This window comes from Solwaraspora sp. WMMA2056 (genome assembly GCF_030345095.1).
Taxonomy (GTDB): Bacteria; Actinomycetota; Actinomycetes; order Mycobacteriales; family Micromonosporaceae; genus Micromonospora_E.
In genome coordinates this window covers 4,199,734-4,661,106 of record NZ_CP128360.1, presented here as the reverse complement: position 1 = coordinate 4,661,106, position 461,373 = coordinate 4,199,734, and the positions used below count along the sequence as shown (strand labels likewise).

The window sequence follows — 461,373 nt, the reverse complement described above, 5'->3', positions numbered from 1 at the left end:
CAGGGCGGCGCGTTCGGTGTGCAGCCGGGCGTGTGCGGCGTCGAGCAGCGCGAGCATCACGGCGGGCGTGCCCTGGTGTGCTGCGGTGACGATCCGGCGGGCGTCGGCCGGTGCCGTCGCGGCGGCCAGGTGCCGGTAGGCCAGCGCGCACCGCAGGTGCAGTTCCCCGTAGATGCGGTGGCCGGCGGCGGTGCGATGCGCCGGCGGCAGGACGCCGTCGCGTTCCAGATTGCGGATCTGCTGGACGCCGTACCCGGCCCGGCGGGCGACGTCGACCGTACGCAGCGCCGCTGAGCGGGCACCGACGGCCCCCGAGTGGAGACATGCGGCCCCGTTCACCGCTGATCGTGAGCGTGAAGTCTCCACGAGCACTGCAATGTAACGCTGGAACGGTGACACAGGAAGAGATCATCGCTTTCGTCGCCGGCCTCGGCGACGACGTACTGGTGCTGCGGCCGGCCGTCGGCGACGGCACGCCGCCGATCAGCTGGGGTGACACGTTCTTCTACGTCTCACCCGACGGCACGGTCCCGGCCCGGCGTCAGCCGTTCGCGACGATCGTGACCAAGGACTACCCCGGTGACACGTCGTCGCGGCTGGACCGGCCCGGGGTGTTCCGGCTCAACATCGCCGTGGGCCGCGACGAGGTGCGGCGTCACGTCGGGCAGGACCCGGCCGGGGTCGATCCCGCAGCCGCCGACACCGTGTTCGCCCATCCCGTCTACGGTGGCGCCGGCTGGTTGGCGGTGGTCGACCCCGGTACGCGGACCGCGTCGCTGGTGCGGGACCTGCTGGTCGCGGCCCACCGGCGTGATCAGGGTCGCGGGACGCGCCGGGTCACCACGGATCCTGCAGCTGACGGGCCTGGTTGACGAAGACGACGCCGTCGACGGTGTCGAGGTGGGCCGGCTCCAGCGGGAAGTAGGCGAAGTCCTCGCTGACCCGTGTCGCCGCTGTGGCGTGGGCGCGGGCCAGGGCGTGGGCGTCCACGAGGCAGTTGTCCCAGCCCAGCGTGGCCAGGGCACCTTCGACGGTGTCCGGTGCCGGGGCGTCGTCGCCGAGCGTGCCGAAGGCCGAGGCCAGGTAGGCGTACCGGTCACCGAGGCGGGTCGCGGTGATCGCGCCGGCGCTCCACATCCGTAGCCGCTGGTCGCCGAGGGTCAGCACGGCGGGGTGGCGCTGCAGGTGCAGGTTGTGGGCGAAGACCAGGGTGGGGCCGTGGTCGGCGGCGGCGAGCAGGTTCGCGGCCATCATGGCGTCGCGCAGCGCGGACAGTCGGGACAGTCGGTCCGGGGACGGGTCGGCCATCGCGTGGTGGTATCGCAGCAGACCGAGTGCGGTACGCCCGTACAGCTGTGCCCGTTCGCGGCGCGGAGGGTCCAGCTGCGGCAGCTGGGTGTCGGTCAGCGCCAGCAGGTCGTCGGTGATCAGCCGGAGTTGGCGGGCGTCGGCGGACCGGCCGATCGACCGGGACGGGTCCCGTACGGTGGCCTCGTCCGACCAGCGGTCGTCGGGTCCCAGCAGCGCGTCGAGGGTCTCCTGGGTGCAGGGCAGTGGGCCGTCGAGCAGGTCGTGCAGGGCGGTCAGTGCCGTCCGAGGGCTGTCCGCCCAGTACTCCAGTGGGCCGTCGATGCCGAAGAACCGCAGCTGGTGGTCGTGGTCGTCGTTGTAGGTCCGCATCCAGCGTACGAGGTCGCGGTTGGCCGGCGAGGTGCCGAACTGGTGGCTGAAGCCGTCGCGCATGACGTCGTCGATGCTGCCGGCGCCGGTGGCGATGTGGTCGTCGACGAGCAGGCCCCGCAGGCAGTCGCTTTCGATGGCGATCGACCGGTAGCCCTCGTGGGTGACGAGGTGGCGGAAGATCTCGTTGCGTAGTTCGCCCAGTTCACCGACGAAGTGCCGGGCTTCGCCGAGGCCGAGCAGCAGGGGGCGGGTGGGCTGTGCCCGCAGGAACGCCGAGATGGCGTCGCCGTCGGCGGGGCGGGCCAGGTCCGTGATGGTCATTGCTTCAACGGTATCGTTGAATCGACGGTGGAAGGTTTGTGTGTCCGACACGCTGTCGATGCCCGGTGAACCTTCAAACGAGGGGGAGTCGATGCGGCCGGTGGACCTGGCGCGTGAGCACGGTCTGTCCACGCAGGCGGTCCGCAACTACGAGGACGCCGGTGTGCTGCCGGCGGCCGCGCGGACCGCCGCCGGTCACCGCTGCTACACGCCGCTGCACGCGCAGTCGTTGCGGGCGTTCGTCGCGCTGGTACGCGGGCACGGTCACGCCACGGCGACGGCGGTCATGCGGGCGGTGAACCGGGACGCGGTCGACGAGGCGTTGCGGATCATCGACGACAGCCACTGTCAGTTGGGGGAGGACCGGCGTACCGTGCGGGCTGTCGAGGCGGCGCTGCGCGAGCTGACCCCGGTCGCCCCGGTGCCCGGCGGGACGTTCATCGGCCCGTTGGCGGCCCGGCTCGGGCTGCGGCCGGCGACGCTGCGCAAGTGGGAGGCGGCCGGGCTGGTCCGGCCGAGCCGGGACCGGCGGACCGGGTACCGCGTCTACGACGCGCACGACGTACGGGACGTGCTGCTGATCCATCAGTTGCGGCGGGGCGGCCACCTGTTGGCGCAGGTCGCCCCGCTGATCGCGCAGGTCCGTGACGCCGGCGGGGTGGCCCCGTTGGAGGCGACGCTGCGGGGCTGGCGCGACCGGTTGTCGGCGCGGGGCCGGGCGATGCTGGTCGGGGCGGCGCAGTTGGACGCCTATCTGCGGGAGCGGGCGGCGGCGCCGGTCAGTCGGTGAACAGGTTGAGCAGGTCGCCGATGCTGCGGTCGGCTTCGGCGGGGTGGCGGAAGTGCCCGGCGCGGTTGACCGTGTACTGGTTGCGCCGGCCGACCCGTTCGCGGCGCAGGTAGCCGGCGGCGACCAGGTCGGCGACGATGGCCTGCGCGGCGCGTTCGGTGATGCCGATGGTGGCGGCGACGTCACGCAGCCGGGTGGTGGGGTCGCGGGCGATGGCGAGTAGGACGTGGGCGTGGTTGGTCAGGAACGTCCAGCTCCGTTGGCGTGCCGGCGGCGGCGCGTCGGTGCCTGACACGGTGCGGTCCTCCTGCGGTGGCGGCGTCCACATACGTACGACGAGACGTGAAAACCGCATCGTAAGTCCCGGGGATGGGCCGCCGCCACCGGTCGGCGAGCCGATCGCCCCTTGACAGACGAACTGTGCTTCGTGAATAGTTGACCGTAGTTCGAGGGGGAGTACCCGGCGTTCGACGCGCTGTCGTCAGTACGGGTCCGGCGGATCCGGGCCCCGGTGGCGCGGTCACCGCCCACCGGCGGTGTCCCGGGGAGACTGTCGACCAGTGGCGCCGGCCCGCGGCAGCGGGTCCGGCCGACCGAAAGGTCCTGCGTTGGCTGTCTCCTGGTGGGTGTGGGCCGCTGTCATGGTCGGGGTCGCCGCGATGCTCGCGGTCGATCTGTACCTGCACCGCGACAACCATGTCATCGAGTTCCGCGAGGCCCTGACCTGGTCGGGGATCTGGATCGCCGCAGGTCTGCTGTTCGGGGTGCTGCTGTGGGCGTGGCAGGGCGGCGACGTCGCCGGCACGTACTACGCCGGCTACCTGATCGAGAAGGCACTGTCGGTCGACAACGTCTTCGTCTTCGCGTTGATCTTCACGTACTTCGCGGTGCCGCCCGCCTACCAGCACAAGGTGCTGTTCTGGGGGGTCATCGGTGCGTTGGTGTTCCGTCTGGTGTTCATCTTCGTCGGCGCCGAACTGCTCGAGACGTTCTTCTGGACGGCGTACGTGTTCGGCGCGTTCCTCATCTACACCGGTTACACGATGGCGTTCCGCCACAGCGAGCAGACCCCGCCGGACCGCAACCCCGTCGTCCGCCTCGTCCGCCGGCTCGTCCCGACCGACCCGGCCTACCACGGTGACCGGTTCTTCGCCCGCGTGAATGGTCGGCGCGTCGCCACGCTGCTGTTCGTGGTTCTCGTCGCCGTCGAGGCCACCGACCTCATCTTCGCCATCGACTCGGTGGCGGCGATCCTGGCCATCACCACCGACACGTTCATCGTCTGGACCGCCAACGCCTTCGCCATCCTCGGCCTGCGCAGCCTCTATTTCTGCCTCGCCGGGCTGTTGCGCCGCTTCGTGTACCTGCACTACGGTCTGGCCCTCCTGCTGGCCTTCGCCGGAGTGAAGCTGATCCTGTCCGAGACGCCGGTCGGCAAGCTGCCGATCCCGGTGACCCTGGGCGTCATCGTCGTCACCATCACCGTGTCGATCGTGTGGAGCCTGCGCAGCACGCGCGGTGCCGGCCGGTCGCCGGCACCGGTCGACGAGCGGCCCGGCCGGGTCGGCTGACCCGACCGACGCCCGCAAGCATAACCCCACCTGTAACCCCATTGGGGTTATGCTTGCGGGCGTCCCGGTTGCTCCGACACGGAGAAGAGGCGACCACGCCATGCCCAAAATCAACGTCTACCTGCCCGACGATCTCGCCGACGCGGTCCGCGACACCGGGATCCCGGTGTCGGCGGTCTGCCAGCAGGCACTCGAACAGGCCGTCCGGCGGGTCGCCGCAGTCCGGGCGATCCCCTTGGCCGAGCTCGACGCCGAGCAGTTGGCGGCGCGGCTGCCGCACCTGACCGTCCGGCTGCGCGACGTCCTGCTGCGGGCCCGGGACCAGGCCCGGGCCGCCGGCGCCGCCGAGGTCGGGACCGGACATCTGCTGGCGGCACTGCTCGACGAGGGCGACAACCTGGGCGTACGGGTGCTGCGCACGCTCGACGTGTCGCCGGCCGCACTGGCGGCCCGGTCGACGACGACGGACAGCGCACCCGGGGACGCAGCGGCGACGCTGGACGCGACCGGCGCGCCGACGCGGTGGTCGGTCACCGGGGCGGGCGCGCTGGAACTGGCCGTCACCGAGGCGACCGCGCTCGGGCACAACTACGTCGGCTGCGAGCATCTGCTGCTCGGACTGGTCGCCGAACCGGACGGTGCCGCCGGACGGGTGCTGCGGGAGTCCGGTGCCGACCTGCGGGCGACCCGCCGGGCGGTCGCGGCGGCCCTGGTCGGGTACGCGCATCTGCGTGCCCAGACCGCCGGTGCCTCGCCCGCCTCCGGCGGCGCGGGCGCGGGAGCCGCGCCGGTCGGGGCGGAGGCCGTCGCGGCCCTGGTCCGCCGCGAGTTGGCGCCGGTCCTCGCCCGGCTGGAGCGGTTGGAGCAGCGGGCCGGAGCGTCAACCGAGTAGGGCGTCGGCCCAGCGACGCTGGTGGGCCCGGATGTAGGCGGCGTCGTCGCGCCAGACGGTGCCGTGGCCCTCGTGCCACAGTCGGGTCCACGGTGCGGCGCCGACGGCGGCCTGGGCGGCGAGGAACTCGTACATCGACCGGGCGCGGCGGGTCAGCAGCGGCACGAGCGCCCGGCGTTGCCGCTCGTCGAGCCCGTAGCCGTCGGCGAGGACGCGTAGCCGCCGGCCGGGGTCGGCCGGCTGCCACGCCGGGTCGGCGGTGAGTGGCACGACGCTCTTGGCCGCGTACGCCAGGTCCCACAGCCGGGTGCCCGGCGCGGCGGTGTCCCAGTCGATGAACGCCCACCGGTCGCCGACGACCAGGTTCCACGGGGCCGGGTCGTGGTGGACGACCAGGTCGGTGCCGTCGGGTGGGATGAGCCGTCGCCACCGGGCGTGCGGCGGCGGGGTGAAGCTGGCCGCCGCGTCGTGCAGGTCACGCAGGAGTCGACCGACCCGGCGTACCGCGGCGTCGGGCCTGAGCAGGTCGAACCGGTCCGGCCAGGGAACCGTTCCCGGTACGTAGGTCAGCACCTCGCGGCCGGCGTCGTCGATGCCCAGCGGGCGGGGCGCGCCGTCGAAGCCGACGTCGTGCAGGTGGGTGAGGTAGGCGTGCACGGCCGGGGTCCACTCGCCGGCGGGGCGGCGCACGGTGTCCCCGACGCGGACCACGGCGGCGGCGACGTTTCCGCCGGTCAACGGCTGCTCGGTGGCGTCGTCGTCGCCGAAGGCCGTCGAGGCGGCCGGGTCGTCGCGGTCGGTGGGCACGCGGGGATCCTGCCGTCGCGGGTGGCGTGGTGTCGACCGGTTTGTCACGTACGCGGAACAAGTTGACGACGGCAGAGTTGCGCGCTATAGCTATAAGTAAGTTGAGTCTGAGGGGCTCAACATCAGGAGTTGAGAAGTACGAGAGGCAAGGGAGCTCGCACCCGTGAGGAGGTCCGACGATGTTGATGCGCACCGACCCGTTCCGTGAGATCGACCGGATCGCCGAGCAGTTCTTCGGCACCAGCGCGCGTCCGGCCGTGATGCACATGGACGCCTACCGCGACGGCGACTGGTTCTACGCCGCGTTCGACCTGCCCGGGGTCGACCCGGACAGCATCGAGTGCACCGTGGAGCGCAACGTGCTCACCGTCCGCGCCGAGCGCAAGCGTCCCACTGGAGACAAGGTCGAACTGGTCGCCGCCGAACGCCCGATGGGCACCTTCACCCGTCAGCTGTTCCTCGGCGACACTCTCGACACCGACAAGTTGGAGGCCGGCTACGAGGCCGGTGTGCTGACCCTGCGGATCCCGGTCGCCGAGCGGGCCAAGCCGCGTCGGGTCTCGATCAGCGTCGGCGACACCGGCCGCCGGCAGCTCGTCAACTGAAACATCCCGTCGGCGTCTCCCTGCCGCCGGGCAGGGGGACGCCGACGGGGGGACACGGCGGGAAACGGGTCGCGGCGGTGCGACCGAGGCGGCATCCTGAACCGGCAGCACCGTATCCCGACCACCGCGAGGAGCCGGCCCGGCCATGATCGATCCCCGGTTGACCGGCCACGTGGCCATCGTGACCGGCGCCAACCAGGGCATCGGCGCGGCGATCGCCGTCGCGCTGGCCACCCAGGGAGCGGCGGTGCTCGCCACGTACCTGCGGATGGACCCGGCCACCTACGCCGACGACCCGTCGTTTCCCGCCCAGTACGGCCGGGCCCGCGCCCAGAGCGCCCGCAGCGTCGTCGACCGGATCGTCGCCGCCGGCGGCAAGGCCGTCGCCGTCGAGGCGGACCTGGCCGACCCGGCCACCCCGGCCCGGTTGTTCGACGAGGCCGCTGCCTCGTTCGGCCCGGTCGACATCCTGGTCAACAACGCCAGTGGCTGGCTCAGTGACACCTTCCGCCCGGACAGCCGGGACCGGTTCGGCCGGCCGTTGACCCACGTCGACGCCGGCACCTTCGACCGGCAGTTCGCCGTCGACGCCCGCGCCCCGGCGCTGCTGATCGCCGAGTTCGCCCGCCGGCACCTGGCCCGCAAGGCCACCTGGGGGCGGATCGTCGGGCTGACCTCCGGCGGCCCGCACGGTTTCCCCGAGGAGGTCTCCTACGGGGCGGCCAAGGCGGCGCAGGAGAACTACACGATGTCGGCGGCCGCCGAACTCGCGGCGTACGGGGTGACGGCCAACGTGGTGGCGCCGCCGGTCACCGACACCGGCTGGGTGACCCCGGAGGTCGAGCAGCAGGTCACCGGCGCCAGCCCGGTGAGCCGCATCGCGCGGCCGGAGGACGTCGCCGAGGTCGTGGTGCTGCTCGCCGCGCACCAGGCCCGCTACGTCACCGGCCAGATCATCCGGATGTCCTGAGCGGCGACGCCGCGGCGCGTCCAGCGCCGCCGCCGACACCGAGGGACCGCCGGGCTCGCGGGAAATGATCATCATCTACGGCGTGCCGGCACCGCCGACACCGTACGGTTTTGGCATCCTGCTGCGATGCGCCGCGCAGCCGTCCCCGGTCTCGTCCCCCGGCCGACCGACCGGGCCCTGCCCGCCGCCACGGCACCGGCCGACTTCACCGATGCGTGGCTGCGCAACCGCCGGTTGTCGGCGCACACCCGGGAGGCGTACCGCCGCGACGTCGCCGGCTGGCTGACCTGGTGCGCCGGCGCCGACCTCGACCCGCTGCAAGCGTCGTTTCTCGACGTCAACGCCTACGCGCGGACGTTGGAGGCGACGATCGACCCGCGCAGCGGCCGGCTGCTGACCCCGGCGACGGTGGCCCGCAAACTGTCGGCGCTGTCCAGTTGGTACGCGTTCCTGGTGCGGCTGCGGGCGGTGCCGGCCAACCCGGTCACCGACGCCGACCGGCCCCGCGTCAACCGGGACCATTCGGCGACGATCGGGCTCACCCCCGACCAGGTCGACGCGTTGTTCGTGGCGGCCCGCGCCGACCCGCGCCCCAGCGGCCGGCGCAACCTCGCGGTGCTGGCCCTGCTGGCCGACCTCGGGCTGCGCGTCGGTGAACTGGTGTCGCTGGACGTGTCCGACCTGGGTCACGAACGCGGACACCGCAGTGTGCGGTTCGTCGGCAAGGGCGGCCGGTCCAGGCGACGGGCGCTCGCCCCGGACACCGCGCGAATTCTCGACGCCTATCTCGACGAGCGGGCCGGGGCGGCCGCGACGACGGTCGACGCGCTCACCGGCCCGCTGCTGGTCACCGCCACCGGGGCCCGGCTGGACCGGCACGCGGTGTTCCGGCTGGTGCGCCGGCTGGCCAGGGCCGCCGGGCTGCCGGCGTGGGACCGGTTGTCGCCGCACTCGCTGCGGCACGCGTTCGCCACCACCGCCCGTGCCGAGGGCGTGCCGTTGGAGGACGTGCAGGACGCGATGGGGCACGCCGATCCCCGGACCACCCGGCGCTACGACCGGGACCGGCACAACCTGGACCGGGATCCGGCGTACCGGATCGCGGCCGCCCGGTCGGCGCGGGCCGCGACCACCGGCTGACGACCCCACCGGCGGACCTGACCGGCGGGGTCGGCCGCGCGGTCAGCCGGCGGTGGGCCGCTGGTCGTCGTGGGCCCGCAGCGAACCGGCGTGGGCGCGGGCGGTCGGGTCGCGGCGGACCTTGATCAGGCTGGCGACGACGGTGATGGTCAGGATCACCAGGATCAGGCCCAGCGACACCGGCGTCTCCACCTCGGGCACCCGGTCGTCGAGGGTGTGCCCCCAGTGCAGGATCAGCTTGACGCCGATCAGCGCGAGGATCAGCGCCAGCCCGGTCGACAGGTAGACCAGCCGGTCCAGCAGCCCCTTCACCAGGAAGAACAATGCCCGCAGCCCGATCAGGGCGAACGCGTTGGCGACGAAGACGATGTACGGCTCCTGGGTGATGCCGAACACGGCCGGGATCGAGTCGAGAGCGAACAGCAGGTCGGTGCTGCCGATCGCGATCAGCACGATGAACAGCGGGGTGACGACCCGTCGGCCGTCGAGGCGGGTGACCAGCCGTCCGTCGACGTAGTCCGGGGCCACCGGCAGGACCCGGCGGGTGGCGCGGACGAGGACGTTGTCGTCGACCTGCGGGTCCTCGTTGCGGTGGCGGAACAACTGGACCGCGGTGAAGATCAGCAGCAGGCCGAAGACGAGGAACATGAAGGAGAACAGGTTCAGCAGGGTCGCGCCGGCGGCGATGAAGATCGCCCGCATGATCAGCGCCGCGATGATGCCGAACGTGAGAACCTTGTGCTGGTGTTCCTCCGGTACGGCGAAGGTGCTGATGATGATGACGAAGACGAACAGGTTGTCGACCGACAGGCTCTTCTCCACCAGGTAGCCGGCGAAGTACTCGGTGCCGTAGCCGCTGCCGGCCCAGGCCATGAAGATCAACCCGAAGACGATGGCCACGGCGACGTAGAACACCGACCAGGCGACGGCCTCACCGAAGCCGACGGCGTGCGGGCGCCACGCCGCGACCGCCAGGTCGAGCGCGAGCAACGCGACGATGACGACGATCGTGACGATCCAGACCGTCGGGCTGATCTCCAACGAACCCATGACAGTGATCGTGCACCGCCGGACGCCGCCGCGCGCGCCGACACACACTATTCGCGGCCCGGGTAGTCGCGGGACGAGCGTCGGTCAGATCCGACTGAGCAGTTCCAGGTGCCGGTGGGCGTCGACGGCGATGTCGTCGCCGGCCAACCAGCGGCGCGCCCACAGCCGGGCCGCGACGCGGGCCGCGACGCCCTCGCCCTCGCCGCCGATGTCGGTGGGGGCGGCCTGCTCGACGAGCAGCGCGGCGGCCAGGGCGTGCGCCGCACGCAGTGCCATCGGTCGGGCACCGGCCAGGGCCGCCGACCCGTCGACTGCAGCGGTGACCCCGGTCAGGTCGTCACGCAGCCGCGCGGCTGCGGCGGCGAGCGTACCGGCCAGGTCGGCGGCGAACCCGGCCGCCAGGTCGACGGCCTGGTCGATCCGGGCCAGCAACGGGGTGCCGCCGCCGCGTCGCACCGCCCGCAGCGCGTCCAGGGCCAGCACCGTGGTGGTGCCCTCCCAGATCGGCAGCACCTGGGCGTCGCGCAGCAGCCGGGGCACCCCGGTGTCCTCGACGTACCCGGCGCCGCCGAAACACTCGACGTACTCGCTGGCCGAGGCGACGGCGAGCCGGCCGGTGGCCAGCTTCGCCAGCGGGGCGACGATTCGTAGCTCGGCCGCGGCGTCGGTGTCGCCGGACTCGGCCCGGCCGAGCAACACGAACGCGTGCCCGGCCAGGACGAACGCGCCGGCGGCGTCGACGGCGAGCCCGCCGAGTACCGCCCGGTGCGCCGGGGAACCGATCAGCGGCCCGCCGGCGACGTGCCGGGCGGTGGCGTAGGCGTGCGCGTACGCCAGGCCGCGGCGCATCCCGCTGGCCGCGGCGGAGGCGTTGTGCAGCCGGGTCACCACGACCAGGGTCATCGCCCGGCCCAGCCCCGGTGCGCCGGGGTCACCCAGCGCAAGCGCGTACGCGTCGGTGAGGCCGACCTCGGCGGTGGGCAGCGCCCACGTACCGAGCTTGCCCTTGAGCCGGTGGACCCGCACGCCGGGGGCGGGCGCGGCCGGGTCGACGCCGGCGGCGGCCAGCGGGGAGTCGGCGGCGTAGCGGGGTACCAGGAACGGCGCCAGGGACCGGCTGCCGGCGGGCGCACCGACGGGGCGGGCCAACGCGACGGCCATCGCCGAGTCGACGGCGGAGCAGAACCACTTCTCGCCGGTCAACCGCCAACCGCCGGTGTCCGACGGTACCGCCACGGTGCCGGTCCCGGACAGGTCGGAGCCGCCCTGAGCTTCGGTCATCCACTGTCCGCTGGTGATCGCGACGTCCGGGTCGGTGCTGGTCAGCCGGGGCAGCCAGGCGTCGCGGACCGCCGGGTCGACGTCGGCCCGGCTCAGCAGCGCGGCCGCACCGTCGGCCATCGCCACCGGGCAGGAGAAGGTGGCCGACTCGGGGGCGTACAGGTGCAGCAGGGCGTGTTGCACGACCCGGCCCGTCGGGTCGGGACCCGCCCGGTCGTCGCCCTGGTACGGCAGCGCGACCAGGGCGTGCCGGGCGGCTGCGGCGCGCAGCCGCCGCCAGCCGACGGCGGTGTCGATCCGGTCGATCCGGGCACCCCACGGGTCGTAGCGGACCAGCTGCGGCGGATGCCGTTCGGCGTCGTCGTGCGCGGCCCGTAGCGCGCCGGTGACCTCGGCGGACAGCGACGTCAGGCGGTGGTCGGCCGTGGCCAGCCCGGCGGGGGTGAGGTGGCGGCGCAGCCAGGCGCCGAGCAGCCAGTCGGTGCGGTACGGGTCACCCGGGGCGGGCACCGGTTGGACGTACCGGTCCACGATGTTCGGTCCTTCCCCTCCGGACAGCCATGACTACCTGACAGTAACCGGTGGTGGTTCCGCTGAGAGCGTGACGGCCTTCCGTACGGCTCCGCCGGCCGGCACAGTGGCCGGTATGCGGTTGCTGATGCTGGGTGGTACGGGGTTCGTCGGCCGGTGCGTCGTCGAGGCGGCACTGGCCCGTGGCTGGGCGGTCACTCTGCTGCACCGGGGCCACCGGCCGGCGCCGGCCGGCGCGCAGGTGGTCGTCGGTGACCGGAGGACTGCCGACGGCCTCGCCGGGCTGCGTACCGGCGACTGGGACCTGGCCGTCGACACCTGGTCGGCGGCGCCGTCGGTGGTCCGTGACGCGGCCCGGCTGCTGAGCGGCCGGGTCGGGCACTACACGTACGTGTCCAGCCGGTCGGTGTACGTGTTCGCGCCACCGGCCGACGCCGACGAGGACGCCCCGCTGGTCGACGCGTGCGCCGACGACGGCGACGACGTCGACTACGCCCGGGCCAAACGCGGCGGTGAACTGGCGGCACTGGACGCGTTCGGCGACCGGGCGTTGCTGGCCCGCGCCGGGCTGATCCTCGGCCCGTACGAGGACGTCGGCCGGCTGCCGTGGTGGCTGACCCGTGTCGCCCGGGGCGGCCAGGTGCTCGCCCCCGGCCCACCCGACCTGCCGTTGCAGTACGTCGACGCCCGGGACCTGGCCACCTGGGCGCTGGACGCGGCCGTCGCCGGACTGGCGGGGCCGTACAACGTGGTCAGCCCGCTCGGCCACACCACGATGGGTGAGCTGCTGGAAACCTGCGTACGGGTGACCGGGTCGCACGCCCGACTGCGCTGGGTCGATCCGGCGGTGATCGCCGACGCCGGCATCGCGCCCTGGACGGAGCTGCCGGTCTGGCTGCCGCCGGGGGAGCTCTACGACGCGCTGCACCGTGGTGACGTGTCCCGGGCGGTCGCGACCGGGCTGCGCTGCCGGCCGGTGGCCGAGACCGTCGCCGACACCTGGGCCTGGCTGCGTGGCCTCGACGCGCAGCCGCCGCAGCGCCCCGACCGGCCACCGGTAGGGCTGGACCCGCAGCGGGAGGCCGAGCTGCTGGCCCGCCTCGGTCCGCTCTGAGCGACCACGGACACCGCCACCGGTGGCGTGTCAGGTGGCGGGTCCGAGGTCGCCGGTGCGGTGATGGCGGCGGCACAGCACCTGGTAGCGCACGTCGGCGTGGTCGACGGTGTCGCCGATGACGACCTGTTCGCCATGGCGGGCCACCACCCCGTCGACGACCCGCGCGTTGAGCAGGCCCTGCCGGCCGCACCAGCAGAGCACCTCGACCTGGATACGGCACACCTCGTCGGCGAGTTCGAACAATCGCTGCGCGGCCGGGAACAGCGCCGACCGGAAGTCGCTGGCCAGGCCGAAGGCGAACACGTCGACGTCGTACCCGTCGACCAGGTCGGCCATCTGCTCCACCTGGGCGACGGTGTAGAAACAGGCCTCGTCGCAGATGAGGTAGTCGACCCGGGTGCCGTCGGCCCAGCGGCCCCGGACCAGCGCCACCAGATCGAGGTCGTCGGTGACCTCGATCGCCGAGTGCGCCAGGCCGATCCGGGTGGTGACCTGCGGGCCCATCGACCGGTCGTTGCGGGTCAGCACCAGGCCCCGGCGGCCCTGCCGGGCATGGTTGTGGTCCATCTGCAGGGCCAGGGTCGACTTGCCGCAGTCCATCGGCCCCCAGAAGAACTTCAACGCCGCGCCGTGGCGTAGCCGTCCGTCACCGGCGGCCAGGCACGCGGTCGCCAACGCGGACTGTTCGCCACTGGCCGGCCCGGACACCACCCGCAGACTGTCGTCGGTCACGACCGGGCAGCTTACTAGCCGTTACCCGGCAGGTGGTGGCCCCCGCCCGCCGGCGGCCGGCACCGCCGACGCCGCAACCGAAAGCGATGTCGGACCACTGTGGCAGGATCTGCCGCCATGTTCCCCCGCACCTGGACCCTCACCCACATCGAACGTGTCATCCGCTCCGCCTGGTCCGCCGACACCTGCGATCCGGCTGATCTGGCCGACTGGCACACCGGCAACCCGGCGCGTGGCCAGTGTGGCGTCACCGCCCTGGTGCTGCACGACCTGCTCGGCGGTGACCTGCTGCGCGGCGAGGTGCACGCCGACGGGCGGCGTACCGGCCACCACTGGTGGAACCGGCTCGGCACGGTCGAGATCGACCTGACCCGTGACCAGTTCGGGCCGCACGAGCAGATCACCGCCGGCGAGGTCGTGGCCCGGCCGGCGGGTCCGCCGGCGCGGTGCAGCGAGCAGTACGAGACGCTGCGTACCCGGGTGTTGCGCCAGCTCGGCGCCGACACGGCGGTGGCGGCCGGCAGATAGCATGCCCGCCGACGCAGCACGACGATGTCACCGGTCCTGACCGGGAAAGGACGACACTCACCGTGAACGGACCGGTACGGCTCGCCGTCGACCTGGGTACCACGCACACCGTCGCCACGGTCCGCCGTGGCGACGAGCCGCCCCGTACGCTGCTGTTCGACGGGTCGCCGCTGCTGGCGTCCGGGGTGTTCGTCGACGCCGTCGGCACCATCCACACCGGACGTGACGCGCAGCGGCTGGCCGCCGGGGAGCCGCAGCGGTTCGAGCCGCACCCGAAACGGCACATCGACGACGGTGCGGTGCTGCTGGGCGACCGGGAGCTGCCGGTGGCGCAGCTGCTGGCGGCGAGCCTGCGCCGGGTCGCCGGGGAAGCCGCACTGGCCGGGGTGCATCCGGCCGGCGCGACCGTGCTGACCTGCCCGGCGGACTGGGGTACGCCCCGGCGGGACCTGCTGCGGGCGGCGGCCGACGCCGCCGGGCTGGGCCCGGTGCGGCTGCTGGACGAGCCGATCGCCGCCGCCACCTACTGCGTACGGGTACTCGGGCAGCAGGTCCCACCCGGTGGTGCCCTGGCGGTGTTCGACTTCGGCGGCGGCACCCTGGACGTGGCGGTGGTCCGTAACGAGCCGGCCGGGGCCGGCCGGGCCGGCGGGCTGCGGGTGCTGGCCACCGGTGGCCTGGACGACCTGGGTGGTCTCGACGTCGACAACGCCCTCGTCGCCCACCTGGGCCAGCTGGTCGCGACCCGGGATCAGCAGCTGTGGGCCCGGTTGGACCGGCCGGTGACCGCCGCCGACCGCCGGGACCGGCACGCGTTCTGGGCCGAGGTACGGGCGGCGAAGGAGATGCTGTCGCGGACGTCGGTGGCACCGGTGACGGTGCCGGGGCGGGACGACCCGATGCATCTGACCCGGGAGGAACTGGACCGCATCGCCGGGCCGCTGGTCGACCGGGCCGTCGACGAGACCCGCCGGGTGCTGCAACTGGCCGGAGTGGCACCGACGGACCTCGCCGGGCTGCTGCTGGTCGGCGGGGCGAGCCGGATGCCGTTGGTCGCCAGCCGGCTGCACGCCCGGCTCGGCGTCGCCGCGTCCGTGCCGGAGCAGCCGGAACTGCCGGTGGCGTACGGGGCGTTGCACCACGACCCGGCGACGTCGGGGCCGGCACCGTCGACGGCCACCCCGTACGCGGCACCGTCCACCGGGGCGGCACCGACGTCACCGGGGCCGTACGGGCAGCAGCCGGCACGCGCGTACCCGCCGACCGCCGGGCCTGCGGCGGACGGCCCGGCCGGGCCGGCTGACCTGCCGGCCGGCAGGCCGCGTCGGCGTGTCGGCCGGTGGGTCGCGGCGGTCGCCGCCGCCGTGGTGCTGACCCTCGTCGGCGCCGTCGGGCTGACCAACGGTCGGCTGCTGGACCGGATGCTCGGCCGTGACGACGGCACCGGTGACAGCAGCGGCACCGGCCTGCTCGGCGGGTTCCTGGGCGGCGACCCGGCCGTCGGTGCCGGCCTGACCCCGACCCATGAGGTCACCTTGCCGGCCGCAACGATCGCCTCGACGGTCACCGTCGCCGGTGACCTGGCCGTGTACGCGTCCGTGCGGGTCGGCGCGACCACCGTCACCGCCGTGCCGGCCGGCGGCGGCGACCCGGTCTGGAACGTCGACCTGGACGTCGAACCGACCGAGGTGGTGCTGACCGCCGTCGGCGGGCTGCTGGTCGTCGACGCGGCCGACTCGGCCACCGACGCCGGCGACGACATACGGGTCGTCCTCGACGCCGCCGACGGCGCCGTCAAGTGGAAACGCAGCTGGGAGACCTTCACCGACGTGGTGTACGTCGGCACCGACGTGGTCGTGGAGATCCGCGACGGCATCTTCGACAACGCGGTCGCCCGGGTCGACCTGACCACCGGTGAGCAGCGGTGGCGCCGCGAGGCACCCGACGACGACCTGCTGATCATCGACGCCGAACGGATCCGGCCGGTCAGCGTCTGGACCGACGGTGCCACCGTGCCCGACGGCGCCGGGCTGCTGCCCGCCGCCGAACACGCCCTGGCCGACAACCGGCACGCCGCCGCGGACCGGGTCGTGGAGCTGAACGAGGGCAGCGGCCGGGGCGTCGTCCTGGACGTCGGCAACGGCCGCCCGGTCAGCGACGGTGACCTGCCGCTGGACCACGACCGGTGGACGGTCTACGACGGGTTGGCCATCGGCAAACTCTCCGACGACGCCTCGCCGGGGCGCGCCGTGCTGGCCGCCTACGACCTGGACGGGTTCACCAAGAAGTGGGAGGTGCCGTTCGCCGGCGCCGACACCATCGAACGGGTCAAGGCCTGCGGCCCGCGACTGGTGTGCGTGGCGGTCGAAGGCACCGCGTACCGGACGGTCGCGGTACGCACCACCGACGGCGCCGAGGCGTGGAAACGGACCACCGACTCCGGCGTCGACGCCAACTGGTACGCCGGCCCCGACGCGCTGGTCTTTGGTGACCAGACGTTCGACACCGTCGACGACTTCGCGCTGCTCGCCTTCGACGGTACGGAGGTCGTACCGGCCGGTGATCATGGTTCGGCCGCCGCGACCGGTGCCGGCCGTGCGGCGGTGGTGAGCATCCGGGTCGACCTGACCACGAGCACGGCCGTGCCGCAGGTCGCCGTCTGGGACACGGCGACCGGTCGCCGCAGCGCCGCCGTCGACGTCGGCGCGGACCTGGAGACCGCCGGGGTGCAGCGGGTGGTGCTCGGCGGTGACACCGTCGCCGTGGTCACCGCCGACCATCAGGTACGGGTCCTGACCGTCCCTGCCGACCTGGGCTGACCTGGCTGTGCTTCGGGGCGGCGGGTGGGTGACCGCCTCCGTCTGCGGGATCGGCTGTGGTGAGTGGACCTGCCACAATGGGCGGCATGGCCTTCCGCCGACCTGGTCCCGTCCTGTTCGCCGTGGCCGGTGTCCTGGCCGCGGTGCTGGTCGGCCTCGTGGCGTTCCTGGCGGCGCAGGGCCTCGACCGGGCCAGCCAGTGGGCCGGGGTGCTGGCGGTGTTCCTCGGGGTGGCGGCGCTCGTCGTGCAGATCTGGGGGCTGTTGTCGCGACCGCCGGCCAACGCCGTCGACCCCTCGTCGCCGACAGCCGATCCGACAGCCGATCCGACAGCGGATCCGACAGCGCCGGTGCGCGCACCGCGCCGGCTGCCGGTGATCGCCTCGGCGCTGCTGGTCGCCGCCGCCATCGGGGTGACGTCGGCGGCGTTGCGCGAGACCGGTTCGACGGTGGCCGGGGCGCCGGGGTGGGTCGAGGTCGGCACCGGCACCGGTGTCGTGCTCGGCGACCACCAGTCCGTCGATCTGGACACCGGACAGCTCGGCGGTGAGCACCTGGCCGGGGCGGACCTGTTGCTGTCCCAGCGGGCGGACCGGGTGACGGCGCTCGACGGTGGAGAGTTGGCGGTGCTCGGCGCGACCGGCGAGCACACCGTGCGCCGGTGCCTGGACGCCGCGCCGCAGACCTGGGACGGCACGATCAACGGCGTGTACGAACCGCCGGCCGGTACGGACATCTGTCTCACCGACGGGCGGACCGCAGCCGCGATGCTGACCGTCGAGCACCCGCCGGACGTACTCGCCCGCAGGTTGACGTTCAGCTATACGCGGTGGGAGCTGCGTGACCAGGCCGCCGGAGCCCGACCGGTGCGCTGAGCGCGCCGGTCGGACCTGGCTCCGACCGGGTCGGGCCGGGTCAGAGACTGCTGCGCGGCCGGGCATACTGGGGCGTTGCCGCTGGATGGCAGACACGGGGGAGGACCGGATGATCATCGGGCTTGCGGAGATCGAGGCGGCGGCGCGGCGGATCGCCGGTCACGTCGTACGGACCCCGACGGTGCCCAGCCCGGGCCTGTCGCAGCTGCTCGGTGTGCCGGTGACGGCGAAGTTGGAGCTGCTGCAGCGTACCGGGTCGTTCAAGGCGCGGGGTGCGGCGTCGAAGCTGCTGACCCTCGACGACGCGCAGCGCGCCGCTGGTGTGGTGGCGGTCAGTGGCGGCAACCACGGCATCGCGGTGGCGGTGATGGCGCAGGCCCTGGATGTGAAAGCGACCGTGGTGATGCCGACGAGCGCGCCGGCGCGGGCCACCGAGCTCGCCCGCGCAGCCGGGGCGACGGTCCGGCTGGTCGACGGCATGGACGCGGCGTTCGACCTGATGAACCGGCTGTGTGCCGACGGGTTGACGCTGGTGCACCCGTTCGACGACCCGGTCGTGGTCGCCGGTCAGGGCACCGTCGGTCTGGAGTTCGCCGACGACGCCTTCGCCGCTGAGGCAGCTGACGCAGCCGACGCGGACCCGGCGGTCGCGCCGACCGATGTGCTGGTCAGCATCGGCGGTGGGGCGTTGATCTCCGGGGTGGCGGCCGCGTTGCACGCCCGCGCGCCGGGCACCCGGATCTGGGGGGTGGAGACCGACGGCGCGCAGGCGATGGCGCAGGCCCGCGTGGCCTGTGCCCCGGTGCCGGTGGACCTGTCGTCGATCGTGACCACGCTGAGCGCGCCGATGGTGTCCCAGCTGACCCTCGACCACGTGTCGACGCTGGTAACCGACGTGCTGGTGGTGTCCGACGCCGAAGCGGTGCGGGGCAGCGTGGAGCTGGCCGAGCACGCCAAGGTGTGGGCGGAGCCGGCCGCCGGCTGTCTGCTGCCGGCGGCCCGCCGGGTGGTCGACCAGGTCGGCCCGCACGCCCGGATCGGCCTGGTGCTGTGTGGCGGCAACGTGACCGTGGCCGACCTGACCGGCTGGGCCGCCGGTTTCAGCCTGCGCTGACGGCCCAGCCGTGAGCTGACCGGTTCAGGCCGGCGCTGGTCGCCCGGCCAGGTCGACCAGGGGGTCGTCGGCCGTGGCCGGCTGGCCGGGCGGGGACATGACGGCGTGGGCGACGACGGCACCGACCGGCACGGCGATCAGCGCGATCGCCGGCAGGACGGAGACGCCGTCCGCCGGGTAGCCGGTGCCGGCCAGGACGAACAGCGCCGACGGGACGGGCATCAGCAGCACCGCGGCGACGAAGATCACCGGTGGGGTGGCCAACGCGGACAGCGCGGTCGCCGTCCACCACATGCCCGCGTGGCGGTTGCGGTCCCGCAGCACGCCGATCATGGTCATCGCCAGCGGCACCGTCAGCAGGACCGCGAACACCGGGACGGTGCTGTCCACGCCGTTGCCGAGATAGATGCCGAGCCCGGCCAGGGCCACCGTGGGTGCCACCAGCAGGGCCACCGCCGCCGGGCGCGGCAGCCGGTCACATCGGGCGGCGAGCGCGGCGACGGCGGCGAGCACCGCGAATCCGGCCGCCACGGCGACGGTGCCGGCGGGCAGCCCGACGGGCAGGAACGCGTGGTTGACCTCCGGGGTGCCCTGGGCGAACAGCACGGGTGCGCAGGCCGCGCCGGCGACGGCCGCCGTACCGAGGCGCAGCCGCAGCCGTCGGGTCCCGGCGGGGGTGGCGGGGCCGGGGTGGCCGGTGAGCAGCCAGCTCACGCCGACGGCGAGCGCCCCCACGACGAGCGGCAGCCGCAGGTCCGGGTCGGTGCGGCCGAGCGCGCTGTCGGCGACGACCAGCATCCCGGTCAGCGCGCCGGCACCGTATCCGGCCCGACGCCGGTGCGCGGTGGCGGTCAGCAGCGCCAACCCGGCGAGCACGATGGCGGCCCACCGCAGTTCGGCGACCCACACGTGGATCTCGCCGTCGCCACCGGGCATCGGGGCCCGGGCGGACACTGCGGGCATCGCCGGGGTGAGCACCGCGACGGCGTACGCCCAGAAGGTGACCGCCGCCGTGAGCAGGGCGACACCGGCGGCGAGGACCGGGGCCGGTGTCGCCGCGCGGGCCGGTGTCGCGGTGTGTCCGTCGGCCGCCGCTGCGGCGGCGTCGACCGGCGGCCGGTGTCGGGCCGCCGCCCAGCCGTAGGCCACCACCAGTGCGCCCAGTGGGACCAGCGGGATCAGGAACCAGCCGACCGACGACAGCACCTGGCCGGTGCCGGGTGTGGCCAGCGAGGCGACCCAGACGGCGGGAAGCACGGCGGCCACCGCCGTTGCGGGGGCACCGCAGGCCGCCAGCGCGAGCGCCCGGCCGCGCCGGGTGCCGCCGGCCCGCCGGGCGACCGCGATGGCCAGGGTGGCGGTGGCGGCCGTCCAGCCGAGTGCGGCGATCGCCAGTGCCGTCAGCGACGGCGCGGTCAGGCTGGTCAGCGAACCGAGGACGAACGCGACGGCGACCGGCACGGCGGCGTACGCGGCGGGGCCGGCCGGTCCGAACCGACCGGAACGTGTCGCCGCCATCGGTAGCCGCCGGCCGAGTGCGCGGCCGGCCACCAGGCAGAACACCGTCATGAGTACGGCGTCGACCGCCCCGGTGGGCAGCGGCTGGCCCGGGTCGCCGAACGACGTCCCGGACATCTGCTCCAGCAGCAGACCGACCGGGGCGAGTGTGCCGAAGGCGACCACCGCTGTGCCGATGAGCAGCAGGGCCGCTGCGGGCCGCAGCACGGCGTCTGATCCGGGCCGGTCGTCCCGCCATCCGTGGGGCAGGTCGTCGTCGAGGTCCGGCGACGCGCAGGCCAGGCTGACCGCGAACCGGAGGCGTTCGGCGTGTCGGCCCTGCTGTGCCAGCCAGACGAGTTCGGCGTGCCACTGGGCGAGCATGTCGGGGCGTACGTCGGCCGGCCAGCGTCGCGCGGCGATCCGCAGGCACCAGTCGGTGAGGGCGGTCATGCCGGCCGCACCTTCGTGGTGGGCTGCTGTGCCTTGGCGAGTTGCCGGCGCAGCGCGGTGATTTCGGCGGTGGCGGCTTCGGCACCGTCGGCGGTGAGCCGGTAGTAGCGCCGGGCGGGACGTCCGGCGGCGACCGGGTCGATCTGCTCCCAGGCCGCGTCGACCCAGCCGGCCTTCTGCAGCCGGTGCAGGATCGGGTACAGGGTGCCGCTGGGGTAGCCGGTGGCCCGCATCAGGTCGGTGCCGTACCGGTCGGTGTCGGGCTGCTCCAGCAGGGCGGCGAGGACCGTTACCACGGCTGTGGTGGTGCGTACGGGGGTTATCACGTCATGGACCGTAGCCGACCCCTCGGTAAGTTTGCTACATAGCTTAGTGCTTTCGCTACATAGTGGCCCGGCACACTCGACCCGATCTCGCACTAGCGCCAATAGGTTTGCTGTGCAAACCTATTGGCATGACCACTGAGCCGTTGTCTGCCGGCGGCGATCCCCGCCGGCTGCTGTCCGATGTCCGCTCCCTGGCGTACCAGGTGCGCCTTGACCAACGGATGACCTGGGTCGCGCTGGTGGTACTCGGCGCGGTAACCCTCGTCGGGATCCCGTTCGACTGGCTCGGGATGACCGTGCGCTGTCAGTCGGATGGCAGCTGTGAATTCGCGCGGCGGGGCGTTCTGTACTACTGGCCACTGGCGCTCCTGCTCGCCTACGCGGTGATCGCCGCCTGCTATGTGCGGACTGCCCGGACGCGAGGCCTTGGCACCCGCGTCGTGCCGTACGCGATCGTCGGCGCCGTGACGACCGTCGTGTTCACCGCCGCGTGGGTGGCCGCATCCCTGTACTTTCCGAGCAACCCGGAGTGGATGCAGCCACTCCCGTACTGGGGGTTGGTGCTGGACCGGCTGGTCGCACCGTGGGGCATGATCGGGATCGCGCTGTTGGTGCTGGCCCGGCTGGAGCGCAACCTCGGACTGCTGCTGTTCACCCTCGCCTACCTGGTCCTGGTGCTGCTGGTGCTGCCGATGAACACCGGCTGGGGACCGGCGGGCTGGGGCCTTCAGGCCCGATTCGCGCTACCGCAGGTCGTCAGCGGCGGGGCGCTGCTGCTCGGCGCGATCGGATTCTTCGCCGCCGCCCGCAGGCGGCATCGGTGACGCCCGGGACGGGCACCCCGGAGCCTGAGGCCGGGCACGCGGTCACCGGGTTGGACGAGGTGGTGCACCAGCGGGCGCGGCTCGGCATCCTGACCATCGCGCACGAGGCACGCAGGGTCGAGTTCGGATACCTGCGTACCCATCTCGAGCTGACGGCCGGCAATCTCTCCAGGCACCTCAGCGTCCTGGAAACCGCCGGCCTGATCGAGATCGAAAAGGGCTACGAGGGTCGACGTGGCCGCACCTGGATCACGCTGACCGCCGCCGGGCGCAGCGCGCTCACCGACGAGGTCGCGCGACTCAAGCAGCTCATCATCCGTGTGGAGTCGGCCAATGGGCCCTAGCGACACCCTTCGGGCCGGTGACGGCGCTCGGATCGGCCCCCGGTGTCAGCGCCTCGGCCAGTTGTGCAGCAGGGCGTCGAGCGCGTCCAGAGCGCGCGACCAGCTCTCCTGCGGGTCGGGGTCGCTGTGGTCGAATCCGCCGCCGGTTTCCAGGCTGATGTAGCCGTGGATGGCACCACCGAGCAGCCGTACGGCATGGGTCTGCTCCGGCTCGGGCAGCTCGTAGCCGCGCAGTACCGCGCGGAGCAACCGGCTGTGCCGAGCACCGGCGCTGGCTGCGGCGGTGGTCGGATCGAGCCGCAGCCTGGCTGCGGCGTAACGACCGGGGTGTTCGCGGGCGTAGTTCCGGTACGCGTCGGCGATCGCGGTCAACGCGTCCTTGCCCGAGCGGCCGGCGGCGGCGTCGCTGGCCCGGTCTGCGAGCTCGGCGAGGGCGAGCAGAGCGATCCGGGTCCTGAGGTCGTGGCCGCTGCGGACGTGTGAGTACAGGCTGGCGACGGTGACGCCGAAGCGGCGGGCCAGCGCGGAGACGGTGACCTGGTCGAACCCGACCTCATCGGCCAGCTCCGCCCCGGCCGTGGTCACCTTCTCGGTAGTCAGCCCCGCACGTGGCACCGCGACGTCCCCCTCCCACACCGAATCCATGACCCATTATCCATTTGCCTAACACCTTTAGGCAAAACTAGCCTGCCCGGTATGACCCCACTGAGTGAGCGGGAGATCCGTGCCGCGTTCGTGAACTGCACCAAGGGCGAGACGAAGCGTCTGCACGTCCCGCGTGATCTGGCTGGCCGGCCGTGGCCGGAGCTGGACTTCCTCGGCTGGCGTGACCCGCAGTCGCCCGAGCGGGCCTACCTCGTCACCGAGCTGGGGCAGCGGCCGGTGGCGGTGGCGCTGCGCTGCCCCACGCCGTCGACCACCCAGCGGCGGCGCAGCATGTGCTCGATCTGTCTGACCGCGCCGGTGTCCGGGGTGTCGCTGATGGTCGCGGCGAAGGCGGGCCGGTCCGGGCAGGCCGGCAACTCGGTCGGCACCTATCTGTGCAGCGACCTGTCCTGCTCGCTGTACGTACGGGGCAGGAAGGACGCCGGCGCGGGCGCGCGGCTGCACGAGTCGCTCACCCTGGAGGAGAAGGTCGCCCGGACCGTGGCGAACGTCGCGGCCTTCATCGCCAGGGTCACCGACTGAATCGCCGCATTGTCAGCCGGTGGCCACGCTGTCGTGGTGCCGGTGGGCGTCGCACTCCGGGTCGGCGGCGCGACGACGCTGGTGGGACAGGGTCACGTGGTGGTGGGCGCCGGCGTGGCCGGCCGGGTCGGTGTGCACGGTCGCCGACCGCAGCCTCGGTACGGCGTGGGTGAGCTGGTGTTCGGCGTCGGCGGCCACCTCGTGCGCGGCGATCAGGGTCAGGTCGGCGTCGACGACCAGGTCCGCTTCGGCGTGCAGCCGGTGGCCGATCCAGCGCAGCCGTACCGCCGTGACGTCACGGACGCCGGCCACCGACCGCAGGGTCGTTTCGGCGGTGTCGACCAGATCGGGGTCGACGGCGTCCATCAGCCGCCGGTACACCTCGCGCGCCGCGTCGCGCAGCACGTATCCGATCGCGACGGTGATGGCGAGTCCGACCAGCGGGTCGGCCCACTGCCAGCCGGCCGCGGCGCCGCCGGCGGCAGCGACGACGGCCAGCGAGGTGAACCCGTCGGCACGGGCGTGCAGGCCGTCGGCGACCAGCGCGGCCGAGCCGATGCGCCGGCCGACACGGATCCGGTAGCGGGCGACGAGTTCGTTGCCGGCGAAGCCGACGACGCCGGCGGCGGCCACCCACGGCACGTGGCTCATCGGGGCCGGGTCGATCAGCCGGTCGACGGCGGTCCAACCGGCGGCGATCGCCGAACCGGCGATGACGGCCACGATGACGATGCCGGCGACGTCCTCGGCGCGACCGTACCCGTAGGTGTAGGCGCGGGTGGCGGCGCGGCGGCCGATGAGGAACGCGATCGTGAGGGGTACGGCGGTGAGCGCGTCGGCGACGTTGTGCAGGGTGTCGCCGAGCAGCGCCACCGAGCCGGAGGCGACGACGATGACGGCCTGGGCTGCTGCGGTGGCGGCGAGAATCGCCAGGGAGATCCACAGGGCACGGAGTCCGTCGCGCGACGATTCGAGGGAGTCGTCGACCTTGCTGGCGGTGTCGTGGGAGTGCGGAGTCAGCTGGTGCCGTACCCGCTGCCACCAGCCATGCCGTGCCGCATGCGGATCGGTGTGCGGATGGTGGTGGTGGCCGTGCTGGTCGTGGTCGTGCGCCATGTCTTGTTCACCTCTGTCACTCGCCGCTGTGCCGGGTGGCGGTGCGGGCCACCCGGACGGCAGAATAGGTGCTCATGTACGCACGCGACAACGCTGCAGGTGCCACAGCTGGGCAGCAGCCACCCACCGGCGCGCAGATCGACACGGCGGTGACCGCGTTGCGGATGCTCGCCGACCCCACCCGGCTGCGTCTGCTGTGGCAGCTGCGCGAGGGCGAGCACGACGTCGGCACCCTCGCGGCGGCGGTCGGCGCCGCTCGACCCGCCGTGTCGCAACATCTGGCGAAACTGCTGCTCGCCGGCCTGGTCGCGAGCCGCCGCGACGGGCGTCGGGCGCTCTACCGGGCGCGCGGCGGCCACGTCCGCCGACTGGTCGCCGAGGCGCTGTACGCCGCCGACCACCACATCACCGGCGCCCCCGACCACGACTGAGGCCGCGTCGCCCGACGAAAACGCGGTGTCGCCCGGCCAGACGGCTCGCTAGCATCCCGGGCCGTGGACGACATGCGCTGGCGCGACCCCCAGTGGTTGGCCGAGGTACGGGACTGGATCGACGGCCGGCTCGACGAGCTCGCGATGACCAGGACCGGTCCGCCCGTCCAGCCGCACGTGTACCCCTGGTCGACGGTGCTGCGGGTACCGACCGACGCCGGTGACGTCTGGTTCAAGGCCAACGCCGAGCCGCTGCGGCACGAAGCCGCCGTCGTGACCCGGCTCGCCGCCCGTCGGCCCGACGCGGTGCCGCCGCCGTTGGCCGTCGACACCGCCGCCGGGTGGCTGCTGATGGCCGACGCCGGGGAGACGCTGCGGGTGGTGAGCCAGCGTGAGCGCAACTTGGACCGGTGGTACGCCGTCCTGCCGCTGTACGCCGGTGTGCAGCTCGACCTCGCCGACGACGTCGACGACCTGCTCGCCCTCGGGGTGCCCGACCGGCGGCTGGCCACCCTGCCGCAGGCGTACGCACAGCTGGTCGACGCCGTCGGCGCCGAACCGCGGTTCCGCGACGCGGTCCCGGTGGTGGCCGGGCTGTGTGCCGAGCTCGCCGGGTACGGGCTGCCGGAGCTGCTGCAACACGACGACCTGCACGACGCGCAGGTCTTCGTCCGCGACGGCCGCCACCTGCTGATGGACTGGGGCGACGCCTGCGTGTCGCACCCGTTCTTCACCCTGTCGGTCACCCTCGACGGCGTGCTGGCCTGGGGGCTCGACGACGTCCCGGGTTCGGTCGACACCACACCGTTCCGCGACGCCTACCTGGCCCCGTACGCCGACCGGTTCGGCGGTGACCTGGTGGCCGCCGCCCGGCTGGCGTCGCGCCTGGGTTGGGTCTGCCGGGCGGTCAACGGGCACGTACCAGGCGAGGACAAGCAGACGCTGACCCGGCTGCGGATGTTCCTCGACGGCCGACCGTAGCCGCGCCATGGAGACCGCAGGTCGGGGTCACGAAACATTGGTCTACCCAGAGTCAAAGATTGATATTGACAAACATGACTTACCGTTCAAAAATGTGATAACGGAAAGGTAAAGCGCCTACCGCGCGCAACCTTCGACTTTCCCGAGCGATGGGAGAACGGAACTCGGCATAACAACGTGGAACACTGCAACGATCCTGGACTGTCCCCGCAGACCGATTGCATGGGACTGAACACCGATCGAGATCCTCCAGCCGGGTTCGACGGCAGCGCCCCGCTGGTCACCTCAAGCCGCAACTGCACAGTGCCGGCCTGCTTCCTGATGGGAAAGGGATTCACCAATCCGATTCGCTACGCTCCGGGTGTAAGCGGCTGTCCAACCGTGGTCTACTACTGACGCCTACGCTGATAGTGCCGGCCCAGGCAGTCTGACCGTCACCGGTTCCATGGCTGCCTGGGCGCACGGGCCATTGTCGGTCTCAGGGAGATGATCAGGATGTCGCGGCAGAGTCCTCGGCGCCGATTCGGCGGGGAACATCTGTTCATCTGGTACCTCGCGACTGCGGCCGCCGCTGCGGTGGTCGGCGTGGTTGCCGGCGGAGTCGGCCTGTTGGTGCTGTCCGCGTTGCGGATCGGGTGTCGTCCCGCCGGTGGGGACGTGCTGCCCGGCGGCGAGCTGCAGTGCCCCGACGGCACCGGCAAGGTTCTCCCGGCGTTGGTGTTCGCGGGTCTCGGCTGCGTCGTCGTCCTGGCGGTGGGGGCGGAGCTGATCAGCCGGCGGGCCGACGCCTCCACGGTTGCCCGCGTGGCCCGGCACGGCTTGTTGCTGGCCGCCTGGGTGGTGGCGCTGCCCGGCCTGGTGTGGGTCAGCGTGGTGTCCACCTCGGCGGTGACACGACAGGCCTTCTGGGGTGTCGTGGTGGGCGTCTGCGCGACGATCGCCTTCGTCGCGATTCCGCTGGTCACGTCCTACGTCCGTCCGGCGTACGCGACAGTGGTGCTGGCGGCGTGTCTGGCGGTGCCGGCCACTGCCGTGCTGGTGGGCATGTGGTTGCCGCTGCTCGTACCGCTCGCCCTGCCGGTGACCGCAATCTGGCTGGTGGCGTTGTGGCTGTCACGGGCGGCCCATCGGATCAGCGTGGCAGCCGCGGCCAGCCAGGTGAGCGGCCCGTAGGCCGGTCACGAGCGGGATTGCCCGCTACCCTGAGAGGGTGGGACGCAGCGAGACCGACAGGCGGAGCCAGGCACGGTACATGGCCAGGCCGGGCCGCCGCGCGGTCGTCGCCGCTGATCTCGCCGCGATGCGCGGACCGGTCAGCGGGGTCGTCGAGTTGCCGCACCGGCTGCACTGGCAGGCAGACCGCCGGGTCGACCTCGACAATCCCGCGCTGTTGCGGTGGATGTACGAGACCGTGCTGGTCGAGGCGGTCACCTCGGTCGAGCTGACCACCTGGCTGCACGGCCCGACCCTGGTCCGACTCTGGCCCGACCTGTGGGTCCCGCGCGGCGTCCGGCAGGCGTGGGAGGACCGGCACCCGCAGCTGCGCATGTCCCATCAGCCCGCCGCTGCGTGACGTCAGAGGAGTTCCAGGCCGAGGTGGCGCGGCTGGCGCTCGCCGTCGCCCGGCGGCACGGATTCGCGTTGGCCGGCGGGCACGCTCTGATCGCGCACGGGGTCGTGGACCGGCCGACCGAGGACGTCGACCTGTTCACGGACCAGGACGGTGGGGTCGCTGCCGCCGCCGACCTGGTGATGTCAGCCCTGAGGCAGGCTGGGCTGCAGGTCGAAGCGGTCGGTGACGCGGACGACGTCGGCGGCGTCTTCGACGGTTTCGAGCACGACCTGGTCGAGCGCGAGGTCAGCGACGAACACCAGGTGGTACGGCTGCAGCTGGTGCGGTTCGACCGGCACCGCCAGCCGGTGACGATGCGGATCGGGCCGGTGCTGCACCTCGACGATGTGCTCGGTACGAAGGTGGCGGCGCTGGCAACCCGGGCCGCACCTCGTGACTACATCGACACGTCCGCCGCGCTCGCCCGGTACTCCCGCGATCGGCTGATCGAACTCGCCAGACAGGCAGATTCCGGCCTGACCGAGGAGGATTTCGCCGACGCCGTGCAGCGGCTGGACCGGATGGACGACTCGGTCTTCCGCGAGGTCTACGGGCTGACGGCAGCGCAAGTCGACGAGGTTCGTCACCGCTTCTCCACCTGGCCGAGGTCGGCGACCTGACGGCCGCTGTCAGGCAGCCCAATCCAGCCAGGTGAGCAGTGACCGGCCACTGCCGGAACGTCCGAATCGGCGAGTCGAGGGAGTCGACTGCCGGATCCGCCCGGTGGCTGGCCAACTGAGCCCTGTCACCGCAGTTCAGTGGCGTTCTACCGTCAGCGGTGTGAATGCCGTACCCGCCACCGGTGACCGACCCCCGCCGACCGGGCGAATCGTCGTCCTGCTCCTGCCCGAGGTCAACCTGCTGGACCTGGCCGGCCCGGTCCAGGTCTTCGACGCCGCCACCGTGGCCGGTGCCAGCTACCGCGTCGAGTACGCCGCGACGCGTACCGAGGTCGTGTCGGCGCAGGGACTCACCCTGGCGGCGCTCGCCCCGCTGCCCCACGTCGCAGCCGGGGACCTGGTCCTCGTACCAGGTCCCCGGCTGCGTCCACCGGTCGCCGGCGAACCGCTGACCGACCCCACCGTGACCCGGTGGCTGCGAGCCGCGTACGACGTCGGCGCCCAGGTCGTCGCAGTCTGCACCGGAGCCGCCGCCCTGGGTGAGGCGGGCCTGCTCGACGGCCGCCGCTGCACCACCCACTGGCAGCTCATCGAAGCGATGCGGCACCGCTACCGGCGGGCCCGGGTACAGGACGACGTCCTGTACGTCCACGACGGGCCGGTCTCCACCAGCGCCGGGATCGCCGCCGGCATCGACCTGGCGTTGTCCATCGTCGAACGCCACCACGGGCCGCTGCTGGCCGCGACGGTGGCCCGCACCCTGGTGGTGTACCTGCGCCGCCCCGGATCCGGTACGCAGATCAGCCCGTTCCTGCGTCACCGCGACCACCTGCACCCCGGTGTGCACCGGGTGCAGGACCACCTCGCCCAGCACCTCGCCAGCCGGTTCAGCCTGACCCAGCTGGCTGAGGTGGCCAGCCTGTCGCCGCGTGGCCTCAGCCGGGCGTTCACCGTCGCGGTCGGAATGACCCCACTCGAATACCACCAGGAGCTGCGGATGGAGCACGCCACCAACCTGCTCCGCGAGACGGACCTGCCGGTGGAGGCGGTGGCGCTGCGCTGCGGCTTCCCCGACCCGAGGCATTTCCGCCGGACGTACGCCGCCAGGCGTGGGGCGGCACCGTCGGCGGTGCGGCATGGCTGAGCCGACACGAGTCCACGTTGTTCCTCGGAGGCGGGTCGCCGCGGCCCCGGTCCGGCGTGTCGTCGGCCCGGTGGTCGGGGTGTTCCTGGCCGCCGGCCTGTTCGCCGGTGCCGCGGCTGCCGGGGTGACGGCGACGATGTCGGCGAGTTACGCCACGCCGACCACCGGGATGCACTCCGCCGCAGCCGAGTTGCCCACCTTCGCGGCGCTGCCGGCTGGCCGGATCCCGGTCGCCGTCGTCCTGGGTGCCAGCGGGTCGGTCGCCGCCGACGTGCTGATGCCCTACGAGGTGTTCGCCCGCTCCGAACGGTTCGCGGTCTTCACCGTCGCCGCGACGACCGGCCCGCAGATCCTCTCCGGCGGCCTGCACGTGGCGGCCGATCACACTCTGGAGACCGCCCCGCGCCCTGCCATCGTGGTGGTGCCGGCCGTCACCGCGCCCACCGGCGACGTCGAAGCGCCGCTGCGAAACTGGATCGATCAGCAGGCGGCGGCCGGCACCCTGGTCCTCGGGGTCTGCGCCGGGGTGGAGGTGCTGGCGGCCGCCGGGATCCTCGACGGCCGGTCCGCCACCGGCTTCTGGTCCTCCCTGGGGTCGCTGCGCCGCAGCTATCCGCAGGTGTCCTGGCAGGCCGGGCAGCGGTACGTGCACGACGGCGACGTCGTCACCACAGCGGGTGTCACCTCGGGGGTCGCCGGCGCGCTGTACGCGGTCGAGCTGGCCGTCGGCCGCAACGAGGCGGAGCGGATCGGCGGCGAGCTGGCCTTCCCGGGGTGGCGTGCCGGCGGCACGACCACGATCCCGGCGCACCGGCTGGCGCTGTCCGACGCGCCGTACGCGTTGAACGCCGCGTTCCCGTGGGGACGCCCGACGGTCGGCATCGGCCTGGTCGACGGGGTCGGCGAGGTCGAGGTCGCGGCCGTCGCCGAGGCGTACGCGGGCACGTCGTCGGCGGCCGACACGGTCGCCGTCGGGGCCGGCCCGGTGGTCACCACCCGCCACGGGCTGCGGCTGTTCACCACTGCGGTGACGCAGGCACCGCAGCTGGACCGGCTGGTGGTGCCGGGCGTCGACACGGCACCAACCTGGGCTCCGGCGGGCGTACCGGTCGGCCTGCCGCACCGCGTCGACGACGGCCGGTTCGCCGCCGACGCGGTGCTGCTCGACCTGGCCCGCGACGCCGACCGGGCAACCGCCCGCACGACCGCCAAGTTCACCGAATACCCGCAGGCACATCTGCGGCTGACCGGGCCGGCGTGGCCGTGGCGGGCGACCGGATGGGCGCTGGCCACCCTGCTGGCGTCGGTCGCGGCCGGAGTCGCGACGCCGCTGCTGGCGGGCCGGTGGCTGGGCCGGCCCCGGTACACGTACCGGGGCCGGTGCATCAGCCGGCGTGGGCGCGCAGGGCGGCGATGAACCACTCCATCGCCGGCACCTGCGGCGGGGCGGCCGGCCAGCCGTTGAGGACGCCCAGCAGCTGCCAGTAACGCTCCACCCGCCGGTCGGTGAACGTCTCCGTCTGCGCGGCGAGGCGCAGCCGGTCCGGGCCGGTCAGGTCGGCGCCGACGATCCGGTCCAGGACCTGCCGGGCCTCGGGGGACTCCGGTGCGACGCCGGCCTGCAGCGCCGCGCCGGCCTCCTCAGCGACCCGGGCCGGGTCGAACGGCGGCTGCGCCGAGGGCTGCTGCGCGCCGGTGACCGCCATCTCGCGGACCCGCCGCTGGAACTGCTCGTCGCTGACCAGTTCGGCCAGCTCCACCCAGGCGTCGATCTGCTCGCGGGTGGGGTCGGCCGGCAACTCGGCCGGCAGTTGCCGCATCATCGTGGCGATCTGCGCGCCGGGAGCTTGCGGATCCACCCCGTCGAACGACTGGGCGACGAAGTCGTCGATCAGCCGCTGCCGCTGCTGGGCGGTGAGGTTGGCGAGTTTGTGCATGAGTCTCAACTCCTCTGTCGTGCTGTCCCGTTCGGCGATCGACCGCAGCACCGCCCGCCGCAGCTGCAGCGCACGGATCTCGGTGTCCAGCGCCGCCGCGTGCACCTTGGCGACGTCGGCGACGCTGGTCTGCCGCTGCAGCACCTGTCGTACGGTGTCCAGGTCCAGCCCCAGCTGCCGCAGGGTGTGCACCAGGTCCAGTCGGGCCACCGCCGCCACGTCGTAGAGCCGGTAGCCGGCGGCGCTACGGCCGGTCGGGGTGATCACGTCCTGGTCGGACCAGAACCGGATGGTGCGTACCGACAGGCCGGTGCGGCGGGCGAGCTGACCGATGGTGATCAGCTCGGTGCGGTCGTTCATGGCTTCAGCGTGCACCTTCCAGCGGGTGGAGACTCAAGCCGGACGGTACGGGAAAATGTCGGCGGCGTACTCGGAGACGATCTCGGCGAGGGCCCGGCGGGCGTTGCCGAATTCCTCCGTGCGCTCCGGGTCACCGTAGGTGTAGGCGCAGGTGGCGAGTGTTTTCCAGAGTGCCCAGCCACGTCCGCGTGCCCACGTCGCGTCGTCGACCGACAGCCGCGCACGGAATGCCTGCCGGCCGTCGCTGGTCAGCAAGGTCCAAGCGATCGCCAGGTCACAGGCCGGATCGCCGACGCCGCAGGTCCCGAAGTCGATGACAGCCGCCAACTGGCCGTCGGCAAGGAGAAGGTTTCCCGGGGCGACGTCGCCGTGGAACCAGCGGTCGACACCGTCCCATCCGGCGTCGAACGCCGCCGCCCAGATCTCGCGCACCGGTTCGGCATCGACGTGGTCGCCCAGTTCGGCGAGCGCGTGCTCCACTTCCTGGCCGTACGTGCGCAGGGTGCCGCCCCGGAACCAGTTGTGGACGCCCGGTTGCGGACCACCGGCGGCGTCGACGCCCTGCAGGGCCGCCAGGAACTCGGCCAGGTCGGTCGCGAAGCGGACCGGGTCGGCGACGCGGTCCGCTCGCGCCGGCTCGCCGTCGAGCCACCGGTAGATCGACCACGGGTAGGGGTAGCCCTCAGCTGGCTTGCCTTTCGCCACCGGGGCGGGGACGGGCAGCGGCAGCCGGGCGGCGAGGGCCGGGAGCCACCGATGTTCCTTGTCGACCGCCAGGGCGTACTCGGCGGCGCTGGGCAGCCGTACCAGCATTTCGGCGCCGAGGTGGAAGGTCCAGTTGTCCCAACCGCCGTTGGCCACCGGCGCGACCGGCAGGTGCGCCAGCTGCGGGAACTTGCCGGCGACGAGCCGACGGACCTGTTCCGCGTCGACGGTGACCCGCTGTGGCGGGGGACCGAGGTCTGGTACGTCACTCACGGAACCGCACCGCCCCGGTCTGCTGGGCCATGGTGTCGGCGGCGTCGGCCAGGACGCGCCGCATCGTGGCGGTGCCGGTGTGTCCGGCGTCGCCGATGACGTGCAGCCGCGCGTCGGGCCAGGCCTGCGCGATCTCCCACGGCGTGATCGCCGGCCCGCTGACGTCGGCCCGCCCGTGCACCAGCACCCCTGGGATGCCGGCGAGCTTCGGCACGTTACGCAGGATCTCGCCGTCGGCGAGGAACGCGCCGTTGCCGAAGTAGTGCGCGCAGATGCGGGTCATCGTGAGCCGCTGGCGCAGCTCACCTGCTGAGTACGCGCCGGGGTTGCCGTTGTGTTCCTCGGAGATCAGCGCGTCCTCCCAGGCGCACCACTCGTCGGCGGCCCGCTGGCGTACCGCCGGGTCGGGATCGGCGAGCAGCCGGCCGTAGCGCAGCAGCACCGGCTCGATCGGCGGCTCGGTGTCGGTCGGCAACGCGTAGCCGGGCAGGCCGGCGTGGGCGATGAACCGCTGCCACGCTTCGGGGAAGAACCGGCCGGCGCCCCGGTACAGCCAGTCGACCTCGCTGCGGCGGGTCATGGTGACCGCGACGAGGATCATGCCGCGTACCCGTTCGGGGTGGTTCGTCGCGTACGCCAGGGCGAGCGTCGCACCCCAGGATCCGCCGTACACGACCCAGCGGTCGACGCCGAGATGCTGGCGCAGCCGCTCGATGTCGGCGACGAGGTGGGCGGTGGTGTTGGCGCTCAGGTCGGTGGCCGGGTCGGCCGCCGCCGGTGTGCTGCGCCCACAGTTGCGCTGGTCGAACAGGACGAGGCGGAAGCGTTCGGGGTCGAGCGCGCGGCGGTGCCGGGGGGTGCATCCGCTGCCGGGTCCGCCGTGCAACACGACGGCGGGTACGCCGTCGGGGTTGCCGCAGACCTCCCAGTAGACCTGGTGGCCGTCGCCGACGTCGAGCATGCCGGTGTCGTACGGCTCGATCATTCGCGTACTCCTTCTCGGGTGCCGGCGGGGGCGAAGGCCACCACGTCGGCGATGCTGTGGGCATGGAGTACGTGTCCAGAGTGCCGCGACCGCCGCTGGACAGGCTGATCGACGACCTCTACTACCTGGAGGGTACGCCGCCGTACGCCCGGTTGACGCTGCCGCCGACGCCAGCGGCGCTGCTCATCGTCAACCTCGGGGCGCCGTTGCGCATCCGCGCCGGCACCGACATCGAAGCGGATTTGATTTTCTACAAGAACGCCAGCTCACGACACGCTAAGTTGGGCATCCGGAACGTCCGTCAGCAGAGGAGCGCCCCGTGGGCACGGTGGTCATGTACGGGTCGGTGACGGTCGACGGCTTCATCGCCGACGTGAAGGACCAGCCCGGACCGCTGTTCGACTGGATGTCCAACGGTGATGTCCCGTTGGACGACAGCGGCGGGCTGACGGTGTCGCGGGCTTCCTACGACTACATCCGGCCGTACTGGGATCAGATCGGGGTGACGATCGTCGGCCGCCGAGCCTTCGACATGACGGACGGTTGGGGCGGCACGCCACCAGCAGGGGTCGACCACGTGGTCGTCGTGACGCACCGGCCGGCGCCAGATGGCTGGGATCCCGATGCGCCGTTTCACTTCGTCGACGGCGTCGAGGCGTCCGTGGCCAGGGCGCAGGAGCTTGCGGGTGACCGCCTGGTCGAGGTCGCCGCCGGCGACGTCGGTGGTCAGGTGCTCGCCGCCGGTCTGGTCGACGAGGTACGCATGGACGTCGTACCTGTCGTGTTCGGCTCCGGCAAGCGCTTCTTCGGTTCGGCCGACGCGCAGCACCTGTTGGCGGATCCTGACATGATCGTTCAGGGCAGCCGGGTGCTGCACCTGCGCTATCGGGTCCGCCGCCACTCGGCCTGACCGGCGATACGATCGTTGGCGTACGCCTCGTCAGGTGGCGGCGGGGGTGACGGCGGCGACGACCAGGTCGACGATGCTGTCGGCGTACTCGTCGGTCAGTGGGCCGTTGCGCAGCAGCCAACGATGGTAGAGCGGGCCGAACAGCAGCTCCACGACCTGGTCCAGGGGAGCGTCGGGGCGGACCTGTCCGGCGTCGCGGGCGGCTTCCAGCCGGGCACGGACCATGTCCAGTTGGGGGCGGAGCAGCCGGTCGCGCGCCTGGTCGGCCAGCTGCTCGTCGGTGAGTGTCTCGATGGTGATGGCGCGGGTGGTGGCGGACAGCCGTGGATCGGCGAACTCGGCGACGGTGGCCCGGAGCACCTGGCGCAGGTCGGCCCGCAGGTCACCGGTGTCGGGCAGGGCGAGGACGTCCGGCAGGTTGTCGGTGAGCGCGTCCAGGATGACCGCGCCTTTGCCGCGCCACCAGCGGTAGATGGTCTGCTTGCCGACGCCGGCGCGGGCGGCGATGGCCTCGACGGTGACGGCGGCGTAGCCCTGTTCGGTCAGTAGCGCCAGGGCGGCGGCGAGGATCGCGCGGCGGGACTGTTCGTTGCGCCGGGCGGGCTGTGGGGTCACCGCGACAGCCTACTGCGAGACGGTACGTCTCGTCTTGACGCGCCGCCAGGTGTCGTGCTTCGCTGCTGGCGAGACGAAACGTCTCGTCTCCAAGCTTCGGAGGTCCGCTGTGCCGCACATCGCCATGGTCAGCATCCCGTTCCACGGCCACGTCAACCCGAGCCTGGAGATCATCCGTACCCTCGTGCAGCGCGGCCACCGGGTCACCTACGCCAACGACCCCGCCTTCGCCGAGGTCATCGAGCGCACCGGCGCGGACCTGACACCGTACGAATCGACGCTGCCGGCCGACGGCGGTTCCGGGACCGACGACCCGATCGAGCAGCTCACGCTCTTCCTCGACGACGCTATCGCGATGCTGCCGCAGCTGCGGGCCGCGTACGCCGACGACCGGCCGGACCTGTTCCTCTACGACATCGCCGGCGCACCGGCCCGGCTGCTCGGCGAGCAGTGGGGCATCCCCGCCGTCCAGCTGTCGTCGACGTTCGTGGCCTGGGACGGCTACGAACAGGAGATGGCGCCTGCCGTGGAGGCGATGCGGGCTGATCCGCGCGGCGCCGACTACTACCGGCGGTTCGCGCAGTGGCTGACCTCGGAGGGTTCGTCGGTCACCGACAGCATGGCGTTCCAGGGTCGGCCGACGCGCAGCCTCGTGCTGCCACCGGAGGCGCTGCAGCCGCACGCCGACCGCGTGGACCGGTCGGTCTACAGCTTCATCGGCCCGGTCCTCGGCGACCGCTCCCACCAGGGGACCTGGGTCCGCCCGGCCGGCGTCGACAACGTACTGCTGGTTTCTCTCGGGTCCGCCTTCACCCGGCAGGCCGAGTTCTACCGCCGGTGCGTCGCAGCCTTCGGTGACCTGCCCGGCTGGCACACCGTGCTGCAGATCGGCAGGCACGTCGACCCCGCCGGGCTCGGCACCGTGCCCGACAGCGTCGAGGTCCACCAGTGGGTGCCGCAGCTCGCCGTACTGGAGCAGGCCGACGCCTTCGTCACCCACGCCGGCATGGGCGGCAGCAGCGAGGGCCTCTACTGCGGGACCCCGATGATCGCCGTACCGCAGGCGGTCGACCAGTTCGCCAACGCCGAGCAACTGGCCGGCCTGGGTGTCGCCCGGGTCGTCGACGCGGCCACCGTCACCGCCGCCGAGCTACGCGGGACGCTGCTCGCCCTCACCACGGACCCCGCCGTGGCGGCCCGCAGCGCCGACCTGAAGCGGCAGGCCCGGTCGGCGGGCGGCGCCGACCGGGCCGCCGACCTGATCGAGGCCGAAATCGCCGGTACGGCGCACAGCCACACCGGCACGGATCGCCCGTCGGTTTCTACACCACATACCTATCCGGTCCAGCATGAGGTACGTGGTGTAGAAACCGTCACCAAGCAAAGCGGACCGGACCGGCTGTCGCGCTGACCGACCACTGCCGAGGTGCAGACGTGCCCTGGTCGCCGGTGAGATGTCCCGGCGGCCAGGGCACACAAACGGTGGTACGGGTCAGTGTGGGGTCTTCACCGTGTCGACGAAGTGCTGCCAGGCGGCAGTGTCGAAGGTGAGGACCGGGCCGGTCTGGTCCTTGCTGTCGCGTACGGCGACAGTGCGCGGGCGGCCGGCCACCTCGACGCAGTTGCCATCGGCGTCGGACCGGGTGGACTTACGCCAGACGCCGTCAGCCTTCATCGTCGTACTCCTTGGCGATCCGGGTGATGAACTCGGTCGATTCTAACGGGGTGAGGCAGTGCTGCTTGAGTGACGACCAGATGCCCTCGTAGGTCTCGATCTCGGCCGGTTTGTCGAGGTAGATGGCACCGCACGGCCCGTCGGAGTAGACAGTGGTCGGCTCGGGTGGGCGGACGCTGACCTTGGGGAAGGTCAGGATGGAGAACGGTCCGACTGCTGGTCTGCTGGGGAGGCCGGCGGCAAAGGTGAGGACCCGGACCGTGACATTGTGGCGCTGGGAGGCGACGGCGGCGAGGTGCCGCAGTTGGCGCGCCATTGCGGCCCGGTCCTTGAGTGGGCGGCGCAATGCGGCTTCGCCGATCACCACGTCCAGGTCGGGGGCCTGCGGGACGACGCGGGCGAGCAGTTTCTGCCGCTTGGACCGTACTTCGATCTTTGCCTGCTGGTCGGAGGGCTTGAGGTCAGGGTTTCCGGTGGTGATGATCTCGGTCATGTACTCCAGGGACTGGAGCAGGCCGGGGACGACGTTCGGCTCGTACTGACGGATCGTCGAGGCAGCGGCTTCGAGACCGACGTACAGCTTGAACCATTCTTTGATGGCGTGGTCGTAGCTGTGGTACCAGCCGCGTGACTTGGTCTCCCGGGCCAGGTCGCGCATCGTCGTGATCGTTTCCGGGGACGCGCCGTAGAGCCGGCACATCGCCTCGGCGTCGTTCGGGTGGATCGGCACCTGGCCGCCCTCGTACCGCCAGATGCGCGGCGGCGACCATTCGAGTGCCTTGGCCGCAGCGGCGACCGTGACATGAGCGTCTTCGCGAAGCTCTCTCAGGTATCGACCCAGTTGCCTGCGGGGGACAGTGCTGCCAGCGTCGTCCACGAAACCCCGTCCTCTCGTGTCACGTAATGGCGGGTGGATGTTGGGTCCGAACCTACCGGTGCGAGATTGCGCTGAGCCAGTTGGCGAATAAGCATGATGTGAAGGAACAGTTCAGTGATCATGGGAAATGTGTTGCGAGAAGGGTTGACAGATGAGGCTGAGGTCCACACATGACCGCGTGACGCTGTTCGTGCGACGGCACAACGCCTACGCGGACGGAGAACGCTGATGCACATCGCCAACCGGCCCGACTGGAATTGTCGCGAGTGCGGGACAGAATGGCCGTGCGAAGCCGCGAAGATCGAGATCACCGCCGACTGGTCGGACGACCGGATCGGGATGTGCGTCTACCTCGCCACCCTCATGTACGAGGCGATCGACGACCTGCTGGAATGCGACGCCGAGCAGCTCAGCCCGCCGGACCTGTACCGCCGGTTTCTCCGCTGGCCCGACCAGATCGCCGAGACCGAGGCCATGGCTCGGCTGTCAGCGAGTCTCGGTAAGCACTGACCACTGTCGCGGCACCCCGCCGGAGTGACAGCACCGCCCGTCACTCCGGCTCCGCGTCCCCTTCCGGCTTCACCTCCACCGGTACGCGCACCACCCGCCGCGTGTCGAGATCGACCCGCCAACCATCCGGCCACATATCACCATTACGCTTGCCGTCACCGACGCTGGCGCCAGCGAACACCACCCAGCGCTCGAACACCGCCCTGTCGAACCGGGCGTGACCTGTGAATGTCGCCTTGCCGAACACGGCGACGTCGGTGAACGCCACCTCGCCGAAAGTGGCATTGTCGCTAAACGTTGCCGTGTCGAACCTGGCCTCACCGGTGAACGCCGCGCGACCGAACCAGGCGGCGCTGCTGAACATCGCCCCGTTGAACCCGGCGAGGCCGGCGAACGTCGCCCGACCGAACCAGGCGGTGCCGTTGAACGTCGCACTATTGAACAGCGTGTCGCCATTGAACGTCGCGTCACCGAACCTCGCGTCGTTCAGGACGCAGCCGGCGAAGTCCGCGTTGAGGAGGGTGGCCTCCGTCAGGTCAACGACGACGCCTTTCCAGTAGGTCGGGCTCGGTGTGCCGTCTGGCGTCGTCGGTCTCAGGTGGCGGGCGAGGATCCGCTGGGCGGCCAGCCGTACCTGGCGTTCCTCCCGGGGATCGGGTTGCGTCGGCGCATCCGGCCCCTGCCCGGCGGTGGGCTCGGCGGCGTTCTGATCCGTCTGCTTCTCGGCTGGTGGGGTGTACGGCATCCGCAGGTAGGCGCAGATGACCTCGACGATGCTCTGCCGGTGCACCGGATTGTCCTGAGCGAGGCGTTCCAGGGCGTACAGGCCGGCCAGGCGTACCGGTGCCTTGTCGGAGCCGAGCTGTTCGGCGGCCTTGACGTACAGCTCGGTGACCCGTTTCTCGCCCGCGTCGTACTCGGTGGCCTGCTGGGTCCGTTCGGTGACCTGCTGACGGCGCAACGCCAGCAGCAGCGCGGCGGCGGCACCGACACCCGCGCCGACCGACAGACCGGTGCGGATCGTCTCCACCCGCAGCTGCGCCCGCTGCAGTGGCGTGCCGACACCGGCCGGGACGGTGGACTGCAGGCCCCAGACCGCAGCCCAGGTGATGCCGGCGACGACCAGCGCGCCGACCGGGATGATCCAGGTCGGCAGTGGACGCAGTGGCCGCTGCGGCGGTACGGGTGCCGCCGACGACTCGGCCGCCGGCTGCGACCGCCGCCACAGCACCCCACCGACGGCCAGCCCGGTCACGCCGCCCACGGCCAGCAGCAGCACCAGCCAGTGACCGCCGATCAGCCGACCCAGCGTCGACCACAGCCGACCCGGCAGCAGCACGACGGCGGCGGCGAGCAGGGCCGCCGCGCCCGCTGCGGCCGGCGTCGCCGCCTTCCAATGCTTGATCACCCGCGTGTCCCGCCGTCCGCTGGAAACCATCTGCCGTCGGCCCACCACAGTAGAGCCGTACCGCCAGCGCCAGCGCCAGCGCCAGTGGTAGCGGTCGCGGTCAGTGGTGCGGGGCGCGTACCAGGTGACGCGTCGCGGGGTCGACGTGCCAGCCGGCCGGCCATTCGTCGCGGTCCCGGCCGCCGACGCCGACGACTGCCCCGTCGAAGCAGGCATCCTTGCCGTACGCCGCCCCGGTGAAGCGGGCGATGCCGGCGAACGTGGCCTCGGTGAACCAGGCGTCGACACCGAACCTGACGTCGGCGAACTGGGCGGTGCCGCTGAACGCCGCCCCGCCGAACAGGGCGTCGCGGGCGAACACGGCACCGGTGAACCGGGCGATGCCGTGGAACGTCGTGTCACCGAAACCGGCCGTACCGTCGAATGTCGCCCCGGCGAACCCGGCGGTGCCGGCGAAGATCGTGTCGCCGAAGCCGACGGGGCCGCTGAACACGGCCCGGTCGAACTCGGCGGGGCCGGTGAACCGGGTGTCGACGAACCCGGCCGTACCGGCGAAGCTGGCCTCGACGAACCCGGCGGTGCCGGTGAAGGTCGCCTCGTCGATCCGGGCGTCGTGCAGGTGGCAGCCGGTGAAGTCGGCGTCGATGACGGTGGCCCCGGTCAGGTCGACGACGACCCCCGCCCAGAATGCCGGATCCGGGGTGTGTTCGGCCGGCCCTGGCCGCAGGTGCCGGGCCAGGATCTGCTGCGCGGCGAGACGCACCCGGCGTTCCTGTGCGGCGTCCGGCCGCTGCCCCGGCAACGGCAGCTGCAGGTAGGCGCAGAGCACGTCGGTGACCTGCTGCCGGTCGGCTGCACCGGCCTGGCCGAGGCGTTCCAGGGCGTGCAGCCCGGCCAGGCGTACCGGTGCGGTGTCGGCGCCGAGCTGACGCGCGGCCCGCACGTACAGCCCGGTGGCCCGCAGCTCCTCCAGCGGCGTCACAGCGGGGTGATCACGGTGCGTTCGGCGGCGGCCGGGGACCAGTCGGCCAGCAGCAGGGTCGCGTCGTCGCTGGGCGGGCCGCCCCGGAAGTCAGCGACGGCGCGGGCGAGCCGGCGTACCGCCTCGGGGGCCGGCAGCCCGGTCGCGGCCTGGCGTTCGGCGAGGTCAGCCAGCCGGCTCAGGCCAAACTCGCCGCCGTCGTCACTGCCCCGCGCCTCGACCACGCCGTCGGTGAACATCAGCAGCTGGTCGCCGGGTTCGAGCTGTTCCTCGCCGACGGCGCGGGCCGGGTGCCGGATGCCCAGCGGCAGCCGCCGGCCGTCGCGCAGCTCACGGACCATTTTGCCGCCGCGCAGCAGCATCGGCCTCGGGTGTCCGGCGTTGACGTAGCGCAGCAGCCCGCTGTCCAGGTCGATGTCGACCAGGATCGCGGTGACGAACCGGGCGTCGGTGAACTGGTCCAGCACGGCCGCGTCGGCGGCCTCGGCCTGACCGGGCAGGTCCAGCCCGGCACGGCGGGCCGCCCGGATCGCGGCGATGACGGCGCTGCAGGTCAGGCCGGCTTTCATGCTGTGCCCGACGGCGTCGAAGATCGCCAACTGGGCGTGGTGGCCGTCGATGGCGTAGTCGAAGCCGTCGCCGCCGATGTCGTAGCTCGGCTCCAGGACGGCGCTGACGGTGATCCGGCGGGTGGCGGCGGTCAGCGGCGGCAACACCTGCGCCATCAGTTCGGCGGCGGCGGTCGCCGACCGGGACCGGCCGACCCGCAGCAGGAAGTCACCCTTCGGGACGGTCACGGTGATCAGGTGGCCGATCAGCCCGGCCATGGTCTCGCAGCGACGCCGGGTGTGCGGGTCGGCGGCGACGTCCGGGTCGTCGAAGGCGAAGTCGATGACGCCGAGCCGATCGGTGCCGTCGATCATCGGAATCCACCAGGCGGGTTCGTTCAGCGCCGGGATCGACTCGACCAGGGTGAAGGCCCGACCGGCGAGGGACCCTTCGACCGGTTGCGGTGGCGGGTCGGTTCGGCCCGGATGCGGTACGGGGCGCAGCGCCTGCTGCTCCTCGTCGACCAGGTAGATCGTGGTCTGCACGCCCAGGCCGGCCATCACCTCGGCGAACTCGGGGGCGAGTTCGTCGGGCTGGAACAGGTGGGAACGGGTCAGCACGTCGCTGAGCGCGTCGAGCCACTGCCGTTCCGGGGTCCGGTCCATGGCCGCCACCTTACGGCCTGGCCGATCCGATAGATTCCCTCCGGTAGGCGTGCGACTCGGGGGATCGGGGGGCTACGTGGTTGTCGCGGGACTGGTCTTCGCCGCCGTGGCGGCACTGATCCACGGCTACATCTTCTACCTCGAGTCGGTGGCGTGGACCGCGCCGCGTACCCGTGCGGTGTTCGGCATCCGCAGCGAGCAGGAGGCCCTCACCACCCGCTCCCTCGCCTTCAACCAGGGCTTCTACAACCTGTTCCTGGCGGTCGCGGTGGTGCTCGGCATCGTCGTGATCGTCGCCGGGGCGACCGCCGTCGGCGCGACCCTGGTCTTCACCGGTGCCGGGTCGATGCTCGCCGCCAGTGCGGTCCTGGTGATCTCCCGGCCGGCGTTGGTGCGCGCCGCGCTCATCCAGGGGTTGGCGCCGCTGCTCGGCATCGTCGCGCTCGCGGTGGGTCTCGCCGCCTGACCGCCCGCCCGCCTGGGTCGGGCCCGGGGCGGTGTCGGGTCGCCGATACGGCCCACGTCGTCGATCCGACACCGCAGCGGTGCGAAATCCGCCGTACCAGTGGATTTTGCCGCCGAATCCGGCGGTGCAGGCTTCCTGCGGCAACGGAAATCGTTGGTGATCGTCGCAGTCGATGTGACACGGTGTGCCTCGCCCGAACCACCGGGCAACCACACCTGATGGAGGAACCACCTCATGAGCACCAGCAGAAGGGCCGTCCTCGGCATGCTCGCCACCGCGGCAGTCGCCGGACCCCTGGTGACGTTGCCGGCCGCGCCGGCACTCGCCGCCGACCTGTACGACTCCAACACCGACCTGTACGCCGACCCGGACCTGGCCGAAGGCGTCGACTACGCCCGCCGGTTCCGCCGGCACGCCCTGCTCGACAACGCCAACGCGGGCACGGTCGCGTTCCCGCGTACGGCGATCATCGCCCCGCACGGCGGCGGCATCGAGGGTGGCACGTCGGAGCTGTGCCTGGCGATCGCCGGCTACCACCCGGCGACCCTGGCGGCGACCCCCGCCGCCGGCCCGGTCCACGACTACTGGATGTTCGAAGGCATCCGCTCGTCGGGCAACGGCGAGCTGCACGTCACCGCCAGCAACTGTGACGACACCCCGGCGTTGTCGGTGGCGGCCGGCGCGCTCAATGTCGTCGCCCTGCACGGCTGCACCCCGGGCACCGCCGGGCTGCCGTCGAACGCCCAGGCCGTGGCCGTCGGTGGGCGCAACGCCGCGTTCCGGGCCGCGCTGATCACCGCCTACACGGCGGCCGGGTTCACCGCCTTCGACGCCACCGGCATCTCGGCGATCGCCGGCACCGCCACGAACAACATCGTCAACCGGACGCTGCTCGGCATGGGCGCCCAGCTGGAGATCACCACCCCGCTGCGGACGGCGATGTTCGGCACCAACACGGTCGCGCAGCGGCGCAACACCACCAACACGGTGTTCTGGAACTTCGTGGCGGCCACCCGTACCTCCATCGCCGCCATCGAGGCGACCCAGCCCATCCCCTGACCCGTCCCGTAACCGTCCACCCCGCCTGCCCCGGCCATGATCGCGACGATCTTGCGCTTATCGTTGGACAATTCCGACAAATCTTCTCGATAAGCGCAAGATCGTCGCGATCATGGGGTAGGGGAGAGGGTCAGAGCACCCGGGGCGGGGTGTTGCCGGCGGCGATGATCGCCCGCCGGACCGGCACCGCCGCCAGCAGCAGGAACCCGATCACAAAGAAGATCAACAACGACACCAGACCCACCCGGTACGAGTTCGTCAACTGGAACACCACCCCGAACGCCAACGGCCCCAACCAACTGGTGCCCTTGTCGCTGATCTCGTAGAACCCGTAGTACTCGCCTTCCTTACCGGCCGGGATCATCTGGCTGAACAACGACCGGCTCAGCGCCTGCGAGCCGCCCAGCACCAGACCGATCGCCGCCCCCAACGCCATGAACTGCGCCGGCGCCTCCGCCGGCAGCCGGAACGCCGCCAGGATCACCGCCGTCCACAGCACCAGACTGGCCAGCACCGTCTTCCACGCGCCGATCCGTTTCGCCACCGCCCCCAACGCCAACGCCCCACCGAACGCCAGGAACTGCACCAGCAGGATCGTCACGATCAGCGTCGACTGCCCCAGCCGCAGCTCCTCGGTGCCGTACTGGCTGGCCAACGCGATCACCGTCTGAATGCCGTCGTTGTAGACCAGGAACGCCAGCAGGAAGAACAACGTCAACGGGTACGCCTTCAGCCCCCGCACCGTACGACCAAGTTGTCTGAACCCGTCGGTGAGCACGTTGCCGCCCGGGTGCGCGTCGGCTGCCGGACGTTCCCGCAGCCAGGCCAGCGGCACCAGGGTGAACACCGCCCACCACACCCCGGCCGACACTATCGACCAGCGGGCCAGGTCCAGGGTGCGCTGCGGATCACCGTCGATGCTGAACGACTGCACCACCACCAGGTTCGCTGCCAGCAGCAGACCACCACCGAGGTACCCCAACGCCCAGCCCCTGCTGGAGATCCCGTCCCGGTCGTCCGGGCCACCCAGCTGCGGCAGGAACGAGTTGTACACCACCACACTCGCGCCGAACGTCACGTTGGCCAGGATGAACAGCCCGCCACCGAGCAGGTACCGGTCACCCGTCACGAAGATCATCGCGATGGTCGCCGCCGCGCCGAGGAACGCCGTCGCCGCCAGCAGCCGCTTCTTGTGCATGGTGCGGTCGGCGATCGCCCCGGTGACCGGCAACGCCAGCACCGTCAACGCCACCGACAACGACACCAGGTACGGGAAGTACGACCCCGGCGCCACCTGGATACCCAGCGGATACACGTACCCGGTGCACTCGACGGCGTCGATCGCGCAGCCGGCCGCCTGCTTCGTGACACTGGTCAGGAACGGACCCAGGAACACGGTGATCACGGTCGTGGAGAACGCCGACATCGCCCAGTCGTAGAAGTACCAGCCGGTGCGTTCCCGGCGGGTGCTCGCCGGTGCGGCGCCGGCCGACGCGGCCGGGGGCGGAACGGACGTAGGCTCGGTGGGGTCGGCCATCGGATCCTTCTACTGGTCAGGTACGGGCGGCACTGTCCACGTCGACCCGCCGGTCCGGCGGCCAGTGGCCACGACGCAGATAGACGTCACGCAGCACCTCGACGTGATCGGTCATGATGCCATCCACCCCGAGGTCGAGTAACTCGTTCATCTCGGCAGGTTCGTCGATCGTCCAGACATGCACCTGCAACCCCAGCCGGTGGCAGTACGCCACGAACCGGGCGTCGACCACCGGGACCCGGTTGAACCGCACCGGCACCTGCGCGGCTACCACCGACGGCGGCAGCCGCAGCCGGCCACCGGTGACCGACGCGATCCGCAACCGGGTCACCGCCCGCATCCCCAGCGACGTCGCGACCCGGCCCTGCGTCAACGTCCGCAGCCGGTGCAGCCGCCGGTCCGAGAACGACGCCAGCAGCACCCGGTCGGCGGCACCGCACCGCTGAAGCGTCTCCACCGTCGGCCGTACCCCGCCGTCGGCCTTCACGTCGATGTTGAACCGCACCTGCGGCCAGGCGTCGAGGACGTCGTCGAGACGGGGCACCGCCGCCGACCCGCCGACACGTACCGTCGCCAGGTCCGCCCAGCGCATCTTCGCCACCGCGCCCTTGATCCCGGCCAGCCGGTCCAACGTCGGATCGTGGAACACCACCGCCACGCCGTCGGCGGTGCCGTGCACGTCGGTCTCCACGTACCGGTAACCCAGCTCGACGGCACGGGCGAACGCCTCGGCGGTGTTCTCGTCACCCCGGGCCGCCCCGCCCCGGTGCGCGAACGCGATCGGCGTGGGGGAGTCCAGGTACGCGTAACGGTGCGGCACGCTGGGCAGTATGCCTGCCGCCGGCAACCGGCGGGCGTACGTCAGGTTGCGCCGCGCCGGCAGTAGGGTGCCCCCCATGCGGGCACTGGGCATCGACTTCGGCACCTCGAACACGGTGGCGGTGGTGCGCGGCGGCGACGGACGGACCCGGCCACTGCTGTTCGACGGCACCCCGCTGCTGCCGTCGGCGGTGTACCGGGAACCCGACGGACGACTGGCCGTCGGCCACGACGCGCACCGGCGCGCCCGCGTCGACCCGGCCGGATTCGAACCCCACCCGAAGCGCCGCGTCGACGACGGCACGGTGCTGCTGCGTGACGCCGAGGTCCCGGTGCCGCAGCTGATCGCCGCCGTGCTGCGCCACGTCGCCGTCGAGGCCCGCCGCCAGCTCGGCGGCGTCGACGAGGTCCGGCTGAGCCACCCGGCGAGCTGGGGGCAGCGGCGCCGGGCCGTCCTGGTCCAGGCCGCGTACGCCGCCGGACTGCCGCAACCGACGCTGGTCGCCGAGCCGGTCGCCGCCGCCGCCTACTACACGGCGGTGCTGGGTGCGGCGCTGCCACCCGGTCGAGCGTTGGCCGTCTACGACCTCGGCGGCGGCACCTTCGACGCGGCGGTGGTCCGCCGCGACCCGACCGGATCCGAGGCCGCCGGACGCGACCCCGCCCGGCCCAGGGCCACCGGATCCGACGCCGCCGGGTTCGTGGTCCTCGCCGAGCAGGGCCTGACCGAGGTCGGTGGCCTCGAGTTCGACCAGGCCCTCGTGGAACACCTGGGCCGCGCCTACTCACCGAACCGCACCGTCATGTGGAACGGCCTGGTCGCCCCCGCGGACACGGGATCGCGACGGGCCCGTGCCCTGCTCTACGACGACGTCCGCGCCGCCAAGGAGACCCTGTCGCGCACCGCCAGCGCCGACGTGCACCTGCCGGCGCTGGACGTCGCCGCCCACCTCACCCGCGACGAGCTGGAGTCACTGATCCACGGCCACCTTTCCCGGACCGTGGACTGCCTGGCGCGCACCGTCGCCGCCGCCGGCCTGACCCCCGCCGACCTGGTCGGCGTGTTCCTCGTCGGCGGTTCCAGCCGGATTCCGCTGGCAGCGCGGCTGATCCACACCCAACTGGGGGTGGCGCCGACCACGTTGGAGCAACCGGAGACCGTCGTCGCCGACGGCGTACTGCGCACCGGCGGCGCCGCCCGGACCGCGCCCACCGGCCCACCCGCGCCACCGCCGGCGCCGAGGTCACCTGCCGTCGCGCCGGTGCCGTACCAGTCGCCGCTGCCAGCGTCATACCCGGTGCCGGCTGCGTCGGCGGCACCGGCCCGTCCCTGGTACGACGAATACGGCCCCGTCCTGGTGACCGTCCTGGCCGCCCTGGTCGGCGTCGCCGGCGTGGTCCTCGTGGCGCTGCTGCTGGTCTGAGCAGGGCAGGGTCCAGGACCGGGAGGTCACGGTGCGGTCCGGTCCAGCGCGGCGGTGACCGCGCCCGGCTGCCGCGGTGCGGTCCGCTCCCCGGTGCCTGTGGGGCGTCGCGCATCCTGCAGCGGAACGAAACAGGCCACAGCGACAGCCAGCCCGAAACGGAGGTTGCCGGCGACGGCGTCGCCGAGCAGATCGCCACCGACCGAGGTGACCGGGGCAATCATCAGGAAGGCCACCGACACCGACCACGCGATGTTGTATCTCCGGTGAGCGGACACGACGCACAGCGCCGCGAAGACCAACCAGATCTGGTGGTGCGTCCACGACACCGGGGAAACAACGAGACCCGCCGCGCCGACAATGACCGCAGCCGCCAGGTTCCATCCACGTCGGGATGCGCGTACCGCACGATAGAAGGCGATGCCGACTACCAGGAGGCCGAGCCCGCCGACCGCCAGGGTACGGGCGTCGTCGGCTACGTCGAATCTCAGCAGCACCGCGTTGAGCGACTGATTTCCGGTGGTGACGATGTTCCCAATCCGGTCGACACTCCAGATCTCGGTGAACCAGAAACGAATCGACTCGGCGGGCAGAATCAGCCACGCCAAGGCAGTCGATGCCAGAAACGCTGCACTTGCGGTGATCGCCTTCCGCCATTGGCCGGAGACGCACCAGTAGGCGATGAAAATAGCGGGTGTGAGCTTGATGGCCGTGGCGACCCCGGTCGCGACTCCCCGGTAGCGGGCCGGGACGGTGTCCAGGCAGTCAATCAGAACCAGTACGCCCAGGAAGAAGCTGATCTGACCGAAGCGGATGTTACTGGAAACCGGTGCGGACAGAAATAGCAGGAGGCAGACGACGGGTAGGGCGGGCAGCGTGCCCGTGCGGCCGACGACCGCATCACGAAGCAGACATCCCGCGAAGACGACAGCGATCAGCGTGACTGCCGTCCACAGGACCTGGATGATGACTTCCGGGAAGACGGCGATGCTGACGAACAGCAGTCCCGCAAACGGCGGATACGTGAACGGAGCTCCGTCATGGCCGGAGAACCCGTACAGGTCTCCGCCGCGCAACATGAGACGAACGGCGCCCCAGTAGACGTTGAGGTCGGTGAGACGCTCGCCTGGTGGTCGGAGAAACGCGCCCGCCACCTGGCCTGCGGCGGCGGCGATCACGAACGCCCACGCCGCGATCACCGCGACGTCGCGTCGACTGATGGTGCCCTGACGTGCCAGCTGACTCAGCACTGCGCCCCCGAACGCAGCGGTCCCGACTCGAGTCCGGACCAGACTACGCACGTCCCCGTAGCGCGGTGCGGCGCGGGGCACTGACCGCGAGATCGCGTGGGCCCGTCGCGGGGATTCGGCGCGGCCGGCTGCGGCGTCGCCCCGCCGCCGGTGGTGGGTGATCCGACACAACCGGTGGCACCGGCCGCCGCCGACGCGGGACAATCACCACGTGACCGGCACCGGAGAACCCGAAGGCACGTTCGTCTGCGACGGCGACTGCGCGTTCTGCACTATGTGCGTACGGTTCATCGAACGGCGGGTGCCACACAAGGCGACCCTCGTACCGTGGCAGTGGGCCGACCTGCCGGCGCTCGGGCTCACCCGGGAGCAGGGCACGACGGCCGTGCAGTGGGTGCCCGCCGGCACCACCGGCGCGGCCGGTGCCGGGCCGGTGGCGATCGCCGCGCTGCTGCGTACCAGCAACCCGCTGTGGCGGGCCGCCGGCGCCGTTCTCGGTCTGCGTCCGGTGACCGCCCTGGCCTGGCCGGTGTACCGCTGGGTCGCCGCGAACCGGCACCGGCTGCCAGGCGGCACCGCCGCCTGCGCCGTGCCGCGTCCACCGGCGGCGTCGGCCGGCTGAAACCGGCACCGCAGGTCACGGGATCGCCGCCGCGCGGATCGCGTCGGACAGCCGCCCGAGGTCAGCCGCCGGACCAGAACCGCGCCAGGGTGCTGGTCGCCGGATCGTCGGAGGCGATCAGCGTCGCCCACTGCCGCGTACCGCCGTCGTCGTCGGTGAGGCCGGCGTAGCCGGCCACGTCCGCCGGGCCGACCGGTTCACCGCCCGGACCTGCGGCGTCGCCGACGGACCCGCCGCCGATCAGATCGGGATCCGCCCACGGCCAGCCGTCGACCGGGGTCGGCACCCCGGACGGGTCCAGCGGCGGCGGGAACGCCGCCGCCGACCACTCGTCGACACCGGCCGGGGCGTCCGGGTCGGCACCGGGCGGCGGGTCGGCCGGGCCGAACCCGGACTCGGCCGCCGGCGCGGCACCGAAACCCGCCTCCGCCGGCGCCGTGTCCGCGTCGTCGCCGCCGTCGGGGTCCGGCCCGGACAGGTCGCCGCCGTAACTCAACGCACCCGCACCCCCGCCGCCGTCACCGCCACGACCGTCGTCGACATCGTCGCTGTCGTCGCCGAGCGGCACGTCGTCGGCGGAGCCGAACCCCGACACCGCGTCGGCGGGGCCGAACCCTTCCTGCGGCAACCCGTCGCCACCACCACCCAGGTCGGCGGTGTCGGCGTCGTCACCAGGGAACTCGTCACCCGGGAAGTCGTCACCGGGCCAGTCGCCGAAGTCGCTGTTCACCGTGCCACCGCCTCCGCCGCCGGGACCGTCGGCGCCAACACCCGGGCCCGGGCCAGCACCTCGTCGACCTGCTTCACCCGGGCCCGGATCGTGTCCCGCCGGGCCTGCAACGCCGACCGCCGCCGCGTCCGCTGCGCCTTGTCCCGCGCCGCCGCCGCGTCGATCTCGGCGATGTGCGCGTCCAACTCGGCCAGCCGCCGCTCGATCGCGTCGTCCAACGCCACCGTCAACGCGTACTGCAGGTCGGTGAACCGCTGCGCCAGCTCGTCGGTCAACGCCGCCCGCGCCTCACCGAGCACCTCCCGCAGCCACATCCGGGCCTGCTGCCGGTCGGCGGCGACCCGCCGCCGGTACAGGATGAACGCCCCGGCGGCCAACCCCAGCCCGAGACCGGCGACCGGCACCAGCAGCCCACCGCCGACCACCGCGCCGGCGCCCAACGCCGACGCGCCCGCCGCGACGCCCCGCCCGGCCATGAACGCCATCCCACCGGCCGACAACGCGACCATCACGTTGTCGGCGCCGCCGCCGTCACGTCGCGGCCGGCTCGCCAACGTGTGCCGCAACGTGGCGTTGATCCGACCCACCACGAACTGCAACTCGGCCGGCGGGAACACCTGCGCCAGGGTCCGTTCGGCGACCGTCCGGAACCGGGCCTGCAACTCGTGGGAGAACCGCAGCGACACCGCGTGCAACGCCCGGTCCAGCTCGGCCGGCAACTGCTTCAACGCCTCACCCCGGGCCGCGTCGATCCGGGCCAGGAACTGCTCCTGCAGCCCACCGACCGCCGTCCGCAGCCGACCGGTGGCCTCCACCCGGGCCCGCTGCGTCTCGGTGTTCAACGCCAACGACCACTGCCGCGACTCGGTCCGTTTCCGGGCCGCCAACCCGGCCCGTTCCTGCTTCGCCCGCTGCACCTCACCCGGGTCCGGGTCACACGCGGCGACCTGCTGCCCGACCGTCAGGTCCAGCCGCACCAGCTCGCTGCGGATCGTCCGCAGCACGTTCGCCTGCGCCAACAGGTGACCGTTGCCGGCGAGCTCGATCAGCGCATGCTGCAGCGGCGCCACCTGGGAGGCGTCGACCAGTTCACCGGCGTCGGCCGCCGGCAGGGTCAACGCCAACTCGGCCAGCCGCGCCGACACCGGGAACCACGCGGCGGCCGCGAACCGGGGCGCGTGCGCCTGCAGCTGGGCCCGGTTGTCGGCCAGGATCGTGCGCCAACCCGGGTAAGCGTCGGTCTTCGTCAACGCGAACACCACCACGTTGACCCGCTTGCTCGCCTCGATCAGGAAATCCAGCTCCGGCTGGGTGAACGGGGTCGAGGCGTCCACCACGAACAGCAGCGCCGCCGCCCGCGACACCGCGTCCAACGCGATCTCGGTGTGCGCCGGGTCCAGCCCACCCGCGCCCGGGGTGTCCACCAGCGACACGTACCGCAGCAGCGGCGCCGGGCAGGTCACCGCGATCCGCCTCGGCGGACGCGCCCCCTGCGGCAGCACCCCCGACACCGTGGCCCAGTCCCGCAGCCGGTCCACCGGCACGTCCACCGCCTCGGCCTCACCCGGCACGAACGCCCGCGCCGCCGTCACCGGCCCGTGGTCGAACTCCAGGTACGCCGACGTCGCCACCGCCGCGTCCACCGGCGACAACCCGGTCACCCCGATCAACGCGTTCACCAGGGAACTCTTGCCACGTTTCGTTTCCCCGACGACCACCACCGACGGCCGGGTCACCTCCCGGCGCCGCTGGGCGTCGATCTCCGCCGCCGCGTCCGGGTCCAGGCCACGCACGAACCCCAGACACGTGTCGACCGCCCCGGTCAGCAACGTGCCCAACGCCGCCGACCCGGCCCCGCCGCTCACCGGCGCACCGCCCGTACCTGCTGCGACAGCAGATGGAACCCCCGGTGGGCCACCAACGCCACCCGTGACTGCGCCGGCGACGCCCCGGCGACGGCGAACACCCGCCACCGGGTGGCCGCCTCCACCGCCGCCGCCGCCAACTGCTCCACCGACGCCGCCGGCAGTTCCAGCACCCAGCGCGGATCCGCCGACAACGCCAACCGGGTCAACTCCTGCTCCATCGCCTCCGGCAGCTCCACACTGCCCGTGGTCACCTGCTGCGCCACCTCCAGCAGCCGCAGCCGGTGGTACTCCGGCTGGTGCAGCAGCCGCTCGATCGCGTCGCGCAGCGTCTCCCGGTCACCGGGATGCGCCGTGTGGCTGGCCACCTTCTCCAGCGTCGACAACGCCCACCCGGCCTTGATCGCGTCGGTGCGCCACCGGAACGCCTCGTCCACGGTGTGCCGCAGCCGCGGAAACCCCGACGCCGCGTACAACGCCCGCACCAGGTCCCCGGACGCCAACTGCGGCGCCGCCCGCAGCTGCGCCACCGCGAACCCGATCCCGTACAGGTCCAGCAGCGCCAGCAGCCGTTCCCGCTGCGCCCGCGGCACCGGGCAGTCCCGGGACACGAACAGATCCACCGACGCGGTCAGCACCGTCCACTGCGCCGCCGGCACCTGCGCCAACGTCCGCAACGCCTCACAGTCGGCCGCCGTCAACCGGCCCGCCTCGGTCGTCTCCGCCAGCAACCCGACCGCCGGCACCACGTCCGACACGATCCGACGCAGCACCCGCGTCTGGTCGGCGGCCAGCGGCGCCGCCACCGGCCACGGATCGGCACCACCGGCCACCAACTTGTCGACCTTGTTGAACAACCCGACCGAGTTGATCGGGCTGCTCGACAACCGCGCCGACACCGCCCGGAACGCCTCCAACGCCCGTACGTCGTCGTCACGCACCGACTGGGTGAACACGTACACGATCGCCTCGGCGCCGGAGACCGCCCCGACGGAGTCGTCGTCGATCCCGGCGTCGAACGGCGCCGTCGCCTCACCTGCGTCTGGGGAGTCCGCGCCGGCACCGGCGAACAGGTACCGGCGCGCCGCGTCACTGACCCCGGTGCTGGCCGACGACAGCCCCGGCGTGTCGATCACCGTCAACTCCCGCAGATGGTCACTGGTCAAGGTGACGTCGACGAACGCGATCCGCGCCGTCGGCACCCCCAGCCGCTGCGGGATCATCCCCGTCGGATCCAACGGCAGACTGACCCGTACGCCGTCGCGGCGCACCACGTCCACCCGGTCGGCGGTGCCGTACCGGAACTGGGTGACCACCCGGGTGCACTCACCAACCTCCGTCGGCGCCACCCGCCGCCCGATCAACGCGTTGACCAGCGTCGACTTGCCCGCCTTGAGCCGCCCGGCGATCGCCACCCGCAGCGGCTCGTCCAACCGCCGCCGGACCCGCGCCACCTCACCACCGGTCGGCGCACCCACCCGGGGACCCACCTCGTCACACAACGCCGCGACCCGGCTGCTCAACGGCCCCGCACCCACGGATTGGTCACCGCCCCACAGGGTCGGCGACAATGACGCCACGCCCAACGGTGGTACCCGCTCATCTCGCTGGTCGTCCTCCCGACAGCACGGCACGCGGTGGTGCGCCCACCACCGACATCCACAGTACGAATATCCTCTCCGGCGCAGGATCCCATGTTCGTGCCACCTTCGCCCGGGGAGGGCCACGAGCCGGAAAAGCGGGGGAGGACGGGTGCGGCAACCAGCCGACGGCGCTCACGCCACCGACGTGGCGGCGGCCGCCGCCGCCCGGCTCACCCGCCCCGGCCTCGTCGTCATCACCGGCGTGCCCGGCAGCGGCCGCACCACCACGCTGCGCCGCGTCGCCACGGCGTCGCCCGGCCCGGTCCACCCCGGCGGCGCTCTCACCGCCCTGCGCCACGTCCCCGCGTTCCCCCTCAGCCACGCCCTGCGGGTCCGGCTACCCACCCACGACGTGGCGCTGCTCGCCGAGGCGGTCCGCTCCCGGGTACGCCACGGCCTGCTCGTCCTCGACGACCTGCAGTGGGCCGACCCGGTCACCGTCGCCGCCCTGCCCGCCGTGGCCCGCCACTGCCGGGTCGTCGTCGCCCTGCGCACCCCGCACCCGCTGCCCGCCGCCGCCATCGACCCGCTGCGCGACGGCGACGCCCTGTGGCTGGCGCTCCCGGCGCTGGACCCGACGGCCACCGCCGACCTGATCCGCCGTACCGCCCCCGGCCTGGACCCGGCGACCGTCACCGACCTGGCCCGACGCGCCGGCGGCAACCCGCTGGCCGCCACCGCCCTGGCCCGCCACCGCACCGCCCGCACCTCGCCGCCGCCACCCGACACCACCGACCTCGACCAGGTCGCCTACGCCGTCGCCGCCGCCCTGGCCGACCTCACCCGGCCGGCCCGCACCGCCCTGGCCGCCCTCGGCCTGCTCGGCCGGCCGGCACCCGCCGCCGCTCTCGGCGACGGCGTCGCCGAACTCACCGACGCCGGCCTGGTCACCGCCGCCACCGGCCTGATCACCCCGGTGTCGCCGTACCAGGCCGACGTGGCCGCCGGCCTGCTCGACGCCGCCAGCCGCCGAGCCCTGCACCGACGCCTCGCCGACCTGGTCACCGACCCTCTGGAAGCCGCCCGGCACCTCGCCGCCGCCGGCGACACCGACGCCGCCTACCAGCGGGCCGTGACCGCTGCCGCCGACGCCACCACCGGCGGCGCCCGCGCCGAGGCGCTGCTGTTCGCCTGCGACCAGCCCGCCGCCACCGCCACCGTGCGGCTCGACGCGGCCCGGGCCGCCCTGACCACCGGCCGGCCCCGCCACGCCCTGACCCTGCTCGACGCCGCCGACTCCGACGTCAGCGACGAGGTCGCCGCCCTGCGCGCCGAAGCGCTGCTGCAGGCCGGGGAGCTCGCCGCCGCCCGCGCCACCGCCGCCGCCCTGGCCGCCCGCGTCACCGACCACCCGGCCGCCACGTCGCCGCCCGCCGCGACCGCCGACCGGGTGCTGCTGCTGGCCGACCTCGCCGTCGACCCGACGGCGGCGGCCCGCCGTGCCGCCGCCGTCACCGCCCGCCACGGCGCCACGCCGACCCACGTCGGCCTGCGCGCGGCGCTGGCCGCCGTCGCCGCCGCCGACCGCACCCCCGGCTGGGAACACCGGCTCGCCGGCACCGCCGCCTCGGCGGCCGCCGACGGCGACCTGCTGACCGCCCGGTGGAGCGCCTGGCAGCTGGTCGAGACCCTCACCGGCGACGGCCGGCTCGCCGAGGCCGCGCACGCCGCCACCGCCGCCGCGGCCGCCTGCGCCGCCGACCTGGCCTACAGCTGGCAGACCCGTTTCCTCGCCGCCCGCCTGTGGTGCCTGGCACTGCGCGGTGAACCGTCGGCAGGGGACCAGCCCGGCCCGGTCGGCGACGACCCGCCCGCACCCACCGACACACTGCCCACCGCCACCGACGCGCTGCTGCGCGCCGCCGCCGACCTCACCGACCGCACCCTGCCCGCCACCGCCCACCGCTACGCCACCGCCACGGCGGGCCTGCTCGAAGCCGACGGCGGACTGCTCGCGGCCGCCCGGGCCCGGCTCGCCGCCGCCACCACCGCGACCGCGCCGCCGCCGGGCCTGCTGGACTGGGTCGCCCGGGAAGCGGCCTGGCTCGACGGTCAACCCGACAGAGCCGCCGCGCCTGCCGGCACCGACCCGACCACCGGTGCCGCCGCTGCGCCGAGCGCGTCACCGCTGGTCGACGGACTGCGGCGGATCACCGCCCACTGGGCCGCCCACGACACCCCCACGGTGACACCGCCGCCGGCCGCCGGGACACCACCGACGCTGCCGGCACCGGTAGCGGCGACGCTGGCCGCCTGGTCGACGGCCGACCCGCGCCGGTTCGGCGCCGCCGCCGCCACCTGGCCCGACGTCAGCGTTCGCGAACAGGTCCGCTGCCTGCTCGCCCAGGGCCTGCACGAAGCCGACCCGCACCGCGCGGTGCCCGCCCTGCTCGCCGCGGAACGCATCGCCGCGCGCGCCGGCCTGGTCGTACTGCTGGGCCGCTGCCGACGTGCGCTGCGCCGGCACGCGGTACGCCGCGACGACCGGGGCACCCGCGACGGTGAGCTGCTCACCGGCCGGGAACGTGACGTGCTGCGGCTGGTCGCCCAGGGCGAGCCGACCCGCCGCATCGCCGGCCAACTCGGCATCTCCACCGAAACCGTGGAAACCCACGTCCGGGCCGGGATGCGTAAACTCGGTGCCCGCACCCGCACCGAAGCAGCCGCCCTGGCCATGGAGACCGACCGATGAGCGCACCGCCGCGCTACGTCCTGTCCAGCTCCACCGAGGCGAACGCCGTTCTGCGGCGGCTCGCCCGCGACGGCTGGACCGTCCGGGAAGGCTTCGCGTTGACCGAGGCCGCCTGGGACCTGACCGCCGCCCGACTGGCCCTGCACGGCCGGGTCACCGACGCCGACACCGTGGCCCTGGTGGCGCTGGCCGCCGCCCGGGGTGCCGCCGTCGTCGCGGTGGTCGACCCGGGCGGCGACGTCGGTCGGGCCCTGGTCGACGACCTCGGCCGGCTCGGCCCGGTGCTGCGCCACGGTGACGTCGGCCCGCCAGCGTCACCGGTCGACTCCGTCCTGGTGCCGGAGCAGCGGGCCCTGCTCGACCGGCTCGCCAACGGCGAGACGATCGCCGCGGCCGCCGCCGCCGAGTTCCTGTCGTTGCGGACCGCGAACCGCCGCATCGCGCAGGCCCGCGCGGCGTTCGGGGTCCGCACCACCCGCGAGGCCGTCCTGGCCTACCTGCGGCAACGCTCCCGCTGAACCGGCACCGGGTACGGCGCCGTCAGCCGCCGTCCGGTGCCTGGCCGGCGGCCGGGGCGTCGTCCGCCGCGTCGACCCGGCCCCGGCGGTGTCGCCGACTCACGTCGACCGGTCGGGTCACGTCGACGTGCCGGGGTGCCTGCGGCTCGTCCGGGCGCAACGCCGCCAACTCGTCGGTGAGGGCGTCGATGATCCGTTGGGTCGCGCGTTGCGCGGCGCCCGGCCGCGCCGGGTCGACCCCGGACAGGTCCACCGGGGCGCCGAAGTGGACCCGGACCACCGGGCGGCGCAGCACCGCCCGTAGCACCGCGCGGCCCAGGCCGCGGGGTGCCGCCCACGGCAGCACCTCGTGGGCCCCCCACTGGGCCACCGGCACCACCACCGCGCCGCTGGCCAGCGCGAGCCGCGCGGTACCCGTGCGGCCGCGTTCGGGCCACATCCACGGGTCGAGACCGATGCGCCCTTCCGGGTAGACCAGGACCACCGCGCCGCCAGCGACGGCCGCCACGGCGGCGTCGAGCGCCTGGGCGACGGTGTCGGTGCGCCGGTCGACCCGGATGTGCCCGGCGCGGCGCATCACCGGGCCGACCACCGGGGCCCGGAACAGCCCGCCGGTGGCGAGCACCCGGGGGGCGACCCGCCGCACGCGGCAGGCGGCGGCGAGCGCGACCGGGTCGAACGGGCTGATGTGGTTGGCGGCCAGGATCAGCGGTCCGTGCCGCAGCGCGTCCGGTACGTCGCCGGTGACCCGCAGCCGGGCGAGCAGCCCGACGACGATCCGGGCGGCGACCTGCAGCAGCCGCCACAGCGGCGGCGGCCGCCAGGGCGTCGGGGCAGGGGGAGTGGGGGTGTCCATCAGCGGTCGATCGTCGCACAGTCCGGCCCGCCACGGGCGCCCCGTGCCGACCGTCCCGCGAGGGTCGGGACCGACGGCCCTCTCCCGTCGGGACCACCGCCCCTGGCCCGTTCCACGACAGGTTGTAGTATGTACTACGCCTTGTAGTAACTAGATGGGGGAGCCGTGGACGCGCTCGACATAGCCCGCTGGCAGTTCGGTGTCACCACCGTCTACCACTTCCTGTTCGTCCCACTCACCATCGGCCTCAGCCTGCTCGTCGCCATCCTGCAGACCGCCTGGCACCGCACCGGCGACGACCGCTACCTCAAACTCACCAAGTTCTACGGAAAACTGTTCCTCATCAACTTCGCCATGGGCATCGTCACCGGCATCGTCCAGGAATTCCAGTTCGGCATGAACTGGAGCGACTACTCCCGGTTCGTCGGCGACATCTTCGGCGTACCCCTGGCCATCGAAGCCCTGCTCGCCTTCTTCCTCGAATCCACCTTCCTCGGACTGTGGATCTTCGGCTGGAACCGGCTCCCCAAAGCCCTGCACCTGGCCACCATCTGGCTCGCCTCGTTCGGCAGCATCATCAGCGCCTGGTTCATCCTCGCCGCCAACTCCTGGATGCAGAACCCCGTCGGCTACCGCATCAACCCGGACACCGGCCGCGCCGAACTCACCGACTTCATCGCCGTACTCACCAACAAGGTCACCCTCATCACCTTCCCGCACACCCTCGCCGGCTGCTTCATGGTCGCCGGCGCCCTCGTCCTGGCCGTCGCCCTCTGGCACCTCATCCGCCACCCCGACGGCCCCGACACCCCCGCCTTCCGCACCGCCACCAAGATCGGCGCCTGGACCACCCTGGCCGCCACCGCTGCCGTCATCATCACCGGCGACATCCAAGGCAAGATCATGACCCAGGTCCAGCCCATGAAGATGGCCGCCGCCGAAGGCCTCTACACCACCGAAAGCCCCGCCTCCTTCTCCGTCGTCACCGTCGGCACCCTCGACGGCAGCCGCGAAATCTGGGCCCTCAAGATCCCGTACCTGCTGTCCTGGCTGTCCACCGGCGACCCCACCGGCCAGGTCCAGGGCATCAACGACCTGCAGGCCCAGTACGCCGCCCAGTACGGCCCCGGCAACTACACCCCGATCATCCCCGTCACCTACTGGAGCTTCCGCTTCATGATCGGATTCGGCCTCGCCACCGCCGCCATCGCCCTCTGGGCCCTGTGGACCACCCGCTGCGGCCGCACCCCCACCGGACGCTGGCTGCTGCGCGCCGGCCTCACCCTGCCCGTCCTACCACTACTGGCCAACACCTTCGGCTGGATCTTCACCGAAATGGGCCGCCAACCCTGGATCGTCTTCGGCGAAATGCTCACCCGCGACGGCGTCAGCCGCAGCGTCTCCCTCACCGAAGTCCTCACCTCTTTCACCGCCTTCACCCTCATCTACGCCACCCTCGCCGTCATCGAGGTCAAGCTCCTCATCCGCTACGCCCGAAACGGACTGCCCGACCTCACCGACCCACCCCCACCGGACGACACCGACGACGACACCACCCTCGACCGGCCCCTCGCCGCCACCCACTGACCACCCCGGAGACCCCTCGTGGAACTCACCACCGTCTGGTTCGGGCTCATCGCCGTACTCTTCACCGGATACTTCATCCTCGAAGGCTTCGACTTCGGCGTCGGCATCCTCGCCCGCCTCATCGGCCGCACCGAACCCGAACGACGCGCCGCCATCACCACCATCGGCCCCGTCTGGGACGGCAACGAGGTCTGGCTCATCACCGCCGGCGGCGCCATGTTCGCCGCCTTCCCCGAGTGGTACGCCACCCTGTTCTCCGGCTTCTACCTACCGCTACTGCTCATCCTCATCGCCCTCATCCTGCGCGGCGTCGCCTTCGAATACCGCGACAAACGAGACGAACCCCACTGGCGCCGCCGCTGGGACAACGCCATCTTCATCGGCTCACTGCTACCCGCCGCACTCTGGGGCGTCGCCTTCGCCAACATCGTGCGCGGCGTACCCCTGGACGCCGACCACGAATACACCGGCACCCTGCTCACCCTGCTCAACCCCTACGCCCTGCTCGGCGGCGCCACCACCACCGCCCTGTTCGTCACCCACGGCGCCGTCTTCCTCGCCCTCAAGACCACCGGCGACCTGCGCCACCGCGCCCGCCGCGTCGCCACCTGGACCGGCCTGACCGCTGCCGCGCTCGCCGTCGGATTCCTCACCTGGACCCTCACCATCCGCGCCAACCCCACCGCCGTCGTCCTCGCCGTCACCGCCGCCCTCGCCCTCGTCGCCGGCCTGGCCGCCAACCAGGTACGCCGCGAAGGCTGGGCCTTCACCGGCACCGCCACCGCCATCGGCCTCGCCGTCGCCGCCCTGTTCACCGCCCTGTTCCCGACCGTCCTACCCTCCACCGGCGACCCCGCCGGCACCCTGACCACCACCAACGCCGCCTCCACCACCTACACCCTGACGATCATGACCTGGGTCGCCGCCGCACTCACCCCCGTCGTCCTGCTCTACCAGGGCTGGACCTACTGGGTGTTCCGCCACCGCGTCCACGTCACCGACCAACCCAGCCACTGACTCCACCAGCCACCGACCCGCACACGACGGTGCCCCCGGCGCGACCAACCACCGGGGGCACCACCCACAGGCCCGACGTCAACCCACCTCCGGCAACTCCGCCAACCGCGCCTCCACCTCCGCCAACTCCGCCCGCAACTTCTCCGCCTGCCGCTGCGCCTCGGCCCGCTCCGACGCCAGGATCTGCTCCACCGCCTCATGCACCCCCGGCACATCCACCAACGCCACCATCTTCAACGCCTCCGCCGGCCGGATCACGTACGGCTTCGCCAACGCCTTCGCGCCCTGCGCCGCCGCCACCGTCCACTCACCGTCGGCATACGCCAACGTCACCGTCAACCCGGCCGGCGCCTTCGGCTTCACCGCCTTCGCCGCCCGACGCGCCGGGCGCTGCGCACCCTCGTCCACCGTCGACTCCTCCACCTGCTCCCGCCGCGCCGGCACCACCACCGGCGGCTCACCCAACTTGAACTCCGGCTCCGGCACCACCGGCACCGGGTCGACCACCGGCTCCGCCGCCGGCCGCCGCGCACCCGCACCCCGCGGCGCCACCACCAGATCACCGGGGGAGAACGGCAACTCGTCACGACCGAACCGCACCACCACCCACTCGTCGGACACCGCCGGATCCGCCAGGCCCACCACCTGACCCACCTGCCCGGCGATCTGCCCCGCCGACTCGGTGAACATCACCTTCGGCTTACGCCCAGCAGCCACCGCCTCCCGGATCACCCCCAACTCCTCGTCCGACAACCCACCCGCACCAGCGCCCGCGGCAACCATCAGCACCCTTTCCGTCCGTACACCTGTTTGAGTGCTGCCTTCCTACCAGCCGCCGCCGACACCGCCGACCGCACCCCACCACCCCCGCTCACCCCGACGCGGCACCACCCGACCACACCCGACCCACCTGGCCGGCCGCCGCCGACCCCTGCCGCCACCCCGCCCGCGCCGCACCCGGCCGCCGCGCCGGATCCAGCAACCGCCGCCCGATCACCCGCCTCGCCGCCCGGTCCGGCGACACCACCACCACCACCTGCCCCGACAACCCCGCCACCTGCCGCGCCACCGGTGCCAACCAGCCCAACCCCCACGTGATCGGCGCCAACACCACCACCGACGCGTACCCCGCCGCCAGATCCGCGTTCGCCGCCGACCACATCCCACCGTCGATCAACCGCCGCCCACCGACCACCACCGGCGGCCACACCCCCGGCACCGCGCAACTCGCCGACACCGCGTCGACCAGGTCCACCCCCGGCCGTGACCCGTCGAACACCACCAGCTCACCCGTCTCGGCGTCCACCGCCGTCACCCACAACGGCCGCTCCGGCCACGACCACACCGGCAACGCCTCCTCGAACACCGGCCGCCGCGACACCGCCGACCCCGCCGCGAAGGCCGCCGCGTACCGGCCGATCCGCGCCCGCGCCCGCCGCCCGTCCCCGCTGCACACCGCCGCCCACAGCAGACACGACACCGCACCCGGACCCATCCGGTCCGTCGACGGCTCACCGGCCACCAGCTGCCCCGCGTACAACTGATCCAGATCCGCCCCCGAGCGCAGCTGCGCACCCACCACCGCGCCCGCCGACGTACCGACCACCAGATCCGCCACGCCCAACTCCACCCCGGCCCGCGCCAACCCGGCCAACACCCCGATCTGCCAGGCCACCCCGGTCACCCCGCCGCTGCCCAGCACCACCGCACGCCTACCCGCCATACCTGTCCTATTGCCCCGCGACGTCGGCGGTAACGTCACCGCCGACGACACACCGCAGGGGAGAGGAGACACCATGGCACCGGTCACCGTGGTCACCGGCGGCAGCCGGGGGATCGGCGCGGCCACCGTACGCCGCCTCGCCGCCGCCGGACACGACCTCGTCATCGGCTACCGGCGCGACGCCGCCGCCGCCCACGCGGTCCGCGACGACGTGCAGGCGGCGGGCCGCCGGGCGGTCACGGTCGCCGTCGACACCACCGATCCGGCGGGGGTCGCCGCGCTGTTCGACGCCGCCGCCGACCTCGGCGCGCTCACCGGCCTGGTCAACAACGCCGGCGTCACCAGCCGGATCGGACCCTTCGTCGACCTCACCGTCGACGACCTGCGCCGGGTCGTGGACGTCAACCTCATCGGGTACGTCCTCTGCGCCCAGCAGGCCGCCCGCCGGATGGGCGCCGGCGGCGCCATCGTCAACGTCTCGTCCGCCGCCGCCACCCTCGGCAGCCCCGGCGAGTACGTCCACTACGCCGCCGTCAAGGCCGCCACCGACGCCCTCACCGTCGGTCTGGCCAAGGAGCTCGGCCCCCGGGGCATCCGGGTCAACGGCGTCGCTCCCGGCACCGTGCACACCGACATCCACACCCTGTCCGGTGAGCCGAACCGACCGGACCGGGTCGCGCCGATGGTGCCGCTGCGCCGGGCCGGGCAGCCGCAGGAGATCGCCGGTGCCGTCGCCTGGCTGCTGGGCAACGAGGCGTCCTACACCACGGGGACGGTGATCCGGGTCGCCGGCGGCCTGTGACCCGGCCGGCGGACCGCCCAGCGGCCAGCGGCAGGCCCTGGCTCACGGCCGATCCGCGAACCGGGCGAGCTGCGTCAGGGACACCGGCACCGGATTGCCCGGCAGCGGCGTCGGTTCCCCGGAAGGATCGATCCGGTACCAGCCCTGGTCCGGGTTGAGCAGCGACGTCGGCACGTCGTCGTACACCTCGAGGAACAGCAGCGCCGGCTGACCGTCGACCAGCCCGGAGTCGGCGGACCGGGCCTCGTCGAGCGTCTGTTTGACCAGGACCGTGGTGCCCGTCGCGGCGTCGCCTTTGAACACCTGGGAGACGGTGACGCTGAAGACCTGGTGCGCCATGGTGTCGCCGTCACTGGAGATCGTGACGTCGCGGCGTTCGCCGCCGTCGGGGGTGCCGACGACGATCAGGTCGGCGGCGGCGTAGAGCGCCTCGGCGTCGGTGTACCACGGGTAGTCGGCGGTCTGTCCGTACGGGGCGCAGCCGGCGAGCAGCGCGCTGTGGACGAGGGCCGACAGCAGGGTCCGGCGACGGGTGCGCACCCGTCGATGGTACGGCTCGACGACGATCCCCGTACTGGTTCGATAATGTACATTATGTCAACTAGCGAGTGGTGGAGTCCTGCGTTCGGGGCCCGGGTCGGAACGCAGGCCGATGGCAGCTGGCCGGTTCATCGAGACTTGCGCCGCCGTCGCTGATGCGGCAGCTCCGGCGGCTGGCAGCCGTCCGCCGTCGCCGCGTCGCGGCGTGACCGGTCGTCGCCCGTGACGGGCCGCCCGGCGACCTTCCCTGCGGCGGCCCGTCACGGGCGCATCCGACGGCGCGTCAGCACCTTCCCTGGCCGTGGGCGTGGGTTGCCGCACTCGCCCCGCCGCTCTGGCCGCACCGCGAGAAGTGATGCATAATATCCGTTATGCACGATTTGTCGGATTATCTGATGGGTCAGGCGGTCGAGGACTTCCTCACCGACCGGGCCTCCCGTAAGCCCTCCCCCCACACCCTGCAGGCCTACCGCCGCGACCTGACCGCCGTACTGCGACTGATCGTCGACGACTCCCCCGCCGACGCGACCACCCCGACCGCCGCGCAGCTGCCGCTGAGTGCCGTCGGGCAGCGACAGCTGCGGGCGGCGTTCGCCCGGTTCGCCGCTCCCCGCTCCCCCGCCTCGGTGCACCGCGCCTGGTCGACCTGGAACTCGTTCTTCACTTTCCTGGTCGCCGAAGGCGCCGTGGCGGGCAATCCGATGCCCGCCGTCGGGCGGCCCCGCGCTCCGCTGCCGGTGCCGAAACCGCTGCGCGGCGAGGAGACCCCGGAAACGCTGCTGGCAGCCGCCGCCCGCGGCGACGAGCGCCAACGCGATCCCTGGCCGGAACGGGACCTTGCCGTCGTCGCGTTGGCGCTCTGCGCCGGCCTGCGTCTCGGTGAGCTGCTGGCGCTGCGGGTGGGGTCGATGACCGGCCGTGACGGCGAACGACGTCTCGAGGTGGCCGGCAAGGGCGGACGGTTCCGGACCGTGCCGGTGGAGCCCGCTCTGGACGCCGCGATCGCCGGCTACCTCGCCAGTCGGCGACGACGCTTCGGACCCCGGTCGGTACGCCCCGACGGTGCCCTGCTGGTCGACCGGGCCGGGGATGCCCTGCGCCGGGGCGGGCTGCAGTATCTGGTGCGGTCGTGCTTCCGGCGGGCCGGGATCGTCGAGCGGGTACCCCGTGGCGCGGCGCTGCACGCGCTGCGGCACACGTTCGCCACCCGGTTGGCCGAGGACGGCGCCAACGCCGCCGAGATCATGCGGCTACTCGGCCACGCGAGCCTGACGGCGAGTCAGCACTACATCGACGTCACGGCCGACCAGCAGCGGGCGGCGGTGCGGGCCAACCGGTCGAACCGGTCGCTGCAGCGGCTGGTGACGGATGCGTCACCGGTCACCGACCGGTGACGGTGACGACGAGCGGCCGGTGGTCGGAGACGTCGAGCGCGGGGGTGGCGACGTGGGTGACGGTGGTCAGGGCCGGTGGCGCGCCGTGTGGGTCGAGCAGGATGTGGTCGAGTTGGACGCGGGGTCGCGGTGTGGGGTAGGTGGGCCGGCGGGCCAGTGGCTGCCAGCCGGTGACGGCGGCGGCCAGCCCGGCCGGAAGGTTGAGGTCGCCGAGCAGCAGCCGTGGTGGTGGCAGCGCCCGCAGGGAACGGGTGACGGCCCGTAGTTGGCGCACGTTCCAGCCGGGAACGAAGGACAGATGGGTGGCGGCGACGGTGACGGGCCCGTGCGGGGTGTCCAGGACGGCGGTGAGCAGGACGCGGGGTTCGTCGCGTAACAGCAGCAGCCGGGGTGTCGGGTCGGCGACGAGGACGGGTGAGCGCACCGGGGCGGGGTCGAGCCGGGTGATCTGCCAGTGCCGGGCCGGGTAGCGGCTGATCAGGCTGACGCCGTAGCAGGGTTCGTCGTGGCCGTCGTGGTCGTGGTGGGGGGCACGGAAGGTGTCGCCGGGGGTGCCGACGATGGCGGCGGCGAAGCGGTGGGTGGCTGCGGCCAGGGCGGCGGCGGCGAGCGCGGTCAGGTCGTGGTGGGCGCTGCGGGGTTGGCCGCGGTCGACTTCCTGCAGGGCGAGGATGTCGGCGTCGAGGTTGGTGATGGCGGTGGTGATCCGGTGGGGGTCGACCTGGCCGTCGTGGGGTGAACGTCCGTGCAGCAGGTTGAAGGTGGCCATGCGCACGTGAGCACCCTACGGGGTGCGGGTTGTGGGAGGGTGTCGGGATGGTGGTGAAGGCGTTGTGCTGCTCGTCGTTGCTGTTCGTGGCGGTGGGCTGGTGGGGGGTGTGGGTGCGGCGGCGGCGGGGCCGGTGAGGGTGGGCGCAGGTGTTCCTGGCGTGGCGGGTGGCGTCGTGGGAATGGGGGGTGCGGTGTCGGGTGAGCGGTGTCCGGATGTGACGGCGACGGTGTCGGCGTTGCGGGGGTGCCGGCCGGAGCTGGTGTCGGCGGTGGAGGCTGCGGTGCCGGGGGCGCGGGCGGCGGTGCTGGCCCGGCTGTGGGGTGCGGTGGGGCGGGAACCGGTGACGGAGGTGGCTGGTCGGCGGGTGGGCGACGGCCGGTTGACGGTGACGCTGGCTGATGGGCGTGCGGTGGTGGGTCCGGCGGCGGCGGCGGAGTTGTTCGCCGCGGCCGGTCCGGGGTTGGCGGTGACGGTGGGGTCGGAGGTGGTGACTGATCCGGGGCGGCTGTTGACGGTGCTGGGGCTGGCGGGTGCCGGGCCGGTGGCGGCGGAGTTGGACAACAGTGTGGCGAACATGGCGTTGGCGCGGGGTGCGCGGGCGGTGGCGGTACGGCGTACGGGTGGTGCGGGTGTGGGGTTGACGCGGTCGCCGGTGGGGTGGGAGCAGGTGGTGGTCGACGGGCATCCGGTGCATCCGGGGTGTCGGGCCCGGGTGGGGATGTCGACGTCGGAGGTGTTGCGGTACGCGCCGGAGCATCGGCCGGTGGTGCCGGTGGAGTTGGTGGCGGTGCCGCCGGGGCGGTGGTTGACGACCGGGTCGGGGTTGGCGCCGTTGTTGCCGGTGCATCCGTGGCAGCGGGAGCATGTGCTGGGCGCGTATCCGTGGTTGCGTCCGACGGGTCGGGTGGTGCCGGTGCGGCCGTTGATGTCGTTGCGGACGGTGGTGCCGGTGTCGGGTGGGTCGTGGCAGTGGAAGACGGCGGTGGATGTGCAGATGACGTCGGCGGTGCGCACGGTGTCGGAGGCGGCGGTGCGTAACGGTCCGGTGTTGACGGCGGTGTTGTCGCGGTTGGCGCGGCGGGTGCCGGGTTTCGCGGTGTTGCCGGAGGTGGCGGCGGGTGCCGTGCTGGTGGACGGGGTGGCGTGTCGGTCGTTGGCGGTGGTGCGGCGGCGGGTGCCGCGGGTGGCGCCGGGGGTGCAGGTGATGCCGGTGGCGGCGTTGGCGGCGCCGGTGGGTGCTCCGGGTGGCGGGTCGGTGGTGGCGGGGTTGGTGCGGGCCGGGTACGGCGGAGATCCGGTGGGGTTCGTGGCGGATCTGGCGCGGGTGGTGGTGGCGCCGGTGGTGGCGATGCTGGGTTGGGGTGTGGGGTTGGAGGCGCATGGGCAGAACGTGGTGCTGGTGTGGCGGTCGGGGCGGCTGGTGGCTGCCTGGTATCGGGACGTGGGGGGTGTGCGGGTGGATTCGGTGGGGTTGGCGGCGGCGGGCGTGGGTGTGCCGTCGTTGGCTGGTGATGTGGTGGCGGAGGATTCGGCGGAGGTGGTGGTGACGGCGTTGGCGGCGGTGGGGGTGGCGGTGGGTGAGCCGGTGGCGGTGCTGGCGCGGGAGTTCGGGGTGGCGCCGGGGCGGTTGTGGCAGCGGGTGGGTGTGGTGGTGCGGGAGGCGGTGGCGGGGTTGCCGGCGGGGGCGCGGGGTCGGGTGGCGGGGGCGGTGTTCGGTGAGCGGTGGCCGGTGAAGGCGACGTTGTCGATGCGGTTGGCGCCGGATCCGTTGGCGGTGCGGTGGGCGTGGGTGGCGGGTCCGTTGGCGCCGTGGCGGTGAGCGGTCCGGTGGGGGCGGGTGACTGGGCGGGGGTGGGCCGGTCGTGTGGGTGTGTGCGGGGGTCGGTGGGGTTGGCGGCGGCGGTGGAGTCGGCGCAGGAGCAGTTGCGGGTGGTGGCGCCGGGGTGGGTGGTGGGGTTCCGGGCGGCGGTGCCGTGGGCGGCGCGGGTGGTGGCGGCGCGGTTGGTCGACGCGTTGTGTCGGGAGGATGTGGGGGCGGCGCGGGCGGTGTGGGGTGGGCGGGGTCGGTGGTACGGGTTCGACCGGTTCGTGGTGGATGAGCGGTGGGTGGCGGATCCGTGGGCGGTGTTGCCGGTGGAGTTGCTGGCCGCGCGGCGGGGGTGGGCGTTGGCGGCGGAGTTGACTGACGCGGTGGTGCATCTGGCGGTGGCGGCGGCGCGTCCGCCGGTGGCGGATGAGCCGGATGGAGTGGGCGGGCCGGACGGGTGGGCGGTGTGGGCGGAGCGGCAGGCGGTGACGGGTCACAATCTGCATCCGTGTGGCCGTACCCGGTTGGGGTGGTCGGTGGCGGACGCGGTGGCGCATGACGTGGGGTCGGCGGCGACGCGGGTGGGGTTCGTGGCGGTGCGGCGGGATCTGCATGTGGGTGACGATGTGGGGGCGTGGTTGCGGCGGTGGTATCCGCAGGTGCCGGCGGCGCCGCCGGGGTGGGTGGTGCAGCCGGTGCATGTGTGGCAGGGGTCGCGGGTGGTGGCGCGCCGGTACGCCGATCTGGTGGCGGCGGGGGTGGTGCGGTTGTTGCCGCAGGTGGTGTCGGCGGTGCCGACGGCGGCGGTGCGCACGGTGCTGTTGCCGGCGGGTGTCGACGGGAGGCGGCGGTATCTGAAGGTGTCGTTGGACATTCAGGTGACGTCGACGCGGCGGACGATTTCGGTGGCGAGTACCCGTAACGGGCCGGTGTTGTCGTCGGTGTTGTCGTCGGTGGTGGCCGACGACGAGGTGGCGTCGGCGCGGTTGGTGTTGTTGCCGGAGGCGGTGGGGGCGGCGGTGACCGTGGGGTCGGGCCGGGATGTGTCGGCTATCGGACGGGAGGGCCTGGTGGGCCGGCTGGTGCCGGGTGAGGTGGCGGTGCCGGGGGTGGCGTTGGTGACGGGTCGGGAGTTGGCGGCGCGGGTCGCGGCGTTCGGCCGGGTGCGGGGGTTGGTGGGGGCGGCGGCGGCGTTGGGGTTCGTGGCGGCGTACGTCGGGGTGGTGGTGCCGCCGGTGCTGCGGTTGGCGACCCGGTTCGGGGTGGCGTTGGAGGCGCATCTGCAGAACTGTCTTCCGACGTTTCGCGGTGGGGTGCCGTTCCGGTTGGTGGTGCGGGATTTCGCGGGGTTGCGGTTGGCGGGGCCGCGGTTGGCGGCGGCGGGGGTGTCGGTGGGACTGGCGCCGGGGTCGGTGGTGGCCACCGACGATGTGGCGGTGATGCGGGCGAAGGTGGGGTACACGCTGTTGCAGGCGCATGTGGGTGAGCTGGTGCGGTCGGTGGTGGATGGCTTCGGGGTGGACGAGGTGGCGGCGTGGCGGGTGGTGCGGTCGGTGGTGGACGAGACGTACGAGGTGTTGCGGGGTGAGCGGGGGTGTGCGGGGTGGGCGGCGGAGGATCATGCGGCGTTCACGGCGTCGCTGGTGGCGCACAAGGCGTTGGTGCGGATGCGGTTGGCGGGGTCGGGTGACCTGTATGTGCCGGTGCGGAATCCGATTTCGGATGTGGGGTTCTCCGGTGGCGGGCCGGGGGTGGCGCGGTGACCGGGGGCGAGGTGGCGGGTGGTGGCCGGGTGGTGCGGCTGCCGGGTTCGGTGTCGGCGGTGGTGGCCGGGTTGGCGGCGGCGGAGGAGCCGGTGTGTGCGTACGTGTACGACCGGTCGGTGTTGCGGGGGGCGGCGCGGCGGTTGCGGGCGGTGCTGCCGGCGGGGGCGCAGGTGCTGTACGCGATGAAGGCGAACGGGCATCCGGCGGTGGTGGCGGAGTTGGCGCGGGAGTTGGACGGGGTGGAGGTGGCGTCGGGGGGTGAGTTGGCGGTGGCGGTGGCGGCGGGTGCGCGGCAGGTGGTGTTCGGTGGGCCGGGTAAGACCGATGGGCAGTTGGTGGCGGCGGTGGCGGCGGGTGCGTTGGTGAACGTGGAGAGTGTGTCGGAGTTGCGGCGGTTGGATGTGGTGGCGCGGGCGGCGGGTCGGCGGGTGTCGGTGGCGGTGCGGGTGAACCGGCCGGGTGGCGGGTTGTCGGGTAGTCACGCGATGGCGGGGGTGGCGACGCAGTTCGGGGTGGACGAGGCGCAGCTGGGTGAGGTGGTGGCGGCGGCGGCGGGGTTGTCGGGGGTGCGGCTGGTGGGGTTCAGCCTGCACGCGGTGTCGAACAACCTGGACGCGGTGGCGCACGCGCGGTTCGTGGTGGCGGCGGTGGCGTGGGCGGTGGCGGCGGGTCGCCGGTTGGGGGTGGCGGTGGAGTACGTGAACGTGGGTGGCGGGTTCGGGGTGGACTACGTCGGTGGTGGCCGGTTCGATCTGGCGGCGTTCGGTGCGGGGTTGGCGGGGTTGGTGCTGCCGGCGGGGCTGCGGCTGGTGTTCGAGCCGGGTCGGTGGTTGGCGGCGGACGCGGGCTGGTACGCGGCGCAGGTGGTGGATGTGAAGTGCACGCAGGGCCGGTGGTTCGCGGTGGTGCGGGGTGGGACGCATCATTTCCGGTTGCCGGCGGCGTGGGGTTACGACCATCCGTTCGCGGTGGTGCCGGTGCGGCGGTGGCCGTACCCGTTCGCGCGGGCGCAGGTGGCGGGGGCCGCGGTGGATGTGGCGGGTGAGTTGTGTACGCCGCGGGACGTGTTGTGCCGGGGGCAGGTGGTGGGGCGGCTGCGGATCGGTGACGTGGTGGTGTTCGACCGGGCGGGCGCCTACGGGTGGGACATCTCGCACCACGATTTCCTGCGGCATCCGTATCCGCGGGTGGTGGTGGTGTGAGGCGGGGTCAGTGGCGTGTCCAGTGGGCGGCGCGGATCTCGCGGAGGGCGCGTCGGCGGGTGTCGCCGCGCAGGGTGTCGACGTAGAGGCGGCCGTCGAGGTGGTCGGTTTCGTGTTGCAGTGCGCGGGCGAGGAAACCGGTGCCGGTGATGGTGACGGGTTCGCCGTGCTGGTCGACGCCGTCGACGCGGGCGTGGCGGGCGCGTGGGGTCGGGAAGTACAGGCCGGGGATGGACAGGCAGCCTTCGTCGTCGGTGTCGATGTCGGTGTCGTCGGCCGGGTGCAGGTGGGGGTTGACGACGTGGCCGCGGTGGCCGTCGGCGTCGTAGACGAACACGCGGGCGCCCACGCCGATCTGGGGTGCGGCGACGCCGGCGCGGCCGGGGGCGCCGAGCAGGGTGTCCATCAGGTCGGTGACGAGGTCGCGCAGGGACCGGTCGAAGGTGGTGACGGGTTCGGCGGGGCTTCGCAGCACGGCGTCGCCGATGATCCGGATCGGGCGCATCGTCATGGCTGTCAGGTTAGTGGCGGCCGGTCGGTCACCGGCGACGCGGGCGGGTGTGTGCAGGTTGGCGACGGGTCTTCATGGGAGCGCTTCCAGGCCGATCGGTTCGACCTGCCTCGGCCGAAGGGTGGATTCTTGCGTCGGCAGGCCGTCACTGGCCCGGAACGGTGTCGTTCGGCTTGGTAACGTTCATCACTGGTCATGTGAACCATGACACAGCGCCCCCACAGTCCGGAGATCCCGATGTGCCAGCACCAACCGACCTGTCCCTCGTCAGACGCCACCGACCGTGAAGCGGCCCGCGTGATCGCCTGCTTCCCCGAGCAGGGCTGGAGCCTGCTCTGCAACGGCGTCATCGTGTTCGAGGACACCGGCGAACTGCTCCCCGACGGCAGCAGCATCGCCCCACACCGCGGCCCCGCCCGGCACGCTCTCGCCGCCTGACCGCGCCGCCCCTCGAAGGCTCACCGTCGAGCCGATCCTCCCCTCAGGTGCCGCACCGGGCGGCGAACCCGCCGCCCGGTGACCGCGCCCACCCGCCGCGACACCGGCGTCAATCGCCGTACTCCTGCGGCGGCGGACACGCACACATCAGATTCCGGTCGCCATAGGCGCCGTCGACCCGCCGCACCGGCGGCCAGTACTTGCCACCGGCGGCCTGACCGGCCGGAAACGCCGCCACCGACCGCGGATACGGCAGCGACCAGTCATCGGCGACCACCATCGCCGCCGTGTGCGGCGCCTGCCGCAACGGACTGTCCGCCACCGGCCACACCCCCTGCGCCACCTGGTCGATCTCCGCCCGGATCGCGATCATCGCCGCGCAGAACCGGTCCAGCTCCGCCAGGTCCTCACTCTCGGTCGGCTCCACCATCAACGTGCCCGCCACCGGGAACGACATCGTCGGCGCGTGGAACCCGTAGTCGACCAGCCTTTTTGCGACGTCCTCCACCGTCACCCCGGTCGCCTTCGTCAACGGCCGCAGATCCAACACACACTCGTGCGCCACCAGACCCTTGTTACCGGCGTACAGCACCGGGAAATGTCCCCGCAGCCGCGCCGCCACGTAGTTCGCCGCCAACACCGCCGAACCGGTCGCCCGCACCAGCCCGTCGGCACCCATCAACCGCAGGTACGCCCACGGAATCGGCAGAATCCCCGCCGACCCGTACCGGGACCCCGAAATCACCGGCCCCGCACCCTCGACCAGCGGATCCGCCGGCAGGAACGGCGCCAGATGCGCCCGCACCGCCACCGGACCCACCCCCGGGCCGCCACCACCATGCGGAATGCAGAACGTCTTGTGCAGATTCAGATGCGACACGTCCGCGCCGAACCGGCCCGGCCGGGCGTACCCCAGCAACGCGTTCAGGTTCGCCCCGTCGACGTACACCTGGCCGCCGGCGTCGTGCACCCGGGCACACAGATCCGCGATGCCGTCCTCGTACACCCCGTGCGTCGACGGATACGTCACCATGATCGCCGCCAAGGTGTCCCGGTGCGCGTCGATGAGCCGCTGCGCGTCGGCCACGTCCACGTTGCCGTCGACATCGCAGCCCACCACCACGACCCGCATGCCCGCCATCACCGCGCTCGCCGCGTTCGTGCCGTGCGCCGACGACGGAATCAGACACACCGTCCGCTGCCCCTGCCCCCGCGACCGGTGGTACGCGCGGATCGCCAGCAACCCGGCCAACTCCCCCTGCGACCCCGCGTTCGGCTGCACACTGACCGCGTCGTAGCCCGTCACCTCCGCCAGCCAGCCCTCCAACTCGCCGATCAGCTGCCGGTACCCGGCCGTCTGCTCCGCCGGCGCCAACGGATGCACCTCGGCGAACCCCGGCCAACTGACCGGCTCCATCTGCACCGCCGCGTTCAGCTTCATCGTGCACGACCCCAGCGGGATCATGCCCCGGTCCAGGGCGTAGTCGACGTCCGCCAGCCGCCGCAGGTACCGCATCATCGCCGTCTCACTGCGGTAGGCGTGGAACACCTCGTGGGTGAGGAACTCGTCGGTACGCCGCCACTGCGGCGGAATCGCCGCCGCCACGTCACCGTCGTGGCCGGCCACCCCGAACGCCGCCCACACCACCGCCAGGTGCTGCGGCGTCGTCGTCTCGTCACACGACACCGCCACCGTGTCGGCGTCCACCAGCCGCAGGTTCACGCCCCGCTGCGCCGCCCGCGCCACCACCCGCGCCGCCTCGCCGGGCACCGTCGCGGTCACCGTGTCGAACAGCGGCCAGTCGCCCACCCGTACCCCACCGGCGGCCAACCCGGCGCGCAGCCGCACCGCCGACGCGTGCGTGCGCGCCGCGATCGCCCGCAGCCCCTGCGGCCCGTGGTACACGGCGTACATCGCCGCCAGCACCGCCAGCAGCACCTGCGCCGTACAGATGTTGCTCGTCGCCTTCTCCCGCCGGATGTGCTGCTCCCGGGTCTGCAACGCCAACCGGTACGCCCGGTCGCCGGCCGCGTCCCGCGACACCCCCACCAGCCGACCCGGCAGCATCCGTTCCAACCCGGCCCGCACCGCCAGATAGCCCGCATGCGGGCCACCGAACCCCATCGGCACCCCGAACCGCTGCGACGTGCCGACCGCCACATCGGCGCCGCACGCCCCCGGCGGACGCAGCAGCGTCAACGCCAACAGATCCGCCGCGACCGTCACCAGCGCACCCACCCGGTGCGCCGCCGCGATCACCGCCTCGTCGTCACGGACCCGGCCCGACGCCCCCGGCCACTGCAGATGCACACCGAAGAACTCCGCCGGCAGACCCGCCGCCACATCGCACACCCGCACGTCGATACCGAGCGGCTCCGCCCGGGTCCGCAGCACCGCGACCGTCTGCGGCAACGCGTCGGCGTCCACCACGTACACGTCGCTGGTGGACTTCGACGCCCGCCGCGCCACCGTCATCGCTTCCGCCGCCGCCGTCGCCTCGTCCAACATCGACGCGTTCGCCGTCGCCAGCCCGGTCAGCTCCGACACCATCGTCTGGAACGTCAGCAACGCCTCCAACCGGCCCTGGCTGATCTCCGGCTGGTACGGCGTGTACGCCGTGTACCAGGCCGGGTTCTCCAACACGTTGCGGCGGATCACCGCCGGCATGTGGGTGCCGTGACACCCCAGACCGATCATCGACACCGCCGGGGTGTTGGCCTGCGCCATCGCCCGCAGAGCCGCCGTCACCTGCGGCTCACTGAGCGGCTCCGGCAGGTCGAGGCGGTCCCGCCACCGGATCACCTCCGGGATCGCCGCGTCCATCAGATCGTCGACACTGGCGTACCCGACGACGTCGAGCATCCGACGCTGCGCCGCCGGATCCGGGCCGATGTGCCGATCGGCGAACGTCAACTCCCCCGCCGGCTCGGACACCGTCGCCGACAGGTCAGGGTACGGAAACGAAACAGACACCAGGCGGCTCCCGGGGCAGAGGTCGACACGCAACCTCCCCCTCTGTCAGCTACGCCGCCTTCAGAGTCGCCAACCCGCGTGGTCCTTCTGCCTGAGAGGTTCCGGGGAGGATTTGCCCCTTCGGCGCCGCCCGCCGAACCAGCGGACGATCTCTCCCACACGGGTGCACAGCGGCACCTACGCTACCGGCAACTTACCGACGCCGCTGCGGTGACCTCGATCACCACCACGAAAACAACCCCTGCGGGGCCACTCAGCCGGCCCGCCGGCGCGCCCGCCGCGCCGCCAACTCGTCACCGGCGGCCACCGGCGGCTCCTGCGCCGGCTCCGTCACCGCCGGCTCCGCCGGCAACTGCGACAACGACCCCTGGATCTCCTTGAACGCACCGCCGATCGCGATCCCGAACACGCCCTGGCCGCCCTGCAGCAGATCCACGACCTCCTCCGGGGACCGGCACTCGTACACCGTCGTCCCATCCGAGATCAACGTGATCCCGGCCAGATCCGCCACCCCCCGCGACCGCAACGTGTCGATCGCCTTCCGGATGTTCTGCAACGACACCCCGGCGTCCAACAGCCGCTTGACCACCTTCAACACCACAAGGTCGCGGAACGAGTACAGCCGCTGCGAACCCGACCCGGCCGCGTCACGCACACTCGGCACCACCAACGCCGTACGCGCCCAGTAGTCCAACTGCCGGTAACTGATGCCGACCGCGTGGCAGGCCGTCACGCCGCGGTAGCCGACCAGATCCTCATCCGGCCCGACACCGTCCACATGATCAGACGACCCCGGATCCGGCTCTCGCTGCGCGGGCATACCGAAACCTCCCCGTCAGTGCGGCCCACACCCGGGACGGAACATGAGCCCATCGACAAGGCCAGCCTAACGCCAGCTGGGAGCCGTACCAGGCAACTGACCACGCGACACGCCGCACACCCGCGGCCACGCCCCGCGCACCCGTACACCGGATCACCCGACCCGGTGCACGACCTCACCCCGCGAAATCCTCCGGACGCACCTGATCCAGGAACTCCCGGAACTTCTCGACCTCGTCCTCCTGCTCATCCGGAATGACGATGCCCGCCTCGGAGAGCACCTGCTCAGCACAACGAATCGGGGCACCCACCCGCAACGCCAACGCGATCGAATCGCTGGGCCGCGCCGACACCCGCACACTGTCACCGATCACCAGATCCGCGTAGAACACGTTGTCCTTCAACTCGGTGATCTCCACCGCCTGCAACGGCGCCCGCAACGCCGCCAGGATGTCCCGCAACAGATCATGCGTCAACGGCCGGGCCGGCTTCACCCCCTGCTGCTCGTAGGCAATCGCAGTGGCCTCCACCGCACCGATCCAGATCGGCAGATAGCGGTCCCCGTCGACCTCACGCAGCAGCACGATCGGCTGGTTGGTGGGCAACTCCACCCGCACCCCGACCACGCTCAGCTCACGCACCGCCGCCTCCGTGTCGTCGTCACCAAACCCGCTTCCGGCCCTCCCTGCACGGTACACGGACCACCGCGCAACCGTCCGGCCACGCCCGCCAGCTCACCGGCCCACCGTCGGGCGCAACCCCGAGCGCACCAACGCCGCATGCAGCCGCTGCGACAAACCGACCAGCTCAGTGGCCGTCTCCGCCGCCCGCGCCCGCGCCGCCGGATCGGTCTGCCGCGCCAACGGTGCCACCAACTGCGCGAACAGCCCGACCTCCCGGTCCGCCGCCGCCCGCACCGCCCGCAGGTGCCGCACCTCCAACCCGTGCCGCAACAACCCGGCCACCGCCGACGCGATCACCACCGCGTCCGCGTCGTACCAGCCGGGCGCATCCGCCACGACCAGACCGAGCCGCTCCACCTCAGCCAGCGTCGACGACTCCAGACCGCTACGTTCCAACAGCTCCGTGCGGCTCCACCGCGACTGCGCCGCCGGAGCCGGCACCGGCGGCGGCCGACCCGGCACCTCACCGGACGGCCCCACCGCCACCAACGCCGGCCGGGTCCGACCCGCCGCCGGACCCGCCTCGGCATCCTGACGCGCCAACTGCTCCCGGATCACCCGCAACGGAAGATACTGGTCCCGCTGCGCCGTCAACACGAACCGCAGCCGGGCCACGTCCTCCCAGCTGTACTTGCGGTAACCCGACGGGGTACGCCGCGGCTCCACCAGCCCCTCAGCCTCGAGGAACCGCAACTTGGAGATCGTCGTGTCCGGAAAATCCGGACGCAACTCGGCCAGCACCTCACCGATACTCATCAACGGCGCCGAGGTCACACCATCCCGGGCCGCCGCCTGCTCACTCACCACGACACCCCCGGCTCACCACCGGCGTCAGCCACACCACGCACGGCACCACCTCCGCACGCACCCCGGCATCAGCCGCGGCCAGCCTCCTCGTCCGGCCGCGGACCAGCGATGAAGACCAGCCGGAACTTACCGATCTGGACCTCGTCACCATTGCTCAGGGTCGCCGCTTCCACCCGCTCACGATTGACATAGGTGCCATTCAGGCTACCCACATCGCGCACGGTGAAGGTACCGACGTCACGGTGAAACTCCGCGTGCCGCCGCGACACCGTCACATCGTCCAGGAAGATGTCACTGTCCGGATGCCGGCCGCTCGTCGTCACATCATGGTCCAACAGGAACCGGGCCCCCGCGTTCGGACCCCGCCGCACCACCAGCAACGCCATCCCTGGCGGCAGCGAACCCGACATCCGGCTCGGCACCACATCGGCGTCCGGCCCCTCCAACACTTCATCGAGCGAACCGAGATTCAACGTCGACGTGACGTCGAGCGGGGGGAACTCGTCGTCTGGGCGAGTCATGGACCACCTCACGGATCTGTTGTTCGGTTCGCGTCGGGTCTGTCGGGCAAGCCACCAACCCTTGATGGATCGCAAGGCGCAAGCTCCCCCATGCCGGTACGGCAATTACTCCGCAACGCTCGACTGTAGTTGGCTTCTCGGACGACTGGGCGAGCCTAGCCAGCGCCGAAAACTAGGGTCAACAAGACTCGCGGGCACACGATACAACGCCCCCCGGACACCCGTCAGCGCTCGGTGAGCTCCCGGTACGCCGCCGCGTCGAGCAACCCGCCCAACGCCTGCGGATCCGACGGCTCCACCCGCATCAGCCAACCCGCCCCGTACGGGTCCGAATTGACCGTCTCCGGCGCGTCCACCAGCGCCTCGTTGCACGCCACCACCGTGCCACTCACCGGCGCGTAGATCTCAGACACACTCTTGGTCGACTCGATCTCGCCACACGGCTCACCCGCCGAAACCTCGGAACCGACCGCCGGCAACTCGACGAACACGATGTCACCCAACGCGTCCTGCGCGAAATGAGTGACCCCCACCCGCACGGCGCCGGCGTCGTCGCCCGCCACCCACTCATGCTCCGCGGTATACCGCAGATCCTCTGGAATCACGGCCGGTCCCTCACCTCTGAGCAGCACACCACTGACAACCCCCACCGGAGCGGGGCACCCGCCCGGTCAGGAGACCGGACGCGCGTAACGCAACTGGATCGGGGCGCTCGTGGCCGACACATCGACCACATCGCGTTCCTCGACGATCACCGTACCGCCGTCACCCGACACCGACGCCACCACCCCACCCGGAATGTTCAACGCCGTGCGCATCGTCGACGGATCCCCGATCGCCACCACCTCGTACGGGCCGGTCAACCGCACCCCGTCGACCTCCACTCCACCATCGCCATCCAGGAAGTACGTACTCGCCACCACCCGCACCGACCGGCCGTCACCCCCACCGATCTGCATCGCCTCCGCACCCGCCCCACGCAACTCCTGCACCGCGTCCAACAACTCCGACGCCCGGATCGGCTCCCGACCCGCCACGAACCGCACCCGCAGACCCGGCCCCTGCGCCGGCAGACCACCGCCGAGCACACCCAACTCGTCCGCCCGCCGCGACGCCTCCGCCAATGCCGCCGCCCGACCCTGCGCACCCGAGGTCAACTGCCGCTGGCTCTCCTCCAGCTCCGCGATTTCCTGCCGCAGGCGCTCCTCACGCGCCTCCAGATCCGACAGGATCCGCACCAGGTCCTCCTGACGGGCGGCCGTCAACGTCGGATCCGTGGAATTACTCCGCACCTGCACCACCAGGGTGAACCCGAGCAGCACCAACAGCCCCACAATGATCAACCCCGCCGGTGAGGCCGCCATCCGCGACCACCGCGCCCGCACCGACCCACCGTTACCGCCATCACCACCGCCATCGGAAGGCACCGCCCCACCCGCTGCGACCGAACCCTCACCCGGCACAACCGGCGGCGCGGCAGTGGCGGCGGCCCCGGACACCGGAGCATCCTCCTGCGGCCAACCGGTCCCTGTCTGCCTACGTTGCGTCATCGCCCGCCTCACGCCCGGAACAGATGCCGACGGATCGCCGCGACATTGCCGAAGATCCGCACCCCGAGCACCACCACGACCCCGGTCGACAGCTGCCCACCCACGCCCAACTGGTCCCCCAGGTACACGATCAGCCCCGCCACCAGCACATTCGAGATGAACGAAATCACGAACTGCTTGTCGTCGAAGATCCCGTCCAACTTGGCCCGCACCCCACCGAACACGGCGTCCAACGCCGCCACCACTGCGATCGGCAGATACGGCTGCAACACCGCCGGCACCACCGGATCGAAATAGACACCCAGCAGCATCCCGGCGAGCAACGCCAACACGGCGGTCATCGAGGGCCTCCCGAAGTCGTCACGGACGGATCAGCGCCATCGGCGGCAGGCGGACCGGACGGTGCCGCCCGGGCGTACCGCAGCTGCGGCTCCCCCGCCGCCGGCAACACCAGATCCTCGGCAGAACGTACCTCGATCGACAAACCATGCTCCGCCGAGATCATCCTGAGCAACGCCGCCACCTGGCTGGACCGGAAATCGTCGGCCAGCTGCCCCGGCCCGATCGCCGACACCTCGTACGGCCCCGTCAACGGCCGGAAGTCCACCAGGATAGCGCTGCCCGCCGCCCGGATCGTCGACGTCGACGTCAACCGCTGGCCGTTGACCGACACCGCCTCCGCCCCAGCACCCCACAAGGCGTTCGCCACATCCTGCAGGTCCCGGTCGAGCACCCGGCCCAACTCGTTCACCTGCCCCTGACCGGTCACCGGATCCACCGTCTCCGGACCGTCCGCCAACCGCACCACCACCCCGTCGCCACGGACCCGGGCCAGCCCGGCCGCAGCCTCAAGGTCACGCAGGTCAGCCGCTTGTGAACCCTCCAACGCGGCGTCGCGCTGACGGGCCACCTCGTCGCGCAACGTGTCCGCCCGCGCCTGCAGCTCGTCGGTCTCCGCCTGCCGTTGGGTGACCTGAGCGACCAGGCCGGCGCGTGCCTGCGACCGGCTCGGCTCCTCCTCGACCGTCTTCTGGTACGCCAACACCAGAAGGAAGCCCACGGCGGCCATCGACACGGCGGTCAGTCCCCGGGCGGCCCTGCGCCGCCAGCCCCGTCGTGGACCCACCGCCGCCCGCCGCGCTGCGGCATCGGCGTAGCCGGGATCCAGCGGTGTCTGGAACAGCTCCGTCAGCAGGTCGGGCACGAAGCCCCGGCCCCGGCCACCATCGACGCCACTCATGCGCGCTCCGTCCCTGTCACCCGGATCGACCGCACCAACGCGGCGGTCTGCCACACGTACAGCAGGCCGGCCAGCCAGTACAGCACCAGACCCCACCAGGCCAGCCCCCAGCCGACCGCTGCCGCGACCGTCGCCAGGGTGGTGAAGCCGAGCACCGCCGACAGCAACAGGATCGGGAAGGCCGCCAACAACACGAAGGTCGCGGTCTTGCCGACGTAGTGCACCTGCGGAGGCCCGTAACCGAACCGGCGCAGCACCACAAGGCTCCCTGCCAAGAGCACCTCACGGCCCAGCAGCGCCACGGTGAACTGCCAGGGCATCACCTCACGGACGGTGAACGCCACCAACGTGGCCAGAATGTACAGCCGGTCAGCGAGCGGATCGAGCAGCTCCCCCAGACGGGACACCTGCCGCATCCGGCGCGCGACGAACCCGTCCACCCAGTCGGTGGTACCACCGACCGCGAGCACCACGACGGCCGCGACGTCCGCCCGCTGCACCAGGAACAGGTACAGGAACAGCGGAACACCAAGCAAGCGGACAAAACTGATGAAGTTGGGAACAGTCACCACGCGCGACGCCACATCGGCCCGCGTCGACGCGGACTGCGCGGACGGACGCGACACCGACACTTCCTCTCCCCCGCCCCGACCGGCCGTCCCCCCGGAGCGGACACACAGCGGCGGCGAGCGAGCCGACGGCCCCCATCGGGTGCTGTCACCTGGCGAGCGCCACTATAACGCGCCCCTCAACGCCCCCCTGGCGACTCACCGTCGCCGTCCGGGTCCCCGCCCACCCGGCGACGCATGAACGACTGCCAGTACCCGACCATCCGGTCGACCCCGTCCACCGCCCCCACCGCCTCGGCCAGCCACCGCACCTGCTCGGGATTCCACAACCCGTCGCTGATCACCCAGCCCGCACCGCCCAACTCGTTGAGCACCTCCAGCCGACGCCCCGCCAGCACCGCGCACCGGTGCCCCGCGCCGTCGGCCACCACCGTCACCGTCGGACCGGCGACCGGCGGCTGCGACCCCTGCGCTGGTGCGACCGTGTGGACGAAGTACAGGTAGCCGTACTCCCAGCGTTCCTCCGTCGGTGTGCCGACCCCCGCCGGCGGCGCCAACCGCTGTCGATCGTCGTCAGACACCCCACGGGGCTACCCGCCGGACCAGTCGGCAAACCGCCGCCGCCCCGGGCGGCGGAGCCAGGTCACCTGCGACCCCTTGCCACGGAACCTCAATCGATCATGCTTGGATGGTCGTCATGCCGCCTGACCTCGACTCAGACACCCCGGGTGGCGCGACGACGGCCGCCCGTCGGGGCAGGCGCACCCGTTGGTGCCCGGTCGCCGACCTCAGCCCGCTGGCCCGGGCGTTGCTCAGCGACGACCTCGGGGGGCGCGACGTCGTGCCCCAGCACGTCGCCGACCGGGTCAGCGCGCAGGCCGAGCAGTGGGCCGGTCACGGCTTCACCGAGCACACCGTACGGCCGTGGCGGGACCTGCCGCCCGCTGCCGCCGGGCACCTCGCCGACCGGCAGGTCGACCCCCGGGTGCTCGACCTGCCGGTCGAGGTCGTCGCAGGCGGACCACCCGTACCGTTGCGGGTCGCGATCGTCACCGGGCGGCTGCCTGCGGAACGCGCGTACCAGCTGCTGGTACTGACCGGTGAACACGTGCCGATGACGACGGCCCCGACCCGGGTCGACACGTCAGCTGCCGCCGTCCGTCCGGTAACTCCGGTGATCTTTTCGCACGCTCAGCCAGACGACGAGAGCTGAACCCTCTCTGTCGTTGATGGCGGTGGTGCACACCCTGTAGCGCGTCCTAGGACGATAGGTTGTCGGCTGTCAGTTGGCGGCAAGCAACGACCGACTGAGTTCGAGCCGTTCCTGGTGTGTCGCCGCGATCTGCTGCGCCAGCCTCCGGACGGCGGGGGGGTCGCCGACCCGCTGGTACGCCGTCGCGAGGTCCACCGACCGCTGGTGGTGACTGATCAGCAGGTCGAGGAACAACCGGTCCAGCGCTGCTCCTCCGGCCCGCGCCAACGCCGACAACTGCGCCTGCGTCGCCACCCCCGGAGTCGGTACGGGCGGCCGCGTCGACCCGCTCACCGACGACGCCGGCGAAGCGGTGGCAGGCGTGCGGAGCAGGTGCGACGCCGATGCCGACGGCTCGGCGCTCGCGGCCGACTCCCACTCACGCAACCATCCGCGCATGATCCGGATCTGGTCCCGCTGGACGCGCCCCAGCTCGGCGGCGAGCGTCTTCACCTCGTACCGACTGCCCCGGACGTCGACCATCGCCGCCATGTCCACCGACAGCTGGTGATGGACGATCATCTCGTGGAGGAACCGGACGTCGGCCGGGCTCGGGCCGTGAGCCACCTGGTCCGCCGCAACGGACGGACCACCGACCGGTGCCGTGCCGAACCGGGTCGCGCCACCACACGCCGTACCTGCCGACAGCAGTGCCAGCACCGCCACGGCGGCGAACCACCGACCTACGACCGCCATCGACTCCCCCTCGACACACGAGCGGGGGGTGCCGCGTACGGATCGAGCGTAGCCGCGAAGCGGATTCTCCACACAGGAACACGAAGACACCTCAGTCGACCGGGTGACACCATGGCTGTAAATGATCGATGAATCTCACTACGATCGGCGATCGGTGGACGAGTACCCACAACGACACCGTCAGTGACCGACGCCCGCCGAGGAGGCGTACCGTGACCGACGCCCGATCCGAACCGCCCCGCGCCTACCCCTTCGCGCCACCCGACCGGCTCCGGCTCGACCCCAGCTACCAGCAGATACGTCAACGGCTCCCGCTCCTGCGGGTGCAGCTGCCCTTCGGGGAACCCGCCTGGCTGGCCACCCGCTACGCCGACGTCCGCTTCGTCCTGGGCGACCCCCGGTTCTCCCGCGCCGCCAGCGTCACCCGCGACGAGCCACGGATCATCCCTCGACGAATCGAAGGCGGGGTGCTGTCGATGGATCCCCCCGAACACACCCGGCTGCGGCGGCTGGTCGCCAAGGCGTTCACCGCCCGCCGGGTCGAGCAGCTGCGCCCGCAGGCGGTCCGCTTCGCCGACGAACTGCTCACCGACATGGTCGACAAGGGCCCACCCGCCGACCTGGTGGCCGAGTTCGCCACGGCACTGCCGATCCGGGTGATCTGTGAACTGCTCGGAGTGCCGTACGCCGACCGGGACCGGTTCCACGTCTGGTCCGAGGCGATCGTCTCGACCACCTCGCTGACCCCGCAACAGGTGCAGGACTACCTGGACAACCTCTACGGCTACATCGCCGGGCTCGTCGCCCAACGCCGCCGCCAGCCCACCGACGACCTGCTGGGGGCCATGGTCGCGGCCCGCGACGCCGACGCCGACCGGCTCACCGAGACCGAACTGGTCCAGCTCGCCGCCGGTCTGCTGGCCGCCGGGCACGAAACGACGGTCACCCAGATCCCCAACTTCGTCTATCTGCTGCTGACCAACCCGGAGCAGTTCGCGGCGCTGCGCGCCGACCCCGACCGGGTGCCGGCCGCCGTCGAGGAACTGATGCGCTACGTCCCACTCGGCGTCGCCGCGGCCTTCGCCCGGTACGCCACCGCCGACGTCGACGTCGGCGGGACCCTGGTGCGTGCCGGCGAACCCGTCATCTGCTCCCTGTCGGCGGCCAACCGCGACCCGGCGGTCTTTCCCGACCCCGACGCACTCGACCTGGCACGGGAACCCAACCCGCACATCGGCTTCGGCCACGGAGTCCACCACTGCCTGGGTGCCCAGCTGGCCCGGATGGAGTTGCAGGTGGCCGTCGAGGCCGTGCTGCGGCACCTGCCCGGGCTGCGTCTGGCCGTACCCGAGGAGCAGCTGGTCTGGAAGAGCGGCCTGATCGTGCGGGGGCTGCGCAGCATGCCGGTGAGCTGGGGATGAGCGCCGCCGAGACGACCTGGCTGGTGCACGTCGACCCGCGACGTTGTGTCGGCGCCGGCATCTGCGCCGGCCTCGCGCCGCAGCGGTTCGCCATGGTCGACGGCGTCTCCCGGGCCACGGCCACCGACGTCTCCCCCGACGACGCGGTGATCGACGCCGCCGAGTCGTGCCCCGTCGAAGCGATCACCGTCCGCGACCGCGACGGTACGACGGTGGCGCCGCTGGTCTGACGTCACGTCACCGCCACGACCCCGCCGTGTGCGTCTGCGGGCGGGGTGATGAACCATTCTCCCGTCCGCGACGAACTATCTGGGGTGGGAAGTGGGACGATGCGACGACGGGTCGACCGCTGGTGGCGCCACGGCGCCTCCGGCCTGGCAGTGCTGGTGGTCAGTGGGCTGCTGGTCCTCGCCGCACCGGCGGGTCCGGCCGCCGCGCACGCCGTCCTGGTGACGGCCGACCCGGTGCCGGGGTCGGTGCTGGGCAGCGCACCGCGCCAGATCGTCCTGACCTTCAGCGAACCGGTGCGGCCGGTGACCGACCGCCTTCAGGTGCTCGCGCCCGACGGCAAACGCATCACCGACGGCACGCCGAGGGCCGAGGGCAACACCGTCGTCATCCCCGTACGGGTCCCGGACCGGCCGCTCGGCACCTACCTGGTCAGCTACCGGATCATCTCCGCGGACAGCCATCCGGTGGGCAGCGGGTACACCTACTCGGTGGGTGCGCCGTCGGCGACCGTACCGGAGATCGACGCCGACGGGCAGCAGCCGGCGGTCACCGTGGCGGTCGCGGTCAGCAAGTACGTCGGCTACCTCGGCGTGGTGCTGGTCCTCGGCCCGACGCTGCTGCTCGCCGCGCTGTGGCCGCCGGGGGTGCGGCGGCGGCCGGCGGTGCTGATGGTCCGCGTCGGGCTGGGGCTGATCGCGGCGGCAGGCGTCGCCGGGCTGTGGGTCCAGGCGCCGTACGCCACCGCGAGCGCGCTGTGGCAGGTCACCGTCGGCGATCTGACGGCGGTGCTGACCAGCGGGTACGGGCTGGCGTTGCTGGCCCGGCTGGCGGTGACGGCGGTCGTCGCTCTCCTCATCGCGCCGGTGCTGGCCGGTGCCGGCGGTCGGCGGCGGCACGCAGCGGTGGGCGCGGTGGGCGCCGTCGGCCTGGTCACCTGGCCGCTGGCGGGACATGCCGTCGCCGCACCGGTGCCGGCGGTCAGCGTCGTCGCCGACACCGTGCACGTCGCCGCCGTCGGAATCTGGGTGGGTGGGCTGGCCGTGCTCGGCGCTGTCCTGCTGCGCCACGCCCATCCCCGGGTGCTCGGCCGGATCCTGCCGGTCTGGTCACGGTGGGCGACCGTCGCGGTCTGCTGGCTGGTGCTCGCCGGCGCGGTCCAGGGGCTGATGGAAACCGCGAGCCTGACCGCGCTGCGTGACACCACCTACGGCCGGCTGCTACTGGCGAAGGTCGCCCTGACGGTGGCGTTGCTGCTGACCGCCGGGTACGCACGTCGGCTGGTCAACCGGTGGCCGACGGCCCGGTCCGGCCGGCTGCGCGGGTTGGTCGGCATCGAGGTCGCCGTGGCCGTCGCCGCGCTCGGGGTCAGCGCCGTGCTGGTGCAGACCACCCCGGGCCGCACCGCCGCCGTCGAGGCGCAGGCCCTCGGGCAGGACAGCTTCGCCCAGACGTTGACCAGTTCGCTCTACACGCTGCAGTTCGACATCTACCCGGTGCAGCTCGGCGAGTACAACACCGTCCACGCCTACGTGTACACGGCCGAGGGTGCGCCGCTACCGGTCGAGGAGTGGTCGATGACCACGGCGTTGCCGGCGGTCGGGGTCGAACCGGTCACCACGCTGCTGCTGCCCATCGACGACAACCACGCCGCCGGGTCGGTCGCCTTCCCGGTGCCGGGTGACTGGGAGGTCCGGTTCACGATCCGGCTGTCCGACATCGACCAGGCGACGGTGACCACGACGGTGCCGGTGCGGTGAGCCGCCGGGGTCCGACAGGCGGTCAGTCGGTCAGCCGCCAGCCGCTGGCACCGGCCCCGACCAGCTGGTCGGCGTCGTCGCCGGAGCCCGCTGCGGTGGTCGACCGGCGGCCGCGCCACCAGACGCCGACGGCGCCGAGCAGGGTGCCGCCGGCGAGACCGGCAAGCATCAGGGCCCACCCGGTGCCGCCGCCCGACGGGTCCACCGGTGGTGCCGCCGCCGCGTCGGTGGTGCCGCCGGGCTGACCGCCGGAGTGTCCGCCGTGCCCGGCGGCGGCTGCCGGGTCGGCCGCGGTCAAGGTCAGGACCGGGCCGGGCCGTTGCCCGTCCGGACCGCCCCAACGCACCACGGTGCCGTCGGAGTACGTCTGGGTGAGCGTGAAGTCGACCCGGTCGGCGTCGGGTAGCGGCCCGATCGACACCGACAGGCGTACGGGGTCCGTCGCGACCGGTGCCGCGGCGACCCGCTGCCAGACGATGCTCTCGGTCACATCGGTCATCATCCCGCCGTGCAGGGCCGGCAGCGGTTCGGCGAGCGTCCGGTTGGTGATCCGTGGTGCCCAGTCGTCGACGGACATCGGGTACACCTCGGCGATCGGCAGATCCGCCGGCAGGTCCAGCTGGACCTGCGTCGTGTACGCCGCCGGCCGTTCCTGCGGCAGTGCGAAGGAGAGCATGATCCCGGCACCGCGGGGTGCCGAGGTCGGCTCCATCACGACGTCGGCCGCCACGGCGACGGTGCCGGTCAGGCTGACCAGGGCCGCCGTGGCGACCAGCGCGGCGCCGCCCCGTACGACACCCGCGCGTAGCGCCCCGACCGCGCGTCGACCACTCACCATCAGCCCTGCCTCCCGTACGACGGCGGCTGCTCCCGGCCGCCGAAACCTGATCCACCAGTAGGTGGTTCGCACACCCGGGCCGGATGGTTCAATCCGCGCCGAGAATTTCTGCACCCGACGGCCCGATCGGCGACGGCGACGGACGCCGCGTAGGCCATACGTACGGCACCGCCGGCAGGTCCCCGAAACGCGGCCGGTAGTGCTGCGGGTCCTTGTGCAGCAACGCGCTGCGGTGACTCAGGTGCAGGTCGGCCCGGCCGAGCCAGTCCGGCAGGTCGCCGTCGGCGGCGAGCCGGGCCTGGGGGCGGACGGTGACGACGCCCCGGGTAGCGGCCAACTCCCGGCGCAACGTGTCCGCCACCGTGTCGGAGTGCCCCTGGCGGGTCCACTCGTGGCAGATCGTCAACCCGTACCGCACCAGGGCCTCCTCGTGGCCACGCCACATCAGCACCACCGGATGGTGCCGCCAGCCGTAGCCGGGCACGGTCAGACCACGCAGGACCTGCAACGCCTCGACCCGCTGCTTGCCGAGGCGGCGACGGTCGAGTACAGCGGCCGTGGCGGCGAAGTCCGGATACGGCAGGAAGGTCTGCATACCTGGAGGGGCTACCCGCCGGGCGAGCGGGCATGCGCGTGTGTCCCCGACCCAGTACGGGCTAACCCCGGGCTGACCCGCCGAGCGGTGTGGCTCATCCGGGACGGCCCGGCGGGCGTCATCCGGGGCCCCGGGTGTGTCGTCGGGGCGGCCGGGTACCTCGGTGCCCCGACGAGCCCCTCAGCGAGGAGGAACATGATGAAGAGGTCCGTGCTCACCCGGGCAGGCCTGCTGGCGGGACTGACCGCCGTCGCACTGCTGCCGGCCACCGCCGGCGCGGCGGCCCCCTCCGAAGCCGACAGCGAGTACCTGCGCACCATTCACCAGGTCAACCTGACCGCCATCGAAGCCGGGCAGCTGGCTCAGGACGAGCAGGGCGCCGACCAGGGCGTGAAGGACATCGGCGGTGAGATGGTCACCGACCACACGCAGCTCGACGAGGAGGTCACCCGGGTCGCCGGTGAGGTCGACGTGACGCTGCCGGACACACCCACCCAGCAGCAGCAGGACCTCATCTCGCGGCTGCAGGGCCTGGACGCCAGCGAGTTCGACACGGCGTTCGTGGAGAGTCAACTGGTGGGCTACGCCGCCGCCGTCGACCTGACCAACGCCGAGATCGCCCAGGGCTCCGACGAGCGGGTGGTCAACCTGGCGCAGGAGGCGCTGCCGGTGCTCAACGAGCTGTACGCGGCGCTGCAGAACCTGGCCGCGCAGCTGGGGCTGCCGACGTCGCCGAGCCCCGGGGTGAGCCCGACCGTGAGCCCGACGGCGCCTGGAACGCCGTCGCCGCAGCCGACGGTCGAGCCGACGCTGCCGGCACCGACGGACAGTCCCGGTACGCCGGTCCCGGCGCAGAGCTGAACCGACCGGCCGGTCCGGGTGTGACAGGGCTGGTCCGGTCCGGGTGTGAGCGGTCATCGCCCGGGCGGTGGGGCGCGGACGTCCCCACCGCCCGGGCGTCAGACACCGACAAGGGGGGGCACGTAGATGAGCGACGCCGACGACGAGGGCGGCGGCGGGGACACCGTGGGTGGGCCCGACGACAACGTCACCTCGGGTGAGGACGACGCCGGGGCGGTCGAACCGGCCGACACCGGCGACGCGGCACCGGACGACGGCCTCGCCGACGAACCGGCCGAGCCGTGGTAGTCCGCGCCGTGGGGGTCCGTCGAGACGTGCGGCCGCGCCGGTCGACGGCGATGTCCGCACACTGCGCGACAGGGGTGGCACAACGAACGTACATACCGTAACGTGACGGCTCACACACCGCCCTGGGCGTCGGTCACCGATGTCCTCCGGTGTATCCCTCCCCGCACCCGTCGCCACCCGACCGGAGGCCCGACGTGGATTTCGTCATCACCAAGAGTTTTCAGGGGCCCACGGTACGACTCGCGTTGCACGGCGAGCTCGATCTCGCCACAGCGGGCGAGGTCCGTGACGCGGTCACCGCGATCCTGGCCCGGTCCACGCCGGCCCGGATCGTGCTCGACCTCAAACTGGTCAGCTTCATCGACTCGACCGGCATCGGCAGTCTGGTCGCCTGTCATCAGGCGGCCTCGGTCAGTGGCAGTCGGCTCGAGCTGGAGAACCTCAGTGGGTTCGCCCGTCGGCAGCTGTGGGCGACCGGTCTGCTCGGGCTGTTCGGGTTCCCCGCCGGGGCGTCGGTCACCGACCCGGCCGTTCCGAGGTGAGTCCCTCGGGCGCCGCCACGACGGCGCCCGAGGGTCAGAGCACCTGCCCGAGCTGGGTGTGCCGGTGTCGCAGCCGTTTGCGGGACCAGCGGGTCTCCACCACGAGCAGGTAGCCGGTGGTGATCAGGCCGGGGTGGTAGCCGGTGGTGGCGAAGCCCCACTGCGCCGCCAGGTTCTCCGCGCGCCGCAGCAGGTTGTCCACGTCGTGCAGGGTGAACTTCAACCGGCGTACGGCGGTGCCGACCACGGCGCGGCGGACCGGCACGGCGCGGCGCGCCTCGATGTCGCGGACGTCGACCGCCTCGCCGAACTCGTACCGGACGATGCGGTCGACCTCGTCGGCGGTGACCGGTTCGCGTCCGCCGGCGGTCAGCCGGGCCGCCGCGTCGGCGAAAAAGCGCAGCTCCGTGGGCTGGAAGCCGCTGCGGGTCAACTGGTCGATGACGGTCACGAACGCGCCTTCGACGACGCCGAACAGGGCGGTGGGGTCCGTTCCGGCACCCCGGCGTTCGAGCTGTGCGGTGAGCCAGGAGTGCCCGAGTACCGAGGCGCGCAGGTGGTAGCCCTCAAGCGTGGTCAGCAACTTCGTGCCCTCCCCGGACGACGCCCGCCGGAACCGGACGGAAAGCCCACGCCGGACAGCGGGGGCGGTATCCGCCGACCGTTCATCAAATCAGACCCGAACGGTACCGCGTACCGCATGTCCGGCGGAACGCCGGGATCGGTTCAGCAACCAACTGTTTGATTGATCCGTCACCCGAGGGCGGGTCCGCCGACAGCGTAGCGAGATCCACTGCGCGGGTCGGGGCGGGATCTCGCTGTACGGAACGACCGGGCTCCCCGGCGACCCACCGTGCCGGGTACCCGGTGCCGGCTCAACTGGGCGAGCCGTGGCTGATCTGGCAGGATGGGTTCGCATGTGCGGACTTGCGGGAGAGTTGCGCCGCGACGGGTCCCGTGCCGACATCGGCGCGGTGGAACGGATGGCGGCCACGATGAGTGACCGCGGACCCGACGAAGGCGGATCGTGGTCGAACGGCGGCGTGGCCTTCGGGCATCGAAGACTCAAGATCATTGACCTGTCGGCGGCCAGCAACCAGCCGATCGTCGACTCCGCCGCCGGGTTGACCGCGATTTTCAACGGCTGCATCTACAACTACCGTGAGCTACGGGAACAGCTGCAGGCGCGCGGTCACCGCTTCTTCTCCCAGGGCGACAGCGAGGTCGTCGTGAAGGCGTACGCCGAATGGGGCGTCGACTTCGTCGACCACCTGGTGGGGATGTTCGCCGTCGCGATCACCGAACGCGACACCGGCCGGCTGGTGCTGGCCCGGGACCGGCTGGGCATCAAACCGCTGTACGTCGACGAACGCCCCGGCCTGGTCCGCTTCGCCAGCACCCTGCCGGCGTTGCTGGCCGGCGGCGACGTCGACACCAGCATCGACCCGGTCGCGCTCGCCCACTATCTGAGCTTCCACAGCGTGGTACCGCCGCCGCGGACGATCCTCGCCGGCGTCCGCAAGCTACCGCCGGCGACGGTCCGGGTCTACCAGCCCGACGGCCGCGTCGACGAACGGGTCTACTGGGACCCGCCGTTCACCCGCGACCCGGCGCGCGCCGACTGGTCCGCGACGGACTGGCAGGACGCCCTGCTCGACTCGTTGACCACTGCGGTCCGGCGCCGGATGGTCGCCGACGTACCCGTCGGTGTGCTGCTCTCCGGTGGACTGGACTCCAGCCTGGTGGTGGCGCTCCTGGCCGAGCAGGGCCAACGCGGCCTGGCCACCTTCTCCATCGGCTTCGACGCCGTCGGCGGCCGCGAGGGCGACGAGTTCGTCTACTCCGACCTGGTCGCCCAGCGGTTCGACACCGACCACCACCAGATCCGGGTGGCCGCACGGGACCTGGTGCCGCCGCTGGAGGCAGCGGTCGCGGCGATGAGCGAACCGATGGTCAGCCACGACTGCGTCGCCTTCTACCTGCTCAGCGAGGTGGTCGCCGAACACCTGAAGGTGGTGCAGTCGGGGCAGGGTGCCGACGAGATCCTCGGCGGCTACCACTGGTACCCACCGTTGGCCGAGGTCGGCCGCGACAGCGCGCTCGACACGTACGCCCGGTCGTTCTTCGACCGCGACGCCGCCGGGCTCGCCCGGGTGCTCAACCCCGACCACCTCACCGGCGGCGACCCGGCCCGCGAGTTCGTCGCCGCCCACCTGGCCCGCCCGGGTGCGCAGCAGGCCGTCGACGCCGGACTGCGGATCGACACCACGGTGATGCTCGTCGACGACCCCGTCAAACGGGTCGACAACATGACCATGGCGCACGGCCTCGAGGCCCGGGTGCCGTTCCTCGACCACGAGTTCGTCGAGCTGGCCGCCACCTGCCCACCGGAGCTCAAACTCGCCCAGGGCGGCAAAGGTGTCCTCAAGGACATCGGACGTCGGGTGCTGCCGTGGGAGGTGATCGACCGGCCGAAGGGCTACTTCCCGGTGCCGGGCCTGACCCATCTGGAGGGCAAACTGCTCGACCGGGTCCGCGACGCGCTGCACGCCCCGGCGGCCCGCCACCGCGGCCTGTTCCGCGACGCCTACGTCGACGGGCTGCTGCGCGACCCCAACGCCGAACTGACCCCGCTGCGCGGCAACAAGCTGTGGCAACTCGGACTGCTGGAGATGTGGCTGCAGAGTCATGGCATCGACTGACGAGACGAACACCGCCCGACCCGACAGTGACCCGGCACCACCCCGACGGGAACGCATCGGCCCCGGCGGGGACCCGATCGTCGCGGGCGACCCACCGGCGCCCGACGGCACCGCAGCCGCGTCGACGCCCGCCGACGCCGACAGCGCCGACGTCATCCTCGAGTGCGGCTGGGGCCGGCTGGTGTTCGGCCAGACCTTCGACGACCCGGCCGAGGTCGCCGACGTGCTGCGCTCCGAGGCCGCCGGATCCCGTGACATCTGCATCTACCTGCCCGACCCACACGTACTGGTGTCGCGGCTGCCCGACGAGCTGTTCATCGACCCGTCGTTGACCTTCCGGCTGGACCTGACCGGCATCAGCGCGCCGACGGCACCGGAGCCGGGCCTACGGATCCGGCTGCTACGCGACGACGCCGACGCCGACGCCGTCAACCGGATCTACGCCCACAACGGGATGGTGACCGCCCCGGTCGACACCCTGGTGGACAACGCCGCCACCGACCGGTTCGTCCACCTGGTCGCCGAGTCGGTCACCGGCCAGCTCGTCGGCACCGTCACCGGCGTCGACCACGTCGCGGTCTTCGACGACCCGGACAACGGATCCAGCCTGTGGTGCCTGACCGTGGACCCACTGCACGCGCCGCCCGGGACCGGACAGGCGCTGCTGCTGGAGCTGGCCGGGCGGCTCGCCGACCGGGGCCGGCGCTACGTCGACCTGTCGGTGCTGGCTGACAACGACGGTGCGATCCGGCTGTACGAACGCCTCGGCTTCGAACGCACCCCCACGTTGTGCGTCAAACGCAAGAACCCGATCAACGAACGGCTGTTCCTGGCCAGCATGCCCGACGGCTACGACGACCTGAACCCGTACGCCCAGATCGTCGCCGACGAGGCGATGCGCCGCGGGATCCGGGTCGAGGTGATCGACGCCCCCTGGGGTGAGCTGCGACTGACCCACGGTGCCCGCACCGTGGTCACCCGCGAGTCACTGTCCGAGCTCACCTCGGCGGTGGCGATGAGCCGGTGCGACGACAAACGGGTGACCCGTCGGGTGCTCGTCGACGCCGGGCTGCGGGTACCGCGCGGTCGCACCGCCACCGCCGACGCCGCCGACGAGGCGTTCCTCACCGAGGTCGGCGAGGTCGTGGTCAAACCCGCCCGTGGCGAACAGGGCACCGGTATCACCGTCGGCGTGACCGACGCCGCCGCGCTACGCGACGCGGTCGCCCTGGCCCGCCGGCACTGCCCCGACGTGCTGATCGAGCAGCGGCACCGGGGCGAGGACCTGCGGGTGCTGGTGATCGACCACGAGGTGGTCGCGGCGGCGGTCCGGCGACCCGCCGCGGTCACCGGCGACGGCGTACACACCGTCGCCGAGCTCGTCCGACGGCAGAGCCGGCGGCGGGCGGCGGCCACCGGCGGCGAGTCGAAGATCCCACTGGACGATCTCACCCGGGAGGTGGTCGCCGAGGCCGGCTACGCCATGGACGACGTGCTACCAGCCGGTGAGGTGCTCACCGTACGGCGTACCGCGAACCTGCACACCGGTGGCACCATCCACGACGTCACCGACCGGCTGCACCCCGTCCTGGCGGAGGCGTGCGTCGCGGCGAGCCGGGCCCTGGCCATCCCGGTCACCGGAATGGACCTGCTGGTGTCCGCTCCCGATCAGCCCGATCACGTGTTCATCGAGGCCAACGAACGCCCCGGTCTGGCCAACCACGAGCCGCAACCGACCGCCGAACGCTTCATCGACCTGCTGTTCCCCGGCACCAGCGCACCGCAGCGCAGATGGTCGCCGGCCGGGCCCGGCGGGGCGGCGGCGACGCCGTGATCGGCGACGGTACGGTCTTGGCATGCCGGCCGACCCGAACGCCCCCGCCCCACTGAAACTCGACCTGGACTACCTGCAGCAGGTGCTGCTCGAGTTGCTGGACATCCCGAGCCCGTCCGGCCGCACCGATCATGTGCAGCAGTACGTCGGGGAGCGGCTGTCCGCGTTGGGTATCCCGTTCACCGTCACCCGGCGCGGCGCGCTCAGCGCCTCGCTGTGCGGTCCGCGCACCACCGGCGCGGACCGGGCCATCGTGGTGCACACCGACACCATCGGCGGAATGGTCAAACGGCTCAAGGAAAACGGCCGGCTCGAGCTCAAGCAGATCGGCACCCACAGCGCCCGCTTCGCCGAAGGCGCCCACGTGCGGATCTTCACCGACGAACTGGACCGGGTGATCACCGGTCAGGTGCTGCCGTTGAAGGCCAGTGGGCACCGCTACAACGAGGGTGTCGACCTGCAGGGCGTCGGCTGGGAGCAGGTCGAGGTCCGCATCGACGAACCGGTCGACGACATCGCCGGGCTGCGGGCCCTCGGCATCGACGTCGGCGACTTCGCCGCGATCCTGCCGGTGCCGACGATCACCCCGAGCGGGTACGTCAAGTCCCGGCACCTCGACGACAAGGCCGGCGTCGCGTCGGTACTGACGGCCGTGAAGGCGATGGTCGACGCCGGCCGGCAGCCACCGGTGACCGCACACCTGCTGATCACCTGCACCGAGGAGGTCGGCCACGGGGCCAGCCACGGTCTCGACCCCGACGTGGCTGAGATCGTCTCGGTCGACGCGGCGGTCGTCGCCCCGGGGCAGCAGTCCCGCGAGGACGCCGCGACCCTGGCGATGGGTGACGGCGTCGGCCCGTTCGACTACCACCTGACCCGCAAGCTGGCCGGGCTCGCCGCCGAACACGACGTCGACCTCGTTCGTGACGTGTTCGACTACTACCGCTCCGACGTGGCGGCGGCGGTGGAGGCCGGCGCGCACGCCCGTGTCGCGCTGCTGGGCTTCGGGGTGGACGCCACCCACGGTCACGAACGCACCCACCTGGACGGGCTGCGGCATCTCACCCAACTGCTCTGCCTGTACCTGCAGAGCGAGCTGGTGTTCCCCGAGTGGGACGCCGAGCCCGACGGCGATCTGGCGGACTTCCCCTCGCTGGCGGTACAGCCGGCCCAGGAGGCAGGGCCCCGGGAAGGGCCGATCGGCGTGGTGTGAGGCGGTCAGCGGCGGGGCGGTCGAGGCCGGCGAGGCGGCCGCCGCCCGCTCGTCGACCAGCGGACCCCCTGCCGCCAACGAACCGCCCGACCCGGTTCCGCACCGGCCCGGGCGGCGGTAGGTTCGACACCTGGGTTACGACGATGTTCCAGGAGGATTCCGATGGGCCAGCAGGTACGGGGGGTGATCTCCCGGAGCACCGGCATCCCGGTCGAGGTCGCCACGATCGTCGTTCCCGATCCCGGACCGGGTGAGGCGGTGGTACGGATCCAGGCGTGCGGGGTCTGCCACACGGACCTGCACTACCGCGAGGGCGGCATCAGCGACGACTACCCGTTCCTACTCGGCCACGAGGCGGCCGGCGTGATTGAACAGGTCGGCGACGGAGTCACCGACGTGGCCCCCGGCGACTTCGTGGTGCTCAACTGGCGGGCGGTCTGCGGCACCTGCCGGGCCTGCCTACGGGGCCGGCCCTGGTACTGCTTCGCCACCCACAACGCGACCCGGAAGATGACCCTCACCGACGGCACGGTCCTGTCCCCCGCGCTGGGCATCGGCGCGTTCGCCGAGAAGACGCTGGTCCACGCGGGCCAGTGCACCAAAGTCGACCCCGCAGCCCGGCCGGCCGCCGTCGGGCTGCTCGGCTGCGGGGTGATGGCCGGCCTCGGCGCGGCGATCAACACCGGCGGCGTCGGCCGGGGCGACTCGGTCGCGGTGATCGGCTGCGGCGGGGTCGGCGACGGCGCCATCGCCGGTGCCGCGCTCGCCGGCGCGACGACGATCGTCGCCGTCGACACCGACCCCCGCAAACTGGACTGGGCGCGCGGCTTCGGCGCCACCCACACCGTCGACGCCCGCACCGAGGACGTGGTCGCCCGGATCCAGGCGCTGACCGGCGGACACGGTGCCGACGTCGTCATCGACGCCGTCGGGCGACCGGAAACCTGGAAACAGGCATTCTACGCCCGTGACCTGGCCGGGACCGTCGTCCTGGTGGGTGTGCCCACCCCGCAGATGCGCGTCGAGCTACCGCTGCTGGACGTGTTCGGTCGCGGCGGCGCGCTCAAGTCCAGCTGGTACGGCGACTGCCTGCCCTCGCGTGACTTCCCGATGCTCACCGAGCTGTACCGGCAGGGGCGGCTGGACCTGGACGCCTTCGTCACCGAGGAGATCTCCCTCGACCAGGTGGAGGAGGCGTTCACCAAGATGCACCACGGTGACGTGCTGCGCTCGGTGGTGATCTTCTGATGCCGGCCCGGATCGACCACACCGTCACCTCGGGGACGTTCAGCCTCGACGGGCAGACCTTCGACGTCGACAACAACGTCTGGGTGATCGGCGACGACACCGAATGCGTCGTCCTGGACGCGCCACACGACGTCGACGCGATCCGTACCGTGATCGGCGACCGCACCGTCGCTGCGATCATCGCCACGCACGCCCACGACGACCACGTCCGGAAGGCGCCGGCGCTGGCCGACGTCACCGGCGCGCCGGTGCTGCTGCACCCCGCCGACCGGGTGCTGTGGGACCAGGTCCACCCGGGCCGCGCGCCGGACGGTGAACTGGCCGACGGTCAGCTCATCGCCGTCGCCGGCACCGTCCTGCAGGTGCTGCACACCCCGGGGCACAGTCCCGGGGCCTGCTGCCTGTACGCCGCCGACCTCGGCGTGGTCTTCACCGGGGACACCCTGTTCGCCGGCGGACCCGGTGCCACCGGCCGCTCCTACAGCGATTTCGGCACCATCGTCACGTCGATCCAGGATCGGCTGCTCGGGCTGCCCGCCGCAACGGTGGTGCACACCGGGCACGGCGACAGCACCACGATCGGGGCCGAGGCACCCCAGCTCGACGAATGGCTCGCCCGCGGGCACTGACCGGCACCACCGGCGACGCACCTGTGAGCGGTCAGCTGATCGCCCGTAGGTGCCGCCGGTCGCCGCGGCCCGGTGCGGCCATCGCCGCGACCAGGTCCTCCCGGGCCCGGGCGACCCGCGACCGAATGGTGCCGACCGGGCAGTCGCACACCTCGGCGGCCTCCGCGTAGCTCAGCCCGAGCACCTGGGTGGCCACGAACGCCTCCCGACGGTCCACCTCCAGGGTGGCGAGCAACTGCTCGAGAACGACGGCGTCCTCGAAGCGTGCGCCGCGCCCGGCAGTGGTGCTCTCCGCGACCGCCTGCCAGTCGTCGAGGTCGGCGACCCTCGGCCGGGCCATCGCCGACCGGACGTGGTCGACCGCGACCCGGCGGGCGATCGACAGCAGCCAGGTCCGCGCGGTCGACCGGGCGGCGAACCTCGGCAACGACCGCATCGCCCGCAGGTAGGTCTCCTGGGTGAGGTCCTCGGCGTCGCCGCTGCCGGCCAGGTGGGCGAGGAACCGCTGCACGTGCGGCTGGGTGGCACGGATGAACGCGGTGGCTGCGGCCCGGTCCCCGTCGCGGGCGGCAAGAGCCCACCTGGTCACCTGGTCGTCGTCCGATCCGGCGTGCGGCATGACCGCAAGGGTATCCGCACCGCACCGTCGGCGACAGACCGCCTCGCCGGGACCTGTCGGCGGGCGGAAACCTGACCCCGCCGGGAACCGTCCCGGCCGGTGGGCCGACTATTGACATGTGGGGTGCGCGGACTATCGAGAGTTGCTGTCGGCTGAACTCGACGGGGAGGCCGACCAGGCGGAGACGGCAGCGGCCCAGGGCCACCTGGCCGGCTGCCCGCAGTGCCGGACCTGGTACGCCGACGCCAGCGAGGTGACGGTCCTCGCCCGCCGTACCGGACCGCTGCCGCTCGGCGTGGTCGACGACGCAGTCCTGGCGGCGTTGCCGACGCCCCGGCGGCTGACCGCTGACCACCTCACCCTCGTCCTGCGGTACGCCCTGGGACTTCTCGGTGTCGCCCAGTTCCTGCTCGGCGCGGCCCAGATCGGTGGGGTCGCCGACGGCCACCTGCACGTACCAGACGCGGTCGGTGGGACCGCGCCGAACCACCTGTGGCACGAGTCGGCGGCCTGGAACGTCGCGCTGGGTGCCGGGTTCGCCTGGATCGCGCTGCGGCGGACCCGGCCGGCGGGGATCCTGCCCACCCTGACCGCGTTCGTCGCGGTGCTGGCACTGCTGTCGGTCAACGACGCGATCACCGGCCGGGTCGACTACCCCCGGCTGCTCAGCCACGGCCTGGTGGTCATGGGCTATCTGCTGCTGCTCACGCTCGGCCGGCTCGGACGCGACCCCGACACGCCGGTGCACGGTACGCCACGGGGGCGGTCCCGGTGGCGGGTGCACCTCGACGACGAGACGCCCGCAGCCAGCCAGCGGGTGCCGCTGCGGCTGGTCGGCGACGCCTCGCTGTCGGTCCGGCCGGACCGACAGCGCGACCGCGCCGCCTGATCCGGTCCGGTGCCGATCCCCACAACCCGGACAGCTGTCAGGCAACAGACAGAATCCGATAGATGACTTAGGGTAGCTTGCCGCGCGGGCGTCGCCAGCCGGCCCGCTCACCTCACGTCCCCTTGCGGAGTACATATGGCACTGCCAGCCCCCCGACGACTGACGGCGGGACTGCTGTCCAGCATCGTGTGCGTACTCGTGTCCGCCGCTCCTGCCGACGCCGCGCCCGGCGGCGGCATCCAGGCCGACGGACACTCCACACCGGCCGGAATCAGCGCGGACGGCCGCTACGCCCTGTTCACCTCCACCGCCGCGAACCTGGTCGCCAGCGACGGCACCGCCCAGTGGCACCTGTTCGTACGGGACCTGGACCAAGCGGTGACCAGCCTGGTCGACGTGACCGCCACCGGCGAGGTCCCGACGGCGGCGGTGACCGGCCCCGCGCAACTGAGCCTGTCCGGCCGCTACGCCGTCTTTGCCAGCGCCGCCGACGACCTCGCTGTCGGCGACGGTGCCGGCACCACCGACGTCTACCTGCGCGATCTGCACCTGCAGGCGACCGACCTGATCAGTGTCGCCGCCGACGGCACCGCCGCTGACGGGTGGTCGACCGCGGTCGGGGTGAGCGCCGACGGTCGGTACGTCGTCTTCCAGTCGACCGCCACCAACCTGGTGTCCGGCGGCACCGCCACCGGCGCACGTCACCTGTACGTCCGTGACCGGACCGAGGCCACCACCCGCATGATCACCGCGATTCCCGCCGACTCACTGGCTCCCGGCTGGACCCCGGTCGCCAGCCCGGACGGCCTGTTCGTCGGCTACGACCTGCGCACCGGTGACGGCAGGTGGATCACCTACCTGCACGACGTCGTCACCGGCGGGACCACCCCGGTGGGCACCAGCACCGTCGGCGACGCCGCCGACGCGACCACCTTCGCCCAGGCGATCAGCCGCGGTGGGCAGTTCGTGCTGTTCCAGTCGACCGCCGCCAACCTCGTCAGAGCGGACACCAACGACGCGGCGGACCTGTTCGTCCACAACCCTGCGGCCGGCCGCACCGTACGGGTGAGCCTGGCCGACGGCGGCGGCGAGGCCGACCGTGGCGCCGGCGCGGGCCACCTCAGTGCGACCGGGCGTTACGTCGCCTTCGAGTCGACGTCGACGAACCTGACCGGTGGACCCGGGCCCGACGACGTCATCGGACAGGTCTACCTGCGCGACCGCGAAGCCGGCCGGACCTGGCTGGTCAGCGCAGGGGCCGACGGGACCCCCGCCAACGGCGCCTCGCGTACCGCCCTGCTCAGCGGCAACGGCCGGTTCGTCCTGTTCGGCTCCGACGCCACCAACCTGGTCCCTGGTGACACCAACGCCGCCCGGGACGTCTTCCGGTACGACCACTCGACCGGCGCGACCAGCCGCGTCAGCGTCGGCTGACCTGGCGGCACCCGGCAAACGGCCCGCCCGGGGTCGTCACGGTGACCGTGACGACCCCGGGCGGGCCGTTTGCCGTTGATCCGACAGCGCCGGCAGGTCAACCAGCTGGTCGGGGAGCGCGACACACCTGCAACCGGCGGCGACTCCCGTCGCCGTGACGCAGGGAGCAGCAGCCATGCCGGCCAGCCCGCCAGCAGATCGTCCGAGCACCGATCAGATCGTCGCCCGGTATCTCGCCGGGGCACCGATCCGGCGGATCGCCGCGGACCTCGGCGTCTCCTACAGCTACGTACACCGCAGACTGCACTACTCCGGCGTGACGGTACGCCGACGCGGCGGCAACCACGTCACCCCAATCGCTGAGACGGCTGAGCGCCCGGACAGCGCCCCGAGGGCACGACGCAGCACACTGGACTGAGTAGCAGCACACCCGGAGAAGGTGGACGGACCGGGTCCTACACTGGCGGCGTACCTCCTCCGCCCCTCGACAGACCACCCATGGTCACCGGTCACATAGGTCAGAAGGTCAGATGGTCGACCGCCGGATCCGGCGGCGCGTCACGCTGACCGCCCGTCGCGGAAGGGTGCCAAGCAAATGTCCGATCGTTCGACACCGTATCTGGGAGACAAGGTTGACTTCCCGCAGCCGCCGAGACCACATTCTCCACCGCGCCGGAGCGCTGTTCGCCAGCCGCGGAGTGGCCGGCACCACGGTCCGCGAAATCGCCGATGAGGTCGGGATCCTGTCCGGCAGCCTCTACCACCACTTCGAATCCAAGGAGGCGATGGTGGACGAAATCATCTCGTCCTATCTCGCCGACCTCCGCAGCCGGTACCAGCAGGTACTGAACGCCCCCACTCCCCCGGCCCAGCAACTGCGTGAGCTGATCAGATCATCCCTGGAGTGCGCGGCGGCCAACCCACACGCGACCGAGATCTACCAGAACGACGCGAACTATCTCCGGACCCTGTCCCGGTTCAGTTACCTCAAGGGAGTCTCCCGCGAGGTCGAGGACGTGTGGCTGACGGTGATCGAGGCCGGGCGCCAGGACGGCACACTGCGCTCCGACGTCGACGCCCGAACGTTCTACCGGCTCACCCGGGACGCCATCTGGCTCACCGTACGGTGGTTCAAGCCCGGCGGCCGATCCTCGGTGAACCGTCTGATCGACGACTGCACCAAGATCTTCCTCGACGGTATCGCCACTCGCGGCTGATCCGCGACCCCCGCCCGCCAGACAGCAGGCGCGGTTGACCGAGGCGGTTGACCGGCCCGGCTCCGACTGGTTGCGGCACCTTCTCTCGTTGTCTACATAAGACGGATTGCGATGATGGTAGTTCGTGGACGTACGAGCGGCGCTGTCACACTGTATAGTGCATCCTAGGAGGCTGGTTTGCTGGTCGCCCTCAGGGTGCTGCTGCCGCCGGGCGGCAGCAGCACCGGGGGCGTTTGAGGACCCCGGTGCCCCGGGTATCAGACGCCGTCCCCGAACCCCGGTGAGAAACGGAGCCCTCGATGCTCTTGCTCGGCCTGATTCTGCTGGTCCTCGGCCTGGTGCTGAACATTTCCATCCTCTACACGCTCGGCATCATCCTGCTGCTGGTCGGTGCGGTCCTCTACATCCTCGGTGCCGTCGGTCGGCCGGTCGGCGGGCGCAAACACTACTGGTGACGGCGTCCACCGCCATGTTTTCGGGGTACCGACGACGGTCGTCGTCGGTACCCCGAAAACATGGCGAAACTGCCATTTCGAGCACTGGACAGCAGCGTCAGGTCCGCAATATCCGAATGAGCACCTGGCATCGACGGTCGCCGCCGTCGGCGCCGGACAAGTATCGTCGGCTGACGGCAGGCACCATCCACCCCCGACCAAAGGCAAATCACGAATAATGCGTACGGTCCGGCGGTGAGCGCCGATGGCAAGCAGCTCACGCTCGTTCGAGCAGACACGTACGGAGACCCCGCCCTACCAACCAGGCGATCAGATCTGGATCCACCGGTCCGGGGCCTGGCGCACCGGCGTGGTGCTGGCCCACTCCCCCACGGCCGTCACCATCCGGTACCGCGTCACCGGATCCGAAGGCACCGGGGTGGACACCGTACTCCTGGGTAGACCGGAACTTGCCCCGCGTGCCGGCGCGGCACCACCACCGGAGCCACCAACACCGCACCGGTCCGTCCGGGCACCGCGACCAGTTCCCCGCGCAGGACCACCCCCCGCACCGCCCCGACCGCAGCGACAACCGGCTGGCACCGGCACCACCGGGCCTGGGCCGCGGCCTCCAGCCGCGGCCCAGGCCAGAGGCACCGAGCACGTCGTGGAGCTACGGGTGTTCGTCCGAGGTGCCGGCGGACGCCCCCACGAACTACCGCTACGATGCGCCGTCGACCGGCGCCGGGGAATCGTCCGGTTACGACTGGGCGACGGGCCTACCAGCCAGTTTGACCTGCTACTCGCCCGTGCCGCCAGCATGTTGCTGCACGAAGCCGTCGTCACCTGTCTGGAGCCCCAGGATCTGCGACTGTGGATTCAACGCTGACCGACAACTTCGCACGGCCCGGCGTGGCCGACAGTACGGTCACCGACAGCGGACCCACCACGGCGGTCTGTCCGACCCCGACGCGGTACGGCGCACCGGCGTAGACCACCGTCACGGAGCCGTCCACCAGGTCGTCGAAGGTGAGCTGGTGGTCGAGAATCTCGACACTGGCCGTGGCGGTGGTCTTCACCGCCACCGTGCACCGGTCGTCGCGGCACCTCGCGCTCGTCGTGGCACAGGCGGTGAGGCCCAGCAGCGTCGACAGGACGAGGACGACCCGCAGGACCGTTCGTGGCTGGCGCATGTCGACGACGGTGACCGACCGCGCCGGATCGTGGACTCGGCGCGGGCCAAGCTGGCACTTTCCGGGGAGAGCCGTCCGGCTGATCGGCGCTGGCGCCGCAGCGGAGCCGTCCGGGTCAGCCGACGACGACCAACACGACGACGACGGCCACCGCGAGTGCGACGCCGGTCAGCCCGAGCACCGTCGCCGCCACCGCCTTGGCCCGCTGATCCGGCTGGTGCCGCCCGGATCGGGCGAGCAGTACCGCCACGGCGGCCGGCAGGGCACCCGCGCCGTAGCAGGCGGTGAGCGGCAACGCGGCGATGGCCGTCACCAGGGCGACCGTGGTACGGGTGGCGACGGCACGGTCCGCACCGGTCACCGCGGGTGTGCGGGGATCCCAGCGGAACTTCGGTGGAAGATCCGCGAGTTGGGCGGCGAGGTCGGCGGCGGTCCGGGCACCGGTCACCTCGACCAGCCGCCGTTCGTACTCGACCAGATCGAGGTAGCCTTCGCCGACCGCCTCGGTGAGCAGCCCGGTGACCTGGTTGCGGTGCGTGTCACCTACTCGTTGCGTCATGCTGCGCCTCCCCGAGCCCTTGCCGGCACCGTACCTCATGCACGTCAGTGCAGTTCAGACGCTTGCCGGGACTGGATCCACCAGACCGCGTACCTCATGATGTCTAACGGAGAGCATTCGTAAGACCACTTAGAGTAGTCCGCGAAGGGGTCTCGCATGGTACGTAGTGGCAGCGGACCGTGGCCGCTGGTGATCGTCGTGGCCGCCGTGGCCGCCGTGGGTGCCACCGTCGGTGCGGCCCAGGCGCTGGCGTACCGCCCGATCGCCTTGGCGTACCACAATGCCCTGGCACACTGCCCGGGTCGGCCGGCGGCGGTCCCGGACTGTCTGACCCCGGCGACCCGCCCGGTCGGTCTGCTGATGATCGCTGCGGCGCTGGTGACCATGGGCCTCTGCCTCGGTGGCGCGCTGCTGGTCGCGCTCGCCGACGAACGGCGGATCGCCCGCTACCGGCCGGCACATCCGCTGGTCGAGGCCCGCTTCCGGGAGCTGTGCCGGCAGCACGGCGGCACCCGTACCCGGTGGGCGCGGCTGCGGGTCGGCGGACTCCGCGTGGCCGGTCACGGCGGGCCGGGCCGACCGGACACCGTGGTGTTGCCGGCGGTACTCGCCGCGACCCCGCTGTGCCCGGCCGAGTTCGACCCGGTGGTCCGCAGCGAACTCGACCGGATCGCCGACGGGCGCACCGCGCGGTCCTGCGCCCTGCGCGGCTGGCCATGGCTGGTCGCCGTGGCGGCCATCGGGTCGGCCGCCGGCGTCCCGGTCGCCGCCACGCTCGGGTCCGGTGCTGCGCTCGGGTCCGGTGCCGGACTCGGCGGGTCGTGGGCCGACCAGCTACGGCTGGTGGCCCTGGCACTCGTGGTCACCGTCGTCACCCGGGGACTCGGCGGGACCGTTCGGGGACACGCCGGTGTCACCGCGGCGGCCACCGGGGTGGTCGCCGTTGGCGGCGCCACGGTGCTGGCGACGATCGGCTGGCATCTGGTGCCGTCGGGCACACGTACGGTGCCGGCGACGCTGGCCGTGGTGGCTGCTGGCGCGGTACTGGCCGCGTTCGCGGCGACCCGTGACGCCGCCGGGCCGGCGCACCGACGACCGGTCCGCCGGCTCGGCCCCGCCGTCGGGCTGCTGGCCGGCCTCTCCGTCGGCGCGGTGGCGTTCCTCGTCGCCGCCCCGGTGATCGCGCCGGATCCGTCGGCGCCGGCGCTGGCACCGACGCCGGACGGCGCGGCGCAGCGGCCGGGTGCGGTCGCCGCCACGGCCCCGGGTGGGCGCAGCGCTCCACCTCAGGTGGGCGCCGTGCCGTCGGCGCGGGCCCCGCGACCCGGCCGGGTCGACGGCACGGTCGCACAGATCGACACCGACACGGCGAACCGGGCCGCCCGGGCGATCGAGGAGGTGCTCGACCCGGTGTGGCGGGCCGAGCCGCTACCGCCGGCGTCCGCCGGGCCGATCGCGGCCGGCCGCTGTCATCCCTCGGTCATCGACAGCTACCTGCGCCGGTTGGCCGCACACCGGACCGGTCATGCTGTCGCCCGGTACGCCGCACCCGGTACGCCGCACGCGGGCGGGCTCGGTCGGGTCACCCTGCAGATCGATGTGGTGTCCTACCGGCGGCCGGTCGACCTGGTGTTCGCCGCGGCGGACCGGGCCGGTGCGGCGTGCCGGGACTTCACCGACCACGGCGCGGGACTACGGGTCCAGGCGTTCACCCGGGCGGCTCCGATGGCCGGTGACCGCGCCTGGCGGTTGGACCTGGTCCAGACCCTCGGCCAGGGATCGGGACGGGTCACCGAGACGACGGCCCTGGGGGTGGCCCAGGTGGACAGGACCCTGGTGGTGGTGACGATGACGGCGTCGTTGACGGCGGTCGACGGCCCACTGGTCGACGAGGTGCTACGCCGTACCGCCGCCGACCTCGCCGGGCAGCGCGACGATCCGCCGCCAGGCGTCGATCACCTGGACCGGTCGCATCCCTTCGGCGAGGTACAGCCCGAGCGCCGGCCGGCGCGGATCGGTGTCGACGTGCAGGAAGGTGCCCCGCCGGCCGGCGTGGGCGTCGGCGGCGAGCGCCCGGCGCAGCAGCAGCCGACCGAGGCCGCGGCCCTGCCAGTGCGGATGCACGGCGAGCAGCCAGACGTAGCCGCTGCGCTCGTCGGCGACGAAGGCATGTGAGCGCAGCACCATCGCGACCGGGGTCGGGCCGAGGTAGGCGACCTCGCCGAGGCTCCAGTCGTGGCTGCTCTGCGACTCGAGATGGGCGGTCCAGTCGGTGTAGCTCTTGGCGGCGAAGCCGAAGTGGTCGGCGAACGCCGCCTGGTGCACTGTCCACGCGTCGCGGCGGGACCCGGGATCGGTCGCCATGTCGCGGATGCGTACCCCGTCGCCGGGCGGCGGCAGCGCAGGGACGTTCGTCGGGTCGTGGGCGATGAACAGCCGGTTGAACACCGTGGCGACGCCGAACCCGTAGCCGGCGAGCCGGGCGGCCGTCGCGGTGTCCTCGCGGTAGCACCCGACGTCGAGCACGGCGCGGCGGTGACCGCGCTCGGCGGCGATGGCGACGGCCCGGTGCTGCGCCCGGTGCCACAGCCACTGCCCCACCTGCGGCTCGTGCGGGACGTGGTAGGCGTCGATGTCGACCGTGTCGCTGTCGCCCTTGCGGCACGACCAGCCCCAGCCGACGAGGCGGCCCTGCTGGTCGTGGACCAGCCAGCCGTCGCGTGCCGGGTCGAAGTCGGGCTCGGCCAGCTCGTCTGCCACCTCGGCGAGAGTGTAGTCGGGCCGGCCGACGACCGCCGAGTTGCAGGCCGCGATCAGGGCGAATATCTCGGGGGCGTCGGCAGCCGTTGGCGGACGTGCTACGTAGCCCGCCGGCAGGGTCGGAGCGTCGGTGGTGGTGGACACCGACCGATTGTCGGGCGTGGCCGGTCACCGGTGCCACTGGATTCGGCCGCGTCGTCGACGGTGATCGGCAAACAGGCCTCCCCGTCTGAGATCGAGTGCTTAGATATCATTTGTCCAGTTATTGCACTATTGTGCGGGGGTACGAGGCCATGGAGAGCGCTCCGGTAGTCGTCGTCGGCCAGGGATACGTCGGTCTGCCCGTGGCCATGCGGGCCGTACAGGTCGGCCACCACGTCATCGGGGTGGACACCAACGTCGAGCGCGTCGCCATGCTGCGCTGCGGCACGTCGTACGTCGAGGACATCCCCGACGACCAGGTACGCGTGGCGTTGGCCACCGGCCGGTACACCGCCACCACCGACTACGCCGACACGGCCGGCTTCGGCACGGCGGTCATCACCGTCCCCACTCCGCTGCGCGACGGGGCACCCGACCTGCGCTACATCGAGGACGCCGCACGGTCACTCGCCACGCGTCTGACCCCCGGCGCGACGGTCGTACTGGAGTCGACCACCTACCCGGGAACCACCGACGAACTGCTGCGCCCGTTGCTGGAAAAAGGCAGCGGGCTGCAGGCCGGCCTCGACTTCCACCTGGGGTACAGCCCGGAACGCATCGACCCGGGCAACCGGGAGTGGACGTTCGTCAACACCCCCAAGGTCGTCTCCGGGATCACCACCGAGTCGCTGCGGGCCGTGCAGGCCTTCTACGACGGCCTGGTGGAACGCACCATCGCGGTCCGGGGCACCCGGGAGGCAGAGACCACCAAACTGCTGGAGAACACCTTCCGGCACGTCAACATCGCCCTGGTCAACGAACTGGCGATGTACGCGCACATGCTCGGCATCGACATCTGGGACGCGATCGACGCGGCCAGCACGAAACCGTTCGGGTTCATGCGGTTCACCCCCGGGCCGGGCGTCGGCGGACACTGCCTGCCGGTCGATCCGTCGTACCTGTCGTGGGAGGTCAAGCGCAGCCTCGGCCGCAGCTTCCGGTTCGTCGAACTGGCCAACGACGTCAACAACTACATGCCGACGTACGTCGTGGAACGGCTGACCAGCGCGATGAACCGGCGCAGCCGGGCGGTCCGGGGCGCCACCGTGCTGCTGATCGGGCTGGCGTACAAGCCCAACAGCGGCGACTGCCGGGAGTCACCAGCCGTACGGGTCGCCGAACTGCTGCACCTGGCCGGTGCGCGGGTCCGGGTGGTCGACCCGTACCTGCAGCCGGCGCAGCTGCCGCCGTTCGTCCACGCCGCGCCGCTCACCGCCGACGAGGTCGCCGCCGCTGACGCGGTGATCGTGCTGACCGACCACGACGGGATCGACTACGACCTGCTGGCCACCGCGCCGCTGGTGCTCGACACCCGGCGGCGGCTCACCGCCACCGCCGGCACCGAACTGCTCTGACTTCCGGGCCGGTCTGCTCTGACTTCCGGGCCGCGCGGGACGTGTCACGCCCCGCCCGGGTACCCGGGCCCGTAGATCAGCCACGTCAGGTCAGCCCACGCCGGTACGTGCCTCAGCGGGTGGCGGCAGGTTCCCGCGGGGTCACCGCTGGCGACACCGTGGCCGGTCGGCAGGCGACCCGGAACGTCCGGTAGAAGGCCGCCCGGCGCGGGGCCAACGCCTCGACGCGGTAGTCGCGCGCCCTGGCCAGGTTCCCCGACGCGACATCGGCCATCCGCTGCGGATCCGCCAGCAGCGCCGCGATCGCCTCCGCCAGGGCCGCCGGGTCGCCCGCCAGAGCCAGACAGTCGGGACCGATCAGCTCCGGGACGCCACCGACCGATGTCCCGATCACCGGCAGGCCACGCGCCATCGCCTCGATCATCGCGCGGGGCAACCCCTCGGTACGCGACGGCATGACGAACAGGTCGGCCCGGTCGAGCTGCTCGAACACCGCCGAAGCGGGCAGGGCACCGGTGAAGGTGACCTGGTCGGTCAGGTTGTGCTGCGCCGCGAGGCGTTCGAGGCGGGGGCGGAGCCGACCGTCACCCACGTGCACGAGACGGACCGCGACTCCGCGGCCGTTGAGCCGGCACATCGCCAACAGCAGGACGTCTACGCCCTTGTACATCTGCTCCAGCGCGCCGACCGAGATCAGGGTCACCGGTGCGGTACGGGGCGGTGGGGTCCGCGCCTGGTCGACGAACGCCGCGGCCGGCAGGTCGGCGCTGGAGTACCAGGTGGCGGTCGTGTTGGGTCCGGGCGGATAGCGGCGCTGCAGGTGGGTCTCGGTGACGTAGGCCGCGCCGACGGCCCGCCGGCACTGTTCGCGCAGCGCGCGAACCGCCCAGAAACGCATCAGCAGCCGGCCGGGATGGCGCACCACCCCGGCGGCGAACACGTCCTGTGGGTCACCCACGACCTCGAGTGCGTAGCCCCGGCGCTGCCGGCGCAGCACCGGCACCAGGAGGTTGGCCAGCGGCGACGGCACCCGCAGCAGAACACCCTCGACGTCACGGACCGCGTCGGACAGCGACCGGCGCAGGGCCCGACGGCGCAGCAGGTACCGGACCGGTCCGACGTAGTACGGCAACGGCCAGACCTCGACACCGGTCCCGTCCACCCTGGCCGCACCGGGTGGCGGCTGTGTCACCGAACAGGTCCGGGCGATCACCCGCACCCGTTCGAACGCGGACAGGTACCGGGTCCAGAACGAGTGGGCCGGTCCGGACACCGTCCAAACCGCGCCGTCGGGCGTGCGGAGCAACCGTGCTTCCGTACTGACCGCGATCGTGCCCGTAGCGGAGCCTGACCATCTGTCCACCGTGCCCCCATCTACCGTCGTCAACACCGTTGTCGGGAAAGGTCGCTGTCACTGAATGTCCCGGTACGCTGCCGGATGCTCAGCCGGTGGCCGAGCCCGCCAACCGCCGGTGCCGACGGGGCACCGGATGGAGCCCGCCGGTCACCTCGATCACGTCTGCGACGGCCCGCGCGCAGTCACCGCTGTCGAAGCGCTGTTCGACCAGTTCACGGGCTGCCAACCCGCGTCGCCGCAGCCCGCCGGAGCGGAACTCCGCGTACGCGGTGTGCAGCGCGGCGACGAGGCTGTCGACATCCCCGGCCGGGACGATCCAGCCGCTGTCGGGGACGACGGTCTCCGGCAGCCCACCGGCGTCGGAGACGATCGACGGTACGGCCACGGCGCCCGCTTCCAACGCCGCGCCGTGGTTCTCCGACAGCGACGGGCTCACACTGACGTTCGCGGCCGCGTAGTACCGGCTGACGTCGACGACACCGGCGTACCAGTCGATGCTCGGATCGCCCGCGATGTCGAACCGCCGGATCAGCGCCTGGCGGTGCTCCTCGCCGGCAGCGTCCCACCCCGCCCCCACCAGGATCAGCCGGGACTGCGGACGGTCCCGGTGGAACGTCCGCCAGGCATGCAGCAGTACGTCGTGGCCCTTGATGCCGGTGCCCCGGTGCACGAGGTTCTTGGGCGCGTAGACGTAGGCGACCATGATCGCCACGAAGACGTCGTCCGGCAGCTCGAGGCGGCGGCGGGCCGCCAGCCGGGTCGCGACGTCCGGCGGCCGGAACGTCCGGGTGTCAACGCCGTACGGCACGACCGGCAGGCTCCGGTCCGCGCGGCCGAGCGACCGGTACCGCGCGGCGGTGCAACCGCTGCCGGCGATCACCACGTCGTCGAGACGGACCAGGAACCGTTCACTCGCGCGGATCAGCCGGGACTCCAGGAACAGTGGGCCCGGCACCATGAACACCCGGGCGACGCCGAGACCCAGCGTGCTCAGCCGGGCCGCCAGCGCGGCGTGGTAGTGGTGGTACTGCAGTACGTCGGGGCGGAGCCGTCGGATCAACCGGCGCAGTCGCCACAGCTGCACGAGCGTCGCGATCCCCGGGCGGAAGCGGAACCGGAACGGTGAGTCCACCATCGACACCCCGCCGCGCCGCAAGAGGTCGCGCAGCCGGCCGGGCCCGGCCGGCAGCACCACCGTCACCTCGTGGCCGCGCCGGCGCAGCTCCTCGACCTGCGGCACGATCCACCGGCCGCCCTCCGTCGTCTTGAGCATCACCACGATCCGCACAGTCACTGACCCTTCCGTACTCGCTGACTGTCCACCCCGGGGTCCGTCATCGCGCGGGGACCCCTTTGACGACCGCGCCGGCCGGCACGTCGCGCACGACGCAGGCCCCGGCGCCGACAGTCGCGCCCGCGCCGACGCGCAGCCCTTGCAGCACCGCCGCCGTCGTCCCGATCAGGACCGCCTCGGCCACCTGGCAGTCACCGGAGACCGCCGCCAGCGGATTGACCGAACAGTGGTCACCCACCGTCGTGTCGTGGCCGACCACACTGTTCTGGTTCAGATGTACGTGCCGGCCGAGGGTGACGTTGGTGGTGACCCGGGAGCCGGCGAACAGCACGACGCCGGCACCGAGCGTGCTGTCCGGGCCGACGGTGGCGCCCGGGTGGATCAGGGTCGCGGCGCGCAGCCGCCGCGCCGTGGCGGCGGCGATCCGCCGATCGAGCGCCTGCCGGGACGTCGGCGCGCCGACGCCCAGGACGTACGCCGGTGGCGCGTCGTGGGCGGTGAGCCAGTTGAGGGCGCCCAGCAGTGGTACGCCGAGCCGATCCACCCGGGCCTTGTTCGTCGGCGACGGATCGTCGTCGACGAAACCGACGACGCGCCAGCGGGGTGTCGCGCCGGCGGCGTTGATCGCCGCGACGATGCCGAACACCTCCCGGCCGTGCCCACCACAGCCGACGATCACCAGGTCCCGGGCGCTCACCGGGGGCTCCGGTCGCCGTCGAGGAACGCGTCGATGGCAGCCAGCACGCGGTCGATCTGGCCGTCGCTGAGCGCCGAGCCACTCGGCAGTGCCAGTCCGGTGGCGAACAGCCGGTCGGCGGCCCCGGTGAGTACCCGCCGGGCGTCGGCGAAGACCGGCTGCTGATGCATCGGTTTCCACACCGGACGGGTCTCGATCCGGTGGTCGGCGAGGTAGCGACCGAGGTCGGCAGCCGCCCAGCCGGCCGTCGGCCGGTCCACCACGACAACGGTGAGCCAGGCGTTGCTGCCCTGGTCCGGCGCGTCCCCGGTGGCACCGAGCAGTCGCACTCCGGCGACGTCGGCGAAGGTCTTCGCGTACCGGGCCCGGGTCTCCCGGCGGCGGTCGATCATCGAGTCCAACCGACGCAGCTGGGCCCGGCCCAACGCGGCGAGCAGGTTGCTGAGCCGGTAGTTGTAGCCGACCTCGGTGTGTTCGTAGTGCGGCACCGGTTGGCGGGCCTGGCTGGCCAGGTACCGGCAGCGCCGGGCCAGCTCGACGTCGTCGGTGAGTACCATGCCACCGCCCGAGGTGGTCATTATCTTGTTGCCGTTGAAGGAGAAGACACCGACCCGGCCGAACCCGCCCGCCGGACGGCCCGCCAGGGTCGCCCCGACAGCCTCCGCCGCGTCCTCCACGACCGGAACCCCGTGGCGCGCGCACAACGGCAGCAGGGTGTCGTAGTCGGCGCAGCGACCGAACATGTCGACCGCGATCACCGCCCGGACCGGCGGCCGGTGCGGGGTTCGCCGGGCGAGCAGCTCGGCCAGCAGCGTGACGTCGATGTTGCCGGTCGACGGCTCGCAGTCGACGAAGACCGGCTCGGCCCCGGTGTAGGCGACCGCGTTCGCGGCGGCGGCGAACGTCATCGTCGGCACCACGACCGCGTGACTAGGGCCGACGCCGAGTGCCAGCAACGCCAGGTGCAGCCCGGACGTAGCGGCGTTGACGGCGACCGCGTCCCGCACCCCGACCCGCTGCGCCATTTCCCGCTCGAAGGCGTCGACGTCCGGGCCGGTCGGTGCCACCCAGCCGGACCGCACCGCCGCGACCAGGAACTCCTCCTCGAGTCCGGTGACGTCCGGCGCCGACAGATGGATCTGCCCGGTCATCGTGGTGCTCCACCGAACCGGGCCAATCGGACGCTAGGCTGACCGGGTCGCGGCCGGACGGACGGCGGCGGCCACCCGCCCGTCCGGGCGGTCGACGGCCGATCAGAATGGCTGGTTGCGAGAATGTCCACTAACCGGTTCACCACCCTGTTCGTGTGTCGGGCCAACATCTGCCGGTCGCCGATGGCCGAACGGCTGGCCCGGCACGAGTTCGCCACCCGGTTGGGGCCCGACGCGACGGTCTTCGTCACCCACAGCGCCGGCACCCATGCGTTGGTCGCCCACCCGATGCACCCACACACCGAGACCGTGCTACGGGAACGCCAGGCCGATCCGACCGGGTTCGTCAGTCGGCAGGTGGAGGCGGCCATGCTCGAGGACGCGGATCTGATCCTGACCGCGAGTCGACGGCACCGGGCGCACTGCGTGGCGTTGGCGCCACGTACCGTGGGTCGGACCTTCACCGTCCGCCAGTTCGGCCGGCTGGCCCGCGCGGTGCCCGCCGCGACCGGGCCGGCGCAGCCGGACCTGGTCGACCGGGCGCGCGCCCTGGTGCGGGACGCCGCCGCCGCACGTGGGCGGGTCCAGCCGGTCTCCGCGGAGGCCGACGACCTCGCCGACCCGGTGCGGCGACCGCTCGACGACTTCCGGGGCTGTGCCCGGCAGATCAGTCTGACGGTCGACACGATGTTGGACCTCATCATGAAGCCTTGACGGCGGCGCCACCGGTCGGCGTCGGCTGATCGGCGACCGGCACGGCGGTGTCGACGGCGGCCTGCCGCTGGCGGGCCGGAGCCGACGTACGGCTGCCGCGCCGGCCGCGGCCGCGGTCGTTGTAGTAGTAGTGGTGGGAGCCGCTGCGGTGCGGCGTCATGTTCAGTACGCAGCCGAGCAGCCGGGCATCCACCGCCCGCAACGCGGCCGTGGCGGCACGCAGGTGCGCCTCGGTGGTCTTGGCGCAGCGGCCCACCAGGATGGCACCGTCGACCTGCGCGGCGATCGGCGCCGCGTCGGTCACCGGCACCAGCGGCGCGGTGTCCACGATCACGATGTCGAACCGCGACCGGAGACTGGTCAGCAGGTCCGCCATCTGCTGGGAGCCGAGCAGTTCGCTCGGATTCGGCGGGATGAACCCACTGGGCAGCAGGGTCATCCCGCTGTCGCCCCAGGGCTGCAGCACGTCGTCGAGCTCGGCGTGCCCGGCGAGGACGTTCGTCAGACCGACGGCGCCCTCCATGTCCAGGTAGGAGGTGGCCTGCGGCCGGCGCAGGTCGGCTTCGACGAGCACCACCGAGCTGCCTGCCTCGGCGAAGGTCAGCGCCAGGTTGGTGGCGGTGGTGGTCTTGCCCTCCTCCGGCATCGCGCTGGTCACCAGGAGGCTGCGGATCGGCTTGTCGACGTCGGCGAACTGCAGGTTGGTCCGCAGCTGGCGGAACGACTCCGCGCGCGGGGAGTGGGTCTGCCGGCCGATGATGAGCGGTTCCCGACGGGCGGTGCTGTCCAGCGGGATGGTGCCCAGCAGCGGTGCGGCGGTCACCTCCTGGATCTGTTCGACGCTGCGTACGGTGTTGTCCAGCAGGCCGCGCAGCAGCGCGAGACCGACGCCGGCCAGCAGGCCCAGCAGCAGACCCAGTGCGACGTTGCGGACCGGTTGGGGCGAGACCGGGGTGGGATTGAGCAGCGGCCCGGAGACGACCTCGACCTTGACCGCCGGGCGGTCGGCGCCGGGTGAGGTCTCCAGCCGCTGGACCAGGTCGACGAACTCTCCGGCGATCGCCGTGGCGATGCGCTCCGACCGGTTCGGCGAACTGTCCGTGACGGTCGCCTGCAACAGGACGGTGTCGGGCACCGGGCGGGCGCTGATCCGGGCCTGCACCTCCCCGGCGGTCAGCCCGAGGCTGTGCCGGTTCACCACGGTGTCGGCGAGCCGGTCGCTGGCCAGTAGCCCGCTGTAGGACTTGACGCGCTGCTGGGAGAACAGTCCGCCCTGGTAGGCGTCGGTCACCCCCTGGGCGCTGGAGGTCGAGACGAAGAACGTCACGGAGGTGGCGTACTGCGGGGTCGCCCGCACGTTGACGACGACCGCGACGCCCACCGTGACGGTCATCGCCGCTATCACCCAGAGCCACCGTTTCCGCACCGCGTCGAAGTAGTCCCGCAGTTCCATCGGTACGGCCTCCCGAAATTCCGCTACGTCATAGTCAGCACCATCTTGTACCAATCTACGGCGTCAACAGGCTATTTCTGGTCAAATAGTGGCATTGCTGCTGCTGTCAGTAGTCAGTGGACGAGACCAGAGCACGCCGCCGGACGCCACGGGCGCTGCCGACTGAACGGGGCTGGAATGGAGCCATCGACCCGACTCACCGACGACGCCACGGCCCGGCGCCCTCGCGACCGCGCCGTCGCGCCACTATGGCTGGCCGACCTCGCCGCCTGGAGCATCGGGCTGGTCGTCGCCGTCTGGACCCGCTACGAGTTCGCCATCGCCGGTATCCACCTCAACGGACTCGTGCTGGCGATCCTCGCGGCGGTCGTGCTGCACACCGCCGCCTCGCACCTGAGCTACCTCTACCGCGACCGCTACCCGCTGGGCAGCTTCGACGAGGTCTGGGCCGTGTCGCGCTGCGTGCTGGCCACCATCGGGGTGCTGCTCCTGGCCGACCTGGCGGCACCGCAACGGCCGGTACCGGCCAGCGCGCCGCTGGTCGGCGGCTGCCTGGCCCTGACCCAGATGCTGGGCGTGCGGTACCTGCGGCGGCTGCGCCACGAACGCCGCCGGCGGCCCGTCGGGCGGCACACCCAGCGGGTGCTGCTGTTCGGTGCCGGTGCCGCCGGCGCCTCGCTGCTGCGGGCGATGCTCGACGAGCCGGGTGGGCGGTACCTGCCGGTCGGGCTGCTCGACGACGACCCGGCCAAACGGCAGCTGTGGCTGCACGGCGTACCGGTGCTCGGCGGCCGGCACGACATCCCGGCGGTCGCCGCCCGTACCGGTGCCACCACTGTCGTCTCCGCGGTCGCCAACGCCGACGCCGCTCTCATCCGCGAGATCCGCCAGCTCGCCCACCGGGCCGGTGCGCGGTTCAAGGTGGTCCCGTCGGTCAGCGAACTGCTGGAGAACGCGCCCGCCGTCACCGACCTACGCGATCCCGACCTGCGTGACCTGCTCGGCCGGCACCAGATCGAGACCGACCTGGACACCATCGCCGGCTACCTGACCGGCAAACGGGTGCTGGTCACCGGGGCCGGTGGGTCCATCGGTTCCGAGCTGTGCCGGCAGATCATGCGGTTCCAGCCGGGCGAGCTGATGATGCTCGACCGCGACGAGTCCGCCTTGCACGCCGTACAGCTGTCGCTGCGCGGCCGGGCCCTGCTGGACAGCCCCGACCTGATCCTGGCCGACCTGCGCGACAGCGACACCGTCCGGCAGATCATGCGGAGCCGGCGCCCGGAGGTGGTCTTCCACGCCGCCGCGCTCAAACACCTCACCCTGTTGGAGCGTCATCCGGGCGAAGCGGTGAAGACCAACGTCTGGGGCACCCAGACGTTGCTGGAGGCGTGCCGTTCGGTGGAGCGGTTCGTCAACATCTCCACCGACAAGGCCGCCGACCCGACCAGTGTCCTCGGCTACTCCAAGCGGATCACCGAACGGCTGACCGCGTTCGCCGCCGGCGCCAACGAGGGGACCTTCCTCAGCGTCAGGTTCGGCAACGTGCTCGGTAGCCGAGGGTCGGTCCTGCACGCCTTCATGGCCCAGGCCGCCGCCGGCAAGCCGATCACGGTCACCGACCCCGAGGTCACCCGGTACTTCATGACCATCCAGGAGGCCGTGCAACTGGTCATCCAGGCAGCGGCGATCGGCCGGGGCGGTGAGGCCCTGGTGCTGGACATGGGCGAGCCGGTCCGCATCGCCGACGTCGCCCGGACCATCGCCGAGCAGTACGACAACCCGGTGAAGATCATTTACACCGGACTGCGCCCCGGCGAGAAGCTGCACGAGGACCTGCTCGGTGCCGGCGAGCAGGACACCCGACCTCTGCACCCGCTGATCTCCCAGGTGGCCGTGCCCGCCCTCGACCCGGTCCACGTGCACCTGCTCGACCCGTACGGGCGCAGCGACGACCTGGTCGACGACCTCGCGGCGCTCTGCGCACCCGCGCCGGTGCCCACCGGCGCGGGTCGGTCCGTCCACCGGGCCGGCACCGGCGCCGGACCGGCCGGTGGACCGGCCATCGACGCGGACCCGGGCGCGTCGGTGAGCACGAACAGCGGGGTCGGTGCCGCCGGGTAGCCGACCCGGCGGCACCGACGCCTACGCCGGCAGTGGGCCGGATCACGCCGCGCGGGCCACCCGGAAGCCGACGTCGTCGATGGCGTACGCGGGGTGGCTGCGCCGGCGGACCGAGGCCCGGCAACTCCAGTGTGGGTCGGCCCAGCCGCCACCGCGCAGCACCCGGTAGTCGCCGTACACCTGAGGGTCGTAGTGGTCCCAGCACCAGTCCCAGACGTTGCCGATCATGTCGTACAGACCCCACGGGTTGGGCCGCCGACCACCGACCGGACGGCGACGGTCCCCGGAGTTGTCCCGGTACCAGGCGATCTCGTCGATCGGCCCGTACCGGGGGCCGCTGGTGCCGGCCCGGCAGGCGTACTCCCACTCGGCCTCGGTCGGCAGCCGGTAGCCGGCGGCACCGGTGTCCCACTCGATCCGCCCGGCGGCGACGTCGACCCGGTAGGTCGGCGGCAGGCCGGCGCGCTCCGACAGCGCGTTGCAGAACCGCACCGCGTCCCACCAGGAGACCTCGACCATCGGCAACCGGCTGTCGGCGTCGCTCGACCCGCCGCCACCGACGGTGCCGACCGGACCGGTGCCGACGACGGCGCGGTACTGGCCTTCGGTCACCGCTGCCTCGCCGAGGTGAAAGTCGGCGACCTCGACGGTCCATTGGGACCGGGTGCGACGGTCCGACAGGGCGACCCGGCCGGCCGGGACCCGCACCAGGGTGGCCGCCACGGGATCGTCCATCCGACAACGTTGGCACCGGCGCACGCACGCCGGCGCACAGGGTCAGCCGGTCACCGCGACGCCCCCGGCCCGATCGTCGGCCAGACGGCCGCCACCTCGCCGCCACGCAGCGCCGTCACCTCGCCCAACCCGGCGAAGACCATGCAGACATGGTTAGGGACGACCTGCACCCGCTGACCGACCGCCAGTGGGACCGGCTCGCCCGACCCGGCCCACCGCAGCCAACCGTGCTCCTCGGACAGTCGCACGATGCGCCAGCCCGGCAGGTCGGCCAGCAGCCCGTACCCCGGGTAGTCGGCGGCCCGCCCCGTCGCCGGCAGCCCGTCGAGGCCCAGCGACTTCGACCCCGCGTCGATGCAGGCCCGGTCAGGCGCGGGATGGCTGACCACGGTGGCCAGCACCCGCACCGCGCAGGTGGCGACCGTGGCGTTGCCGAGCGCGATCTGCCCGAGATCGTTGAAGGCGTAGACACCGGGCCGGACCTCGGTCACCCCCGGCTCCGCGACGACGGTACGGGCCGCCGCGGACGAACCGAGCGAGACCGTCGACAGGCTCAGCCCGGCGGCCCGGATCGCCTCGGCCGCCGCCAGCGTGGTGGCGGCCGCCGCGCGGGACCGGGCGACGAGGTCGGCCCGGTCGACCGCCCCGTACACCGACCCTTCGAAGGTCATCACCCCGGTCAGTCGTACGCCGGGAAGTTCGGCGACGTCCCAGGCCACGCGTGCCGCGTCGGCCGGAGCCACCCCGCAGCGACCGAAGCCGCTGTCGACCATCAGCAACACGTCCAACAGCCGGCCGGCGGCCACGAAGGCGTCACTGAGGGTACGCGCACCGGCCACGCTGTCGGTACCGACGGTCAGCTCGCACCGGCGGGCCAGCTGTACCGCACGCTGCGCCTTGTCCGTGCCGACCAGCGGGTACGCCACCGTCATCCGGGACACGCCGGCGGCGGCGAACGCCTCCGCCTCGCCGAGTTTGGCCACACAGATGCCGTCGGCACCATGGTCGAGCTGCAGCCGGGCCAACTGCGGCACCCGGTGCGTCTTGGCGTGCGGGCGCAGCGCGACCTGGTGCAGCCGGCAGTGCCCGGCCATCTCGTCGAGATTGCGTTCCAGCACGTCGAGGTCGAGCAGCAGGTTCGGGGTCTCCAGGCCGGCCGGTACGGCGAACCGGTCGGTCCCAGTGGCGTACGGGTGAACGTCGATGGTCACGGTATCTCCGGCAGTGGTCGTCGGTCCCGGGCGGCACCGCCCGGGACCATCCTGCCGCACCATGGCCATCCGTCGATGCCCGCCGCGCCTGCGGCCGGTGGCGGTCATGGCCGGCACGGCGGTCGTGGCCGGCGGGGCAACCCGGAGAAAACACCCGGGATCCACCTACCACCTGGAGCCCACCGTTTGGTAAGGCTACCCTTCATGCGAGCGTCGTCGACGGCACACGACCCGAGGAGCAGCGTTGACCAGCCTGGCCGAGCTACCGGTGAGCGTCCCTGCGGGCAGCAGGGCGGACGATCCACCCGGCGCGACCCGGCTGCGGGCGCGGTCCCTGCGTCTGGGCTACGGCGACCGGGTCGTCGTACCGCAGCTGGACCTCGACGTCGTCGACGGCGCGGTCACCGCGATCGTCGGCCCGAACGGCTGCGGCAAGTCGACGCTGCTGCGGGCGCTCGGCCGGCTGCTGCGCCCGACCGGCGGTGACGTCCTGCTCGACGGGGAACAGATCCAGCGGATGCCGACCCGGGAGGTCGCCCGCCGGCTGGGTATCCTGCCGCAGGCACCCAGCGCACCGGACGGACTCACCGTCGCCGACCTGGTCGTCCGGGGCCGTCAGCCGCATCAGAGCTGGCTGCGGCAATGGTCCCGGGCCGATGAGAAGATCGTCGCCCAGGCACTGGCCTGGACCGGGCTCAGCGACCTGGCCGAACGACCGGTCGACACCCTCTCCGGTGGGCAGCGGCAGCGGGCCTGGATCTCGATGGCCCTGGCGCAGGGCACCGACATCCTGCTGCTCGACGAGCCGACCACCTACCTCGACCTGGCCCACCAGATCGACGTACTCGACCTGGTCGACCGGCTGCACCGGGAACGGGGCCGCACGGTGGTCATGGTGCTGCACGATCTGAACCTCGCCGCCCGGTACGCCCGGCACCTGGTCGCGATGAAGGACGGCCGGGTGCTGGCGGCCGGAGCGCCCGCAGAGATGCTGACCGCCGAACTGGTCGAGGAGGTGTTCGGCCTGCGTGTCATGGTGATCGATGACCCGGCCAGCGGCACGCCGCTGGTCGTCCCACTCGCCGGCGGCGCCGCACGCGCGTCCACCATGGAGTAGAAATCTCCTCGGGTGGTCCGTGCCGTAACCACCCGGAAGGTCCGGTCGGGGGTACTGTTTGCGCGGGAACGGGCACCAACCGAAAGAGAGTTCCTTCATGGCATACCCCGTGGTCACCACTGGTGACGTCTCCCGGCTGCTGGACGACCTGGTGGAACGGGTGCCGCAGGCACAGCAGGCGGTGGCGCTCTCCCCCGACGGCATCCTCCTGGCCTGGTCCAAAGGGGTGGACCACGAGCTGGGCGAACAGCTGTCCGGTGTCGTGGCGGGACTACGCGCCCTGGCGGTCGCGGTGGGTCAGCACGCCGGCACCGGCCGGGTCCGGCAGATCGTGATCCAGATGGGGACGGCGTTTCTCTTCATCGCCGCCACGCCTGGTGGGGCCATCATCGCCGCGGTCTTCGACGCCGGATCCGACATGGACGCCGTCGCCTACGAGGTGGCGCTGTTCGCCGGGCGGGCCGACCGGCACCTGCCGGCCTTCCCGGCGCCGGAGGAGCCGGCCCAGCGGGGCGAACCGGCGGAGGCACTCGTCCAGGGCGCCCACGCCGGGTGACGGCTCCGTCGGCCCGTTACCGCCCGCTGGTGACGGTCAGTTCGGCGACGCCGGCCACCGCGTCGATGTCGTAACGGTCGGTCGACTGCTCCCACCCGGTCGTCGTCAGCGTCTCGCCGCCCGCGACGCCGTCGCGACGGGCACCGTCCAGGCTGACGCCACCCGCGCCGGAGCCCAGCCGCACCCGCACTCCGACGTCGGCCGGCACCGCCACTCGCCAGGTGCTGACACCACCGGACATCCGGACGGCGACCGTGCCGTCCGGGACCGGCAGCACAAGATCCATTGTGCTTGCTCCACCGGCGAGGTCCACTTCCGAGACACGCGCGGCACCGAGATCCACCCGCTGACTGGTCGCACCGCCCGCGATCCGGATCGACCAGAGCACGTCGCGGTGCACCCGGATCTCCAGGACAGCGGCGCCACCGTCGCCGCTGTCCACCAGCCCGATCCGGACCGCGCCGTCGGCCTCGGACAGCTGCGGCAGCACCGCGCCGTCGGCCGGCGTCTCGGCCCGGACCAACTGGTCACCCAGGTCGTCGGCGACGATCCGCAGGTCGGTGGCGCCGTCGAGCACCTCCAGTCGCGCCTGGTCGCGGTCGCCCCGCTGCACCTGGACCACCCGGGCGTCGTCACGGCCGGTACGCGAGCCCAGGCTCTCGACCACCACCGCCACGATCGTCGCCGACACCAACAGCGCCGCGACCACGGCGACGACGATCCAGAGCGTACGCCGCGACGGCCTGCGGCCCGGTCCGGAGACGGACTGCGACCCGGCCGGCTGGCTGGCAATGGATGACGACACCGACGAATACCTCGTTCCCGGTTGGCGGTCGACCAGCGCGGTCCGACACCAGCGCGTGGCACCGCGCGTACCGGTCCTACCCGGCGGCGCGACCGGGCAATCATAGGTGCCCGGGCCGGCCGGGGCACCTATTCCGGACCGTCACGAGCCGGACCGGCATGAGCCGGACCGTCGCGGGTGGCGGCATCCGTCACAGGCCCAGCAACCGCCGCAGATAGTCGTTGAGGAATCGACCGTCCGGATCCAGCTGGTCACGCGCGGCCAGGAACCGGTCCGCCTGCGGGTACCGTGCCCGCAGCTCGGAGCCCTGCAGCTGGTGGATCTTCGCCCAGTGCGGCCGGCCGCCGTAGGCGAGAAAGATCGGTTCGATGTCGGCGAAGAACTCACGGTAGGGCACCGTCTCGTTCTGGTGCACCGAGATGGTGACGCTGTCGCGCCGGTACGCCGGGCTGAGGTACGCGTCGTCCGCCGCGACGTAGCGGTACAGCACCCGCCAGGCGGCGTGTTGGCGGTGCCGGGCACGAATCCGGTCGCGGACCTCCTGGAAACAGGACGGGCCCGCCTCCGCCGCGACGTAGTACTCCATCTCGTGGAACCGCAACGAGCGCCGTTTGATCAGCGCCGCGCCACTGGAACCGGTCCGGTCCTCACTGCATCCGCTGGGCGGCGGCGGGCTCGGCCCAGGGTCGTCGGCCACCGGGTTCACGGTACGCAGGTGCGCGTCGTCGCGGCGGGGATACCAGTAGAAGTCGACGTTGCGGTTGACCTTCAGCAGTTCGTCGAAGGTGGCCAGGCACTCCTCGACCGGCAGTCCCCACTCACGGCGCCGGGCGTGGAAGGCGGGCACCACCCTGGTGCGGACGGCGGTGAACACGCCGAGAGCGCCGAGCGAGACCTGCACGGCCCGCAGCAGGTGCGGATCGTTCGCGGCGTCGATCTGCCGCACCGCACCGTCGGCGCCCACCAGTCGTACCCCGGTGACCTGCGCCGACAGGCTCGGTAGCCCCAGACCACTGCCGTGGGTGGCGGTGCCGACCGCGCCGGCGATCGCCTGGGTGTCCACGTCACCCAGGTTCGGCACGGTCAGGCCGTGCCGACGCAGTATCTCCTCCAGCTCGTGCAGCCGGGTACCGGCACCCACCCAGACCTGGCCGTCGACCGGCGGTGCCAGCACCCCCGTCGGCAGCCCGTCGACCCGGATCAGCACGTCGTCGGTGCGCACCAACGGGGCGGAGGAGTGCCCGGCCCCGACCGGCCGTACCGTCATGCCCCGGGCCGCCGCCGCACGCAGTGTCCGACTCACCGCGGCCACCGATTCCGGCCGGGCGACGGTGTCCGGTGTGAAGCACAGGCCCCCGGACCAGTTGCGCCAGGTCGCCCGGGTGGTCGTCGCACCGGCTGTCACAACGCCGCCCGCAGCGGATCACCGGGCCGGCGGCTGCGCCGGCGGGGGCGGCCCAGGTCGTGCCGGCCCCGGCCGAGCGCGTCCACCAGTCCCCACCGGCCCGGGATGTCGTGCAGTTCGATGTGCCCCATCTCCTCCGGCACGGCGGGGTCGACGATCAGGTCCCCCTCGTAGGGCTCCAGGCCGAGCAGGACCCGCAGGAACAGCAGCGTCGCGCCGGCCGACGTCGCGTGCGGGGTGCCAGCGGCCGAGTACGGTACGGGATACTTGGTCAGGGAACGGTCGTAGCCGGCGAAGGTCTCCGGCAGCCGCGCCTCGAAGTACCGGGCCGCCTCCAGCACCGCGCAGGCCACCCGGGCGGCTTCCGTACGGTAGCCGTAGCGGCGCAGGCCCCAGGCGATCAGAGAGTTGTCGAACGGCCACACCGTACCGGTGTGGTAGCCGACCGGGTTGAACCCCTGGGCAGTGGTGGCCAGGGTCCGCACCCCCCAGCCGGAGAACAGCTGCGGGCTCATCAGATGGCGCACCACGGATCGGGCCTTGGTCGGCTCGACGATGCCACTCCACAGCAGGTGGCCGATGTTCGAGGTGAGCGCGTCCACCTGGGCGCCGTCGGCCTGCAGGGCATGTGCGAAGTAGCCACGGTCGGCGATCCAGAAGTCCCGGTTGAACCGCTGCCGCAGCTGCGCCGCCTGACGTTCGAGCCGCTCGGCGAACTCCGGATCGCCCCAGCAGGTCCGGGCGAGTCGGGCACCGCGCAACCGGGCGTCGTAGACGTAGCCCTGGATCTCGCAGGTCGCCTGCGGGAACGTCGCCGCCCGCCCGTCCTGGAACGCGACCGATCCGGGTGAGCACTTCCAACTCTGGTTGAGCAACCCGGTGCGGGTCTCGCGGGGCCCGTACCAGACGTAGCCGGTGCCGACCAGGTCGGCGTGCCGGTCGATCCAGTCCAGCGCGGCCCGAGCCTCGAACTCCAGGCTACGCACCAGCGCGGTGTCACCGGTCCACCGTTCGTACTCGTCGAGCAGCACGACGAACAGCGGGGTGGTGTCGGCGGCGGAGAAGTCCGCGGCGTGGGACACCTCGTCGAACAGGGCGGACTCGCCGTAGCGGCTCTCCTGGGGGATCTTCCCCGGCTGCTCGGCACGGAACGGGTCGTCCCGGGTGCCCTGCGCCAGGGCGCAGATGCGCAGCGCGGGAACGGACGAGCTGGGAACGAACGGCAACGACTGCAGACAACTGATCAGGCTGTCGCGGCCGAAGAAGGTCATGAACCAGGGCATCCCGGCGGCCGGCAGCATCTCGCGGAAGTTCACTCCGGGATAACGCAGCGCACCGAGGTCGACCACACTGCGCCGGTACGCGTCGCGCAGCGGCGGGTAGTCGCAGGTGAGCGTCGGCGCGCTGGCTACCCACTCGTCGAGTTCCTGGTGCACCTGCGGCTTGGGCCGCTCGGCGTAGCTGCGCAGGCTTTCCCGCAGGTCGCGGTTGCCGGCCCCACGGATGAAGGTCTTCACCGTCAGGTCGGTGCACCAGGTGTCGTGGGCGTCGAGGGACAGCTCGAAGGTCATCCCACCCGGGTCGACCTGGGCGGCGACACTACTGGACAGGATCGTCTCGCGGAAGAACGTGTCCCGTTCGTAGCGGAACCGCAGCGCGTCCTGCTCGACCGTCACGACGATCTCCCGGTCGGTGTGGTAGCCGTCCTTGACCTCCAGCACCTCGGCGAAGTCGGCGGCGGCTTCGATCCGCAGCCGCAGCCGCACCGGCTCCTCCCGGTGGTTGAACACCGCGATCTGTTCGGTGAAGGCGTCGCCGACCCAGCGGTGGCGGAACACCGACAGGTCGGCGTCGACGTAGTGCGTCGGTTCGCCGGGCACCTGGAAGAACCGCGACTCGAAGTACTGCAGATCGTCGATGGAAAGGGTGTGCATCCGCTGCCCGTCGACGGTCAGCCGCCAGTGGGACAGGAACCGGGTGTCGTAGAAGAACAGGCCGAACGGCGCGTACGGCGTCGGCGCGATGTCGCCCCGTCGGTCGCTGATCATGAACAGGTTGCCGTAGAGAATGCTCACCGGCCGGTCGACCGCGGTGGCGGCCCGCTGGCCGGCCTCGATCGGCCTGGCCCGCGACGGCGCGCCGGCGGTGTCGGCGTGCGGCGGCAGCAGCCGCCGGAAGATCAGGAACAGCGGCAGGTGGCCACGGACCGACACCCCGTTGCGCAGCAACAGCGAGATGACGTTCTCGCGGCCCTCGATGAGTGCCTGGAAGGTCCGCTGCGGCGCGTCGATCGTGCAGTCGACCCGCTGCGGCGGCCGATGGTCGACCACCGCTCTGCCCTCGCGGTAGGTGACCGCCCAGGTACGTACCCGTTGCTCGTCGTCGACGAGGTTGAACTGGATGGTGCCGCTGGCCGGCGGCGGCACCCGCCGTTCGTCGCCGATCGCGTCGAAGAAGGTGTCGAGCGCGTCGGTCATGGCGACAGCATCACCGCCGCGACGGGCAGCGGTCATCACCCGGTCAGGGTGAACGTGCCCCGGCGGGGCGATCGGATGTCGCACCACCTGAACCCCGGATGCCCACCGTCACCAAATGCGGCACAATGACTACTGAAAGTCATCGAATCCTGGACGTCAACGCGAGGAGGACCACGTGACTCACGACCGTACCGCCGCCGGGATGCGCTACTGGCAGACCGGCCGGGGCCGTCAGGACGTCCTACTGGTGCACGGATGGTGCTGCAACCACCGGTTCATGAAGCCGATCGCGGCCCACCTGGCCAGTTGGCGACGCCGGGTGATCTCCGTCGACATGCGCGGCCACGGCGCGAGCCCGGCCGGTGACCGCGGCTTCACCGTCGCCGAGCTCGGGGCCGACCTGCGGCAACTGATGGTCGAACTGGACATGACCGACGTGGTACTGATCGGGCACAGCATGGGTGGGGTCTGGTCGCTGGCCGCCGCCGCCGAGGCGACCGACCGGGTCGCCGCGCTGCTGCTGCTCGACGCGTCGGTGGCGGTGCCGCCCGGCACCTCGGAACAGGTCGCGGCGCTGGCCGAGTCGATCCGCGGCGACGATCCCCGCCAGGCTCGCATCGACATCATCCGGTCGTTCTTCATCCCGGAGTCGGACCCGCGGCTGGTGGACTGGACGATCGACCAGATGCTGCGTCCCAGCGACACGGTGGCCGCCGCGACCCTCGACGGGCTCGCCGGCTTCGTGGAGGCAGGTGGTGACGCGGCGCTGACCGCATGGGGGCGGCGGCTGCTCTACATCGGCGGTCCGGCCCCGTTCGGCGACTACGGCCGGCTGCGGCAGTTGGTGCCCGACGCCGTGATCGGCCAGGTCGCCGGCTCCGGCCACTTCTTCCAGTTCGAAGTGCCCCGGCAGACCAACGCGATGATCAGCCGTTACCTGCGACTGTGGGGGCCGGCGTCCTGGTGATCGACCCAGAGTGCCTTCAACGAGTCCGCCAGGTCGTAGCTGGGTGACCAGCCGAGCACCTGCCGGATGCGGCTGGTGTCGGCGCACATCCACGGCACCGCCGCTGAGCGGCCCGCCGTCGCGGTGAACGCGCCGGGCCGCAGCTCACCGCTGTGGCCGGCGATACGGGCCAGGGCGACCACGGCGTCGCGGACGTCGACGGCGTGCCCGGAACCGACGTTGAACAGTCGCACCGGCAGCGCGCCGGCCAGTACGGCGGCCCGTACCGCGGACGCGATGTCGCGCAGGTCGACGAAGTCCCGCACGCTGTCGGTCAACCCGATCTCCAGCGGCGCGCCGTCGCCGACCCGCAGCAGGGCCGCGGCTCGGCCCAGGACGCTCTGCGGGGACAGCCCCGGCCCGACCGGGTTGAACACCCGCAGGGTCACCACCTCCACCCCGGCCTCGCGGCCGGCCAGCTCCCCCAGCTGGGTGGCGGTCAGGTGGCTGAGACCGTAGGCGCTGACCGGACGGGCCGGATGGTCCTCGGCCACCGGCGTCGCGGATGCGACGATGCCGTACTCGGCCGCCGAACCGAGCCGGATCAACCGCGCCCCGGGTACGGTCGTCGCCATCGCCTCGATCAGCCGGGCGAGCGCCAGAACGTGGATCCGCAGCAGGTCGGTGCCACCACCGTCGGTACGGCCGGCGCAGTTGACCACCACGTCGGGGCGGACCGTGGCCAGCAGGTCGGCCAGGGCCACCGGGTCGGCGGCGGCAAGGTCGCAGCCGGCCCGCGCCGGTGCGCACACCCGCAGGTCGACACCGAGCGCGGCGTGCACCCTGCGGCCGAGCAGCCCGGAGGCACCGAACAGCAGGACCGTCGGCCCCGTCGTCAACTGCCGCACCCGCGGGCCGACGACGAACGCGCCAGCGACGGGCCGGCACCTCGGGCGTCGGTGGACGGGGTCGTGCACCCGGCGTCGGTCGGCCCACCGGCCGCGTCCGCCGGTGGGCCGGTGTACTCGTGCCAGGTCACCGTGCCCGGGGCGGCGATACCTTCGCGCCGCAGGACCACCCGTACGGTCTCGGCCAGGATCCGCAGGTCGAGCCGCAGGCTGCGGTTGTCCACGTACTCGATGTCGTAGGCGAACTTGTCCTCCCAGGCCAGGGCGTTGCGGCCGCGGACCTGGGCCAGCCCGGTGATGCCCGGCCGCACCTCGTGCCGGCGGGCCTGCCACGGCGTGTAGAGGTCGAGGTACTTGACCAGGTGGGGACGGGGCCCCACCAGGCTCATCTCGCCACGCAGCACGTTCCACAGTCCAGGGAGCTCGTCGAGGCTGGTCGCCCGCAGCCAGTGACCGAAGCTGGTCAGCCGGTCGGCGTCGTCGACCAGGCCACGGGCCGGGTCCACGGTACGCATCGTGCGGAACTTGATGATCTCGAACAGTTCACCGTCCCGGCCGGGACGGACCTGTCGGAAGAGGACCGGCCGCCCCAGCCGGATGAGGATCGCCACGGCGACCACCGCCATCACCGGGGCCGCGACGACCAGGGCGGTCACCGCGCCGAGTACGTCGATCACCCGCTTGACCCTGTCGTAGCGGCGCAGCCGGGCCGCCGCGGTGGGCAGAACCCGGTCGGCGGACCGCAGTGTTGGCGTGGCCATGGGACGCGCCCCTTCAGTGGAAGCTACTCAACCAATAAGGCTTTCTAACAGACAAAACATCTCCAAGTACGACCTTTGCCGCAACTACCGCAGTCAGCACTAATGCGGTCGAGTGCCGCCGAGCGGACCGGTCAGCGCAGCCGGCTCACCGGAGTGCCGAACCACCGACGGCGTCGTACGGTCCAGCCCTCGCCGCCCAGCCAGCCAGGCGACCACGACGGCATAACCGATCAGCAACGGAGCGTCGACCACGAGCATCTGCCACGGTGCGTCGGTCGCCGTCTCCTCGATGGTCAGTTGACCGAGCGCACCGGCGAGCAGCATCGCGACGAGGTTGTTCACCACGTGCAGCGCGACGGCGGCCTCCAGCCCACCGGTACGGACCGTCAGCCACCCGGTGACCACCGCGAACAGCAGCAGGTCCAGGAAGCCCCAGGTGGTGCCCCAACCGTGCGCGAGAGCGAACGGCACCGCCTGGATCACGATCGCCGGCCACGGGCCGCGCAGATACGCCCCGACCGCCTGCAGCAGCCAGCCCCGACAGAGGTACTCCTCGGCTGCGGCCTGCAGCGGCACCAGTGCCAGCAGCATCACCGCGCTGGTCACGAACATCGTGACACCGACCCAGTCGACGTCGTCGACGCCGGTGTCGGCGCCGGTCAACGCCATCAGTCCGTACGTGCCGGCCAGCAACCCGACGACCACGGGCAGGGCGATCAGCAGGCACCGCCCCAGCCAGGACCACCGGATCCGGCCGACGACCGAGGAGACGCTGCCCGGTGAGCGACGCTGGATCAGCCAGGCGGCCACCAGGACCAGCGGCAACCCGGCGGCGATCCCGAGCAAGGCGTACGCCGTCTCGGCGAGCGGCGGCAGGACCGGTAGCCCGTCGGCGTCGCGGGGCGCGTCGAGCACGAAGGCGACGATCATGAACACGATGATCAGCGCGACCTGCACCGCAAGGAAGGAGACCAGCACCGCGCCGGTGCCCAGCAGCGGCCGCCACCAGCGATGGACATCGGTCGCGGCCAGCCGGTGGTACGGGGTGCCAGCGGGAGCCGCGATGCGCCAGGGTCGCGCCGGTGCCGCAGGGGGTGGGTAGGACATCGGGGTCATGTCGTCGAGCCTGCCGCCCCGGACCGGGCCGGGCATCGTCCGCCGGCACGAATCCCGCCTCTTCCCGTGGATAGGGACCGGCTCCACCCGAAGTGGGCCGGGTGACCGGCGGACCTCTATTGTCGGCGCGACATGAACGGATGGCGACGCTGGTTGCTGCCGGCCGTACTGGCGGCCGGGCAGCTGGCCTACTGGCCGGTCGGGCCGCTGGTCGGCGGTGCGCGGCCGGCTCCGGTCGGCGTCGTGGTCGCCGTCGCGGCGACCACTGTGGTCTCGGTCGCGCTGGTCTGGCGGGTCCGGGCGCCGTACCCCTGCTGCGCGGCGGTGGCGGTCACGCTCTGGGCCGGGACCGCCGGGACACCCCAGGACGCGCTGGCCGTGATCGGCGTCGCCGAACTGGTGGCCCTGTTCTCCGTCGCCGCACACCGGCCGCTCGACCGCGCCCTGGCCGCCGCCAGCCTGTTCGGTATCGGCAGCGTCGTCGCCATGCTGCTCAGCTACGGCGCCACCGGCGACGCCGCTGGCGCCATCGGACTCAGCACGGTGAGCTACCTGCTGACGGTCGGACTCGGTCACAGCCGGCAACGGTGGCGGCTCGGTCGACGACAGGCCGCCGCCGCGCTCGCCACGGCACGACTCGCCCAGCAGCAGGCCGCCGCCCGGGAGCGACACCGGCTGGCCTGCGAACTGCACGACGTCAGCGCCCACCACCTGACCGCCGTGGTGGTCACCGTCACCGCCGCCCGGCGGCTGACCGCCAGCCGGCCGGACCTGGCCGGGCAGGCCCTGCACCCGCCCCGCCGACGACGACGTCATCGGCTCGGGAAGCGGGCTGGCCGGCGTCCGGGAACGTGCGCGACCGCTCGGTGGTGACCTCACCGCCGGACCCACCGACGACGGCGGCTGGCAGGTCCGGCTGGACCTGCCGACGGCTGACCCGGCGATGGGTCGCCGCACCCGCGCCGGCGGCCCAGACCTGACCGACCTGGCGTTGACCATGTTGGCGATCGCGCTGCCGGTCGGTGTCGTCGCCCTCGACTGGCCGGTGCTGCAACGGGACGGGCCGGGACCGGTGCTGGTACTGCTCGCGCTGCTGGTGGCGCATGCCGCCGCGCTTCCGTGGCGGCGGCGGGCGCCGTGGCCGGTGCTGGCCGCCACCACCGGCACCACACTGGCGTGGCCGCTGGCGATCGGGGTCGGGCTCCTGCCCTCCGGTGACGTGGTGACGGTGTTGCTGGCCGGTTGCCTGGCCGAGGCCGTGGCGATCTGGACGGTGGCCACCCGCACGACGGCACGGGTCAGCTGGCTGGCGGTACCGGCGAGCGCTCTGGTGATCGGCCTCGCCGTCGCGATCGGCCTGGTCGACGACGTCGACCCGGGCGCGGACGTCGGCTTCGGAGCGGATGGTCAGCCCGTGCCGACGGCGGTCACCGTCGTGACGGCGGGCATCGCCACGATCGTCTTCGCGGTGCTGCTCGGCGCCGGGTTCGCCGTCGTCTGGGCGGCGGGTGTGGTGATGCGGCGCCGGCGCGGGCGGGTGCTGCACGGCGAACGGACGGCGATCCTGACGGCGAACGTCGCCGCCGACAGCGTCGCCTACGCCGCCCGGCGCCGGATCGCCGCGCAGCTCGACGAGCGGGTGCTGCCCCGCGCCGCCGAGGTCGCCGCCGTGGCGGGGCGCCCGCCGGCCGCCGATCCGGTGGCCCAACTGGACGAGGTCGCCGCCGTGGCCAGGTCCGCCCTGGCGGCGATGCGGGACCTGCTGGTCGGTCTGCGGGGTACCGCGACCGGCGACGACGGGGCACCGGTCGCCGACGCCGACGACCGGGCCCCGCAGCCGACGACAGTGGACCTGACCGCGCTCGCCGCCGCGTACCGCGCCGCCGGGCGGCCGGTCACCACGTACCTGCCCGACCGCGCGGACACCCTGCCGGTGGCGCTCGACGTCTGTGCGTACCGGCTGGCGGAGGCCGCGTTGGCCGCCGGCGACACCGGCCCCGCCCAGGTCCGGGTGGCGCTCGGCCCGGAGCCCTGTCTCTACCTAGAGGTCCGTGGCGTCGCGGCGGCGGTACGCGACCCCACCGTCGCGGCGCTGCGGGCCCGGGCCGAGGCGCTGGCCGGGGTCTGCCGCGTCGCACCGGGCGGCACACTACAGGTGTGGTTGCCGTACCAGCGGCCACCGGCGCACCAGGAGGTGACGACATCGGTATCCGGGTGATCGTCGACGACGACCAGCCGGTGGTGGCGGCGGGGTTCGTCGCCATCATCGACGCCGAACCCGACCTGACGGTCGTCGGCACCGCCGCCGACGGCGCGACGGCGGTCGACGCGGCTGAGCGGCTGCGCCCCGACGTGGTGGTGATGGACATCCGGATGCCCGGCATGGACGGGATCACCGCCACCCGGCTGCTGACCGCGCGAGGCGGCCCCCGGGTGCTCGTGCTGACCACGTTCGACCTGGACGTCTACGTGTTCGAGGCGTTGCGGGCCGGCGCGTCGGGCTTCCTGCTCAAGGACGCCGAACCCAACCAGCTGCTGACCGCGATCCGGATCGTCGCCGGTGGGGAGTCGCTGCTCGCGCCAGCGGTCACCAGCCGACTCATCGCGGCGTTCGTGGCGGGTCCGGCCGGGGCGGCCGCGCCGCCGCCTGCGGTGGCCGGCCTGACCCCGCGCGAACGCGAGGTGCTGCGGCTGGTCGCGCAGGGGCTGTCGAACGCGGAGGCAGCTGCCCGGCTCGGGGTCGGGGTGGGCACCGTCAAGTCCCACGTCAACGCGGTACTGGGCAAGCTCGGGGTCCGCGACCGGGTGCAGGCCACCATCGTCGCCTACGACGCCGGTCTGGTCAGCCCCCGGCGTTGAGCCGGTACCCCTAGCGCGGTGGGCGGTCGTCCGACCGCAGGTCAACCGAGCGGTCAAGATCGAACTTCTCCAGATTCAGCCCTTGACATCCCACACAAGCGGGCGTAAACAAACCTGAAGCAAAACGAAACGGCGGTGAAACCACATGTACGCCGAGGAGCGGCAACAGGAGATCGTCCGGCTCGCCCGTACCGAGGGCCGGGTCGACGTGACCGCGCTCGCCGAGTCACTGAACGTGACCGCCGAGACGATCCGGCGTGATCTCACCACCCTGGAGCGGGCCGGCGTCCTGCGGCGGGTGCACGGCGGCGCCATCCCGGTCGAGCGCATCGGCTTCGAACCTGCGCTGGCCACCCGCGACGCGGTCCTGACCACCGAGAAGGAGCGCATCGCCAAGGCCGCGCTCGCCGAACTCCCGGTGGAAGGCGCCATCATCCTCGACGCCGGCAGCACCACCGCACGGTTGGCGGCTATCCTGCCCACCGACCGGGAGCTGACCGTCGTGGTCAACTCACCGACGCTGGCCACCACCCTCAGCGTCCGCAACAACCTGCAGGTGCTGCTCCTCGGCGGGCGGGTACGCAGCCGGACCATGGCCACGGTCGACGACTGGGCGCTACGGCCGCTGGCCGACATCTACGTCGACGTCGCCTTCATCGGCACCAACGGATGTTCGGTGGAACGCGGCCTGACCACCCCGGACCCGGCGGAAGCGGCGGTCAAGCGGGCGATGATCGGCGCCGCCCGGCGCTCGGTCCTGCTCGCCGACCACACGAAGATCGGCAACGACTACCTGGCCCGGTTCGGCCGGCTGGCCGACATCGATCTGCTGATCACCGACACCGGCCTCAACGAGGACCTCGTCGCCGAGGTCGAGACCGCCGGACCCCGGGTGGTGCGGGCGTGATCCTCACCCTCACCCTCAACCCGAGCCTGGACCGCGCCGTCGAGGTCGACGACCTCGTCCGAGGTGAGGTCATCCGGGCCACCGGCACCCGGCTCGACCCCGGCGGCAAGGGCGTCAACGTGTCCCGGGCGCTGCTGGCCAACGGCGTACCGACCGTCGCGGTCCTGCCGTGCGGCGGCGACGACGGCGAACAACTCGTCCGGCTCCTCGCGGTGGAGGGCGTCGAGGTCATCACCGTCGCGATCGCCGGACGCACCCGGTCCAACCTCACCCTGGCGGAACCGGACGGCACCGTCACCAAGGTCAACGAACCCGGTCCGACGCTGAGCGCGGCGGAGTTCGAGGCGGTGACGGCCCGGCTGCTGCACACCGCCGAGCGGGCCGACTGGGTGGTCGTCTGCGGCAGCCTGCCACCGGGGCTGGCGCTCGACGACTTCGGCCAGCTGTGCCGCCGGCTCGTCGACGCCGGACTGCGGCTGGCCGTGGACACCAGCGGCCCACCGCTGCGGACCGCCGCGCAGGCCGGCGCCGCGCTGGTCAAGCCGAACCGGGAGGAGCTGGCCGAGGTCGTCGGGCGGCCGCTGGACACCCTCGACGACGTGGTGGACGCCGCGCAGCAGGTGCGGGCCTGGGGCGCGGGCACCGTACTGGCCAGCCTCGGCGCGCAGGGTGCCGTGCTGATCGACGCCGACGGCGTACACACCGGCGACTCCCCGGTGGCGCAGCCCCGCAGCACGGTCGGTGCCGGCGACGCGATGCTGGCCGGTTTCCTCGCCGCCGGTGCCGCCGGCCCCGACGCACTCGCCGAAGGGCTCGCCTGGGGAGCGGCGGCGGTCAGCCTGCCCGGCAGCCGGATGCCCGGACCGGCCGACCTGCGCCGGGACACGGTACGCCTGCACCCGCCAGCCCGTCGGTCTCCGGCGCCTCGTGCTCCCGAGGTGTCCCGACACCTCGGGACCCACACACCTGTCACCTACCCCTAACCCCCACATAGAAGGAGCACCGCAACCATGGCCACCGACTACACACCCCAGGTGCAGGGCACCGGGTTCAAGGCCAGCGTGCAGAGAATCGGCGGCTACCTCGCCGGCATGGTGATGCCCAACATCGGCGCGTTCATCGCCTGGGGTCTGATCACCGCGTTGTTCATCCCCACCGGCTGGATCCCGAACGCGACCATGGCCGAACTGGTCGACCCGATGATCCTGACGCTGCTGCCGATCCTGATCGGCTACACCGGTGGCCGGCTGGTGCACGGCCAGCGCGGCGCGGTGGTCGGCGCGGTCGCCACGGTCGGCATCATCGTCGGCGCCGACATCCCGATGTTCCTCGGCGCGATGATCGTCGGCCCGCTGACCGCGTACCTGTTGAAGCTCTTCGACAACCTGATCGAGGAGAAGATCCCGGCCGGTTTCGAGATGCTGATCAACAACTTCTCCGCCGGCATCATCGGCGGCGGCATGGCGCTGATCGGCACCTGGGTAATCGGGCCGGTGGTGCAGAGAGTCACCGACGCCGCTGGCTCCGCCGTGGACTGGATGGTCGGTCACAGCCTGCTGCCGTTCGTGTCGATCCTGGTCGAGCCGGCAAAGGTGCTGTTCCTCAACAACGCGATCAACCACGGCGTGTTCGGTCCGCTGGGCGTCGCCGAGGCGGCCACCGACGGTGACTCGATCCTGTTCATGATCGAGTCGAACCCCGGCCCGGGCCTCGGTCTGCTGGTCGCGTTCCTGCTGTTCGGGCCCCGGCTGCTGCGGGCCAGCACCCCGGCGGCGATCATCATCCACTTCCTCGGCGGCATCCACGAGATCTACTTCCCGTACGTACTGATGAAGCCGCGACTGATCCTGGCCATGATCGCCGGCGGTGCCGCCGGGGTCTGGACCTTCATGGTCACCGGTGCCGGCCTGGTCGCCACCCCGTCTCCGGGCAGCATCTTCGCCTACTTCGCGGTCACCCCGCGCGGTGGCTGGTTCGGGGTCCTGCTCGGCGTGGTCATCTCGGCGGCGGTCACCTTCGCGGTCGCCTCGGTGCTGCTCGGCTTCGGCCGCGGCGAGGGCAAGGAGCCGGTCGAGGAGGACTCCGGGCCGCAGGCTGCCAGCCTCGACGCCCCGGCCGGCGACACCACCGCAGGTGCGCACGCCTACCGGTCCACCCCGACCACCTACTGACCCGGTCCACGACCGCAACCCACCCGCGACCACGGAGGGCACCAGGCCCATGGCATCGATCAACGCGCAGGACATCCGCAAGGTCGTCGTCGCCTGCGACGCCGGCATGGGCAGCAGCGTGATGCTCGCCAGCCAGCTACGCAAGCAGCTCAAGAAGCACCAGGTGACCGTCGAGCACACGCCGGTCAACGCGATCCCCGCCGACGCCGACGTCGTCGTCTGCCACCAGGGTCTGGTCGACCGGGCCCGGGGCAGCGCACCCGACAAGGTGATCGTCCCGGTGCAGATCTTCATCGGCGACCCCGCCGTGGCCCGGCTGGTGGCCACCGTGCAGCAGGGCGGCCAGCTCGATGGCTGACCGCCAACCGGACCCCGGCGCTCTGCTCGAGCGCCGGGCCGTCCGGCTCCAGGAGCAGGCCGGCGACCGGATCGCCGCGATCCGCCGGTGCGGCGAGGTCCTGGTCGAGATCGGCGCGGTGACCCCGGACTACGTCACCGCGATGCTGCAGCGCGAGCAGTCCGTCTCCACCTACGTCGGGGAGGGTGTGGCGATCCCGCACGGCACCCTGGCCAGCAAGGAGGCGGTACGCCGCGACGCCCTCGCCGTGCTGCGCTTCCCGGAACCGGTGGACTGGGACGGTTTCCCGGTGACGGTCTGCGTGGCCATCGCGGCCCGTGGCGACGGGCACGTCGAACTGCTCGCCGCGCTGGCACAGATCCTGCTCGAACCCGACTCCGCCCGCGCGCTGCGCGAGGCCACCGACATCGACGACGTGCTCCGGCTGCTGGCGCCGGTGCGAGAGGAGAGCTCCACATGAAGGTCGTCCGGTTCCACTCCCCCGGCGACGTCCGGATCGAGGAGGCACCGGAGCCGCAGCCCGGCCCCGCTGACGTGCTGATCCGCGTCCGGGCCTGCTCGACCTGCGGCACCGACGTCAAGATCCGTAACTTCGGTCACCACCACATCGCCCCACCCCGGGTGATGGGCCACGAGATCGCCGGCGAGATCGCCGCGGTCGGTGCCGAGGTCACCGGCTGGCAGGTCGGCGAGCGGGTCCAGGTGATCGCCGCGATCCCCTGCGGCACCTGCGGTGAGTGCCGACGCGGCCGGATGACGGTCTGCCCCAACCAGGAGTCGATGGGATACCACTACGACGGCGGGTTCGCCGAACACATGGTGGTACCGGCCAAGGTCCTCGCGGTCGACGGGCTCAACCGGATCCCGGACGGGGTCAGCTACGCCGAGGCGTCCGTCGCCGAGCCGCTGGCCTGCGTCCTCAACGGGCAGAACCTGGCCCGGGTCGGCGAAGGCGACGACGTGGTGATCATGGGCTCCGGCCCGATCGGCTGCCTGCACGTACGACTGGCCCGCTCACGCGGCGCCGCCCGGGTCTTCCTGGTCGACGTCAACCGTGAACGGCTCGACCTCGCCGCCGGGCTGGTCCACCCCGACGCCACCGTCTGCGGCGCCGAGACCGACGTGATCGACGAGATCAAGAAGTTGACCGACGGGCGCGGCGCGGACGTGGTGATCACCGCCACCGCCGCCGGTGTCGCCCAGGAGCAGGCGTTGCAGATGACCGCCCGGCAGGGCCGGATCAGCTTCTTCGGTGGTCTGCCGAAGGACAAGCCGATCATCGCCTGTGACTCCAACCTGGTGCACTACCGGGAGCTGACCATCGTCGGCGCCAACGGCTCCAGCCCGGCGCACAACGCCGAAGCGCTCGCGCTGATCGCCAGCGGCGCGGTGCCGGTCGCCGACCTGATCACCCACCGGCTGCCGCTGGACCGCGCGCTCGAAGCGTTCGACGTGGTCGCCCGCGGCGACGCCATCAAAGTCACCATCGAGCCCTGACCCCACCAGGGACCAAGGAGGCGCACCATGCCCACCCGTACCGTCACCGTCGGATCCGCCAGCGGCCTGCACGCCCGGCCGGCCGCGCTGTTCGTCGCCGCCGCCGCCACCGCCGCGGTGCCGGTGACGATCCGCACCGCCGACCGGCCGGCCGTTCCCGCCCGCAGCATGCTCAGCGTGCTCTCCCTCGGCGCGAAGCAGGGCACCGAAGTCACGTTGGAAGCCGACGGTGACGGTGCCGAGGCGGCCCTCGACGAGCTGGCGACGCTGCTCGCCCGCGACCTCGACGCCGACGACGCCGGTGACTCCGCTGCGACCGCCGCTGGGGACGCCGACGCGGCGGCCGGCCGTGCCTGACCTGCTGACCGGCCTCGGTGTGGGTACCGGGTGGGCGGCCGGCCCGGCGTACCGGGTCGCCGAGGCCCCCCGACTGCCCGCGCCGCGACCGGTGCCAGACCCGGCCGCCGAGGCGGACCGGGCGGTGTCCGCCCTGACCACGGTCGCCGCCGAACTCGGTCGGCGGGCCGGCACCGCGACCGATCCGACGGCGGCGGAGATCCTGCGGGCACAGGTGATGATGGCCGAGGACCCGGTGCTGCACGAGGCGGTACGGGCCCGCGTCGGCGAGGGCGCCGACGCCCCGCACGCCATCGACGGCGCGCTCGGCGAGCACCGGGCCGCGTTCGCCGCCGCCGGCGGCTACCTCGCCGAACGCGTTGCCGACCTCGACGACCTGCGGGACCGGGCAGTGGCGGTCTGTCTCGGCGAGCCGATGCCCGGCGTACCGGATCCGGGGGTGCCGTTCATCCTGGTCGCCCGGGACCTGGCCCCGGCGGACACCGCCGGGCTCGACCCGGCCCGGGTCCTCGCCCTGGTCACCGCCGCCGGCGGGCCGACCAGCCACACCACGATCGTGGCCCGGGCGCTCGGCCTGCCCGCGGTGGTGCGCTGCGCCGGCATCCTGGACGTCGCCGACGGGACCCTGGTCACCGTCGACGGCACCACCGGACAGGTCGCGGTCGGGGTGGACGCCGACACCGTCGCCGACACCACCCGGCGGGAGCAGCGCCGGCGGGCCGAACTCGCGGCGACCAGCGGGCCGGGGCGTACCGCCGACGGGCATCCGGTGGCGCTGCTGGCCAACATCGGTTCGGCGGCCGACCTGGTCGACGACGTCGAAGGTGTCGGCCTGTTCCGCACCGAACTGCTCTACCTGGACCGCACCGCCCCACCCGGGCACGACGAGCAGGTCGCCGCGTACGCGAAGGTCTTCGCCGCCGCCGACGGCCGCAAGGTGGTGCTACGGACCCTCGACGCCGGCGCGGACAAGCCGTTGCCGTTCCTGCACGCCGGGGAGGAGCCGAACCCGGCGCTGGGCGTACGGGGCCTGCGGACCGCCCGGCGGCGCCCCGAGGTGCTGCAGACCCAGCTCGCCGCGATCGCCCAGGCCGCCGCGGCCACCGGTGCCGACGTCTGGGTGATGGCACCGATGGTGACCACCCCGGCGGAGGCCGCCGACTTCGCCGACCTGGCCCGGGCCGTCGGGCTGCCCACCGTTGGCGCCATGGTGGAGGTGCCGGCCGCCGCGCTGCGCGCCGAGGCGCTGCTGGGCCACGTCGACTTCCTCAGCATCGGCACCAACGACCTGAGCCAGTACACGTTCGCCGCCGACCGGCTCTGCGGCGACCTGGCCGACCTGCTCGACCCGTGGCAACCGGCGCTGCTGGAGCTGATCGCCGGCTGCGCGCGGGCCGGTGCCGCCGCCGGCAAGCCGGTCGGGGTCTGCGGCGAGGCCGCCGCCGACCCGGCGCTGGCCGTGGTGCTGACCGGGCTCGGGGTGTCCAGCCTGTCGATGTCGGCCCGGTCGGTGCCGGCGGTACGGGCCGCGCTCGCCGCGCACACCCTCGACGACTGCCGGCGGCTGGCGCAGGCCGCGCTGGCCGCGCCGGACGCCACGGCCGCCCGCGCGGCGGCCACCGCCGGCCCGGCCGAGGGCTGAGCCGCGCCCGCAGGTGGCTCCGCCGTACGGCTGGCTCAGCCCCGGGTCGCCAACCCGCTCGGGAGCCGACCCAGGACCTCGGCCAGGGTCAGCGCGGCGGCGCTGGTCAGCATCAGGTCCGCCGCCGCCACCTGGGCCGGGTCGACGAAGGCGTTCGGGATCGCCACGGTCCACATCCCCGCGTCGGCAGCGGCCCGGACCCCGTGCCCGGTGTCCTCCACCGCGACCGCCCGGCGGCCGGTGACGCCGAGCCGGTCGAGCGCGAGCCGGAACACCGCCGGGTCCGGTTTCGGTGCCGCGACCTCGTCGCCGGTCGCGATGACGTCGAACCGGTCGACGGCACCGACCCGGCCCAGGTGCTCGCGTACCCAGGTCCGGGGCGAACTGCTGGCCACCGCGGTCCGCAGGCCGAGCCGGGCGGCCTCGTCCAGCCAGTCACGGATGCCCGGGCAGAAGTCCAGGCTCTCGTGCCGGGCCCGGCGGTACGCCTCGTACCGCGCCTGGCAGGCGCGCCGGTCGAAGGTGGGGCCGACCAGGGCGGCGAGCCGGTCGAGCCGGTGGTCGGTGCAGTTGCCACCGTTGCCGGGCCAGAACCAGCCGTCGAGCTCAAGGTCGAGGCCGTGCGCCGCCCAGACGTGCCGCCAGCCGTCGACCAGCGTCGTCTCGGTGTCCATCAGCAGCCCGTCGAAGTCGAAGACGATCGCCGCGACGTCCGTGTCCACCGTCCACTCCCCACATACCGTCGGTGGTGTCATCGTACGGGGGCGCGTGTCACCGGGTCGGCGGTGCCCTGCGGCACGTCGGGGCGGCAGCGGCGCAACCGGGCGGCGGCCAGCCGGCCGCCGACGCCGAGGCCGTGGGTGCGCACCGCCGCCAGCCCGTACGCGCTGCAGGTGGGAGTGAACCGGCAGCGGCCCGGCCAGTACGGCGACAGCCACCGCCGGTAGCCACGGATTGCTGCCTCCCCCGCCCGGTCCAGCCCGGGTGCCCGGGTCATGGTCGCCGCCAGCGCGCCAACGGTGAGCAGGGTCGAGAACAGCCCGAGGTCGCAGCAGTCGCAGCCGTCGCAGCAGCCGTCGAGATTGCGGGAACGGGACGCTTTGCGCTGCTGGCGACGGTTCTTCCGGGCGGTGGTCCAAGTGTTGCCGATCATGCGGTTGATGATCGACGACAGGCGCAACTCCACGGGCGGTCGTTGACGGGGGGTGACCAGGGACCGCAGGATCCGTTGATGAGCCGGACGATCCTGGTCACCGGGGCGCGACGCGGCATCGGCGCGGCCCTCGCGGTCGGACTCGCCGCGCCCGGGGTGACCCTGGTGCTGCACCACCTGGCCGCCCCCGACGAGACGGAGGCTGTCGCCGGGCGGTGCCGGGTGGCCGGTGCGCACGCCCGCCTCGTCGAGGCCGACCTGTCGGTCCCGGACCAGGTTCTGGCCCTCGCGGAGGCGGCCGGGCCGGTAGACGTCCTGGTCAACAACGCCGCCCGCGCCTCCAACGTGTGGATCGACGAGTTGCCGCTGACCGAATGGGAGGCGACGTTCGCGGTCAACGTCACCGCCCCGATGCTGCTCAGCCAGGCCCTCGCACCGGGGATGCGGGCCCGTGGCGGCGGCCGGATCATCAACGTCACCTCGGCCACGGTCCGCCTGGGTGGCCCGTCCGGGCCGTCGTACGTGTCGAGCAAGGCCGCGCTGGTCGGCCTCACCCGGTCGCTGGCCCGTGCACTGGGGCCGGACGGCACCACGGTCAACGCCATCTCGCCGGGCGCGATCCGCACCGAGGGCGAGGTGGAACTCGCCGGTGGCCGGCCGGTCGACGAGGCTGCGGTCGACGCCGCGGTCCTGGCCCGTCAGGCGGTACAGCGCCGGCTCGACCCCGACGACATGGTCTCCACGGCCCGTTTCCTGGCCAGCCCCGGCTCCGGGGCCGTCACCGGTCAGGTGATCGAGGTCGGCGGCGGGCTGGTGCACCGCTGACCGCGCGGGCCCGGGCGTTCATCCGCTGGTCAGCGTCTTACGCCGACGCCGTTCACCTGCGACGGCGATGCTCCCGCTGGTTCGACACCGACAGCGTGGAGGCACCGTGTCCAGACCGATCCGGCAGTTCACCATCACCCTCACGATCCTGGCCCTGCTGATGGGCGCGATCACCCCGGCGGCGACCGCCGGCACCGACGCCGCCCCGGTCCTGCTCACCGACCCGTTCCTGCAGTCCCCGACGAAGAACTCGGTCCGGGTCGTCTGGCTGACCGAGTTCGCCGGTCGGCACCACGTGGTGGTCGTCGGCGAGCGCGCCGACGAGCTCAACCGGGCCGAGCTGCGGGCCGCCGCCACCGGCGGCAAGATCCGGGGGGTACGGGTGTTCCGCGCGGCCACCGGGGAGCTGTCCCGGGTGGCCGAGGACGCGGCCTCGCAGATCCCGAACCCGCCGGCGCAGATCACCCGCCGGCACATCTGGCGGCACGAGGCGACCGTGCGCGGACTCGGCGTCGGCAGCCGGACGCCGTACCGGGTGGTGTCGATCGACCGGGGCGCGCTGGTCGCCTCCGACACGTACACCCTGGCCCCGGCGGCGGCCAAGGGCCACGCGCAGAAGATCCTGCTGACCAGCGACCACCAGTCGATGCCGAACACCCCGGCGAACCTGCAGAAGGCGGTCGAGACCGTCGGGCGGATCGACGCGGTGTTCCTCGCCGGCGACCTGGTCAACGTCCCGGACCGGGCCTCGGAGTGGTTCGACGACCAGCGCGGCGGTGCGTTCTTCCCGGCGCTGCAGGGCCGGGCGTCCCGGACGGTCAACGGGGTCGCCTGGACCGGCGGCGAGATCCTGCAGCACGCGCCGCTCTTCCCGGCGATCGGCAACCACGAGGTGCAGGGCCGCAGCGGGCTGCCGACGCTCAACGAGTCGTTCAACGCCCCGGTGCCGCGTGAGGTGGCCGAGGCGGCTTACCGCAAGGTCGCCCGGCAGGTCAACCCGCGCAACGATCCGAAGATCAAGGAACGTTGGATCCTGGAGAACTCGTTCAACACCGAGACGTACGAGGAGATCTTCTCCCTGCCGACCAGCGGACCCGGCGGCGAACGCTGGTACGCGACCACCGTCGGTGACGTCCGGCTGATCTCGCTGTACGCCACCCGGATCTGGCGGGGTACCGGCATCGCCGCCGACCCGGCCAACTGGCAGCGGACCCGCTACACCGAGGCCCCGGCGACCCTGGGCGACCCGCTCGCCCAGGGCTGGGGTTCGCACATCTTCGAGCAGATCGGCGTCGGCGGCAGGCAGTACAAGTGGTTGCAGCGCGAGGTGGCCAGTAGGCAGTTCCGGGACGCGAAGTACACGGTGGTGATGCTGCACGAGGGCCCACACGGCCTGGGCGACAACGTCAGCCCGCCCTTCACCGATCCGGTACGCACCGAGGAGACCGACGCGGCCGGCAACACGCTGGTCCGGTACGACTATCCCCGTGCGGAGAACGTGCTGACCCGCGACGTCGCCCCGCTGCTGGAGTCCGCCGGGGTGAACCTGGTGCTCAACGGCCACTCGCACCTGTGGAACCGGTTCACCGCCGACTCCGGCACGCACTATCTGGAGACCTCCAACGTGGGCAACTCCTACGGGGCGTTCCATCCGCTGTCGGGCCGGTCCCGGCCCATCCCGCCGGCGCCGTGGGATCCGGACAACTACCTGGCCCAGGGCAACCCGGGCGGGTTGGCGCCGCAGCTGCCGACGGTCGCGCCCCTGACTGATCCGGCCGGTACGCCGTTGCCGTTCGTGCAGAGCAACGACTACTCGGTCTTCTCCGTCCTGGACACCGGCACCGGTGAGGTGACCAGCTACCGCTACGACATGCGGACCCCGGATGTCGCACCGGTGGTGCTGGACCGGTTCGCCCTCGGGGCCTGACAACCGTGGTCCCGCCACCGGTGCGTCGGTGGCGGGACCAGGTGTCGGTCAGTGAGGATTCGCACAGCACGGACCCCCGGTGACGAATGACGGCTTGAAGAAGTCTTCAATTGCACACATGCCAGTACCGCTGTACCAGAAGAAGGCCGAGTTCTTCCGGATGCTCGGCCACCCGGTGCGGATCCGGGTGCTCGAACTCCTCGGCGAACGCCCCCGCCAGGTGCGCGAACTGCTCGCCGAGATCGACGTCGAGGCGTCGAACCTGTCCCAACAGCTCGCGGTGCTGCGCCGGGCCGGGATCGTGGTCTCCAGCCGGGACGGCTCCGCCGTCACCTACGCCCTGGCCGGGCCGGACGTGGCGGATCTGATGCGCGCCGCCCGGCGAATCCTCACCGAGATGCTGGTCGACCAGACCGAACTGCTCGTCGCGCTGCGTCAGGCATCCCCCGACGCCACCTCGGGTCGCCGGTGAACACCACCGCCGTACGCCGTCTGTTGCCGCAGGCCGCCGACTGGCGGGCGGTCCGCCGACAGCCCGGCCGTAACCTGCTGGCCGGGCTCACCGTGGCGATCGTGGCCCTGCCGCTCGCCCTCGGCTTCGGCGTCGCCTCCGGACTCGGCGCTGCCGCCGGGCTGGTCACCGCCGTGGTCGCCGGCACCCTGGCGGCACTCTTCGGTGGATCGAACCTGCAGGTCAGCGGCCCGACCGGGGCGATGACCGTGGTGCTGGTGCCGATCGTGGCGGCGTACGGGCCCAGCGGGGTGCTCACCGTCGGCCTGCTGGCCGGGCTGATCCTGATCCTGCTGGCGCTGGTACGGGCCGGCCAGGTCGCCCGCTACATCCCGGCGCCGGTGATCGAGGGGTTCACCGCCGGCATCGCCGCGGTGATCCTGCTGCAGCAGATCCCGGCCGCCCTCGGCGTACAGGTCCACGGCGAACGGGTGCTGACGATGGCCGGACAGGCCGTCGCGGCCTTCGTCGCGGCGCCCCGGTGGCCGTCGCTGCTGATCGCCCTCGCCGTGGCCGCCGCGATGCTGGTCGGAGCACGGTGGCGACCGACCGTCCCGTTCTCCCTGCTGGCGGTCGCGGCGGTGACCGTGACGACGGTGGCGACCGGGCTGCCGACCGCGACCATCGGCGCCCTGCCCGCCAGCCTGCCCGCGCCGTCGCTTGCCTTCCTGGACCCGGCGGCGGTGCCCGCCCTGGCGACCGCCGCGATCGCGGTGGCCGCCCTGGCCGCCCTGGAGAGCCTGCTGTCGGCCACCGTCGCCGACGGCATGTCGGTCGGGCAGCGGCACGACCCGGACCGGGAACTGTTCGGCCAGGGCGTCGCCAACCTGGTGACCCCGCTGTTCGGTGGGGTGCCGGCGACCGCCGCGATCGCCCGGACCGCCGTCAACGTCCGGGCCGGCGCCACCTCGCGGCTGGCCGCGCTGTCCCACGCGGTGATCCTGGCGGTGATCCTCGTCGCGGCGGCCCCGCTGGTCGCCCGGATCCCGTTGGCCGCGCTGGCCGGGGTGCTGATCGCCACCGCCGTCCGGATGGTCGAGGTGAGCGCGCTCACCGCGCTGGCCCGCGCGTCGCGCTCGGACGGGGCCGTCATGGCGCTGACCGCCGCGACCACCGTCCTGCTGGACCTGGTCACCGCCGTGCTGGTCGGGCTGGTCGTCGCCGGCGGCCTGGCCCTTCGCAAGATCGCCCAGACGGTACGGCTGGACCGGGTGCCGCTGGACACCGGCGACCACCGTGCCGAGGAGCAGGCGCTGCTGGCCGAGCACATCGTGGCGTACCGGCTGGACGGGCCGTTGTTCTTCGCCGCCGCCCACCGGTTCCTGCTGGAGTTGTCCGAGGTCGCCGACGTACGGGTGGTGATCCTGCGGATGTCGCGGGTGTCGACCATCGACGCCTCCGGCGCGATGGTGCTGCGCGACGTCGTGCAGCGGCTGGAACGGCGCGGCATCGTCGTCCACCTGTCCGGGTTGCGGCCCGAGCACCGCAAGGCGCTCACCGCGTACGGGCTGCTGCCCCGGCTGGACGGACTCGGCCGGGTCTTCTCCGACACACCGGAGGCGATCGCCGCCGCCCGAACCGCCCTCGGCCAGGTGGACCGGGCCCGGGACGACGGCGTCACCCCTTGAGGCCGGTGTGCGCCAGGCCCTCGATGAACTGCCGCTGGGCGATGACGAAGACGATCAGCACCGGGATCGCGGTCAGCGACGCCGCCGACAGCTGCACGTTCCACATCGGCCCGCCGTACGCGTCGACGAACTGGGTCAACGCCTGCGGCAGGGTGAACTTCTCCGGGGTGGACAGGAACACGATCGGCTCCAGGTAGAGGTTCCAGCTGTGCAGGAAGGTGAAGATCGCCACCGCGCCCAACGCCGGACGGGCCAACGGCAGCGCGATCCGCCAGAAGGTGGCGAACCGGCCGAGCCCGTCGACCCGGGCCGCCTCCTCCAACTCCCCGGGCAGGGCCAGGAAGAACTGCCGCATGATGAAGGTGGCCAGCACGCTCGGCGCACCGAAGATCGGCACCAGGATCAGCGGCCAGTGGGTGTCGATCAGGCCCAGTTGGTTGAACATCTGGAACAGCGGGACGATCGTCACCTCGCTGGGGATCAGCAGGCCGACCAGGACCAGCAGGAACAGCGCCTGCTGGCCCCGGAACCGGATCCGGGCGAAGGCGTAGCCGGCCAGCGACGACACCGCCAGGGTGCCGGCGGTGACCACGGCGGCGATGTACGCACTGTTCCAGTACTGCCGGGCGAACGGCTGCAGGGTGAACACGTCGCGGTAGGCGGCGAGACTGGCGTCGGCCGGCCACAGCGTCGGCGGGAAGGCGAAGATCTGGCTCACCGGCTTCACCGACGAGGTGACCATCCACCAGGTGGGGAAGACGAACGGCACGGCGAGGACCAGCAGTACGCCGTACAGGGCGAGCTTCGCCCGTGGCGAGAGCGTGCTACTGCTCATGGAACACCCATCTCCGACGCATCTGCCACTGCACCACGGTCAACGCCAGCACGATGCCGAACAGCAGCACCGACAGGGTCGCCCCGTAGCCGAAGTGGTGGAACTGGAACGCCTGCTGGTAGAGGTAGTAGACGAGCACCGTGGTCGCGTTGCCCGGCCCGCCCTGGGTGAGCACCGCGATCTGCGCGAACACCTGCAGCGACCCGACCACGGTGATGATCGAGGTGAGCAGGATGGTCGGGCTGATCAGCGGTACGGTGATCCGCCGGAACTGGGTCCACCGGCTGGCCCCGTCGACCCGGGCGGCCTCGTACAGCTCCCCCGGCACACCCTGCAGCGCGGCCAGGAACAGCACCATGTTGAGGCCGACGTTCTTGACCACCTGCACGACGATCACCGCGACCATGGCGGTGGCCTCGCCGCGCAGCCAGTTCGGCCCGTCGACGCCGAGGGTGCCGAGCAGGCCGTTGACGCCACCGTCGGCCTGCAGCAGGAACCGCCAGACGATGGTCCAGGCGACCAGGGACACGACCACCGGTGAGAAGAACAGCGTCCGGAACACGACGGTGCCGCGCAGCTTCTGGTTGAGCAGCACCGCCAGCAGCAACGCCAGGGCAAGGTTGACCGTCACCAGGCCGATGGAGAACAGGGCGGTGGCCCGCAGCACGCCCGGCAGCGCGGGATCGTCGGCCAGCTGCCGGTAGTTGTCCGCGCCGGTGAACTCGAACGTGCCGGCCAGTACGTTCCACTCGTGCAGGCTGTACCAGCCGACCAGGCCCAGCGGCACCAGCACGAACACCGCCGTGCCGACGAGCTGCGGGGTGACGAACAGGTAGCCGGCGGCCTGGTCCCGGCGGTGGATGGTCCACCAGCCGGGCCGGGCTACCGCCACCGACCGGGCCGGCATCACCCGGCCAGCAGCGGCGCGATCGCCGTACAGACCCCGGTGAGTACGCCGGCCACGTCCGCGTCGGCCTGCCACATCGGGTCGAGGGCGGCCCGGACCGCCTGGTTGATCTCGGCGCTGTCGGTGTGGCTGGGCTTGACCACCCCGGCGGCGATGCCGTCGATGACGACCTGTTGCAGCTGCTCCGGCGTGAGCAGCGGGTTGGTCTGCGCCAGGGTGTCGGCGGTCAGCAGCGACTGCCGGGGCGGCGGGAAGAACCGCGCCAGCTTGGCGGAGTTCTCCGGGTTGGTGAGGTAGCCCAGGAAGTCTGCGGCGGCCTCGGCGTTCGGGCCGCGTTGCAGCACCGCGACACCGCCCTGACCGATCACCGCGTACTCGCCGGCCGGGCCGGCCGGCAGCGGCAGCAGGTCCCAGTCGAACGCGCCGTCCTCCAGCAGCGAGGCCCGGGAGATCTGGGTGATCGTCAGCGCGGCCTCGCCGGCGAAGAAGTCCGCGGTGGTGCCCGGGCCGGGCAGCGCGCCGGCGGTGAAGATCGCCTCGTGCAGGAAGGTCATCGCGTCGACCATCGCCGGCTCGGTGAAGCCGCACTCGCGCCCGTCGTCGCTCCAGGCTTGCGCACCCCAGCCGGTCCACGCGGTGGACAGGTAGTCCCAGCCCTGGTAGTCGAAGTCCCGGATGACCAGTCCCGCCCGGTCGGTGGCCGCGTTGACCGCAGCGGCGGTGTCGACCGCGTTGGCCCAGGTCCACTCCCCTGCCGCGAGCTGCGCGGCCGGGTCGGGCCGGCCGGCCTCGGCGATCAGGTCGCGGTTGACGAAGACGCCGAACGGCGAGGTCGAGAAGGGGTACGCGTAGAGGGTGTCGCCGTCGCGCCACAGCGCGGTGGCCGAGTCGACCAGGTCGTCGGCGTCGGTGACCACCTCGTCGAGCGGGGCGAGCGCGCCCGAGGTGACGAAGTCCGGTGCCGAGCTTTCGAAGATCCAGGCCAGGTCGGGCGGGTTGCCGCCGGCGATCTGCGTGGTCAGTGTGGTGGTGTAGTTCTCGAACGGCAACGGGTCGAAACTGATCGCGGCCACGTCCGGGTTGTCGGCGAGGTAGGCGTCGGCGATCTCGTCGAACAGCGCCAGGTGTGCCTCGTTGGCCGACCAGATGGTCATCCGCAACGAGACCGGGCCGTCGGTGCCGCCGTCGTCCCCGCCGCAGGCGGCGACGCCGAGCAGGCTGGCCGCCAGGGCCGCGGTCGCTATCCGGGTTCTCATGTCGTGGGGTCCTTCCTCAGGTGACGGGTGAGGTCAGTAGCCGGTCACGTCCGGCCAGCGTCGTTCGACACCGGCGGCGTCGAGCCCGGTGCAGTAGTCGGCGAACAGGTCGGTGTCGGCGCGTACCGCGTGGGGTTCGACCCGCCGGTCCAGGCAGTACGCGGCGAGGGTGCCGGCGGCCTCGCCGACGTTCCACTCGACCGGGTGCAGCCGGTACGCGCCGTTGGTGATGTGGGTGGTGCCGATGTTCTTGCCGGCGGGTAGCAGGTTGCGCATCCGCTGCGGCAGCAGCGCGCCGAGCGGGATCTCGAAGGGGCAGGCGGCGACGTCGACGTAGTTGTCGCCGCCGGTGGAGGGGTGCAGGTCGATGCGGTACATGCCGACGCCGACCGGGTCGGGGTAGCGCACCGCGCCCTTGTCGCCGCGTACCGCCAGCGACAGGTCCTGTTCGACGACGGTGTACTCGGCCCGGATCCGGCGCGACTCCCGGATGTACGGGGCCTGGGCGAGCCCGTCGGTGCCGCCGGTGACGTCGCCGCGCAGCCGCAGGCCGGGGAAGCCGGTGCCGCCGTCGGGGCGGGGTGCCTCGGTCTGCAGCCAGTAGAGCACGCTGCGGGACAGTTCCCGGGCGGCGGCGAGGTGGTGGGCCGGGTCGGGCACGTCGATCACCGGCGACTCGAAGTAGTCGATCATCGGCCAGTTGACCAGGCAGATGTCGCTGGCGTACGCCCCTGGACGGAACATCCGGCGCGCCGCGATCCGCCGGAACGTCCACAGGTTGCCGTCGCCGGGGCTGAGCCGCTGGTCGGCGACGACGGCGAGCGGGTCGTCGTCGGGGTTCGGGGTGAAGCTGCGCTGGCCGATCTGCAGGGTACGGGGGTTGGGTGAGCGGAACGACAGCATCCGGTCGCCCCAGAAGGGCGGCTGGTAGTCGCGCCAGAACCCGTACCGGGCCGGCCGGTCGATGGTGTGGTCACCGTCGACGTGGTCGATGGCGAAACAGACCGACACCGCCTGCATGTTGGTCGGGTCGGCCACGTCGGGGGCGCTCGGCTCGCCGGTGTCGGCCCGCGACTCGAAGCCGGTGACGTACTCGGTGCCGGTCAGCGGCAGCAGCTCACCGGTCTCGGTGGCGTCCAGCACGTACGGCGCGGTGATGGTGATCTCGCCGCCGCCGTCGCGGTGCGCGACGGTGACCGCGGTGACCCGGTCGCCGTCGGTGTCGGCGGCGACCGGCCGGTACGGCTGCAGCACCCGCAGCTGTCCGGATCCCCGGTACGGCGCCAGCATCGCCTCGATGACCGCGACGGCGACCCGGGGCTCGTGGCAGAGCCGGCTGACGTGCCCGCCGCCGGGGTTGAGTTCGCGCTGGGCGCGGGCCGCCTCGGTCAGCGGATAGTGCCGCCGGTAGTAGTCGCGGATGCCCTCACGCAGCGCGCGGTAGCTGGCGGTGACGCCGAACCGCTCCACCCAGGAGTGCTCGTCCGGCGGGACCGCCTGACTGGTCAGCTGCCCGCCGAGCCAGTCGTGTTCCTCGGTGAGCACCACCGTGCGCCCGGCGCGTAGCGCGCCGACCGCGGCGGCCACCCCGCCCAGTCCACCGCCGACGACCAGGATGTCGCAGCCGTACTCCGTCACTGTGCCGGGTTCCTTCCGGTTGGCGACGCCAGGGTGGCGCCGACGACTTCCTCGCAGGGCAGCAGCCGCTGCACGGGCGCGGCCGTGGTGCCCCGCAGCGCCGCCGTCAGGACCTCGACCGCCTGCCAGCCCATCTGCTGCCGGGGGATCCGGAAACCGGTGAGGTCCAGATCGGCGCGGGCCGGCCGGGTCGGGTCACCCAGGGCCACGATGGACAGGTCGGCCGGGACGTCCAGCCCCCGCTGGCGGGCCTGTACGGCGAGCGCGACGCCGTCGGCGTACTCCTCGGCGAACACGGCGGTGCAGGTGCCGGCCGTGATCGCGTCGAGCAGCTCGGCCGGGTCACGGCCGGCGGTCGGCTCGTGCCGCCACTCGACGCCGGCGGCCACGGCGGCGGTACGGAATCCGCGCATCCGGTCGGCGTGCGACTCCGGGCCGTCGCCCTGGCCCAGGTAGGTGAGCCGACGGTGGCCCAGTGCGACGGCGCGACCCACCAGCGCGGCGGTGGCGGCGGGGTAGTCGGCACCGACGTACGGCACCGGGCCACCGGCGTCGTCGCGCCGTCCGACGGAGACGAACGGCAGTCCGTCGGCGAGCAGCCGGGTCAGTTCGGCGGGATCGAGCTGACGGCCGAGCAGGACGCAGCCGTCGGCCAGCCGTAGCCGGTTGTCCTGGTGGAACAGTCGACGCCGCCCGTCGAGGACCGGGGCGCTGGTGAGCAGCAGCAGGTCGCAGCCGAGGTGCTCGGCGCACTGTTCGATGCCGAGCAGGAAGGGGTGGTAGAAGTCGCCGGTACCGCTGGGGAACACCGGTTCGGAGGTGAACACGCCGAGGATGCGGTTGTGGCGGTCGGCGAGCCGGCGGGCGACCGGGTCGGCGACGTAGCCGGTGGCGCGGATCGCGGCGAGCACCCGGTCGCGGGTCTCCGGCGCGATCCGTACGTCGGCGTCGGCACGGCCGTTGAGCACCAGGGAGACCGTCGCCTGGCTGACGCCGGTCATCCGGGCGATGTCCTGCTGGGTGACCCGTCGACGAGATCCGGTCACTGTCGGTGTCCGTCCGTTTCTCTGCTAATACGCATTAGTTTCCGTTGGGCTGAGATCCTGAACCCTGTCGGCGGTTCCCGTCAACCCCCCGCGAGGTCGCGTGTCACCGATCGAAGTTCCGGTGATAATTCGTATTAGCGCCTTGACGCGGCGATCCGACCGCGCGCAGACTCAGCCAACACGAGGGCTCGGCCGGCCGCTCCACCTCACCTGACTGCCAGTGACGACGCCGTGGACTCCCCCGGTCCACCGCCCACGTGTCGGAAAGGCCACCCCATGCGCCCGTTCCCCCGCTCCGCGCACTCCCCCGAAACCGAACCCGAAACCGGACCGGATCGCCGGCACCCGGCCGGCCTCGACCGTCGCCAGCTACTGCGTGGCACCGCCCTGCTCGGCGCCACCGCCGTGGCCGGCGGCCTCGGCGGGCTGTCCGTCGGCACCGGACCCGCCAGCGCCGCACCCGCCGGATTCCCGGCCTACGCCTACCTCGGGCAGCCGCTGGACCACGCCAACCTGCGCTACAACCCGACCGGCGAGCTGATCTTCCCCTGCGTCCGTGGGGTGTACGACCGGATCAGCGGCGGGCTGGCCCGCTATTACCTGTACTACGCCCCACACGACCGGCCCGGCGGGATCTGCCTGGCCTACGGCAACTCACTGGCCGGCCCGTTCACCGAGTACGCCGGCAACCCGATCGTCCGGCGCGACTGGTCACCGCACTACTCGGTCGAGCACGTCTCCTCGCCGCACGTGCTGTGGAACAGCGCGACCCGGCAGTTCTATCTGTACTTCCACGGCGACAACGACACCACCCGGTTGGCGATCTCGTCGGACGGCGTGCGGTTCACGTACCACGGGGTGGTGCTGTCGACGGCGATGGTCCCGAACCTCACCGAGGCGTCGTACGCGCGGGTCTTCGAGCACCGCATCCCCGCTCTGGGCAGCCGGTACGTGATGGTCTACATGGGATACCACACGGTCCGACCGGGCTTCCGGAAGATCTTCTGGGGCTGGTCGGCCGACGGCCGCAGCTGGCAGTTCGACCCGCAACCGTTGGTCAGCCCGTCCGGCGACGGGTTGAGCGATCTCAGCGGCGCGCATCTGCTGCCCCGCAACGGCACCACCTACGTCGTCTACCACGGCGGATCGGGTCGGATGTACCTGACCGAGGTCGGCGACAACTTCGACCGGGAGGTCCACCTCGGCGTGTTCCACGCTCCGCTGACCGGCGCCCCGGACAACGGCCGGGTGGCGGCACCGGCGTTCGGCACCGACCGCGGCGTGCAGTACATGTTCTACGAGGCCGGCCAGCGCGGCCGCACCCGGATCGCGGTGGCCCGGGCGGTCCAGTGACCGTCGGCCGGTAGGTCGGCTCTCGGTGGCGGACGCCGGGTACCGCTGGCTGGTGGGGTGAGGGGCGCCCCCGTTCCGCGCCCCTCACCGCACCAGCGGCATCGAGGTCGCCCGCCGCACGGGTTGGTCAACCCCAGGTGGTGATCGTATACTGACTCCGCGTGCTGCCGTCAACCAATATTAACCGACAGCACGAATCTGACTAATACCAGCTGCACATCCGACGGAGGTAGCCGTGACGGGCGGCGGCCCCACCCCCCCTGCCGGATCGGGATCCACCCTGGCCGACAAACTCAACCTGCTCTTCGACACCGTCCGGCCGGCCGGCCGCGACCCCTACACCTCGCGGGAGGTCGCCGACGCCATCCGGGAGCGAGGTGGGTCGATCTCCGACGTGTACATCTGGCAACTGCGCACCGGCCGGCGAACCAACCCGACCAAGGAACATCTGGAGGCCCTCGCCGACTTCTTCGACGTCGACCCCGCCTTCTTCTTCGACCGACGCCGCTCCGGCGAGATCGAACGGGATCTGCACGCCCTGCAGGCGATGCGCAACCTGAAGGTCCGGGCCGTCGCGACCCGGCTGAGCGCGCTGCCCGAGGAGCAGTTGGACGCGGTCGGCGACATCCTCGACCGGGTCATGCAGGCGTTGCAGGCGCCCCGCACCGACGACGGCACCGCCACCGACGGACGCCCCACCTCGTGATCGTCATGCAGTGGCAACGGGTGGACGAAACTGAGGGAAGCACGGACATGAAGTCATCCGAGCTGCGACGGACCTGCCTGACCCGGCTGCGGCAGCTGCAGGACCGGGGCCTGCGGATGCCCCGGCCGTTCGACGCCGCACAGTTGTGTCGGCAGGTCGGGGCGGTTCTCGGCCAGCGCATCACCCTGGTCGGCGTACCGATGCCCGCCGGTGCGCCCTTCGGGTTGACCTTCTTCACCGACGCCGGCCACGTCATCGCCTTCGAGGAACGCACCAGCCAGGTGCACCGCGACCACATCGTCGCCCACGAACTCGGCCACATCCTGTTCGACCATCGCGCGCTCGCCCTCGACGACCAGCAGGCGAGCCAGTTGCTGATGCCGGCGCTGCGACCCACCCTGGTGCACCGGGTGCTCCACCGCACCGGTGTCTACAGTCGCGGCGAGGAGCAGGAGGCCGAGATGATGGCGACCGTCCTGCTGGAGCTGGCCGTGCGCGCCGACGGTGCGGCAGCGGCCGGTGCCGACCCGTCGGCGGAGAGCGCGCTGGCGGCACGGCTGCGGCACGGCCTCGAGCCGCCGCCCCGGTAGACAGGCGATGGCCACCGCCCTGTACGCCGTCTGCGCCGCCGCCGGCTGGTACGCCTTCGGCTACAAGCTGCGCGATCTGCGACGCGACCGGGACAACCGGGTGCTCCGCGCGATGGTGTACGCGTTCCTCGCCTATGCCGCCGGCGTCACCTTCGCGGTCGGCCCGGTCGCCGTCGCCGTCGACAGCACCACCGGGCTGCCGAACCTGGCGAAGCTGCTCGCCCACGCCGGGGTCATGGCGGTGGCTGCCAACTCGGAGATCCTCCTGCTGTTCCTCGCCCTGCCGCCCGCTGTCGCCGCCCGCCGGGCCCGACGCCGGGTGATCGCCTCGCTCGTCGCGTTCTGCCTGCTCACCCTGCTCTGGTCGGCCACGGTGTCGGCCGACCCGCCGGTCAGGTTGACCGTCGAGGACGCGGCGCATCCGGCGGTCGCCGCGTACCTGGTCGTCTACCTGTGCGCCTTCGTGGCGTACGCCGCCGACCTGGCTCGCCTCTGCTGGCGGTTCTCGCTGGTCACCCCACGCCGGTGGCTGCGGCGGGGACTGCGGATCACCGCGTTCGGGGCGACGACGGCGCTGGCCTACTGTGCGGTCAAGACCGGCTACCTGCTCGCCTACCGGCTCGGCCACCGCCCCGGCGGGGAGGCCGAGATCGCCGCCGTCCTGGTGACCATCGGCGCCCTGGCGATGCTCATCGGGCTCACCCTGCCGACCTGGGGTCCCGCCCTCGACGCCGGCCGGCGCTGGCTGCGGCGGCAACGCGCCTGGCACCGGTTGGGCCCGCTGTGGCACGCGGTCGCCGGGGCGCAACCGCACCTCGTGCTCGACGAGCGTGCCCACCGACGGTGGGTCGCGCTGCGCGACATCGACTACGCGCTGCACCGGCGGATCACCGAGATCCGCGACGGCCGGTTGGCGCTGCGCCCGTACATCGACGAGCGGGTGGCCGTCGCCGCCGACCGGCGCGCCACCCGGGCCGGCCTGGCCGCCGCCGACCGGGCGGCCGTGGTGGAGGCGGCGATGATCGCCGCCGGCACCCGTCAGGCCCGTGCCGGCACCTTGGCGGACCGCCCGGACTTCTCCGAACCGCACGACCCGCCGGACGGATACCTTGGCGAGGTTGCCTGGCTCGCCCGGGTCGCCCGGTGGTACACCAGATCCACGATGATCGACCAGGCGCTGAAGGACCTCTGATGCGGGACCGGTATGCCAACCTGCGGCGGATCCGCGCCCTCGACCCACGGCGGGACTATCTCGAGATCTACCAGACGATGGTGCGCCACGAGTTCCCCTGGGACAGCAAGCTCGGGCTCAACCTGGCGTTCAACCGGTCGTTCTCGCTGCCCCGGATCGCCGCCGTGCATGTGGGCACGGGTGAACTGCTGCGGCACACCCGCAAGCGGATCGACGACACCGGTCTGCTGATGTACGAGATGCTGCTGCACGGCTTCGACCATCCGCGCGGACGGGAGGCGGTGCGCCGGACCAACCGGATCCACCGTCACTACGACATCGCCGACGACGACTACCGCTACGTGCTCGGCTGCCTGGTGGTCGTCCCGATCCGCTGGCTGCAGCGGTACGGATGGCGCCAGCCGTGCTGTCACGAGCGGGCCGCCGCCTACCATTACTACCGTCAGTTGGGCGGGCTGATGGGCATCACCGACATTCCCGGCTCCTACCAGGAGTTCGCCGACTGGTTCGACGAGCACGACCGGCGGCACCTGCGGTACAGCGCCGACGCGGCGACGATCGAACGGGCGACGCGGGCGTTGCTGCGCGGTCGGGTGCCCCGGCCGCTCGCCCCGTTCGGCGACGCCCTGGTCGCGGCGATCTACGACGAACGGCTCCGGGCGGCGACGGACGTGGCGGCCCCGTCGGCGGCGGTCCGGACGGGAGTGCACCTGGTGCTGCGGCTGCGGGCCGGGCTGCTGCGTCGACTGGCCCGGCCCCGCCGGACGCCGATCTTCGCCGACGGGGTCATCCGTACCCCGACCTATCCCGACGGCTACGAGATCGCCGAACTCGGCCCAGCCGGTCACTGACAGCGGAGATCCCCAGGATCCGGGCACCGCAGACCCGACCGTCGATACATACCCGGTATGCTCGCTCGCCATGAAACCGAACACCCCTCAGGTCGCTGCCGTCGCCGTCGTCGGCGGATTCCTGCTCGGCTTCCTCGACTTCGTGTGGATCGCGTCCCTGCCGTACCCCTTCGCGGAGCTGGGCAACTCCAGCGCCGTCTGGGCGGTCGCCGCCTTCGGCTTCGGCTACTGGGTCCGTACCGGCTGGCTGCGCGCGGCGGTCGGCGGGGCCGGCGCCCTGGTCGTCGCCGTGCCGAGCTACTACCTGGCGGCGACCCTCATCCAGGGCGACGACCTGGCCATCATGTGGGCGCCGACCGCGCTGCTCTGGATGGCCTTCGGAGTGCTGGCCGGGGTGGTCTTCGGCATCGGCGGCACCTGGGCACGCGGGCACGGGTGGCGACAGGTCGTCGGGGTGGCCCTGCCCGGCGCGGTGCTGCTGGCCGAGGCCGCGCTGCACGCGCGCGACATCGGCGACCCACGGTACGGCCGGGACCCGCTCTGGCTCCTCATAATCAACATCGCCCTCGCGGTGGCCGTCGTACTCCTCGCCGGACGCCGCACCAGCGTCCGACTGCGCGGCCTTGCGGTGGCACTGCCACTGGCCGCTCTCGGCTTCGCCGCGTTCCGGCTCGGCGGCTTCGGCTGACCGCTCGACGGTCCTCCGAGGCACACCACGCGGTCGTCCACCGACCGGTGGAAGCCGTCACAGTGCGGCTCCGGCCCACGCCAGGCGCACCCACTGCCCTTAACATTCGTTCATGGCGGTGCCCACTGAGAGTCTGGACCTGGCCGCCGGCTTCCCGCCGGCCACCCCGCAGGACTGGCGGCGACTCGCGCTCGCCGTCCTGCGCCGCTCCGGGGCGGCCGGTCCGGACACCCCTGCGGACGCCGTCGACGACCTGCTGACCACCACCACGTACGACGACATCCCCCGCCGACCGCTGTACACCCGCCCGACGACCGCGCCGGCCGTCGGCGTACCCGGATCGGCGCCGTTCGTCCGGGGCGCGGCGGCCCGCCGCGACGGCGGAGGTGCCGGTGGCACCGACCCGGCCGAGACCGTCGCCGGTTGGGACGTCCGCCAGCGCTACACCGAACCGGATCCCGCCGCGGTCCGGCAGGCGGCCCTGGCCGACCTCGCCAACGGCACCACCTCGCTCTGGATCGACCTGGCCGCCAGCGGACTACGGCCGACCCAGCTCGCCGACGCGCTCGACGGCGTCCTGCTGGACCTGGCCCCGGTGATCCTCGACGCCGGTGCCGACGCCGTCGACGCCGCCCGGGCGTACCTGGCGCTCGCCACCGCGCAGGGCGTCGGGCCGCACGCGCTGGCCGGCAACCTCGGGGCGGACCCGATCGGCTGGCTGGCCCGCACCGGGCAGCCGGCCGACCTGTCCGTGGTACGGGAGCTCGCCGAATACGCGGCACCGGCGCAGCGGCTGCGCGGCGTCGTCGTGGACGCCACCGTCTACCACGACGCCGGCGGCAGCGACGCCCAGGAGATCGGTGCCGCGCTGGCCACCGGGCTGGCCTACCTGCGGGCGCTCACCGACGCCGGGCTGGGCCCACGCGACGCCTTCGACCAGCTGGAGTTCCGGTACGCGGCGAGCGCCGACCAGTTCGCCACCATCGCCAAGCTGCGGGCGGCCCGGCAGTGCTGGGCCCGGATCGCGCAGCTGTGCGGGGTGTCCGAGGTGGGCGGACAGCGCCAGCACGCGGTCACCTCGTCGACGATGATGACCGCCCGCGACCCCTGGGTGAACATGCTGCGGACCACGGTCGCCTGCTTCGCCGCCGGGGTCGGCGGCGCGGACGCCGTCACCGTGGCACCGTTCGACGCCCGCCTCGGGCTGCCCGACGGGTTCGCCCGCCGGATCGCCCGCAACACCCAGTCGGTGCTGCTCGCCGAGGCGCACCTCGGTCGGGTGCTCGACCCGGTCGGCGGCTCCTGGTACGTCGAGCGGCTCACCGCGGACCTCGCCAGCGCCGCCTGGGACTGGTTCACCGAGATCGAACGGGCCGGCGGCGCGGTGGCCGCCCTGACCAGTGGGCTCGTCGCCGACCGGATCGACGCGGTGTGGCAGCGCCGCGCCGAGGACATCGCCCACCGGCGTCGCCCGGTCACCGGGGTCAGCGAGTTCGCCGACCTCACCGAGCGGCGGCCCGCCCGGCCCCCGGCCGGGCCGGTGCCCGGCGGCGGGCTGCCCCGCCGCTATCTCGCCGAGGGTTTCGAGGCCCGCCGGGACCGCGCCGACGCGTATGCCGAGGCCACCGGCTCCCGCCCGACGGTCTTGCTCGCCACGCTCGGGCCGCTGGCCGCGCACGGTGCCCGCGCCGGGTTCGCGGCCAACCTGTTCGCCGCCGGCGGCGTCGCCACCAGACGGGTCGGTGACCCGGCCGACGACCCGGCGGTGCTCGCCGCCGCGCTCAGGACCGCACCCACCGCCGTGGTCTGCCTCGCCGGCACCGACGACGCCTACGCCACCGCCGCACGGCCGGTGGCCGACGCGCTGGTCGCCGCCGGCGCCCGCCGGGTCCTGCTGGCCGGTGCGCCGGACGCCGACGGCCGCTTCGACGGCTACCTGTACGCCGGCTGCGACGCCCTGGCGGTGCTCGACGCCACGCTCGACGCTCTGGGGGTGCCCCGGTGATCCCGGATTTCCGACAGGCCCCGCTGTACCCGACTGACGGGTCGACGGCCGACCCGACCGGCCGAGGGGCCGCAGACCCGCCGACGGCCGGGCTGCCGGGCTGGCACACGCCGGAGGGCATCACCGTCGCGCCGCTGTACACCGACGCCGACACCGCCGGGCTGGACTTCCTCGACACGGTCCCCGGGCAGGCGCCGTACCTGCGCGGACCGTACCCGACGATGTACACCACCCAGCCGTGGACCATCCGCCAGTACGCCGGCTTCTCCACCGCCGAGGAGTCCAACGCGTTCTACCGGCGCAACCTGGCCGCCGGGCAGAAGGGCCTGTCCATCGCGTTCGACCTGGCCACCCACCGGGGGTACGACTCCGATCACCCCCGGGTGGCCGGCGACGTCGGAATGGCCGGCGTGGCCGTGGACTCCATCTACGACATGCGCCAGCTCTTCGACGGCATCCCGCTGGAGAAGATGAGCGTGTCGATGACGATGAACGGCGCGGTGCTGCCGGTGCTGGCCCTCTACATCGTCGCCGCGCAGGAGCAGGGCGTCGAGCCGCACCAGCTGACCGGGACCATCCAGAACGACATTCTCAAGGAGTTCATGGTCCGCAACACCTACATCTACCCGCCCGGGCCGTCGATGCGGATCATCTCCGACATCTTCGCCTACACCTCGGCGCGGATGCCGAAGTTCAACTCCATCTCGATCTCCGGCTACCACATCCAGGAGGCCGGGGCGACGGCGGACCTCGAACTGGCGTACACCCTCGCCGACGGGGTGGAGTACCTGCGCGCCGGGCAGGCCGCCGGGCTCGACGTGGACACCTTCGCGCCCCGGCTGTCGTTCTTCTGGGCGATCGGGATGAACTTCTTCATGGAGGTCGCCAAGCTGCGCGCGGCCCGGCTGCTCTGGGCCCGGCTGGTCCGCGACGCCGGTGCCCGCAACCCGAAGTCGCTGTCGCTGCGCACCCACTGCCAGACCTCCGGCTGGTCGCTGACCGCCCAGGACGTCTACACCAACGTGGTCCGCACCTGCGTGGAGGCGATGGCCGCCACCCAGGGCCACACCCAGTCGCTGCACACCAACGCGCTCGACGAGGCGCTCGCGTTGCCGACCGACTTCTCCGCCCGGATCGCCCGCAACACCCAACTGCTGCTCGCCCAGGAGTCGGGCACCACCGACGTGATCGACCCGTGGGGCGGCAGTCACTACGTCGAACGCCTCACCCACGACCTGGCCCACCGGGCCTGGACGCACATCCGGGAGGTGGAGTCCGCTGGCGGGATGGCCCGGGCGATCGACGACGGGCTGCCCAAGCTGCGCATCGAGGAGGCTGCCGCCCGGACCCAGGCGCGGATCGACTCCGGACGCCAGCCGGTCATCGGGGTCAACCGGTTCCGGCCCGACGCCGACGAACCGGTCGACGTGCTCAAGGTCGACAACACGGCGGTACGCGCGGCGCAGCTGGTGAAGCTGCGGCGGCTACGGTCCGAACGCGACGAGCCGGCCTGCGTCGCCGCGTTGGCGGCGCTGACCCGGGCGGCGGCGGCCGCCCCGACGGCCCGCCCGGACGACCTGTCGGGCAACCTGCTGGCGTTGGCGGTCGAGGCGGCGCGGGCGCGGGCCACCGTCGGGGAGATCTCGATGGCGTTGGAGGAGGTCTACGGTCGGCACGCCGCGCAGATCCGTACGATCAGCGGGGTGTACCGGCAGGAGGCGGGAGCGGTGGCGGGGATCGAGCGGGCCCGGGCCGCCGCCGACGCGTTCGCCGAGGCGGAGGGGCGCCGCCCCCGGATCCTGGTGGCCAAGATGGGCCAGGACGGGCACGACCGGGGGCAGAAGGTGGTGGCCACCGCCTTCGCCGACCTCGGATTCGACGTCGACGTGGGTCCGTTGTTCCAGACCCCGCCGGAGGTCGCCCGCCAGGCCGTCGAGGCCGACGTGCACCTGGTCGGGGTCAACTCGCTCGCCGCCGGGCACCTCACCCTGGTCCCGGCGTTACGCGACGAGCTCGCCGCCCTCGGCCGCGACGACATCATGATCATCGTGGGTGGGGTGGTCCCGCCACAGGACTTCGACGCGCTGCGGGCCGCCGGCGCCGCCGCGATCTTCCCACCGGGTACGGTGCTGGCCGAGGCCGCCGTCGATCTGCTCACCGACCTGTCCGCCCGGCTCGGCCACGGCGACGACGACGCCGGATGACCGCGGCCAACCCCGGCCCGAGACCGGCGACCGGCACCGGCAGACCACCTCGACGGCTGCCGCCGGTCGACGACTACGTCGCCGGGGTCCGCGCCGGCATCCCGGCCTGGCTGGCCCGGGCGATCACCCTGGTCGAGTCGACCCGCCCGGACCACCGCGAACACGCCCAGCGGATGCTGGTCGCGCTGTCCCCCTACGCCGGGCAGGCCCGCCGGGTCGGGGTGACCGGTGTCCCCGGCGTCGGCAAGTCGACCTTCATCGACGCGCTCGGCACCCAGCTCACCGACGACGGGCACCGGGTCGCGGTCCTGGCGGTCGACCCGTCGTCGGCCCGCAGCGGCGGCAGCATCCTCGGTGACAAGACCCGGATGGCCCGGCTGGCGGGCGATCCGGCGGCGTTCGTGCGCCCGTCGCCGACGGCCGGCACCCTCGGTGGGGTGGCCCGCGCCACCCGGGAGGCCATGGTGGTGGTCGAGGCCGGCGGGTACGACGTGGTGCTGGTCGAGACCGTCGGCGTCGGACAGTCCGAGACCACGGTGGCCGACATGGTCGACACGTTCCTGCTGCTCACCCTGGCCCGCACCGGCGACCAGCTGCAGGGCATCAAGAAGGGGGTGCTGGAGCTCGCCGACATCGTCGTGGTCAACAAGGCCGACGGCGCGCACGCCGTCGAGGCGCGGGCCGCCGCGCGGGAGCTGGCCGGGGCGCTACGGATGCTGCGTACCGACCAGGACGCCTGGACGGTGCCGGTGTCGACCGCCAGCGGCCGCGACGGCACCGGGCTGGCCGAGGTCTGGCAGCAGGTGCTCGCCCACCAGGACCGCCGCCGGGCCAGCGGCGACCTGGACCGCGACCGGCAGCGGCAGCAGCTACGGTGGGTCTGGGCGATGGTGCACGACGGGCTGCTCGACCGGCTCCACCGGCATCCGGCGGTGACCGCGCTGACCCCGGACGTCGAGGCCCGGGTGCTCGCCGGCGAGCTCACCCCCGCGCAGGCCGCCGCGCGGCTGCTGGCGGCGTTCGGTGCCGACCCGGCACCACCGACCTCCCGTCAGCCAGCACCACCGACCTGACCCGGCCGGTACGCCTCAGCGGGCCGGGTGCGGCAGGATGCGACGCAGCTGGGCCGGCGGGCCCGGACGCTGCCGCCACTCCCGGGGGTAGCCGACCGAGACCTCCTCGAAGCGCACCCCGTCGTACCAGGTGGTCCGTGGGATGTGCAGGTGGCCGTAGACCATCACCGACGCCCGGAACCGGACGTGCCAGTCGGCGGTCCGCTCGGTGCCGCACCACATCGCGAACTCCGGATAGCGCAGTACGTTCATCGGGTCGCGGACCAGCGGATAGTGGTTGACCAGCACCGTCGGCAGGTGCGGATCCACCTCGGACAGCCGTTGCGCGGTGTAGTCGAGCCGCTGCCAGCACCACTGCTCCCGGCTGGGGAACGGGTCCGGGTGCAGCATGGACTCGTCGGTGCAGACGATGCCGGTGCCGTAGGCGTACGCCAGCCCCTGCTCCTTGGTGCTGGTGCCGGCCGGTAGGAAGCTGTAGTCGTAGAGGGTGAACAGCGGCGCGACCACCGCCGGCCCGCCCGCTCCGGTCCACTGCAGGTACGGATCCTCCGGAGTGCGTACGTCCAACGCCCGGCACAGTTCGACCAGCTGTTGGTAGCGTTCCACGCCGCGTGGTCCGGACGGCTCCCGCGCGGTGGTCCACAGCTCGTGGTTGCCGGGCGACCAGATCACCTGGGCGAAACGCTGCCGCAGGGTGCCGAGCGCCCAGCCGGTGGCGACGATCGTCTCGGCGACGTCACCGGCGACGATCAGCCAGTCGTCGGGTGAGGGTGCCGCCAGGTCGGCGACGAGCTGCCGGTTCTCCTGGTAGGAGATGTGCAGGTCGCTGATCGCCCACAGGGTCGGTGCCGCCGCGCCGTCACCCGGCCCCGGTGGCGTCCGTACCGGCTGTGGCGCGCCACCGTCAGTTCCGCTCGCCCCCATCCGTCCGATCATGCGCTACCGTGCCCGCCAGCGGTAGGGCCGGGTACCAATCGTCCCGGATCCTGCGCAGCAACGCGTACGCGTCGGCGCGCTTGACGTCCCGGTCCCGGCCGGTGGGGAACTCGGCAAGCCGGGCCCGGTCGGCGGCGTCGAGGGTGGCGCCCACGGCCCGCAGGACGGAACGCACCGTACGGTGCGGGAAGTAGACCCGCCGCGCGGCGTCGAGAAAGACCTGCGCGTGCCCGGGATCGACCAGACCGGCTGCGGCCCCGTCTGCGAGCGCCAGCCGCATCCCGATCAGCGGCTCCGACAGCGGCCGGTCCCGGTCGTCGTAGACCATCGCCACCTCGTCGTCGGCGTCGACCACGCCGGTCCGGAACGCCTCGAAGACCCGGCCGACGCCGACCATCCCCCACGGGTGGCACTCGGCCGCCCGCAACGCCCCCATCCTGGACGCGCCGTAGAGCCGCACCCCGGCGTCCACGGCCCGCAGGAACGGTGTCGGCGTCAGCGACGCCGTCGTGGACACCACCGAGGTCGTCGAGCACGGACCGTACTTCGTGCCGGAGCCGGCCGAGTGCGCTGTCGTGAAGGTCGTCAGTCGCAGCGGCCATCGAACACGCTCCACCCTCGAGGGTCTTCCACCAGCCCGCTGCCGACGCGGTCCAGTGTCTGGTTGCGCCGGTCCAACGGCAGTACGCCGCAGCGGGCCCAGCAGGTGGTGATCAGGGACAGGCCGGTCGCGCCGACGATCAGCCGCCGGTCCAGCTCGGCCGCAGGGTCGCCGTTGCTGGCCGGCCCGGTGGTGACGGCGATGCTGATCAGGCTCCCGGGCGAGCACCGTACGGGTCTGGTGGTAGAGCCCGAGCGCGGCGGCGGTGTCACCCGCACCGACGAGACACCGGATCGCCACCGCGTACAGCCGTTTCCAGATCGGGAACTCGGCGGTCAGCCGACGCAGCACCGGCACGGCGTCACCGGGCCGGCCGTGGCGCAGCGCGGTCGCCGCGTACTCCTCGCTGACCTGGAGGTAGAGCTTTTCACAGCGGTGCAGCTCGCCGGCGACCAGCGACGAACGGCCGACCGCGACCGCCGAGAACGGTCTGCCCCGCCAGCGGCCACAGGCCCGCTGGAGCACCCCCAGCGGCGGGGTCCGCCCGGCGGCACCGTACGGTCCGGACACACCGCAGACCAGCGTCTGTATCTCCTGAATGTCGCACTCGGCGGGATCAAGCTCGAGACCGTATCCCCCGGACTGATACGACAGGCGTCCGCCGGCACCGGGACTCGCGGCATCGAGGGCCCGCCGGATACGACACACATATGTTTGAATATTAGGTATACATGACTTCGGCGGGCGATATCCCCCACAGCGCGTCGATCACCGTTTCGATACAGGTTTTCTGATTGGCCCGGCAGGCCGGCAGCGCCAGCAACAACCGCGGCTTCTCCCCGGTCTGTTCGATCTGGGCACCATCGTCCGACCGCACGGTGACCCAACCCGGTACGTCCACTCTCATCCGACCTCCCACTGCACCCTGGCGGACAAACGAGCAGTCTCCGACAAAGGACCATAAGTCCCACGACAACGCTCCCTGCGAACTCGATCTCCCTCTCCCGGCCCGCTCCACCGACCGGATGCCGCGACACGGCGGGCACGGTCCCGTTTCTACCGAGCCGGTAGTTGTCCCACACCGGTACTGCGGCAAGAATCAACGTGGACAATCAACCGAGCGCACAAGGAGTCCACGTTGGGGCGACCTGAACGGCGGATCGACGGCGAGGCGGGACCGGTGCAGGCCTTCGCCGCCGAACTGCGCGCGCTTCGCGAATCCGCTGGCCGGCCGAAGTACGCCGCACTCGCGCGGCGGACCGGCCGGTCCCAGACCGCGCTGTCCGAGGCCGCCGGCGGCCGTCGGTTCCCGACCTGGGAGACGGTGGCGGCCTTCGTCGCCGGTTGCGACGGTGACCTCGAGGTCTGGCGGGTCCGGTGGGAGCAGGTCGCCGCCGCCGTCGGCACCCCGGCATCGGCCACGGACTCCGACGGCACCGCCACCGTCATGGCTGCGGACACTCCCGATGGGGGCGTTCCCGCAGTGACAGCCGCCGGACCAGTGACAGCGGCCGGACCAGTGACAGCGGCCGGGCCGGTGCCGGCCGCCACGACGGTCGAGGGCCGGTGGCGGCGGCGGACAGTCACCTGGCTCGCGGCCACCACGGCCGCTACGGTGACCGCGCTCGCCGGGTTGATCCACGCGATCGCCGACGCTCGTCCCCCGACGTCACCGGACCCGGACCCCGCGACACCGCCGTCGCGCGTCGCGGTCGCCGACGGTGCCGACCCGATGGACAGCGGCTGCGCCGACGACCCCCAGGTGCTCTCGGTCGACACCGTCGAGGTCAACCTCGGTCGGCAGGCGCTCGGCGTCCTCGAACTGCGGTACGCGCCCCGGTGCGGGGTCAGCTGGCCCCGTTTCCTGCCGTACGCCGTCGAGCGGATCCCGTACGGCACCGCGATCCACGTCGACGTGCGGCGGCCGGCCGACGGTGCCACCGCCACCTTCACCGCCGACTACGCCGGGACCGGGGTCTTCGGCAACCTGCTGCACAGCGCCCGCGACTGTGTGCTGGCCGAGGTGCGTATCGAGATGCCGGAGGATCCGACCGGTGTGGCGACCGGTACGGCGTGTGTACGGGCCGCACGGTGGAGAGCGGCCCGTGACGCCTGGTCAGTGGGTGGGGAAGTCGTCCGGGGTACGGATCCGGTCGCGGATCCACACGCCGGCCTCCTTGAGCACGGCGGTGCCGGTGTAGGAGTTGCCGCCGCAGACCCCGGTACGGAACACCGCGCCGGAGCGGAAGTCGTCGGAGTAGTTCCAGTTCACCCAGCTGATCTTGCGCGCCGCCAGCAGGTCGATCCACTGTTGCGCGCTGACCAGGTCGTTGGCGCCGTCGCCGGTGTAGGTCTGGGTGCCGAACTCGGTGACGAACATCGGCACCCGGTCGGCCGCCCGCGACAGCGCGGCGCGGTACGTGTCGAAGTGCGAGCCGGCGTAGAAGTGGAAGGTGTACATGACGTTGGCCGCGTTCACCGGGTTGTTGACCACCTCCGCCTCGTTGCCGCCCTCGGAGACGCCCAGCGACGACCAGCCACGGGTGCCGACCAGCACGATGCCGTCCGGGTCGGCCGCCCGGATCACCGGGATGACCTGCTCGGCGTAGCTCTTGATCGACGCCCAGCTGACCCCGTTGGGTTCGTTGGCGATCTCGTAGAGCACGTTGGGCCTGGCCGCGTGCCGACGGGCGATCTCGGCGAAGAAGGTCTTCGCCCGGTCGAGGTTGTAGTTCGGGTCACCGGGGGTGAGCATGTGCCAGTCGACGATGGCGTACATGCCTCGCGCGGAGGCCTTCTCGATCAGGTCGTGCACCCGGTCGGTGAAGCCGCGCGGGTCGGTCTCGTAGCCGTCCTCCTGGATGTACATCGAGATGCGCAGCACGTCAGCGCGCCAGTCGGTGGCCAGAGCGTCCAGTGACGCGTCGTTGACGCACTGGGCGTACCACTGCAGTCCGTGGGTGCTCATCCCGCGCAGTTGGATCGGGTGGCCGTACCGGTTGCACAGGTTGACGCCGCAGACCCGCAGCTGACCGTTGATGGCGACCGGCGTGGTCCCGGTCGGCGGGGCCGTGGTGGGCGGTGCGGTCGTCGGCGGGGCCGTGGTCGGCGGGGGCGCGGTGGTCGGGGGTGCCGTCGTCGGCGGTGGGGTCGTCGGGGTGGTGCCGCCGGCGCACGCGGCACCGTTGACGGTGCAGTTCGCCGGGGTGCCGCTACCGGCGACGATGAATCCGAAGCTGGTGCTCGCCCCGGCGGCGACCGTGCCGTTCCACCCGGCGTTGTCGAAGGTGTACCGGTTCCCGGCGGTGCTCAGCTGTGCGTTCCACGACGAGCTGATCCGGCTGCCGGCCGGCAGGTCGAAGCTGACCCGCCAGGAGGAGATCGTCGCGGAGGTGTCGTTGGTGACGGTGAACCGGCCCTCGTAGCCGCTGCCCCAGTCGTTGACCTTCACGAACGCCGCGGTCGCCGCGCTCGCCGACGGGGCGAGCACAGCGACCGCCCCGACGGCAACTGCCGCTGCGGCGGCCGCGGCCAACCCGATTCTCCAACGACGCACGGCGGTCTCCCTCGGCGAACGGGCAGAACATATCGACGTGTGACACTAAACAAGATTTGCAGTACGGTCAACCGGCGCCTGGTCCGCGCCGGTCCAGCTGTCCCACAGCCGGCGGTAGTTGCCGTCGACCGCGACCAGTTCGTCGTGGCTGCCGTCGGCCACCACCCGGCCGGCGTCGAGCACCACGATGCGGTCCGCGTGGCGGGCCTGGGTGAGCCGGTGCGCCACGATCAGGGTGGTCCGGCCCTCGGTCGCGGCGAACGCCGCCCGTTCCAGGTCCCGGGCGCCGGCGCTGCCGGCCTCGGCGGTCGCCTCGTCGAGGATCGCCACGTCCGGGTCGGCGAGCACCAGCCGGGCGAGCGCGAGCTGCTGGGCCTGGGCGGCGGTCGGCTGATGGCCGCCCTCGCCGACGACGCTGTCCGGCCCGTCCGGCAGCGCCCGCACCCAGCCCGACGCCCCGACCCGGTCCAACGCGGCGGTGATCTGCTCGGCGGTGGCGTCGGCACGGGCCAACCGCAGATCCTCGGTCAACGGACCGGCGAACACGTGCACGTCCTGACTGACCAGGGCGATCCGGCCGGCGAGGTCGGCTGCCCCGGCGTCGGCCAGGTCCACCCCACCGAACACGATGGTGCCGGCGCTGGGGCGCAGCTGACCGGCGACGATGGCGGCCAGGGTGGTCTTGCCTGCCCCGCTGGCACCGACCAGCGCCACCCGCTCGCCGGGTGCGATCCGCAGCGACACGTCGTGCAGCACCAGCGGACCGTCGTCGTAGCGGTAGCTGACCCCCGCCAGCTCGATCGAGGTGTCGGCCACGACGGCAGGCGCGGTCGGGCGCGACGGCGGCGGCAGGTCGGCCACCCCGGCGAGCCGGGCCAGGCTGGCCCCGGCCTGCTGCACCTGGTCGAACTCGGCGACCAGTGCCCCGAGCGGGTTGAACAGGCGGTGGAAGTACAGCGCCGCCGCGGTGGTCGCGCCGACCGTCACCAGGTCGGCTCGCACCAGGAGGAACCCGACCACGAGGACCGAGGTCAACCCGACCCACTCGGCCCGGTTGAGCCGGGACCCGAAACGGGTGAACATCCGCAGCACCGAAATCGACAGGTCCCGCGCGGCGGCCGACCGGTGCGCGATCGCCGCCGTGTGCACGGCCTCCAGCCGGTACGCACGCACGGTGGCCGCCCCGCGCAACGCCCCGATCATCGCCTGCGACCGTTCGCCGGTGACCACCCGTTCCCGGGCGTAGTAGGGCCCGGACCGGGGCAGGTACCAGCGCAGCGCCAGCAGGTACATCGGCAGGGCGGTCAGCCCGGCCAGCCCCAGGCGCCAGTCCAGGGCGAACAGGCCGGCGACGGTGAGCAGCACCGTCAGCAGCGCGGAGACCAGCACCGGTGCGGTGTCGGTGATGACCCGGGTGACCACGGACACGTCGTCGCCGACCCGGGCCAGCAGGTCGCCGGGGCCGATCCGGTCCAGGGTGCCGCCGGGCAGGTGCAGGGCCCGGTCGAGCACCCGTTCGCGCAGCCGGGCGAGCACCGTCTCGCCGGTCCGGGCCACCAGGGCCGCGCCGCACCCGGTCAGGACAGCGCCGACGGCGGCGGCGGACACGATCAGCACGACCGCCCGGATCACCGCCGATGTGCCGGCGGCGGACCGGATGTCGTCGACCATCGCGCCGAGCACCCAGGGGGCGACCAGGCCGCAGGCGCTGGCTGCCAGGACGGTCAGCAGCGCCGCGCCGGTCAGGGCGGGGCTGCGCCGCAGTTCGGTGCCGAGCACCGCCCAGGTCCGCCGTACGGTCGCGGTCGGCAGCGCCGACGGTGTCGTCGGCGACGCCTGCGGCGCACCGTCGGCGGTCTGCTCGGGGCTGGTCGCGCTCATCGCAGCACCGCCGCCCGGTAGGACTCGTCGGTGCGCGCCAGATCCTGGTGGCTGCCCGAGCCGACCACCTGGCCGGCGGCCAGGACGAGCACCCGGTCGGCCTGGGCGAGCAGCGTCGGGCTGCTGGTCACCACCAGCGTGGCGGGGGCGGCCGGGTCGTCGGGCCGGTCGGGGCCGTGGCGCGCCGCGCGCAGTCCGGCGGCCAGGCGCTGCTCGGTGGCCGCGTCGACCGCGGTGGTGGGGTCGTGCAGGACCAGGATCGGCGGGTCGGCGACCAGTGCCCGGGCCAGCCCGATCCGCTGGCGCTGGCCGCCGGAGAGGCTGGCACCGCGATCGGTGACCGGGTGGTCCAGCCCACCGGGGTGCAGCCCGACGATGTCGTCGGCGCAGGCGGCGGTGATCGCGGCGGCCAGCCTCGGGTCGGCGGCGTCGGCCGGCACGGCGGCGGGGCCCGGCCCGGCGGAGTGGACCAGCAGGTTGCTGCGCAGCGTTCCCTCGAACAGCGCCGTGTCGTGCGGCTCCACCAGGACCTGCGTGCGCAGGGCGTCGATGCTCAGGTCGGACACCGGCACCGCGTCGACGGTCACCGTTCCCCGGTGGTCGTCGGCGGGCACTCGGCCGCGCAGCAGGTCGAGTAGTGCTTCGGCGTCGCGTGGCTCGTGGGCCACGACAGCGAGCAGCTCGCCGGCGTGCAACCGCAGGTCCACGTCGCGCAGGCTGCGGTAGCTGACGCCGGCAAGGGCCAGCCGCACCCGCGCCGGGCGGGCGGGCGTCCGCTGTCCTGGCACGACGGCGGGCGACGCGGTCAGCACCCGGGCGACCCGCCCGGCGGAGGCCCACACGGCGGCGGCGAGCTGACCGCAGAAGCCGAGGGCGCGGACCGGTTCGGCGACGAACTGGGCCAGTCCGACCACGGTGATGAACTCTCCGATGCTGATCCGCCCGCGGATCGCCATCCACCCCGCCACGCCCGCGACAGCGGCGAGGAACAGCCCGCTGGCCCCGGCGGTGATGCCCTGGTAGACGCCGCTCATGGTGGTGGCCCGCAGGGTGACCGCGAGGGTGTGCCGGCTGGAGTCGCGGTAGCGGCGGGCGGCGTTGTCCACGGCGCCGAGCCCGCGCAGGGCGCGCAGCCCGGTGACCAGGTCGGTGGCGAGCGCGGTGGTGGCCCCGGCGGCGGCCTGCTGGTCGGCGGTGCGCCGGGTGACCACCGGGGCGAGTGCCTGCAACGCGGTGACCAGCGCCGGTACGCCGAGCAGGACGCCGAGACCGAGGGCGACGTCGATGGTGAGCAGTACCACCGAGGCCACGGCCAGGGCGGCGAGCGCGGCGACGGCGACGGTGCTGGCCCGGATGATCAGGGCTGTGCGTTCGGCGTCGGCGGCGGCGATGGCGAGCAGTTCACCGGAGCGCAGGCCGCTGCGGTGCCCACGCGGGTCGAGTGCCCGTGCGGCGACCTCCACCCGCAGCTGGTGGGTCTCGGAGTGGATCGCGGCCTCGGTCAGTCGGGCACCGAAGCGCCAGGCGAAGGTGAGGACGGTGAACAGGGCGGCCAGGCCGACCACCGACCAGACGAGTGCGCTCAGCTCGCCGGTGGCCACGGCCTGTTCGACGATCAGCCCGATGGCCAGCGGCACCGCCGCTTCGGCAGCCTGGTGCAGGCTGAGCAGGGCGACCCCACCGGCGAGCCGGCCACGGTGCCGACGCAGGGTCCGGCGCAGCAGCCGGGCCGTGGTCAGGGGGGCGGGTGGGCGTACGGGCACGGGCTCTCCCCCGACGGGACGTCGGCCGGTGCGGGTGGCACACGACTCCTGGCTTGTGTGAGCAGAGGCTAACCTAAGTCGACAGCCGAGCCCATCCACGATCCCTGTCGCCGGACATGACGAGCGCCACTGTCGGGATGACATCCGGAGCAGACTGCGGTAAGTTCTTCTCAGATCGAGTTTTACTCAGTCAGAGAAATACTAAGTTCGAGAACATCCAGCAACGAGAAGGACGACGATGTCGGAGACGGAGTTCCTCGCCAGCTACGACCCCCGGGCGTACGCACCGCTCGCGGTCACCGTCGACGTGGTGGCGCTGACCATCCGCGACGGACAGCTGCACGTCCTGCTCGTGGTGCGCGGCGCACCACCGTACGAAGGGGCCTGGGCGCTGCCCGGCGGGTTCGTCCAGCCCGACGAGGACCTGCCCACCGCCGCCGCCCGCGAACTGGCCGAGGAGACCGGCCTGGACACCCGCGCCGCCGCCATGGACCGGGTGCACCTGGAGCAGCTGGCCAGCTACGGCACACCCGACCGGGACCCCCGGATGCGGATCGTCTCGGTGGCGTACCTCGCCTTCGCCCCCGAGCTGCCCGACCCGGCGGCCGGCAGCGACGCCGCCACCGCCGCCTGGGTGCCGGTGGCCGCTCTCGGCCTACCCGACGACGTCGAGCCGGGCCAACCGGTACGGCAACGACCCGGCACCACCCGACGACTCGCCTTCGACCACGCCCGGATCCTCGCCGACGGCCTCGACCGGGCCCGCGCCAAGCTCGAGTACACCCCGCTGGCGACCCGCTTCGTCGCCGACGAGTTCACCATCAGCGAGCTACGCGCCGTCTACCAGACGGTGTGGGGCGTCGAGCTGCACGCCGGCAACTTCCACCGCAAGGTCTTGTCGGTGCCGGGTTTCCTCGACAGCGTCGGGGCCACCACCGAACGCGGCGGGCCACGCGGCGGACCCCGGGCCCGCCTCTACCGGGCCGGCGACGCCCGGCTGCTGCACCCTGCCCTGCTACGCCCGACCCGGGAGGAGCAGATCAGATGACCGTCACCGAAGCGATCCACCTCGTCATGACCGCCCCCGGCCCGGCCGAGGTGTTCGGCACCGACGACGCGACCCGCCGCTACCACCAACTGGCCCGGCTGCTGCACCCCGACACCGCCGGTCCCGACGCCACCGACCCACGGGCGACCGACGCCTTCGTCCGGCTCGCCGAGCTGTGGCAGCGACACCGCCACGCCGGACGCGACACCGTCACCATCGACACCGGCCGGCACCGGTACGTCGTCGACCGCGCCGCCACCTACGTCGGCGACCTGGCCGACCTGTACCGCCACGGCGACGACCAACTGGTGAAGGTCCCCCGCGACCCCGCCAACAACGACCTGATCGCCCGCGAACAGACCGCGCTGGCCCGGCTCGCCGACCGCGGCGACCCCCGCTACCTGCCGTACGTGCCCCGGCTGGTCGACGCCTTCCGGCACCGCGACACCGGCACCGGCGCGCTGCGTCAGGTGAGCGTGCTCGGCTCCCCGACCGGGCTGTACAGCCTCGCCGAGGTCCGCCGCGCCCACTCCGACGGGGTGGACGCCCGCGACGCCGCCTGGATGTTCCGCCGGCTGCTCGTCGGGCTCGGCTTCGCCCACCGCGCCGGCCTGGTGCACGGCGCGGTCCTGCCCGGACATGTCCTCATCGAACCGCAACAGCACGGCGTCGTCCTCGTCGACTGGTGCTACGCCAGCGTCGACGGCTCACCCGTACCGGCGCTGGTGCCGGCGTACGCCGACTGGTACCCCGACGAGATCCGCCGCCGCCGCACCCCCGGCCCCGGCACCGACCTGGCGATGGCCGCCCGGTGCCTGGCCTGGCTGACCGGCGAGCGCGCACCGGATCCGGTACGCCGATTCACCGACGGGTGCCAGTTGCCCGCACTGCGGCAACGGCCCGACGACGCGTGGCGGCTGCTGGCCGAGTTCGACGACCTGATCGAACGGCTCTGGGGCCCCCGCCGGTTCCGCCCGTTCACGATGCCCGACCCGAACCACCGTTAGAAAACACCCACCCCGAAGGAGGCCCGTCATGGGCAGTGGAGCCTGGTCGACCGACGTCTACCGCGCCGCGAGCGCCTACCGCAAGGCCAGCGGCAAGAGCGCCTTCGCGTACAGCGACAGCGGTGCCCGCACCGTCCACCCGACCCTCGACCCGCGCGGCGTCACCGCCCGGGAGAGCCGCGACTCGACCGAACACCCGCAGTCGCTGGCCATCGCCGTGCTGTTCGACGTCACCGGCTCGATGGGCGGCGTGCCCCGCACCCTGCAGCAGAAGCTGCCACAGCTGCTCGGCCTGCTGCTGCGCAAGGGCTACGTCACCGACCCACAGATCCTCTTCGGCGCCATCGGCGACGCCACCTGCGACCGGGTGCCCCTGCAGGTCAGCCAGTTCGAGTCGGACAACCGGATGGACGACCACCTGGGCAACATCGTGCTCGAAGGCGGTGGCGGCGGGCAGATGATGGAATCCTACGAACTGGCGATGTACTTCATGGCCCGGCACACCGCCATCGACTGCCACGAGCGGCGCGGCAAGCGCGGCTACCTGTTCATCATCGGCGACGAGATGGCCTACCCCAAGGTCAAGGCCCGCGAGGTCCGCACCGTCATCGGCGACCGCCTCGGCGAGGACGTCGGGCTGCGCGCCATCGTCGACGAGGTGCGCCGCAAGTGGGACACCTACTACCTGATGCCGGCCGGCAGCCACTACGCCGGCAACCGCCGCATCCTCGACTTCTGGCGCGACCTGCTCGGGCAGAACGCGCTCGAACTCGACGACCTCGACGCCGTCTGCGAGGCCATAGCCACCACCGTGGCGCTCGGCGAGGAGGCCTGCGACCTCGACACCGCCCTGGCCGACCTGCGCGACGTCGGCGCCGGCGACGCCGCCACCACCGTGTCGCGGGCGTTGGCCCGCATCGGCACCGACCGCACCCCGGCGGTACGCGGCACCCTGCCGGCCGCCTCGGGCCGCACCGACCAGGTGACCCGGCTGTGAACCCGGTGGCCAGCAGCCCTGGCGATGGCGGGGCGGACGCGACGGCCAGCCGGCACGTCGCCGTGGTCGACCTCGGCTACGGCGACGCCGGCAAGGGCACCGTCGTCGACTGGCTCTGCGCGACCCGACCGGTCGAAGCGGTGATCCGCTTCAACGGGGGCGGGCAGGCGGCGCACAACGTCGTCCTGCCCGACGGTCGGTCGCACACCTTCGCCCAGTTCGGCGCCGGCACCTTCCACGGCGTGCCGACCCACCTGTCCCGGTTCGTGGTCGTCGACCCGCTGGCGTTGGCCGGCGAGGCGACGCACCTGGCCGCGCTCGGCGTACCCGACGCCCTGGACCGGGTGACCGTCGACGGTGACGCGCTGCTGGCCACCCCGTACCACCGGGCCGCGAACCAGGCCCGGGAGATCGCCCGTGGGGCCGACCGGCACGGCTCCTGCGGGATGGGGGTGGGCGAGACCATGTCGTACGCGCTCGCCCACCCCGACACCGCCCCCCGGGTCGCCGACTGCCACGACCCGGACCTGCTGCGGCACCGCCTGACGCTGCTGCGCGAGCGGCTCACCGACGAGCTGGGACCGTTGGACGCCCCGCCGGTGGCCGACACCGTCACCGCGTTCACCGCCTTCGCGCGGCGGGTCGCGATCGTCGACCGGTCGTGGACGACCCGGCTGCTACGCGCCGGCCCGGTCGTCTTCGAAGGCGCCCAGGGGGTGCTGCTCGACGAGTGGCACGGCTTCCACCCGTACACCACGTGGAGCACCACGACGTTCGGCAACGTGGACACACTGCTGGCCGAGGCCGGCATGCCCGGTACGGCGACCCGGCTCGGGGTGCTGCGGACCCTCACCCCCCGGCACGGGCCGGGCCCGCTGGTCACCGAGGACCCGGCGCTGCGACCGCCGGAGCGGCACAACGGCACCAATACCTGGCAGGGCCGGTTCCGGTTCGGCCACTTCGACGCCGTCGCGCACCGGTACGCCCTTGACGTCACCGGCGGGGTCGACGCCCTCGCGCTGACCCACCTGGACCTGGTCGGCGCGCACCGGCTGCGGCTGTGCGACAGCTACGACTGGACCGACCGGCTGCCGGTCGGTCCGCCCGGTGACCTGGACCGTCAGGCGGCGCTGACCGCGAAGCTGCTGGCCAGCCGACCCCGGTACGCCGCCGACCCGGAGCCCGACCCGGACTCCTGGGTGGCGGCGGTCGAGGCCGCGCTCGGCGTACCGGTGCGGTTGACCTCGCACGGCCCGACCGCCGCCGACAAGGTCGCCCGGCTCACTGCGGCGGCAGGAAGGTGACCTCGGTCGGCCCGCCGCCGGTGATCACTACCGGCGTCGCGCTGTCGAAGTCGGTGCCGCCATGCCAACTGGTGGTGCCGCCGCAGAGACACTGAATCTTGACCTGCTGCCCGAGGACGACCCGGATCCGCACCTTTGAGCCCGAGCCCAACGAGCCGACCCCCATGGATTCGCCGGTGGCCACGTTGCGCAGCACCACCCGGTTGTCCGAGCCCGCCGGCGGGTCAGGAAAATTCACGATGGCGGACACACCGCGCTTGACAGTGAAGTCGATAGGCGAACCGCTTGGTACGGTGGCCTGGATCAGATCAGCCCGCAGCCGGTTGCCGCCACCCCCGCTCCACTGGTCTGCATGTCCAGGGATCCGGAACAGCAGCGGCCACTCGTACGGGCCGAGCCAGTTGATGTTGAAGCTGCCGTCGTAGTAGATCGGGCTGGACATGGGCGGCAGCCGATACTCGGGCTCCAGGGCGGCGATCCCGACAGTGCCACGCTGTCCCGGAGGCAGGGCCGGATCCGGAGCCGGGAGCTTCCCCCGAATCGATCCGCTTCGGTCGATGAAGATCGTCGGCGCCGTCTTGGTCTCACCCGGCACCGACACGGTGATCTGCCGAGCCGACTGTTGCGTCCCGGTGCCGCCGGACGGCCCCACCCACTGCGACCCGTATCCGCTGTAGCCAGGCGCACGTGCAAAAAGGTTGTACGAGCCCGGCACCGACACCTGTACCCTGACCAGCCCCAGCCCGGTCGACGAACTGCAGAGCTCCTGCAAGTTGAAGGTGCCGCGCGCGGGAACGGCGAAGAAGCAGACGCCCTTCATCGGCAGTCCGGTGTCGCGGGCGTACACCCAGGTCTTGATGTACGCATCCGTGGACTGCGCCGCGGCGGCACGCGCCGGTGGCCCGCCGACAATGGTGACGACGAGGGCGGCGATCACGACCGCCACACCTGCCATCCGGAACCAGGCTGTCACCTGACCGTGCCGGCCGTGCACCTGACCTGACGATCTCCTACTGCTGCCTGCCATGTCGACTCTCCCCTACCGCATGTCGATGTTGATGCCGGCGTAGTAGGCGGCAACGACCGGCGTGGCGTCGGCGAAGCTGGTACCACCGTACCAACGTGTCCCGTCAGGGCACTGACACTCGATCTTGACCTGCTGTCCACCGATGACGACCGCACGGACCGAGCTCTGCGACCCGTCGAACTCACCGACTCCCATGACGTCCCCGGTTGCGCTGTTGTAGAGGACCACCCGCCCCGGCAAGCCGGTCGGGAGGCTGGCCATCTGGACCCGAATTGCGGCTCCCCTGAACCGCAACGTGCGGAACGTGTACGGTTCGACCGAGCCGCCGACGACCGCCGGAACCACCTCGGCGATCAACCGGTTGCCAACCCGCCCGCTCCACTGTGCCGGGCCGTCCTGCGACCGGAACAGCACCGGCCACTCGTACGGGCCGACCCAGTCGATCTCGAAGGTACCGTCGACGTCGACCGGTACCGATCGCTGCTCCCGGTACACGTCCAGCTGGATCGGCGCGACGGAGACCAGCCCCGTTGGGTCCCCGGCCCAGTGGTCGACCACACCGCTGATCGTGGCGCGCGGATCCAACAGGATCTGCGCCACCCGCTTCGTCTCGCCGGTGGCGAGGGTGACCCGCCGGGCGTCCTGCTGCCGGCCGGTGCCGCCGTCGGGCCCCACCCACTGGGCACCGTACGGGCTGTCCAGCTTGGGCAGGGCGAACAGGTTGTACTCGCCGGGCCCCGGCACCTCGACGGTCACCCGACCGCCGCCACCGCTGCGGGCCGGGCAGGCCTTCGGCAGGCTGAACGTGGGGACCGGCATGGCCAGCACACAGACGCCCTTGACCGGCTCTCCGGTGGCCCGGTCGAACACCCGGGTGGTGATGGCGGTGCCGCTGCCGGCGTCGGTGACCAGAGCGGCCGACGCACCACTGGTCATCCCCGCCGCCATCGCCACCCCGACCAGGGCTGCAATCGGCCACCGCATGCTGGCCGAGCGGGGGCCAGGACGGGCAGGCGAGCACCCCTGTCGACTGTTACTCATTGCATCCACCGATCCTCGGCATACATGGAGTCATCGACTTCCTACCATCTGTTAGCGCGCATGTCGGGGAGGCTGGAACAGCCCCGCACCGTGTCGTCGAGCGTCAATCCCTTACCTGGCGTGTGTCGTACACCGGCGGGTGGGGTAGGTCGGGAGAGGTCCGACTCTTCGATGACGACTCAGGACTCCTCACCATGACGACCGCGTTCCGTCTGCGCCGACAGCCCGCCCCCGCCCCGACCGGGCGCAGCCAGTCCCGCTGGTACGGTCCAGGTCTGTTGTGGATGGTGTCGTCGGTGGGCTCCGGTTCGGTGCTGTTCACCCCACGGATCGGCGCGCGGTACGGCTACGAGCTGCTGTGGCTGGCGCTGCTCGTCACCGTACTCATGTGGATCATGATTCGCGAGGCCGGCCGGTACAGCGTGGCCACCGGCCGTACCCTGCTCGACGGCTTCCGCGACGTACCGGGACCGGCCAACTGGGCGATCTGGGTGATCTTCGTTCCACAGGTCGTCGCCGGGGTGGTCACCATAGCCGGCATCGCCGCTCTCGTCGGCAGCGCGCTCATGGTGGCGCTGCCCGGCGGCCAGGCGGTCTACGCCAGCGTCGTCATCCTCGGCTCCGGGGCGCTGGTGCTGGCCGGCCGCTACCGGGGCGTGGAACGGATCACCGCCGTGATGGCCCTGGTGCTGGTCGGCGCGGCCCTCACCGCAGCCGCCAGCACGGTCAGCGGCGACATCGCGACCGGCCTGGTACCGGGTGTGCCGGACGACCTCGACCTGTACTTCGTGCTGCCCTGGGTCGGATTCATCCTCGCCGGGGCCGTCGGCATCATGTGGTTCTCCTACTGGGTGGCGGCGCGTGGCTTCGGCGGACCGACCGGCCCGTCCTCCTCGACCGACCAGACCGACGATGCGTCTCCGGGCCGGCAGGTCGGCCGCGACGAACGGATCGACCGGGTGCGCGCCTGGACCCGGACGATGAGCCGGACCGCCGCGCTCGGCGTCGCCGGCGGTGGACTCGTCATCGTCTCGTTCCTGGTGCTGGGCGCCGAACTGCTCGCCCCGCAAGGGCAGGTTCCCGACGGGGTCGACGTCGCCCGCGACCTGACCGCGCTGCTCGGCGATCTGTGGGGCACCGTCGGTGAGGTGCTGCTGCTGACCTGTGTGGTAGTCGCGCTCTGGGGCACCATCTTCGCCAACCAGGACGGCTGGGCGCGCACCTACGCCGACGCCACCCGGCTGGTCGCCAACGGCCGGCACGACGGATCGCCCGCCCGCCGGCACGACGACGGGTCGCCGGGCGATCAGGAACCGACTGGCCGGCTGGGTCGGCTGCTACGCCGCCCACGGGCGGTCCACCTGACGTACGTCGCGGTCGCCATGACTCTCGCCCCGCTGGTGCTGTTCCTGCTGGTTCGCAACCCGGTCGAGATCCTGTCGGTCGGCGGCATCATCGCCGCCGCACACACCCCGGTCGTCGTCGGCCTCACCCTCTACGTCAACCGCCGGCTCCCGGCACCGGTACGGCCGTCACGGACCAGCCAGGCGGCGCTCGGCACCGCCGGGCTGTTCTTCGGTGCCTTCGCCGTCGTCTACCTGCTGAGCCTGGCCGGGGTCCGGATGGCATGACCCGGCCCTCCGACGGGGTTGGCTGATCGACACCACTGGCACCTACCCTGCCGCGAGCGACGGAACGCGCATCGACCGTGCGGACGGTCTCCGCCCAACAGGCCACCACACTGGCACCTTCAGTCTTCAAACCGTTACATTCGGCTCATTCTTCACGTAGGTACGCGGCGGCGAGTCCTGCCAGTGCGGCGACGATCCCGCCGATCGCGGTCACCGCAGCGGAGCGCCCTGAACCACCTGCCGCGAGCATGATCACAACGATCGCCGCGACACCAGACAGGCCCACGCCAAGTGTCCGATTGACGACAGCAACCCGGCGATGGTCGGACCGACATTGACGTAATTTGTCCACTGTCTCCGCTCCTCACCCGTCGTCCAGCGCCATCACCGCCGCCCTTCCAGGACACCAGAGACCAGGCCGCCCCGACACGCGTCGTTACCGGATACGCAAGCGCTTTGCGCGCGCTGGCACGCCCGTTGCACAGTGGAGGCAATACCGAGCGTGACCATGGGCGGGAGACTGCGATGAGCGGCGACCGCCGGTGGGCCGGCCTTCCCGAGACCCGTCGGGCGGCGGCAGCCGGCGACCACGGCAGCCTGATCCGACTGGCCCGCACAGCCGCCCGGCTGACCCTCGCGGAGGCCGGACGACGCTGCGGCTACTCGGCGGCGAGCCTGTCGCGGATCGAACGCGGCCGGCAGCGGTTGACCGACGTGACCGCCCTGCGCCGGCTCGCCGACGTGTTCGACATTCCGCCGGAGCTGTTCGGGTTGGCCAACTCTGGCACATCGGCCAGCCACCACGGGTCCACTTCGATCGTTAGGCTTCGCGGTAGCCGATCCTGGCCTGAGACGGGAGAGGACGTGATCCGACGGCGCGCGGTACTGGGCGGACTGGCAGGGCTCGCCGGTGCGGCCATCCCCACGGGCCCGGGCTCAGCCGGCCACGCCGCTGCCCACCCACCGCAGCTGGCGGCCGAGCTGTCCAGACTGCTCCTCGGTGCGGATCCGAGCACCACCCCACCTGTCGGTCCGGTCGAGCTGCGCGCCAAACTGGCCGCCGCGTCGGCGGACCTTCAGGCATGTCGGTACGCGCGACTCGCCACCCGCCTACCGCAGCTGGTCACCGGCGCGGCGACGGTCACCGCCAACGCCGCCGATGACCGACGATGTGCGGCCACCGCCCTGGCGACCCGGGCGTACCACCTCACCGCACAGGTGCTGATCAAGCTGCACGAGGACGGCATGTCCTGGTCGATCATGGACCGGGCTGGTCAGACGGCGCGGGCCTGCGGGGACCCGCTGCTGCAGGCCGAACATGCCCGGATCACCGCGATCGTGCTCCGCCGGACCCGGCACCGCGACACCGCGCAGGAGGTCGTGCTCACCGGAGCGGCGACGCTCGACACCACGACCGGGCTGCGGCAACGCGATGACGTCACCGCGTACGGACGACTGCTCGCCACCGCCGCCTACACGGCCGCACTCGGCGACCAGCGGGACACCGCTCTGGATCTACTCGCCGAGGCGGACGAGGCCACCCGGCGAGCGGACCTGAAGCCCGCCTTCGGCAGCGTCGATGTCGCGTTGTACCGGATCGGAGTCTGCCGAGCGCTGGGCGACTTCGGCGCGGCGGTCGAATGCGCTCGGGCCATCACCCCGCAGCAGTTGGGCACCGTGGAGCGTCGGGCCCGCTACTGGCAGGACACCGCGCTGGCGTTGCACGGCCGAGGCGCGAACGCCGAGGCGTACCGGGCGTTGCTCGCCGCCGAGCAGACCGCGCCGCAGGAGGTCCGCTACCGGCCGTGGGCCCAGCGGTTGACCGTCGACCTGCTGTCGAGCGACCGCCACCGGTCTCTTCCGGACCTGCGCGCCTTCGCCGCCCGCGTCGGCGTCGACACCTGATCCGACGCGACGGGCCGACCGATCCGCCGATGGCACGCCGCCGGCGCGACGGCACGATGGACGGATGCGTGTTGGTGACCCAGACTTCGACCGAGCCGCCGACCTCAGCATCGACGCGAACGAGGAGACCTTCTATGGCATAGCCGCCGGCTTGTGGGATCTACCCGGTGACGGCGGGTCGACGGTCGTGGCCTGCCTGACCAGCGAGAAGCTACGGCTGTTCTCGTTCAGCAGGTTGCATCGGACAACCGTGGAGTCCATGATGCCGACGGTCATCCCGATCGAGAAGATTGGTCAGTGCCAGGTTCTCAATAGAGATCGTGGCGAGATCGCGTTTCGGGTCAGCGACTACGACGGGCAGCGAAGCAAGCGGATCGTCATCAGCTTTGGCGGATGGAACCCTGCCGGAATCGCTCTCGCCGATCAGATCAACGAGGCGGTGCGGGCGAGCAGGTCGCGGGAGGAGACGACGCACGGACGTCAGGTGGGACTGATCAGCGATGACGAACGGCTGTTCTGGTCGTCCACCGAGGTCGTACTCGATGCCCAGTATCACATCGACTGCTACACGGAACGTTCCTGGGCAGCCACCGACAGGGGCCTGATCGCATTCACCCATGACCCGCCGAAGGTTGCGGTCAGGCTACTCGACGACGATCCGTCCTGGCGACTCGACTACGCCCACTACGGCCAGGCAAGGATCCTCAGGATCGGCGGCGCTGGAGCGGTGATCCCTTCGGTCTGTCTCTACACCAGCGACTGGATCGTGGCGGACGACCTGCGCCGCATCCACCACGAGAGGCACACCACGTCGCCGGAGCCAGAAGACCTGGTCGCCAGATTGGCGAGCAGCCAATCCTTCAAGTTGGACGACTTCCTCGGGGAGTAGGTCGCCGTTCCCTTTCCCGACGTGTGATCCAATGCGCCTCAGCAAATTGACCACCGGCGTGTCGAGTTGGTGAAGCGCAGTGGATCAACAACCGGAAGGCAATGGATCACCGTCGACGAGCAGGGTCACGCCGTTGTCCCGGCAGATGTCGCGCCACACCTCGTCGACCGGGGCCGAGGTCAGCAGGATCGGGGTGACCACCCGGCCGAGCAGGGCCAGCCGGTGCCGGTACTCGAGCACCTGCCCGAGACCGAGCCGCAACTGATCCTCCGGACCAGCACCGACGAGGCTCTTGACCTCGGCGATGTACTGCCGGCCGTCAGCGTCCTGCCAGGCCAGGTCCACCGGCACTCCGGCCAGCCCGGTGCCCGCCGACGTACCGGTGGCGGCCAGAGTGTCGATCAGCCAGCGGCTGAGCCGGTCGTGCTCGTCGCACCCGGCCGCGTACGCGTGCTTGTCGAAGGCCCGGGTGCCGGTCAGCGCCGCCGGGTCCACGATCGGAGACCGGTACGGACGGTCGAACGCCGGCTCCGGCTCTGACCGCAGTGGCGGGGAGTCGAAGTGCGCCTGTGCGGCGGACCAGGCTCGGGCCAGCCGCTCCGGCCGGTGCAGTCGCTGGAACGAGAAGCCGCCGACGGCCAGACACTTGACGTTGAGCAGCCGCGCCGCAGCGAGGACCGGTGGCTGCCGCAGGGCCCACAGCGCGTCGTCGACGGTGTCGCACACACAGCCAATCTTCTCGCCCCGCAGGGTGTCGTACGGGTCGTCCTCACGCTCGGCGACCCGGGTGACCCAGGCGTCCTCGTCGATGACGCCCGCCTCGAAAGCCGCATCGACGGCGACCTTGTCCAAGTGGAAGTTGATCCCGTCGCCGTCCTCGTACAGCCACAGTGTCTCCAGCCGGCCGAGGGTCACCCGCAGCAGCGACCGGCCCCGCACCCGCCGCTGGTTCAGGAACCACAGCTTGCCGTCGGTCTCGGCCGGCTTCGGCACGGTCATCCGGATGTACCAACCGGCGAGTGCCCATGAGGCGCGCGCCGGCTCGTCAAGATCAGCGTCGAGTGGATCCACGCCCGGTGCGGCCAGATCCCCGGCGGCGGGCAACGCCGGATCGGCGAAGACCCAGTGGGCCATCTCCGCCGGACTGGTGTAGCTCCACAGGCCGGATTTGGGATGCCGGGCCAGGTCCTTCTCCACGTTGGCGACGTCTTCCGCCGTCCACCATGCCCCAGTTGACACGAGATTCACCTTCTTCGCCACCAGTCGTCACCTAAAAACCACGTTAGGCGACATCTGGTGATAGCATGCGGCGACACGCGTACGGCAGGGGTGTCCTGGTCAGAGCAGCGCGACGCCGATGAGGGTCAGGTCGTCGAGGCCGTCCAACGGTTCGCCGGCCAGCGGCTCGACCCCGGCGCCAACGACGTCGCCGTTCTCGCCGTCGCGGCGCAACCAGAGTCGGCCGACCGCCGCCGCACCGGCCTGTCGGGCGAAGACGATCCGTCCCTCGTAGAGGTCGAGCTGGCCGGGTGTCACCGGTTCGAACACCTCACCGGGTACGTCGTCGATCAGGAACCTGCGGTCGGCGCCGACCGCGGCCGTGTGTTCGGCGAGGGTGACCCGCAGCGCCCCGACAGTGGTCTGATCGTCTCGGCCGAGCAGCCGACCCAGCACGTCGGCGGCGACACCGCGACGCAGGTGCTCGTGGTAGCGGTCGTTGCGGAACACCCGCAGACACCGGTAGCAGCTGGTTTCCACCCCGCATTCGCAGTCGCGGACCCGCCGCAGCGCCTCGTCGAGGACGTCACGTACCCGCGCCGCGATCCGTTGCACGTGCCCGGCACCGCCCGGCACGGTGTCGTACAGCATGATCACGCTGCGGTTGGCTTCGGTCCGGTACACCGTGGCGTCGATGTCGTCGCGGGAGATCTCCAGCGCCTGCACTGCCCCTTCAACGACCGCGTACGCGAGCGACCGCCAACCGTTGTCGTCGATACCGCCCAGCGCGGCGCTGTCGACACTGAGGTCGAGCACGTCGGTCTGGTACTTGTGGGCCAGCGACAGCAGTTCCAACCGGCCCGGGCAGTCCCGGCCGGTGAGCGGGCTGGAGTGCTGGCGCTGCTTTTTGCTGGTGTTGGACTGGGCGAATCCGCACCGGTCGCAGATGAGGTAACCGGCTCCGCCGGCACCGTCGCTGACGGCGATCAGTTCGCCACGGGAGCCGGCCCGGACCGTCACGGAGCCGCCCGGCAGGTCGACCTTGTCCTCGAGAATCTCGGCACCGGTGGAGACCACGTGGGTGGCGCCGTGCCAGGTGCGCCGGGGCGCGGTGCTGGGCCGGCGGCCCCCGGACCGGTCGGCGACGAACCCGAACACCGGCACCGCGTACTGCCGGGGGACGCCGGTGGCCGGCGCGCCGCAGGCCGGGCACTGCGGGTCGAGCCGCTCGATCGAGTCCCGGTAGTGGCCGCAGCCGGCGCAGACGGCGTAGTGGCGCCGTTCCAGGTCCCGGCCGGGCAGCCGGTACACCCCGGCCGACTGCCAGGTCTGTCCACCGGCGACCACCTCGGCACCGGGGGCGTACTCGTAGATCGCCGACGACAGGTCCCGGGACAGCTCCAGTTGGCGGGACATCTGGTCGTCGGCGAAGGTGAGCCGCAGTTCGACGGTGTCGACCGGGAAGCCGTACTTGGGCAGGACGTTGCGGTTGGCGAGCAGGCCGAGCAGTTCCCGGCCGGTGATGGTCTTCATCACCCGGCCGAACCGGGCCGCGCTATCGTCCTTGCGGGCGGCGAACGCCTCGGCCCGTTTCTCCTCGTAGATGTCGACGTCGTTCTGCAGTTCGGCGCGGACCGACTCCAGCAGGCCGACCAGGTGGGTGACCCAGTCGCCGGAGGCGACGCCGATCTCGTCGCGGACTTCGGCCGGCAGGACCCGGTGCAGCGATTCGACGATCTCCGCCGGCACCGGATCGAGAAAGCCGGCGACCAACGTCACCGGCGCGACGCCGTCGTCGCCGGCGAGCAGGAACTCCCCCGCCGTACGCCAGATGGTGCCGTAGGTGCGGAAGTGGTGCCGGAAGAACGCGGCCAGGGCCACCGAGTGGGCGTGCCTGCGGTCGATCCGGACGTTGGTCAGCGGCACGTACGGTGCCCGGACCTCACCGGCGATCATCCGGTCCGGTTCGGCGAACCGGGACAGGTCATGTGACCGGCGCTGCGCGTAGGTCAGCACCAGGGCCGCCGAGTCGGTGCGCCGGCCAGCCCGCCCGGCCCGCTGCACGTAGTTGGCGGTGGTGGGTGGCATGTTGCGCAGCATGACGGCCTGCAGTTCACCGACGTCGACACCGAGTTCGAACGTGGTGGAGCAGGACAACGCGTTGACCTCGCCCCGGACGAACTCCTGCTGAATCTTCGCGGCCTGTTCGCTGGTCCACTGGGCGGTGTGTTCGAGCACCCGCATCGGCACCGGGTTCATATCCCGGTACACCGACCGGTAGTGGTCGTGGTCGACGTCGGCCGGCGGCGGCACCCAGCGGGCCAGCTCACCGACGCACTTCATGGTGGGGCAGACCCCCCGGACGGTGTACGGGGTGATCCGCCGGCAGGTGCCGCACTGCCAGACCGGGTGGTCGTCGCCGGGGACCGTGCAGGTGACGAGTTCGTGGTCGAGCTGGTAGACCTGCCCGATGCCGGGTTCGAGGCTGGATCGCAACAGTTCGCTCATCGGCCCGGCGGTCAGCAGCCGCCAGATGCCGTCGAGCAGCTGGTGCGGGTCGGCGGTGACACCGAGGCGGGCGAGGACCCGCCGCAGGTAGTCGACCCGCCGGTTGGTGCCTTTCGTCGGCAGCCAGCTCAGCACCTTGCGGCGGGAGTCGGAGCCGGTGCCGCGCAGGTAGATCGGCCCGACGCGGGGGGCGAACGCCTCGTCGCGCGGGTCGACCCCGTCGGGGGCGGCGACGGCTCCCTGCAGCCGTACGGAGCGCAGCAGTTCGTCGAGCAGCGCCCACACTTCCACCTCGGTCAGGCCGAGGCTGGTCAGCGGTTGGGGTGCCCGCCAGGCGGGGTCGCGGGACATGCCCCAGGCGAGCAGGCCGCGCCCTTCGAGGGAGTTGCGTTCGTCGACGCCGACGATCTCGGTCTGCGCCCAGAGGGCGACCTGCCGGCGGCGGGCCTGGGCGGAGTCGCGGCGTTGGAAGATGCCGTACTTGTCGGCGGCGCGGGCCGTGTCGTGGACGACGTCGTCGAGCCGGATCTCGGCGTCGCCACGGGCGGTGGCGGCGAGCGCGCCTTCGCGCAGCAGGCGGCGTCGCTGCACCCGCTGGTAGGAGTCTTCCAGGTACGGGGCGAAGTAGGCCGCCGACTGGCGGCTGTCGCTGAACAGCAGCACTTTGCGACCGCCACCGGGCAGGGCCTGCTGCGCCGCGTCGGTGGCCTGCGGCAGCCGCTGGTAGAGGGCGGTGGCGAGCACCGAGGCGGAGGCTTCGTTGCCGCTGGCGAACAACCGGATGAGTCCGTCGCCGCGTCCGCCACAGCCGACGCAGGAGGTGAGTGCTTCGGCGTTCTGCCGCACGAACCGCACCGCCCGCATCGGACTGTTGGGGCACTGTGGACAGTTGCCGGGCGGTCCGACCTGGAACACCCCGCAGCGGGCGCAGAGCGCACCGGTTTCGCTGGTCTTGGCGACGCTGTTGGTCTGCAGGGTCTCCTCATCCTCGTCGGTGGTCACCGCGTCGACGAGGGCCAGCCAGGTCTGTTGTTCGTCGCGGGAGCGGCGGGACCGGAAGACGGCGGTGCTGCCGACCCGTTCGACAGTGCCGGCCAGGTGTTCGGTGCCGCACCGACGGCAGGTGCCGATCTCGAAGGCGGCGTCGCCGCAGCTGGTGCAGCGTTCGTGCCGGGTGAGGCTCACGTGCGGGCCGTTCGCGCCGAGGCAGGCGAAGGCACCTTCGGTGGCGCGGGCGAACAGGTGGTAGCGGGCGGACAGCACCGGGGTGCCGGTGCTGTCGTGGATGGCGTTGGCGAGTGCGACGAGGTCGGTGACGGCCGTCTGGTCGGCGTCGTCGGGGAACAGCGCCCGGGCGACCTCACGCAGCGGCATCGGCCCGTGGGAGAGCAGCCGCTTGAGCCGGCGTACCCGCTGCTCCTGCTCCAGCACCGCAGCGGCGGCGTCCACGACAGCTGGCACGCCGTCGCGGCGGGCGCGCTCCAGCAGGGCCGCTGCCGGCGACGGGGCCTCGCGCAGCTGCCGGTACGCGGCGGCGGGAAGCGGACCCCATTCCGGCCCGGCCGGCACCTCGACCCGTTCGGCGGTGATGACGTCCTGCGACGCGGCGTCGGCCGGGTCATGCTGGAACGGAACCGGGAACAGGGAGCTGGCGAAGGCGGCGACCGCCGCCAGGTCGCCGCCGACGGTGGCGCTGGTGGCGATGCACTGCACCGACCGACCTCGGCCGACCCGGTCGACGAGCCGACGCAGCAGCATCGCCAGCTCGGCGCCGCGCGCCCCGTCGTAGACGTGGGCTTCGTCGACGACGATGAACTGCCAGTGGCCGGCGTGGTCGCCTTCGAACAGGTCCATGTCCAGTGGCCGCAGCAGCAGGTATTCCAGCATGGCGTAGTTGGTCAGCAGCAGATGCGGTGGCGTGGCCTGCATCTGTTCGCGGCTGAGCAGTTCGTTGGGTAGCCGCTGCTCGCCGGGGTGCTGTTGGGCGAAGACCTCGGCGGCCTCGCGCTGCGTGTGCCTGGTTTCGCCGGTGTAGCGGCCGAAGGTGATGTCGGGGGCTCCGGCGAGCAGGGTGCGCAGCCGCTTCATCTGGTCGTTGGCGAGGGCGTTCATCGGGTAGAGCAGCAGCGCCCGGACACCGGGGCCGAGGGTGCCGGCGGCCCGCTGCGCCATCAGCCGGTCCAGGATCGGCAGGAGGAAGCTTTCGGTCTTGCCCGACCCGGTGCCGGTAGCGACGACGACGTTGCGCCCGGCCCGCACCTTGCCGATCGCCCGTTCCTGGTGCCGGTACAGCGGCCGGTCCAGGGCCAGGCCGGCGCCGAGCGCGGCGATGCCCGGGTGCAGCGCCCCGGCGTCGATGAGCTGACGCGGGGTGCGTCCGGTGCGGTACGGCGGGGTGGCTTCCAGCAGCGGCCCTTTGGTGATCTCCCGGCTGATCGCGTCGGCGATCGCGGTGTCCAGTGCGGCGGCGAGCCGGGGATCTCTCGGCTCGACCAGGCTGCGTAGGTACCGCTGATAGGTGGCGACGATGTCGTCGCTGGTGGCCAGGGGATCCAGGATCATTCGGCGTCTCCGGTGAGGGTGAGTTCGGCGAGGAAGATGTCGATGGTGGTCAGGTCGGGGGCGTGCCGGGCCAGGGTCGCGTGGTGCGGGGTGGTCCGGGTCAGCAGGTTCGCCGGCAGCCGGTCGCGGGCGACCAGCCGGGCGGTGAAGGCGAACGCCAGCGACAGCGCCGGCAGGTCCGGCCAGCCGGGGCCGCGTTGTCGGGCTCCGACGGCCGCGTCGACGACCGGGCCGCCGGCGGCGGCCAGCGCGGGCCGCAGGGTGCGCAGCAGGTCGGGGCCGGCGGCGGCGACCCGGGCCACGCCGGGCCGGTCGCGCACGTCGAACAGTCGCCGGGCGGCGGCGACCCGTTCGTCGACATCGAGGAGTCCACCGGGGACGATGCGCATCGCCCGCCACAGCTCGTCGCGCTGCTCGGCCGGCAGCCGGGCGAGCATTTGCGCGGCCTGGTCGAACCGGCCGGCCGCCCGGTGCGGGTCGGGCTCGCCGGCCAGAAGCTTGTCGAGCACGTCGCCGCACGCCGTCGCCGCCCGTTCGTGCAGGTCGTCGCCGGCCGCGGTGACCCCGAGCCGGTACGTGGTGGCCAGCAGCGCCGCGAGTGGGCTGGTCTGCCACAGCCTCGCCTCGTCGGCGGTGCCGAGGTAGGCCAACGGCGGCAGCGCCACCAGTCCGGAGTGCACCAGCGGGGCCACCAGTTCGGCTGCGGGTGACCGGGTGCGGGTCAACGCGGTCAGGGCGGCGACCGGGTGTCGGCGCAGCACGGCGGCGGTGTCGCGGACGGCGACGGTGACGCCGTGGCGGCGCAGGTCCTCGGCGCGGCGGTACAGCGGGAGGATCAGCGGGGCGATGTCGGGGCGGTCCGGCAGGTCGGTCAGCCCGGCCAGGTGACGCGACAGCGCCGTGTCGGGGGTGTCGGGCAGCGGCGGGTCCCAGTCGCCGTCGACGGTGAAACTGTTGTCCTGTCCGGGCCAGTCCGGCCAGGGTTCGGGCAGCCACGGGTCGTCGACGCGCAGCAGCACCGCGAGCGGCCCGGCCCGGGTCAGGTCGGCGGGCAGCGGCTCGCTGGCCAGGTCTGCGCCGATCGGGGTGACGTGCGGTGGCCGCCACGGGGCCAGCACCTGGTAGACGCCGGCGGTCAGTCCGTTGACCGGGCTGGCGTCGTCGAGGGCCAGCTGGTCGTCTTTGAGGTGGACGGTGCCGGCGAGTTGTCGGGGCAGGCAGCGGGCGACCGGGAACTGTTGGCCGCCCAGGCGGACCGCGAGCTGGGCGGAGCCGCAGACCCGGACGGTGTCGGCGATCGCGGCGAGCGGGAACCGGGCGAGTGGCTGACCGTACGTGGCGCGGGAGGCGAGCGTCTGCCGTTGCTGGCCGCCGCTGGTGACGACGAGGTCGGCGTCGACCGCCGCCGGCAGCCGGACCAGCAGTTCGCCGTCGCCGACGGTTTCGGTGTCCAGGCGCAGCGGCTGCAGCGACCACGGGGTGGTGCGGCCGGCGCTGATCCACTGGGCGGACATGTGCGGCGGGGTGACCCGTACCGTGGTGGTGTGTCCGGCGGCGGTGAGCTGCGCGTCGGTGCTGGTCTGGGTCGGGTCGAGTCGGGTCAGCGGCGGGTCGACCCGCAGCGCCGTCGCGGCCGCGCCGAGCCGGACGGTCGCTGGCGCGAGGCCGTCGGGCCGCAGCTCCCGCCACACCGGGTGGACGGTGACGGTCAGCCCTTCGGCGAGGTCGAGGGTGCGCGACAGGCCCCGGCCGAGCGGCCCTCGGACGGTGATCTCGTAGCTGCCGACGAGTGGCCGGGGCAGCTGCCGCCACGGGTCGGTGACGGTGTCGCCGGTGATCCGCACACTGGCGGCGGTGAGCAGGTCGGCGCTGCCGGGCCGGCGGACGCGGATCGACCATTCGGTGGCCACGCCCGCCTCGGTCGGCAGGAACAGTGCCGGGGCGGCACCGTACACGGGGGTGCCGGCGACGCTGACCACGTCGGGCAGCGGCGGGCTGAGGCGCAGCTGGGCCCGCCGGGCGGTGCCGACCCGCCGGGTCGGTCCGTCGGCGAGCCGCAGCCCGGTGACCTGTCCCAGGTCGACCCGGCGCAGCGTCCAGCCGAACCAGCCGTACGGCACCGGCAGGTCGCCGTCGGCTGCCGGGCCGCCGGGGCCGGCTTTGGTCGCGGCGGCGGCCCGGTCGATGTGCAGGGTGACCGGCTGGCCGGTGCCGTCACGACCGGGGTGCAGGATCCAGACCGGCTCCGGTGGCAGGCTGGCGGTCAGCGGCACCCGCCGGCCTTCGTCGGTGAAGATCAGCAGCGGTTCGCGTGGGTCGATCAGGTCGAGTTCGAACTCCCGCTCGATGGCGGCGAGTTCGACGGTGACCTGCCGCACCGGTCGGGAGATCGTCGCGACGGCCGGTGGCGCGGTGTCGACGTCGCCGGGGATCCGGGAGCGGCTGACGATCGTCTGGACGTCTTCGCCGGCCCGGACCCGCCATTCGACCCGGCCGCCGGGTGCGTCGGGCACCGCCGGCAGCCGCACCAGCAGGCCCCGGCCGTACGGCTCCAGCTCCACGTACGGTCGGGGTGTCGCCGCGCCGCCGCTGCCTCCGGCGGCGGTGCCGGTGCGGGTCGCGGTGCCGGCCCAGTCGAGCTGCCCGGCCTCGACGTAGCCGCGGGCCTGGTCGATCAGGTGCGGCGGCAGGCCGAGCCCGTCGGCGGTGAACGCCGGCGCGCGGAACCGGTCCAGCAGGTCGATGCAGCGGTCGACGAGGTCTTCGGCGTATTCGCCGCCATGCTGCAGCAGCCGCCGCACCGGCATGTCGAGGGTGTTCAGTCGCGATTCCCGGCCGGGTGTCAACGCCCAGGCGAAGAAGTCCGTGACGGTGGTGCCAGGCTCGCGGGACTGCCGTTGCAGCAGCAGGTTCAGCAGGTCCCCCAGGCAGTAGGCGGGAATCCCGCCGTGCATGAGGATTTCACCGACGTTGATCTGCGGCAGGCCGGGGAATCGGGCCAGGCCGAACTGGTCCAGGTTGGCCCGGAACGCCGCGCCCCAGGCGGTCTCGTCGACCTGGTGGCGGGTGTGGTCCCGCACGGCACCCCAGTAGTTGCCCTGCTCGTAGCGGGACGCACCGATCCCGCTGAGGCCGACCAGCAGGCAGGCCGGGTAGCGGTAGTACAGGTATTGACGCTGCTCATACTCGCTGCCGGCGCCGTACAGTTTTCCCAGCGCACTGACCGCTCGGCGGGCTTCGAGCTCGGGCACCGCGATCTCGGCGACCAGCGATACCGCCCGCAGCGCCGGCGCCCACTCACGCTCCCGATCGTGGAGATAGTCGGATGCCCGCACCACGGTCCCCCTGACGAATAGGCGATCTGGGCCGTATCGCGACTATGCAGATGTATCGGCAGCAACTCAAGGAAACAGGTCCCTCCGGAACCTGACCGTGTCCGTTCGGTCAGCGCCGTCGGGCTGACAATCCCATCACACCCGCCGACGCGGCCGGCACGGCAGGCACCGACGACGGGTGTCAGCGCCGCGCCGGCCGCAGCCGACTTCTATCACTGGTACGGGTCGGTCCCGTTGACGGCACGCGCTGATTCCCGCACTCCGGGCCGGGTCAGCGCCTGTTTGTAGATCGCGATCGCCACCATCCGGCCGTCGCGTCCACCGCCGACGATCGTGGCGATGACGCCGATCACCGGCGACTCGTCGCTGTCGTGGCCGTAGCGGATGTCGGAGACCCGTACCCGCATCGAACAGTCGCCGTACACCCAGTCGGCCTTGCCCAGGTGCAGCGTCTCGCCGATCCGCAGCGGCTCGTCAGACATCGTCGTCCTCCCCGTGCGGGTAGCCGTCCGGCATCAGCCCGGAAAGCTGCAGCACCGCCCGCACCCGCCGGGCCTTACCCGGATCCCAGCGGTCGAGGATGACCAGCGACCGCAGGAACGGCCGGCACGGCGCGGCGACGTCACAGGTGCGGCATTCGCCGAGCCGCGCCGACGGCAGGTGTTCGGCGATGTCGATCCGCGCCCGGTGCACCGCCTGCGCCACCACGGTGTCGCCGGGGTCGAGCGCGGCGTCGACCGCGCCGGTCAGAGCGGGGTCGACCGCGCGGGCGGCGGTCAGCCGGAACCGCGGGTCGCGGCCGATGTCCGTCTCCCCCGGCGTCCGTCGCGGCAGCGGCGGCCGATTCGGGGTCGCATCGGTACGCCGTGGCGTCCCGATCGACGTGTAGCGGGCCAGCCGGGGCGTCCCGCCGATCCCGTCGTTCCTGTGCACCACCAAGATCCTCCTTGGATAGCCAATGAGTCGTGACATCCACCCTGGACTCGGTGTCACGGTTGGCGGAACCCGACCGGTGACCCCGTGCACGCCGGGAGTCCCATGACGCGAACCTCGACCAGCACGAGGGAAACTGAGGGATGCGAAAGCCTTGCAACGTCAAGAGTCCATCTGATAGAAGCCCGAAGATCAATTACTCAACCTGATCTTGCAGTTGTCCACAGGACCGAAATCCATGCTGGACGCCTCAGCGCTCGTCGAGGAAGATGATTGGCGAAATCACGCAACGGGGACGCCTCTCGGCGATGTCTCCACCGCGTGTGCACGAGGGAATCCGAGGGATGCGAGGGGCTTGTGAGCGGCAGCGAGTATCTGATATCGGAGCTACGGCGAGTACGCGAGTCGATGGGTCTCACCCAGGAGTCGTGGGGCGAGCGCGTCCACTTCTCCGCGAAGCACGTCGGCTCCATCGAGCGCGGCGAACGCCCCGCCCTGCCCAACTACCTGGGCATGGTCGACAAGGTGTTCGGCACCGCCTTCATGAAGTTCTACCGCGAGTTCGTCATCGGCGAACACGCTCCCGTGTGGTTGAAGCCATTCGTCGATTACGAGGCGCGAGCGACCCTACTTCGCGTCTTCCACCCGTTCGTCGTGCCCGGACTGTTGCAGACCGAGGCGTATGCCCGGGAGGTGCTGCGGATCTTTGACGAACCCGCATCCGATCTTGACGCTCTGGTCCAGGCAAGAATTGCCAGACAGTCGATCTTGACCAAGGACAGCCCGATCCGGCTTGTCGCGGTGGTTGACGAGCTGGTCTTCCATCGTGAAGTTGTCAGCCGAGAGGTGATGCGGGAACAGGTCGACGCGCTGGTGTCCGCATGCGAGCTGCCCAATGTCCAGGTACATGTGATCCCGCTCGGCACTGGCCTCTACGCCGGGCTTCATGGCGGCCTGGTGCTCGCGACTGTCGAGGGGCGTACTGTTGGGTTCCTGGACGGCTACCTACGCGGTCGGATCATCGAGGCCCCGTATGACACGGCCAAGCTGGAGGACGCGTGGGAGTCGACCCGAGGACATGCCCTGCCGTACCAGCAGAGCCTAGACCTGATCAAGAGGATGGCCGAGAAATGGACATGAACGGTGCACTATGGCACAAGTCGAGCCGCAGCGACACCAACGGATGTGTCGAGGTGGCCGAGAACCTGCCCGGTCGGGTGTACGTACGGGACACCAAGGACCGCGACGGCGGCACCCTCGCCTTCGCCCCGGCTGCCTGGCGGTCGTTCCTCGCCGAGATCACCGTCAACCGCTGAACCACCGGCCGGCCGGCAACTGACCGGCCCGGCCACCGGCGCCACCGTAGCCCCCTGTCCGGCCCACGACGCGGGCCTGACAGGGGGCTGACGCCGTACCGCCGGCCAATCTCACACGTTCATCAGCAGCAGCATCGTCGCCATGCCGGCGCTCATGACGCCGTAGCTCAGCAGATGCAGCCGATGGTTGGACGTCGTCGCGGCACGGTACAGCCACCACAGCGCGCCGGCCGCGCTCAGGACCACGAAGACGACGTTTGTCAGGTCCGCCCACGCCGGAGTCGGCGTGGGCGTCGCCCCGGCCGCGGCTACCCCGTGCACGTGCCCGGAGCCACCGCCGATCCCCATCTCCGACATCAGGGTCGGCATCGCCGCGAGCATCCAGATCATCGCCAGGTTCTGCGTGACGTGGCCCAGCACGTCGACGCGCTCCGATCTGCCACGCGCCCGCCCGTACCCGGGCAGCAACGCGAGCACCAGGATGCCGAAGATCGCGACCTGCGCCCAGGCGACCACGCCATCCACCATCAGCCAGGCCATCAGGATCATCGCGGCGCTCATCACGCAGTGATTGATATCGATCAGCTCCGCGTCAGAGAACGCCTGGTCACGCGACACGCCACGGCGACGAATCACCAGGTCACCGACGCAGACGAGCCCGGTCAGCAGAAAAACGATCGTCAGGACGGGAACCCAGGGCGTCTCCAGCACGACTCTAGCTAGTACCACAGGCCAAGCCGCCGAACAACGGGACGATCAGGGAAAGGGCCCACCGCGATGACCACCGTAGAAGCCGAGACACCGCCCTCCGGGGATACCCCGCCCGGGGAGGCACCCCCGTCCCCGGCCCGGCCGCGCAAGACCAACTGGTTCGCCGCGTTCTGGCGTTGGCACTTCTACGGTTCGGTACTCGTCATACCCGTACTCTTCTGCCTCGCCGTCAGCGGCATGACCTACATGTTCCGGGCAGAGGTGGACTCCCTCGCCCACCCCGGGGTGCTACAGGTGCCGGTGGCTGACGGCGCCGAACGAACGGCGCTGTCGGCCCAGGAGGCAGCCGTCCGCGCGGAATTCCCGGACCGCCCCATCCTGTCCGTGCAGGACGGCACCGGCGACCGGGCGACCCTGTTCGTCGCCGGGCTCGACGACGGCAGCAGCACCAACATCTACGTCGACCCCTACACCGCCACCGTCACCGGCGAGCTCAGCCAGGACCAGCTCATCTCCACCTGGGCCGAACGCGTCCACGGCGACCTGCTCATCGGCGACGGTGGCTTCGGCGACCGCGTCGTCGAACTCGGTGCCTCCTGGGCCATCGTGCTGACGATCACCGGGTTCATCATCTTCTTCCTCGGTCGCCGAGCGCGCGGCGGCGCACAGGCCAAAGGCAAGCGCGGCGCTCGGCTGCGCAGCTACCACGCCCTCGTCGGGCTCCCCGTCGGCCTCGGCATCCTGCTACTGGTCGTCTCCGGCCTGCCGTGGACCGGCGTGTGGGGTGCCCAGGCGCAGCAGCTCGCGGTCAGCGGTGGCTCCGGGCTCTGGGGCGCGGACCCTGGTGCCGAGTCCACCATCCGGCAGCAGATCGAGGACTCCGACGGCCAGTCGGCCCCTGCCGGGTGGGCCTCCGGCAACGCCCCGACGGGCAGCAGCACCGGCGGCGGCACCCCGATCTCGATCGACCGGGCGGTCGACGCGGCGCAGACGCTGGGTGCCCCCGGGCCGTACCTCGTGCTCTACCCCGAGGGCGAGACCGGCGTGTTCAGCGTGATGAGCAGCCAGTGGTACGACGTCGGCAACCCCGCCGAATCCGACGTCAGCCAGGAAATGACCATCCACGTCGACCAGTACAGCGGCGAGGTGGTCGGTCAGTACGGCTACCACGACTACAGCGCGATGGCAAAGGTCGTCTCCCACGGGATCGCCCTGCACGAAGGCCGCCGCCTCGGCACCGTCAACACGATCATGTCCACGCTCTTCTGCCTCGCGGTGATCTTCCTGTGCGTCACCGGTCCGATGATGTGGTGGACGCGCCGGGGCACCGCCGCCGGCCTCGCCGCGCCACGGGCGAAGCTCCCGGTCTGGGGCAACTGGACGCTGCTCGCCGCGATGGCCGTACTCGGAGTCTTCCTGCCCTTGTTCGGTCTTTCGCTGCTGGTCATCCTGGCGCTGGACCAGTTCCTCATCCGCCGGGTGCCCGCGCTGAAGTCCTACTTCGGCACGGTCTGACCGAACAGAGGTGTTATTCATGGTTCGTCGTACTCCATGATCGGACGGATCTCGATGGTGCCGCGCCGGGCACCCGGGCAGCGGGTCGCCCAGCTGACCGCGGTGTCCAGGTCCGGCAGGTCGACCAGGTAGTAGCCGCCCAGGATCTCCCGGGTCTCGGCGAACGGACCGTCGGTCACCAGCTGATCGCCGCCACGCAGCCGTACCGTCGTCGCGGTCTGCACCCCTTGCAGAGCCTCGCCGGAGATGAACGCGCCGGCGGCGGTGAGCGCCCGGTCGTACGCCCAGTACTCGTCGATCTCCGCCTTGATCTGCGCCTCGTCGGTCGGGTCACTGGCCGGGTCACCGTAGATCAGGAACATGTACCTCATCCGAACTCCTCCGTCGCGTGCCAGGTGCGGTACGGCGTACCGCCGCCCGGAACAACGACGAACGGCGACTCCCCGGATCGACCGGTTGCCCGGTCTCCCCCTCCGGCCGAAACGACGTGGGCCCCGGTGGCCGTGGCCCGGGTTACGGGTCACGGCCACCGGGGCCCGGGACGGTAAACGTCAGTCGGCGGCGGCCAGCCGGTAGGCGTGGATCACCGTCTGGGTGAACGTGCTGCCCTGGCGGTCCTCGGCACCGATCCGCAGCGACACGTACCCGTCACTGTCGGGGTGCTGCACCGTGGCCACCCAGTTGCGGCCGTCGGCCCGCACCGACGCCGGCAGCCAGGTGGTGCCGTCGTCGTAGGAGACCTCGACCGACAGCGCGTCCAGGTTGACCTTGACGCCGGTCTGCCGACGGATCGTCACCGGGATGTCGACCTGCGCACCGGCAGTGGCGTTGCCCGCTTCGTCGAGCGGCGGCGCGGGGCGGGCCACCATCACCGGCAGCTGGCGCCAATCGTCACCGTTGACCCGCCCGGACTGGAACGTCCAGGCCAGGTTCACCTCGGTGGCGAGGTCGCTGACGTCGCGGGTCGCGGAGGTCTCCAACCGGTACTCGGCCTGCCCGGGTGGCACGACGAAGTAGCCGAACCCGCCGACATCCCACTCGTCGACGAGCGCGCCGTCGCGGTAGAGGGCCGTGCGTTCGGTCACCGACGTCGAGATGCCGGCGTGTCCGGCGGCGTCACCGAACAGGGGCACCTCGGCGACGATCTCGTCGCCGAGCCGGCTGACCCAGCCGTACGGCGAGGTCGTCGCCGGCATGGCCGGACCGAACGGCGGCAGGTTCCAGGTGTCGGTGTGCCGGCCGCCTGCGGTGTACGCACGGGCCGGTTCGTACAGGAACGACACCAGATCCAACCAGCCGTCCTCGGTCGGGTTGGAGAAGTACAGGTCGGAGAACCAGCTGACCTGCTCGGCGCTGTACCACTCGATCCGCTCACCCGGGACGGCGACCTCGGTCAGCGAGCCGAACGACGCCAGGGACGGGCTGTCGAACGTGGCGGAGATCAGCCGGTCGGTGACCTCCCCGGTCTTGACGCCCCCGAAGTCCTGGCGGACCCGGGCCAGCTCGGCGGCCTGATAGTCCTTCTGGTAGCCGGTCGGGAACGTGCCGCTGAACATCTCACCGAGGGCGTACGCGTACGGGCTGTCGACGAAGCCGCCCTCGCCGTCCGGTTTGTACCAGTGGTGGGAGATGGCCGAGTTCAGCCAGGAGGCGGGCTCCGTACCGAGATTCTTGGTCGACACCCCGTCGAAGCTCGGGAACGACGCGCTGACGCTCAGCGCCCCGGCGTCCGCCTCGAAGGCCACCGAGACATCGACGGTGTCGGTACGGGCGTTGGCCTGCGGGACGGTTGCGCTGACCGGCTCGGACTGGCGCGCGTCCAGGGTGACCGTGGCCTCCTCGGTGAGGTTCACCTCGGGTTGCACGAGCACCGCGCTGGCGAGGGGGTCCCCGTCCTCGTCGAACTCGTCGATGCTGCTGAACAGACCGTAGCGGCCCTTGGGCACCCGTACGGTCGCGGTGCCGTCCGGGTCGTAGACGAGGTCGGCGTAGTCGGTGTCCAGTCCGATGAGGGCGGTGAAGTGCTCGGTCGCCGGCTCCCCGGACGAGTCGAGGTGGGCGACGGTGAGGTCGTAGCTCTCGACCTCGCGGTGCACCCCGACCGGGGTGACGACGCGCGCCGGCCCGGCGGTGGCGACCAGGTGGCCGCTGTAGAAGCCGTCGGCGGTCTCGACCCGGGTGTCGGCGGTGACGTCGACGCTGGCCGTACCGCCGGCCGGCACCTGCACCTGCGCGGCGCTGGTGGTGAACATGCCGGTCGGGACGCTCGCGCCGGACGGCCCGGTGATCTCCCAGGCCAGGTCGAGGGTGACCGGCGCGGTGCCGGTGTTGCGGTAGGTGACGGTCCGGGTGATCGGCTCGTCGTCGTGGTGCGGCCAGATCGCCCGGCCGAACGAGACACTGGCCGGCTCGGCGGTCACCGTCTGGGTGATGGCACGGGCCACGTCGACCAGGCCGGCACCTTGGCCGTACGCACCGGTTCCGGAGTGCGGTGCGGCGGAGCCCATCAGGGTGGACTTGAACTGCGGGGCGGTCCAGTCCGGCTGTTGCTGGGCGAGCAGCGCGACGGCGCCGGCGATGTGCGGCGCGGACATCGAGGTGCCCGGCGCGGAGACGTAGTGCTCGTCGATCGGGACGTTGAGGGTGGTGCCCTCGGCGCGGGCGGCGACGATGTCGACACCGGGCGCGGTGATGTCGGGTTTGACGGCGTCGTCGCCGACCCGGGGGCCACGGCTGGAGAAGTAGGCGAGTGAGCCGTCGCGGTCGACGGCGCCGACGGTGAGGGCCGCGTCGGCGCTGCCGGGTGAGCCGACGGTACGGTCGGCACCGGCGTTGCCGGCGGAGATGACGAACAGGGTGCCGGTCTGTGCGGTGAGGGTGTTGACCGCCTCCTCGAGGGGGTCGATCTCCGGTCCGTCGCCGCCGCCGATGCTGATGTTGACGACCGGGACCTGCTTCTCCACGGCGAGCCAGTGCATCGCGTCGATCATGGCGGAGTCGTCGCAGAACGAGCCGGGGCAGACCTTCGCGGAGATGATCTTCGCGCCCGGCGCGACGCCCCGGTACTTGCCGCCGGAGGCGGCACCGCTGCCGGCGATGATCGACGCGACGTGCGTACCGTGGCCGGCGGTGTCGCCGTCGGCCGGCGCGTCGGTGAAGTTGCGCGACTCGATGACGACGTCGGCCAGGTCGGGGTGCCCGGAGTCGACGCCACTGTCCATGACGCCGACGGTGACGCCGGCGCCGGTGAACCCGGCGTCGTAGGCGGCCGGCGCACCGATCTGGGCGACGCTGCGGTCGAGCAGCAACTCGCGCTTGCCGTCCAGCCAGATCCGATCGATCCCGGCGTCGGAGGCCCGGGCGGCACCGCCGCCGGCCACCGTGGACCACAGGTCGGCGATGGTCGCCTTGTCCGCGGTGACCGCGGTGCCGTCGATCGCCGGCAGGTCCCGTTGCACCTCGACGCCGTCCGGCTGGGCCGCGCCGCGTGCCGCAGCGCCGTCGGAACGGGTGAGGATCAGCGGCAGGTCGGCACGGGCCGCGTCGTGGTAGCCCCATTCGATCAGCTTGGTGACGTTGAACAGCCGCCGGTCCAGGGTGCCGCGCCCGACCAGGTCGACGGCGTCACGCGGGAGGACGTGCAGGTCCCCGTCGACGCGGTAGGTGCGGAACTGCATGCCGGCACGGCCCTGGCCTGCTCGCAGGGCGACCGCACCGGCTCCGGTGACGGTGACCTGGTCACCGGTGATCAGGGTGACGGTGGTGCGCTGGCCGGTCGGCGACTGTCCGGCGGAGGGCCGGCCAGCACCGTCACCACCGGTCGGCGCGGCCCAGCCGGGTTGCCCCGCCCCGAACACGAGTACGGCGGCCAGTCCGGCCGCCGCAAGTCTTCTCGATCGTGTCACCAGTACCTCCCCATTGGACGTCTATCAGGACGTCGGGTGGACGCGAAACCTAAGAGTTACACAGGCGACACTTGTAACGTAACCCCTGAATGAAACTTTCTATCACAAAACCCTGCTTTTAGGACTTTTCACAACCAAGTTGCCAGTGGACGGTTGCGCGACGGGCGAACGGACCACGACCGCTGTACGGAAACCCCCCAGAACAACGGCCGGGCGTGAACCGAACACCTCGCCCCGTCGTCCTCGCGGTGAGATCGCCACCGCGACGAGGAGCCCCCGTGAGACTGACGACCAATGCCCGCCGGGTCATCGCTGGGGCGGCGTTGTCCGCCGCAGCGCTGTGCACCATGGCAGCCTCGGTCCAGTTCGCCCCCGCCAACGCCGCCGGCATGCTGCGCGGCGCCGACATACCGACCGAGGACCAGCAGGCCATCGTCGCCGCCGCCGGGTCCTGCCCGACCCTGACCCCGGCCCGGCTGGCCGGCCAGCTGATGACGGCGTCGCAGTTCAGGTCCGAACCGGTGCAGGCCGTCAGCGCCAGCGGCGGCAAGGGCGTGGCCGGGCTGACCGACCCGGTGTGGCGACGCTGGGCACCCTGGCCACAGGCGGAACTCGCCGACCGCGACGCCAGCATCCACGCCCTCGCCCGGCACATGTGTCAGCTGGTCGGCCAGCTGCGGGTCGAGCAGGTGCCCGGTGACCCGTGGCAGCTGGCGCTCGCCGCGCACCAGCTCGGTGTGCCCGAGGTGCGCGCGGCCGCCGGAGTGCCGAGCGCCACCGGCGACTACATCGACACCGTCGAGCGCTACACCCAGTGGTACGCCCTCTACCCGGCCTTCGGCGGCACCGGCACTCCCGAGCCGACCCCGACCGCCGTACCGACCACCCCCACGACCCTGAGCCGGGCCGCCCCGGTCGCCGTACCCGACGAGTACCTCGCCGCCGTCCTGGCCGCCGGCAGCATCTGCCCGACGGTCACCCCGGCCCGGGTCGCCGCCCAGATCATGGCCCAGTCCGGCTTCGACCCGAACCTGCTCGGCCCCACCGGCGGCCAGGGCATCGCCCAGTTCCTGCCGCAGGTCTGGGTCCAGTACGTCCAGACCGCCGGCGACGCCACCCCGTGGGACGCCGAGGTCGCGATCCCGGCGCTGGGCAGCACCATGTGCCGGCTCGTCGACGAGATGGCGTCGCTGAGCGACGACCCCTACCCGTTGGCGCTGGCGGCGTACCACTGGGGAGCCGGCACCATCCAGGCCGCCGCCGACCTCGACGGCTCGTCGACCCTGGCCGCCTTCACCACGCTGGTACGCGAACACGAGACGTTCTACGCCGCCGACGCGCGGATCGGCGGTGCGACGCCGCCGGCCAGCCCCAGCCCGTCCGGTACGCCGCCGCCGGCCGCCGCGCCGGAAGCCACCGTGGCACCGGCCCCCGGCCCGACGCCCCCCTCGAAGGCACCAGCGGCGAACACTCCGGCGCCGAAAGCCACCACCCCGCCTGCGAAGACCCGGTGGCAGTTGGTCAGCCACGCCTCCGGCAAGTGCCTGACCCAGCATCACGGGCCCGACACCGAACGGTCCACCCCGTTGACGATCGCCACCTGCACCGGCGCCGACAACCAGCTGTGGGAGTTCCTGCCCGACGACACCATCCGGTCCCAGGGCATGTGCATGGACCTGACCAACGGTCGGACGAATGATCTCACCATCATCGGCAGCACCCGGTGCAACGGCTCCGCCGCGCAGCGCTTCCACCTCAACAGCACGGACGACCTGACCTCGCTGAAGGCGTCCGACGAGCGCGGCAAAGGGATGTGCGCCGACGTCTACGACGGCCGCACCGCCGACGGCAGCCAGGTGCTCCTCTGGCCGTGCACCGGCCAGGCCAACGCGAGCTGGAGCCGCCGCTGACCGGCTGATCCACTCACCCGTACGGCGCGACGGCCGGGTTTCGGATACCCGAACCCCGGCCGTCGCCGTGCCCCCGCTGAGCCGGCCGTACCACCGGGCGGTCAGCCCGGCGGTGGCGGCACCCCGGGGGCGGGCCGGCCTGCGGACAGATCCAGCACCGTGGTCACCTGGGTCTTCGCCGACGTCGTCGGGGCCGTCGGACCGGCACCGTCGGGGTCGGCGGTCGAGCCGTCCGGTACCGCACCCGCCGGGCCGGCAACGGTCACCTCGTCGGTGCCGCCGGCGGCCGACCGCGCCGAACCGGCGGTGACCTTGTCGCCGGTGACAGCGCCGGCCTCCGCGTCGACGGTGCCGTCAGCGAGGTCGTCCGCCGGTGCGCCGAGTCGGCGCCGGGCCCAGAACAGGGCACCGAGGATGACCAGCACCACCGACGCCACCGCCAGCGGCCAACCGGAGGCACCACCGGTCCCGCCGTCGCCGGCACCACCGGCCCGGGCCTGGGTCGCCACACTGACCGCCGCGACCGGATCGACGCTGCCCCAGCCCAGCTGGTCGTCACGCTCGGCCGCGGACGCCAGCTCCGCGGTGTCGCTCAACCGCTGCACCACCTCGGCGGCGGTCAGCTCCGGCTGGGCGGCGCGCAGCAGCGCCGCGACACCGGCCACGTACGCCGCGGCGTACACCGTCGCCGCACGCGGTTCGACGCCGGTCACCGCCGGTGCCACCACATCGACCTCGCCGGCCGGATGCTCGGCCACCGGCGCACCCTGATCGTCGACGGCGGCGACCCGCAGCACCGCGTCCGGCGGGCCGGGGGCCGGTTCCAGGTCGGCACCGACCCTGGCCGGCACGACCACCACGCTGTCGTGCTCGGCGGCGGTGGCGATCGCGTCGGTGACCTGCGGGTCGGACAGGTCGACGTAGCCGCCGACCACCACCACCTCGGCGCCGGTGGACAGGGCGACCTCAATCGCCGTCACCTGGTCGGGAATCCGGGCCTGGCCGGCGGTGTCGACCAGCCGTACCGGTAGCACACCCGCCTCCGGTGCCACCCCGCTGCGGGATCCGGCACTGAGGTCGGCGGCGACGATCCCGGCCATGGCGGTCCCCGTACCGAGACAGTCGGTGCCGGCCCGCCCGGCGCCGGTCACGATGTCCGCCCCGGCGGTCACCCGACCGGTCAGCTCCGGCAGCGTCGCGTCCACCCCGGAGTCGACCACTGCGACGGTCACCCCGGCACCCCGACTGCGTGACCACACCTCGTCGAGCGCGGGCCACGGCTGCCCCCAGTCGATCAGGCTCGCCTGGCAGCCCGAGGTCAACCAGGGCAGCGCGCCGGCGGCCACCGTACCCGGCGGACGGCTCGCACCGGCCGACGGCGAGGCCGACGGGGTCGGAGTCGGGGTCGCGGTGGGCGACGGCGCGGCGGTGCCGGTCGGCTGGCCGGCACCCGGCTGGGCGCCACCCGGTTGGCCGCTGGCCCCGGGCTGCGGTGACGACGGGGCCGGACCGCCGCCGGTCGGGGTCGACGGACGCGGCGTCGGATTCGCCGGTGCGGTGACGGGGGTGAGATGGCCGTACCGCACGCCCTCGCCGACCGCGTCCCAGGGCAGGACCAGCTCCCAACCGGCCCGCAGCACACTCGGGTCCACCAGGGCACCGCCGGTCGGCTGCGGCCGGCCGGCGTTGAGGTCGAAGATGTCGGTGGCCCGGTCGGCGTCGCCCAGCAGCCGGCTGGCGATGAGCCACAGATTCTCCGGCCGCCCGTCGACACTCGCCGCCACCACGTAGTACAGCTGGTAGCTGCCGGTCGGGCCGGGTTCCGGGGCCGACCGGTGCACCGGTGCGGCGGCGACGGCACCACCTACGGCACCGGCCGGTCCGGCGACGCCGAGCGGGCCTGCGGCCATCACGGCCAGGATCAGGCCGAAGGCGACCGGTACGCGGACGCCGCGCATCCTCATCAGATCGTTCCCTCCCTTGTCGGTGCCGGGAATCCGGCGATCCGCTACGGCATGGACGACGGCGCGATGTCCTAGGTTCACCACCATTAGGGAAGTGCATCGTGAACCTTTGCACCCGCTGCTTCGTCCCAGCGTTGGCAGATCGTTCATGGCTGGCGGGTGCACCCGCCAGCGGCGGGGGTGGGCATGCGGCACCGGTCACAGGTCCGTCACGCGTTGTCGACGCTCGCGGTCCTGATCGTCGCCGTCGCGGCGGGCGTGGCGACGGCGACCGTACCGCTGGGGTGGGGCGAGGTCCGGCCGGCCGTCGCCGCGCCGGCGCCCGGCCCCGTCCCCACCCAGGACGCATCCGCCGGGCAGAACGTGCGCTACTACGTCGTCGATCAGCTCCCCGGTGGTGAACGGGAGTTCCTGTTCGCCATCGCCGCACGCACCCTGGGCGACGGCCGCCGCTACCCGGAGATCTTCGAGCTGAACGTCGGGCGGCCACAGCCCGGCGGTGCAGAGTTGACCGATCCGACGATCCTGGAGCCGGGTTGGGTGCTGGTGCTGCCCGACGACGCCCGGGGACCGGGGGTGCGGTACGGGCCGCTGCCGGTGGCCGACGGGTCGCCGGCCATCGTCTCGGGGCAGCCGCCCGCCGACGCCGTACGTCAGCCCGACCGCGAGTCGGAGCTGCTGCTGCGCGGCGGGGCGGCGATGATGGCGGTCGGGCTGTTCGCGCTCGCGATCCTGGTGCTGCGCCGAGGCGGCGGCAACCGCCGGCTCGCCCGGCAGGCTCGGCCGGCGCGGCCGGCGCGGCCGTCGACCGCGACGAGTCGGCAGGCGACCGCGACGACGCCGTCGGCAGCCCGGCCGCCGGCCGTACCCGCGCCATCGACGACCCGGCAACCCGACCGACCGCCGGCGAGGACGATCCAGCCGGTGGTCGCTGCGAGCGGTGACCCGCCGACCGTCGCGACGCCGGCGACCGTCGCCGACCCGGTACCCGCCGCCCCGGACGAGGTAGCCCCGGACGTCGTTGCCCCGGACGTGGTGACCGAGACTGCGGCCGTACCCGGGCTGGTGGTCACGACGACGGCGCCGACCGGCACGACAGCGACAGCGACGGACCCGGTCACACCGGCCGGCGACGAACGGCGGCTGCCGCACCTCGAGGTCGAGTTGCGCGTCGGCGACGATCCGGCCGTCCTGCGGCTCACCGGCATCCGTCGGCCGCGCGCCGGCACCCCGTACGGGTGGTGGCCGGCCGGGCAGAACCACGCCGCGCCGCCGGTCGCGACGGCGATCCCGGTAGGCGTCGGCCCGGACGGACAGTTCTGGATCGACCTGCGGCAGGCACCCGACGTGCTCGCCGTCACCGGCCCTACCGCCGCCCGCCACCGGGCGGCCCGGCTGCTCACCACCCGGCTGCTCGCCGCCGGAGCCGGGGTGACCGTCGTCGGTGACGGGGTCACCGCCCTGCCGCAGGGCTGTCGTCGTTACCCTGCCGACGTGACCGCGCTCGTTGACGACGTCTCCGCGTCGGAGGCGGTGACACTCGTCGCGGAACCCGCACCCGACCAGCTGGCGGCGATCCTCGCTTTGGCGCACCGCACGGATGCCGCCACCGTACCGGTCGTGGTCACCGCAGGGCCGCCGGCCCGGTGGACCCTGCAGATGGTCGATGGCTGACCGCGACGGGCGCCAGCCGCTCACGCAGCGCCTGCAGGGCGTAGAAGGTCCGGGACTTGACGGTGCCGACCGGCACACCGAGCAGCTGCGCGGTCTCCTCACCGGAGCGTTCCCGCAGGTAGACCTCGACCAGGACGGTTCGCAGCCGGTCCGGCAGGGAATCGAGCGCGGCGTGCACCACCCCGGCGTCGAGCAGGCGTTCCACCGGGTCGTCGGTGTCGGGGTGGTCGTCGAGCAGCTCACCGGCGAGTTCGACCGGCCGGGTGGTCCGCAGGTCGTCGATCGCCACGTTGCGGGCGACCGTGTAGAGCCAGGACCGGCGCCACTCGCCGGTGCCGGTCCGCGACTCCGGCCGGCGCCAGGCCCGCAGCAGGGTCTCCTGCAGCAGGTCCTCGGCCCGGTGCCGGTCACCGTTGGTGAGCCGGATCAGGTACCGCAGCAGCCCTGGCGCCTGGCTCTCGTACAACTCACGCAGCTGCGTGTCGGCGCCGGCAGTTGCCGACGCCGACTCCGTCGCGGCGCTGATGTGCACCGTCATCGTCGATGTCGTCCTCGCGCGGATGGAAGCCCCCCGGTGACAGTATGGACGGATCAGGCGCACGGCAAGCTGGTGTGTCCGATTACCTCAGCCAACGCGGCAGCGGTCCCGTTTCGACACGAGTTGTTAACCGTCAACGGCCTGCCGGTCGGGACCCGCCGTGGTATGGATGGGCCCTGATGACTCCGGGACCGCGCACACCACCGCCGATCAGCGACACCGACCCGTACCGTGTCACGCTGACGACCACCACCGGGGGCGGGCTCGCCGACCCCGCCCGGCCGCAGACGGCGCTCAGTGCCGGGGAACTGGCCCGCACGATCCTGCGTCGCGGTGGCGGTCGGGACGTCCAGGTGCTGGTTCCCGACGGTGCGCAGCACGCCGCCCTGCTGCAGGCACTGGCCGACCGGCTCGGCCGCGACGTGCTGATGGTGCCGGCCGGCGCGACCACGACCGGAGCCGACACCGCGACGCCGGTGGACCGCACCACCGGCGCCGTCGTCGACTGGCTACTCGTCCAACCACCGTCATTGGCGACCAGCCTGCCGGGCTGGTACGACCTCGACGGTGGCCGGATCCGCCACCGCCGAGGCTGGGCGGCGCTGCCGCTCGCCCGGGGCCTCGCCTTCACCACCCGGGAGGCGTTCCCGCTCGCCCGGGCGGCTGCCGCGAGCGTCGGGGTCGGACATCCCGCGATGGCGACCGTCGCGTTCAGTGTCGACGACGCCGCGCCGCTGCTGTGCGGCTACGACGGTGTGCGCGTCGCCGCGTCCGGCACCGATCTGGCGGCCGCGCTGTCCGCCGTCGCCCTGTACGGCGGTGACCTGCGGGTGTGGCCGCAGGTGCCTACGCCGCCCCCTTCTCAGGCCGACACCGACGGCAACGGCGACGGCGACCCGGAAGGCGCCGACCCTCGCACCGGCCGTCTCCTGGGAATCCGGGTCGACCCGGCCGACCGGCTCCGGCACGTCGGCCTCGGCGCCGAGGTCACCGACGGCCTCGCGGTCCACCTGACGGAACTGGCCGCCCGGGTCGGGGCCACCGTGTGGGCACCCCCGACCGGCAGCCGGGTCGTCCTGCTGGAAGGGGTACGCGACCTCGCCGTCCGTGACCGGGACGGTCGCCTGCGTAGCTGGCAGGCGTACCGGCCGCCCGGACCGGACCGGCCCGACCGGTTCTGGTCCGATCGGGACGGACGGCTCGTCCCGGTCGGCGGCACCATGGACGCGGCGGTCGGCCCCACCGGCGAGGACCAGCCCGGGCCTACCGCCAGCGGCGTCGAACTCGTCAGCGTCGCCACCGATGCCCGTCCGGCGGCGTTACGCCGATGGGCCACGGTCCGGCGCCGCGACGGCCTTTTCCGGATGGAGCTGGCGGTGCTGGACGACGGACGGCTGGCGGCGCGCCACGGCGACGGCGGGCTGCTCGCCGTCGGACCCCGGGAGTTCCGGGCGCTGCTGCGCCGGGCCGGCTGGACGGGGCAGGACCTCGCCCTGTTGACCCCGGTGCCACCCGAGCGGTTCGCCCAGCTCCGCGCCCACGTCACCGCGCTCGCCGACCAGATCCCCGCCGATATCTGGGCACCGGAGCCGGGTGCCCGACTCGCCGTGGTCGAGGGTCAGCCCCGGTCGCTGCGGGCCGCCGGGGCACCGGCCCGGTGGTGCCGGCTCGCGCCGGCCGCACCCGGCGCGACCGACCTGGTCACCGTCTCGGCCCGCTGGCGCAGCCATGACGGATGGCTGGTACCGACTCCCCCGACGCCGGCCGCCGACGGGGCCAGCGGCGGCCGTGTCACGGCCGGCACCTCCGCCGACCCGGCGCTGGACGATCCGGCACCGGACGCGCAGGCATCCGCCGACCCGACACCGGTCGACCCGCCGCCGCCGGGTCGACGCCCGCCGATGGTCTCCGCCGCCAGGGGCAGCCGGGCGCACGGGGTGAACTGGTTGCCGGAGCGACCCGACGTCAACGCGGAGACCTTCGACCTGTACGTCCCGGTCGCGCTGCCCGCCGCCCGGGTCGCCGCCGACGGGCTGCCCACCGCTGAGCTGTTCGTCGTCGGTCAACTCGATGCCGACCGGCTCCGGATGGCCCACTTCGGCGCTTCGGTGCTACGGGTGTCGGTCGCCCCGGGCGGGGCGGTGGCCACGACCGGGTTCACCGACACCGCACCCCCCGACCTGCGTCACCTGCTGCGCGGAGTCGACAGTTACCTGCTACCGGCCGGCTGGCTGGACCGGGTCCAGGTGGCGCAGGGCTGGACCCCGGCCGGCCCCGGCGAATGGCAGGCTCAGCCCGACGCGCCGCCAGCGGCGCTGCTGCTGCGCTGCACCGGTGCCCGGCACGGGGTCGACGGCCTGCCCAACGACGTGGTCCGCTGGCCGGCGGGACGCCGCGCCGCGACCGGGTACGCCGTACTGCCGACTGTCGGGGGCCCCGACGACGACCACCTGGCGGTCACCGGCTCCCGGCCGGCCGCACCCGCCGGCGCGGCGCGGCTGGTACAGCTGCGGATCGAGCCGGGTCAGGCGATCGACGTCGCGGCCAGCGCCGGCCGGATCGCGCCGCTGACCGCCGTACGGTCCCGACTCGTGACGCTCAACGCCGCCGGCGTCGAGGTTCTGGTGCCGCCGCGCAGCTACGACCGGGTCACCGTGACCCGGGTGTACGGCGCGGAGGACGGCCGCTGGGTCCTGCGTGCCCGGCGGGTCGAGTTGCCGCTGGCCACCCTGTTCACGCAGACCGGCTGACCGGCCGGTGTCTTGACGGCGGGTCCGTTGCGGGGACTGCTGGTCGACGACGATGGTCCGCTCCCAGTGGGTCCTGCTACGCCGGCCAGTAGGCCGGGCTCTGCACGGTCGACGGAGCGGGCACCTGGTACCACTGTCGAGTGCCGGGATCGTTCGGGTCGGCCGGCCCCGGCAGGTACCAGGAACCGGCCTCATCGCGGTAGTACTGCACACCGCCGACGAGCACGAATCCGGAGGTGGTCACCGCCGGCGCGTCCACGACGATCTCGGTCGTCAGCCCTCCACCCGGGTACGGCTGGTAGAACCGCACCCAGGACGGCGCGGTCGGGTCGGTGACCGCGCCGGCCGGCGGGTTGAACAGGTGACTCGCCGGTACGTAGACGTCCCCGACCGTGGTCTGTGGTGTCCCCCGCAGCTGCGGCGGCGGCCGGTTCTCGGCGAAGCTGCGGACGTAGTCGTCGGTGAGCTTGCCGGTGCCGACCGGGACCAGGCGCAGCGGCGCGCGGTAGTCGACCGCGTCGCTGACCATGCCGGCGGCCTGCTGTGCCCCGACCCGCACCTGGTAGGGCTGGCCGGCCTGCAGGCCATCGAGCCGGACGGTACCGCCGTCGAGGCGGACCACCACCGGGACGCTGCCCGCCATGGCGCTCGGAACCGACCCGGGCGGCGGCAACCCGGCGGTGGGGGCACCGTCACTGATCAGGGCGTACCCGGTGCCGTCAGGAAGGGTCCGCAGCCGGGCGGGGACGCCACCGGCCTGCCAGTCACCGTCGACCTCGACACGCGACACGTCGTGCGCCGACGGTTCGGCCCCGCTGGCCGCCGGTGGGGAGTGGTCGAGCAGGTAACTGGCGGTGTCGACGTCGAGCTGCCCCAGCGGCCAGTTCACCGGGGCCGACAACTGCGCCAGGTACGGGAAACGCGTGGCGGGCGAACCGTCCGGCGGTGGCGCCCAGTCGTTGAGGAAGAACAGCGCCGCCGCCTGCAGCATGTCCTGCGGGCGGGAGAAAACGGTGCCGAGGAAGACCCACAGCGGGGCGAAGTCGGTGGCGTCGACGTCGTCATGGATCGACCATCCGCCGTACGTCGACGGCGTGGACCCGGAGCGGCGCAGGTTGCCGACGCCCGACGCGGCGACCGGCGGTGCCGCACCACTACGCGCCAGCTGCAGCGCGGCCAACTGCATGCCGACCGCGATCTTGACCTGGGTCTGGATCACCGCCGCCAGCAGCGATCCGCGGAACAGTCGCCACTCCGGATGGTCGTAGTCGGTGAGACTGACCTGGTTGAAGCTGAGGCCCAGCTTGCGGTCGCGGTGCGCGTCGATCGCCGCCTCGGCGTCCCCGGGGTACGGCATGGTCGGATCCCAGCCCGGTTTGCGCTCGGTGAACCCGTGCTCGACCTCGCTGCGGGGGTCGCCCGCCAGCCGGTAGAGCACCTCCTCGTGCTGGTGGTACAGGCTGGCCAACGCCGCATATCCGGGCGCGCCGGCGTGCCGGGCGAGGAAGCCGCCACCGACGTGGACGTGGCCGCCCGATTCCCGGATGATCGTGGCCCCGCCGGGATCCGGGCTCCGCGTGTCGGTCTCCTCGTCGAGCACCGTCACCACGTCCCGGACCCGCACCGTCGCACCGGCGGCGCGGAGAATCTGCTCAATGGTCAGCAGGGTCGACCAGGTCTGTGGCGACGAGGTCAGTACCGGCGAGATGATCTCGCCGTCGACGGTGTCGTCCAGCTGGAACGACCACTCACCGGGCCGCAGCGGGCTGTGCGGGTCCTCCGGCTCGTCGGACCGGATCAGTCCGGCCGCCTGCAGCTGCGCGCCGATCGCCACGAGGCGATCGTCGACGCTTCCGGACGCTCCCTCGTCGTCGCGGTCGTTCGCCGGCAGCACGAACTCGATCTCGACCCCCCAGCGGACCTTCGACGCTGCCGGGTCCATCGCGTCGTCGGTCAGGAACGGCACCGGGAACTTCCCCTGTGCGATCCGATCGCGGATCCACTGCGGGACGTCGGACATCGACGGTGGCATGTCCAGATCCCAGGCCGTGTCGATCGTCGAGCCGGCTGTCGGTTGCCCAGCGGACGCGACGCCGTATCCGCTCGATGGGCCGCCGGGGTCGATGCTCTGGCCCGGATAGCCGTACGACGCCGGACCCGAGCCCAGCACGATCCCGCTGTCGTCGTCGCCAGGCCCGTCGACCGCTCGGAAGCCGTCGAAGTCGACCCCGTCGTTGAGGGTGTCCCAGCCCTCGTCGCCAAGATCCTCCGGGGTGAACAGCCGCCAGGGCCGGCCACCTGCCGAATCCTCCGGTGACACCGGCACCTGCAGCGGCGCGTGCGGCGAGGTCTCCGATCCGATCCGCAGGGCGGCGACCGGTGCCAGGATGTCGGCGTTCAGGGCGGTCGCGTAGTCGGCCACGAACCCGCCGTCGGTGACACCGACGCCGCAGGTGATCAGCGCGACGGGGCCCGACCGGTTGCCCAGCGGTGCGGTCATCCTCGCCAACTGCCCCGGTGTCACCGGTACCTGCCGGGTCCGGCCGTCCGCACCCCGCACCGGGACCGTCGTGCGGGTTCCGTCCGCGTGCACGACCACCACCGGCATGTCGCCCGGCGGCAGGAAGTCCTCCGGCGAGAACTGGTCCAGGTCCGCGTCGTCCAGCAGCGCGATCCCCGTACGGTTGCCGTCGAGTCGAACGCCCAGCACCTCCTGGCCGTCGAGGTACCAGCGCCGGTCGGCCCCACGGGTCAGCTCGGCCGGTCCGGGGGTGCGCGGCGTGACGTCGCCCGGCGTGGCCGGTGCCGTGCCGACGGGTACCGACGACGGGGTCAGCGCCGCGAAGATCGGATCATGCTCCATCGCGGCCCCGGCTGCTTCGCGTCCGGCGCCTCGTGCGTCACCCGGTGCCGGGGCCCCGGCCGGCGTCGTCGGCGGTGCGGTCGAGGTCGCACCGGCGGGCGGTGTCCTACCGGCGGGCCCGCCCGACTGCACCTGAGGCTGCACGACAGCGATGACTGGGTCACCCTCCGACTCGTCGTCAGAGTCTGACTCGTCGTCAGGACCCGGCTCGCCCTCGTCGCCAGGACCCGACTCCTCGTCAGAGTCGGGATCGTCGTCGACTTCGGAGATGCTCGACTCATCGCCCGACTCCGGGTCCACCGTGACGTCGCTGCCCGGCGGCAGCGGAACGTCCGTGGGCAGTCGTGTGGGCGCACTCGCCGACCAGCCGAGGAGACCGCCCGGGACGTCGATGGCCAGCGTCCCGGCCGGGCCGGTCAGGTAGACCGTCACGTCGTACCGGTAAAGGTGGTAGTCCCGCGCAGCTTCCACGTTGCGCTCGGAGACGTCCGCGATGGACGTCTCCCCGCCGGTCTCATGGCCCATGCCACCGGTGAACGGCGCGTCGGTACCGAGCCGGACGCCCTCCGCGACGTTACTGCGCCCCGACGGACCGACCGTCACCGTGGTGCCGGAGCTACGGGAGTGCCCGACGCTCGGCGCGGTCTCGTTCTGCCCGTACCGGCGACCCTTTCCCCGCATGGTCAGCGGGTCACCGGTCGGCGACCGGTAGTACTGGACAGCCTTGACGTCCACGGTCACGGTGAGGTCGGTGCCCGGGATCCGGTATCCACCGCCGAACACCTCAGGCAAGCGGACCTGCATCGAGGAGTCGTCGGCGTGGTCGTCGAGCGACAACTGCACCTCGCTGTGCCACGGCAGCCCGGGGACCTTGCCGTCGTCGACCGCCGATGGCGGCAGTCGCGTCGACGCGTTGACCAGGCCAGCGTACGTCTGCACCACATTGGCGATCTTCGCGAAGCGGGGTTGCAGGGTCGGGTCGGCGAGCAGGTCCCGGTTGGCCCGTGGACGGGCCGCCGGCCGGGGGCTCCATCGCACCGGCGGTGCGGCGGGGAAACCGGCAGGCCGCCCAGTGGTCGTGAAAACCCAGGTCCCCCGCTGGTCTGCGGACTCGGTGAGCGCCATCGGTACCAGCAGTTTCATCGTACCGGTCAACGCTTCGGGGGTGCTGACCTCCCAGTCCCACTCGATGAACCGGTTGTCGAACCACACCTGTCGGGCCCACTGCTCACCACCGGCGTAGAGCGAGTTGGTGAGGAAGAAGGATTCCCGGATCGCCGAGGAGATCAACTGCATCCAGTACGGCTTGTGATTGGTCAGGCCGATCCACACCTCGAATTCCATCGGCTGCACGAACTGGGTCGACCCACCCTTGATCCCGATCCGGAAGATGTCCTTGCCGTCGCGGGACATGCCGACGTCCGACTCGTTCTCCTGGGAGTAGGCGACACCGCCGGACGCGCCCGCGTCGGTGGCGGACGTCGGTTTTCCATACCCTTTCACGTTGACGACGGTCCAGGACCACTCGTCGCCCTTGCTGTCGGAGCGGGACGAGCCGTCCAGCGCCTCGGCGCGCAGCAGCAGGTCGACGTCCTGGCGGTTGCCGCTCGACGTCGGCTCCCCGACGAAGCGTCCCTTGACCTTGATCTGCATCAGCCGCAGATTCCGGAACGGACCGGGAACGACGAACAGCCCTCGGACACCGGTGCGGCGCAGCGCGAACTCCTGACTCTCCAGTGACCTGGAGGAGAACTGGCTGCGGACGGCCCGGCGTAGTGTCGTGTGCCGGTCCCCGGCCGGGATCAGGCCCTGCTCCCGCATCGTCGTCTCGATGAAGGTCAGAACCCCGTCGGCCTGCAACCGTTCCGGGTGGCTCATCGCCTGGGCCAGGTCCGGGTCCACGTGCAGGGGCGCCACCGCCGGCAGCGGCGTCACCGGCGGCGCGGTCCCCGGCGGCGGAGCCGCCGTTGCGGCCGCCGGCGTGGGCAGCGGCAGACTCAGGTCGCGGGCGGTCTCGACCGGCATCATGAAATCGAGCCCGCTCGGCACCTTCAGGTACCCCGTCCGGGTGGTGCTCGCCGGGGCACCCGGCCGGTCCGGGGTGAAGAAGTCCTTCAGGTCGTTCCACTCGACGATCGACAACTCCAGCAGCACGTCACCCTGGTAGATCCCTTTGTCACCGCCGTACGTGGCGCGGCTGATGTCGGCACTTCCGACGCTGTCGGAATTCTCCTGGCCGATGGACCCCTTCTTGCTGGGACCGGCGAGTTCCACGTCGACCCGGCCGATCGCGGCCTCGTCGTCGCCGCTCGGGTCGGGGGCCAGGTAGGTGCCCGACGGGGCGAACCCGTACGTGACGTGGGAGCCCTTCTCAGACCCTCGTTCGCGCTTACCGGCGCGCTTGAGATAGTGCTCGATCTCCACGGATCCAGAGATACGGCCGGCGCCGGGCGGCACCACCCGGGCGCGGACGATCAGCACCATGTGCGAGGTGAGGCCCTCGTCCAGCGAGATGATCCAGCCACGACCGTCGGTGAGTTCACCGAAATGGGCGTTCAGGTGGTTGGGGATGCCGATCTGCCACAGCTCCCGCGGCCAGTTCAACGGATCGTCGAACCAAACCTGGGACTTTCCGGTGGTCTGCCGGTAGAGGTGCGCGGCAAAGACGACCGCCTCCGGAATGGCGACGAAGGCGGTCTCGACGGTGTTGACGCCGTACAGGTCGAACCGAACAAAGTCGACCGAGTCGACGTCCTCCCGGAGCGCCGACCACTGTGTTCCGACGGTGTCACCAGCGGTGACGGTGTTCGCCTGGTTCACCTGGTCGAGGGTGAGCGGGGTGGCCGGCAGATGCTCGACCGGCGTCACGATGCCGGCCGGCGCGCCAAAGGTCCAATTGTGGCGGAGGGCACCGGCCTTCGCTTCCCGAACGACCAGCAGGTACACCGCACGGTAGCCGTTGTCGATCACGTCACCGGTGGTCTCGGTCCGACGGTACGACTCGACCGCGACCGACCAGGTGTCGCTGTGTCCGCTGGACCAGCCCTGTTCCCGGCTGACCGGCAGGCCGGCCCGGCTGTTGCTGGTCATCGGAATCGCCAACCCGCCGGCGACGACGAAGCCCCAGCTCAGCTCGTTGCCCGTCGTGCTGGAGTGGCCGGACGAGGTGATCGTCCGGGTGTTGACGCTCATCGGATACCGGCTGCTGTCGAGGTGATCCTCCAGGTAGACCGTCAGCATGATGTCGTACTTCTTGCCATTGACCTTGACGGTGAACGGGTCACCGACCAGGTGCCGGTTGAGGTCGGCTTCCAGCGCGGGACGGCTCAGCCGGCTGATCGTCCGGTTGGTGTCACGGTCGAGCGTTTTCACGCCGCCGAGGAACTTCAGCGCATGCTCGATGGTGAGCACCACCACCTCGGAACCGGGCAGTGACACCGGCACCCCCCAGCCGGTGCCGCGGCGGGTCGCCAGCGCCAGCGACTCGTTCGCCGTCGGCGCGGTGATCCGGCGGCCGCGATGGTGCGGCATCGCCACCGGTGCCGTCGCAGCGGTGCGCCGCTGCGGAGTCCATCCGGCTCGCGGAGTCCCTGGCGGTACCGTCAGACCAAGCAGTTGATTCAGGAGCGTCCGCTGATTGCCCTGCGGCACGGGCAAGGCTGCCGGCGGCCTACGCGCCTGGTGCTGAATCCCGTCGGACAGCGCCCCACCGGTGAAGGCCCGCTCGAAGCGCCGTCGGTCCGGTACGGCGACGCCGAGCTCGGCGGGGATCCCGCTGCGGCCGACTGGCGGAATCGTGAAGTTGTCCAGCTCGGTCGTCAGGACGGCCCGGTACTGCACGTGGTACCGGGCCTGATCGGCACGGCGGACCAGCACCACATGGTTGGACACGTCGCTACTCAGGTCGAGGGCCATGCTCTCGCCGCTGGAGATCTTGCCCTCGACACCGAGCGTCCCGGTCACCCGCTGGCCGGTATCGCCGACCGGCGACGTGGCCGGGTGCACCAGGCTGATCGCGTTGAACGACGGATCGAAGGCCAGCCCGCTGGAGGCGCTCACCCCCTCGCTCAGGCTGATCACCACGCTCATGTCGTCGCGCACCTCGACCTCGGGCGCCGACCCGATGTACTGCACCCAGAGCGGCTCGACGGTCAGCTTCAGACTGCCCGTGACCCCGTCGACCGCCAGCGCGTCGGTGCGCACCCCGCCGGACATCAGGTGCGTACTGCGGTTGATCAGGCTCCGCTCGTTGAGCAGTTGCGCGGTGCCGACAGTGGCGACGCCGACCCGCTGCTGCGGCGTCAACTTGCTGCCCGCCAGTTGTCGGTGCCACTGCAGGATCAGCGGGGTCAGACCGATGGCGTTGAGCACCGGCCGGGCCCGGGTCGGCCGGTGCTCCTCCTGCCGCTGCGGTGGCGACTTCTCGGTGTCGACCGGCCATCCGTTGTCCCGGCTGGTGTACTGCTGGGGAACGACGACCACGAGACCACTGCGCGACGGCGGCAGGTCGGCGGTGGTCCCGAAGCGCCGCCCGTCGGCGTACACCTCGAAGCGCAGTCCGGCGTCGAACATCGTCGTCTTCTTGACGAACATCTGCCGACCGGTGACCAGGGTCCGGTTCTGCGACTGAGGTGTCGCGTACGTCCCCTCCAGCTTGACCGGGAAGTTGAAGATCAACCGGCTGACCCGCTTGGCGAAGCCGGTGAGTCCGACCAGCATCAGCTCGATCGGCGCCGGAAGCCCCTGGTTGGATTCGCGGTCCTGGGAGGTGTTCGCCGACCCGGAGCCGAAAACGACCTTGTACGGGACAGGTCCGGTGCGGGTCCGCTGGTGCGGCCGTCCGTGGGTGACGACCGGCCGGATCCAGACCAGCCGGCCGGCGGCCTCGACGGTGATCCCCCGAACGAGGACCTGGTCCCATTTTTCGAGAAATTCGCTGTACTCGTCGTCGATGAACGGGTCCGGTGAGCCGTCCGTAGCCCCGCCCGCCGACGCTGGCGGGGTGTACAGGTCGGTCAGCGCCTCGCGGGCCGCACGCCGGACGGCGTCCCGCTCACCGGCAGTGAAGATTGCGGATGTCGAATCGGACACCAGGTCCTGCAGCAACTCACCGACAAGGTTCTCCACCGGCTGGCCGGCAGGCGGTCCCGCCTGGTAGGCGTACATCTGACCGAGCGCCCCGCCGTACTGCGGGCCGGTGTACCAGGGCAGGACCGGAGGTTCGGTGAACAGCTCGGCCAGATTCAGGTCGTCCGGAAAGTCGTACGGACCAGGATCTGGTTCGTCGAACAGCTCGGCCAGATTGAGGTCGTCCGAGAAGTCGTACGGACCAGGCGGTGGCTCAGCGAAGAGGTGGGCCAGCGGCAGGTCGTCCGGAAAGTCGTACGGTCCTTCGACGGCCGGTTCGGTCGAGCGCTCCGGTCCGCTGCGCTCGTCGTCACCAGCCACTGGTAGGTCACTCGACATCAGCGGTACCGGGAGCCTGACCGCGCGGTCCGCGTCGCCGTGGTCACTGGCCCGACCGGCGGCGTCGAGGTCGTCCCCTCCGAGGTCCGAAACGCTGTCAGACTCGGCGTCGCTGGTCGTCACAGGCCGCTGTGGCACGGTCGACACCTCTGGACCAGCATCCGTCGGCACCTCCGGACGCTGGCGGCCCGGCCCTGCCCGCCCGACGACCGGGGTGGTGTCGTTCGACGTCGTCGCCGGCCGGTGCGGGCCGGCCGACGTCTGGCCCGGTGCCCGGGGGGCGTGTTCGTTGGCGACCGGCCGGACCGGCCGGTCCACGCCGTGGTAGCCGCCGTCGGTGCCGACCGGGCCGATGAGCCGCTCGAGCAGGTCCAGGTGACGCTGTCGCAGCCCGCCGTCGCGCCAGAGGTGCCAGTTGTCGGCCGGGGTCGCCGTACCGTCCTCGGTGGGCTTGGGCGCGGTGAAGTCACCGAGCAGGCTGCCCGGGATCGAACCGGTGCCGGACCGGTCGTCGCGCAGGCCCAGTTGGTGCATGAGTTCGTGGGTGTAGTACTCCCCCTGCGCGTCGGCCCACCACGCGTACTGATGCATCTGTTGGTCCCGCTCGACCAGGTCGACGACCTGGTGCGCGCTCTGCGGCGAGTCGGCGCGCAGCACGGTGACGTGCACCTGGTCGCCGTTGCCGATCAGGTTGCCGGCGCTGTTGACGTACTCGTGCACCCCGGCCGCCAACCGCTGGTGGATCGCGTCGATACCAGCCGGCCCGACCCCGGTCGTGTCGTTGATCCACACCCGTACCTCGAGGTCGGTGAACCACTGACCCTCGTGGAACACCCGGCGGACGTCGAAGCCGGACCGCACGACGAGCCGTTGGTCGCCATCGGGTCCGAGCTGGTGCGCGGGATCACCCCAGAAGTGTTCGCGTACGCCGACGCTCGCCTCGGCACGGGCCGCCGCCCAGGCGGGGTCGTCGGCGGGCGTCGGCGGCGGCACGACCCGTGGCGGGGCGGGCGGCGCCGACGGTGGCGGTGGCGGTGGCGGCTCTGGCTGGACGGGTACGGGTGGGGCAGCGCTGTCACGCGGTTGCCGCGCGTCCGCCGTCTGCTCCGGCGGAGGGGCGATTTCCGCCGGTGCCGGCCCGACCGGGGTGGGTGGCGACACCGTCACGTCCGAGGTCACCGTGGTCGGCACGGTCGGCACCGGGCCGGCCGACGGCGGGGGGACCACCGCGCCGACCGACGGCGGGGAGATCACCGGAGCGAGGGGGTCGACGGCCGAGGCACTGACCACCGGCGGTCGGGGCACCGGACCGGAGGCGATCGGCTCCGGTCCGGGGCGGTCCAGCGGGCCGGGGCGGTCCAGCGGGCCGGGGCGGTCCAGCGGGCCGGGGCGGTCGGCCCGCTCCGGGGTCGGGGCGTCGACCGGCCGGGCCTCGGGCGGCGTACTCCCGTGCTTCTCGGTCGCCGGCTGGCCTTGGGCAGGCGGTGGCGAGGAGTTGGTCGGCGGCGCGGTACCGGGCGGCACACCACCGGGACCGGAGGTGACGACCGGCGGCGGTCCGAAGCTCAACCGGCCGAGCCAGTTGCCCAGCGGCTGGGCCAGCTTCAGCTCGGTGATGGTCTGGATCGCTGCGGCGCCGGCGGCGAGGCCGGGCATCTCGGGGTCGATGTCGACCCTGCCGTACACGGCGGCACCGGATATCACTTCGCCGATCGTCTCGCCGATGGCGGTGCCGATGGCGACAGAGGTGAGGACGATCGGCAGCCGGAGGTGGCGCGTCGGTGACGGGCCACCTGCGGTCCGCCCGTCCGGGCCGCCGGTACGGCCGGGGCCGGTGTCCGGGCCACCCTTTTCCCGCGAACCGTCACCGGCACCGCCGCGCCCCACCGGCGGCGGCGATTTTTCGGTGAAGACGCCTGCGCCCCGGCCGGGGCCGCCGCCAGGCGGGTCGAGGTCGAACCTGCCCGGTCCGTCGCGTCCCGGCCGGGGTGTCGGAAGGAGCTTGCGCAGCAGGTTGGCGGTGATGAAGTGCTGGAACATCTCCGAGAAGTAGCCACTGATGAACGACGACGACAGATGTTTGCCGTTGACGTCCTTCCGGTGGCCCTTCTTGATCTGGTAGTCCTGTACCCCGCCCGACATGCCGAGTTCGATGACGCCGCCGATCGGGCCGTGGATGAACACGCCCTGGGCAGCGGTCTTGAACCAGGGCGAATTGACGAACGACTTGAACCAGGGGGTGTTGACGACGGTCTTGAACAGCGGTGACGAGACGATCCGCATGATCAGGCGCTGCATCCCCAGCCGCACCAGCATCCGGGTGATGGCGAACTTGATCGGCAGCAGGGCCGTGGACAGGCCGAAGCTGACGTAGGACATCGCCACGGCGATCGCGATCTCGAAGAGCAGCACGATCAGCTCGGCGATGATCATGAGTTTCATGTACTCGGCTTCGGTGGCGACCTCGCCGGCGAACGCGGCGAGTGCCCGTGCCTGCTCGGCGGCTCCTTCCAGCACCGAGACGTCACCGGAGACGAACTGCTCCATGTGCATGGCGAAGGCTTCGGCTGCCTGACCGTCGAAGGACCTGCGGACGCCGACCACCAGGAACTCGACATGGGCCTGCAGCTCACCGAGGTCGAGAGACACCCCGAGATAGAGGTCCTGCACGGTACGCAGCATGTCCTCGTTGATGTCCGGCATGCGCGAGCCGGTGAGGACCATGAAGAGGTTGTTGATCTCCTCGGAGGGCTGGATCGCCACAGCTCACCCCGCTGCCGGCGGTGGACTCACCAGCGCCGGCCCTGGTTCCCTGCTTCCACTTCACCCTGGGCGAACGTTTCGCTGGCCTGCTGACCACCCTCGTCGGTCATCATCAGCACCCCACGGACCCGCGTGACGAGGACCTTCAGGTTGTCCGTCGGGCCATCCACCTTGGACCGATAGGTCTGCGCGATCTCGTCGGAGGTGCTGCCCGCACCCGCGAGATTGAGGTCGTGGATCTGCTCGATCGTCTCACCGAGTCGCCCCAACACCTGCTCGGCCTGGCCGAACCGGGCGAACCGCAACCGCAGATCGCTGGGTACTACAAGCTCGGACACGCGACTCCCCCCGGCAATCCCCGCGCCACCGCACGCCCACCCGGCAGCGCTAGGACAACTCTGCATGGTCAACCCTGCAGACCGCCGCCGGCTGTCGCCATGGACATTTCCCTAGACTTGGCCTGGCAGACCCCGTCGAGCAGGCCCTGCCCACGGAGTGATCCGCCCGCTGGTCAGCTCCGACAGGCGACGATGACTTCCGCGACCTGACGCAGCGCGACCGCATGCTCGGGATGGCGGGTCGCCAACCCGACCGATCAGCTCCACGCCCGACACCCGGTCCGATGGCGGCACCCGCAGGATGCGTGCCAGTGCCACCGCCTCCGGTAGCCGCCCATCCAGGACCAGGTCGACCGCCTGCCGGACGGCGGCCACGCCGGTGAGCTGGCCCGCCGCTGGTGGCTGCGCGCGCAGGTGCCGCCTCAGCGTCAACCTGGTCGCCGGGGTGGTCGACCCCGGCCGCGCCGGAGTGGACGATGGTGCGGTCAGGATGGCACCCAGCTCGCCGGCCCACTGACGCAACTGCCGCCAGGCGGCCTCGCGGGGATCGGCGGCCAGCTCCCGGCGAGCGTCGGCGAGCGCGGCACCGGCATCGGCATGCGCCCGGTGAGCGTCGATGGCCGGTTGTGCCGTCCGCAGCACAGCCCAGGCCTGCGCGACCAGGGGATCCGGTGCGGTGGACGAGGCCGACGCGTCGACCGGGCCGGCCGCCGGGGCCAGTACCCGTACCAGCAGATCCGCAGCGCCGCGCCAACGCTCGTCGGCCGCCGCGCGGTCCGCTGGTGCGGCCGCGATCGCCGCGTCACGGGCACGACGGGCGGCGACCACCGCGTCACGCAGCGGACCGGACGCCGGCGTCGCGTCCCGGGCGGCGGCGTCCCATGCGTGGTCGGCCGCGGCAGCGGTTCCACGTAGCGCATCAGGCCGGCGGCGTACTGCCCGGACCAGCCCTTCTGCTTGACCTTGACGCCGGTTCCGGAGGTGACGGACCGACTCGCTGTGTTCGGTCTGGGTCTCCTACAGCCCATCTTCCGACCTGTTCAGCCCGCTCGTGCACGCCGAGGGCGGCCGGCTGACCCAACTCGACGCCGACGGCCGGGTGGTCCACCTGTCACCGACGTTCGTGGGGCAGCTGCGCCGGAAGCCGACCGAGGTGCACGGCTGGCCCTTCGCCGATCTGCTGCACCCCCGCCACCGGGCCGAGTTCCGCAGCGTTTCGAGGCGTTGCGCTCCGGTACGCGCCCGTACTTCTCCCGCCCGGCGACGCTGGACCGGCCGGGCGGCGGGGCGATGGCCGGCCGACTCACCACGATCGCGCTGCTCCGTCGTAGCGGGGCCCGGGTGCTGGAGGGGGTGGCCGCCGGCGCGTCCACTGCCGAACTGGCGGCGGCGCTGCACCTGAGCCCGCAGGGCGTGGAGTACCACGTCGCCGCGCTGCTGCGTCGGCTGCATGCGGCCAACCGGCCGGCGCTGGTGGCCCGCGCCTATGCGCTCAGGGTGCTCGACGACGGACAGTGGCCGCCGCGGGTCGCGCCCGACGCGGTACGCGACAGTGGCCCCCGGCCCGGTGCCCGTGGCTGAACCCGGCTGACTCCGGTCAGTCGAGTTTGCCGATGTCCCGGGCGGCCTGACGGATCGGGCCGAGCAGATCTTCCAAAGGATTGTCGCCGACCATCGTGTCCCGGATGCCGGTGCCGCGTTCGACGAACGAACGCACCACCTGGTCGGTCTCGGCCGTCATCTTCGTCCGGGCCTGTTGGTAGGCCCCGAGGATCGCTCTGGCCAGATCGGATCCGGCCATCGACCGGTACGCGGCGCCGTGAAAGTCGATCTCCTTCAGCTCACCCTGCGCGCCGACGACCACTGTCAGCGCCCGGTCCGCAGTGGTCACCGAGGCGCTGCGCTCCTGCAGCGACCGCTGCATCTGCGCCAGCTCCTCCTGATAGCGGCGGACCTCCGCCATGCCCTGCTGGATCCGGGCGTCCCACGCGGAGGTCATCAGCCGCCCAGGATGTTGGTGCTGCGCCGGTCGGAGTCGATGTGGATGTTCTGCATCTCGCCCAGCGCCATCGCGCCCTTGCCGAACGAGTTCTGCATCTGCTCGTCAGCCTGCGCCACGGCCAGCTTGAACGCGTCCCACTGCGGACGGGAACCGTCGGCGTCGAAGGTCTGCTCGAACGGAACGAGGCCCTGCATGAGCTGCTGCATGGCGTTTCGCATCTGTCCCGTCGCCTGCACCATGTCGTCGATGGCCTGGCTCAGGCCCGGGTGGTTCAGGTGGATGTCGGCCACAGCCACTCCTTAGGACGAAACAGCATCGTACGGTCCCCGCACGCCGCACGGTACGGCCTGCCCCGCCGCCCAGGCCAGGGTGGCGCGGTCCCGTACCCCGATTACTAGTGACCACCCCAGCGTTGCCGACCACGCCGTCGGGCCCGCCGACACCCCTGGAGTATCCTGTGCGCGAAGTCAGGTTCGACAGATTCGGTCCGCGACGTCGGGGCCACCATATGGCGTCCGGTCCTCACAACTCGACGGGACGGCGATGCCCGCGTGACGCGCCAGGTGCTGACGGTCGACCCGTCCCGCCCCGGGGGCCATCGCACGATCTCCGATGCTCTGCGCGCGGCCCAACCCGGCGCGCTGATCACGGTCGCACCCGGTCAGTACGACGAACGCCTGACCGTGACCACGGTGGTCACCATCACCGCCACCGACGGCCGTGGTTCGGTGCGGATCACCACCCGTACCGGGCCCGTGATCCGGGTGCTGGGCGAGGCGGTCAAGCTGGCCGGTCTGGTCCTGCAGGGTCAGGACGCCGAGGCCGCGACCCTGGAGGTGCTGCGCGGGCAGGTGGAGGTCGACGACTGCGAGGTCGCCGGTGCCGGCTGGACGGCGGTCCTGGCCGCCAACCAGGGAGCGGTGGCGATGCGCGGCTGCCGGGTCGTCAATCCCGAAGGTGCCGGTGTCGTCGACACCTCCGGGGCCGGCAGCGTGCTGGAGGACAGCGTCGTCGAGCACGTCGGCACGTCCGCCCTGGTCATCGCCGAACGCGGCGACCCGGTGGTACGCCGGTGCGTGCTGCGCGACGCCCGGGGCAACGGCATCTGCGTCAACGGGCAGGGCCGGGGGCTGATCGAGGACTGCGAGGTGTCGGCGACCGACAAGCCGGCGATCGCCCTGGAGCAGCAGTGCACCACCCGCATCCGGCGGACCACCGTCCGGGACACCGACGTCGGCATCTACGTGACCAGCAAGTCCCGGGTGACACTGACCGACTGCCAGGTCAGCGACACCCGCAGCCACGGTGTGGTCGTCGGCGACGTCTCCGACCCGGTCGTCGACGGGCTGCGGGTGGACCGGCCAGGCGGGTACGGCATCTGTGTGGTGGAGCAGGCCCGGGGCACCTTCAGCCGGTGCGAGGTCACCGAGGCGCGCATGGACGGACTGTTCGTCAAGGGCGCGGCCGGACCGGTGCTGACCGACCTCACCGTACGGCGGGCCGGCGGCTGCGGCGTCGCGGTACTCGAACGGGCGAACCCGCAGCTGCACCGGTTGACCGTCGAGCGTGGCACCGGAGCCGCGGTGCGGGTCGACGATTCGGCCACTCCCCTGCTGCGGGACTGCCAGCTGACCGGCACCGACGGCCCGGGTCTGCTGATCGAGGGCGCCGGCCAGGGCCGGGTCGAGGGCGGCGAGATCACCGAGGTCGGGGCGGACGGGGTCCGGGTGGCCGGTACGGCGCATCCCCGGCTGACCGCCGTCACCATCCGCGACGCGGCGCAGCACGGCGTGTCGGTCGGTGGCCGGGCCCGGGTGACCGTCACCGACTGCGAGACGACCCGGTCGGGTGGTCACGGGCTGCTCGCCGAGGAGCAGGCCCAGCTGGTCGCGGACCGGTCCCGTAGCCTGCGTAACCGTCGGCACGGGGTGCAGGTCGGCGGGCAGGCGCGGGCGTCACTCACCGGCTGCACCGTCAGCGAGAACAGCGGGGACGGGGTCCGGGTCGACAGCGCCGAGCCGGTCACGTTGACCGACTGCCAGCTGACCGGTAACCGGGGCGCGGGGCTACGGGAGGCCGTCGGCGCGGCCCGGGTCAGTGCCGACAACGTCGTGGACCGCGACAACGACTCCGGCACGGTGGCCGGCGCGGACGGCGGAGGTGACCACGGCGACGTCGCTGACGGCAGCCCGCTGCGGCAGTTGCAGGCCATGGTGGGGCTGCCGACCGTGAAACGGCAGTTGACCAGCCTCGTGGACCTCAACCGGATGGCCCAGCGGCGGCGGGCCGCCGGTCTGCCGGTGCCGCCGACCAGCCGCCACGTCATCTTCGCCGGCCCGCCCGGGACCGGGAAGACCACGGTCGCGCGGCTGTACGGCGGCATCCTCGCCGAGCTGGGTGTGCTGCGCAGCGGACATCTCGTCGAAGTCGGCCGGGGCGATTTGGTCGCCCAGGTCATCGGCGGTACGGCGATCAAGACGACCGACGTGTTCACCACCGCGCTCGGCGGTGTGCTGTTCATCGACGAGGCGTACACCCTGACTGCCCAGGAGTCGGCCGGCGGGCACGATTTCGGCCGTGAGGCCGTCGACACCCTGGTGAAGTTGATGGAGGACCACCGCGACGACGTCGTGGTGATCGCCGCCGGCTACTCCGACGACATGCGGCGGTTCGCCGCGTCGAATCCCGGGTTGGCGTCACGGTTCAGCCGGACCATCGAGTTCGAGAACTACACCAGCGACGAGATGGTCACGATCGTCGGTCAGCTCGCCGCAGAGCATCGCTACCGGCTGGGGCCGGGCACCGCCGAGACGCTCGCGGCGCACTTCGACCGGATGCCGCGCGACCGCACCTTCGGCAACGGCCGGACCGCCCGACGGACCTTCGAGGAGATGGTGGACCGGCAGGCCGGCCGGCTCGCCGCGCAACCCGAGGTGGACGGCGACGAGCTGACCACCCTGCTGCCGCCGGACGTCGCCGACCACCACGGCGCGACGGGACAGCCGGACGCCGACGGGCCGGTCGAGCGGCTGCGCGGCATGATCGGTCTGCGTGGGGTGAAGGACGCCGTCGAGGACCTGGTCAACCTGCTCGCGGCGGCCCGGATGCGACGCGCGGCCGGGCTGCCCGCGATGTCGATCGACAACCACCTGGTGTTCGCCGGGCCGCCCGGAACCGGCAAGACGACCGTCGCCCGGCTCTACGGTGAGCTGCTGACCTCGCTGGGCCTGCTGCGGACCGGGCAGCTGGTCGAGGTGGCGCGGGCCGACATCGTCGGCCGCTACATCGGCCAGACGGCACAGCTGACCCAGGAGGCGTTCGACCGCGCCCGGGGCGGGGTGCTGTTCATCGACGAGGCGTACACGTTGACCTCCACCGGTGGCGCGGTCGCCGACTTCGGGCAGGAGGCGGTGGACACACTGCTGAAGCTGATGGAGGACCACCGCGACGACGTGGTGGTGATCGCCGCCGGCTACTCGGCGCAGATGCGCCAGTTCCTGTCGTCGAACCCGGGGCTGGCGTCACGGTTCAGCCGGACCATCACCTTCGACAGCTACTCCGACGACGAGTTGGTGACGATCGTGGCGCAGGCGGCCGGCGCGGACGGCTACGAGTGCGCCCCTGCGACGCTCGACGCGCTGCGGGCCCACTTCGCGGCGGTGCCCCGCACCGAGACCTTCGGCAACGCCCGGTACGCCAGGACGCTGCTGCAGGCCATGGTGACCCGGCAGGCCGGGCGGCTGCTGGCCCGGCCCGGGGCCAGCGTCGACGAGATGCGGCTGTTGCTCCCCGACGACCTGCCCGAACGCGTCGGCGTCGGCTGACCCGGTCAGGCGTGGTCGACCGGTCGCGGGGAGGCCGGCCCGGCGGCGGTCAGGACAGCAGGTTCGCCGGCGGGTCCGGCTCGACCAGGGCGGTCTGCACCTCGGTCAACCGACGACGGGTGATGTGCTGCGCCCGGCCGGTCGGCAGCACCCGGGGTCGTACGTTGTTGAACAGCACACCCTCCGCCGGCGGGCAGGACAGCAGCAGAGCGGGGCTGTTGACCTCCATCAGGGTCCGTAGCAGCGGATCCATCATGGCCCGGGACAGTCCGTTGGCGCTGCGTGCCACCACCAGGTGCAGGCCCAGTTCGGTGCCCTGGGCGAGGAACTCCAGCAGTGGACCGAACGGGTTGACCCCGGACGAACCCGACACCATGTCGTAGTCGTCGACCACCAGGTACAGCTCCGGGCCCTGCCACCAGTCCCGGCGGCGCAGCTGCGCCGGGGTGATGCTGGAGTCGGGCAGCCGCTGACGCATGGCGCGGGCCACCGACTCGACCATCTGTTTGATTCCGGCGGCCGACACCCCGTAGCCGAGCTGGTGCTCGGTGGGGATGGCATCGTAGAGGCCACGGCGGACGTCCACCGCCATCACCCGCGCCTCGTCCGGGCTGTAGCGGGCGACGACGGCGGCGACCACGAGCTTGAGCAGGTTGGTCTTGCCGGTCTCGGCGTCCCCGGCGACGACCAGGTGCGGGTTCTCCTCGAAGTCGTGCCACTGCACGCCCAGGGTCTGCCCTTCCCAGCCGAGGGGCACCCGCAGCGATCCGTCCGCCGCCGGAAGCTGGTCGGCTCCGAGTACCGCCGGCAGCATCCGTACCGCCGGCGCCCGTTCGCCCGGCCAGGCGGCGCGGATCGCGTCGACGGTGGCGGAAACCCCGTCGCCGGGGTCCCCGGTGTCACCCACCAGGTGCGACAGCCGGGGCAGCGCGGTCAGGAAGTGCAGCTTGGTCTCGGTGATGCCCCGGCCGGGGATCTTCGGCACGGTCTGCGCGACCCGCATGTTCACCATCGAGTCGACGGCGTCGCCGAGACGCAGCTCGAGCCGGGTGCCGAGGAGATCCCGCAGGTTCGTGGAGATCTCGCCCCAGCGGGCGGCCGCCACCACCAGGTGCACGCCGTAGCTGAGCCCACGGGACACGATGCTGGTGAATGCGGGGGTCAGGTCGATCAGGTCGTGACGGACCGTCGCCCACCCGTCGACGACGAGGAACACGTCGCCGTGGGTCTCCTCGGGGAACTCACCGGCGGCCCGCCGACGCCGGAAGTCGACCATGGAGTCCACCCCGGCGGTGGCGAACAGCCGTTCCCGGCGGCTCATCACCTCCAGTACCTCGGCGATGGTGCGGCTGATCCGTTCGCTGTCGAGCCGGCCTGCGACCCCGCCGACGTGCGGCAGGCGGGCGATGCCCGACAGCAGGCCGCCGCCGAAGTCCAGGCAGTAGATCTGCACCTCGGTTGGGGTGTGTGACAGTGCCAGGCTCATGATCAGCGTACGGAGCAGGGTGCTCTTTCCACTCTGCGGACCACCGGCGACGCCGACGTGCCCGCCGGCTCCGGCCAGATCGACGGTGAGCAGGTCCCGCCGCTGGTCGAAAGGCCGGTCCACGACGCCGACCGGGACGGACAGCTGCGCCGGGTCGGCCCGCCGTCGCCAGGTGAGTCCGCGCTGCGGATCGGTGCGCACCGGCGGCAGCAGTTCGTCGAGGGTCGGCGCGTCACCCAGAGGTGGCAGCCACACCTGGTGGGCCGGGGGGCCGCTGTCGCGCAGCCGGTCCAACGCGAGCTCCAGCAGCGACGGCGCGTCCTCATCGGTGGGGCCGGCCGGGTCGTCGCCGGGTGCCGGTTCGACCGGCGGCGGCTGGTCGTCGTCCGGACGCTCGACCCAGCCGCTGTGGTAGGGCACCACCCGGGTCGCGACACCGGTCTCCGGACCGGACCTACGGCTCGGCCGGTAACGGCCCGAGACGTACGCCGCCTTGAACCGCACCATCGTGGTCACGTCGGTCTTGAGGAACCCGTTGCCCGGCTGCGACGGCAGCTCGTAGGCGTCCGGTACGCCGAGGACCCCGCGGCTTTCCATCGCCGAGAAGGTACGCAGGCCGATCCGGTACGACAGGTGGGACTCGAGCTGGTGCACCCGGCCCTCGTCGAGCCGCTGCGACGCCAGCAGCAGGTGCACACCGAGGCTGCGCCCGAGGCGGCCGATCATGACGAAGAGGTCGATGAAGTCCCGGTGCGCGGCGAGCAGCTCGCTGAACTCGTCGACCACGACGAACAGGCTGGGCAGCGGCGTGAGGGTGGGGTCGGTGCGGGCGCGACGGGCCGCGTAGTCGGCGGCGGAGGTGACCCCGACCCGGCGCAGCACTTCCTGGCGGCGGACGATCTCGCCGTTGAGGGCATCCTCCATCCGGCCGACCAGTGCCTCCTCGTCAGCGAGGTTGGTGATCACCGCCGAGGTGTGCGGCAGCTGGTCCAGCCCGAGGAAGGTCGCCCCACCCTTGAAGTCGACCAGGATGAAGTTGAGCGTCTCCGACGAGTGGGTCAGCGCCAGCCCGAGCACCAGGGTCCGCAGCAGTTCCGACTTGCCGGATCCGGTGGCGCCGATGAGCAGCCCGTGCGGGCCCATGCCGCCGCGCGCGGACTCCTTGATGTCCAGTTCGACGCTGCGGCCGTCGGCGGACACCCCGATCGGCACCCGCAGACGGCGGTCGGCCGGCCAGCGCTGCCACAGCTGCGCCGGGTCGTGCCGGTTCAGGTCGGCGATGCCCAGCATGGTGGTCAGTTCGACGTCGGCGGTCAGGGCCTCCCCGCTGTCGGGTCCACCGCTGAGCCGCAGCGGGGCGAGCGCGGTCGCGAGCGCGGTCGCGGTCGCCGGCCCGAGTCCGACGGGGCGGCCCAGGACCGTCACCCGCTCGGACTGGTCGGCGGCGGCGGTGACGGACTCGACCTGCTGTGCCGAGATCCGCAGCCACAGCGTCTGCGCGCCGGTCCGCCACGGTAACGCGCCGGCCAGGTCGAGCACGGTGACGTTGCGGTACCCGTCGTAGCGGATCCGGTGGTTCTCCGGCACCTCGACCCCGTCGAGCAGCACGATGACGTACGGCTCGTCGACGCTGGCCGTGGCCTCGGCGGTGAACCCGCCCCGGGCGGCGAACTCCTCACCGAGCAGTCGTTCCAGGTCGGCCACCCGGTCGGTGAACAGCCGTACCGGTCCGGCCCCGTCGTCGTCGTCGGGGTGCAGCGCGTGCGGCAGCCACTTGACCCACTCCCACCGTTGCCGTACCCCACCGTCGGCGACGACGACGATCCGGACCTCCTCCGGCCCGTGGAACACCGCCGTCTCGGCGAGCAACGCGCGGACCAGCGCCACGGCGGTGGGACGGTCACCGTGCAGCAGTACCCGGGCGTAACGGCCGAGCGTCACGGTGATCGGCTGGTCCGGCACGGTGCGGTACGCCTCGACGAAGCGTCGCAGGGCGTGGGCGGACAACGGTTCGAGATTCTCCACCGGCTTGGTGTTCAGCGGGTGGAACCGCAGCCCGAGCGGCTGCACGCCGGTGGCGAGGCGAATCTCGGTGAAGTCGTCGTGGCTCGGTCGCCGTTCCCACATGCGGGAGGTGCCGACGAAGTTCGGCAAGGCCTGCGGATCAGGGTGACGCCACTGCTGGGCACGGTGGTGGCTGATCACGGCGGCACGGACCTGTCGGCGGATCCGGCTCAGGTAACTGAGGTAGTCCCGCCGTTCGCCGTGCAGCTGCCGTTTGCGGTCGCGTGCGGTCCGGAGCACCTGACTGAGCACCATGGCCAGGGCGGCGATGAGGATCAGTCCGACCGCGAAGATGGTCAGACCGGCGCCGCCGCCGCCGACCGGCCGCAGGAAGATGATCACCATGCCCAGCGAGGCGAGCGCCATCGGCAGGTAGCTCAGCATCTGCGACAGACCGCTGACCGGCTCGGGCAGCTCCGGTGGTTCCTGGAGCGTCATGTCGCCCTCGACGGCTTCCGGCCCTGGCGGCCGGGGCGGCCGTCGGATCAGCAGCGTGCTCACCGCGCCATCCTGCGCCGCGGCCCGGCGACAGGCCAGAAGGCGGCGATTGTCTGGGGATTCACCCAGTCTCCGATGGACGGATTGGACAACCCGCTGGTCATCGGACTATTCCAGTGTGATACCGGCACGGTTCATGGAAAGGCTACCTCTGGTGGCAGACGTCGACACCTTGTGCCGGCTGGTCGTCGTGACGCCCTCGGGGCGGGTCGAGTTGGCGTTGCCCACCGACGTGGTGATCGCCGAACTACTGCCGACCGTCGTGCGCCTCGGCGGCGAGGATCTCGCCGAGGCCGGCATCCCGCACGGCGGCTGGGTCCTGCAACGGCTCGACGGCAGCCGGCTCGACGGCGAACAGACCCTGCGGGCGGCGGGCCTGGTCGACGGCGAGCACCTGCACCTGCGGCCGTACTACGCCGAGATTCCGGCGGTGCACTTCGACGACATGGTCGACGGGGTGGTCACCGCGATGGCCGAACGGTCCGACACCTGGCGACCGGCCTGGACCAGGGCGCTGCTGCTGACCTGGGTCGCCGCCGCGCTCACCCTGCTGGGGCTCCTGCTGACCGGAGCCGGTCGACCGGGGACGTTCGCGGCGCTGGCCCTGGGCGTGGTGCTGCTCGGCGCGGCCGCCGCGGTGGCCCGGGCCCGGGTACATCCGGCGGCGGCCGGGGTGCTGGCCACCGGTGGTACGGCGTACCTGTCCCTCGGAGTCACCGTCTTCGCGCCGGACGCTGGTGCCGCGCTGCTGCTGGCCGGGCTGGCGGTGGTGGCGGCGGCGCTGGTGGCGGTACCGGCGGTCGGCGCCCGGATCGCGCCGGTGTTCACCGCGGCCTGTCTGATCGGCGGCCAGGCGGCACTGGCCGGGGTCGTTCTCCTGGTCGGCGCCACCGCAGCCGGCGCGGCGGCAATCGTCGCGGTCACCGCAGTGGTGGTCAACTCGCTGCTACCGGCCACCGCCTTCCGACTCGCCGGGCTACGGATGCCGATGCTGCCGGCCGACGCCGGCCAGTTGGCCGAGGAGGTCGAGCCGCTGCCGGACAGCGGCGTCCGGCGACGCACGGCCCGCGCCGACGTGTTCCTCAACTGGCTGTACCTGGCCAGCGGCGCCGTCGAGGCTGCCTGCCTGTTCGTACTGTCCAGTCAGGACGGTTGGTGGACGTTCGCCCTCACCTCGGTGCTCACGCTGCGGCTGCTGCTGCACGCCCTGGTGCTGCGGGCCCGCTGGCAGCGGCTGGCGGCGGCGCTGCCGGGCAGCGCGGGGGTGGTGCTGATCCTGCTGGACCTGGTGGCGCGGACCGGGCCGATCGGGTTCCTCGTCATCGCCGGTGCCCTGATCGCCGCCTCGGCCGGCCTCGTCGTTGCCAGCCACTACGTGCCCGGCCGACGGTTCGTACCGTACTGGGGGCGGGCCGCGGACCTGGCGCACACGGTGGCGGCGGCCGTGACGGTGCCCCTGATGCTCCAGGTGCTCGGCCTGTACGGCCTGATCCGCAGCGTGATGGGCTGAACTGGTGCAGTCCCGCCGCGATCAGGTCCAGGCGCACATGTTCATGATGAGCCGGTTGTCGGCGGCGCTGCTGCGCTCGGCCCCGGACCATCCGGACCAGCCCACCGGGCGGTCGCTGCGGGGCATCGCCGGCGGCCTTGCCATCGCGTTCATCGTGGCGGTGCTGGTCACCATCGTCACCGTCCTGTTCCCGCCGGCCCGCGAGGTCAACTGGCGGGTCAACGGCGCGGTCGTGGTCGACCTCGACACCGGGGCCCGCTACCTGTACGCCAACGGCGTGCTGCATCCGGTGGCGAACCTGACCAGCCTGCAGTTGCTGCTCGACAACAAGCCGTCGGTGGTGACCGTCCGCGGTGCCGCGTTGACGGGCACGCCACGCGGCGTACCGCTGGGGGTGGTCGGCGTGCCGGAACGGCTACCTGACACCGCCGGGCTCAGCGTGGCGCCCTGGCTGGCCTGCGCGGGACATGCCGGCACCGGTGACGACGCCGCGCCCCGGTTCACCCTGGAGGTCGCCGCCGCGCGCACAGTCGCCCCACTCGGCGGTGACGCGGCGCTGGTGGGTGCCCCGGACGGCAGCGTCCACCTGCTGGTCGGCGAGACCCGGCACCTGATCGACACCGACGGCGGGGCCCGGGAGGCGTTGGGGTACGGCGCCGCGACGGTCCGCCCAGTGCCCGCCGAGTTCCTGCGGTTGCTGCCGGCCGGGCCGGACCTGACGGCGCCGGAGGTGCCCGGGCGGGGCACCTCCGGCCCGACGCTGGCCGGTCGTCCCAGCCGGATCGGCCAGCTGTTCAGCGGGCCGGGCGGGTCGGCGTACCTGCTCACCGCCGACGGTCTGGCCCAGTTGACCCCGACGGTGCTGGCGCTGCTGATCGGCGACGCCCGCACCCAGCAGCAGGCGTACGACGGAGCCACCCCGCAGCTGGTGCCACTGGGCGCCAACGACATCGCCGAGCATCGCTCGGACACCCCGCTGGGCACCCGGATCGACGCGCTGCCAACGGCACCGCCGGCACCGGTCGACCTGGCCGGCGTGGACCTGTGCGCCAGCGTGTCGGCCGACCAGCAACAGCCGACCCTGACGCTGGTCACCGCGCAGCCGCTGACACCCGTGCCGGGTGGCGTCACGACCGGTGGCACCCTGCCGGCCGGCGTGGTGCCGGGGTGCGGTCAGGTGGACCAGGTCGCGGTCCGCGGCGACACCGGCGTGCTGCTGCAGACCACTCCGACGGCGGCCTGGTACCTGGTGGCCGACAACGGCGTACGGTATCCGCTCGGTGCCGACGGACCGGCCGCCGGGCTCGGCTACCGGGGCGCGCCGGTGGGACGGCTGCCGGCGGCCCTGGTCGATCTGCTACCGACCGGTCCGTTACTGGATCCGCAGGCGTACCGCAGCGGCACGGCACCGGCGGGGCCGGCCCGGCCGGACTGCGACTGATACCCCGGCGGCGCAGACCCGGCGGCTGAGCGGCGTACGGCGACAGTCAGCGGGAGGTGTCGCCGCTGGCGGCAGAGTCGGCACCCCAGGTGTTCTCCTCGCCCCGGATGGTGTCCTCCATGGTAGGCACCCGTGTCGCGGCGAGCCCGGACTCCCGGGCGTCGCCGACCGGCAGGTCCTCGGCGGCGTCCTTGGCCGGCCGGTGGGTCGTTCCGGGCCGCTGCGGGTTGCCGGCCAGCACGTTCAGGATGTCGTCCGCGGTCGCGGGTGCGGGCGGCTCCGGGGTCGACTCGGTCGTCTCCCACGGCCAGCCGCGCGGCTCGTCGCTCTTGCGCCGGTTCGCCCTGCTGCGAGCCTGGTCGATCTCCTCCCGCAGGGGGTACGGCGTCCGGTTGCGGGGCTGGTCCTGGCTGCCGCCACCACCTCCGCCGCCGCCACCGGGCGGTGGCAGGTACGGCGGATAGTTCGACCCCGCCGTACCACTGGCACCCGCCGAGGGGCCGAGCCCGGCACCGTCGGACGTGCCCGCCGACGCCGGCGTCTGCCCCGCCGGCACCTGGCCTGGCGTGCCGCCGACTCCGCCGACCAGCGAGCCGGGGCCGGACACGCCCCCACCTGGGGTGCCGTCGCCGCCGACCAGGTCGGCGGCGGGCGGCACCAGGACACCGGGACCGGGTCGGGGAATGTCGAGGCCGAAGTCGTCCCGGCCGCCGACCAGATCGGGGCGGGGCGTCGGGCTCGGCACGACGACCTCCGGCGGGACGATCGTGCCAGGTGGGGGGACGGGGCTGCCCGGGCTGAGCCAGTCCACCGGGGTACGGGTGCCGCCGTCGGTGACCAGGTCGTAGCCACCCTTGCCGTCCGGCACCAGCACCAGACCTTCGATGGTGCGTCGGGTACCGTCCGGGCTGACCAGGTCGACGCCGCCGTCGCCGTTGGGTAGCAGGCGCACCCCGTCGGTGTCGCCGGGAACGAGGTCGAACCCGCCGACCGGGGTGCGGGTGCCGCCGTCGGTGACGAGGTCGTAGCCGCCCTTGCCGTCCGGTACCAGCTCCAGACCGCCGATCGAGCGCTGAGTGCTGTCCGGCCCGACCAGGTTGAGGCCGCCGTCACCGCCCGGCACCAGCCACATCGGGTTGGGGTCGCGGGCGAGGTCCCAGGCGGTCTGCAAGTCCGGTGGTGGGCTGTCGAACCCGCCGGCGGGTGGTTCGAGTCGGCCGACCTGGGGGGCGGGGGCGCGGGGAACGTCGGTGACGATCGACGAACCGGGCGGCACCAGCACCGGTGCGCCATCGCCGTCGCGAACCGGTTGGCCGTCCGGGCCGGTCACGGTGCCGTCCGGGCCGATCCGGGATCCGGGCGGCAGCACCACCGGTGCACCGTCGGCGTCAAGGATCGGCCGGCCATCCGGTCCGAGCACAGTGCCTTCCGGGTACTGCAGTCGTGCCGGGTCGTTGCCACCAGAACCGGACTGCGGGGCCGTAGGCAGCAGGAGGGGTCCAGGGTTGACGGTGGCGAACTGGTTCGGCCCGCCCTCACCACGCAGGATACTGTCGAAGTCCTCCTTCTGGGCGGTCAGGTCGTTCTGCAGCCCGTCGATGACCCGCTCGTAGTCCTCCTTCATGCCGGCGATGTTGGTGCGCTGATCGTCGTTCAAGTCCTTGATGATCTCGTCGTACGACTCTTTCTGCGCACGCATGTCATCCTGAAGGTCGTCGATGACCCGCTCGTAGTCTTCCTCCATCTTGTTCATCGCTTCGCGGTTGTCGTCGTTGTTCTGCTTCAGGATCTCCTCGAACTCGTCCTTCTGGTTCCGCAGGTCGTCCTCGAGATCAGCGATGATCTTGTCGTACCTGTCGACCAGCTTGTCGATGGTCTTCTCGTAGTCGTCCTGGAGCTTCTCGATCTCACTGTTGCCGTTGCCGCCGCCGGAGCCGCTGGAGGTCGGCGGCACGAGCCGAGGGGCCGTATCGAACTTCGCGTTGGCGAAGACCTCGGCGGAGGTGCCGTACTGGGTACGGATCGAACTGATGACGGTCCGCCCGACAGGGTCGAGGATCTTCTCGACCTCGGCGAGCCAGCTGGCCTTCGCCGCCTTGTCGACGGCGTCGCGCATCACCTGGCTACGAGGGTCGTAGCTCTCGTTCAGGAAGACCGGCTTGTTGTCCTCCAGGCGCACCGCGTTCTGGACACCTTTGTAGTGGTCGTGCAGCGCGTTGAAGACGTGGTAGCGGGGGACCCAGGACTCCGGGTCGGAGTAGAAGGCCACGTGCCCGCGGTACAGGTCGTTCAGCGCCTTCTCCATCGCCAACACCCCGTCGCCGATGGCTCTCGGGACGCTGGTCGCCCCACCCGGATACACCTCCCGGTGCACTTCGCGCAGGCGTTTCTCGAATTCGCGCAGCAGCGCCGCGAACTGCCCGGCCGCTGAACCCTCCCACGCGCTGGCGTCGGTCTTGAGCTCGCTGGCGTAACGCTTGAACTCGTTGGCCCAGTGCTCCGCCCATTTGCCGACGCCAACCAGGACCGTCTCATTTGTCCAGAACGTGCGGCGGGACGCCACGTCGTTGGCGGCCGGGTTGTAATTGATCAGCGAGTTGAGGCTGAGCTGCAGATTCTCGAACCGTCGGATCGGGCTGTCCTTGGGCATCGACTCGAACTGGTCGTCGAGCTTGAGCCCGGCGACCACCCACTTGTCGACATCTATCTCGTCCTGCTGCCACTGCCAGACACCTTGCTGCGGGCCGGTCGTGTAGGGCGTGCCGAGGCCGGTGCCCTGGACGGCGAAGACGGCGAAGGCGTCGAAGTCCTTGTAGCGCAGGTTGGCCGAGGCGGTGGGCGGCGGATAGGAGAGCACGAGGGCGTCACCCTCGGTGACCCACTTGGGCGCGTCCGGGCCAGCGACGTGCTGGCGGTAGGCGACTTCCGCGTCCGAGGGCAGGAACAGCGCGTTGGCCAGCTCCCACTGCTGATCGCTGGCCGGTACGGTGTCGACCACTGTGCGTTGCCTTCAGGTCAGCCGACGACTACGGACGCAGGTTCGGGACGGGCTGCCACACGTCGCGCACCAGGTCGAGCATCTGAGATGCGGTAAGTGCGTCGTTGCTGCCGATGTCGAGCGTTTCCTTGGCCTCCAGGAAGTCGTCACGCAGCTGCTCGATGAGGTCGAACAGCGCGGCCACGTTGCCCTTGGCCCCGTCGGCCAGCGTGGCGAAGGCCGTCTCCACCTGACCGACCTCGGTCAGCACGTTCTCGTTGCCGGCGAGCAGGACGCTGAAGGGGGCGTCGTCGGCCGGCGCCGGCGGCTGACCGGTGTAGGCGAGCAGCCGCTTGACGTCCGGATCGTTCTTCGCCTCGGCAAGGAACGCCTCGAACCGCCGACGGACCGTACTGTTAAGATAGCTGTCCGTAACGGTGAATGTCTCCTCCGCCACCGGTCACCTCCGCTTCGACGTCGGGTCAGCGGCCGACCGGAGCGAGGATGTCGTAGATGCCGTCGTTGGTGTCCCAGCTGGCACCAGTCACGCCCGCGTTGTCCTCACCGGAGTCGATGATCTGGCCGACGAAGGTGGTCTTCTCGCCGAGATCCTGGAACTTGATCATCACGTTGTTGTACGCACTGATCCACTCGTCGATCTTGGCCTGGAACACCGAACTGGAGCCCGCCTGGTACGTCGCGCGGATCTCACCCTGGATCCGGTACGCGGTCTGCCCTGCGGTGATCATGCTGCTGACGTGGTCGTCCAACGCAGCGATCGCTGCGACGAACCCAGCGTCTTCCTTGTTGAAGTTGCCGTTCACCGTTCGCACCTTCCCGTCCGCACCCGATCTTCGTCGGGACCGACCCGACGAATCGACCCGGCGACACAGCACCGCCGCACGCCAGCGTCGTCGCATCAGACCACGGCGGCAATAGCGGATTCCCTAGACCTGCATCGAGGTCGCCGAGACTTGCGCAGGTCACCGGGCAGCGACGATGATCGGCGGGCCGATCCGACCCACCAGTGCCGGGTCGGGTTCGACACCTCACACACTGATTTGAGATCATCGATTCTCGTGGAGACCGTTCAAGACCGCCCGCCCGCCACCCGCCCGCTCCTGTGGCGGTTCCTGCGGCACGAATGGACCCTGGCCGTACTCGGCGGCCTCTTCGTCGCGGTGGTGCTGACCTGGCCCACCCTGCGTCACCCTGCCAGCACCATCCCGGGTGACATCGCCGACCCGACCCTGCAGGCGTGGCAGATCGCCTGGGGCGGGCACGTGCTGACGACCGACCCGGCACAACTGTGGCACTCGAACACCTTCTTCCCGGAGCGGTACACCTACGCGTACAGCGACACGCTGCTCGGCTACGCGCCCGCCGGGATGATCGGTTCCGGTTTCGAAGCGGCCCTGGTCCGCTACAACGTTCTGTACGTCCTGCTGCACGCGCTCGCCTTCGTCGGCGTGTACGCCCTGGTCCGCCAACTCGGCGCAGGCCGCATCGGCGGCGCGGTGGCCGGCGTCGCCTGGGCCTTCGCCCCGTGGCGACTCGCCCACTCCGGGCATCTGAACATCCTGTCGGCCGGTGGAATCGCGCTGAGCCTGGCGATGCTGGCCCGCGGCCACGGCTGGTCGCTGCGGCACGGGTACCGGCCGGAGCGTCGCCGGCCCGGCTGGGCCTTCGCCGGCTGGTTGGTCGCCGCCTGGCAGATCAGCCTCGGCTTCGGCATCGGCCTTCCGCTGGTCTACTTCCTGCTCGCCGCAGGGATCGTCGCCGCCGTCGGTTATGCCTGGTCCTGGTGGCGAAAACGGCAACGACCCGTGTTCGGTCGGCGGCTGCTCCTGGCCGACCTGGCCGGCGGAGTGCTATTCGGGGCGGTCACCCTGGGCATCGCCATGGCGTACTTCCGGGTCGTCGAGCTCAACCCGCAGGCGGAACGCGGGCTGGAATGGACCGAGTTGTTCTCGCCGCCGTGGATCGGCCTGGTCACCGCGCCTGGCGAGTCCTGGTTGTGGGGCGACCGGCACGCGGCGACCCGCGCCGAACTGGTCTGGCCCCCGGAGATGGCGCTGCTGCCCGGTGTCACCCTGATCGCGCTGGCCGCCGCCGGCCTGGTGGTCTCCTCGTTCCGGATCCGGCACCGGGTGGCGCTCGGAGCCGGCGTTCTCGCCACCACCCTGCTCGCTCTCGGCTCGACCCTCGGTGGCGACGGCGACCCCGGTTATCTGACGTTGTCCAAGCACCTGCCCGGCTGGGACGCGCTGCGCACCCCCGGGCGGATGATGCTCTGGACCAGCCTGCTGCTGGCGGTGCTGGCCGCCGGCACCCTGACGGCGGCGGCCGCCGCGCTGCGCCGGTTCACCCGCGAGTGGCCGGACACCCGACGACAGGCGGTACGCGCGGTACTGCTGATACCGCTGGCGCTGGTGCTGCTCGAAGGCGTCAACCGGGTCGCCCACCCGGTCGTCCCGCGACCGCCGGCCGCCTGGCAACAGATCACCGAGCCGGTCCTGGTGTTGCCGAGCGACGCCGGGGCGTTCGAGTTGAACGTGATGCTCTGGACCACCGAGGGAGACTTCCCCCGGGTAGCCAACGGACTGGCCGGTTTCGTGCCGGCCAGCCAGGAGCAGACCCGGGCGGTCACCGCTTTCTTCCCGGACCCGGCGAGCGTCGCCTACCTGCGTCAACTGGGTGTACGCACCGTCCTGGTGATGCCGGACCGGCTGCCCGGTACGCCGTGGGACGGGGTCGCCCAACGGCCGGTCGACGGGTTGGGCATCACCCGGGAGGAGGTCGACGGTGTCCTCGTCTACCGACTCGACTGACCCCGACGACAGACCGTTGCGGCTGTCCGTCGTGGTGCCCTGCTTCAACGAGGAAGCCTCCCTCGTACCGCTGCACACGGCCGTGTCGGCCGCGCTGGCCGCGCTGCCCGACATCGACGTCGAGTACGTCTACGTCGACGACGGCAGCACCGACGCGACCCTGGCACGACTGCGCGAGCTCGCCACGGGGGACCCTTCGGTCCGATATCTCGCGCTCAGCCGCAACTTCGGCAAGGAGTCGGCGATGCTCGCCGGGCTGGACCGGGCCGACGGCGACGCCGTCATCGTGATGGACGCCGACCTGCAGCACCCGCCGCGCCTACTGCCCGACATGGTGGCGTTGTACCGGCAAGGCTACGACCAGGTGATCGCCTGCCGGGATCGCCGTGGTGACCGGTTCGTCCGGACCGTAGCGTCCCGGGCGTTCTACCGTCTGATGAACCGTTGGGTGGACGTGCAACTGCTGGACGGGGCCGGCGACTTCCGGCTGCTGTCCCGGCGGGCCGTGCAGGCGCTGCGCACGATGCCCGAGTACAACCGCTTCTCCAAGGGCCTGTACTCGTGGATCGGTTTCAACACGGTCGTCTTCGCCTACCCGAACGAGGCCCGCGCCGGCGGCGGCGGCAGCCGGTGGAGTCTGCGTTCGCTGCTCAACTACGCGTTCGACGGGCTGCTGTCGTTCAACAACCGGCCGCTGCGTTCGGCGATCTACGCCGGTATGGGGCTGACCGTGATCGCTGTGGCGTACGCGGCCTGGGTGGTCGCCGCCGCGTTGATCCGGGGGATCGACGCCCCCGGCTACACCACGATCATCGTGAGCGTCATCGGCCTCGGCGGCATCCAGATGATGATCCTCGGTGTGATCGGCGAGTACATCGGCCGGATCTACTACGAGACGAAGCGCCGGCCGCACTACCTGGTGATGGAGTCGAACTCCGACGTCGGGGCGGCGTCCGCCGGGCCGGCGGTCTACCCGGCCCCGCGTCGTCCGGCGGCCGACCCGGCGGAGGCTCCCGCCAAAGTCCCCTCCGAGGCCCCCGCCGAGATGACCGCCCGGGTGGAATGATCCGCCTGGCCGGATCGTTGTGCATGGTCAGCAACGCTGAGTAATCAGCGTGCCTGCCGCCTCGGGTCGCACACCCGGCCCGCCCGCTCTCGGCAGGCCCGCCTGGCGTCCCGGCGGACCGGCCCCGACAGGCTGGCTTGCCCGTTGCGCCCGCGTGGGGCGCTCTGGCGGACCGGTACTGCGGTAGAGCAGTATTCCTGTGAGGAATAATCATTCCTCTGAGGTATATCGTCCAGACCGGTATCCCTGTGTAGTGCCGTCACGGTCGGTGACGTGGCGGACCGCGAGGCCACTGCGGGGAATGACCGGCCGGCCCGCGTGGTTGTACATGGTCGCGACGCACGGAAGGCCAGCCCCGAGCGGGCGAGAAGCCGCCGCCGCGTCCCCGTACCACCCGGACGACCGTTTACCGCACACCCCACACGACCGCCCGCCCCGGCACGCTTCCCGGGGCCCGGGTGGCGGGTGTGCCCCCTCGGAAAACGGAAGGTGGACCCCCCTATGACCACGATCATCACCCGCACCCTGGCCACCAGCCTGCGCACCACCGCCCTGGGCATCGCCGGTCTCACCCTGGCCGGCGGCGCGATCGCCGGCCCCGCCCTGGCCGCCGACCACGCCCCCACCGCCCTGGCCGCACCCGCCGCAGCAGCCGCGAGCGACAGCGGCAGTGTCGACACCGCCAAGCTGATCCCGCACGGTGTGCAGGGCGAACAGTCCCGCATCACCCTGTCGGGCGAGCAGACCGACAACGTCAAGGGCATCATCGCCGCCACGAAGAAGGCCGGCATGGACGAGCGGGCCGCCGTGGTCGCGATCGCGACCGCGCTGCAGGAGTCGAAGTTGGAGAACCTGGGCCACCTGGGTGACCGTAACGACCACGACTCGCAGGGCCTGTTCCAGCAGCGGCCGTCGTCGGGTTGGGGCACGGTGGAGCAGATCACCGACGTCGAGTACTCGACCACCGCGTTCCTCAACGGGCTGAAGCAGGTCGACGGCTGGCAGGACATGCCGCTGACCGAGGCCGCGCAGACCGTGCAGGTGTCGGCGTACCCGGACCACTACGCCCAGTGGGAGACCCAGGCCGCCGAACTCGTCGCCCAGCACTGGAACAGCTGACCTCGACGTAGACGCAGACACCGTGCAAGGGCCGGACCCCGTACCCGGGGTCCGGCCCTCGCACGTGTTCGGGGACGGTCAGGTCTACCGAGTGGCGTGTCGATCCGCCAGGTATGCGGTGCCGGCCTCGGTCAGCCGCCCGAACAGTCGTAGCCGGGCCATCCCGCCGTCGGGAAAGATGTCCAGCCGCACGTGGGTCGCGGCACGGGGTGTGGGCAACCGGAACCGGTGCCGGGTGTCCGGCTGCAGCGGGGTGACCGGCAGCAGGTCGTACCAGCGATCCGGCGTGTCCGGGCCGGCACCGGGCGCGTCGGCGACGGCGGCTGAGGCGTCGCGGCCCCGCAGCCGGGCCGCCGCCGGCGCGTTGCCCTTGAAGTGGCTGGTGTCCAGTTCGACGAACTCGACGACGCCGGGCGCACCCAGCCGTACCTGCACCCAGTCGTTGCCGTCGTCTCGACGGCGCGCGGTCTCCCAGCCCTCCCCCATCGTGCGGGCCGGTCCGGGCAGCAACAGCTGCTGCGGCGAGCCGTAGAACCGGTCGCTGCAGGCCTCGACCCGGCCACCGTTCTCCACTGCGACGAGGTCCAGTACCTCGGTCAGCAGGTGCGGGTCGGGCACCGGCTCGCCGTGCACCCGCAGCCGGGCGACCCCGCCGTCGGGATGGATCGTCAACCGGACATGGGTCAGCCGCTGCGGTACGTCCACCGGGATCACCACCCGGTCGTTGCCAGCCAACGCGGTCCGCGCCACCAGCGGGGTCCACTGCGCCGCAGCAAGCTCCGCTGGCCCCGGATGACCGGCGAGGCAGCAGCCGTCGACCGTCGCGTACGGCGGGTAGTTGCCAGTGAAGAAGGCGGTGTCGATGACGATGGCCCGGGCGATGCCGGGTGCACCGAGCCGGACGATGGCATGGTCGGATCCGGGCTGGCGGCGACGTCGGGTCTCCCAGCCGTCGTACACCTGGCCCTTGGCACCGAAGGTGCTGGCAGCGAAGACCGGCGGACGCGGATCGACCAGATTGTCGGCGGCGGCGAAGAACTCATCGTTGGCGCTCACCACGCCCCCGCCCAACGCGCGGGAGGCCAGGTCGGGCAACCAGGTCAGGTCGAAGTCGCCCGGCAGGTCGGGCAGGGTGGAGGATACGCGGCTACCGGTCATCCGTCCCTCTCGTGATCAGGCGGCCGCGCGGCGCGTCCGGGTTGACCGGCGCGCCGCGCAGCCAGGTGGCGCGGACGATGCCGGTCAGGCGTCGTCCGTTGTACGGGGAGACCGGGTGCCGCTGGCGCAGCCGGCCCGGGTCGACGTGATAGCTCGGCGTCGGGTCGAAGGCGACCAGGTCGGCCTGGGCACCGACCACGATCCGCCCCTTGTCGGCCAGGCCGACGAGGTCCGCCGGACCTTCGGCCATCCAGCGGACCACGTCGCCGAGGCCGAATCCGCGCCGGCGCGCCTCGGTCCAGACCGCCGGCAGGCCCATCTGCACGGAGGCGATCCCGCCCCAGGCCGTGGAGAAGTCACCGGTGTCGGGGGTCTTCAGCGCCGGCAGGCAGGGCGAATGGTCGGAGACGACGCAGGAGATGGTGCCGTCGGCGAGCGCCGCCCACAGGGCGTCCTGGTTGGCGCGGTCGCGAATCGGCGGGCAGCACTTGAACTCGGTGGCGCCGTCCGGGATCTCCTCCGCCGACAGGGTCAGGTAGTGCGGGCAGGTTTCGGCGCTGACCGGCAGACCAGCCCGGCGGGCGGCGGCGAGCACCGGCAGCGCGCCGGCGGCGGACAGGTGCAGGATGTGGATCCGGGCGCCGCCGCGCCGGGCGACGTCGATGGCGGCGGTCACGGCGTCGACCTCGGCGGCGGGTGGTCGGCTGGCGAGGAAGTCCCGGTAGCGGGTGGAGGGGACGGCGGTGTGCAGCTGGTCGGGTTGCTCGGCGTGGATGACGAACAACGCGGGTACGGCGGCGAACGCGGCGGCGAGCTGCCCAGGGTCCAGTGGTGGGAACTCCGGCACCCCCGAGTCGGCCAGGAACGCCTTGAACCCGAAGACCCCGGCGGCGTACAGGTCGGGCAGCGCGGGCGCGTTGCCGGGCACGGCCCCGCCCCAGAACCCGACGTCGACGTGGCACTGACCGGCGGCGGCCTGCTGCTTGACCACCAACGCGGCGGTGTCGACGGTCGGCGGCAGGCTGTTCAGCGGCATGTCGACGATGGTGGTGACACCGCCGCCGGCGGCGGCGAGGGTGGCGGTGGCGAACCCTTCCCATTCGGTACGGCCAGGTTCGTTGACGTGCACGTGGCTGTCGACGAGTCCGGGCAGCAGGGCGACGTCGCCGAGGTCGGTGTCGACGGTCGCCGGCACCTGTTCCCGGTAGTCGGTGACGGCGACGATCCGACCGCCGCCGACCGCGACGGCCGCCGGCCGTTCACCGTCGGGCAGCACCGTGCGGCGGGACCGCAGCACCAGGTCGACGGTCATGCGGCGGCTCCCTGGGCCGGTTGCGCCACCGCGACCAGGTCGGTACGGGCGAACCCGACCTCGGCGGTGTCGACGGCGCCGCAGTCGAGTCCGCGCAGCAGGAACCCGGCCAGCGCCCGGGCCGTGGCCGGCTCGTCGAGGATGCCGCCGGCCCGGCGGTCCAGGTAGGCGCCGAGCCGGGCCACGGTCGACGCCCGCCCGTCGCGGTAGAAGGCGTAGGTGGCGGCGAACCGGGTCGGCAACTGCCCGGGATGCAGATCCCAGCCCTGGTAGAAGCCGCGTTCGAGGGAGCGACGCACCAGGTTGGCATGCTGCCGCCAGGCGGCGTGCACGGCGGTGGTGTCGCCGACCGGCAGGATGTTGGTGGAGCCGTCGCTGAGCCGTACGCCGGTGCCGGCGGCGGCGACCTGCATGACGGCCTTGGCATGGTCGGAGCTGGGGTGGTCCATACTCAGGTAATCGGCGGCGACCCCGCATCCGGTTCCGTAGTCGTAGGTGCCGAAGTGCAGTCCGGTGCAGCGGCCGGCCGACTCGCCGATCAGCGTGGCGACGGTGGCGCGGCCGTCGGCGCCGAGCACGGCCGCTGGCGTCTCGATCTGGATCTCGAACCGCAGCGTGTCGCGGGCCAGCCCGTACACCTGCTCCAACCGCTCGCACACCCCGACCATGGCGGCGACCTGGCCGGGGTGGCTCACCTTCGGCAGGGTGACCACGAATCCGGCGGGCGGCCCGCCGCAGGCGTCGAGGAACAGGTCGAGGCTGCGGACCGCGCGGCGGCGGGTCGCCGCTTCCAGCGATTTGATCCGTACGCCGACCCACGGTGGTGCCGTGCCGGTGGCCCGTGCCGTGGTGAGTGCGTGGGCTGCGGCCCGCAGGTCGGCGTCCTCGGTTGCGTCGTCGCGGCCGCCGTAGCCGTCCTCGACGTCGATGCGCAGGTCCTCCACCGGTTCGCGGGCGAGCTTGGCCCGTACCCGGTGGTCCAGCTCGGCCGGGTACGGCGCCGGCGGGTGCGCGTCCAACGTGGCCAGTGCCGCCGCGCCCCAGGTCGGCACCAGGTCTGCGGTGACCCGGTCGGCGGGGACGTAGACGGTGTGCACCGGCTGGCGTTGCGGCGTCTGGCCGGGGTAGCGCTGCCGCAGGGCGGCGTCGACCTCGGCGAGGCGGTCGTCGATGGCGGCGTAGTCCGCCGCGGTGAGCCGGGGCATCAGTCGATCAGCCGGTACGCCGGCAGGGTGAGGAAGTCGACGAAGTCGTCGGCGAGGGCGACCTCGACGAACAGGGCCCAGGCGTCCGGGAACCGGCGGGCCGTCCAGTCCTCGCTGGTCGTCTCGGCGCGGATCGCGGCGAGTTCGGTTTCGCCGACGGCGCGCACCAGGTCGGCGGTGACCGGGGTGCCGTCGGGCAGCCGTACCCCGTTGTGGATCCACTGCCAGATCTGCGAGCGGGAGATCTCGGCGGTGGCGGCGTCCTCCATCAGGTTGTTGATCGCGACGGCGCCGTTGCCACGCAGCCATGCCTCCAGGTAGCGCAGCGCGACCGCGACGTTGCCGCGCAGCCCGGCAGCGGTGACGGCCCCGCCGGTGGCGGCGACGTCGAGCAGCTGGTCGGCGGTGACGGTGACGTCGGGCCGTTGCCGGTCGAGCTGGTGGGGCCGGTCCCCGAGGACCTCGTCGAAGACTTCCCGGCAGACCGGCACCAGGTCGGGGTGGGCCACCCAGGAGCCGTCGAAACCGTCGCCGGCCTCGCGGAGCTTGTCGGCCCGGACCTGGTCGACGGCGCGGGCGGTCGCCTCGGTGTCGCGCCGGTTCGGGATGAACGCTGACATGCCGCCGATCGCCATCGCCCCCCGCCGGTGGCAGGTGGCGACGAGCAGTTCGGTGTAGGCCCGCATGAACGGTGCGGTCATCGTCACCGCCGACCGGTCGGGGAGCACGAACTTCTCCCCGGCGTCGCGGAAGTTCTTGATGATGCTGAACAGGTAGTCCCAGCGGCCGGCGTTGAGGCCGGTGGCGTACGGGCCGAGTGCCCAGAGGATCTCGTCCATCTCGAACGCCGCGGTAATCGTCTCGATCAGGACGGTGGCCCGGATGCAGCCGGTCGGCAGACCGAGGGTGGCCTCGGTGTGGGCGAACACGTCGTGCCAGAGGGCCGCTTCCTCGTGGCTTTCCAGTTTCGGCAGGTAGAGGTACGGTCCGCTGTCGCGGCGCAGCAGTTCGGCGGCGTTGTGGAACAGGTACAGGCCGGCGTCGACGAGGGCGCCGACGGCGGGGCCGCCGTCGATGTCGAGGTGGCGTTCGTCGAGGTGCCAGCCCCGGGGCCGGACCACGATCGTCGGGTACGGGCCGGGGCCGAGCCGGTAGGTCTTCGCCCCGGTCCGCAGGGTGATGGTGCGCCGCACGGCGTCGGCCAGGTTGCGCTGCCCGCCGATCACGTTGGCCCAGTGTGGGGTGTTGGCGTCCTCCAGGTCGGCCAGCCAGACGCGGGCACCGGAGTTCAACGCGTTGATCGTCATCTTCCGGTCGGTGGGTCCGGTGATCTCGACCCGCCGGTCGGTCAGGTCCGCTGGTGGCGGCGGTACGGTCCAGTCCCCGGCGCGCACGGCGGCGGTGTCCGGCCGCAGGTCCAGCCGGCCGGTGCGGGCGATCTCGGCGCGTCGGCGGCGGCGGGCCGCGAGCAGGTCGGCGCGGCGGCCGGCGAACCGCCGGTGCAGGTCGGTGAGGAAGGCGACGGCGTCGTCGGTGAGGACGTCCGCGACGTCACCCGACGGTGCGGCCGACTGCGCGGCCTGGGTGCGGGACATGGGCGTCACTCCTGTTCAGGGCGGGCCGAGGTGGTCAGTACGCGATGGGCGTGCGCGGCCCGGGCGGCCAGGTCGGCGGTGTCGGCGGTCCGCAGTTCGGCGCCCTCGACGACCGGGCGGCCGCCGACCAGCAGCAGTTGCACCGGGGCGGGTGGGCCGAGCACCAGGGCCGCGACCGGGTCGTCGATGCCGGCGTGGCCGAGCCCGTCGAGGCGCCACAGCGCCACGTCGGCGAGTTTGCCGACCTGCAGGGATCCGATGTCGGCGTCCCGGCCGAGGCAGCGGGCCCCGCCGATGGTTCCCAGGGCGAGGGCGTCGCGGGCGGTCATCGCGGCCGGGCCGCCGCGCAGCCGGGCCGCGTACAGGGCCTGGCGCAGTTCCTCGCCGAGGTGGCCGGCCTCCTGACTGGCGGCACCGTCGACGCCGAGCCCGACGGGGACGCCGGCGGCGAGCAGGTCGGTGACCCGGGCGGTGCCGGCCCCGAGGCGGGCGTTGGAGCTGGGGCAGTGCGCCACGCCGGTGCCGGTGGCGCCGAGGCGGGCCACGGCGGCGTCGTCGAGGTGGACCCCGTGCGCCAGCCACACGTCGTCGCCGAGCCAGCCGAGGTCGTCGGCGTACTGCACCGGCGTGCAGCCGTGGGTGGCCTGGCAGTACTGCTCCTCCTCGACGGTCTCGGCGAGGTGGGTGTGCAGCCGCACACCCCGGCGGCGGGCCAGCTCGGCTGACTCGCGCATCAGGCGCGGGGTGACCGAGAACGGCGAGCAGGGGGCGACGGCGACCCGCAGCATCGACTCCGGCGACGGGTCGTGCCACCGGTCGATGGCGGCCTCGGTGGCGGCCAACGCGGCGTCGGTGTCCTCGACGACGGAGTCCGGCGGCAGGCCGCCCGCGGAGCGGCCGAGGTCCATGGAGCCCCGGCACGGGTGGAACCGCAGGCCGATCCGGGCGGCGGCGGCGATCTCGGCGGCGAACAGGTCCCCGCCGTCGCGGGGGAACACGTAGTGGTGGTCGGTGCTGGTGGTGCAGCCGGACAACGCCAGCCAGCCGAGGTTCGCGGCGGCGGCGTCGTGCACCGTGTCGGTGTCGATGCGTGACCAGATCGGGTAGAGGGTGGTGAGCCAGCCGAACAGGTCGTCGGACTGGGCCAGGCCCCGGGTGGCCCACTGGTAGAGGTGGTGGTGGGTGTTGACCAGACCTGGGGTGGCCAGGCAGCCGGTGCCGTCGATGCGCCGTACCCGGCCGGGGTCGCCGCCGGTGAGCCGGGCCAGCAGGTCGTCGGGCAGGTCGCCGGGGCCGACGGCGGCGATCCGGCCGTCGTCGCCGACGACGAGATGCCCGGTGCGGTGTTCGGTGCCGGCGGCGTCGACGGTGGCGATCGCCGCGCCGGTGATGGCGAGCATCACCAGTCACCCAGCGCCGGCGGGGCGTCGTCGCGGGCCACGGTGCCCTCGATCAGGCCGTACGGGCGGTCGGTCGCGACGAACACGGTGCCGGGGTTGTCCAGCCCGAACGGGTCGAGGTCGACCGGCAGGTGGTGCTTGTTCGGCAGGGCCAGGCGCACCTGCACCACGTCCGGGCAGTCGGTGAGCACCCGCTCCCCCATCGCGTACAAGGTCTGCTGCAGCGACCGGCTGTAGGTGCCGACAAACGCGTCGATCAGGGCCCGCCGGACGTCGGCGTGGGCGGCGTCGAAGCCGCCGGCCGCCTCTGTCCCGGCGTAGCGCCACTGGGCGTCCACCGCGGTGGCCAGGATCCGGTCGTCGGTCTCGGGCAGCGTGGTGTACGGGTCGACGACGTAGCCGCGGAACTCCGAGTCGGTGGAGTTGAGCAGGACCAGACCGGTCAGCCCGGCGGTCACCTCGGCCCGTTGGCCGTCGTAACGCACCGTGACGGTACGGGTGTGTCCACCGTCGCGGGCGAACGAGTGCGGTCCGAGCCGGTGCCAGTCGTGCTGGGCGATGTCGACCCGGGCCCGGTCGATGCTGGCCTGGCTGTCCACGAAGTGCCGGGCCAGCAGCAGGCCGAACTCCTCGGCGCTGGCGATGCCGTGCTGGCGGGCGAACGCGTACACGGTGTTCTTCTGGGTGTCGGTCGGCAGCACCTGACGGTTGTCGCCGGTGAGGTGGGTGGCGGCGAGGTCGCCGGCGAGCGCCACGGAGACGGTGAGGTCGGTCAGGGTGTGCCGGTCGGCGTCGCGGTCGACCCGGACCACCCGGGTTTCCGCCTTGCCGTAGCGGTTCGGACCCAGGACGATCCCCATCAGTCAGCTCCCTCGATAGGTGGTGTAGCCGTACGGGCTGATCAGCAGCGGTACGTGGTGGTGGCGGGCGGCGTCGTGCACGACGAAGGCGACCGGGATCTCGGTGTAGAAGCCGGCGTCGCCGAGGTGCCCGGCCACGTCGAACACCAGCCGGTACCCGCCGGTGGTCCACGCCTGGCCCGGTGCCCAGTCCCGCAGCCGCCCGTCGGCGTCGGTCCGTCCGGTCGCGACGGTGCGCCAGCCACCGGCGACGTGCGGGTCGGCGACGTCGAGACGGACCGGCAGGCCGGGTACGGGGACGCCGGTGGCGGTGTCCAGCACGTGGGTGGAGATCGGTGCGGCGTTGCTGGCGGTGGTCGGCGCGAGGTCGTCGACGAGTCGGCCGACGCGCAGTGCCGCGATCTGCCCGAGCTCGACGCGGACCACCGCCTGTTCGGCGGTGTCGTCGTGGTGCAGCCGGCGGCGGGCGGCGGCGGCCAGCTCGGTGGCACCCCGGCCGTTGGCGAAGATCAGGAACCGGTAGCCGAACCGCTGCTCGTAGGCGTCGTTGAGGGTGACCAGCTCGGCGCGGGCGGCGTCGTCGCCGTGCTGGTCGCCGCCGGCCGACGCGGCCTGCTCCCGGCGGGACCAGCCGGCTTCCCGGCCCTCGCCCGACGGCGGTTGTCCGATGCGCGGGTGGGCGGCGACGGCGGCGAGCACCTGCGGCCACGGCAACCCGCTCAGCTGTTCACAGGCCGTGGCGGCCAGTGCCGCCCGGTCCCGGTACGGGCGGGCCGCCGCCACGGCGGCCGCCCAGTCCGGCGCGGCGCAGCAGCTCAGCAGCTGTGCGCGCACGTCGTCGGCGGGCAGCGTGTTGAACACGTCGAGTCCGCGATCCACTCCCGGCACCCCTTTCGCTGGTCAGCAGTCAAGCAGCCGGGGTCGGCGGGTCGGTAGCGGCGCGGGGACCAAAGACGAAACACCGTCGCCGTACGGTTTTGGAGGTTCATCCAATCACCGTGACCGGAGGCGACCCCCGTGCTGCTGGCCGACGTGCTCGACAAGGCCCACCTGAAGCTGCTCCCGCTCACCGGCGACGACGGACGGGACCGTACGGTGGGCCGGGTCAACGTCATCGACCTGCCCAACCCGGGCCGGTACGTGGCCGCCGCCGATCTGGTGCTGACCGGCCTGATGTGGCACCGGGGGCCAGCCGAGTCGGAGGTGTTCGTGTCGGCGCTGGCCGCCGCCGGGGTGACCGCGCTCGGGGCCGGCGGGGCGCTGCACGGCAGTGTCCCCCGGGATCTGGTCACGGCCTGCCGGCGGCACCGGATACCGCTGTTCGAGGTGCCGGCCGACGTGTCGTTCCGGGACATCATCGACGACGTGCACCCGACCCTGTGGGCGCAGCGGGCCAGTTCGTTGGCGACGGTGCTGGGCCGCCAGCGTGGGCTGGTCGCGGCGATGGCCGCCGGTGCACGGCTCGCCGACCTGCTGCCGACGGTGGCCGGGGCGATCGGCCGGGACTGCTGGACGTTGACCACCAGTGGGCGGGTGGTGGCCGGTACGGCGCAGCTGACCGACGCTGTCGCCGACGCGCTCAGTCGGGCCTTCCTGACAGCGCAGCGGCTGCCCACCACGGTGACGGTCGACGGCGAGCAGTACTCGGTGTTCGGGGTGCCGGGCCGGGCCGAGCATCGGCTCGCCGCGTGGCTGGTGGCCTGCCGGGGCGCGTTGGACGCGCTGCCGGGCACCGTGGACGAGTTGACCAGTGTGGTGGCGTTGGAGCGGGCCCATCTCGACGAGGTGGCCCGGGTGGAGGCCCGGCTGGCCGGGCAGTTGCGGGCAGCGCTGCGGGTGCCCGGGGACGTGGCCGGGTTGCGGGCGGCGCTGCTGGCCGCCCGCTTGGACCCGGACGCGACGTTCGTCGCGGTCGCGGCGACGTTGGACGGGATGCGCGCCCCCGGCACCTTGACGGTGGCGGTGGTCGACGAGTTCCTCAGTCGGGTGGTCCCGGACCGGGCGGTGGCGCTGCTCGAACCGGATCTCGAGTCGGGGGCCCTCGCCGTGCTGGCTCTGCCGCCACCGATGGCGACGTCGATCGGTACGGCGCTGGTCGCCGCCGCCGACCGGATGTCACCGGGCCTGCGCGGCGGCCGGCTCACCCTCGGGGTCAGCGCGCCCGGTGTCGGCGCGGCCGGTCTCGGTGGGGCGGTGGAGGAGGCGTTGCACGCCCACCGGTCCGCGGCCGGGTCCGCCTCGGGCCCGGTCAGCGTGGTCGCGGCCGGCGAACTCGCCTCGCACTCGCTGCTGCTGGCCGGGGTGCCGGTCGGCACCCGGCGCGGTTTCCGGGCCCGGTTGCTCGGGCCGCTGGAGGCCTACGACCGGGACCACCACGCCGACCTGGTCCGTACCCTCACCGTGTTCCTCGACAATGGTGGATCGTGGAGTCGCTGCGCCGAGCTGCTGCACGTGCACGTCAACACGTTGCGGTACCGGATTCACCGGATCGAGCGGTTGACCGGCCGGAACCTGAGCCGGTTCGAGGACCGGGTGGACTTCTTCCTGGCGCTGCGGCTCGCCGCCGGTTGACCGGTCGGCGCGGCGGGCCCGGCGCACCCGGCCCGCGTCGTCGGCCCGGCCCGCGTCGTCGGCCGGGTCGTGGATCGGTCCGGTGCCGGCGGTCAGCCACCCACCGGGACGGCCGCTGCCGGTCGCGACGATCTCGGCGGCGATGCTGACGGCGGTCTGCTCCGGGGTACGGGCACCCAGGTCCAACCCGATCGGTGCCCGCAGCCGCGCCAACGCCGCGTCCGGCACCCCGACGGCCAGCAGCCGCGCACGCCGGTCGGCGGTGCTGCGGCGCGACCCCATCGCACCGACGTAGGCCACCGGCAGGTCCAGCGCCACCCGCAGCAACGGCACGTCGAACTTGGGGTCGTGGGTGAGTACGCAGAGCACGGTCCGGTCGTCGACCCGGCCGGCGGCGGCCTCGGCGGACAGGTAGCGGTGCGGCCAGTCGACGACCACGTCGTCGGCGTCCGGAAACCGCTCGGCGGTGGTGAACACCGCACGGGCGTCGCACACCGTCACCCGGTAGCCGAGGAAGCGGCCCTGCCGGGCCACCGCCGCGGTGAAGTCCGACACCCCGAAGATGATCATGCGCGGCGGTGCGGTGAATCCGCGTACCAGCAGTGACACTTCGGGCGCCGGGCGGACCAGCCGGGTCCACCCGTCGGCGAGCGCGGCCCGGCCGGCCCGAGCGGCGACGGCGTCGAGCGCGGCGTCACCGAGGGTGCCATGGTCGGTGCCACCGTCGACCAGCAGCCACCGGCCCCGGCTGGCCGCAGGTCCGTCGACGCAGGTCACCGCCGCGACCGGCCGACCCTGCCGCAGCGCGGCGGCGAGCCGGTCGAGGTCCGGGGCGCCGGCACGGTCCAGGCGTTGCACGAACACCTCGACGGTGCCGCCGCAGGTCAGTCCGGGCGCGAACACGTCGTCGCCGCCGTCGCCGAAACGCGCGAACCGGGTCGCCCCGGTCCGCAGCACGTCGCGGCACAGGTCGAGCACGGCGGCGTCGACACACCCGGCGGAGACGCCGCCGGTGACGGAGCCGTCCGGTGCCAGCAGCATGGCGGTGCCGACCGGACGGGGGGCGCTGCCGGCGGTGGCGGTCACCGACGCCAGCGCGACCGACGCACCCGTGGACCACCAGCGCAGCACCGTGGCGAGCGGGTCGGGGCTGAACATCAGCCCACGATGGGTAACCGCTGATCGCCGGGTCAAGCCCGTCCGGGCCGCCTTGTAGGTTCGTCCAACCGCGCCCGCAATCGGCGGTGCCGGATTGTGGTCCGCCGTCATTGTCCCGCTCACCGGCCCGGCGCGACGATGCCCAGCGTGGATCTGCATACCGTCTCCGACGTGATCGCCGCCGACGACGGCGACTGGCGTCCGGGTGACCGCTGGCTCGCCGGCGGCAGCTATCTCTACTCGCAGCCGCAGCCCGACGTACGTCGGCTACGCGACCTGACCCTGTTGGGCTGGCCGTCGCTGCGGGTCGACGACGACGGGGTCGAGATCGCCGCCACCTGCACCATCGCCGAACTGGCCCGGTTCACGCCCCCGGCCGGCTGGACGGGCGTCGGTGAGCTGATCCGCCGCTGCTGCGACGCGCTGCTCGCCTCACACAAGGTGTGGAACGTGGCGACGGTGGGCGGCAACATCTGCGCGGCGCTGCCCGCCGGCCCGATGACGTCCCTGGCGGTGGCGACCGGCGCGTGGTGCGCCGTCGACGACCTGGCCGGTGGGCGCCGCGCGGTGCCAGCCGTCGACTTCGTCCGCGACGTCGAGTCCACAGTCCTGTCCGACGGCGAGTATCTGCGCAGCGTACGGCTGCCGGCGGAGGCCGGGCGAGCCCGCTACGCGATGCGCCGGGCGTCGCTGTTCACCCACGGACGCTCCGCCGCGCTGGTCGTCGGCCGCGCCGATCCCGACACCGACGGGTGGTCGCTGTCGGTGACCGCCGCCACCCGCCGACCGGTCTTGCTACGACTGGCGGCGGGACTCACCGAGGCGCGGCTACGGGAACAGGTGGACGACGCCTGCGCCGCCGCCGGCTGGATGGACGACGTCCACGGGCTGCCCGCCTGGCGGCGGCACCGCACCCTGCGGCTGGCAACCGAGATACGGGCCGAACTGACCGCCGCCGGGCCGACGGGTGGGCGTCGATGAGCATCGTGGTCAACGGGGTCACCGCCGACGGGCAACCCGCACCTGGTCAGTGCCTGCGCACGTTCCTGCGGGACCAGGGCTGGTACGGGGTGAAGAAGGGCTGCGACGCGGGCGACTGTGGCGCCTGCACCGTCCACGTCGACGGGCAGCCGGTGCACAGCTGCATCTACCCCGCTGTGCGGGCGGCCGGTCGGCGCGTCACCACGGTCGAAGGGCTCGCCGACGGCGACCAGCTGCACCCCGTACAGCAGCGGTTCCTCGACGCGCAGGGCTTCCAGTGCGGGTTCTGCACCGCCGGGTTCCTGATGACGGTCGCCGCGCTCGACGACGACCAGCGCGCCGACCTGCCCCGGGCGTTGAAGGGCAACCTGTGCCGGTGCACCGGCTACCGGGCGATCCGCGACGCCGTCGCCGGCGTGTGCCACGTGGCCTGCGACAGCGCGGCCGGACAGGCGGGCGCGGTCGGCGGCAACGTGCCGGCACCGGCCGGGCGGCAGATCGTCACCGGCACCGCCCGGTTCACCTTCGACGTGACGGTCCCCGGCCTGACGCACGCCGTCCTGGTCCGCGCGGACGTACCGCACGCCCGGATCACCGGGTTCGACCTCGACGCGGCGATGCGGGTGCCGGGAGTGCTCGCCGTCCTGACCCACCGCGACTGCCCGGACAAGCTGTACTCGACCGCCCAGCACGAACACCCGCACGAGGATCCGGCCGACACCCGGCTGCTCGACGACGTGGTCCGCTTCGTCGGTCAGCGGGTCGCGGTGGTGGTGGCCGAGACGGAGGCGGCCGCGCGGACCGCCGCCGCCCTGGTCCACGTGCGGTACGCACCGCTGCCGGCGGTGTTCGACCCGGTCGTGGCGATGGCACCGGACGCGCCGGTGCTGCACGACAAGGACGCCGCCGCCACCGGTATCGCCCGGCCGGCGGACAACGTCGCCGGTGAGGTGCACGGCGCGGTCGGCGACGTGGACCGGGCGATCGCCGAGGCGGACGCCGTCTACACCGCGACGTTCCGGACCCAGCGGGTGCAGCACGCGCATCTGGAGACCCACGGCGCCATCGCCTGGCCGGAGCCCGACGGCGGGATCACCGTGCGGTCCAGCACCCAGACGCCGTACCTGACCCGGCGGGCGTTGGCCCGGCTGTTCGACCTGCCGACCGAACAGGTCCGGGTGGTCGCCGGTCGCGTCGGCGGCGGCTTCGGCGGCAAACAGGAGATGCTCGTCGAGGACGTGGTCGCCCTCGCGGCGCTGCGCACCGGGCGGCCGGTCAAACTGGAGTTCACCCGTACGGAGCAGTTCACCGCGGCCACCACCCGGCACCCGTTCGAGGTCCGGGTGAGTGTCGCCGGGCGGCGGGACGGCACGCTGACCGCGATCCGGTTGCGGGTGGTCGCCGACACCGGCGCGTACGGCAACCACGGCCCGGCCGTGCTGGCACACGGCTGCAGCGAGTCGGTGGCCGTGTACCGGTGCCCGAACAAGCAGGTCGACGGCTGGTCGGTCTACACCAACACGGTGCCGGCGGGCGCGTTTCGCGGCTACGGGCTCGGTCAGGTGTCGTTCGCGGTGGAGTCCGCCGTGGACGAACTCGCCCGCCGGCTCGGGCACGACCCGGTCGCGTTCCGGGCCGCCAACGTGATCGGGCCGCACGATCCGCTGGTCACCCCGGTCGGGCACGACGACACGGTGCAGGTGCACAGCTACGGCCTGGACCAGTGCCTGGAGCTGATCGACCGGGCCCGCCGCACCGACGCGGGCGCGGCGGCCGCCGAGGGGTGGCAGGTCGGCGAGGACCTGCCGGCCGGCGACGGGTGGCAGGTCGGCGAGGGCATGGCGGTCGCGATGATCGCCACCGGCCCGCCGGGCGGGCATCACGGCCGGGCCCGGATCACCGTCGGGGCCGACGGCGGATACCACCTGGACATCGGGATGGCGGAGTTCGGCAACGGCTCCACCACCGTGCACCGGCAGCTGGTCGCCGAGGCCCTGGCCACCACGGTGGACCGGATCCGGATACGGCAGTCGGACACCGCGCTGGTCGGCCACGACACCGGCGCGTTCGCCTCCACCGGCACCGTGGTGGCCGGCGCGGCCGCGCAGCGGGCCGCCCAGGCGTTGCGGCACCGGTTGATCGCCGCCGCCGCGCGGGCCACCGGCACCGATCCGGCCGACTGCCGGCTCGACGGGACCACCGTATGGTGCGCCGACCGACCGGTCGGCCTCGACGAACTGGCCCGCCGCGCGGCCGCCGACGGCGAACTGCTGGCCGCCGACGGACACACCGACGGGATGCGGCGGTCGGTGGCGTTCAACGTGCACTGGTTCCGGATCGCGGTGGACCCCGACAGCGGCGCGATCCGCATCCTGCGCAGCGTGCACAGCGCCGACGCCGGTACGGTGATCAACCCGATGCAGTGCCGGGGACAGATCGAAGGCGGGGTCGCCCAGGCGCTCGGTGCCGCCCTGGCCGAGGCGGTGACGATCGACGATGCCGGCCGTGTCGGCACCCCCGACCTGCGCAGCTACCACCTGCCGACGATGGCCGACGTGCCGCTGACCCAGGTGCACTTCGCCCGGACCAGCGACCCGCTCGGGCCGGCCGGCGCGAAGTCGATGAGTGAGAGCCCGTTCAACCCGGTGGCCGCCGCGCTGGCCAACGCGCTGCGCGACGCGACCGGGGTCCGTTTCACCGAGTTGCCGTTCACCCGTGACCGGGTATGGCACACGTTGCACCACGGCCACTCGGCCGACCAGTAGACAGTAAGGAAGAAAGAGCGACATGACGGTTGTTTCGTTGGCGGAGATCGTTCGGGCGCCGAAGGCGTTGTTGCATGACCATCTGGATGGGGGGTTGCGTCCGGAGTCGGTGGTGGAGTTGGCCGATGAGGTGGGTCATGTGTTGCCGGTGTCGGATCCGGTGGAGTTGGGTCGGTGGTTCGTGTCGGCGGCGGATTCGGGGTCGTTGGAGCGGTATCTGGAGACGTTCGCGCACACGGTGGCGGTGATGCAGACGGAGTCGGCGTTGTTCCGGGTGGCGTCGGAGTGTGCGGTGGATCTGGCGGCGGACGGGGTGGTGTACGCGGAGGTGCGGTTCGCGCCGGAGCAGCATCTGTCGCGGGGGTTGGGTTTGGGTCAGGTGGTGGAGGCGGTGGTGGCGGGGTTCGCGGACGGGTGTGCGCGGGCGGCGGCGTCGGGTCGGGTGGTGCGGGTGGGGACGTTGTTGACGGCGATGCGGCATGCGGCGCGGTCGCAGGAGATCGCGGAGTTGGCGGTGCGGTACCGGGATGCGGGGGTGGTGGGGTTCGACATCGCGGGGGCGGAGGCGGGGTTTCCGCCGACGCGTCATCTGGATGCGTTCGAGTATCTGCAGCGGGAGAATTTTCATTTCACTATTCATGCGGGTGAGGCTTTTGGGTTGCCGTCGATCTGGCAGGCGATTCAGTGGTGTGGGGCGGATCGGTTGGGGCATGGGGTGCGGATTGTGGATGATGTGGAGGTGGGTGCTGGTGGTGCGGTGAGGTTGGGGCGGTTGGCGGCGTATGTGCGGGACAAGCGGATTCCGTTGGAGTTGTGTCCGTCGTCGAATGTGCAGACGGGGGCGGTGGGGTCTATTGGTGAGCATCCGATCGGGTTGTTGCGTGATCTGCGGTTCCGGGTGACGGTGAATACGGACAACCGGTTGATGAGTGGGACGTCGATGTCGCGGGAGATGTGGTTGTTGGTGGAGGCGTTCGGGTGGGGGTGGTCGGAGTTGCGGTGGTTGACGGTCAACGCGATGAAGAGTGCGTTCATCCCGTTCGACGAGCGGTTGGCGATCATCGACGATGTGATCAAACCGGCGTACGCGAAGCTGATCGCCGAGCCGCTGGCGGAGGCGGAGGCCCACCATGTCGGTTGAGGTACGTACCCGTGCATGCGCCGGGGCGGGGACGCCACGCTGGGGGGCGATCCCGCACCGGCGGCTGCTCGACGCGCTCGCCGCTGCCGTCCCCGCCGACCGGCTGCCCCGGGTGGAGGCGGCCACCGTCACCCATCTGCTGCGCCCGGTGCCGTGGCAACGCCGGACCGGGCTGGTGAGCCTGGTCAGCACCGGGTACCCGGCGCTGGCCCAACGCGTCGCCACGGTCATCGACGCCGAGTTCCCCGGCGTACGGCTCGCCACCACCGCGCCGCCACGCGGACGCGACGACCGGGAGCAGTTCGACGTCCTGGTCACCGCTGACCACGCCGCCGAGGTCACCGCCTGGCTGGACCGGCTGTGGCAGGCGGCGGTCTGGCAGGTCGGCCCGCAGGTGCGGACCGGCCAGCGCACCTCGACGGCGCGGACGATGTGGCGGGCCGCGCTGCTGGTCGCCAACGGCTCCCGGCGGCGCAGCCAGATCCGGGTACGGGTGCCGGATCCGGGCGCGCTGACCGCGCTCACCGACGCCGGCGACGCGCTCGGCCTCACCGTCCACCAGCACCTGCGCCGGGGCAACTCCTACTTCGTCACGGTCGACGATCCCACCCAGTCGATCCAGTTGCTGCGGCTGGTCGGTGCCGGGCCGCACGCCGAGGCGTGGGTGCGCGACGCCGCCTGAGGCATGCCGACGCCGCGCCCACTGAAGCCGGCGACGCGCAGCACCGCCCGACGGTGCCCCCACGGCTGGCGCCCATGGTCGACACTGGGTAGATGACCGGTGACTCCACAGCAGGCGACCGGGCCGGCGACCGCTTCGCCTCGCTCGGGATGGCCGAGCTGCTGGCCGTCGTCGGCAGGCTGCTGCGCCGCCCCCGCCGGCGTGAGCACGACCTGCCGATCGTCGTCACCGTCGGCACCACCGGCGCCGAGATCCGTGCCGGGCTGCTGCGGCGGCTGCGGCGGCCACAGCGGCGACGTGTCCCCCACGTCGTGATCGACGCCGCCCGGTTCCCCGACTCTGGTGGCATCCGGTCGCTGCTCGACGTGATGCACCACCAGTTGGCGTTGGACGCGTTCGGCGGCACCCCGTTCACCTTCCGGCACTACCCGCTGGCCCGGTGGCTGATGGACCAGCGGTTGGCCGACGTCGAGGTCACCGAACGGCGGGCCCGGATCACCCAGATGCTGCGGCAGTGGCGTCGGCGGCCGGCCACCGAGAACATGCAGGGTGCCTCGGAGCCGGAGACGCTGTTCGCCACCGCGTACCGGCTGGTCCTCTGGCTGGTCCTGCGGGCGGTGCCGGACGTGGTGTTCCGGGCCGCCCTGTCCGGTCGGCTTCCGGTGCTCGGTGGACGGTACCGCTGGTTCATGCGCCAGCAGTACCTCGCGCCCCGGCAGAGCGGCACCTTCATCGGCTTCGCGGAACGGCTGACCACCGACCGGCGCACCGGTGAACAACCCGAGCAGGTACGCAAGCTGCTGGTGCACGCCTTCCTGGAGGACCTGCGGGCCGGTTACGCCCGCCGGTTCTGGTCGCCGACCGGGTGGCACCGCACCGCGTACCCGGTGCTGCTGCTGTCGGACGTCGCCCCCGGCAACGCCGGGTACGCGCTGCTGCGGCTGGTCAACGACGTCCGCAACGAGACCGGCCGGTGGGATCCGCTGCTGATCGTCGCCGACGCGGCCGACGGCGGGTCGGCCGCGGGTGGACCGGCCGCCGCTGGCTTCACGACGCCGCTGCACCTGGCCGAGGCGGGCATCGGTCTGGACGCATGGCGGGACGCCCTGCCGGAGCAGCGTCGGCTGCGCCGTACCGATGCCTGGTTCCTGGTGCTGGAGTCGGTGCCGGACCGTACCGACCGGCACGCCCACCCGGTGGTGCCGGACCTGGTGCCGCCGGCACCGCCCTGGTGGGCCCGGCGCACCGTGGCGGCGGCCGTGGTCCTGGCCCTGCTCGCCGCCGGTGGGACCTGGGCCGCCGGGCGTTGGGGGCCGGGTTGTCTGCCGCATCCCGGCCAGGGCCAGATCGCGTTGCGGCTGATCGACGGCGAGTGCGTCGGTTACAGCGACAGCCTGCGGTACGTGTTCAACCACGACCCCGGTCAGCAGGCGCTACGCGACATCCAGCAGCGGATCTTCCGGCAGAACGCGGAGGTCACCCAGATCTGGCAGGCCAGTCAGCGGCGCCGGCCGCTGATGACGCTGGTCTACCTGGGCATCATGACCGGCCAGCGGACCGGTCCCCGGGAGGTCTCCTACGTCTCCGAACGTGAGGAGCTGGAAGGGCTGGCGGTCGCGCAGTACGCGCTGATGAAGGGCTCGGCGAGCACCGACGGGCTGCCACTGCTGCGGATCGTGGTGGCCAACGGCGGCAAGCAGATGCGGCACGCCGAGCGGACCGTCGAACTCGTCGCCGGGCTGGCCGAGAGGGATCCGACGGTCGTCGGGGTGGTCGGCCTGGTCGAGAGCCGGTCCACCACGGCGGCGGCGCTGCGACGGCTGCACGAGGTCCGGCTGCCGGCGATCGCCCCGACGCTGTCCGCCGACGGGCTGCACCAGCACTCGAAGCTCTACCTGCAGATGGTGGCGCCCAACGTCGACCAGGTGACGCTGGTGTCGACGTACGCCACCGACGTGCTCGGCGTCACCGAGGCGCACGTCTACTACACCACCGGCGACGACAGCCCGCTCGCCGACGACCTCTACGTCAACACGTTGGTCTCCGGGATGCGGAGCCGGTTCGGCACCCGGGCGACGGTGGCCCCGTTCCGGGTCGGTGACTCGTTGCGGCACGAGTGCGGCTACCCCGGGCTGCTCTTCTTCGCCGGTCGCTACTCGGAGTTCGACGAGTTCCTGGAGGCGCTGCGGGACTGCCGCAACGATCCGCCCCGACACCTCGTCGCCGACGACTCGGTCAACCGTTATCTGGCCAACCATCAGCTACGCGCCAATGCGCCCGGCAACCTGCCGGTGACGTACGTGTCCAAGGCGGCGCTGGCGATGTGCAGCCGACTCGTCGCCGACTCCAGCGTCGACGAGAAGCGGCGGCGGTTCCTCGACCTGATCCGTCGCGACGATCTGCTCGGCCAGCGGCGCTGCACCGGCACCGCCGGGCCGCCGGTCGGCGAGCGGGTCGCGCTGGCCTACGACGCGGCGATGATGCTGATCGACGCGATGAAGGAGCTCGGCGCGCGGTTGACCGTCGGCTCCCAGCCATGGGATCCGGCGGCGGTGAGCGCGGTCGCGCTCTTCACCGAGGTACTGCGGCAGAACACCAGCGGTGCGTACGACGGGGTGACCGGACCGACGACGTTCAACGCCGGCACCGGCGAGCCGGTGGGGAAACGCCTGTCGTTGATGTACGTCGCCAGCGTGCCGCAGGTCGACCAGGAGCCGCAGGAGATCTTCTTCTGCGGCCGGGCGCACCCGGAGGATCCACCCGGCTGCCGGGCCGCCACCGCCGCCGGGCCGCCCCGACCCTGATTGGATCGCCGATCGCGGGAACCTGGCACCGCGCCGGGGAGTGGGACAAGGCATGCGAGACTCCCCGGCGCCCGCCGACGACATCGTCGGCGCGCTGTACGCCGGCTGCTACCGGCGGCTCGTCGTCCAGCTGTACGCGGTCACCGGTGACCTCGGCGAGGCGCAGGAGGTCGTGCAGGAGGCGTTCGTGCGGGCGCTGATGTTCCCGCAGCGGTTCACCACACTCGACAACCCGGAGGCGTGGCTGCGCCGGGTGGCGGTGAACCTCGCCCGCAGCCGGCACCGGCGGCGCCGCATCCTGGCCCGGCTGCTGCCCCGGCTCGCGGCACCGGTCGAGGCCGAACGGCTCATCGCCGACACCTCCACCGCGCACGTCGCCCTGATGCGGGCGCTGCGAGAGCTGCCGGACGGGCAGCGGCACGCGATCGCCCTGCACTACCTGGCCGACCTGCCGGTCGCCGAGGTGGCCGAAGCACTCGGGGTGACCGAGGGCACCGTGAAGTCCCGGTTGTCGCGGGGCCGGGTCGCCCTGGCGGCGCTGCTCGACGGGCCCCCAGCAGCGCCGCCGCCCCTGACACCGCGTCGTCCGGATCGGAGTAGCCATGCCTGAGACCTCGGTGACCGGCTTCGACGCCGACCGGATCGGCCGACGGGTCACCGCGCCACCGCTGCGGCGGCTGCGGACGCGGGCACGCCGTCGGCTGACGGCCCTGGTGGGGGTCGCGATCGGACTGCTCGTGGTGGCGGTCGTCGCCCCCGGGCTGGCCGCCACCGTCGGGCGGGACCTGGGCGCGGACGACCCGCCAACGGCCGGCCTGCGGCTGGTCGTCTTCGACGACCGCACCGTTGTCGGCTACGAGAGCAGTGAGCAGGACTGCCAGGTCCGGTTCACCCGCAGTGTGGACGGCGGAGCCAGCTGGCTGCCGCTGGTCGGACCGGACCCCGGGACGTCGTGTCTGCACGACACCGCCGGCCAACGGGTGTCGCGGGTCATCGCGTTCGCGCTCACCCCGGACGTCTACCTGGTCGGTGTCGGCGCCACCGACCATGTCTCGACCGACGCCGGCCGGACCTGGTCGGACGTGACGGGCACGGCGCTGACGGTCGCGGACTTCCCCCCGTGGGCGGTGCCGGTCAACTGTCTGACGCCCTGCCCGGACCTACGGCCGCCGGTGGCCGTCGACCCGCTGCACGGTCGGCTGTACCGGCTGGCCGACCCGCCGACCGACACGGGGCTGGTCTACGTCACCGCCGACGGGGCGATCTGGACGGCCGGGTACACCGTCGGTGGCACAGGCACTGCGGTGGCGGTCAGCACCGACCGGGGTGCCAGCTGGCGGGTGAGTGCCGGGCCGGCCGGGTCCACGGTCAGCGGGCTGGCGGCCCGGGACGCCGCGACGGCGTTCGCGCTGTTCGACAGCCGTGTCGGCAGCCGGCCGACGCTGTGGCGCACTGACGACGGCGGCCAACGGTGGCAGGAGGTGCCGACGACGTTGCCTGCCGTAACGACCCGGGTGGCGACCATCGGCGCCGACGGGCGGCTGCTGGTCGCCGGCACCGGCCAGGACCGGTGTCCGACGTGGATCAGCGACGACGACGGGGCGACCTTCACGGCCGGCACCGCCGGGCCGTACGGCGACCTCGACGCGCTGCCGGGACGGCTGTGGAGCTCCGGGCACCACCCGTGGTCGGTCAGCCAGGTCACCGTGGACGGCATCAGCTGGCAATCCGTACCAGGGCCGGCAGAATGACCCATCGATCGGCCCTGACCTGGGCATCTTCATGATCACGTGATGGTCGCGACACGTCGCCGACACGATCCGACCGCAGATTGTGGGCCATCGCTTCACAGCCAGGAGGTTCCATGGCCCCGACCCCTCCGACCGACGATCAGCTGAACACTCTGATCATCGCCCGGCTCGCCTCACTCGGCATCGACCTCGACCAACTGCCCGCCGGCACCACCGCCGACCCGGTCACCGGCTCCCCCGGTCGTGACTCCGTACTCGCCTCGCTGCGGTCGTTCATGCGCAGCACCGTCCCGACGCTCGCCGCGTACCAGCTGCCCACCCCGGACGCCACCGACCCGGCGACGGCGATGGCGCTGTCCCAGCAGCCGGCACCGATGCTCTACCCGTCCATCAGCACCGAATGGCGCAAGCCCCGATGACAGAGGACGCCATGACAGACGTACAGCAGCCGCTGGACCGGTTGCTCGACCGCCGGGCGTTCCTGGCCCGTACGGCAGCACTGGCCGCCGCCACCACCGTCGGCACCGTGGCGTTTCCCGGCCTGGCAGGCATCGCCTCGGCCGCACCGAGCCCGGTCAGCGGCCCGGCGGTCAAGTTCAACCCCGAGCTGGACAAGGGTGCCGCGTACAACAAGCCGCGCGAGTCGGTCATGTCCGACCCGACCGAGTGGACGTTGTCCGAGGCCGCCTGGATGATCCGGCACAACAAGATCGTCCCGGTGGAGCTGGTGCAGGCGTACCTGGACCGGATCGCCGCGTACGAGTCGACGTACCTGGCGTTCAATCTGGTCAACGCCGACGCGGCGCTCAAGGCTGCCCGGCAGTGGGCCAACCGCCCGTACCGGGGCCCGCTGCACGGCATCCCGCTGGCCATCAAGGACAACTACTTCACCGAAGGTGTGCTGACGACCGCCAGCTCCTACCTGTTCCAGGACTTCGTGCCGCCGTACGACGCCACGTCGGTGGCGAAGCTCGTCGTGCAGGGCGGCATCGTGCTCGGCAAGACCCAGATGGGGCCGCTGGCCACCAGCCGGGCCACGCTGCCGAACGGCCAGATCACCACGGTCAACGCTTGGACGCCGACGAACCCGTCGACCAACCCGGGCGGCTCCTCGACCGGCACCGCGACCGCCGTCGCCGGCCGGATGGCCACCTCCGGCATCGGCACCCAGACCGGCGGTTCGATCACCGCGCCGTCCAACGCACAGAACCTCACCGGCATCAAACCCACGATGGGCCGGGTGTCGCTGGCCGGGATCATTCCGCTGACCTACAGCCGTGACCATCCCGGACCGCTGGCCCGCGACGCCAAGGACGCCGCCATCATGCTGATGGCGATGGCCGGACCCGATCCGGCCGACCCGCGCAGCCAGGGCCTGCCACCGGTGCCGAACCTGATCAACGCGGCCACCCCGCGCTACGACGGCGGCAACCTGCGGATGCGGTGGAAGACGCGGATCGGCGTACTGCCCGGCTACGCGGACGGCACGTCCGAGACCGCGCTCGCCCGCCGGGCGTTCCTCGCCGCCATGGCGGAGATCCCCGAGTGCGAGTTGGTCGAGGTGCCGTTCCCTGACGAGTGGGACCTGCTCACCGGCGGCGCGTTCAACAACGTCCGACTGCCCGAGCGTAGTGAGCCGTTCATGCCCTACCTACGCGACGATCTGCGCGGATTCGGCGTGTCGGTGACCAGTTGGCTGCAGGGCTGCCTGCTCGACGCCAACGGCTACGTCACCGGTCAGCGGGCCAAGCTGCTGCTGCTGGAGCGGATCCTGGACCAGATCTTCGGCACCTGCGACGTGGTGGTGCAGACCAGTCCGGTGCCGTTCGACATCGTCGGACTGCCGGAGATCGCGTTCCCGATCGGGTTCACCGGCGGCGGGGTGCCGATCGGCACCATCCTCGGTGGACTGCCCTACGCCGAGGACCGGCTGCTGTCGGTCGCCGCCGCGTACCAGGCGGTCACCGACTGGCACTGGCGGCGGCCGCCGGAGCCTCCGGCGAGCGCACCCGCCACGGCCGCCCGTTCGGCGGCGGCCACCGCCGCCCGGGGCCGGCTCACCGCCGAGGAGGTCGCCGACCTCACCCAGTGACCGACCAGTCAGGTCCGACCCGTGCCGGCCGTCCACCCGCAGGTGGACGGCCGCCGGCGTTGATCAGCCATGCCGCAGCGCCCGACCGGCCGCGCGGTAGCGGCGTCAGCAGTCGCAGCTGGTGGCGACCGCCGTCAGTTCGTCGACCCGGGCACGACGTGGCCCCGCGTCGCCGACCACCTCGAACCCCTCCCGGACCCAGTACTCGTATCCGCCGATCATCTCCTTGACCTGGTAGCCGAGCGTGGCGAACCGGTGGGCGGCCCGGGTGGCGCCGTTGCAACCCGGCCCCCAACAGTAGGTGACGACGACGGCACCGACGGGCACCACGTCGGCGGCCCGGGTGGCGATCTCCTGGTGCGGCAGGTGCAGCGCACCCGGCAGCCGGCCGTGCCGCCACGCGTCGATGCCCCGGGCATCGACGACGACCAGGTCGGACACGCCTGCGGCCAGGTCGGCGTGCACGTCGCTGACGTCGGTCTGGTAGGCCAGTTGGGCGGCGAAATGGGTGGCTGCGGCGGCCGGCGACGCCGGTGCCACGGCGAGAACCTTCGACATGGTCGGATCGTCACCGACCGGCATCCGTCGGGGACAGTGGCGGTGGTGCCAATCCTGCGGGACATCCCGCCAGCCGTGCCCGACCGGCCGTGCCCGGCCAGCAGCCGACGGGTGGCGGGTGGCGGCGCTTCCCGACGACTCCGGCATCAACTAAGGTTAGCCAAACCTGACCTAGCTGATCATCAGTGCCGGGGCGCGACCGTCGGGCGGCGCCAGCGGGGCTTCCGGAAGGAGAAACCCATGAGCTTCAAGGATGCCAAGAAGCACACCACGCTGTGTGTCGTCGACGTCGTCGGCACCAAACGGATCAGCCCGAACATCATCCGGGTGACCGTCGGCGGCGAACAACTGCAGCGACTACCGGACCACGGCTTCGACCACTGGTTCCGGCTGTTCCTGCCGCAGGAGAGCGGGGAGACCAACTTCGACGTACCGCACCGGGCCGACACGATCGGCTACCTGAAGTACCTGAGGATGCCGGCAGCGACCCGGCCACACCTGCGCAACTACACCGTACGGGCGTTCCGCCCCGCCGACCGCGAACTCGACATCGACTTCGTCGTGCACGGCGACGAGGGGGTGGCCACCCGCTGGGTGCAGCGGACCGCACCCGGCGACACCGTCGCCCTGCTCGACCAGGGCCGCGGCTACGACTACCCGGCGGACACCACGTACCACCTGCTGGCCGGCGACGAGACGGCGCTGCCGGCGATCGCCGGCATCCTGCGCGACCTGCCGCGCGACGCCGTGGGCCTGGCCGTGATCGAGATCCCCGACCCGGCCGACGCCCAACCGGTCGACGCCCCCACCGGCTTCGAGGTGCGCTGGCTGCACCGGGAACCCGGCACCCGCCCCGGCTCCGTCGCGCTCGCCGCCGTCACGGCCTGGACCACCGACACCCCGGCGACCGTCTCCGCCTACCTGGCCGGGGAGCAGGCTCTGCCGACCACCGGGCGGCGTCACCTCGTCGACATCGGAGTTCCGAAGCGACGGATCACCTTCACCGGCTACTGGCGGATCGGCACCGCCCACTGACCTCGGCGCCCGCCCGGGGGCCGACCGCGGCCCACCGGCCGGCCCGGCCAGCACCGCCCACAGCGGACTCCCGTCGGTAACGAAGCGGCTGTACATTACCCCAGGCGCCACTACCCGTAGTGGCGTCGATCCCGTGTGATACATGCACATTCTACGAAGGGGATGATGTGGTGAGCAGACGCTTCACCGCTGGCGCCGTCGCGACCGTGACGGCGCTGGCCCTGCTGGGCGCCGTACCGGCCGGACCGGCCGTGGCCGCACCGGACACGTCGCACGACACCGCCGCATACACAGTGGTCGCCGAGGCCGGCGCCAGCACCGCCGCCGCCGTCGCCGCCATCGAGGCTGCCGGTGGCACCGTCGTGGCCAGCACCGCCAGCGTCGGCATGTACGAGGTCGTCACCGAGGAGGCCGACTTCGCCGCCCGGGTCGCGGCCGCCCCGGCGCTGCTCGGCGCCGCCGAGAAGCGCGCCATCGGGTACGCCCCCCGGGCCCGCTTCGACGCCGTCGAGCAGGAGCACCGCGTCGTCGGCGGCCGGTCGGCCGGAGCCGCCGGCAAGCGCGGCACCCGGATGGATCCGCTCGACGAGAAGCTGTGGGGCCTGGCCATGATGCGGGCAGACAAGTCCCGCAAGGTCGAGCCGGGCAAGCGGGGCGTCACCGTCGGCATCCTGGACACCGGCATCGACGGCCAGCACCCGGACCTGCGGCCGAACTTCAGCTACTCCCTGTCGCGCAACTTCGCCCCGGACATCCCGGAGATCGACGGCCCGTGTGAGGTCGAGAGCTGCCTCGACCCGGTCGACCGCGACGACAGCGGCCACGGCACCCACGTAGCCGGCACCATCGGCGCGGCCGCGAACGGCTTCGGCCTGTCCGGCGTCGCCCCGAACGTCACCCTGGTGGCGCTCAAGGGTGGCCAGGACTCCGGCTACTTCTTCCTCGACTCGGTCGTCAACGCCCTGGTCTACGCCGGTGACGCCGGCATCGACGTGGTCAACATGTCGTTCTACATCGACCCGTGGCTGTACAACTGCCTGAACAACCCGGCCGACTCCGCCGAGGAGCAGGCGTCGCAGCGGGCCACCATCGAGGCGGTCAACCGGGCCCTGCGGTACGCGCACAAGCGTGGCGTCACCCTGGTCGGCTCGCTCGGCAACAACCACGAGGACCTGGGCAGCCCCCGCCCGGACTCGTCGAGCCCGAACTACGGCGGCACCCCCCGGCTGCGCACCATCGACAACTCGACCTGCTGGGATCTGCCGGTCGAAGGCGCACATGTGATCGGGGTGTCGGCGATCGGCCCGTCGAAGGCCAAGTCCGACTACTCCAACTACGGCACCGAGCAGATCTCGGTGGCCGCGCCGGGCGGCTGGTTCCGCGACGGGTACGGCACCCCGACCCACCGGACCTACGACAACACGATCCTGTCGTCGTACCCGCTGCACGTGCTGCAGGAGGAGGGCGCGGTCGACGCCGACGGCAACATCGTGCCCGGTGCCGAGGCGTACGTCGCCAAGGAGTGCACCGCCGCCGGGGTCTGCGCGTACTACACCTACCTGCAGGGCACCTCGATGGCGTCGCCGCACGTCTCCGGGGTGGCCGCGCTGATCGTCAGCAAGTACGGCAAGCGTGACGTGCGGCGCGGCGGGCTGACCCTCGACCCGGACAAGGTGGAGTCGCACCTGTACCGGACGGCGGCCAAGACGGCCTGCCCGGAGCCGCGTCTGGTGTCGTACGCCAACGAGGGCCGCTCCCCCGAGTGGGACGCCTACTGCGACGGCGGGAAGAACTTCAACGGGTTCTACGGTCACGGCATCGTCGACGCCTTCGCGGCGGTGACCAGGCCGCTGCACCACCGCTGAGGTAACAGCACCGTACGGCACCGCCGGCCGGGCCGGACGGGACGACCAGCGTCCCGTCCGGCCCGGCCGGTGACGTCTTGTGTGGAAGTACGTCGACCTCACCGCCGTAACCTCAAGTTTTCATTCGGCTCCATTGCGTGATCGCTCCGGTACGTGCCACGATCATGAGATCGATTCATCTCAACTGATCGAGGAGGTGGCCGAGATGCGCACGCTCCGGCACCTGGCGACCCGGCTCATCGGCCGGCGTCGCGTCAGCGGACGCTACATCTACTGGCCCTACCACTACGGCTGATCCGACGCCCCGCCGACCACGTCCCGCCGGACCCGTGGCGACCAACCGACCACCGGGTCCGCGCGGGCACTGGCTGACCGGCAACATCCGGCCGTACGAGGCCGACCGGATCGGCTTCCTCCGACGCTGCCACACCGAGTACGGCGACGTGTTCTCGTTCGACGAACGCACCGTCTGCGTCATCGACCCGGTCGTCGCCCACGACGTCCTCGCCCGCACCGGCGGCGACTTCGTCACCGAGCTCACGCCCTTCGACGGCCCGCCCGACCTGGAGTTCGCCGCCGCCTCCGGACGGGAGTGGACACCGGCCCGGCGGGCGGCGCGGGCCGGGCTGGTCGCACAGGCGACGACCACCATCGACATCCGTACCGCCCAGATCCTCGACCAGGTGCTGACCGCCACCGGCGGCCACGAGGTCGACGTACTCGACGTGATGCGCGCCTTCGCCGCCCGGTCGATCGCCGACCACTGCCTCGGCGCCGACGCCGGCGACGTACCCCGCACACTCGCCGACGCCATCGCCGCCACCGCACCGTTCGAGACCGCCTCGTACGCGGCGCCGCCCTGGCTGCCGACGGTGCGGCGGCGACGTTTCCGGTACGCCCACCGGCGGTTCACCGAGACGCTCAGCGACGTCGTCGCCCGACGACGGGCAGCCGGTGACCGTCGCCCCGGCAGCTCGGGAGCGGGTGACCCGACGCCCGCCGCCGACCTGCTCGACGTACTGCTCGCCGCCGACCCGACGCTGCCGGACCATCTGGTGGTGTCGACGCTGCGCACCGTCCTGATCGGTGGGTACGGCGTCCCCGCCGCGGCGTTGACGTCCATCGTCCGGGAACTGGCTCTGCGGCCACGGCTCGTCGCCAGGCTGCGCACGGACGCTGGCCAGGCAGGGGGCGGCCGCGCGGACGGCGGCCTGGCCGGGGCGGTGGTGGCCGAGGTGCTGCGCCTGCACCCACCGGCGTGGTTGCTGACCCGCACCGTACGCCGGGACACGACGGTCGGTCGATGGTCTGTGCGTGCCGGTGACGAGGTGCTGCTCAACGCGTACCTGATCCACCGGGACCCACGGTGGTGGCCGCGGCCGGAGGAGTTCGACCCGGACCGGTGGCTGACCGGCGCGGCCGCACCCGGCCTGACCTACCTGCCGTTCGGTGCCGGACCACGGGTGTGCCTGGGCACGATGCTGACCAGGCGTCAACTCGCGCTCGTCACTTCCCGGCTGGCCGGCCGGTTCGCCATCGCATCCCCGAACGCCGCGTCGGCCGGGCCGGCGTTCGCCGGCCGCCTCGCCCCGGCCGGCCTGCGCGCCCGGTTCACGACCTGAGCGGTACCGACAGTCCCGGCCACACGACGGCCGCAACTATTTGACGTCGCATAATAGGTCTGCCTATTATGCGACGCATGATAGCGGCCGGAACAGGCGACCCTCCAGACGGAGCGAACGACCCCCCCGACGGCGACCGACAGACCCAGCTACTGCGCGGCGCGCTCGACATGTGCCTGCTCGCCCTGCTGGCCAAGAAGTCGGCACACGGCTACGAACTCGTCCGCCGGATCGAAGCCGCCGGATTCACCGGCGTCGGCTACGGCACCATCTACCCGCTGATGACCCGGATGCGCCGCCTCGGCCTGGTCGCCAACGAGACCCAGCCCAGCCCCGCCGGCCCGGATCGCAAGGTCTACGCGCTCACCGCCGCCGGCCACGCCCGGCTACGCAGCTGGCGGCAGCAGTGGGCCACCTTCGTCGGCCTCGTCGACGCCACCCTCACCGACGCCGTCGGCGACAACCCGAGGAGCTGACCATGGACACCATCGACGACGCCGTCGCCACCGCCGAGAACGCCTGGCGGGCCTACGGCGTCACCCGCGCCGACCGTGCGGTCCTCGCCGCCGACCTGCGCAGCGAACTGGCGGCCGCAGTCGCCGACGGCATCACCCCGGCACAGCTGCTCGGCGACGACGTACCCGGACTCGCCCGCCGCCTGGCCGACGAAGCCGGCGTCGCCCGCGTCCCGGCCGAGTACGGCCGCGTCGTGCGGACCGCCCTCGCCGGCGCGGTGGCCGGCACCGTCCTCGGCTACCTGGCCATGATGGTGATCTACCCGGTGGTGGTGCACCTGGTGGACCTGCCCCGCAGCTACCGGGTGCCACTGCTGCTGGCGGTCGCCGTCTACTACGGGATCCCGGCCGCGCTGCTGGTCGCCGGCGCGGTCGTCGCCGTGCGCACCCGGCTGCGCGACCTGCCCCGGATACGCGCCACCGCCACCAGGATGCTGCTGCTCATGCCGGCTGCCGGCATCGTCGTCACCCCGCTCACGATCGCCTACGCCTGGGCGACCGGCTTCAGCACCGTACCCACCGTCGTCGCCCTCGAGATCGCACTCGTCGTCGGTGCGATCATCGGTGCCACCATGCTCGCCCGCCGCTGGGCGGTCCGCGACCCGGCACCGGCCCCGCTGGTCACCGCCGGCTGAACTACCCCGCCACGACCACAGCGGCCACCAGGTATGCCGACCATCACACCGGGTCACCGCTGAGCGGGTAGCGTCCCCGGCAAGGTGCCACCATGCCGGACGTACACCCAGGTCAGCCCACACCCAGGAGGAGCCATGCCGGCACGGGACAAAATCGAGACGATCTACGACTCGGTCGTGCGACGCAACCCGGGTGAGGCCGAGTTCCACCAGGCGGTCCGCGAGGTCCTCGACAGCATCGTGCCGGCGCTGGACCGGCACGCCGAGTACGCCGACGCGAAGATCATCGAACGGATCTGCGAGCCCGAACGGCAGATCATCTTCCGGGTGCCGTGGGAGGACGACCACGGCGAGGTGCACATCAACCGGGGCTTCCGGGTCGAGTTCAACAGCGCGCTCGGCCCGTACAAGGGCGGGCTGCGCTTCCACCCGTCGGTGTATCTGGGGATCGTCAAGTTCCTCGGCTTCGAGCAGCTGTTCAAGAACGCGCTGACCGGCATGCCGATCGGCGGCGGCAAGGGCGGATCCGACTTCGACCCCCGGGGCCGCTCCGACCGGGAGGTGATGCGGTTCTGCCAGTCGTTCATGACCGAGCTGTACCGGCACATCGGCGAACACACCGACGTGCCGGCCGGCGACACCGGCGTCGGCGCCCGCGAGATCGGCTACCTGTTCGGGCAGTACAAACGAATCACCAACCGGTACGAGTCCGGCGTCCTGACCGGCAAGGGGCTCGGTTACGGCGGCGCCCAGGTACGCCGCGAAGCCACCGGCTACGGCGTGGTCTTCTTCGCCGAGGAGATGCTGCGCACCACCGGCGACAGCCTCGACGGCAAACAGGTCGTCGTCTCCGGCTCCGGCAACGTCGCCGCGTACGCCATCGAGAAGGTGCACCAGCTCGGCGGGACCGTGGTCGCCTGCTCCGACTCCTCCGGCTACGTCCACGACGACAAGGGCATCGACGTGGAGCTGCTCAAGGAGATCAAGCAGGTCCGCCGGGAGCGGATCAGCGCGTACGCCGACGCCCGCCCGCACGCCGCCTTCGTCGCCGACCGCGGCGTCTGGGAGGTGCCCTGCCAGGTCGCCTTCCCCTGCGCGACGCAGAACGAGATCAGCGCCGCCGACGCGGTCACCCTGGCCGCCGGCGGCACCAGCCTCGTCGTCGAAGGGGCGAACATGCCGACCACCCCGCAGGCGGTACGGGTCTTCGCCGAGGCCGGCGTCCGGTTCGCCCCCGGAAAGGCGGCCAACGCCGGCGGGGTGGCCGCCAGCGCACTGGAGATGCAGCAGAACGCCAGCCGCGACTCGTGGACGTTCGCTCATTCGGAGGACCGGCTCCGCGAGATCATGCGGGACATCCACGACCGCTGCCACGCCACCGCCGAGGAGTACGGCATGCCAGGTGACTACATCGCCGGGGCCAACATCGACGGGTTCCGTCGGGTGGCCGAGGCGATGCTCGCACACGGACTGATCTGACCCGGCCGCCGAAAAGACCCGGTCCGACCGGCCGCCGGGAACGGCAGGTGCGCCCAACCTGCCGTTCCCGGCGCGTCGCCGTCACGTCGTCGGGCCGGGTGGTCGACCGGCCCGACGACGGTGGTCGGTCAGGCGACGGTGCAGGATGCTCCATTGAGGGCGAACGCGGTCGGCCGGGCCGTGTTACCGGTGTGGGTGGCCTGGAAACCGATGTCCACCGATCCGTTGACCGGGATACTGGCGTTGTAGGACATGTTGCGGGCGGTGACCTGCCCGGAGGACGGTGAGTAGGTCGCGTTCCAGCCCGAGGTGATGGTCTGCCCACTCGGCAGGGTGAACACCAGCGACCAGCCGTTGACCGGCGACGTACCGCTGTTGGTGATCCGGTAGTTGGCGGTCAGGCCGGAGTTCCAGGCGTTCAGGGTGGCGGTGACCCGGCAGGCGCCGGACGGCGGCGGGGTCGTCGGAGGTGCGGTCGTCGGGGGTGCGGTCGTCGGCGGTGCCGTGGTGGGCGGGGCCGTGGTCGGGGGTGCGGTCGTGGGTGGTGCGGTGGTGGGCGGCGCCGTCGTCGGCGGGGCGGTCGTCGGCGACGGGTTGGTCAGGCCGAGGAAGGTGATCGCGGCGGCGGCCATCCCGGAGCTGGGCAGGCTGTGCCCGGCACCCTGGATGCTGTACGCCTCCACCTGGACGGTGCCGCTGCTGTCGGCGAAGCGGCGGCGGTTCCAGTTCGGCTGCGGGGTGTCCGACGACGTCGGGGTCTGGCTGAGCCCGAACACGTTGGTCCACTGCTCGACCGCCTCCTGCAGCAACGAGTACGGCACCAGGGTGTCGGCGGTGCCGTGCCACAGCTGCACCCGGGGCCGGGGGCCGGTGTAGCCCGGGTACGCCTGCTGGCGGACCGCGTCACCCCACTGCTGCGGGGTCCGGTTCATGTTGCCGCCGGTGCACTGGCTGCTCCACGGCGGATAGTCCGCCGCGTTGGCGAAACAGTTGTACGGCACGCCCATGAACGCCGCCCCGGCCTTGAACACGTCCGGGTAGACGGCGAGCATGTGGTTGGTCATCATGCCGCCGGACGAGCTGCCGGTGGCGTACACCCGGTTGGGGTCGCCCCGGTACTGCTGCTGCACGTAGTTGATCATCGACATGATCGACACCGGGTCGCTACCACCGCCACGCCGCTTGGCGGCGTCGGACCAGACGTCGAAGCAGTTGCCGAAGCCGGCCTGCTGCATCGCGCTCGGGTAGATCACGATGTAGCCGTACCGGTCGGCCAGCGAGGCGAACTCGCTGCCGGAGTAGAAGCCGGGACCGTTACCGCCGCAGCCGTGCATCGCCACGACGATCGCCGGGTTGGCCGGGCGGTTGTCCGGCACGTAGACGTGCATCCGCATGCCGCCCGGGTTGTTGCCGAAGTTCGTCACCTCGACCAGCGTGGCGGCGTGCGCCGGCGTCATCGCCGGCACGACCAGGCCGACGGCCACCACCGACGTGGCCAGGCCGAGCAGCAGTCTTCGAACGATTCTCATACACCCTCCTCGATAGGTACGGCGCGCCCTGCCCGACCCTGCACGGCAACATGTGGCACTTAGTGTTCTCCTCGGGCGCACAAGTGTCAATCGATGCGACTCGATGATAAGGGCCGTCTACAGTCGCGGTACGCCACCGCCGAGACGAGCCCCGGAGCGACCGTGAAGCGACCGTTCACCATCGAGGAGATCTACCCCGACGACCAGGACGACTCCGTACGGCTGCCCCGCCGCCAGGCCGGCAACTCCCCCCAGGGCCTCGCCGTCACCCTGCTCGCCGACTACACCCTGCGCACCCGGGCCGCACTGCCGTCCGCCGCGATCGTCGCCCTGCTCACCGAGAGCGGCGTCACCCCCACCGGCGCCCGGACCGCGATCAGCCGCCTCGCCCGACGCGGCATCCTCGACGGCAGCCGCCACGGCCGGCACAGCTCCTACCAGCTCAGCGAACGCGCCGCCACCAACCTGTCCGTCGGCGGCGCCTGGATCATCGCCACCACCACCAGCCCACCGGCGTGGGACGGACACTGGACACTTGTCGCCTTCTCCCTGCCGCAGGATCAGAGCACCCAGCGCCGCGCGCTGCGCGGCCAACTCCGCTGGCTCGGCTACGCCCCGCTGTACGACGGACTGTGGATCTCCCCGCACCCGCCGACCCACCTGGTCAGCGCCCACCTGGCCCAGCTCGACCCCGGCACCGTCACCGTCATCCGCGGCCAGGCCGTCGGCCTCGACGCCGTCACCGGCCGCAATCCCATCGACGCCTGGGACATCGCCGAAATCCACCAGCAGTACGAGGCCTTCCTGCACCGCTGGCGGCCGCTGCTGCCCCGGATCAGCGCCGGCCGACTCGACGGCCCACACGCCGTACAGGCCCGCACCGAAGTGATGGACACCTACCGCCGCTTCCCCACCCTCGACCCACAGCTGCCGATCCAGCTGCTACCGGCGGGCTGGCTACGCGACACCGCCCGGGAGGTCTTCACCGCCGTCTACGACGGCCTCGCCGACGTCGCCGAACACCACGTCCGCACCGTCGTCGCCGCCCACACCGGCGGGGCCGACCCCGACGTACGCGCACACACCACCGTCGACCTGCTCGCCGGAATCGGCCGGCCACCGACCAGCAGCCGACTCACACACTTCGCGTAACTCTGCTACAACAGACTGACGACTAACGGGGGGCCGACCCGACCCAGCCCGGCTGGCGGCCGGACTACACCGCCGACGACAGCCTCGGCGACGGCTCCAGTCTCCTCTCGAACAACCGACTCAAGCTGCTCGCCTGACTTCCAACCGGCCTGCAGCCTTGCAACGGAAAGCAAGCCTGCCGTGTTGGAAGCGCATCCCCGCGTATGCGGGGAGCAGTCGAGCCGCTCGAAACCCTCGTCCCCATTGGTGGGACCATCCCCGCCTACGCGGGGAGCAGAGCCACAGTACCCAGGCGATGAACCAAACATCGGGATCATCCCCGCGTGCGCGGGGAGCAGAGCGGCGGCAGGTCGTCCAGCGCGCGGGCCTCGGGATCATCCCCGCGTGCGCGGTGAGCAGTAGCGGTGGCCGAGGATGCAGCCACATGGGTCGGGACCATCCCCGCGTGCGCGGGGAGCAGTCCGGCCGCCCGCGCCCGCCGACCCGATGCACGGGACCATCCCCGCGTGCGCGGGGAGCAGCTGGCGGATCCAGGCCATCGGTCAGGCGCCCTGGGACCATCCCCGCGTGCGCGGGGAGCAGGTCTGCGCTGCGTCGACCGCCCAGCTGTAGGCGGGACCATCCCCGCGTGCGCGGGGAGCAGGTCTGCGCTGCGTCGACCGCCCAGCTGTAGGCGGGACCATCCCCGCGTGCGCGGGGAGCAGTTGTGCGGGTTTGGTGCTGCGATGTCGGGGAGGGACCATCCCCGCGTGCGCGGGGAGCAGTTTCGTCCCAAACATCATGACGTACCGGCGCTGGGACCATCCCCGCGTGCGCGGGGAGCAGTGACCTCTTCCATGTCAAGGAAGCGGGGCATGTGGACCATCCCCGCGTGCGCGGGGAGCAGGACGAGTACTGGTCGCCGCGTGTGTGGCAGGCGGGACCATCCCCGCGTGCGCGGGGAGCAGTAGACCTTCACGGTGCCGTTCGAATAGGTCCCGGGACCATCCCCGCGTGCGCGGGGAGCAGTAGCCGTCGGGGCAGTACAGGGTGAGTACGGGGGGACCATCCCCGCGTGCGCGGGGAGCAGAAACCCTCCATTTCCACTGAGAGCCAGTGGCCGGGACCATCCCCGCGTGCGCGGGGAGCAGTGCCGCGAACCGAATCTGATGATCGGTCAGCCGGGACCATCCCCGCGTGCGCGGGGAGCAGCAAGCACCGAAAGCTGATGAACCACCTGATGACGGACCATCCCCGCGTGCGCGGGGAGCAGCAGGCCCAGCGACGGCAGTTTGTCAGCGGCGAGCGACCATCCCCGCGTGCGCGGGGAGCAGACCGGGTGCCACCCGACAAGCGTTCACGTCGGGGGACCATCCCCGCGTGCGCGGGGAGCAGCTTCACGATCTTGTCGACGGTGGCCCACGTCAGGGACCATCCCCGCGTGCGCGGGGAGCAGCTGCTTTACGACGAGTTGACCGGTGTCCGCGAGGGACCATCCCCGCGTGCGCGGGGAGCAGGGCACGGCGACCGTGGACCGGGTGGTGACACAGGGACCATCCCCGCGTGCGCGGGGAGCAGCTCACCGACCCCGCCAGCTGGCAGCGCGTGACGGGACCATCCCCGCGTGCGCGGGGAGCAGTAGCCGTCGGGGCAGTACAGGGTGAGTACGGGGGGACCATCCCCGCGTGCGCGGGGAGCAGATCGCGTTCGCGGAGCAGGTGTTGCCGGCAGAGGGACCATCCCCGCGTGCGCGGGGAGCAGCCCCGGGCCCGGGGAACCGGGCCCGGGGTGCTGGGACCATCCCCGCGTGCGCGGGGAGCAGTTCCTGCTCGTAGGACTTGTGGACGACAACCCGGGACCATCCCCGCGTGCGCGGGGAGCAGGTCCTCACTGTCCTGGCCGCCTCGAACCTGCCGGGACCATCCCCGCGTGCGCGGGGAGCAGCTCTCACGCGCGCGTAGGCGCGCAAGCGCGCCGGGACCATCCCCGCGTGCGCGGGGAGCAGACAACCGCCGCCTCCTGGACCCGACGCACCGTGGGACCATCCCCGCGTGCGCGGGGAGCAGACTTGCTGAGCTGGGCGTTTACAACGTTACCGGCCGGTTTTCGTTCACTTTCATTTGGACGCTACTCCGACAGACGACGAGGAGTTGGGGCGGATGCAGGCAGGGTACCTGCCCGCATCCGCCCCTGCGAGACTCACCGAGTGGGCAGGGCGGTGGTGAAGGTGGTCCAATGGGCAGGGGCGAAGGTCAGGACCGGGCCGGTGGTGTCCTTGCTGTCCCGTACGGCGACGAGGTTCGACAGGTTCGTGGCCACTTCGACACAGTTGCCGACGTTGCCACTACGGCTGCTCTTGCGCCAGGTGGCGCTGGTCAGATCGACCACTGGTAAATGCCTCCAATGCATTCTTGATCATCTCCCTGGACGAGGCTTCGTCAAGGGCACGGCGATCGAGATCGGTCCAGACCGCCTCGTAGGCTCGGACTTCGTCGGACTTGTTCAGATAGAGCGCCCCGGTCAGGGTGTCGACGTAGGCGAGGGGCGGCTCGACTGGGTCGCGGCTGAGCGGGGCACTGGGGAAGGTAAGGATGCTGAACGCTGAGTTCATCCCCGCGTGCGCTCCGACGGAGTACGGCAGGACCCGCACCGAGACCGAGAACCGCTCCGTCAGGTCGAGCAGATGCTGCAACTGCTCGGACATGACTTCCTTCCCGCCGATAGGACGGCGCAGGACCGCTTCGTTGATGATCACTCGTAGATGCGGTGGTCGCGGTGCCGACAGCAAGGCCTGTCGTTCGAGGCGAACACGAACCCGTCGTTCGACCTCCTCGTCGCTGATGACCCCTTCGGGCATGCGCGTTACAGCTTCAGCGTATGCCCGGACTTGCAGCAGCCCCGGGATGGCCTCTTGCTCGTACTGGCGGATGGTGTCGGCGCTGTCTTCGAGGGAGACGTAGAGGCCGAACCAGGCGGGTAGGGCGGACTCGGTGTAGTCGTGCCACCAGGCGCGTTTCGGGGCGTCGCGGGTCTCCTTGGTGAGGACGAGCAGTCGGTCGCGGGTCTCCGGAGCGACCCGGTAGAGGGTGCACATCGCGTGGACGTCGACGTCGCGGAAGCGGATCCGCTCGTCGCCGGCCTCGATGCGCCAGATCGTGGAGGAGCCGCGTTGCAGCGCCCTGGCGGCGGCGTCCTGACTGATGCCGGCGGACTCCCGTAAGACGGTGAACCAGCGGCCGATGTGTCGGCGGAGCAGGGTGGTGCCGATCGAGCCGGACAAGAGCTCGCCCCCTTCATCCTCTGTGGTGAGTCTAGTCATCACGTGGCGGACATTCAACTGACGAGCGCCTTCATAATCGTGAAGGCGCCCGGCACCGAATTGATTGCCTTCCAACAGACCACGCCCATGGCGATGACGGCGCAACACGCCTTGTCAATTGCATGTGGTCCACGTTAGATAACTCGTACCGGTGCTGTCCATAGTCACCCGCCGCAGTTGGGAGCCCCCCGTTACCAGCTGCGGCGGGCCCGGCACCGCGCGCTCCTGCCGCACGATTAATTGATCTTCGCTCGGGAGGAAATCGAATGTTGTCCGCTCTCGCGTTCATTCTGTCCGGTGTTCTGCTCGGCATTCCGCCGGGCCTGCTGCTGTGTCGGCTGCGGCGGCGCTGGTGCCCGGTGTGCGGGCACACGTTGCGCTGCCCGCAATGCGGTTCCGGTCAGTTCGTCACCCTCGACGTCGGCCGATGACCGTCGACCACGTCGGCGGCCGGGGCCGGGTGGCCGAGGTCGACCACGTGGCCGTACGGCCGTCGTGGCGGTGCCGGGTGTGCGGGCAGCCGTGGCCGTGCGATCCGGCGAAGGCGCAACTGATCGCCGCGTACGACCGGATCGGTCTGTGCATGTACGTGGCGGAGCGGTCAGTCGAGGCCGCGCACGATCTGCCGGGGCTGAGCCCGGCGGTGGCGTACGTCCGTTTCCTGGCCTGGGCGCGGACGGCGCGCACGCGCAGCGCCACCACCATGACCACCAAGTGTGAAGGAGAGTGACCGTGCAGTGCGAAACGGCCGTACGGCCGGCGGTGGCCGGCGACGTCGGCGAGTTGTCGGCGTTGCTGGCGGAGGCGTTCGTGTCGAACCCGGTGGCGTCGTGGCTGATCGGGGACGTGGCGGCCCGGTACACGACGTTCCTGCGGGTGTTCGAGGTGGAGCTGACGCAGGCGTTGTCGCACGGGATCGTCCGGGTGGCCGGTGACGGTGCCGGGGTGGCCGTCTGGCAGCCGTACCCGATGGTGTTGGAGACGGTGACCGCCCACGACCGGGCGCTGCTCGGCGCGGTCGGCATCTATCGGCGGCGGTTCGCGCACCTGCGGGCGACGCGCGACGAGCATCGCAGCGCGGCGCTGCGGCTACCGACGGGCCCGGACCGACCGGAGCGTCCGGACCAGCGCGCCGAGGCGGCCGTGGCGGCGGCGGCGCGGGCGAGAGCGGCGAGGTGGTCGGGCACGAGCTGGTGTGGTGGGCGGCTGCGCCGTGGTTGCGGCGGCGGCGGATCGGCGCCGCGCTGCTCGCCGACCATCAGCGTCGGTTGGACGCCGCCGGGCTCGTCGGGCACACGGTCACCGACGAGCCGTACGTGCGGGACCTGCTGGCCCGTCACGGCTGGCGGACGCCCGGTCCCCGGCACCTGTCTCCCGCCGGGCCGCCGCTGTGGTCGATGCGCCGTCAGCCCGGTGCGGTCAGACGGGGGTACGGGCGATGAAGGTCGCCGTTGCCGCCGACGAGCCGTCGCCGATCGGTGAGATCCGCATCTGCTTGTGGGTGTCGTGGCGCAGGAAACGGTCCGGGTAGTTGTGCGACCGCAGTGAGGTGTGCTTGCCGCCGATGCCGGGGACCACGCAGAAGGTGGTGTCGGCGCGGAAGATGGCGCTGCCGTCGTTGCGGTGCAGGAAGATCCGGAACTCGTAGTGGCGCAGGTAGTGGCCGGGTGCGTTGACCGATTCGAAGGACAGGCAGTTGCGGTTGGCCAGCCCGGCGCGGACCACGAACGTGGCGTCGGCCTTGACGTCGGACCTGCTGGCGGTGCTCACCGGTTCGACGACGACGATGCCGTCGCGGTGGCGGATCCGGTGGCCGGGCAGGCCGGCGACTTCGAGGTTGACCCGGGTGTCGATGAGCAGCGGCACCTCGGCGGGGGCGGCCGGCGTGGTCGGTGGCGCGGGAGCGGGCGGGGTGGTCGCGGTGCCGCCGGCCGGGGCGGTGGTGCCGGTGCCGGGTGCCGCGCCGCCGGTGGCCTCGCCGGGGGTCGGGGTGGCCCCGGCGGCGGGGTCACCGACGGGTCCGTCCGCGCCGGGCAGGTCGGTGTCGGAGTCCGGGTCGGCGGTTGCCGGGTCGTCGGTGCCGGTCGACGTACCGGTGGAGGGGATCACGGCGGGGGCGTTGGCGGCGAACTCGCCCCGGATCGGTGCCTGTTCGGCGCTGTCCTGGGCGACGGCGATTCCGATCAGGACGGTGATGGTGACGAGGGCTGCGCCGCCGAGGACGAGCCGGCGTTGCGCGTTCGGCTGCTGGTCTGCGTGTCCGGCCTGGTAGGTGGCGCCGCGGCCGACGTCGCCGGTGTCGCCGAGGCCGCCGGTGGGCAGGTCGGCGGGGGCGACGCGGTTGGCGGCGGCGGCTGCGGCCGCTGCCTGCCGGGCGGCGTTGCGGGCGCCGGAGCGGGGCACGATGGCGGTCAGCGGCCGGTTCGGGGTGACCCGGCGTAGAAAGTTGGCGGCGCTGTGCCGGGCGACGGCACCGGGGGTCCTGGGCGCGTCGGGGGCGGGGGCGTCCGGTGGTGGCGGCGAGACCGACCCGGGTGCGCCGTCGTTCGGTAGCCATCCACCGATCCGCAGGCGCGTCTTCTCGTCGTCCTTTTCGGACATGTTGCCCTCCGATTCCGGTGCCGGCCGCCCGGACATGTCAGATAACCGCCGGATACGGTCTCATTTCCGCCCGCGTGACGCCAGCCCCGGCCGGCGAAATGTTGATCTCCATTCGGTTGCGGAGGCCGATTGCCGGCGTCGGATACCGTTGCAGGAGTGGCCGACCAGGGCGGACGCCGGGGGGCGTCGGCAGGTCGGCACCCGTCAGGTGAACGGGTGACCACGATCAGTAGAGTGGGGACGTGTCTCTATGGATCGCAGCGACGTGGGGACTGGTCGGCAGCATAGTGGCCGAGGCGTTGAATCTCTACGGCATGATGCGTCCGACGACCGAGTCGAAAGGTCGCTGGCAGTGGCCGTGGCGCAGCCGACGGGACCGGCCCATCATCGTTTTCGCGGTCACTTTGCGTGCCATCGCCGGCACCGGACTGGCTGCGGCGGCGGCCGCCGGTGGCGTGGCGACCACGGCGTTCGCGACCTTCGTTTTCGGGGTCGTCGCGCCGTTGTTCATCGCGAAGATGTTCGACCAGGTACGGGTCGTCGACCCCACGGCCCCGCCGGACACACTGACCGGTCGGGAGTCCGGCGATGAGCGCGGCTGACGGTTTCCTGTCCCGGCTGGTCGCCGCACTCGCCGCCCGGCCGGCCGCGACGACCACCTCGGTGCCGCTGCCGACCAGCACCCGACTGGCAGCGGCACTGGCCGCCCGGCCGGTGGTCGGCGGTCCCGGCGCGCGGGCCGGCCAAGTCACCGCCGCCGACGTACGGGCGGTCGCCGGCGACAAGCTGACCGGCCAGGTGAAACTGGTCGTGGCGAACTTCCTCGGCACCACCGTCGACCAGCTGCGGCTGGACTCCGACGGTGACATCGGCATCCGCGCCGGTTCGGCGATGATCCTGGTACGCGCCCAGGAGGAGCCGCCGCTGGTGGACGTCTTCTCCCCGCTGCTGACCGGGGTCGCACCGACGGAGACGCTGTACCGCCGGCTGTCCGAGCTGACGACGACGCTGCCGTTCGGGCGGATCTACTGCAGCGGCGACACGGTCTGGGCGTCGATCCCGGTGTTCGGTGTCGAGTTCCAGCCGACGCATCTGCTGGTGGCGATCCGGGCGATGCTGAAACTCGCCGACGACCTCGACGACCAGCTGCGGCAGGAGTTCGGCGGCAGTCGGGCGTTCGGGCCGGAGTCTCCCGGCATCGAAGCCGTCCCGGACCCGACCGGCTACCTGCGGGACCGGGCCGCCGCCGGTGAGTCACCGGCCGGGCGGATTTTGGTGGACCTGCTGGCCGACCGGGGCCACCTCGATCAGCTGCGGGTGCTGGCCGAGACCGGGGACTGGCATGCGGCGTCCCGGCTGGCGACGCTGCTGCACGAGCAGGGCGCCGTGGGTGAGGCGGAACGGTTCTGGCGGCTCGCCGCCGACCAGGGTGAACCGGCCGCCCGGACCGCGTTGGCGACGGTGCTGGCCGACCGGGGCGACGTCGACGAGGCCGTCAGGTTGCTGCAGGCCGGGGTCGCCGTCGACGACTGGCACGGGGTCGGTCTCCTGGTGACGTTGCTGGCCCGGCAGGGCCGCCTCGACGAGGCGGTGGAGCTGCTGCGCGACCGCGCCAGCTGAGCCTGACCGGGGTCAGTTGGTAGGGCGTCGCCGGCTCCGCCGACGCAGCAACCAGCCGGCGAGCACCAGCGCGAGTAGTCCACTGCCGGCGACCCCGGCCAGCATGGACCCACTGCCCCGGTCCTCCGATCCGGCGACCACCGGGTCGGTGCCTGCCGAGTCGGCGGCTGGGCCGGCGGCGACCGGTGCTGGCAGCACCGCGCGGGCGCAGTCGGCCGGGTCAGCGCTGTCGGTGCCGCCGTCGACGACCTCGAAGTAGAACGTGCCACTGATCGCGTGCCCGTCGGCCGACGTCGCCTGGTAAGCGAGTCTGTGCACGCCGGTGGTCAGCGGGTCGACGGTGGCGCACAGGGTCTTCGCGTTGACCACGACCGCCTCCCCCACCGCGACGGCGGTGTCGTCGGGGCCGGTGACGGTGATCCGGCGTTCGCCGGTGCCGGACAACGGACCGAAGGTCAACGCGATGGTCGCCACTCCGGGAGCGACCTCGTCGCCCGGCCCAGGGGCGGCGGAGACCAACTCAGTGTGTGCCCACGCGGGAGCGGCGAGTGCGATCGCCGCCGCTCCCGCGCAGGTCAGGGCCAAGGCGTGGCTCAGAAGTCGGCGCATGCCAGGCGGTTGTCCATTGCTTCCATCGGGTGGATGACCACCGACTTGGCGGCGTCGCCGACCTGCTGCTCGTTGGTGACGGTCGCGGTGCCGGTGCCGTCGATGGCGGCGGTGAAGCCGAGGTGGACCTCGTTGGGCGGCGTCTCCGGGCCGTTCGGGTCGAACTTGAAGTGCGGGCCGCCGTTGTCCGCAGCGCACTCCTGGGCGTGCAGGTGGCCCATGTACTGCGCGCCGGGCTCCAACCCGGTCATGGTGACGGTGACCGTCGTACCGTCGTCGGTCTGCGCCAGCCACGCGGTCCCGGCGGCGTCGTCGGTGCCCGGCGGCCGGGTGTCGAGCAGGGCGAACGTGGCCTGCACCGCGCCGTCGATCTGGTCGGCGGGGGTGGCGGACGGGTCGTTCATCATCCCGTCCATGCCGTCCATGCCATCCATGCCGTCGGAGTCCATGCCGTCGGCCATCGCGGAGGCCGACGCCGACGGTTCCGGGGTCGTGTCGGCGGCGTCGGTGGTGCCGGACGAGTCGTCGCCGCAGCCGGCGAGGACGACAACCGCCGTGAAGCCGACCGCTGCGACAGCGGTCCGCCAGCGGTCCGATCCGTTGATGTTCACGTGTCGTGTTCTCCCTGTTCGGGTGCAAGGGCAGGCCGGCCTCCGGGGACCACCCGGTTGCCGGCACATCTCTGACCGTTCGGGTCTTCCATCTGGTGGGTCGGGCGGCGCGGCACGGAAGTTCCCGTGGGATCGACTTCGTGTCGCGCCTCACGGATCGGCAGCGGGTGGGTCGGGTCGAGCGCAGCGCGGGTCAGCCCGGTGTTCAGGTCGGTACCTCCTACCGGTGGTCCGCAGACGAGTTCTGGTCGCCGACGCCGGGCGTGGTCTCGACCGCAGCGGGGTCGGACAGGTTGACCCGCTGCAGCGGGGCCGACGGGTGCGACGTACCGCTGTCGTGGCCGCCGACCTCGGCGCGGACCCGGGGCCGCGCCTGCGGGTGCTGTTCCTGTACCCAGGCGACGAGCTGTTCGCGGACCAGGCAGCGCAGGTCCCACAGGGCAGAGCTGTTCGCGGCGCTGACCAGGGCCCGGGTCCGGATGGTGCCGCCGGTGGCCTCGGTGACCTGCAGGCCACAGACCCGTCCGTCCCACAGCGGCGCGGCGGCCTCGGATTCGACGATGCGGCGCAGTTCGGCGCGCATCTGATCGACCGGCAGGCTCCAGTCGACGTCGATCTCAGCGGTGCCGAGCACCGAGGCGGCGGTGCGGGTCCAGTTCTGGAACGGCGTGGTGGTGAAGTACGACGACGGCAGGATGAGGCGGCGTTCGTCCCAGATCTTCACCACGACGTAGCCGAGGGTCATCTCCTCGATGCGGCCCCATTCGCCTTCGACGACGACCACGTCGTCGAGGCGCAACGCGTCGCCGAAGGCCAGTTGCAGGCCGGCGAACATGTTGCCGAGGGTGGACTGGGCGGCGAGGGCGGCGACGACGCCGACCAGGCCGGCGGAGGCCAGGACGCTGGCGCCGGCGGCGCGGGCACCGGGGAAGGTGATCAGCATGGCGCCGACGGTGACGATGCCGACGACGGCGAACGCGACGCGGCGGATGACGGTGATCTGGGTGTGGGCGCGGCGGGCGGCGAGGTTGTCGTTGACGTCGATACGGAACCGGCGCAGGGCGGTGTCGGCGGCGAGTCCGAGCAGGGTGGCGACCAGCCAGCCACCGGCGGCGATGCTGGCCAGCATGATGACGTGCAGGACGGGTCCGTGCCAGCCGTTGGTGGTGGCGACGGGAATGCTGAGCCGGGCGGCGAGCAACGCGGCGATGATGGTCGTGGGCCAGTAGGCGCGCCGGGATATGTCGGTGAGCAGTGTCGATCGACGTCCGGCGATCCGCAGAATCCGGTAGACGACGGTGACGGCGATGACCGCCGCTGCCACCGCTGCGGCGATGATCGCGATGCTGAGCAGGGCGTCGGACACGGCCGACATCTCCTTCCGGTCGGCGGCGGGGCAGCGGCCAGCTAATCACATCGATCGACGTGGGCGGGCGGGGGTTCCGTCAGGTCAGTACGGCGTGTTACTGTATCGATCCAGAAGCTGGATCGATACAGAAGGGGTGGCCGGACATGACCGAACGACCCACCCTGCAGACCGTCGCCACGTACGTCGGCGTGTCCCGCAGCACCGTCTCCAACGCGTACGCCCGACCCGACCAGCTCTCCCCTGCGCTACGCGACCGGATCCTCGACGCCGCCCGCCAGCTCGGCTACCCCGGCCCGAATCCGACCGCCCGGTCGCTGCGTCGCGGCCGCGCCGGCGCCATCGGCGTGCTGTTCACCAGCAACCTCAGTTACGCAGTGACCGACCCGTTCGCGCTGCGGTTCCTCCGCGGCATGGCCGCCGCCACCGAGCAACGCGACACCAGTCTGCTGCTGATCCCACTGCCCGCCGACCGGGACGTCGCGGTACGCGCCCTGGACAACGCCGCCGTCGACGGCTTCTGCGTCTACTGCGGATCCGACACCCACTGGGCGCTGGCCGCGATCCGCGCCCGAGGGCTACCGATCGTCGCCACCAGCCCACTCGACGGCGCCGGACCGGCCGAACACCACGTCGGAATCGACGAGGCCGCCGCCACCACCCGGCTCGGCGAGCACCTCGCCGGCCACGGACACCGGCGGATCGGCGTCGTCGCCGACGGCGTTCACCCCACCGCGCGACCCACCGCACCGGTCGACCTCGCCGGGCCGCAGCAGGCGCACTACGCCTCGACCCGGGGTCGGCTCACCGGCATCCGGGACGCGTTCACCGCCGCCGGGGTGCCCTGGTCACACCTGGCGGTCGTGGCCGCCGCCGGCAACGACCGCCGCGACGGACAGCACGCCGCCACGCTGCTGCTCGACCGGCCACAACCGCCCACCGCGATCGTCGCCCTCACCGACGTGCTCGCCCTCGGTGTGCTCGACGCCCTCGCCGCACGCGGTCTGCGGGCCGGGGTCGACGTCTCGGTCACCGGATTCGACGACATCGACCAGGCCGCCGCAGCCGGACTGACCACCATCCGGCAACCCGCCGAGGACAAGGGGCGGATCGCCGCCGAACTGCTGCTCGACCCGCCGGCCGACGGCCGCCGCCGGCAGGTCGTGCTGCCCACCGAAATGATCGCCCGGCCGAGTACCGGCCCCGCACCGAGGAGTTGACCATGGAGATGCCCGCCGGCTACAGCACCGCCCTGTCCGCCATGGCCCACCATGTGAACTCGGCCCGCCCCGACGCCCCGGTGCGGCCCGACCCGCCGCGCCGCTCCCCCGCCGAGGTGACCACCCGGCTACGGGCGGGTGCCGCCGCCGGGCTGCACGCCATCGCGAACCGCCTCGAACCGCGCCGAGCCCCGGTGGACACCTGCGTCACCGGTTGACCACCCGGTCGGTGGCCGGCCGGGCGCCGACGGAGTGCGGTTTCACCCCGGGAGCCGACCAATTACGCAGGCCGTCCAGGAAGACCGTGGAGCGCGACAGCACGTCGGCGGCGAGGCGGTCGTCGTCGGACAACGGCTCGCCGAAACGCTCCCCCAGCGCTTCGGCGAGCCGGCAGTGCAGCTGCCCCAGCAGCCGGCCGACCTCGTCGTCGGTGTCGGTCGGGCCGGTATCGGGCAGCCGTCGGCTCAGATACCGGCGGGCGATCGTGTCCTGGGTGCGCAGGAGGGCGTACGCCAACTCCTCGGCGCGCTGACCCAGCCCCTGCCACGGTCCGCGTCGTGCCGCCAGCAACGCGGCGACCGTCGCCTCGGTCAAATGCTCCAGGGCGGGTTCGATGTCGTAGTCCGGCCGGCGCGGCCGGTAGGTCAACGCCACCAGCGGATAGCGGCGGACCGTGTCGTCGAGCGCCCGTAGGCTCTCCGCCCACGCCGCGCACCGCTGCCGGGTCGCCTCGATCCCCTCCTCGGTCAGGCTGCGCGCGATCAACCCGGCGCCGTCGGTGCCCCGCACCTGGTCGTGTACGGCGAGCGCGAAGCCGTTGCGCACCGTCAGTCCGGTGATCAGCTCGATCAGGTAGGTCGCCAACGCCGCGAACAGGGCGAAGCCGAGCGCGCCGACGGCGACCGCGAGCAGCTTCTGAGCCGGGGTGTCCGGGGTGAGGTCACCGTAGCCGAGCACGGTCAGGGTGCCGGCGGCGAAGTACAGGGCGTCCACGAAGCCGGCCGGCCCGTAGCCGACCACCCGGTGGTAGCCGTCGAGGTAGGGCCAGACCAGCAGTGCGACGCCGAACACCAGCGGCCCGATCCAGGCCAGGAAGGTGCCGGTGACCAGCAGCGGGCCGGCCCACACCAACGGCGTACGGCGAGGGGTGTCACCGCGCCCGCCGACCAGCGACGACACCCGCCACACCAGCCGGCGGACCGCGCCGGCCAGCGGACCCTCGGCGTCCGGGTGCAGGATCGTCAACCACACGTCCACCAGCACGACGGTGATCAGGACGGTGCCGGTGAGGACGCTGAGCCAGGTCATGCTGCCCGGCATACCCGGTCGGCGAGCGGTTCAGACCCGGCTGTGACACCGGCGCGACGGAGGATCGGTCAGGCGCGGGAGACCGACTGGACCACCTCGAACTCCAGCAGGCTCGCGCCGGTCGCCACCGGGGGCCGGGGCTTGTCGCCGTCACCGCCGGCGTGCGCCTGCCGGGCCGGCCCGCTCGCCCACGCCTGGTACGCCTCTTCACTCTCCCACCGGGTGTAGACGAAGTACCGTCCCTCGCCGGCGACCGGGCGCAGCAACTCGAAGCCGAGGAAACCCGGGGAGTTCTCCACCGCACCCAGGCGGGCGGCGAACCGCCGCTCCAACTCCTCGCCGGCCCCGGCCGGCACCTCGATCGCGTTGATCTTCACGACTGCCATGCCGGTCAGCCTATCCGCCGGCGCCGGTGACCTCGATCCCGTCGCGGGATGCGCGGGATGCGCGGCCTTCGCCGGTGCGCCGTCGCCCGGCCGGGCACCGATCGGCGCGATGTGGTGGGTGGGGAGTTCGGCGTGACGTGGTACGGCGGGCAGGTCATCGCAGATCAGCCTGAGTGATCCGTTGCCAGGCAAGCACGACCGTCGCGACGAGTTCCACCACCGACAACGCGAGCAGCGGACCGTGGAGCGGCCGGTCGGCCCAGTAGATGGCCAGGGTGACAAGGGCGGGGAGGTTGAAAGTCGCCAGGTCGACGGCGAGCTGAAGGAGCTTTCGCGTCGTTCTGCCACGCCCCGTACGATGTTCGGCCTCCCAGGCGAACACCGGGGTGGCGTCCGGCCGCAACGATTCCAGCCTCGGTGCCAGATGAGACCTGACGTACCTGCCCAACGACGAGATCTTCTCGTCGTTGGCCAGGTGCGTCCAGCCCAGCAGCGTCGCGGCGAACGGTACGACGAGCAGCAGATGGGCCTGGCCCTTGACGGTCAGCGCCGCCGCCGCTATGGCGGCGTAAGCGGCGAGGGTCACGTAGATCAGGTTGTCCCGGAGGCCGATTCTCGCGCGCTGCTCGGCCTTGAGTTGCTCGTACTCGATCAGGAACAGGTCATTCGCCGGTTCGACGGACATTCGGTCCTCCTCGCGGGAGTCGGGTCCAACTTCGGTCGCACACCGATCCGCATGATCAGGTGTGCAGCTCGGCGCGCGTACGCAGGATCGGCAGCTGAATGAGCTGCGCAGGTCCGGGTCGGTAGAGTGCTGCCGGCCGGCCACCGTTGCGGAGGACCTTTTCACCAGTTGCCTCGACGAAGTCCGGCACGTTGAGAATCTTCCGTTGGAAGTTGCGGGGATCGAGCTTGCGTCCCCAGACGATCTCGTAAACCCGGCGCAGCTCGGAGATGGTGAAGTCCGGCCCGCAGAACGACGTGGCGACGGTGGTGTATTCGAGCTTGCTCCGGGCCCGCTCGACAGCGTCGGCCAGGATCGTGCCGTGGTCGAAGGCGAGGGTGTCCGCCGTGGCGAGGACCTCGTCCACCGGGTACCAGCCGGCCTTGCGCGCGTCGCCACCCGCCGCAGGTGACTGCGGACTCGGCACCAGAGCGAGATAGCAAACTGTCACCACCCGCTGACGGGGGTCCCGGTTGGGGCTGCCATAGGTCGCCAGCTGCTCCAGGTGCACTGTGGCGGGGTCCAGTCCGGTCTCCTCGGCGAGCTCTCTGCTGGCCGCGAGAGTCAGGTCCTCCTCCGTCGTGGACAGGAAGCCGCCGGGCAGCGCGAGGAGACCGACGTCCGGTTGGACGCCGCGCTCCACCAGAAGGACCACGAAGCGTTCCTCAAGGACAGTGAAGATCGCCAGGTCGACCGTCACGGCGACCAACGGGATGGTCCAGTCCTCAGCTTTATCCACAGCAGACATCTCCTTTTGGTCACCTTGACCATAGCACCTCGCGCAACCTACGCTGACACTCTGCAATGGTCACTCTGACGGTAAGTGGTCCAGCCCTGCCGAACCGGGCGGAACCAGTCCCACCTCGGCGCGCGGATCGACGTCATCAGCACACGACCCGACCAAGGACTCACGGACGAGGGCAGGTGAGGAACAGATGATCGTCGTCCTGGTGGCGCTCGAAGTGGAGCGTCAAGAGGTACGGAAGCGGCTGCGGAACCTCAAGACCGAACTCCATCCGGCCGGCACCCACTTCGAGGTGGGCACCGTCGGTGACGCGCCCGGACGATCCGCGCGGATCGCGCTGGCGCTCGCGGACCGGGGCAACCCGGCCGCCAGCCTGATCGCCGAACGGGCCATCAACCACTACAAGCCCGCTGCCGTCCTGTTCGTCGGGGTGGCGGGCGGCCTGCGCGACTGGCTCGCACTCGGCGACGTCGTGGTCGCCACCAAGGTGTACGGCTACCACGCTGGACGCAGCGAGGAGACGGGATTCCGCAGCTACCCCCAGGCCTGGCCCATCCCGCACGAGATCGACCAGGCCGCTCGACACCTCGCCAACGAAGGCCGGTGGAACACCGATCAGCAACACCGCGCCCGGGTCCACTTCGAACCCATCGCCGCCGGCGAGGTGGTGGTGAACGGCCAAGACGTGCCCGAGGCCGATCTTCTGCACCGGCACTACGCCGACGCGGTCGCGGTCGACATGGAGAGCGCGGGGGTAGCTCACGCCGGTCACGTGAACCGGGCGGTACCGACCGCGACCATTCGCGGCATCAGCGACCATGCAAGCGGCAAGGACCGAACGGACGCCGAAGGATGGCAACCAGTCGCGGCCGCGCACGCCGCGATGTTCGCTTTGACACTCGCCGCGAGATTGGACCCAGGTGATCGTGCGGCGGACGATCCGCCAGTCGCTTCAACCGCCGACGGTGGAGATCGACGAAACGTCGCGCGCACCACAGGGCGGAACTCTCCGGTCGTCGGGCAGGGCGGGACCATCCAAGGTGGCGTGACCTTCAGCTACGGAGCGGAGGAGTCGTGAGCGAGAACCATGCCAGCACCTCCGGCCCCAACTCCCCCATCGTCGGACAGAACGGCACCATCCTCGGTGACGTCAAGATCTACTACGCCGCCGAGGATGCGACACCCGAGAAGAAGTACGAGGTCGCGGTACGGCGGCTCGAAGGCGGAATGGCGCGGTTCGCCGAGGAGCTGCTGACCGAGGTGGTCAAGTCACCACTCGGCGAGCGTCCGGATGTTCTCTACCACTATCTCGTGGCCTCGCTCAGCGATCGGCTCCTCAGCGAGCTCAACGACCGGCACCGACAGGCGCTCGACACCTCCAGTCGGGTGATCACCCGCCCCGGAGCCGACGTCGACCCGGCCGACGTCGACAAACTACGCAACCTCCTGCTGCTGGTCTTCCTCGCCGACCAGCCGGAGGACGAACTCACGAACGACAACCTGACCGCCATGGCAACGGCGTACATGGCTCTACCACCGAAGCATCGGCGCCTCCTGGATGTGTTGCTGGCGGAGCCGATCAAGGATGCCGTCTTCGACCTGCACATCGAGACGACCAGGAACCGCCGAGTCGATGCGATCCCGGACCGCGAGCAGCGGGCATGGAGGTTCTTCGAACCGGATCCCGCCCCGCCTGCGGACCTGCGTCGCCCGCTGCCGAGGCTGTCGTGGTTCTCGCGGGTCCGTCTCCTCGCCGGCACGCTGGCGGTGCTGGCCGGCCTGGGCCACCTCGCGCGCACGATCGACACCAGTGGCGATCGTGACGTGCTGCTGGCGTTCCTCGGCTGTGCGGTCGCCGGCCTTCTGCTCGGTGTCGCCGCTGGGTGGCGACGCCACCGCGATGCGATGCTGCTGCGCTACTTCCGGCGACGCGCCGCACCGCCGTCGGAAGCGGTGTCCGCCGAAAGGCGGGAACAGGTACAGCAGATGGTCGACGAGATCTTCGGCGACGTCGCGCAGGATCCCGACCCGATCTGGGACCTGGTGACCGCCGACCTCCAGCGCAGCCTCGCCTGGAAGATCCTCGCAAAGGTCGACGCGATCCTCGCAAAGGTCGACGCGATCCTCGGCGGCGACCCGCCGACTCCCGACCCGATCTGGGACCTGGTGACCGCCGACCTCCGGCGCAGCCTCGCCTGGGAGATTCTCGCAGAGTACGACGAAGAAGACGTCAGGCTCGGACGGGTACGGTGGCTCATCCGATGGCATGCTCGGCGGACCCTCGAACTCTGGCGGAACTACCGGCTACGCGGGTACGAGAGGCGGTATCGCCGGCGCCCCTTCCTGAAGACGTCAGGACGAATCGGGATCCTCCTGCTCACCTGCGCCGGGATCGGGTTGATCATTGGATTCCTTCCGATCGAGTCCGCGTCCTCGCTGCTCCCGGCGGTGGTAGCCGCCGGCGGTCTCGCGACGCTCTGGCGTCCGGTCGTCATACGGTTGGCCGAGCGGTCGACTCACCGGGTGGTGACGCGGTGGCTGACAACTCGTCTCGCTAGCGAGCGCAAGGAGTGGGACCGCTGGTGCGCGGTGCTTGCGGACCGGCCGACCGACGAGGAGATGGCCTCCTGGCTGGCCGACGACATCGACACGTTCACCGCGGACATCATGGAAGATCATGATCTGAGGCCACACACGGTGATTCACGCTGTCGAGATGGCGACGAAAGGGGACGGGGCGCGGCGCGCTCGGACCCTGTACGGTCCCATCCGCTACGACCGATACCTACTGACGATCTTCCTGTTGACCCGCACTGGACTGCGACAGTTCCAGACGCTCCTCGACTTCACCACCGGGGATTTCCATGACGAATCTGAGCACGCCATGCCCTACGGGGCGGCGGTGGACATCAAGCTCACCAAGGTCAGTATCAAGACGACGGCGCCGCAAGTGGAGCCACACCCGGGTCACGAGAGCCAGGCCGGTACCGGTCACGCCGGACTCCTGACCGAGGTCGCGCTGCCGTCCACGCGCTCCGCGTCCTACATCCTCTACTGGAAGTTCGAAATCCACCTGCGCTCCGGAAGTCGGATAGAAATCGAGCTGGACAGCTTCGACGACCTGCAGGACGGGTCGGAGCCGAAACACATGGCCTCCCAGCGCGCGCTCGAGACCACCGGGGTCAAGCTCGCCGCGCACATTCTCACCTCCGTGGTCGTCGACGGCACCGAGTGGATCGCCAGACAGCGACTGCGTCGGAGGAAGCGGGTGTTCGGCACTGACGATGTGCCCTCCCCCTGGCCGCTGCCGCTCGACCGCGGAAACGAGGCGCCGGAGCTGCCGGCAGCGTCCGCTCAGGATCAGTCCGTGGTGGATACGCCCGCGCCGTGGCGGGAAGCGCCCGATGAGCAGGATCCACCAACCGCAGCGTGACTGACAGGGCTTGCCGGTCGACCGTGCAGCGGTCGACCGGCAAAGCGCTCATCAGCCCTGCTTGGCCCAGTCGCCCAGCGACCAGTCCCGCACCTCGGGCATGTCCTCCAGGTGCTCCACCACGTACGCCTCGTGCTCGGCGAGCTTCGCCTCGCACCAGGCCTTCAGGTCGGCGGCACCGCGCGGCAGCCGCCGGGCGTTGTTGATCGCGTCCATCACCAGGTGGTAACGCGACGCCCGGTTGCGCACCGTCATGTCGAACGGGGTGGTCGTGGTGCCCTGCTCGATGAAGCCGCGGACCCGGAACCGGTCAGCGTCCGGGCGGCCGTGCACCAGCTGGTGGATCGCGCCCGGGTAGCCGTGGAAGGCGAACACCACGTCGACCGAGTCGGTGAACAGCTCGGTGAACATCGTTTCGCTCATCCCGTGCGGGTGGTCCTTCGGCCGGGGCAGCGTCATCAGGTTGACGACGTTGACCACCCGTACCTTCAGGCCGGGCAGGCGTTCGCGCAGGATCTGCGCGGCGGCCACCGTCTCCATGGTGACCACGTCACCGGCGCAGGCGAGCACGATGTCGGGATCGGACGCGCCGTCGTCGGTGCCGGCCCACGACCAGATGTCGGCGCCCTTGGCGCAGTGCTCGATCGCCTGGTCCATCGTCAGCCACTGCAGCTGCGGCTGCTTGTCGATGACGATCAGGTTGACGTACGACTTCGACCGCAGGCAGTGGTCGGCGACCGACAGCAGGCAGTTGGCGTCCGGCGGCAGGTAGACCCGCGACACGGTGCCCCGCTGGTTGAGCACCACCTGGATCAGGCCGGGCCCCTGGTGGGAGAAGCCGTTGTGGTCGTTACGCCAGGCGGTCGAGGTCAGCAGGATGTTCAGGCTCGGCACCTTCGCCCGCCACGGCAGGTGCGCCGCCTCCTGCAGCCACTTGCCGTGCTGCACCGTCTGCGACGCGCTGACCATGGCGAACGCCTCGTAGGTGGCGAACATGCCGTACCGGCCGGTCAGGTTGTAGCCCTCCAGCCAGCCGTGGCAGTTGTGCTCGGAGAGCACCTCCATGACCCGACCGTTGCGGCTGATCGCGGTGTCCTCCGGGTAGACCTGCTCCATGAAGCCCCGGTCGGAGACCTCGAAGACCGCGCCGAGCCGGTTGCTGTTGGTCTCGTCCGGGCAGAACAGCCGGAACCGGTCCGGGTTGCGGGTGTAGATGTCGCGCATCAGCTCGCCGAGTTTGCGGGTCGACTCGGCGCGTAGCTGCGCCGGCTGCGGCACGTCGACGGCGTACCCACGGAAGTCGGGCATGTCCAGGTCGCGGGTCAGCAGGCCGCCGTTGGCGTGCGGGCTGGCGCTCATCCGCAGGTCGCCGTCGGGGTTGACGCCGGTGACCACCGGCGTCGGCGCGCCGTCGGCGTCGAACAGCTCCTCCGGCCGGTACGAACGCAGCCACGTCTCCAGGATCGCCAGGTGGTCGGCGTTGTCGCGGACACCGGACAGCGGCACCTGGTGGGAGCGCCAGGTGCCGGTGACCGTGATGCCGTCGACCTGTTCCGGGCCGGTCCAGCCCTTCGGCGACCGCAGGATGATCAGCGGCCAGCGGGGGCGGGAGCCGTCCCAGTCGCCGGAACGGGCCGCCGACTGGATCGCCCGGATCTTGCCCCAGGCGTCAGCGAGGGCGGCTGCGAACCGGAAGTGCATCCCGGGCAGGTCGTCACCTTCGACCTCGATGACCTCGTACCCGTGGCCTTCCAGCAGCGAACGGACCTCGCCGCGCTCCTTGCGGGCCAGCACCGTCGGACCGGCGATCTTCGCGCCGTTGAGGTGCAGAATCGGCAGTACGGCGCCGTCGTGGGCGGGGTTGATGAACGACACGCCCTTCCAGGAGCCCTCCAGCGGCCCGGTCTCGGCCTCGCCGTCACCGACCACGGCGATCGCCAGCAGGTCGGGGTTGTCCATCACCGCACCGAAGGCGTGCACCAGCACGTAGCCGAGCTCGCCGCCCTCGTGGATCGAACCGGGCGTGGTCACGGAGACGTGGCTGGGGATGCCGCCCGGGCTGGAGAACTGCCGGAACAGCCGCAGCATGCCGGGCTCGTCCAGGGTGACGTCCGGGTAGATCTCGGAGTACGTGCCCTCGAGGTAGCCGGCGGCGACCAGCGCCGGGCCGCCGTGACCGGGGCCGGTGAGGTAGATCGTCTGCTGCCCGGTGTGCCGGATCAGCCGGGACACGTGGGCGTAGATCAGCGACAGGCCGGGGCTGGTGCCCCAGTGGCCCAGCAACCGCGGCTTGATGTGGTCGGCCGTCAGCGGCTCACGCAGCAGCGGGTTGCCGCGCAGGTAGATCTGCCCCACGGTTAGGTAGTTGTTGGCCCGCCACCACGCGTCCAGCTGCGCCAGCTCGACGTCGTCGGGCGCGGCGAGGACCCGCAGCAGTTCCTCGTCCGGTACGGCGTGCGTGCGCGGTTCGGTCAGGGCAGTCACGAGTGGATTCCTCCCTCGTCGGGTAACACCGTCGGATTCGATCGTAGTGGCGCGGAGCGTGATCTTTCGCGGCTCCAGTACCTGAAGAGTTGGGGAACTGCGCCCCTTGACAGGTGGTCGCCGTCGGTCCCTAGACAGCTGGTCGCGGTCGGCTCCGCCGGCACGGCCCGCAGTTCACGATATTGATCATCATTGTCCGGGTATTTCCCTGATGCTGGTCCGCGCTGACCCGGTGGACCATCGAAGGGTCCGCATGAGCGGGCACGGGGGCGACCCCGACTCGGCGTACAGATCGGGGGATGGACATGCGGCGGAGAGCACGGCGGGTGAGCGGGTTCGCACGGATCGCGGCGGTCGCTGTCGTCGCGGCCCTGGCGAGCGCCTGCGCGGGTACGGGCGGCACCGCCGACCGGGAACCGGCCGGGGCCGCGACGGCGGGCCAGGAGCAGGCACCCGACCATCGGCACTCCGGAGTCGCCGTACCGTCCCCGGCGCCGTTGCGCGACGGCGAACGGTTCGTCGAACTCGCCATGCCGCAGGCCTACACCCCGGCCGCCCCCGGCGGCGTCGGCACCGACGAGTACCGCTGCTTCCTCATCGACCCGCGGCTGACCGGAGACGTCGCGCTGACCGGCAGCCAGTTCCTGCCCGACAATCTCGACATCGTCCACCACGCGATCTTCTTCCGGGTGTCACCGGCAGAGGTCGGCTCGGCCCGCGCGGCGGACGACCGGTCGCCCGGAGCCGGCTGGACCTGCTTCGGCGACGCCGGCATCGGCGGCAACCCCGCCTGGGTCGCCTCCTGGGCGCCCGGCACCGACGAGACGTTGTTCGACGCCGACCTGGGCTACCTGATGCCGGCCGGCAGCCAGCTGGTCATGCAGATCCACTACAACCTGCTCGCCAGCGACGGACAGCCGCAGGCAGCGGACCAGTCGGGGATCCGGATGCGCATCGTCGACGACGTCGACGGCATCCGGCCGCTGGAGACGGAGCTGCTGCCGGCACCGGTAGAGCTGCCGTGCGCGCCGGGCGAGTCCGGCGCACTGTGCGACCGGGCCGCTGCGCTGGCGGACGTGAAGCGGCGGTTCGGACCCGAGGTCGGCGGGTTCGCCGAGCAGCTGGTCACGTGGTGCAACGCCGGCCAGGCACCGAGGGCGGGTGACACCGGCAGCTGCGACCATCAGGTACGTCATCCTGGCACGGTGTACGGCCTCGGCGGACACATGCACCTGCTGGGGCGGTCGATCACCGTCGAGCTGAACCCGGGCACCGACCGGGCCCGGACGCTGCTCGGCGTACCGAACTACGACTTCGACCACCAGGCGATCGTTCCGCTGGAGGAGCCGGTGACGGTCTCCCCCGGCGACACCTACCGGGTGACCTGCACCCACGACGCCACGCTGCGGGCCCGGCTGCCGCAACTGCGCGACCAGCCCGCCCGGTACGTGCTCTGGGGTGATGGGACCAGCGACGAGATGTGCCTCGGTCTGGTCATCTGGTCACCGGCCTGACAGGTGACGAATGCCGCACCCGGGGTGACCGGTGCGCGGTTATGCATGATCGAATCCGCTCGTGTACAGTCATGCCCCGTGCGGCCCTCTGCCGCCGGCCGATGGTGCTGACACCACAGCCGGAGCGGTAGAGTGGTGCGGACAGGTCCGGGTGGCGGAATGGCAGACGCGCTAGCTTGAGGTGCTAGTGCCCGTATAGGGCGTGGGGGTTCAAGTCCCCCCTCGGACACAAACTAGTACATGATCCATCAGGGTTGGCCTCCGCTTCGATGATGCGGAGGCCTGGTTTGTATGTGAGCTTGAGTCCGAGCTGCTGGTAGACCTGGGCCTTGTCGACGGGGTCGGCGGTGCGCAGGACGTTGGCGATGCCGGAGAGCGCCTCGACCACGGTCTGGATCTCGGCGTGTAGGGGCTCAATTCTCCGTACCTGCGGTGGCCTGCGGCTTCTTGAGGATCTACGCGGCTCGCTCGTACATGTCCATCGTGAAGTAGTCACCGACCCGGAGCGGCCGCGTCGACGTGCTCACCTCGGTCACTCCGACCAGCCCGTCCGACCCGTCGAACTCCCGGTGCCGTTCGGGGTCGGACACCAGCGTGTAGAGCTGCGCTGCCGGGGCGTCGATACGGCGTTCCACGGACTCGACCCAGCGGCTCACGCGGCCACCCTACCCTAGTAGATCTTGTCAGCTCGACGCAGTGTGACGACCATGGTCGATCATCGTTCAACCGTCAACTGGGGGCAAGTGTTGGATCTGGCTCAAACTCCGTGATCAAGGCTGACCGAGGTAACCGGCCGTCCAGTGCGGTGTCGCCGCTCGCGCGTTGGGCTGACCCGGCGGTACTGCTGCCGCGCCTGGCCGGCGTCGTGGTGGAACGGATCGAGCGCAGCACCGGCGGGTCGAGTGTCTAAGCGAGGTCCCGGGCACGCCGCGCGTCATGCGTGCGCCGCGGTGCCGGTTCGACCCGGGTCCACGGCCGGTACGACCGTCACCAGCCGCAGCAGCGGGTACGCCACCATCCTGGTCGACGTCGACACCGGCCGCCCGATCGACGTCCTACCCGACCGGCGGGCCGCGACCCTGGCCGCATGGCTGGCCGACCAACGCCAGGTACCGGTGGTGTGCCGGGACCGAGCCGGCGCCTGCTCGGAGTCGGTGGTGTCAGCCCTGCGTGGCGTGGGAGTCGTGCTCCCAGTCGGTCCAGGTCTGCAGGCGCTGCGCGTACAGGTGTTTGACCAGGCCCACCGGCTGGCTGCCGAACAGGACGCGCAACGGCGGGTTCTCCGCGTCGACGATCTGCAGCAGGGCCGGGCCCGCCGCAGCCGGATCGCCGTACTGCGCGCCGCTCACCCGGGACGCCATGGCGTCCTGTATGGGCTGGTACGCCGGGTGCGGCTCGACACGCACGGCCGAGGAACCGGCCCGCACCGCCGAGGTACGGCTGCCCGGCGGGACCGTGCAGACCGTACGCGCCGGCGTCTGGCGGTTCGTGGAGCGGCTCAGGGCAGCAGGATGACGTGCAGGGTGCGGGGGCCGTGTACGCCCTCGACCCGGTTGAGTTCGATGTCGCTGGTCGCGGAGGGTCCACTGATCCAGGTCAGCGGGCGGTGCGGGGTGAGTCGGGCGAGTGCCTGCGGCACCCCGGCCACCACCTGAGCAGCGCGGACGACGCAGATGTGCAGGTCCGGTAGGAGACTGAGCACGCGGCGTCCCTGGTCCGGCGTACCGTCGAGCACGACGGTGCCGGTGTCCGCGATGGCGACGGCGACGGCGGTGACGACGCCGTCGGCCGCGGCGATGGCGTCGTTGTCGAGGGCGTCGTCGCGCAGGGCCGTCACCGTCGGAGGCAGCCAGGCCGGCGGCAGCCCCGGTGGTACGACGATGGTCGCACGGGTAGGCAGGATTGCGGCGATGGTGTCGGCGACCGCCGTCTCGGGCACCTGGTGCACGCGGGCCCGGTAGTCGGTCAACCGTTCCACCAACCGGTGGAGGTCGGGCGTGCCCGCAGGCGGGTAGTCGCGCGGCACCTGCACCCGGGTCGGTTCGGTGGCGGCGAGGGCGGCGCGCAGCCGGCCGAGGATGACCTCTCGTCCGCTCACCGCTTGGCCCACCATTGCCGGAACGTCTGCGCGGGCGGGTCGGGCAGGTCACGGCTGGCGGCCCAGCCGGACAGCGGCGGCGGCAGGCCCCGGCCCCGCCGGCCGGCCGGCCGGCTGAGCCGCGTCGCGCGCTGTGCCGCCGCGTACAGGGCGGGGTGGTCCATGGTGTACGCGGCGGCGGCCATCGCGGCCGACTCCGCGCGCGGGTGCGGCGCCTGATCACGCAGATGCACCAGCAGCTCCGGAATGTTGATCTTCACGGGGCAGGCGTCGTAGCAGGCCCCGCAGAGCGAGGAGGCGTACGGCAGGGAGGCGTTGTCGGCCACCCCGGTCAGCTGCGGGGACAGCACGGCACCGATCGGGCCCGGGTAGACCGACCCGTAGGCGTGCCCGCCGGTGCGCTCGTAGACCGGGCAGACGTTCAGGCAGGCCGAGCAGCGGATGCAGTGCAGCGCCTGCCGGCCGACCTCGTCGGCGAGCACGGCGCTGCGGCCGTTGTCGAGGAGCACCAGATGGAACGCCTGTGGCCCGTCGCCCGGGGTGACTCCGGTCCACATCGAGGTGTACGGGTTCATCCGCTCCCCGGTCGAGGCCCGGGGCAGCAGTTGCAGGAACACCTCAAGGTCGCGCCAGGTCGGCACCACCTTCTCCACACCCATCACGGTGATCAGCGTCTGCGGCAGGGTCAGACACATCCGCCCGTTGCCCTCGGACTCCACCACCGCCAGGGTGCCGGTCTCCGCCACGGCGAAGTTCGCCCCGGACACCGCCACCGGCGTGGACAGGAAGGTCTGCCGCAGAAACCGACGAGCCGCCGCCGCCAGCGCCGCCGGCTCGTCGGTCAACGCCGGATCCACCCCCGGCATCGCCCGCAGGAAGATCTCCCGGATCTCGGTCCGGTTACGGTGAATCGCCGGCACCAGAATGTGGCTCGGCCGGTCCTCACCCAGCTGCACGATCAGCTCGGCCAGGTCCGTCTCCACCGGCGCGATCCCGGCTGCTTCGAGGGCGTCGTTCAGACCGATCTCCTGCGTCACCATCGACTTGACCTTGATCACCCGATCGCTGCCGGTGGCCCGGATCAGGTCGGTGATGATCCGATTGGCGTCGTTGGCGTCGGCGGCCCAGTGCACCACTGCCCCGGCCGCCGTCACCTTCGCCTCCAACTGCTCCAGCAGCTGCGGCAGTCGAGCCATGACGTCGGTCTTGATCGCCGACCCGGCCGCCCGCAACGCCTCCCAGTCCGGCACCTCGGCGATCACCGCACCCGACTTCGCCCGGATCGTCGCCGTAGCGTGCCCAAGATTGCGACGCAGCTGCGCATCGGCCAGAGCCCGCCGCGCGGCAGCCGGGAAGGTCTCTTCCCCGCGTAGCTGCCCAACGCCCTTCGGGGCGGTCGCCGGCATGCCGAGGAACGTGCGCGTCATGACCCCACCCCCGGCCCGCCCCGCTCGTCGGAGGCACCGCCCTGCTCGGTCGAGGCCAGGATCTCCGCAAGATGCACCGTCCGCACCCCCGTACGCAGCCGCGACAGTCCACCGCCGATATGCATCAGGCACGAGGAGTCCCCGGCCGCACAGACCTCCGCACCGGTCGCCAGCACATGACGCATCTTGTCCGCCAACATCGCCGTCGACGTGTCCGCGTTCTTCACCGCGAACGTCCCCCCGAACCCGCAACACTGCTCCGCCGCCGGCAACTCCACCAGGTCGAGGCCACGTACCTCGCGCAGCAGCCGCACCGGCCGATCCCCCACCCGCAGCATCCGCAGCGAGTGACAGGTCGGGTGATACGTCACCCGATGTGGGAAGAACGCGCCCACATCGGTCACCCCCAACACGTCGACCAGCAACTCGGACAGCTCGTACGTGCGCGCCGCCACCGACTCCGCCCGGGAGGCCAACCGGACGTCACCGGCCTGCCGGGCCACCATCGCGTGCTGGTGGCGCACCGACCCCACACACGATCCCGACGGCGCGACGACCACGTCGTACGGGTCGAAGACGCGCACGTGCCGGCGCACCAGCGGCACCGCCTGCGCCTGGTAGCCGGTGTTGACGTGCATCTGCCCGCAACACGTCTGTCCCGGCGGGAACACCACCTCGTGGCCCAGCCGCTCCAGCAACAGCACCGTCGCCTTCGCCGCCGCCGGGAACATGGTGTCCGCCAGGCACGTCACGAACAACGCGATCCGCACGTCAGACCTCCGCCCGCCGCTTGGCTGCCCGCGCCGCCACGGACCCGCGATCAGGCTCGTAACGCACGATCCGCTGAGTCTGCCGTATCAGCTGTCGTAGCGCAGCAAGGTCGCCGCCGACCACGCCGGCGGTCCGGGCCTGCACCAGCAGGTTGCCGATCGAGGTTGCCTCCACCGGCCCGGCCAGCACCGGCAGCTCGCAGGCGTCGGCGGTGAGCTGGCAGAGCAGGGCGTTGCGGGCGCCACCACCGACGATGTGCACGGAGTCGATGTGTCGGCCGGAGAGTTCCTGCACCTGGTGCACGGCCCGACGGTGCGCCAGCGCCAGGCTGTCGATGATGCAGCGGACGACGGCCGCCGGTGACTGCGGCACCGGCTGGTCAGCGAGCCGGCACGCCTCGATGATCCGGTTCGGCATGTCGCCCGGGGGCAGGAACGCTGGCGAGTCGATGTCGATCACGCTGCGGAAGCCCGCTTCGCCAGCGGCGGCGGCCAGCAGGTTCGGCAGATCCGGGTTCCCCCAGTTCCGCAGCGATTCCTGCAACGGCCACAGTCCCATGACATTGCGCAGGTAACGCACGGTGCCGTCGACGCCGCCCTCGTTGGTGAAGTTCGCGCGCCGGCTGGCCTCGGTGAGCACCGGCCGGTCCAGTTCGACGCCGACCAACGACCAGGTGCCGCAGGAGATGTATGCGAAGTGTTCACCGCTGGCGGGTACCGCGACCACTGCCGAGGCGGTGTCGTGGGAGCCGACCGCCACCACGTCCGGCGTACCGGGCAGATCCAGCTCCGGTAGCGTGCGCCCGGTCCGGGTGCCGGGCTTCCGCAGCGGAGGGAACAGGTGGGCGGGAATGCCGGCGTCGCCGATCAGGCCCGGTGCCCAGGCACGGGTGCGCAGGTCGTAGAGCTGGGTGGTGGAGGCGTTGGTGACCTCGGCGCCGATCAGCCCGGTGAGCCAGTAGGTGATCAGGTCCGGGATCATGAGTAGCCGGTGGGCGACGGCGAGTTGCGGTGTGGCGGCTGCGGCCACGAGCTGGTAGAGCGTGTTGAACGGCAGTTGCTGGAGCCCGGTGGTGGCGTAGAGGCGTTCGGCGCCGAGGCGTCGGGTCACCTGCTCCAGGACACCGTCGGTACGCGTGTCGCGGTAGTGCACCGGGTTGCCGAGCAGCGCGCCGGTGGAGTCGAGCAGGCCGTAGTCGACCGCCCAGGAGTCCACGCCCACGCTGGTGACCGGTCCGGCCGCCCGCAGCCCGGTCAGCACCTCGCGGAAGAGGCTCAGGATGTCCCAGTGCAGGGTCCCGCCGACGCGCACCGGCTCGTTGGCGAACCGGTGCGCCACCGTCAGCCGCAGGGCGTCGCGGCGGACCTGTCCGAGGACCACCCGGCCGCTGGAGGCGCCGAGGTCGACGGCGGCGACGCTGACCTCGCGGACGTGGACAGGTGGCGGCGCCGGACCGGACCGGACCGGACGTTGCGGGGTCATCGCAGGAAGGCCGCGGCGACGCCGGCGTCGACCGGAATGTGCAGGCCGGTGGTGTGTGACAGGTCGCCAGCGGTGAGCGCGAAGACCGCGTTGGCGATGTGTTCCGGCAGGACCTCCCGTTTGAGCAGGGTGCGCTGGGCGTAGAACTCGCCGAGTTTCTCCTCCGGCACCCCGTACACGGCGGCCCGGTCGGCACCCCAACCACCGGCGAAGATACCGGAGCCACGCACCACCCCGTCGGGGTTGACGCCGTTGACCCGGATGCCGTGCACACCCAACTCGGCGGCGAGCAGCCGGACCTGGTGGGCCTGGTCGGCCTTGGCAGCGCCGTACGCGACGTTGTTCGGGCCGGCGAAGACCGCGTTCTTGCTGGCGATGTAGACGATGTCGCCGCCCATGCCCTGCGCCACCAGCACCCGGGCGGTCTCCCGGGAGACCAGGAACGATCCCTTGGCCATCACGTCGTGCTGCAGCTCCCAGTCGCGGACGCTGGTGTCCAGCAGTGACTTCGACAGGGACAGCCCGGCGTTGTTGACCACCAGATCGACCCCGCCGAAGGCCAGGGCAGCGGCCCGCACGGCGGCGGCGACCTGTTCCTCGTCGGTGACGTCGAGCGGTACGGCGACGGCGACGTCCGTGCCGCCGACCTGCGCCGCGACGGTTTCGGCGGCGGCGAGGTCCCGGTCGCTGACCACGACGCAGGCGCCCTCGGCGGCGAGCCGGTGAGCGATCGCCCGGCCGATACCCGAGCCGGCGCCGGTGACCAGTGCGATCCGGGTTGCCAAGGGCTTCGGCTTCGGCATCCGCTGGAGTTTGGCCTCCTCCAGCGCCCAGTACTCGATGCGGAACTTCTCCGCCTCGTCGATCGGGGCGTACGTCGACACCGCCTCGGCGCCCCGCATGACGTTGATCGCGTTGACGTAGAACTCGCCAGCGACCCGGGCAGTCTGTTTGTTGGCACCGAAGCTGAACATGCCGACGCCCGGCACCAACACGACCGCCGGATCGGCACCGCGCATCGGCGGGCTGTCCGGCCCGGCGTGCCGCTCGTAGTACGCCCGGTAGTCCGCACGATAGGCGACGTGCAGTTCCTTGAGACGTGCGACCGTCTCCGCCAGCCCGGCATCCGGTGGCAGGTCGAGGACCATCGGCCGCACCTTGGTCCGCAGGAAGTGGTCCGGGCAGGAGGTGCCGAGCGCGGCCAGTTCCGGCATCCGTTCCCGGCCGACGAAGTCGAGCACGACGTCGCTGTCGGTGTAGTGGCCGACCTGGGCCCGGTCGGTCGAGGCCAGGCCACGTAGCACCGGGAAGAGTGCGGCGGCCCGGTCCCGGCGCTGCTGTTGCGGCAGGGCTGCGTGGGTCACGGCACCGAACGGCTCGGACCGGCCGTGCTCGGCGATGTACCGGGCCGCGGTCGCGATGATCTCCCGGGAGTTGGTCTCGCACTCGTCGCTGGTCGAGCCCCAGGCGGTGATCCCGTGCCCACCCAGGATGACCCCGATGGCCTGCGGGTTGGTCCGATACACGTCGGCGATGTCGACGCCGAGCTGGAAGCCGGGCCGCCGCCACGGTACCCAGAGCACCCGGTCGCCGAAGATCTTCGCGGTCAGCGCCGGCCCGTCGGCCGCGGTCGCGATCGCGATTGCCGAGTCCGGGTGCAGATGGTCGACGTGCGGGGCGTCGACCAGTCCGTGCATGGCGGTGTCGATGGACGGTGCCGCACCGCTCCGCCCGTGCAGGCAGTAGTCGAACGCGGCGACCATCTCGTCCTCGCGTTCCGCCCCCGGGTAGACGTCGACCAGCGACCGTAGCCGGTCCAGCCGGAGCACGGCCAGCCCGCCCTCGGCGAGCGTGCCGAGATCGCCGCCGGAACCCTTGACCCAGAGCAGGTCGGTGGGCTCGCCGGTCACCGGATCGGTCCCCACGCCCTTCGCGGAGGTGTTTCCCCCGGCGTAGTTGGTGTTCGCCGGGTCGGCCCCCAGCCGATTACTGCGGACCAGCAGGTCACGCACCATGGGATTCGTCATGACTTCCTTTGCAGTCTTCAAGCTGAAGCGGTCGTCGTCGCAGATCAGGCGCCCCAACCTGCCTGCTGCCCACCGATCCGCTCGGACCTGACCCGCTCCAGGTACCCGGAGCGCTTGTAGGCCGCGACCGGATCCGGGTCAAGACCCATTTCCTCGCGGAGGTCGCGCAGCAGCGGCCGCACATCGGTGTTGTACGCGTCCATCAACACGGCGTTGGCCTCCAGCACATCACCGCAGCGCTGCGCGGCGGTCAGCGCCGTGGTGTCCACCAGCAACGCCTTGGCGGTCGTCTCCTGGACGTTGAGCACCGAACGGATGACCGCCTGCACCTTCGGCTCGATGTTGTGGCACTGGTCCAACATGAACGCGATGCCGTAGGACGGGCGCAGCGCGTCGGCCTGGACGATCTCATGCATGATCCGGAACAGCTGGAACGGATCCGCCGAGCCCACCATCAGGTCGTCGTCGGCGTAGAACCGCGAGTTGAAGTCGAAGGCCCCCAGTTTCCCCGCACGTAGCAGGAAAGCCACGATGAACTCGATGTTCGTACCCGGCGCGTGGTGACCCGTATCGATGACCACCTGGGCCCGCCCGCCCAGCTCGACACAGTGCGCGTACGCGGTGCCCCAGTCGGGCACGTCGGTCAGGTAGAACGCCGGCTCGAACAGCTTGTACTCCAGCAGCAGGCGCTGGTCGCCGGCGAGCCGGTCGTACGTCTGTCGCAACGCCACCGCGAGCCGGTCCTGGCGCTCGCGGGCGCTGTCCTGGCCCGGGTAGTTGGTGCCGTCGGAGAACCACAGCTTGAGGTCCCGCGACCCGGTGGCGTCCATCACGTCGACGCACTCCAGCAGGTGCCCGATCGCCTTACGGCGCACCACCGGGTCGGGATTGGTGACCGAGCCCAGCTTGTAGTCGTCGTCCTGGAACACGTTCGCGTTGATCGTGCCGAGTTCGACGCCCTGCTCCCTGGCGTACCCGGCCAGCGCGGCGTAGTCGTCCACCCGGTCCCAGGGAATGTGCAGCGCCACGGTCGGTGCGACGCCGGTGAATCGGTGCACGGTAGCCGCGTCCGCGACCTTCTCGTACGGGTCGCGGGGCACACCCTCCTGCGCAAACACCTTGAACCGGGTACCCGAGTTGCCGTACGCCCAGGAGGCCGTCTCGATGCGCTGCTTCCGCAGGGCGTCGAGGACCCGTCTGCGCGTGGTCGGGTCGATCTCGGTCATTGCCACTCCCCCCAGTTGCTCTTCGGGACGGAAGATCTCAGCCGGGGCCTGGATCCCCGGCCAAGTCCCGCTCGGCACGCCGACGGAGAACGCAATCTCTGCGTCTGCCACCGGCGTCAGCCTCGGTCGTCGCCATCGCCGGCGGCTATGAAACGTTTCATGTCCATCCCGACGATAGGCGTGGCCTGAGGCGCAGGTCAAGAGTTTCGGCTGGCTGCCGCGTCGCCGCGCGGGAGCCGCGAGGCGTTCCCGCCGACTCACCGTCAGGCGACACTCCTGCCCGCCACGGCACCGTCAGGTGACCAGGTGAAACGTTTTACAAGCGATGGACCGCCCGGCCCGCCGGCAGGCCGTTCTCCATCCCCACTGTCTCCGCCCCGAGTCAGGACTGTCGGGTCCGGTCCCCGGTCCAGGCCGCTTCGAGGATCGCGGTCAGGCTCGCGGCGTCGGTCGGGCCCGGATGGTTCTGGATCAGACGGGTGACGCCACTGGCCATCTCCGCGAAACGCGGCAGATCCGCGCGGGCCACGCCGATGTCGGCCAAGGTCGACGGGATGGCGATGTCAGCGAGTAGCCGGTCGAGCCAGGTGAGAAACGCGGCTGCGGCCTCGGCCTCCGAAGCGTCGGACACGTCGAGCCCGCAAACCCCGGCGAGGATGGCCAGCCGGTCGCCGATGGCACCCTTGACGGCGTCCAGCACGTAGGGCAGTAGCAGCCCGACACCCAGGCCGTGCGGCGTGTGGGTGGCCGCGCCGATGGGGTACTGCAGGGCGTGCGGGGCCGCGTTGCCCGCGTGAGAGAAGGCGAGCCCGGCCAGCACAGACCCATAGGACATGTCCGCGCGCGCCTGCGTGTCGCCTCCGTCCCGGACAGCACGACGCAAGCTGCAGGCGATCCGTGCAGCGGCCAGGAGCGCGTAGTGGTCGGTGATCGGGTTGCGGCCGAGAAACACCTGCTCCACCAGGTCGCGTGGACCGTGTGCCCGGGGTCGCGCGGTGTAGCTCTCCACCGCGTGACAGAACGCGTCGATGCCCGAGTGGGCGGTGACGGTCGCCGGGCAGGTGTAGGTGAGTTCGGGGTCGACGATGGCGAAGTCGGGCACGATGTGGACGCTGGAAACGCCCACTTTCAGCTCGCGGTCCGGGTCGGTCAACACCGAGACGGGGGTAAGTTCGGAGCCGGTGCCTGACGTCGTCGGGACCGCGACGAGAGGAATCGTCGGCCCCGGCACCCTCGACTCGCCGTAGAAGTCGCGCGGGCTCCCACCGTGGCGACCCCGGCGAGACTCACCGCGAGCAACCCCACGACGAGGTCGATCCCGCGAGGCAGCGCCACCGCCACGGGAACGTCGCAGTCCACGCCGTGCTCACGAAGCAACCAGGCCAGCCGGTGTGCCCGCTCGGCGAGATCCTGGTAGGACAACTCGAGGTCGCCGTCGGTCAGCGCCGGTGCCTGCCCAGCATCGCTGACGACGGTGGTGAAGAGTTCCCCGATGGTGGCAGCCGGCAGCTGACCCGGATCGGACCGGCCACGCCGGGCTGAGATCCGTTGGGTCTCGTCCCCCAGCGCCACGGTGCCGATCAGCGCATGCGGCTGGCCGGCCATGGTCAGCAGGACGGTACGAAAGTGGGCCAGGATCCGCTCGGCGGCGGCGGTGAGCAGCCGGTTGCCGTCGTGGATGAGCAACAGCTGCATCCGGGGCTCGTCGAAGACGTAGAGGGTGACCGGATAGCTGGGCAGGCGTTCCAGCCGCATGCCCGCCGCCCGAAGCATCGGGTGCCGCTGCGCCAGCACCGAGTGGGCCAGCTGGCGTTCGAAGACCACCAGGCTGTCGATCAGCGGCACCTCTGGCCGGTGTCCGGCCCACTCGAGGATCGTGGTGAACGGGGCGTACTGGTGATCGCGGACCTGCCGGATCCGGTGATGGACGTCGCGGAGCAGCTCGGTGACGGTCAGTTCGGCCGGGACACGGAGGCGTACCGGGACGGTGTTGATCAGCAGCCCGATCATCTCCGCCGCGCCGGGTGCGGTGGCGCCACGGCACGATCTGGTCACCGCGAAGGCCGCCTCCGGCTGACCCGCGTAACGGGCCCGTACCAGCCCCCAGGCGGCGTTGACCAGGCTGTTCACCGTTACCCCGGCGGTGGTCGCGGCGGCCCTGACCAGCTCGGACTCGTCCCTGGTCAGCTCGACGGTCAGGGTGTTGGGGGCGCTGGGGCCACCGGGCGCCGAGCCGGACCCGGCGGGGCGGACTTCGCCGAGGTATCCGGCGAACGGCCGCGCAGGCTCGCAGCCGGCGAGGTACTCGGACCAGAACCGCCGCGCCGACGCCAGGTCGTGCCGCTGCCACCAGTCGATGAAGTTGCGAAACGGCGGCCGCGCCGGATGCTCGACCGGCTGCCCGGCCAGCCGGGCGAGGTACTCGGTGAGGACCTCGTCGAGCAGCAGGACCAGCGACCGGCCGTCCAGGATGGCGTGGTGGAAGGTGAGCACCACGGTGGGCTGCGCCGTCGGGGCGAGCACGGTGATCCGCAACAGCGGGGGCCGGTCAGGGTCGAACCCCTCCGTCCGGTCGGCACGCAGAAAACTGTCCAGGTCGTACGGGGACCGCCTGTCGTCATGCCACCGGATTCCGATCTTCGCCGTCGTCTCGACGGCCTGCATGAGCCCGTCCGAGGGGTGCCAGTGAAACCCGGTCCGCAGCACCTCGTGCCGCGACGTCGCAGTATGCCAACTGGCCTCGAAGGCAGCCCGGTCCAACGCCTGCGGCAAGGTCAGAAGCACCTGGATGACGTCGACCCCGGCATCCCGGTCGCGCAAGCTGTTCACGATCAGGCCACGTTGCAGCGGGGACGCCCCATATCGCACGACCGGCCTCCGACTTCCGTAGTCGCGTAACCACCTGGACCAGCGACGGGCCCGGCCAGCGCCAAGGGGCCGCCTGCTGAGATCCCGCGCGATGACACTTCTCGAGCCGCCGGCGGGCCGACGTCACCGTGGCGCAGCATCGCGCCGACATCTCTCCAGCCGCCAGAAAGCACTCCCAACGGAGCTTGACAGCTGATCGAGCGATCAGTTGATCAGCAAGTCAACCTCTGAGTCAAGTAGTTGACTAGAATCAGGAGCTCACCTCGCCAGAAAGCCAGTCCCGTAGGGATCGTGGGCGCATGTCCACCCAGATTTTCTCGATGTGCTCCAGGCACTCGGCCTTCGTGCCCACCATGCCCGTCTGGGACCATCCGGCTGGCACATCACGCTCGTGCGGCCAGATCGAGTACTGCTCCTCCTGATTCAGAACCACCGCGTACACGATCGTCTCGTCGTCGCCGAACATGCTGACACCCCTTGCAGCCGCCAATTACAAGACCCGATGCAGGAGGATGACACGACGCATAAAGAGGAGTCAACACCGTTGTCAAATTGTCGGCAACTTATTGCCATTCATCCTTACGGCATTTTAAACCAGAAATTGGTCAACGAAACGATCAATAGCCCCATATTAGGCCACGATGCAGGTCCAGAAATCCCAGCATGGACCAATAACTACCAATTCAGGCCGGGATCGGCCAAGCCGGACCGGACGCCAACGCCAGGAGCCACGACCACCGTCGGGCAGACCAGGCCTTGGGTCGGACCGAGTACCGCCTCCGCGATCCGGAACCGGGGTCGGCGTCGCAGGAACCCCGTAGAGCTGGGCCCCAGGAACCCGTAGAGCTGGGCCCTCAGCGCCCAGGCGCGCGGGCTGACCGCCACTGCTCGGCCGGGGTCAACGGGACGGGTGCAGGGCGTTCGACCGTCGTCGTCAGCTCGACCCGCCGACCCTGCGCGGCAGAGGAGAGCAGGGCGGTCATGATGTCGAGTACGTGCAGCGCCACATCGCCGCTGGCCCGTGGCGGACGCGCCGGGTCGGCCCGGACCAGGTCGATCAGGCCGACCCCCCGGGAGGCCGCGACGTAGCCGGCCCGTGGTTCGAGGGCACGCCACCCGGGGCTGTCGAGCGCGAGGTGACGGACCTCGCCGTCGAAGGTGTTCGGATCGGGCACGGCCAGGGTGCCGTCCTCCCCGTGCACCTCGATCGGCGCGGCCGTCGTCGCGACACCGTCGAAGCTCGTCGTGAGGGTGGTCAGGGCACCACCGGAGTGTTCCAGCACCCCGGTCACGTGGGTCGGCACCTCGACCGGGATGCGTTGCCCGAGGCGGGGTCCCGAGCCGATGACCCGGACGTCACGCAGCCGGCTGGCCGCGCCGGTCACCGCCCGGACCGGCCCCAGCAGGTGGACCAGCGCCGAAATGTAGTACGGCCCCATGTCCATCAGCGGGCCGCCGCCCGGGGCGTAGTAGAAGTCGGGCGCAGGGTGCCAGCGCTCGTGCCCCGGGGTGACCATGACAGCCGACGCGGAGATCGGGCGCCCGATCAGTCCACCGTCGATCGCCGCGCGGGCGGTCTGCGTACCCGTGCCCAGGACGGTGTCCGGCGCGCAACCGACGCGGACGCCGGCCGACGCCGCCCGGTCGATGATCGACCGGCCCTCGGGGAACGTGACGGTGAGCGGCTTCTCGACGTAGACGTTGCGGCCGGCGTCGATCGCCGCGCCCGAGATCTCGGCGTGCGCCGCCGGGATCGTGAGGTTGAGCACCGTCGCCACGTCGGGGTGGTGCAGCAGTCGCTCGACGCTCACCGCTTCGGCCCCGGGGATCGTGGCGGCGGCAGCGGCGGCCCGGGCGACGTCGAGGTCGGCCACCGCGACGACACGCACCGTGGGATGGTCGACGAGCGTGTCCAGGTACGCGCGGGAGATGACCCCGAGACCTACGACGCCGATGCCGTGCGGGTCGCCCACACCATCCCCCTTTCGATGACGGTACGCACGCCCGGGTGCTCCAGCACGTCGAGGCTGTGTCCGGGAGTCGTCACGACGATCCGCCCCGCGCCCCAACTGCGGGTCCAGATCGCCGGCGAGGTGACCGGCCGGTGCCACGGGTGCCACGCCCGCGTCGGGTGGGTGGTGGTGGCCAGCACCTCGATCAGGTCGTCGTGCAGCACCCAGTACTGCTCGGTGAGCAGGTCGAAATCGGCGATCCCGGCGGTGATCGGATGCTCCCGGCCGAGGTCGGTGATGGTCACCGAGTGGGGCAGGAAGTTGTCCTTCTCGCCGCCACTGCGTTCGCACGGTTCGACGCCCGGGTGGGTGGCGAACTGGCCGCCCACCAGGTGCAGGTAGTCCGAGCAGGCGCGGAACGAGTCGACGATGCCGCCGTGCCAGCCGGTGAAACCGGTCCCCGCCACGATCGCCGCCGCCAGCCCCGCCACCTGCTCCGCGGTGATCTGCGACATCGTCACGCACTGCACGATGAGGTCGGTGTCGGCCAACTCGGCGGCGTCGGCGTAGATCTCCGTCGACTCCTCCACCCGTACCGTGTATCCGCTGCGTTCGAGGAACGGGATGAACAGCTCCGTCGCCTCGACCGGCCGGTGTCCCTCCCAACCGCCCCGGACCACCAGTGCTCTGCGCCGATCCACACCCGCTCCCTCCCCCGGTCCGTCGCCCTGGGCAGCCGATGCCGCCGCGACGACGCCCGCAGCTTGCGACCATCGACAACCGTACCCGCCACCGCCCGGTCGACCCTCGCCCGGCACGAGCGGTCCCAGCTACGGGGTGGGCGACCCAACCAGAACGCCCGAGGAGAATTCGTCCTATTCGTCCGCCAACGGTAGGGTAAGCGCACTATGGAGCACTGGAAGCTAACCCAAGCGTACGAAAGCGACGCCGGACAGGTCCGGTGGGACCGGTTCGGTGATCCAGCGGCACCGCCCGTCGTACTGTTGCACGGCACCCCCTTCTCCTCCTACGTCTGGCGACGCGTCGTCCGGGCCCTGACCCCGCGTCACCAGGTCTACGTATGGGACATGCCCGGCTACGGCTCGTCGGAGATGGCCCCGGGCCAGGATGTCTCCCTCGCCTCCCAGGGCCGCACCTTCGCCGCGTTGCTGGCCCACTGGGAACTGGCCGAGCCGACGGTGGTCGCCCATGACGTCGGCGGCGCCACCGCGCTGCGGGCGATGCTGCTGCACGGCGCACGGTACCGACGGCTCGCCCTGGTGGACGCGGTCGCCCTCGGCGGTTGGGGCTCGCCGTTCTTCCGGCTCGTCCAGCAGCACGCCGAGGTGTTCAGCGCGCTGCCGTCCGCCCTGCACCGGGCGCTCGTACGGGAGTACATCAGCTCGGCCACCGCAGCCGGGCTACTACCGGACACGCTTGAACACCTCGTGCGGCCCTGGCTCGGCGACACCGGCCAAGCCGGCTTCTACCGCCAGATCGCACAGGCCGACCAGGCACACACCGCCGAGATCGAGCACCGCTTCGGCGAGGTCACCATCCCGGTACTCGTCTGCTGGGGAACCGAGGACCAGTGGATTCCCGCAGCCGAGGGCCGCCAGCTGGCACGGCGGTTCCCTGCGGCGTCCCTGCAGCTGATCCCGCAGGCCGGTCACCTGGTGCAGGAGGACGCACCGGCGGAACTCACCGCCGCCCTGCTCGACTTCGTCCGGGCGGGCTGACCATCGGCGGCGTCGGGAGTCGCCGCGGTACGACCGGCTCCCGACGCCCGGATTGCGCCTGCGGCGCCGACGGATAGACAGCGGATAGGTCATCGATACGCCCCGGGTCGGACTCTTGGTCACACCAGCGGACCGACCCGATTCGAGAGGGCGATTGCGATGAGAGTGCAGGACCTCGCCGTGGCCGAGCGCAGCTCGCCGGCGCCGGTGACCGCGCCGAACGACGCGCAACCGTGGGTCTCGGCGCCGCCGGAGCGCGGAGTCGATACCGGCAGCAGTGTGCTGGAGAAGCTTCAGTCCTGCCGTCCGGAGCTGGAGATCTGGTGGGACTCCTCGCCGCTCGACTTTCCCGCCGAGCGTAGGAGGATCCTGGCGCAGGCGTGCGACCCGTCGCAGCACACGCGCTGGGCCACGCAGCTGGACCGGTTCCTGCACTGGGGAGAAGCCCGTCCGCCGGCCCTGGTACGCGGCATCACCACGAATCCGTCGTTGATCACCAAGAGTGTGCTGGCGTCGGCCGACTTCTGGACGGCCGAGCTGCGGGAACAGGCACGGCGACAGTCGCTCACCGACGTGGGCAGCGCGTTCTGGCTGTTGTACCGGGAGGCGGTACGTCGGGCCGCGACCGCGATGCTGCCGATGTGGCAGGACAGCCACGGCCGGTACGGCTGGGTCTCCGGCCAGCTGGATCCCCGACTGATGTTCGACGCGGACGGGATGTACGAGCAGGCGCTGCAGCTGGCGCGGCTCAGCCCCAACCTGATGGTCAAGGTACCGGGCACCGAGCAGGGATACCGCGTGGTGCGCCGGCTGGCCGCCCGGGGTGTCAGCACCAACGGGACCCTCTCGTACACCATGCCGCAGTTCGTCGCCTACATCGAGGCGGTGGAGACAGGGTTGGCGCAAGGATCCGCCGCCGGTGTGAATCTGACATCCCATCGGGCGGTGGTCACCCACATGATTGGTCGGCTTGGTAGCCACGGCGACCTCCGGGACGAGGCGACGGCCCGGGGAATCCCGCTCAGCCAGCAGGAGGTGCGGTGGGCCGAGGTGGCGGTGCTCAAGCGGGTCTACGCGACACTGACCGACAACCGGCACCCGGTGAAGCTGCTGCTGTCCAGTCTGGAGACCGATTCGCCGGCCCCGGACGGCGCGACGCTGAGCATGCACCTGGAGGAGAGTGCCGGCGCCGACATCGTCTACACCTGCAAGCCGCAGTTCCTCGCTGACCTGATGCGTCGCGAGGCGGAGCTCGACCGCTTCCGCCCGAACGCGATCGCCACCGAACCGCCGGCGGCCGTGTACGACAAGCTGATGCGGTTGCCGTCGTTCCGCCGGGCGATCGACCCGGCCGGGATGCGCCCGGACGAGTTTCCGCACTACGGCCCGTTCGTCGCGAACTACGCGGAAGTGCTGCAGCAGACCCGGCGGTTGGTCGACTTCGTGGCGCGGCAGCTGACGACCGAACCCGTACCGACGCGCTGAGCGCCGGATCCCGCGACCCGATGCCGGGTCGTCGCCGGCCAGCGCGCCTGCCCAGGAGGCAACCATGCAGATCTCCGTGGCGCTCTGGAGCCACCCCCGATCGCTCTCCACGGCGTTCGAGCGCTCCTTCATCGAGCGTGGCGACTTCGCCGTTTTCCACGAGGCGTTCTCCTACGTCTACTACGTGCACGAGGAACGCACCGACATCCCTCACAAGCGGGTCGACCCGTCGCAGCCGCGGACGTACCCGGAAATCAAGCGGATGATGGAGACGGCCCGGCTCACCCGGCCGGTGTTTCACAAGGACTTTCCCTATCACGCCCTGGACCATCTGCTCGCGGATCCGGACTATCTGCGCGGACAGGTCAACACCTTCCTGATCCGGAATCCAGCGGCGGCGGTCCCGTCACACCTGGCCGTCCATCCGGACGTGACCCGCGAGGCGCTGGGCTACGCGCAACTCTGGGAGCTGTTCCAGCAGGTACGCGAGCTGACCGGCACGGTGCCGGTGGTGATCGACGCGGACCGGCTGCTCGCGGACCCGTATCGGGTGATGGCGCGCTACTGCGAGAGGGTCGGCATCACGTTCGTCCCCGACGCCCTGCGCTGGTCGCCCGGGCCACGGCCGGAGTGGACCAGCTGGGAAGGCTGGCACCGGGACGTGATGGCCAGTACCGGCCTCACCCGCCGCCGTGATCCGGGCCGCCCTCGCCAGGCCGCGCCCTCGCCGCCGCACACCCAGGACCTCATCGACTACTGCCGGCCCTACTACCAGGCCCTACTCGGCTTCGACAGCACCCATTTGGAGGAGGTCACCGCATGACCATCCACACCGTACTCGTCACCGGCGGTGCGAACGGGATCGGCCGCGCGCTGGTCCAGCACTGCCTCACGGCCGGAATGACGGTACTCGCGGCCGACATCGACGACCTGGCGCTCAAGCATCTGGCCGAGGAACACCACGGCCGGGCCCTGGAGGTGTACCACTGCGACGTCGGGTCGCGCGCGGACTGCGACCGGCTCATGGACCAGGTCTTCGCTCGCCACCCCAAGATCAACGGTTTGGTCAACAACGCCGGGATGTACCTGGGTCAGCCGGTCTGGGACTACGACGACACGACGATGGACAAGGTCATCGAGGTCAATCTCAAAGGGCCGATCTGGTTGTCCCGCCGGTTGGGTGAACGGCTGCTGGCGACCCGCCGGGACGGAGCGATCGTGAACCTCGCCTCCGTGGCGGGTGAGGTCGGCAGCTCCGACGCCCTGTACGGCACGGTAAAGGCAGGCGTGATCGGACTGACCAAGTCCAATGCGATGAACTTCGCCCCCCATGTCCGGGTGAATGCCGTGGCCCCCGGCCTGGTGGTCAACACCGCCATCGCCGACCGCATCCCGCAGTACCGGTACGACGAGTACAAGCGTCAGGAGCGGCTCACCGGCGACATCACCCCGGCGGACGTGGCCGACGTCTGCGCGTACCTGCTCAGCGACCGCGCCAGGACGCTCACCGGCGCGCTGATCCCGGCCGACAACGGCTGCTACCCGCGGTGACCATCGCCATCCCCGTACGCCGACATTCGAAGGAGAGTCGCATGTCCGCACCACCAGCGAGTCACGACCGCCGACCCTTGATCATGATCGTCGGGATGGGTGACCTGTCGACGCGGGTCGCCAAACTACTCGCGGCGAACCCCGCCACCAACCGGCTGGTGCTGGCCGGCCGGGATGTCGAAGGCAACCAGCGGCTCGGCAACCTGGTCCGGTTCGCGGCCGCCAACCTCGGCTCGTACCCGGACATCGCCAGCGTGTCGATGGACCTCGACGACATCGCAGCAACGGCGGAAACGCTCGCGCGGGTGCGTCCGGACGTTGTCTTCATGGGTGCCTCGCTGCAGGCCTGGCACGTCATCACCAGGCTGCCCAAGGACATCTTCGAGGCACTCGACGAGGCCCAGTTCGGCCCGTGGCTGCCGATGCACCTCACCCTGAACTACCAGCTCATGCAGGCGGTCCGGATGTCCGGCAGCCACGCCAGGGTGGTCAACGCCGCGTTCCCGGACGCCGTCGGCCCGGTGCTGCGCCAGGTGGGTCTGGCCCCCACGATCGGGATCGGCAACGTCGCGAACATCATTCCGGCGCTCACCTTCAGCGCGGCGGCGGAACTCGGCGAGCCGCCTGAGGATGTCCGGGTCCAACTGGTCACCCAGCACTACTTCAGCCACTACGTGCCGAGGTTCGGCACGGCCGGTGACGGCGCCTACGCTCTGGCGGTCTCCGTACAGGGCGTGGACCGCACCGATCAAGTTCGGCACGAGTCGCTGTTCGCCCGCCTGACCGGCGACCTGAAGCGGCAGGGCGGCATCGCGGGCCAGCACCTGACCGCCGCGTCGGCGGTCCGGGTCCTCACCGCGATGGCCACCGGCAGCGGCGCGTTCGCCCACGTTCCGGCGCCGGACGGCCTGCCCGGCGGCTACCCGGTCCGGGTCGACCGCGACGGAGGGACGATCGACCTGCCCGCCGGTCTGACCCTGGCCGAGGCCGTCGAGATCAACGAACGGTGCCAGCGGTCCGACGGTATCGAGGCCATTCACGCCGACGGCAGTGTGACGTTCACCGAGCCCGAGATGGCCATCATGCGCAAGTACCTCGGCTACGAGTGCCGGACGCTGTCCCTGCCCGAGACCGCCGTCGCCGCGGCTGAACTGCGGGACCGGTTCGCCGCCTTCGCCGCCACGTTCCGCTGAACGGTCACGTTTCCGCCGAGCTGATGGGAGTCCCCATGACCTACGCGACCACGACGAGCGGACCGCCGACGTCGGCAGCCCCCACCGAACTCGCCGATGACCACGCGGACCAGTACGTACGGCCGTTCGTCGACCGTTGGGACGAGCTGATCGACTGGGACCGGCGGGGCCAGAGCGAAGGACAGTTCTTCGTCGACATCCTTCGGGCTGCCGGTGCCCGGCAGGTGCTGGACGTCGCCACCGGCACCGGATACCACGCGGTCCGGTTGGCCGAGGCCGGGTTCCAGGTCACCGCCGCCGACGCCAGCGCGGAGATGCTCCGCCGGGCGGAGCACAACGCCCGCGCACGAGGGCAGGTGCTGCCCTTCGTCCCGGCCGACTGGCGGGACCTGCCCGCCACGGTGTCCGGGCGCTACGACGCGGTGCTCTGCCTGGGCAGCTCGTTTCCACATCTGTTCGAGCCGGCCGACCAGGTACGGGCGTTGGAGTCCTTTCACGCCATGCTCCGGCCCGGTGGCCTGCTGCTGCTGGACCATCGCAACTTCGACGCGATCCGCGCCGCGCGCTACCAGAGCTCCGGCCAGCACTACTACTGCGGCTCCGGGGTGCGGGTGAGCGTGGCCAGCGTCGACAAGCAGCGGTGCCGGTTCCGGTACGCGTTCGCTGACGGCCACACCTACCACCTCGAGGTGTACCCGATCCTCACCACGGAGCTGCTCGACCTGTTGGGCGGGCACGGTTTCGGCGGCGTCCGTACCTTCGGCGACTTCCAACCATACCGCCCCGACACGGACCCGGACTTCGTGATCCACGTCGCCCAGCGGCAGTAGCGACCACCGGCCCATGCGACCGCCTACAGCCACAGAGGAAGGACCATGAGCAGTTCAACGATCCAACCGGCGGCGCGGCGACCGCGTACCGCCGGACTCACCGCCGTCGTTCTCACCGTGCTGCTGACCAGCTTCGTCGCCGCGACCTACGGTTTCGGCTTCTACCTGTTCGCTCAGCTGGTGACGGACATGCGCGCGGATCTGGGCTTCGGATACACCGCGGTCGGGGTGATCACCGCAGGCGGGCAGTTCGGCTTCATGTTGTTCGCGCTGCTCGGCGCGTGGGCGGCGGCCCGCTTCGGCGGCGGACAGGTGATCATCGGCTCGGTGGCGCTCTGCGGCGCCGCTCTGGTGCTGCTCCCGCTGAGCGACCACATCGCGATCGTGGGAGTCCTGCTGGTCGTTCTCGGCGGTACCGCCGCCTCGGTGTACGTGCCGATGGTCGAGATCGTCGCCAGGGCGATCGGTTACCAGCACCGGGGGAAGGTGCTGGGTCTGATCTCCAGCGGCACCAGCTACGGCGTCTTCGTCAACAGCCTGCTGGTGCCGGTGTTCCTGCGGGCGGACAACTGGCGCGGTGTCTGGTGGACGGTCGGCTCCGGCACGCTCGTGGTGACGGTCGTCGCAGCGGTGGTCTTCTGGCGCCTCGGCCTGTTCCGTCACACGCGGCAACCCACGACGGGCACGGGGCGGACACCGCCCCGGACGGCGGCCCGGGCGATGGTCGTGCCCTGGATGCTGATCATCTGGTCGATCACGTTCCTCAACGGCTTCGCCACCATGCCGTTCCAGAACTACCTCTCGCCGTACCTGCGGGAAGGACTCGATTTCTCGGTGGAGTACAGCGCCACGGTCTGGGGAGTGATCGGGTTCGTCGGCATGTTCGCCGGGTTCCTCGTCGGCTGGTTCTCCGACCGGACCGGCGTCCGGTTGGCACTGCTGTTCTGCTACGGGTCCATCCTCGCCTCCGCCGCGCTTCTGATCGTCACCCCGACCGGGGTGTTCCCGGTCGTCGCCGGTGTGCTGTTCGCGGTCGCGTTCTATCCGATCTTTGGTCTGGTACCGGCGTACATCGCCAAGACCGCCAGCGGATCCGCGGCCACCACGGTGTTCGGCGTGGCGAACGTGACGTTGGGAGTGGGCGGCATGCTCGGCAACTACCTGGCCGGGGTTCTGCGCGAGGTCACCGAGAGCTTCCTGCCCATCTACGCGATGATCGCGGTCGCCCTGGTGGTGCTGGGCGCGTTGTCCCTGTTGCTGCCTCGGGAGGGCCTGCCGGAGCAGCCCGACGCCCGCCCGGCCGAAACCGACATCCAGCACGGCCCGGAGATCGGCCGGCCGGACACCACGCGTCCGCCCGCCGACGGTCGTCCCGACCGAACCGACGCACCCGGCGTCGCGGCGGCCGCGTTCCGTCGGTAGCACGCCCACCGCCAGATCCGATGCATTCGCTACGGGACAAGGAGATTTCGATGGTCTTGACATTGCCAGCAGCGGGGTCCGACTGGGACCAGCGACCAGCCAGGGCCGCGTTGCCGCACCTGGACGAGCTCGAAGCGGAGGCGGTGGCGATTCTGCGGGAGACCGCGGGTCAGTTCGAACGCCCGGCGATTCTCTTCTCCGGCGGCAAGGATTCGATGGCCGCGGTGCACCTCGCGGGCAAGGCCTTCTCCCCGACACGCATTCCGTTCGCGCTACTGCACGTGGACACCGGCCACAACTTTCCCGAGGTGATCGAGTTCCGCGACCGGGTGGTCGCCGACCTCGGGTTGGAACTGATCGTGGCCCGGGTGCAGGACTACCTCGATCGTGGCGAGGTCGCGGAGCGGCCGGACGGCAGCAGAAACAAGCTACAGACCGTCCCGCTGTTGGACAGTGTGGCGCGGCACCGCTTCGATGCGCTGATCGGCGGGGCCCGCCGCGACGAGGAGAAGGCGCGTGCCAAGGAGCGGGTCTTCTCCCTGCGTGACGAGTTCGGCGCCTGGGACCCCCGTCGGCAACGACCGGAGCTGTGGCAGCTCTACAACGGGCTGCACGTGTCCGGTGAGCACGTCCGGGTCTTTCCGTTGTCCGACTGGACCGAGCTGGATGTCTGGCAGTACATCGAGCGGGAGGGTATCGAGCTGCCGTCGATCTACTTCAGCCACCTTCGGCAGGTCTTCGCCCGCGACGGCTCCTGGCTGGCACCCGGCCGCTGGGGTGGCCCACGCGGGGACGAGCGGGTCGTCAACCGCCGGGTGCGTTACCGCACGGTGGGCGACATGTCCTGCACCGGGGCAGTGGAGTCGACGGCCGGCACGGTCCGCGACGTGATCACGGAGATCACCTCGTCCCGGGTGAGCGAGCGCGGAGCGAGCCGAATCGACGACCGGCTCTGCGAGTCTGCCATGGAGGACCGCAAGCGAGAGGGGTACTTCTGATGGCCGACTACCTGAAGGCATCCGGTGGCGACGCGGACCTGCTCCGGGTCGCCACGGCCGGTTCGGTCGACGACGGCAAGTCCACGCTGGTGGGACGTTTGCTCTACGACTCGAGGTCGGTGCTCAGCGACCAGCTCGCCGCGATCGGGGCCCGGTCGCCGGTCAACGGCCAGGACGGGCCGGACCTGGCTCTGCTGACCGACGGGCTGCGCGCCGAGCGCGAACAGGGAATCACCATCGACGTCGCGTACCGGTACTTCGCCACCGCCAGTCGACGGTTCGTCCTGGCCGACAACCCCGGGCACGTGCAGTACACCCGGAACATGGTGACCGGATCGTCGACCGCGCAGGTGACGGTGGTGCTGATCGATGCCCGCAAGGGCGTGGTGGAGCAGACCCGGCGCCACACCGCGGTTGCGGCCCTGCTACGGGTCCCCCGGGTGGTCGCGGCGGTGAACAAGATGGATCTGGTCGACTGGGACGAGCAGACCTTCGCCCGTACGGCCCAGGCCTTCGCCGAATGCGCCGACCGGCTCGGCGTCCCGGAGGTGGCCACCATCCCGGTGTCAGCGCTGCGCGGGGACAACGTCATCGCCCCATCGGCACACACCGACTGGTACGGCGGTCCCACCTTGCTCGAGTACCTCGAATCCGTACCCGTCGGCGATACCGATGTCGCACAGGCGGCGCGGCTTCCGGTGCAGTGCACACTCACCGCCGACGACGGACGGCAGCTCCCGGCCGGGCAGCTCGTCGCCGGTACGCTGCGGGTGGGTGAGCCGGTCGCGGTCCTGCCCGCCGGCCGGACCTCCGTGATCGAGTCGATCGACGTCCTCGGCCGGCCGGCCACGGTGGCGACCGCCCCGCAGTCGGTGACGGTGCGGCTCGCCGACCCCGTCGACGTGCACCGGGGTGACCTGATCGCGCCGCTGGCCAGCAGCCCCCTGGTACGCCGCCACCTGACGCCGACCCTGTGTGTGCTCACCGGCGGTGGACTGCGGGCGGGCGACCGCTACCTGATCAGGCACGGAACCCAGATCGTCGACGCCACGGTGACCCGGCTCGTGGACCGTCTGGACCTGGCGACGCTGCGCCGGGTCACCGGGCCGGAGGTGCTCCAGGTCAACGACATCGGTCGGGTGGCGCTGGAGCTGGACCGGCCACTTCCACTGGACGACTATCCGCAGTACCGGCGAACCGGATCGTTCCTGGTGATCGACAAGAGCCGCGGCGACACGATCGCCGCCGGCATGACCGGCTGATCGACACTGCACCGACCAGACTGACGGCGAGAGGCGACCATGTCCGAACTGATCATTTTCGACTGTGACGGCGTACTTGTCGACAGCGAGATCCTGAGCGCCCAGGTCGCCCGGGAGATGGCTGCCGAGCGGGGTGTCGCGGTGAACACCGGGGAGGCGCTGGAACTCATTCATGGACGCAAGGTCGCCGAGTGGGTGGCCGAGCTGGAGACCATGGCCGGCGCGCGGCTGCGGGACTCGTTCGTCGCGGAGTTCCGGCAGCGGACGGCGCAGCGGTTCGCTCGGGAGCTGCGGCCGGTGCCGGGGGTGGCCCAGGTGCTCCGGGACCTCGACACCACCTTCTGCGTCGCGTCGAGCGCGCCGATGGAGAAGATCAGATACGTACTCACCCTGACCGGCCTGCTGAGGTACGTCGATGGCAGGATCTACAGTGCGTACGATCATCAGACCTGGAAGCCGGACCCGGACCTGTTCCTGCGCGCCGCCGACGACTTCGGTTGTCGGCCAGCCCGGTGCGCGGTGATCGAGGACAGCCTGGTGGGGGTCCGCGCCGGTGTCAGCGCCGCGATGACGGTCTTCGGGTACGCACCACCGGACACGGGTACCCCGGCCGGCCGGCTGGCCACGGTGCTGGCCGCCGCAGGTGCCACCACTTTCGCCACCATGACGGAGCTTCCCGGGCTCCTCGACCACTGGCGGAACCGGCAGCTGGAGTCTGCGGTCAGCCGGTGAACCTTCCGCCGATTCGACCCGGATCGCCGTGATCCTGACTCGATGCGGCGGCAGCCCGGGATCACCCCTCCCTCCGGAAGGCAACCGAGATGCGGTCGATCTCAGTCGAGGTGATGGACCAGACGTTCGGACGTCCCGCCGAGGGCGTCCCGGTGGCGTTGTCCTGTGAGGTCGACGCCGTGTGGCAGACCATGCTGAGCGCCCGCACCGACGCCACCGGCGGCGTCGTGGGCCAGCGGATCTCCAGAGCCTGCGGCCGGTACCGACTGGCGGTGGATCTCGATGGCTACTTCTCGGCCATGGGCCTGGAACCGCTGGTGTCGTCGCTGGACTTCTGTTTCCGCGTCACCCGCCCCTACGAGAACGTGCGGCTGCTGGTGGCGGTCACTCCGGCCGCCTTGTCGGTACGCCGTCTGACGACCGTCGACCGACCGAGCGGCTAGGTACGGCGGTCGCACCGTCTTCAGCTGACGGGTCGCACCTGGTCACCGTGTCGTTGGCAGCCGGTGCAACATGACGCACCTCCGCCGACGCCACTTCGGGCTGTCACCGTCGGGTAGCCTTGCGGGCAACACCTTGGTGGGCCGTAGCAGGCGCGGAGGGATGGGATCGATGGAGTCACCCATCGATAGAGGTGAGCCCGACCCGACGGAGCCACAGCACTACGACCGCGCCGTCCAGTTTCGGCTGCTCGGTCCGTTCGACATGCTCGTCGACGGCAGGCCCGAGAACATCCGGGGGACCCGGCAGCGGGTGATCCTGGCGACGCTGCTACTGGAGTTCGGCAAGGTGATACCCGCGGAGCGGCTCATCACCGCCGTCTGGGACGAACGGCCACCGTCCACCGCACAGGCCCAGATCTACATCGCCATCTCGAAGCTCCGCTCCCAGCTGGATCAACTCGGAATCCCCGACGTGATCGTCACGCACGGCAAAGGGTACTCCGTCCAGGTGGCCGGAGAGAGTGTGGATGCCCACCACTTCCGGCAGTTGGTGGCACTCGGGCGGGACGCGGCCCGCACCGGGCAGCACGCCACCGCGGTGCGGACTCTCCGCCGGGGGCTTGGTCTGTGGCGCGGAGAGGCTGTCTCGGACGTGCGGAGCCGACTCGTCCAGTCCGCAGCCGTACAGCTCAACGAGGACCGTCTGGCCGTCACCGAGGAGTGTCTCGGGCTGGAGTTGGAGCTCGGGCGCCACCACGAGCTCGTCGGCGAGCTACGGCAGTTCGTGGTGGCCCACCCGCTCCGAGAGAAGGGCCACGCCCAGCTGATGCTCGCCCTCTACCGGGACGGGAGGCAGGCCGAGGCACTGGAGGCCTTCCGGCAGGCCCGGACGATGCTGGTCGAGGAGCATGGGCTCGACCCGGGCGACGACCTCAGAGACATGGAACGGGCGATCCTGGAGGCGGACTCCACGGTGGCCTGGGTCGCATCCGCCCCGCCGGCGCCCACGGCACAGCCACCGGTGCCCCGACAACTTCCGGTGTCCCACCGAGGCTTCATTGGTCGCAGCAGCACCGTCGTGGAGATCCGCACCACCCTCACCGACGCCTCGGCCGACGAGACGCCACCGCTGATAGTGATCAGCGGAGCGGCGGGGGTAGGCAAGAGCGCACTGGCCCTGCACGCTGCGCGCGCGGTCATGAGCCAGTTTCCGGACGGGCAGTTGTACGCGCACCTGCGGGGGACGGAACTCCGCCCAGTCACGCCGGAACAGGTACACGAGCACTTTCTGCGCGCCATGGGCGTCGCGCCCTCGGTGATCCCCAGCCAGCCGGACGCGCTGGCCGGCCTGTACCGCAGCCGGCTGGCCGACGCCCGGATGTTGATCGTTCTCGACGACGCCGCCGGGCCGTGGCAGGTGGAGCCGTTGCTTCCCGGCGCACCGGGGGTCGCGGTCCTGGTGACGAGCCGGGGCCCGCTCGCGGCGCTCGGTCAGGCGTACCGACACGATCTTGATGTCCTGGACCCGGAAGCCAGCGTGGAGTTGCTCCGTCAGGTGATCGGGACCGACCGGGTGAAGGCCGAACCGCAGGAGGCGGCACGGGTCGCCGAGCTGTGTGGTCACCTGCCGCTGGCGTTGCAGATCGCCGGCGGAAAGCTGTCGGTGCGGGGGCACTGGGACATCGCACGGATGGCCCGCCAGCTCGGCGACGAGAGCCGCCGTCTGGACGAGTTGTCCCTGGAGGGGACCGGGGTACGGGCGACCCTCGCGGTCTCCTTCGACACGCTGGGAAGCACGGCCCGCAGGCTGCTCCTTCTGCTCAGCGCACTCAACGTGAACGACTTCGCGACCTGGATGGCCGGCCCGCTCCTCGGCGTCGAGCTGTACGACGGCGCGGACGCGCTCGACGAGCTCGTGGACGCCCGGCTGGTCGAAGTCCATGCCGGTGCCGGGGTGCACGCCCGGTACCGGCTCCACGACCTGGTGCGGGTCTTCGCCCGGGAGTTGCTCAACTCGCACGTGCCGGCTGCGGAGCGAGCGGCCGCGATGGAGCGGTACCTGCGGTGCCTGCTGTTCCTGGCCCGGGCCGCCCACCGCCGGGAGTACGGCGGAGACTACACCGTCCTGTACTCCACAGTGGTTCTGTGGGAGCTTCCGCAACACCTGGTGGAGTCGCTGCTCGCCGACCCGATCGAGTGGCTCGCCTCGGAACATGCCGGCCTGGTCGCGAGCGTCCGGGTCGCCGCCGATCTTCGGTTCGGTGATCTCTGCTGGAATCTCGCCGTCGCCGCGGTGACGTTGTTCGAGGCGAAACTGCACCGCGAGGACTGGCTCCACACGCATGACGTCGCGCTGGAGACCACCATCCGGCACGGCGACGGGTACGGGGAGGCGGCGGTGCGCTGCTCGCGGGCAGGTCTGGCGCTGATTGAGCAACGGCTCCAGGACGCCGAAAGCGACCTGTCACGGGCACTGTCCTGGTTCGAGGGCACCGACGATCGACGCGGCCGGGGGCTGGCCCTGCGGAGCCTGGCCTCGATCGACCGCCTGCGTGGACGGGAGGACCGGGCCGAGTCGCGGTATCTGCGCGCCCTGCCGGACCTGCGTACCGCTGGCGACCGGGTGGCCGAGGCACACGTGCTCATCAACCTCGCCCAACTGCGCACCGACCGTGCGGAACCGGAGGAGTGTGAGCGGCTGCTACGCGCTGCTCTGGCGATCTGCACCGATGTCGGGGCCCGTCGGGTCGCTGCCCAGGCACGGCACCGGCTGGGTCAGTTGTATCTCGCCCAGGGCGAGTACGAGCAGGCGGAGGCCGAGTTCACCGAGGTGCTGGAAACCACCACGACGACCGACGACCCGGTCGGCAAGATCTACGCCTGGCTGGGGATCGGCGCGGTACGGATCCAGCGGGGGCAACTCGACCAGGCCCGGGAGGCACTCACCGAGGTGCTCGGACAGACCCGTCGTACCGGGAATCGTCTGATCGAAGGGCGGGCGATCCTGATGCTGGCGGAGCTGGCGCTGCGGCACGGCGACCAGCCGACGGTGCGGCGCCGGCTGGTGGACGCCGAGGAGGCGTTCACCGAGATCGGCGCGCGGCGGTGGCTGGAGCGGGTGAGCGACCTGCGACGACAGCTGACGGAGCCGGTCAGTCCCACGGCGTGTCACCCGACGTGAGCGACGCGGCAAGGTCGGCCGGGCCGGCGGTGACCTTCCCGGTGTCCGGCCCGGTCACGACGACGGTGAGCGCGAACATGGCCGCGACCACAGCTGCCACCACCTTGTTGATCGTCATTGGAGGCTCCTTCCCTGTCGACGTCCGACCATCGGCGCCGCTGGTCATCAGGAAACAGGGGCAGGCATAAAGGGAACCTATCTTCCGGCTATCGAAGGAGCAGCCTCGGACTTCGGGCGGTTCCGCCGTATCGCTCGACGAGCGCGGTGCCGATCGCGGCCAGGTGTTCCCGCACACCCGCCGGGCCGGTCACCTCGAGCCATTCGACAAGCCAGGCGAGCTCGCCGGCGAGCGAGTACTCGTCGTAGCCACGGATCACGACCTCGATACGGCCGTCGGCCGTCGGGCTGCCCACCTCGAGACGATCGCCGAGCGCCATCCGCAGCGTGGCTATCCCGTCAGGCACGCAGACCGCCTGGACCTCGACGGGCATCCGCCTGCGGTCGACCTCGTCGGCGATCTCCCGCCAGCTGCCGGCAAGGTCGAAGTCGGCAGGCCGGTGCACCGGGTCGACGGTCGGGTCGACGGACGACACGCGGTCGACCCGGAAGGTCCGCCGGCCGGCCCCGGTGGTGGCGACGAGGTACCACGACGACCCCTTGGCGACGACGCCCAGCGGGTGGACGGTCCGCTCGGTCACGGTGCCGGTGCTGTCGACGTAGCCGAGCCGCACCTGGACGCCCCGGATCGCCGCGTCCTGGAGTTCGTCGAGAAAGCGGGGGCGCGGGCGGTCGACCCGGCTCACCCCCCAGCGTTGCGGGTCGACGGCGATCGACGACGCCGCCGCCTCGGCCTGCGCCCGGAAGGGCTCCGGCAGCGCGCGGACGAGCTTGCGCAGCGCGGATCTCACCGCCGGCGTCGTGGCCGAGGCCGGGCCGGCGACCAGGAACAGCGCGCGGGCCTCACCCGCGGTCAACCCGGACAGGTCGGTACGGGCACCGCCGACGAGACGCCAGCCACCGCCCCGGCCCTGCGTGGCGTAGACGGGTACCCCGGCCATGGCCAGGGCGTCGAGGTCGCGGCGGGCGGTGCGCTCGGAGACCTCCAACTCTCGGGCGACCTCCGCCGCCGTCACCTGTTCGCGCTGCTGCAGCAGCAGGAGTACGGCCACCAGCCGGTCGGTGCGCATGCGGCCAAGATTGTCAGATTAACCGGTCATGAGGTGACCGGTTTCGGTCGGCAGGATGGCGGCATGAATTTCCCCGAACCCAGCCTTGTTCCCGTCAACGGTGTCAAACTCGAAGTCTTCGAAGCCGGCCGGCGGAACGCCGGACGGCCGATCGTGCTCTGTCACGGCTGGCCGGAGCACGCCTACTCCTGGCGTCACCAGATGCCCGCCCTGGCCAAGGCGGGCTACCACGTCATCGCCCCGAACCAGCGGGGATACGGCAACTCGTCGCGCCCGACCGAGGTCACCGACTACGACATCGCACACCTGTCGGGTGACCTCGTCGCACTTCTCGATCACTACGGATACGAGGACGCCACCTTCGTCGGTCACGACTGGGGTGCGATGGTCGTCTGGGGGCTGACCCTGCTGCATCCGCGCCGGGTGAACAGGGTGATCAACCTGAGCCTGCCGTACCAGGAGCGCGGCGGGACACCATGGATCGAGCTGATGGAGGCCGTACTCGGCGGCGACTTCTACTTCGTCCACTTCAACCGACAGCCAGGCGTCGCGGACGCCGTCTTCGACGAGAACACGTACCGGTTCCTGCGCAACCTGTACCGCAAGAACGTCCCGCTCAGGGAACCTCAGCCGGGCATGGCGTTGATCGATCTCGCCCGGGCGCAAGCGCCGCTCGGTGAGCCCGTGATGAGCGACAGCGAACTGGCCGTCTTCGTCTCCGCCTTCGAGTCGACCGGCTTCACCGGCAGCGTCAACTGGTACCGCAACCTCGACCGCAACTGGCACCTGCTGGCGGACGTCGACCCGATCATCCACCAGCCCACCCTCATGATCTACGGCGATCGGGACACGATCACGAAGTCTGACCGACTCGCGGAGTTCGTGCCCAACGTGGACGTGGTCACCCTGGACTGCGGCCACTGGATCCAGCAGGAGAAGCCGGAAGGTACGAACCAGGCGATCCTGAACTGGCTGGAGCGGCAGGACGCCAGGTAGCGCTCCCCCGCACCGCCTGCGCGAGCGGACGCAGGCGCAGGTCGCGGAGTCCTGCCCGACGTGGCTGCGGTGGTCCGCGCCGCTGGCCCCGCTCGTTCGCGGGGCCAGCGGCGGGTTGTCGACCACGCACGGCACCGCCGGCCCCACCGTCATCCACAGTAGTTCTTGATCAGATCGACGTCGTCCCATACCCTGACGGGCGGTAGTCATCACGTGACCACACGCCAACGGCGACCATCGTCCTTGGGGGCACAGCTTGCCGCACCCAGTCCGCTCCGCCGGCCAGCCTCCACGACCAGGGCCCGCGACCCCCGACGTACCCGCCGGCTGCCCGTGACGGTCACGGAGCACGGTCCGGGCCGAACGGATGCCGGGATGCGACACTTCCGGTTCCTGGTGGTCGGCAACGCGGTTTCGGCATACGGCTCCTACCTGGACATGATCGCGCTGAGCCTGTTCGCGTACTCGCTGACCGGCAGCGCGTTGCAGACCGGACTTTTCCTGGCGCTACGGCTGGGCACCAGCGTCCTCAGCGGATTCGGTGCCGGCACCCTGGCTTCCCGGTTCGACCGCAAACGGCTCATGGTGACGTCCGACGTCACCCAGGCTTTCGCCCTGATCGTCCTGGTCGTCGCGCCAGCCACCGCGCAGGTCGGCCTGCTGTACGCCGTAGCGGTCGTCACCGGTGCCGGCGCGACCGTCACCAGCGTCGCGCTGCGCAGCAGCATCCCCGAGATCGTCGGTGCGGACCAGCGGGTACGGGCAAACGCGCTGCTCGCCACCGGCCGGTCGCTGGCGATGGTAGCCGGCTTCGCCTCGGCCGGCGTACTGGTCTCCACGGTCGGCTACACCGGTGCGTTCCTCATCGACGCCGGGGCGTTCCTCTTCTCGGCCGCGGTCCTGGCGCGGCTGCCGATCACCACCCGCAGTGTGCGTCCGGCGGCGCCCACCGCTGGCGCGTCGCAGTCGTCCGTGCCGGTGTCCGGGCCGGCCGACGCGCCGCGGCGCGCCGGGTTTCTCGCGGAGCAGATGACGGCCCTGCGCTACCTGCGGCTGACTCCGATCCTGTTGGCGCTGGTCAGCCTGCGCGCCGTCGACGCGTTCGGCTCGGCCTCGCACAACGTCGGTCTGCCGGTGCTGTCCACTCTGCTCGATCCGGAGCATCCGGCCGCGTTCATGTCGCAGTTCTGGGCCACCTGGGCGATCGGCAACATCATCGCGCAGCGGGCGGTCGCCCGCTGGGCCGTACGGACCGGTCGGACCATCAACGAGCGCGCGTTCGCCGCCGGCGCGGCCGTCATGTCGGTGGCGTTCATCCTCGCCTTCACCGCGCCGCCGCTACCGCTGGCCGTCCTGGTCGCCCTGGCCGCCGGCATCGCCGACGGCTTCACCGAGATCGCCTACACCACTCGGCTCCAGGCCGCCCCGGACGATCAGCGCGGGTACGTCTTCGGGTTCTCCGCCACCGTGGAGAACCTCGGCTTCGGCGTCGGCATGGTCGCCTGCTCCTTCCTGTTGGAGCGGCTCAGCCCATTGACTGTTGTCACCGTGTTCCACGGAGTGGCGGTGCTGTTGGCGCTGGCCTTCCTCGCCGTGCTGTGGGCCCGTCGGCGGGCACCGACATGAGCGTGCCGACGCGCGGGGGCACCGACGACCGGCGGATCGCCATCATCGGCATGGCGTTGCGGCTACCGGGTGCGGACACGCCGCAGGCGTACTGGCGCAACATCCGAGACGGCGTGACCAGCATACGGCGGTTCAGCCCCACCGAGCTGGCCGATGCCGGGGTGCCGGCCGGACTGCGTGAGTCACCGGACTTCGTCGCCGTCAGCGGCGTGCTCGACGACATCGACTCGTTCGACGCGGAGTTCTTCGGGATGAGCGTGCAGGAGGCGCGCACCGTCGACCCACAGCACCGGCTGTTCCTGCAGACCTGCTACCACGCACTGGAGAACGGCGGGTACGCGGGCGCGCGACCCGACACGAGGGTGGGAATCTTCGCCGGGGTCGGATACCACCTGTATCCGCTGAACACCTACCTGCGCAACAACCTGCCGGACGCCCGCTGGGACGGTGACTTCGGCCCGGCGTTCCAGGTGGCGCTGGGCAATTTCAACGACTTCGCCGCCACCCGGGTCGCGTACCGCCTCGGCCTGACCGGTCCGGCGGTCACCGTACAGAGTGGTTGCTCGACGGCGCTGGTGGCGGTGCACCTGGCCGGACAGGCGTTGCTCGCCGGCGACGCCGACCTGGCCCTGGCCGGCGCCTCGGCGGTACACACCCCGCAGATCCTGGGCTACCGCCACGTCAAGGGCACCATCCTGTCGCGGTCCGGCCGGTGCCGGGCGTTCGACGCGTCGTCCGACGGCACCGTCGGTGGCAACGGGGTCGCGGCGGTGCTGCTCAAGCGGTACGACCGGGCGGTCGCCGACGGCGACACCATCCACGCGGTGATCCTGGGCGGCGGGGTCAACAACGACGGCGCCACGAAGACCAGCTACGCCGCGCCCAGCGCCGCCGGGCAACGCGACGCCATCCTACGCGCGTTCGACGTGGCCGGGGTCTCCCCCGACACGATCGGCTACCTGGAGGCCCACGGCACCGGCACCTACAAGGGTGACCCGATCGAGTTCGACGCCATGACCGCGGCCTACCGCCGGCACACCGACCGGACCGGCTACTGCGCGATCGGCTCAGCCAAACCGGCGATCGGCCACCTGGACGCCTGCGCCGGCCTGGCCGGCCTGATCAAGGCGGTGCTGGTGCTGCGGCACGGGACGATTCCGCCGCTGGTCGGGTTCGAACGCCCGAACCCGGCGCTGGATCTGGCGGCCAGCCCCTTCGTCATCCCGACCGAGGGGCGTGACTGGCCCGACCTGCCGGGGCCGCGCCGGGCGGGGGTGACCGCACTGGCGGTCGGTGGCACCAACGTCCACCTGATCCTGGAGGCACCACCACCGGCGGTCAGGGCGCTGCCGCCGACGACCAGTCCTGGCGACACGACGATTTCCGGCGGCACGGCACCGCCCGCCACGGCCGCACCGGTGGCGGTGCCGCTGTCGGCGCACCACCCGGACAGCCTGCGTACGCTCGCCCGCCGGATGCGCGAGCACCTGTCGGCCGACCCCGGACTCGAGTTGGCCGACCTGGCCGCCACCGTCGCGCTCGGCCGGCCGCACCTGCCGCACCGACTCGTCGTGACCGGCGCGACGACGTCGGCACTCGGGCAGGCGCTGGACGACTACCTCGCCGCGCCGCAGCGGCACCACCCGGCGCGGGTGGCGGCCGGGTCGGCACCCGGCCCGGTGGCCCCGGTACTGGTCTACGGCGGGCAGGGCACCTCGTACACCGGCATGGCAGGTCCGCTCTACCGGCGGTACCCGCAGGTGCGGGAGGTGCTCGACGCCTGCGAGGCGTACCAGCGCCGCACCGGTGGGCCGTCGGTGCTGACGCCACTGCTCGCCACCGCCACCGGCGTCGGCGACCGGATCTGGCCGGCCGACGTGGCGCAGCCGGCGCTGTTCGCGTACCAGGCCGCCCTGACCCGGCTCTGGCACACGCTCGGGGTGGTGCCACGGCTCGTCGCCGGCCACAGCATCGGCGAGTACGCCGCCCTGGCCGCGGCCGGTGCGCTGTCGGTCGAGGACGGTCTGCGGCTGACCGGGTTGCGCGGGCGGCTGATGCGCGAGCACACCGCGCCCGGCGGCATGGTCGCGGTCTTCGCCGGCCGCAGCGCGGTCGACGAACTGCTCGCCACCGACGGACGGCTCGACCTGGCCGCGACCAACGCGGCCGAGCAGCAGGTCGTCGCCGGGCCGGTCGCGGCGATCGACGCCGTGTGCACCCTGCTGGACCGCCTCGGGTGGCGCTGGCAGCGGCTCGCGGTCGACCGCGCCTTCCACTCGGCGCTGCTCGACCCGATCCTGCACCGGCTGGGTGAGGCGGTCGCGACGATCGGGTGGGCGCCCTTGCAGACACCGCTGGTCAGCAGCGTGGACGGCGCCGTCCTGCCGGTGGGGCACCGGCCGGATCCGGCGTACCTGGTGCGGCAGACCCGGCTGCCGGTCCGGTTCGACCTGGTCATGGCCGCGCTCGCCACCGCGACATCCGACGGGTCGGACCCTGGGTCACCGACCGGTGTGCCGGTACTGGAGGTCGGGCCGCATCCGAGTCTGGTCGGGTTGCTGCGCTGCGCCCTGCCCTGCTCGCCGGTACTCGCCGCGCAGCGCCGGGACGCGGAGCTCGATCAGCACCTCGACACCTGCGCCCGCCTGTACGCACACGGGGTCGACCTGGACTGGGAGACGCTGCTCGGCACCGGCCACCAACGCCGGATACCGCTGCCCGCCTATCCGTTCCAGCGACGAATCCACTGGACCGGACCGCCGCTGGCACGAACCGAACCTGGAGGGTCGATGGTCGACGACGACACCGCCCGCGACGCTGACACCACGATCACCGCCGAACCGACCGCGCCGGACCTCGATCCGGTGGTCGAGCGGGTACGCGAGATCAGCGCCCGGCACCTCGGCTGCGCGCCGGACGACATCGTCGTCGACCGCCCGTTCGTCGCGATGGGCGCCGACTCACTCGCCATGATCAACGCGCTGCGGGAGTTCGAGGGTGAGTTCGGTGTCCGGCTCGCCATGCGCGAGCTGTTCGAGGAGGCCGACACCGCCGCCAAGCTGTCCCGCCTGATCCTGTCCCGGCGGGCCCCGGTCGGGTCCGCACCGCCGGCGGCCGTACCGCCACCAGCAGCCGCACCGCCACTGCCGCCGGCAGCCGCACCGCCACCGGAACCGCCACCGGAACCGGAACCGGAACCGGCACCGGCACGGGCACCGCGACCGGCATCGTCGCTGGCGGCGGCACCCGGCGTCGACGTGCACGGGCCCAGGGTGGTCGTGGCGCACGACGCCGGTCAGGCCGGGTCGGCTGTCGACGACCGCGCCCAGGCACACCTCGACGACCTGCGGCAACGGTTCGTGGCAAAGACCCGGCGCTCCAAGGAGATCGCCCAGCGCTACCGTGGTGTGCTGGCCGACAGCCGGGCGGTGGTCGGCTTCCGCAGCGCCACGAAGGAGATGCTGTACCCGATCGCCGGCCAGCGCGCCAAGGGCGCGTGGCTGGAGGACGTGGACGGCAACCGGTACGTCGACATCACCATGGGCTTTGGGGTCCTGCTGTTCGGCCACGAGCCGGACTTCGTCGCCGACGCGGTCCGGGAACACCTGTCCCGGGGGATCCAGCTCGGACCCCGCAGCGTCGACACAGGTGAGGCCGCGCGGCTGTTGAGCGAGCTGACCGGGATGCCGCGCGTGGCCTTCGCCAACTCCGGCACCGAGGCCAACTCGGCCGCGATCCGACTCGCCAGGGCCGCCACCGGACGCGACACGATCGTCACGTTCCACGGGTCGTACCACGGGCATGCCGACAACGTGCTCGGCCGCTCGGTCGGGACCGGAGCGGACCGGACCACTGTCCCGGTCAGCACCGGCATCCCGGCCAGCGCCGTCGCGGACCTGGTCGTGCTCGACTACGGCGTACCGGAGAGCCTGCAGGTGATCGAGGCGCTCGGCGAACGGCTGGCCGCTGTCGTGGTCGAGCCGGTGCAGAGCCGGCACCCGTCGCTGCAGCCGGCGGAGTTCCTGCACCAACTCCGCGACATCACCCGGCGGTACGGCATCGTGCTGATGTTCGACGAGATGCTGACCGGGTTCCGACCTCATCCGCGTGGCGCCCAGGGACTGTTCGGCGTGACGCCGGATCTCGCCACGTACGGCAAGCTGCTCGGTGGTGGCTTCCCGATCGGGGCGATCGCCGGACGCGCCGACATCATGGACGGCGTCGACGGCGGCTTCTGGCGCTACGGCGACGACAGCCGACCACAGCGGGAGACCACCTTCTTCGGCGGCACCTACATCCAGCACCCGGTGTCCATGGCCGCCGCCCGCGCCGTGCTGACCAGGTTGACCGCGCACAGCCCACGACTGCAGCAGGAGCTCAACGCCCGGACGGACCGGCTCGTCGGCACCCTGAACTCCTTGTTCACCGAGGAGGAGTACCCGCTGCGGCTCGGCCACGTCGGCTCGCAGTTCCGCTTCGAACACCACGCCGACCTCGAGCTTCTCTACCACCACCTGCTACTCAAGGGCGTGTACGTCTGGGAGTGGCGCAACTTCTTCCTCTCCACCGCGCACACCGACGACGACGTCGACACGGTGATCGAGGCCGTGCGCGACTCGCTGCGTCAGATGCGCGCCGACGGGCTGCTCCCCCGCCCACCCGGTGCCGCCGTAACCGCGCCGAACTCCAACGGCACCCCCCGACGCGAACCGACGGTACGAACCGAGCCGACAGCGGGTGTCGCACCGGCGGGCGGCCCGGGACCGGCGAGCGGTGCGGCGCGCCGGGCACCGGACTTCAGCGTGTACTTCTTCGGGGACTATCCGCCGGGCTCGGGGCCCGCCGACCCGTACGAACTGATCGTCGACACGGCGCGCTTCGCCGACCAGCACGGATTCCACGCGCTGTGGATACCCGAGCGTCACTTCCACTCCTTCGGTGGGGTCTTCCCCAACCCGGTGGTGCTGGCCGCCGCGCTGGCCCGCGAGACGAGTCGGATCCGGTTGCACGCCGGATCGGTGGTCCTGCCGCTGCACGATCCGATCCGGGTCGCCGAGGAATGGTCCATGGTCGACCGGCTGTCCGGTGGCCGGGTCGGCATCGGCTGCGCGCCCGGCTGGCACGCCGGGGACTTCGTGCTCGCGCCCGAACACTTCGGCACCCACCGCGACGTGATGTACCGCCACCTCGACCAGGTACGCCGGCTGTGGCGCGGGGAGGCCGTCGAACGCCGCAGCGGCACCGGCGAACCGGTCGAGATCCGCACCCTGCCCCGCCCCGTACAGGCGACGCCGCCGATGTTCGTCGCCGTGGTCGGCAACCCGGAGTCGTACGAGCGGGCCGCCGAACACGACCTGGGCGTCGTCACCAACCTGATGAGCCAGTCGGTGGAGCAGTTGGCCGACAACGTCCGGCGCTACCGGCGGACCCGCGCCGCGCACGGGCTCGACCCGGACGGCGGGCGGGTGGTCGTCCTCGTGCACACCTACCTCGGTGCGGACTCGGCCGAGGCGCGGGCCGAGGCGTTCGCGCCGTTGCAGGCGTACCTGCGGTCGTCGTTGTCGCTGTTCGGGCAGCTGACCAACAGCCTCGGATTCCAGGTGGACCTCGACAACACCGACGCCGACGACCTGGACTACGTCTTCCGGCGCGCCTACGACCGGTACTGCGAGGCGCGGGCGCTGATCGGGTCGCCGGACGACGGTGCCCGGCTGATCGAGGCGCTGACCGCCGCCGGGGTCGACGAGGTGGCCGCGCTGGTCGACTTCGGGGCCTCCCCCGAACAGGTACGGGCGGGTCTGCCGTACCTGGACCGGCTCCGCGCCCGCTACCAGACCCCGGCCGGCCAGCCGGCGGCCGGTACCGTCGCGGCCGCTCCTGGTGTTCTCCCGGACCGGTCCGGGCCGGTGTCACGCGGGCAGGCACGGATGTGGTTCCTCGAACGGCTGCATCCCGGCCAGGGCACCTACAACGAGCCGATCGCCGTACGGCTCGACGGGCCGCTGGACGTGTCGGCGCTGCGGGTCGCGCTGGACCAGTTGGTGGCCCGGCATCCGGCGCTGCGTACCGTGTTCCCGGAACGCGACGGCGAACCGGTCCAGGTGGTGCGCGGCCGCAGCACGGTGGAACTCACCGTCGAGGAACGCACCGGCCACGACGAGGACGAGGCCGTGCGCCAGGTGCTGGCCGACGAGGTCCGCCGGGTGTTCGACCTCGCCCGTGGTCCGCTGCTGGTTACCCGGCTGCTGCGCTGGTCGCCCGAGCGGCACGTGCTCGTGCTGTCGCTGCACCACATCGTGATCGACGCGGCCTCGGTGGCAGTGCTGGCCCGGGACCTGTCCACCGTCTACCGGGCCGCGCTCGACGGCCGGCCCGCCGAACTGCCGGAGCTCACCGTCGACTGTCTGGGCCTGGCCCGTCGGGAAGCGGACGCCGACGGCGGTCAACGCGACGAGCAGGCCGGTCTGGACTACTGGCGGGAGCGGCTGGCCGGAGAGCTGCCGGTGCTGGACCTGCCGACCGACCGGCCGCGCCCGCCGGTACGGTCCGGCGCCGGCGCGTCGGTCCGCCGCCGGCTCGACCCGCAGCTGTCCGGGCTGTTGAGTCGGCTCAGTGGCGCGCACCGGAGCACCCTGTTCATGACGATGCTCGCCGGGTACGCGGCCACCCTGCGCCGGTTCACCCGCGACGACCAGGTAGTCGTGGGGACACCGGTGTCGGTCCGGCCCGGCGGCGCCGAAGACGTGGTCGGGTTCTTCCTCAACACGGTCGCCCTGCGGCTCGACCTGTCCGGCGACCCGACCTTCACCGATCTGCTCACGCAGGTTCGCGACACCGCCCTGGACGCGTACGGCCACGCCCACGTACCGTTCGACGCCGTCGTCGGCGCGGTAGGCCCGGACCGTGACCCCAGCCGGACCCCGATCTTCCAGACCATCGTGGAGTTCGACAACGGCGGTGACCCGCTCCCGCTCGACCTGCCCCGGGTGACGGCCCGCACGCTGGCGCACCGGGCCGAACGGGCGGTCACCGACCTGGCCCTGTACGTCACCAGGCACCCCGACGGGATCGACTGCCGGCTGGAGTACAGCACCGACCTGTTCGTGGCGGACAGCGCCGAACGGCTGCTGTCGTACCTGGTCGCGATCCTGGCCGCCGCCGTCGATCGGCCCGATACGCCGATCTCGGCGCTGGTCGGTGTCCTCGACACCGACCGGTACACGCTGGCCCGTCGGGGTGCCGGACGGCAGCGTGAGCTGCCGCCCGGTGGTGTGCACGACGCGGTGCGGCAGTGGGCGGTCCACACCCCGCAGGCAGTCGCGGTGATCGGTGGCGGCACCGTGCTGACCTACCGGCAGCTCGACGAGCAGGCCACCGTGCTGGCGCACCGGCTGGCCCGGCACGGCACCGCCGTGGGCGACATCGTGGCGCTGTGGCTGCCCCGGTCGCCGGAGTTCATCGTGGCCGCTCTGGCGGTGCTGCGGACCGGTGCCGCGTACCTGCCGCTGGATCCGTCCCTCGACGGCCGGCAGGTGCGGTTCATGGTCTCGGACAGCGCGGCCCGGGTGGTGCTGGCCACCGGAGCTGACGCGGCACCGGACCTGCCCGAGGGGGTGCACCTGCTGCGGGTCGACGATCCCGGCGACGATCCCGGCGGCGGGTACGGCAGCGGGCACGGCGGCCCTGGCCGCGCCGCGGACGATCCGGACCCGGCCTGCTACGTCATGTACACCTCCGGCTCGACCGGTCGGCCCAAGGGCGTGGTGATCACCCACCGCGGCGTGGCGAACCTGTGCCAGTGGTACCGGGACGAGCTGGCGCTGACCCCCGACGACCGTGGCGCCGTGGTGTGCGGGCAGAGCTTCGACGCCTCGATGCTGGAGATCTGGCCGATGCTGCAGGTCGGCGCGAGCCTGACCATCGCCGACGACGCCGTACGGCTGGACTCGATGGCGCTGGCACGCTGGCTGCGTACCGCCGGAGTGAGCGTCGCGATGCTGCCCACTCCGATCGGGGAAGGCCTGCTCTCGCTGCCCGTCGCGGCCCAGCCCCGGCTGCGCCACCTCACCGTCGGCGGCCAGCAGCTGCGGGTACGCCCACAGCCCGGGGTGCCGTACGTCGTGCGCAACGTGTACGGACCGACCGAGACGACCGTCATCGCCACCTCCGAGGTGGTGGCGGCGGCGTCGACCGGGTCCGACGGACCGATCCCGATCGGCCGGCCGCTGGACAACGTCCGCGTCGAGGTCCGCGACGAAGGGGGCGGCCTGGCCCCGGTCGGTGCCGTCGGGGAGCTGTTCATCGGCGGTGCCGGGGTGGGTCGCGGCTATCTGAACCGACCTGAGCTGACCGCGCAGCGGTTCGTCGACGACCCGGCCGGCGGACCCGGTTCCCGCTGCTACCGCACCGGGGACCTGGTGCGATGGACCGCCGACGGCGCGCTGGTGTTCCTCGGACGTACCGACGACCAGGTCAAGATCCGGGGCAACCGGGTCGAACCGGGCGAGACGTCGGCGGTGCTGCGCGGGCTGGACCTGGTGGCCGACGGTGTCGTGGTGGCCCGGCGGGACCGGCGCGACGAGGCGTACCTGGCCGGATACGTCGTACCCGCGCCGGGCGTGGCCCACGACGGTCTGGCCGACCGGCTCGTCGCCGCACTGTCCCGCCACCTGCCCGACGTGCTGATTCCCCGGGTATGGGCGGTGCTGCCCGCGTTGCCGCAGACCGGCAACAACAAGGTCGACCACGCCGGGCTGCCGGAACCCACGATCCGCACCGGCATGCCCGCGCCGCTGGCACCACAGCCGGCACCACCGCCGGCGGCCCCGCCGGCCGGCGCGCTGGCCGGCGTGCACGAACCGACCGGTGCCACGCTGGCCGACACGGTGCGGGCACTGTGGGCCGCCGAACTCGACCAGGATCCGCGCCGCATCGACCACGACGTGTCCTTCTTCGCCCTCGGCGGACATTCGATCAACGCGATGCGCCTGCTCAACCGGGTACGCGAGGCCACGGCGGTGGACTATCCGGCGTTGGAGTTCTTCCGCGCGCCGACCATCGCCGCGATGGTCGGCCGGCTGCGCGGCACCGTCACGGCCGCGCCGCCGGGCCCCGTACGAGCCGCCGTCGACGACGCACCCGGCCACCGGGTACGGGGCGCGCTGTGACCTTCGACGAGTTGCTGGAGCACCTCGCCGTGCACGACGTGCGGCTCACCGGCACCGGCGACGTCCTGCACTACGACGCTCCGGCCGCCGCGTCGGGTCCGGAGCTGGTCGCTGCGCTGCGGTCGTACAAAGGAGAACTGTTGCGCTGGCTGACCGCACCGGCCGACGAACGCGAGGTGACGCGGGCGCCGCTGTCGGCCCAGCAGGAGCGGGTGATGGAGGTCGCCGCGCGCAGCGCGCACCCCGCCAGCTGGAACGTCGGGCTGCGGATGGAACTGGTCGGTGAACTCGATGTCGCCGCACTCGACGCCGCACTCGACGGCCTCGTCGCCCGGCACCACGCTCTGCGCGCCCGGCTGGCCTGCGACGGCGGTGCCTGGACCCAACGGATCCTCGCCCACCGGTCGGTCCCGCTGCCCATCGTGGAGCTGACCGCGCTGGCGCCGGACGCGGCGCGGCGCCGGGCCGAGGTGGTCTGCCAGGAGCTGGTGGCGACGGCGTTCACGCCGGCGCACGATGCACCGGTACGGTACGCCCTGATCCGGCTCGCGCCGGGCGAGTCCTGGCTGGTCCTGGTCCTGCATCACGTCGCCTGCGACGGCCGGGCGGTCACCGTGCTGCTGCGTGAACTGGCCGTCGGGTACCGCACCGCCCGCGACCACGGCTCGCCGGACTTCGGCCCACCCGCCGCCACCCAGTGCACCGACTACGCGCGCTGGCAGCAGGGTCAGTGGGACGAGTCGACCCGGCGTCGACGGCTCGCCTACTGGGCGGAGCACCTCGGCGACGGACCACTGGCGCTGGAACTGCCGTTCGACCGACCCGCACCGCGACAGCCGAGTGGGCAGGCCGCCACCTGCCGGTTCGAGATCCCCCGGCCGGTACGGTCCGCCGTCGAGACGCTCGCCCGCGACCGGGGCGTCACGGTGACCGCGGTGACCGCTGCGGCGTTGGCACTGCTGTTCGCCCGGCTCAGCGGGCAGCCCGACGTCACCCTGTCGATGCCGTACGCCAACCGGTCGCCACAGGCGTACGAGGACACCGTCACGGTGCTGGCGACGGCGTTGCCGGTGCGGATCCGTACGGGCGCCGCCGCGACGTTCGCGCAGCTGGTCGGTCAGGCCGCCGACGGCCTGTTCGCCGGCATCGACAACCTGCTGCCCACGGCCTGGATTTACCAGCAGCTGGCCACGGCGGGCAGGGACGCGGCACCGGCCGGGATGACGGTGAGCTTCGCCTTCCAGAGCACGTTCGACACCCGGATCGACCTGCCGGACCTGACCGTCCAGGTGCACGAGGTACCGGCCGGGGTCGGCCGGACGGCGCTGATCATCGCCCTGGTGCCCGGCCCGGACGGGATCGACGGTTATCTGGAGTACCCGGTGGACCGGATCGCCGACGGCACCGCCCGCCGCTGGATGGCCGGGTACGTCGACCTGCTCGCCACGGCGTGCGGCGGCGCGCACCATCCGCTCGCCGACCTGAGGGGGTCGCTGGTGTGAAGATCATCGCCTTGTCCTGCACCCAGAAGCGGCTCCCGTCGCTGACCGACGCACTGCTCGAAGCCGCGGTCACCGGCGTCGTCCAGGAGGTGAGCGACGCGCGGATCCAGCGCATCCGGTTGATCGACCACCGCATCGCCATGTGCGAGGGCGAGGACACCTGCCTGGATCCCGAGGTGGGTCGGTGCACTCTCGACGACGACTTCGAGCAGGTCGTGAAGCTCGCCGAGGGTGCGCAGGCGATGCTGCTCGCCATGCCGGTGTACGCGGGGAACGTGCCTGCGGTCCTGAAGATCTTCCAGGAGCGGTTGAAGAGCTTCATGAACGCCGGGCAGCGCCCGTTCGGCAACCTGCTGGTGGGGACGATCGTGCACTCGCGCACGATGCTGACCGAGCCGGCGCTGGGCTCGTTGTTCCCGTGGTATCTCCGGCTGCGCAACAGAAACGTGGCGTCGGCGTGCTTCACCCAGAACGAGCATCAGGATCTGGCCCGTACCGCGGCGGTCGACCTGTGTGTTGCGGTGGGTCGGCAGGTCGGCATGACGCTCGACGTCAGCAGGTCGCCGGCTGCCGACCGCACCGCACTGCCGGTGGTTCAGGCACCGGTCCGGCCCCGGTGCGGCGGCTCGGCGGGATCGTCGGCGTGACCCGGGTGTACCGGCGACTCCGCCCGCCAGGTGCATCCGTCGCCTGCCTGTTCACACGACACCGTCACCTCCGGTTCCACGTAGCGGGCGGCGATCGCGGTGTTGAGCTGCTGGCAGTACGGGCACGGTGACGAGAACGTCAGGACGACGCCGGCACGGGCGGCCCGTTTGCGGTAGCGCAGAATCCCGCAGTCGGCGTTGCGCAGAACGGTGCCCGAGGGCGCGGGCTCAGTTACCACCGCCGAGTCGTACAGCAGCAACTGACGCTGCAGCCGGTCCATGAAGTGATCGGTGGTGGACACCCCGGCGGGCCGTTGCGCCCGCAGCAGGTCCGCGGTGATGCGGGAGTTCGCCTGAATCCAGGCGGCGAGCCCGTCGTCACCGTACGCCGCCAGGATGAACTCCTCAGCGGCGGCCTGGGCCTCGAAGAACCGCTGGCGCCACAGGTCGACCTTCTCCGCCGGGTCGAGAGGGGACGGTACACCGGTCATGGTCGGTCCTCCCCGTCGGTGGCACCGTCCAGCTCGGCGAAGACCTCCTGGGCGACGCGCAGACCGTTGTTCGCGACCGGCCAGCCACCGTAGTAGGCGAGCTGAATGATGACTTCGACGATCTTCTCCCGCGTCATCCCGAGGTGCAGCGCGGCGCCGATGTGGCCGCGCAGTTCCCAGTCGGTCCGGGCCAGGGTGACCGCGGTCAGCGCGACCAGCTCGCGTTCCTCGACGCTGAGGTGCGGACGGGTCCAGATCTCGCCGAACAGGTGGTCGACGGTGATCTGCAGAAACTCCGGGTAGGAGCCCGGGCGCGGTTCGCGGCCGAATACCTGATGGAACATGGCCTCGCCCCGCTCATGTCGGGCGGACGGCTGGTTCATCGATCAGCTCCTCGGTGTTGGCCCGGACGACGTCGGACCAGCTGCACCCAGCCGGCACCGGCGGTCGCCGCTGTCCGGTCACAGGATGATGCTGAGCTTGCCGTGGTCGTACAACGTTTCGTGGTCGAGCTCCACGACCCGTCGGCGGATCCGGAGGGACTCCCCCTCGACGACGAGTGCGGACCGGTACTTCCCGACGTAGGCGTCCGAGCGCCCGTGCCCGAACCGGTACACGACGAGGTTCGCCGTCACGTCGAGATGGCTGCCCCGGTCGGTCAGGATCTCCACGTTGCTGATCATCCGGTTCGTGCGGGACCGGGGATTCTCGCACCACACCTCACCGTTGAGGAGTTGTTCGATCCGCTGGCGCAGCCGGGCGGCGTCGTCGTCGACGAGCGCGAGCGCGTCGACCGGTCCACCCCGTACGTCGGTGGCCGGCACGCGGTAGCGGACGTCGTCGGTGAGCATCTCGTCGTACCACTCACGCAGGCGCCACTCGTCGAGCAGCCGCGCCTCGCGGAAGAGAAACTGGCTCACCCGGTGCCACAACCTCAGCTGGACCGTGTCGTCGACCGTCAGCTCGGTGGTCACTGTGGCCACTCCCCTTGCGTCTCGGCCGGGTGAGCGATCTCGAGGTGCCCGGCGTCGCCGTGCATCAGCCGGTCCCACTGCCGCCAGAACTCGCGGGCGGGTAACTCGTCGGTCGTCTCCGGGACCGCCTTGTTCATGCCCCGGGACAGGTCCGAGTAGCGGACCGTACGGTTGAGGTAGCCTCGCTGGCACGATTCGATGATCTCGATGTCGTCAGGGGTGGCGAAGCCGGCAGGGCCGAGGAACGTCAGGTAGTGGCTCTTGCGGAGCTCCCTGATCTCCGGATCCTCGTCCTTCGGGGCCAGGGCGACCGAGGTGATGGCCATTCGGCCGGCACCGACCGGGTCGATCTTGCGGATCGTGATGGCGATCGCGTCGATGATCATCAGGTTGGGAAAGATCAACACCGCCCGGTTGGTGCTGGTGATCCGTTCGGCGCGTTGGGCCCCGAACCGATCGACGAACCGGGCGGCCGTCGCCTCGATCCGTGGCCGGACCTCGGGACTGAACATCGGCGTCCAGTACGCGAGCGGGCGGGCCGCCGCCGGCGGCAGTTCGTTGGCGCCATGCCCCAGGCCGAGGGCTCGGCCGAAACCGCCTCGTCGTCGTGGTGGCACCGACCCCAGCGACTCCATGTAGCCGACGTACCGCTTGTGCAGGGCCCGGAAATGGTAGATGTCGACGCTGTTCTCCATCATGAGCTTCCAGTTGGCCCGCGCCCCGTGCAGCTGCGCGCCCTGAATCACCTCCATTCCGACCTCGGACTGGTCGTCAAGAAGATCGAGGTACTCGGCCGCACCCGCCAGATATTCGGTCAAGGTGAGCGGCTGCCGCTGATCGAAGGTGACGAACACGAAACCGCGGTAGCTGTCACTGCGATGCAGGGCCAGGCCGAAGTCCGCTTTGCGGAAACCCGGCCCGTACCCGTCCGGGATCGGGACCCCGACCAGGTCGCCCCGGTTGGAAAACGTCCAGTCGTGGTACGGACACCGGAACGATCTGGCCTGCCCGGACGGCTGCGAACAGATCAGCGCCCCCCGGTGGGGGCAGCTGTTGGCGAACACCCGGATCACTCCGTCGGAACCGCGCGCCATCACCACCGGACGCCCGCCGACGTCGCGGGCCACATAGCAACCCGGCGCGGGCACCTCCGATTCATGGCCGACATACAGCCAACAGCGGTCGAAGATCATGGCCGTTTCGCGCGCGGCCAGATCGTCATCGGTGTAGGCGCGGCGATCCACCCGGAACGACATGCGCTCGCGGTCGTCGACGACGATCGGGTCGATCACCGCCCGCTGCAGCTCGATCGTCACTGCTCCGCCCTCCGCCGTAGCGCCTCGACCGTGCCGGCCACCAGCTCCGCCGTGCGTACCGCGGAATCGCCACACTGCGGCTGCGCGGCGCGCAGCCGGGCCCGGTAGTGCCGGGCGGGATCGAGCAGATCGCCGACCGCGTCCGCGACCGCGCGGGCGGTGACGTCGGCCGGCCCCAGCGCCGTTCCGAAGCCCGCGCTGGTCACGAAGTGCGCCTGGATCGGCTGATCCACCGCCAGCGGGATCACCAGCATCGGTGTCGCCGCCCGGATCGACTCCGCCACGGAGTTGTACCCACCGTGGGTGATGAACACGTCGGCGCGCTCAAGCACCTCACGTTGCGGCAGGTACGGGGCGGTGAGCACGTCGTCGGGCAACGCGAGCTCCGCGGCCAGGTCCCCGACGGCGGCGATCACCTGCGCACCGGTCGCCGCCGCCCCGGTGATCACCGTGCGCAGCAGGTCCGGCCGCCGGTAGAAGATCGTGCCGAAGGAGACGTAGACCACCGGACGGTCCGGGTCGAGCCGGTCCAGCCCCGCGAGGGCGACCTCGTCGCCACGGATCCCCGCCGCCCCGGGCAGCCCGACCAGTTGCACCCCGTCGTCGGTGACCGCGTCGTCCCCGACGAGCGCGGGGATCGTCGGCATCAGGTTGAGAATCGGCGACCGCGCCGAATGGGTCCGGGTCGACCACGCCACCCCGTGCCGGGTCAGATAGTCGCCGACCTGCTCGTCGTACGGCCAGCGAGCTCGTCGGTGCTCGCGCGGGCACACCCCGCCCAGGTTTGCCCAGATCATCCCGTACGGCACGCCGGAGCGCCGCGCACCGACCATGGCCGAGGCGGTCACCGGCAGCGAATCGAGGAGTACGAAGTCCGGGTCGGTCGTCTTGATCGCGTCAGCCGTCTGATCGGCTACCGGCGACGCCTGCAGCATCGGACCGATCTTCGCCGGATCGCCGCTCCAGGGTGCCATCTCGACCTGCCCGATCAGGTGGGCCTGCGTCGTGCCGACAGCGCGGCGACGCTGCTGGTCGAGCTCGCCACCGTCTGCGGACAACAGCAGCAGCGTCACCTCACCGCCGGCAGCTCGTAGCGCATTGACCACCGGAACATAGGGGTTCAGGTGACCATGCTGAGTCGTGGTGACAAGGGCGACGCGCATCAAGTCTCCGATTCGACGGGGGCGACGAGGTGCTACATGATCAGCTTCACAGCAGCCTGCCGGGATGAACAATCGATGTCAATGCCTGGGAAGAATCGACCACCACTACTTTGCCGCAGGCGGTTCGACCATCCGGAAAGGTTGCCATTTGGCCGTTTCAGGCGAGTCGGAGTAGTTGGAGTGGCCGGTCTGGTTTTCCACTCAACTGGGGGCGTAACTGCGACTCGACCTCAATTCTGGCCGTCCGACAAGGACCGGTTCCGGTGCCGCCGAGCCCGGCCGGGAAGGCTAGCCTGCTGGTCATGCGGACACCGGACGACCGGCTCGAACTGGCCGCCGACCCGACCCGGCCCACCGGGCGTACGCTGCTCGCCGGCGGGGTCGACCAGTCGTACGTGGATGTCGCCGACCCCACGTACCTGCACTTCGAGTACGTCCGTCGGATGGCCGCCGTGGCCGACCTCGCCGCGCCCGCCGGCACCCGGCTGGACGTGCTGCACCTCGGCGGCGGCGCGCTGACGCTGCCCCGCTACCTCGCCGCGACCCGACCGGAATCGACGCAGGTCGTGGTGGAACGGGATCCGGCGGTGGTCGCCCTGGTGGACCGGGACCTGCCACCCCGACCCGCCGGCGTCGAGGTCCACGTGGCCGACGCACGAGCGGCGGTCACCGCCGCGCCCGCCGACGCCTACGACCTGGTACTCGCCGACATCTACCAGGCAGCGCGGATGCCACCGCACGTCGCAACGGTCGGTTTCGCCGCCGAGGTGGCCCGGGTGCTCCGACAGGACGGAATCTACCTGGTCAATGTCACCGACCTGCCGCCGCTTGTCGGCACCCGGGTACAGGTGGCCACCCTGCGGACGGTCTTCGCCGACGTCTGCGTCGTCGCCGACCGGCGGATGCTGCGCGGTCGGCGGTACGGCAACGTGGTGCTCGCCGCGACGCGGCGCCCGGACCGGCTGCCGGTGGCGCTCCTGGCCACCCGGACGTCACGGGACCCCGTACCGGGCCGTGTCCTGCACGGGCCGGCGCTGGACCGGTTCGTCGCCGGTGCCCGGCCCCGCGCCGACGACCCGCAGCGGTGAGCGTGGTCAGGACAGCAGCGCGGGGCCGTACTTCGACACCACGGCCAGGATCAGCACCAGCATCCAGATCGTCACCACGATGACGTCCAGGTCGGCGTCGACGAACTGCCGGGCCGAGCGGTGCGGGCGCGGCGGCAGGAAGAGATTGCCGTCGCGGATGTTGACGTGGGTCAGGGTGGCGAACACCAGGGTGGTGGAGACGGTCACCAGCAGGCACCATGGGCAGAGCGCGCCGATGACGAACATCGACTGGTAGAACAGCCAGTAGGCGAAGATCACTCCCAGGGTGTATACGACCTGCGCCGCGAACATGAACCACCGGGGGAACCGGACCCCACCCAGCGCGGCGACCGCGATGGTGATCACCACCGGCTCCGCGACCAGCCCGAGGAATGCGTTCGGGAAGCCGAACAGCTGCGCCTGCCAGGAGCCGCCCACCGTGCCGCAGCTCAACACCGCGTTGATGTTGCAGGTGAGGTTCGCGGCCGGGTCGGCGGCCAGGCGTACCGCGTCGACCGACAGCACGAACGAGGCGAGCAGGCTCAGGCACGCCGAGAACAGCATCGTGCCGTAGATCCAGCCGTTGGAGTGCCGTACCGCACGCAGCCGGGTCAGCGGCGCGGTCACTGCGGCCCCGCCGCGGCCGCGGTGAGCGCCCGGGTCAGCGTGCCGGCGGTGTACAGATCGCCGGTGAACGTCGTGCCGTCGATGCGCACGGTCGGGGTGCCGGAGATGCCGCTGGCGAACGCCTGTTCGGTGGCCGCGGCGGTCCAGGACACGAACCGTCGGTCGTCGAAGGTGGCCACGACCGCCGCCGGCACGCCGACGTCCCGGGCCAGTGCGGCGATGGCGTCGTCGGACAGTCCTTCGGTGCCCTCGGCGGGCTGCTGCTCGAACAGCGCCTGGTGGAACGCGAGCAGTTGCTCGGGTGCCCGGTCCGCGACGGTCGCCACCGCGTTCGCGGCCCGGGTGGAGTATTCGCTGCCGGCGGAGGCCTCGTCCAGAAACGACAGCGGGTACAGCTGCAGGCGGACGGTGCCCTGAGCGACCAGCCGGGCGACGTCGTCTCCGTTGGCCCGTTCGAAACGACCGCAGAAGGGACACATGTAGTCGAGGAACACCTCGAGTTCCACCGGGGCCGCCGGGTCCCCGATGGTGAGCGAACCGGCTGCGGTGGCCGACGACGGCCGCTGCGCCGCATCCGCATCCGTCGCGACGCCGCCGGGCTTTCGGCCCATCGCGTCGACGACCGTCACCGCGATCGCCACGACCAGCGCGGCGATCACCACACCGCCGACCGCGTACGCCCACCGCCGCCTGCGACCGCGCTGCGCGGCGATAGCGGCCTGCGCCTCGCGCAGTGCGCGCGCCCTGTCCCGGCTCTGCTTGCCCACTGTCGTACTCCCGTGGTCGCCACCCGACGGCGCGCGGCGGCTCGGGGCCGAGGCCACCGTGCTGACCCTGTCGGGCCCACTCTCCGCCATCCCCACGCCGGCCGCCGCCGGCGAAGGTCACTACCCGGCCGGGCCATTGGTCCTACGACCGGGCTGCACCATGAGCGGCGCAGCCGTGACGGGCCGGTGCCCCCGGCACCGGCCCGACGCGACGGTGGGACAGCTCAGGTTGGCGGGAGTCAGCTTCCGGTGCAGGTGGCGGTGGCGCCGCTACCGTTTCCGGCGCCCTGGAAGCCGAAACTGGTGCTGTGACCGGCGGCCAGCCGACCGTTGTAGCTCTGGTTCGTGACAGTGACCGTGCCGCTGGTACCGCTGGCGACGCCGTTCCACATCGAACTGACCGACGCGCCACCTGGCAGGTTGAGCGTGACCCGCCAACTGGTGAGCGGGGTGCTGGCAGCGGTCACGGTGACGGTCGCGACGAACCCGCTGTTCCACTGGTCCTGCACCGTGTAGGCGGCGGTGCAGGCCGGTGTCCCGCCGGGTGGCGGGGTCGTCGGCGGCGGAGTGGTCGGTGGTGGGGTGGTCGGTGGTGGGGTGGTCGGCGGTGGGGTGGTCGGCGGTGGGTCACCGTCGAGTGTCAGGTTCTTCTGCTGCACGCTCCACTGGCTGCGGCACAGCCCGCAGTCCACGCCGACGAAGTTGGCACCGGCGGCGGTGTCGCCCTTCAACCGCCACTTGAGGTAGAGCACCGCCACCCGACCGAACTCGCCGCCATTGGGCTGGTCGTAGGTGCCACCGTGCCCCACGTTCAGGTTGCCCATGAAGGCGGGCAGCCCGGCCGGCAGTTTTCCCCAGTCGTCGACGGCGTTCGGGTACGCGATGTCGCTGGGACCGCCGATGAAATAGGCGATCGGCTTGGTCAGTCTTCTGAGCTGGTAGTCGTCGGCGTCGTTCAACAGTCCACTGCTGAAGATGCCGGTCGTGGTGACACGCGGGTCGTTCGAGACGGCGTAGGCCTCCAGCCCGCCGCAGGAGAAGCCGGCCACGGCGACCTTGGTCGTATCGAGCCTGTCGTAGTACTTGCTGCCCGGTCGGGAGTTCTCCGCGACGGCCCAGTCGATGGACCGGGTGAGCATCTGCGACGTGGTGGAGCCGGATCCGTTCGGCGCGCCGTTGGCGATGGCGAGGAAGCCGTGGGAGGCGATTTCGCGGAGGAAGTTGCCCTGCGACAGGCCGTTGGCTGAGCAGCCGCCGTTGCCCCAGGCGAGGATCGGGAGGCGCTCGGCCGGCAGGGTCTGCGGTCGGAAGATGGTGTGGTTGGGCAGGCTGGCCGCGGTCTCGTAGTCGGCGGGATAGGGACCGGAGCCACCGATCGCGGCGCTTGCCGGTGGCGCGCCGAGCGCCACGACCACTGCGGTGGCCGGGACGAGGGCGGCGGCCAGCCCGGCACCGATCATCGATCTTCTTCGCATGTGCCTCTCCAGCGGGTGTCGCGACGGGCGCGTGGACCGCCCGGCCGCGGTCCCCACAGCGCTCCGAGGGGAGCTGTGCAGTTACTATCACCGTCGCAACGAAAAGTGTCAATGGATTGTCTGCCCTGACCGGCCACGGCCGCCGTCAACCTGGCGAAGGCGGGGCGGCCCGGGCGCCACCGGTCGGTTCGGGGTGTGCGGGATCATGCGACGCCGTGAAGTGGGTGATCCACGCGGCGGCGTCCGGCCAGTACGGTGTCGCCACCTCGACGAGGCGGGCCTGCGCGAGCGCACCGAGCGCACAGTGGATGTCCAGGAATATCTTCCTGGCCTGCTGCCGAGGCCAGGGCTGTGGTAGCAGGTGGGCCGGCAGATCCGGATCGGTGTCCGGGAACCACCGCCAGGAATCCATGGCCGAGGTCCGGGCCACCAGCGCTGCCGCGGCGTCCACCGCCCCGTTGCGCACCGCGGTCCGCAGCGGCGCGTACCGCGCGATGAAGCGTGAGTACGCGGCGGAGAGTCCGGCCAGGTCGTAGGCGCTGGCCGGGCCGTGCGGGCCGGCCTCCTCGTCGAACCGGACATGCATGACCGACCACCGGGCACCGGCCACGTGGTGCAGCAGTTCGTCCAGCACCTGCCGCACCGGCGCCGCGTCGGTTCCCGGCCGGATCCAGGCGCTGTCGTACAGACCCACGAAGCGCAGCGCGCCCAACGATCGGCGGACCGCGTGTCGCACGGCCTGCCCGGAACTCGGGATCGAGTACGACACCAGCAACCACTCACCGGTCCACCGCGGTGGCTGGGCACCGAAGTTCAGGAAGTGCCGCATCCGCTGGCGGTGCCGGGCGATCGCGACTGGCGTGAGGTGGTAGACCGGCGGCCGGCCGCGCCCCCGGGTCGCGATCAGACCGCGCTTGACCAGGCGGGACAGCGCCGCCCGGGCGCTTGGCTCACTGACCGCGAACTCGCCCAGGATCGCAATGACCGCCGTCGACGGCAGGCCGGCGTCCGCCGAGTCGAGATACTCACCGAGCAGGGTCGCCAGTAGATGCTGTGGGCTGGAGCCGACCTGTGCACGGGGAATTCGAATGTCGTCGGTGGGTTCCTCGGCGTTCACCTCACCAGACTGCACCGGTCGGGCACCGCCCCGCCGGCCGCCGTGGTCGGTCAGACCCGTCGTTCGTAGACGACGACCGGGACACCGCCCGGGTCGACGACCACCGACCGCCGCTCGTGCGGGCCCGGCACGGGCTCCCCGACCGACGCGCCGGACGCGGCCAGTTCGGCGACGCAGCTGTCGAGGTCGTCGACTTCGACGCTGAGCAGGGTGCGGCCGGCGACGGGCTGCTGTGATCCGTCGGCCAGGCCGATGGTCACCGTCCCGTCGGTGAGCGCGACGTACCGGTCGCCGTCGCGGAACCGCACCGTCAGTCCGAGCCGGGTGTAGAAGTCGACCTGGGCGGCCAGGTCTGCGGCCGGAACGATCACGTGGCCGATCCTCATCGCCGGAACCTCGGCATGACCTCGCGGGCGAACCGTTCGACGATCTCAACGGACCGCTCGATCGGCAGCCCGAGCCACTGGGCGCGGAAGACGAAGTGGTTGAAGCCGGCGGCGGCGAAGTCGGAAATCTTCGCGGCGATGTCGTCGGGCGAGCCGAAGAAGAGCGCCTTCTCCTTGATCGCCTCCCACTGGGACTCGAAGAAGTCCATGCCGTACTGGACGTACTCGCCGTAGGACCGGCGGACCGCGTCGCCGGCGATCGCGTGCGCGGCGTCGGCCGAGTCCGCGACGCACAGGTCCCGGTGGATCGGGAACACCGCGTCCTGCTCGCTGAAGCCGGCCGCCGTACGCAGCTGCCGGTATTCGGTCAGGTTTCCCACGGCCCAGTTGCGGCGCACGTTGGACGGGGCGAGCCACGGCAGGCCCTGACGGGCGATCCGGGCGATGCCGGTCGGTCCGTTGGCGCCGACCCAGACCGGCGGGTGCGGCCGCTGCCGCGGCAGTACGCTGCACCGCACCCCGTCCAGGGTGAAGTGCCGCCCCTCGTGGTGGACGGGCTCACCGGTCCACAACCGCTGCATCACCGCCAGCGCCTCGTTCATCCGCGACACCCGGGTACGCCGGTCGACGCCGAACGAGGCGAACTCGGCGTCGCGGTAGCCGGAGCCGATGCCCAGGACGAACCGGCCGCCGGACATCTGGTCGATCGTGGCGATCTCCTCGGCCCAGTGCACCGGATGCCCGAGCGGCAGGATGAGGATGCCGGTGCCGATCTGCATGTTGCCGGAGTGCTCGACGAGCCGGCTCAGCAGCGGCATCGGCTGCGGTGTGGCCAGTGACGACAGATAGTGGTGGATACCGAACACCGAGTCGTAGCCGAGGTCGCGGATGTGCTGGACGTACTCGACCGTCTCACCGGTCCGCCGCTGCAGGTCGTCGCCGAGCTCGTACTGGTGGTCGAGAAGGATGCCGAACTTCACGACCGCGCCCTACTTCTCGCGCGACCGGGTGTCGCTGAGCCGGAAGTACGGTGCGACCAGCCGGTCCCGGTCGGCCAGCGCCCGGCCGATGCCCTTCTCCCGGCGCTCCTTGAGGAAGTTCCAGTCCCCGTCGTCGAAACTGACGTTGGTCGCCCAGCCGTGCCCGACCCAGCCGGTCATCGCGCCGAGGCCCTTGCCCCGGGCCTCCATGACCAGTTGCATCATCGACTTGCCCATCATCAGCGAGTCCAGTGGCATGACAGCGATCGCGTCGGCGTAGTCGTCGACCCAGCGCTGTAGTTCGTCACGCTCGACCACCTTGGTGACCAGGCCCTTGCGCTCGCCCTCCTCGGCGCCGATGGCCCGCATGGTCAGCATGACGTCCTTCATCGTGGTCAGACCGACCTTCTCGATCCAGTGGTACATGTCCTGCGGGGCGGGACCGAGGTAGCGGAACGCCGGATGGGTGAACCGGGCGTCGGGGCTGGCGATGACGATGTCGGCCGACAGCGCGATCTGGAAGTGGCCGCCGTAGCAGTACCCCTGCACCTGGCAGATGGTCGCCTTGAGCGACTCGATGATCGGGCGGGTGAATCCGGAGCTGAGCACGTTGCGGTCGGGCAGGATGCGTTGCCGCTGCGCCGGCCGCCGCCGCGACGACTTGTCGGTGCCGGTCCGGTAGCCGATGTAGTGCCCGAGCTCGGCGGCGTCGGCGCCGGTGCCGAAGTGTTCGCCTTCGCCCTTGAACACGATGACCTTGACCCGGTCGTCGGTCTCGGCCTCGCGCACCAGGTCGCCGACGCGCTCGAAGGCGGCCACCGGAATGGCGTTGAGCCGCTCGGGACGGTCGAAGGTGATGGTCGCGACCGACCGCTGCTCGTCGACGTCGTACCGGACGTACTTCGCCAGGACCTCGGGATCGACCTCCATGTTCTCGACGTCCCACTGGTGTTCCAGAAGTTCAGCTTCGGTCTTCTTCACGACGGTTCCTCACGGTCGGCTGGTACGGAAGGCGGGCATCACCTCGGCGGCGAACAGCCGCAGCGAGGCACGCAGTTTCCCGGTCGGCATGCCGAGCCACCCGGGGCGGAAGATGACGTGGTCGAAGCCCAGGTCACGCAGGGCGGTGATCCGTTCGATGAGCAGCTCCGGCGAGCCCAGCAGCAGCGTGTTGCGGACCAGTTCGTCGAAGCGGTCCCGCTGCCAGCGCAGCGCCGGGTACTCGGCGTAGGTGGCGTACTCCCGCCGGGCGTGCGGCAGCGCCTCGGCGACAGCCTGCTCGGTGCTCGGCGCGCAGTACAGCTCGACCCCGACCGGGCGCTGCACCGTCGTCGGGTCCCGGCCGTACTCAGCCAGCGCCTCCTCGTAGACGGCCCGATGCTCGGGCAGGAAGCGCCGGCTCGGTGAGTTGCCCGGCGCGTACCAGGCGTCGCCGAGACGGGCGGCCCGGCGGACCGCTTTCCTGCCGCCGGCGCCGATCCAGATCGGCGGTCCGCCCGGCGTCAGCGGCCGGACACCGATGGTCGCGTCGGTCTGCGGGTAGAACTCGCCGTCCTGGGTGACCGGTCGTCCGGTCCACAGCGCGCGGATCAGCCGGATGCTCTCGTCGAAGCGCCGGAACCGGGTCTGCGGGTCGATTCCGAACGCGGCGAGCTCGTTCTCCCGGTAGCCGGCGCCGACGCCGAGGACCACCCGTCCGCCGGAGAGGTGGTCGAGGGTCGCGAACTCCTCCGCGACGTGTACGGGGTGGAACATCGGCAGCAGCAGGATGCCAGTGCCGAGCAGCATGTCGCCGGAGCGCGGAATGAGGCTGGCCAGCATGGAGATCGGCTGCGGGGTGGCCAGGTTCGACTGGAAGTGGTTGATCGTCCACACCGAGTCGTAGCCGAGTTCGGCGGCGAGTTCGACGGTGCCGAACAGGTCGGCGAGGTGCGCGCCGAGGTCGTCGCCGTGCGGATACTGGTGCGAGGCCATGATGCCGAACTTCATCCGGACGCACCCGCCCGCGTCGCGGCCGGTGTGGCCCGGCTGATCTTGCCGGTGGCGCTGCGTTCCAGGGCGGCGACGAACTCGATCCGCCGGGGTGTCTTGAAGTGGGCAAGCCGGTCCCGCGCGTACGCGACCAGACGCTGGGAGAGTTCGCTGTCGGTCACCGTGCGGTCCGGCCTGCGCACCACGAGGGCCACCGGAATCTCGCCGAGCCGGTCGTCCGGCCGGCCGAGCACCCGAACGTCGTCGACCAGCGGATGCCGGCGCAGCTCGTCCTCGATCTCCTCGGGCCAGACCTGGAAACCACCGCATTTGATCATGTCCCGCTTCCGGCCGACCAGGAACAGCACCCCGTCCTCGTCGACGTAGCCGATGTCGCCGGTGTGCACCCAGCCGTCCCGGACCAGCTCGCGGGAGGCGGCGGCGTCGTCGACGTAGCCCCTGGTCAACGCGGAGCGGACCACCACCTCCCCCGGTCGCCCGCCCGGCAGTGCGGCACCGGTCTCGTCCCGGATCTCCAGCTCCACCCCCGGGTAGACCCGCCCGGCGGAGCCGGGCTTCCAGCGGCCGGCCTTCATGTCCCGGCCGGTCCAGCCGGCGATGTGCCCGGCCTCGGTCGATCCGTAGTTGACCAGGATCGGCACCTGGTACCGCTCCTCGAAGGCGCGGCGTAGCGACCACGAGATGGCCTGACCGGCCACCAGGACGGACTTGACCCCGTCGAACGGCAGGTCCCGTTCGGCGTGCACGATGTCGTAGACCATGGTGGGCAGGAGGAAGAAGTTGTCGAACCGGTACCGGTCCATCAGGTCGGCGAGCCGGTCGACGCCGAACCTCTCCCAGACCACCGCCGGACGCCCGACGAAGAACGCGAACAGCAGCGAGTGCTGGCCGCCGCTGTGGAACAGCGGCAGGGCGATGAGGTTCGGCCTGGCGTCCCGCGCGGCGGTGCCTTCGGCGTCGGTACCGGTGGCGACGCGGGCCAGCCGCATGAGCGAGTCGCGGGTGCCGCCGTGGGTGACGCTGACCGCCTTTGGCCGGCCGGTCGTCCCGCCGGTGAACAGCACACAGGCTTCGGCCTGCGGGTCGACGTCGACCGCCGGCACCCGGGCCTGCCGACCCCACGGCAGCGGCTCGACGTCCGGCTCCGCGACGCCGTCGGGCGCGGCGGACGGCTCGCCGACGCGGCGGATCGGGACCCCGGTGCCGGTGCCGATGAGTTCGGTGACCACGTCCGGGCTGCGTCCGTCGACGAGCAGCAACCGGGGGCTGGTCTTGGCCAGCGACTCGGCGAGTTCGGTGGCGTTGTACAGGCTGCTGACGGTGACCGGGACCGCACCGATCTTCCAGCAGCCGAAGAGAAAGAAGACGATGTCCGGGCCGTTGGCCAGGTAGCCGGCGACCCGGTCGCCGGCGCCCACGCCCTCGTCCCGCAGGGCGACTGCCACCCCGCCGGCGAGCAGGTCGATCTCGTCGAACGTCCATGACCGACCGTCCTCGCCGTACAGGCCGACGACGTCGCCGCGGTCGGCACGGCGGCGTTGCAGAACGAGGGCCAGGTTGTCGGCGTCCGGCAGCGTGGTCCCCGGGTCGGTGCTCATCGGGCGACCTCCGGGGCGGATGGCGACGCGACCTCCGAGACGGATGGCGACGCCGGCGGCGACGCGGCGAGGCGGGGGACGACCTCCGCTCCGAAGCGGGCCAACTGCTCCATCGCCTCGGCCTGGCTGGCGCCGACGAACTGGTGCCGCAGCGAGACCTCGGTGATGCCGAGTTCAGCCTCCCAGCGTCGCAGCTTGTCGACGATCTCGTCCGCCGAGCCGACCAGGCAGTCCTGCGCCAGGTACCGGTCGATGTCCAGGGACTGGGCGTCGTCCCAGGATCGGTAACCGGCGTACTGACGCTGCAGGTGTGGTCGGACGGCCGTGACCGCGGCGGCGTAGCTGTCGCCGATGAACGCCTCCCGGCTCATCGGGTACTCACGGTCGAGGGTGAAACCGCGGTCGGCGAGCTCGCCCCGGTAGACGCCGAGCAGCCGGGCGAGCTCCGCGTCGGTGCCCTTGGGGCCGATGAGCCACGGCGCGTCCAGTCGGGCGGCGCGGCGGACCGCCGGCTCGGCGAACGCGCCGATCCACAGCGGCGGGCCGCCGGGCTGCACCGGGCGCAGCGCCAGCGACGCGCCGGGGACCTCGCCCCAGCTGCCGGAGATGTCGATCGTCTCGCCGTTCCACAGCGACCGCAGGATCGGGACGTACTCACGCAGTCGACGCAGCCGGTCGGTCCACTCGACGCCGAACGCGGCGGTCTCCCGCTTGCGGTAACCGGCGCCGATGCCCACGGTCAACCGTCCCCGGCAGAGCACGTCGAGCGAGGCGAGGTCCTCGGCGAGCGCGACCGGATTCAGCAGCGGTGCCAGCAGCACACCGAAGCCGATGCGTACCCGGGTGGTCGCCCGGGCGAGGTAGCCGGCCAGCGGCACGGGCTGGACGAACGCCGACCTGGCGAGGAAGTGGTGGCCGAGGTAGACGGCGTGGAAGCCGGCCGCCTCAGCGGCGGCGGCCTGCTCCAGCACCTGGTCGATGCCGTCTGAGGCGCTGGTCGACGGATCGAACTGGGCGCTGAGGAAACAGCTGACCTTCATCCGATGACCGCCTGGGGGGCGGTGGTCGTCAGCACGTCGTCGGCCCGGTCGTGGCCGTCGGCCGGGCGGGCCGCCTGGTCCGCCGCGCGGAAGTGCGGGATCACCTTGGTGGCGAACTCCTCCATGGACTTCAGTGCGCTCCGCCGGTCGAGCGACGGGATCCGCAGCCAGCCGATGTAGTGGTTGATGCCGAGCTGCTCGCGCAGCATCTCGATGGTCTCGATGACGCGCTGCGCCGAGCCGAAGTTGCCGCCGTGGGTCAGGGTCTGCTCCAGGGTCAGCAGTTCGATGTTCTTGGCGACCGCCGCGTAATAGGACCGCTCCTGCTCGATCGCCTCCTCCGAACCCGGGATCACCTTCCCGACGGATTTGTAGTAGTTCATCGCGGCCGAGGCGGCTTCACGCAGGCCGTCCTCGCCGTCGCCGCACCACACCTGTTGCATGAAGGGCAGTTCGTAGGTGGCGATGTCGAAGCCGTTGGCCTGCATGCTCTGCCGGTAGAGGCTGAAGTTGCGCTGCATGATGCCCAACGGTGTGAAGTTGGGTGAGGTGATGATCGGCTCGCCGATCGCGCCGCGCTCCCGGAAGCTGTCCGGGGAGACCGTGCCCTGCAGGATCGGCGGACCGCCGGGAGTGAACGGCCGGGGGTAGGTCGTGACGTCGTCGAAGTGGTAGATCTCGCCGTGGTAGGAGAACTTCTCCTGGGTCAGCGCCAACCGCAGTACGTCGAGGGTCTCCTGGTAGCGCTGCTTCGACTCGGCCAGGGCGATCCCGAAGCCGGCGAACTCGGCCGGCTGGTAGCCACGGCCGACCCCGATGGTCACCCGACCGCCGCTGAGCACGTCGAGCGCCGCGATGTCCTCGGCCAGCCGCAGCGGGTGGTGCAGTGGAAGCACCAGCACGGCGGTGCCGATCGTGATCCGCTTGGTCCGCTCGGCGACGGCCATGCCGAAGTTGACCGGGCTGCCGAGGATGCCGTACTTCGAGAAGTGGTGCTCGGCCAGCCAGATCGAGTCGAAGCCGAGTTCGTCGGCCAGCTGGATCTCGTCGAGAGTCTCTCGTAGCACCTGATGGTCCGATGCCCCGTCGGCGACCGGGAACAGGTTCATGATTCCGAACTTCACGACCACTCCTCGTTTATTCCGACCAGCCGGTATGTTACCGCCGCGTTGCTGGCACTGCAAGGTCTGCGCAGGTCAGCGCATTAGTACGTGGGTTGTCCCGGGCCCGTCCGGCGCGCCTCGATCCGAAGCGTGCCGGCCCGGTGACGGTGCCACCGGCCACGGCCGGCGCGGGCGTCGAGCACCAACGCCCGACGCAGGAACAGATGCGGATCCGCCTCCATGGTGATGCCCATCCCGCCGTACACCTGGATGGCCCGCTCAGCGGCGAAGACCGCGGCCTTTCCCGCCGCCGCCTTGGCGGCGTGCACCTGGCTCCCGGCGTCCGGTCGACGGTTGTCGACGGCCCAGGCCGCGTAGAGCGTCAGATCCCACGCCGCCTTGCGCGCGGTGGCGGCCTCGGCCAGCTGGAACGCGACCCCCTGGAACGACCCGATCACCCGGCCGAACTGCACCCGGGTACGGGCCTGCTCGGCGGCCAACCCGATCGCGCCCTGCGCGACGCCGCACAATTCGGCGGCGACCACCAGCGTCGCCCGCCACAACCCGGTGCCGACCGGGTCGACCCGCTGCGGTGCGGACAGCGACACGTCCGACAGCGGCACCGACGGGTCGAACGACCGCCGTTCGGTGACCCGAGCCTGCTCGGCGAGCGCGGCAGCATCGGCGACCCAGGTCCCGTCGGGACCGGCGACGACGAACCCGTCCGCCTGGGCGGCGTACGGCACCAGGGTCCGCACCAGCGGATCCGGCACCGACCGGTCCGGCCAGCCGGCCGTGGACGGCACGTCGACCGCCGACGTGAGCACCCGGCGGCCGTCGAGGACCTCGTCGGGCAACGACGCGGTCCGCCCGTCTGCGCCGCAGAGCAGCTGTACGGCGCCCGCGTGGGCCGCGAACCGGCTCGGGACCAGGTACTCGCCGAGCACCTCCACGGCGACGAGCAGGTCGATCAGAGCCGACCCGACCCCGCCGACCGACTCGGGCACGCCGAGCAGCCCGAAGTCGCGCAGCAGCGGCCCGTCGGCGGCGCAGGGCCGCCAACCTGTCGACAGCGCGGCGCGCGCCGCGCCGGCCTGCGCCTTGGCGAGGGCCGCGACGGTTTCGCCGATCTCCTGCTGCTCCTGGGTGAATGTCGCGTGCACGCGGCCACTCCGTTCAACGTGAACGGGGCAGGTCAAGCACCCGCTCCGCGAGGATCGACTTCTGGACTTCCTCCGTGCCGCCCTCGATCGTGTGGGCGCGGGCACGCAGGTAGCGGTGCATCCGGGCGGCGGCCCCGGCGCCGTCGAGAAGCACCCCGCCGGCCTCGTCGAGCTGCACCGCGAGCCGGTTCGCGTTCTGGACCACGCCGGCCCACAGGCTCTTCAACGCCGATGTCTCCGGGCCGGGGACGCCGCCGGCGCGACTCTCCGCCAGCATCCGCATCGACCCGATCCGGACCGCCTCGGCATCGCACTGCAACGCGCCGACCGTGTCGACGAAGGCGCTGTCGTCGGCCAGGCCCCGCGCGATCGCCAGATCGACGACCCGGTCCACTGCCTGGCGGGCCCACACCCACAGGTTCAGCGCCATGCTGCCGCGTTCGAAGGCGAGCGTGGTGAGCGCGACCTTCCAGCCGTTGCCGAGCCCGCCGAGCACGTCGGAGTCGGGGACGAACACGTCGTCGAGGAACATCTCGTTGAACTCGGTGTCCCCATTGATCATCACCAGTGGTCGGACGGTGAACCGGTCCATCGGAGCCAGGAAGTAGGTGATGCCCCGGTGCCGGGCCACCTCGGGGTCGGTCCGCGCCAGCAACAGACACCGGGAGGCGTTGTGCGCGTTGGAGGTCCAGATCTTGGTGCCGTTGATCAGCCAGCCGCCGTCGACCCGGGTCGCGGCCGTCCGCAGACTCGCCAGGTCGGAGCCGGAGCCGGGCTCGCTGAAGCCCTGGCACCAGTACTCCTCGCCGCGCAGGATGCCCGGCAGGTACCGGGCCTGCTGCTCGTCGCTGCCGTGCGCGATGATCGTCGGACCGGCCAGCATCATGCCGACCCCGTTGAGCGGGTACGGCGCGCCCCGGACCGCGGCCTCCTCGTTGAAGATCGCCTGCGCCAACGAGTCCATCCCGCGGCCGCCGTGCTCGACCGGCCAGGACAACCCGGCCCAGTTGCCGGCGCAGAGCCGCTCCTGCCACACCCGTGACCAGTGCTCACGCTCGGTCTGGGACAGCTCCTCCTGATCAGGCACGTCGCGCAGCGCCTGGTCGAGCCAGCTGCCGGCCGCACGCCGGAACGCGAGGTCGCTGTCGCTGTCATCGAAGTCCACGCCGGGCTCCCCTGTCTTCGGGCACCTCACGGGTCGCGGTCACGCCGACACCTCCGGGGCACGGGTGAGCCGCGCCTTGTAGAGCTTGCCGTTGGGGTCGCGGGGCAGCGCCTCGCGGACGACGTACGAATGCGGACGCTTCGGCTTCGCCAGCCGTCCGGCGAGATGGGTACGGATCTGCGCGAGCGCTGCTTCGGCGTCGGGCGCGGTCTCGGTCAGCACGACGTGGGCCTGCGGCACCTCGCCGAACTCCGGATCGGGTACGCCGACGACTCCGGCGTCGGCGATCCAGTCGTGGCCGAGCAACGCGGCCTCGATCTCGGCCGGGTAGACGTTGACCCCACCGACCAGGATCAGTTCGGCGGCCCGGCCGGTGATGTACAGGAAGCCGTCGGCGTCGACGTGGCCGACGTCCCAGACGGTCATCAGGCCGTCGCGACGCGCGCCGTCGGTCTTGCCGGGGTCGTTGTGGTACTCGACCTGGTCGGAGCCCTGACGCATGTACACGATGCCGGTCTGGCCGACCGGCACCTCGTTGCCGGCCTCGTCGAGGATCCGCAGCGTCGAGATGGACGCGGGGCGACCGACCGTTCCCGGGTGGGCGAGCCACTCGTGCGGGCGGGCGATGGTGGTACCGACCTCGGTCGAGCCGTAGTACTCGTAGACCACCGGGCCGAACCAGTCGAGGATGCGCTGCTTGACCTCACGCGGGCACGGCGCGGCGCCGTGCAGGACGTAGCGCAGCGAGGAGACGTCGTAGCTGTCGCGAACCTGTTGGGGCAGTTGCAGCAGCCGGTAGAAGTGGGTCGGCACCATGCTGGTGCCGGTGACCCGCCGGTCGTGGACCCGACGCAGGAAACCCTCCGGCGTCCAGCCGTCCATCAGGACCATAGTTCCGCCGGCGTGCAGGGCACCCATCGCGGGGGTGATGTTCGCGGAGTGGTACAGCGGAGCCGAGACGAGCCAGGACCCGAAGGCGGGACGTTCCATCCCGAACTCCTGGAACAGCCACCGGTAGGTCGACGCGCCGGTGTCGGCGTCGACGCCGGCCAGCGGCCGCTTCACCCCTTTCGGGCGGCCGGTGGTGCCCGAGGTGTACATCATCAGCGAACCGGCCGGGGTCTGCTCCGGGCTCACCGTCGACATGCCGTCGGTGAGCCGCGACAACGGACGGACGCGACCGGTGGTCGGGACTCCGTCGACGTACACCTGGATCCCGGGTACGCCGGCGGCGGCCGCGGCGACGACCGGCTCCACCCGCGCGGAGCAGACGACGACCTTGGCACCGCTGTCGGCGAGGATGTAGGCGATCTCCGGCTCGGTCAGGTGGTAGTTGAGCGTCACCAGGTAGAGCCCCGACTGCATCGCCGCCAGGTAGAGCGCGACCATGCCGGCGCTGTTGGTCATCACCGCCGCGACCGTGTCGCCGGCACGCAGGCCCGCGCGGGTACGCAGGCCGTGCGAGATCCGGTTCACCTCGGCGTACAGCTCGCCGTAGGAGATCTGCCGATCGTCGGCAGTCACGATCGCGCACAGGTCCGGCTCGGCGGCCGCCCAGAGCCGGAAGCCGGTCCGCTCGTCGCTCATCGGACTCCTTGAGTTAAATTCCGACCATCCGGTATGTTGTTGTTTCCACAGTAAGGGAGGCGTCTGACGATGTCCAGACCTGTGAACGACGCGCACGCCGCCAGCTATCACGCCCGTCAGGTCCCGGACCCGACCGAGGTCACCGACGGGATCTGGGCGATCCCGGTCCCGCTGCGCGGCAGCGCACTGCGCTACGTCACCGTCTTCCTGGTCGACACCGGCGACGGCGCGGTCCTCATCGACGCCGGCTACGACCACCCGAGCTGCTGGGAGTCGTTCACCGGATCGGTCGCCGCGATCGGCCGCCGGGTCGAGACGATCTCCACCGTCCTGCTCACCCACAACCACCCGGACCACATCGGCTTCGCCGCCCGGGTCCGGGACCGGTCCGGTGCCCGGCTGGTCATGGGGCAGGCCGACGACTTCGCCACCATGCGCCGGAGCAGGGGTGGCTTCCTCACCCAGCTGCGCACCGCCCTCACGGCGACCGGTGCCCCGCCCGACGTCGTCGAGACGATGTACGCCGACGCGGTCGCGGTCACCGCGCACCACGAGGACCTGCGGATCGACCTGGCCGTGGCCGACGAGACCGAGTTGCGGTTCGGCGACGTGACCATCCGCGCCGTACCGGCCCCGGGCCACACCTACGGGCACACGGTCTACGTCGACACCCGCGGCCTGGTCTTCACCGGCGACACGATGATGCCCGAGGGCCCCACCCAGCTCGCGATCGTCAGCCGCGCCGACGACGACCCGGCGGCGGACCTGTTCCGGACGCTGGAAGGCATCCGCGACCTCGGCGCGACGATTGCCTGCCCGGCCCACCAGTTCCCGTACCGCGACGTCGCGGCCCGCGCCGACGAACTGGCCGCCTTCCACCGTGCCGAGGTCGCCACCGTCGACGCTCTGGCGACCGACGGGCGGGTCACCGCCTGGGACGTCGCCCGGCGGATGCAGTGGCGCAGACCCTGGGACGAACTCGGCCGCGGTACCCAACGGTTCTCCCTCGTCCATGCCCAGGCCCTGCTGCGGCACACGGCGGGCGTCCACCGGTAGTCGTCAGTCGCGTCGCAGCCGGTCATACGTCCAGTCCGGGCGCGCCGACGACCGCAGCTCCCGCAGGCTGCGCTTCAGCACCTTGCCGGACGGATTCGTCGGAAACTCGTCCACGACGTAGATCTCCTTCGGGACCTTGAAGCCGCCGAGTCGCTGCCGGGCATGTGCGATCAGCGACTCGGGCTCCAGGCCGGGCCGGCCGATCACGAACGCCACCGGGACCTCCAGCCACACCGGATGCGGTGCCGCCACCACCGACGCGGCCAGCACCAGCGGGTGGTCGGCCAGCACGTTCTCGATCTCGGCGCTGGACATGTTCTCCCCACCGCTGCGGATCATGTCCTTGAGCCGGTCCCGGATGTACAGGTAGCCGTCGGCGTCGAAGCGACCGATGTCGCCGGTGTGGAACCACCCGTCGCGCCAGGCCGCCCGGGTCGCCTGCGGATCGTCGAGGTAGCCGGGGCTCACCTTCGGGCCGCGTGCGATCACCTCCCCGTCGTCGCCGACCAGCACGTCGTTGCCGTCCGCGTCGACCACCCGTACCTGGACCCACGGCACGGGCAGGCCGACCGACCCCTGCTTGGACCGCATGTGCGCCTCGTCCAGGTACGTCAGGGCGCTGCACGTCTCGGTGAGACCGTAGCCCTCGATCAGCCGGGCGTCCGGGAAGAGCTCCCGCGCCACGGCGAACAACGCCGACGTGACCTGTGAATAGATGACCCACCGCACCGAGGTCAGATCGGCGGCGGCGACGTCGACCGCGCGGCGGACCATGTCGAGCATCGTCGCCGCCATCACCATGCCGGTGATCCGCTCGGTCTCGATCGTCCGCAGCACCGCCGCCGGTTCGAACCGCCGGTGCAGCACCATCGTGCCGCCGACATGCCAGATGCCGAAGCCCGGCAGGTCGGTGCCGCCGACGTGGTACAGCGGTGCGAAGTTGAGGATCCGGTCGCTCGGCCGCAGCCCGAGCTCGACGATCTGGGCGTGCATGTTCATGTTCACGTTGCCGTGGGTGAGCAGCACTCCCTTGGGCAGCCCGGTCGTACCGGAGGTGTAGACGATCCGGTGCAGGGCCGCCTCGTCGAGATCGGCGTCGGCGACCCGGGCACCCCGGTGGGTCCAGATCAGCGCGCGCACGTCTACCCAGCCGTCGTCGTCGATCGGCTCCAGCGCGAACCGGCGCACGTCGGCCACGGGCTCACTCGATCCGGCGTCGGTCAACGCCGCGTCGGTCAACGCCGCGTCGGTCAACGCCGCGTCGGTCAACGCGGCGAACTCCGGGACCGTCGCGACCGCCTGGACCCGCGCGTGCCGCAGCAACTGGGCCAGCTCCCCCGCGGTGAGCCGGTAGTTCAGTGGCACGAAGACCGCACCGAGCTTCGACAACGCCAGCGACAACAGCAGGAACTCGGGCACGTTGTTCGAGATGATCGCCACCCGGGCGTCGCGGCGGATCCCCTCGGCCGTCAGACCTGCGGCCAGGGCCTCGACGTCGGCGGCGAGCTGGCGGTGGGTCCACCGCCGGCCCTCGAAGACCAGCGCGTCGGCGTCGGCGAAACGCCGGGCGTTGCCGGCCAGCATCGCGGCGACGTTCGCCGTACTCATCCGGTCACCGCCGCCTCGCGCAGCTGCTTCTTGAGCACCTTGCCGGAGTCGTTGCGCGGCAGCGACGTCACGATCTGGACATACTTCGGCACCTTGTACCGGGCCAGTTCGGCCCGGCAGTGTTCGCGGATCCCCTCCGCCGTGGTGGTCGCCTCGGCGCGCAGGATCACGTACGCCTTCGGGACCTCGTCCCAGGTCGGGTCCGGCACCCCGACGACGGCGACCTCGCTGACGTCGGGATGCCCGGCGATGACCCGTTCGACCTCGGCGCTGGCGATGTTCTCCCCACCGGACTTGATCAGGTCGGCGCGGCGGTCGACGAACCACAGGTAGCCGTCGGCGTCGATCCGCCCGACGTCGCCGGTCAGGAACCAACCGTCCCGGCGGGTACGCCGGTTCGCCTCGTCGTCGTTCCAGTAACCGGGCGAGATCTTCTCGCCCCGGACGATGATCTCCCCCTCCACACCGGGCGGCACCGGCTGGAAATGTTCGTCGACGATCCGGATGTGCACCCCGGGGAACGGCGCGCCGAGCGCGCCGACCTTGCTCTGTTCGTGGGCGGCGTCCAGGTAGCAGACGCCGTTGCACAGCTCGGTCATGCCGAAGGTGTCCACCAGCCGTACGTGCGGCAGCCGGCGTTTCACCTCACGCCGGACGCTGGGCGCGACCCCGGCGAAGAGCAGGTAACGCAACGACGCCAGGTCCGACTGGTCGTCGCGGTCGAGCAGCCCGAAGAGGATCTGCGCCGCCAGGACCATGCCGGTGATCCGCTCCCGGGCCACGGTCCGGGCGATGTCGGCGGCCTTGAACGTCGGGGTCAGCACCATCGTCGCGCCGGCCACGAACGTCGCCAGGCCCGGCGCCTCCAGGCCGCTGACATGGAACAACGGTGCCGAGACGAGGATCCGGTCGGCTGCGGTGAGCTCCAGTTCGAGCACCTGCGCCAGATGGTTCGCCGTCAGGTTGCCGCAGGTGTGGATGACGCCCTTCGGGCGTGCGGTGGTGCCGGAGGTGTAGAGCAGCCGGTGCACGTCGGCGGCGGTCTTCTCCGCGTCCGGGACCCGTACGCCGGCCGGCTGCGCGGCGAGCAGGTCGACCAGCCGGCGGGCGTCGGCGACGACCCGGGCGCCGTTGGCCACCGCGGTCCGCAGGCCGGTCGTGGCCAGCAGGGTGGCGGCGGCGTCGGCGAAGTCGTCGTCGTAGATCAGCCCGGTGACACCGGCCTGGTCGAGGACGTACGCCTGCTCGTGGGGGTGCAGCCGCCAGTTCAGCGGAACCGAGACCGCACCGAGGCGGCTCAGCGCCAGCAGCTCGATGACGTAGGTGGCGCTGTTGCGGCCGAGCACCCCGACCAGGTCACCGTCGGCGACGCCGGCGTCGCGCAGTGCCGCCGCGTGCCGGTCGACGTCGGCGTCCAGTTCGGCGTACGTCCAGCGGGCGTCGGAATCGACCAGCGCCTCCCGGTCGGCGCGACGCAGCGCCTGCCGGCGCAGCGTCTCGGCGAAGTTGCTGGTCGCCATCAGCTGCCGCCCTCCCGCCGCCGGGCCAGGATCTCCTCCCGCGACGGCAGCGCCACGAACTCCAGCAGGTTGCCGTCGAGGTCACGGGCCGCGAACGCGGTGATCGGCCCGTAGTTGTCGAGCAGGACCTGGTTCGGCGGGCTCAGGCACTGCGCACCCAGCTCGACCAGCCGGGCGTACAGCTCGTCCATCTCCGCCAGCGGCACCGCGAAACTGAGCAGGAAGGTGCCCAGTTCCAGATGCCCGCCGGTCGCCGTCCGGGTCGCGGTGCCGTTCCACTCGATGAGCTCGAGCTGGCCGATCTGGCTCGGTCCCTGCAGGTACTGGACCCGGCCGGTGGTGCCGGCGGGCAGGCCCAGCGACACCTCGATGCCGGGTCCGGCGACGTCGGCCCGCAGGGTCCGGCGGTAGCCCAGTGCCTTCTCGTAGAAGTCCGCGGCGCGGTCGACGTCGGAGACGGTCACGGCCACGTGGTGTACCTCGCTCACCGGCATGGTGGCTCCCTTCTTGACGCGGCTCAGGCGGTTGGACCGGCGGGTCCGGACAGGGCCCGCTGGATCAGCGCGACCTCGTCGGCGCCGCTGTCGGGGACGATGAAGTCGTCGAGCCGGCAGATCTCGTCGATCGACGCGCTGATGTCGTCCGGCGAGACCGGCTCGGCACCGCCGTACCAACCAGGGGTGACGCCGAGGAAGATCCGCCCGACCCGGCCGCCGCCGACGGTGAGGATGTGCCGGTTGAGCTGGCACTGCCCGGAGGCGAGGTAGGTCGCCACCGCGGCGACGTGCCGGGGGTCGAACCGGTCGGCCAGCTCACCGAGAAGGTTCTCGGTCATCCGGGTCGCGGCGGTCGGTGCGATCGCGTTCACCAGGATGCCCCGGCGGGCTCCTTCCAGCGCGAGCACGTTCATCAGCCCGATCAGGCCGGCCTTGGCGGCCCCGTAGTTGGCCTGGCCGAAGTTGCCGAACAGCCCGGACGACGAGCTGGTCAGCACGATCCGCCCGTACCCCCGCTCGGCCATCTGCCGCCACGCGGGCCGCAGCACGTGGAACGCCCCGACGAGGTGCACGTCGAGGACGGCGCTGACGTCCTCCTCGCGCATCTTGGCCAGCGTGGCGTCCCGCAGGATGCCGGCATTGTGGATCACCGCGTCGATCCGCCCGTACTCGTCGACGGCCCGTGCGACGAGGTCGGCCCCGCCGGCAGCGGTGGCGACCGAGTCGGTCGACGCGACCGCGACACCACCGACGGCACGGATCTCGTCGACCACCCGCTGCGCCGCACCGGAGGAACCCGAACCGTCCACCGCCCCGCCGAGGTCGTTGACGACGACGCGGGCACCGCGTTCGGCCAGCAGCAGGGCGTGCGCCCGGCCGATCCCGTTGCCGGCGCCGGTGACGATCACGACCTGCCCGTCGAGACGCACCTCGGCGCTCACCGCTGGCTCCCCAGCACCGCGACGAACGCCACACAGGAACCGGGCTGCCCACCGAGGTTCTGTGCGAGGGCCAACCGGGCGTCGGGCACCTGCCGGGCACCGGCCTCACCCCGCAGCTGGGTGAAACACTCGAACATCATCCGCAGCCCGGTGGCGCCGATCGGGTGGCCGAACGATTTGAGCCCGCCGTCGGTGTTGACCGGCAACGCGCCGCCCAGGTCGTACCGGCCGTCGAGAATGTCCCGCCAGGCCTTGCCGCGTTCGGAGAAGCCCAGGTCCTCCATCAGCACCACCTCGGTCGGGGTGAAACAGTCGTGCACCTCGGCCAGCGAGATCTGCGTCGCCGGGTCGGTGACACCTGCCTGGTCGTAGGCCTGTCGCGCCGCCTGCACCACCTCAGGGAAGGTGGTGAAGTCGTAGCCGTCGGTGGCGAGCCCGGCCCCCGAGCCGGCGACGAACCCCATCCCCCGCAGGAACACCGGCTTGTCGGTGTACCGGTAGGCGTCCTCGGCGCGGACCAGGATCGCGGCGGCGGCCCCGTCGGAGACGCCCGAGCAGTCCAGGACGCCGAGCTGACCGGCGACACGTGGTGCGTTCTCGACGGCCTCGGCGGAGACCGCCTTACGGAACTGGGCGCGTTCGTTCAACACACCGTTCGCGTGGTTCTTCGTCGCGACCCTGGTGAGCGCGTCGCGCATGTCCCGCGCCCCGACGCCGTACGCCTGCTGGTAGGCGGGCGCGAGCAGGGAGAACCCGGCGGGCGCGGTCCAGTCGACGTCGGTGCCGTCGGCAGGTGGGTAGGCGGCGGCCAGACCGGAGTACGACGAGTCCTTCAGCTTCTCGACGCCGGTCGCCATCACCATGTCGTACGCCCCGGAGGCGACCGCGAACGCCGCGTTGCGCAGCGACTCCGAGCCGGTGGCGCAGTAGTTCTCCACCCGGGTGACCGGCTTGCCGACCAGCCGCAGCGGCCGGGCCAACGTCTGCCCGGACATGCCGGAACCCTGGGTGCCGACCCAGAACGCGTCGACGTCGTCGAGCGTGGCACCGGGCAGCGCGCCGACACATTCCTGCACCGCGTCGACCAGCAGGTCGTCGGCGGAACGGTGCCAGTGGTCGCGGAACGGGGTGCAGCCCATCGCGACGATCGCGACGTCGTGGGCCATACGTCTGCTGGCCATCAGTGCTGTCCTTCCACGGGCGGGTCCGGCACCGGAACCGGCCGGAGTTTCCAGAAGTAGTTGTGGATCGAGTCGGTGGTCCACAGTCGCCGGAAGGTGGGCGTCATCGGCATGCCCACCGTCACGTCGTCCGGCGCGACATCGGTCGCGTACGTGGTCAACCGGCCGCCGCCGTCGACGTCGGCGACGACGATCACGACCTCCGGCTCCGGCATGGTGGTCAGATGGTCCCTGGTGGCGGAGACGACCCGGGCGACCTTGTCCCGCAGCGAGACCTTCGCGGTGGGCTGCCCCGTCGACGCGGTTCCGCAGGACGCGCAGACCCGCCCCGGCGGGCTGGTGAGGTTCCCGCAGGCGTCACACCGACTGGCCTCGAGCCGGTACTTCCAGCCGGCGCGCCGGAACATCGCCGGGGAGGCCGGTGCCGGGGACGCGGGCCGCGCGGGGCCCTGCACGTCCAGCAGCCCGCGCCAGCGCAGGTAGCGGCCGTAGCCGACGGGCCGACGGGCGGCCAACTGGTCGCGGACGGAGCGCCCGGCCCGCGCCGACCGCACCCCCGCACCGGCCCGCCAGACGAACGCGTCCGCGCCTTCGGTGGCTGACAGCAGCAGAATCGTCCGGCCCGGCTGCGACTCGTCGAGCGCGGCGGCAAGCAGCAGGGCGGGATGGGCGGCACCGGTGAACCCGGTGGCCCGTTCGACCCGTACGTCGACCCCGGAACCGCGCAGTGCCCGCCGCAGCGCCGCGGCGGCCCGGGCGTTCGACGAGGAGACGACGACCTCGTCGACGGTGTCCAGGGACGCGGCGGCCATGGCCCGCCGGGCGGTGTCGAGGCCCGCGGTCACCAGGACGTCAGCGGTGAACCGTTCGTCCCAGACCCGGTCGTGACGTTCCCCGGGCAGTCGCCACCGTTCCAGGATCTCGGTGGTGTGTCCGGCGCGGGCGAGCAGCGCGGCGGCGCGGGTACCGCCGCCGACGAACGCCGCAGCGGCGTCGCCCTGGGCCAGCTCGTCGGGTGCCCCGGGCCGGGTGGTCCGCAGGTCGGCCAGCACCGCCGCCGCACCGGACCGGACGACGAGGTCGACAGCGGTCGCGCCGCAGCGGTGACCACGCAGGTCGACCGCGCCGACGGCCGGATCGAGCCCGAGCGCGGCATGCACCACCCCGGCCGAGGTCTTCGCCTCGTACGGTGCGCTGGTGGTCCCGAACAGCACCTGGCCGCGGACCGGATGGTCGACGGCGACGGAGCGCAACGCCTCGACGGCCATGGTGACGGCGTCCTCGTCGAAGGCGGCGACGCCGCGTACCGGGCCACCGGGTCGCGGCGGGTCGGCCGTGTCGAGTCTGTTGTCGTGCAGGGCGTACGCCGGCAGGTGTACCGCGTACCCGTCGACACCGGGCTGGTCAGGCATGTCGCGGTTCTCCTTCAGCTCCACGAGGGGATGGCGGCGAGCAGTCGCCGCGTGTAGTCCTGTTGCGGCTGCTCCAGCACCTGCAGGGCGGCACCCTGTTCGACGACCCGTCCGCCGCTCATCACCGCGATCCGGTCACAGATGTCGCTGGCGAGCATCAGGTCGTGGGTGACGAAGAGCAGGCCGATGCCGAGTTCGTCGACCAGGGTGCGGAACAGGCTGACCACCTTGGTCTGGGTCGTGACGTCGAGGGCGGTGGTGCATTCGTCGGCGATCACCAGCGAGGGACGGGTCACGACGGCCAGCCCGATGGCGACCCGTTGCCGCAGTCCACCGGAGAGCTGGTGCGGGTAGCTGTTCAGCACCCGGGCCGGGTCACTGATGCGCATCTGTCCCAGGACCTCCACCGAACGCCGCTCGACCTCCGCCCGGCTGATGCCCGTCACGTGCCGGCGCAGCACCTCCGCGAGCTGGGTGCGGACCTTCATCAGCGGGTTCAGCGAGCGTGACGCGTCCTGGAAGACCATGCCGACGGCACGGCCACGCACCCGGTCGGTCCGGTCGACCCCGGGTGCCACGACCACCTCGCCGGCGAGGGTGACAGCGCCGTCCTTCACCTGGACGTTGCGCTCGAGCAACCCGACGACGGTGCGGGCGAGGGTGGTCTTGCCGCTACCGGATTCGCCGACGACGCCGACGATCTGGCCACGCCCGACGTCGAGGTGCACGTCGTCGAGCAGCAGCAGGTCGTCGCCGGTCAGGCGGGCGGCGACGGTCAGGCCCGCGACGGTCAGCAGCGCGGTCATCGGTGCCTCTTCCGTGGGTCGTGGTGGGTGAGCAGCGCGTCGCCCAACAGGTTGACCAGCAGCACCAGCAGAGTGATGGCGAGGCCGGGGAACAGCGCGATCCACCAGGCCTGGCTGAGCTCATCCTGACCGGAGGCGAGCATCGAGCCCCAGCTGACACTCGGCGGTGGCACACCCAGGCCGAGAAAGCTCAACGCGCTCTCGACCAGGATCGCCGTACCGATCTGGAGGGTGCCGAGCGCGACGACCGTTCCGGCGAGGTTGGGCAGGACGTGCCGCGCGACGATCCGCGTCTCCGACGCTCCGGCCGCCCGCAGTCCGGTCACGAACTGCCGTTCCCGGATCGCCAGGGTCGCCGAGCGGGTGACCCGGGCGCAGACGGCCCAGCCGGTCAGCGCCAGCACCAGGAACAGCACCGGCAGGGAGCTGCCCCGGTTCGAGATGATCGCGAGCGCGACCAGGATGAACGGCAGCGCCAACTGGGCGTCGATGAGCACCGAGATGACCCGGTCGACCCAGCCACGGAAGTAGCCGGCCAGCATGCCGAGCAGGGTGCCGGGGCCGATCGCGACCAGGGCGCCGACCAGGCCGATCAGGATGGTCAGCCGGCCTGCGGAGACAAACTGGGTGAGTACGTCCTGGCCGAGCTTGTCGGTGCCCAGCGGGTGAGCCCAGGAGCCGCCGTCGAGGAAGGCGGGCGGCCGTCGGGTCGCGGCCAGATCCTGCCCGGTCTCCGGCAGCAGTCCGGTCAGTGGCAGCACCAGGACCAGGCCGGCGACCACCACCAGCGGCAGGGAGAGCCAGAACACCGAGGTCCGGGCACGCCGTACCGGGCGTCGGGGCGCTTGCGTCGTCGGCGCCGGGTGGAGATCTGATCTGCTCATGGCCGTCACCTCACCCTCGGGTCGACCGCGGAATGGATCACGTCGACGACCAGGTTCAGCAGGACGAACGTCAGGGCACCGAAGACGACGATCGCCTGGACGAGCGGAAAGTCACGGAACTGGATGGCCTGCAGCGCGAGCTGACCGAGACCTGGCCAGGAGTAGACGTACTCGATCGCGACCGCGCCGGAGAGCAGGATGCCGGTCTGCAGTACGACGATGGTCAGGATCGGCATCATTGCGTTCTTGAACGCGTGCCGCCAGACGACCTGTCGCCCGCGCAGTCCTCGGGCCCGGGCGGAGTCGATGTACGGCTCGGCCAGCGCCTCAGCCATCGACGCCCGGGTGAGCCGGGCGATCTGCGCCATCGGGTACACCGACATGGTGACGGCGGGCAGGATCAGATGTCGTGCGGTGCCGGACTGGCCGGCGGGCAACCAGCCAAGGTTGACGGCGAACAGCGCCACCAGCATCATGCCGAACCAGAAGACGGGCACCGACTGGCCGAGCAGGGCGAGGGTCGACGCGGCGCGGTCCCACCAGGTGCCCTCCCGGGTCGCGGCCAGCACTCCGAGCGGCACGCCGACGAGTACGGCGAGCGCCATCCCGGCGGCGACCAGTTGCAGGGTGAACGGCAACCGGTCGGCGATCAGCGTGGTGTTTGCCTGATAGAACTGCAGCGACTGACCGAGGTCACCGGTGAGGATGCCCTTGAGGTAGTCGAGGTACTGCACGGCCAGCGGCAGGTCGAGACCGAGTTCGTGGCGCAGTGCGTCACGCTGCTCCGGGGTGGCCATCGGGCCGAGAATGGCAACGGTCGGATCGCCGGAGAGCCGGCCGAGTGCGAAGGCCAGGCTGAGCGCGATGAGCAGCGAGGCGAGCAGTGACGCGAGCCGGCTGCCGACGCGCCGTACCGTGGTGGTCTTCATCGGCGGGACCTCCAGCGCGCGCCGGGCATCGCGGCGAGCAGTTCGCGCGTGTAGTCGTGCTCCGGGGTGACGAAGACCTTCTCGCAGGGCCCGGACTCGACGACACGGCCGTGGCACATGACGTGCACAAGATCGCAGACGGACCGGACGACGGCGAGATCGTGGCTGATCATCAACAGTGCCGCGCCGGTGCTGCGGCGGATCTCGGTCAGCAGCTCCAGCACGTCGGCCTGCACCGAGACGTCGAGACCGGAGGTCGGCTCGTCGGCGACGATCAGCCGTGGCCGCATGAGTAGCGCCCGTGCGATGCAGACCCGCTGGGCCTGGCCACCGGAGAGCTGGTGCGGGAAGCGGTCCAGGATCTGCGGCGCGAGCCGGACCCGGTCGAGCAGGTCGGTGTCGCTGATCCAGGAGGTGCGCGCCGGTTGCAGCCCGCGGAGTTCCCGTAGCCCGGAGCGCACCGACTGCCGGGGGTCGAGCGACCCGTGCGGATCCTGGAACACCACCTGCACCTCGGGTCGCAGCCGCCGCAGCTGCGCCCGACCGGTCGAGGAGAGTTCGTGCCCGAGGAGTCTGATGGTCCCGACGCCACGGGCGCCCAGCCCGGTCGCCGCCATCGCGAGGGTCGTCTTGCCGGATCCCGACTCGCCGACGACGGCGACGCTCTCGCCCGCGCCGATCCGCAACGACACACCGTCGACGGCGCGCAGGGCCGTCCCCGTGCGGCGGTCGCGGTGTTCGACCACCAGGTCGTCGACCACCAGTACGGCGGTGTCGGTGTCCGGGGTGCGGGAGTGCCGGTCACCCGGCACCCCCGCCTGCACTACCTCGGCCATCGTCAGCGGGTCGTCTTCGTGAAGTCCACGGTGTTCAGCGGACCGAACTCGACGCCGGTGACACCGGGACCGGTCGCGTAGTTGAAGATCTGCCGGTAGAGGGGGACATAGCAGTGCTTTTCGACCACTCCGATGGTGTTGAGCTGCTCGTAGATGGGAGCGGCCTGTTCGGCGCTGTCCTGTTCGAGGGCCTGCTGGGCGAGTTGGTCGATCTGTGGGTCGGGACAGTTGCCGGTCAGCGACGCGGTCTTCATGAATCCGCTGACGAAGTAGTCCGGCACCGCGACGTTGGGAACCCCGGCGAAGATGGCGATACCGGGAACCTGACGTCCGATGATCCGTTGGACCAACGTTCCGTAGTCCAGCGGCTCGTAGGAAACGGCGAAGCCGGCCTGTTCGAGGCTGCCGCCGACGGCCTGGGCGACCTCTTCGATGTTGGTGTACTGCGCCGCCGGGTAGGTGATCTGCACGGCCGGGGTCGCGTCCCCGACGAGTTGTTCGGCCCTCGCCGGATCGGCGGTGACACTGTCCTGCGGCTGCTGGCCGGGCCGGACGTTGAGCAGGCCCGCATCGGCGGCGGCCTGGCCGTCGAAGATGCCGCTGACGATCGCGTCGCGGTCGATGGCCAGGGCGGCGGCCTCGCGCAACTGCGGGTCGTCGAACGGTTCCTTGGTCGAGTCGAGGAAGGCGATGATCTTCATCGCGGTCTCGGTGCTGACCACCTCGACGCCGGCCGCCTCGGCTGTCTGCGCCTGAGCCGGTGGGAGGTCGAAGGCGATGTCGACGCTGTTGCTCTGGATCAACGCAAGACGTTGCGCGGCTTCGTTGGCCCAGGTGAAGGTGATGCCGCCGTTCGCCGGCGCCTCGCCCCAGTAGTCGGAGTTCGTGGTGACCGAGATGTCGCGACCCGCGTTGGCGCCGGCCCACACGTACGGCCCGGTGCCGACCGGCGCCGCGGCGAAGCCCTCGGATCCCTGCTCCTGGTAGTAGGCCGGCGGCACCAGGTAGACCGTGGTGAGCAGATCGGGAATGTTGTACTGCGGCGTCCCGGTGGTGAGCACGACGGTCGTGTCGTCGGTGGCCTCGATGGAGGTGACGTTGCTGAAGTAGGACTTCAGCGGCGACGCCTCGGTGTCACGGGTGAGGGTGATGGTGTTCGCGACCGCGGCGGCGTCGGCCTTTTCGCCGTTGCTGAAGCTGATGTCGGGGCGGACCGTGAACGTCCAGGTCGTCGCGTCGGTACGGGCCCAGTCGGTGATGAGGCCGGTGTCGGTCGGGGCGAGGGCGGAGTCGGTGTCGATCAACGGTTCGAGCATCGTGGCCCAGACGATCTGGGCGGAGCGTGCCCCGACGATCGGGTCGAGGGTGGCTGGCTGGGCCGCGAGCAGCGCGCGGATGACAGTCGGGCCGGATTGTCCGGTCTCGGTGGAATCAGTGCCACCGCAGGCGGTGAGGCTGACGCTTGCGACGGTGATGGTGGCGGCCGCCACGAGGGACCGCCGCAGGAGCGGGGATTTCATGATCATCGGGGTGTCCTTCACAGCGATGGACCCGTTCATGCCACCGCGTGACGCGCCGGTGACGTTGGCCACAAAGTACCGACCAGCCGGTATCAAGTCAACGGTTCCACCAGGTATCTCGACTATGACATTCGCATGACAAAGCCCAGCCGACCAGGGACGTTGTTTTCATACCGACCGGTATGTATGATCGGCCGGGTGGACCTCACCCTCACGCCACGACACAACGGACGCCTCATCCAGGTGCGTTACGACAACGCGGCCCGCGGCAACTGCCTCGACGACGCGACGCTGGGCGAACTCGTCCGCGCGCTGGAGGCCGCCGCGGCCGACGACGCCTGCACGGTCGTCCACCTCGAGATGGCCGGACGGCACTTCTGCGGCGGCTGGGACACCTCGGCGTTCGCCGGACTGGCCGACAGGTCGCCCGAGGCGGTCGCCGACGGCCTGCGCGCCAGTGACGCCGCGTTACGGCGGATCCGGCGGCTTCCGGTGCCGGTCGTCGCCCCGGTACGGGGACGCGTGATCGGCTTCGGCGCCGGCCTGCTCGACGCCGTGCACCTGCCGATCGCCGCCGCCAGCGCCAGCCTGTCGCTGCCCGAGGCCCGCTACGGTTTCGCCCCCGCTGGCGTCGGCCACACCATCGCCCAGGTGCTCCCTCGTTCACTGGCCTACCACCTGCTGACCGGAGTCGCCACGGCGACGGCCGACCAACTCCTCGCCTGGGGACTGGTCGCCGGAGTCGTCGCCGACGACGGCCTCGACCGTGCGGTCGAGGCCCTGGTCGAGTCGCTGCTCGCCGTACCCGGCCGCACGCTACGGGCGGTGGTCGAGGTCGTCGAGTCCAGTTTGGCCACCGGCGCTCCCGATCATGCCTACGACGTCTCGGCCCACAGCATCGTCGCCAGCGTCACCACCCGAGGAGCGTCCGGATGAACAGGCGATTCCGGCCCGGCGAGGCCGTCTGGGTGGAGTTGTCCACCCCCGATCCGGACAAGGTCGAACCCTTCTACCGCGCACTGCTGGGCTGGACGGTCCGCTCCGAACGGCTCGGGGCCACCACGTACCGGATGTGCGGCATCGACGGGCGCGACGTGGCCGGCATCTCGAACGCCGCCGCCCTGCACGGCGGTCGCCCCCGGGGCTGGATCGTCTACTTCGCGGTCGACGACGTCAGCCACTCCGCCGCCCGGGCGGTCGCGCTCGGCGGCGAGCTCGTCACCCGTCCGCGTTACCTGCCGGCCGCCGGTACGGGCGCCGTGGTCATCGATCCGTTCGGCGCCGCGTTCGGCCTCTACCAGGGCGAGTCACGCTCCGGCGTCCAGATGCTCAACTCGGTCGGCGCACTGTGCTGGAACGAGCTGGACACCGGGGAGCCCGCCGAGTCGGTGACCTACTACCGGTCCCTGTTCGGCTACGCCACCCGCCGCACCGGCGACACGCCGACCTCCCGGCCGTACACCCTGCTGATGCTCGACGACGTCGCGGTCGCCGGCGTCCTCGCCCTCGACAACGAATGGCCGAATCTGATCCCGGCGAAATGGATCACCTACTTCGCCGTGGCCTGCCTTCCCCAGGCGCTGACCCAGGTCTGCGCGCTCGGCGGGACGCCGACCGTCGGCCCGGTCGACAGCCCGTACGGACCGCTGCACCTGGTGAAGGATCCCGGTGGTCACACGCTCTGCCTCATCCAGCTCGACGGCGGACTTCGCCCCGGGCACGACTCCTCCCCCAGGCGGTGACCCGGTGACGGCCGAGCCCTTGTTCGACTCCACCCAGTTCCGCCAGGTGTGCGGGCACTTCCCCACCGGCGTCACCGCCGTCACCGCCGTTACCGCGCAGGGCAACGTGGCCGCGCTGACCGTCAACTCGTTCACCTCGGTATCGCTCCAGCCCGCGAAGGTGCTGTTCTGCGTCACCAGCTCCTCGTCCAGCTTCGCGACCCTCGTGGCCGCCGAACGGATCGCCATCCACATCCTCAGCCGTGACCAGGAGGACGTGGCGCGCCGGTTCGCCACCTCGGGACTCACCGGCACCGAGAAACTCGCCGGGGTCTCCTGGGCACCCGGTCCGGACGGTGTCCCGGTGCTGACCGGCACACCGGCGATCCTCGCCGGCCGCCGCGACCACGTGATCACCAGCGGCGATCACGTGATCATCCTGCTCGATGTCGACCACGTGCACCTGAAGCCGACGAACGTACCGGCGTTGTCGTTCTACCGGGGCCAGTTCGTCAACCCGTCGAGCGCCACGACCGAGTGAGCCGTCGACGCGGCTCAGGCGTAGTACCGGAACAGGATCTCCGCCACGCAGCAGGGTGTCGACCCGTCCGCGAACTCGACCGCCACCGACGCCTTGGCCTGCACGCCGGCACCGGCACCGGCACCGGGTACGGCGTCGATCGCCCGGGCGGACACCAGTGTCGCGACCCCTTGGACCGGTACGCCGGGTGGCAACGGTGTGACGAAACGGACGCGGTCGAGGCCGTAGTTGACCCCCATCGAGAAGGTCCGCACCTCGAGGATGTCCGCGAGCAGGCGTGGCACGAGCGCCAGCGTCAGGAAACCGTGCACGATCGTCGTCCCGAACGGCCCGGACCGCGCCCGCTCGACGTCGACATGGATCCACTGATGGTCCCCGGTGACCTCCGCGAACTGGTCGATCTGTGGTTGGGTCACCACCTGCGGTTCGCTGACCCCCAGTTCTCTACCGACGAGGTCAAGCAGATCGCTCGGGACACCTACGGTCGTACGCGACGCGGTTCGCACGGTCAGGTCACTCCTCAGATCGTCGGACGAGAGCCACGGACCCCCCCGCCGACACACTGCACCTGCCGTGGGCGACCGGAGCCAGCACGAGGATACCAACATTCCGACCGGATGGTATTCTTGCTGCCACGATGCCGGACGAGGAGGTCGCAGGTGTTCGAGGCCTACCAGCTGCCCGAGGAGCACAAGACCGTACGGGACGCCGTACGCGCGGTGTGCGACGACAAGGTCGCCCCGCACGCAGCCGTCGCCGACGAGACGGCCGAGTTTCCCGGGGCCTCCTACGACGCGTTACGGGCGGCCGACTTCCACGCCCCGCACGTCCCGGTCCGGTACGGCGGGGCCGGTGCGGACGCCCTCGCCACCGCGATCGTCATCGAAGAGGTCGCCCGGGCGTGCGCCACCTCCTCGCTGATCCCGGCCGGCAACAAGCTCGGCACCATGCCGCTGCTGCTCGCCGCCGACGAGCACCTCAAACAGCGGTACCTTCCGCCGGTGGCCCGCGGCGAGGCGATGTTCTCCTACTGCCTGTCCGAGCCGGACGCCGGCAGCGACGCGGCCGGCATGCGGACCCGCGCCGAACGCGACGGCGACACCTGGGTGCTCAACGGAGTCAAGCGCTGGATCACCAACGCCGGGCTGAGCGAGTACTACACGGTCTTCGCCGTCACCGACCCGACGGCCCGCGCACGCGGGATCTCCGCGTTCGTGGTGGAGCGATCCGATCCGGGCGTCAGTTTCGGCGCACCGGAGAGGAAGCTCGGCATCAAGGGATCCCCGACCCGCGAGGTGTACCTCGACAACGTCCGCATCCCGGACCACCGGATCATCGGCGCACCGGGAACGGGCTTCGCGACGGCGATGCGGACCCTGGACCACACCCGCGTCACCATCGCCGCCCAGGCGCTGGGTATCGCCCAGGGCGCCCTCGACCATGCACTTGGATACGTCCGACAGCGCCAGCAGTTCGGCCGATCGATCGCCGACTTCCAGGGCGTCCAGTTCATCCTCGCCGACATGGGTATGACTCTGGAGGCCGCTCGACAGCTGACGTACGTGGCAGCCGGCAAGTCCGAACGCGACGAGCCGGATCTCACCTACTTCGGCGCGGCCGCGAAGTGCTTCGCCTCCGACGCAGCCATGAAGATCACCACCGACGCGGTCCAGCTGCTCGGTGGCTACGGCTACACCCGCGACTTCCCGGTGGAACGGATGATGCGCGACGCGAAGATCACCCAGATCTACGAGGGCACCAACCAGGTGCAACGCATCGTGATGGCCCGCACGCTGCTGGCCGGCTAACCGCCCCGGACCGACTCAGCAGAGACCGTCGAGCACCATCACGCTGAACTGGCGCGCGACTTCGTCGATGCTGAGCGGGCCGTCGACGTTGAGCCACTGGTACGCCCAGGCGCACATCCCCACGAGACCGAAGGTGACGATCCGCGCGTCCACGTCCGTACGGAAGACCCCACGGGCGATGCCGTCCTGGATCATCGCCGCGAAGGCTGCTTCCACCAGGTCACGCTTACGGCTGACCTCGGCGAACATGTCGCCGGCGAGATACCGTCGTTCCTGATAGAAGATCGTCACGTGGGCGCGGTACTCGGCCACGCTGGTCAGGCTGAACCGGATGAGCTCCGCCACCCGCGCCTTCGGGTCGTCGTTGTCCGACTCGATCTGCTGGATCGCGGACAGCTGCGCCTCCAGGTACTCCTCCTGGATGTGCCGCAGCAGGTCGTCCTTGCTCTCGAAGTGATGGTAGAAAGCACCTTTCGTAAGCCCGGCCTGGTCGGCGATCTCCTGCACCGACGTCCGGTCGAACCCACGACGCTCGAACAGCTCCAACGCGCTGGCGATCAACGACTTGCGGGTGTTCTCCGGGTCGTAGCCGTCCGCCCAGCGCTGCCGGCGTCGGGCCGCCCCCGGGCGGTTGGATATCGCACGAGCCATCTGTGGCCTCCGCTTCCGGCTTCTCCTCAGCGCCCACGAAATCCTACCGCCCAGTCGGAAGGTTAGTCGCGGGGACCCTACCTGATCGGACGTGCCGGGATCTCCGGACGTCAGAGTACGGCGCGCAACGGGGCCGGGCCAGTCACCTGACCTGTCACCGACGCCCCGTTCACCGGTAGCGTCGGTACCGTGGATCTGAACGAGATCGCCGATCGGCTCGGGGTGCCCGTCGCGGAGGTCGACCGCGTACACCGACTCGCCGGCGACTGGCCGGCGGCGCCACCGCCGGCCAGAGCCGACGCGGCCGCGGTCCTCGACCGGCTCACGGTACGGCCGGACGACGCCGCCGAGATCATGGCCGGCTGGCCCGATCTCGACTCTTCACTATGGACAGACGAGCTGCGCTGGCTGCTCGACCGGTCGACCGCCCTGGTCCGGGCCGACCTGGGCGGCTACGGTTGGCTACCGCCCGGGCCGGAGCTGCCGCGCGAGCGGGGACCCGCCTGGCGGCATCTCTACGTCTACGCGTACCTGGCGATGGTCGACGTGGTCCGGGCGTACCACCGCGACCACGGCATCGCCGATGACCTGTCCTGGGCAACCTTGGCGGACCTGGGTCGCAACCTCGCACTCGACCGGCGGATGCACGGCGAGGGCTGGCCGGTCATGCAGGCCTGGCTGACGTTGCACGCGCGAGGCGGCCTCTACGAGCTGGGCCGGCTGCAGCACCAGCGCGGGGACACCGCCATCGACCTGCACGTTCCCGACGCGGGGCCGTTGACTCCGGCGGCGGTCGACACGTCGCTCGACGCGGCGCGGGCGTTCTTCCCCCGCCACTTTCCCGACGAGCGGTACACCGCGTTCGCCTGCGGGTCGTGGCTGCTCGACCCGCAACTGCGGGAGTACCTGCCGGCGGACTCCAACATCGTCAGATTCCAGCGCCGGTTCGAGCTGGAGCCCTACGTGGAGTCCGACGGGCCGGACGCCGACGTCGAGATCCTGCGGTTCGTGTTCCGTACGCTGGCCACGCCGCTGGACGCGCTGCCGCGCCGCACGCTGCTGCAGCGCGCGGTCATCGACCATCTCACCGCCGGCCGGCACTGGCAGTGGCGTCGCGGTCAGTTCCCGATCTGACCGCTCCCGATCTGACCGCGACCGGTGTGCCGGGCAGCCGACGGCCAACGCCGCTGCTGGGCGGTCTCCGGCACGGGCACTCCCCGCGCGCGGGCAATGACGTTCCATGCCTGTTCGGTGTCGATCCCGAGCCGGGTGAGCAGGGCGGCGGCGATCAGCGAGGACCGGCCGATACCGGCGCGGCAGTGCACCGCGACGTGCCGGCCGGTGCGCAGTGCGGTGGCGAGCAGGTCGAGCAGCGGTCGGATGGCCTGATGGTCCGGCACGCCGAAGTCGGCGATCGCCCAGGCGTGGAACTCCAGCCCGGCCCGGGTCGCCGCCCCTGCCTCGTCGGTCAGGGCGAGCTCGTCGCGCTCGGCCGAGGTGAGCAGGCAGACCAGAATGTCGATGTCGGCGGCCCGGACGGCGCGCAACTCGTCGTCGAGCCAGTCGCCGCCGCGCGGTCGCGCCATGATGCTCAGCCGCGCCGGGGCCGGCGCCGGTATCGGGAACAGGGTCGGTGCCGGCAATGGATGATCCTTCCGCCGCAGAGAGCGCAGCCGTCCGGTTCTGGCAGCAACGTGGCTGTCGGAACCGGACGGCTGTGGACGACTCCGGTCCGCGCCGGTCGATCACGCGGCCCGCCGGGCCACCGCCCTCAGCCCAGGTGGGCCTCGATGGTGGCGATGATGCGCGGACGCATCTCGGCGGCGCTGATCACGGCATCCACCGAGCCGACCTCGACGGCACGGGCGATGTTGTGGATCCGGTCGAACTCCGTCGCCACCTCGCCCAGCTTCTCCGCCCGTACCGACGAACGGAACTCGTCGAGCTCGGCGGTCAGCGTGGCGCGGTCGGTACCGGACGCGGCCGCCACCCGGGCCTCCAGGTCACGCACCCGGGGGTCTCTGGCGGTCCGGGCGTCCACCTCCCCGGAGAACACGACGGCGGCGGCGGGAGCACCACCGAGGACCGAGGCGAACGAGCCTTCCAGCGCGAGCACGGTCATCTGGGGGTTCAACGCCTTCGAGAAGACCACGAACGCGCCACCGTGGTACCGGGAGATCACGCAGAACACGATCGGCCCCCGGAAGTTGACGATCGCCCGGCCGATCTCGGCACCGTACTCGAGCTGTAGCTTGCGCATCGACTCGGGCGAGCCGTCGAAGCCGGACAGATTGGCCAGCACCACCAGCGGTCGGTTGCCGCTGGCCGCGTTGATCGCCCGCGCGGCCTTCTTCGACGACTGCGGGAACAGCGTGCCGGCGGTGTAGGTGTCCGGGCCGTCGGTGGGCGGGAACCCGCGCCGGGGCACCGTCCGTGACTCGATGCCGAGCAGACACACCGGTACGCCACCGAGGTGGACGTCCTGCACCACGGCGGTGTCGGCGTCGGCCATCCCGGCCCAGCGCTCCAGCACCGGGTGGTCCTGGTCGGCCAACGCCCGCATGACGGTACGGATGTCGAACGGCTTCTTGCGGTCGGGGTTGGCGGCGGCGGAGAAGATCTCGCCGACGGTGGTGAAGTCACTGCCGGCCACCGTGTGCGGGAACGAGGAGATGTCCCGGTCGACAGGGTCGGTGGTGGTCGTGCGCCGGGGCCGGGACTCACCCGGCACGACGTACGTGTGATCGTAGTGGGCCAGCAGCACGTCGCGCGCGGCGGTCAGGTTCGGCGCCCAGTACTGTGCCTGCCCGTTCGGACCCATCACCCGGTCGTAGCCGCCGATGCCGAAGTTGTCCTCGGCGGAGACGCCACCGGAGAAGTCCAGCGACTGCTTGCCGGTGAGCACCATCGCCGAGTCCGGCGTCATCACCAGGATGCCCTTGGTGTGCATGAGCATCGTCGCCTCGGCGTTCCAGTACGGCTGGGCCCCGACGTTGATCCCCGCGACCACGATGTTTATCTCGCCGCCAGCCTGGGTGAACTCGACGATCCGCTTGAGTGCGGCGGCGACCCAGTCCATGTTCTCGGTACCCGACTCCATCGAGATGCGGGCTCCGGCGGACAACGCGTACCACTCCAGCGGCACCTGCATCCGCTCGGCGAGGTCCAGGGCCGCGATGATCCGGCGGCATTCCGGCTCCGACAGGGCGCCGAGCGACTTGGTGGGGTCACCGAGCAGCACGACCCGGCTGATGCCCTGCGGGTGCCGGGGAGTCACCGTGGTGACCACCCCGGCGACGATCGCCGCGCGGTTGCGCCCCTTCGGCCGGTCGACCGGCACCAGCGCGTGGGCGTCGTCGAGGTCGTACTCGACGAAGTCGCCGAGACGGCCGGTCAGCTCGTACGGGTAGACCGTGTTGCGGCTGCTCGCCCGCAGCACCTTCAACCGGTAGTCGTCCAGCGGCTCGACCGGTTCGACCGGCGGCTCGCCGACGGTCAGTTCGGCACCGCCGCCGGTGGCGTCGAAGGAGATCCGCACGGCGATCTTCACCAACTCGCCGGTCGCCCGGTCACGCTGACGCCCGATGAACAGGATCTCCTCCAGCCCCGCTCCGGTGGTCGTCGGACGTACCCGCCCGGCGATCATCTCCATCTCCTCGCGGGTCAGGTCGTTGGGCGGCCAGACGTAGATGACGATCCGGTTGGTGCTGAAGCGGGTCTTCGACGGTCGCCGCGACTGGACCCGGCGGATCGAGTCGAGGCAGGCCGCGACGGTGTCCTCGGTGGTCGGCAGCGAGACCAGACGTCCCTCGTGGTCACGCAGCTGGGTCAGGTCACGCACCTGGGCGAAGGCCACGAGACGCTCGTCGGAGGAGTTCTCCCGGGCGACGCACCGGAAGAGGTAGACCTCCTCGTCCGACGACGGCAACCGGGTCAGGTCGAACTTGCGCAGCCGCTCCAGCTGCATCCGCTGGGCGATGTACGGGTGCAGGCCACGGATCAGCCGTTCCTCGACCATGCCCTGGCTCGACGGGCGGAACGTGAAGTGGTGGTGCATGACCGCGCCGGCGCGACCGGCGATGGTGGTGGTCACCCGACGGACCTGGGGCGGCAACGGTTGCGCGGCGACGACCTCGAGCAGCGCCGCCGCCATGGCGTCGAAGTCCTCCGGCTGGTTCTCCCAGGCGAGATAGACGTCGGCGTCGATGGAGTCGTGCCCGGTGGCCAACTGGGCGAGTCCACCGAGCGCGGCGCCGAGCGTGTCGATGTCCACGGCGGCGGTGACCACACTCGAGTCGACCCGCTCGGCGACCACGAAGGTGCACCCGGCGACCTGGTGCGCACGGGTCGCGGCGATGCCCTTGTTGCCGTAGTAGCGCCGGGTCAGCACCTCCAGCATGACCGCGTTGTCGAGGTGGTCCCGGACGATCCGTTGACCGAGCAGCCGGACCAGCGGTTCGGTACTGCGTACCATCTCGGCGATGCGCTCGGCGCGGTCCGGGGCGTCCGGGTGGGCGTCCAGGTGCCGCAGGTGCGCGCGGACCTTGGCGTAGACGCGGGCCCGGTTGCGCCGCAGCAGCGGCTGAGCGAACCAGGCGAACACCACCCCACGGGCAAGGTCGGCGATGACCGGGAAGCGGACCTGGGTCGCGGCCACCAGCCGCTCCAACGCGAGACCGGCGGGCTCGTGCAGCAGTTGGCCGGGCGGTGGCTCCCGCAGCCACGCCCGCAGCAGGGTGGCGACGACACCGGCGTCGGCGGCGGCCCGCTGCAGGGCGAGGAAGATCCGGAAGACGGCAGCTTCGAGATCGGCGGAGCGCTCCAGATCGGTGACGCCGTAGTGGCCCAGGGCCTTGGCCAGCTTGGTCTGGAAGGCGTCCGGCAGACCGGCCCGTTCGACGTCGAGGCTCTGCAGGTAGGTGTGGAAGTACTCACGGTCGCTGTGCACGTGGCCGTCGGCGCCGTCACCGTCGGTCGGCCGGTTGCGGCTCAGCTCGGCGAGGTCGGCGAAGACCTCGATGAGGTCGATCTCGGCGGCCAGCGGCCGGTCGCCCTCGTCGGCGGCGACCTGGCGCGCGACGAGGTAGTCGTCGAGCACCCGGCGGTCGTCGTGCGGGTCGACGTCGAAGCCGAGCAGCAGACCGCGCAGGTCTTCCTGGCCGCGCCGGGCACGCTGCGGTGCCGGGGTCGCCCCGGTCGCGGCGGGCATGTCCAGTTCGACGGGCGCGGCGGCCGGCCCGGCCGCCGTGGCGTCGCCGTCGGCCACCGGTTCCAGGCGCAGCAGCGGCGCGCCGGCCTCGACCTGGTTGCCCACCGAAACGGCCAGTTCCTTCAGCACGGCCGTAAACGGTGCCCGCAGGACCGTCTCCATCTTCATGGCTTCCAGGACCAGCACCGGTGCCCCTGGCTCGACCTCGGCGCCGACCTGCGCCGGGGTGGCGACGACCAGCGCGGGCATCGGGGCTCGCAGGACCCCACCCTCGTCGCGGCTGACCCGGTGGGTCACTCCGTCGACCTCGACCAGGTGAACGGGCCCGTGGGTGCCGGTGGCCAGGCGGTGGCGGCTGCCGTTGACGACGATCTGCCCGGTGTGCCGGTCGAAGCGGTCCAGCTCGACGTCGGCGCTGTGCACGGCGTCGCCCGCTTCGATACCGACGCGGAACCGGTACGCACCGGTCCGGGCCACCCGTACCCGGTAGCCGACACCCCGCAGTTTGAGGTCGACCGGTCGGCCGCTGGCGTGCTGCACCTGGGGGCGGCCGCCGGACGCGGTGGACAGCAGGCGTTGCCGCTCGACCTGCTCGTCGGCCTCGTAGCCCTCGATCGCGGCGGCGGCGAGCGCGACGGCGACGTGCCGGTGCGAGACGAGCCGACCCTCGCCGCGGACCCGGTCGATCCAGCCGGTGTCGGCGCTGGCGTCGATCACCTCGGGCTGGTCGAGCAGGTCGAGCACGAAGCTCTTGTTCGTCGCACCGCCTTCGATGATCACGGTGGTGTTCGCCATCGCCCGACGCAGCCGGCCGAGTGCCTCGTCGCGGTCCCGTCCGTACGCGATGATCTTTGCGATCATGGAGTCGAAGGCCGCAGGAATGGTGTCGCCCTCACTGACCCCGGTGTCCACCCGGATACCCGGCCCGGAGGGCAGGTCCAGCCGGGCGATCCGGCCGGGTGACGGCGCGAAGTCGCGGTCGGGGTCCTCGGCGTTGAGCCGGGCCTCGACGGCGTGCCCGCGCTCGGGCGGCGGCCCACCCTCGAGGCGTCCACCCGAAGCCACGTGCAGCTGCGCCTTGACCAGGTCGAACCCGGTGGTCGCCTCGGTGATCGGATGCTCGACCTGCAGCCGGGTGTTGACCTCGAGGAACGCGAACATGCGGTCACCCGGGTGGTAGAGGAACTCCACGGTCGCCGCGCCCCGGTAGCCGACCGCGACGGCCAGCCGTTCGGCCGATGCCTTGAGGTCGGCGGCCTGCGCCGGGTCGAGCACCGGCGAGGCCGACTCCTCGATGACCTTCTGGTTGCGCCGCTGCACCGAGCAGTCGCGGACCCCGAGCGCCCAGGCGGTGCCCTGGCCGTCGGCGATCACCTGGACCTCCACGTGTCGGGCACCGGTGACCAGGCGTTCCAGGAAGACGACCCCGCTGCCGAACGCCCGGGCCGCCTCCTGGCTGGTGCGTTCGTACGCGTCGGCGAGTTCGGCTTCGTTGGTGACCACCCGGATGCCGCGACCGCCGCCGCCGGCGGTCGCCTTCAGCATCAGCGGGTAGCCGATGTCGCTCGCCGCCGTCAGCGCGGCGTCCAGGGTCTCGACCGCACCCCGGCTCCACGGCGCGACCGACACGCCGACCTCCTCGGCGATCAGCTTCGCGCCGATCTTGTCGCCGAGTTGGCGCATGGCGTGGGCGCTCGGCCCGATGAAGGTGACACCGGTCTTCTCGCACAGTTCAGCGAACGCCGGGGACTCCGCGACGAACCCCCAGCCGACCCACGCCGCGTCGGCACCGGTCGCCACGAGGGCGCGCTCCAGGACTGCCAGGTCGAGGTACGGACGGGCGGACGCCGGCCCGAGATCGTAGGCGATGTCCGCTTCGCGGACGAACGTCGCGGTACGGTCGACATCGGTGTAGAGGGCGACGGTCTCGACTCTCGCCCCCGTCTCGGCGGCCAACTCCCGGACGGCATGGATGAGCCGCATCGCGGCTTCTCCACGGTTGACGATGGCAATACGGCTGAACACCCGATCGACCCTCCGGTAGGCCTACGATCCACGCGTCGCGGATGCGACTCCCGACAGGACCACCATCGCGCCTGCCGGCCGGAAACACCATAGGGGCAAGCGCGATGTCCTGGCCACGTCACTCTCCCTCGGGTGCGCCGTCGGCGGTCAACGCGCCCTGCCCCGGCGTCGACGGCAGGAAGACGTGCACGTGGCCGTTGCCGGCGTCGACGTTGAGTACGTCGAGCTGGGTGGCCGCACTCGACCAGGTGGCGACGGCGATGTCGCGTTGGCGGCCGGCGAGCTCCAGCAGTGTGCCCCGGGCGTCCGACGGCTGGGCCAGCGCCGCCGCGTAGGTGTCGACGGCGGCGTCGAGGGCGCGCACCGAGGCGGCCAGGCCGGAGCGGGCGATGTTGACCCCGGTGCCGCCGGACGGCGGATTGGCGAACACGGCGACCGTGTCGCCGGTGACCACCTGCCACGATTCCACATCGGACTGGCTGGCGGGCGGACCTGGAGGCGCTCCTGGAGGCACCGCCTCGGCCAACCCGTCGAGCACCGGAACGAGACTCCCCTGGATCTGCCGGGCCAGCGAGGTCAGCTCGACGATCTGCGCCGCGTTGCGTTCGGCCTCCTGCGCCCGCAGCACGGCGACCGGATCGTCTGCCGGCGGACCCTTGTCGGCGGTGACGGCGCCGACCGGACCGGCGAGCAGGGCACCGAGCGCGAACGCGATCGCCACGGGAGCGATACGCCGGACCGGCACGGCGAACCGGCCGGACCCCGATACCGGGACCGGCCGGGACCTCGATGCGCCGGTGGGGCGGGACGCGGCGGCAGGGCGTCGGGGGCGGGTCCGATTGCTCATCGCGCGGCACCTCCCGGCAGATGACCGTCGGCACGGTCGCGGCGGTCGCGGAATCGGCGAGCTGCTGGCACGAAGGTGCTCCTTGGCTGGTGGTGACGGCATGCACCCGGCTCGCCGAGGACCGGAACGCAGCCGCAGGGGGTGGACACCGGCACCGGCCCGCCGAGGCCGACACCACGATCGCCGGTCAGTCTATCGAATCAGCCTGCCCGGTACGGATCCGTCTCGCGGCCGGCAGCACGTGATCCGTTGGGTGTCGTGCACCAGCCGGGCCCCGCATCAGAGGATCGGTCGACAGGTTCCTGCCGCGGACTCGCCGGTCCGGAGGCGTGCCGTGAAACGTTTCATCAGACCCCGCGTGGCTACGAGCGCGGTACCGGCGCGGTCAAGGGGCCGGCACCGCCGGGGCGGCAGCAGGCACGGCCGGGGCCGGCACCGCCGCCAGGGCGCCCTCGCCGACCGGCGGACGGTAGGGGCGGCACGACGCGCGCACCACCAGCTCGGTGGGCAGCCGGATGTGGGTGTCGCGCTCCACCCCGGCGATCAGGTCCACCAGCAGCCGCAACGCTTCGGCACCCATCCGCTGCAGGGGCTGCGTGATCGTGGTCAGCGGCGGGTTGACCAGCGCGGACTCCGGGATGTTGTCGAACCCGATGACCGACAGGTCGTCGGGGACGCTCAGTCCCATCTCGCGGGCGACGTTCAGCGTCGAGATCGCGGACAGGTCGTTACCGGCGAAGATCGCCGTCGGTGGCTCCGGCAACGCGAGCAGTTCCGCGACGGTGCCGGCGGCGCTCTCGATCCGGAAGCCACCGACCCGCACGAGGGCGTCGTCGACCGGCACACCCGCGTCGGCCATGGCCTGGCGGAAGCCCGCCTCCCGCAGTCGCGCCGACTCCAGGTCCGCCCGACCGCTGATGTGCCCGATCCGACGGTGCCCGAGGGCCAGCAGGTAGTTCGTCGCGAGGATCGCCCCGGCGAAGTTGTCCGAGTCGACGGTGGGCAGGCCGGACGGGCCCGTGTGCGGGTCCACCGCGACGACGTGGAAGCCCTGCTTGGTCTCCACCACGGTCGGGGTGACGACCACGGCGCCGTCGATGAGGGTGCCGGACAGCCGGGCCAGCGAGCGACGCTCCCAGCCGATGGCCGCGCCGTCGCCGTCGCCGCCGGAGTACGCCAGCAGCTGGTAGCCGGTGCCGGCGACCTCCTTGGAGGCCCCCTTCAGCAGCTCGGTGGAGAACGGTTCGAACTCGGCCACCAGGATGCCCAGCACGTTGGTCCGGTGGCTGCGCAGGCTCTGCGCCCCCAGGCTCGCCTCGTAGCCGAGCTGATGGATGACCCGCCGCACCCGCTCGACGGTCGCCTGCGCGACGCCGTACCGGCCGTTGACGACCTTCGACACGGTCGCCACCGAGACGCCGGCCGCCCGGGCTACGTCCGACATCTTCACACGCTGCGGGAACTCCACGTCGACGATGATAGGGGGCCGGCGGCGGCCCGTCACCGCCGAGTCGAAAACGTTATCGATATCGATTGACACCGCGTTACATCGCTGTAAAACTCCCCGTCAGGCCAAGCACCCGACTGACCAGTCGAGGAGACCCCCAATGGCGATAACGCGCCGCGCTGGCGCCGTCCTAGCGCTCTTTCTGACCAGCACCCTTCTAGCCACCGGCTGCAGCAGCGGCGACGACAGCAGCGAGGCTGCCGGTGAACTGTACGAAAACCCGGTCACCCTGACCTGGTGGCACAACGCCTCGCAGGACGGCGCCGGCAAGGAATACTGGGAGAAGGTCGCCAAGGACTTCTCCGCGCTGCACCCAACGGTCACGATCGAGATCGAGGGGATCGAGACCAACCAACTCCAGCGCACCCGGCTGCCCGCCGCGCTGCTGAGCAACGACCCGCCAGACATCTTCCAGGCCTGGGGCGGCGGTGAGCTGCGGGAACAGGCGGAAGCCGACTACCTGAAGGACATCACCGACCAGGTCCAGGACGAGGTCGCCCGGATCGGCTCGTCAGTGGAGATCTGGCAGGCCGACGGCCGGCAGTACGGTCTGCCGTACCGGATGGGCATCGAAGGCATGTGGTACAACAAGGACCTGTTCGCCCAGGCCGGCATCACCGCTCCCCCGACCACGTTGGACGAGCTCAACGTTTCGTCCCCTACGTGCTCGCCGAGGTCACCGCGGGCATCATGTGGAAGCTGCTGCTGACCGGCGGGGGTACGACGGACGCGCTGCTGCGGTCGATCGGACTGGGCGGCCTGGTGCGACCCTGGCTGGCCGACCTCGACATCGTCATCTGGACCCTGCTGTTCGTCCTCACCTGGAAGTACGTCGGCTTCGCGATCATCCTGCTGCTCGCCGGACTGTCCAACGTACCGCCGGAGCTGACCGAGGCGGCCGAGATCGACGGCGCCAGCTGGTGGCAGATCCAACGGCACATCACCCTGCCGCTACTCGGGCCGACGATCCGGATCTGGATGTTCCTGTCGATGATCGGCTCGTTGCAGGTCTTCGACGTCATCTGGGTGACCTCCGTGCCCGCCGTACGATCGCTGGGCGCCTCGGCCACGATGGCGACCTACATGGTGGACAACGGCTTCTTCGCGCGACTGTGGGGCTACGGCAACGCGATCGCCGTGATTCTGTTCGTGATCTCGTTCATCGCAGCGCTGCTGTTCCAGCGGTTCCTCCTCCGCCGGGACATCGAGGGCGCAGTGACCGGAAGGAGGGGCTGACGTGACCGCGACCGCTGTCGCCGCGCCGCCCACCAGGCGCCGCCGGAACGTCCGCCGCCGGGACTCGTCGTGGGGCAGCCCGCTGACCTACGCACTGGCCCTCGTGGTCGTCGGTGCGTCGATCGCGCCGGTGATCTACGTGATCATCGGAGGTTTCCGGACCACGCCACAGATCGTCGCCGACCCGGCCGCGCTGCCCGATCCATGGGTCGGCGAGAACTACGTACGGGTGCTGACCCAGAGCGGCTTCTGGCAGCAGGCGTTCAACAGCGCGGTGGTCGCCTTCGGTACGACGCTCGGGGTCGTGACGCTCGGACTCTGTGCCGCGTTCGTGCTCGCCCGGTACACGTTCCGGGGCCGGGAGCTGCTCTACACCTTCTTCACCCTCGGCCTGCTGTTTCCCGCCGGGGCGGCGATCCTGCCGCTCTACCTGATGCTGCGGGACATGGCGCTGATCAACTCCTACTTCGCGGTCATCCTGCCGCAGATCGCCTTCGCGCTACCGCTGACGATCGTGATCCTGCGTCCCTTCCTGACCGCCGTACCCAAGGAGTTGGAGGACGCCGCAGCGATCGACGGCACCGGACGGCTCGGCTTCCTCTGGCGGATCATGCTGCCGTTGTCCCGACCCGCGCTCGTCACGGTCGGGATCCTCGCGTTCGTGACAAGTTGGAACGCGTTCCTTCTGCCGTTGCTCGTCCTCGGTGACGCCGACCTGCACACCCTTCCGCTGGGCGTGCAAAACTTCTCCAGCCAGTACACCTCCGACACCGCCGGAATCCTCGCCTTCACCTCGATGGCGATGCTGCCGGCGCTGGTCTTCTTCACGATCGCCGAGAAGCAGATCGTCGGTGGCCTGCAGGGTGCCGTCAAGGGCTGAGGCACCCGCGACCGCACAACGAACGGTGCGCGTGGCGAACCGTGGCCCGCGCACGACAAGGAAAGGCAGCCAATGACTGAGGTCCGCGCGACGGTGGACGGGGTCGCACCGGGACCGGCTGGGTCGTACCTCGACCTGCCGCAGGCACGTGACCGGCGGACGGCACCGGACGGCGAGACCCGCGTCCGCGAGCTGCTCGGCCGGATGACGCTCGACGAGAAGCTCGCCCAACTGGTCGGCTTCTGGGAGAAGGGGGACGGCGAGTCCGTCGCGCCGCTGCAGGGTGAGTTCGCCGACGCCGTACGCCTGGAGGACTTCTCCCGGCACGGCCTGGGGCACCTGACCCGGGCGTACGGCACCCGGCCCGTCGACCCGGCGGCACGCGCGGCCTGGCTGTGGAAGTTCCAGTCCGATCTGGTCACCGGGACCCGGCTGGGCATCCCGGCGATCGTCCACGAGGAGTGCCTGACCGGCCTGTCGGCCTGGAAGGCGGCCACCTTCCCGACGCCGCTGGCGTGGGGGGCCGCCTTCGACCCCGACCTGGTCGCGGAGATGGCCTCGGCGATCGGTACGTCGATGCGGGCCCTCGGCGTGCACCAGGGCCTCGCCCCGGTGCTCGACGTGATCCGCGACCCGCGGTGGGGGCGGGTCGAGGAGTGCATCGCCGAGGACCCGTACCTGGTCGGCACGATCGGCACCGCGTACGTGCGCGGTCTGCAGTCGCAGGGGGTACACGCCACGCTGAAGCACTTCGTCGGATACTCCGCCTCCCGCGCCGGCCGTAACTTCGCGCCGGTGCACGCCGGTCCACGGGAGGTCGCCGACGTCCTGCTGCCGCCGTTCGAGATGGCTGTGCTCGACGGCGACGTCCGCTCCGTCATGCACTCCTACGCGGAGATCGACGGGGTGCCCGTCGCCGCCGACCCGACCCTGCTCACCGGACTGCTCCGGGACCAGTGGGGCTTCGACGGCGTGCTCGTGGCCGACTACTTCGGAGTCGCCTTCCTCCACCTGCTGCACCACGTCGCGAGCGACCACACCGAGGCGGCGGTCCAGGCCCTGGCCGCCGGGGTCGACGTCGAGCTGCCCACCGGCGACGCCTACCTCCGGCTGCCGGAGGCGATCCGGGCGGGCAGGGTCGACGAGGCGCTGCTCGACCAGGCCGTACTGCGGGTCCTGCGGCAGAAGCACGAACTCGGACTGCTCGACGCCACCTTCACCGACGAGCCGCCCCGGGACATCGACCTCGACTCGCCCGCGCACCGGGCGATCGCCCGCCGGCTCGCCGAGCGGTCCATCGTGCTGGTCGGCAACCAGGGCACGCTCCCGCTGGCACCGGGACGGTCGATGGCCGTGATCGGACCGAACGCCGACCTGGCCAGCGCCATGTTCGGCTGCTACTCCTTCGTCAACCACGTCCTGCCTCAGCATCCTGGCGTGGACGCCGGCATCGAGGTGCCGACGGTCCTCGACGCGGTCCGGGCGGAGTTCGGTGCCGACCTGGTGAGCTGGGCCCACGGCTGCGGGGTCGACGACGACGACCGGTCCGGCATCGCGCAGGCCGTCGCCACGGCCGCCGCCGCCAGCGTCGCCGTACTCGTCGTCGGTGACCGCGCCGGCCTGTTCGGTCGCGGCACTGTCGGCGAAGGCTGCGACACCGACGACCTGGAACTGCCCGGGGTGCAGCGCGACCTCGTCGAGGCCGTGCTGGCCACCGGGACCCCGGTGGTCCTGGTGCTGCTCACCGGACGGCCGTACGCGATCGGCTGGGCGCTCGACCGCTGCGCCGCCGTGGTGCAGGCGTTCTTCCCTGGCGAGGAGGGTGCCGGCGCGATCGCCGGTGTGCTCTCCGGACGGGTGAACCCGTCCGGGCGGCTGCCGGTCAGCCTGCCCCGGTCGGCCGGGGCGCAGCCGTACTCCTATCTGCACCCGGCGCTCGGTGAGGGCCACGAGGTGACCAACCTGGCGGTGACCCCGCCGGCGCCGTTCGGCCACGGCCTGTCCTACACCACCTTCGGCTACTCGGAGCTGACCGTGCCGGCGACGGTGCCCAGCGACGGGGAGCTGGTGGTGCGGGTTCGGGTGACCAACACCGGAACGGTCGCCGGCGACGAGGTGGTCCAGCTCTACGGCCGTGACGTGGTCGCCTCGGTGACCCGGCCGGTGGCGCAGTTGCTCGGCTACCGCCGGATCCATCTCACACCGGGCCAGGCGGTCACCGTCGAGTTGACGGTGCCGACGACCCGGCTGGCCTTCACCGACCGTACGTCGACCCGGGTGGTCGAGCCCGGTGACGTCGAGATCTGGGTGGGCACCAGCGCGGACCGGGCGGTGCAGGGACGGACCACGGTGGTCGGTCCGACCGTGCCGGTCACCACGGCGTCGCGCCGGTGGACGACCAGCACGGTGGGCTGACGCGCGGCGGCAAGGTGAGCTTTCACTGAGTGAAAGTAGGGGTCCCGGGCGGTCGGGCCACCCGGGACCATACGACCACCCCCACCCACACCATCGCCGCCAGGGAGGTCCGTCGCATGCCGTTCGCACGTAACCAGTGGTACGTGGCCGCGTACAGCAACGAGGTCGGCCGGGAACTGCTCGCCCGTACCGTGCTGGGTGAGCCGCTCGTGCTGTACCGCACCGAGGCCGGGACCGCCGTGGCGCTGGCCGACCGGTGCGTGCACCGGCGGTTCCCGCTGTCGCAGAGCCGGCTCGACGGCGACACGATCGTCTGCGGCTACCACGGCTTCACCTACGACGCCGCCGGCAGCTGCGTGTTCGTCCCGGGGCAGCAACGCATCCCGCGCACCGCGCGGGTCGCCGCGTATCCGGTGGTGGAGCAGGACACCCTGATCTGGGTCTGGATCGGCGAGGACGACCCCGACCCGGCCGCGATCCCCCGCGCGCCGTGGCTGGCCGATCCCGGCTACACGGTGGTCCGTGGCATGGCGCCGCTGAACGCGCGCTACAGCCTGCTGGTCGACAACCTGATGGACCTGTCCCACGAGACCTACCTGCACGGTGGCTACATCGGCACCCCCGAGGTGGCGAACACCCCGATCACCACCACCGTCGACGACGACGCCGGCATCGTCTGCGTCAGCCGGCACATGGACGACGCCGAATGCCCGCCGTTCTATGCCCGATCCACCGGCATCGAAGGCCGGATCACCCGGTGGCAGGACATCGAGTACCACCCGCCGTGCCTGTACCTGCTGCACAGCCGGATCGCCCCGCAGGGCGTGTACCCACCGGCGGAGGGTCCGGACAGTGCGGCCTTCCACGCCGAGATCGTCTACGCCATCACTCCGTCGACCGAGCACACCACGTACGACTTCTGGGCGGTGGCGCGGGACTTCGCCCTCGACGACGAATCGGTCAGCGAATACCTGTACCAGAGCAACCACACGGTGGTCATGCAGGACGTCACCGCGCTGAACACCCTGGAGCAGGTGATCGCCGCCGAACCGGAGCGGTACCAGGAACTGAGCATCAACATCGACACCGGCGGGCTCGCCGCCCGACGCCTGATCGCACGGATGATCGGGTCGGGGTCGGTGGGAGCAGCGCGGTGACCCTTCCCGACGGGCTGCCCGCCGGCGACCGGCTCTACCGGATCCACTGGCTGCCGGGCACCGACACCCTGCGGGGCACCTGCCACTGCGGCGCCGAGCGGGTCGGCGACGATCCGGTCGAGCTGTGGCAGTGGCTGCTCGACCACCCGCGTGGCCACTGGCCGGCCCGGTCGGTGCCGACGGTGCACCGGGAACCGGCCGGTGCCGTCGACCGCGGTCTGGTGGTCGGATGAGCGCCGCCGGACAGCACGGTGGGCGCACGACCACGGCCGAGCTTGCCACGACGGAGCTGGTGGTCGCCCGCCGCGAGCAGGTGGCGACGGGGGTGGTGGTGCTGACCCTGTGCCGACCCGACGGTGGTGAGGTGCCCCGCTGGTCACCCGGCGCGCACGTCGACCTGATACCGGGTCCGGGTCTGGTCCGCCCGTACTCGCTCTGCGGCGACCCGGCCGACCGGACCGGTCTGCAGATCGCGGTGCAGCTCGAACCCACCGGCCGGGGCGGCTCCCGGCAGGTCCACGACCGGCTCGTCGACGGCGCGCGGATCACGGTGCGCGGGCCCCGGAACAACTTCCCGCTGGTCGCGGCACGCCGGTACCTGTTCATCGCCGGCGGCATCGGCATCACCCCGATCCGTCCGATGATCGCCGCCGCCGACGCCGCCGGAGCCGACTGGCGGCTGGTGTACGGCGGCCGCAGCCGGGCCACGATGGCGTTCGCCGGGCAGCTGCGGCAGCGCTACGGCGACCGGGTGCTGCTACGGCCGCAGGACGAGGTGGGCCTGCTCGACCTGACCGAACTGCTGGACCGGCGCAGTGGTGCCGTCGTCTACTGCTGCGGGCCGGAGTCACTGATCGGGGCGGTGCAGCAGCGCTGCCGGGCGTGGCCGGCGGGTGACCTGCACGTCGAACGGTTCGCGCCACGAGACGACGGCGGCGGGGGCGACGACGGGGGCAGCGATCGCGGCCGCGCCGGCGACGCGCCGGCCAGCGTCGAGGTCGAGCTGGCACTGACCGGCCGTACGGTGACCGTGCCGCCCGGTACGTCGATCCTGGAAGCGGTGGAGCAGGCCGGCGTCGCGGTGCTCTCCTCGTGCCGTGAAGGCACCTGCGGCACCTGTGAGACGACGGTCCGCGCCGGGGTTCCCGACCACCGCGACAGTCTGCTCACCGAGGAGGAACGGGCCGCGGGTGACACGATGATGATCTGTGTCTCCCGGTCCCGTACGCCCCGACTCGTACTGGAGCTGTGACCGTCGGGTCGTGCCGGACACCGTCGGGCGGCGATGATGGCGGGATGGGTACGCCACCGGGCCGGTCGGTCACCAGCAAGGTGCTGGCGCTGCTCGACGCGTTCAGCCCGGCCGAGCCGGCGTTGACGCTCAGCGAGCTGGCCCGGCGCGCCGGCCTGCCGTTGCCCACCGCGCACCGGCGGGTCGCCGAGCTGGTCGCCTGGGGCGCGCTGGAGCGCGGCGCGGACGGGCGTTTCCGGATCGGCCTGCGGCTGTGGGAGCTGGGTTCACTCGCGCCGCGTGGGCTGGGGCTGCGCGAGCTGGCGCTGCCGGTGCTGGAGGACCTGTACGAGGTGACGCACGAGAACGTACAGCTCGCGGTGCGCCAGGACCTGGAACTCGTCTTCATCGAACGGATCGCCGGACGGCACGCGGTGCCGGTGCTGACCCGGGTCGGTGGCCGGTTCGCGCTGCACGCCACCGGGGTGGGTCTGGTGCTGCTGGCCCATGCGCCGGACGAGGTCCGGGAACGGGTGCTGGCCGCGCCCCTGGAGCGCTACACCCGGCTGACCATCACCGATCCGGCGCGGCTGCGCCGCCACCTCGCCGAGGCGCGGCGCGTCGGGTACGCGGTGAGCGACCGCCAGGTGACGATGGACGCGCTCTCGGTCGCCGCGCCGATCTGGGGTCCGACCGGTGTGACGGCGGCGGTCTCCCTGGTGGTCGCGTACGACCGGGCCGATCCGGTGGCTCTCGCCCCGCTGGTGCAGGCGGCCGGCCGGGCGATCTCCCGTGCGCTGGCCGGACCGCGGCGCTAGGGCATCCGGTGGTGCGCGACGGTGGGGCAGGCCGGGCGTCGGCTCAGCCCGGGAAGGCCAGTAGCCGCAGGAACTCGGCCAGCCGTTGGTGCTCCTGGGGGGTCACGGCGGCCAGCAGGCCGTGTTCCACGGCGCGGGCCGACTCCCGGGCGCGGGCGAACAGGGCCCGGCCGGCGTCGGTGGCGACCAGTACGTTGGCGCGCCGGTCGGCGGGGTCGGTGTGGCGGGCCACCAGGTGACGGCGCTCCAGGTCGTCGATCACGGCGACCACCTGACTGGGATCCAGCCGGAGAAATTCGGCCAGCTCCCGTTGGGTGGGGCGGGCATCGTCGGCAGCCAGCGCGAGCACCGAGTAGGACCGGGGCTTGAGCCCGTACTCGGCAAGCGCCGCGTTCGCCGCCGCGAGCGTGATCGCGTTGGCACGGGCGAGGAGAAACACCAGGTCAGCGCCGAGCACGCTACCCCGAAGGCCGTCGGCGCCGGCGTGCCGGGGCTTCCCGCTCGCAGGCATGGCGACGATGGTAGCAAGCAACTCCAATAATTGACATTCTCAACGGTTCATGGTCCGATCGGCTTCGACGCGAAGGAGTTCCCGATGTCTCTGGACGGCAAAGTCGCCATCGTCACCGGCTCCGGACGGGGCCTCGGCCTGGCCTACGCCCGGCAGTTGGCCCGTCAGGGCGCCAGCGTCGTGGTCAACGACGTCGACGCCGGAGCCGCCGACGAGGCGGTCGCGGCGATCGAGTCGGCCGGCGGACGCGCCGTCGCGCTGGTCGCACCGGTCGGTCCCACCGAGACCGCGCAGGCCCTGGTCGCCAGCGCGGTCGACAGTTTCGGCCGGCTCGACATCGTGGTGACCAACGCCGGCGTGCTCCGGGACACGGTGCTCTGGAAGATGAGCGACGAGGATTTCGACACCGTCGTCGACGTCCATCTGCGCGGCACCTTCACCATGGTGCGCGAGGCCGTACGACACATGCGGCAGGCCGGCGAGGGTGGCCGGATCATCTGCGTCGGCTCGCCCACCGGGCAGCGGGGCAACTTCGGGCAGACCAACTACGCCGCCGCCAAGGCGGGCATCGTCGGCATGGTGCGGACCTGGGCGCTGGAGTTGAAGCGGGCCGGGATCACCGCCAACACCGTGGTGCCGGTCGCGGCGACCGCGATGACGGCGACCGTGCCCTACTTCGCCGCAGCGGTCGAGGCCGAGGCGAAGGGTGCGCCGGTGCCGGCGTTCTTCCGGCACGATCTCGGCTTCGGCACCGCTGACGACGTCGCTGGTCTCGTCGCCTTCCTCGGCTCCGACGCCGCCGCCGGGATCACCGGACAGGTGATCGGCGTGGGCGGCGACCGGATCCAGATCTGGACCCACCCGGAGGCCGCTGCGACCGCGTACCGCGAGGGCGGCTGGACCTACGAGGCGCTGGTCGCCGGCTGGTCGACCGAGTTCGCCGACGCGCTGCAGAGCGTCGGTGAGCGGTTCCCGGAGCTGCCCGAGGAGTTCCGCCCCGCCGGGTCCTGAGCCCGCCGGGTCCTGAGCCCGCCGTCTCCTGATCCGTCGGCCGGAGGTCCGCGCCATGTACCAGCCAGCGATCGACATCGACGCGATCACCGCGATCGACGTCCACGTGCACATCGAGGTCGACGACCACGGCCACTCGTCGCTGCCGGCACCGCTCGAGGCCGCCGCGTCGAAATACTTCCGCACCGACGGTCCCCGGCCGGCGATCGAGGCCGTGGCGCGGTACTACCGCGAACGTCGGATGGCGGCCGTCGTGTTCACCGTGGACGCGCGTACCCAGCTGCGGCATCCGCCGTTGTCCAGCACCGAGATCGCCCGGGCCGCCGCCGACCACGCCGACGTGCTCATCCCGTTCGGCTCGGTCGATCCGCGCACCGGCGAGGCGGCCCTGGAGGCCGCGGCCCGACTCGTCGAGGACGAGGGGGTACGCGGCTTCAAGTTCCATCCGACGGTGCAGGGCTTCGACCCCGGCGACGAGCAGTACGCGCCGTTGTGGGCCCTGATCGCCAGGGCCGGGGTGCCGGCCCTGTTCCACACCGGGCAGACCGGCATCGGGGCCGGGCTGCCCGGCGGCTACGGTCTGCGGCTCGGGTTGTCCAATCCGATGCGACTCGATCCGATCGCCGCCGACTTCCCGGACCTGCAGATCATCATGGCCCACCCGTCGGTGCCCTGGCAGGACGAGGCGCTGTCGGTGGCGACGCACAAGCCGAACACCTGGATCGACCTGTCCGGTTGGAGCCCGAAGTACTTCCCCGCCGAGCTGGTGCGCCATGCCAACTCGATCCTCAAACACCGGGTGCTGTTCGGCACCGACTACCCGTTGCTCACCCCGGACCGCTGGCTGCGGGACGTCGAGACCACCGATCTCAAACCCGACGTGCTCCCCGGCATCGTCAAGCACAACGCCGCCCGTCTCCTGCGTCTGACCGAGTGAGGACGCAGGCGACGGGTGAGGAAAGGAACAGACGCCATGTCAACGACCATCACCTACGATCAGCTGCCCGGGCTGGCCGGCACCGACCTGGGGTACACCGAGTACCGGACGGTCACCCAGGACCAGATCAACCTGTTCGCCGACGCCACCGACGACCATCAGTGGATCCACGTCGACCCGCAGCGGGCCAAGGACGGGCCGTTCGGTACGCCGATCGCGCACGGCTTCCTCAGCCTGTCGCTGACCGTGCCGTTCTGGACGAAGCTCCTTGACGTCCAGGGAGTGTCGACGAAGGTCAACTACGGCCTCGACAAGGTGCGGTTCCCCGCCCCGGTCGCGGTCGGCTCCCGGATCCGCATGCGTGCCGTGGTCGTCGAGGTCACCGAGGTCCGGGGCGGCTACCAACTGACCGTCGACCAGACCATCGAGATCGACGGCGGCACCAAGCCGGCGGTCGCGGCGCGGGGGCTGTACCGCTTCCACGCCTGACCAGGAGATCGGGTTCCTGCACGACCGGGAGAATCTGATGCACCAGCACGGGATCGGCACCTGGTTGACCAAGCGCCGCCGCATGTCACCCGACCGGACCGCCCTCGTCCACGGCGAGGGGTCGACCATGACGTACCGGCAGTTCGTCGACGGCGCGGACCGGGTCGCGGCGGCGCTGCGCCACCTCGGCGTCGGCACCGGCGACAGCGTCGCCTACCTCGGGGAGAACAGCCCGGACTTTCTCCAGGTGATGTTCGGGGCCGCGCGGCTGGGCGCGGTGTTCGTCCCGGTCAACACCCGCCTCGCGCCGCCGGAGATCACGCACGTGCTCACCGACAGCGGTGCCCGGGTCCTGATCCACGACCCCGACTTCGCGGCCCGGGTCGCTGCCGCCACCGGTGGGGCGGCGGCGCCACGGATCGTCGTCACCGGCCTCGGCAGTGCGCAGCAGCCCGGACTGGCCCGACTGATGGAAGAGGTCGAGGCCGACGAGGCAGGCGAGGTCGCCGCACGCCAGGTGGGCATGGACGACCCGGCCGCGATCATCTACACGTCGGGTACCACCGGCCGGGCCAAGGGCGCGACGCTGACCCACGGCAACCTGACCTGGGTCGCGCTCAACTGCATCGTCGACTACGACGTGGTCTCCACGGACGTCGCGTTGATGATCTCGCCGCTGTTCCACGTCGCCTCCCTGGGCATGGGGGCGTTGCCGGTGATCCTCAAGGGCGGGACGCTCGTGCTGGAGAAGGGCTTCGAACCGGGCCGGGCGCTGGCCCAGATCGAACGGTACGGCGTGACGATGCTCAGCGGCGTGCCGACCACGTACCAGATGATGGCCGAGCATCCGAACTGGTCGTCCACCGACCTGTCGTCGTTGACGAAACTCACCTGCGGCGGGTCGGCGGTGCCGGTGCGGATCCTCGACGCGTACGAGCAGCGGGGGTTGTCGTTCTCGCAGGGTTACGGCATGACCGAGGCCTCGCCGGGGGCAACCGCGCTGCCACCGGCGATGACCCGCGCGAAGCAGGGCAGCGTCGGCCTGCCGCACTTCTTCACCGACGTGCGGATCGCCAGCGGCGACGGTACGCCGGTGCCGGCCGGCGCCATCGGCGAGATCGAGATCGCCGGGCCGAACGTGTTCCCCGGCTACCACCGGCTGCCGGAGGCGACGGCGGCGGCGTTCACCTCGGACGGCTGGTTGCGGTCCGGGGACCTCGGCTACCTGGACGACGACGGTTACCTGTACATCGCGGGCCGGCTCAAGGACATGATCATCTCAGGCGGCGAGAACATCTACCCGCCAGAGCTCGAGCTGCTGCTCAGCGAGGTCGACGGGGTGACGGGGGCGGCCGTGATCGGCGTACCTGACCCCCGCTGGGGCGAGGTGCCCTGGGCGATCGTGACGGTCCGCGAGGGTGCCAGCGTCGACCTCGGGACGGTACGCGAATTCCTCGACGGCCGGATCGCCCGCTACAAGATGCCGAAGAACCTGGTCATCGTGGACGAGCTGCCGAGGACCGCCTCGGGGAAGGTGCGGAAGGCCGAGCTGCGGGCCCGGTTCGCCGGCTGACTCCGTCGACCCCTCCGACGAGCGCGGCGAACTCCGCGGCCGACGGAGCGGCCAGCTGTCCGTGCATTCGACGGTAGACCTGTGTCGACCGGGTGGCGGGCCACTGTGCGTCCATGAACTGCCGGGGCAGCCGGGGGTCGGCCCGCAGCAACGCGAGCCAGTCCGCCACGAGCATCGTCCGTACGGACAACGCACTGGTCGCCTGTGTCGCCGCCGCCGGGTCGTCCCAGACGTCGATGAACGCGAGGTGCTCCCGGCGGATCGATTCGATGTCCCAGGCGGCCCGGACGCTGTCGGCGATCGGGAACTCGCCGAGCTCCCGGGCGTGGAAGGCGACGACGGTGCCGGCCGGCAGGTCCCGGCGCAGCGGCTCCAGCGAGCCGGCCAGGTCGACCTCGCCGGGGGCCAGCCACAGCCCGTCGCGCAACGGCGCGAACCCTTCCCAGGTCAACGTCGACCGCAGTCGATGGCGCAGGGTCCGTTGGCCCTCCGGGATGGTGAACGTGACCAGCGTCCACCCGGGGCCCTGCGGATCGAACGGCCGCGGACCACGGACCCGGTCGGTCGCCTCGCGCAGCACCGCCGCTCCGTGCCCGGTGAGCGAGAAGCGGATCTCCCTGCCCTGCCGGCTGCGGGCAAGGACGCCGGTCTGCACGAGCCGGTCGAGGGTGGCCCGGGTCGCCGGGGCGGCGACGCCGGCACCTTCGAGAACGCCGATCAGCACACTCGCGCGGATCGGACCGGGGTCGTCGTCGACGACGTGCTCCCCGAAGAAGGCGAGCAGCAACTGTTTCGGTTGTCGACTACGCACGGCTCCCCCTCGGGCGGCACTGGTCCGACGGTACGGTCAGGCGGTGGCGGTCTCCCCCCGCTTGGCCCGCTGGATCTGTCCGTAGATCTGCGTCCGCAGTTGGGTGAACCGAGGTAGCGCCCGGGTGGTGATCTGATCGCGCTCGGCCGGAAGGTCGATCGCGAGGTCCTCCTGCACCCAGGTCGGCGACTTCGACAACACGAGCACCCGCTCGCCCAGATAGACCGACTCGTCGATGTCGTGGGTGACGAAGACGATCGATATCTTGCGGTCGGTGTGCAGCTGCCGTACCAGATCCTCCAGGTCCGCCCGGGTCTGGGCGTCGACCGCAGCGAACGGCTCGTCCATGATCAGCACTTCCGGGTGGTACGCGACGGCCCGGGCGATCGCCACCCGCTGCTGCATGCCGCCGGACAGTTGCCAGGGGTGGCTGCGGGCCGCGTGGCCCAGACCCACCGCCTCGAGGGCGTCGGTGACGAGTTTGCCCCGTTGGCTGCGGGAGAGCCGCTTGTGCCGCAGCGGCAGCTCGACGTTGCCCCGGACCGTCAGCCAGGGGTAGAGGCTGCGACCGTACTCCTGGAAGACGACGGCCATCGCGGGGCTCGGGCCGGTGACCGGGGCCCCGTCCATCTCGATGCGCCCGCTGGTGGGACGCAGCAGACCGGCCAGGCACTTCAGCAGGGTCGTCTTGCCGCAGCCCGACGGCCCCACGATGCAGACGAGTTCACCGGCGTGCATCGTGAAGCTGATGTCGCCGATCGCCTCGACGTCGCCGTTCGCCGACTCGTAGACCTTGCGCAGGTGTTCCACCCGCAGCAGGACGCTCCGCTCAGGCACGATTGATCTCCCTTGCTCCGTGGTACCAGCGCAGCACGCGCCGCTCGACGACACCGAAGGTGACCGCGAGCAGGACACCGACGAGGCCGAGCAGCAGGATGCCGCTCCACATCTCGGCGATGAGGTAGTTGCGTTGGAAGTAGGCGATCCGGTAGCCGAGTCCGGCGGAGGACGCGAACATCTCCGAGATCACCATCAGGATGAGCGCGACCGACAGCCCTTGGCGCACGCCGGCCATGATGCGCGGGCTGGCCGCCGGCAGCACCAGGAACCACAGCCGCTCCCACCAGGTGATCTGGAACGAGTCGGCGGTCTCGGACATGACCGAGTCGGTTGCGCGGACACCGTCGATCGTGTTCAGCAGGATCGGCCAGAGCGCCCCGGAGACGATCACCACCACCCGCATCGTGTCGGTGATGCCCAGCAGCAGCATCACGACCGGGATCAGCACCGGCGGCGGGATCGCCCGGAAGAACTCCAGCAGCGGTTCGAGTAGTTCCCGCAGCCACCGGAACAGGCCGATGAGCGTACCGGCGGCGATGCCGAGCACGATCGAGGCGACGATCCCCAGGGCCAGCCGGTACAGGCTCGGCAGCACGTCGGAGACGAACGCGGGACCGACCCAGGTGGCGACGAACGCGTCGAGGATCGGCACCGGCCCGGGGAAGAACCGGTTCGACGACGACGTCGACGCCAGCCCCCAGACGACCAGCAGCAGGAAGGGCAGGCCGAAGGAGTAGAGCAGATTCTCGACGATCCGCCGGACGGCGGAGGGCCGCCGACGCGGTCGGCGAGCGGCCCCGTCGGCGGGTACGGCTGACGCGGTCACTGGACCTCCTCTCCGCGTACCGACTGGTGCCAGGAGAGCGAGCGCCGCTCGATGAACCGGAAGACCAGGTTGACGCCGAGCCCGAGCAGCCCGGTCACCACGACGAAGGCGTAGAGCCCGACGGCGTCGCCGGCGGAGCGGGACAACTCGATCATGCGGCCGAGTCCGGGGTTGCCGATCACCATCTCGGCCGTGATGGCCAGGATGAGCGCGACCGCGGCGGCCAGCCGGACACCGGTCATCAGATACGGCAGGGCGGTCGGTAGCACCAGGTAGAACAACCGCTCACGGTGGGTCAGGTCGAAGCTGCGCGCGGTGTCGCGAGCGACCGTGTCGACGTCGGCGACGCCGTAGATCACCTGCACGAACACCTGCCAGAACGACGCGTAGATGATGATCACGAGGGCCGCCTGCAGCTGAATGCCGAACAGCAGCACGGCCAGCGGGATGAGCGCGACCGACGGGATCGGGCGCAGGAACTCGACCATCGTGTGGGTGGCCCTGCGCAGGGCCGGCACCAGACCGACGAGCGTGCCCAGAGCGACAGCGGCCACGGTCGCTACTCCCAGCCCGATCGCCCAGGCGGTCATGGTGGACCCGAGCCGCCGCCAGAAGGCGAGGTCACGAAACTCTTCGGCGAGTCGTGCGACTACGTCCGTGACATACGGCAGGTACTGCGAATTCACCAGGCCGAGCGTCGGGATCAGCTGCCAGACGACGAGGAACCCGGTCAGTCCGACGACGCCCAGCACCGCCTTGCGCAGTGAACGGGGACGTCGGATGGACAGAACGTGCATGTTGCTCCCTGGTCGGGGGTCCCGCCCGCAGCGTGCCGGTGGCCGCGGGCGGGCGGGACCGCACCGCTACTGCTGCTGGATGAGGCGGTCGAAGTCCGGCTGCTGCTCCAGGACGCCGTACTCGCCCGCGAGGGTCGCGAGCGTCTCCAGGCTCGCCCGGTCGAGCTCCCAGCCGAACTCCGGCAGCCGCACCGAGTCGGCGACCGCCTCGGGCAGCTCCAGGTTGTCCTTGATCGCCTGGCGCACTGCCGCCTCGTTGGCGGAGTCCTGCGCCCACTGCAGCGTCTGCTCCATCGCGGTGGAGAAGTCGGCGATCAGATCGGCGTCGGACTCGAGGCGCTCGGCGGTGGTGATCGTCGTCAGGGTGGCGAGTCCGGGGATGACCGCCTGATAGGGCTCCACGACGAGGACGTCGCCCCGACCGCGCAGCTGGGTGACGAACGGCTCCGGCACCCAGGCGGCGTCGATGTTGTTCGCTTCCAACTGGGCGGGGACGTCGGGGAAGGCGACCTCGACGAACTGGATGGCGGTCGGGTCGCCGCCGTCCTGCTCCACCGCAGCCATGATCGTCACGTCGCCGGCGGCACCGAGGCTGTTGACGGCCACCCGGCGGCCAGCGAGCTCGGCGGGCCGGGTGATGCCGGACTGCGCCGACGCCACGACCGCGTTGATGTCGTCGCCGTCGGCGTAGGAGGAGGCGTAGTTGCCGATCATCACGACGCCGAGATCCTGCAGATCGGCGCGGAACGGACCGAACGGCTGGCCGATGGCGAAGTCGATGTCTCCGTTGATCAGGGCGGGAATCGCCTGTGCGCCGCCCTGTGCGGGCAGCACCTCGACCGCGAGACCGTGCTCGGCGAAGATGCCGGCCTCGATACCGCCCCAGAGCGCGGCGGTCTCCGTGATCGGTAGCGCCGCGACGCGGACCTGACGCAGGTCGTCGTCGGCCTGGTCGGTCGGGGGCGCGTCAGAATCGGTGCAGGCGGTAAGGGCGAACGCGACGGTGGCGATCAACCCGAGGGTGAGGGTCTTCTTCATTGACGAGGCCCTTCCGGGACGGAGGTCGTGGGGTGCGTCAATCCAGGCGGGTGCACCCGGGGCGCAGGTGCGGCTCGGTGTGAGCGTGGTCACCCCGCCGTCCGGCCATGGTCAACCACCGGCACACCCAATGTCAACAATTTCTCGTCGCCCGTCACGAAACGATTGAATATCGCTGTGGGACGACAGCCCGTGACGGACGCGGCGACAGCCGGCGGCGCCGGACCGGTGGACCCGGCCCGGCGCCGCCGGAGGTAGGCGGATCAGCTCAACGGCTCGATCCAGATGTTGCGGTACTGCACGGCGTTCTGGTGGTCCTGCAACCTGATGGATCCGGTGGCCGGCCCCTCGGGGATGTTGCCGCCGGTCGGACCGGTGATGGCGACATCGTCGTGGACGGTCACGCCGTTCCAGACCAGCGTCACCCGGGCATCCTCGGTCTTGGTACCGGCACCGTCGTAACGGGCGGCCCGGTAGGTGATGTCGTACGTCTGCCAGGTGTCCGCCGGCCGCGCGGCGTTGACGTCCGGCGCCTTCTGCAGGTAGATCGCACCTGCCTCGTTGGTGTCCAGGGTCGGGTCACCGTACGAGTCGAGGATCTGGATCTCGTAGCGTTCCTGCAGGTAGACACCGCTGTTTCCGCGGTTCTGCCCGGTCACGTCGGCCGGCAGCTGCGGCACCTTGAACTCGACGTGCAACCGGAAGTCGCCGAACGCCTGGCGGGTACGCAGATCGCCGCAGCAGACCTCCATCGACCCGTCGGCCAGTCGCGGCCAGCTCGCCGAACGCCCGTCGGTGTGCTGCCACTCCGCCAGGTCGCCACCGTCGAACAGCACGATCCGTTCGCCGGGCTGACGCACGGTCACCAGGTCCAGGTTGACGTGTCCGGTGTCGCCGGTCTCCACCCGGTACTGGATGGCGTTGACACCCTTGCGCAACGTCAGCAGCTCGGACTTGGTCGCCCACTCCTTCCAGGTGACGGTGGACGGCAGGACCGTCTGGCGTACCTTCTCGCCGTTGACGTAGATGCTGACGGTCTTGTCGCCGGAGAACGGGTTGGGACCGTTGCTGTAGCGCAGCCCCACCTCGTACTCGCCGTTGCGCTTCACGTCGACGTGTACGGTCGTCGCGGCGTTGAGGTCCCCGAACCCGGCGACGAAGCCGACCCCGGAGAAGCCGGCGTGCTCGGTGTCGACCCGGGCGCTGCCCTGGCGGTGGCCCTCCTCGGCCTCGTAGAAGACCCGGTCGGGCTGGACACCGGGGATGGCGTTGAGGGTGTACCAGGCCTCGGTGCTCCACAGCTGCTCGCCGTTGGACGCGGTGAACGACCGGGGCGAGCGCAGATGCACCACGCGGCCCTGCTGGAGCCCGTCGATGGTCAGCCAGACCGTCCGCCGGTCGTTGGAGACCTTGACCCCACTGACCCGCAGCGACTCCTCGTCGACCTTCGGGCCTCCGTAGGTCGGGGTCGGCGCGTAGCGCCACTGCTCGACCTGGTAGCGCCCGGCGATGTCCTGAATGGTCGCCGTGGACAGCGGCCGGGTGTACTCGATCTTGAAGCCGTTCGGGGTGGCGCTCATCGACTTCATGTCGAACGTACGGTTGTCGTTCGGGGTGAGCTTCTGCAGGCCGTACCGCAGCTTGCCGGGCTGGCCCCAGTTGCCGTCGGCGCCGAGCCCACCGACGTAGATGGCACCGTCCGGGCCGAGGGTGACCCGGTTGACGCCGGCCTCCAGGCCCTGGGTGTGCCGGAACACCGCGCCCTGGTACTGGTCCTTGACCTTCTCCAGGTACGCCCGCTGCAGCCCACCGTAGGTGACGTCGCCGATCAGGAACTGCCCCCGGTACGGGCCCTTCTTGAGCAGCACCGGGGTGCTGGGCGAGTTGGCGATCTCGTTCTGCGGCAGCCAGAGCGCGGGCTGGGTCACCGGGTTGGCGTCGTACGGCCCGGCCGGGTTGGTGTAGTGGTTGAAGAACTGGTCGGGTTGGATATGGACCAACTTGCTGGCCGGCAGGTAGCCGCCCTGGTTGTCGGTGACGAACAGCTCGTTGTCCGGCCCCCAGCCGATGCCGTTGGGGGTACGCAGCCCACCGGCGACGTAGCTGACCTTGCCGGTACGTCGGTTCACCACGACACTGGTCCCCCGGTTGGCCACCGGCTGCGGGTTGGTGGTCGCGCCGCCGTAGTCGATCGCCACCGACAGGTTCAGGTAGAAGTTGCCGCCCTTGTAGAGCAGCCCGAAGGCGAACTCGTGGAAGTTTCCGCCGTACGGCCAGCTGGCGACCGTCCGCAGTTCGTCGGCGACGTCGTCGCCGTTGGTGTCGCGCAGCTCGGTGAGCTCGTGCTTCTGCGAGACGTAGATCATGCCGTCGACGACGGCCACGCCCATCGGCTCGTTGAGGCCACTGGCGACCCGCTTGTAGGTCACCTCGTCCGGGCCGCTGTCCCCGGTGACGTTCTCGACGATGTAGACCTCGCCGCTGAACTGTTCGCTGCCGCCCCAGGTGGCGATGACCAGCCGACCGTCGGCGGTCCAGGCCATTCCGGAGACCTGTGGTTGGAAGCCGTCCGGGCGCAGGTCGGTCAGGGTGTAGTCGGGGTGCACCCCGTCCAGCGGAAGCCCGTCGCCGGGAGTGTCGGTGACCCCCTGGCACTCCTTGCGGCCGGGCGCGGTCACCCGGACCACGCCGGCGTCGGTGCTCAGCACGGAGCTGGGCACGACGACGAAGTCCGCCGCGCCCGGTGGCTGCCACGCCAGGGTGAGCTGCTGGCCGCCGCCGGCCTCGAAGTACTCGACCCGCAGCGCGTGGTGTCCCTCGGTCAGGGTGACCGCGCCGTCCATGGAGGTGGCACCGTGCAGCCCGTCGTGGTCGACCACCACCGCGTCGTCGATGTAGAGCCGGGAGCCGTCGTCGCTGGTCAGCCGGAAGGTGTAGGTCCCCGCGGTGGCGATGTGCAGGTTGGCGAGCGCGTGCGTGACGAAGTTGTCCTCGAAGCCGAAGTCGGCGGCGGTGGACCAGTCGACGACCGGCATCAGCTTGTCGACGTTGGGGGTCTGGCCAGGCTTGAGAGTACAGATCTCCGACAGCGGTACCCGCACGTCGTAGGTACGCAGCGTCACGCCTGGTTCCTGCGGTGGCAGGTCGGTGCTCTGGGCGGCGGCCGGCGACGCGCCGACGGTGGCCAACGAACCGAGCATGACCGCGGCGGCGGCGAACGTGACTGGTCGACGGAATCGTGGTGGGTGTGGAGACATTCCTCCCCCTTCGGCGGTGCGGGTGGGTGCCGGTCGGAACCATCACCGAGGTGTGCTGCTCGGCGGACGCGATGATCTCGATCACGACTGCGGCACATCATGAGCCACATTCGCTCGGGTAGCAAGATCTTCCGATGGAAATACTCGAACTTTTGAACGTTAGGTCGAAAGATCCACCAGTGGCGGCTGAAGGCCAGCCTGGAACCCGGCGCCGAGGGCCGCCGGCAGACCAGTGTCGAGTCCGGCCGGTCGGCTCCGACTACCCATCGGAAGCGCCAACCGGCGAACTACTACCGCAGGGGCAACACACCATGACTCGACAGATCGTCGCTCGACACGATTGGCTCACCGCACGCAAGGAACTGCTGGCCAAGGAGGAGGAGGCCGCCCGGATGTGGGCGGCGGTGGCCGAGCAGCGTCGACAGCTACCGGCGGTGAAGATCGAAAAGGAGTACGTCTTCGACGGCCCGACCGGCACGGCGACCCTGCTGGACCTGTTCGACGGCCGGCGGCAACTGATCACGTACCACTTCATGTTCGACCCGGCCTGGGACGAAGGCTGCAAGCACTGTTCCTTCCTCGCCGACAACATCGGCCACCTGTCTCACCTGCACTCCCGGGACACCACGCTCGTCCTCGTGTCCCGGGCCCCGGCCACGAAGATCGCCGCGTTCCGCGAGCGGATGGGCTGGTCCGTGCCGTGGTACTCGTCGTACGGCAGCTCCTTCAACTACGACTTCCACGTCACGCTCGACGAGTCGGTGGCACCGGTGACGTACAACTTCAAGGACAAGGCGACGCTCGAGGCCGACGGCGAGGTCTGGTTCACCCAGGGTGAGCAGGGCGGGGTCAGCGTGTTCCTGCGCGACGGTGACACCGTGCTGCACACCTACTCCGCTTACGCACACAGCACCGACCTGCTGCACGGCACCTACAACTACCTCGACCTGACCGCGCTCGGCCGACAGGACGCGCCCGGTCGTCCCTGGCTGCGCCACCACGACCGGTACGACGGGAACGGAGCGGCCTGATGCCCCGGTGCAGTGTGATCATTCCGACCTACAACCGACGGCGGTTGCTCGAGTACACCTTGACGTCACTGACCCGCCAGTCGCTGCCCCGCGACGAGTTCGAGGTGCTGGTCGTCGACGACGGATCCGCCGACGGCACCGGTGAGATGGTGCAGGGCTTCGCCGACCGGTTCGACCTACGCTACTTCTTCCAGGCCGACACCGGGTCGCGGGCGGCCGCCGCCCGCAACCTGGGCATCACCGAGGCGCGGTCGGACATCTGCGTCTTCCTCGACGACGGGGTCATCGCCCACTCAGGATGTCTACGGGCGCACGTCGACACCCACGAGGCCCACGCCGGGCCGGTCGCCGTGATCGGGTACGCCTACTGCCTGCTGCTGCACGAACGCGAGTCCGGACGGATGAACCGGACGTTGGACTACGCCGACGCCGACGGATCGATCGCACTGGTCCGCGAGCGTGGGCTGTGGCCGGACATCCGGGAGGACTTCTACGCCAAGTACGGCGACGACTTCGGTGACCTGCCCGCCCCCTGGGTCGTCTACTTCACCTGCAACACCTCCGCGAACACCGACCAGGTACGGGCGGTCGGCATGTTCGACGAGTCGTTCGAGGGCTGGGGTGGTGAGGACCTCGACCTGGGCTACCGGCTGCACCGGGCCGGCGCTCGGATCGTGCTGAACCGGGACGCCGCCAGCCTGCACGTGCCGCATCCGCTGGCCTCGCGGGCACGGGAGGCGGCGAACTACCGCTACATGGTCGAAAAGTACGGTACCCCCATCATGTCGTTGATGCCCGGTTTCTCCACCCTGGAGGTTCACCCGCTCAACATCAACGACATCATCCGGGAGCGCGGCCTGCCCAGCTGCGCCGAGTACGAATTGCAGCGCCGATGATCAGCCGGGACCGGGTCACGGAGCGATGGAACATCGTCCGGCTGGCACCGCGGGCCGGGATCGCCCCGGTGACGCTGCTCGCCGCGATCTACCTGGTACTCGGCCTGCTGCCGGTGGCGTTCATCGTCGCCACCAGCGTCGTGATCGGCCGGGTGCCGCAGGCGGTCACCGACGGGCTGGGTTCGCCGGCCTGGGACGCGCTGGTCACGGTGTTCCTGATCGCCGCCGCGGCCTTCGTGGGCCAGCAGATCCTCGCCCCGGTGGCCACCTCACTGGGAACGTTGGTGTCGCGCCGCATCGACGGCCACGTCTTCGACGAGTTGATGGCCGCGTCACTGCGCGGCACCGGGGTCGCCGCGCTCGAGAACCAACAGGTGCTCAACCACCTGCGCACCGCCGCGCGCGAGTTGGAGTTCGGCTTCCAGAGTCCCGGTCAGGCGGTGCCCGGGCTGCTGGCGCTCATCGCCCGCTACACCCAGCTCACCGGCTACGCGGTGCTGGTCGGAATGCACTTCTCCTGGCTGGCGGCGATCGGCCTGGGCAGCGCCGTGCTGCTGTTCCGGTACGGGCAGCGAGGTGGACTGCGCAAGTACGCGCAGGTCCGGTTCGACCTGGCCACCCCGGAGCGCAAGGTCGACTACGTCCGGCAGTTGGCCACCGGCAGTGCGGCCGGCAAGGAGATCCGCATCTTCGGGCTGGTCGGATGGCTGCAGCAGACCCTGCGGGAGGCGTACCTCGGGCTGTTGCGACCGGTGTGGGCGGCCCGACGACGCATCTACCTGTGGCCGTTCATCGGCTTCGCGTCCTGGGGCCTGCTGGTGAGCACGGCGGTGTTCGCCGCCCTGGGCAGCACCGCCGAAGCCGCCGCTCTGACGACGTTCGTGCTGGTCATGCAGGCGATCCTGGGCATGTTACGGCTCAGCGAGTACTACCCGGAGGCGGACGCGGCCACCGCGATCGGCATGCACGCCTACGAGGCGGTCCGGCGCTTCGCGGCCCACGCGGACAGCGTGACCCGGGAATCCACCGACGACCGCGGCGACGCGCGCGGTGGACCGGGCACGACTTCCACCGCGCCGACGGCGGCCACCGCCGTGCCTCGACCGGAGTCGCAGATCTGGTTCGACGACGTCAGCTTCCACTATCCGGGTCAGGACCGACCGGTGCTCAACCGGCTGAACCTGACCATCCCGGTCGGCCAGTGCACCGCCATCGTCGGGCTCAACGGTGCCGGCAAGACCACCCTGGTCAAGCTTCTCGCCCGGCTGTACGAGCCGACCTCGGGTCGGATCTACCTCGACGGGGTCGACATCGCGAACTATCCGGTCGACCAGTGGCGGGCCCGCCTTGGGGTGATCTTCCAGGACTTCGCCCGGTACGAGGCGTCAGCCGCCGACAACATCGTCTTCGGCGCGGTCCACGCCCGGCACGACACCGCCGGTGTCCGGGCCGCCGCCGAGGCCGTCGGCCTCGGATCGACGCTGGAGGGCCTGCCCGCCGGAATGGACACGCCGCTGGCCCGGCACCTCACCGGCGGGGTCGACCTGTCCGGCGGGCAATGGCAGCGGGTCGCGTTGGCCCGCGCGCTGTTCGCCCTGCGCCACGGTGCGTCGATCGTCGTGCTCGACGAACCGACGGCCAGTCTCGACGTACGGGCCGAGGCCCGCTTCTTCGACGAGTTCGCCGGGTTGACCCAGCAGGCGACGACACTGCTGATCTCACACCGGTTCTCCAGCGTGCGCCGGGCCGACCGGATCGTGGTGATCGCCGACGGCGTCGTCATCGAACAGGGCGGACACGACGAACTCATGGCGCTGGGCGGGCAGTACGCGCGGTTGTTCCGGTTGCAGGCCGACCGGTTCGTGGATCCGGCGGAGGTGGTCGCATGATCGGCGTACTGCGGGTCAGTGCCCGGATCCTGGCCACCTCCTGGCGTCTGGACCGCCGCAAGACGTTCGTCTCGGTGGTACTGATGCTCGCCGGTGCCGCGGCGGCACCGATGCTGGCGGTGGTGCTGGGAGTGATGACCAACGCGGTGGTCACCGGCCGGACGGCGGACGCGACCGTCGCCGGGGTCGCCGCCGCCGCTCTGGTCATCGCCAGTCTGACCTTTTCGCACTTCGCGCACGTGGCCTACTTCGAACTGTCCGAACTGGCCGAGCTCGACTTCGACGAGCAACTGCTCCGGTTGTCCAACGGATCCGTACTGATCGACCATCACGAGCAGCCGGACCAGGCCGACGCGCTCACCGTACTGCAGCAGGAGAGCCGGCAGTTCCGCACCAGCCTGGAGTCACTGATGAACGGGCTGGGGCTGAGTCTGGCGATCGTACTGACCGGCATCCTGCTCGCCTGGGTCAATCCGGTCCTGCTGCTGCTGCCACTGGCAGCGGTCCCGCCGCTGGTGGCCGGGCGGATCGCCGAACGGATCCGGGACGCCTCGCGGACCGCGACCGCCGAACCCACCCGGGTCGCCCTCAACCTGTTCCACCTGGCCACGTCCGCCACCCACGCGGGCGAGCTGCGGGTGTTCCGGCTCGCCGGTGAGCTGCGGGACCGGCACGCCCGGCTGTGGGACAGCGCCACCCGGCGGTTGTGGCGGGCCCACTTGACCGGTACGGCGGTGCAGGCCGCCGGGCAGCTCATCTTCGCGCTCGGCTACGTCGGCGCGGTGCTGCTGGTGGTGCGGGACGCGATCACCGGGCAACGGGCCATCGGTGACATCGTCCTGGTGATCGTCTTGGCGGTCGCGGTCAACCAACAGGTCACCATGGCGGTGACCCTGCTGCAGGATCTGCAACGGATGGCCAGCGCCTACCGGCGACTGGCCGACTTCCGGGCAACCGTCGACGCCGCCGACCGGCACCGGCCCGTGTCCGGGTCGGCTCCGACCGACGACCTGCCGGCACCGGTGCCTGCGCAGTCGGCGCTGGTCACGCAGCCCGCGCCGACGCAACGGTTGACGCGTGGCATCGAGTTCGCCGACGTCAGTTTCAGTTACCCCGGCACCGACGTGCCGGTGCTGCGCGACGTGCGGCTGACCCTGCCGGCGGGTGCCCGGGTGGCGATCGTCGGCGAGAACGGTGCCGGCAAGACCAGCCTCATCAAGTTGCTGTGCGGCTTCTACCGGCCGACCGGTGGGCGGATCCTCGTCGACGGGGTCGACCTCGCGGCCATGGACACGCCGCAGTGGTGGGAGCGGATCTCGGTCGGCTTCCAGGACTTCGCCCGCTACGAGTTCGACCTGCAGCATGCCGTCGGCCTCGGGGACCTGCCACAGGCGGACTCCCCCGAGGCGGTGCACGACGCACTGGTCCGGGCACAGGCCCGCAGCGTACTGACGCACCTGCCGGACGGGCTGCGTACCCAGCTCGGCAAGAGCTACGCCGACGGCGCGGAACTGTCCGGCGGACAGTGGCAACGGCTCGCGCTGGGTCGGGCGATGATGCGTCGGCAGCCCCTGCTGCTGGTGCTCGACGAGCCGGCGTCGGCGATGGACCCGGCCGCCGAACACGCGCTGTTCGAACGGTACGCCGATCAGGCGGTCCGGGTGGCGGAGGCGTCGGGGGCGATCACGGTGTTCGTCTCGCACCGCTTCTCGACCGTCCGGATGGCCGACCTGATCGTGGTCCTGCGTGACGGCCGGGTCGCCGAGGTCGGCACGCACAGCGCACTGCTGGCCGACAGCGGACTGTACGCGGAGCTGTTCACGCTGCAGGCCGAGGCCTACCGGTAGGGCGGCCGGTCGGCCGCCCGCGCCGGACGCGGGCGGCCGACCACCGGACCGCCGACCACCGTCAGGCGTCGGTCCGCAACCCCAGCACCGGGTCACCGAAGTCGCCGGTGAGGTGGACCCGACGCCCGATTCGCCGCCCCTCGGCCAGCAACTGCGGCCCCCAGCGGTCCCAGAGCCCGGCCAGCCGGGACGTGATCAGGACGGTGTCCACGGCGGAGTCGGCCAACGGAGTGCGCAACCCGAGAGCATGGGTACGCTGCCGATCGTCGGCGGCCGACCGGCACAGCTCACCGTCCGGTTCGAGCAGGACGGCGTCGGGCATCGTCGCCGGCACCGCCGCTCCGGCGCCCAGTACGGCGATCCGCCCCGGGTCCTCCATCCGCGCCAGCGCGCCGGCCAGTTCGTCGATGACCTGACGGTCGCGGATCTGGTCGAGCCAGCGGGTCAGCCGCTGGTACTCGTCGTCCCATTCCCAGATCAGCTCGTTCTTGATCAGGCCCCAGCCGAGCTCGATCACCGGCTCGGGATGACGGGCCAGGAAGACGTCGATGTTCTCCTGGATCGCCAGCCAGTTCGCTTCCTCGCTGCGCTCGTGCGGGGATTCGACGATCCACGCGTCGCGGGACACGACGAACGACACGCCGTCGCGGTGCAGCCGGTAGGCGACCTCCATGTCCTCCAGGCCCCACTTGCGGAACGCTTCGGCGAAGCCGCCGGCCCGCCAGTAGTCGTCGGCGCGCACGGAGCAGTTCAGGCTGAAGAACAGCGTCCACGGCAGCGCCCGACGGCTGACGTCGAAGTCGCAGGCGGCCATCTCGACATGGCGAATGTCCAGGAAGGCCGGGTTGCGCCGGAACCGCTCGACCACCGCTTCCGGAGGAAGTTCGGCCAGCGCCTCGGCGATGCCCGGCATCGGGTACGGCGGGTTGTAGGCGTAGGCGTAGCCGATGACCGCCCGGTGTGCCTGCGGGTCGGCGTGCAGGGCCAGGTGCTGGCGGAGACAGTCCGGGCCGGGGATCACCCCGGCGTCGAAGAAGACCAGCAGCGGCGACCGGGCCAGCCGGGCCCCGGCGTTGCGCGCCGCCGGTGCCCGGAACCCCTCGTCCGGCTGGTAGTGGTAGGCGACCTGCAGCTTGCCGGCGAACGACTCGACCACCTCGCGGGTGTCGTCGGTGGAGCCGTCGTCGGCGACGATCACGTCGAACTCGTCCGGCGGCAGGGTCTGGCGCGCCAGATTGGCCAAGGTGTGCCGGACATAGGCACTGCGGTTGTAGGTCGGGACGACCACCGAGATCCTCGACCGGGAAACGGGTACGGACACAGCACGTCCTCCATCTTGACGCGGGCGAGCGTGAGCACCGTGGACTAGCGGTGACCTTCGAGCGCGTGATCCGACCGGGCGGCGGGCGACCAGCGACCGAGTTCGTCGAGGATCGACTCGTGCACCGGTTGCCAGGACATCTCCCGGCGGGTCCGCTCGGCCGAGACCGCCTGGTCGTAGCGGAACAGGCCGGCGATGTCGTGAATCTCCGGCGGCGCCTGGTCGACCGGCAGGGACCTGGCCACGCCGCCACCGATCGCCCGGGCGATGTCGTCGACCCGGACGGTCTCGGCGACGGCGTTCCAGGCGGTGCCCGGTGCCGCCCGCTCGGCGACCGCGACGAACAGCCGGGCCAGGTCCTCGACATGCACCGCCGCCCACCGCACGCCTGGCTCACCGAGGAAGATGCCGCAGCCCAGCCGGGCGGTCATCGGTGCCAGCATGTGGTGTACGACGCCGCCGCCGTTGCCGTAGACGAGGCCGGGCCGGATCAACCGGCCACCGTGGGCACGTACGGCGATCTCGCTCGGTGCCCGCCAGGCCACGATCGGGTGGGGCTCGGGCGGGCTGTCCTCGGTGACCTCACCGGGCCCGAGCACGTCGACGCCCGACGTGTACAGCATCGGTGTCCCGGTACCGAGCAGGGCGCGCAACCCGGGCTGCTCGTACCGGTCGTCACGCAACGCGCCCACGTGCACCACCAAGTCGAACCCGTCGACGGCCGCGACCAGCGAAGGCGGGTCGGTGAGGTCACCAGGTACGGCGCGGTAGGCGCGTGGGACCGGACGACCGCCGGGTCGCTGCAACCCGGACACCCGGTGACCGGCGGCGGCGAACGCCGCCGCGACGGCCGAGCCGATGTAGCCGGCGGCCCCGATGACGAGCACTTTCGACCCGGACATGGCGATGTCCCTTCTCCCGACGTATCGGTCGGCGGGCCTACCGCCTGCCCGCCGCCGTAGGTGGCCGCCCACTCACCCCTGCATCGTGGCATCGGCGGGACGAATTCGACGTATTCCAGAAGCAGCAAAGTGAGCAATCTGCGAGATGCGTTCCCCGCCGGTGCCTGCCCATCCTGGCACCGACCCATGTCCTGATCTACCCTGCCTGCCCGGGAGTCGTCATGAGCGAGGCCTTCGTCGTCCGGTACCAGATGCGACCCGAAACGGCCGACCAGAATCAGAAACTGGTCGAGAACGTCTTCGCCGAACTGGCCGTCGCCTGTCCACAAGGGTTGCGGTACGCCGCCTTCCGACTCGCCGACGGTGTCACGTTCGTCCATATCGGTGTCTCTGAGCCGGGTGCCGCCTCGTTGCCGGACTTCGCCGCGTTCCAGGAGTTCCAGCGTGAGTTCGGGACGCGGGCGGCCGGCCCGCCGACGGCCGGAGGTGCCACCGTCATCGGCAGCTACGGGGTCGACTTCGGCTGACGGCCGGGCCCGCCCCGGCCCCGTCCGGCGCTGGTCGTGTGGGGCGCCCGTCCCCGCGCACGACCGCCCTGCGGGGTGCCACAGAAAGGCGCAATCAAAGATGCGCCGGGCATCGCCGAACATCACAGTCGGGTGGGGAACCCGCACCACCGACACCAGACGGAGGAACGATGACCACTACTTCCACCATCCCGGCGCGAGCGGAACTCGTCACGCGTGCCGCGGATCTCGTACCGTTGTTGCGCTCGCGGGCGCAATGGGCGGACGAGAACCGGCGCCTGGCCGACGACGTCGTCGAGGCGATGGCCGACGCCGGCATCTTCCGGATGCGGCTGCCCCGCCGGTTCGGCGGCTACGAGTGTGACGCCCGGACCATGGTCGAGGTCGCGATGCACCTCGGCCGTGGCGATTCGGCGACCGCCTTCACCGTCGCGGTCTGGTGGATCACCTCGTGGAATCTCGGGTTGTTCCCCGACGAGGCGCAGGACGAGGTGTTCTCGACCCCCGACGTACGGGTCTGCGGCACACTGGCCCCGACCGGCACCGCGCAGCCGGTCGACGGTGGCATCCAGGTGACCGGACGGTGGGGTTTCAACAGCGGAGCCGCGCACAGTCAGTGGAAGCTGCTGTCGGCCCTGCTGCCCACCGCCGACGGCGGGATGGAGCCGATCATGGCGGTGGTGCCGGTCGGCGACGTCGAACTCGTCGACGACTGGCAGGTGGGCGGGTTGCGCGGCACGGGCAGCGTCACGGCCCTCGCCCAGGACCTGTTCATTCCCGCACACCGCTACGTCCGGATCGGTCCGCTGCTCGGTCAGCAGTACTACTCCACACTCAACGCCGACCTGCGGCTGTACCGTGCACCGATGATCGCGGCGATCTCGGCGGCGACGGTCGGCAAGATGGTCGGGGTGGCCAAGGGCGCCCTGGAGGGCTTCTTCGAGCGCCTGCCGGGACGGGCGATCACCTACACCAGCTACGACAGCCAGCGTGAGGCACCGTACACCCACCTTCAGGTGGCCGAGGCGAGCTTGAAGATCGACGAGGCGGAGTACCACGCCTACCGGCTCGCCGACATGGTGGATGGCAAGTCCGATGCCGACGAGCCCTGGACGTTGCAGGAACGCGCCTACGCCCGGGTGGCGGTGGGTCGGGTGTGCCAGCTGGCGAAGGAGGCGACCGACATCGTCGCCCTGGCAAGCGGCGGATCCTCCATCTATTCACAGGTGCCGATCCAGCGGTTGCAACGCGATATCCAGGCGATGGCGTTGCACGCGTTGAATCTGCCGAGCAACAACCTCGAACTCTACGGACGAGTGTTGTGCGGACTGGAGCCGAACTCGCCGTTCGTGTAGGCCGGCGGCTGTCGCCGAGGAGGCCGGCGTGGACCTGACGGTCCACGCCGGCCTCCTCGGCGACAGCCTGCTCCGATCAGCGCGGCAGGGCGCGGGCGAACTGCCGCAGGTCCTCGACGAACAGGTCCGGCACCTCCAGGGCCGGGAAATGCCCCCCTCGGTCGTACTCCGCCCAGTGGACGATGTTCGGGAACCCCTGGTCCGCGAACCGCCTGATCGGCTGGGCGGGATCGCGCGGGTAGACCGCCACCCCCAGAGGCACCTGCAGCGGCGGGGGCGGGGGCGGCGGGGTGGGTGCGGTCGGCATCACGTCGGCGTTGTCGAAGTAGAAGTGCGCAGAGGTCGCACCGGTGCCGGTCAGCCAGTAGAGCATCACGTTGGTCAGCAGGGTGTCCCGGTCGACCGCGTCCTCCGGCACCGATGCCGAGTCGGTCCAGTCCTTGAACTTCTCCACGATCCAGGCCAGCTGGCCGACCGGCGAGTCCGTCAAGCTGTACGCGAGGGTCTGCGGCCGGGTGGTCTGCAGTTTCATGTAGCCCGACAGCTCGTTGGCGTAGGTGGTCAGCAACCCCAGCCGCGACAACTCGGTCCCGGACAGGCCGGCGAGGTCGGCCGGGTCTCCGCTCGGCGGGGTGACCAGGAAGTTCACATGAGCGCCGAGGACCTTGTCGGGAAACATGCCGGCGAGGGTCAGGCTGATCCAGGCACCGAGGTCACCGCCCTGCACGACGAAGCGGTCGTAGCCCAGCCGCCGCATCAACTCCGCCCACACCCCCGCCACCCGCGGCAACGTCCACCCCGTACCCGACACCGGACCCGAAAACCCGAACCCCGGAATCGTCGGCACCACCACATCGAACGCCACCCCCGGATCCCCACCGAACCCCCGCGGATCCGCCAACGGACCCACCACCTCCAAAAACTCCACAAACGACCCCGGCCACCCATGCGTCACCACCAACGGCACCGCACCCGGCTCCGGCGACCGCACATGCAAAAAATGCACCCGCGCCCCATCAACCTCCGCCACGAACTGCGGAAACTTGTTCAACCGCGCCTCCGCCGCACGCCAGTCGTACCCCGACCGCCAATACCCCACCAAATCCCGCAGATACCCCACCGGCACCCCCCGCTCCCACCCCGCACCCACCGGCTGCACCGGCCACCGCACCCCCGCCAACCGCGCAGCCAGATCATCCAGACTCTCCTGCGGAATCTCGATACGGAACGGCTCCATCACACACTCCTCAATACTTGTCGGAGGCCACGAAAGTCAGAATCTCGGCACGGGCCGCCATTCATAGTAGCCACTGACAGATAGCACGGGTAGATGGCCTGAGGAGTCCGGATGAAACCGAGCAGTCCGGAAGAAAATGTTGACGAAGAACAGCGTTAGCATGATATTCGTTCGAATGCCACCTCCCATCGAGGAGTCAACTCATGGCCCACATTGTCGGCGACCGGGCCGTCGTGCTCGGTGGCAGCATTGCCGGTTGTCTGGCCGCCCGGGTCCTCGCCCCGGCCTACCGTGAGGTCACGGTGATCGACCGGGACCAGTTGACCGAGCGGGACGACCCCCGCCGGGCCGTGCCACAGGGCCATCACATTCACGCGCTCCTGGCCCGTGGCCAGCGGATCCTCGAGGAACTGTTTCCCGGGCTCACCGACGAACTGGTCGGCATTGGCGTGCCGGTGGGAGACTTCGGCACCAGTTTGAGCTGGTACTTCAACGGCGAGATGATCCGGAAGACCGAGACCGGGCTGATCTGTGTGGCGGCCGGGCGCCCCCTGCTGGAGGCCCGGATCCGCCAGCGTGTCAAGGACCTGGGCAACGTCACCTTCCGCGACAGGTGCGACGTCATGCACCTGGCCACCACGGCGGACCGCCGCCGGGTCACCGGGGTGCACCTGCGCGACCCCGACGGGCAGGCCGAGGTCCTCGACGCGGACCTGCTGGTCGACGCGACCGGCCGGGGCTCGCGGACCCACCGCTGGCTGGTCGAGCTGGGCTATCCGCAGGTCGCGGAGGAGAAGGTCAAGATGGATCTGACCTACACCACCTGCCACTACCGCCCGCCACTGCCGTTCGACCCGATCGGTGAACAGATCGCGATCATTCCGGTGGCCACCCCACAGATGCCCCGTGGGGCGATCTTCGCCCGTCTGCCGGACCGCTACTCGATATCGCTGACCGGTCTGCTCGGCGACCGCCCACCGACCGACCGGGACGGGCTGCTGGCCTATGTCCGGTCGTTGCCGGTCCCGGAGATCTACCGGGCGCTGCGCGACGCCGAGCCGATGAGCGAGCCGAAGTCGTTCCACTTCCCGGCGAGCGTTCGCCGCCGCTACGAACGCATGGACAGCTTCCCGGAGGGCCTGCTGATGCTCGGGGACGCGGTCTGCACCTTCAACCCGGTCTACGGCCAGGGCATGACGGCCGCCGCGCTACAGGCCCAGATCCTCGGCCGACACCTGCAGCAGGGCGCACCAGCCGCCGACGGCTACTTCCGCGACGTCGCCCGGGCCATCGACGCGCCCTGGGACATGTCGGCCGGGCCGGACCTCGGTTTCGCCGGGGTACAGGGACGGCGGACGCTGAAGGTCCGCATCGGCAACTCGTACGTGCCGCGGCTGCAGGCGGCCGCCGTACACGACCCGGCGCTGTCCGGCGCATTCCTGCGCGCCGCCGGTCTGGTCGACCCGCTGAGCGCGCTGATGCGGCCCAACATCGTCCGACGGGTCCTGCGCCGGCGGCCCGCCGCCGGAGAATGAGCCGACTCACCGTCGGTCGGCGAAGAACGCCCGCAGATCCGTGACCAGCAGCTCCGGCTGCTCCAGCGCCGGGAAATGCCCACCGTGGGCGAACTCGGTCCAGCGGGTGATGGTCGGCAACTCGGCCATCGCCTGCCGGCGCACCGGGAGCAGGAAGTCGTGCGGGAACACCGCCACCGCCACCGGCACCTCGGTCGGCCAGGGTGCCACCGGCGGGGCCCCGGCGCGCAACTGCGCGCCGATCTCGTAGTAGAGCGCCGCCGACGACCCGGCCGTACCGGTCAGCCAGTACAGCATCACGTTGGTCAGCAGCGTGTCCCGGTCGACCGCGTCGGGCAGCGCCGACGTCGGGTCGGTCCACTCGCGGAACTTCTCCACGATCCAGGCCAGCTGCCCGACCGGCGAATCGGTCAGGCCGAAGGCCAGGGTGTGCGGCCGGGTCGCCTGCACCTTGACGTAGCCGGCCGGGTCGGTGTGGAACCGGGCCATCGTCGCCAGCCGGCCCCGCTCGGCGTCGCTGAGGTCCGGGTCGGCGGCCGTGTCCACCCCGGTGACCAGGAAGTTGACGTGCACGCCCAGCACCCGCGCCGGGTGCTGGCGGGCGACCTCCAGCGAGATCAACGAGCCGAAGTCGCCACCGTGCAGGGCGTAGCGGTCGTAGCCCAGCCGCCGCATCAACTCCGCCCACACCCCCGCCACCCGCGGCAACGTCCACCCCGTACCCGACACCGGACCCGAAAACCCGAACCCCGGAATCGTCGGCACCACCACATCGAACGCCACCCCCGGATCCCCACCGAACCCCCGCGGATCCGCCAACGGACCCACCACCTCCAAAAACTCCACAAACGACCCCGGCCACCCATGCGTCACCACCAACGGCACCGCACCCGGCTCCGGCGACCGCACATGCAAAAAATGCACCCGCGCCCCATCAACCTCCGCCACGAACTGCGGAAACTTGTTCAACCGCGCCTCCGCCGCACGCCAGTCGTACCCCGACCGCCAATACCCCACCAAATCCCGCAGATACCCCACCGGCACCCCCCGCTCCCACCCCGCACCCACCGGCTGCACCGGCCACCGCACCCCCGCCAACCGCGCAGCCAGATCATCCAGACTCTCCTGCGGAATCTCGATACGGAACGGCTCCATCACACACTCCCCGGTGTTCGCCCGCGTCAATGCCGTAGCAGCCGACGGTACTGGCATCGCCAGGTGCCGCACAGGCCTGCGGGTGGGATGGCAGATCGATTCGGCACGTTGGAAGAAAACACGAGGGTGGACCCGGCCGTACGATCTGAAGCACGTTGTGCAGCCGGTAGCCGACGGGCTGTGGAACTGTTCTCTGCTGCCCGCAGATCATCACGATCCCGCCCCTTATCCCGCTGTTGACGTTCTATTGTTCGTCGAGCTCAGGAGCCCGTCCATGACAGAGCGATGCCCAATTGTTCTCGACACCAGCGGTACGGACATCCATGCCGAAGCCGCGCGCCTGCGGGCACAGGGCCCGATCGCCGCAGTCGAGCTGCCCGGCGGTGTGTCCGCCTGGTCGATCACCAGCTACGAGCTGGCCAAGCAGGTGCTGAGCGACCCACGGTTCCTCAAGGATCCTCGCGAGCACTGGCCAGCGCTGCGCAACGGCGAGATCCCGCCCGGCTGGCCGATGATCACGTGGGTGGTGATGGACAACATGACCACCCATGACGGCGCCGACCACGTGCGACTGCGCAAGCTGATCGCGCGGGGTTTCACCGCCCGTCGGGTCGAGGAGGCCCGGCCGCTCATCGAACGGATCACCCACGACCTGCTCGACAAGATGGCTGCGATACCGCCGGGGACCATCGTCGACCTCAAGAAGGCCTTCGCCTACCCGCTGCCCGCGCAGGTCGTCTGCGAACTATTCGGCGTGCCCGAGGAGTCACGGGCCGACGCGCTGCGCGGCGGCGAGGTCAACGTCAGTACGTCGATCACACCGGAGGAGGCCGCCGCCAACGTCGACCAGTGGCACCAGGCCATGCAGGACCTGGTGGAACTGCGCCGACGCGAGCCGGGAAACGACCTGACCAGTCTGCTCATCGCCGCCAAGGAGGAGGACGGGTCCCGGCTGACCGACGAGGAGATGGTCGGCACCCTGCACCTCATGCTCGGCGCCGGTTCCGAGACACTGATGAACCTGCTCAGCCACGCCGTGCTGAACCTGGTCACCAACCCGGACCAGTACGAGCTGGTCCGCTCCGGCGCGGTGGACTGGTCCGAGGTGATCGAGGAGACGCTGCGAGCCGAGTCACCGGCGGCGATGCTGCCGTTCCGGTTCGCCGTCGAGGACGTCGAACTCGCGGGCGTGACGGTCCGCAAGGGCGACCCGGTGCTGATCGGTTTCGCCGGTGTCGGCCGCGATCCCGAGGTGCACGGCGAGACCGCCGACAGCTTCGACATCACCCGGGCCGACAAGTCCCACCTCTCCTTCGGGTACGGGGTGCACTACTGCCTCGGCGCGCCGCTGGCCCGGCTGGAGGCGTCGATCGCGCTGCCCGCCCTGTTCGAGCGCTTTCCCGACCTGCGGCTCGCTGTGCCTCGGGAGGAGCTCGCCCCGCAGGGGACCTTCATCATGAACGGCCACCGCGAGCTGCCGGTCCTTCTCACCGCGCCGGTGCCGGCCGCCGCCGGCTGACCGCCCCGGACCCGCCGTGGCGCGGCGCGGCTCACCGACCGGTGAGCCGCGCCGCGCATTCCTGCAGGTAGCGGCGTTCGGCGGCGTTGCCGGTACGCTGCGCCGCCACGAGGTACGCCGACCGTGCTGCGGCCCGGTCGCCGGCCATTTCCAACAGGTGGGCCCGAACCGCGTCGATCCGGTGGTTGGCGGTCATCCGCCGGTCCGCCTCCACAGCGGCCAGTACGTCGAGGCCGGCCTGTGGGCCGCGTACCATCGCCACCGCGATCGCCTGGTTGAGCCGGACCACCGGGTTCGGCCAGATGGCCACGAGCAGCTGGTAGAGCAGCACGATCTGCCGCCAGTCGGTGTCCTGCGACCGGGCCGCGTCCGCGTGCACCGCAGCGATCGCCGCCTGCAGCTGGTAGGGGCCGATCGGCGCGGTCGACAGGACCCGGGTGACGATCCGGCGCCCTCGGGTCAGGTACTCCTGGTTCCATCGGCTGCGGTCCTGGTCGGCCAGGGGCACCAGGACCCCGTCGGGACCGGTCCGGGCCGGTCGCCGAGCCTCGGTCAGCAGCATCAGCGCCAGCAGTCCGGCGACTTCTCCATCGTCGGGGAGTCTGCGGTACAGCTCCTCGGTGAGCCGCATCGCCTCCCGGGTCAGCAGCGCGGGCTGCGGATCGTCCTCGGTGGCCAACGAGTAGCCCTCGTTGAAGACCAGGTACAGCACGTGCAGGACGGCGCCGAGACGCTGCGCCCACTCGTGCCGCGGGGGCAGGCTGAAACTGACCTCGTCGGCCTTCATCCGCTGCTTGGCACGGCTGATGCGCTGCGCCATCGTGGCCTCCGGGACCAGGAAGGCCCGGGCGATCTGCGCGGTCGACAGCCCACCGACGGCCCGCAGCGTCAGCGCTATCTGGGACGCGGTGGACAACTGCGGATGGCAGCACAGGAACAGCAGTAGCAGGGTGTCGTCGCGGTCGACCCGGTCGGATACGTCCGGACTGGACACGACGAGATCCTCCGGCCGGGTCAGTACGGCGACCGTCGTCTCACGGCGCTGGCGGGACACCTCGCTGCGGTGGGCGTCGATGAGCCGTCTGGTCGCGACGGTCAACAGCCAGCTCATCGGGTTGTCGGGCAGGCCCTGCTCGGGCCACTGCACGGCGGCGGCGAGCAGTGCCTCCTGGACCGCGTCCTCGCAGGAGTCGAAGTTGCCGTGACGGTGGACCAGGATCCTGATCAGTGGGGGCACGAGCCGGCGGAGCAGTTGCTCCATCTCCGCCGGAGCGTTCACAGCAGGTGGTCCGCGAACTCCAGGACCGGCCGGACCTCGACCGCACCGTGGCGGGTGTCCGGGAACCGGGCGGCGATCTCGGCGGCCCGGTCCCCGCTGGCACAGTCGAGCAGGAAGTAGCCGGCGAGGTGCTCCTTGGCGTCGATGAAGGGACCGTCGGTGGCGGTCAGGACACCGTCGCGGTTCCGCAGGGTCCGGGCGCTGGCCGGATCGCCCAGGGCGCCGGAGCCGACCAGCTCACCGGACTCGGCGATCTCGGTGAGCAGGGCGGAGAACTCCGCCAGCTGGGCGTCCCGCTCGTCCGGGGCGAGGGTCTCCTGCTGATGCAGGAACATCGGGTGCTCCCAGTTGACCGGGTTACTGTAGATCAGCACCAGGTACTTCACACTCACTCCTCGCTTGACGGTCGCCGCTGCCGATGATAGTCCCACCAGCCTGGCACGACGGCCCGACGACTTCCGGCGGAATGCTCGCCTGACCGCTGCGGCCCGGTCCACCGACACCCACCTTCGCGCCCGCGTGGCGTCCAGCCGGCGCGCCCGTCGTGGTGTCACCCTGACCACACCACCGTCGACGCGGGACCTTCGGCCCTGACGTGCGACGTTGCGCGTCTGTTGCGTGTGCAGGAGTCCCGTCGACGTAGCGACAAGGAGCAGGTGTGCTGTCGGAGTCCTCAGCCGCGGTGGTCACCGCGACGCTGCCCGCCGTCCAGGCCAACGGTACGGCCATCACCACCCGGTTCTACCAGCGGATGTTCGGTGCCCACCCGGAACTGTTGCAGCTGTTCAACCGGGGCAACCAGGCCACCGGCGCGCAACAGGCCGCCCTCGCCACCGCGGTCGCCGCCTACGCCGGGCACCTCACCGGCGACAGTGCCGTGCCCTGGGGTCCGGTGCTGGACCGGATCGCCCACAAGCACGCCTCGCTCGGCATCACCGCCACCCAGTACCCGATCGTCGGACGACATCTGCTCGCGGCCGTCGGCGAGGTCCTCGGTGACGCCGTCACTGCAGAGGTCGCCGTCGCCTGGAACGAGGTGTACTGGCTGCTGGCCTGCGAACTGATCGCCCGCGAGGCCCGGCTGTACACGGTGGCGGGCATCGCCGAGGACGCGCCCGTCTGGCGCGACTGGCGGGTCGCGCAGGTGGTGCCCGAGACCGCCGACGTGGTGTCGTTACGGCTCGTACCGGCGGACGACGACCCGGTGCCCGCCTTCGTTCCCGGGCAGTACGTGTCGGTCGCCGTCGACCTCGACGGCGACCGGGGGCAGCAGATCCGCCAGTACAGCCTCTCCGGCCGCCCCGGCACTGCCGACCTGCGGATCACCGTCAAACGGATCCGGGCGACCGGTGACACACCGGACGGGATGGTGTCGACGTACCTGCACGACCGGGTCCGGGTCGGCGACACGCTGCGGCTGAGCCCACCGTTCGGCGAGGTCAGCGCGGTCGGTGCCGACGGGGAGCCGCTGCTGCTGGTCAGCGCCGGCATCGGGGTGACCCCGGCGATGTCGGCGTTGGAGCACCTGTCGGTGGCCGACCCCAAGCGGGAGGTGGTGCTGGTGCACGCCGACCGGCGGGTCGCCGCCCATGCCCGGCGCGGCGAGCTTTCCCATCTGCGGGAGCAGCTGCCGAACCTGTCGGTGCGCCTGTGGTACGAGGACCCGGCCGGCGGCCCGGTGCCGGAATTCGGTGCCGAAGTTTCCGCCGGACGGGTGGATCCGGCCCGGATTCCGCTGCCGGCCGGGGCCTACGTGCACCTGTGCGGGCCGCTGCCGTTCATGAACCGGATCCGCAGTGGGCTGCTGCGTCGGGGCGTGTCCAGCGACCGGATCGCCTACGAGGTGTTCGGCCCGGGGATGCTACGCGGCTGACGGCCAGCGTGCCGGCCGTGCGCGGCGGCACGGGCCAGGCGCAGCTGTTGCTCGGCGACGGTGGTCAGGCAGGACGGCGACATGGGACACCTTCCGGGTGATCGATGTGGTCGCGACGCTCCGGTCACGACACGACCGGTACGACGACGAGAATCAGCACCGAGCAGACGATCTCGACGACGCCGACCTGCGCGGGCCGCAGCCGCCAGGACGGCAGCAGCCAGGCGCGGATCAGCAGGACCAGGAAAACCGGGATGAGCCGCGCGTCGATCCACCCGGCCGCGGCGAGCGCGGCGAGATGGTAGCCGACCGACAGGTGTCGGTACCGGGCGTCGTCCCGGTTGCGGATCATGGTCTTGACGAACAGGACCGTCCCGGTCAGGTACAGCAGCAGGGCCACGAAGGCGGGCAGGACCCGGACCGGTGGTACGGCGGCGACGGTGGCCACCACGAGGACCAGCAGGCAGCTCTGCAGCACCGAGGCGAGATCGTTGGCCAGGGCGCGTTCGGCGCGACGGCCGGCATAGGCGCCGTTGACCAGCAGCAGGGCGGCGTAGACCGGGGCGTACCAGAGCACCGCCGGCCGGGCGACCAGCACCGTCGCCGCCAGTGGCACGGTGATCAGGGCGTACAGCCGGATCTGGGCGGCGAACCGACGTGGCCGGCGCTCTTGACGGCCTGCAGGACGTAGTAGGAGGTCAGTTGACATCCTCTCCGCCCTGGAGGACGGAGATTCCCTCCACGCTGCGCGTGGAACACGCAGCGTCCGGGTGGGTTACCGCTTCACTGCGCGCCGCCGGGACAAGTCCCGGTCTTACGTGCGCTCGACGGTCGTTGAAGTCCGCCTGTCCGGCGGCCTTGATGTTGATGGCGGCGTTGATGTCCCGGTCGTGGTGACTGCCACACGGGCAGTCCCACTCCCGGACGTGCAACGCGATCTTCTCGTTGATCCGGCCGCAGTCGCAGCACATCCGGGTGGACGGGAGCCACCGGTCCACCCGGGCGAACACGCGCCCGTACCGCTGCGCCTTGTACTCCAGCATGCCGGTGAAGGCGGCCCAGCCCGCATCGTGCACGGACTTCGCCAGCCGAGTCCGGCCGAGACCAACAACGCACAGGTCCTCGACGTACACCGCTTGGTTGTCGCGGATGATCGCTGTGGACAGCTTGTGCTGCCAGTCCCGCCGGGCGTCGGCTACCCGCGCGTGAGCGCGGGCCACCTCGATCACGGCTTTCCTGCGGCGGTTGCTGCCCCGCTGCTTGCGTGAGAGTGCCTGCTGCAACCGCTTGAGCTTGCGGGCCGCGCGGCGCAGGAACTTCGGTGCGGTCACCTTCGTGCCGTCGGACATGACCGCGAAGTGGGTCAGGCCCAGATCGATGCCGATCTCGGAGTCGACCGGCGGCAGCGTCTCGTCCTCGCCGATGGTCACGACGAACGAGGCGAAGTACCGGCCTGCCGTGTCCTTGACCACGGTGACCGAGGTGGGATCCGACGGCAGGCCGCGCGACCAGCGCACCGCGACGTCGCCGATCTTCGGCAGCCGCAGGCGGCCGTTGTCACAGACCTTGAACCGGGAGTTCTGCGTGAACCGGATCGCCTGCCGGTTGTCCTTACTAGGGCAGCCGTACTTCGTGACTTGATCATGTGAGTCTGGATCGGTAGTGGTACCAGCGGGCGCGGGCTTGATGGCGGCGGCGCCACCAGGACCAGCGGAGATGGTGTTCGAGGCTGTGCCAGGCTCTGGTCGCGAGGTTGTACAGCCGTTTGATCTCGACCACGGTCAGCCGGGCGAGTCCGAGGTCGGCCGGTGGTGGTTCGCTGGGGTGGGTGGGTCGGGGTGGTGGCGTGGTCCCGGCCGCGGCGTCGGCGGCGGTGACCGCGCAGACGGCGAGCGCGGCCATGACCAGCACTATGTGCCGCATGATCGGGGTGTGGAGGCGGTTCTGGAACTGGTCGAACCCGAAGTGGTCCTTGCCGAAGCCGTGGTCCTCCTCGATCGTCCACCGCCGGCCGGTCACCCTCACCAACGCGGTCAGGGTCGCCGGAAGGCGCTCCGGTATCCAGCAGTAGAAGTAGGCCAGGTCGTCGGGGTCAGCCAGGCTCCGGCGTACGAGCAGGTAGTGGCGGGGGCTGGCGGTGGCGATCCACGCCCACGCGTACCAGCGGTCGCCTTTGGAACCCGCCCCGCAGGACATGGTCTGCCAGGCGGTGTCGGTGGTCAGGGTGGTGGCAGCGGTGTCGGCGCGGATCTTCGTCTTCCAGCCGGGCAGGGTGATCCGGAACGAGCACGGCACGCCGAGGCTGTAGCCGATTCCCCGGGTCTCGCAGGTGTCGCGTAGTCGCCGGTCCCGGCCGTAGACGGCGTCGGCGGTGCACCACCGCACGGGTACGCCGGCGTCGAGTGTCTCGGTGAGCAGGTCGGTGGCGAGTCGGGGTTTGGTCGCGAACTCGGTGTCGGCGGGGACGCCGGTGGCGGCGCGGCGGGCGTCGTCGTCGAGGTGGGCGGCGGGGATCCACAGGCGGGAGCCGACCAGGGCGTGGCCGGCGCGGGTGGCGTAGGTGGCGTTGACCAGGTTGACGGCGTTGGTGACCTTTCCCGCGCAGCCCACGTACTGGCGGGTCACGCCGCACGTGCCGGTGCCGGTCTTCTCCACGCCGCTCTCGTCGAAGATCAGCGTGTTGTCGCCGTCCGGGTCGGCCAGGCGTGCCACGGCGAAGTCACGGACCACGCCCATCGCCTTGTCGGTGTCCCAGACCGCGCGTTCGAGGAGTCGTTGCATCCGGTCGGGGGTGGTGTCCCCGGCGTGTTCGGCGAGGGTCCAGCAGTTCTTGCGTGGCAGGTCGGCGATCAGGCCACGGACGTACTTGCCGGCCTGCCGTAGTGGTTCGACCCGGGCGAAACACGCGCCGAGGTCTCCCATCAGCGTGGCGAGGTTCTCCTCGACCCGACCGGCCTCTACCATGGCCGCTGCGGCCACCTCGTGATCCTTCGTTGTCCACACAACACCGGACGATCATGCGGTGGCCGTCTCCGTCGCCGCACACCCTGTCCGTCCACACCCCACCGCACCGGTCAGGTCACGAAGTACGGCTGCCCTATTACGGGACCGGTACCGGGGCGGGGCCACCGTGCGGCCCCGGCGTTCGCCGGACAGCGAGTTGAAGAAGTTGCGGTACGCGGTGTTCAGATCGGCGAGGGCCTGCTGCAACACCACGGCCGACACCTCACCCAGCCAGCTGCGGCTTTCGGTGGCCTTGGCCGCTGTGATGACCAACTTCGACAGGTCGCCGTCGGAGATGTACTTCTCGCCCGCCTCGCGGGCCTGCTGACGCAGCCTGAGTCCGTCGTTGAAAACCACCCGGGCACACCCGAACGCCTGCGCCAGCGCGGTGCGCTGGGCGGTGTCCGGGGTGATCCGGTAGTTGTAACGGAGCTGCACGGCCATCACCGTATCATGTTGGTCTATGGTCGAATCGCAAGGCATCCGCACCGGCAGGCACTGCACTTTCGCGATGCATGTCCACTTGGTTTTCGTGACGAAGTTCCGGCACAACGTGTTCGCCGACCGGCACCTGACCCGGATGGAGGCGATCATGCGAGACGTGTGCGCCGACTTCGAGGCCGAACTGGTCGAGTTCAACGGCGGCCACAACCACGTCCACCTGCTGGTCAACTTCCCGCCCAAGGTCGCCGTGGCCAGGCTGGTCAACAGCCTCAAAGGGGTCTCCTCGCGCCGCCTCCGGCAGGAGTTCCCCGACCTGGCGCCCCACTACTACCGGGCCAACAAACTCTGGTCCGGCTCGTACTTCGCCGGCTCTGTCGGCGGCGCACCGTCGAGCGTCATCAAGCAGTACATCGACCAGCAGAACCGTCCCGGTCAAGACACTGCTCGGGCCCGGCGGCCCGCCCAGTACAGGCCTTCACCCCCGACCTGAAGGCCGGAACACTCGCCCGCACTCCGGTAGCCGTCCAGCCAGGCGCCGAGCAACGGCAGGTGCGGCCAGTGCGGTCCGACCAGGGCGACCCCGACGAGGTACGGCAGGAGCAGCATCGCCCAGGCACCGTGCTGTGGCGGCAGGTACTGCCGCAGCATCCGGCGGTACGCGGGAGCTGGGCCCGTGCTGGCGGCGACGGCGGCGGTCATGGTCGTCTCCTCCGGTCGACCGCGCCCGTGGTGGCCATCGTGGGCGCGGTCGGCTCGGTGGCCGTGGCGGCCGGTTCGACGGTGGCCGACGCTGCCGGACAGAGCCGGACCACGCAGGCGGTGGGCGCGCCGAACGGTTCCAGGACCGCGTTGCCGGGTGCCGCACCGGCCTGCTCCAGAGCACCGCGTACGACGCCGAGGTGCAGCCAACAGATGGCGTCCGGGTTGCGGTGGACAAGTTCGAGGAACGGGCAGACCGTCAGGTGGATCTCGGTGCGGTCGGCACCGGTGGATCGTGCGACGGGGGCGAACCCCAGCCGGTGCAGGACCGCGAGCAGCGTGTCGAGCGGGCTGCCGCCGGGCGGAGCCGCCGCGGCGAGACGGCGTCCCCAGTCGTGGCCGGCGCGGGCGGCCGCAGCGCGGGCGTCCGTGCGGCGGCGGCCCAACTGGTCCAGCAGCGCGGCGGCAAGCTCCCGGTACGGTGCCGGTGCCGGTGCCGGTGCAGCCGTTGTCCGGTAACGCCAGGCGGGCCGACCGGGCTGACCGCCCGTGGCCCGTGCCTTGACCAGCAGGCCGGCGGCGACGAGTCGGTCGAGATGGTCGCGCACGGTGGAGGGGTGCAGGCCGGTTCGGGCGCCGACCTCGGCGATGGTGACACCGCCGGCGGCGGCGCGGACCAGCTCCAGCATCGACGCCCGGCTCGCGGTGCCCAACGCCCGGTGTCGGGTGGTGTCGACGATCTCGCCGGCCGGACCGGGCCCGTGGTGGTCGCTCACACTGACCGACGTTACAACGGCGAACGCCGTGAAAACCGGGGCGTCCCGGACCCGGGATCCGGGACCTTCGGCCCGGTCACGGCCCGTTTCCCGATGGCAGGATGCCGCCTCAGATCTGCCGCAGCACCCGCGCGGGGTTGCCGACAGCCAGGACGTCCGGCGGGATGTCCCGGGTGACGACCGCGCCGGCACCGACGACGCTGTTCTCGCCGATGGTCACGCCCGGGCAGACGATCACGCCCCCGGCGAGCCAGACGTTGTCGGCGATGGTGATCGGCCGGGCCGATTCCAACTTGTCTCGGCGCGGCTGCGGCTCGAGCGGGTGTGTCGCGGTGAGCAGTTGCACGTTCGGTCCGAGTTGGCAGTCGGCACCGATGTGGATCGGTGCCACGTCCAGCGCCGTCAGGTGGTAGTTGACGAAGGTGCGGGCACCGATGTGCAGGTGCTCGCCGTAGTCGACGTACAGTGGCGGCCGCACGACCACGTCCTCGCCGAGGCTGCCGAGCAACCGGGCCAGGATGGCGCGGGCAGCCGCCGGCGGACCGTCGACGCTCGCCCGGTGGTAGGCATGTGTCAGCGCGACCGCCCGGGCCGCGATCCGGGCGCTGTGCGGATCGTCGGCGACGTACAGGTCGCCGGCGAGCATCCGCTCCCGGCTGGTGCGCGGGTCACCGGCGAAGTACCCGGCCGCCATGGGCCGTCACCGCCTCACCGAGTGCCCGCTCGATCCGCTCAGCCCCGGCGGCCAGCGAGAAGACCCGGTCGTAGTAGCCGCGGGCGGCCTGGCCGAGCAGGTCGAGCTTGTCCCGGCCGAGGTCGCAGGCCTCGCGCAGGGCAGCGGCGATCGAGTCCGGATCACCGGGTCGCGCGGTGATCCCCGCGCCGCTGTCGTGGGCCACTCTTGCGGCGTCACCATCGACCGCGACCAGGATCGCCCGCCCGGCGGCGAGGATGGCCGGCACCTTGCTCGGCATGGTGTACGCCGACATGCCCCCCGGCCGCAGGCTCACGTAGTGCACGTCCCCGGTCGCCATCAGCGCGGGCATCCGGTGCCGGGGCAGCTGGCCGAGGAAGCGGACGTTGCGGGCGCCGGTGGTGGCGGCGAGTTCGCGCAGCCGGCGCTCGGTGGTGCCGCAGCCGGCGATCAGGCACACGAAGCGGGGATCGTCGACCCGGGCGCAGGCCTCGATCAGCGAGTCGAGGCCCTGCGCCTCGCCGAGCGCCCCCGCGTACACGCAGACCAGCTGGTCGGTGCGGAGCCCGAGTTCGGCGCGCAGGTCCCCGGGTCGGGCCCGGCCGGTCTCGTCCGCCCACATCGGCAGGTGCACGAGCTTGTCCGCCGGCACCCCCCTGCGGGCGAGCAGGTCGCCGGCGCTGGGTGAGACGTACCCGATCCGGGCGGCGCTGCGGTACATCGCGGCGCACCAGCGGGCCATCCCCCGCTCGACCAGCCGCAAACCCGGACCGGTGCCGATGAAACCGCTGGCCACGGCGCTGTCCGGCCACATGTCCAGGACGTGGAGCAGGACCGGCACCCGGTGGACGTAGCGGATGAACCACATCGGCAGCGCCACGGTGATCGGCGAGTTGCCCACCCAGAGGACGTCGAGGCCGCGCAGCGCGTCGGTGCCGGACAACAGCGCGGAGGCGGCGAACGACCCGTAGTTCGCGAGCCGGCGTACCGCGTGGTGGTCGTGGCTGGGGTAGAGCGCGACCCGGCGGATGTGGACTTCGCCGTCGTCCTCGTCGTGCCGGCGGGCCATCCGGAAGCCGGGTGCCAGCTGACCGGTCGGATAGTTGGGGAATCCGGTGAGTACCCGGACGTCGTGGCCGCGACGGGCCAGGGCGCGGGCGAGCATGCCGGGCAGGGCGGCCGGGCCCGGTTCGGGGTCGAACCACTGAGTGAGCAGGCCGATGCGCAGCTGGGCGGCCCCGGCAGCCGGCACGCTCGACCGAAGGCCTGTCCGGAGTCCCACGGTGTTCTGCATGTAGTACGCATATCACCGCTTATGTCATTAAGACCGGCATATAGGTTTAACTGAGGTCAAAGCTGCTCTGATGCAGCAGAGGACATGACCAGGATTCGCTTTTGACGAAAAACCCGCTACGCCACCTTTTAGGCGATATGGTCGCGTTCGACGTGATCCCAGGTTCCCTGCGGCTGGTCCGACGGGAGTGACAGGACTAAGGGGCAGTGGTGCTTCCCTCACTATCGGACAGACGCTTCCTGATCACCGGAGGCACCGGATCGTTCGGGCAGATTATGGTCTCCCGGCTGCTCGACGCGGGCGCCGCCGAGATCCGGGTGCTCAGCCGGGACGAGTCCAAGCAGGACGCAATGCGCCATCGGCTCGGCGACGAGCGGATCCGCTACTACGTCGGCGACGTACGGGACTACGACAGCGTACTCAAGGCCGCCCGGGGCACCGAGTTCGTCTTCCACGCCGCCGCGCTCAAACAGGTGCCCTCCTGCGAGTTCTTCCCCCTCGAGGCGGTGCGCACCAACGTCCTGGGCAGCGCCCACGTCGTCGAGGCCTGCGAGCGGGTCGGCGTCGAGGCGTTGGTGCTGCTGAGCACGGACAAGGCCGTCTACCCGGTCAACGCGATGGGCATGACCAAAGCGATCATGGAAAAGGTCGCCCAGGCACACAGCCGCAACAGCCCGGCCGCCCGGACCCGGGTCTGCTGCGTGCGCTACGGCAACGTCATGTACTCCCGTGGTTCGGTCATCCCACTGTTCATCGACCAGATCCGCCGGGGCGGGCTGCCGACGGTGACCGAGCCGACGATGACCCGGTTCCTGATGTCCCTGCCGCAGTCGGTGGAGCTGGTCGAACACGCGTTCCGGCACGGCCAGTCGGGCGACGTCTTCATCCGCAAGGCGGACGCCTGCACGATCGGCGACCTGGCCGAGGCGCTCTGCAACCTGTTCGGCGTGCCGGCGAAGTTCCACGTCCTCGGCATCCGGCACGGCGAGAAGCTCTACGAGACACTCGCCAGTCGCGAGGAGCTGTCCCACGCCGAGGACCTGGGCGACTTCCTGCGGGTGCCGGTCGACAGCCGCGACCTCAACTACGCCCTGTACGTCGACGAGGGCGACCTCGACAGCGGCGGCCTGGCCGACTACAACTCACACAACGCCCGGCGGTTGACCGTACCGGAGATCGAGTCCCTGCTGTTGACCCTGCCGGAGGTCCGGGCGCAGGTCGACGCCCTCGCCCTGACAGCGGTGCCCGCGTGAGCGGGGCGGGCGGCGACCGGACCCGACCCGACCTGGTCCCCCGGCGACGTACCGTGGCGACCGCCACCGCACCGGCCGTCCGTCGGGTACTGATCGTCGGCGCCACCGGGATGCTCGGCCACACGCTGCTGCGTGAACTCGCCGACGCACCCGAGCTGGAGGTGCACGGGGTCGTCAGGAGCCTCGACGGTCGGGAGCACCACTACCCGACCGAACTGCTGCACCGGATCACCAGCGGCGTCGACGCCACCCGGTTCGACCAGGTCCGCGCCGTCATCGACGAGCTCCGGCCGGACGTCGTGGTCAACTGCGTCGGCGTGATCAAACAACGGCCGGACGTGCAGGACGCGGTCCCCACCGTGACCCTCAACGCGCTGCTGCCGCACCTGCTCGCCGACGCCGCTGCCCGACACGGCGGCCGGCTGATCCAGGTCAGCACCGACTGCGTCTTCTCCGGCAGCCGGGGCGCCTACGTCGAGCACGACCTGCCGGACCCGCCGGACCTGTACGGCCGGTCGAAGCTGCTCGGCGAAGTGACCACCGGCAGCGCGCTCACGCTGCGTACCTCGATCGTCGGTCACGAACTGACCACCCGACGGTCGCTGGTGGACTGGTTTCTCGGCCAGTCCGGTCAGGTGCGTGGCTACACCCGGGCGGTCTACAGCGGAGTGACGACGGTCGAGCTCGCCCGGCTGCTGCGTACCGTCGTGCTGCCCCGCCCGGACCTGACCGGGCTCTACCACGTGGCCGCCACGCCGATCACCAAGTACGACCTGCTGCGACTGGTCGCCGACGTCTACGAATGGCAGGGCGACCTGGTGGCGGAGACCGAGTTCGTCTGCGACCGGTCGATGCGGGCCGACGCGCTGGCCGAGGCGACCGGATACCGCCCGCCGGACTGGCCGGACATGATCCGGACGCTGCACGCCGCCCGTGCCCGCTGGTCCGGCGCACCGCTGCCGACGGACAGGCAGCAGATCCCGGCCTGACCACGCACCGACAGACCGCTGGCGACGAGCCGGCCGGCCGCAAGCCGAAGGACGACAAGTGGTGGACCGTGTGAGCCAACTGGCGAGTCTCGTCGGCGCGGCGTGCCTCGTGGTGGTCACGATCATTCTCGCCATGCACGACCTGTTGATCGCGTGTGCCGTGGCGGCACTGCTGCTGCTGGTCGGCTGCGCCTGCCGGATGGACGGCTGGCGGGCGATGCTGGCCCTGACGATAGGCCTGCTGGTCGCCGCCTCGTCGGACGTACAGGCGCTCGTCGACGCCAGCTTCTACCCACGGTACGTCGCAGTCGGCATGCTGGTCGTCTGGCTGCTGTGCGTACGACGCCCGCCGTCGGCCCGGTTCACCCCGTGGACCGCGACGTTCGCCGGCGCCCTGTGGCTGGTCGCCGGGCTCGCCACGGTGAGCGCGACCTGGTCGATCGTCGCGCTGGAGACCTTCCAACGCGGCGTCGCGCTGCTGCTGCTGGCCGCGCTCGTGCACCTGCTGATCCGTCGCCGCTGGCCCGACCGCACGGTCATTCTGGCCGACCTGCGCGTCATCTACCTGGTGCTGAGCCTGTCCGCCGTGGTCAGTCTCGGCTACGGGCTCACCGACGGCACGTTGGCGGCCGCGCTGTCCGGCAGCCAACGGTTCCAGGGGCTGTACAACAACCCCAACATGCTCGGCATGGTCTGCGCGTTGACGATCCCGCTCGGCTGGGCGGTCCACCGGCAGACCCGCCGGCCGGTCGACCTGCTCGGCATGGTGCCGGCCGCGGGCGCGCTCGTGCTGTCCCAGTCCCGCACCGCGCTGGTCGCCGTCGCCGTCGGGGCCCTCTGGGTGGTGCTGCGCCACGGTATCGGCCCGGTGACGCGACTGGTCACCGCCGCGGCCGCCGGGCTGCTCACCGCCTACCTGTTCAACCTGCTGCCCGCCGTGGCCGCCACGCCGTGGATGCAGCAGATCGTCGCGCGGTTCACCGCCCAGGAGGATCTGTCCAACGGCCGGATCGCCATGTGGCAGGCGACCGTCGACCTGTGGTGGCAGAATCGGCCGGCGCTGGGGTTCGGGTACGCCTCCCGCGACCACCTGGCCCAGCTGACCAGCTACGAGAGGTTCCTCGGACTGGACATCGGCGTCGTGCACAACAGTTACCTGCAGCTGCTGCTGGAGCTGGGTCTGGTCGCGGTCGTACCGCTGCTGATGCTGCTGCTGGCCGTGTTCCGCGCCGCCGTACGGGCCCCGGTCACCCGGATCAACTCGGGCCTGATCTGGCTCATCGTCACCGGACTACTGATCCAGATCACCGAATCGGCCATGTTCGGCACCGGGCAGACCTATCCGTACGTGTTCTGGCTCGCCGTCGCGGCGGTGCTACTGCACCTGCCGACCGACCGGCGGACCGACGACGACACCGGGGCGCCGACACCGCGACGGCGGCCGACGCACGTCCGGGTCGGCACCGGGCCGGTCGATCACCGGCCGCGCCCGGCCCGCACCGGCGGGGACGCTCCCGCCGGAGGGTCCCGACGGCACCTGCCCGCCCTGCGCTGACCGCCGCCCCGGTGGCCGACGCGCCACTGTGGCCGACGCGCCCTGGGCCGCCGGCTCAGCGGCTCAGGGCCGCCGGCTCAGCGGCTCAGGGCCGCCGGCTCAGCGGCTCAGGGCCGCCGGCTCAGCGGCTCAGGGCCGCCGGCTCAGCGGCTCAGGGCCGCGCGTCGCCGCCGGTCACGAAGGGAGCGACCCGGTCCCGCCAGGCGCGGTGGTCGAAGGAGCGACGGGCCCTGGACCGGGCGGCACGACTCATCGTCGCCCAGTCCGTGTCGTCCAGTCCCAGGGCCCGCTCGACCCCCCGGCGTACGTCGTCCGGGCCGTTGCCCGCCAGCACCAGCCCCTCGACCCCGTCGTGGATGTAGTCGGCCAGGTCGCTGGTGTAGTTGAGCAGCACCGGGCAACCGGCGGCGAGGCTCTCCGGCACCTTCGACGGGAACCCGTTGGCCGCGTATCCGCCAGTCGGGCGAACGAGCATCGAAAAGTGCGACCCGGCCAGCAGGTCCAGCACCGACTGCCGGGGTACCCGGCCGAGGAAGGTCACCTCGGCGCAGAGTCCGTCCAGCACCGCCGGATCCAGGTCGGACAGCCGGGCGGCGTCGGAGCGGGTGATCCCGGCGATGGTCAGGTGCACCCGACGCTGCTGCGCCGGGGTGAGCCGGCTGATCCCACAGAGAATCACGTGGAGCATGTCCTTGCGGCCAGGCGTGCCGGCGTACAGCAGACGCAGCCCGGCGGCCAGCGACGGCGGCCGTGGTGGCGTGAACTCCGCGCAGTCGACCTGCGGCGGCACCACCAGCACCTGCAGGCCGTGCCGCCGCAGGTAGCCGCCGAGAGTGGTGGAGACCACGGTGGCGCGGCGGACGAGCCGCGTCGCCAGGAACGTCGACCAGCGGTGGCGGACGAAGTACGGGTCCCGCCAACCGCGACGGAACTGACGGCGGTCGTGACGTTCGCTGGCGTCGACCACCACCGGGGCGCCCAACGCCAGCCGCAGCACCGCCCAGTTGCCCAGGGTCAGCATCGCCATCGGCAGCAGCACCACCGAGACGTCGCCGCGCCGCACCTGGCGGGCCCGCAGGACCCGCAGCACCCGCACCGGGCGGGCCAGTCGGGCCGACATCCGGCTGAGACGGGTCCGTCCCCGCACCCGCAGGGTGACCAGATCGATACCGGCCACCTCACCGCACGCGGCCGGAAAGGGCAGCTCACAGGGCCAGTCGTTGACCACCAGGGTACGCACCCCGGCCGGGGCCGCGCAGCGGGCCAACTGCAACAGGCGGTTCGAGGTGGCGTCGCCGTGCGGGAAGGCGTACGCACCGATCAGCAGTGGACGCGGCCGGCCCGGTACGACGGCGTCGGCGTCGGCCTCGGGCACTGACGCCGGCGCCTCTCGGCCGGGCGCGATGGTCTGGTCGTGCATCTGTCTCACCATTTCGAATCGGCCGGCGGCCGCAGCCGGCCGCCGGGGGACGCAGGGTGCCGGCGGGCCGGCCGCCGCCGGTAGATCGCCAGGTGGGTGGCGGCCGCCGTGTCGATGGCGAAGACGCTGTCGGCGAAGCGTGCGACGGCCGTCGCGGTGTCGGTCGCCGCCGTGTACGCCGCAGCGGCCTGTGCCGCCGCCGCCCACTGCGACGGCGGCGCGTCGATGTCGACGACGGAGACGCCGGGCAGGTGCCCGCTGATGAACCGAACGCCGGGCAGATCCGCCGCCACCGTGCCGATCCCGAGCGCGACCGGTTCCAACACCCCGCCGGGCAGCCCCTCCAGGCAGGACGGATGGATCACCACGTCGGCCTGGCGCAGCAGACCACCGACGTCGTCGCGGGCACCCAGCAGGTGCACCCGCTCGGCGACGCCGGCGGCGGACGCCGCCGCCGCGACCCGGGCGTCGTCGGCGGCGTCGCCGGGGCCGACCAGCACGGCGTGCGCGGACACCCCCCGGGTCCGCAGCGCCGCGAGGATCGGCGGGAGCAGCCATCGCCGTTTCTCGGCCGAGGCCCGACCCACGCTCACACAGACCAGGTCCCCGGGGCGGGCACCGATCGCCGCCCGCAGGTCCAGCGGACTCGGCCGGCGTAGCCGCTCGACGTCGAGTCCGTTGAGCACCACCTGACAGCGGGGGTCGGTGTGCCAGTCGCTGCGGTAGCCAACCCCGAGCGATCCGGGTGAGACGCCGAGAATGTCGGTGGCGCAACCGTGCAGGAGCCGGCCGCAGATCCACCGGGACACCCGGCGGGGCAGGCCGCGACGCTGGTCGTCGTCGCCCCGGAAGTGCCCGACGCGCACCGGCACCCCGGCGAGCCCGGCCAGGGCGAGCGGGACCCCGGAGAAGTTGGCGCAGTCGACGTGCACGGCGTCCGGCCGTAGCCGGCGCAGCAGGCGGTGGAACCGGGCCGGGAACCGGGCGTCGAGTGGTACGGCGGTGACCGAACCGCCGTAGCGGGTGATCGCCCCGGACAGTGGACCGGGGCCGACCTGGTCGGCCAGCGTCACCAGGTGCACCTCGATGCCACCGGCGGCCAGATGGGGCAGCAGTTCGGCGGTGCGCGTCTCGGTGCCGCCGAAGTTCAGTTCACCGACCACCCGCAGCACCCGGCGGGCACCGTCGGGGCCGCTGCCCCCGACACCGGAACCGATGATCGTGCGGTCAGCCACGGACCCGGACATCGGGTTCCTCCTCGTCGACGGCGGTACGGGAACCGACGGGGCCAGGGACGCCACCGGTGTCGGCAGCGGCGACGGTGCCGGCTGCGGTCAGAGCGCGCCGGTAGCCGACCACGGCGGCCGGGCAGAGCGTCACCAGGTAGGCCACGCAGGCGGCCACCGGCACGGCGACCAGCCCGAAGCGGTGCACGCCCCACACCTTCAGCCCGGTGGCCAGCAGCAGGAACGCCGCCCAACCGACGAACTGCGGCCGGAGCAGGCCGACGCTGTTCTGCACGAGCATCAGCGGAGAGGTCACCGCCACCACGAACGACCAGCAGGCCAGCGCGGCGAGCACGGTCACCGGAACGATGGCGCGGTCGACACCGCCGACCCACAGGTCGACCACCCGGTGGCCCCAGCCGACCAGCGCCAGTCCGGCCCCGCCCACGACCGTGCCGTAGAGCAGCATCATCCGGCGGGTGTGCCGGCGGACCCAGGCCACCTCGCCGTTGCTCAGCGCCGCGCCGTTGACCGGCCAGACCGTCATCCCGACGAGTCCGACGAACACCGACAGGACGCCGAACAGCTTGGCGACGACGGCGTAGTGTGCCGCCACCGTCAACCCCAGGACGTTGGCGACCAGCGGGCTGTCCACGTTGAGCGCGATCGACGAGATCGTGGTGAGAACGAAGAACCGCAGGCCCAGTCGGAGCAGTCCGGCGGCGGTCGTCCGGTGCACCAGCCGCGGCGAGGGTCGTGTCACCGGCCGCTGGACGCCGAAGTAGACCATCGTGTTGAGCAGGTTGACCGTAGGGACGGCGAACACCGCGTAGGCGATGACCACCACCGGCGGCCACCCGGCAGCGACGGCGACGAGCACCGCCACCATGCTGGTCAGGGAGCCGGCCGACTGCCAGGCGCTGCTCTGGGCGACCTGGCCGGCGGCGTACTGGACCCGCTGGACGAGGGCGAACGGGATGTTGATCGCGAACGCCGCGAAGCAGAGCCCGACGACGGCCGCGGCCTCGGCGGCGACAGCCGGGTCGGTGACCCCGAACAGCCGGTCCCACGGCACGAGTCCGACGACCACGGCCAGGCCACCGAGCAGGGCCAGGGCCACCGCGCCGACGGTGGCGAATGCGCTGGAGATCTCCCGGGCCTGCTGTCGTACGTCGGCACCGAGGTGGCTGAGCCGGGTGAGCAGGCCGTTGCCCAGGCCGAGATCGGCGAACCAGGCCATCCCGGTCAGCGCGGTCACGGCCATCCACAGTCCGTACCGCTGATCGCCGAGGTAGCGGAAGCAGACCGGGGTGATCACCAGCGGCGCGGCCATCCCGACCGCGCGGGCCGCCATCGCCGTGACGATGCCGACGGTGACCGCGCGGTCCCGACCGGGCCCGGCGGGCCCCGACGGGCGGTCGGGGGCGGCGACCGGCCCGGCGGTGGTGCGGCCGGGCGCTGTCGTCGTCACCGGGTGGTGGCGGTGCCGGCGTCGCGCCGTCGGGCCATCCAGTCGATGGTGGCGCGCAGCCCGTCGAGCCGGGCCACCGGCACCAGGTCGGGGAACAGTCGCCGCAGGGTGGTGTTGTCGGCCAGCGAGTGCGGCACGTCACCGGTACGCGGTGCCTGGTGTTCACGGGCCACCTCGCGACCGAGCAGTGTGCCGATCTCGTCGAGCAGCTGCAGCAGGTTCGCCCGGGCACCGAAGGCGAGGTTGACCGGGTGCGGGTGGTGCACCCGGCGGCGCAGCGCGTCGAGGATGACGTCGCAGACGGTGCCGACGTAGGTGAAGTCGCGCGACTGGGTGCCGTCGCCGTGGACCACGGCCGGTTCGCCACGCAGCGCAGCGTGCACGAACCGGGGAATGACGGCGGCGTAGGCGTGGTCGTGGCGCTGCCCGGGGCCGAACACGTTGAAGAACCGCAGGGCCAGCGTGGGCAGCCCGAACGACGCCTGGTGGGCCAGGGCGTACGCCTCGGTGGCGAGCTTGCTCGCGGCGTAGGGGCTCATCGGTCGGGTCCAGGTCAGCTCCGGTTTCGGCAGGGCCGGGTTCAGCCCGTACACCGACGAGGAGGAGGCGACCAGCACGTGCTCGACGTCGTGGCGTCGGGCCGCTTCGAGCACCATCAGCGTGCCGGTGGCGTTCGCATGGTGGGAGGCGACCGGGTCGCGTAGCGACCGGGGCACGCTGGGCAGCGCGGCCAGGTGGACCACCGCCTCGCGGCCGACCATCGCGGTGGCCAGTGCCGCCGGGTCCAGGATCGACCCCTCGACGAATTCGACGTCGAGGCCGTCGAGGTTGCCGCGCAGTCCGACCGACAGGTCGTCCAGGACGGTGACCTCCTTGACGGCGGGTTCGCCCAGGGCGGCGCGGGCCAGGTGGCTGCCGATGAAACCGGCGCCGCCGGTGATCAGTATGCGCATGGTCAACCCCTCGGTGTGTGGCCCGATCACCTGTTCATCGAGCGGCGGCCGCCATCCGTTACGGGGCAATAGTGTTAATTGTCCAGTACGCCGTCCCGCCGGTCGCCCGACCGGCCGGACCGGTCGGCCGATCGTGCGGTCCCGGCGCGCGCCGGTCATGCGGCGTGCCGGCGGCCGATCATCCGGCTCCGGGCGCGGCCGAACGGTTCGTCCCACTGTCACCCAGGCGACCGAGAACCGCCGTGACCTGCGCACAGGCGCACGCTGACAGCAGCGTCGCACCGTTCGCGTGGAGGTGTCACCATGCCGGAACTGATCGTCTACCGGTCCAACGCCCTGATGTCCATCCGGTCGAGGTTCGACGCCACCAGGGACCTGGTGATGCCGGCGAACCTGGCGTACGCCGAGGCCATGGTCGGCATGTGGCACTCCGGACTCCCCCAGGTCAGCATCGTCGCGTCGACCGCGACCGACGCCCAGGTGTGGCCGGTCATGTCCGCCGTCGGCACCCGGATCCACGACACCTCCGACGACAACTGCCCGATCAACACCGGCTGGTCGTACGTCGGCGGCAACCACGGATACAACGTCGGCACCCAGATCGCCGTGACCAACCACGGCAAGACCACCGCCGACGTGGGGTCGCGGTGGACCGACGGCGTACGGATCTTCACCCTGCTCGCCGTCACCAGCCCCGGCAGCCTGCTGTTCGGCAACCCGTACACGGTGGTCGACGGCATCGCCCAGGGCATCCGGGTCCGGCCGGCGGCGCCACTGACCCACGTCGCCGGTGCCACCAACCGGACCACGGTCCCGGTCACCGCCGTCACCCCCGACGTCCAGATCCGGCCGGCCACCCACTCGCACACCGTCGCCGTCGAACTCGACGGTCGGCCGGTGCGCGACGGCCGCTCCACCGGTCAGGAACTGCAGATCCGCGAGTCGTACGTCATCCCCAGCTACCGGGGAATGATCGACACCGCGCAGGCGAACGTCGGCACCCCGATCGCCACCATCATGAACCGGATTCCGTCGCTGTGCCGCGTCCACAACGTCTACCGATGGGTGACCGGTGGCCTGCTGGTCAGCCAGACGGTGACCGCGCTGAGCCGGTTCACGCTCAACGCGGGGGTGACCCAGTGCGCGCCGTTGACCGCACCGGCCGGCGGCAACCGCCGGCAGTTCATGCCGAACGTCGGCTACACCGGCGGCCTGAGCTGGTCGGCCTGGGCCGCGATCGACACCCTCACCGCGCTCACCGACTTCACCCCGGCGACCCTGCGGGAGCCGGCGACGCCAGCGGCCAGCATGACCCAGTGGGCACTGAGCAGCGGCAACATCCAGCAGTGGGGCATCGCCGTCGGCCTGCTGCCGATCGACGACGGCCACCCCGGCGTCCGGTCGCGCCACACCACCGTGAAGGGCTGGTTCATCAGCTCCAGCCTGAAGAAGAACTACCCGCAGCTGGTCTGGGGGCGGACCATGGCGGCGGGCGAGTCGGTGACCGGTACGGCGTACCGCCGTTACCTGGCCCCGTACTCGGCGGCCACCGAGATCGTCGTCTCCGCCGGCGGTCGGGACTTCGTCATGATCGAGCGGGTCGGCACCGTCACCCAGGCCCGGATGGCGGTGCCGCAGCTGTACCACCGGCTGCTGGTGCCCGCCGGGCCGACGAACCTCGCCGTGGCCGACCGGGTCGCCGCCGACGGGGTCACCTACAGCGTGCCGGTCTCCCCCGGGTACGGGATGTGGCAGGCGGTCGGGCAGCCGGGCCGCGAGCCGCTGCCCGGGTCGACGGACACCGTCGGCAGCTACTTCCTGCCGCTGGCCGGTGCGACGCGCAGCACCGGCTGGGCCGGGGCCTTTCAACGGCTGCTGCTCTACCCGGTCCACCTGGCCGAGGCGACCCCGGTCGACCGGGTCTGCGTCGAGGTGACCGCCGCCGGCAGCGGGGTGCTGCGGCACGGGGTGTACGCCCACGACCCGGTGACCGGGCGACCCGCGCTGCGCAGCCCGATCGCCGATTTCGGCACCGTCGCCGTCGCCCCCGTCGGGGTCAGGGAGTCGGTGCGGGCCACCCCGGTGACGCTACCGGCCGGCTGGCACTGGTACGCCGTGGTGTGGCAGGCCAGCGGGGTCACGCCGCCCGCGCTGCGGACCAGTGACGCCGGCAGCGCGACGACGCTGGCCCTGGGGACGGTCGCGGCGGCCATGTCCGGTGACCGGTACGGCTACGACATGGTCGGGGTGAGCGGCCCGCTCGGGCCGGTGACCCTCGCCGGCGTGCACCAGCACCCGCCGCCCCGGCTCGCCTACCGCCGGGCCTAGCCGTCCGGACGCAGCAGCACCACCGCCCTGGCTCAGCCGGTGCCGACCCGGTAGATCCGCTTCATCGCCTCGTGCTTGGCCGGCACCGGCAGATGCCCGATGCCCAGCGACTTGGCGCGCAGCCGTTCGAGGTACTCGTCGGTGGTGCGGATCGGCCGGGCCGGCACCCCGGCCGCCACCGTGTTGTCCGGGACGTCCCGGGTGACGACCGCGCCCGCGCCGATGACGCACCGGTTTCCGATGGTGACGCCGGCCAGGATCATCGCCCGCATCCCGATGTAGACGTCGTCGCCGATGGTGATCGGCGCCGTCCAGTCGAGGTCGGGATAATCCTTACGCAGGATCAACGTGCCGCCGTCGTGGGTGACGAACTGCACCTCGGAGGTGACGTACACGTTGTCGCCGATGGTGATCAGCCAGGGTTCCGAGCCGAACATCGCACGGTTGACGCCGTAGAACCGGACCCGGCCGGTGAGATTGACCCCGAGCGACCTGACGAACGCCTCTGGGTTCCGGGACGCCGCGAGGTGGTCCCGGACCCGCTGGATGAGCGGACGGATGCGACTGGGCACGTGCTGTCCTTACTCCCGGCGGGTGTGGCTGCGGCCGGCGGTCGGGTGGCCGGGCCCGAGCCGGTCCGGTCACGACAGACAACGATCCGCTCCCGCCGCCGGTCACGGCCGCCACCGCAGGGCAGGTCAGCGGCAGAACCGGCGGGCGTGATCGAGAACGTGCAGTTCCCGGGTCTGCCGGCGCCAGAGTCGGTACCGCCGGCCCGCCGCCTCCTTGGCCGCCGCCCGCTCACTGGCCGACCGGTCCGCCAACGAGTCCAGCACGGCCGCGACGGCGGATGCGGTCGCCGGGTCGACCACCGCCCCACCGGCGCTGGCGATCAGGTCGCTGAACGGGGTCTCGCCGGAACAGACGACCGGGCAGCCGGCGGCGAGACTCTCCAGGATCACGTGGCCGTAGTTCTCGCCGAGCGTGGGGAACAGGAAGGCGTCGTAGCCGCTGAAGGTCGTCAGGACCTCGTCTGCGGCGAGCTCGCCCAGGTAGCGGACCTTGACGTGGGTCGGCATCGCGGCGATCAGCTCGCGGCACCGCGCCCAGTACGCCTCGTCCTCCCGTGGTCCGTGGATGTCGAAGTGGACCGGTCGGCTCACGCGGGCGACGGCCGCCAACGCCGTGACGAGGTTCTTCATGGGAGAGATGCGACCGATGAAGACCAGCCGCAGCGGGCCGTCGTGCGGGGTCACCGGTGGCGGGTCGCGGTCCGGGACAGGGCACTCGTTGCCGTTGACCATCACCCGCGCCCACGGCAGCGCCGCCAGGATCTGCCGCTGTTCCCGCCAGCTGCACGCCTGCCACCGTACGTCGAGGCGGCGCAGCACCGGCGCCCATGCCGCCAGGAACAGCCGCTTCTTACGCCGCCTGATCGCCAGCGCCGCCGGGGCGAGCTCGCCGCGGGGAGCGAGCAGAATCGCCGGTACGCGCAGCAACCGCAGTGCCGCCGCCGCGATCGCGAGCACCGAGAACATCGACCAGAGACTGTTGACGTAGAGCAGGTCGACCGGGTGGGACCGCAGGTGACGCAGCAGCCTGATCCACTGGCGCGGGTTCGTCGGGTCCAGGTAGAACACCGACGACCGGGCGTCGCGGCGGACCAGGCGACCAGACAGACCCGGGTACGGCGCGGCGGCCCCCAGGTCCCGGTCCCGGGTGACCAGTGTGACGTCGATGTCGGCCGGGAGGGTGTCCAGGATGAACCGCAGTGAACGGATGGGCCCGCCGCCCCGGTAGCCGGGTTCGAACACCCCGGCCGTGGCGAGAATCCGCAAGGTGGTGACGGGGGCGGTGCCGTCGGCGGCGCGGGCGGTCGTCACGTCGTGCACGGTCGACTCACCTTCGGCTCGTCGGTCGGTTCGGCTGTCCACGACTGTGCCGGCACCGGTCAGCGCCGCAGCCCGGCCCACTCGTGGTGCCGCCGGACGGTCGACAGGATGAAGTCGACCACCCGTCGGGAGGTGTCCGGCACCTGGTAGTCCGCCGGGCAGGGCACGCCGTCGGCGGCGACCTGCCCGACCGTGGCCCGGACCGCTTCGACCACCCCGGCCGGGTCCAGGCCGGTCATGATGATGCCGCCGGCGTCCAACGCCTCCGGCCGCTCGATCGACTCGCGCAGGGTCACCGCCGGGAAGCCGAGGATCGCGGCCTCCTCGCTGATCGTGCCGCTGTCGGACAACGTGCAGTGGGCGGCCCGCTGCAGGCTCACGTAGTCGAACAGGCCGAACGGCTCATGGAAGGTGATCCGGTCGAGGCTGGTCGGGTCGCTCGCCAGCGCCTCCAACCGCTTACGGGTTCGCGGATGGGTGCTGACCAGCACCGGCAGCGCCCACTCGTCACGGACCGCCCGCAGGCAGTCGAGCAGCCGGTGCAGCCGGTCCGGCCGGTCCACGTTCTCCTCCCGGTGCGCGCTGACCACCACGTACCCACCGGGGGTCAGGCCGAGCTGGTCGAGCACCGTCGAGGCCGCGATGTCGGCCCGGTAGTGGTCCAGGACCTCGCGCATCGGCGAGCCGGTGTGCAGGATCCGGCGCGGGTGCAGGCCCTCGGCGGTCAGGTTGCGCCGGGCGTGCTCGCTGTAGACCAGGTTGAAGTCGCTGACATGGTCGACCAGCCGCCGGTTGGTCTCCTCGGGCACGTTGATGTCGAAGCAGCGGTTGCCCGCCTCCATGTGGTAGACGGGCACCCGCATCCGGCGGGCCATCAGGGCGGCGATGGCGCTGTTGGTGTCGCCCAGCACCAGCAGAGCGTCGGGCCGATGGTCGGCGATCGCCTCCTCGACGCCGACCAGCACCCCACCGAGCACCCGGCCCAGCGAGGTGGTGTCGACGCCGAGGGACCGGTCCGGCGGGCGTAGCCGCAGCTCGGTGAAGAAGACCTCGGACAGGAACGGATCCCAGTTCTGGCCGGTGTGCACCAGCACGTGCTCGACCGTACGGTCCAACCGGTCCATCACCCGGGACAGTCGGATGATCTCCGGCCGGGTGCCGACCACCGTCATCACGCGGGTCATCGCGCTCCTTCTCGCTGCCGTCCGTCGGGAGAACAGGTGCGGGCGGGCACCAGGTCGTCGACCTACGACGGCGCCCGTCTGATAAACGAGCTTTTGCCCGGAAAAGTTATGGTTCCCCGAGACGCGTCGTTCCGGGACCGGCCAGCTGCCCGCATCCGCACATCGCGAGGTCACGATCACCCGGATCTTGCCAACGAAACGCTTTAGGGTAGCCTCACCTAACATGATCGCGACCGCGTTGCACGGCGACGACCTGGTGCTCGGCTACCACCGCACCACCGTCGTCCACGGGGTGTCGGTCGCCATCCGCCCCGGCACGGTGACCGCCCTGATCGGCCCGAACGGCAGTGGCAAGTCCACCGTGCTGCGGTCGCTCGCCCGACTGCACCGGGCCGAATCCGGCCGGGTCCTGCTGCGCCACGACGACGGCGTCGAGCAGGACACCGCGCCACTGTCCGCCCGGGATTTCGCCCGCCGGGTCACCCTGCTGTCGCAGTCCCTGCCGCACCCGTCCGGCCTGCGGATCCGCGACGTCGTGGCGTTCGGACGACACCCGCACCGACGCCGGTTCGGTGCCCTCACCGAGGCCGACCACACCATGATCGACCACGCGATGCGGCTGACCGGAATCACCGCGATGGCGACACGGGCGATCGACCAGCTCTCCGGTGGCGAGTTGCAGCGGGTCTGGCTGGCCACCTGCCTGGCCCAGGACACCGGCGTCCTGCTGCTCGACGAACCGACCAACCATCTCGATCTGCGCTACCAGGTCGAGACCCTCGACCTGGTCCGCGACCTGGCGGACCAGCACACCACGGCGCTCGGCGTCGTCCTGCACGACCTGAACCAGGCGGCGAGCGTCGCCGACCAGGTCGTCCTGCTGCACCAGGGCCGGGTCCGGGCCGTCGGCACCGCCGCCGAGGTGCTGACCGCAGAGCACCTCGGCGAGGTCTACGGACTGCCGATCGACACCACGATGGACCCCGACACCGGCCTGGTACGGGTCGAGCCCCGGGGTAGGCACCACCACCGGCGCCGATAGGCGCCACCACTCACAGTGAGGATCTGATGAAAACCCGATCGATCACGGCTGCCCTCGCGGCCGCCGCGCTGGTTCCCACCCTGCTGGCCGGCTGCGGCACCAGCGACCCGCAGGCCACCACGGACCGTACGCCGCCGCCGACCGCCTCCGGTGAATGCGCCGACGACACCACGACGACCTCGACCGGGCCGGTCGAGGTCACCGACGTGCTCGGACGCACCGTCAGCCTGGACGCCCCGGCCGAACGGGTCGCCGTCCTGGAATGGCAGCAGATCGAGGACGTCCTCACCCTGTGCCGCACGCCGGTCGCGGTCGCCGACGCCGAGGGCTACCGCACCTGGGTCACCGCCGAGGAACTGCCCGACGGGGTCGCCGACGTCGGCGGCCGGGGCGAACCCAACCTGGACGCCCTGTTCGCCGCCAACCCCGATCTGGTGATCGTCGAAGCCACCACCGCCGACGACCCGATCATCACCCAGCTCGCCGAGTACGACGTCCCCGTGCTCGCCACCCGGGGCGCCGACACCGCCGACCCGGTCCAGAACATGCTGGACACGTTCACCCTGATCGCGGAGGCGCTCGGCCGTACCGAACGCGCCGACGTGGTCGTCGAGCAGTTCCAGGCGGGCCTCGATCAGGCGAAACAGGACGTCGCCGCCGCCGGGCCGTCGACCACCGAGTTCGTCTACTTCGACGGCTGGATCCAGGGTGGAAACGTCGCGCTGCGGCCGTTCGGTCAGGGCTCCCTGGTCGGCGAACTCGGCGAGGCGATCGGTCTGACCAACGCCTGGACCGGCGAGGTGGACCCGGCGTACGGTCTCGGGCAGACCGACGTCGAGGGGATCAGCACCGTCGGTGATGCCACCTTCTTCCACACCGGCACCACCGATCCGGCCAGCGACGTCATCGCCGAGCTGCAGAAGAACGAGATCTGGTCGTCGCTGCCCGCCGTCACGCAGGGTCGGGCCCACAGCTTCCCGCCCGGCATCTGGACCTTCGGCGGGCCGCGCTCGTCACAGCAGGTGCTGGACGCGTACGTCGACCTGCTGACCAACTGAGTTCCGTGCGCACCGACGGTCCACCGACGACGAGGACCCGCCCGGCACCGGGTACCGCCACCAGTTCCCCGGTGGCGGTACCCGGCCCGACCGGTCGGACCGTCCTCGGCGGGGTCGCCGCCCTGCTGTCACTCGCGCTCGCCCTGATCGTCGCGGCCGGCTGGCACCTCACTCAGGGCACCGCCGGTCTCGGCCCCGGCGAACTGCTCGGCGCGTTCGGCGACGACAGCGGACCGGCCCGCGACATCCTCGTCGGCTCCCGGCTGCCCCGGCTGGCCGCCGGGGTCGCCGTCGGTTTCGCCCTCGGCGTCGCCGGGGCGATGTTCCAGTCCCTGTCCCGCAACACGCTCGCTTCACCGGACACCCTCGCGGTCACCGGCGGCGCCTACTTCGCGGTCAGCGCCGTCGCGGCGTTCGGGCTCGCGGTGCCGCTGTGGGCCTCGGGCACCGTCGCCTTCGTCGGCGGATTGCTCGCCGCCGCCGCCGTGCTCGGCCTCGCCGGCGGCGCGGGCAGCTCGACCACCCGGCTCGTCCTGGCCGGTTCCGTGGTGGCGATGGCGTTGCAGGCGGCCACGGCCGCGCTGCTGATCAGCTTTCAGGAGGAGACCACCGGGTTGTTCGCCTGGGGCAGCGGGTCGCTGAGCCAACTCGGACTCACCACCTTCCAGTACGCCGCGCCGGTCGTGGCGGCGGCTACCGTCGGCGCGTTGCTGCTGGCCCGGCGGCTCGACGTGCTCGGCGTCGGGGACGACACCGCCGCCGCGCTCGGCGTACCGGTGCGATCGACCCGCGCGGCCGGCACCGTCCTCGCGGTCCTGCTGACCGCGGCGGCGGTGACCCTGGCCGGGCCGATCGGTTTCGTCGGGCTCTGCGCACCGGCGATCACCCGGCTGCTGGCGCGGGCCGTGCCGGCGCTGCATCGACACGCGGTCGGCATCCCGGCGGCCGGCCTCGTCGGGGCGCTGACCGTGGTCGGCGCGGACCTGGCGATCCGGGCCCTGCTCGGCGCCGACCGGGCCGGTCAGGTGCCGACCGGCGTCACCACCACCCTCGCCGGTGCCGTCGTACTCGTCCTGCTCGCCCGGCGGGTCCGCGACTCCGGGCCGACCCGGCAGCCGCCGGGCAGCGGGATGGGGCCACGTTCGCGGCGACGGTTCTGGCTCGTGCTGGCCGCCGTCGGCGTCGCCACCGGGGGTACGGCGCTGCTCGGGCTGCTCGCCGGCAACACCTGGCTGCTCACCGGCGACATCGCGCTGTGGGCGTCCGGTGAGGGACCACCGATGGTCCGGTTCGCCCTCGACGAACGGGCCCCCCGGGTGGCGGCCGCGCTCGTCGCCGGCGGTGCGTTGGCGCTGTCCGGCTGCCTGGTCCAGGCCACCTGTCGCAACCCGCTGGCCGAGCCGGGAATCCTCGGCATCACCGGTGGCGCCGGGCTGGCCGCCGTGATCGTCGTGACCGCTGCCGGCGGCGGTGGGACCACGACGCTGGCCGTGGCCGCGACCGTCGGCGCGCTGGCCGCCTTCGGCCTGGTCTATGCGATCGCCTGGCGGGGCGGGCTGCACACCGACCGGTTGGTCCTGGTGGGCATCGGTGTCTGGTACGCCACGACGGCCCTGACGACGTACCTGCTGGTGCGGTCGAACCCCTGGGACACCCCGAGGATCTACACCTGGTTGTCGGGCACCACGTACGGCCGCAGCTGGGCGCAGGTGGTGCCGGCGGTGATCGCCCTGCTGGTCGCCCTGCCGGTGGCGCTCGCCGCTCGCCGTGAACTCGACCTGCTCGCCCTCGACGAGGACACCCCCCGGCTCGTCGGTGTCGGTCTGGAGCGCCTGCGCCTGCTGGTGCTGGCCGTCGCCGCCGTCCTCGCCGCGATGAGCGTCACGGCGGTTGGAGTCGTCGGTTTCGTCGGCCTGGTCGCGCCGCACGCCGCACGGGCGCTGGTCGGCGGCCGGCACGCCCGGATCATCCCGGTGGCGGCCGGGCTCGGCGTGGTCGGGCTCGGGGTGGCCGACACCATCGGGCGTACCGTGCTGGCACCGGCCCAGTTGCCGGCCGGGCTGGTGGTGGCGCTGGTCGGCGCGCCGTACTTCATCTATCTGCTGGCCCGGTCCCGCGCCTGAGCCCGGTCCGGCGAGGCGCCGCCGAACAGTCGAGTCCACCATGCTCTTCTCTCCGGCGCCCGACTTTGCCCGACGTCACCGACAGAAGTAATGACCACACAGCAAGAGCTTCTGTCGAAGCTAATGAAAGTCTAGTGCGGTCAACCGAAAGACATAGACACATCGACATCAAGTCAGCTAGGGTCTGTCTCACCAGCGTGCGACGGCGGGGAAACCGACGGCGAGGCCCACTCGACCGAACACTCTGGAAGGGCCGGTCTTCGCGAGATCGTCCCGCCGGGGCCGTGGCACCCCCCGGGACAATGCGTATCCGATCGGCGCGGCGGCGCGCGCCAGCACCCTGACGTCGCCCACCCGCCCCTTCACCACGGCAGGCCAGGTCCCGCTACCGTCCACCCTCGTTCACCGGACCCTGGCCACCGCATGCCCTGATCCACTCATCGCACCGCACCCACGACGTCCTCTGTCATACCACAACGGACACTTGCGAAAGGTGTGCCGGCAATGTCAGCTGCCCACGCCAGGTACGGCGAACCCGATCGTCACATCCGACCACCGATCAGCGGCAGACGGGTTGGCACCGCGCTGGCCGCCCTCGTCGGCATGGTGCTCACCGCGACGCTGACCGCGCTACCGGTCAGCGCCCGACCCACCGACGGCGGACCCGCCCCGGCCCGCGACACCCAGGTACTCACCTGGACCGCCGGCAACGACGTCACCGCCTACACCGAGGCCCCGGCGACCGCGGTCCCCGGCCCGGCAACGCTGGTCTTCGAGAACAGCGCCGCGACCGGCAACACCAGCGGCATGCAGCACACCCTCACGTTCGAGACCGGCGACCCGACGTACAACCAGGACGTCGCCGTCAACATCCTGGCCGACCCCTTCGACACCAACGGTGGCCGGTGGAGCGTCGACGTGGTGCTGACCGCCGGCACCTACCGGTACTTCTGCGCCATCCCCGGGCACGGCCTGATGAACGGCATCCTGGTGGTCAGCGACGGCACCACCGAGGACACCACGCCGCCGACGGTGACCGCCGCGTTGTCCGGGCCGCGCGACGACGACGGCGCCTACCTCGGCGCCGCCACCGTCAGCCTGACCGCGACCGACAGTGGCTCCGGCGTCGACAGCATCGAGTACGCCATCGGTGACGGCGGGTTCCAACCGTACGACGCACCGGTCACCGTCAACGAACCCGGCCCACACACGGTGCGTTACCGGGCCACCGACGTCGCCGGCAACACCTCCGACCCCGGGTCGGTGACCTTCACGGTGGTCGCACCCCCGGATCCGGACACCACCGCGCCCACGGTGACCGCCACCGTGTCCGGCGCGCGCGACGACAACGGCGCGTACCTGGGTACGGCGACGGTCGTGCTGACCGCCGTCGACGACGACTCCGGTGTCGCCAGCGTCGAGTACGCCGTCGACGAGGGCCCGTACACCACCTACACGGCGCCGGTGACCGTCAGCCGCCCCGGAGATCACCTGGTGAGCTACCGGGCCACCGACGTCGCCGGCAACGTCTCCGACCCCGCGTCGGTCGCCTTCACCATCGTCACCGGCGGCGTCGATCCGCAGTGCCCGGTGCTCGACACCCGGGCGACGGTGTGGCTGGGCACGGTGAACAGCCGGGTGCCGAACCGGCAGGTCGTCACCGGCTGCACGGTCAACAACCTGATCGCCAGCGAACGGAACTGGCGCAACCACAACGAGTTCATGCAGCATGTCCGCGCGGTGGCGAAGGACCTGCTGGCGCGCGGCGTCATCAGCCCGGCCGAACGGGCGACACTGATCGAGGCGGCCACGGCGTCGGCGGTCGGCAAGTCCGACGCGCAGACCGGCTACCAGTCGATCCTCGGCCGGTCGGGTGCCTCCTTCGCCCAGTGGGAGCAGGTCGGGGCGGGCGGCTTCACCCGCAACGCCGACGGGTCGATCACCAGCAGGCCCGTCGACGGGCTCGGGCTGCTCTGGTTCCCGATCCGCGCCTACGGTGACTTCTCGCTGAAACTGCAGTGGCGCGACGACGCCCCGGGCGACGCCCGGGCCAACAGCGGCGTCTTCGTCCGCTTCCCCGCCGTGCACCAGCACCCGACCCAGCCCCGGCCGGAATGGGTGGCGATCGAGTACGGCCACGAGGTGCAGATCCTCGACGACCCGGCCGGCGATCGCTACAAGACCGGCTCGGTGTACGGCTTCGACGGCGTCGACCTCGACACCGCCGGCGTCACCGCGAAGGGCACCTGGAACGACTACGAGATCCGGGTCGTCGGGCAACACTACTCGATCTTCCGCAACGGCGAACTGGTCAACGACTTCGTCAACACGCCCGACCTCGTCTTCGACCCGCCTCGCGACGGCGACCCTGGCGGCGCGGGCCGCCACCGCGCCGACGGCTACCTCGGCCTGCAGGTGCACGGCGTCGACGACATCGTCAGCTTCCGCAACGTCCGCGTCGCCCCGCTGGCGCCGTGACCAGCGACCGGCGGGACGCTCCCGCCTGCCCCGACCCCCACCGGCTCTGCGAACAGGAACAGACGTTGAACCACAAGACAGACACCGGCACCGTCCCGGTCGGCGCACCGGCCACACCCACCGCCCGACTGCGCGCCGGCACCGGCCGGGCGCTGCTGGTCCTGGCCGTGCTGGCGGCGACCTTCGCCAGCGCCGGCGCCGCGTACGCCGTACGCACCGAAGCCGTCGCCCAGGACGTGGCCGCGCCGGCGGGCGGCGCGGCACCTGACGGCTGCGTCGCGCCCGACCGCGAACTGCAGCTGTACGCGGTGGAGCTGCCCCGCGACCCGGTCACCAACCAGATCCGGCTGGGTTACGGCCTGACCCCGCAGACGGCCTCCTACCCGGGGCCGACGATGGAGATGATCGAAGGCGAATGTCTCGCGATCACGCTGCACAACCAGGTGACCGCCGAGACCCTGGCGCAGCTGCGGACCAACCCGGCGCACCCGCTGGGCGTGTCGCTGCACGTGCACGGGGTCAAGTACACCCAGGACTCCGACGGCACCGTGCACAGTGGGTCGTACGTGGCACCGGGCGAGTCGCGGACCTACACCTGGTACGCGAAACCGCGCAGCTCACGGACGGGATCTCCCGGCACCGCCGGCTACTGGTGGTACCACGACCACGTCGTCGGTGGACCGCACGGCACCCAGGGCCTCAGCTCGGGGCTCTTCGGCGGCCTGGTGGTCCGCCGCCAGGGCGACCCCCGACCGGACCGCACCTACGTCACCGCCTTCGGTGACCGGCAGTCGATCAACCTGCGGCGCGGCGCGGCTGCCGACGACTGCGACCTGGACGACCCGGTGCCCGGCCCGGCCTGCTTCGTCGCCCGGGTCGGCGAACGGGTCGAGTTCATCGTCATCGGCCTCGGCGACGACATGCACACCTGGCACGTCCACGGCCATTCCTGGGCCGACACCCGTACCGGCGTGGTGGCCGGCGACAACAAGGCCATCGTCGACTCGATCCCGGTGATCGACAACAAGACCCTCGGGCCGGGCGACTCGTTCGGCGTCACCATCGTCGCAGGTGACTCGGTCGGACCGGGCCACTGGATGCTGCACTGCCACATGCAGTTCCACTCCGATCTGGGCATGGCGACCACGCTGCACGTGCTCGACGAGAACGGACAGATGCCGCCCGGCGGCCACCACCACCGCCAGGTCCTGCACCCCGCCTCGACCGACGACGCCGCGCAGGTGCCGGCCGACGCGGCCGGGGTACCGGCCGACGCCGCGGCGGCGCACGCCGCACACCGCTGACCCCTCCCCCACCCCGGCACACCCCGCCGGGCCGCCATAAGGAGCAGGAATGGCCCACCGACGCCATTTCACCTTCCCCCGACTACGTCACCGACCCGCCCGACCGGGTGCCGCCCGCCGACGCGGCACCGCGCTGGCGGCGACCGTGACCCTGCTGGCCGGCCTGCTGACCGCCCCGGTCTCCGCCGCCCAGGCCTACACCGCACCCCCGACCTGGGGTAACCGGGTCGTCAACGTCCTGGTCTTCCACGGCCCCGAGGCCGAGCAGGAAGATCCGGTACGCCGCGCCACCAACGTCATCCGCCGGCTCGGCAACGAACACGGCTTCTACGTGCACTCCGCCGACGATCCGGCGGTGTTCAACGCGGACAACCTGGCCCGCTACCGCAGCGTCGTGTTCCTGTCCGCGCACGGCGTCACCCTCGACAGCGCGCAGGAGGCGGCCCTGCAGGCGTACGTCAAAGGTGGTGGCGGGTTCGTCGGCGTCCACGACGCCGCGTACGCCCAGTCCGGGTCGGAGTGGTTCACCGGCCTGCTCGGCACCCGACCGGCCCCGACCCTGCCACCGGCGGAGACGGTTACCGAGGCGAGTGCCAGCGGCAACAACCCGCCGAACGAGACCGCCAGCCACGCCTTCGACCGCGCCACCGGCACCAAGTGGCTGACCCGCTCCCCGACCGGCTGGCTCGCCGGTGAGCTGGCCGAGCCGACCGTGGTCAACCGGTACGCGCTCACCTCGGCCAACGACTTCCCCGGCCGGGACCCACGGGACTGGACTCTGCAGGGATCCAACGACGGCGAGAACTGGACCGATCTGGACCGCCGGACCGGGCAGAGCTTCCCACAGCGGTTCCTCACCCGGCAGTTCGCGTTCGACAACACCGACCCCTACCGGCACTACCGGCTGAACATCACCGCGAACAGCGGCGAGCCGCTGACCCAGCTCGCCGAGCTCTGGCTGATCGGCGCCGACGCCGGTGCGGCGCCGGAGACCCAGGTCCAGCAGGCAGAGGTCGACGTCACCGACCGCAACCATCCGGCGACCCACGACCTGCCAATGAACTGGACCCGCGACGACCAGTGGATCAGCTGGGACCCGAACCCGGTCGGCCGGGTGCACGTCGTCGCCCAGGTCGACGAGGCCAGCTACGACGCGGGGCTCAGCGGCAACGGGCCGTTCCACCCGGTCGCCTGGTGTCACGACTACGACGGCGGTCGGTCCTTCTACACCGGCATGGGCCGTACGGAGGCCAGCTGGGCGCAGGACGAGCTGTTCCGCGACCACATCCTCGGCGCGATCAGCTGGACCGCCGGTACGGTCCGGGGCGACTGCCAGGCGACGATCGCCGCCAACTACCGGGTGGAACGGCTCACCGGCGCCAACCAGCAGGGTCAGATGGACCAGATCGGCGAGCCGCACGGGCTGACCATCGCCCCGGACGGCACCGTGTTCTATCTCGGCCGCGCCGCCTGCGCCACCGGCGCCGTCCCGGACTGGTCGAACCCGAACGTCGGCAAGGGCTGCGGCACCATCCACCAGTGGAACCCTCGGACCAAACAGGTCACGCTGCTCACCACGTTGGAGGTGATGGGCAACCGGGGCAGCGGCAGCGAACTGGTCAAGAGCGAGGAGGGTCTGCTGGGGATGACCCTGGATCCGGCGTTCACCGACAACGGCTGGTTCTACGTGTACTGGATGCCGCACGCCACGATCGACCGCGACAAACGGGTCGGCCGGCGGACCATCTCCCGGTTCACCTACGACCACGACACCGCCAGCATCGACCAGGCCACCCGCGTCGACCTGCTGGACTGGGAGACCCAGATCCACAGCTGCTGCCACGCGGGCGGCGGGATGACCTTCGACGACGCGGGCAACCTGTACGTCAGCACCGGCGACGCCAACTCCTCCGGCGGATCCAGCGGCTACTCCGGCAACAACTGGACCCAGGAGTACGCCGGGATCTCGTTCCAGGACGCCCGCCGGACCGCCGGCAACACGAACAGCCTCGACGGCAAGATCCTGCGGATCCGGCCGGAACCGGACGGCACGTACAGCATCCCGGAGGGCAACCTGTTCACCGGCGATGAGGAAGGCGGCGGCAAGACCCGACCGGAGATCTACGTGATGGGCGTACGCAACCCGTCGCGGATCGCCTGGGACCCGGTCAACGACTGGCTGACCGCTGCCTGGGTCGGCCCGGACGCCACCAACCCGGACCCCGAGCTGGGGCCGGCGAAGTACGAGCACGCCACGATCATCACGTCGGCCGGTAACCAGGGCTGGCCGTACTGCATGGGCAACCGCCAGCCGTACCGGGACCGCAGCAACACCGACGCGACGGTGCTGACCGGCTGGTACGACTGCGCCAACCCGCGCAACACCTCGCCGCGCAACACCGGCCTGGTGGAGCTGCCGCCGGTGCGTGACAGCATGATCTGGTACTCGCCGCAGGGCGGCGGGCCGGTCTTCCCGACCCGCACCGACGGCAGCGGACTACCGACGTACGTGCCCGGCGAGGAGACCTTCACCCGGCCGTACCTGCGCGGTGGCGGCCAGGCGGTGATGAACGGGCCGACGTACCACCGGTCACAGGTCGACACCGACAGCGGGGTGGCCTGGCCGGCGCACTGGGACGGCAAGTGGTTCATCGGCGATCAGTCCAACGCGGACAACCGAGTGGCGGTCACCGTGGACCCGGCGGTGGTGCCCGACCAGGGTGCCCCCGCCTACGCGGAGGATCTACGGAGGATCATTCCCGGTGGGAACGGCGGCACCCAGTTGCAGCACTGGATGGACGCCAAGTTCGGCCCGGACGGTGCGCTGTACCTGCTGGACTACGGCGGCGGCTTCTTCACCCTGCACAGCAACCAGAAGCTGATCCGGATCGTCTACGAGGGCGGCGCGCCGACCCCCGGTCCGGAGTACGCCTCGGCCCGGGTCCCGGACCCGAGCAACCCGCGGACGGTGGCCTTCTCCAGCCACCGGGCGGGTGGCGTCGCCTGGGAGTGGACCTTCGGCGAGGGCAACCGGGTCTCGAACCAGCCGCACCCGACGCACACCTACCGCGGTCACGGCAGATTCGAGGCGACGGTGAAGGTCACCTACGCCGACGGTGAGGTGGCCACGCACACCGTCGTGGTCGACACCGGCTGCGACGCCCCGGACGCCCGCCAGACGGTGTGGCTGCTCGACACCGACACCGGCGTACCGAACCGCGACGCTGCGGCCGGATGCACGGTCAACGACCTCATCGACGACGAACGGCAGTGGCCGAACCAGGGCTCGTTCATCAGCCACCTCGACGAGGTGCTGGCGCAGCTGGACGACGACGAGGTGCTCGACGCCGCCGAAATGGCGACGCTGCGGGCGGCCGGAGAAGCATCGCTGATCGGGCGGACGGCCGGATACCGGCCGCTGTTCGACGGCACCGGACACTCGTTGGCCGACTGGCGGCAGGCGCCCGGGGGCACGTTCCGGCTGCTGCCCGACGGTGGGATCAGCACCTCGGGTGGGCTGGGGATGCTCTGGTACGGGGCCGAGGAGTTCGCCGACTACTCGCTGCGGCTGCAGTTCAAGGACGTCTCACCCGGGGACGTCCGGGCCAACAGCGGGGTGTTCGTCCGGTTCCCCGACCCGACGGTGCCGGTCGACGACCGGCCGGCGGGCAGCTGCGGCACCGTCGGCTCGGCCCGCAGCTCGCAGGCCTGGGTGGCGATCTACTGCGGTCACGAGATCCAGCTCTACGACGGGACCGCCGGGGAGACGCAGAAGACCGGCTCGGTCTACAACTTCCAGCCCAACAACCTGGAGCAGGCACGACCGACGCCGAAGGACGAATGGAACGACTACGAGATCAGGGTCGTCGGCCAGCGCTACACGATCATCCGCAACGGGGTGACGATCAGCGAGTTCGACAACGTACCCGGCAAGCAGTCGTCGCGCGCCGGTGACCCGCCGACGGACCTGCGCCAGTTCGTCAGCGGCTTCGTCGGGCTGCAGAACCACGGTGGCAACGACGTGATGGAGTTCCGCAACGTGCGGCTGCGGACGCTCTGACCGGCGGCGCCGGGCACGGGCTCAGCGTCCGTGCCCGGCGCGCACTCCGTTCCGGGCGGCACAATCGTCTGGCAGTATTGCCACAGAGTGGCAACAACAGATCATGTGCACCAAGACCGGAGGAAGCTGCCCGATGGCCGTTTACACCCTGCCCGACATGCCCTACGACTACGGCGCGCTCGAACCGGCCATGTCCGGCGAGATCCTGGAACTGCACCACAGCAAGCACCACGCCGCGTACGTCAAGGGCAGCAACGACGCGCTCGACCAGCTCGCCGAGGCGCGGGAGAAGGGCGACTACACCACCCTGGTCGGCCTGGAGAAGACGTTCGCGTTCAACCTCTCCGGCCACGTCCTGCACTCGATCTTCTGGAACAACCTCTCCCCCGACGGCGGAGACCGCCCCGACGGCGAGTTGGCCGCCGCGATCGACGAGCACCTCGGCTCGTTCGAGGCGTTCGCCGGACAACTGTCGGCAGCCACCAAGGGCGTGCAGGGCTCCGGCTGGGGTGTCCTCGCCTGGGAGCCGCTCGGCCAGCGGCTCATCATCGAGCAGGTCTACGACCACCACGGCAACGTCGGGCAGGGCAGCACGCCGATCCTGGTCTTCGACGCCTGGGAGCACGCCTACTACCTGCAGTACCGCAACGTCCGCCCGGACTACGTCGACCGGCTCTGGAGCCTGGTGAACTGGGCCGACGTCGCCGCCCGGTTCGACGCCGCCCGCGCCACCAAGCCCGCGATCTGACGCGTGGACCCCGTGCCCAGTAGTGCCGAAGTGGTGCAACGGGCCGCCGGCGTCATCGCCGCGCACCGTCGCGGCGACACCGACGGTGCCGAGCAGCTGCTGGCGGCGTTCCCGACCGAACAGGCCAAGACCCTCGGCTTCTACCTGCTGGCCGACCTGGCGCTCGGTCTGGTCCGAGCCCAGACCGGGCAGAGCATGGACGATCTCGTGCAGGAGCTCTCCCTGCACCTGGCCAACGGTGCCGACCAGCCACCGACGCGAGGTTGACCACGGCAACCGTAACGGCGGACCACCGCCCCGGGTCGCAGTTGCGGACCCGGGGCGGGCAGCCGGGCCGTTGATCAGTCGGCCATGACGGCGGGCTCCGGCGCGGGGAACAGTCCGTCGAAGACCACACCCCGATCGAACGACATGGCGTACGCCCTGGCCCGCACTTCGCGGTCGAGCTTCTCGGCGGCGGACATCTCCAGCACGACCCGGTCCACCGTCTCGGCCAACGCGGCGATGTCACCGGCCTCGACGATGACGGCGGTGTCACCGACCGCCTCGCCGGTGCCACCGGTCAGGGTGGTCACGATCGGCCCGCCACCGGCGAGCGCCTTCTCCGCCAGGGCGATGCCGAAGGTCTCGACGAAGTCGGGCTCCGGCTTGGTCGGCAGGACGTACGCCGCACAGCCGGCCATCAACAGCGGCTTCTCGTCGTCGTCCACGTCGGTGAGGAACGTGATCCTGTCGTCCTCCTTGGACATTGCCTGGACGTGCTCCAGCGCTGGGCCGGTGCCGGCCACGACCAGCTCGACCTCGTCCCGGCAGCGCATCTGGCCGTACGCGATGACCAGGTCGTAGATCCCTTTGGCCCGTGCCACCCGGGACAGGAAGAGCAGGTAGCCGCCCCGCCGCAGCCCACGCCGGGCGAGCGCTTCGTCCACCGCCGCCGGGTCAAGGTCGAGGTACGCCGAGGTGTCGATCGGCGGGTAGCTCACCGTCACCCGCTCACGGCACTGATCGGCGAAGTTGGTGCCGCAGTGCGCGTCGACCTGCTCCGCCGACGCCACGATCTCGTCCCGGGTGTACTCCGACACGGCGACCAGCTCGTCGCTGGCCAGGAAGGTCGTGAACAGCACGGTGGCGGCACCGAACCGGCCCTCGCGCAGACAGGACGCGATCACGTTGGTGACGTCGGAGCCGACCGCTTTCGCGACGGTACGCACGTCCGTGGTGAACCCGGCGGCCCGTGCGGCCGTCACCGCGTCGTTGACCACGGTCGTGTGCGGCACGAGGTACATCGACAGACAGGTGGTGGGCACGCCGTCGGCGAGCAGTTCGACCAGGCGGCCGGTGAGCCCGGCGAGGTGCCTGCCGTCGGGCACCCGGTAGTCCCCGACCGGCTCCGGCCGTTCCACCGTGATCCCCGGGCTGTACGGCAGCAGCCGGTCCAGCGGCTTGAGCGGCAACCCGGCCGCCTGCAGCGTCGCGATCGGCCAGGTCAACAGTCGGACGTCGGTGAAGCCACGGGTCAGCGCGACCTCGGCGAGGTTACGTGCCTCGCCGGAATGGCCGCAGATCACCGGGTCGGCCCGGACCACGATGACGAGGCGGCGGGAGGGTCTGGTCAACGGGCATCCTCTACGGCGGGGTGGAACGTGGACAGCGACGGTGGGCGGCTCTCGCATCCCCAGCGCGACGGTTGCGGGCCGAGCCGCAGGTGCAGCCGGCCACCCCGGTGCACGTCGGCGGCGGTGAGGAAGGTGGTGTGCAGCGGCTCGCCGTTGAGGGTGGCCGACTGGACGTACTGCGGTGCCGGGTCGTGGTCCAGGCCGTCGGACCCGATCGGGGTCTCCCGGTGCCCGCTGGTCTCGACCACGAACTCCGCGTCGCCGACCCGCAGCGCGGCCCGGGCGAACGCGGGCGTGTTGACCAGGAACAGACTCTGTCCGGCGACCGGGAACAGCCCCAGCGAGGCCCACACGTACCAGGAGCTGAGCGCCCCGGAGTCGTCGTTGCCGGGCAGCCCTCCTGGTCCGGTGCCGAACTGCCAGGTCAGCGCCGCCTGGACGACCCGCGCGGTCCGATCGGGCCGGCCCGCGTAGTGGTACGCCCAGGGCGCTTCCATGTCCGGTTCGTTGTTGAGCCCTTCGAACCGGTTCAGCGCGTACCCGGCGGCCATCTCCGCCGGCGACGGTCGCCGGCCGGGCTGGGTCACCGGGTCCGCGCCGAAGCCGAAGAAGCGGTCGAGCTTGGCGACGAACGCGTCGTCACCGCCGGCGAGCGCGATCCGCGCGGCCATGTCGTGCAGCAGCCGGAACGAGTAGTTCCACTTGCCGCCTTCGTAGAACTCCGAGTCCCGCAGCAGCCCGGTGGCCGGGTCGAACGCGTTCACCCACTGCCGGCTGCGCCGTTCCAGGTCGTCGGCGAGCCGCCGGTCGTTGAGCGCCCGGGCGACCTTGGCGGTGCAGTGGTGGGCGTAGGCGAGATCGAGAGTGTGGGTGATCGGATGCACGAGGCCGTGCTCGAAGAAGTCCTCGCCGTAGAGCCGGCGCAGGTCGTCGACCATGTGCACCAGTGCCCAGTTCCAGTCCAGCCCGGGCGAACCGAGGGCGTGAGCGTCGGCCAGGGCGGTGTGCGCCAGCGCACTCGCCTGGCGGAAGAACCGGTCGGCGCCACGGGCCATCCGGTAGCCGATCGGGAAGTTGCCCTCCTCCTCGCACACCCGGATGAGCGACTCCAGCAGGTCGGTGGCCCGCTGCGGCACGATCGCGGCGAGCAGCGGCAGCTGCGTCTTGTAGATGTCCCACATCGTGCAGATGTCGAAGGCGTACGGCCCCGAGGTCGGCCAGAACGGGCTCTCGTCGTCGGCGAAGCAGGGTTTGATCAGGGAGTGGTAGACGGCGGTGGCCAGAACGGTGCGGCGGGCCGGCGTACCGCCGTCGACCTGGACGCGGTCCAGGTGCTCGGCCCACCGGGTCCGGGTCGCCACCCGGACCTGGTCGAAACCCGGCTGCGCCGGCCAGCATTCCTGCTCCAGGTTGCGCCGGGCCTGCTCACAGCCGCGCAGCGAGAAGCCGAGCCGCACCTCGACGGTCTGCCCGGCGGCGGCCGGTCCCATCATCAGCATCCCGAACGGCCGCAGCGTGGTGTGTCGGATGCTGTCGAAGTCCAGCCGGGTGCCGCCGTCGATGAGCCGCCGGTCGTACCAGAGCATCTGCCGCCAGCCGGGGCTGTCCACCTCCAGGTAGACCGACAGCGGCACGCCCTCCATCACCACGGTCGCCTGGGCCCGGCCGTGGCCCATGGCCTCGACCTGGGCTCGCAGCGGCACCGTGCGGCCCAGCTCGATGCCCAGACCGCCGCAGGACAGGTCGACCACCACCCGGGCGCTGCGGTGCGCGGGGAACGTGTACCGGTGCACGGCGACCTTCGCCCCGACGGTGATCTCGCAGCGCACCCCGGTGTCCAACGTCGCGGCGTAGTAGCCGGCCTCGGCGGTCTCGTCGTGCAGCGCCCAGGCCTGACCGAGCCCGTCCAGCGGCTCGATCATCGGAGTCACCCGGACGTAGTTGTAGTACTTGCGGATCGCCCCGGTGCCGGACTGCTGGA

Annotated in this window: 388 protein-coding genes, 1 tRNA gene, 7 pseudogenes, 1 CRISPR repeat array and 1 riboswitch (2 of these 398 cut by a window edge); of the genes and pseudogenes, 194 read left to right on the top strand and 202 right to left on the bottom strand. The window is 71.6% G+C overall.

Features of this window, described 5'->3' with window-relative positions; translation table 11 throughout:
- Positions 1–339 carry the 5' end (the start) of a MerR family transcriptional regulator gene (locus tag O7608_RS21025; protein ID WP_289206243.1) on the bottom strand. 420 nt of this gene lie to the left of the window's left edge, so only the first 339 of its 759 coding nucleotides appear in the window; the start codon lies at positions 337–339; the stop codon falls past the left edge of the window.
- 53 nt (positions 340–392) lie between these two features.
- Here O7608_RS21025 and O7608_RS21020 point away from each other — a divergent pair, with 53 nt between their 5' ends.
- Positions 393–872, top strand: a complete 480-nt coding sequence (locus O7608_RS21020; RefSeq protein ID WP_289206242.1) for a DUF6194 family protein — start codon at positions 393–395, stop codon at positions 870–872.
- On the opposite strand, the gene O7608_RS21015 is transcribed toward O7608_RS21020, so the two are convergent.
- Positions 838–2,004 (bottom strand): erythromycin esterase family protein, encoded by a 1,167-nt coding sequence (locus O7608_RS21015; RefSeq protein WP_289206241.1) that lies wholly within the window; start codon positions 2,002–2,004, stop codon positions 838–840. The genes O7608_RS21020 and O7608_RS21015 overlap by 35 nt on opposite strands.
- Positions 2,005–2,044: 40 nt before the next feature.
- Between O7608_RS21015 and O7608_RS21010 the strand changes: the two genes are divergently transcribed.
- Entirely contained in the window at positions 2,045–2,794 is a 750-nt protein-coding gene (locus tag O7608_RS21010; protein WP_353850452.1) for a TioE family transcriptional regulator, read from the top strand.
- On the opposite strand, the gene O7608_RS21005 is transcribed toward O7608_RS21010, so the two are convergent.
- Positions 2,784–3,089 carry a helix-turn-helix transcriptional regulator gene (locus O7608_RS21005; protein ID WP_289206240.1) on the bottom strand — a complete coding sequence of 102 codons (306 nt, stop codon included), beginning with the start codon at positions 3,087–3,089 and terminating at the stop codon, positions 2,784–2,786. The two genes, O7608_RS21010 and O7608_RS21005, sit on opposite strands and share 11 nt — an antisense overlap.
- 313 nt (positions 3,090–3,402) lie before the next feature.
- On the opposite strand from O7608_RS21005, the gene O7608_RS21000 reads away from it, so the two are divergent.
- Both O7608_RS21000 and O7608_RS20995 read left to right on the top strand, forming a co-directional pair.
- Positions 3,403–4,365 carry a TerC family protein gene (locus tag O7608_RS21000; protein WP_289206239.1) on the top strand — a complete coding sequence of 321 codons (963 nt, stop codon included), beginning with the start codon at positions 3,403–3,405 and terminating at the stop codon, positions 4,363–4,365.
- Positions 4,366–4,465: 100 nt separating this feature from the next.
- The gene (locus tag O7608_RS20995) at positions 4,466–5,257 is read left to right on the top strand and encodes a type II toxin-antitoxin system CcdA family antitoxin (protein WP_289206238.1); all 792 of its coding nucleotides are present in this window, start codon (positions 4,466–4,468) and stop codon (positions 5,255–5,257) included.
- On the opposite strand, the gene O7608_RS20990 is transcribed toward O7608_RS20995, so the two are convergent.
- Positions 5,246–6,064: a phosphotransferase gene (locus tag O7608_RS20990; protein ID WP_289206237.1), complete on the bottom strand. Its 819-nt coding sequence runs from the start codon at positions 6,062–6,064 to the stop codon at positions 5,246–5,248. The two genes, O7608_RS20995 and O7608_RS20990, sit on opposite strands and share 12 nt — an antisense overlap.
- Positions 6,065–6,243: 179 nt before the next feature.
- On the opposite strand from O7608_RS20990, the gene O7608_RS20985 reads away from it, so the two are divergent.
- The 3 genes from O7608_RS20985 to O7608_RS20975 all read left to right on the top strand — a co-directional run bounded on the left by O7608_RS20985 (position 6,244) and on the right by O7608_RS20975 (position 8,779).
- A complete protein-coding gene (locus O7608_RS20985; protein ID WP_289206236.1) occupies positions 6,244–6,669 on the top strand; it encodes an Hsp20/alpha crystallin family protein in 426 nt (141 codons plus the stop codon).
- 145 nt (positions 6,670–6,814) lie between these two features.
- Entirely contained in the window at positions 6,815–7,639 is an 825-nt protein-coding gene (locus O7608_RS20980; RefSeq protein WP_289206235.1) for an SDR family NAD(P)-dependent oxidoreductase, read from the top strand.
- Positions 7,640–7,765: 126 nt separating this feature from the next.
- The gene (locus O7608_RS20975; protein ID WP_289206234.1) at positions 7,766–8,779 is read left to right on the top strand and encodes a tyrosine-type recombinase/integrase; all 1,014 of its coding nucleotides are present in this window, start codon (positions 7,766–7,768) and stop codon (positions 8,777–8,779) included.
- 42 nt (positions 8,780–8,821) lie between these two features.
- On the opposite strand, the gene O7608_RS20970 is transcribed toward O7608_RS20975, so the two are convergent.
- Together O7608_RS20970 and O7608_RS20965 are read right to left on the bottom strand one after the other, a co-directional pair.
- A complete protein-coding gene (locus tag O7608_RS20970) occupies positions 8,822–9,829 on the bottom strand; it encodes a TerC/Alx family metal homeostasis membrane protein (RefSeq protein ID WP_289206233.1) in 1,008 nt (335 codons plus the stop codon).
- Between the two features lie 84 nt (positions 9,830–9,913).
- A complete protein-coding gene (locus tag O7608_RS20965) occupies positions 9,914–11,641 on the bottom strand; it encodes an acyl-CoA dehydrogenase family protein (protein ID WP_289206232.1) in 1,728 nt (575 codons plus the stop codon).
- Between the two features lie 115 nt (positions 11,642–11,756).
- Here O7608_RS20965 and O7608_RS20960 point away from each other — a divergent pair, with 115 nt between their 5' ends.
- Positions 11,757–12,755: a Rossmann-fold NAD(P)-binding domain-containing protein gene (locus O7608_RS20960; RefSeq protein ID WP_289206231.1), complete on the top strand. Its 999-nt coding sequence runs from the start codon at positions 11,757–11,759 to the stop codon at positions 12,753–12,755.
- A 30-nt stretch (positions 12,756–12,785) separates the two neighbouring features.
- On the opposite strand, the gene O7608_RS20955 is transcribed toward O7608_RS20960, so the two are convergent.
- On the bottom strand, positions 12,786–13,466 hold the full coding sequence (locus O7608_RS20955) for a thymidine kinase (protein ID WP_421361193.1): 681 nt from the start codon (positions 13,464–13,466) through the stop codon (positions 12,786–12,788).
- A 141-nt stretch (positions 13,467–13,607) separates the two neighbouring features.
- Here O7608_RS20955 and O7608_RS20950 point away from each other — a divergent pair, with 141 nt between their 5' ends.
- From O7608_RS20950 to O7608_RS20935, 4 genes are all read left to right on the top strand, one after another.
- Positions 13,608–14,018 (top strand): YunG family protein, encoded by a 411-nt coding sequence (locus O7608_RS20950; RefSeq protein WP_289206230.1) that lies wholly within the window; start codon positions 13,608–13,610, stop codon positions 14,016–14,018.
- A gap of 62 nt (positions 14,019–14,080) precedes the next feature.
- Entirely contained in the window at positions 14,081–16,837 is a 2,757-nt protein-coding gene (locus O7608_RS20945) for an Hsp70 family protein (protein ID WP_289206229.1), read from the top strand.
- An 86-nt stretch (positions 16,838–16,923) separates the two neighbouring features.
- Complete coding sequence (locus O7608_RS20940) at positions 16,924–17,712, top strand: hypothetical protein (RefSeq protein ID WP_289206228.1); 789 nt, start codon at positions 16,924–16,926, stop codon at positions 17,710–17,712.
- Between the two features lie 109 nt (positions 17,713–17,821).
- On the top strand, positions 17,822–18,826 hold the full coding sequence (locus tag O7608_RS20935) for a threonine/serine dehydratase family protein (RefSeq protein WP_289206227.1): 1,005 nt from the start codon (positions 17,822–17,824) through the stop codon (positions 18,824–18,826).
- Between the two features lie 24 nt (positions 18,827–18,850).
- On the opposite strand, the gene O7608_RS20930 is transcribed toward O7608_RS20935, so the two are convergent.
- The gene (locus O7608_RS20930) at positions 18,851–20,776 is read right to left on the bottom strand and encodes a hypothetical protein (protein ID WP_289206226.1); all 1,926 of its coding nucleotides are present in this window, start codon (positions 20,774–20,776) and stop codon (positions 18,851–18,853) included.
- Positions 20,773–21,102, bottom strand: coding sequence for a PadR family transcriptional regulator (locus O7608_RS20925; RefSeq protein WP_289206225.1), 330 nt, complete (start codon positions 21,100–21,102; stop codon positions 20,773–20,775). The genes O7608_RS20930 and O7608_RS20925 overlap by 4 nt, the downstream gene beginning before the upstream one ends.
- Before the next feature lie 128 nt (positions 21,103–21,230).
- Here O7608_RS20925 and O7608_RS20920 point away from each other — a divergent pair, with 128 nt between their 5' ends.
- Together O7608_RS20920 and O7608_RS20915 are read left to right on the top strand one after the other, a co-directional pair.
- Positions 21,231–21,926 (top strand): hypothetical protein, encoded by a 696-nt coding sequence (locus O7608_RS20920; RefSeq protein WP_289206224.1) that lies wholly within the window; start codon positions 21,231–21,233, stop codon positions 21,924–21,926.
- The gene (locus tag O7608_RS20915; protein WP_289206223.1) at positions 21,923–22,270 is read left to right on the top strand and encodes a transcriptional regulator; all 348 of its coding nucleotides are present in this window, start codon (positions 21,923–21,925) and stop codon (positions 22,268–22,270) included. Before O7608_RS20920 ends, O7608_RS20915 begins: the two co-directional genes overlap by 4 nt.
- Positions 22,271–22,315: 45 nt before the next feature.
- Here O7608_RS20915 and O7608_RS20910 read toward each other — a convergent pair whose 3' ends face one another.
- Positions 22,316–22,915 carry a TetR/AcrR family transcriptional regulator gene (locus O7608_RS20910; RefSeq protein ID WP_289206222.1) on the bottom strand — a complete coding sequence of 200 codons (600 nt, stop codon included), beginning with the start codon at positions 22,913–22,915 and terminating at the stop codon, positions 22,316–22,318.
- A gap of 51 nt (positions 22,916–22,966) precedes the next feature.
- Between O7608_RS20910 and O7608_RS20905 the strand changes: the two genes are divergently transcribed.
- Complete coding sequence (locus O7608_RS20905) at positions 22,967–23,458, top strand: FBP domain-containing protein (RefSeq protein ID WP_289206221.1); 492 nt, start codon at positions 22,967–22,969, stop codon at positions 23,456–23,458.
- Between the two features lie 12 nt (positions 23,459–23,470).
- Here O7608_RS20905 and O7608_RS20900 read toward each other — a convergent pair whose 3' ends face one another.
- Positions 23,471–24,574 (bottom strand): cation diffusion facilitator family transporter, encoded by a 1,104-nt coding sequence (locus tag O7608_RS20900; protein ID WP_289206220.1) that lies wholly within the window; start codon positions 24,572–24,574, stop codon positions 23,471–23,473.
- Positions 24,575–24,648: 74 nt separating this feature from the next.
- On the opposite strand from O7608_RS20900, the gene O7608_RS20895 reads away from it, so the two are divergent.
- The 7 genes from O7608_RS20895 to O7608_RS20865 all read left to right on the top strand — a co-directional run bounded on the left by O7608_RS20895 (position 24,649) and on the right by O7608_RS20865 (position 30,779).
- Complete coding sequence (locus O7608_RS20895; protein WP_289206219.1) at positions 24,649–25,005, top strand: ArsR/SmtB family transcription factor; 357 nt, start codon at positions 24,649–24,651, stop codon at positions 25,003–25,005.
- 63 nt (positions 25,006–25,068) lie between these two features.
- Positions 25,069–25,986: an aminoglycoside phosphotransferase family protein gene (locus O7608_RS20890; RefSeq protein ID WP_289206218.1), complete on the top strand. Its 918-nt coding sequence runs from the start codon at positions 25,069–25,071 to the stop codon at positions 25,984–25,986.
- A gap of 495 nt (positions 25,987–26,481) precedes the next feature.
- Positions 26,482–27,159 carry an adenylate cyclase gene (locus tag O7608_RS20885; protein ID WP_289206217.1) on the top strand — a complete coding sequence of 226 codons (678 nt, stop codon included), beginning with the start codon at positions 26,482–26,484 and terminating at the stop codon, positions 27,157–27,159.
- A 79-nt stretch (positions 27,160–27,238) separates the two neighbouring features.
- The gene (locus tag O7608_RS20880; protein ID WP_289210962.1) at positions 27,239–27,559 is read left to right on the top strand and encodes a hypothetical protein; all 321 of its coding nucleotides are present in this window, start codon (positions 27,239–27,241) and stop codon (positions 27,557–27,559) included.
- A complete protein-coding gene (locus tag O7608_RS20875) occupies positions 27,556–28,218 on the top strand; it encodes a nucleotidyl transferase AbiEii/AbiGii toxin family protein (protein ID WP_289206216.1) in 663 nt (220 codons plus the stop codon). Before O7608_RS20880 ends, O7608_RS20875 begins: the two co-directional genes overlap by 4 nt.
- 160 nt (positions 28,219–28,378) lie before the next feature.
- Positions 28,379–29,362 carry a GlxA family transcriptional regulator gene (locus O7608_RS20870; protein WP_289206215.1) on the top strand — a complete coding sequence of 328 codons (984 nt, stop codon included), beginning with the start codon at positions 28,379–28,381 and terminating at the stop codon, positions 29,360–29,362.
- A gap of 70 nt (positions 29,363–29,432) precedes the next feature.
- Positions 29,433–30,779: a DJ-1/PfpI family protein gene (locus O7608_RS20865; RefSeq protein ID WP_289206214.1), complete on the top strand. Its 1,347-nt coding sequence runs from the start codon at positions 29,433–29,435 to the stop codon at positions 30,777–30,779.
- Here the strand turns inward: O7608_RS20865 and O7608_RS20860 are convergent.
- Genes O7608_RS20860 through pip form a run of 3 tightly spaced genes read right to left on the bottom strand, consistent with a single transcriptional unit; the run spans position 30,748 to position 33,622 of the window.
- On the bottom strand, positions 30,748–31,659 hold the full coding sequence (locus tag O7608_RS20860; protein WP_289206213.1) for a helix-turn-helix domain-containing protein: 912 nt from the start codon (positions 31,657–31,659) through the stop codon (positions 30,748–30,750). The genes O7608_RS20865 and O7608_RS20860 overlap by 32 nt on opposite strands.
- Positions 31,660–31,692: 33 nt before the next feature.
- A complete protein-coding gene (locus O7608_RS20855) occupies positions 31,693–32,637 on the bottom strand; it encodes an aminoglycoside phosphotransferase family protein (protein ID WP_289206212.1) in 945 nt (314 codons plus the stop codon).
- Entirely contained in the window at positions 32,630–33,622 is a 993-nt protein-coding gene (pip, locus tag O7608_RS20850; RefSeq protein ID WP_289206211.1) for a prolyl aminopeptidase, read from the bottom strand. Before pip ends, O7608_RS20855 begins: the two co-directional genes overlap by 8 nt.
- Before the next feature lie 62 nt (positions 33,623–33,684).
- Between pip and O7608_RS20845 the strand changes: the two genes are divergently transcribed.
- Complete coding sequence (locus tag O7608_RS20845; RefSeq protein ID WP_289206210.1) at positions 33,685–33,972, top strand: hypothetical protein; 288 nt, start codon at positions 33,685–33,687, stop codon at positions 33,970–33,972.
- The gene (locus O7608_RS20840; RefSeq protein ID WP_289206209.1) at positions 33,942–34,532 is read left to right on the top strand and encodes a dihydrofolate reductase family protein; all 591 of its coding nucleotides are present in this window, start codon (positions 33,942–33,944) and stop codon (positions 34,530–34,532) included. The genes O7608_RS20845 and O7608_RS20840 overlap by 31 nt, the downstream gene beginning before the upstream one ends.
- Before the next feature lie 30 nt (positions 34,533–34,562).
- Here O7608_RS20840 and O7608_RS20835 read toward each other — a convergent pair whose 3' ends face one another.
- A complete protein-coding gene (locus O7608_RS20835) occupies positions 34,563–35,147 on the bottom strand; it encodes a TetR/AcrR family transcriptional regulator (protein ID WP_289206208.1) in 585 nt (194 codons plus the stop codon).
- 124 nt (positions 35,148–35,271) lie between these two features.
- Here O7608_RS20835 and O7608_RS20830 point away from each other — a divergent pair.
- Positions 35,272–36,426, top strand: a pseudogene (locus O7608_RS20830) (macrolide family glycosyltransferase); the annotation flags it as partial.
- A gap of 213 nt (positions 36,427–36,639) precedes the next feature.
- Here O7608_RS20830 and O7608_RS20825 read toward each other — a convergent pair.
- On the bottom strand, positions 36,640–36,822 hold the full coding sequence (locus O7608_RS20825; protein ID WP_289206206.1) for a DUF397 domain-containing protein: 183 nt from the start codon (positions 36,820–36,822) through the stop codon (positions 36,640–36,642).
- Entirely contained in the window at positions 36,812–37,699 is an 888-nt protein-coding gene (locus O7608_RS20820; protein WP_289206205.1) for a helix-turn-helix domain-containing protein, read from the bottom strand. Before O7608_RS20820 ends, O7608_RS20825 begins: the two co-directional genes overlap by 11 nt.
- Before the next feature lie 228 nt (positions 37,700–37,927).
- On the opposite strand from O7608_RS20820, the gene O7608_RS20815 reads away from it, so the two are divergent.
- On the top strand, positions 37,928–38,209 hold the full coding sequence (locus O7608_RS20815; protein ID WP_289206204.1) for a flavin reductase: 282 nt from the start codon (positions 37,928–37,930) through the stop codon (positions 38,207–38,209).
- 40 nt (positions 38,210–38,249) lie between these two features.
- On the opposite strand, the gene O7608_RS20810 is transcribed toward O7608_RS20815, so the two are convergent.
- The 3 genes from O7608_RS20810 to O7608_RS20800 all read right to left on the bottom strand — a co-directional run bounded on the left by O7608_RS20810 (position 38,250) and on the right by O7608_RS20800 (position 41,813).
- Positions 38,250–39,617, bottom strand: coding sequence for a pentapeptide repeat-containing protein (locus O7608_RS20810; RefSeq protein WP_289206203.1), 1,368 nt, complete (start codon positions 39,615–39,617; stop codon positions 38,250–38,252).
- A gap of 100 nt (positions 39,618–39,717) precedes the next feature.
- Positions 39,718–40,599 (bottom strand): pentapeptide repeat-containing protein, encoded by an 882-nt coding sequence (locus O7608_RS20805; protein ID WP_289206202.1) that lies wholly within the window; start codon positions 40,597–40,599, stop codon positions 39,718–39,720.
- The gene (locus O7608_RS20800; protein ID WP_289206201.1) at positions 40,596–41,813 is read right to left on the bottom strand and encodes a PP2C family protein-serine/threonine phosphatase; all 1,218 of its coding nucleotides are present in this window, start codon (positions 41,811–41,813) and stop codon (positions 40,596–40,598) included. Before O7608_RS20800 ends, O7608_RS20805 begins: the two co-directional genes overlap by 4 nt.
- A gap of 76 nt (positions 41,814–41,889) precedes the next feature.
- On the opposite strand from O7608_RS20800, the gene O7608_RS20795 reads away from it, so the two are divergent.
- Positions 41,890–42,279 (top strand): DUF1304 domain-containing protein, encoded by a 390-nt coding sequence (locus tag O7608_RS20795; protein WP_289206200.1) that lies wholly within the window; start codon positions 41,890–41,892, stop codon positions 42,277–42,279.
- 234 nt (positions 42,280–42,513) lie between these two features.
- A complete protein-coding gene (locus tag O7608_RS20790) occupies positions 42,514–43,338 on the top strand; it encodes a poly-gamma-glutamate hydrolase family protein (RefSeq protein WP_289206199.1) in 825 nt (274 codons plus the stop codon).
- A gap of 130 nt (positions 43,339–43,468) precedes the next feature.
- On the opposite strand, the gene O7608_RS20785 is transcribed toward O7608_RS20790, so the two are convergent.
- On the bottom strand, positions 43,469–44,875 hold the full coding sequence (locus O7608_RS20785) for an MFS transporter (RefSeq protein ID WP_289206198.1): 1,407 nt from the start codon (positions 44,873–44,875) through the stop codon (positions 43,469–43,471).
- 16 nt (positions 44,876–44,891) lie between these two features.
- Positions 44,892–45,773, bottom strand: a complete 882-nt coding sequence (locus tag O7608_RS20780) for a glycerophosphodiester phosphodiesterase family protein (protein ID WP_421356780.1) — start codon at positions 45,771–45,773, stop codon at positions 44,892–44,894.
- Here O7608_RS20780 and O7608_RS20775 point away from each other — a divergent pair.
- On the top strand, positions 45,772–47,118 hold the full coding sequence (locus O7608_RS20775; protein ID WP_289206197.1) for an Hsp70 family protein: 1,347 nt from the start codon (positions 45,772–45,774) through the stop codon (positions 47,116–47,118). The genes O7608_RS20780 and O7608_RS20775 overlap by 2 nt on opposite strands.
- Positions 47,119–47,144: 26 nt before the next feature.
- Here O7608_RS20775 and O7608_RS20770 read toward each other — a convergent pair whose 3' ends face one another.
- Positions 47,145–48,368 carry a glycosyltransferase 87 family protein gene (locus tag O7608_RS20770; protein ID WP_289206196.1) on the bottom strand — a complete coding sequence of 408 codons (1,224 nt, stop codon included), beginning with the start codon at positions 48,366–48,368 and terminating at the stop codon, positions 47,145–47,147.
- 211 nt (positions 48,369–48,579) lie between these two features.
- Here O7608_RS20770 and O7608_RS20765 point away from each other — a divergent pair, with 211 nt between their 5' ends.
- Positions 48,580–48,990, top strand: coding sequence for a thiol-disulfide oxidoreductase DCC family protein (locus O7608_RS20765; protein ID WP_289206195.1), 411 nt, complete (start codon positions 48,580–48,582; stop codon positions 48,988–48,990).
- A 61-nt stretch (positions 48,991–49,051) separates the two neighbouring features.
- On the opposite strand, the gene O7608_RS20760 is transcribed toward O7608_RS20765, so the two are convergent.
- From O7608_RS20760 to O7608_RS20750, 3 genes are read right to left on the bottom strand one after another with little or no spacing between them, the layout of a single operon-like run.
- Positions 49,052–49,720: a hypothetical protein gene (locus tag O7608_RS20760; protein WP_289206194.1), complete on the bottom strand. Its 669-nt coding sequence runs from the start codon at positions 49,718–49,720 to the stop codon at positions 49,052–49,054.
- Positions 49,717–51,585, bottom strand: coding sequence for a dynamin family protein (locus O7608_RS20755; protein ID WP_289206193.1), 1,869 nt, complete (start codon positions 51,583–51,585; stop codon positions 49,717–49,719). Before O7608_RS20755 ends, O7608_RS20760 begins: the two co-directional genes overlap by 4 nt.
- Positions 51,582–53,108, bottom strand: coding sequence for a dynamin family protein (locus O7608_RS20750; RefSeq protein ID WP_289206192.1), 1,527 nt, complete (start codon positions 53,106–53,108; stop codon positions 51,582–51,584). Before O7608_RS20750 ends, O7608_RS20755 begins: the two co-directional genes overlap by 4 nt.
- Positions 53,109–53,337: 229 nt before the next feature.
- Here O7608_RS20750 and O7608_RS20745 point away from each other — a divergent pair, with 229 nt between their 5' ends.
- Together O7608_RS20745 and O7608_RS20740 are read left to right on the top strand one after the other, a co-directional pair.
- Entirely contained in the window at positions 53,338–55,920 is a 2,583-nt protein-coding gene (locus O7608_RS20745) for a helix-turn-helix transcriptional regulator (protein ID WP_289206191.1), read from the top strand.
- The gene (locus O7608_RS20740; RefSeq protein WP_289206190.1) at positions 55,917–56,438 is read left to right on the top strand and encodes a LuxR family transcriptional regulator; all 522 of its coding nucleotides are present in this window, start codon (positions 55,917–55,919) and stop codon (positions 56,436–56,438) included. The genes O7608_RS20745 and O7608_RS20740 overlap by 4 nt, the downstream gene beginning before the upstream one ends.
- Positions 56,439–56,460: 22 nt before the next feature.
- Here the strand turns inward: O7608_RS20740 and O7608_RS20735 are convergent, their stop codons facing one another.
- On the bottom strand, positions 56,461–57,294 hold the full coding sequence (locus O7608_RS20735) for a lysophospholipid acyltransferase family protein (protein ID WP_289206189.1): 834 nt from the start codon (positions 57,292–57,294) through the stop codon (positions 56,461–56,463).
- 165 nt (positions 57,295–57,459) lie between these two features.
- Here O7608_RS20735 and O7608_RS20730 point away from each other — a divergent pair, with 165 nt between their 5' ends.
- Positions 57,460–58,881, top strand: a complete 1,422-nt coding sequence (locus tag O7608_RS20730; RefSeq protein ID WP_289206188.1) for a cytochrome ubiquinol oxidase subunit I — start codon at positions 57,460–57,462, stop codon at positions 58,879–58,881.
- An 18-nt stretch (positions 58,882–58,899) separates the two neighbouring features.
- The gene (cydB, locus tag O7608_RS20725) at positions 58,900–59,898 is read left to right on the top strand and encodes a cytochrome d ubiquinol oxidase subunit II (protein ID WP_289206187.1); all 999 of its coding nucleotides are present in this window, start codon (positions 58,900–58,902) and stop codon (positions 59,896–59,898) included.
- Between the two features lie 78 nt (positions 59,899–59,976).
- Here the strand turns inward: cydB and O7608_RS20720 are convergent, their stop codons facing one another.
- Both O7608_RS20720 and O7608_RS20715 read right to left on the bottom strand, forming a co-directional pair.
- The gene (locus tag O7608_RS20720; RefSeq protein WP_289210961.1) at positions 59,977–60,681 is read right to left on the bottom strand and encodes a hypothetical protein; all 705 of its coding nucleotides are present in this window, start codon (positions 60,679–60,681) and stop codon (positions 59,977–59,979) included.
- Between the two features lie 88 nt (positions 60,682–60,769).
- Positions 60,770–61,621 (bottom strand): patatin-like phospholipase family protein, encoded by an 852-nt coding sequence (locus O7608_RS20715; protein WP_289206186.1) that lies wholly within the window; start codon positions 61,619–61,621, stop codon positions 60,770–60,772.
- 73 nt (positions 61,622–61,694) lie between these two features.
- On the opposite strand from O7608_RS20715, the gene O7608_RS20710 reads away from it, so the two are divergent.
- Positions 61,695–62,423, top strand: a complete 729-nt coding sequence (locus tag O7608_RS20710) for an SDR family NAD(P)-dependent oxidoreductase (protein WP_289206185.1) — start codon at positions 61,695–61,697, stop codon at positions 62,421–62,423.
- Between the two features lie 42 nt (positions 62,424–62,465).
- Here O7608_RS20710 and O7608_RS20705 read toward each other — a convergent pair whose 3' ends face one another.
- Complete coding sequence (locus O7608_RS20705; protein WP_289206184.1) at positions 62,466–62,963, bottom strand: hypothetical protein; 498 nt, start codon at positions 62,961–62,963, stop codon at positions 62,466–62,468.
- Between the two features lie 371 nt (positions 62,964–63,334).
- Here O7608_RS20705 and O7608_RS20700 point away from each other — a divergent pair, with 371 nt between their 5' ends.
- Positions 63,335–64,357, top strand: coding sequence for a tyrosine-type recombinase/integrase (locus tag O7608_RS20700; protein WP_289206183.1), 1,023 nt, complete (start codon positions 63,335–63,337; stop codon positions 64,355–64,357).
- Here O7608_RS20700 and O7608_RS20695 read toward each other — a convergent pair.
- Complete coding sequence (locus O7608_RS20695) at positions 64,344–65,132, bottom strand: endonuclease/exonuclease/phosphatase family protein (RefSeq protein WP_289206182.1); 789 nt, start codon at positions 65,130–65,132, stop codon at positions 64,344–64,346. The genes O7608_RS20700 and O7608_RS20695 overlap by 14 nt on opposite strands.
- Before the next feature lie 211 nt (positions 65,133–65,343).
- On the opposite strand from O7608_RS20695, the gene O7608_RS20690 reads away from it, so the two are divergent.
- From O7608_RS20690 to O7608_RS20680, 3 genes are read left to right on the top strand one after another with little or no spacing between them, the layout of a single operon-like run.
- Positions 65,344–66,948, top strand: a complete 1,605-nt coding sequence (locus O7608_RS20690) for an IucA/IucC family protein (RefSeq protein WP_289206181.1) — start codon at positions 65,344–65,346, stop codon at positions 66,946–66,948.
- 53 nt (positions 66,949–67,001) lie between these two features.
- Entirely contained in the window at positions 67,002–68,699 is a 1,698-nt protein-coding gene (locus tag O7608_RS20685) for an IucA/IucC family protein (protein ID WP_289206180.1), read from the top strand.
- Positions 68,696–69,904, top strand: coding sequence for an alanine racemase (locus O7608_RS20680; protein WP_289206179.1), 1,209 nt, complete (start codon positions 68,696–68,698; stop codon positions 69,902–69,904). The genes O7608_RS20685 and O7608_RS20680 overlap by 4 nt, the downstream gene beginning before the upstream one ends.
- Before the next feature lie 7 nt (positions 69,905–69,911).
- Here O7608_RS20680 and def read toward each other — a convergent pair whose 3' ends face one another.
- Entirely contained in the window at positions 69,912–70,415 is a 504-nt protein-coding gene (def, locus tag O7608_RS20675) for a peptide deformylase (RefSeq protein WP_289206178.1), read from the bottom strand.
- A 237-nt stretch (positions 70,416–70,652) separates the two neighbouring features.
- On the opposite strand from def, the gene O7608_RS20670 reads away from it, so the two are divergent.
- A complete protein-coding gene (locus O7608_RS20670) occupies positions 70,653–70,853 on the top strand; it encodes a DUF5999 family protein (RefSeq protein ID WP_282229304.1) in 201 nt (66 codons plus the stop codon).
- A 109-nt stretch (positions 70,854–70,962) separates the two neighbouring features.
- Here the strand turns inward: O7608_RS20670 and gcvP are convergent, their stop codons facing one another.
- The 11 genes from gcvP to O7608_RS20615 all read right to left on the bottom strand — a co-directional run bounded on the left by gcvP (position 70,963) and on the right by O7608_RS20615 (position 80,597).
- Positions 70,963–73,767: an aminomethyl-transferring glycine dehydrogenase gene (gene gcvP / locus O7608_RS20665; protein WP_289210960.1), complete on the bottom strand. Its 2,805-nt coding sequence runs from the start codon at positions 73,765–73,767 to the stop codon at positions 70,963–70,965.
- A gap of 129 nt (positions 73,768–73,896) precedes the next feature.
- Positions 73,897–73,995: riboswitch (glycine riboswitch) on the bottom strand.
- Positions 73,996–74,080: 85 nt separating this feature from the next.
- Positions 74,081–74,647, bottom strand: coding sequence for a MerR family transcriptional regulator (locus O7608_RS20660; RefSeq protein WP_289206177.1), 567 nt, complete (start codon positions 74,645–74,647; stop codon positions 74,081–74,083).
- A 175-nt stretch (positions 74,648–74,822) separates the two neighbouring features.
- Positions 74,823–75,287, bottom strand: a complete 465-nt coding sequence (locus tag O7608_RS20655; RefSeq protein WP_289206176.1) for a bifunctional nuclease family protein — start codon at positions 75,285–75,287, stop codon at positions 74,823–74,825.
- Between the two features lie 93 nt (positions 75,288–75,380).
- Positions 75,381–76,085, bottom strand: a complete 705-nt coding sequence (gene ftsR, locus O7608_RS20650; RefSeq protein ID WP_289210959.1) for a transcriptional regulator FtsR — start codon at positions 76,083–76,085, stop codon at positions 75,381–75,383.
- Positions 76,086–76,204: 119 nt separating this feature from the next.
- Positions 76,205–76,657, bottom strand: a complete 453-nt coding sequence (odhI, locus tag O7608_RS20645) for an oxoglutarate dehydrogenase inhibitor Odhl (protein WP_289206175.1) — start codon at positions 76,655–76,657, stop codon at positions 76,205–76,207.
- 224 nt (positions 76,658–76,881) lie between these two features.
- The gene (gene gcvH / locus O7608_RS20640) at positions 76,882–77,262 is read right to left on the bottom strand and encodes a glycine cleavage system protein GcvH (RefSeq protein WP_289206174.1); all 381 of its coding nucleotides are present in this window, start codon (positions 77,260–77,262) and stop codon (positions 76,882–76,884) included.
- A 66-nt stretch (positions 77,263–77,328) separates the two neighbouring features.
- On the bottom strand, positions 77,329–78,207 hold the full coding sequence (locus O7608_RS20635) for a DUF881 domain-containing protein (RefSeq protein ID WP_289206173.1): 879 nt from the start codon (positions 78,205–78,207) through the stop codon (positions 77,329–77,331).
- An 8-nt stretch (positions 78,208–78,215) separates the two neighbouring features.
- On the bottom strand, positions 78,216–78,548 hold the full coding sequence (locus tag O7608_RS20630) for a small basic family protein (RefSeq protein ID WP_282227308.1): 333 nt from the start codon (positions 78,546–78,548) through the stop codon (positions 78,216–78,218).
- The gene (locus tag O7608_RS20625) at positions 78,545–79,447 is read right to left on the bottom strand and encodes a DUF881 domain-containing protein (RefSeq protein ID WP_289206172.1); all 903 of its coding nucleotides are present in this window, start codon (positions 79,445–79,447) and stop codon (positions 78,545–78,547) included. The genes O7608_RS20630 and O7608_RS20625 overlap by 4 nt, the downstream gene beginning before the upstream one ends.
- Complete coding sequence (gene clsA / locus O7608_RS20620) at positions 79,444–80,073, bottom strand: cardiolipin synthase ClsA (RefSeq protein ID WP_289206171.1); 630 nt, start codon at positions 80,071–80,073, stop codon at positions 79,444–79,446. The genes O7608_RS20625 and clsA overlap by 4 nt, the downstream gene beginning before the upstream one ends.
- 122 nt (positions 80,074–80,195) lie before the next feature.
- Positions 80,196–80,597, bottom strand: a complete 402-nt coding sequence (locus tag O7608_RS20615) for a hypothetical protein (protein WP_289206170.1) — start codon at positions 80,595–80,597, stop codon at positions 80,196–80,198.
- A gap of 107 nt (positions 80,598–80,704) precedes the next feature.
- Between O7608_RS20615 and O7608_RS20610 the strand changes: the two genes are divergently transcribed.
- On the top strand, positions 80,705–81,229 hold the full coding sequence (locus O7608_RS20610) for a hypothetical protein (protein WP_289206169.1): 525 nt from the start codon (positions 80,705–80,707) through the stop codon (positions 81,227–81,229).
- 69 nt (positions 81,230–81,298) lie between these two features.
- Here O7608_RS20610 and O7608_RS20605 read toward each other — a convergent pair whose 3' ends face one another.
- Positions 81,299–81,964 (bottom strand): DUF305 domain-containing protein, encoded by a 666-nt coding sequence (locus tag O7608_RS20605; protein ID WP_289206168.1) that lies wholly within the window; start codon positions 81,962–81,964, stop codon positions 81,299–81,301.
- Positions 81,965–82,176: 212 nt separating this feature from the next.
- On the opposite strand from O7608_RS20605, the gene O7608_RS20600 reads away from it, so the two are divergent.
- The 3 genes from O7608_RS20600 (at position 82,177) to O7608_RS20590 (ending at position 85,373) form a co-directional block, all read left to right on the top strand.
- A complete protein-coding gene (locus O7608_RS20600) occupies positions 82,177–83,385 on the top strand; it encodes a cytochrome P450 (RefSeq protein WP_289206167.1) in 1,209 nt (402 codons plus the stop codon).
- Positions 83,382–83,615, top strand: coding sequence for a ferredoxin (locus O7608_RS20595; RefSeq protein WP_289206166.1), 234 nt, complete (start codon positions 83,382–83,384; stop codon positions 83,613–83,615). Before O7608_RS20600 ends, O7608_RS20595 begins: the two co-directional genes overlap by 4 nt.
- A gap of 99 nt (positions 83,616–83,714) precedes the next feature.
- Entirely contained in the window at positions 83,715–85,373 is a 1,659-nt protein-coding gene (locus O7608_RS20590; protein ID WP_289206165.1) for a copper resistance CopC/CopD family protein, read from the top strand.
- Between the two features lie 22 nt (positions 85,374–85,395).
- On the opposite strand, the gene O7608_RS20585 is transcribed toward O7608_RS20590, so the two are convergent.
- Positions 85,396–86,211 carry a DUF1775 domain-containing protein gene (locus O7608_RS20585; RefSeq protein WP_289206164.1) on the bottom strand — a complete coding sequence of 272 codons (816 nt, stop codon included), beginning with the start codon at positions 86,209–86,211 and terminating at the stop codon, positions 85,396–85,398.
- Positions 86,212–86,299: 88 nt separating this feature from the next.
- Positions 86,300–86,806, bottom strand: coding sequence for an MSMEG_6728 family protein (locus O7608_RS20580; RefSeq protein ID WP_289206163.1), 507 nt, complete (start codon positions 86,804–86,806; stop codon positions 86,300–86,302).
- Between the two features lie 195 nt (positions 86,807–87,001).
- Here O7608_RS20580 and O7608_RS20575 point away from each other — a divergent pair, with 195 nt between their 5' ends.
- From O7608_RS20575 to O7608_RS20565, 3 genes are all read left to right on the top strand, one after another.
- Positions 87,002–87,667 (top strand): DUF4142 domain-containing protein, encoded by a 666-nt coding sequence (locus O7608_RS20575; RefSeq protein ID WP_289206162.1) that lies wholly within the window; start codon positions 87,002–87,004, stop codon positions 87,665–87,667.
- A gap of 126 nt (positions 87,668–87,793) precedes the next feature.
- The gene (locus O7608_RS20570; protein ID WP_289206161.1) at positions 87,794–87,955 is read left to right on the top strand and encodes a hypothetical protein; all 162 of its coding nucleotides are present in this window, start codon (positions 87,794–87,796) and stop codon (positions 87,953–87,955) included.
- 194 nt (positions 87,956–88,149) lie between these two features.
- Positions 88,150–88,497 (top strand): STAS domain-containing protein, encoded by a 348-nt coding sequence (locus O7608_RS20565; protein ID WP_289206160.1) that lies wholly within the window; start codon positions 88,150–88,152, stop codon positions 88,495–88,497.
- A gap of 34 nt (positions 88,498–88,531) precedes the next feature.
- On the opposite strand, the gene O7608_RS20560 is transcribed toward O7608_RS20565, so the two are convergent.
- A complete protein-coding gene (locus O7608_RS20560; RefSeq protein WP_289206159.1) occupies positions 88,532–89,080 on the bottom strand; it encodes a hypothetical protein in 549 nt (182 codons plus the stop codon).
- A 334-nt stretch (positions 89,081–89,414) separates the two neighbouring features.
- Between O7608_RS20560 and O7608_RS20555 the strand changes: the two genes are divergently transcribed.
- The 5 genes from O7608_RS20555 (at position 89,415) to O7608_RS20535 (ending at position 96,123) form a co-directional block, all read left to right on the top strand.
- A complete protein-coding gene (locus O7608_RS20555) occupies positions 89,415–91,199 on the top strand; it encodes an N-acetylglutaminylglutamine amidotransferase (protein WP_289206158.1) in 1,785 nt (594 codons plus the stop codon).
- Positions 91,186–93,033 (top strand): N-acetylglutaminylglutamine synthetase, encoded by a 1,848-nt coding sequence (gene ngg / locus O7608_RS20550; protein ID WP_289206157.1) that lies wholly within the window; start codon positions 91,186–91,188, stop codon positions 93,031–93,033. Before O7608_RS20555 ends, ngg begins: the two co-directional genes overlap by 14 nt.
- 22 nt (positions 93,034–93,055) lie before the next feature.
- Complete coding sequence (locus O7608_RS20545) at positions 93,056–94,246, top strand: osmoprotectant NAGGN system M42 family peptidase (protein WP_282227292.1); 1,191 nt, start codon at positions 93,056–93,058, stop codon at positions 94,244–94,246.
- Between the two features lie 162 nt (positions 94,247–94,408).
- Entirely contained in the window at positions 94,409–95,494 is a 1,086-nt protein-coding gene (locus tag O7608_RS20540; RefSeq protein WP_289206156.1) for an S-(hydroxymethyl)mycothiol dehydrogenase, read from the top strand.
- On the top strand, positions 95,494–96,123 hold the full coding sequence (locus O7608_RS20535) for an MBL fold metallo-hydrolase (protein ID WP_289206155.1): 630 nt from the start codon (positions 95,494–95,496) through the stop codon (positions 96,121–96,123). The genes O7608_RS20540 and O7608_RS20535 overlap by 1 nt, the downstream gene beginning before the upstream one ends.
- A 31-nt stretch (positions 96,124–96,154) precedes the next feature.
- On the opposite strand, the gene O7608_RS20530 is transcribed toward O7608_RS20535, so the two are convergent.
- A complete protein-coding gene (locus O7608_RS20530; protein ID WP_289206154.1) occupies positions 96,155–96,742 on the bottom strand; it encodes a sigma-70 family RNA polymerase sigma factor in 588 nt (195 codons plus the stop codon).
- Between the two features lie 118 nt (positions 96,743–96,860).
- Here O7608_RS20530 and O7608_RS20525 point away from each other — a divergent pair, with 118 nt between their 5' ends.
- The 5 genes from O7608_RS20525 to O7608_RS20505 all read left to right on the top strand — a co-directional run bounded on the left by O7608_RS20525 (position 96,861) and on the right by O7608_RS20505 (position 100,737).
- Positions 96,861–97,631 carry a zf-HC2 domain-containing protein gene (locus O7608_RS20525; RefSeq protein ID WP_289206153.1) on the top strand — a complete coding sequence of 257 codons (771 nt, stop codon included), beginning with the start codon at positions 96,861–96,863 and terminating at the stop codon, positions 97,629–97,631.
- A 135-nt stretch (positions 97,632–97,766) separates the two neighbouring features.
- Positions 97,767–99,065: a TolB-like translocation protein gene (locus O7608_RS20520; protein WP_289206152.1), complete on the top strand. Its 1,299-nt coding sequence runs from the start codon at positions 97,767–97,769 to the stop codon at positions 99,063–99,065.
- Between the two features lie 175 nt (positions 99,066–99,240).
- Positions 99,241–99,483 (top strand): helix-turn-helix domain-containing protein, encoded by a 243-nt coding sequence (locus tag O7608_RS20515; protein ID WP_289206151.1) that lies wholly within the window; start codon positions 99,241–99,243, stop codon positions 99,481–99,483.
- Between the two features lie 214 nt (positions 99,484–99,697).
- Entirely contained in the window at positions 99,698–100,282 is a 585-nt protein-coding gene (locus tag O7608_RS20510; RefSeq protein WP_289206150.1) for a TetR/AcrR family transcriptional regulator, read from the top strand.
- A gap of 299 nt (positions 100,283–100,581) precedes the next feature.
- Positions 100,582–100,737 (top strand): DUF6131 family protein, encoded by a 156-nt coding sequence (locus O7608_RS20505; protein ID WP_289206149.1) that lies wholly within the window; start codon positions 100,582–100,584, stop codon positions 100,735–100,737.
- An 821-nt stretch (positions 100,738–101,558) separates the two neighbouring features.
- Here O7608_RS20505 and O7608_RS20500 read toward each other — a convergent pair.
- The 3 genes from O7608_RS20500 to O7608_RS20490 form a co-directional block, all read right to left on the bottom strand.
- Complete coding sequence (locus tag O7608_RS20500; RefSeq protein WP_289206148.1) at positions 101,559–101,909, bottom strand: hypothetical protein; 351 nt, start codon at positions 101,907–101,909, stop codon at positions 101,559–101,561.
- 115 nt (positions 101,910–102,024) lie between these two features.
- Entirely contained in the window at positions 102,025–102,468 is a 444-nt protein-coding gene (locus O7608_RS20495) for a DUF1707 SHOCT-like domain-containing protein (RefSeq protein ID WP_289206147.1), read from the bottom strand.
- A 1,896-nt stretch (positions 102,469–104,364) separates the two neighbouring features.
- Positions 104,365–105,372, bottom strand: coding sequence for a GNAT family N-acetyltransferase (locus O7608_RS20490; RefSeq protein WP_289206146.1), 1,008 nt, complete (start codon positions 105,370–105,372; stop codon positions 104,365–104,367).
- Positions 105,373–105,521: 149 nt separating this feature from the next.
- Here O7608_RS20490 and O7608_RS20485 point away from each other — a divergent pair, with 149 nt between their 5' ends.
- Positions 105,522–106,784 carry a nucleotide sugar dehydrogenase gene (locus O7608_RS20485; protein WP_289206145.1) on the top strand — a complete coding sequence of 421 codons (1,263 nt, stop codon included), beginning with the start codon at positions 105,522–105,524 and terminating at the stop codon, positions 106,782–106,784.
- A 112-nt stretch (positions 106,785–106,896) separates the two neighbouring features.
- Here the strand turns inward: O7608_RS20485 and O7608_RS20480 are convergent, their stop codons facing one another.
- The 4 genes from O7608_RS20480 to O7608_RS20465 all read right to left on the bottom strand — a co-directional run bounded on the left by O7608_RS20480 (position 106,897) and on the right by O7608_RS20465 (position 111,283).
- Positions 106,897–108,057, bottom strand: a complete 1,161-nt coding sequence (locus O7608_RS20480) for a glycosyltransferase (protein WP_289206144.1) — start codon at positions 108,055–108,057, stop codon at positions 106,897–106,899.
- 169 nt (positions 108,058–108,226) lie between these two features.
- Positions 108,227–109,435, bottom strand: a complete 1,209-nt coding sequence (locus O7608_RS20475; protein WP_289206143.1) for a glycosyltransferase family 4 protein — start codon at positions 109,433–109,435, stop codon at positions 108,227–108,229.
- A 40-nt stretch (positions 109,436–109,475) separates the two neighbouring features.
- Positions 109,476–110,132, bottom strand: a complete 657-nt coding sequence (locus O7608_RS20470) for a NeuD/PglB/VioB family sugar acetyltransferase (RefSeq protein WP_289206142.1) — start codon at positions 110,130–110,132, stop codon at positions 109,476–109,478.
- A complete protein-coding gene (locus O7608_RS20465; RefSeq protein ID WP_289206141.1) occupies positions 110,129–111,283 on the bottom strand; it encodes a DegT/DnrJ/EryC1/StrS family aminotransferase in 1,155 nt (384 codons plus the stop codon). Before O7608_RS20465 ends, O7608_RS20470 begins: the two co-directional genes overlap by 4 nt.
- Before the next feature lie 123 nt (positions 111,284–111,406).
- Here O7608_RS20465 and O7608_RS20460 point away from each other — a divergent pair, with 123 nt between their 5' ends.
- Complete coding sequence (locus O7608_RS20460; protein WP_289206140.1) at positions 111,407–111,997, top strand: arsenate reductase/protein-tyrosine-phosphatase family protein; 591 nt, start codon at positions 111,407–111,409, stop codon at positions 111,995–111,997.
- On the opposite strand, the gene O7608_RS20455 is transcribed toward O7608_RS20460, so the two are convergent.
- Positions 111,984–113,450, bottom strand: coding sequence for a tyrosine-protein kinase domain-containing protein (locus O7608_RS20455; RefSeq protein ID WP_289206139.1), 1,467 nt, complete (start codon positions 113,448–113,450; stop codon positions 111,984–111,986). The genes O7608_RS20460 and O7608_RS20455 overlap by 14 nt on opposite strands.
- Before the next feature lie 177 nt (positions 113,451–113,627).
- On the opposite strand from O7608_RS20455, the gene O7608_RS20450 reads away from it, so the two are divergent.
- A complete protein-coding gene (locus O7608_RS20450) occupies positions 113,628–115,574 on the top strand; it encodes a nucleoside-diphosphate sugar epimerase/dehydratase (protein ID WP_289206138.1) in 1,947 nt (648 codons plus the stop codon).
- Between the two features lie 42 nt (positions 115,575–115,616).
- Here O7608_RS20450 and O7608_RS20445 read toward each other — a convergent pair whose 3' ends face one another.
- Positions 115,617–116,309, bottom strand: coding sequence for a formylglycine-generating enzyme family protein (locus O7608_RS20445; protein ID WP_289206137.1), 693 nt, complete (start codon positions 116,307–116,309; stop codon positions 115,617–115,619).
- A gap of 50 nt (positions 116,310–116,359) precedes the next feature.
- Entirely contained in the window at positions 116,360–117,520 is a 1,161-nt protein-coding gene (locus tag O7608_RS20440) for an alanine racemase (protein WP_289206136.1), read from the bottom strand.
- A 253-nt stretch (positions 117,521–117,773) separates the two neighbouring features.
- Between O7608_RS20440 and O7608_RS20435 the strand changes: the two genes are divergently transcribed.
- A complete protein-coding gene (locus O7608_RS20435; RefSeq protein WP_421361584.1) occupies positions 117,774–118,637 on the top strand; it encodes an ABC transporter ATP-binding protein in 864 nt (287 codons plus the stop codon).
- Between the two features lie 97 nt (positions 118,638–118,734).
- The gene (locus O7608_RS20430) at positions 118,735–119,193 is read left to right on the top strand and encodes a roadblock/LC7 domain-containing protein (RefSeq protein WP_289206135.1); all 459 of its coding nucleotides are present in this window, start codon (positions 118,735–118,737) and stop codon (positions 119,191–119,193) included.
- 16 nt (positions 119,194–119,209) lie between these two features.
- On the opposite strand, the gene O7608_RS20425 is transcribed toward O7608_RS20430, so the two are convergent.
- The 3 genes from O7608_RS20425 to O7608_RS20415 form a co-directional block, all read right to left on the bottom strand.
- Positions 119,210–119,998, bottom strand: a complete 789-nt coding sequence (locus tag O7608_RS20425; protein WP_289206134.1) for a hypothetical protein — start codon at positions 119,996–119,998, stop codon at positions 119,210–119,212.
- A gap of 190 nt (positions 119,999–120,188) precedes the next feature.
- On the bottom strand, positions 120,189–121,403 hold the full coding sequence (locus O7608_RS20420; protein WP_289206133.1) for a D-arabinono-1,4-lactone oxidase: 1,215 nt from the start codon (positions 121,401–121,403) through the stop codon (positions 120,189–120,191).
- Complete coding sequence (locus tag O7608_RS20415; RefSeq protein WP_289206132.1) at positions 121,400–123,880, bottom strand: glycogen debranching N-terminal domain-containing protein; 2,481 nt, start codon at positions 123,878–123,880, stop codon at positions 121,400–121,402. Before O7608_RS20415 ends, O7608_RS20420 begins: the two co-directional genes overlap by 4 nt.
- 175 nt (positions 123,881–124,055) lie before the next feature.
- Here O7608_RS20415 and O7608_RS20410 point away from each other — a divergent pair, with 175 nt between their 5' ends.
- Positions 124,056–124,847 carry an alpha/beta fold hydrolase gene (locus tag O7608_RS20410; protein WP_289206131.1) on the top strand — a complete coding sequence of 264 codons (792 nt, stop codon included), beginning with the start codon at positions 124,056–124,058 and terminating at the stop codon, positions 124,845–124,847.
- On the opposite strand, the gene O7608_RS20405 is transcribed toward O7608_RS20410, so the two are convergent.
- From O7608_RS20405 to O7608_RS20395, 3 genes are all read right to left on the bottom strand, one after another.
- A complete protein-coding gene (locus O7608_RS20405; RefSeq protein WP_289206130.1) occupies positions 124,814–125,725 on the bottom strand; it encodes an NAD-dependent epimerase/dehydratase family protein in 912 nt (303 codons plus the stop codon). The two genes, O7608_RS20410 and O7608_RS20405, sit on opposite strands and share 34 nt — an antisense overlap.
- Positions 125,722–126,495: a sugar transferase gene (locus tag O7608_RS20400; protein ID WP_289206129.1), complete on the bottom strand. Its 774-nt coding sequence runs from the start codon at positions 126,493–126,495 to the stop codon at positions 125,722–125,724. The genes O7608_RS20405 and O7608_RS20400 overlap by 4 nt, the downstream gene beginning before the upstream one ends.
- Positions 126,496–126,594: 99 nt before the next feature.
- Positions 126,595–127,611 (bottom strand): CPBP family intramembrane glutamic endopeptidase, encoded by a 1,017-nt coding sequence (locus O7608_RS20395; RefSeq protein WP_289206128.1) that lies wholly within the window; start codon positions 127,609–127,611, stop codon positions 126,595–126,597.
- Positions 127,612–127,743: 132 nt separating this feature from the next.
- On the opposite strand from O7608_RS20395, the gene O7608_RS20390 reads away from it, so the two are divergent.
- From O7608_RS20390 to ptsP, 11 genes are all read left to right on the top strand, one after another.
- A complete protein-coding gene (locus O7608_RS20390; protein WP_289206127.1) occupies positions 127,744–128,484 on the top strand; it encodes a histidine kinase in 741 nt (246 codons plus the stop codon).
- Positions 128,485–128,554: 70 nt separating this feature from the next.
- Positions 128,555–129,829, top strand: a complete 1,275-nt coding sequence (locus tag O7608_RS20385; RefSeq protein WP_289206126.1) for a hypothetical protein — start codon at positions 128,555–128,557, stop codon at positions 129,827–129,829.
- Complete coding sequence (locus O7608_RS20380; protein ID WP_289206125.1) at positions 129,769–130,470, top strand: response regulator; 702 nt, start codon at positions 129,769–129,771, stop codon at positions 130,468–130,470. Before O7608_RS20385 ends, O7608_RS20380 begins: the two co-directional genes overlap by 61 nt.
- 145 nt (positions 130,471–130,615) lie before the next feature.
- Positions 130,616–131,377 (top strand): DeoR/GlpR family DNA-binding transcription regulator, encoded by a 762-nt coding sequence (locus O7608_RS20375; protein WP_289206124.1) that lies wholly within the window; start codon positions 130,616–130,618, stop codon positions 131,375–131,377.
- Positions 131,374–132,360 (top strand): 1-phosphofructokinase, encoded by a 987-nt coding sequence (pfkB, locus tag O7608_RS20370; RefSeq protein WP_289206123.1) that lies wholly within the window; start codon positions 131,374–131,376, stop codon positions 132,358–132,360. Before O7608_RS20375 ends, pfkB begins: the two co-directional genes overlap by 4 nt.
- Before the next feature lie 27 nt (positions 132,361–132,387).
- Positions 132,388–133,548 carry a mannitol-specific PTS transporter subunit IIC gene (gene mtlA, locus O7608_RS20365; protein WP_289206122.1) on the top strand — a complete coding sequence of 387 codons (1,161 nt, stop codon included), beginning with the start codon at positions 132,388–132,390 and terminating at the stop codon, positions 133,546–133,548.
- A gap of 49 nt (positions 133,549–133,597) precedes the next feature.
- Positions 133,598–133,906 carry a PTS sugar transporter subunit IIBC family protein gene (locus tag O7608_RS20360; protein ID WP_282227258.1) on the top strand — a complete coding sequence of 103 codons (309 nt, stop codon included), beginning with the start codon at positions 133,598–133,600 and terminating at the stop codon, positions 133,904–133,906.
- Complete coding sequence (locus O7608_RS20355) at positions 133,899–134,366, top strand: PTS mannitol transporter subunit IIA (protein ID WP_289206121.1); 468 nt, start codon at positions 133,899–133,901, stop codon at positions 134,364–134,366. The genes O7608_RS20360 and O7608_RS20355 overlap by 8 nt, the downstream gene beginning before the upstream one ends.
- Complete coding sequence (locus O7608_RS20350; protein ID WP_289206120.1) at positions 134,363–135,403, top strand: zinc-dependent dehydrogenase; 1,041 nt, start codon at positions 134,363–134,365, stop codon at positions 135,401–135,403. The genes O7608_RS20355 and O7608_RS20350 overlap by 4 nt, the downstream gene beginning before the upstream one ends.
- Positions 135,404–135,430: 27 nt before the next feature.
- Positions 135,431–135,760, top strand: a complete 330-nt coding sequence (locus tag O7608_RS20345; RefSeq protein ID WP_289206119.1) for an HPr family phosphocarrier protein — start codon at positions 135,431–135,433, stop codon at positions 135,758–135,760.
- Positions 135,753–137,402 (top strand): phosphoenolpyruvate--protein phosphotransferase, encoded by a 1,650-nt coding sequence (gene ptsP, locus O7608_RS20340; RefSeq protein ID WP_289206118.1) that lies wholly within the window; start codon positions 135,753–135,755, stop codon positions 137,400–137,402. The genes O7608_RS20345 and ptsP overlap by 8 nt, the downstream gene beginning before the upstream one ends.
- Before the next feature lie 35 nt (positions 137,403–137,437).
- Here the strand turns inward: ptsP and O7608_RS20335 are convergent, their stop codons facing one another.
- Both O7608_RS20335 and yidD read right to left on the bottom strand, forming a co-directional pair.
- Positions 137,438–138,124: an HAD family hydrolase gene (locus O7608_RS20335; protein ID WP_289206117.1), complete on the bottom strand. Its 687-nt coding sequence runs from the start codon at positions 138,122–138,124 to the stop codon at positions 137,438–137,440.
- Positions 138,125–138,153: 29 nt separating this feature from the next.
- The gene (yidD, locus tag O7608_RS20330; protein ID WP_289206116.1) at positions 138,154–138,555 is read right to left on the bottom strand and encodes a membrane protein insertion efficiency factor YidD; all 402 of its coding nucleotides are present in this window, start codon (positions 138,553–138,555) and stop codon (positions 138,154–138,156) included.
- A 78-nt stretch (positions 138,556–138,633) separates the two neighbouring features.
- Between yidD and O7608_RS20325 the strand changes: the two genes are divergently transcribed.
- The 4 genes from O7608_RS20325 to O7608_RS20310 all read left to right on the top strand — a co-directional run bounded on the left by O7608_RS20325 (position 138,634) and on the right by O7608_RS20310 (position 143,446).
- Positions 138,634–139,380, top strand: coding sequence for an SDR family NAD(P)-dependent oxidoreductase (locus O7608_RS20325; protein ID WP_289206115.1), 747 nt, complete (start codon positions 138,634–138,636; stop codon positions 139,378–139,380).
- A 106-nt stretch (positions 139,381–139,486) separates the two neighbouring features.
- Complete coding sequence (locus O7608_RS20320) at positions 139,487–141,307, top strand: metallophosphoesterase family protein (RefSeq protein ID WP_289206114.1); 1,821 nt, start codon at positions 139,487–139,489, stop codon at positions 141,305–141,307.
- 118 nt (positions 141,308–141,425) lie between these two features.
- Positions 141,426–141,779, top strand: coding sequence for an ArsR/SmtB family transcription factor (locus tag O7608_RS20315; protein WP_289206113.1), 354 nt, complete (start codon positions 141,426–141,428; stop codon positions 141,777–141,779).
- The gene (locus tag O7608_RS20310) at positions 141,776–143,446 is read left to right on the top strand and encodes a SulP family inorganic anion transporter (RefSeq protein ID WP_289206112.1); all 1,671 of its coding nucleotides are present in this window, start codon (positions 141,776–141,778) and stop codon (positions 143,444–143,446) included. Before O7608_RS20315 ends, O7608_RS20310 begins: the two co-directional genes overlap by 4 nt.
- Here the strand turns inward: O7608_RS20310 and O7608_RS20305 are convergent.
- From O7608_RS20305 to O7608_RS20285, 5 genes are read right to left on the bottom strand one after another with little or no spacing between them, the layout of a single operon-like run.
- A complete protein-coding gene (locus tag O7608_RS20305; RefSeq protein WP_289206111.1) occupies positions 143,436–144,281 on the bottom strand; it encodes a carbohydrate ABC transporter permease in 846 nt (281 codons plus the stop codon). The genes O7608_RS20310 and O7608_RS20305 overlap by 11 nt on opposite strands.
- Entirely contained in the window at positions 144,271–145,188 is a 918-nt protein-coding gene (locus O7608_RS20300) for a carbohydrate ABC transporter permease (protein WP_289210957.1), read from the bottom strand. Before O7608_RS20300 ends, O7608_RS20305 begins: the two co-directional genes overlap by 11 nt.
- Positions 145,188–146,444, bottom strand: coding sequence for an ABC transporter substrate-binding protein (locus O7608_RS20295; RefSeq protein WP_289206110.1), 1,257 nt, complete (start codon positions 146,442–146,444; stop codon positions 145,188–145,190). The genes O7608_RS20300 and O7608_RS20295 overlap by 1 nt, the downstream gene beginning before the upstream one ends.
- Before the next feature lie 33 nt (positions 146,445–146,477).
- Positions 146,478–148,082: an FAD-dependent oxidoreductase gene (locus O7608_RS20290; RefSeq protein WP_289206109.1), complete on the bottom strand. Its 1,605-nt coding sequence runs from the start codon at positions 148,080–148,082 to the stop codon at positions 146,478–146,480.
- Positions 148,079–149,128: a LacI family DNA-binding transcriptional regulator gene (locus O7608_RS20285; protein ID WP_289206108.1), complete on the bottom strand. Its 1,050-nt coding sequence runs from the start codon at positions 149,126–149,128 to the stop codon at positions 148,079–148,081. The genes O7608_RS20290 and O7608_RS20285 overlap by 4 nt, the downstream gene beginning before the upstream one ends.
- A 276-nt stretch (positions 149,129–149,404) precedes the next feature.
- Between O7608_RS20285 and O7608_RS20280 the strand changes: the two genes are divergently transcribed.
- The 9 genes from O7608_RS20280 (at position 149,405) to meaB (ending at position 159,790) form a co-directional block, all read left to right on the top strand.
- On the top strand, positions 149,405–150,481 hold the full coding sequence (locus O7608_RS20280; RefSeq protein WP_289206107.1) for a hypothetical protein: 1,077 nt from the start codon (positions 149,405–149,407) through the stop codon (positions 150,479–150,481).
- A gap of 235 nt (positions 150,482–150,716) precedes the next feature.
- A complete protein-coding gene (locus O7608_RS20275; protein ID WP_282227238.1) occupies positions 150,717–151,187 on the top strand; it encodes a helix-turn-helix domain-containing protein in 471 nt (156 codons plus the stop codon).
- A 47-nt stretch (positions 151,188–151,234) separates the two neighbouring features.
- On the top strand, positions 151,235–151,777 hold the full coding sequence (locus tag O7608_RS20270) for a hypothetical protein (RefSeq protein WP_289206106.1): 543 nt from the start codon (positions 151,235–151,237) through the stop codon (positions 151,775–151,777).
- Between the two features lie 7 nt (positions 151,778–151,784).
- Positions 151,785–152,969, top strand: a complete 1,185-nt coding sequence (locus O7608_RS20265; RefSeq protein ID WP_289206105.1) for an MAB_1171c family putative transporter — start codon at positions 151,785–151,787, stop codon at positions 152,967–152,969.
- Positions 152,969–153,820 carry an oxygenase MpaB family protein gene (locus O7608_RS20260; RefSeq protein WP_289206104.1) on the top strand — a complete coding sequence of 284 codons (852 nt, stop codon included), beginning with the start codon at positions 152,969–152,971 and terminating at the stop codon, positions 153,818–153,820. Before O7608_RS20265 ends, O7608_RS20260 begins: the two co-directional genes overlap by 1 nt.
- Before the next feature lie 70 nt (positions 153,821–153,890).
- Complete coding sequence (locus O7608_RS20255) at positions 153,891–154,508, top strand: DUF6518 family protein (protein WP_289206103.1); 618 nt, start codon at positions 153,891–153,893, stop codon at positions 154,506–154,508.
- A gap of 112 nt (positions 154,509–154,620) precedes the next feature.
- Positions 154,621–156,513, top strand: a complete 1,893-nt coding sequence (locus tag O7608_RS20250) for a methylmalonyl-CoA mutase family protein (RefSeq protein WP_289206102.1) — start codon at positions 154,621–154,623, stop codon at positions 156,511–156,513.
- A 92-nt stretch (positions 156,514–156,605) separates the two neighbouring features.
- Positions 156,606–158,717 (top strand): methylmalonyl-CoA mutase, encoded by a 2,112-nt coding sequence (scpA, locus tag O7608_RS20245; protein WP_502959224.1) that lies wholly within the window; start codon positions 156,606–156,608, stop codon positions 158,715–158,717.
- Positions 158,714–159,790, top strand: coding sequence for a methylmalonyl Co-A mutase-associated GTPase MeaB (meaB, locus tag O7608_RS20240; RefSeq protein WP_289206100.1), 1,077 nt, complete (start codon positions 158,714–158,716; stop codon positions 159,788–159,790). Before scpA ends, meaB begins: the two co-directional genes overlap by 4 nt.
- Positions 159,791–159,805: 15 nt before the next feature.
- Here meaB and O7608_RS20235 read toward each other — a convergent pair whose 3' ends face one another.
- The 3 genes from O7608_RS20235 to O7608_RS20225 form a co-directional block, all read right to left on the bottom strand.
- On the bottom strand, positions 159,806–160,714 hold the full coding sequence (locus O7608_RS20235) for a metallophosphoesterase family protein (protein WP_289206099.1): 909 nt from the start codon (positions 160,712–160,714) through the stop codon (positions 159,806–159,808).
- A complete protein-coding gene (locus O7608_RS20230) occupies positions 160,695–161,897 on the bottom strand; it encodes a TfuA-like protein (protein ID WP_289206098.1) in 1,203 nt (400 codons plus the stop codon). Before O7608_RS20230 ends, O7608_RS20235 begins: the two co-directional genes overlap by 20 nt.
- Before the next feature lie 151 nt (positions 161,898–162,048).
- Entirely contained in the window at positions 162,049–162,234 is a 186-nt protein-coding gene (locus O7608_RS20225; protein ID WP_289206097.1) for an AfsR/SARP family transcriptional regulator, read from the bottom strand.
- A 273-nt stretch (positions 162,235–162,507) separates the two neighbouring features.
- Between O7608_RS20225 and O7608_RS20220 the strand changes: the two are divergent.
- Positions 162,508–162,669, top strand: a pseudogene (locus O7608_RS20220) (helix-turn-helix domain-containing protein); the annotation flags it as partial.
- 327 nt (positions 162,670–162,996) lie between these two features.
- Here O7608_RS20220 and O7608_RS20215 read toward each other — a convergent pair.
- From O7608_RS20215 to O7608_RS20200, 4 genes are all read right to left on the bottom strand, one after another.
- Positions 162,997–163,323 carry a hypothetical protein gene (locus O7608_RS20215; protein ID WP_289206096.1) on the bottom strand — a complete coding sequence of 109 codons (327 nt, stop codon included), beginning with the start codon at positions 163,321–163,323 and terminating at the stop codon, positions 162,997–162,999.
- A 120-nt stretch (positions 163,324–163,443) separates the two neighbouring features.
- Positions 163,444–164,868 (bottom strand): cellulase family glycosylhydrolase, encoded by a 1,425-nt coding sequence (locus tag O7608_RS20210; RefSeq protein WP_421361580.1) that lies wholly within the window; start codon positions 164,866–164,868, stop codon positions 163,444–163,446.
- Positions 164,869–164,928: 60 nt separating this feature from the next.
- Complete coding sequence (locus O7608_RS20205; protein ID WP_289206095.1) at positions 164,929–166,764, bottom strand: ABC transporter ATP-binding protein; 1,836 nt, start codon at positions 166,762–166,764, stop codon at positions 164,929–164,931.
- The gene (locus tag O7608_RS20200) at positions 166,761–168,527 is read right to left on the bottom strand and encodes an ABC transporter ATP-binding protein (protein ID WP_289206094.1); all 1,767 of its coding nucleotides are present in this window, start codon (positions 168,525–168,527) and stop codon (positions 166,761–166,763) included. Before O7608_RS20200 ends, O7608_RS20205 begins: the two co-directional genes overlap by 4 nt.
- Before the next feature lie 238 nt (positions 168,528–168,765).
- On the opposite strand from O7608_RS20200, the gene O7608_RS20195 reads away from it, so the two are divergent.
- From O7608_RS20195 to O7608_RS20180, 4 genes are read left to right on the top strand one after another with little or no spacing between them, the layout of a single operon-like run.
- Positions 168,766–169,575, top strand: coding sequence for an NUDIX hydrolase (locus O7608_RS20195; RefSeq protein ID WP_289206093.1), 810 nt, complete (start codon positions 168,766–168,768; stop codon positions 169,573–169,575).
- Positions 169,572–170,582, top strand: a complete 1,011-nt coding sequence (locus O7608_RS20190; RefSeq protein ID WP_289206092.1) for a serine/threonine protein kinase — start codon at positions 169,572–169,574, stop codon at positions 170,580–170,582. Before O7608_RS20195 ends, O7608_RS20190 begins: the two co-directional genes overlap by 4 nt.
- 28 nt (positions 170,583–170,610) lie before the next feature.
- Positions 170,611–171,579, top strand: a complete 969-nt coding sequence (locus O7608_RS20185; protein WP_289206091.1) for a hypothetical protein — start codon at positions 170,611–170,613, stop codon at positions 171,577–171,579.
- Positions 171,580–171,584: 5 nt separating this feature from the next.
- Positions 171,585–172,883, top strand: a complete 1,299-nt coding sequence (locus tag O7608_RS20180; RefSeq protein ID WP_289210955.1) for an adenylosuccinate synthetase — start codon at positions 171,585–171,587, stop codon at positions 172,881–172,883.
- On the opposite strand, the gene O7608_RS20175 is transcribed toward O7608_RS20180, so the two are convergent.
- Positions 172,861–173,730 (bottom strand): hypothetical protein, encoded by an 870-nt coding sequence (locus O7608_RS20175; RefSeq protein WP_289206090.1) that lies wholly within the window; start codon positions 173,728–173,730, stop codon positions 172,861–172,863. The two genes, O7608_RS20180 and O7608_RS20175, sit on opposite strands and share 23 nt — an antisense overlap.
- A gap of 192 nt (positions 173,731–173,922) precedes the next feature.
- Positions 173,923–174,894 carry a hypothetical protein gene (locus tag O7608_RS20170; protein WP_289206089.1) on the bottom strand — a complete coding sequence of 324 codons (972 nt, stop codon included), beginning with the start codon at positions 174,892–174,894 and terminating at the stop codon, positions 173,923–173,925.
- 251 nt (positions 174,895–175,145) lie between these two features.
- Here O7608_RS20170 and O7608_RS20165 point away from each other — a divergent pair, with 251 nt between their 5' ends.
- A complete protein-coding gene (locus tag O7608_RS20165; protein WP_289206088.1) occupies positions 175,146–176,582 on the top strand; it encodes an Nramp family divalent metal transporter in 1,437 nt (478 codons plus the stop codon).
- A 145-nt stretch (positions 176,583–176,727) separates the two neighbouring features.
- On the opposite strand, the gene O7608_RS20160 is transcribed toward O7608_RS20165, so the two are convergent.
- Positions 176,728–176,934 (bottom strand): hypothetical protein, encoded by a 207-nt coding sequence (locus O7608_RS20160; RefSeq protein WP_289206087.1) that lies wholly within the window; start codon positions 176,932–176,934, stop codon positions 176,728–176,730.
- 173 nt (positions 176,935–177,107) lie between these two features.
- Here O7608_RS20160 and O7608_RS20155 point away from each other — a divergent pair, with 173 nt between their 5' ends.
- Both O7608_RS20155 and O7608_RS20150 read left to right on the top strand, forming a co-directional pair.
- On the top strand, positions 177,108–178,487 hold the full coding sequence (locus O7608_RS20155; protein ID WP_289206086.1) for a helix-turn-helix domain-containing protein: 1,380 nt from the start codon (positions 177,108–177,110) through the stop codon (positions 178,485–178,487).
- Positions 178,488–178,551: 64 nt separating this feature from the next.
- On the top strand, positions 178,552–179,376 hold the full coding sequence (locus O7608_RS20150) for a hypothetical protein (RefSeq protein WP_289206085.1): 825 nt from the start codon (positions 178,552–178,554) through the stop codon (positions 179,374–179,376).
- An 84-nt stretch (positions 179,377–179,460) separates the two neighbouring features.
- On the opposite strand, the gene O7608_RS20145 is transcribed toward O7608_RS20150, so the two are convergent.
- The 5 genes from O7608_RS20145 to O7608_RS20125 all read right to left on the bottom strand — a co-directional run bounded on the left by O7608_RS20145 (position 179,461) and on the right by O7608_RS20125 (position 189,935).
- Positions 179,461–180,615, bottom strand: coding sequence for a hypothetical protein (locus tag O7608_RS20145; RefSeq protein ID WP_289206084.1), 1,155 nt, complete (start codon positions 180,613–180,615; stop codon positions 179,461–179,463).
- 99 nt (positions 180,616–180,714) lie between these two features.
- A complete protein-coding gene (locus O7608_RS20140; protein WP_289206083.1) occupies positions 180,715–185,664 on the bottom strand; it encodes a DEAD/DEAH box helicase in 4,950 nt (1,649 codons plus the stop codon).
- On the bottom strand, positions 185,661–188,999 hold the full coding sequence (locus O7608_RS20135; RefSeq protein WP_289206082.1) for a hypothetical protein: 3,339 nt from the start codon (positions 188,997–188,999) through the stop codon (positions 185,661–185,663). The genes O7608_RS20140 and O7608_RS20135 overlap by 4 nt, the downstream gene beginning before the upstream one ends.
- Before the next feature lie 212 nt (positions 189,000–189,211).
- A complete protein-coding gene (locus O7608_RS20130; RefSeq protein ID WP_289206081.1) occupies positions 189,212–189,481 on the bottom strand; it encodes a hypothetical protein in 270 nt (89 codons plus the stop codon).
- On the bottom strand, positions 189,474–189,935 hold the full coding sequence (locus O7608_RS20125; protein WP_289206080.1) for a hypothetical protein: 462 nt from the start codon (positions 189,933–189,935) through the stop codon (positions 189,474–189,476). Before O7608_RS20125 ends, O7608_RS20130 begins: the two co-directional genes overlap by 8 nt.
- A 354-nt stretch (positions 189,936–190,289) precedes the next feature.
- On the opposite strand from O7608_RS20125, the gene O7608_RS20120 reads away from it, so the two are divergent.
- Positions 190,290–191,072 carry a helix-turn-helix domain-containing protein gene (locus O7608_RS20120; RefSeq protein WP_281555060.1) on the top strand — a complete coding sequence of 261 codons (783 nt, stop codon included), beginning with the start codon at positions 190,290–190,292 and terminating at the stop codon, positions 191,070–191,072.
- Complete coding sequence (locus O7608_RS20115; RefSeq protein ID WP_281555061.1) at positions 191,069–191,248, top strand: DUF397 domain-containing protein; 180 nt, start codon at positions 191,069–191,071, stop codon at positions 191,246–191,248. Before O7608_RS20120 ends, O7608_RS20115 begins: the two co-directional genes overlap by 4 nt.
- A gap of 111 nt (positions 191,249–191,359) precedes the next feature.
- Here O7608_RS20115 and O7608_RS20110 read toward each other — a convergent pair whose 3' ends face one another.
- Positions 191,360–191,959 carry a DUF5134 domain-containing protein gene (locus O7608_RS20110; protein ID WP_289206079.1) on the bottom strand — a complete coding sequence of 200 codons (600 nt, stop codon included), beginning with the start codon at positions 191,957–191,959 and terminating at the stop codon, positions 191,360–191,362.
- Between the two features lie 66 nt (positions 191,960–192,025).
- On the opposite strand from O7608_RS20110, the gene O7608_RS20105 reads away from it, so the two are divergent.
- Positions 192,026–193,474 carry a PepSY-associated TM helix domain-containing protein gene (locus O7608_RS20105; RefSeq protein ID WP_289206078.1) on the top strand — a complete coding sequence of 483 codons (1,449 nt, stop codon included), beginning with the start codon at positions 192,026–192,028 and terminating at the stop codon, positions 193,472–193,474.
- 17 nt (positions 193,475–193,491) lie between these two features.
- Here the strand turns inward: O7608_RS20105 and O7608_RS20100 are convergent, their stop codons facing one another.
- The gene (locus tag O7608_RS20100; RefSeq protein WP_289206077.1) at positions 193,492–193,845 is read right to left on the bottom strand and encodes a YciI family protein; all 354 of its coding nucleotides are present in this window, start codon (positions 193,843–193,845) and stop codon (positions 193,492–193,494) included.
- A gap of 180 nt (positions 193,846–194,025) precedes the next feature.
- Positions 194,026–197,379 (bottom strand): S8 family serine peptidase, encoded by a 3,354-nt coding sequence (locus O7608_RS20095; RefSeq protein WP_289206076.1) that lies wholly within the window; start codon positions 197,377–197,379, stop codon positions 194,026–194,028.
- A 278-nt stretch (positions 197,380–197,657) separates the two neighbouring features.
- On the opposite strand from O7608_RS20095, the gene O7608_RS20090 reads away from it, so the two are divergent.
- Positions 197,658–199,289, top strand: coding sequence for a ricin-type beta-trefoil lectin domain protein (locus O7608_RS20090; RefSeq protein ID WP_289206075.1), 1,632 nt, complete (start codon positions 197,658–197,660; stop codon positions 199,287–199,289).
- A gap of 101 nt (positions 199,290–199,390) precedes the next feature.
- Here O7608_RS20090 and O7608_RS20085 read toward each other — a convergent pair whose 3' ends face one another.
- Positions 199,391–201,253 carry a S8 family serine peptidase gene (locus O7608_RS20085; RefSeq protein WP_289206074.1) on the bottom strand — a complete coding sequence of 621 codons (1,863 nt, stop codon included), beginning with the start codon at positions 201,251–201,253 and terminating at the stop codon, positions 199,391–199,393.
- Between the two features lie 186 nt (positions 201,254–201,439).
- Here O7608_RS20085 and O7608_RS20080 point away from each other — a divergent pair, with 186 nt between their 5' ends.
- Positions 201,440–202,927, top strand: a complete 1,488-nt coding sequence (locus O7608_RS20080) for a hypothetical protein (protein ID WP_289206073.1) — start codon at positions 201,440–201,442, stop codon at positions 202,925–202,927.
- Here O7608_RS20080 and O7608_RS20075 read toward each other — a convergent pair.
- The gene (locus O7608_RS20075) at positions 202,878–203,465 is read right to left on the bottom strand and encodes a sigma-70 family RNA polymerase sigma factor (RefSeq protein WP_289206072.1); all 588 of its coding nucleotides are present in this window, start codon (positions 203,463–203,465) and stop codon (positions 202,878–202,880) included. The two genes, O7608_RS20080 and O7608_RS20075, sit on opposite strands and share 50 nt — an antisense overlap.
- A 179-nt stretch (positions 203,466–203,644) precedes the next feature.
- Here O7608_RS20075 and O7608_RS20070 point away from each other — a divergent pair, with 179 nt between their 5' ends.
- A complete protein-coding gene (locus tag O7608_RS20070) occupies positions 203,645–206,215 on the top strand; it encodes a hypothetical protein (RefSeq protein WP_289206071.1) in 2,571 nt (856 codons plus the stop codon).
- A gap of 76 nt (positions 206,216–206,291) precedes the next feature.
- Here the strand turns inward: O7608_RS20070 and O7608_RS20065 are convergent, their stop codons facing one another.
- The 3 genes from O7608_RS20065 to O7608_RS20055 form a co-directional block, all read right to left on the bottom strand.
- The gene (locus O7608_RS20065) at positions 206,292–217,307 is read right to left on the bottom strand and encodes a WXG100-like domain-containing protein (protein ID WP_289206070.1); all 11,016 of its coding nucleotides are present in this window, start codon (positions 217,305–217,307) and stop codon (positions 206,292–206,294) included.
- A gap of 26 nt (positions 217,308–217,333) precedes the next feature.
- On the bottom strand, positions 217,334–217,645 hold the full coding sequence (locus tag O7608_RS20060; protein WP_289206069.1) for a hypothetical protein: 312 nt from the start codon (positions 217,643–217,645) through the stop codon (positions 217,334–217,336).
- Between the two features lie 111 nt (positions 217,646–217,756).
- A complete protein-coding gene (locus tag O7608_RS20055) occupies positions 217,757–218,473 on the bottom strand; it encodes a hypothetical protein (RefSeq protein WP_289206068.1) in 717 nt (238 codons plus the stop codon).
- A 396-nt stretch (positions 218,474–218,869) separates the two neighbouring features.
- On the opposite strand from O7608_RS20055, the gene O7608_RS20050 reads away from it, so the two are divergent.
- Positions 218,870–219,226 (top strand): response regulator transcription factor, encoded by a 357-nt coding sequence (locus O7608_RS20050; protein WP_289206067.1) that lies wholly within the window; start codon positions 218,870–218,872, stop codon positions 219,224–219,226.
- Positions 219,227–219,242: 16 nt separating this feature from the next.
- Here O7608_RS20050 and O7608_RS20045 read toward each other — a convergent pair whose 3' ends face one another.
- The gene (locus tag O7608_RS20045; protein WP_289206066.1) at positions 219,243–219,644 is read right to left on the bottom strand and encodes a YbaB/EbfC family nucleoid-associated protein; all 402 of its coding nucleotides are present in this window, start codon (positions 219,642–219,644) and stop codon (positions 219,243–219,245) included.
- The gene (locus tag O7608_RS20040; RefSeq protein ID WP_289206065.1) at positions 219,644–219,937 is read right to left on the bottom strand and encodes a hypothetical protein; all 294 of its coding nucleotides are present in this window, start codon (positions 219,935–219,937) and stop codon (positions 219,644–219,646) included. The genes O7608_RS20045 and O7608_RS20040 overlap by 1 nt, the downstream gene beginning before the upstream one ends.
- Positions 219,938–220,198: 261 nt before the next feature.
- On the opposite strand from O7608_RS20040, the gene O7608_RS20035 reads away from it, so the two are divergent.
- A complete protein-coding gene (locus O7608_RS20035; RefSeq protein ID WP_289206064.1) occupies positions 220,199–223,471 on the top strand; it encodes a right-handed parallel beta-helix repeat-containing protein in 3,273 nt (1,090 codons plus the stop codon).
- Positions 223,472–223,520: 49 nt separating this feature from the next.
- Here O7608_RS20035 and eccCa read toward each other — a convergent pair whose 3' ends face one another.
- Positions 223,521–227,459 carry a type VII secretion protein EccCa gene (eccCa, locus tag O7608_RS20030; RefSeq protein WP_502959223.1) on the bottom strand — a complete coding sequence of 1,313 codons (3,939 nt, stop codon included), beginning with the start codon at positions 227,457–227,459 and terminating at the stop codon, positions 223,521–223,523.
- Between the two features lie 214 nt (positions 227,460–227,673).
- On the opposite strand from eccCa, the gene eccD reads away from it, so the two are divergent.
- Entirely contained in the window at positions 227,674–229,029 is a 1,356-nt protein-coding gene (gene eccD, locus O7608_RS20025) for a type VII secretion integral membrane protein EccD (protein WP_289206062.1), read from the top strand.
- A gap of 4 nt (positions 229,030–229,033) precedes the next feature.
- Positions 229,034–230,470 (top strand): type VII secretion protein EccB, encoded by a 1,437-nt coding sequence (gene eccB / locus O7608_RS20020; protein ID WP_289206061.1) that lies wholly within the window; start codon positions 229,034–229,036, stop codon positions 230,468–230,470.
- Positions 230,471–230,516: 46 nt separating this feature from the next.
- Here the strand turns inward: eccB and O7608_RS20015 are convergent, their stop codons facing one another.
- Genes O7608_RS20015 through O7608_RS20005 form a run of 3 tightly spaced genes read right to left on the bottom strand, consistent with a single transcriptional unit; the run spans position 230,517 to position 234,271 of the window.
- Positions 230,517–233,468, bottom strand: coding sequence for a hypothetical protein (locus O7608_RS20015; RefSeq protein WP_289206060.1), 2,952 nt, complete (start codon positions 233,466–233,468; stop codon positions 230,517–230,519).
- A 28-nt stretch (positions 233,469–233,496) separates the two neighbouring features.
- Positions 233,497–233,904, bottom strand: coding sequence for a hypothetical protein (locus tag O7608_RS20010; RefSeq protein ID WP_289206059.1), 408 nt, complete (start codon positions 233,902–233,904; stop codon positions 233,497–233,499).
- A 25-nt stretch (positions 233,905–233,929) separates the two neighbouring features.
- Positions 233,930–234,271, bottom strand: a complete 342-nt coding sequence (locus tag O7608_RS20005) for a hypothetical protein (RefSeq protein WP_289206058.1) — start codon at positions 234,269–234,271, stop codon at positions 233,930–233,932.
- Between the two features lie 255 nt (positions 234,272–234,526).
- On the opposite strand from O7608_RS20005, the gene O7608_RS20000 reads away from it, so the two are divergent.
- The 3 genes from O7608_RS20000 (at position 234,527) to O7608_RS19990 (ending at position 238,463) form a co-directional block, all read left to right on the top strand.
- Positions 234,527–236,278, top strand: coding sequence for a putative glycosyltransferase family protein (locus tag O7608_RS20000; RefSeq protein WP_289206057.1), 1,752 nt, complete (start codon positions 234,527–234,529; stop codon positions 236,276–236,278).
- The gene (locus tag O7608_RS19995) at positions 236,253–237,344 is read left to right on the top strand and encodes a glycosyltransferase family 2 protein (protein WP_289206056.1); all 1,092 of its coding nucleotides are present in this window, start codon (positions 236,253–236,255) and stop codon (positions 237,342–237,344) included. Before O7608_RS20000 ends, O7608_RS19995 begins: the two co-directional genes overlap by 26 nt.
- Positions 237,345–237,869: 525 nt before the next feature.
- A complete protein-coding gene (locus O7608_RS19990) occupies positions 237,870–238,463 on the top strand; it encodes a hypothetical protein (protein WP_289210954.1) in 594 nt (197 codons plus the stop codon).
- Between the two features lie 84 nt (positions 238,464–238,547).
- Here O7608_RS19990 and alc read toward each other — a convergent pair whose 3' ends face one another.
- From alc to uraD, 7 genes are read right to left on the bottom strand one after another with little or no spacing between them, the layout of a single operon-like run.
- Complete coding sequence (alc, locus tag O7608_RS19985; RefSeq protein WP_289206055.1) at positions 238,548–239,621, bottom strand: allantoicase; 1,074 nt, start codon at positions 239,619–239,621, stop codon at positions 238,548–238,550.
- Complete coding sequence (gene allB / locus O7608_RS19980) at positions 239,611–240,933, bottom strand: allantoinase AllB (RefSeq protein ID WP_289206054.1); 1,323 nt, start codon at positions 240,931–240,933, stop codon at positions 239,611–239,613. The genes alc and allB overlap by 11 nt, the downstream gene beginning before the upstream one ends.
- Positions 240,930–242,138: a DUF6986 family protein gene (locus tag O7608_RS19975; RefSeq protein WP_289206053.1), complete on the bottom strand. Its 1,209-nt coding sequence runs from the start codon at positions 242,136–242,138 to the stop codon at positions 240,930–240,932. Before O7608_RS19975 ends, allB begins: the two co-directional genes overlap by 4 nt.
- Positions 242,138–243,733, bottom strand: coding sequence for a malate synthase A (aceB, locus tag O7608_RS19970; RefSeq protein ID WP_289206052.1), 1,596 nt, complete (start codon positions 243,731–243,733; stop codon positions 242,138–242,140). The genes O7608_RS19975 and aceB overlap by 1 nt, the downstream gene beginning before the upstream one ends.
- A 5-nt stretch (positions 243,734–243,738) precedes the next feature.
- The gene (locus O7608_RS19965) at positions 243,739–245,133 is read right to left on the bottom strand and encodes an 8-oxoguanine deaminase (RefSeq protein WP_289206051.1); all 1,395 of its coding nucleotides are present in this window, start codon (positions 245,131–245,133) and stop codon (positions 243,739–243,741) included.
- Complete coding sequence (gene pucL / locus O7608_RS19960; RefSeq protein WP_289206050.1) at positions 245,133–245,993, bottom strand: factor-independent urate hydroxylase; 861 nt, start codon at positions 245,991–245,993, stop codon at positions 245,133–245,135. Before pucL ends, O7608_RS19965 begins: the two co-directional genes overlap by 1 nt.
- A gap of 3 nt (positions 245,994–245,996) precedes the next feature.
- Positions 245,997–246,872 (bottom strand): 2-oxo-4-hydroxy-4-carboxy-5-ureidoimidazoline decarboxylase, encoded by an 876-nt coding sequence (uraD, locus tag O7608_RS19955; protein WP_289206049.1) that lies wholly within the window; start codon positions 246,870–246,872, stop codon positions 245,997–245,999.
- Between the two features lie 138 nt (positions 246,873–247,010).
- On the opposite strand from uraD, the gene O7608_RS19950 reads away from it, so the two are divergent.
- Positions 247,011–248,564 carry a PucR family transcriptional regulator gene (locus O7608_RS19950; protein WP_289206048.1) on the top strand — a complete coding sequence of 518 codons (1,554 nt, stop codon included), beginning with the start codon at positions 247,011–247,013 and terminating at the stop codon, positions 248,562–248,564.
- Positions 248,565–248,705: 141 nt separating this feature from the next.
- Here O7608_RS19950 and O7608_RS19945 read toward each other — a convergent pair.
- A pseudogene (locus tag O7608_RS19945) lies at positions 248,706–249,722 on the bottom strand (XdhC family protein); the annotation flags it as partial.
- A gap of 138 nt (positions 249,723–249,860) precedes the next feature.
- Between O7608_RS19945 and O7608_RS19940 the strand changes: the two are divergent.
- The 9 genes from O7608_RS19940 to O7608_RS19900 all read left to right on the top strand — a co-directional run bounded on the left by O7608_RS19940 (position 249,861) and on the right by O7608_RS19900 (position 261,938).
- The gene (locus O7608_RS19940; protein WP_289206047.1) at positions 249,861–250,703 is read left to right on the top strand and encodes an FAD binding domain-containing protein; all 843 of its coding nucleotides are present in this window, start codon (positions 249,861–249,863) and stop codon (positions 250,701–250,703) included.
- Complete coding sequence (locus O7608_RS19935) at positions 250,700–253,468, top strand: molybdopterin-dependent oxidoreductase (RefSeq protein ID WP_289206046.1); 2,769 nt, start codon at positions 250,700–250,702, stop codon at positions 253,466–253,468. The genes O7608_RS19940 and O7608_RS19935 overlap by 4 nt, the downstream gene beginning before the upstream one ends.
- 22 nt (positions 253,469–253,490) lie before the next feature.
- Positions 253,491–254,609 (top strand): adenosine deaminase, encoded by a 1,119-nt coding sequence (locus O7608_RS19930; protein WP_289206045.1) that lies wholly within the window; start codon positions 253,491–253,493, stop codon positions 254,607–254,609.
- On the top strand, positions 254,599–255,291 hold the full coding sequence (locus tag O7608_RS19925; RefSeq protein ID WP_289206044.1) for a hypothetical protein: 693 nt from the start codon (positions 254,599–254,601) through the stop codon (positions 255,289–255,291). The genes O7608_RS19930 and O7608_RS19925 overlap by 11 nt, the downstream gene beginning before the upstream one ends.
- A gap of 92 nt (positions 255,292–255,383) precedes the next feature.
- Complete coding sequence (locus tag O7608_RS19920) at positions 255,384–258,095, top strand: type 1 periplasmic-binding domain-containing protein (RefSeq protein ID WP_289206043.1); 2,712 nt, start codon at positions 255,384–255,386, stop codon at positions 258,093–258,095.
- A 52-nt stretch (positions 258,096–258,147) separates the two neighbouring features.
- The gene (locus tag O7608_RS19915; RefSeq protein ID WP_289206042.1) at positions 258,148–258,705 is read left to right on the top strand and encodes an RNA polymerase sigma factor; all 558 of its coding nucleotides are present in this window, start codon (positions 258,148–258,150) and stop codon (positions 258,703–258,705) included.
- A complete protein-coding gene (locus O7608_RS19910) occupies positions 258,698–259,846 on the top strand; it encodes a hypothetical protein (protein ID WP_289206041.1) in 1,149 nt (382 codons plus the stop codon). Before O7608_RS19915 ends, O7608_RS19910 begins: the two co-directional genes overlap by 8 nt.
- Before the next feature lie 113 nt (positions 259,847–259,959).
- The gene (locus tag O7608_RS19905) at positions 259,960–260,265 is read left to right on the top strand and encodes a hypothetical protein (RefSeq protein WP_289206040.1); all 306 of its coding nucleotides are present in this window, start codon (positions 259,960–259,962) and stop codon (positions 260,263–260,265) included.
- An 11-nt stretch (positions 260,266–260,276) separates the two neighbouring features.
- Positions 260,277–261,938: an amidase gene (locus O7608_RS19900; RefSeq protein WP_289206039.1), complete on the top strand. Its 1,662-nt coding sequence runs from the start codon at positions 260,277–260,279 to the stop codon at positions 261,936–261,938.
- 105 nt (positions 261,939–262,043) lie between these two features.
- Here the strand turns inward: O7608_RS19900 and O7608_RS19895 are convergent, their stop codons facing one another.
- On the bottom strand, positions 262,044–262,496 hold the full coding sequence (locus tag O7608_RS19895) for a rhodanese-like domain-containing protein (RefSeq protein WP_289206038.1): 453 nt from the start codon (positions 262,494–262,496) through the stop codon (positions 262,044–262,046).
- Between the two features lie 240 nt (positions 262,497–262,736).
- On the opposite strand from O7608_RS19895, the gene O7608_RS19890 reads away from it, so the two are divergent.
- The 6 genes from O7608_RS19890 (at position 262,737) to gdhA (ending at position 269,647) form a co-directional block, all read left to right on the top strand.
- Positions 262,737–263,531 carry a siderophore-interacting protein gene (locus O7608_RS19890; protein WP_289206037.1) on the top strand — a complete coding sequence of 265 codons (795 nt, stop codon included), beginning with the start codon at positions 262,737–262,739 and terminating at the stop codon, positions 263,529–263,531.
- 170 nt (positions 263,532–263,701) lie between these two features.
- Positions 263,702–265,396 carry a S8 family serine peptidase gene (locus tag O7608_RS19885; protein ID WP_289206036.1) on the top strand — a complete coding sequence of 565 codons (1,695 nt, stop codon included), beginning with the start codon at positions 263,702–263,704 and terminating at the stop codon, positions 265,394–265,396.
- Positions 265,397–265,725: 329 nt separating this feature from the next.
- The gene (locus tag O7608_RS19880; RefSeq protein WP_289206035.1) at positions 265,726–267,018 is read left to right on the top strand and encodes a cytochrome P450; all 1,293 of its coding nucleotides are present in this window, start codon (positions 265,726–265,728) and stop codon (positions 267,016–267,018) included.
- 77 nt (positions 267,019–267,095) lie between these two features.
- Positions 267,096–267,494, top strand: a complete 399-nt coding sequence (locus O7608_RS19875) for a PadR family transcriptional regulator (RefSeq protein WP_289206034.1) — start codon at positions 267,096–267,098, stop codon at positions 267,492–267,494.
- A 2-nt stretch (positions 267,495–267,496) separates the two neighbouring features.
- Entirely contained in the window at positions 267,497–268,168 is a 672-nt protein-coding gene (locus tag O7608_RS19870) for a hypothetical protein (RefSeq protein WP_289206033.1), read from the top strand.
- Between the two features lie 135 nt (positions 268,169–268,303).
- Positions 268,304–269,647: an NADP-specific glutamate dehydrogenase gene (gene gdhA, locus O7608_RS19865; RefSeq protein WP_289206032.1), complete on the top strand. Its 1,344-nt coding sequence runs from the start codon at positions 268,304–268,306 to the stop codon at positions 269,645–269,647.
- Between the two features lie 128 nt (positions 269,648–269,775).
- Here gdhA and O7608_RS19860 read toward each other — a convergent pair whose 3' ends face one another.
- Positions 269,776–271,176 (bottom strand): extracellular catalytic domain type 1 short-chain-length polyhydroxyalkanoate depolymerase, encoded by a 1,401-nt coding sequence (locus O7608_RS19860; RefSeq protein ID WP_289206031.1) that lies wholly within the window; start codon positions 271,174–271,176, stop codon positions 269,776–269,778.
- A gap of 162 nt (positions 271,177–271,338) precedes the next feature.
- Here O7608_RS19860 and O7608_RS19855 point away from each other — a divergent pair, with 162 nt between their 5' ends.
- Complete coding sequence (locus tag O7608_RS19855) at positions 271,339–272,328, top strand: PaaX family transcriptional regulator (RefSeq protein WP_289206030.1); 990 nt, start codon at positions 271,339–271,341, stop codon at positions 272,326–272,328.
- Positions 272,329–272,576: 248 nt separating this feature from the next.
- Positions 272,577–274,373: a CRISPR direct-repeat array (repeat unit 29 nt; unit sequence GGGACCATCCCCGCGTGCGCGGGGAGCAG).
- 133 nt (positions 274,374–274,506) lie between these two features.
- Here O7608_RS19855 and O7608_RS19850 read toward each other — a convergent pair.
- Together O7608_RS19850 and O7608_RS19845 are read right to left on the bottom strand one after the other, a co-directional pair.
- Positions 274,507–274,695 (bottom strand): DUF397 domain-containing protein, encoded by a 189-nt coding sequence (locus O7608_RS19850; protein WP_289206029.1) that lies wholly within the window; start codon positions 274,693–274,695, stop codon positions 274,507–274,509.
- Positions 274,652–275,626, bottom strand: a complete 975-nt coding sequence (locus O7608_RS19845; protein WP_502959222.1) for a helix-turn-helix domain-containing protein — start codon at positions 275,624–275,626, stop codon at positions 274,652–274,654. Before O7608_RS19845 ends, O7608_RS19850 begins: the two co-directional genes overlap by 44 nt.
- Positions 275,627–275,892: 266 nt before the next feature.
- Between O7608_RS19845 and O7608_RS19840 the strand changes: the two genes are divergently transcribed.
- The 3 genes from O7608_RS19840 to O7608_RS19830 are packed head-to-tail and all read left to right on the top strand — an operon-like array spanning position 275,893 to position 277,108.
- A complete protein-coding gene (locus O7608_RS19840) occupies positions 275,893–276,057 on the top strand; it encodes a hypothetical protein (RefSeq protein WP_282227119.1) in 165 nt (54 codons plus the stop codon).
- Positions 276,054–276,356, top strand: coding sequence for a flavin reductase (locus tag O7608_RS19835; RefSeq protein WP_289206027.1), 303 nt, complete (start codon positions 276,054–276,056; stop codon positions 276,354–276,356). Before O7608_RS19840 ends, O7608_RS19835 begins: the two co-directional genes overlap by 4 nt.
- Positions 276,357–276,358: 2 nt before the next feature.
- Positions 276,359–277,108, top strand: coding sequence for a hypothetical protein (locus O7608_RS19830; RefSeq protein WP_289206026.1), 750 nt, complete (start codon positions 276,359–276,361; stop codon positions 277,106–277,108).
- Here the strand turns inward: O7608_RS19830 and O7608_RS19825 are convergent.
- Positions 277,046–278,227 carry an AbfB domain-containing protein gene (locus O7608_RS19825; protein WP_289206025.1) on the bottom strand — a complete coding sequence of 394 codons (1,182 nt, stop codon included), beginning with the start codon at positions 278,225–278,227 and terminating at the stop codon, positions 277,046–277,048. The two genes, O7608_RS19830 and O7608_RS19825, sit on opposite strands and share 63 nt — an antisense overlap.
- Before the next feature lie 242 nt (positions 278,228–278,469).
- Here O7608_RS19825 and O7608_RS19820 point away from each other — a divergent pair, with 242 nt between their 5' ends.
- A complete protein-coding gene (locus O7608_RS19820) occupies positions 278,470–278,829 on the top strand; it encodes a hypothetical protein (RefSeq protein ID WP_289206024.1) in 360 nt (119 codons plus the stop codon).
- Positions 278,816–279,847, top strand: coding sequence for a T3SS (YopN, CesT) and YbjN peptide-binding chaperone 1 (locus O7608_RS32010; RefSeq protein WP_353850451.1), 1,032 nt, complete (start codon positions 278,816–278,818; stop codon positions 279,845–279,847). Before O7608_RS19820 ends, O7608_RS32010 begins: the two co-directional genes overlap by 14 nt.
- A gap of 12 nt (positions 279,848–279,859) precedes the next feature.
- On the opposite strand, the gene O7608_RS19810 is transcribed toward O7608_RS32010, so the two are convergent.
- The 3 genes from O7608_RS19810 to O7608_RS19800 form a co-directional block, all read right to left on the bottom strand.
- Positions 279,860–280,456, bottom strand: a complete 597-nt coding sequence (locus O7608_RS19810) for a copper resistance CopC family protein (protein ID WP_289206023.1) — start codon at positions 280,454–280,456, stop codon at positions 279,860–279,862.
- Entirely contained in the window at positions 280,441–281,067 is a 627-nt protein-coding gene (locus tag O7608_RS19805) for a CHRD domain-containing protein (RefSeq protein WP_289206022.1), read from the bottom strand. The genes O7608_RS19810 and O7608_RS19805 overlap by 16 nt, the downstream gene beginning before the upstream one ends.
- 220 nt (positions 281,068–281,287) lie before the next feature.
- A complete protein-coding gene (locus O7608_RS19800; protein ID WP_289206021.1) occupies positions 281,288–282,433 on the bottom strand; it encodes a mechanosensitive ion channel family protein in 1,146 nt (381 codons plus the stop codon).
- 146 nt (positions 282,434–282,579) lie between these two features.
- Here O7608_RS19800 and O7608_RS19795 point away from each other — a divergent pair, with 146 nt between their 5' ends.
- Positions 282,580–283,653 (top strand): LacI family DNA-binding transcriptional regulator, encoded by a 1,074-nt coding sequence (locus O7608_RS19795; protein ID WP_289206020.1) that lies wholly within the window; start codon positions 282,580–282,582, stop codon positions 283,651–283,653.
- Between the two features lie 2 nt (positions 283,654–283,655).
- Positions 283,656–283,871, top strand: coding sequence for a hypothetical protein (locus O7608_RS19790; RefSeq protein WP_289206019.1), 216 nt, complete (start codon positions 283,656–283,658; stop codon positions 283,869–283,871).
- Here O7608_RS19790 and O7608_RS19785 read toward each other — a convergent pair.
- The 4 genes from O7608_RS19785 to O7608_RS19770 all read right to left on the bottom strand — a co-directional run bounded on the left by O7608_RS19785 (position 283,861) and on the right by O7608_RS19770 (position 286,810).
- The gene (locus tag O7608_RS19785; RefSeq protein WP_289206018.1) at positions 283,861–284,961 is read right to left on the bottom strand and encodes a potassium channel family protein; all 1,101 of its coding nucleotides are present in this window, start codon (positions 284,959–284,961) and stop codon (positions 283,861–283,863) included. The genes O7608_RS19790 and O7608_RS19785 overlap by 11 nt on opposite strands.
- Positions 284,962–285,029: 68 nt before the next feature.
- Positions 285,030–285,347 (bottom strand): antibiotic biosynthesis monooxygenase family protein, encoded by a 318-nt coding sequence (locus O7608_RS19780; protein ID WP_289206017.1) that lies wholly within the window; start codon positions 285,345–285,347, stop codon positions 285,030–285,032.
- A 154-nt stretch (positions 285,348–285,501) separates the two neighbouring features.
- Positions 285,502–286,032, bottom strand: coding sequence for a hypothetical protein (locus O7608_RS19775; RefSeq protein WP_289206016.1), 531 nt, complete (start codon positions 286,030–286,032; stop codon positions 285,502–285,504).
- A gap of 55 nt (positions 286,033–286,087) precedes the next feature.
- Entirely contained in the window at positions 286,088–286,810 is a 723-nt protein-coding gene (locus tag O7608_RS19770) for an NUDIX hydrolase (RefSeq protein WP_289206015.1), read from the bottom strand.
- 196 nt (positions 286,811–287,006) lie between these two features.
- Here O7608_RS19770 and O7608_RS19765 point away from each other — a divergent pair, with 196 nt between their 5' ends.
- Together O7608_RS19765 and O7608_RS19760 are read left to right on the top strand one after the other, a co-directional pair.
- Positions 287,007–287,894 carry a 5'-methylthioadenosine/S-adenosylhomocysteine nucleosidase family protein gene (locus O7608_RS19765; RefSeq protein WP_289206014.1) on the top strand — a complete coding sequence of 296 codons (888 nt, stop codon included), beginning with the start codon at positions 287,007–287,009 and terminating at the stop codon, positions 287,892–287,894.
- The gene (locus tag O7608_RS19760) at positions 287,891–290,248 is read left to right on the top strand and encodes a hypothetical protein (RefSeq protein ID WP_289206013.1); all 2,358 of its coding nucleotides are present in this window, start codon (positions 287,891–287,893) and stop codon (positions 290,246–290,248) included. Before O7608_RS19765 ends, O7608_RS19760 begins: the two co-directional genes overlap by 4 nt.
- Before the next feature lie 51 nt (positions 290,249–290,299).
- Here the strand turns inward: O7608_RS19760 and O7608_RS19755 are convergent, their stop codons facing one another.
- Positions 290,300–292,732: a phosphoketolase family protein gene (locus O7608_RS19755; protein WP_289206012.1), complete on the bottom strand. Its 2,433-nt coding sequence runs from the start codon at positions 292,730–292,732 to the stop codon at positions 290,300–290,302.
- Positions 292,733–293,058: 326 nt separating this feature from the next.
- Here O7608_RS19755 and O7608_RS19750 point away from each other — a divergent pair, with 326 nt between their 5' ends.
- Positions 293,059–294,246: a monooxygenase gene (locus O7608_RS19750; protein ID WP_289206011.1), complete on the top strand. Its 1,188-nt coding sequence runs from the start codon at positions 293,059–293,061 to the stop codon at positions 294,244–294,246.
- A 145-nt stretch (positions 294,247–294,391) separates the two neighbouring features.
- A tRNA-Leu gene (locus O7608_RS19745) sits at positions 294,392–294,475 on the top strand.
- A 226-nt stretch (positions 294,476–294,701) separates the two neighbouring features.
- Here the strand turns inward: O7608_RS19745 and O7608_RS19740 are convergent.
- The 13 genes from O7608_RS19740 to O7608_RS19680 all read right to left on the bottom strand — a co-directional run bounded on the left by O7608_RS19740 (position 294,702) and on the right by O7608_RS19680 (position 308,798).
- Positions 294,702–294,902, bottom strand: a complete 201-nt coding sequence (locus O7608_RS19740) for an SRPBCC family protein (protein WP_289206010.1) — start codon at positions 294,900–294,902, stop codon at positions 294,702–294,704.
- A 504-nt stretch (positions 294,903–295,406) separates the two neighbouring features.
- Complete coding sequence (locus O7608_RS19735; protein ID WP_289206009.1) at positions 295,407–295,652, bottom strand: SDR family oxidoreductase; 246 nt, start codon at positions 295,650–295,652, stop codon at positions 295,407–295,409.
- A gap of 92 nt (positions 295,653–295,744) precedes the next feature.
- Complete coding sequence (locus tag O7608_RS19730) at positions 295,745–296,359, bottom strand: LutC/YkgG family protein (RefSeq protein WP_289206008.1); 615 nt, start codon at positions 296,357–296,359, stop codon at positions 295,745–295,747.
- Positions 296,341–297,771: a LutB/LldF family L-lactate oxidation iron-sulfur protein gene (locus O7608_RS19725; protein ID WP_289206007.1), complete on the bottom strand. Its 1,431-nt coding sequence runs from the start codon at positions 297,769–297,771 to the stop codon at positions 296,341–296,343. Before O7608_RS19725 ends, O7608_RS19730 begins: the two co-directional genes overlap by 19 nt.
- Positions 297,768–298,541 (bottom strand): (Fe-S)-binding protein, encoded by a 774-nt coding sequence (locus tag O7608_RS19720; protein ID WP_289206006.1) that lies wholly within the window; start codon positions 298,539–298,541, stop codon positions 297,768–297,770. The genes O7608_RS19725 and O7608_RS19720 overlap by 4 nt, the downstream gene beginning before the upstream one ends.
- Before the next feature lies 1 nt (position 298,542).
- The gene (locus O7608_RS19715) at positions 298,543–300,024 is read right to left on the bottom strand and encodes a rhamnulokinase (RefSeq protein WP_289206005.1); all 1,482 of its coding nucleotides are present in this window, start codon (positions 300,022–300,024) and stop codon (positions 298,543–298,545) included.
- Complete coding sequence (locus O7608_RS19710; RefSeq protein ID WP_289206004.1) at positions 300,021–302,051, bottom strand: bifunctional aldolase/short-chain dehydrogenase; 2,031 nt, start codon at positions 302,049–302,051, stop codon at positions 300,021–300,023. The genes O7608_RS19715 and O7608_RS19710 overlap by 4 nt, the downstream gene beginning before the upstream one ends.
- A gap of 44 nt (positions 302,052–302,095) precedes the next feature.
- A complete protein-coding gene (rhaI, locus tag O7608_RS19705) occupies positions 302,096–303,277 on the bottom strand; it encodes an L-rhamnose isomerase (RefSeq protein ID WP_289206003.1) in 1,182 nt (393 codons plus the stop codon).
- A 382-nt stretch (positions 303,278–303,659) separates the two neighbouring features.
- On the bottom strand, positions 303,660–304,508 hold the full coding sequence (locus tag O7608_RS19700; RefSeq protein WP_289206002.1) for an iron-containing alcohol dehydrogenase: 849 nt from the start codon (positions 304,506–304,508) through the stop codon (positions 303,660–303,662).
- Complete coding sequence (locus O7608_RS19695) at positions 304,427–306,145, bottom strand: condensation domain-containing protein (RefSeq protein WP_289206001.1); 1,719 nt, start codon at positions 306,143–306,145, stop codon at positions 304,427–304,429. The genes O7608_RS19700 and O7608_RS19695 overlap by 82 nt, the downstream gene beginning before the upstream one ends.
- A gap of 250 nt (positions 306,146–306,395) precedes the next feature.
- Positions 306,396–306,611, bottom strand: coding sequence for an MbtH family protein (locus O7608_RS19690; protein ID WP_289206000.1), 216 nt, complete (start codon positions 306,609–306,611; stop codon positions 306,396–306,398).
- 388 nt (positions 306,612–306,999) lie between these two features.
- Positions 307,000–308,118 (bottom strand): Gfo/Idh/MocA family protein, encoded by a 1,119-nt coding sequence (locus tag O7608_RS19685; RefSeq protein ID WP_289205999.1) that lies wholly within the window; start codon positions 308,116–308,118, stop codon positions 307,000–307,002.
- Complete coding sequence (locus tag O7608_RS19680; protein WP_289205998.1) at positions 308,088–308,798, bottom strand: ThuA domain-containing protein; 711 nt, start codon at positions 308,796–308,798, stop codon at positions 308,088–308,090. Before O7608_RS19680 ends, O7608_RS19685 begins: the two co-directional genes overlap by 31 nt.
- Positions 308,799–309,005: 207 nt before the next feature.
- Between O7608_RS19680 and O7608_RS19675 the strand changes: the two genes are divergently transcribed.
- The 12 genes from O7608_RS19675 to O7608_RS19620 all read left to right on the top strand — a co-directional run bounded on the left by O7608_RS19675 (position 309,006) and on the right by O7608_RS19620 (position 322,933).
- Entirely contained in the window at positions 309,006–309,836 is an 831-nt protein-coding gene (locus O7608_RS19675) for an alpha/beta fold hydrolase (RefSeq protein ID WP_289205997.1), read from the top strand.
- A gap of 159 nt (positions 309,837–309,995) precedes the next feature.
- Complete coding sequence (locus O7608_RS19670; RefSeq protein ID WP_289205996.1) at positions 309,996–311,321, top strand: transaldolase family protein; 1,326 nt, start codon at positions 309,996–309,998, stop codon at positions 311,319–311,321.
- A 64-nt stretch (positions 311,322–311,385) separates the two neighbouring features.
- Complete coding sequence (locus tag O7608_RS19665; RefSeq protein WP_289205995.1) at positions 311,386–312,144, top strand: sulfotransferase-like domain-containing protein; 759 nt, start codon at positions 311,386–311,388, stop codon at positions 312,142–312,144.
- Entirely contained in the window at positions 312,141–312,872 is a 732-nt protein-coding gene (locus O7608_RS19660) for an SDR family NAD(P)-dependent oxidoreductase (protein ID WP_289205994.1), read from the top strand. Before O7608_RS19665 ends, O7608_RS19660 begins: the two co-directional genes overlap by 4 nt.
- Positions 312,873–312,913: 41 nt before the next feature.
- Positions 312,914–314,065: a hypothetical protein gene (locus O7608_RS19655; RefSeq protein ID WP_289205993.1), complete on the top strand. Its 1,152-nt coding sequence runs from the start codon at positions 312,914–312,916 to the stop codon at positions 314,063–314,065.
- A 35-nt stretch (positions 314,066–314,100) separates the two neighbouring features.
- Positions 314,101–314,895 carry a class I SAM-dependent methyltransferase gene (locus O7608_RS19650; protein WP_289205992.1) on the top strand — a complete coding sequence of 265 codons (795 nt, stop codon included), beginning with the start codon at positions 314,101–314,103 and terminating at the stop codon, positions 314,893–314,895.
- 45 nt (positions 314,896–314,940) lie between these two features.
- Entirely contained in the window at positions 314,941–316,317 is a 1,377-nt protein-coding gene (locus O7608_RS19645) for an MFS transporter (RefSeq protein WP_289205991.1), read from the top strand.
- A 50-nt stretch (positions 316,318–316,367) separates the two neighbouring features.
- On the top strand, positions 316,368–317,315 hold the full coding sequence (gene cysD, locus O7608_RS19640; protein ID WP_289205990.1) for a sulfate adenylyltransferase subunit CysD: 948 nt from the start codon (positions 316,368–316,370) through the stop codon (positions 317,313–317,315).
- A complete protein-coding gene (locus O7608_RS19635; protein ID WP_289205989.1) occupies positions 317,315–318,577 on the top strand; it encodes a sulfate adenylyltransferase subunit 1 in 1,263 nt (420 codons plus the stop codon). The genes cysD and O7608_RS19635 overlap by 1 nt, the downstream gene beginning before the upstream one ends.
- A gap of 39 nt (positions 318,578–318,616) precedes the next feature.
- Entirely contained in the window at positions 318,617–319,309 is a 693-nt protein-coding gene (locus O7608_RS19630) for an HAD family hydrolase (RefSeq protein ID WP_289205988.1), read from the top strand.
- Between the two features lie 89 nt (positions 319,310–319,398).
- Positions 319,399–319,752, top strand: coding sequence for a hydroxyisourate hydrolase (locus O7608_RS19625; RefSeq protein WP_289205987.1), 354 nt, complete (start codon positions 319,399–319,401; stop codon positions 319,750–319,752).
- 169 nt (positions 319,753–319,921) lie between these two features.
- Positions 319,922–322,933: an AfsR/SARP family transcriptional regulator gene (locus O7608_RS19620; RefSeq protein WP_289205986.1), complete on the top strand. Its 3,012-nt coding sequence runs from the start codon at positions 319,922–319,924 to the stop codon at positions 322,931–322,933.
- Here O7608_RS19620 and O7608_RS19615 read toward each other — a convergent pair.
- Both O7608_RS19615 and O7608_RS19610 read right to left on the bottom strand, forming a co-directional pair.
- A complete protein-coding gene (locus O7608_RS19615; protein WP_289205985.1) occupies positions 322,905–323,051 on the bottom strand; it encodes a hypothetical protein in 147 nt (48 codons plus the stop codon). The two genes, O7608_RS19620 and O7608_RS19615, sit on opposite strands and share 29 nt — an antisense overlap.
- Before the next feature lie 88 nt (positions 323,052–323,139).
- Entirely contained in the window at positions 323,140–324,120 is a 981-nt protein-coding gene (locus O7608_RS19610; protein WP_289205984.1) for a helix-turn-helix transcriptional regulator, read from the bottom strand.
- A 63-nt stretch (positions 324,121–324,183) separates the two neighbouring features.
- Between O7608_RS19610 and O7608_RS19605 the strand changes: the two genes are divergently transcribed.
- From O7608_RS19605 to O7608_RS19585, 5 genes are all read left to right on the top strand, one after another.
- Entirely contained in the window at positions 324,184–325,116 is a 933-nt protein-coding gene (locus tag O7608_RS19605) for an alpha/beta fold hydrolase (protein WP_289205983.1), read from the top strand.
- Between the two features lie 375 nt (positions 325,117–325,491).
- A complete protein-coding gene (locus O7608_RS19600; RefSeq protein WP_289205982.1) occupies positions 325,492–326,742 on the top strand; it encodes an MFS transporter in 1,251 nt (416 codons plus the stop codon).
- A gap of 2 nt (positions 326,743–326,744) precedes the next feature.
- Positions 326,745–335,909 (top strand): non-ribosomal peptide synthetase/type I polyketide synthase, encoded by a 9,165-nt coding sequence (locus tag O7608_RS19595; RefSeq protein WP_289205981.1) that lies wholly within the window; start codon positions 326,745–326,747, stop codon positions 335,907–335,909.
- Positions 335,906–337,411: a condensation domain-containing protein gene (locus O7608_RS19590; protein ID WP_289205980.1), complete on the top strand. Its 1,506-nt coding sequence runs from the start codon at positions 335,906–335,908 to the stop codon at positions 337,409–337,411. The genes O7608_RS19595 and O7608_RS19590 overlap by 4 nt, the downstream gene beginning before the upstream one ends.
- Positions 337,408–338,058 carry a flavodoxin family protein gene (locus O7608_RS19585; protein WP_289205979.1) on the top strand — a complete coding sequence of 217 codons (651 nt, stop codon included), beginning with the start codon at positions 337,408–337,410 and terminating at the stop codon, positions 338,056–338,058. The genes O7608_RS19590 and O7608_RS19585 overlap by 4 nt, the downstream gene beginning before the upstream one ends.
- Here the strand turns inward: O7608_RS19585 and O7608_RS19580 are convergent.
- The 5 genes from O7608_RS19580 to O7608_RS19560 all read right to left on the bottom strand — a co-directional run bounded on the left by O7608_RS19580 (position 338,007) and on the right by O7608_RS19560 (position 342,002).
- The gene (locus tag O7608_RS19580) at positions 338,007–338,549 is read right to left on the bottom strand and encodes a hypothetical protein (RefSeq protein ID WP_289205978.1); all 543 of its coding nucleotides are present in this window, start codon (positions 338,547–338,549) and stop codon (positions 338,007–338,009) included. The genes O7608_RS19585 and O7608_RS19580 overlap by 52 nt on opposite strands.
- Positions 338,546–338,932: a carboxymuconolactone decarboxylase family protein gene (locus O7608_RS19575; RefSeq protein WP_289205977.1), complete on the bottom strand. Its 387-nt coding sequence runs from the start codon at positions 338,930–338,932 to the stop codon at positions 338,546–338,548. The genes O7608_RS19580 and O7608_RS19575 overlap by 4 nt, the downstream gene beginning before the upstream one ends.
- 78 nt (positions 338,933–339,010) lie before the next feature.
- The gene (locus O7608_RS19570) at positions 339,011–339,523 is read right to left on the bottom strand and encodes an aromatic-ring-hydroxylating dioxygenase subunit beta (RefSeq protein WP_289205976.1); all 513 of its coding nucleotides are present in this window, start codon (positions 339,521–339,523) and stop codon (positions 339,011–339,013) included.
- Complete coding sequence (locus tag O7608_RS19565; RefSeq protein ID WP_289205975.1) at positions 339,520–340,839, bottom strand: aromatic ring-hydroxylating oxygenase subunit alpha; 1,320 nt, start codon at positions 340,837–340,839, stop codon at positions 339,520–339,522. Before O7608_RS19565 ends, O7608_RS19570 begins: the two co-directional genes overlap by 4 nt.
- Entirely contained in the window at positions 340,836–342,002 is a 1,167-nt protein-coding gene (locus tag O7608_RS19560) for a glycosyltransferase (protein ID WP_289205974.1), read from the bottom strand. The genes O7608_RS19565 and O7608_RS19560 overlap by 4 nt, the downstream gene beginning before the upstream one ends.
- A 302-nt stretch (positions 342,003–342,304) precedes the next feature.
- Here O7608_RS19560 and O7608_RS19555 point away from each other — a divergent pair, with 302 nt between their 5' ends.
- A complete protein-coding gene (locus O7608_RS19555) occupies positions 342,305–343,090 on the top strand; it encodes a spermidine synthase (protein WP_289205973.1) in 786 nt (261 codons plus the stop codon).
- 6 nt (positions 343,091–343,096) lie between these two features.
- Here O7608_RS19555 and O7608_RS19550 read toward each other — a convergent pair whose 3' ends face one another.
- The 14 genes from O7608_RS19550 to O7608_RS19485 form a co-directional block, all read right to left on the bottom strand.
- Positions 343,097–343,717 (bottom strand): vitamin K epoxide reductase family protein, encoded by a 621-nt coding sequence (locus O7608_RS19550; protein WP_289205972.1) that lies wholly within the window; start codon positions 343,715–343,717, stop codon positions 343,097–343,099.
- Positions 343,714–344,484: a DsbA family protein gene (locus tag O7608_RS19545; RefSeq protein WP_289205971.1), complete on the bottom strand. Its 771-nt coding sequence runs from the start codon at positions 344,482–344,484 to the stop codon at positions 343,714–343,716. Before O7608_RS19545 ends, O7608_RS19550 begins: the two co-directional genes overlap by 4 nt.
- 239 nt (positions 344,485–344,723) lie before the next feature.
- Positions 344,724–345,959 (bottom strand): cellulose binding domain-containing protein, encoded by a 1,236-nt coding sequence (locus O7608_RS19540; RefSeq protein WP_289205970.1) that lies wholly within the window; start codon positions 345,957–345,959, stop codon positions 344,724–344,726.
- 145 nt (positions 345,960–346,104) lie between these two features.
- Entirely contained in the window at positions 346,105–347,076 is a 972-nt protein-coding gene (locus O7608_RS19535; RefSeq protein ID WP_289205969.1) for a PaaX family transcriptional regulator, read from the bottom strand.
- 50 nt (positions 347,077–347,126) lie between these two features.
- On the bottom strand, positions 347,127–347,462 hold the full coding sequence (locus tag O7608_RS19530) for a VOC family protein (RefSeq protein ID WP_289205968.1): 336 nt from the start codon (positions 347,460–347,462) through the stop codon (positions 347,127–347,129).
- Positions 347,459–348,442, bottom strand: a complete 984-nt coding sequence (locus O7608_RS19525; protein ID WP_289205967.1) for an LLM class flavin-dependent oxidoreductase — start codon at positions 348,440–348,442, stop codon at positions 347,459–347,461. Before O7608_RS19525 ends, O7608_RS19530 begins: the two co-directional genes overlap by 4 nt.
- A 9-nt stretch (positions 348,443–348,451) precedes the next feature.
- Positions 348,452–349,423, bottom strand: coding sequence for an enoyl-CoA hydratase/isomerase family protein (locus O7608_RS19520; protein WP_289205966.1), 972 nt, complete (start codon positions 349,421–349,423; stop codon positions 348,452–348,454).
- Between the two features lie 9 nt (positions 349,424–349,432).
- Positions 349,433–350,431 carry an LLM class flavin-dependent oxidoreductase gene (locus O7608_RS19515; RefSeq protein WP_289205965.1) on the bottom strand — a complete coding sequence of 333 codons (999 nt, stop codon included), beginning with the start codon at positions 350,429–350,431 and terminating at the stop codon, positions 349,433–349,435.
- The gene (locus O7608_RS19510; protein WP_289205964.1) at positions 350,428–352,032 is read right to left on the bottom strand and encodes a class I adenylate-forming enzyme family protein; all 1,605 of its coding nucleotides are present in this window, start codon (positions 352,030–352,032) and stop codon (positions 350,428–350,430) included. Before O7608_RS19510 ends, O7608_RS19515 begins: the two co-directional genes overlap by 4 nt.
- The gene (locus O7608_RS19505) at positions 352,029–353,072 is read right to left on the bottom strand and encodes an LLM class flavin-dependent oxidoreductase (RefSeq protein WP_289205963.1); all 1,044 of its coding nucleotides are present in this window, start codon (positions 353,070–353,072) and stop codon (positions 352,029–352,031) included. Before O7608_RS19505 ends, O7608_RS19510 begins: the two co-directional genes overlap by 4 nt.
- On the bottom strand, positions 353,069–354,196 hold the full coding sequence (locus O7608_RS19500; protein ID WP_289205962.1) for an LLM class flavin-dependent oxidoreductase: 1,128 nt from the start codon (positions 354,194–354,196) through the stop codon (positions 353,069–353,071). The genes O7608_RS19505 and O7608_RS19500 overlap by 4 nt, the downstream gene beginning before the upstream one ends.
- An 80-nt stretch (positions 354,197–354,276) precedes the next feature.
- Complete coding sequence (locus O7608_RS19495; protein WP_289205961.1) at positions 354,277–355,338, bottom strand: acyl-CoA dehydrogenase family protein; 1,062 nt, start codon at positions 355,336–355,338, stop codon at positions 354,277–354,279.
- 13 nt (positions 355,339–355,351) lie between these two features.
- Positions 355,352–356,503: an acyl-CoA dehydrogenase family protein gene (locus tag O7608_RS19490; protein ID WP_289205960.1), complete on the bottom strand. Its 1,152-nt coding sequence runs from the start codon at positions 356,501–356,503 to the stop codon at positions 355,352–355,354.
- Between the two features lie 39 nt (positions 356,504–356,542).
- Positions 356,543–358,090 (bottom strand): AMP-binding protein, encoded by a 1,548-nt coding sequence (locus O7608_RS19485; protein WP_289205959.1) that lies wholly within the window; start codon positions 358,088–358,090, stop codon positions 356,543–356,545.
- 69 nt (positions 358,091–358,159) lie between these two features.
- Here O7608_RS19485 and O7608_RS19480 point away from each other — a divergent pair, with 69 nt between their 5' ends.
- The gene (locus tag O7608_RS19480) at positions 358,160–359,146 is read left to right on the top strand and encodes an MBL fold metallo-hydrolase (protein WP_289205958.1); all 987 of its coding nucleotides are present in this window, start codon (positions 358,160–358,162) and stop codon (positions 359,144–359,146) included.
- Positions 359,147–359,149: 3 nt separating this feature from the next.
- On the opposite strand, the gene O7608_RS19475 is transcribed toward O7608_RS19480, so the two are convergent.
- From O7608_RS19475 to O7608_RS19425, 11 genes are read right to left on the bottom strand one after another with little or no spacing between them, the layout of a single operon-like run.
- Positions 359,150–360,754 carry a class I adenylate-forming enzyme family protein gene (locus O7608_RS19475; RefSeq protein WP_289205957.1) on the bottom strand — a complete coding sequence of 535 codons (1,605 nt, stop codon included), beginning with the start codon at positions 360,752–360,754 and terminating at the stop codon, positions 359,150–359,152.
- The gene (locus O7608_RS19470; protein WP_289205956.1) at positions 360,751–362,274 is read right to left on the bottom strand and encodes a class I adenylate-forming enzyme family protein; all 1,524 of its coding nucleotides are present in this window, start codon (positions 362,272–362,274) and stop codon (positions 360,751–360,753) included. Before O7608_RS19470 ends, O7608_RS19475 begins: the two co-directional genes overlap by 4 nt.
- Positions 362,274–362,762 (bottom strand): VOC family protein, encoded by a 489-nt coding sequence (locus O7608_RS19465; RefSeq protein ID WP_289205955.1) that lies wholly within the window; start codon positions 362,760–362,762, stop codon positions 362,274–362,276. Before O7608_RS19465 ends, O7608_RS19470 begins: the two co-directional genes overlap by 1 nt.
- Positions 362,763–362,791: 29 nt before the next feature.
- Positions 362,792–363,712 (bottom strand): SDR family NAD(P)-dependent oxidoreductase, encoded by a 921-nt coding sequence (locus O7608_RS19460; protein WP_289205954.1) that lies wholly within the window; start codon positions 363,710–363,712, stop codon positions 362,792–362,794.
- Positions 363,709–364,893, bottom strand: a complete 1,185-nt coding sequence (locus O7608_RS19455) for an acetyl-CoA acetyltransferase (protein WP_289205953.1) — start codon at positions 364,891–364,893, stop codon at positions 363,709–363,711. Before O7608_RS19455 ends, O7608_RS19460 begins: the two co-directional genes overlap by 4 nt.
- Complete coding sequence (locus tag O7608_RS19450) at positions 364,893–366,305, bottom strand: hypothetical protein (protein WP_289205952.1); 1,413 nt, start codon at positions 366,303–366,305, stop codon at positions 364,893–364,895. The genes O7608_RS19455 and O7608_RS19450 overlap by 1 nt, the downstream gene beginning before the upstream one ends.
- A 14-nt stretch (positions 366,306–366,319) precedes the next feature.
- Positions 366,320–367,111 carry an ABC transporter ATP-binding protein gene (locus O7608_RS19445; protein WP_289205951.1) on the bottom strand — a complete coding sequence of 264 codons (792 nt, stop codon included), beginning with the start codon at positions 367,109–367,111 and terminating at the stop codon, positions 366,320–366,322.
- Complete coding sequence (locus tag O7608_RS19440) at positions 367,108–367,995, bottom strand: ABC transporter permease (protein WP_289205950.1); 888 nt, start codon at positions 367,993–367,995, stop codon at positions 367,108–367,110. Before O7608_RS19440 ends, O7608_RS19445 begins: the two co-directional genes overlap by 4 nt.
- 5 nt (positions 367,996–368,000) lie before the next feature.
- On the bottom strand, positions 368,001–368,924 hold the full coding sequence (locus O7608_RS19435; protein ID WP_289205949.1) for an ABC transporter permease: 924 nt from the start codon (positions 368,922–368,924) through the stop codon (positions 368,001–368,003).
- A complete protein-coding gene (locus tag O7608_RS19430) occupies positions 368,921–369,760 on the bottom strand; it encodes an ABC transporter ATP-binding protein (protein ID WP_289205948.1) in 840 nt (279 codons plus the stop codon). Before O7608_RS19430 ends, O7608_RS19435 begins: the two co-directional genes overlap by 4 nt.
- Positions 369,761–369,762: 2 nt before the next feature.
- Positions 369,763–371,280, bottom strand: coding sequence for an ABC transporter substrate-binding protein (locus tag O7608_RS19425; RefSeq protein WP_289205947.1), 1,518 nt, complete (start codon positions 371,278–371,280; stop codon positions 369,763–369,765).
- A 198-nt stretch (positions 371,281–371,478) separates the two neighbouring features.
- Between O7608_RS19425 and O7608_RS19420 the strand changes: the two genes are divergently transcribed.
- The 3 genes from O7608_RS19420 to O7608_RS19410 are packed head-to-tail and all read left to right on the top strand — an operon-like array spanning position 371,479 to position 373,542.
- Positions 371,479–372,216, top strand: coding sequence for an enoyl-CoA hydratase/isomerase family protein (locus O7608_RS19420; protein WP_289205946.1), 738 nt, complete (start codon positions 371,479–371,481; stop codon positions 372,214–372,216).
- A complete protein-coding gene (locus tag O7608_RS19415) occupies positions 372,213–373,022 on the top strand; it encodes a VOC family protein (protein WP_289205945.1) in 810 nt (269 codons plus the stop codon). The genes O7608_RS19420 and O7608_RS19415 overlap by 4 nt, the downstream gene beginning before the upstream one ends.
- Before the next feature lie 4 nt (positions 373,023–373,026).
- Positions 373,027–373,542 carry a flavin reductase family protein gene (locus O7608_RS19410; protein ID WP_289205944.1) on the top strand — a complete coding sequence of 172 codons (516 nt, stop codon included), beginning with the start codon at positions 373,027–373,029 and terminating at the stop codon, positions 373,540–373,542.
- A gap of 14 nt (positions 373,543–373,556) precedes the next feature.
- Here the strand turns inward: O7608_RS19410 and O7608_RS19405 are convergent, their stop codons facing one another.
- The gene (locus tag O7608_RS19405; protein ID WP_289205943.1) at positions 373,557–374,048 is read right to left on the bottom strand and encodes a MaoC family dehydratase; all 492 of its coding nucleotides are present in this window, start codon (positions 374,046–374,048) and stop codon (positions 373,557–373,559) included.
- Positions 374,049–374,159: 111 nt separating this feature from the next.
- On the opposite strand from O7608_RS19405, the gene O7608_RS19400 reads away from it, so the two are divergent.
- A complete protein-coding gene (locus tag O7608_RS19400; protein WP_289205942.1) occupies positions 374,160–375,350 on the top strand; it encodes an acyl-CoA dehydrogenase family protein in 1,191 nt (396 codons plus the stop codon).
- 15 nt (positions 375,351–375,365) lie between these two features.
- Here O7608_RS19400 and O7608_RS19395 read toward each other — a convergent pair whose 3' ends face one another.
- Positions 375,366–376,001: a TetR/AcrR family transcriptional regulator gene (locus O7608_RS19395; RefSeq protein ID WP_289205941.1), complete on the bottom strand. Its 636-nt coding sequence runs from the start codon at positions 375,999–376,001 to the stop codon at positions 375,366–375,368.
- A gap of 189 nt (positions 376,002–376,190) precedes the next feature.
- On the opposite strand from O7608_RS19395, the gene O7608_RS19390 reads away from it, so the two are divergent.
- The gene (locus O7608_RS19390; protein WP_289205940.1) at positions 376,191–377,135 is read left to right on the top strand and encodes an acyltransferase domain-containing protein; all 945 of its coding nucleotides are present in this window, start codon (positions 376,191–376,193) and stop codon (positions 377,133–377,135) included.
- Here O7608_RS19390 and O7608_RS19385 read toward each other — a convergent pair.
- The 4 genes from O7608_RS19385 to O7608_RS19370 all read right to left on the bottom strand — a co-directional run bounded on the left by O7608_RS19385 (position 377,120) and on the right by O7608_RS19370 (position 385,526).
- The gene (locus tag O7608_RS19385; protein ID WP_289205939.1) at positions 377,120–377,644 is read right to left on the bottom strand and encodes a protein-tyrosine phosphatase family protein; all 525 of its coding nucleotides are present in this window, start codon (positions 377,642–377,644) and stop codon (positions 377,120–377,122) included. The genes O7608_RS19390 and O7608_RS19385 overlap by 16 nt on opposite strands.
- A 128-nt stretch (positions 377,645–377,772) precedes the next feature.
- Positions 377,773–383,235: an ATP-binding protein gene (locus O7608_RS19380; RefSeq protein ID WP_289205938.1), complete on the bottom strand. Its 5,463-nt coding sequence runs from the start codon at positions 383,233–383,235 to the stop codon at positions 377,773–377,775.
- A 118-nt stretch (positions 383,236–383,353) separates the two neighbouring features.
- A complete protein-coding gene (locus tag O7608_RS19375) occupies positions 383,354–383,956 on the bottom strand; it encodes a hypothetical protein (RefSeq protein ID WP_289205937.1) in 603 nt (200 codons plus the stop codon).
- Positions 383,957–384,467: 511 nt separating this feature from the next.
- Positions 384,468–385,526, bottom strand: a complete 1,059-nt coding sequence (locus tag O7608_RS19370) for a LacI family DNA-binding transcriptional regulator (RefSeq protein ID WP_289205936.1) — start codon at positions 385,524–385,526, stop codon at positions 384,468–384,470.
- Positions 385,527–385,689: 163 nt separating this feature from the next.
- Here O7608_RS19370 and O7608_RS19365 point away from each other — a divergent pair, with 163 nt between their 5' ends.
- From O7608_RS19365 to O7608_RS19330, 8 genes are all read left to right on the top strand, one after another.
- Entirely contained in the window at positions 385,690–386,298 is a 609-nt protein-coding gene (locus O7608_RS19365) for an ABC transporter substrate-binding protein (protein ID WP_289205935.1), read from the top strand.
- Positions 386,280–386,825, top strand: a complete 546-nt coding sequence (locus tag O7608_RS19360) for a carbohydrate ABC transporter permease (RefSeq protein ID WP_289205934.1) — start codon at positions 386,280–386,282, stop codon at positions 386,823–386,825. The genes O7608_RS19365 and O7608_RS19360 overlap by 19 nt, the downstream gene beginning before the upstream one ends.
- A 1-nt stretch (position 386,826) precedes the next feature.
- A complete protein-coding gene (locus O7608_RS19355; protein WP_502959133.1) occupies positions 386,827–387,705 on the top strand; it encodes a carbohydrate ABC transporter permease in 879 nt (292 codons plus the stop codon).
- A 72-nt stretch (positions 387,706–387,777) separates the two neighbouring features.
- On the top strand, positions 387,778–390,120 hold the full coding sequence (locus O7608_RS19350) for a beta-xylosidase/alpha-l-arabinosidase (protein ID WP_289205933.1): 2,343 nt from the start codon (positions 387,778–387,780) through the stop codon (positions 390,118–390,120).
- Positions 390,121–390,236: 116 nt separating this feature from the next.
- On the top strand, positions 390,237–391,277 hold the full coding sequence (locus O7608_RS19345) for an aromatic ring-hydroxylating dioxygenase subunit alpha (protein WP_289205932.1): 1,041 nt from the start codon (positions 390,237–390,239) through the stop codon (positions 391,275–391,277).
- Positions 391,274–391,510, top strand: coding sequence for a hypothetical protein (locus O7608_RS19340; protein WP_289205931.1), 237 nt, complete (start codon positions 391,274–391,276; stop codon positions 391,508–391,510). Before O7608_RS19345 ends, O7608_RS19340 begins: the two co-directional genes overlap by 4 nt.
- On the top strand, positions 391,507–392,529 hold the full coding sequence (locus O7608_RS19335; RefSeq protein ID WP_289205930.1) for a PDR/VanB family oxidoreductase: 1,023 nt from the start codon (positions 391,507–391,509) through the stop codon (positions 392,527–392,529). The genes O7608_RS19340 and O7608_RS19335 overlap by 4 nt, the downstream gene beginning before the upstream one ends.
- A gap of 44 nt (positions 392,530–392,573) precedes the next feature.
- Positions 392,574–393,326: an IclR family transcriptional regulator gene (locus O7608_RS19330; protein ID WP_289205929.1), complete on the top strand. Its 753-nt coding sequence runs from the start codon at positions 392,574–392,576 to the stop codon at positions 393,324–393,326.
- A 43-nt stretch (positions 393,327–393,369) separates the two neighbouring features.
- Here the strand turns inward: O7608_RS19330 and O7608_RS19325 are convergent, their stop codons facing one another.
- On the bottom strand, positions 393,370–393,837 hold the full coding sequence (locus O7608_RS19325; protein WP_289205928.1) for a MarR family winged helix-turn-helix transcriptional regulator: 468 nt from the start codon (positions 393,835–393,837) through the stop codon (positions 393,370–393,372).
- Between the two features lie 84 nt (positions 393,838–393,921).
- Here O7608_RS19325 and O7608_RS19320 point away from each other — a divergent pair, with 84 nt between their 5' ends.
- Genes O7608_RS19320 through O7608_RS19305 form a run of 4 tightly spaced genes read left to right on the top strand, consistent with a single transcriptional unit; the run spans position 393,922 to position 397,847 of the window.
- Positions 393,922–394,848, top strand: coding sequence for an SDR family oxidoreductase (locus O7608_RS19320; RefSeq protein ID WP_289205927.1), 927 nt, complete (start codon positions 393,922–393,924; stop codon positions 394,846–394,848).
- 55 nt (positions 394,849–394,903) lie between these two features.
- A complete protein-coding gene (locus O7608_RS19315) occupies positions 394,904–395,785 on the top strand; it encodes an amidohydrolase family protein (protein ID WP_289205926.1) in 882 nt (293 codons plus the stop codon).
- A gap of 36 nt (positions 395,786–395,821) precedes the next feature.
- Positions 395,822–396,274, top strand: coding sequence for a MaoC family dehydratase (locus O7608_RS19310; RefSeq protein WP_289205925.1), 453 nt, complete (start codon positions 395,822–395,824; stop codon positions 396,272–396,274).
- A 37-nt stretch (positions 396,275–396,311) separates the two neighbouring features.
- Positions 396,312–397,847 (top strand): acyl-CoA synthetase, encoded by a 1,536-nt coding sequence (locus tag O7608_RS19305; RefSeq protein ID WP_289205924.1) that lies wholly within the window; start codon positions 396,312–396,314, stop codon positions 397,845–397,847.
- On the opposite strand, the gene O7608_RS19300 is transcribed toward O7608_RS19305, so the two are convergent.
- The 6 genes from O7608_RS19300 to O7608_RS19275 all read right to left on the bottom strand — a co-directional run bounded on the left by O7608_RS19300 (position 397,771) and on the right by O7608_RS19275 (position 405,416).
- The gene (locus O7608_RS19300; RefSeq protein ID WP_289205923.1) at positions 397,771–398,658 is read right to left on the bottom strand and encodes a PaaX family transcriptional regulator; all 888 of its coding nucleotides are present in this window, start codon (positions 398,656–398,658) and stop codon (positions 397,771–397,773) included. The two genes, O7608_RS19305 and O7608_RS19300, sit on opposite strands and share 77 nt — an antisense overlap.
- A 36-nt stretch (positions 398,659–398,694) precedes the next feature.
- Positions 398,695–399,495 carry an ABC transporter ATP-binding protein gene (locus O7608_RS19295; protein WP_289205922.1) on the bottom strand — a complete coding sequence of 267 codons (801 nt, stop codon included), beginning with the start codon at positions 399,493–399,495 and terminating at the stop codon, positions 398,695–398,697.
- Entirely contained in the window at positions 399,488–400,324 is an 837-nt protein-coding gene (locus tag O7608_RS19290; protein WP_289205921.1) for an ABC transporter permease, read from the bottom strand. The genes O7608_RS19295 and O7608_RS19290 overlap by 8 nt, the downstream gene beginning before the upstream one ends.
- Positions 400,321–401,121 carry an ABC transporter permease gene (locus O7608_RS19285; protein ID WP_289205920.1) on the bottom strand — a complete coding sequence of 267 codons (801 nt, stop codon included), beginning with the start codon at positions 401,119–401,121 and terminating at the stop codon, positions 400,321–400,323. The genes O7608_RS19290 and O7608_RS19285 overlap by 4 nt, the downstream gene beginning before the upstream one ends.
- A gap of 66 nt (positions 401,122–401,187) precedes the next feature.
- On the bottom strand, positions 401,188–402,159 hold the full coding sequence (locus tag O7608_RS19280) for an ABC transporter substrate-binding protein (RefSeq protein WP_289205919.1): 972 nt from the start codon (positions 402,157–402,159) through the stop codon (positions 401,188–401,190).
- Between the two features lie 263 nt (positions 402,160–402,422).
- Positions 402,423–405,416: a 3-keto-alpha-glucoside-1,2-lyase-like domain-containing protein gene (locus O7608_RS19275; RefSeq protein ID WP_289205918.1), complete on the bottom strand. Its 2,994-nt coding sequence runs from the start codon at positions 405,414–405,416 to the stop codon at positions 402,423–402,425.
- 311 nt (positions 405,417–405,727) lie between these two features.
- On the opposite strand from O7608_RS19275, the gene O7608_RS19270 reads away from it, so the two are divergent.
- From O7608_RS19270 to O7608_RS19255, 4 genes are read left to right on the top strand one after another with little or no spacing between them, the layout of a single operon-like run.
- Complete coding sequence (locus O7608_RS19270; RefSeq protein WP_289205917.1) at positions 405,728–406,447, top strand: DUF899 domain-containing protein; 720 nt, start codon at positions 405,728–405,730, stop codon at positions 406,445–406,447.
- Positions 406,447–407,343, top strand: coding sequence for a glycosyltransferase (locus O7608_RS19265; protein ID WP_289205916.1), 897 nt, complete (start codon positions 406,447–406,449; stop codon positions 407,341–407,343). Before O7608_RS19270 ends, O7608_RS19265 begins: the two co-directional genes overlap by 1 nt.
- On the top strand, positions 407,340–409,232 hold the full coding sequence (locus O7608_RS19260) for an ABC transporter ATP-binding protein (RefSeq protein WP_289205915.1): 1,893 nt from the start codon (positions 407,340–407,342) through the stop codon (positions 409,230–409,232). Before O7608_RS19265 ends, O7608_RS19260 begins: the two co-directional genes overlap by 4 nt.
- A complete protein-coding gene (locus O7608_RS19255; RefSeq protein WP_289205914.1) occupies positions 409,229–411,079 on the top strand; it encodes an ABC transporter ATP-binding protein in 1,851 nt (616 codons plus the stop codon). The genes O7608_RS19260 and O7608_RS19255 overlap by 4 nt, the downstream gene beginning before the upstream one ends.
- A 61-nt stretch (positions 411,080–411,140) precedes the next feature.
- Here the strand turns inward: O7608_RS19255 and O7608_RS19250 are convergent, their stop codons facing one another.
- Positions 411,141–412,367 carry a glycosyltransferase gene (locus O7608_RS19250; RefSeq protein ID WP_289205913.1) on the bottom strand — a complete coding sequence of 409 codons (1,227 nt, stop codon included), beginning with the start codon at positions 412,365–412,367 and terminating at the stop codon, positions 411,141–411,143.
- Between the two features lie 77 nt (positions 412,368–412,444).
- A complete protein-coding gene (locus O7608_RS19245; RefSeq protein ID WP_289205912.1) occupies positions 412,445–413,302 on the bottom strand; it encodes an NAD-dependent epimerase/dehydratase family protein in 858 nt (285 codons plus the stop codon).
- A gap of 221 nt (positions 413,303–413,523) precedes the next feature.
- On the opposite strand from O7608_RS19245, the gene O7608_RS19240 reads away from it, so the two are divergent.
- On the top strand, positions 413,524–413,829 hold the full coding sequence (locus tag O7608_RS19240; RefSeq protein ID WP_289205911.1) for a hypothetical protein: 306 nt from the start codon (positions 413,524–413,526) through the stop codon (positions 413,827–413,829).
- A 170-nt stretch (positions 413,830–413,999) separates the two neighbouring features.
- Entirely contained in the window at positions 414,000–415,184 is a 1,185-nt protein-coding gene (locus O7608_RS19235) for an acyl-CoA dehydrogenase family protein (RefSeq protein ID WP_289205910.1), read from the top strand.
- A gap of 76 nt (positions 415,185–415,260) precedes the next feature.
- Here O7608_RS19235 and O7608_RS19230 read toward each other — a convergent pair whose 3' ends face one another.
- Positions 415,261–416,421 (bottom strand): epoxide hydrolase family protein, encoded by a 1,161-nt coding sequence (locus tag O7608_RS19230; protein WP_289205909.1) that lies wholly within the window; start codon positions 416,419–416,421, stop codon positions 415,261–415,263.
- Positions 416,422–416,624: 203 nt separating this feature from the next.
- On the opposite strand from O7608_RS19230, the gene O7608_RS19225 reads away from it, so the two are divergent.
- Positions 416,625–417,956 carry an FAD-dependent oxidoreductase gene (locus O7608_RS19225; protein WP_289205908.1) on the top strand — a complete coding sequence of 444 codons (1,332 nt, stop codon included), beginning with the start codon at positions 416,625–416,627 and terminating at the stop codon, positions 417,954–417,956.
- A gap of 6 nt (positions 417,957–417,962) precedes the next feature.
- Here O7608_RS19225 and O7608_RS19220 read toward each other — a convergent pair whose 3' ends face one another.
- On the bottom strand, positions 417,963–419,111 hold the full coding sequence (locus tag O7608_RS19220) for an epoxide hydrolase family protein (protein WP_289205907.1): 1,149 nt from the start codon (positions 419,109–419,111) through the stop codon (positions 417,963–417,965).
- A gap of 274 nt (positions 419,112–419,385) precedes the next feature.
- Between O7608_RS19220 and O7608_RS19215 the strand changes: the two genes are divergently transcribed.
- The gene (locus O7608_RS19215; RefSeq protein WP_289205906.1) at positions 419,386–420,630 is read left to right on the top strand and encodes a cytochrome P450 family protein; all 1,245 of its coding nucleotides are present in this window, start codon (positions 419,386–419,388) and stop codon (positions 420,628–420,630) included.
- 31 nt (positions 420,631–420,661) lie between these two features.
- On the opposite strand, the gene O7608_RS19210 is transcribed toward O7608_RS19215, so the two are convergent.
- Together O7608_RS19210 and O7608_RS19205 are read right to left on the bottom strand one after the other, a co-directional pair.
- Positions 420,662–421,891: an RNA polymerase sigma factor gene (locus O7608_RS19210; protein ID WP_289210952.1), complete on the bottom strand. Its 1,230-nt coding sequence runs from the start codon at positions 421,889–421,891 to the stop codon at positions 420,662–420,664.
- A 14-nt stretch (positions 421,892–421,905) separates the two neighbouring features.
- Positions 421,906–422,295, bottom strand: a complete 390-nt coding sequence (locus tag O7608_RS19205) for a YciI family protein (RefSeq protein ID WP_289205905.1) — start codon at positions 422,293–422,295, stop codon at positions 421,906–421,908.
- A gap of 272 nt (positions 422,296–422,567) precedes the next feature.
- On the opposite strand from O7608_RS19205, the gene O7608_RS19200 reads away from it, so the two are divergent.
- The gene (locus O7608_RS19200) at positions 422,568–423,782 is read left to right on the top strand and encodes a globin domain-containing protein (protein ID WP_289205904.1); all 1,215 of its coding nucleotides are present in this window, start codon (positions 422,568–422,570) and stop codon (positions 423,780–423,782) included.
- A gap of 124 nt (positions 423,783–423,906) precedes the next feature.
- On the opposite strand, the pseudogene O7608_RS19195 reads toward O7608_RS19200, so the two are convergent.
- The 4 genes and pseudogenes from O7608_RS19195 to O7608_RS19180 form a co-directional block, all read right to left on the bottom strand.
- Positions 423,907–424,484: pseudogene (locus tag O7608_RS19195) on the bottom strand (YwiC-like family protein); the annotation flags it as partial.
- Positions 424,481–425,377: an RNA-guided endonuclease InsQ/TnpB family protein gene (locus O7608_RS19190; RefSeq protein WP_502959221.1), complete on the bottom strand. Its 897-nt coding sequence runs from the start codon at positions 425,375–425,377 to the stop codon at positions 424,481–424,483. The pseudogene O7608_RS19195 and the gene O7608_RS19190, both read right to left, overlap by 4 nt.
- Before the next feature lie 46 nt (positions 425,378–425,423).
- Entirely contained in the window at positions 425,424–426,761 is a 1,338-nt protein-coding gene (locus O7608_RS19185) for an IS701 family transposase (protein WP_289205612.1), read from the bottom strand.
- 36 nt (positions 426,762–426,797) lie between these two features.
- Positions 426,798–427,229: a helix-turn-helix domain-containing protein gene (locus O7608_RS19180; protein ID WP_289205903.1), complete on the bottom strand. Its 432-nt coding sequence runs from the start codon at positions 427,227–427,229 to the stop codon at positions 426,798–426,800.
- A 19-nt stretch (positions 427,230–427,248) separates the two neighbouring features.
- On the opposite strand from O7608_RS19180, the gene tnpA reads away from it, so the two are divergent.
- A complete protein-coding gene (gene tnpA / locus O7608_RS19175; RefSeq protein WP_289205902.1) occupies positions 427,249–427,719 on the top strand; it encodes an IS200/IS605 family transposase in 471 nt (156 codons plus the stop codon).
- Between the two features lie 26 nt (positions 427,720–427,745).
- Here tnpA and O7608_RS19170 read toward each other — a convergent pair.
- From O7608_RS19170 to O7608_RS19155, 4 genes and pseudogenes are all read right to left on the bottom strand, one after another.
- Positions 427,746–427,928, bottom strand: a pseudogene (locus O7608_RS19170) (YwiC-like family protein); the annotation flags it as partial.
- 80 nt (positions 427,929–428,008) lie between these two features.
- Positions 428,009–428,704: pseudogene (locus tag O7608_RS19165) on the bottom strand (helix-turn-helix transcriptional regulator); the annotation flags it as partial.
- Positions 428,705–428,813: 109 nt separating this feature from the next.
- Positions 428,814–429,398 (bottom strand): sugar O-acetyltransferase, encoded by a 585-nt coding sequence (locus O7608_RS19160; protein WP_289205901.1) that lies wholly within the window; start codon positions 429,396–429,398, stop codon positions 428,814–428,816.
- Positions 429,373–430,650, bottom strand: a complete 1,278-nt coding sequence (locus O7608_RS19155) for a glycosyltransferase family 4 protein (RefSeq protein WP_289205900.1) — start codon at positions 430,648–430,650, stop codon at positions 429,373–429,375. Before O7608_RS19155 ends, O7608_RS19160 begins: the two co-directional genes overlap by 26 nt.
- 251 nt (positions 430,651–430,901) lie before the next feature.
- Here O7608_RS19155 and O7608_RS19150 point away from each other — a divergent pair, with 251 nt between their 5' ends.
- The 3 genes from O7608_RS19150 to O7608_RS19140 are packed head-to-tail and all read left to right on the top strand — an operon-like array spanning position 430,902 to position 434,489.
- The gene (locus tag O7608_RS19150; RefSeq protein ID WP_289205899.1) at positions 430,902–431,945 is read left to right on the top strand and encodes a polysaccharide biosynthesis protein; all 1,044 of its coding nucleotides are present in this window, start codon (positions 430,902–430,904) and stop codon (positions 431,943–431,945) included.
- Positions 431,942–432,934 carry a dTDP-4-dehydrorhamnose reductase family protein gene (locus tag O7608_RS19145; RefSeq protein ID WP_289205898.1) on the top strand — a complete coding sequence of 331 codons (993 nt, stop codon included), beginning with the start codon at positions 431,942–431,944 and terminating at the stop codon, positions 432,932–432,934. Before O7608_RS19150 ends, O7608_RS19145 begins: the two co-directional genes overlap by 4 nt.
- A gap of 58 nt (positions 432,935–432,992) precedes the next feature.
- Positions 432,993–434,489 (top strand): O-antigen ligase family protein, encoded by a 1,497-nt coding sequence (locus O7608_RS19140; RefSeq protein WP_289205897.1) that lies wholly within the window; start codon positions 432,993–432,995, stop codon positions 434,487–434,489.
- Between the two features lie 151 nt (positions 434,490–434,640).
- Here the strand turns inward: O7608_RS19140 and O7608_RS19135 are convergent, their stop codons facing one another.
- From O7608_RS19135 to O7608_RS19120, 4 genes are read right to left on the bottom strand one after another with little or no spacing between them, the layout of a single operon-like run.
- The gene (locus O7608_RS19135) at positions 434,641–435,909 is read right to left on the bottom strand and encodes a glycosyltransferase (RefSeq protein ID WP_289205896.1); all 1,269 of its coding nucleotides are present in this window, start codon (positions 435,907–435,909) and stop codon (positions 434,641–434,643) included.
- A gap of 5 nt (positions 435,910–435,914) precedes the next feature.
- A complete protein-coding gene (locus tag O7608_RS19130; protein WP_289205895.1) occupies positions 435,915–437,156 on the bottom strand; it encodes a glycosyltransferase in 1,242 nt (413 codons plus the stop codon).
- A complete protein-coding gene (locus O7608_RS19125) occupies positions 437,137–438,606 on the bottom strand; it encodes a lipopolysaccharide biosynthesis protein (protein WP_289205894.1) in 1,470 nt (489 codons plus the stop codon). Before O7608_RS19125 ends, O7608_RS19130 begins: the two co-directional genes overlap by 20 nt.
- The gene (locus tag O7608_RS19120; RefSeq protein WP_289205893.1) at positions 438,603–439,559 is read right to left on the bottom strand and encodes an NAD-dependent epimerase/dehydratase family protein; all 957 of its coding nucleotides are present in this window, start codon (positions 439,557–439,559) and stop codon (positions 438,603–438,605) included. The genes O7608_RS19125 and O7608_RS19120 overlap by 4 nt, the downstream gene beginning before the upstream one ends.
- A gap of 303 nt (positions 439,560–439,862) precedes the next feature.
- Between O7608_RS19120 and O7608_RS19115 the strand changes: the two genes are divergently transcribed.
- Positions 439,863–441,887, top strand: coding sequence for a hypothetical protein (locus O7608_RS19115; RefSeq protein ID WP_289205892.1), 2,025 nt, complete (start codon positions 439,863–439,865; stop codon positions 441,885–441,887).
- Positions 441,888–441,919: 32 nt separating this feature from the next.
- On the opposite strand, the gene O7608_RS19110 is transcribed toward O7608_RS19115, so the two are convergent.
- The 3 genes from O7608_RS19110 to wecB form a co-directional block, all read right to left on the bottom strand.
- The gene (locus O7608_RS19110) at positions 441,920–442,459 is read right to left on the bottom strand and encodes an acyltransferase (RefSeq protein ID WP_289205891.1); all 540 of its coding nucleotides are present in this window, start codon (positions 442,457–442,459) and stop codon (positions 441,920–441,922) included.
- 126 nt (positions 442,460–442,585) lie between these two features.
- Positions 442,586–443,779, bottom strand: coding sequence for a glycosyltransferase family 4 protein (locus O7608_RS19105; RefSeq protein ID WP_289205890.1), 1,194 nt, complete (start codon positions 443,777–443,779; stop codon positions 442,586–442,588).
- 59 nt (positions 443,780–443,838) lie between these two features.
- Complete coding sequence (gene wecB / locus O7608_RS19100; RefSeq protein ID WP_289205889.1) at positions 443,839–444,963, bottom strand: non-hydrolyzing UDP-N-acetylglucosamine 2-epimerase; 1,125 nt, start codon at positions 444,961–444,963, stop codon at positions 443,839–443,841.
- A gap of 223 nt (positions 444,964–445,186) precedes the next feature.
- Between wecB and O7608_RS19095 the strand changes: the two genes are divergently transcribed.
- The 8 genes and pseudogenes from O7608_RS19095 to O7608_RS19060 all read left to right on the top strand — a co-directional run bounded on the left by O7608_RS19095 (position 445,187) and on the right by O7608_RS19060 (position 458,043).
- The gene (locus O7608_RS19095; protein WP_289205888.1) at positions 445,187–446,005 is read left to right on the top strand and encodes an ABC transporter ATP-binding protein; all 819 of its coding nucleotides are present in this window, start codon (positions 445,187–445,189) and stop codon (positions 446,003–446,005) included.
- 26 nt (positions 446,006–446,031) lie between these two features.
- Positions 446,032–447,063, top strand: a complete 1,032-nt coding sequence (locus tag O7608_RS19090) for an iron-siderophore ABC transporter substrate-binding protein (RefSeq protein WP_289205887.1) — start codon at positions 446,032–446,034, stop codon at positions 447,061–447,063.
- A 5-nt stretch (positions 447,064–447,068) separates the two neighbouring features.
- Entirely contained in the window at positions 447,069–449,186 is a 2,118-nt protein-coding gene (locus tag O7608_RS19085) for an iron ABC transporter permease (protein WP_289205886.1), read from the top strand.
- Positions 449,187–450,200: 1,014 nt separating this feature from the next.
- Positions 450,201–451,664 (top strand): annotated as a pseudogene (locus tag O7608_RS19080) (OmpL47-type beta-barrel domain-containing protein); the annotation flags it as partial.
- The gene (locus O7608_RS19075) at positions 451,661–452,968 is read left to right on the top strand and encodes a multicopper oxidase domain-containing protein (RefSeq protein ID WP_289205884.1); all 1,308 of its coding nucleotides are present in this window, start codon (positions 451,661–451,663) and stop codon (positions 452,966–452,968) included. The pseudogene O7608_RS19080 and the gene O7608_RS19075, both read left to right, overlap by 4 nt.
- Before the next feature lie 49 nt (positions 452,969–453,017).
- Positions 453,018–457,028 carry a ThuA domain-containing protein gene (locus O7608_RS19070; protein WP_289205883.1) on the top strand — a complete coding sequence of 1,337 codons (4,011 nt, stop codon included), beginning with the start codon at positions 453,018–453,020 and terminating at the stop codon, positions 457,026–457,028.
- A gap of 133 nt (positions 457,029–457,161) precedes the next feature.
- Positions 457,162–457,776, top strand: a complete 615-nt coding sequence (locus O7608_RS19065) for a superoxide dismutase (protein ID WP_289205882.1) — start codon at positions 457,162–457,164, stop codon at positions 457,774–457,776.
- Between the two features lie 12 nt (positions 457,777–457,788).
- A complete protein-coding gene (locus O7608_RS19060) occupies positions 457,789–458,043 on the top strand; it encodes a superoxide dismutase (RefSeq protein ID WP_289205881.1) in 255 nt (84 codons plus the stop codon).
- Between the two features lie 74 nt (positions 458,044–458,117).
- On the opposite strand, the gene O7608_RS19055 is transcribed toward O7608_RS19060, so the two are convergent.
- Together O7608_RS19055 and O7608_RS19050 are read right to left on the bottom strand one after the other, a co-directional pair.
- A complete protein-coding gene (locus O7608_RS19055) occupies positions 458,118–459,392 on the bottom strand; it encodes a glycosyltransferase (protein ID WP_289205880.1) in 1,275 nt (424 codons plus the stop codon).
- Positions 459,389–461,373 carry the 3' portion of a glycoside hydrolase domain-containing protein gene (locus tag O7608_RS19050; protein ID WP_289210950.1) on the bottom strand. It continues 232 nt past the right edge of the window, so the window shows 1,985 of its 2,217 coding nt (coding positions 233–2,217); the start codon falls outside the window, past its right edge; it ends in the stop codon at positions 459,389–459,391. The genes O7608_RS19055 and O7608_RS19050 overlap by 4 nt, the downstream gene beginning before the upstream one ends.

What these genes read in the sequence shown, in the direction of transcription:
- O7608_RS20385 (WP_289206126.1), top strand. Translation starts at nt 128,555, where the DNA reads ATGGGTCGCCGCACCCGCGCCGGCGGCCCAGACCTGACCGACCTGGCG.
- O7608_RS19220 (WP_289205907.1), bottom strand. Translation starts at nt 419,111, where the DNA reads ATGGAGCCGTTCCGTATCGAGATTCCGCAGGAGAGTCTGGATGATCTG.
- O7608_RS19270 (WP_289205917.1), top strand. Translation starts at nt 405,728, where the DNA reads ATGACTCGACAGATCGTCGCTCGACACGATTGGCTCACCGCACGCAAG.
- O7608_RS20345 (WP_289206119.1), top strand. Translation starts at nt 135,431, where the DNA reads ATGCCCACCCGTACCGTCACCGTCGGATCCGCCAGCGGCCTGCACGCC.
- O7608_RS19450 (WP_289205952.1), bottom strand. Translation starts at nt 366,305, where the DNA reads ATGCCTGACCAGCCCGGTGTCGACGGGTACGCGGTACACCTGCCGGCG.
- O7608_RS20905 (WP_289206221.1), top strand. Translation starts at nt 22,967, where the DNA reads ATGACCCCACTGAGTGAGCGGGAGATCCGTGCCGCGTTCGTGAACTGC.
- O7608_RS20775 (WP_289206197.1), top strand. Translation starts at nt 45,772, where the DNA reads ATGCGGGCACTGGGCATCGACTTCGGCACCTCGAACACGGTGGCGGTG.
- O7608_RS20355 (WP_289206121.1), top strand. Translation starts at nt 133,899, where the DNA reads ATGGCTGACCGCCAACCGGACCCCGGCGCTCTGCTCGAGCGCCGGGCC.
- O7608_RS20860 (WP_289206213.1), bottom strand. Translation starts at nt 31,659, where the DNA reads ATGAACGACCGCACCGAGCTGATCACCATCGGTCAGCTCGCCCGCCGC.
- O7608_RS20910 (WP_289206222.1), bottom strand. Translation starts at nt 22,915, where the DNA reads ATGGATTCGGTGTGGGAGGGGGACGTCGCGGTGCCACGTGCGGGGCTG.
- O7608_RS20670 (WP_282229304.1), top strand. Translation starts at nt 70,653, where the DNA reads ATGTGCCAGCACCAACCGACCTGTCCCTCGTCAGACGCCACCGACCGT.
- cysD (WP_289205990.1), top strand. Translation starts at nt 316,368, where the DNA reads ATGGTCTTGACATTGCCAGCAGCGGGGTCCGACTGGGACCAGCGACCA.
- O7608_RS20970 (WP_289206233.1), bottom strand. Translation starts at nt 9,829, where the DNA reads ATGGGTTCGTTGGAGATCAGCCCGACGGTCTGGATCGTCACGATCGTC.
- O7608_RS19825 (WP_289206025.1), bottom strand. Translation starts at nt 278,227, where the DNA reads ATGTCCGAAAAGGACGACGAGAAGACGCGCCTGCGGATCGGTGGATGG.
- O7608_RS20185 (WP_289206091.1), top strand. Translation starts at nt 170,611, where the DNA reads ATGGGCAGTGGAGCCTGGTCGACCGACGTCTACCGCGCCGCGAGCGCC.
- yidD (WP_289206116.1), bottom strand. Translation starts at nt 138,555, where the DNA reads ATGATCGGCAACACTTGGACCACCGCCCGGAAGAACCGTCGCCAGCAG.
- O7608_RS20170 (WP_289206089.1), bottom strand. Translation starts at nt 174,894, where the DNA reads ATGCGGTGGCCGATTGCAGCCCTGGTCGGGGTGGCGATGGCGGCGGGG.
- meaB (WP_289206100.1), top strand. Translation starts at nt 158,714, where the DNA reads ATGACCGCGGCCAACCCCGGCCCGAGACCGGCGACCGGCACCGGCAGA.
- O7608_RS19575 (WP_289205977.1), bottom strand. Translation starts at nt 338,932, where the DNA reads ATGAACCAGCCGTCCGCCCGACATGAGCGGGGCGAGGCCATGTTCCAT.
- O7608_RS19210 (WP_289210952.1), bottom strand. Translation starts at nt 421,891, where the DNA reads ATGGAGCAACTGCTCCGCCGGCTCGTGCCCCCACTGATCAGGATCCTG.
- O7608_RS19710 (WP_289206004.1), bottom strand. Translation starts at nt 302,051, where the DNA reads ATGACGAATCCCATGGTGCGTGACCTGCTGGTCCGCAGTAATCGGCTG.
- O7608_RS19540 (WP_289205970.1), bottom strand. Translation starts at nt 345,959, where the DNA reads ATGCGAAGAAGATCGATGATCGGTGCCGGGCTGGCCGCCGCCCTCGTC.
- O7608_RS20495 (WP_289206147.1), bottom strand. Translation starts at nt 102,468, where the DNA reads ATGACGCAACGAGTAGGTGACACGCACCGCAACCAGGTCACCGGGCTG.
- O7608_RS20590 (WP_289206165.1), top strand. Translation starts at nt 83,715, where the DNA reads ATGCGACGACGGGTCGACCGCTGGTGGCGCCACGGCGCCTCCGGCCTG.
- O7608_RS19370 (WP_289205936.1), bottom strand. Translation starts at nt 385,526, where the DNA reads ATGTCGGACGTAGCCCGGGCGGCCGGCGTCTCGGTGGCGACCGTGTCG.
- O7608_RS19480 (WP_289205958.1), top strand. Translation starts at nt 358,160, where the DNA reads ATGTCCAGACCTGTGAACGACGCGCACGCCGCCAGCTATCACGCCCGT.
- O7608_RS20975 (WP_289206234.1), top strand. Translation starts at nt 7,766, where the DNA reads ATGCGCCGCGCAGCCGTCCCCGGTCTCGTCCCCCGGCCGACCGACCGG.
- O7608_RS19715 (WP_289206005.1), bottom strand. Translation starts at nt 300,024, where the DNA reads ATGACCCCGCAACGTCCGGTCCGGTCCGGTCCGGCGCCGCCACCTGTC.
- pucL (WP_289206050.1), bottom strand. Translation starts at nt 245,993, where the DNA reads ATGGGGATCGTCCTGGGTCCGAACCGCTACGGCAAGGCGGAAACCCGG.
- O7608_RS19920 (WP_289206043.1), top strand. Translation starts at nt 255,384, where the DNA reads ATGACCGGTGACTCCACAGCAGGCGACCGGGCCGGCGACCGCTTCGCC.
- O7608_RS20350 (WP_289206120.1), top strand. Translation starts at nt 134,363, where the DNA reads ATGAAGGTCGTCCGGTTCCACTCCCCCGGCGACGTCCGGATCGAGGAG.
- O7608_RS19285 (WP_289205920.1), bottom strand. Translation starts at nt 401,121, where the DNA reads ATGCACGTTCTGTCCATCCGACGTCCCCGTTCACTGCGCAAGGCGGTG.
- O7608_RS20700 (WP_289206183.1), top strand. Translation starts at nt 63,335, where the DNA reads ATGCACGATTTGTCGGATTATCTGATGGGTCAGGCGGTCGAGGACTTC.
- O7608_RS20625 (WP_289206172.1), bottom strand. Translation starts at nt 79,447, where the DNA reads ATGAGTGGCGTCGATGGTGGCCGGGGCCGGGGCTTCGTGCCCGACCTG.
- O7608_RS20520 (WP_289206152.1), top strand. Translation starts at nt 97,767, where the DNA reads ATGGCACTGCCAGCCCCCCGACGACTGACGGCGGGACTGCTGTCCAGC.
- O7608_RS20295 (WP_289206110.1), bottom strand. Translation starts at nt 146,444, where the DNA reads ATGAGAACCCGGATAGCGACCGCGGCCCTGGCGGCCAGCCTGCTCGGC.
- O7608_RS20130 (WP_289206081.1), bottom strand. Translation starts at nt 189,481, where the DNA reads ATGTCTGACGAGCCGCTGCGGATCGGCGAGACGCTGCACCTGGGCAAG.
- O7608_RS20205 (WP_289206095.1), bottom strand. Translation starts at nt 166,764, where the DNA reads ATGAGCGCGACCAGCCCCGAGCAGACCGCCGACGGTGCGCCGCAGGCG.
- O7608_RS19870 (WP_289206033.1), top strand. Translation starts at nt 267,497, where the DNA reads ATGGACACCATCGACGACGCCGTCGCCACCGCCGAGAACGCCTGGCGG.
- O7608_RS21015 (WP_289206241.1), bottom strand. Translation starts at nt 2,004, where the DNA reads ATGACCATCACGGACCTGGCCCGCCCCGCCGACGGCGACGCCATCTCG.
- O7608_RS19665 (WP_289205995.1), top strand. Translation starts at nt 311,386, where the DNA reads ATGCAGATCTCCGTGGCGCTCTGGAGCCACCCCCGATCGCTCTCCACG.
- O7608_RS19915 (WP_289206042.1), top strand. Translation starts at nt 258,148, where the DNA reads ATGCGAGACTCCCCGGCGCCCGCCGACGACATCGTCGGCGCGCTGTAC.
- O7608_RS20115 (WP_281555061.1), top strand. Translation starts at nt 191,069, where the DNA reads ATGAACGGTGCACTATGGCACAAGTCGAGCCGCAGCGACACCAACGGA.
- O7608_RS20735 (WP_289206189.1), bottom strand. Translation starts at nt 57,294, where the DNA reads ATGGACACCCCCACTCCCCCTGCCCCGACGCCCTGGCGGCCGCCGCCG.
- O7608_RS20455 (WP_289206139.1), bottom strand. Translation starts at nt 113,450, where the DNA reads ATGGAACTGCGGGACTACTTCGACGCGGTGCGGAAACGGTGGCTCTGG.
- O7608_RS19835 (WP_289206027.1), top strand. Translation starts at nt 276,054, where the DNA reads ATGACCGTCGACCACGTCGGCGGCCGGGGCCGGGTGGCCGAGGTCGAC.
- O7608_RS19730 (WP_289206008.1), bottom strand. Translation starts at nt 296,359, where the DNA reads ATGGTGGGCCAAGCGGTGAGCGGACGAGAGGTCATCCTCGGCCGGCTG.
- O7608_RS19965 (WP_289206051.1), bottom strand. Translation starts at nt 245,133, where the DNA reads ATGCTCGCCATCACCGGCGCGGCGATCGCCACCGTCGACGCCGCCGGC.
- O7608_RS19120 (WP_289205893.1), bottom strand. Translation starts at nt 439,559, where the DNA reads ATGCGCATACTGATCACCGGCGGCGCCGGTTTCATCGGCAGCCACCTG.
- O7608_RS19065 (WP_289205882.1), top strand. Translation starts at nt 457,162, where the DNA reads ATGGCCGTTTACACCCTGCCCGACATGCCCTACGACTACGGCGCGCTC.
- O7608_RS20460 (WP_289206140.1), top strand. Translation starts at nt 111,407, where the DNA reads ATGTCCACTAACCGGTTCACCACCCTGTTCGTGTGTCGGGCCAACATC.
- O7608_RS20980 (WP_289206235.1), top strand. Translation starts at nt 6,815, where the DNA reads ATGATCGATCCCCGGTTGACCGGCCACGTGGCCATCGTGACCGGCGCC.
- O7608_RS19935 (WP_289206046.1), top strand. Translation starts at nt 250,700, where the DNA reads ATGAGCATCGTGGTCAACGGGGTCACCGCCGACGGGCAACCCGCACCT.
- O7608_RS20570 (WP_289206161.1), top strand. Translation starts at nt 87,794, where the DNA reads ATGAGCGACGCCGACGACGAGGGCGGCGGCGGGGACACCGTGGGTGGG.
- O7608_RS20485 (WP_289206145.1), top strand. Translation starts at nt 105,522, where the DNA reads ATGGAGAGCGCTCCGGTAGTCGTCGTCGGCCAGGGATACGTCGGTCTG.
- O7608_RS20195 (WP_289206093.1), top strand. Translation starts at nt 168,766, where the DNA reads ATGTCGGAGACGGAGTTCCTCGCCAGCTACGACCCCCGGGCGTACGCA.
- O7608_RS19840 (WP_282227119.1), top strand. Translation starts at nt 275,893, where the DNA reads ATGTTGTCCGCTCTCGCGTTCATTCTGTCCGGTGTTCTGCTCGGCATT.
- O7608_RS20235 (WP_289206099.1), bottom strand. Translation starts at nt 160,714, where the DNA reads ATGGGGGCGAGCGGAACTGACGGTGGCGCGCCACAGCCGGTACGGACG.
- O7608_RS20105 (WP_289206078.1), top strand. Translation starts at nt 192,026, where the DNA reads ATGACCACCGTAGAAGCCGAGACACCGCCCTCCGGGGATACCCCGCCC.
- O7608_RS19900 (WP_289206039.1), top strand. Translation starts at nt 260,277, where the DNA reads ATGACAGACGTACAGCAGCCGCTGGACCGGTTGCTCGACCGCCGGGCG.
- O7608_RS20950 (WP_289206230.1), top strand. Translation starts at nt 13,608, where the DNA reads ATGTTCCCCCGCACCTGGACCCTCACCCACATCGAACGTGTCATCCGC.
- O7608_RS19810 (WP_289206023.1), bottom strand. Translation starts at nt 280,456, where the DNA reads ATGCGCCGACTTCTGAGCCACGCCTTGGCCCTGACCTGCGCGGGAGCG.
- O7608_RS19515 (WP_289205965.1), bottom strand. Translation starts at nt 350,431, where the DNA reads ATGAAGTTCGGCATCATGGCCTCGCACCAGTATCCGCACGGCGACGAC.
- ngg (WP_289206157.1), top strand. Translation starts at nt 91,186, where the DNA reads ATGGCATCGACTGACGAGACGAACACCGCCCGACCCGACAGTGACCCG.
- O7608_RS19235 (WP_289205910.1), top strand. Translation starts at nt 414,000, where the DNA reads ATGACCACTACTTCCACCATCCCGGCGCGAGCGGAACTCGTCACGCGT.
- O7608_RS19280 (WP_289205919.1), bottom strand. Translation starts at nt 402,159, where the DNA reads ATGAAGAAGACCCTCACCCTCGGGTTGATCGCCACCGTCGCGTTCGCC.
- O7608_RS19275 (WP_289205918.1), bottom strand. Translation starts at nt 405,416, where the DNA reads ATGTCTCCACACCCACCACGATTCCGTCGACCAGTCACGTTCGCCGCC.
- pip (WP_289206211.1), bottom strand. Translation starts at nt 33,622, where the DNA reads ATGATCGAGCCGTACGACACCGGCATGCTCGACGTCGGCGACGGCCAC.
- O7608_RS19690 (WP_289206000.1), bottom strand. Translation starts at nt 306,611, where the DNA reads ATGTTCGGCGACGACGAGACGATCGTGTACGCGGTGGTTCTGAATCAG.
- O7608_RS20790 (WP_289206199.1), top strand. Translation starts at nt 42,514, where the DNA reads ATGAGCACCAGCAGAAGGGCCGTCCTCGGCATGCTCGCCACCGCGGCA.
- O7608_RS19620 (WP_289205986.1), top strand. Translation starts at nt 319,922, where the DNA reads ATGGAGTCACCCATCGATAGAGGTGAGCCCGACCCGACGGAGCCACAG.
- O7608_RS20780 (WP_421356780.1), bottom strand. Translation starts at nt 45,773, where the DNA reads ATGGGGGGCACCCTACTGCCGGCGCGGCGCAACCTGACGTACGCCCGC.
- rhaI (WP_289206003.1), bottom strand. Translation starts at nt 303,277, where the DNA reads ATGACCGAGATCGACCCGACCACGCGCAGACGGGTCCTCGACGCCCTG.
- O7608_RS19330 (WP_289205929.1), top strand. Translation starts at nt 392,574, where the DNA reads ATGGGTACGCCACCGGGCCGGTCGGTCACCAGCAAGGTGCTGGCGCTG.
- O7608_RS19265 (WP_289205916.1), top strand. Translation starts at nt 406,447, where the DNA reads ATGCCCCGGTGCAGTGTGATCATTCCGACCTACAACCGACGGCGGTTG.
- O7608_RS20880 (WP_289210962.1), top strand. Translation starts at nt 27,239, where the DNA reads ATGGCCAGGCCGGGCCGCCGCGCGGTCGTCGCCGCTGATCTCGCCGCG.
- O7608_RS20260 (WP_289206104.1), top strand. Translation starts at nt 152,969, where the DNA reads ATGCGGGACCGGTATGCCAACCTGCGGCGGATCCGCGCCCTCGACCCA.
- O7608_RS20545 (WP_282227292.1), top strand. Translation starts at nt 93,056, where the DNA reads ATGCCGGCCGACCCGAACGCCCCCGCCCCACTGAAACTCGACCTGGAC.
- O7608_RS19090 (WP_289205887.1), top strand. Translation starts at nt 446,032, where the DNA reads ATGAAAACCCGATCGATCACGGCTGCCCTCGCGGCCGCCGCGCTGGTT.
- O7608_RS19930 (WP_289206045.1), top strand. Translation starts at nt 253,491, where the DNA reads ATGACGGTTGTTTCGTTGGCGGAGATCGTTCGGGCGCCGAAGGCGTTG.
- O7608_RS20445 (WP_289206137.1), bottom strand. Translation starts at nt 116,309, where the DNA reads ATGGACGATCCCGTGGCGGCCACCCTGGTGCGGGTCCCGGCCGGCCGG.
- O7608_RS20085 (WP_289206074.1), bottom strand. Translation starts at nt 201,253, where the DNA reads ATGAGGATGCGCGGCGTCCGCGTACCGGTCGCCTTCGGCCTGATCCTG.
- O7608_RS19530 (WP_289205968.1), bottom strand. Translation starts at nt 347,462, where the DNA reads ATGAGGATCGGCCACGTGATCGTTCCGGCCGCAGACCTGGCCGCCCAG.
- O7608_RS20995 (WP_289206238.1), top strand. Translation starts at nt 4,466, where the DNA reads ATGCCCAAAATCAACGTCTACCTGCCCGACGATCTCGCCGACGCGGTC.
- O7608_RS20395 (WP_289206128.1), bottom strand. Translation starts at nt 127,611, where the DNA reads ATGACCCCGATGTCCTACCCACCCCCTGCGGCACCGGCGCGACCCTGG.
- def (WP_289206178.1), bottom strand. Translation starts at nt 70,415, where the DNA reads ATGACGATGCGCCCGATCCGGATCATCGGCGACGCCGTGCTGCGAAGC.
- O7608_RS20415 (WP_289206132.1), bottom strand. Translation starts at nt 123,880, where the DNA reads ATGACCGACGCGCTCGACACCTTCTTCGACGCGATCGGCGACGAACGG.
- O7608_RS19350 (WP_289205933.1), top strand. Translation starts at nt 387,778, where the DNA reads ATGACTGAGGTCCGCGCGACGGTGGACGGGGTCGCACCGGGACCGGCT.
- O7608_RS20505 (WP_289206149.1), top strand. Translation starts at nt 100,582, where the DNA reads ATGCTCTTGCTCGGCCTGATTCTGCTGGTCCTCGGCCTGGTGCTGAAC.
- O7608_RS20815 (WP_289206204.1), top strand. Translation starts at nt 37,928, where the DNA reads ATGCACATCGCCAACCGGCCCGACTGGAATTGTCGCGAGTGCGGGACA.
- O7608_RS19790 (WP_289206019.1), top strand. Translation starts at nt 283,656, where the DNA reads ATGGAGATGCCCGCCGGCTACAGCACCGCCCTGTCCGCCATGGCCCAC.
- O7608_RS19365 (WP_289205935.1), top strand. Translation starts at nt 385,690, where the DNA reads ATGGCGATAACGCGCCGCGCTGGCGCCGTCCTAGCGCTCTTTCTGACC.
- O7608_RS20900 (WP_289206220.1), bottom strand. Translation starts at nt 24,574, where the DNA reads ATGGCGCACGACCACGACCAGCACGGCCACCACCACCATCCGCACACC.
- O7608_RS20375 (WP_289206124.1), top strand. Translation starts at nt 130,616, where the DNA reads ATGTACGCCGAGGAGCGGCAACAGGAGATCGTCCGGCTCGCCCGTACC.
- mtlA (WP_289206122.1), top strand. Translation starts at nt 132,388, where the DNA reads ATGGCCACCGACTACACACCCCAGGTGCAGGGCACCGGGTTCAAGGCC.
- O7608_RS20920 (WP_289206224.1), top strand. Translation starts at nt 21,231, where the DNA reads ATGACCACTGAGCCGTTGTCTGCCGGCGGCGATCCCCGCCGGCTGCTG.
- O7608_RS19505 (WP_289205963.1), bottom strand. Translation starts at nt 353,072, where the DNA reads ATGAAGGTCAGCTGTTTCCTCAGCGCCCAGTTCGATCCGTCGACCAGC.
- O7608_RS19725 (WP_289206007.1), bottom strand. Translation starts at nt 297,771, where the DNA reads ATGACGCGCACGTTCCTCGGCATGCCGGCGACCGCCCCGAAGGGCGTT.
- O7608_RS20985 (WP_289206236.1), top strand. Translation starts at nt 6,244, where the DNA reads ATGTTGATGCGCACCGACCCGTTCCGTGAGATCGACCGGATCGCCGAG.
- O7608_RS19115 (WP_289205892.1), top strand. Translation starts at nt 439,863, where the DNA reads ATGCCGGAACTGATCGTCTACCGGTCCAACGCCCTGATGTCCATCCGG.
- O7608_RS20895 (WP_289206219.1), top strand. Translation starts at nt 24,649, where the DNA reads ATGTACGCACGCGACAACGCTGCAGGTGCCACAGCTGGGCAGCAGCCA.
- O7608_RS20635 (WP_289206173.1), bottom strand. Translation starts at nt 78,207, where the DNA reads ATGACGCAACGTAGGCAGACAGGGACCGGTTGGCCGCAGGAGGATGCT.
- O7608_RS19560 (WP_289205974.1), bottom strand. Translation starts at nt 342,002, where the DNA reads ATGCGCGTCGCCCTTGTCACCACGACTCAGCATGGTCACCTGAACCCC.
- O7608_RS20045 (WP_289206066.1), bottom strand. Translation starts at nt 219,644, where the DNA reads ATGACCTCCGCGTGGGACGCCCGGATCCAGCAGGGCATGGCGGAGGTC.
- O7608_RS19240 (WP_289205911.1), top strand. Translation starts at nt 413,524, where the DNA reads ATGAGCGAGGCCTTCGTCGTCCGGTACCAGATGCGACCCGAAACGGCC.
- O7608_RS20465 (WP_289206141.1), bottom strand. Translation starts at nt 111,283, where the DNA reads ATGACCGGGCAGATCCATCTGTCGGCGCCGGACGTCACCGGACTCGAG.
- odhI (WP_289206175.1), bottom strand. Translation starts at nt 76,657, where the DNA reads ATGACTCGCCCAGACGACGAGTTCCCCCCGCTCGACGTCACGTCGACG.
- O7608_RS20225 (WP_289206097.1), bottom strand. Translation starts at nt 162,234, where the DNA reads ATGAGAGTGGACGTACCGGGTTGGGTCACCGTGCGGTCGGACGATGGT.
- O7608_RS19470 (WP_289205956.1), bottom strand. Translation starts at nt 362,274, where the DNA reads ATGGCGACCAGCAACTTCGCCGAGACGCTGCGCCGGCAGGCGCTGCGT.
- O7608_RS19315 (WP_289205926.1), top strand. Translation starts at nt 394,904, where the DNA reads ATGTACCAGCCAGCGATCGACATCGACGCGATCACCGCGATCGACGTC.
- O7608_RS19435 (WP_289205949.1), bottom strand. Translation starts at nt 368,924, where the DNA reads ATGAAGACCACCACGGTACGGCGCGTCGGCAGCCGGCTCGCGTCACTG.
- O7608_RS20265 (WP_289206105.1), top strand. Translation starts at nt 151,785, where the DNA reads ATGGCCACCGCCCTGTACGCCGTCTGCGCCGCCGCCGGCTGGTACGCC.
- O7608_RS19890 (WP_289206037.1), top strand. Translation starts at nt 262,737, where the DNA reads ATGAGCTTCAAGGATGCCAAGAAGCACACCACGCTGTGTGTCGTCGAC.
- O7608_RS20940 (WP_289206228.1), top strand. Translation starts at nt 16,924, where the DNA reads ATGGCCTTCCGCCGACCTGGTCCCGTCCTGTTCGCCGTGGCCGGTGTC.
- O7608_RS19875 (WP_289206034.1), top strand. Translation starts at nt 267,096, where the DNA reads ATGATAGCGGCCGGAACAGGCGACCCTCCAGACGGAGCGAACGACCCC.
- O7608_RS20500 (WP_289206148.1), bottom strand. Translation starts at nt 101,909, where the DNA reads ATGCGCCAGCCACGAACGGTCCTGCGGGTCGTCCTCGTCCTGTCGACG.
- O7608_RS19440 (WP_289205950.1), bottom strand. Translation starts at nt 367,995, where the DNA reads ATGAGCAGATCAGATCTCCACCCGGCGCCGACGACGCAAGCGCCCCGA.
- O7608_RS19395 (WP_289205941.1), bottom strand. Translation starts at nt 376,001, where the DNA reads ATGGCTCGTGCGATATCCAACCGCCCGGGGGCGGCCCGACGCCGGCAG.
- O7608_RS19325 (WP_289205928.1), bottom strand. Translation starts at nt 393,837, where the DNA reads ATGCCTGCGAGCGGGAAGCCCCGGCACGCCGGCGCCGACGGCCTTCGG.
- O7608_RS19660 (WP_289205994.1), top strand. Translation starts at nt 312,141, where the DNA reads ATGACCATCCACACCGTACTCGTCACCGGCGGTGCGAACGGGATCGGC.
- O7608_RS19255 (WP_289205914.1), top strand. Translation starts at nt 409,229, where the DNA reads ATGATCGGCGTACTGCGGGTCAGTGCCCGGATCCTGGCCACCTCCTGG.
- allB (WP_289206054.1), bottom strand. Translation starts at nt 240,933, where the DNA reads ATGACCGTCGACCTGGTGCTGCGGTCCCGCCGCACGGTGCTGCCCGAC.
- O7608_RS20190 (WP_289206092.1), top strand. Translation starts at nt 169,572, where the DNA reads ATGACCGTCACCGAAGCGATCCACCTCGTCATGACCGCCCCCGGCCCG.
- O7608_RS19485 (WP_289205959.1), bottom strand. Translation starts at nt 358,090, where the DNA reads ATGAGCGACGAGCGGACCGGCTTCCGGCTCTGGGCGGCCGCCGAGCCG.
- O7608_RS19400 (WP_289205942.1), top strand. Translation starts at nt 374,160, where the DNA reads ATGGTATTCTTGCTGCCACGATGCCGGACGAGGAGGTCGCAGGTGTTC.
- O7608_RS19310 (WP_289205925.1), top strand. Translation starts at nt 395,822, where the DNA reads ATGTCAACGACCATCACCTACGATCAGCTGCCCGGGCTGGCCGGCACC.
- O7608_RS19600 (WP_289205982.1), top strand. Translation starts at nt 325,492, where the DNA reads ATGCGACACTTCCGGTTCCTGGTGGTCGGCAACGCGGTTTCGGCATAC.
- O7608_RS19610 (WP_289205984.1), bottom strand. Translation starts at nt 324,120, where the DNA reads ATGCGCACCGACCGGCTGGTGGCCGTACTCCTGCTGCTGCAGCAGCGC.
- O7608_RS19975 (WP_289206053.1), bottom strand. Translation starts at nt 242,138, where the DNA reads ATGCCCCGGCTCACCGCGGCGGACTACGCCGCCATCGACGACCGCCTC.
- O7608_RS19425 (WP_289205947.1), bottom strand. Translation starts at nt 371,280, where the DNA reads ATGAAATCCCCGCTCCTGCGGCGGTCCCTCGTGGCGGCCGCCACCATC.
- O7608_RS20845 (WP_289206210.1), top strand. Translation starts at nt 33,685, where the DNA reads ATGGAGTACGTGTCCAGAGTGCCGCGACCGCCGCTGGACAGGCTGATC.
- O7608_RS19320 (WP_289205927.1), top strand. Translation starts at nt 393,922, where the DNA reads ATGTCTCTGGACGGCAAAGTCGCCATCGTCACCGGCTCCGGACGGGGC.
- O7608_RS19655 (WP_289205993.1), top strand. Translation starts at nt 312,914, where the DNA reads ATGTCCGCACCACCAGCGAGTCACGACCGCCGACCCTTGATCATGATC.
- O7608_RS19580 (WP_289205978.1), bottom strand. Translation starts at nt 338,549, where the DNA reads ATGACCGGTGTACCGTCCCCTCTCGACCCGGCGGAGAAGGTCGACCTG.
- O7608_RS20080 (WP_289206073.1), top strand. Translation starts at nt 201,440, where the DNA reads ATGCGGCACCGGTCACAGGTCCGTCACGCGTTGTCGACGCTCGCGGTC.
- O7608_RS20280 (WP_289206107.1), top strand. Translation starts at nt 149,405, where the DNA reads ATGCGCCCGTTCCCCCGCTCCGCGCACTCCCCCGAAACCGAACCCGAA.
- O7608_RS20715 (WP_289206186.1), bottom strand. Translation starts at nt 61,621, where the DNA reads ATGGCGGGTAGGCGTGCGGTGGTGCTGGGCAGCGGCGGGGTGACCGGG.
- O7608_RS19555 (WP_289205973.1), top strand. Translation starts at nt 342,305, where the DNA reads ATGCGGACACCGGACGACCGGCTCGAACTGGCCGCCGACCCGACCCGG.
- O7608_RS19415 (WP_289205945.1), top strand. Translation starts at nt 372,213, where the DNA reads ATGAACAGGCGATTCCGGCCCGGCGAGGCCGTCTGGGTGGAGTTGTCC.
- O7608_RS19630 (WP_289205988.1), top strand. Translation starts at nt 318,617, where the DNA reads ATGTCCGAACTGATCATTTTCGACTGTGACGGCGTACTTGTCGACAGC.
- O7608_RS19635 (WP_289205989.1), top strand. Translation starts at nt 317,315, where the DNA reads ATGGCCGACTACCTGAAGGCATCCGGTGGCGACGCGGACCTGCTCCGG.
- O7608_RS20450 (WP_289206138.1), top strand. Translation starts at nt 113,628, where the DNA reads ATGGAGCCATCGACCCGACTCACCGACGACGCCACGGCCCGGCGCCCT.
- O7608_RS19625 (WP_289205987.1), top strand. Translation starts at nt 319,399, where the DNA reads ATGCGGTCGATCTCAGTCGAGGTGATGGACCAGACGTTCGGACGTCCC.
- O7608_RS19160 (WP_289205901.1), bottom strand. Translation starts at nt 429,398, where the DNA reads ATGGCGGCCGGGTACTTCGCCGGTGACCCGCGCACCAGCCGGGAGCGG.
- O7608_RS19430 (WP_289205948.1), bottom strand. Translation starts at nt 369,760, where the DNA reads ATGGCCGAGGTAGTGCAGGCGGGGGTGCCGGGTGACCGGCACTCCCGC.
- O7608_RS19335 (WP_289205930.1), top strand. Translation starts at nt 391,507, where the DNA reads ATGAGCGCCGCCGGACAGCACGGTGGGCGCACGACCACGGCCGAGCTT.
- O7608_RS19780 (WP_289206017.1), bottom strand. Translation starts at nt 285,347, where the DNA reads ATGGCAGTCGTGAAGATCAACGCGATCGAGGTGCCGGCCGGGGCCGGC.
- O7608_RS19095 (WP_289205888.1), top strand. Translation starts at nt 445,187, where the DNA reads ATGATCGCGACCGCGTTGCACGGCGACGACCTGGTGCTCGGCTACCAC.
- O7608_RS20575 (WP_289206162.1), top strand. Translation starts at nt 87,002, where the DNA reads ATGATGAAGAGGTCCGTGCTCACCCGGGCAGGCCTGCTGGCGGGACTG.
- O7608_RS20430 (WP_289206135.1), top strand. Translation starts at nt 118,735, where the DNA reads ATGGCATACCCCGTGGTCACCACTGGTGACGTCTCCCGGCTGCTGGAC.
- O7608_RS20610 (WP_289206169.1), top strand. Translation starts at nt 80,705, where the DNA reads ATGGTCGTCATGCCGCCTGACCTCGACTCAGACACCCCGGGTGGCGCG.
- O7608_RS19845 (WP_502959222.1), bottom strand. Translation starts at nt 275,626, where the DNA reads ATGACTAGACTCACCACAGAGGATGAAGGGGGCGAGCTCTTGTCCGGC.
- O7608_RS19765 (WP_289206014.1), top strand. Translation starts at nt 287,007, where the DNA reads ATGATCGTCGTCCTGGTGGCGCTCGAAGTGGAGCGTCAAGAGGTACGG.
- O7608_RS19615 (WP_289205985.1), bottom strand. Translation starts at nt 323,051, where the DNA reads ATGACGATCAACAAGGTGGTGGCAGCTGTGGTCGCGGCCATGTTCGCG.
- O7608_RS20165 (WP_289206088.1), top strand. Translation starts at nt 175,146, where the DNA reads ATGACGACCGCGTTCCGTCTGCGCCGACAGCCCGCCCCCGCCCCGACC.
- O7608_RS19455 (WP_289205953.1), bottom strand. Translation starts at nt 364,893, where the DNA reads ATGGCCAGCAGACGTATGGCCCACGACGTCGCGATCGTCGCGATGGGC.
- O7608_RS20535 (WP_289206155.1), top strand. Translation starts at nt 95,494, where the DNA reads ATGCCGGCCCGGATCGACCACACCGTCACCTCGGGGACGTTCAGCCTC.
- O7608_RS20155 (WP_289206086.1), top strand. Translation starts at nt 177,108, where the DNA reads ATGAGCGGCGACCGCCGGTGGGCCGGCCTTCCCGAGACCCGTCGGGCG.
- O7608_RS19605 (WP_289205983.1), top strand. Translation starts at nt 324,184, where the DNA reads ATGAATTTCCCCGAACCCAGCCTTGTTCCCGTCAACGGTGTCAAACTC.
- O7608_RS20740 (WP_289206190.1), top strand. Translation starts at nt 55,917, where the DNA reads ATGAGCGCACCGCCGCGCTACGTCCTGTCCAGCTCCACCGAGGCGAAC.
- O7608_RS19940 (WP_289206047.1), top strand. Translation starts at nt 249,861, where the DNA reads ATGCCCAGCGTGGATCTGCATACCGTCTCCGACGTGATCGCCGCCGAC.
- gdhA (WP_289206032.1), top strand. Translation starts at nt 268,304, where the DNA reads ATGCCGGCACGGGACAAAATCGAGACGATCTACGACTCGGTCGTGCGA.
- aceB (WP_289206052.1), bottom strand. Translation starts at nt 243,733, where the DNA reads ATGTCCCGCACCCAGGCCGCGCAGTCGGCCGCACCGTCGGGTGACGTC.
- alc (WP_289206055.1), bottom strand. Translation starts at nt 239,621, where the DNA reads ATGACCGGTAGCCGCGTATCCTCCACCCTGCCCGACCTGCCGGGCGAC.
- wecB (WP_289205889.1), bottom strand. Translation starts at nt 444,963, where the DNA reads ATGACCCGCGTGATGACGGTGGTCGGCACCCGGCCGGAGATCATCCGA.
- O7608_RS19130 (WP_289205895.1), bottom strand. Translation starts at nt 437,156, where the DNA reads ATGTCCGGGTCCGTGGCTGACCGCACGATCATCGGTTCCGGTGTCGGG.
- O7608_RS19260 (WP_289205915.1), top strand. Translation starts at nt 407,340, where the DNA reads ATGATCAGCCGGGACCGGGTCACGGAGCGATGGAACATCGTCCGGCTG.
- O7608_RS20075 (WP_289206072.1), bottom strand. Translation starts at nt 203,465, where the DNA reads ATGACGGTGCACATCAGCGCCGCGACGGAGTCGGCGTCGGCAACTGCC.
- O7608_RS20325 (WP_289206115.1), top strand. Translation starts at nt 138,634, where the DNA reads ATGAGCCGGACGATCCTGGTCACCGGGGCGCGACGCGGCATCGGCGCG.
- O7608_RS19795 (WP_289206020.1), top strand. Translation starts at nt 282,580, where the DNA reads ATGACCGAACGACCCACCCTGCAGACCGTCGCCACGTACGTCGGCGTG.
- O7608_RS19670 (WP_289205996.1), top strand. Translation starts at nt 309,996, where the DNA reads ATGAGAGTGCAGGACCTCGCCGTGGCCGAGCGCAGCTCGCCGGCGCCG.
- O7608_RS20630 (WP_282227308.1), bottom strand. Translation starts at nt 78,548, where the DNA reads ATGACCGCCGTGTTGGCGTTGCTCGCCGGGATGCTGCTGGGTGTCTAT.
- ftsR (WP_289210959.1), bottom strand. Translation starts at nt 76,085, where the DNA reads ATGAGTATCGGTGAGGTGCTGGCCGAGTTGCGTCCGGATTTTCCGGAC.
- O7608_RS20360 (WP_282227258.1), top strand. Translation starts at nt 133,598, where the DNA reads ATGGCATCGATCAACGCGCAGGACATCCGCAAGGTCGTCGTCGCCTGC.
- O7608_RS32010 (WP_353850451.1), top strand. Translation starts at nt 278,816, where the DNA reads ATGAGCGCGGCTGACGGTTTCCTGTCCCGGCTGGTCGCCGCACTCGCC.
- O7608_RS19345 (WP_289205932.1), top strand. Translation starts at nt 390,237, where the DNA reads ATGCCGTTCGCACGTAACCAGTGGTACGTGGCCGCGTACAGCAACGAG.
- O7608_RS20800 (WP_289206201.1), bottom strand. Translation starts at nt 41,813, where the DNA reads ATGGACCGGACCCCGGAACGGCAGTGGCTCGACGCGCTCAGCGACGTG.
- O7608_RS20935 (WP_289206227.1), top strand. Translation starts at nt 17,822, where the DNA reads ATGATCATCGGGCTTGCGGAGATCGAGGCGGCGGCGCGGCGGATCGCC.
- O7608_RS19510 (WP_289205964.1), bottom strand. Translation starts at nt 352,032, where the DNA reads ATGAGCACCGACCCGGGGACCACGCTGCCGGACGCCGACAACCTGGCC.
- O7608_RS20140 (WP_289206083.1), bottom strand. Translation starts at nt 185,664, where the DNA reads ATGATCCTGGATCCCCTGGCCACCAGCGACGACATCGTCGCCACCTAT.
- O7608_RS19445 (WP_289205951.1), bottom strand. Translation starts at nt 367,111, where the DNA reads ATGACCGCGCTGCTGACCGTCGCGGGCCTGACCGTCGCCGCCCGCCTG.
- O7608_RS19245 (WP_289205912.1), bottom strand. Translation starts at nt 413,302, where the DNA reads ATGTCCGGGTCGAAAGTGCTCGTCATCGGGGCCGCCGGCTACATCGGC.
- O7608_RS20930 (WP_289206226.1), bottom strand. Translation starts at nt 20,776, where the DNA reads ATGACCGCCCTCACCGACTGGTGCCTGCGGATCGCCGCGCGACGCTGG.
- O7608_RS20315 (WP_289206113.1), top strand. Translation starts at nt 141,426, where the DNA reads ATGCCAGTACCGCTGTACCAGAAGAAGGCCGAGTTCTTCCGGATGCTC.
- O7608_RS20595 (WP_289206166.1), top strand. Translation starts at nt 83,382, where the DNA reads ATGAGCGCCGCCGAGACGACCTGGCTGGTGCACGTCGACCCGCGACGT.
- O7608_RS20070 (WP_289206071.1), top strand. Translation starts at nt 203,645, where the DNA reads ATGACTCCGGGACCGCGCACACCACCGCCGATCAGCGACACCGACCCG.
- O7608_RS20710 (WP_289206185.1), top strand. Translation starts at nt 61,695, where the DNA reads ATGGCACCGGTCACCGTGGTCACCGGCGGCAGCCGGGGGATCGGCGCG.
- O7608_RS19180 (WP_289205903.1), bottom strand. Translation starts at nt 427,229, where the DNA reads ATGGCCGTGCAGCTCCGTTACAACTACCGGATCACCCCGGACACCGCC.
- O7608_RS20255 (WP_289206103.1), top strand. Translation starts at nt 153,891, where the DNA reads ATGAAACCGAACACCCCTCAGGTCGCTGCCGTCGCCGTCGTCGGCGGA.
- O7608_RS20555 (WP_289206158.1), top strand. Translation starts at nt 89,415, where the DNA reads ATGTGCGGACTTGCGGGAGAGTTGCGCCGCGACGGGTCCCGTGCCGAC.
- O7608_RS20100 (WP_289206077.1), bottom strand. Translation starts at nt 193,845, where the DNA reads ATGAGGTACATGTTCCTGATCTACGGTGACCCGGCCAGTGACCCGACC.
- O7608_RS20585 (WP_289206164.1), bottom strand. Translation starts at nt 86,211, where the DNA reads ATGGTGAGTGGTCGACGCGCGGTCGGGGCGCTACGCGCGGGTGTCGTA.
- O7608_RS20300 (WP_289210957.1), bottom strand. Translation starts at nt 145,188, where the DNA reads ATGCCGGCCCGGTCGGTGGCGGTAGCCCGGCCCGGCTGGTGGACCATC.
- O7608_RS20785 (WP_289206198.1), bottom strand. Translation starts at nt 44,875, where the DNA reads ATGGCCGACCCCACCGAGCCTACGTCCGTTCCGCCCCCGGCCGCGTCG.
- O7608_RS19305 (WP_289205924.1), top strand. Translation starts at nt 396,312, where the DNA reads ATGCACCAGCACGGGATCGGCACCTGGTTGACCAAGCGCCGCCGCATG.
- O7608_RS19775 (WP_289206016.1), bottom strand. Translation starts at nt 286,032, where the DNA reads ATGTCCGTCGAACCGGCGAATGACCTGTTCCTGATCGAGTACGAGCAA.
- O7608_RS19225 (WP_289205908.1), top strand. Translation starts at nt 416,625, where the DNA reads ATGGCCCACATTGTCGGCGACCGGGCCGTCGTGCTCGGTGGCAGCATT.
- O7608_RS19645 (WP_289205991.1), top strand. Translation starts at nt 314,941, where the DNA reads ATGAGCAGTTCAACGATCCAACCGGCGGCGCGGCGACCGCGTACCGCC.
- O7608_RS19070 (WP_289205883.1), top strand. Translation starts at nt 453,018, where the DNA reads ATGGCCCACCGACGCCATTTCACCTTCCCCCGACTACGTCACCGACCC.
- O7608_RS20540 (WP_289206156.1), top strand. Translation starts at nt 94,409, where the DNA reads ATGGGCCAGCAGGTACGGGGGGTGATCTCCCGGAGCACCGGCATCCCG.
- O7608_RS19230 (WP_289205909.1), bottom strand. Translation starts at nt 416,421, where the DNA reads ATGGAGCCGTTCCGTATCGAGATTCCGCAGGAGAGTCTGGATGATCTG.
- O7608_RS19135 (WP_289205896.1), bottom strand. Translation starts at nt 435,909, where the DNA reads ATGCACGACCAGACCATCGCGCCCGGCCGAGAGGCGCCGGCGTCAGTG.
- O7608_RS19360 (WP_289205934.1), top strand. Translation starts at nt 386,280, where the DNA reads ATGTGGAAGCTGCTGCTGACCGGCGGGGGTACGACGGACGCGCTGCTG.
- O7608_RS19925 (WP_289206044.1), top strand. Translation starts at nt 254,599, where the DNA reads ATGTCGGTTGAGGTACGTACCCGTGCATGCGCCGGGGCGGGGACGCCA.
- O7608_RS19475 (WP_289205957.1), bottom strand. Translation starts at nt 360,754, where the DNA reads ATGAGTACGGCGAACGTCGCCGCGATGCTGGCCGGCAACGCCCGGCGT.
- O7608_RS19675 (WP_289205997.1), top strand. Translation starts at nt 309,006, where the DNA reads ATGGAGCACTGGAAGCTAACCCAAGCGTACGAAAGCGACGCCGGACAG.
- O7608_RS20720 (WP_289210961.1), bottom strand. Translation starts at nt 60,681, where the DNA reads ATGGTTGCCGCGGGCGCTGGTGCGGGTGGGTTGTCGGACGAGGAGTTG.
- O7608_RS19860 (WP_289206031.1), bottom strand. Translation starts at nt 271,176, where the DNA reads ATGAGAATCGTTCGAAGACTGCTGCTCGGCCTGGCCACGTCGGTGGTG.
- O7608_RS19215 (WP_289205906.1), top strand. Translation starts at nt 419,386, where the DNA reads ATGACAGAGCGATGCCCAATTGTTCTCGACACCAGCGGTACGGACATC.
- O7608_RS20580 (WP_289206163.1), bottom strand. Translation starts at nt 86,806, where the DNA reads ATGCAGACCTTCCTGCCGTATCCGGACTTCGCCGCCACGGCCGCTGTA.
- O7608_RS20150 (WP_289206085.1), top strand. Translation starts at nt 178,552, where the DNA reads ATGCGTGTTGGTGACCCAGACTTCGACCGAGCCGCCGACCTCAGCATC.
- O7608_RS19910 (WP_289206041.1), top strand. Translation starts at nt 258,698, where the DNA reads ATGCCTGAGACCTCGGTGACCGGCTTCGACGCCGACCGGATCGGCCGA.
- O7608_RS20825 (WP_289206206.1), bottom strand. Translation starts at nt 36,822, where the DNA reads ATGAAGGCTGACGGCGTCTGGCGTAAGTCCACCCGGTCCGACGCCGAT.
- O7608_RS19895 (WP_289206038.1), bottom strand. Translation starts at nt 262,496, where the DNA reads ATGTCGAAGGTTCTCGCCGTGGCACCGGCGTCGCCGGCCGCCGCAGCC.
- O7608_RS19650 (WP_289205992.1), top strand. Translation starts at nt 314,101, where the DNA reads ATGACCTACGCGACCACGACGAGCGGACCGCCGACGTCGGCAGCCCCC.
- O7608_RS20390 (WP_289206127.1), top strand. Translation starts at nt 127,744, where the DNA reads ATGAACGGATGGCGACGCTGGTTGCTGCCGGCCGTACTGGCGGCCGGG.
- tnpA (WP_289205902.1), top strand. Translation starts at nt 427,249, where the DNA reads ATGGTCGAATCGCAAGGCATCCGCACCGGCAGGCACTGCACTTTCGCG.
- O7608_RS20250 (WP_289206102.1), top strand. Translation starts at nt 154,621, where the DNA reads ATGGCGGTGCCCACTGAGAGTCTGGACCTGGCCGCCGGCTTCCCGCCG.
- O7608_RS20270 (WP_289206106.1), top strand. Translation starts at nt 151,235, where the DNA reads ATGAAGTCATCCGAGCTGCGACGGACCTGCCTGACCCGGCTGCGGCAG.
- O7608_RS20305 (WP_289206111.1), bottom strand. Translation starts at nt 144,281, where the DNA reads ATGAGCAGTAGCACGCTCTCGCCACGGGCGAAGCTCGCCCTGTACGGC.
- O7608_RS20605 (WP_289206168.1), bottom strand. Translation starts at nt 81,964, where the DNA reads ATGGCGGTCGTAGGTCGGTGGTTCGCCGCCGTGGCGGTGCTGGCACTG.
- O7608_RS19785 (WP_289206018.1), bottom strand. Translation starts at nt 284,961, where the DNA reads ATGACCTGGCTCAGCGTCCTCACCGGCACCGTCCTGATCACCGTCGTG.
- O7608_RS20530 (WP_289206154.1), bottom strand. Translation starts at nt 96,742, where the DNA reads ATGCCGCACGCCGGATCGGACGACGACCAGGTGACCAGGTGGGCTCTT.
- O7608_RS20960 (WP_289206231.1), top strand. Translation starts at nt 11,757, where the DNA reads ATGCGGTTGCTGATGCTGGGTGGTACGGGGTTCGTCGGCCGGTGCGTC.
- O7608_RS19905 (WP_289206040.1), top strand. Translation starts at nt 259,960, where the DNA reads ATGGCCCCGACCCCTCCGACCGACGATCAGCTGAACACTCTGATCATC.
- eccCa (WP_502959223.1), bottom strand. Translation starts at nt 227,459, where the DNA reads ATGACGCTCCAGGAACCACCGGAGCTGCCCGAGCCGGTCAGCGGTCTG.
- O7608_RS20515 (WP_289206151.1), top strand. Translation starts at nt 99,241, where the DNA reads ATGCCGGCCAGCCCGCCAGCAGATCGTCCGAGCACCGATCAGATCGTC.
- O7608_RS20660 (WP_289206177.1), bottom strand. Translation starts at nt 74,647, where the DNA reads ATGCCCGCGCAGCGAGAGCCGGATCCGGGGTCGTCTGATCATGTGGAC.
- O7608_RS20400 (WP_289206129.1), bottom strand. Translation starts at nt 126,495, where the DNA reads ATGGCCACGCCAACACTGCGGTCCGCCGACCGGGTTCTGCCCACCGCG.
- O7608_RS20885 (WP_289206217.1), top strand. Translation starts at nt 26,482, where the DNA reads ATGTCGCGGCAGAGTCCTCGGCGCCGATTCGGCGGGGAACATCTGTTC.